The organism is Enterobacter cloacae complex sp. HYC003_NIDB, assembly GCF_056673375.1.
This window is the reverse complement of the sequence record NZ_CP114220.1, coordinates 403,701-865,073: the sequence shown is the minus strand read 5'-3', so window position 1 is coordinate 865,073 and position 461,373 is coordinate 403,701. Positions and strand designations below refer to the sequence as shown.

At 54.9% G+C, this 461,373-nt stretch carries 438 protein-coding genes, 6 tRNA genes, 4 rRNA genes, 1 other RNA gene, 15 pseudogenes and 1 riboswitch (2 of these 465 running past the window's edge); of the genes and pseudogenes, 212 read left to right on the top strand and 252 right to left on the bottom strand.

All coding sequences use genetic code 11. The annotated features are described in order from the left end of the window. From galP to ruvX, 7 genes are all read left to right on the top strand, one after another. A protein-coding gene (gene galP, locus O1722_RS04120) for a galactose/proton symporter (protein WP_015571832.1) crosses the window boundary here: on the top strand, positions 1 to 704 show its 3' portion. Its footprint begins 694 nt before the window's first position; the window shows 704 of its 1,398 coding nt (coding positions 695–1,398); its start codon lies beyond the left edge, outside the window; its stop codon occupies positions 702 to 704. A gap of 58 nt (positions 705 to 762) precedes the next feature. Further along, positions 763 to 1,260, top strand: a complete 498-nt coding sequence (locus O1722_RS04115; protein ID WP_017692693.1) for a SprT family zinc-dependent metalloprotease — start codon at positions 763 to 765, stop codon at positions 1,258 to 1,260. Positions 1,261 to 1,354: 94 nt separating this feature from the next. Then, the gene (endA, locus tag O1722_RS04110; RefSeq protein WP_003860034.1) at positions 1,355 to 2,062 is read left to right on the top strand and encodes a deoxyribonuclease I; all 708 of its coding nucleotides are present in this window, start codon (positions 1,355 to 1,357) and stop codon (positions 2,060 to 2,062) included. A 51-nt stretch (positions 2,063 to 2,113) separates the two neighbouring features. After that, positions 2,114 to 2,845 carry a 16S rRNA (uracil(1498)-N(3))-methyltransferase gene (gene rsmE / locus O1722_RS04105; protein ID WP_017692692.1) on the top strand — a complete coding sequence of 244 codons (732 nt, stop codon included), beginning with the start codon at positions 2,114 to 2,116 and terminating at the stop codon, positions 2,843 to 2,845. A 31-nt stretch (positions 2,846 to 2,876) separates the two neighbouring features. Further along, on the top strand, positions 2,877 to 3,824 hold the full coding sequence (gshB, locus tag O1722_RS04100) for a glutathione synthase (protein ID WP_015571835.1): 948 nt from the start codon (positions 2,877 to 2,879) through the stop codon (positions 3,822 to 3,824). Between the two features lie 74 nt (positions 3,825 to 3,898). After that, entirely contained in the window at positions 3,899 to 4,459 is a 561-nt protein-coding gene (locus tag O1722_RS04095; RefSeq protein WP_006811924.1) for a YqgE/AlgH family protein, read from the top strand. After that, complete coding sequence (gene ruvX, locus O1722_RS04090; protein WP_033487645.1) at positions 4,459 to 4,875, top strand: Holliday junction resolvase RuvX; 417 nt, start codon at positions 4,459 to 4,461, stop codon at positions 4,873 to 4,875. Before O1722_RS04095 ends, ruvX begins: the two co-directional genes overlap by 1 nt. A gap of 9 nt (positions 4,876 to 4,884) precedes the next feature. Here ruvX and O1722_RS04085 read toward each other — a convergent pair whose 3' ends face one another. Further along, entirely contained in the window at positions 4,885 to 5,865 is a 981-nt protein-coding gene (locus tag O1722_RS04085) for a type IV pilus twitching motility protein PilT (protein WP_033487646.1), read from the bottom strand. A 17-nt stretch (positions 5,866 to 5,882) separates the two neighbouring features. Here O1722_RS04085 and O1722_RS04080 point away from each other — a divergent pair, with 17 nt between their 5' ends. From O1722_RS04080 to O1722_RS04055, 6 genes are read left to right on the top strand one after another with little or no spacing between them, the layout of a single operon-like run. Beyond that, positions 5,883 to 6,584: a YggS family pyridoxal phosphate-dependent enzyme gene (locus O1722_RS04080; RefSeq protein ID WP_045347340.1), complete on the top strand. Its 702-nt coding sequence runs from the start codon at positions 5,883 to 5,885 to the stop codon at positions 6,582 to 6,584. A 21-nt stretch (positions 6,585 to 6,605) separates the two neighbouring features. Beyond that, entirely contained in the window at positions 6,606 to 7,172 is a 567-nt protein-coding gene (locus tag O1722_RS04075; RefSeq protein WP_015571838.1) for a YggT family protein, read from the top strand. After that, positions 7,169 to 7,465 (top strand): DUF167 family protein YggU, encoded by a 297-nt coding sequence (yggU, locus tag O1722_RS04070; protein ID WP_023304404.1) that lies wholly within the window; start codon positions 7,169 to 7,171, stop codon positions 7,463 to 7,465. The genes O1722_RS04075 and yggU overlap by 4 nt, the downstream gene beginning before the upstream one ends. Before the next feature lie 3 nt (positions 7,466 to 7,468). Further along, complete coding sequence (locus O1722_RS04065; RefSeq protein WP_033487648.1) at positions 7,469 to 8,062, top strand: XTP/dITP diphosphatase; 594 nt, start codon at positions 7,469 to 7,471, stop codon at positions 8,060 to 8,062. Beyond that, positions 8,055 to 9,203: a radical SAM family heme chaperone HemW gene (gene hemW, locus O1722_RS04060; protein WP_017382926.1), complete on the top strand. Its 1,149-nt coding sequence runs from the start codon at positions 8,055 to 8,057 to the stop codon at positions 9,201 to 9,203. Before O1722_RS04065 ends, hemW begins: the two co-directional genes overlap by 8 nt. 56 nt (positions 9,204 to 9,259) lie before the next feature. Beyond that, entirely contained in the window at positions 9,260 to 9,598 is a 339-nt protein-coding gene (locus tag O1722_RS04055; RefSeq protein WP_017382927.1) for an endonuclease domain-containing protein, read from the top strand. A gap of 82 nt (positions 9,599 to 9,680) precedes the next feature. Here the strand turns inward: O1722_RS04055 and O1722_RS04050 are convergent, their stop codons facing one another. Genes O1722_RS04050 through trmB form a run of 3 tightly spaced genes read right to left on the bottom strand, consistent with a single transcriptional unit; the run spans position 9,681 to position 11,499 of the window. Further along, a complete protein-coding gene (locus O1722_RS04050) occupies positions 9,681 to 10,397 on the bottom strand; it encodes a YggN family protein (protein WP_015571842.1) in 717 nt (238 codons plus the stop codon). Between the two features lie 56 nt (positions 10,398 to 10,453). Continuing rightward, positions 10,454 to 10,780 (bottom strand): YggL family protein, encoded by a 327-nt coding sequence (locus tag O1722_RS04045; protein WP_003862421.1) that lies wholly within the window; start codon positions 10,778 to 10,780, stop codon positions 10,454 to 10,456. Beyond that, a complete protein-coding gene (trmB, locus tag O1722_RS04040; RefSeq protein ID WP_015571843.1) occupies positions 10,780 to 11,499 on the bottom strand; it encodes a tRNA (guanosine(46)-N7)-methyltransferase TrmB in 720 nt (239 codons plus the stop codon). The genes O1722_RS04045 and trmB overlap by 1 nt, the downstream gene beginning before the upstream one ends. Before the next feature lie 144 nt (positions 11,500 to 11,643). Here trmB and mutY point away from each other — a divergent pair, with 144 nt between their 5' ends. The 4 genes from mutY (at position 11,644) to O1722_RS04020 (ending at position 15,735) form a co-directional block, all read left to right on the top strand. Continuing rightward, positions 11,644 to 12,696: an A/G-specific adenine glycosylase gene (gene mutY / locus O1722_RS04035; RefSeq protein ID WP_166792074.1), complete on the top strand. Its 1,053-nt coding sequence runs from the start codon at positions 11,644 to 11,646 to the stop codon at positions 12,694 to 12,696. A gap of 26 nt (positions 12,697 to 12,722) precedes the next feature. Beyond that, entirely contained in the window at positions 12,723 to 12,995 is a 273-nt protein-coding gene (locus O1722_RS04030) for an oxidative damage protection protein (RefSeq protein ID WP_003862425.1), read from the top strand. A 124-nt stretch (positions 12,996 to 13,119) separates the two neighbouring features. Next, positions 13,120 to 14,196, top strand: a complete 1,077-nt coding sequence (gene mltC, locus O1722_RS04025) for a membrane-bound lytic murein transglycosylase MltC (protein ID WP_017382930.1) — start codon at positions 13,120 to 13,122, stop codon at positions 14,194 to 14,196. Positions 14,197 to 14,478: 282 nt separating this feature from the next. After that, a complete protein-coding gene (locus tag O1722_RS04020; protein ID WP_015571846.1) occupies positions 14,479 to 15,735 on the top strand; it encodes a nucleoside permease in 1,257 nt (418 codons plus the stop codon). A 79-nt stretch (positions 15,736 to 15,814) separates the two neighbouring features. Here the strand turns inward: O1722_RS04020 and citG are convergent, their stop codons facing one another. From citG to O1722_RS03980, 8 genes are read right to left on the bottom strand one after another with little or no spacing between them, the layout of a single operon-like run. Beyond that, the gene (gene citG / locus O1722_RS04015; RefSeq protein WP_033487650.1) at positions 15,815 to 16,618 is read right to left on the bottom strand and encodes a triphosphoribosyl-dephospho-CoA synthase CitG; all 804 of its coding nucleotides are present in this window, start codon (positions 16,616 to 16,618) and stop codon (positions 15,815 to 15,817) included. Then, positions 16,596 to 17,135: a citrate lyase holo-[acyl-carrier protein] synthase gene (citX, locus tag O1722_RS04010; RefSeq protein ID WP_022651835.1), complete on the bottom strand. Its 540-nt coding sequence runs from the start codon at positions 17,133 to 17,135 to the stop codon at positions 16,596 to 16,598. The genes citG and citX overlap by 23 nt, the downstream gene beginning before the upstream one ends. Beyond that, entirely contained in the window at positions 17,132 to 18,655 is a 1,524-nt protein-coding gene (gene citF, locus O1722_RS04005; protein ID WP_023295416.1) for a citrate lyase subunit alpha, read from the bottom strand. The genes citX and citF overlap by 4 nt, the downstream gene beginning before the upstream one ends. A gap of 10 nt (positions 18,656 to 18,665) precedes the next feature. Then, positions 18,666 to 19,541: a citrate (pro-3S)-lyase subunit beta gene (citE, locus tag O1722_RS04000; protein WP_023306921.1), complete on the bottom strand. Its 876-nt coding sequence runs from the start codon at positions 19,539 to 19,541 to the stop codon at positions 18,666 to 18,668. Then, positions 19,538 to 19,831, bottom strand: a complete 294-nt coding sequence (gene citD, locus O1722_RS03995) for a citrate lyase acyl carrier protein (RefSeq protein ID WP_017382935.1) — start codon at positions 19,829 to 19,831, stop codon at positions 19,538 to 19,540. The genes citE and citD overlap by 4 nt, the downstream gene beginning before the upstream one ends. 16 nt (positions 19,832 to 19,847) lie before the next feature. Next, positions 19,848 to 20,870 (bottom strand): [citrate (pro-3S)-lyase] ligase, encoded by a 1,023-nt coding sequence (citC, locus tag O1722_RS03990; protein WP_032671991.1) that lies wholly within the window; start codon positions 20,868 to 20,870, stop codon positions 19,848 to 19,850. Between the two features lie 13 nt (positions 20,871 to 20,883). Beyond that, positions 20,884 to 21,747, bottom strand: a complete 864-nt coding sequence (locus O1722_RS03985; RefSeq protein ID WP_033487651.1) for a fumarylacetoacetate hydrolase family protein — start codon at positions 21,745 to 21,747, stop codon at positions 20,884 to 20,886. A 17-nt stretch (positions 21,748 to 21,764) separates the two neighbouring features. Beyond that, complete coding sequence (locus O1722_RS03980) at positions 21,765 to 23,126, bottom strand: 2-hydroxycarboxylate transporter family protein (protein ID WP_015571852.1); 1,362 nt, start codon at positions 23,124 to 23,126, stop codon at positions 21,765 to 21,767. 345 nt (positions 23,127 to 23,471) lie between these two features. Between O1722_RS03980 and O1722_RS03975 the strand changes: the two genes are divergently transcribed. Beyond that, positions 23,472 to 25,109, top strand: a complete 1,638-nt coding sequence (locus O1722_RS03975) for an ATP-binding protein (RefSeq protein WP_033487652.1) — start codon at positions 23,472 to 23,474, stop codon at positions 25,107 to 25,109. Further along, complete coding sequence (locus tag O1722_RS03970; RefSeq protein WP_015571854.1) at positions 25,099 to 25,791, top strand: response regulator; 693 nt, start codon at positions 25,099 to 25,101, stop codon at positions 25,789 to 25,791. The genes O1722_RS03975 and O1722_RS03970 overlap by 11 nt, the downstream gene beginning before the upstream one ends. A gap of 69 nt (positions 25,792 to 25,860) precedes the next feature. On the opposite strand, the gene O1722_RS03965 is transcribed toward O1722_RS03970, so the two are convergent. Next, positions 25,861 to 28,005, bottom strand: coding sequence for an ornithine decarboxylase (locus O1722_RS03965; protein WP_033487670.1), 2,145 nt, complete (start codon positions 28,003 to 28,005; stop codon positions 25,861 to 25,863). Between the two features lie 181 nt (positions 28,006 to 28,186). Here O1722_RS03965 and O1722_RS03960 point away from each other — a divergent pair, with 181 nt between their 5' ends. The 3 genes and pseudogenes from O1722_RS03960 (at position 28,187) to O1722_RS03950 (ending at position 30,411) form a co-directional block, all read left to right on the top strand. Beyond that, the gene (locus O1722_RS03960; RefSeq protein ID WP_017692680.1) at positions 28,187 to 28,900 is read left to right on the top strand and encodes a DUF554 domain-containing protein; all 714 of its coding nucleotides are present in this window, start codon (positions 28,187 to 28,189) and stop codon (positions 28,898 to 28,900) included. A 95-nt stretch (positions 28,901 to 28,995) separates the two neighbouring features. Next, positions 28,996 to 29,071: transfer RNA gene (locus O1722_RS03955), tRNA-Phe, on the top strand. A gap of 521 nt (positions 29,072 to 29,592) precedes the next feature. After that, positions 29,593 to 30,411: pseudogene (locus tag O1722_RS03950) on the top strand (DUF4225 domain-containing protein). Here the strand turns inward: O1722_RS03950 and O1722_RS03945 are convergent. The 3 genes from O1722_RS03945 to O1722_RS03935 form a co-directional block, all read right to left on the bottom strand. After that, the gene (locus O1722_RS03945; protein ID WP_023298582.1) at positions 30,389 to 30,715 is read right to left on the bottom strand and encodes a hypothetical protein; all 327 of its coding nucleotides are present in this window, start codon (positions 30,713 to 30,715) and stop codon (positions 30,389 to 30,391) included. The pseudogene O1722_RS03950 and the gene O1722_RS03945 overlap by 23 nt on opposite strands. 401 nt (positions 30,716 to 31,116) lie before the next feature. Next, complete coding sequence (locus O1722_RS03940) at positions 31,117 to 32,904, bottom strand: hybrid sensor histidine kinase/response regulator (protein ID WP_033487653.1); 1,788 nt, start codon at positions 32,902 to 32,904, stop codon at positions 31,117 to 31,119. Continuing rightward, positions 32,901 to 33,533 carry a response regulator transcription factor gene (locus tag O1722_RS03935; protein ID WP_017692678.1) on the bottom strand — a complete coding sequence of 211 codons (633 nt, stop codon included), beginning with the start codon at positions 33,531 to 33,533 and terminating at the stop codon, positions 32,901 to 32,903. The genes O1722_RS03940 and O1722_RS03935 overlap by 4 nt, the downstream gene beginning before the upstream one ends. A 175-nt stretch (positions 33,534 to 33,708) precedes the next feature. Here O1722_RS03935 and O1722_RS03930 point away from each other — a divergent pair, with 175 nt between their 5' ends. Both O1722_RS03930 and O1722_RS03925 read left to right on the top strand, forming a co-directional pair. Beyond that, entirely contained in the window at positions 33,709 to 34,023 is a 315-nt protein-coding gene (locus tag O1722_RS03930; protein ID WP_017382737.1) for a lipoprotein, read from the top strand. Positions 34,024 to 34,139: 116 nt separating this feature from the next. Next, positions 34,140 to 37,172: an autotransporter outer membrane beta-barrel domain-containing protein gene (locus O1722_RS03925; RefSeq protein WP_100151313.1), complete on the top strand. Its 3,033-nt coding sequence runs from the start codon at positions 34,140 to 34,142 to the stop codon at positions 37,170 to 37,172. 61 nt (positions 37,173 to 37,233) lie between these two features. Here O1722_RS03925 and O1722_RS03920 read toward each other — a convergent pair whose 3' ends face one another. Beyond that, positions 37,234 to 37,761, bottom strand: coding sequence for a helix-turn-helix transcriptional regulator (locus O1722_RS03920; protein WP_045324834.1), 528 nt, complete (start codon positions 37,759 to 37,761; stop codon positions 37,234 to 37,236). A gap of 668 nt (positions 37,762 to 38,429) precedes the next feature. Here O1722_RS03920 and pgaA point away from each other — a divergent pair. The 4 genes from pgaA to pgaD are packed head-to-tail and all read left to right on the top strand — an operon-like array spanning position 38,430 to position 44,569. Beyond that, complete coding sequence (gene pgaA / locus O1722_RS03915; RefSeq protein ID WP_033487656.1) at positions 38,430 to 40,868, top strand: poly-beta-1,6 N-acetyl-D-glucosamine export porin PgaA; 2,439 nt, start codon at positions 38,430 to 38,432, stop codon at positions 40,866 to 40,868. A gap of 8 nt (positions 40,869 to 40,876) precedes the next feature. After that, positions 40,877 to 42,814 (top strand): poly-beta-1,6-N-acetyl-D-glucosamine N-deacetylase PgaB, encoded by a 1,938-nt coding sequence (pgaB, locus tag O1722_RS03910; protein ID WP_033487657.1) that lies wholly within the window; start codon positions 40,877 to 40,879, stop codon positions 42,812 to 42,814. Then, positions 42,807 to 44,138 (top strand): poly-beta-1,6-N-acetyl-D-glucosamine synthase, encoded by a 1,332-nt coding sequence (gene pgaC / locus O1722_RS03905; RefSeq protein ID WP_015571860.1) that lies wholly within the window; start codon positions 42,807 to 42,809, stop codon positions 44,136 to 44,138. Before pgaB ends, pgaC begins: the two co-directional genes overlap by 8 nt. Next, on the top strand, positions 44,135 to 44,569 hold the full coding sequence (gene pgaD, locus O1722_RS03900; RefSeq protein WP_032655018.1) for a poly-beta-1,6-N-acetyl-D-glucosamine biosynthesis protein PgaD: 435 nt from the start codon (positions 44,135 to 44,137) through the stop codon (positions 44,567 to 44,569). Before pgaC ends, pgaD begins: the two co-directional genes overlap by 4 nt. A 52-nt stretch (positions 44,570 to 44,621) precedes the next feature. Here the strand turns inward: pgaD and gss are convergent, their stop codons facing one another. After that, entirely contained in the window at positions 44,622 to 46,484 is a 1,863-nt protein-coding gene (gss, locus tag O1722_RS03895; RefSeq protein WP_032655021.1) for a bifunctional glutathionylspermidine amidase/synthase, read from the bottom strand. A gap of 183 nt (positions 46,485 to 46,667) precedes the next feature. On the opposite strand from gss, the gene yghU reads away from it, so the two are divergent. Beyond that, the gene (yghU, locus tag O1722_RS03890; RefSeq protein WP_003862465.1) at positions 46,668 to 47,534 is read left to right on the top strand and encodes a glutathione-dependent disulfide-bond oxidoreductase; all 867 of its coding nucleotides are present in this window, start codon (positions 46,668 to 46,670) and stop codon (positions 47,532 to 47,534) included. A gap of 76 nt (positions 47,535 to 47,610) precedes the next feature. Then, positions 47,611 to 48,372 carry an L-fucose operon activator gene (fucR, locus tag O1722_RS03885; RefSeq protein WP_015571863.1) on the top strand — a complete coding sequence of 254 codons (762 nt, stop codon included), beginning with the start codon at positions 47,611 to 47,613 and terminating at the stop codon, positions 48,370 to 48,372. Here fucR and O1722_RS03880 read toward each other — a convergent pair. After that, a complete protein-coding gene (locus O1722_RS03880; RefSeq protein ID WP_017382744.1) occupies positions 48,362 to 49,909 on the bottom strand; it encodes a methyl-accepting chemotaxis protein in 1,548 nt (515 codons plus the stop codon). The two genes, fucR and O1722_RS03880, sit on opposite strands and share 11 nt — an antisense overlap. A gap of 151 nt (positions 49,910 to 50,060) precedes the next feature. On the opposite strand from O1722_RS03880, the gene O1722_RS03875 reads away from it, so the two are divergent. Continuing rightward, the gene (locus O1722_RS03875; RefSeq protein ID WP_032649519.1) at positions 50,061 to 51,101 is read left to right on the top strand and encodes an aldo/keto reductase; all 1,041 of its coding nucleotides are present in this window, start codon (positions 50,061 to 50,063) and stop codon (positions 51,099 to 51,101) included. Positions 51,102 to 51,205: 104 nt separating this feature from the next. On the opposite strand, the gene O1722_RS03870 is transcribed toward O1722_RS03875, so the two are convergent. Together O1722_RS03870 and O1722_RS03865 are read right to left on the bottom strand one after the other, a co-directional pair. After that, complete coding sequence (locus O1722_RS03870; RefSeq protein WP_006811956.1) at positions 51,206 to 51,694, bottom strand: TIGR00645 family protein; 489 nt, start codon at positions 51,692 to 51,694, stop codon at positions 51,206 to 51,208. Positions 51,695 to 51,737: 43 nt separating this feature from the next. Then, positions 51,738 to 52,241 (bottom strand): ESA_00282 family adhesion-associated protein, encoded by a 504-nt coding sequence (locus tag O1722_RS03865; protein ID WP_033487658.1) that lies wholly within the window; start codon positions 52,239 to 52,241, stop codon positions 51,738 to 51,740. Positions 52,242 to 52,344: 103 nt separating this feature from the next. On the opposite strand from O1722_RS03865, the gene O1722_RS03860 reads away from it, so the two are divergent. Both O1722_RS03860 and O1722_RS03855 read left to right on the top strand, forming a co-directional pair. Beyond that, on the top strand, positions 52,345 to 52,749 hold the full coding sequence (locus O1722_RS03860) for a hypothetical protein (RefSeq protein WP_032649523.1): 405 nt from the start codon (positions 52,345 to 52,347) through the stop codon (positions 52,747 to 52,749). 1 nt (position 52,750) lies between these two features. After that, positions 52,751 to 53,176, top strand: coding sequence for a hypothetical protein (locus O1722_RS03855; protein ID WP_017382748.1), 426 nt, complete (start codon positions 52,751 to 52,753; stop codon positions 53,174 to 53,176). An 80-nt stretch (positions 53,177 to 53,256) separates the two neighbouring features. Here O1722_RS03855 and exbD read toward each other — a convergent pair whose 3' ends face one another. Next, a complete protein-coding gene (gene exbD, locus O1722_RS03850; protein ID WP_100151314.1) occupies positions 53,257 to 53,682 on the bottom strand; it encodes a TonB system transport protein ExbD in 426 nt (141 codons plus the stop codon). Between the two features lie 4 nt (positions 53,683 to 53,686). After that, positions 53,687 to 54,418 (bottom strand): tol-pal system-associated acyl-CoA thioesterase, encoded by a 732-nt coding sequence (gene exbB / locus O1722_RS03845; protein WP_003862482.1) that lies wholly within the window; start codon positions 54,416 to 54,418, stop codon positions 53,687 to 53,689. A 251-nt stretch (positions 54,419 to 54,669) separates the two neighbouring features. Between exbB and metC the strand changes: the two genes are divergently transcribed. Continuing rightward, positions 54,670 to 55,857, top strand: a complete 1,188-nt coding sequence (gene metC, locus O1722_RS03840; protein WP_033487659.1) for a cystathionine beta-lyase — start codon at positions 54,670 to 54,672, stop codon at positions 55,855 to 55,857. A gap of 142 nt (positions 55,858 to 55,999) precedes the next feature. Continuing rightward, positions 56,000 to 56,659, top strand: a complete 660-nt coding sequence (gene yghB, locus O1722_RS03835) for a DedA family general envelope maintenance protein YghB (RefSeq protein ID WP_015571869.1) — start codon at positions 56,000 to 56,002, stop codon at positions 56,657 to 56,659. 45 nt (positions 56,660 to 56,704) lie between these two features. Here yghB and O1722_RS03830 read toward each other — a convergent pair whose 3' ends face one another. Next, positions 56,705 to 57,604, bottom strand: coding sequence for an AraC family transcriptional regulator (locus O1722_RS03830; RefSeq protein WP_033487660.1), 900 nt, complete (start codon positions 57,602 to 57,604; stop codon positions 56,705 to 56,707). Between the two features lie 195 nt (positions 57,605 to 57,799). Here O1722_RS03830 and yqhD point away from each other — a divergent pair, with 195 nt between their 5' ends. Further along, positions 57,800 to 58,963, top strand: a complete 1,164-nt coding sequence (gene yqhD / locus O1722_RS03825) for an alcohol dehydrogenase (RefSeq protein ID WP_023304422.1) — start codon at positions 57,800 to 57,802, stop codon at positions 58,961 to 58,963. Between the two features lie 105 nt (positions 58,964 to 59,068). Next, positions 59,069 to 59,896: a 2,5-didehydrogluconate reductase DkgA gene (gene dkgA / locus O1722_RS03820; protein ID WP_032655034.1), complete on the top strand. Its 828-nt coding sequence runs from the start codon at positions 59,069 to 59,071 to the stop codon at positions 59,894 to 59,896. 86 nt (positions 59,897 to 59,982) lie between these two features. Here dkgA and O1722_RS03815 read toward each other — a convergent pair. The 3 genes and pseudogenes from O1722_RS03815 to O1722_RS03805 form a co-directional block, all read right to left on the bottom strand. Next, positions 59,983 to 60,993 (bottom strand): annotated as a pseudogene (locus tag O1722_RS03815) (DUF3362 domain-containing protein); the annotation flags it as partial. A gap of 114 nt (positions 60,994 to 61,107) precedes the next feature. Further along, the gene (locus O1722_RS03810) at positions 61,108 to 61,437 is read right to left on the bottom strand and encodes a hypothetical protein (protein ID WP_000140246.1); all 330 of its coding nucleotides are present in this window, start codon (positions 61,435 to 61,437) and stop codon (positions 61,108 to 61,110) included. A 204-nt stretch (positions 61,438 to 61,641) separates the two neighbouring features. Then, positions 61,642 to 64,917: a P-loop NTPase fold protein gene (locus tag O1722_RS03805; protein WP_021242119.1), complete on the bottom strand. Its 3,276-nt coding sequence runs from the start codon at positions 64,915 to 64,917 to the stop codon at positions 61,642 to 61,644. An 858-nt stretch (positions 64,918 to 65,775) separates the two neighbouring features. On the opposite strand from O1722_RS03805, the gene O1722_RS03800 reads away from it, so the two are divergent. After that, the gene (locus O1722_RS03800) at positions 65,776 to 66,072 is read left to right on the top strand and encodes a helix-turn-helix transcriptional regulator (RefSeq protein ID WP_017384073.1); all 297 of its coding nucleotides are present in this window, start codon (positions 65,776 to 65,778) and stop codon (positions 66,070 to 66,072) included. Positions 66,073 to 66,589: 517 nt separating this feature from the next. Here O1722_RS03800 and O1722_RS03795 read toward each other — a convergent pair. Both O1722_RS03795 and pcoA read right to left on the bottom strand, forming a co-directional pair. Further along, entirely contained in the window at positions 66,590 to 67,666 is a 1,077-nt protein-coding gene (locus O1722_RS03795; protein ID WP_000227969.1) for an IS110 family RNA-guided transposase, read from the bottom strand. Between the two features lie 159 nt (positions 67,667 to 67,825). After that, a pseudogene (pcoA, locus tag O1722_RS03790) lies at positions 67,826 to 69,148 on the bottom strand (multicopper oxidase PcoA); the annotation flags it as partial. Positions 69,149 to 69,381: 233 nt separating this feature from the next. Between pcoA and O1722_RS03785 the strand changes: the two are divergent. Both O1722_RS03785 and O1722_RS03780 read left to right on the top strand, forming a co-directional pair. Then, positions 69,382 to 69,831 (top strand): hypothetical protein, encoded by a 450-nt coding sequence (locus tag O1722_RS03785; RefSeq protein WP_016151365.1) that lies wholly within the window; start codon positions 69,382 to 69,384, stop codon positions 69,829 to 69,831. A gap of 288 nt (positions 69,832 to 70,119) precedes the next feature. After that, a complete protein-coding gene (locus O1722_RS03780) occupies positions 70,120 to 70,857 on the top strand; it encodes a peptidoglycan DD-metalloendopeptidase family protein (RefSeq protein WP_000287501.1) in 738 nt (245 codons plus the stop codon). 33 nt (positions 70,858 to 70,890) lie between these two features. Here O1722_RS03780 and O1722_RS03775 read toward each other — a convergent pair whose 3' ends face one another. From O1722_RS03775 to silC, 7 genes are all read right to left on the bottom strand, one after another. Further along, on the bottom strand, positions 70,891 to 71,088 hold the full coding sequence (locus O1722_RS03775) for a DUF2933 domain-containing protein (protein ID WP_000843497.1): 198 nt from the start codon (positions 71,086 to 71,088) through the stop codon (positions 70,891 to 70,893). Between the two features lie 40 nt (positions 71,089 to 71,128). Next, positions 71,129 to 73,576, bottom strand: coding sequence for an Ag(+)-translocating P-type ATPase SilP (silP, locus tag O1722_RS03770; RefSeq protein ID WP_023295437.1), 2,448 nt, complete (start codon positions 73,574 to 73,576; stop codon positions 71,129 to 71,131). A gap of 126 nt (positions 73,577 to 73,702) precedes the next feature. Continuing rightward, entirely contained in the window at positions 73,703 to 74,143 is a 441-nt protein-coding gene (locus O1722_RS03765) for a DUF411 domain-containing protein (RefSeq protein WP_000758228.1), read from the bottom strand. An 86-nt stretch (positions 74,144 to 74,229) separates the two neighbouring features. Continuing rightward, a complete protein-coding gene (silA, locus tag O1722_RS03760; RefSeq protein ID WP_000574021.1) occupies positions 74,230 to 77,376 on the bottom strand; it encodes a Cu(+)/Ag(+) efflux RND transporter permease subunit SilA in 3,147 nt (1,048 codons plus the stop codon). Positions 77,377 to 77,386: 10 nt separating this feature from the next. After that, complete coding sequence (gene silB, locus O1722_RS03755) at positions 77,387 to 78,679, bottom strand: Cu(+)/Ag(+) efflux RND transporter periplasmic adaptor subunit SilB (RefSeq protein WP_004098959.1); 1,293 nt, start codon at positions 78,677 to 78,679, stop codon at positions 77,387 to 77,389. A 113-nt stretch (positions 78,680 to 78,792) separates the two neighbouring features. After that, entirely contained in the window at positions 78,793 to 79,146 is a 354-nt protein-coding gene (gene cusF, locus O1722_RS03750) for a cation efflux system protein CusF (RefSeq protein WP_004098961.1), read from the bottom strand. Positions 79,147 to 79,174: 28 nt separating this feature from the next. Further along, positions 79,175 to 80,560 carry a Cu(+)/Ag(+) efflux RND transporter outer membrane channel SilC gene (gene silC, locus O1722_RS03745; RefSeq protein WP_004098962.1) on the bottom strand — a complete coding sequence of 462 codons (1,386 nt, stop codon included), beginning with the start codon at positions 80,558 to 80,560 and terminating at the stop codon, positions 79,175 to 79,177. Between the two features lie 189 nt (positions 80,561 to 80,749). Here silC and silR point away from each other — a divergent pair, with 189 nt between their 5' ends. The 4 genes from silR (at position 80,750) to copM (ending at position 84,074) form a co-directional block, all read left to right on the top strand. Beyond that, entirely contained in the window at positions 80,750 to 81,430 is a 681-nt protein-coding gene (gene silR, locus O1722_RS03740) for a copper/silver response regulator transcription factor SilR (protein ID WP_000697969.1), read from the top strand. Then, positions 81,423 to 82,898, top strand: coding sequence for a copper/silver sensor histidine kinase SilS (silS, locus tag O1722_RS03735; protein WP_000555737.1), 1,476 nt, complete (start codon positions 81,423 to 81,425; stop codon positions 82,896 to 82,898). The genes silR and silS overlap by 8 nt, the downstream gene beginning before the upstream one ends. 250 nt (positions 82,899 to 83,148) lie before the next feature. Continuing rightward, on the top strand, positions 83,149 to 83,580 hold the full coding sequence (gene silE / locus O1722_RS03730) for a silver-binding protein SilE (protein WP_000790483.1): 432 nt from the start codon (positions 83,149 to 83,151) through the stop codon (positions 83,578 to 83,580). 143 nt (positions 83,581 to 83,723) lie between these two features. Beyond that, positions 83,724 to 84,074 (top strand): CopM family metallochaperone, encoded by a 351-nt coding sequence (gene copM / locus O1722_RS03725; protein ID WP_000694953.1) that lies wholly within the window; start codon positions 83,724 to 83,726, stop codon positions 84,072 to 84,074. 386 nt (positions 84,075 to 84,460) lie between these two features. Here copM and O1722_RS03720 read toward each other — a convergent pair. Continuing rightward, positions 84,461 to 84,649 (bottom strand): annotated as a pseudogene (locus O1722_RS03720) (HNH endonuclease); the annotation flags it as partial. Between the two features lie 55 nt (positions 84,650 to 84,704). Beyond that, positions 84,705 to 85,673, bottom strand: a complete 969-nt coding sequence (locus tag O1722_RS03715; protein ID WP_021242128.1) for an IS5-like element IS903B family transposase — start codon at positions 85,671 to 85,673, stop codon at positions 84,705 to 84,707. Between the two features lie 153 nt (positions 85,674 to 85,826). Here O1722_RS03715 and rclA point away from each other — a divergent pair, with 153 nt between their 5' ends. From rclA to O1722_RS03650, 13 genes and pseudogenes are all read left to right on the top strand, one after another. After that, entirely contained in the window at positions 85,827 to 87,152 is a 1,326-nt protein-coding gene (gene rclA, locus O1722_RS03710) for a reactive chlorine resistance oxidoreductase RclA (RefSeq protein WP_007896426.1), read from the top strand. Between the two features lie 190 nt (positions 87,153 to 87,342). Beyond that, positions 87,343 to 88,311 carry an IS5-like element IS903B family transposase gene (locus tag O1722_RS03705; RefSeq protein WP_022652343.1) on the top strand — a complete coding sequence of 323 codons (969 nt, stop codon included), beginning with the start codon at positions 87,343 to 87,345 and terminating at the stop codon, positions 88,309 to 88,311. A gap of 84 nt (positions 88,312 to 88,395) precedes the next feature. After that, complete coding sequence (locus O1722_RS03700) at positions 88,396 to 88,671, top strand: IS1-like element transposase (RefSeq protein ID WP_000179213.1); 276 nt, start codon at positions 88,396 to 88,398, stop codon at positions 88,669 to 88,671. After that, a pseudogene (locus O1722_RS03695) lies at positions 88,590 to 89,091 on the top strand (IS1 family transposase). The gene O1722_RS03700 and the pseudogene O1722_RS03695 overlap by 82 nt, the downstream one beginning before the upstream one ends. Before the next feature lie 370 nt (positions 89,092 to 89,461). Further along, positions 89,462 to 89,983 carry an RNA polymerase sigma factor FecI gene (gene fecI / locus O1722_RS03690; protein ID WP_016151347.1) on the top strand — a complete coding sequence of 174 codons (522 nt, stop codon included), beginning with the start codon at positions 89,462 to 89,464 and terminating at the stop codon, positions 89,981 to 89,983. Further along, positions 89,980 to 90,933 carry a ferric citrate uptake sigma factor regulator FecR gene (gene fecR / locus O1722_RS03685; protein WP_004118237.1) on the top strand — a complete coding sequence of 318 codons (954 nt, stop codon included), beginning with the start codon at positions 89,980 to 89,982 and terminating at the stop codon, positions 90,931 to 90,933. Before fecI ends, fecR begins: the two co-directional genes overlap by 4 nt. An 86-nt stretch (positions 90,934 to 91,019) precedes the next feature. Beyond that, entirely contained in the window at positions 91,020 to 93,344 is a 2,325-nt protein-coding gene (fecA, locus tag O1722_RS03680) for a TonB-dependent Fe(3+) dicitrate receptor FecA (RefSeq protein WP_007898891.1), read from the top strand. 44 nt (positions 93,345 to 93,388) lie between these two features. Beyond that, complete coding sequence (gene fecB / locus O1722_RS03675) at positions 93,389 to 94,291, top strand: Fe(3+) dicitrate ABC transporter substrate-binding protein FecB (protein ID WP_100151368.1); 903 nt, start codon at positions 93,389 to 93,391, stop codon at positions 94,289 to 94,291. Further along, complete coding sequence (gene fecC / locus O1722_RS03670) at positions 94,288 to 95,286, top strand: iron-dicitrate ABC transporter permease FecC (RefSeq protein ID WP_023295439.1); 999 nt, start codon at positions 94,288 to 94,290, stop codon at positions 95,284 to 95,286. The genes fecB and fecC overlap by 4 nt, the downstream gene beginning before the upstream one ends. Then, entirely contained in the window at positions 95,283 to 96,239 is a 957-nt protein-coding gene (fecD, locus tag O1722_RS03665) for a Fe(3+) dicitrate ABC transporter permease subunit FecD (RefSeq protein ID WP_004118246.1), read from the top strand. The genes fecC and fecD overlap by 4 nt, the downstream gene beginning before the upstream one ends. After that, a complete protein-coding gene (fecE, locus tag O1722_RS03660) occupies positions 96,240 to 97,007 on the top strand; it encodes a Fe(3+) dicitrate ABC transporter ATP-binding protein FecE (protein ID WP_004152282.1) in 768 nt (255 codons plus the stop codon). A 53-nt stretch (positions 97,008 to 97,060) separates the two neighbouring features. Beyond that, the gene (gene tnpB, locus O1722_RS03655; RefSeq protein WP_028018554.1) at positions 97,061 to 97,399 is read left to right on the top strand and encodes an IS66 family insertion sequence element accessory protein TnpB; all 339 of its coding nucleotides are present in this window, start codon (positions 97,061 to 97,063) and stop codon (positions 97,397 to 97,399) included. Positions 97,400 to 97,448: 49 nt separating this feature from the next. Further along, positions 97,449 to 97,707 (top strand): annotated as a pseudogene (locus tag O1722_RS03650) (IS66 family transposase); the annotation flags it as partial. Positions 97,708 to 97,729: 22 nt separating this feature from the next. Here O1722_RS03650 and O1722_RS03645 read toward each other — a convergent pair. From O1722_RS03645 to O1722_RS03625, 5 genes are all read right to left on the bottom strand, one after another. Continuing rightward, a complete protein-coding gene (locus O1722_RS03645) occupies positions 97,730 to 98,008 on the bottom strand; it encodes an EAL domain-containing protein (protein WP_007898884.1) in 279 nt (92 codons plus the stop codon). Between the two features lie 261 nt (positions 98,009 to 98,269). Continuing rightward, entirely contained in the window at positions 98,270 to 99,274 is a 1,005-nt protein-coding gene (locus O1722_RS03640) for an IS110-like element IS5075 family transposase (RefSeq protein ID WP_000427619.1), read from the bottom strand. A 174-nt stretch (positions 99,275 to 99,448) separates the two neighbouring features. Beyond that, positions 99,449 to 99,874 carry a glutaredoxin-dependent arsenate reductase gene (gene arsC, locus O1722_RS03635; protein ID WP_007898882.1) on the bottom strand — a complete coding sequence of 142 codons (426 nt, stop codon included), beginning with the start codon at positions 99,872 to 99,874 and terminating at the stop codon, positions 99,449 to 99,451. A 12-nt stretch (positions 99,875 to 99,886) separates the two neighbouring features. Continuing rightward, positions 99,887 to 101,176: an arsenic transporter gene (locus tag O1722_RS03630; protein WP_007898880.1), complete on the bottom strand. Its 1,290-nt coding sequence runs from the start codon at positions 101,174 to 101,176 to the stop codon at positions 99,887 to 99,889. A gap of 44 nt (positions 101,177 to 101,220) precedes the next feature. Next, positions 101,221 to 101,541, bottom strand: a complete 321-nt coding sequence (locus tag O1722_RS03625; protein WP_022649397.1) for a transcriptional regulator — start codon at positions 101,539 to 101,541, stop codon at positions 101,221 to 101,223. An 85-nt stretch (positions 101,542 to 101,626) separates the two neighbouring features. Here O1722_RS03625 and arsH point away from each other — a divergent pair, with 85 nt between their 5' ends. Then, positions 101,627 to 102,325 (top strand): arsenical resistance protein ArsH, encoded by a 699-nt coding sequence (gene arsH / locus O1722_RS03620; protein WP_007898876.1) that lies wholly within the window; start codon positions 101,627 to 101,629, stop codon positions 102,323 to 102,325. A 128-nt stretch (positions 102,326 to 102,453) separates the two neighbouring features. Here the strand turns inward: arsH and O1722_RS03615 are convergent, their stop codons facing one another. The 3 genes from O1722_RS03615 to O1722_RS03605 all read right to left on the bottom strand — a co-directional run bounded on the left by O1722_RS03615 (position 102,454) and on the right by O1722_RS03605 (position 104,729). Next, on the bottom strand, positions 102,454 to 102,759 hold the full coding sequence (locus tag O1722_RS03615) for a PadR family transcriptional regulator (protein ID WP_004206574.1): 306 nt from the start codon (positions 102,757 to 102,759) through the stop codon (positions 102,454 to 102,456). A 10-nt stretch (positions 102,760 to 102,769) separates the two neighbouring features. Next, on the bottom strand, positions 102,770 to 103,975 hold the full coding sequence (gene chrA, locus O1722_RS03610) for a chromate efflux transporter (RefSeq protein ID WP_004206572.1): 1,206 nt from the start codon (positions 103,973 to 103,975) through the stop codon (positions 102,770 to 102,772). A 175-nt stretch (positions 103,976 to 104,150) separates the two neighbouring features. Continuing rightward, entirely contained in the window at positions 104,151 to 104,729 is a 579-nt protein-coding gene (locus tag O1722_RS03605; RefSeq protein ID WP_016151342.1) for a recombinase family protein, read from the bottom strand. Between the two features lie 158 nt (positions 104,730 to 104,887). Between O1722_RS03605 and O1722_RS03600 the strand changes: the two are divergent. After that, a pseudogene (locus O1722_RS03600) lies at positions 104,888 to 106,615 on the top strand (Tn3 family transposase); the annotation flags it as partial. Positions 106,616 to 106,893: 278 nt separating this feature from the next. On the opposite strand, the gene O1722_RS03595 reads toward O1722_RS03600, so the two are convergent. Both O1722_RS03595 and O1722_RS03590 read right to left on the bottom strand, forming a co-directional pair. Further along, on the bottom strand, positions 106,894 to 107,898 hold the full coding sequence (locus O1722_RS03595) for an IS110-like element IS5075 family transposase (RefSeq protein WP_000427619.1): 1,005 nt from the start codon (positions 107,896 to 107,898) through the stop codon (positions 106,894 to 106,896). Positions 107,899 to 108,301: 403 nt separating this feature from the next. Continuing rightward, positions 108,302 to 109,311: pseudogene (locus O1722_RS03590) on the bottom strand (zinc-binding alcohol dehydrogenase family protein). A 352-nt stretch (positions 109,312 to 109,663) separates the two neighbouring features. On the opposite strand from O1722_RS03590, the gene lacI reads away from it, so the two are divergent. From lacI to O1722_RS03570, 4 genes and pseudogenes are all read left to right on the top strand, one after another. Further along, entirely contained in the window at positions 109,664 to 110,746 is a 1,083-nt protein-coding gene (lacI, locus tag O1722_RS03585) for a DNA-binding transcriptional repressor LacI (protein WP_007851507.1), read from the top strand. A 121-nt stretch (positions 110,747 to 110,867) separates the two neighbouring features. Further along, a pseudogene (lacZ, locus tag O1722_RS03580) lies at positions 110,868 to 113,941 on the top strand (beta-galactosidase). A 51-nt stretch (positions 113,942 to 113,992) separates the two neighbouring features. Next, complete coding sequence (lacY, locus tag O1722_RS03575; protein WP_003846917.1) at positions 113,993 to 115,246, top strand: lactose permease; 1,254 nt, start codon at positions 113,993 to 113,995, stop codon at positions 115,244 to 115,246. 65 nt (positions 115,247 to 115,311) lie between these two features. Then, positions 115,312 to 115,452, top strand: a pseudogene (locus O1722_RS03570) (maltose acetyltransferase domain-containing protein); the annotation flags it as partial. Between the two features lie 14 nt (positions 115,453 to 115,466). Here the strand turns inward: O1722_RS03570 and O1722_RS03565 are convergent. The 3 genes and pseudogenes from O1722_RS03565 to O1722_RS03555 form a co-directional block, all read right to left on the bottom strand. After that, a pseudogene (locus O1722_RS03565) lies at positions 115,467 to 115,842 on the bottom strand (IS1 family transposase). A 44-nt stretch (positions 115,843 to 115,886) separates the two neighbouring features. Then, positions 115,887 to 116,162, bottom strand: a complete 276-nt coding sequence (locus O1722_RS03560) for an IS1-like element transposase (RefSeq protein WP_000179213.1) — start codon at positions 116,160 to 116,162, stop codon at positions 115,887 to 115,889. Positions 116,163 to 116,327: 165 nt separating this feature from the next. Beyond that, the gene (locus tag O1722_RS03555; protein WP_017384068.1) at positions 116,328 to 117,461 is read right to left on the bottom strand and encodes a glutathione-independent formaldehyde dehydrogenase; all 1,134 of its coding nucleotides are present in this window, start codon (positions 117,459 to 117,461) and stop codon (positions 116,328 to 116,330) included. 431 nt (positions 117,462 to 117,892) lie between these two features. On the opposite strand from O1722_RS03555, the gene O1722_RS03550 reads away from it, so the two are divergent. Together O1722_RS03550 and O1722_RS03545 are read left to right on the top strand one after the other, a co-directional pair. Further along, positions 117,893 to 118,219 carry a four-helix bundle copper-binding protein gene (locus O1722_RS03550; protein ID WP_022649401.1) on the top strand — a complete coding sequence of 109 codons (327 nt, stop codon included), beginning with the start codon at positions 117,893 to 117,895 and terminating at the stop codon, positions 118,217 to 118,219. 464 nt (positions 118,220 to 118,683) lie between these two features. Next, positions 118,684 to 119,280: pseudogene (locus O1722_RS03545) on the top strand (LysR substrate-binding domain-containing protein); the annotation flags it as partial. Positions 119,281 to 119,321: 41 nt separating this feature from the next. On the opposite strand, the gene O1722_RS03540 reads toward O1722_RS03545, so the two are convergent. The 6 genes from O1722_RS03540 to O1722_RS03515 all read right to left on the bottom strand — a co-directional run bounded on the left by O1722_RS03540 (position 119,322) and on the right by O1722_RS03515 (position 124,043). Then, positions 119,322 to 119,981, bottom strand: coding sequence for an SDR family oxidoreductase (locus O1722_RS03540; protein WP_007897903.1), 660 nt, complete (start codon positions 119,979 to 119,981; stop codon positions 119,322 to 119,324). Positions 119,982 to 120,275: 294 nt separating this feature from the next. Continuing rightward, positions 120,276 to 121,112, bottom strand: a complete 837-nt coding sequence (locus O1722_RS03535; RefSeq protein WP_017384067.1) for a helix-turn-helix transcriptional regulator — start codon at positions 121,110 to 121,112, stop codon at positions 120,276 to 120,278. 75 nt (positions 121,113 to 121,187) lie between these two features. Continuing rightward, entirely contained in the window at positions 121,188 to 122,039 is an 852-nt protein-coding gene (locus tag O1722_RS03530; protein WP_007897905.1) for a DMT family transporter, read from the bottom strand. Between the two features lie 109 nt (positions 122,040 to 122,148). Continuing rightward, the gene (locus O1722_RS03525) at positions 122,149 to 123,024 is read right to left on the bottom strand and encodes an MBL fold metallo-hydrolase (protein ID WP_023295441.1); all 876 of its coding nucleotides are present in this window, start codon (positions 123,022 to 123,024) and stop codon (positions 122,149 to 122,151) included. Positions 123,025 to 123,106: 82 nt separating this feature from the next. Then, complete coding sequence (locus O1722_RS03520) at positions 123,107 to 123,679, bottom strand: LysR substrate-binding domain-containing protein (protein WP_255354090.1); 573 nt, start codon at positions 123,677 to 123,679, stop codon at positions 123,107 to 123,109. Further along, positions 123,633 to 124,043: a LysR family transcriptional regulator gene (locus O1722_RS03515; RefSeq protein WP_157698488.1), complete on the bottom strand. Its 411-nt coding sequence runs from the start codon at positions 124,041 to 124,043 to the stop codon at positions 123,633 to 123,635. Before O1722_RS03515 ends, O1722_RS03520 begins: the two co-directional genes overlap by 47 nt. Positions 124,044 to 124,302: 259 nt before the next feature. Between O1722_RS03515 and O1722_RS03510 the strand changes: the two genes are divergently transcribed. After that, positions 124,303 to 125,427, top strand: coding sequence for an alkene reductase (locus tag O1722_RS03510; RefSeq protein ID WP_017384063.1), 1,125 nt, complete (start codon positions 124,303 to 124,305; stop codon positions 125,425 to 125,427). A gap of 95 nt (positions 125,428 to 125,522) precedes the next feature. After that, positions 125,523 to 125,831 (top strand): ArsR/SmtB family transcription factor, encoded by a 309-nt coding sequence (locus O1722_RS03505; protein WP_032622084.1) that lies wholly within the window; start codon positions 125,523 to 125,525, stop codon positions 125,829 to 125,831. Positions 125,832 to 126,377: 546 nt separating this feature from the next. On the opposite strand, the pseudogene O1722_RS03500 reads toward O1722_RS03505, so the two are convergent. The 5 genes and pseudogenes from O1722_RS03500 to O1722_RS03480 all read right to left on the bottom strand — a co-directional run. Then, a pseudogene (locus tag O1722_RS03500) lies at positions 126,378 to 127,066 on the bottom strand (IS3 family transposase); the annotation flags it as partial. Positions 127,067 to 127,156: 90 nt separating this feature from the next. Further along, positions 127,157 to 127,585, bottom strand: a complete 429-nt coding sequence (locus O1722_RS03495; protein WP_017384060.1) for a hypothetical protein — start codon at positions 127,583 to 127,585, stop codon at positions 127,157 to 127,159. A gap of 3 nt (positions 127,586 to 127,588) precedes the next feature. Next, positions 127,589 to 129,706 (bottom strand): hypothetical protein, encoded by a 2,118-nt coding sequence (locus O1722_RS03490; RefSeq protein WP_017384059.1) that lies wholly within the window; start codon positions 129,704 to 129,706, stop codon positions 127,589 to 127,591. Continuing rightward, positions 129,694 to 131,460 (bottom strand): hypothetical protein, encoded by a 1,767-nt coding sequence (locus tag O1722_RS03485; RefSeq protein ID WP_007897920.1) that lies wholly within the window; start codon positions 131,458 to 131,460, stop codon positions 129,694 to 129,696. The genes O1722_RS03490 and O1722_RS03485 overlap by 13 nt, the downstream gene beginning before the upstream one ends. Then, positions 131,447 to 132,694: a tyrosine-type recombinase/integrase gene (locus tag O1722_RS03480; protein WP_007897923.1), complete on the bottom strand. Its 1,248-nt coding sequence runs from the start codon at positions 132,692 to 132,694 to the stop codon at positions 131,447 to 131,449. Before O1722_RS03480 ends, O1722_RS03485 begins: the two co-directional genes overlap by 14 nt. Before the next feature lie 613 nt (positions 132,695 to 133,307). Between O1722_RS03480 and O1722_RS03475 the strand changes: the two genes are divergently transcribed. Beyond that, entirely contained in the window at positions 133,308 to 133,943 is a 636-nt protein-coding gene (locus tag O1722_RS03475; RefSeq protein ID WP_012477419.1) for a hypothetical protein, read from the top strand. Positions 133,944 to 134,078: 135 nt separating this feature from the next. Here O1722_RS03475 and O1722_RS03470 read toward each other — a convergent pair. The 5 genes and pseudogenes from O1722_RS03470 to O1722_RS03450 form a co-directional block, all read right to left on the bottom strand. Beyond that, positions 134,079 to 135,254, bottom strand: a pseudogene (locus O1722_RS03470) (YgiQ family radical SAM protein); the annotation flags it as partial. Between the two features lie 130 nt (positions 135,255 to 135,384). After that, positions 135,385 to 136,797 (bottom strand): cell division protein FtsP, encoded by a 1,413-nt coding sequence (ftsP, locus tag O1722_RS03465; protein WP_017384056.1) that lies wholly within the window; start codon positions 136,795 to 136,797, stop codon positions 135,385 to 135,387. Between the two features lie 61 nt (positions 136,798 to 136,858). Beyond that, positions 136,859 to 137,596 carry a 1-acylglycerol-3-phosphate O-acyltransferase gene (gene plsC / locus O1722_RS03460; protein WP_003862497.1) on the bottom strand — a complete coding sequence of 246 codons (738 nt, stop codon included), beginning with the start codon at positions 137,594 to 137,596 and terminating at the stop codon, positions 136,859 to 136,861. A gap of 163 nt (positions 137,597 to 137,759) precedes the next feature. Continuing rightward, positions 137,760 to 140,018 carry a DNA topoisomerase IV subunit A gene (gene parC / locus O1722_RS03455; protein WP_015571873.1) on the bottom strand — a complete coding sequence of 753 codons (2,259 nt, stop codon included), beginning with the start codon at positions 140,016 to 140,018 and terminating at the stop codon, positions 137,760 to 137,762. Between the two features lie 118 nt (positions 140,019 to 140,136). After that, entirely contained in the window at positions 140,137 to 140,538 is a 402-nt protein-coding gene (locus tag O1722_RS03450; RefSeq protein WP_017692663.1) for a YgiW/YdeI family stress tolerance OB fold protein, read from the bottom strand. Positions 140,539 to 140,677: 139 nt separating this feature from the next. Between O1722_RS03450 and qseB the strand changes: the two genes are divergently transcribed. The 5 genes from qseB to lysM all read left to right on the top strand — a co-directional run bounded on the left by qseB (position 140,678) and on the right by lysM (position 144,306). Continuing rightward, on the top strand, positions 140,678 to 141,337 hold the full coding sequence (qseB, locus tag O1722_RS03445; protein WP_017692662.1) for a quorum sensing response regulator transcription factor QseB: 660 nt from the start codon (positions 140,678 to 140,680) through the stop codon (positions 141,335 to 141,337). After that, entirely contained in the window at positions 141,334 to 142,683 is a 1,350-nt protein-coding gene (qseC, locus tag O1722_RS03440) for a quorum sensing histidine kinase QseC (protein ID WP_017692661.1), read from the top strand. Before qseB ends, qseC begins: the two co-directional genes overlap by 4 nt. A 104-nt stretch (positions 142,684 to 142,787) precedes the next feature. Further along, entirely contained in the window at positions 142,788 to 143,369 is a 582-nt protein-coding gene (locus O1722_RS03435; protein ID WP_015571876.1) for an NAD(P)H-dependent oxidoreductase, read from the top strand. A 30-nt stretch (positions 143,370 to 143,399) separates the two neighbouring features. Next, positions 143,400 to 143,714: a putative quinol monooxygenase gene (locus O1722_RS03430; protein WP_003862506.1), complete on the top strand. Its 315-nt coding sequence runs from the start codon at positions 143,400 to 143,402 to the stop codon at positions 143,712 to 143,714. A 151-nt stretch (positions 143,715 to 143,865) separates the two neighbouring features. Then, positions 143,866 to 144,306: a peptidoglycan-binding protein LysM gene (gene lysM / locus O1722_RS03425; RefSeq protein WP_014885249.1), complete on the top strand. Its 441-nt coding sequence runs from the start codon at positions 143,866 to 143,868 to the stop codon at positions 144,304 to 144,306. 32 nt (positions 144,307 to 144,338) lie between these two features. Here the strand turns inward: lysM and O1722_RS03420 are convergent, their stop codons facing one another. Genes O1722_RS03420 through O1722_RS03410 form a run of 3 tightly spaced genes read right to left on the bottom strand, consistent with a single transcriptional unit; the run spans position 144,339 to position 148,666 of the window. Beyond that, the gene (locus O1722_RS03420) at positions 144,339 to 145,526 is read right to left on the bottom strand and encodes a glycoside hydrolase family 88 protein (RefSeq protein ID WP_033487700.1); all 1,188 of its coding nucleotides are present in this window, start codon (positions 145,524 to 145,526) and stop codon (positions 144,339 to 144,341) included. A gap of 28 nt (positions 145,527 to 145,554) precedes the next feature. Further along, positions 145,555 to 146,820, bottom strand: coding sequence for an oligosaccharide MFS transporter (locus O1722_RS03415; RefSeq protein WP_015571880.1), 1,266 nt, complete (start codon positions 146,818 to 146,820; stop codon positions 145,555 to 145,557). 31 nt (positions 146,821 to 146,851) lie between these two features. Continuing rightward, positions 146,852 to 148,666 carry a DUF2264 domain-containing protein gene (locus O1722_RS03410; RefSeq protein WP_100151231.1) on the bottom strand — a complete coding sequence of 605 codons (1,815 nt, stop codon included), beginning with the start codon at positions 148,664 to 148,666 and terminating at the stop codon, positions 146,852 to 146,854. Between the two features lie 166 nt (positions 148,667 to 148,832). Between O1722_RS03410 and O1722_RS03405 the strand changes: the two genes are divergently transcribed. After that, the gene (locus O1722_RS03405; RefSeq protein WP_023295450.1) at positions 148,833 to 149,672 is read left to right on the top strand and encodes an AraC family transcriptional regulator; all 840 of its coding nucleotides are present in this window, start codon (positions 148,833 to 148,835) and stop codon (positions 149,670 to 149,672) included. Between the two features lie 41 nt (positions 149,673 to 149,713). Here the strand turns inward: O1722_RS03405 and O1722_RS03400 are convergent, their stop codons facing one another. The 5 genes from O1722_RS03400 to O1722_RS03380 are packed head-to-tail and all read right to left on the bottom strand — an operon-like array spanning position 149,714 to position 154,375. Further along, on the bottom strand, positions 149,714 to 150,589 hold the full coding sequence (locus tag O1722_RS03400) for a MurR/RpiR family transcriptional regulator (RefSeq protein WP_015571883.1): 876 nt from the start codon (positions 150,587 to 150,589) through the stop codon (positions 149,714 to 149,716). After that, positions 150,586 to 151,536: an iron-siderophore ABC transporter substrate-binding protein gene (locus O1722_RS03395; RefSeq protein WP_033487698.1), complete on the bottom strand. Its 951-nt coding sequence runs from the start codon at positions 151,534 to 151,536 to the stop codon at positions 150,586 to 150,588. The genes O1722_RS03400 and O1722_RS03395 overlap by 4 nt, the downstream gene beginning before the upstream one ends. 9 nt (positions 151,537 to 151,545) lie before the next feature. Continuing rightward, positions 151,546 to 152,586 carry a FecCD family ABC transporter permease gene (locus O1722_RS03390; protein ID WP_017384048.1) on the bottom strand — a complete coding sequence of 347 codons (1,041 nt, stop codon included), beginning with the start codon at positions 152,584 to 152,586 and terminating at the stop codon, positions 151,546 to 151,548. Further along, complete coding sequence (locus O1722_RS03385; RefSeq protein ID WP_032649559.1) at positions 152,583 to 153,566, bottom strand: FecCD family ABC transporter permease; 984 nt, start codon at positions 153,564 to 153,566, stop codon at positions 152,583 to 152,585. Before O1722_RS03385 ends, O1722_RS03390 begins: the two co-directional genes overlap by 4 nt. Beyond that, positions 153,563 to 154,375: an ABC transporter ATP-binding protein gene (locus tag O1722_RS03380; protein ID WP_017384046.1), complete on the bottom strand. Its 813-nt coding sequence runs from the start codon at positions 154,373 to 154,375 to the stop codon at positions 153,563 to 153,565. The genes O1722_RS03385 and O1722_RS03380 overlap by 4 nt, the downstream gene beginning before the upstream one ends. 384 nt (positions 154,376 to 154,759) lie before the next feature. Here O1722_RS03380 and O1722_RS03375 point away from each other — a divergent pair, with 384 nt between their 5' ends. Further along, positions 154,760 to 156,889 carry a TonB-dependent siderophore receptor gene (locus O1722_RS03375; RefSeq protein WP_015571887.1) on the top strand — a complete coding sequence of 710 codons (2,130 nt, stop codon included), beginning with the start codon at positions 154,760 to 154,762 and terminating at the stop codon, positions 156,887 to 156,889. 85 nt (positions 156,890 to 156,974) lie between these two features. On the opposite strand, the gene parE is transcribed toward O1722_RS03375, so the two are convergent. The 5 genes from parE to nudF are packed head-to-tail and all read right to left on the bottom strand — an operon-like array spanning position 156,975 to position 161,383. Then, complete coding sequence (gene parE, locus O1722_RS03370) at positions 156,975 to 158,867, bottom strand: DNA topoisomerase IV subunit B (protein WP_017384044.1); 1,893 nt, start codon at positions 158,865 to 158,867, stop codon at positions 156,975 to 156,977. A gap of 28 nt (positions 158,868 to 158,895) precedes the next feature. Beyond that, positions 158,896 to 159,477, bottom strand: coding sequence for an esterase YqiA (gene yqiA / locus O1722_RS03365; protein ID WP_015571888.1), 582 nt, complete (start codon positions 159,475 to 159,477; stop codon positions 158,896 to 158,898). Then, a complete protein-coding gene (gene cpdA / locus O1722_RS03360; protein ID WP_017384043.1) occupies positions 159,477 to 160,304 on the bottom strand; it encodes a 3',5'-cyclic-AMP phosphodiesterase in 828 nt (275 codons plus the stop codon). The genes yqiA and cpdA overlap by 1 nt, the downstream gene beginning before the upstream one ends. Positions 160,305 to 160,331: 27 nt before the next feature. Next, entirely contained in the window at positions 160,332 to 160,754 is a 423-nt protein-coding gene (locus O1722_RS03355; protein WP_003862516.1) for a DUF1249 family protein, read from the bottom strand. Continuing rightward, complete coding sequence (nudF, locus tag O1722_RS03350) at positions 160,751 to 161,383, bottom strand: ADP-ribose diphosphatase (protein WP_017384042.1); 633 nt, start codon at positions 161,381 to 161,383, stop codon at positions 160,751 to 160,753. The genes O1722_RS03355 and nudF overlap by 4 nt, the downstream gene beginning before the upstream one ends. 203 nt (positions 161,384 to 161,586) lie before the next feature. On the opposite strand from nudF, the gene tolC reads away from it, so the two are divergent. From tolC to O1722_RS03335, 3 genes are all read left to right on the top strand, one after another. Beyond that, on the top strand, positions 161,587 to 163,065 hold the full coding sequence (gene tolC / locus O1722_RS03345; RefSeq protein WP_017384041.1) for an outer membrane channel protein TolC: 1,479 nt from the start codon (positions 161,587 to 161,589) through the stop codon (positions 163,063 to 163,065). A gap of 194 nt (positions 163,066 to 163,259) precedes the next feature. Then, a complete protein-coding gene (locus O1722_RS03340) occupies positions 163,260 to 163,925 on the top strand; it encodes a DUF1190 family protein (protein ID WP_017384040.1) in 666 nt (221 codons plus the stop codon). Between the two features lie 2 nt (positions 163,926 to 163,927). Beyond that, positions 163,928 to 165,088 carry a glutathionylspermidine synthase family protein gene (locus O1722_RS03335; protein WP_017384039.1) on the top strand — a complete coding sequence of 387 codons (1,161 nt, stop codon included), beginning with the start codon at positions 163,928 to 163,930 and terminating at the stop codon, positions 165,086 to 165,088. Positions 165,089 to 165,170: 82 nt separating this feature from the next. On the opposite strand, the gene ygiD is transcribed toward O1722_RS03335, so the two are convergent. After that, on the bottom strand, positions 165,171 to 165,959 hold the full coding sequence (ygiD, locus tag O1722_RS03330) for a 4,5-DOPA-extradiol-dioxygenase (RefSeq protein ID WP_033487697.1): 789 nt from the start codon (positions 165,957 to 165,959) through the stop codon (positions 165,171 to 165,173). Positions 165,960 to 166,089: 130 nt separating this feature from the next. On the opposite strand from ygiD, the gene zupT reads away from it, so the two are divergent. The 5 genes and pseudogenes from zupT (at position 166,090) to O1722_RS03305 (ending at position 172,027) form a co-directional block, all read left to right on the top strand. Further along, complete coding sequence (gene zupT, locus O1722_RS03325; RefSeq protein WP_015571892.1) at positions 166,090 to 166,863, top strand: zinc transporter ZupT; 774 nt, start codon at positions 166,090 to 166,092, stop codon at positions 166,861 to 166,863. A 265-nt stretch (positions 166,864 to 167,128) separates the two neighbouring features. After that, positions 167,129 to 167,689: a fimbrial protein gene (locus O1722_RS03320; protein ID WP_015571893.1), complete on the top strand. Its 561-nt coding sequence runs from the start codon at positions 167,129 to 167,131 to the stop codon at positions 167,687 to 167,689. Between the two features lie 73 nt (positions 167,690 to 167,762). Further along, positions 167,763 to 170,211: pseudogene (locus O1722_RS03315) on the top strand (fimbria/pilus outer membrane usher protein). 9 nt (positions 170,212 to 170,220) lie between these two features. Then, a complete protein-coding gene (locus tag O1722_RS03310; RefSeq protein ID WP_032672012.1) occupies positions 170,221 to 170,982 on the top strand; it encodes a fimbrial biogenesis chaperone in 762 nt (253 codons plus the stop codon). Then, entirely contained in the window at positions 170,966 to 172,027 is a 1,062-nt protein-coding gene (locus O1722_RS03305; RefSeq protein ID WP_033487696.1) for a fimbrial protein, read from the top strand. Before O1722_RS03310 ends, O1722_RS03305 begins: the two co-directional genes overlap by 17 nt. 44 nt (positions 172,028 to 172,071) lie before the next feature. On the opposite strand, the gene ribB is transcribed toward O1722_RS03305, so the two are convergent. Then, positions 172,072 to 172,725 (bottom strand): 3,4-dihydroxy-2-butanone-4-phosphate synthase, encoded by a 654-nt coding sequence (gene ribB, locus O1722_RS03300; protein WP_015571897.1) that lies wholly within the window; start codon positions 172,723 to 172,725, stop codon positions 172,072 to 172,074. Between the two features lie 105 nt (positions 172,726 to 172,830). Continuing rightward, a riboswitch (FMN riboswitch) is annotated at positions 172,831 to 172,981 on the bottom strand. A gap of 120 nt (positions 172,982 to 173,101) precedes the next feature. On the opposite strand from ribB, the gene ubiK reads away from it, so the two are divergent. Further along, entirely contained in the window at positions 173,102 to 173,398 is a 297-nt protein-coding gene (gene ubiK, locus O1722_RS03295; protein WP_000566823.1) for a ubiquinone biosynthesis accessory factor UbiK, read from the top strand. Between the two features lie 77 nt (positions 173,399 to 173,475). Here ubiK and hldE read toward each other — a convergent pair whose 3' ends face one another. From hldE to O1722_RS03280, 3 genes are read right to left on the bottom strand one after another with little or no spacing between them, the layout of a single operon-like run. Further along, positions 173,476 to 174,906, bottom strand: a complete 1,431-nt coding sequence (gene hldE / locus O1722_RS03290; protein ID WP_033487695.1) for a bifunctional D-glycero-beta-D-manno-heptose-7-phosphate kinase/D-glycero-beta-D-manno-heptose 1-phosphate adenylyltransferase HldE — start codon at positions 174,904 to 174,906, stop codon at positions 173,476 to 173,478. Positions 174,907 to 174,946: 40 nt separating this feature from the next. Then, the gene (glnE, locus tag O1722_RS03285; protein ID WP_033487694.1) at positions 174,947 to 177,802 is read right to left on the bottom strand and encodes a bifunctional [glutamate--ammonia ligase]-adenylyl-L-tyrosine phosphorylase/[glutamate--ammonia-ligase] adenylyltransferase; all 2,856 of its coding nucleotides are present in this window, start codon (positions 177,800 to 177,802) and stop codon (positions 174,947 to 174,949) included. Between the two features lie 21 nt (positions 177,803 to 177,823). Beyond that, positions 177,824 to 179,125, bottom strand: coding sequence for a CYTH domain-containing protein (locus tag O1722_RS03280; RefSeq protein ID WP_017384034.1), 1,302 nt, complete (start codon positions 179,123 to 179,125; stop codon positions 177,824 to 177,826). A gap of 237 nt (positions 179,126 to 179,362) precedes the next feature. Here O1722_RS03280 and O1722_RS03275 point away from each other — a divergent pair, with 237 nt between their 5' ends. After that, the gene (locus O1722_RS03275) at positions 179,363 to 179,983 is read left to right on the top strand and encodes a TIGR04211 family SH3 domain-containing protein (protein WP_001303390.1); all 621 of its coding nucleotides are present in this window, start codon (positions 179,363 to 179,365) and stop codon (positions 179,981 to 179,983) included. Positions 179,984 to 180,043: 60 nt separating this feature from the next. Continuing rightward, entirely contained in the window at positions 180,044 to 181,285 is a 1,242-nt protein-coding gene (locus tag O1722_RS03270; protein ID WP_023304444.1) for a multifunctional CCA addition/repair protein, read from the top strand. A 13-nt stretch (positions 181,286 to 181,298) separates the two neighbouring features. Here the strand turns inward: O1722_RS03270 and bacA are convergent, their stop codons facing one another. Both bacA and folB read right to left on the bottom strand, forming a co-directional pair. Then, positions 181,299 to 182,120: an undecaprenyl-diphosphate phosphatase gene (bacA, locus tag O1722_RS03265; protein WP_003862545.1), complete on the bottom strand. Its 822-nt coding sequence runs from the start codon at positions 182,118 to 182,120 to the stop codon at positions 181,299 to 181,301. 106 nt (positions 182,121 to 182,226) lie between these two features. Further along, positions 182,227 to 182,595, bottom strand: a complete 369-nt coding sequence (folB, locus tag O1722_RS03260) for a bifunctional dihydroneopterin aldolase/7,8-dihydroneopterin epimerase (RefSeq protein WP_015571902.1) — start codon at positions 182,593 to 182,595, stop codon at positions 182,227 to 182,229. Positions 182,596 to 182,702: 107 nt separating this feature from the next. Here folB and plsY point away from each other — a divergent pair, with 107 nt between their 5' ends. From plsY to ureG, 10 genes are all read left to right on the top strand, one after another. Further along, on the top strand, positions 182,703 to 183,317 hold the full coding sequence (gene plsY, locus O1722_RS03255; RefSeq protein WP_017384031.1) for a glycerol-3-phosphate 1-O-acyltransferase PlsY: 615 nt from the start codon (positions 182,703 to 182,705) through the stop codon (positions 183,315 to 183,317). 92 nt (positions 183,318 to 183,409) lie between these two features. Further along, the gene (locus tag O1722_RS03250) at positions 183,410 to 184,876 is read left to right on the top strand and encodes an MFS transporter (RefSeq protein ID WP_032619001.1); all 1,467 of its coding nucleotides are present in this window, start codon (positions 183,410 to 183,412) and stop codon (positions 184,874 to 184,876) included. 156 nt (positions 184,877 to 185,032) lie between these two features. Beyond that, positions 185,033 to 185,860: an urease accessory protein UreD gene (locus O1722_RS03245; RefSeq protein WP_033487692.1), complete on the top strand. Its 828-nt coding sequence runs from the start codon at positions 185,033 to 185,035 to the stop codon at positions 185,858 to 185,860. Between the two features lie 10 nt (positions 185,861 to 185,870). Next, entirely contained in the window at positions 185,871 to 186,173 is a 303-nt protein-coding gene (locus O1722_RS03240) for an urease subunit gamma (protein ID WP_003862556.1), read from the top strand. A gap of 10 nt (positions 186,174 to 186,183) precedes the next feature. Further along, entirely contained in the window at positions 186,184 to 186,498 is a 315-nt protein-coding gene (locus tag O1722_RS03235; protein ID WP_015571906.1) for an urease subunit beta, read from the top strand. Then, on the top strand, positions 186,491 to 188,194 hold the full coding sequence (gene ureC / locus O1722_RS03230) for an urease subunit alpha (protein ID WP_023295463.1): 1,704 nt from the start codon (positions 186,491 to 186,493) through the stop codon (positions 188,192 to 188,194). Before O1722_RS03235 ends, ureC begins: the two co-directional genes overlap by 8 nt. Before the next feature lie 9 nt (positions 188,195 to 188,203). Then, positions 188,204 to 188,668 carry an urease accessory protein UreE gene (ureE, locus tag O1722_RS03225; RefSeq protein ID WP_017384028.1) on the top strand — a complete coding sequence of 155 codons (465 nt, stop codon included), beginning with the start codon at positions 188,204 to 188,206 and terminating at the stop codon, positions 188,666 to 188,668. A gap of 9 nt (positions 188,669 to 188,677) precedes the next feature. Further along, positions 188,678 to 189,217: a HupE/UreJ family protein gene (locus O1722_RS03220; protein ID WP_033487690.1), complete on the top strand. Its 540-nt coding sequence runs from the start codon at positions 188,678 to 188,680 to the stop codon at positions 189,215 to 189,217. Continuing rightward, positions 189,217 to 189,891, top strand: a complete 675-nt coding sequence (locus O1722_RS03215) for an urease accessory protein UreF (RefSeq protein ID WP_033487689.1) — start codon at positions 189,217 to 189,219, stop codon at positions 189,889 to 189,891. Before O1722_RS03220 ends, O1722_RS03215 begins: the two co-directional genes overlap by 1 nt. Before the next feature lie 9 nt (positions 189,892 to 189,900). After that, positions 189,901 to 190,518: an urease accessory protein UreG gene (gene ureG / locus O1722_RS03210; protein WP_033487688.1), complete on the top strand. Its 618-nt coding sequence runs from the start codon at positions 189,901 to 189,903 to the stop codon at positions 190,516 to 190,518. A gap of 33 nt (positions 190,519 to 190,551) precedes the next feature. On the opposite strand, the gene O1722_RS03205 is transcribed toward ureG, so the two are convergent. Then, positions 190,552 to 192,327, bottom strand: a complete 1,776-nt coding sequence (locus O1722_RS03205) for a S8 family peptidase (RefSeq protein WP_223230155.1) — start codon at positions 192,325 to 192,327, stop codon at positions 190,552 to 190,554. 558 nt (positions 192,328 to 192,885) lie between these two features. Between O1722_RS03205 and O1722_RS03200 the strand changes: the two genes are divergently transcribed. Continuing rightward, positions 192,886 to 193,566, top strand: coding sequence for a LuxR C-terminal-related transcriptional regulator (locus O1722_RS03200; protein WP_033487687.1), 681 nt, complete (start codon positions 192,886 to 192,888; stop codon positions 193,564 to 193,566). A gap of 31 nt (positions 193,567 to 193,597) precedes the next feature. Here O1722_RS03200 and tsaD read toward each other — a convergent pair whose 3' ends face one another. After that, the gene (gene tsaD / locus O1722_RS03195) at positions 193,598 to 194,611 is read right to left on the bottom strand and encodes a tRNA (adenosine(37)-N6)-threonylcarbamoyltransferase complex transferase subunit TsaD (RefSeq protein ID WP_015571911.1); all 1,014 of its coding nucleotides are present in this window, start codon (positions 194,609 to 194,611) and stop codon (positions 193,598 to 193,600) included. A gap of 236 nt (positions 194,612 to 194,847) precedes the next feature. On the opposite strand from tsaD, the gene rpsU reads away from it, so the two are divergent. The 3 genes from rpsU (at position 194,848) to rpoD (ending at position 198,921) form a co-directional block, all read left to right on the top strand. Beyond that, a complete protein-coding gene (rpsU, locus tag O1722_RS03190) occupies positions 194,848 to 195,063 on the top strand; it encodes a 30S ribosomal protein S21 (protein WP_001144069.1) in 216 nt (71 codons plus the stop codon). A 115-nt stretch (positions 195,064 to 195,178) separates the two neighbouring features. Then, positions 195,179 to 196,924: a DNA primase gene (gene dnaG, locus O1722_RS03185; RefSeq protein WP_003862574.1), complete on the top strand. Its 1,746-nt coding sequence runs from the start codon at positions 195,179 to 195,181 to the stop codon at positions 196,922 to 196,924. A 152-nt stretch (positions 196,925 to 197,076) separates the two neighbouring features. Then, on the top strand, positions 197,077 to 198,921 hold the full coding sequence (gene rpoD / locus O1722_RS03180; protein ID WP_015571912.1) for an RNA polymerase sigma factor RpoD: 1,845 nt from the start codon (positions 197,077 to 197,079) through the stop codon (positions 198,919 to 198,921). Positions 198,922 to 199,022: 101 nt separating this feature from the next. On the opposite strand, the gene mug is transcribed toward rpoD, so the two are convergent. Then, positions 199,023 to 199,529, bottom strand: coding sequence for a G/U mismatch-specific DNA glycosylase (gene mug, locus O1722_RS03175; protein ID WP_017384024.1), 507 nt, complete (start codon positions 199,527 to 199,529; stop codon positions 199,023 to 199,025). Positions 199,530 to 199,653: 124 nt separating this feature from the next. Between mug and O1722_RS03170 the strand changes: the two genes are divergently transcribed. Together O1722_RS03170 and O1722_RS03165 are read left to right on the top strand one after the other, a co-directional pair. Continuing rightward, positions 199,654 to 199,729 (top strand) — tRNA-Ile (locus tag O1722_RS03170). Between the two features lie 218 nt (positions 199,730 to 199,947). Continuing rightward, a complete protein-coding gene (locus O1722_RS03165; protein ID WP_023295466.1) occupies positions 199,948 to 201,117 on the top strand; it encodes a coiled-coil domain-containing protein in 1,170 nt (389 codons plus the stop codon). Here O1722_RS03165 and O1722_RS03160 read toward each other — a convergent pair whose 3' ends face one another. Continuing rightward, positions 201,118 to 201,882 carry a siderophore-interacting protein gene (locus tag O1722_RS03160; RefSeq protein ID WP_015571916.1) on the bottom strand — a complete coding sequence of 255 codons (765 nt, stop codon included), beginning with the start codon at positions 201,880 to 201,882 and terminating at the stop codon, positions 201,118 to 201,120. Positions 201,883 to 202,027: 145 nt separating this feature from the next. Between O1722_RS03160 and O1722_RS03155 the strand changes: the two genes are divergently transcribed. Further along, complete coding sequence (locus O1722_RS03155) at positions 202,028 to 202,522, top strand: PadR family transcriptional regulator (protein ID WP_015571917.1); 495 nt, start codon at positions 202,028 to 202,030, stop codon at positions 202,520 to 202,522. Here O1722_RS03155 and O1722_RS03150 read toward each other — a convergent pair. Both O1722_RS03150 and O1722_RS03145 read right to left on the bottom strand, forming a co-directional pair. Then, positions 202,519 to 204,078, bottom strand: a complete 1,560-nt coding sequence (locus tag O1722_RS03150) for a methyl-accepting chemotaxis protein (protein ID WP_033487686.1) — start codon at positions 204,076 to 204,078, stop codon at positions 202,519 to 202,521. The genes O1722_RS03155 and O1722_RS03150 overlap by 4 nt on opposite strands. 240 nt (positions 204,079 to 204,318) lie before the next feature. Beyond that, positions 204,319 to 205,839: a methyl-accepting chemotaxis protein gene (locus tag O1722_RS03145; protein WP_033487685.1), complete on the bottom strand. Its 1,521-nt coding sequence runs from the start codon at positions 205,837 to 205,839 to the stop codon at positions 204,319 to 204,321. 422 nt (positions 205,840 to 206,261) lie between these two features. On the opposite strand from O1722_RS03145, the gene ygjG reads away from it, so the two are divergent. Continuing rightward, positions 206,262 to 207,641, top strand: a complete 1,380-nt coding sequence (gene ygjG, locus O1722_RS03140; protein ID WP_033487684.1) for a putrescine aminotransferase — start codon at positions 206,262 to 206,264, stop codon at positions 207,639 to 207,641. 84 nt (positions 207,642 to 207,725) lie between these two features. Here ygjG and O1722_RS03135 read toward each other — a convergent pair whose 3' ends face one another. Next, on the bottom strand, positions 207,726 to 208,328 hold the full coding sequence (locus O1722_RS03135; protein ID WP_033487682.1) for a helix-turn-helix domain-containing protein: 603 nt from the start codon (positions 208,326 to 208,328) through the stop codon (positions 207,726 to 207,728). 42 nt (positions 208,329 to 208,370) lie between these two features. Here O1722_RS03135 and O1722_RS03130 point away from each other — a divergent pair, with 42 nt between their 5' ends. Next, a complete protein-coding gene (locus O1722_RS03130; protein ID WP_033487681.1) occupies positions 208,371 to 209,060 on the top strand; it encodes a B3/B4 domain-containing protein in 690 nt (229 codons plus the stop codon). A gap of 85 nt (positions 209,061 to 209,145) precedes the next feature. On the opposite strand, the gene lsrG is transcribed toward O1722_RS03130, so the two are convergent. Genes lsrG through lsrA form a run of 6 tightly spaced genes read right to left on the bottom strand, consistent with a single transcriptional unit; the run spans position 209,146 to position 214,831 of the window. After that, the gene (gene lsrG / locus O1722_RS03125; RefSeq protein WP_023295476.1) at positions 209,146 to 209,439 is read right to left on the bottom strand and encodes a (4S)-4-hydroxy-5-phosphonooxypentane-2,3-dione isomerase; all 294 of its coding nucleotides are present in this window, start codon (positions 209,437 to 209,439) and stop codon (positions 209,146 to 209,148) included. After that, a complete protein-coding gene (gene lsrF, locus O1722_RS03120; protein WP_017694299.1) occupies positions 209,436 to 210,323 on the bottom strand; it encodes a 3-hydroxy-5-phosphonooxypentane-2,4-dione thiolase in 888 nt (295 codons plus the stop codon). The genes lsrG and lsrF overlap by 4 nt, the downstream gene beginning before the upstream one ends. Positions 210,324 to 210,334: 11 nt before the next feature. Next, positions 210,335 to 211,336, bottom strand: a complete 1,002-nt coding sequence (lsrB, locus tag O1722_RS03115) for an autoinducer 2 ABC transporter substrate-binding protein LsrB (RefSeq protein WP_017382416.1) — start codon at positions 211,334 to 211,336, stop codon at positions 210,335 to 210,337. 1 nt (position 211,337) lies between these two features. After that, positions 211,338 to 212,315 (bottom strand): autoinducer 2 ABC transporter permease LsrD, encoded by a 978-nt coding sequence (gene lsrD, locus O1722_RS03110; RefSeq protein WP_032103364.1) that lies wholly within the window; start codon positions 212,313 to 212,315, stop codon positions 211,338 to 211,340. Further along, positions 212,316 to 213,347 carry an autoinducer 2 ABC transporter permease LsrC gene (gene lsrC, locus O1722_RS03105; protein ID WP_033487680.1) on the bottom strand — a complete coding sequence of 344 codons (1,032 nt, stop codon included), beginning with the start codon at positions 213,345 to 213,347 and terminating at the stop codon, positions 212,316 to 212,318. It lies immediately after the preceding gene. Next, entirely contained in the window at positions 213,344 to 214,831 is a 1,488-nt protein-coding gene (gene lsrA / locus O1722_RS03100; RefSeq protein ID WP_032669124.1) for an autoinducer 2 ABC transporter ATP-binding protein LsrA, read from the bottom strand. The genes lsrC and lsrA overlap by 4 nt, the downstream gene beginning before the upstream one ends. Positions 214,832 to 215,046: 215 nt before the next feature. Between lsrA and lsrR the strand changes: the two genes are divergently transcribed. The 3 genes from lsrR to O1722_RS03085 all read left to right on the top strand — a co-directional run bounded on the left by lsrR (position 215,047) and on the right by O1722_RS03085 (position 219,846). After that, the gene (gene lsrR / locus O1722_RS03095; RefSeq protein WP_015571933.1) at positions 215,047 to 216,018 is read left to right on the top strand and encodes a transcriptional regulator LsrR; all 972 of its coding nucleotides are present in this window, start codon (positions 215,047 to 215,049) and stop codon (positions 216,016 to 216,018) included. Positions 216,019 to 216,050: 32 nt separating this feature from the next. Beyond that, on the top strand, positions 216,051 to 217,646 hold the full coding sequence (gene lsrK / locus O1722_RS03090; protein WP_033487678.1) for an autoinducer-2 kinase: 1,596 nt from the start codon (positions 216,051 to 216,053) through the stop codon (positions 217,644 to 217,646). A 178-nt stretch (positions 217,647 to 217,824) separates the two neighbouring features. Further along, positions 217,825 to 219,846, top strand: coding sequence for an NADPH-dependent 2,4-dienoyl-CoA reductase (locus tag O1722_RS03085; protein WP_033487677.1), 2,022 nt, complete (start codon positions 217,825 to 217,827; stop codon positions 219,844 to 219,846). 103 nt (positions 219,847 to 219,949) lie between these two features. Here O1722_RS03085 and rlmG read toward each other — a convergent pair whose 3' ends face one another. After that, positions 219,950 to 221,086 (bottom strand): 23S rRNA (guanine(1835)-N(2))-methyltransferase RlmG, encoded by a 1,137-nt coding sequence (rlmG, locus tag O1722_RS03080; protein ID WP_015571936.1) that lies wholly within the window; start codon positions 221,084 to 221,086, stop codon positions 219,950 to 219,952. Positions 221,087 to 221,169: 83 nt separating this feature from the next. Between rlmG and O1722_RS03075 the strand changes: the two genes are divergently transcribed. From O1722_RS03075 to sstT, 4 genes are all read left to right on the top strand, one after another. Further along, positions 221,170 to 221,673 carry a YgjP-like metallopeptidase domain-containing protein gene (locus O1722_RS03075; protein WP_003862622.1) on the top strand — a complete coding sequence of 168 codons (504 nt, stop codon included), beginning with the start codon at positions 221,170 to 221,172 and terminating at the stop codon, positions 221,671 to 221,673. Between the two features lie 70 nt (positions 221,674 to 221,743). Further along, positions 221,744 to 222,742 (top strand): Gfo/Idh/MocA family protein, encoded by a 999-nt coding sequence (locus O1722_RS03070; protein WP_003862623.1) that lies wholly within the window; start codon positions 221,744 to 221,746, stop codon positions 222,740 to 222,742. A gap of 251 nt (positions 222,743 to 222,993) precedes the next feature. Further along, the gene (locus O1722_RS03065) at positions 222,994 to 223,959 is read left to right on the top strand and encodes a TerC family protein (protein WP_017382424.1); all 966 of its coding nucleotides are present in this window, start codon (positions 222,994 to 222,996) and stop codon (positions 223,957 to 223,959) included. A 275-nt stretch (positions 223,960 to 224,234) separates the two neighbouring features. Further along, positions 224,235 to 225,476 carry a serine/threonine transporter SstT gene (gene sstT, locus O1722_RS03060; RefSeq protein WP_033487676.1) on the top strand — a complete coding sequence of 414 codons (1,242 nt, stop codon included), beginning with the start codon at positions 224,235 to 224,237 and terminating at the stop codon, positions 225,474 to 225,476. A gap of 86 nt (positions 225,477 to 225,562) precedes the next feature. On the opposite strand, the gene O1722_RS03055 is transcribed toward sstT, so the two are convergent. Together O1722_RS03055 and uxaC are read right to left on the bottom strand one after the other, a co-directional pair. Continuing rightward, the gene (locus O1722_RS03055) at positions 225,563 to 227,050 is read right to left on the bottom strand and encodes a UxaA family hydrolase (RefSeq protein WP_015571940.1); all 1,488 of its coding nucleotides are present in this window, start codon (positions 227,048 to 227,050) and stop codon (positions 225,563 to 225,565) included. Between the two features lie 17 nt (positions 227,051 to 227,067). Then, complete coding sequence (gene uxaC, locus O1722_RS03050; protein WP_017382427.1) at positions 227,068 to 228,480, bottom strand: glucuronate isomerase; 1,413 nt, start codon at positions 228,478 to 228,480, stop codon at positions 227,068 to 227,070. A 475-nt stretch (positions 228,481 to 228,955) separates the two neighbouring features. Here uxaC and O1722_RS03045 point away from each other — a divergent pair, with 475 nt between their 5' ends. The 11 genes from O1722_RS03045 (at position 228,956) to O1722_RS02995 (ending at position 236,330) form a co-directional block, all read left to right on the top strand. Continuing rightward, positions 228,956 to 230,254: an MFS transporter gene (locus O1722_RS03045; RefSeq protein WP_015571942.1), complete on the top strand. Its 1,299-nt coding sequence runs from the start codon at positions 228,956 to 228,958 to the stop codon at positions 230,252 to 230,254. A 197-nt stretch (positions 230,255 to 230,451) separates the two neighbouring features. Further along, the gene (gene exuR, locus O1722_RS03040; protein WP_003862635.1) at positions 230,452 to 231,228 is read left to right on the top strand and encodes a transcriptional regulator ExuR; all 777 of its coding nucleotides are present in this window, start codon (positions 230,452 to 230,454) and stop codon (positions 231,226 to 231,228) included. A 341-nt stretch (positions 231,229 to 231,569) separates the two neighbouring features. Next, positions 231,570 to 232,232 (top strand): DedA family general envelope maintenance protein YqjA, encoded by a 663-nt coding sequence (gene yqjA / locus O1722_RS03035; RefSeq protein WP_003862638.1) that lies wholly within the window; start codon positions 231,570 to 231,572, stop codon positions 232,230 to 232,232. 2 nt (positions 232,233 to 232,234) lie between these two features. Continuing rightward, positions 232,235 to 232,618 (top strand): EnvZ/OmpR regulon moderator MzrA, encoded by a 384-nt coding sequence (gene mzrA / locus O1722_RS03030; protein WP_003862640.1) that lies wholly within the window; start codon positions 232,235 to 232,237, stop codon positions 232,616 to 232,618. Between the two features lie 143 nt (positions 232,619 to 232,761). After that, the gene (locus tag O1722_RS03025) at positions 232,762 to 233,130 is read left to right on the top strand and encodes a DUF1090 domain-containing protein (protein WP_017382428.1); all 369 of its coding nucleotides are present in this window, start codon (positions 232,762 to 232,764) and stop codon (positions 233,128 to 233,130) included. A gap of 29 nt (positions 233,131 to 233,159) precedes the next feature. Then, the gene (locus O1722_RS03020) at positions 233,160 to 233,465 is read left to right on the top strand and encodes an ElaB/YgaM/YqjD family protein (protein ID WP_003862645.1); all 306 of its coding nucleotides are present in this window, start codon (positions 233,160 to 233,162) and stop codon (positions 233,463 to 233,465) included. A gap of 2 nt (positions 233,466 to 233,467) precedes the next feature. Next, positions 233,468 to 233,866: a phage holin family protein gene (locus O1722_RS03015; RefSeq protein ID WP_003862647.1), complete on the top strand. Its 399-nt coding sequence runs from the start codon at positions 233,468 to 233,470 to the stop codon at positions 233,864 to 233,866. After that, entirely contained in the window at positions 233,863 to 234,159 is a 297-nt protein-coding gene (locus O1722_RS03010; protein WP_003862649.1) for a YqjK-like family protein, read from the top strand. Before O1722_RS03015 ends, O1722_RS03010 begins: the two co-directional genes overlap by 4 nt. 247 nt (positions 234,160 to 234,406) lie before the next feature. After that, positions 234,407 to 234,799: a DoxX family protein gene (locus O1722_RS03005; RefSeq protein ID WP_006812075.1), complete on the top strand. Its 393-nt coding sequence runs from the start codon at positions 234,407 to 234,409 to the stop codon at positions 234,797 to 234,799. 72 nt (positions 234,800 to 234,871) lie between these two features. Then, a complete protein-coding gene (locus tag O1722_RS03000; RefSeq protein WP_017382429.1) occupies positions 234,872 to 235,858 on the top strand; it encodes a glutathione S-transferase family protein in 987 nt (328 codons plus the stop codon). Positions 235,859 to 235,964: 106 nt separating this feature from the next. After that, positions 235,965 to 236,330, top strand: coding sequence for a DUF805 domain-containing protein (locus O1722_RS02995; RefSeq protein ID WP_015571946.1), 366 nt, complete (start codon positions 235,965 to 235,967; stop codon positions 236,328 to 236,330). Positions 236,331 to 236,368: 38 nt separating this feature from the next. On the opposite strand, the gene yhaJ is transcribed toward O1722_RS02995, so the two are convergent. Continuing rightward, positions 236,369 to 237,271, bottom strand: coding sequence for a DNA-binding transcriptional regulator YhaJ (gene yhaJ, locus O1722_RS02990; protein ID WP_479954430.1), 903 nt, complete (start codon positions 237,269 to 237,271; stop codon positions 236,369 to 236,371). Between the two features lie 104 nt (positions 237,272 to 237,375). Here yhaJ and O1722_RS02985 point away from each other — a divergent pair, with 104 nt between their 5' ends. Continuing rightward, entirely contained in the window at positions 237,376 to 238,077 is a 702-nt protein-coding gene (locus O1722_RS02985; protein WP_017382430.1) for a pirin family protein, read from the top strand. Positions 238,078 to 238,157: 80 nt separating this feature from the next. Here O1722_RS02985 and O1722_RS02980 read toward each other — a convergent pair whose 3' ends face one another. The 11 genes from O1722_RS02980 to garL form a co-directional block, all read right to left on the bottom strand. After that, positions 238,158 to 239,462 (bottom strand): L-cysteine desulfidase family protein, encoded by a 1,305-nt coding sequence (locus O1722_RS02980; RefSeq protein ID WP_017693943.1) that lies wholly within the window; start codon positions 239,460 to 239,462, stop codon positions 238,158 to 238,160. A gap of 20 nt (positions 239,463 to 239,482) precedes the next feature. Continuing rightward, positions 239,483 to 240,814, bottom strand: coding sequence for an SLC5/6 family protein (locus tag O1722_RS02975; protein WP_017693942.1), 1,332 nt, complete (start codon positions 240,812 to 240,814; stop codon positions 239,483 to 239,485). Positions 240,815 to 241,088: 274 nt separating this feature from the next. Further along, positions 241,089 to 243,383, bottom strand: a complete 2,295-nt coding sequence (gene pflB / locus O1722_RS02970; protein WP_033487675.1) for a formate C-acetyltransferase — start codon at positions 243,381 to 243,383, stop codon at positions 241,089 to 241,091. A 15-nt stretch (positions 243,384 to 243,398) separates the two neighbouring features. Next, entirely contained in the window at positions 243,399 to 244,607 is a 1,209-nt protein-coding gene (gene tdcD / locus O1722_RS02965; protein ID WP_033487673.1) for a propionate kinase, read from the bottom strand. A gap of 30 nt (positions 244,608 to 244,637) precedes the next feature. Continuing rightward, positions 244,638 to 245,969 (bottom strand): threonine/serine transporter TdcC, encoded by a 1,332-nt coding sequence (gene tdcC / locus O1722_RS02960; protein ID WP_006812083.1) that lies wholly within the window; start codon positions 245,967 to 245,969, stop codon positions 244,638 to 244,640. A 10-nt stretch (positions 245,970 to 245,979) separates the two neighbouring features. Then, complete coding sequence (gene tdcB / locus O1722_RS02955) at positions 245,980 to 246,969, bottom strand: bifunctional threonine ammonia-lyase/L-serine ammonia-lyase TdcB (RefSeq protein ID WP_032655731.1); 990 nt, start codon at positions 246,967 to 246,969, stop codon at positions 245,980 to 245,982. A gap of 96 nt (positions 246,970 to 247,065) precedes the next feature. After that, positions 247,066 to 247,986, bottom strand: coding sequence for a transcriptional regulator TdcA (gene tdcA / locus O1722_RS02950; protein WP_006812085.1), 921 nt, complete (start codon positions 247,984 to 247,986; stop codon positions 247,066 to 247,068). Positions 247,987 to 248,658: 672 nt separating this feature from the next. After that, an RNA gene (rnpB, locus tag O1722_RS02945) (RNase P RNA component class A) lies at positions 248,659 to 249,035 on the bottom strand. 32 nt (positions 249,036 to 249,067) lie between these two features. Beyond that, on the bottom strand, positions 249,068 to 250,213 hold the full coding sequence (gene garK, locus O1722_RS02940) for a glycerate 2-kinase (RefSeq protein ID WP_032672038.1): 1,146 nt from the start codon (positions 250,211 to 250,213) through the stop codon (positions 249,068 to 249,070). A 56-nt stretch (positions 250,214 to 250,269) separates the two neighbouring features. Further along, positions 250,270 to 251,160, bottom strand: coding sequence for a 2-hydroxy-3-oxopropionate reductase (gene garR, locus O1722_RS02935; RefSeq protein WP_015571956.1), 891 nt, complete (start codon positions 251,158 to 251,160; stop codon positions 250,270 to 250,272). Positions 251,161 to 251,181: 21 nt separating this feature from the next. Further along, positions 251,182 to 251,952, bottom strand: a complete 771-nt coding sequence (gene garL, locus O1722_RS02930) for a 2-dehydro-3-deoxyglucarate aldolase (RefSeq protein ID WP_003862676.1) — start codon at positions 251,950 to 251,952, stop codon at positions 251,182 to 251,184. Between the two features lie 367 nt (positions 251,953 to 252,319). On the opposite strand from garL, the gene garD reads away from it, so the two are divergent. Next, entirely contained in the window at positions 252,320 to 253,891 is a 1,572-nt protein-coding gene (gene garD / locus O1722_RS02925) for a galactarate dehydratase (protein ID WP_032669108.1), read from the top strand. A 540-nt stretch (positions 253,892 to 254,431) separates the two neighbouring features. Here garD and O1722_RS02920 read toward each other — a convergent pair. After that, complete coding sequence (locus O1722_RS02920; protein WP_017693937.1) at positions 254,432 to 255,235, bottom strand: DeoR family transcriptional regulator; 804 nt, start codon at positions 255,233 to 255,235, stop codon at positions 254,432 to 254,434. Positions 255,236 to 255,474: 239 nt separating this feature from the next. Here O1722_RS02920 and kbaZ point away from each other — a divergent pair, with 239 nt between their 5' ends. The 11 genes from kbaZ to O1722_RS02865 all read left to right on the top strand — a co-directional run bounded on the left by kbaZ (position 255,475) and on the right by O1722_RS02865 (position 267,572). After that, a complete protein-coding gene (gene kbaZ / locus O1722_RS02915; RefSeq protein ID WP_032649636.1) occupies positions 255,475 to 256,782 on the top strand; it encodes a tagatose-bisphosphate aldolase subunit KbaZ in 1,308 nt (435 codons plus the stop codon). 19 nt (positions 256,783 to 256,801) lie between these two features. Continuing rightward, positions 256,802 to 257,275 carry a PTS N-acetylgalactosamine transporter subunit IIB gene (gene agaV / locus O1722_RS02910; RefSeq protein WP_003861728.1) on the top strand — a complete coding sequence of 158 codons (474 nt, stop codon included), beginning with the start codon at positions 256,802 to 256,804 and terminating at the stop codon, positions 257,273 to 257,275. Between the two features lie 10 nt (positions 257,276 to 257,285). Next, positions 257,286 to 258,065, top strand: a complete 780-nt coding sequence (agaW, locus tag O1722_RS02905; protein WP_003861730.1) for a PTS N-acetylgalactosamine transporter subunit IIC — start codon at positions 257,286 to 257,288, stop codon at positions 258,063 to 258,065. Beyond that, on the top strand, positions 258,055 to 258,933 hold the full coding sequence (agaE, locus tag O1722_RS02900; RefSeq protein WP_017693933.1) for a PTS N-acetylgalactosamine transporter subunit IID: 879 nt from the start codon (positions 258,055 to 258,057) through the stop codon (positions 258,931 to 258,933). Before agaW ends, agaE begins: the two co-directional genes overlap by 11 nt. Positions 258,934 to 258,950: 17 nt before the next feature. After that, complete coding sequence (agaF, locus tag O1722_RS02895) at positions 258,951 to 259,385, top strand: PTS galactosamine/N-acetylgalactosamine transporter subunit IIA (RefSeq protein WP_032104425.1); 435 nt, start codon at positions 258,951 to 258,953, stop codon at positions 259,383 to 259,385. Beyond that, positions 259,382 to 260,515 (top strand): N-acetylglucosamine-6-phosphate deacetylase, encoded by a 1,134-nt coding sequence (nagA, locus tag O1722_RS02890; RefSeq protein ID WP_033487749.1) that lies wholly within the window; start codon positions 259,382 to 259,384, stop codon positions 260,513 to 260,515. Before agaF ends, nagA begins: the two co-directional genes overlap by 4 nt. A 246-nt stretch (positions 260,516 to 260,761) precedes the next feature. Next, a complete protein-coding gene (locus O1722_RS02885; protein WP_033487750.1) occupies positions 260,762 to 261,907 on the top strand; it encodes an SIS domain-containing protein in 1,146 nt (381 codons plus the stop codon). Positions 261,908 to 261,919: 12 nt separating this feature from the next. Further along, a complete protein-coding gene (gene kbaY / locus O1722_RS02880; RefSeq protein WP_032672044.1) occupies positions 261,920 to 262,792 on the top strand; it encodes a tagatose-bisphosphate aldolase subunit KbaY in 873 nt (290 codons plus the stop codon). Positions 262,793 to 262,909: 117 nt separating this feature from the next. Continuing rightward, positions 262,910 to 264,481 (top strand): maltose/glucose-specific PTS transporter subunit IIBC, encoded by a 1,572-nt coding sequence (malX, locus tag O1722_RS02875; RefSeq protein ID WP_033487751.1) that lies wholly within the window; start codon positions 262,910 to 262,912, stop codon positions 264,479 to 264,481. A 12-nt stretch (positions 264,482 to 264,493) separates the two neighbouring features. Then, the gene (locus O1722_RS02870) at positions 264,494 to 265,666 is read left to right on the top strand and encodes a MalY/PatB family protein (protein WP_023304486.1); all 1,173 of its coding nucleotides are present in this window, start codon (positions 264,494 to 264,496) and stop codon (positions 265,664 to 265,666) included. A 16-nt stretch (positions 265,667 to 265,682) separates the two neighbouring features. Next, complete coding sequence (locus O1722_RS02865) at positions 265,683 to 267,572, top strand: alpha-galactosidase (protein ID WP_033487752.1); 1,890 nt, start codon at positions 265,683 to 265,685, stop codon at positions 267,570 to 267,572. Positions 267,573 to 267,639: 67 nt separating this feature from the next. Here the strand turns inward: O1722_RS02865 and rsmI are convergent, their stop codons facing one another. Beyond that, on the bottom strand, positions 267,640 to 268,503 hold the full coding sequence (gene rsmI / locus O1722_RS02860; RefSeq protein WP_029739643.1) for a 16S rRNA (cytidine(1402)-2'-O)-methyltransferase: 864 nt from the start codon (positions 268,501 to 268,503) through the stop codon (positions 267,640 to 267,642). Between the two features lie 61 nt (positions 268,504 to 268,564). On the opposite strand from rsmI, the gene O1722_RS02855 reads away from it, so the two are divergent. From O1722_RS02855 to dolP, 4 genes are read left to right on the top strand one after another with little or no spacing between them, the layout of a single operon-like run. Further along, entirely contained in the window at positions 268,565 to 270,703 is a 2,139-nt protein-coding gene (locus O1722_RS02855) for a penicillin-binding protein activator (protein WP_033487753.1), read from the top strand. Next, positions 270,661 to 271,056 carry a YraN family protein gene (locus O1722_RS02850; RefSeq protein ID WP_017382447.1) on the top strand — a complete coding sequence of 132 codons (396 nt, stop codon included), beginning with the start codon at positions 270,661 to 270,663 and terminating at the stop codon, positions 271,054 to 271,056. Before O1722_RS02855 ends, O1722_RS02850 begins: the two co-directional genes overlap by 43 nt. 21 nt (positions 271,057 to 271,077) lie before the next feature. Then, positions 271,078 to 271,668 carry a DnaA initiator-associating protein DiaA gene (diaA, locus tag O1722_RS02845; RefSeq protein ID WP_003861754.1) on the top strand — a complete coding sequence of 197 codons (591 nt, stop codon included), beginning with the start codon at positions 271,078 to 271,080 and terminating at the stop codon, positions 271,666 to 271,668. A 9-nt stretch (positions 271,669 to 271,677) separates the two neighbouring features. Further along, positions 271,678 to 272,253, top strand: a complete 576-nt coding sequence (gene dolP, locus O1722_RS02840) for a division/outer membrane stress-associated lipid-binding lipoprotein (protein ID WP_006812102.1) — start codon at positions 271,678 to 271,680, stop codon at positions 272,251 to 272,253. A gap of 49 nt (positions 272,254 to 272,302) precedes the next feature. Here the strand turns inward: dolP and O1722_RS02835 are convergent, their stop codons facing one another. Beyond that, on the bottom strand, positions 272,303 to 273,340 hold the full coding sequence (locus O1722_RS02835) for a permease (protein ID WP_017693924.1): 1,038 nt from the start codon (positions 273,338 to 273,340) through the stop codon (positions 272,303 to 272,305). 40 nt (positions 273,341 to 273,380) lie between these two features. Then, a complete protein-coding gene (locus tag O1722_RS02830) occupies positions 273,381 to 274,025 on the bottom strand; it encodes an NAD(P)H-binding protein (protein ID WP_023304489.1) in 645 nt (214 codons plus the stop codon). A 128-nt stretch (positions 274,026 to 274,153) separates the two neighbouring features. Here O1722_RS02830 and O1722_RS02825 point away from each other — a divergent pair, with 128 nt between their 5' ends. Then, entirely contained in the window at positions 274,154 to 274,672 is a 519-nt protein-coding gene (locus O1722_RS02825) for a type 1 glutamine amidotransferase domain-containing protein (protein WP_015571965.1), read from the top strand. Here O1722_RS02825 and O1722_RS02820 read toward each other — a convergent pair. Further along, positions 274,652 to 275,086 carry a YhbP family protein gene (locus tag O1722_RS02820; RefSeq protein ID WP_015571966.1) on the bottom strand — a complete coding sequence of 145 codons (435 nt, stop codon included), beginning with the start codon at positions 275,084 to 275,086 and terminating at the stop codon, positions 274,652 to 274,654. The two genes, O1722_RS02825 and O1722_RS02820, sit on opposite strands and share 21 nt — an antisense overlap. Positions 275,087 to 275,100: 14 nt before the next feature. Here O1722_RS02820 and O1722_RS02815 point away from each other — a divergent pair, with 14 nt between their 5' ends. Then, complete coding sequence (locus O1722_RS02815; RefSeq protein WP_003861768.1) at positions 275,101 to 275,430, top strand: GIY-YIG nuclease family protein; 330 nt, start codon at positions 275,101 to 275,103, stop codon at positions 275,428 to 275,430. On the opposite strand, the gene O1722_RS02810 is transcribed toward O1722_RS02815, so the two are convergent. Both O1722_RS02810 and ubiT read right to left on the bottom strand, forming a co-directional pair. Further along, a complete protein-coding gene (locus O1722_RS02810) occupies positions 275,417 to 275,920 on the bottom strand; it encodes a GNAT family N-acetyltransferase (protein ID WP_015571968.1) in 504 nt (167 codons plus the stop codon). The genes O1722_RS02815 and O1722_RS02810 overlap by 14 nt on opposite strands. Next, positions 275,914 to 276,438 carry a ubiquinone anaerobic biosynthesis accessory factor UbiT gene (ubiT, locus tag O1722_RS02805; protein ID WP_003861771.1) on the bottom strand — a complete coding sequence of 175 codons (525 nt, stop codon included), beginning with the start codon at positions 276,436 to 276,438 and terminating at the stop codon, positions 275,914 to 275,916. The genes O1722_RS02810 and ubiT overlap by 7 nt, the downstream gene beginning before the upstream one ends. A gap of 221 nt (positions 276,439 to 276,659) precedes the next feature. Here ubiT and ubiU point away from each other — a divergent pair, with 221 nt between their 5' ends. The 3 genes from ubiU (at position 276,660) to O1722_RS02790 (ending at position 279,627) form a co-directional block, all read left to right on the top strand. Then, on the top strand, positions 276,660 to 277,655 hold the full coding sequence (gene ubiU / locus O1722_RS02800) for a ubiquinone anaerobic biosynthesis protein UbiU (RefSeq protein ID WP_003861773.1): 996 nt from the start codon (positions 276,660 to 276,662) through the stop codon (positions 277,653 to 277,655). A 7-nt stretch (positions 277,656 to 277,662) separates the two neighbouring features. Then, a complete protein-coding gene (locus O1722_RS02795; RefSeq protein ID WP_033487754.1) occupies positions 277,663 to 278,541 on the top strand; it encodes a U32 family peptidase in 879 nt (292 codons plus the stop codon). Between the two features lie 78 nt (positions 278,542 to 278,619). Next, a complete protein-coding gene (locus tag O1722_RS02790; RefSeq protein WP_032672051.1) occupies positions 278,620 to 279,627 on the top strand; it encodes a luciferase-like monooxygenase in 1,008 nt (335 codons plus the stop codon). A 100-nt stretch (positions 279,628 to 279,727) separates the two neighbouring features. On the opposite strand, the gene mtr is transcribed toward O1722_RS02790, so the two are convergent. The 12 genes from mtr to O1722_RS02730 form a co-directional block, all read right to left on the bottom strand. After that, entirely contained in the window at positions 279,728 to 280,972 is a 1,245-nt protein-coding gene (gene mtr / locus O1722_RS02785; RefSeq protein WP_006812114.1) for a tryptophan permease, read from the bottom strand. 142 nt (positions 280,973 to 281,114) lie between these two features. Further along, positions 281,115 to 283,010, bottom strand: coding sequence for a DEAD/DEAH family ATP-dependent RNA helicase (locus tag O1722_RS02780; protein WP_003861780.1), 1,896 nt, complete (start codon positions 283,008 to 283,010; stop codon positions 281,115 to 281,117). Next, positions 283,003 to 283,083 carry a protein YrbN gene (gene yrbN, locus O1722_RS02775; RefSeq protein WP_097397692.1) on the bottom strand — a complete coding sequence of 27 codons (81 nt, stop codon included), beginning with the start codon at positions 283,081 to 283,083 and terminating at the stop codon, positions 283,003 to 283,005. Before yrbN ends, O1722_RS02780 begins: the two co-directional genes overlap by 8 nt. A 107-nt stretch (positions 283,084 to 283,190) precedes the next feature. After that, positions 283,191 to 284,075, bottom strand: coding sequence for a lipoprotein NlpI (gene nlpI, locus O1722_RS02770; protein WP_017693920.1), 885 nt, complete (start codon positions 284,073 to 284,075; stop codon positions 283,191 to 283,193). A gap of 109 nt (positions 284,076 to 284,184) precedes the next feature. Continuing rightward, entirely contained in the window at positions 284,185 to 286,323 is a 2,139-nt protein-coding gene (pnp, locus tag O1722_RS02765) for a polyribonucleotide nucleotidyltransferase (protein WP_033487755.1), read from the bottom strand. A gap of 242 nt (positions 286,324 to 286,565) precedes the next feature. Next, on the bottom strand, positions 286,566 to 286,835 hold the full coding sequence (gene rpsO / locus O1722_RS02760) for a 30S ribosomal protein S15 (RefSeq protein ID WP_003861789.1): 270 nt from the start codon (positions 286,833 to 286,835) through the stop codon (positions 286,566 to 286,568). Positions 286,836 to 286,989: 154 nt separating this feature from the next. Further along, positions 286,990 to 287,940: a tRNA pseudouridine(55) synthase TruB gene (gene truB, locus O1722_RS02755; RefSeq protein ID WP_017693918.1), complete on the bottom strand. Its 951-nt coding sequence runs from the start codon at positions 287,938 to 287,940 to the stop codon at positions 286,990 to 286,992. Further along, positions 287,940 to 288,344, bottom strand: coding sequence for a 30S ribosome-binding factor RbfA (gene rbfA / locus O1722_RS02750; protein ID WP_003861793.1), 405 nt, complete (start codon positions 288,342 to 288,344; stop codon positions 287,940 to 287,942). The genes truB and rbfA overlap by 1 nt, the downstream gene beginning before the upstream one ends. A 106-nt stretch (positions 288,345 to 288,450) precedes the next feature. Then, a complete protein-coding gene (gene infB, locus O1722_RS02745; RefSeq protein ID WP_033487756.1) occupies positions 288,451 to 291,138 on the bottom strand; it encodes a translation initiation factor IF-2 in 2,688 nt (895 codons plus the stop codon). Between the two features lie 24 nt (positions 291,139 to 291,162). Then, positions 291,163 to 292,665, bottom strand: a complete 1,503-nt coding sequence (nusA, locus tag O1722_RS02740) for a transcription termination factor NusA (protein WP_003861798.1) — start codon at positions 292,663 to 292,665, stop codon at positions 291,163 to 291,165. 28 nt (positions 292,666 to 292,693) lie between these two features. Continuing rightward, positions 292,694 to 293,146 carry a ribosome maturation factor RimP gene (gene rimP / locus O1722_RS02735; protein WP_014833432.1) on the bottom strand — a complete coding sequence of 151 codons (453 nt, stop codon included), beginning with the start codon at positions 293,144 to 293,146 and terminating at the stop codon, positions 292,694 to 292,696. A 207-nt stretch (positions 293,147 to 293,353) separates the two neighbouring features. Continuing rightward, positions 293,354 to 293,430 (bottom strand) — tRNA-Met (locus O1722_RS02730). Between the two features lie 286 nt (positions 293,431 to 293,716). Between O1722_RS02730 and argG the strand changes: the two genes are divergently transcribed. Continuing rightward, positions 293,717 to 295,063, top strand: coding sequence for an argininosuccinate synthase (gene argG / locus O1722_RS02725; RefSeq protein WP_015571974.1), 1,347 nt, complete (start codon positions 293,717 to 293,719; stop codon positions 295,061 to 295,063). A 187-nt stretch (positions 295,064 to 295,250) separates the two neighbouring features. On the opposite strand, the gene O1722_RS02720 is transcribed toward argG, so the two are convergent. The 6 genes from O1722_RS02720 to rlmE form a co-directional block, all read right to left on the bottom strand. Then, positions 295,251 to 295,337, bottom strand: a tRNA-Leu gene (locus O1722_RS02720). Between the two features lie 9 nt (positions 295,338 to 295,346). Next, a complete protein-coding gene (gene secG / locus O1722_RS02715) occupies positions 295,347 to 295,679 on the bottom strand; it encodes a preprotein translocase subunit SecG (RefSeq protein ID WP_003861803.1) in 333 nt (110 codons plus the stop codon). A 222-nt stretch (positions 295,680 to 295,901) separates the two neighbouring features. Beyond that, the gene (glmM, locus tag O1722_RS02710; protein ID WP_017693917.1) at positions 295,902 to 297,239 is read right to left on the bottom strand and encodes a phosphoglucosamine mutase; all 1,338 of its coding nucleotides are present in this window, start codon (positions 297,237 to 297,239) and stop codon (positions 295,902 to 295,904) included. Then, entirely contained in the window at positions 297,232 to 298,080 is an 849-nt protein-coding gene (gene folP / locus O1722_RS02705) for a dihydropteroate synthase (RefSeq protein WP_003861807.1), read from the bottom strand. Before folP ends, glmM begins: the two co-directional genes overlap by 8 nt. Positions 298,081 to 298,178: 98 nt before the next feature. Further along, the gene (gene ftsH / locus O1722_RS02700; RefSeq protein ID WP_479954426.1) at positions 298,179 to 300,113 is read right to left on the bottom strand and encodes an ATP-dependent zinc metalloprotease FtsH; all 1,935 of its coding nucleotides are present in this window, start codon (positions 300,111 to 300,113) and stop codon (positions 298,179 to 298,181) included. Between the two features lie 102 nt (positions 300,114 to 300,215). Further along, positions 300,216 to 300,842, bottom strand: coding sequence for a 23S rRNA (uridine(2552)-2'-O)-methyltransferase RlmE (rlmE, locus tag O1722_RS02695; RefSeq protein WP_003861812.1), 627 nt, complete (start codon positions 300,840 to 300,842; stop codon positions 300,216 to 300,218). A 127-nt stretch (positions 300,843 to 300,969) separates the two neighbouring features. On the opposite strand from rlmE, the gene yhbY reads away from it, so the two are divergent. Beyond that, on the top strand, positions 300,970 to 301,263 hold the full coding sequence (gene yhbY / locus O1722_RS02690) for a ribosome assembly RNA-binding protein YhbY (RefSeq protein ID WP_003861814.1): 294 nt from the start codon (positions 300,970 to 300,972) through the stop codon (positions 301,261 to 301,263). Between the two features lie 151 nt (positions 301,264 to 301,414). Here yhbY and greA read toward each other — a convergent pair whose 3' ends face one another. Continuing rightward, the gene (gene greA, locus O1722_RS02685) at positions 301,415 to 301,891 is read right to left on the bottom strand and encodes a transcription elongation factor GreA (RefSeq protein ID WP_006812122.1); all 477 of its coding nucleotides are present in this window, start codon (positions 301,889 to 301,891) and stop codon (positions 301,415 to 301,417) included. Between the two features lie 228 nt (positions 301,892 to 302,119). Here greA and dacB point away from each other — a divergent pair, with 228 nt between their 5' ends. From dacB to pmrB, 3 genes are read left to right on the top strand one after another with little or no spacing between them, the layout of a single operon-like run. Continuing rightward, positions 302,120 to 303,553, top strand: coding sequence for a serine-type D-Ala-D-Ala carboxypeptidase (gene dacB, locus O1722_RS02680; protein WP_003861817.1), 1,434 nt, complete (start codon positions 302,120 to 302,122; stop codon positions 303,551 to 303,553). A gap of 2 nt (positions 303,554 to 303,555) precedes the next feature. Then, positions 303,556 to 304,218, top strand: a complete 663-nt coding sequence (gene pmrA, locus O1722_RS02675; protein ID WP_003861819.1) for a two-component system response regulator PmrA — start codon at positions 303,556 to 303,558, stop codon at positions 304,216 to 304,218. Continuing rightward, the gene (pmrB, locus tag O1722_RS02670) at positions 304,215 to 305,258 is read left to right on the top strand and encodes a two-component system sensor histidine kinase PmrB (protein ID WP_032672053.1); all 1,044 of its coding nucleotides are present in this window, start codon (positions 304,215 to 304,217) and stop codon (positions 305,256 to 305,258) included. The genes pmrA and pmrB overlap by 4 nt, the downstream gene beginning before the upstream one ends. Positions 305,259 to 305,291: 33 nt before the next feature. On the opposite strand, the gene cgtA is transcribed toward pmrB, so the two are convergent. The 4 genes from cgtA to rplU form a co-directional block, all read right to left on the bottom strand. Beyond that, entirely contained in the window at positions 305,292 to 306,467 is a 1,176-nt protein-coding gene (gene cgtA / locus O1722_RS02665) for an Obg family GTPase CgtA (protein ID WP_006812124.1), read from the bottom strand. A 15-nt stretch (positions 306,468 to 306,482) separates the two neighbouring features. Continuing rightward, the gene (locus O1722_RS02660) at positions 306,483 to 307,448 is read right to left on the bottom strand and encodes a DMT family transporter (protein ID WP_015571979.1); all 966 of its coding nucleotides are present in this window, start codon (positions 307,446 to 307,448) and stop codon (positions 306,483 to 306,485) included. Between the two features lie 95 nt (positions 307,449 to 307,543). After that, complete coding sequence (gene rpmA / locus O1722_RS02655) at positions 307,544 to 307,801, bottom strand: 50S ribosomal protein L27 (RefSeq protein ID WP_003861831.1); 258 nt, start codon at positions 307,799 to 307,801, stop codon at positions 307,544 to 307,546. A 19-nt stretch (positions 307,802 to 307,820) separates the two neighbouring features. Further along, positions 307,821 to 308,132, bottom strand: a complete 312-nt coding sequence (gene rplU, locus O1722_RS02650; RefSeq protein ID WP_003025032.1) for a 50S ribosomal protein L21 — start codon at positions 308,130 to 308,132, stop codon at positions 307,821 to 307,823. A gap of 257 nt (positions 308,133 to 308,389) precedes the next feature. On the opposite strand from rplU, the gene ispB reads away from it, so the two are divergent. Both ispB and sfsB read left to right on the top strand, forming a co-directional pair. Further along, a complete protein-coding gene (ispB, locus tag O1722_RS02645; protein ID WP_006812126.1) occupies positions 308,390 to 309,361 on the top strand; it encodes an octaprenyl diphosphate synthase in 972 nt (323 codons plus the stop codon). Between the two features lie 229 nt (positions 309,362 to 309,590). Beyond that, positions 309,591 to 309,878 carry a DNA-binding transcriptional regulator SfsB gene (gene sfsB / locus O1722_RS02640; RefSeq protein WP_020480545.1) on the top strand — a complete coding sequence of 96 codons (288 nt, stop codon included), beginning with the start codon at positions 309,591 to 309,593 and terminating at the stop codon, positions 309,876 to 309,878. Positions 309,879 to 309,941: 63 nt separating this feature from the next. Here the strand turns inward: sfsB and murA are convergent, their stop codons facing one another. The 7 genes from murA to mlaF form a co-directional block, all read right to left on the bottom strand. Next, on the bottom strand, positions 309,942 to 311,201 hold the full coding sequence (gene murA, locus O1722_RS02635; RefSeq protein ID WP_006812128.1) for a UDP-N-acetylglucosamine 1-carboxyvinyltransferase: 1,260 nt from the start codon (positions 311,199 to 311,201) through the stop codon (positions 309,942 to 309,944). 50 nt (positions 311,202 to 311,251) lie between these two features. Beyond that, a complete protein-coding gene (ibaG, locus tag O1722_RS02630) occupies positions 311,252 to 311,506 on the bottom strand; it encodes a BolA family iron metabolism protein IbaG (RefSeq protein WP_003861840.1) in 255 nt (84 codons plus the stop codon). Positions 311,507 to 311,632: 126 nt separating this feature from the next. Next, a complete protein-coding gene (mlaB, locus tag O1722_RS02625) occupies positions 311,633 to 311,926 on the bottom strand; it encodes a lipid asymmetry maintenance protein MlaB (protein WP_032669099.1) in 294 nt (97 codons plus the stop codon). Continuing rightward, entirely contained in the window at positions 311,926 to 312,561 is a 636-nt protein-coding gene (gene mlaC / locus O1722_RS02620; RefSeq protein ID WP_006812130.1) for a phospholipid-binding protein MlaC, read from the bottom strand. The genes mlaB and mlaC overlap by 1 nt, the downstream gene beginning before the upstream one ends. Before the next feature lie 18 nt (positions 312,562 to 312,579). Further along, the gene (mlaD, locus tag O1722_RS02615) at positions 312,580 to 313,128 is read right to left on the bottom strand and encodes an outer membrane lipid asymmetry maintenance protein MlaD (RefSeq protein WP_006812131.1); all 549 of its coding nucleotides are present in this window, start codon (positions 313,126 to 313,128) and stop codon (positions 312,580 to 312,582) included. Positions 313,129 to 313,132: 4 nt separating this feature from the next. Next, positions 313,133 to 313,915, bottom strand: coding sequence for a lipid asymmetry maintenance ABC transporter permease subunit MlaE (gene mlaE / locus O1722_RS02610; protein WP_003861848.1), 783 nt, complete (start codon positions 313,913 to 313,915; stop codon positions 313,133 to 313,135). A gap of 7 nt (positions 313,916 to 313,922) precedes the next feature. Next, positions 313,923 to 314,735, bottom strand: a complete 813-nt coding sequence (gene mlaF, locus O1722_RS02605; RefSeq protein ID WP_017382730.1) for a phospholipid ABC transporter ATP-binding protein MlaF — start codon at positions 314,733 to 314,735, stop codon at positions 313,923 to 313,925. A 227-nt stretch (positions 314,736 to 314,962) separates the two neighbouring features. On the opposite strand from mlaF, the gene O1722_RS02600 reads away from it, so the two are divergent. The 11 genes from O1722_RS02600 (at position 314,963) to npr (ending at position 322,882) form a co-directional block, all read left to right on the top strand. Continuing rightward, positions 314,963 to 315,940 carry a calcium/sodium antiporter gene (locus tag O1722_RS02600; protein ID WP_033487758.1) on the top strand — a complete coding sequence of 326 codons (978 nt, stop codon included), beginning with the start codon at positions 314,963 to 314,965 and terminating at the stop codon, positions 315,938 to 315,940. A gap of 13 nt (positions 315,941 to 315,953) precedes the next feature. Then, positions 315,954 to 316,940 carry an arabinose-5-phosphate isomerase KdsD gene (gene kdsD / locus O1722_RS02595; protein WP_003861853.1) on the top strand — a complete coding sequence of 329 codons (987 nt, stop codon included), beginning with the start codon at positions 315,954 to 315,956 and terminating at the stop codon, positions 316,938 to 316,940. A 14-nt stretch (positions 316,941 to 316,954) separates the two neighbouring features. Further along, positions 316,955 to 317,521 (top strand): 3-deoxy-manno-octulosonate-8-phosphatase KdsC, encoded by a 567-nt coding sequence (gene kdsC / locus O1722_RS02590; RefSeq protein ID WP_017693909.1) that lies wholly within the window; start codon positions 316,955 to 316,957, stop codon positions 317,519 to 317,521. Next, positions 317,518 to 318,093, top strand: a complete 576-nt coding sequence (gene lptC / locus O1722_RS02585) for an LPS export ABC transporter periplasmic protein LptC (RefSeq protein WP_015571983.1) — start codon at positions 317,518 to 317,520, stop codon at positions 318,091 to 318,093. The genes kdsC and lptC overlap by 4 nt, the downstream gene beginning before the upstream one ends. Further along, a complete protein-coding gene (gene lptA / locus O1722_RS02580; RefSeq protein WP_006812136.1) occupies positions 318,062 to 318,616 on the top strand; it encodes a lipopolysaccharide ABC transporter substrate-binding protein LptA in 555 nt (184 codons plus the stop codon). The genes lptC and lptA overlap by 32 nt, the downstream gene beginning before the upstream one ends. A gap of 6 nt (positions 318,617 to 318,622) precedes the next feature. Then, on the top strand, positions 318,623 to 319,348 hold the full coding sequence (gene lptB, locus O1722_RS02575; protein WP_003861862.1) for an LPS export ABC transporter ATP-binding protein: 726 nt from the start codon (positions 318,623 to 318,625) through the stop codon (positions 319,346 to 319,348). A 47-nt stretch (positions 319,349 to 319,395) separates the two neighbouring features. Further along, positions 319,396 to 320,829 (top strand): RNA polymerase factor sigma-54, encoded by a 1,434-nt coding sequence (gene rpoN / locus O1722_RS02570; RefSeq protein WP_003861864.1) that lies wholly within the window; start codon positions 319,396 to 319,398, stop codon positions 320,827 to 320,829. Between the two features lie 22 nt (positions 320,830 to 320,851). After that, a complete protein-coding gene (gene hpf, locus O1722_RS02565; RefSeq protein WP_003861866.1) occupies positions 320,852 to 321,139 on the top strand; it encodes a ribosome hibernation promoting factor in 288 nt (95 codons plus the stop codon). Between the two features lie 82 nt (positions 321,140 to 321,221). Then, positions 321,222 to 321,713, top strand: coding sequence for a PTS IIA-like nitrogen regulatory protein PtsN (ptsN, locus tag O1722_RS02560; RefSeq protein ID WP_003861869.1), 492 nt, complete (start codon positions 321,222 to 321,224; stop codon positions 321,711 to 321,713). 45 nt (positions 321,714 to 321,758) lie between these two features. Further along, a complete protein-coding gene (gene rapZ, locus O1722_RS02555) occupies positions 321,759 to 322,613 on the top strand; it encodes an RNase adapter RapZ (protein WP_003861870.1) in 855 nt (284 codons plus the stop codon). Further along, positions 322,610 to 322,882, top strand: coding sequence for a PTS phosphocarrier protein NPr (gene npr / locus O1722_RS02550; RefSeq protein ID WP_003861872.1), 273 nt, complete (start codon positions 322,610 to 322,612; stop codon positions 322,880 to 322,882). Before rapZ ends, npr begins: the two co-directional genes overlap by 4 nt. Positions 322,883 to 322,921: 39 nt before the next feature. On the opposite strand, the gene mtgA is transcribed toward npr, so the two are convergent. The 5 genes from mtgA to lptF all read right to left on the bottom strand — a co-directional run bounded on the left by mtgA (position 322,922) and on the right by lptF (position 329,183). After that, positions 322,922 to 323,647 carry a monofunctional biosynthetic peptidoglycan transglycosylase gene (gene mtgA, locus O1722_RS02545; protein ID WP_015571986.1) on the bottom strand — a complete coding sequence of 242 codons (726 nt, stop codon included), beginning with the start codon at positions 323,645 to 323,647 and terminating at the stop codon, positions 322,922 to 322,924. After that, a complete protein-coding gene (gene elbB, locus O1722_RS02540; RefSeq protein WP_015571987.1) occupies positions 323,644 to 324,297 on the bottom strand; it encodes an isoprenoid biosynthesis glyoxalase ElbB in 654 nt (217 codons plus the stop codon). Before elbB ends, mtgA begins: the two co-directional genes overlap by 4 nt. A 232-nt stretch (positions 324,298 to 324,529) precedes the next feature. Continuing rightward, the gene (gene arcB, locus O1722_RS02535) at positions 324,530 to 326,863 is read right to left on the bottom strand and encodes an aerobic respiration two-component sensor histidine kinase ArcB (protein WP_033487759.1); all 2,334 of its coding nucleotides are present in this window, start codon (positions 326,861 to 326,863) and stop codon (positions 324,530 to 324,532) included. Positions 326,864 to 327,000: 137 nt separating this feature from the next. Further along, positions 327,001 to 328,083 (bottom strand): LPS export ABC transporter permease LptG, encoded by a 1,083-nt coding sequence (lptG, locus tag O1722_RS02530; protein WP_001147540.1) that lies wholly within the window; start codon positions 328,081 to 328,083, stop codon positions 327,001 to 327,003. Next, a complete protein-coding gene (gene lptF, locus O1722_RS02525) occupies positions 328,083 to 329,183 on the bottom strand; it encodes an LPS export ABC transporter permease LptF (protein WP_000584142.1) in 1,101 nt (366 codons plus the stop codon). The genes lptG and lptF overlap by 1 nt, the downstream gene beginning before the upstream one ends. A gap of 265 nt (positions 329,184 to 329,448) precedes the next feature. On the opposite strand from lptF, the gene pepA reads away from it, so the two are divergent. The 5 genes from pepA (at position 329,449) to ahr (ending at position 336,107) form a co-directional block, all read left to right on the top strand. Further along, on the top strand, positions 329,449 to 330,960 hold the full coding sequence (gene pepA, locus O1722_RS02520) for a leucyl aminopeptidase (RefSeq protein ID WP_003861882.1): 1,512 nt from the start codon (positions 329,449 to 329,451) through the stop codon (positions 330,958 to 330,960). 118 nt (positions 330,961 to 331,078) lie between these two features. Further along, on the top strand, positions 331,079 to 331,522 hold the full coding sequence (gene holC, locus O1722_RS02515) for a DNA polymerase III subunit chi (RefSeq protein ID WP_003861884.1): 444 nt from the start codon (positions 331,079 to 331,081) through the stop codon (positions 331,520 to 331,522). Continuing rightward, complete coding sequence (locus tag O1722_RS02510; RefSeq protein ID WP_033487760.1) at positions 331,522 to 334,377, top strand: valine--tRNA ligase; 2,856 nt, start codon at positions 331,522 to 331,524, stop codon at positions 334,375 to 334,377. Before holC ends, O1722_RS02510 begins: the two co-directional genes overlap by 1 nt. Before the next feature lie 123 nt (positions 334,378 to 334,500). Further along, entirely contained in the window at positions 334,501 to 335,004 is a 504-nt protein-coding gene (locus tag O1722_RS02505) for a GNAT family N-acetyltransferase (protein WP_017693907.1), read from the top strand. An 83-nt stretch (positions 335,005 to 335,087) separates the two neighbouring features. Next, on the top strand, positions 335,088 to 336,107 hold the full coding sequence (gene ahr / locus O1722_RS02500; RefSeq protein WP_017382725.1) for an NADPH-dependent aldehyde reductase Ahr: 1,020 nt from the start codon (positions 335,088 to 335,090) through the stop codon (positions 336,105 to 336,107). 92 nt (positions 336,108 to 336,199) lie between these two features. Here ahr and O1722_RS02495 read toward each other — a convergent pair whose 3' ends face one another. Beyond that, positions 336,200 to 337,846 carry a dihydroxyacetone kinase subunit DhaK gene (locus O1722_RS02495; RefSeq protein ID WP_032649667.1) on the bottom strand — a complete coding sequence of 549 codons (1,647 nt, stop codon included), beginning with the start codon at positions 337,844 to 337,846 and terminating at the stop codon, positions 336,200 to 336,202. Positions 337,847 to 337,983: 137 nt separating this feature from the next. Here O1722_RS02495 and O1722_RS02490 point away from each other — a divergent pair, with 137 nt between their 5' ends. Further along, entirely contained in the window at positions 337,984 to 339,486 is a 1,503-nt protein-coding gene (locus O1722_RS02490) for a helicase HerA-like C-terminal domain-containing protein (protein ID WP_017382723.1), read from the top strand. Here the strand turns inward: O1722_RS02490 and mnmL are convergent. Next, positions 339,466 to 340,407 carry a tRNA modification radical SAM protein MnmL/YtqA gene (mnmL, locus tag O1722_RS02485; RefSeq protein WP_096152317.1) on the bottom strand — a complete coding sequence of 314 codons (942 nt, stop codon included), beginning with the start codon at positions 340,405 to 340,407 and terminating at the stop codon, positions 339,466 to 339,468. The genes O1722_RS02490 and mnmL overlap by 21 nt on opposite strands. A 687-nt stretch (positions 340,408 to 341,094) precedes the next feature. On the opposite strand from mnmL, the gene gltB reads away from it, so the two are divergent. The 4 genes from gltB (at position 341,095) to O1722_RS02465 (ending at position 349,703) form a co-directional block, all read left to right on the top strand. After that, positions 341,095 to 345,555, top strand: a complete 4,461-nt coding sequence (gltB, locus tag O1722_RS02480; protein WP_017382722.1) for a glutamate synthase large subunit — start codon at positions 341,095 to 341,097, stop codon at positions 345,553 to 345,555. Between the two features lie 9 nt (positions 345,556 to 345,564). Next, positions 345,565 to 346,983: a glutamate synthase subunit GltD gene (gene gltD, locus O1722_RS02475; RefSeq protein WP_017382721.1), complete on the top strand. Its 1,419-nt coding sequence runs from the start codon at positions 345,565 to 345,567 to the stop codon at positions 346,981 to 346,983. A gap of 187 nt (positions 346,984 to 347,170) precedes the next feature. Then, on the top strand, positions 347,171 to 348,421 hold the full coding sequence (codB, locus tag O1722_RS02470; protein WP_017382720.1) for a cytosine permease: 1,251 nt from the start codon (positions 347,171 to 347,173) through the stop codon (positions 348,419 to 348,421). Continuing rightward, positions 348,411 to 349,703 carry a cytosine deaminase gene (locus O1722_RS02465; protein WP_033487761.1) on the top strand — a complete coding sequence of 431 codons (1,293 nt, stop codon included), beginning with the start codon at positions 348,411 to 348,413 and terminating at the stop codon, positions 349,701 to 349,703. Before codB ends, O1722_RS02465 begins: the two co-directional genes overlap by 11 nt. Before the next feature lie 89 nt (positions 349,704 to 349,792). On the opposite strand, the gene nanQ is transcribed toward O1722_RS02465, so the two are convergent. The 10 genes from nanQ to zapE form a co-directional block, all read right to left on the bottom strand. Then, positions 349,793 to 350,260: an N-acetylneuraminate anomerase gene (nanQ, locus tag O1722_RS02460; protein ID WP_032670742.1), complete on the bottom strand. Its 468-nt coding sequence runs from the start codon at positions 350,258 to 350,260 to the stop codon at positions 349,793 to 349,795. After that, complete coding sequence (gene nanK, locus O1722_RS02455; RefSeq protein WP_015571999.1) at positions 350,260 to 351,132, bottom strand: N-acetylmannosamine kinase; 873 nt, start codon at positions 351,130 to 351,132, stop codon at positions 350,260 to 350,262. Before nanK ends, nanQ begins: the two co-directional genes overlap by 1 nt. A gap of 88 nt (positions 351,133 to 351,220) precedes the next feature. Then, on the bottom strand, positions 351,221 to 352,711 hold the full coding sequence (locus O1722_RS02450) for an MFS transporter (RefSeq protein WP_015572000.1): 1,491 nt from the start codon (positions 352,709 to 352,711) through the stop codon (positions 351,221 to 351,223). Positions 352,712 to 352,773: 62 nt separating this feature from the next. Continuing rightward, positions 352,774 to 353,667 carry an N-acetylneuraminate lyase gene (gene nanA / locus O1722_RS02445; RefSeq protein WP_017693901.1) on the bottom strand — a complete coding sequence of 298 codons (894 nt, stop codon included), beginning with the start codon at positions 353,665 to 353,667 and terminating at the stop codon, positions 352,774 to 352,776. 122 nt (positions 353,668 to 353,789) lie between these two features. After that, positions 353,790 to 354,572 (bottom strand): transcriptional regulator NanR, encoded by a 783-nt coding sequence (gene nanR / locus O1722_RS02440; protein ID WP_017382717.1) that lies wholly within the window; start codon positions 354,570 to 354,572, stop codon positions 353,790 to 353,792. 102 nt (positions 354,573 to 354,674) lie between these two features. Then, positions 354,675 to 355,172, bottom strand: coding sequence for a ClpXP protease specificity-enhancing factor (gene sspB / locus O1722_RS02435; protein ID WP_026080566.1), 498 nt, complete (start codon positions 355,170 to 355,172; stop codon positions 354,675 to 354,677). A 5-nt stretch (positions 355,173 to 355,177) separates the two neighbouring features. Beyond that, positions 355,178 to 355,816 carry a stringent starvation protein SspA gene (gene sspA, locus O1722_RS02430; RefSeq protein WP_003860438.1) on the bottom strand — a complete coding sequence of 213 codons (639 nt, stop codon included), beginning with the start codon at positions 355,814 to 355,816 and terminating at the stop codon, positions 355,178 to 355,180. 307 nt (positions 355,817 to 356,123) lie between these two features. Beyond that, positions 356,124 to 356,516: a 30S ribosomal protein S9 gene (gene rpsI, locus O1722_RS02425; RefSeq protein WP_003860436.1), complete on the bottom strand. Its 393-nt coding sequence runs from the start codon at positions 356,514 to 356,516 to the stop codon at positions 356,124 to 356,126. A 15-nt stretch (positions 356,517 to 356,531) separates the two neighbouring features. Further along, entirely contained in the window at positions 356,532 to 356,960 is a 429-nt protein-coding gene (rplM, locus tag O1722_RS02420; protein WP_003860434.1) for a 50S ribosomal protein L13, read from the bottom strand. 292 nt (positions 356,961 to 357,252) lie between these two features. Continuing rightward, positions 357,253 to 358,377: a cell division protein ZapE gene (gene zapE, locus O1722_RS02415; protein WP_015572004.1), complete on the bottom strand. Its 1,125-nt coding sequence runs from the start codon at positions 358,375 to 358,377 to the stop codon at positions 357,253 to 357,255. Positions 358,378 to 358,566: 189 nt separating this feature from the next. Here zapE and zapG point away from each other — a divergent pair, with 189 nt between their 5' ends. From zapG to degS, 3 genes are all read left to right on the top strand, one after another. Beyond that, a complete protein-coding gene (zapG, locus tag O1722_RS02410) occupies positions 358,567 to 358,965 on the top strand; it encodes a Z-ring associated protein ZapG (RefSeq protein ID WP_003860432.1) in 399 nt (132 codons plus the stop codon). 170 nt (positions 358,966 to 359,135) lie between these two features. Beyond that, positions 359,136 to 360,503 carry a serine endoprotease DegQ gene (gene degQ, locus O1722_RS02405; RefSeq protein ID WP_015572006.1) on the top strand — a complete coding sequence of 456 codons (1,368 nt, stop codon included), beginning with the start codon at positions 359,136 to 359,138 and terminating at the stop codon, positions 360,501 to 360,503. Positions 360,504 to 360,595: 92 nt separating this feature from the next. After that, positions 360,596 to 361,663, top strand: coding sequence for an outer membrane-stress sensor serine endopeptidase DegS (degS, locus tag O1722_RS02400; RefSeq protein ID WP_003860430.1), 1,068 nt, complete (start codon positions 360,596 to 360,598; stop codon positions 361,661 to 361,663). A 51-nt stretch (positions 361,664 to 361,714) separates the two neighbouring features. Here the strand turns inward: degS and mdh are convergent, their stop codons facing one another. Further along, positions 361,715 to 362,653, bottom strand: a complete 939-nt coding sequence (gene mdh / locus O1722_RS02395; protein ID WP_003860429.1) for a malate dehydrogenase — start codon at positions 362,651 to 362,653, stop codon at positions 361,715 to 361,717. Between the two features lie 397 nt (positions 362,654 to 363,050). On the opposite strand from mdh, the gene argR reads away from it, so the two are divergent. After that, the gene (gene argR / locus O1722_RS02390) at positions 363,051 to 363,521 is read left to right on the top strand and encodes a transcriptional regulator ArgR (RefSeq protein WP_003860428.1); all 471 of its coding nucleotides are present in this window, start codon (positions 363,051 to 363,053) and stop codon (positions 363,519 to 363,521) included. A gap of 378 nt (positions 363,522 to 363,899) precedes the next feature. Continuing rightward, on the top strand, positions 363,900 to 364,163 hold the full coding sequence (gene yhcN / locus O1722_RS02385) for a peroxide/acid stress response protein YhcN (RefSeq protein ID WP_006812160.1): 264 nt from the start codon (positions 363,900 to 363,902) through the stop codon (positions 364,161 to 364,163). Between the two features lie 59 nt (positions 364,164 to 364,222). Here yhcN and O1722_RS02380 read toward each other — a convergent pair whose 3' ends face one another. The 5 genes from O1722_RS02380 to aaeX all read right to left on the bottom strand — a co-directional run bounded on the left by O1722_RS02380 (position 364,223) and on the right by aaeX (position 369,198). Then, on the bottom strand, positions 364,223 to 364,495 hold the full coding sequence (locus O1722_RS02380) for a barstar family protein (RefSeq protein ID WP_003860424.1): 273 nt from the start codon (positions 364,493 to 364,495) through the stop codon (positions 364,223 to 364,225). 45 nt (positions 364,496 to 364,540) lie between these two features. Further along, positions 364,541 to 365,995 (bottom strand): NAD-dependent succinate-semialdehyde dehydrogenase, encoded by a 1,455-nt coding sequence (locus O1722_RS02375; protein ID WP_017382714.1) that lies wholly within the window; start codon positions 365,993 to 365,995, stop codon positions 364,541 to 364,543. Between the two features lie 86 nt (positions 365,996 to 366,081). Next, positions 366,082 to 368,049, bottom strand: a complete 1,968-nt coding sequence (gene aaeB / locus O1722_RS02370) for a p-hydroxybenzoic acid efflux pump subunit AaeB (RefSeq protein WP_003860418.1) — start codon at positions 368,047 to 368,049, stop codon at positions 366,082 to 366,084. Positions 368,050 to 368,054: 5 nt separating this feature from the next. Next, the gene (gene aaeA, locus O1722_RS02365) at positions 368,055 to 368,987 is read right to left on the bottom strand and encodes a p-hydroxybenzoic acid efflux pump subunit AaeA (protein WP_017382713.1); all 933 of its coding nucleotides are present in this window, start codon (positions 368,985 to 368,987) and stop codon (positions 368,055 to 368,057) included. A gap of 7 nt (positions 368,988 to 368,994) precedes the next feature. Beyond that, complete coding sequence (aaeX, locus tag O1722_RS02360; RefSeq protein WP_033487763.1) at positions 368,995 to 369,198, bottom strand: p-hydroxybenzoic acid efflux pump operon protein AaeX; 204 nt, start codon at positions 369,196 to 369,198, stop codon at positions 368,995 to 368,997. A gap of 179 nt (positions 369,199 to 369,377) precedes the next feature. On the opposite strand from aaeX, the gene aaeR reads away from it, so the two are divergent. Beyond that, complete coding sequence (gene aaeR / locus O1722_RS02355; RefSeq protein WP_017382712.1) at positions 369,378 to 370,304, top strand: HTH-type transcriptional activator AaeR; 927 nt, start codon at positions 369,378 to 369,380, stop codon at positions 370,302 to 370,304. A gap of 219 nt (positions 370,305 to 370,523) precedes the next feature. Further along, entirely contained in the window at positions 370,524 to 371,138 is a 615-nt protein-coding gene (locus tag O1722_RS02350; protein ID WP_017382711.1) for a YagU family protein, read from the top strand. 45 nt (positions 371,139 to 371,183) lie between these two features. Here O1722_RS02350 and tldD read toward each other — a convergent pair whose 3' ends face one another. The 8 genes from tldD to csrD form a co-directional block, all read right to left on the bottom strand. Beyond that, complete coding sequence (gene tldD, locus O1722_RS02345) at positions 371,184 to 372,629, bottom strand: metalloprotease TldD (RefSeq protein ID WP_017382710.1); 1,446 nt, start codon at positions 372,627 to 372,629, stop codon at positions 371,184 to 371,186. 83 nt (positions 372,630 to 372,712) lie between these two features. Next, positions 372,713 to 376,519: an AsmA2 domain-containing protein YhdP gene (yhdP, locus tag O1722_RS02340; RefSeq protein WP_033487764.1), complete on the bottom strand. Its 3,807-nt coding sequence runs from the start codon at positions 376,517 to 376,519 to the stop codon at positions 372,713 to 372,715. Positions 376,520 to 376,561: 42 nt separating this feature from the next. Continuing rightward, on the bottom strand, positions 376,562 to 378,031 hold the full coding sequence (gene rng, locus O1722_RS02335; protein WP_003860405.1) for a ribonuclease G: 1,470 nt from the start codon (positions 378,029 to 378,031) through the stop codon (positions 376,562 to 376,564). Further along, positions 378,021 to 378,614 (bottom strand): Maf family protein, encoded by a 594-nt coding sequence (locus O1722_RS02330; protein ID WP_003860403.1) that lies wholly within the window; start codon positions 378,612 to 378,614, stop codon positions 378,021 to 378,023. The genes rng and O1722_RS02330 overlap by 11 nt, the downstream gene beginning before the upstream one ends. Positions 378,615 to 378,623: 9 nt before the next feature. Further along, complete coding sequence (mreD, locus tag O1722_RS02325; RefSeq protein ID WP_003860402.1) at positions 378,624 to 379,112, bottom strand: rod shape-determining protein MreD; 489 nt, start codon at positions 379,110 to 379,112, stop codon at positions 378,624 to 378,626. Further along, positions 379,112 to 380,128, bottom strand: coding sequence for a rod shape-determining protein MreC (mreC, locus tag O1722_RS02320; RefSeq protein WP_003860400.1), 1,017 nt, complete (start codon positions 380,126 to 380,128; stop codon positions 379,112 to 379,114). The genes mreD and mreC overlap by 1 nt, the downstream gene beginning before the upstream one ends. A 62-nt stretch (positions 380,129 to 380,190) precedes the next feature. Then, positions 380,191 to 381,234: a rod shape-determining protein MreB gene (mreB, locus tag O1722_RS02315; protein ID WP_000913396.1), complete on the bottom strand. Its 1,044-nt coding sequence runs from the start codon at positions 381,232 to 381,234 to the stop codon at positions 380,191 to 380,193. 282 nt (positions 381,235 to 381,516) lie between these two features. Next, positions 381,517 to 383,457, bottom strand: a complete 1,941-nt coding sequence (csrD, locus tag O1722_RS02310; protein WP_479954424.1) for an RNase E specificity factor CsrD — start codon at positions 383,455 to 383,457, stop codon at positions 381,517 to 381,519. 184 nt (positions 383,458 to 383,641) lie between these two features. Here csrD and acuI point away from each other — a divergent pair, with 184 nt between their 5' ends. The 14 genes from acuI (at position 383,642) to O1722_RS02240 (ending at position 396,574) form a co-directional block, all read left to right on the top strand. Continuing rightward, the gene (gene acuI / locus O1722_RS02305) at positions 383,642 to 384,616 is read left to right on the top strand and encodes an acrylyl-CoA reductase (NADPH) (protein ID WP_017382706.1); all 975 of its coding nucleotides are present in this window, start codon (positions 383,642 to 383,644) and stop codon (positions 384,614 to 384,616) included. 77 nt (positions 384,617 to 384,693) lie between these two features. After that, complete coding sequence (msrP, locus tag O1722_RS02300) at positions 384,694 to 385,695, top strand: protein-methionine-sulfoxide reductase catalytic subunit MsrP (RefSeq protein WP_015572016.1); 1,002 nt, start codon at positions 384,694 to 384,696, stop codon at positions 385,693 to 385,695. Further along, positions 385,696 to 386,295 carry a protein-methionine-sulfoxide reductase heme-binding subunit MsrQ gene (gene msrQ, locus O1722_RS02295; RefSeq protein ID WP_003860393.1) on the top strand — a complete coding sequence of 200 codons (600 nt, stop codon included), beginning with the start codon at positions 385,696 to 385,698 and terminating at the stop codon, positions 386,293 to 386,295. A gap of 234 nt (positions 386,296 to 386,529) precedes the next feature. Then, on the top strand, positions 386,530 to 386,982 hold the full coding sequence (gene aroQ, locus O1722_RS02290) for a type II 3-dehydroquinate dehydratase (RefSeq protein WP_003860391.1): 453 nt from the start codon (positions 386,530 to 386,532) through the stop codon (positions 386,980 to 386,982). Positions 386,983 to 387,003: 21 nt separating this feature from the next. Continuing rightward, a complete protein-coding gene (accB, locus tag O1722_RS02285) occupies positions 387,004 to 387,468 on the top strand; it encodes an acetyl-CoA carboxylase biotin carboxyl carrier protein (protein WP_015572018.1) in 465 nt (154 codons plus the stop codon). A 10-nt stretch (positions 387,469 to 387,478) separates the two neighbouring features. After that, positions 387,479 to 388,828 carry an acetyl-CoA carboxylase biotin carboxylase subunit gene (accC, locus tag O1722_RS02280; protein WP_033487770.1) on the top strand — a complete coding sequence of 450 codons (1,350 nt, stop codon included), beginning with the start codon at positions 387,479 to 387,481 and terminating at the stop codon, positions 388,826 to 388,828. A gap of 108 nt (positions 388,829 to 388,936) precedes the next feature. Continuing rightward, positions 388,937 to 389,179, top strand: coding sequence for a YhdT family protein (locus tag O1722_RS02275; protein WP_003860385.1), 243 nt, complete (start codon positions 388,937 to 388,939; stop codon positions 389,177 to 389,179). After that, positions 389,169 to 390,620, top strand: coding sequence for a sodium/pantothenate symporter (gene panF / locus O1722_RS02270; protein WP_032669089.1), 1,452 nt, complete (start codon positions 389,169 to 389,171; stop codon positions 390,618 to 390,620). Before O1722_RS02275 ends, panF begins: the two co-directional genes overlap by 11 nt. An 11-nt stretch (positions 390,621 to 390,631) precedes the next feature. Continuing rightward, positions 390,632 to 391,513, top strand: a complete 882-nt coding sequence (prmA, locus tag O1722_RS02265) for a 50S ribosomal protein L11 methyltransferase (protein ID WP_015572021.1) — start codon at positions 390,632 to 390,634, stop codon at positions 391,511 to 391,513. 137 nt (positions 391,514 to 391,650) lie between these two features. After that, a complete protein-coding gene (locus O1722_RS02260; RefSeq protein WP_017382702.1) occupies positions 391,651 to 392,391 on the top strand; it encodes a carbonic anhydrase in 741 nt (246 codons plus the stop codon). Positions 392,392 to 392,721: 330 nt separating this feature from the next. Then, positions 392,722 to 393,687 (top strand): tRNA dihydrouridine synthase DusB, encoded by a 966-nt coding sequence (gene dusB, locus O1722_RS02255; RefSeq protein WP_022651936.1) that lies wholly within the window; start codon positions 392,722 to 392,724, stop codon positions 393,685 to 393,687. A gap of 23 nt (positions 393,688 to 393,710) precedes the next feature. Next, entirely contained in the window at positions 393,711 to 394,007 is a 297-nt protein-coding gene (gene fis, locus O1722_RS02250) for a DNA-binding transcriptional regulator Fis (RefSeq protein ID WP_000462905.1), read from the top strand. 178 nt (positions 394,008 to 394,185) lie between these two features. Beyond that, positions 394,186 to 394,350 (top strand): DUF2556 family protein, encoded by a 165-nt coding sequence (locus O1722_RS02245; RefSeq protein WP_003860373.1) that lies wholly within the window; start codon positions 394,186 to 394,188, stop codon positions 394,348 to 394,350. A 139-nt stretch (positions 394,351 to 394,489) separates the two neighbouring features. After that, positions 394,490 to 396,574, top strand: a complete 2,085-nt coding sequence (locus O1722_RS02240; RefSeq protein WP_033487771.1) for a putative bifunctional diguanylate cyclase/phosphodiesterase — start codon at positions 394,490 to 394,492, stop codon at positions 396,572 to 396,574. On the opposite strand, the gene envR is transcribed toward O1722_RS02240, so the two are convergent. Further along, positions 396,569 to 397,216, bottom strand: a complete 648-nt coding sequence (gene envR, locus O1722_RS02235) for an acrEF/envCD operon transcriptional regulator (RefSeq protein ID WP_023295515.1) — start codon at positions 397,214 to 397,216, stop codon at positions 396,569 to 396,571. The genes O1722_RS02240 and envR overlap by 6 nt on opposite strands. 396 nt (positions 397,217 to 397,612) lie before the next feature. Here envR and O1722_RS02230 point away from each other — a divergent pair, with 396 nt between their 5' ends. The 3 genes from O1722_RS02230 to O1722_RS02220 all read left to right on the top strand — a co-directional run bounded on the left by O1722_RS02230 (position 397,613) and on the right by O1722_RS02220 (position 402,347). Next, complete coding sequence (locus tag O1722_RS02230; protein ID WP_015572026.1) at positions 397,613 to 398,752, top strand: efflux RND transporter periplasmic adaptor subunit; 1,140 nt, start codon at positions 397,613 to 397,615, stop codon at positions 398,750 to 398,752. A gap of 11 nt (positions 398,753 to 398,763) precedes the next feature. Further along, complete coding sequence (locus O1722_RS02225; RefSeq protein WP_058686562.1) at positions 398,764 to 401,877, top strand: efflux RND transporter permease subunit; 3,114 nt, start codon at positions 398,764 to 398,766, stop codon at positions 401,875 to 401,877. Between the two features lie 248 nt (positions 401,878 to 402,125). Continuing rightward, positions 402,126 to 402,347, top strand: coding sequence for a lipoprotein (locus tag O1722_RS02220; RefSeq protein ID WP_003860364.1), 222 nt, complete (start codon positions 402,126 to 402,128; stop codon positions 402,345 to 402,347). Positions 402,348 to 402,682: 335 nt separating this feature from the next. Here the strand turns inward: O1722_RS02220 and rrf (O1722_RS02215) are convergent. The 6 genes from rrf (O1722_RS02215) to O1722_RS02190 form a co-directional block, all read right to left on the bottom strand. Beyond that, positions 402,683 to 402,798, bottom strand: a 5S ribosomal RNA gene (rrf, locus tag O1722_RS02215). Between the two features lie 43 nt (positions 402,799 to 402,841). After that, a tRNA-Thr gene (locus O1722_RS02210) sits at positions 402,842 to 402,917 on the bottom strand. Positions 402,918 to 402,931: 14 nt separating this feature from the next. Next, positions 402,932 to 403,047 (bottom strand): 5S ribosomal RNA (gene rrf / locus O1722_RS02205). A gap of 66 nt (positions 403,048 to 403,113) precedes the next feature. Then, positions 403,114 to 406,018, bottom strand: a 23S ribosomal RNA gene (locus O1722_RS02200). A 182-nt stretch (positions 406,019 to 406,200) separates the two neighbouring features. Beyond that, positions 406,201 to 406,276, bottom strand: a tRNA-Glu gene (locus tag O1722_RS02195). An 84-nt stretch (positions 406,277 to 406,360) separates the two neighbouring features. Continuing rightward, positions 406,361 to 407,902: ribosomal RNA gene (locus O1722_RS02190) — 16S ribosomal RNA — on the bottom strand. Together the 16S, 23S and 5S rRNA genes with 2 tRNA genes alongside form the textbook arrangement of a ribosomal RNA operon. A gap of 477 nt (positions 407,903 to 408,379) precedes the next feature. Between O1722_RS02190 and O1722_RS02185 the strand changes: the two genes are divergently transcribed. Continuing rightward, the gene (locus O1722_RS02185) at positions 408,380 to 408,934 is read left to right on the top strand and encodes a gamma carbonic anhydrase family protein (protein WP_023295516.1); all 555 of its coding nucleotides are present in this window, start codon (positions 408,380 to 408,382) and stop codon (positions 408,932 to 408,934) included. Here O1722_RS02185 and O1722_RS02180 read toward each other — a convergent pair. From O1722_RS02180 to dprA, 6 genes are read right to left on the bottom strand one after another with little or no spacing between them, the layout of a single operon-like run. Continuing rightward, the gene (locus O1722_RS02180; RefSeq protein WP_015571398.1) at positions 408,910 to 409,158 is read right to left on the bottom strand and encodes a DUF1488 family protein; all 249 of its coding nucleotides are present in this window, start codon (positions 409,156 to 409,158) and stop codon (positions 408,910 to 408,912) included. The two genes, O1722_RS02185 and O1722_RS02180, sit on opposite strands and share 25 nt — an antisense overlap. Next, the gene (gene aroE / locus O1722_RS02175) at positions 409,155 to 409,973 is read right to left on the bottom strand and encodes a shikimate dehydrogenase (RefSeq protein WP_015571399.1); all 819 of its coding nucleotides are present in this window, start codon (positions 409,971 to 409,973) and stop codon (positions 409,155 to 409,157) included. Before aroE ends, O1722_RS02180 begins: the two co-directional genes overlap by 4 nt. Positions 409,974 to 409,977: 4 nt before the next feature. Further along, complete coding sequence (gene tsaC / locus O1722_RS02170; RefSeq protein ID WP_017383724.1) at positions 409,978 to 410,550, bottom strand: L-threonylcarbamoyladenylate synthase type 1 TsaC; 573 nt, start codon at positions 410,548 to 410,550, stop codon at positions 409,978 to 409,980. Beyond that, entirely contained in the window at positions 410,543 to 411,097 is a 555-nt protein-coding gene (locus tag O1722_RS02165; RefSeq protein ID WP_017383725.1) for a DNA topoisomerase family protein, read from the bottom strand. Before O1722_RS02165 ends, tsaC begins: the two co-directional genes overlap by 8 nt. Positions 411,098 to 411,123: 26 nt before the next feature. Further along, positions 411,124 to 411,597 (bottom strand): DUF494 family protein Smg, encoded by a 474-nt coding sequence (smg, locus tag O1722_RS02160; protein WP_033488167.1) that lies wholly within the window; start codon positions 411,595 to 411,597, stop codon positions 411,124 to 411,126. Next, a complete protein-coding gene (gene dprA / locus O1722_RS02155) occupies positions 411,569 to 412,693 on the bottom strand; it encodes a DNA-protecting protein DprA (protein WP_017693885.1) in 1,125 nt (374 codons plus the stop codon). Before dprA ends, smg begins: the two co-directional genes overlap by 29 nt. A gap of 127 nt (positions 412,694 to 412,820) precedes the next feature. Here dprA and def point away from each other — a divergent pair, with 127 nt between their 5' ends. The 5 genes from def (at position 412,821) to mscL (ending at position 417,600) form a co-directional block, all read left to right on the top strand. Next, complete coding sequence (def, locus tag O1722_RS02150; protein WP_015571402.1) at positions 412,821 to 413,330, top strand: peptide deformylase; 510 nt, start codon at positions 412,821 to 412,823, stop codon at positions 413,328 to 413,330. A 24-nt stretch (positions 413,331 to 413,354) separates the two neighbouring features. Continuing rightward, positions 413,355 to 414,302, top strand: coding sequence for a methionyl-tRNA formyltransferase (gene fmt / locus O1722_RS02145; protein ID WP_017693884.1), 948 nt, complete (start codon positions 413,355 to 413,357; stop codon positions 414,300 to 414,302). A 52-nt stretch (positions 414,303 to 414,354) separates the two neighbouring features. Further along, the gene (gene rsmB, locus O1722_RS02140; protein ID WP_033488169.1) at positions 414,355 to 415,641 is read left to right on the top strand and encodes a 16S rRNA (cytosine(967)-C(5))-methyltransferase RsmB; all 1,287 of its coding nucleotides are present in this window, start codon (positions 414,355 to 414,357) and stop codon (positions 415,639 to 415,641) included. Positions 415,642 to 415,663: 22 nt separating this feature from the next. Next, entirely contained in the window at positions 415,664 to 417,040 is a 1,377-nt protein-coding gene (trkA, locus tag O1722_RS02135; protein WP_003863337.1) for a Trk system potassium transporter TrkA, read from the top strand. 146 nt (positions 417,041 to 417,186) lie between these two features. Further along, positions 417,187 to 417,600, top strand: coding sequence for a large-conductance mechanosensitive channel protein MscL (gene mscL / locus O1722_RS02130; protein ID WP_003863335.1), 414 nt, complete (start codon positions 417,187 to 417,189; stop codon positions 417,598 to 417,600). Here the strand turns inward: mscL and O1722_RS02125 are convergent, their stop codons facing one another. The 31 genes from O1722_RS02125 to rpsJ all read right to left on the bottom strand — a co-directional run bounded on the left by O1722_RS02125 (position 417,601) and on the right by rpsJ (position 432,430). Next, positions 417,601 to 417,816 (bottom strand): alternative ribosome-rescue factor A, encoded by a 216-nt coding sequence (locus O1722_RS02125; protein WP_017383729.1) that lies wholly within the window; start codon positions 417,814 to 417,816, stop codon positions 417,601 to 417,603. Between the two features lie 57 nt (positions 417,817 to 417,873). Beyond that, positions 417,874 to 418,299, bottom strand: a complete 426-nt coding sequence (zntR, locus tag O1722_RS02120; protein ID WP_003863328.1) for a Zn(2+)-responsive transcriptional regulator — start codon at positions 418,297 to 418,299, stop codon at positions 417,874 to 417,876. Positions 418,300 to 418,301: 2 nt separating this feature from the next. Continuing rightward, entirely contained in the window at positions 418,302 to 418,670 is a 369-nt protein-coding gene (locus tag O1722_RS02115; protein ID WP_033488168.1) for a DnaJ family domain-containing protein, read from the bottom strand. Between the two features lie 107 nt (positions 418,671 to 418,777). Continuing rightward, positions 418,778 to 419,161: a 50S ribosomal protein L17 gene (rplQ, locus tag O1722_RS02110; RefSeq protein WP_001216368.1), complete on the bottom strand. Its 384-nt coding sequence runs from the start codon at positions 419,159 to 419,161 to the stop codon at positions 418,778 to 418,780. Positions 419,162 to 419,201: 40 nt separating this feature from the next. After that, positions 419,202 to 420,191, bottom strand: coding sequence for a DNA-directed RNA polymerase subunit alpha (locus tag O1722_RS02105; RefSeq protein WP_002919219.1), 990 nt, complete (start codon positions 420,189 to 420,191; stop codon positions 419,202 to 419,204). 25 nt (positions 420,192 to 420,216) lie between these two features. Beyond that, complete coding sequence (gene rpsD / locus O1722_RS02100; protein WP_003863314.1) at positions 420,217 to 420,837, bottom strand: 30S ribosomal protein S4; 621 nt, start codon at positions 420,835 to 420,837, stop codon at positions 420,217 to 420,219. Between the two features lie 32 nt (positions 420,838 to 420,869). Continuing rightward, entirely contained in the window at positions 420,870 to 421,259 is a 390-nt protein-coding gene (gene rpsK, locus O1722_RS02095) for a 30S ribosomal protein S11 (protein WP_003863312.1), read from the bottom strand. Between the two features lie 16 nt (positions 421,260 to 421,275). After that, positions 421,276 to 421,632 carry a 30S ribosomal protein S13 gene (gene rpsM, locus O1722_RS02090; RefSeq protein ID WP_003863308.1) on the bottom strand — a complete coding sequence of 119 codons (357 nt, stop codon included), beginning with the start codon at positions 421,630 to 421,632 and terminating at the stop codon, positions 421,276 to 421,278. A gap of 146 nt (positions 421,633 to 421,778) precedes the next feature. Beyond that, a complete protein-coding gene (gene rpmJ / locus O1722_RS02085; RefSeq protein ID WP_000868187.1) occupies positions 421,779 to 421,895 on the bottom strand; it encodes a 50S ribosomal protein L36 in 117 nt (38 codons plus the stop codon). Between the two features lie 31 nt (positions 421,896 to 421,926). Beyond that, positions 421,927 to 423,258, bottom strand: coding sequence for a preprotein translocase subunit SecY (gene secY, locus O1722_RS02080; protein WP_003863305.1), 1,332 nt, complete (start codon positions 423,256 to 423,258; stop codon positions 421,927 to 421,929). Positions 423,259 to 423,265: 7 nt separating this feature from the next. Beyond that, complete coding sequence (rplO, locus tag O1722_RS02075; protein WP_003863304.1) at positions 423,266 to 423,700, bottom strand: 50S ribosomal protein L15; 435 nt, start codon at positions 423,698 to 423,700, stop codon at positions 423,266 to 423,268. 3 nt (positions 423,701 to 423,703) lie between these two features. Further along, the gene (gene rpmD, locus O1722_RS02070) at positions 423,704 to 423,883 is read right to left on the bottom strand and encodes a 50S ribosomal protein L30 (RefSeq protein WP_003863301.1); all 180 of its coding nucleotides are present in this window, start codon (positions 423,881 to 423,883) and stop codon (positions 423,704 to 423,706) included. A 6-nt stretch (positions 423,884 to 423,889) separates the two neighbouring features. Continuing rightward, on the bottom strand, positions 423,890 to 424,390 hold the full coding sequence (gene rpsE, locus O1722_RS02065) for a 30S ribosomal protein S5 (protein ID WP_003863299.1): 501 nt from the start codon (positions 424,388 to 424,390) through the stop codon (positions 423,890 to 423,892). A gap of 14 nt (positions 424,391 to 424,404) precedes the next feature. Further along, positions 424,405 to 424,758: a 50S ribosomal protein L18 gene (gene rplR, locus O1722_RS02060; protein WP_003863297.1), complete on the bottom strand. Its 354-nt coding sequence runs from the start codon at positions 424,756 to 424,758 to the stop codon at positions 424,405 to 424,407. A gap of 9 nt (positions 424,759 to 424,767) precedes the next feature. Further along, on the bottom strand, positions 424,768 to 425,301 hold the full coding sequence (gene rplF, locus O1722_RS02055; protein WP_006178917.1) for a 50S ribosomal protein L6: 534 nt from the start codon (positions 425,299 to 425,301) through the stop codon (positions 424,768 to 424,770). 12 nt (positions 425,302 to 425,313) lie between these two features. Then, positions 425,314 to 425,706 carry a 30S ribosomal protein S8 gene (gene rpsH / locus O1722_RS02050; RefSeq protein ID WP_006178918.1) on the bottom strand — a complete coding sequence of 131 codons (393 nt, stop codon included), beginning with the start codon at positions 425,704 to 425,706 and terminating at the stop codon, positions 425,314 to 425,316. 30 nt (positions 425,707 to 425,736) lie between these two features. Continuing rightward, complete coding sequence (gene rpsN / locus O1722_RS02045; RefSeq protein ID WP_003863291.1) at positions 425,737 to 426,042, bottom strand: 30S ribosomal protein S14; 306 nt, start codon at positions 426,040 to 426,042, stop codon at positions 425,737 to 425,739. Between the two features lie 14 nt (positions 426,043 to 426,056). Next, positions 426,057 to 426,596: a 50S ribosomal protein L5 gene (gene rplE / locus O1722_RS02040; RefSeq protein WP_003863290.1), complete on the bottom strand. Its 540-nt coding sequence runs from the start codon at positions 426,594 to 426,596 to the stop codon at positions 426,057 to 426,059. 14 nt (positions 426,597 to 426,610) lie between these two features. Next, positions 426,611 to 426,925 carry a 50S ribosomal protein L24 gene (gene rplX / locus O1722_RS02035; protein WP_003863287.1) on the bottom strand — a complete coding sequence of 105 codons (315 nt, stop codon included), beginning with the start codon at positions 426,923 to 426,925 and terminating at the stop codon, positions 426,611 to 426,613. A gap of 10 nt (positions 426,926 to 426,935) precedes the next feature. After that, positions 426,936 to 427,307 (bottom strand): 50S ribosomal protein L14, encoded by a 372-nt coding sequence (gene rplN, locus O1722_RS02030; protein WP_002919748.1) that lies wholly within the window; start codon positions 427,305 to 427,307, stop codon positions 426,936 to 426,938. 166 nt (positions 427,308 to 427,473) lie between these two features. Next, complete coding sequence (rpsQ, locus tag O1722_RS02025; RefSeq protein ID WP_002438707.1) at positions 427,474 to 427,728, bottom strand: 30S ribosomal protein S17; 255 nt, start codon at positions 427,726 to 427,728, stop codon at positions 427,474 to 427,476. Next, a complete protein-coding gene (gene rpmC / locus O1722_RS02020) occupies positions 427,728 to 427,919 on the bottom strand; it encodes a 50S ribosomal protein L29 (protein ID WP_003863282.1) in 192 nt (63 codons plus the stop codon). Before rpmC ends, rpsQ begins: the two co-directional genes overlap by 1 nt. After that, positions 427,919 to 428,329, bottom strand: coding sequence for a 50S ribosomal protein L16 (gene rplP / locus O1722_RS02015; RefSeq protein WP_002919759.1), 411 nt, complete (start codon positions 428,327 to 428,329; stop codon positions 427,919 to 427,921). The genes rpmC and rplP overlap by 1 nt, the downstream gene beginning before the upstream one ends. Positions 428,330 to 428,341: 12 nt before the next feature. Then, on the bottom strand, positions 428,342 to 429,043 hold the full coding sequence (gene rpsC, locus O1722_RS02010) for a 30S ribosomal protein S3 (RefSeq protein ID WP_000529945.1): 702 nt from the start codon (positions 429,041 to 429,043) through the stop codon (positions 428,342 to 428,344). 17 nt (positions 429,044 to 429,060) lie between these two features. After that, entirely contained in the window at positions 429,061 to 429,393 is a 333-nt protein-coding gene (gene rplV, locus O1722_RS02005; RefSeq protein WP_002919773.1) for a 50S ribosomal protein L22, read from the bottom strand. 14 nt (positions 429,394 to 429,407) lie between these two features. Continuing rightward, the gene (rpsS, locus tag O1722_RS02000) at positions 429,408 to 429,686 is read right to left on the bottom strand and encodes a 30S ribosomal protein S19 (protein WP_001138117.1); all 279 of its coding nucleotides are present in this window, start codon (positions 429,684 to 429,686) and stop codon (positions 429,408 to 429,410) included. 16 nt (positions 429,687 to 429,702) lie between these two features. Continuing rightward, positions 429,703 to 430,524, bottom strand: a complete 822-nt coding sequence (rplB, locus tag O1722_RS01995; protein ID WP_000301859.1) for a 50S ribosomal protein L2 — start codon at positions 430,522 to 430,524, stop codon at positions 429,703 to 429,705. 17 nt (positions 430,525 to 430,541) lie between these two features. Beyond that, positions 430,542 to 430,844, bottom strand: a complete 303-nt coding sequence (gene rplW, locus O1722_RS01990; RefSeq protein WP_000617546.1) for a 50S ribosomal protein L23 — start codon at positions 430,842 to 430,844, stop codon at positions 430,542 to 430,544. Next, a complete protein-coding gene (gene rplD / locus O1722_RS01985; RefSeq protein ID WP_000424395.1) occupies positions 430,841 to 431,446 on the bottom strand; it encodes a 50S ribosomal protein L4 in 606 nt (201 codons plus the stop codon). Before rplD ends, rplW begins: the two co-directional genes overlap by 4 nt. 10 nt (positions 431,447 to 431,456) lie before the next feature. Continuing rightward, entirely contained in the window at positions 431,457 to 432,086 is a 630-nt protein-coding gene (gene rplC / locus O1722_RS01980; protein ID WP_003863274.1) for a 50S ribosomal protein L3, read from the bottom strand. 32 nt (positions 432,087 to 432,118) lie between these two features. Continuing rightward, the gene (gene rpsJ / locus O1722_RS01975) at positions 432,119 to 432,430 is read right to left on the bottom strand and encodes a 30S ribosomal protein S10 (RefSeq protein ID WP_001181005.1); all 312 of its coding nucleotides are present in this window, start codon (positions 432,428 to 432,430) and stop codon (positions 432,119 to 432,121) included. Positions 432,431 to 432,810: 380 nt separating this feature from the next. On the opposite strand from rpsJ, the gene O1722_RS01970 reads away from it, so the two are divergent. Further along, complete coding sequence (locus O1722_RS01970; RefSeq protein WP_479954420.1) at positions 432,811 to 433,260, top strand: prepilin peptidase; 450 nt, start codon at positions 432,811 to 432,813, stop codon at positions 433,258 to 433,260. Between the two features lie 7 nt (positions 433,261 to 433,267). Here the strand turns inward: O1722_RS01970 and bfr are convergent, their stop codons facing one another. The 11 genes from bfr to fkpA form a co-directional block, all read right to left on the bottom strand. Next, positions 433,268 to 433,744, bottom strand: coding sequence for a bacterioferritin (bfr, locus tag O1722_RS01965; RefSeq protein WP_003863270.1), 477 nt, complete (start codon positions 433,742 to 433,744; stop codon positions 433,268 to 433,270). 72 nt (positions 433,745 to 433,816) lie between these two features. Beyond that, the gene (bfd, locus tag O1722_RS01960; RefSeq protein ID WP_003863268.1) at positions 433,817 to 434,011 is read right to left on the bottom strand and encodes a bacterioferritin-associated ferredoxin; all 195 of its coding nucleotides are present in this window, start codon (positions 434,009 to 434,011) and stop codon (positions 433,817 to 433,819) included. A 178-nt stretch (positions 434,012 to 434,189) separates the two neighbouring features. After that, complete coding sequence (tuf, locus tag O1722_RS01955) at positions 434,190 to 435,374, bottom strand: elongation factor Tu (RefSeq protein ID WP_017693880.1); 1,185 nt, start codon at positions 435,372 to 435,374, stop codon at positions 434,190 to 434,192. Positions 435,375 to 435,443: 69 nt separating this feature from the next. Continuing rightward, positions 435,444 to 437,558, bottom strand: a complete 2,115-nt coding sequence (gene fusA, locus O1722_RS01950; protein WP_006812195.1) for an elongation factor G — start codon at positions 437,556 to 437,558, stop codon at positions 435,444 to 435,446. Between the two features lie 96 nt (positions 437,559 to 437,654). Continuing rightward, positions 437,655 to 438,125: a 30S ribosomal protein S7 gene (gene rpsG, locus O1722_RS01945; RefSeq protein ID WP_003861706.1), complete on the bottom strand. Its 471-nt coding sequence runs from the start codon at positions 438,123 to 438,125 to the stop codon at positions 437,655 to 437,657. 96 nt (positions 438,126 to 438,221) lie between these two features. Beyond that, entirely contained in the window at positions 438,222 to 438,596 is a 375-nt protein-coding gene (gene rpsL / locus O1722_RS01940) for a 30S ribosomal protein S12 (protein ID WP_000246815.1), read from the bottom strand. A 124-nt stretch (positions 438,597 to 438,720) separates the two neighbouring features. Further along, on the bottom strand, positions 438,721 to 439,008 hold the full coding sequence (tusB, locus tag O1722_RS01935; protein ID WP_015571409.1) for a sulfurtransferase complex subunit TusB: 288 nt from the start codon (positions 439,006 to 439,008) through the stop codon (positions 438,721 to 438,723). A gap of 7 nt (positions 439,009 to 439,015) precedes the next feature. Continuing rightward, positions 439,016 to 439,375 carry a sulfurtransferase complex subunit TusC gene (tusC, locus tag O1722_RS01930; RefSeq protein ID WP_003861700.1) on the bottom strand — a complete coding sequence of 120 codons (360 nt, stop codon included), beginning with the start codon at positions 439,373 to 439,375 and terminating at the stop codon, positions 439,016 to 439,018. Further along, a complete protein-coding gene (tusD, locus tag O1722_RS01925) occupies positions 439,375 to 439,761 on the bottom strand; it encodes a sulfurtransferase complex subunit TusD (protein WP_033488040.1) in 387 nt (128 codons plus the stop codon). The genes tusC and tusD overlap by 1 nt, the downstream gene beginning before the upstream one ends. Next, the gene (locus tag O1722_RS01920) at positions 439,761 to 440,483 is read right to left on the bottom strand and encodes a helix-turn-helix transcriptional regulator (protein WP_003861697.1); all 723 of its coding nucleotides are present in this window, start codon (positions 440,481 to 440,483) and stop codon (positions 439,761 to 439,763) included. Before O1722_RS01920 ends, tusD begins: the two co-directional genes overlap by 1 nt. A gap of 166 nt (positions 440,484 to 440,649) precedes the next feature. After that, a complete protein-coding gene (gene fkpA / locus O1722_RS01915) occupies positions 440,650 to 441,468 on the bottom strand; it encodes an FKBP-type peptidyl-prolyl cis-trans isomerase (protein ID WP_003861695.1) in 819 nt (272 codons plus the stop codon). 238 nt (positions 441,469 to 441,706) lie between these two features. Between fkpA and O1722_RS01910 the strand changes: the two genes are divergently transcribed. Further along, positions 441,707 to 441,925 (top strand): protein SlyX, encoded by a 219-nt coding sequence (locus O1722_RS01910; protein WP_033488041.1) that lies wholly within the window; start codon positions 441,707 to 441,709, stop codon positions 441,923 to 441,925. Positions 441,926 to 441,976: 51 nt separating this feature from the next. Here O1722_RS01910 and slyD read toward each other — a convergent pair whose 3' ends face one another. From slyD to kefG, 4 genes are all read right to left on the bottom strand, one after another. Beyond that, entirely contained in the window at positions 441,977 to 442,567 is a 591-nt protein-coding gene (gene slyD, locus O1722_RS01905) for a peptidylprolyl isomerase (RefSeq protein ID WP_003861691.1), read from the bottom strand. A 94-nt stretch (positions 442,568 to 442,661) separates the two neighbouring features. Next, positions 442,662 to 442,862, bottom strand: coding sequence for a YheV family putative zinc ribbon protein (locus O1722_RS01900; RefSeq protein WP_033488042.1), 201 nt, complete (start codon positions 442,860 to 442,862; stop codon positions 442,662 to 442,664). 13 nt (positions 442,863 to 442,875) lie between these two features. Beyond that, positions 442,876 to 444,681, bottom strand: coding sequence for a glutathione-regulated potassium-efflux system protein KefB (gene kefB / locus O1722_RS01895; protein WP_033488043.1), 1,806 nt, complete (start codon positions 444,679 to 444,681; stop codon positions 442,876 to 442,878). Then, positions 444,681 to 445,232 carry a glutathione-regulated potassium-efflux system ancillary protein KefG gene (gene kefG / locus O1722_RS01890; protein ID WP_003861686.1) on the bottom strand — a complete coding sequence of 184 codons (552 nt, stop codon included), beginning with the start codon at positions 445,230 to 445,232 and terminating at the stop codon, positions 444,681 to 444,683. The genes kefB and kefG overlap by 1 nt, the downstream gene beginning before the upstream one ends. Positions 445,233 to 445,364: 132 nt before the next feature. Between kefG and O1722_RS01885 the strand changes: the two genes are divergently transcribed. Further along, entirely contained in the window at positions 445,365 to 447,269 is a 1,905-nt protein-coding gene (locus O1722_RS01885) for an ABC transporter ATP-binding protein (protein ID WP_033488044.1), read from the top strand. A 15-nt stretch (positions 447,270 to 447,284) separates the two neighbouring features. Continuing rightward, a complete protein-coding gene (locus O1722_RS01880; protein ID WP_033488045.1) occupies positions 447,285 to 448,217 on the top strand; it encodes a LysR substrate-binding domain-containing protein in 933 nt (310 codons plus the stop codon). A gap of 85 nt (positions 448,218 to 448,302) precedes the next feature. Here the strand turns inward: O1722_RS01880 and mdcH are convergent, their stop codons facing one another. From mdcH to mdcA, 8 genes are all read right to left on the bottom strand, one after another. Then, positions 448,303 to 449,199, bottom strand: coding sequence for a malonate decarboxylase subunit epsilon (gene mdcH, locus O1722_RS01875; RefSeq protein WP_017693877.1), 897 nt, complete (start codon positions 449,197 to 449,199; stop codon positions 448,303 to 448,305). Beyond that, complete coding sequence (locus tag O1722_RS01870; RefSeq protein WP_033488046.1) at positions 449,199 to 449,816, bottom strand: malonate decarboxylase holo-ACP synthase; 618 nt, start codon at positions 449,814 to 449,816, stop codon at positions 449,199 to 449,201. The genes mdcH and O1722_RS01870 overlap by 1 nt, the downstream gene beginning before the upstream one ends. 2 nt (positions 449,817 to 449,818) lie before the next feature. Further along, a complete protein-coding gene (locus O1722_RS01865; RefSeq protein ID WP_000222846.1) occupies positions 449,819 to 450,778 on the bottom strand; it encodes an AEC family transporter in 960 nt (319 codons plus the stop codon). Between the two features lie 123 nt (positions 450,779 to 450,901). Continuing rightward, positions 450,902 to 451,702: a biotin-independent malonate decarboxylase subunit gamma gene (mdcE, locus tag O1722_RS01860; RefSeq protein WP_032104009.1), complete on the bottom strand. Its 801-nt coding sequence runs from the start codon at positions 451,700 to 451,702 to the stop codon at positions 450,902 to 450,904. Continuing rightward, entirely contained in the window at positions 451,702 to 452,535 is an 834-nt protein-coding gene (locus O1722_RS01855; protein WP_017384167.1) for a biotin-independent malonate decarboxylase subunit beta, read from the bottom strand. Before O1722_RS01855 ends, mdcE begins: the two co-directional genes overlap by 1 nt. Beyond that, a complete protein-coding gene (gene mdcC, locus O1722_RS01850) occupies positions 452,528 to 452,827 on the bottom strand; it encodes a malonate decarboxylase acyl carrier protein (RefSeq protein ID WP_000411786.1) in 300 nt (99 codons plus the stop codon). Before mdcC ends, O1722_RS01855 begins: the two co-directional genes overlap by 8 nt. A gap of 9 nt (positions 452,828 to 452,836) precedes the next feature. Then, on the bottom strand, positions 452,837 to 453,694 hold the full coding sequence (locus O1722_RS01845; RefSeq protein ID WP_017384166.1) for a triphosphoribosyl-dephospho-CoA synthase: 858 nt from the start codon (positions 453,692 to 453,694) through the stop codon (positions 452,837 to 452,839). Further along, complete coding sequence (gene mdcA / locus O1722_RS01840) at positions 453,694 to 455,349, bottom strand: malonate decarboxylase subunit alpha (RefSeq protein ID WP_015571421.1); 1,656 nt, start codon at positions 455,347 to 455,349, stop codon at positions 453,694 to 453,696. Before mdcA ends, O1722_RS01845 begins: the two co-directional genes overlap by 1 nt. A gap of 228 nt (positions 455,350 to 455,577) precedes the next feature. Here mdcA and O1722_RS01835 point away from each other — a divergent pair, with 228 nt between their 5' ends. Genes O1722_RS01835 through O1722_RS01825 form a run of 3 tightly spaced genes read left to right on the top strand, consistent with a single transcriptional unit; the run spans position 455,578 to position 457,715 of the window. Further along, the gene (locus O1722_RS01835) at positions 455,578 to 456,597 is read left to right on the top strand and encodes a hydrolase (protein WP_017693875.1); all 1,020 of its coding nucleotides are present in this window, start codon (positions 455,578 to 455,580) and stop codon (positions 456,595 to 456,597) included. Then, positions 456,597 to 456,815, top strand: a complete 219-nt coding sequence (locus O1722_RS01830) for a YheU family protein (protein ID WP_033488047.1) — start codon at positions 456,597 to 456,599, stop codon at positions 456,813 to 456,815. The genes O1722_RS01835 and O1722_RS01830 overlap by 1 nt, the downstream gene beginning before the upstream one ends. Positions 456,816 to 456,845: 30 nt before the next feature. Beyond that, positions 456,846 to 457,715: a phosphoribulokinase gene (locus O1722_RS01825; RefSeq protein WP_033488048.1), complete on the top strand. Its 870-nt coding sequence runs from the start codon at positions 456,846 to 456,848 to the stop codon at positions 457,713 to 457,715. Between the two features lie 86 nt (positions 457,716 to 457,801). Here the strand turns inward: O1722_RS01825 and O1722_RS01820 are convergent, their stop codons facing one another. Continuing rightward, on the bottom strand, positions 457,802 to 458,206 hold the full coding sequence (locus tag O1722_RS01820) for an OsmC family protein (protein WP_015571423.1): 405 nt from the start codon (positions 458,204 to 458,206) through the stop codon (positions 457,802 to 457,804). Between the two features lie 310 nt (positions 458,207 to 458,516). On the opposite strand from O1722_RS01820, the gene crp reads away from it, so the two are divergent. Together crp and O1722_RS01810 are read left to right on the top strand one after the other, a co-directional pair. Further along, positions 458,517 to 459,149, top strand: coding sequence for a cAMP-activated global transcriptional regulator CRP (gene crp, locus O1722_RS01815; protein ID WP_000242758.1), 633 nt, complete (start codon positions 458,517 to 458,519; stop codon positions 459,147 to 459,149). Positions 459,150 to 459,206: 57 nt separating this feature from the next. Then, positions 459,207 to 461,294 (top strand): YccS/YhfK family putative transporter, encoded by a 2,088-nt coding sequence (locus tag O1722_RS01810; RefSeq protein WP_033488049.1) that lies wholly within the window; start codon positions 459,207 to 459,209, stop codon positions 461,292 to 461,294. Here the strand turns inward: O1722_RS01810 and argD are convergent. Further along, a protein-coding gene (gene argD, locus O1722_RS01805; RefSeq protein ID WP_023295528.1) for a bifunctional acetylornithine/succinyldiaminopimelate transaminase crosses the window boundary here: on the bottom strand, positions 461,291 to 461,373 show its 3' end. It continues 1,138 nt past the right edge of the window; only the last 83 of its 1,221 coding nucleotides appear in the window; its start codon lies beyond the right edge, outside the window; its stop codon occupies positions 461,291 to 461,293. The genes O1722_RS01810 and argD overlap by 4 nt on opposite strands.

Sequence of the window (461,373 nt, the reverse complement as noted above, 5' to 3'; positions counted from 1 at the left end):
GCCTGAAGGTCAAACAGTCCGGCTGGGCGCTGTTCAAAGAGAACAGCAACTTCCGCCGCGCGGTGTTCCTCGGCGTGCTGTTACAGATCATGCAACAGTTCACCGGGATGAACGTCATCATGTATTACGCGCCGAAAATCTTCGAACTGGCGGGCTACACCAACACCACCGAGCAGATGTGGGGCACCGTGATCGTCGGCCTGACCAACGTGCTGGCGACCTTTATCGCTATCGGTCTGGTGGACCGCTGGGGACGTAAGCCAACCCTGACGCTGGGCTTCCTGGTGATGGCCGTCGGGATGGGCGTGCTGGGTACCATGATGCACATGGGCATTCACTCTCCAACGGCACAGTACTTCGCCGTGGCGATGCTGCTGATGTTTATCATTGGGTTTGCGATGAGCGCCGGTCCGCTGATTTGGGTGCTGTGCTCTGAGATCCAGCCGCTGAAAGGGCGTGATTTTGGTATCACCTGTTCTACCGCAACCAACTGGATTGCCAACATGATCGTCGGCGCAACGTTCCTGACCATGCTCAATACCCTGGGTAACGCCAATACCTTCTGGGTCTACGCCGGTCTGAACCTGTTCTTTATTGTTCTCACTATCTGGCTGGTTCCTGAAACCAAACATGTTTCACTGGAACACATTGAACGTAACCTGATGAAAGGTCGTCCTCTGCGCGAAATCGGCGCACACGACTGATCCTCCTGCGGGAGGCGCCTCTTGCGCCTCCCCGCTTCCCGCTTTATGCTCTGCCCCTATGAAAGCTCCCCGTCTCCCCATCGCCATTCAGCAAGCCGTCATGCGCAGCCTGCGGGAAAAACTCGCCCAGGCCAACCTGAAGCTCGGCCGCAATTATCCTGAACCGAAGCTGGTCTATCAGCAGCGTGGCACCGCGGCAGGCACCGCCTGGCTGGAAGCCTACGAGATCCGCCTGAATCCGGTACTGATGATGGAAAATCAGCAGGCGTTTATCGACGAAGTGGTGCCGCACGAGCTGGCCCACCTTCTGGTGTGGAAGCACTTTGGCCGCGTCGCGCCGCACGGCAAAGAGTGGAAATGGATGATGGAGGCGGTGCTCGGGGTTCCGGCCCGCCGCACCCATCAGTTCGAGCTGGAATCGGTACGCCGCAATACCTTCCCCTACCGCTGCCAGTGTCAGCAGCACCAGCTTACCGTCCGCCGTCACAACCGTGTGGTGCGCGGCGAGGCGACCTATCGCTGCGTTAAATGCGGCGAACCGCTGGTTGCGGAATAATCACTCGAACTTTCAGGAACTTTCCTGATCTGACTGATTGCATACGGGAACAACATTCGTTACGTTGCGGGCTCGTTTTGACACGGAGTGTAAGATGTCCCGTAATGTTTCTCTCGCGGTCGCTTTTCTGGCGACAGCGCTCTCCGGCCATGCTCTGGCCGACGGTATTCACAGTTTCTCTCAGGCAAAAACCGCAGGCGTAAAGATTAACGCCGACGTACCGGGTGATTTCTACTGCGGCTGTAAAATTAACTGGCAGGGTAAGAAAGGGGTCGTGGATCTGGGATCCTGCGGCTATAAGGTGCGCAAGAACGAGAACCGCGCCAGCCGAATCGAATGGGAACACGTTGTTCCGGCCTGGCAGTTTGGCCACCAGCGCCAGTGCTGGCAGGACGGTGGACGTAAAAATTGCGCAAAAGATCCGGTCTACCGCCAGATGGAAAGCGATATGCACAACCTGCAACCCGCCGTGGGTGAGGTCAATGGCGACCGCGGAAACTTCATGTACAGCCAGTGGAACGGTGGCGAAGGCCAGTACGGTCAGTGCGCCATGAAGGTCGATTTCAAAGAGAAAGTCGCCGAACCGCCTGCCCGCGCACGCGGCAGCATCGCCCGCACTTACTTCTATATGCGCGACCGCTACGATCTCAATCTTTCCCGCCAGCAGACGCAGCTCTTCAATGCCTGGGACAAGCTCTACCCGGTGACGGACTGGGAATGCCAGCGCGACGAACGTATCGCCAAAGTCCAGGGGAATCACAACCCTTACGTCCAGCGGGCTTGCCAGGCGCAAAAGAGCTAACCTACACTACGGCAATTCGCTTATATCGCATGACACATGGAATTTCTGACTATGCGCATCCCTCGCATCTATCACCCTGAACTGATTACCCCAGGCGGCGAAATCGCCCTGTCTGATGATGCCGCAAACCATGTAGGCCGCGTGCTGCGCATGGGTGCAGGCCAGGCGATTCAGCTCTTTGACGGCTCTAATCAGGTTTTCGACGCTGAAATTACGCGCGCCGATAAAAAAAGCGTGCACGTGAAGGTGCTGCGTGGCGAGGTGGATGACCGGGAATCCCCGCTGCACATTCACCTGGGCCAGGTGATGTCGCGTGGGGAAAAGATGGAGTTCACCATTCAGAAATCCATTGAACTGGGTGTAAGCCTCATTACGCCACTTTTTTCTGAGCGCTGCGGCGTTAAACTGGATGCGGAACGTCTGAACAAAAAGATCCAGCAGTGGCAAAAAATTGCCATTGCGGCCTGCGAACAGAGCGGCCGCAACCGTATCCCGGAGATCCGCCCGGCGATGGATCTGGAGGACTGGTGTGCAGAAGAGGAGAGCGGGCTTAAGCTCAATCTTCATCCGCGCGCCAGCGCCAGCATCAATACGCTGCCGCTGCCCGTTGAGCGTGTACGCCTGCTGATTGGCCCGGAAGGCGGCCTGTCGGCTGACGAAATTGCCATGACGGCGCGTTACCAGTTTACTGATATTCTGTTGGGACCTCGCGTTCTGCGCACTGAGACAACGGCACTCACCGCCATTACCGCGCTACAGGTGCGATTTGGCGATCTGGGTTGAAGCAAAGCCTGACCCATAACCGGAGAAGAAGATGATTAAGCTCGGCATCGTGATGGACCCCATCGCAAACATTAACATCAAGAAAGACTCCAGCTTCGCTATGCTGCTGGAAGCGCAGCGTCGCGGCTATGAACTCCATTATATGGAGATGAACGATCTTTACCTGATCAACGGTGAAGCCCGCGCACGCACCCGCATCGTTAACGTCGAGCAGAACTACGAAAAATGGTACGAATTCGGTACCGAGCAGGATATTGCCCTGGCCGACCTTAACGTGATCCTGATGCGTAAAGATCCGCCGTTCGACACCGAATACATTTACGCCACCTATATCCTTGAGCGTGCCGAAGAGAAAGGAACGCTGATCGTCAACAAGCCGCAGAGCCTGCGCGACTGTAACGAGAAGCTCTATACCGCATGGTTCTCTGACCTGACGCCGGAAACGCTCGTCACCCGCAGCAAAACGCAGCTGAAAGAATTCTGGCAGAAGCACGGCGACATCATCATGAAACCGCTGGACGGCATGGGTGGCGCGTCGATCTTCCGCGTGAAAGAGGGCGATCCGAACATTGGCGTGATTGCCGAAACGCTGACCGAGCTGGGAACCCGCTACTGCATGGCGCAGAACTATCTGCCGGCCATTAAAGACGGCGACAAGCGTGTGCTGGTCGTAGACGGCGAGCCGGTGCCTTACTGCCTGGCGCGTATCCCGCAGGGAGGGGAAACCCGTGGCAACCTGGCGGCTGGCGGCCGTGGCGAACCGCGTCCGTTAAGCGAAAGCGACTGGGAAATTGCCCGCCGCGTCGGCCCTACGCTGAAAGCCAAAGGCCTGATCTTCGTCGGCCTCGATATCATCGGCGATCGTCTGACCGAAGTGAACGTCACCAGCCCGACCTGCATTCGTGAAATCGAAGCGGAATTCCCGATCTCGATCACCGGAATGCTGATGGACGCTATCGAAAAACGTTTACAGAAATAACCTGTGACAGCGCCTGTGTTTATCCCCATACTGGGCGCTGTCGCTTTTTAAACCAGGAAACAGTACCTCTGACAATGAATTTACAGCATCACTTTCTTATTGCCATGCCTGCTCTCCAGGATCCGATTTTCCGCCGCTCCGTGGTCTATATTTGCGAATACAACGAAGACGGCGCGATGGGGATTATCATCAATAAGCCGCTGGAAAACCTCCAGGTGGAAGGCATTCTGGACAAGCTGAAAATCCCTGCTGAAGCGCGGCTGCCGGAAATCCGTCTCGATAAACCGGTGATGCTCGGCGGCCCGCTTGCAGAAGATCGTGGCTTTATCCTGCATACCCCGCCGGTTTTCTCGTCCAGCATTCGTATCTCCGATAACACCGTCGTCACCACCTCTCGCGATGTGCTTGAAACGCTGGGCACTGCCAGTCAGCCTTCTGAGGTGCTGGTTGCGCTCGGCTACGCCTCCTGGGAAAAAGGGCAGCTGGAACAAGAAATTCTGGACAACGCCTGGCTGACAGCCCCTGCGGATATGAATATCCTGTTTAAAACCCCTATCGCCGATCGCTGGCGTGACGCGGCAAAACTGATTGGCATTGATATTCTGACCATGCCTGGCGTTGCGGGGCACGCGTAATGAGCGGCACCCTTCTCGCCTTCGACTTCGGCACCAAAAGCATCGGCGTCGCTGTGGGTCAACGGATCACCGGCACCGCCCGCCCGCTCATGGCGCTGAAAGCTAACGACGGCACGCCGGACTGGAACCTTATTGAGCGCTTGCTCAAAGAGTGGCAGCCGGACGACGTGATTGTCGGCCTGCCGCTAAACATGGACGGCACCGAGCAACCGCTTACCGCCCGCGCGCGCAAGTTCGCTAACAAAATCCATGGCCGCTTTGGCGTCTCCGTTAAGCTGCACGATGAACGTTTGAGCACCGTCGAGGCACGCGCTGGCCTGTTCGAGCACGGTGGCTTCCGGGCGCTGAACAAAGGCAGCGTGGATTCAGCTTCAGCCGTCATTATCCTCGAAAGCTATTTCGAACAGGGTTACTGAGCGCCGGGGCTACAGCCGCCCCTGCGCCCGTCGCTCCGCCAGACTCTGCTCAAAGTTCTGCATTCCCGCCTGCTGCCCCGTTTGAATAATGCCCGGCAGTTGCCAGGTTTTGCCTTCGCGGATCAGGTTTGCCGCCGCCGAGGTATTCACCAGTAGCTCATACAGCGCCACGCGCCCGCCCTGGACATCCTGACGTAGCTTCTGCGCCAGGACCGCACGCAGGCTTCCCGCCAGCTGATTACGCACCGGATCTTTCTCCTGCGCCGGAAAGGTGTCGACCAGGCGCTCGATCGCCTGCGCCGCGCCGCGCGTATGCAGCGTGGCTAACACCAGATGGCCGGTTTCCGCCGCCGTCAGCGCCAGGCGTATCGTCTCGCTGTCGCGCAGCTCACCAAGCAGAATCACATCCGGATCTTCACGCAGCGCGCTGCGCAGCGCCTCGGCAAAGGACGGGCTGTGCTGGCCTATCTCCCGCTGCTGGATCAGGCAACGTTCGCTCTGGTACATAAACTCCACCGGATCTTCCAGGGTCAGAATATGCCCGTCCGTCTGGTGATTGAGGAAATCGACCATAGCGGCCAGGGTGGTCGATTTCCCGCTGCCGGTGGCGCCGGTGACCAGAATCAGGCCATTGTCATTGGACAGCAGCTCCGGGATCGCTCGCGGCACACCTAACGCAGAGAGCTGCGGGCACGTCAGCGGCAACAGCCGCAGCGCAATCGAAACGCCGAGCATATGCTTAAACGCACTGCCGCGCAGCCGCTGACGGCCTGCGAGGGTAACGGCAAAATCCACTTGCCCGTTTGCCCACCATGCGCCCTGCTGTTCGTTGTTGAGCCACGCTTTTAATAACGCCTCCACATCCGGGGGCGGAAACGGCGCAGGTTCAAGACGGCCTGACCTGCGCCAGCGCGGTGGCGAATCACTGCACAGGTGTAGATCGGAGACGTTATGCTTTACACTAAGGGCCACAATTTCTTCCACATCCATAGACTACTCCTCGGAAAATGAACGACATTGCGCATAACCTGGCACAGGTCCGGGACAAAATCTCAGCCGCGGCAACGCGTTGCGGCCGTGCTCCAGAAGAAATTACGTTGCTTGCAGTCAGCAAAACTAAGCCTGCGAGCGCCATCGCAGAAGCGATAGCCGCCGGTCATCGTGCCTTTGGTGAAAACTATGTGCAGGAAGGCGTGGATAAAATTCGCGCTTTCCGGGAACGGGGAAATACAGACCTGCAATGGCACTTTATCGGTCCGCTACAGTCGAACAAAAGCCGTCTGGTAGCAGAGCACTTTGACTGGTGCCACACCATCGATCGTCTGCGCATCGCTACCCGTCTGAGCGACCAGCGCCCTATGGAGATGCCAGCGCTTAACGTGCTGATTCAAATCAACATCAGCGATGAAAACAGCAAGTCCGGCATTACGCTGGGCGAACTGGAGGCGCTGGCGGCAGACGTGGCGGCGCTGCCGCGCTTAACCCTGCGCGGGCTGATGGCTATCCCGGCGCCAGAGTCAAGTTATGAAAGGCAGTTTGCCGTGGCACAGCAAATGGCTGTAGCATTTGAGGCGCTTAAGGCGCGCTATAACACGGTAGACACGCTTTCTCTGGGCATGTCGGACGATATGGAAGCCGCCATCGCGGCAGGCAGCACCATGGTGCGCATCGGCACGGCAATTTTCGGTGCGCGCGATTACCCCCAATAATAAGGAAACCTGAGGAACGCCATGAAGACGTTGACTTTCCTGCTTTCAACGGTCATTGAACTGTATACGATGGCGCTGCTGTTGCGCGTCTGGATGCAGTGGGCCCGTTGTGATTTTTACAATCCATTCTCACAATTTATCGTGAAAATCACGCAGCCCGTTGTGGGGCCGCTTCGCCGCGTCATTCCGGCAATGGGGCCAATTGACAGTTCATCTCTGCTGATGGCGTTTATTCTGAGCGTTATCAAAGCGATCGTGCTGTTTATGGTCATCACTTTCCAGCCGATTATCTGGATTTCAGCCGTTCTGATCCTGGTTAAAACCGTCGGCTCGCTGATCTTCTGGGTCCTGCTGGTGATGGCGATCATGAGCTGGGTAAGCCGGGGTCGTAGCCCGGTGGAGTACGCGTTGATTCAGCTGACTGAACCGTTGCTGCGTCCGATTCGTAGCCTGCTGCCTGCAATGGGCGGAATCGACTTCTCCCCGATGCTTCTCGTTCTTCTGCTGTACGTGCTGAATATGGGTATCGCGGAACTGTTACAGGCGACGGGTAATATGCTGCTGCCGGGGCTGTGGATGGCGTTATGAGTGCAGTTAGCCCCTGCGCCGACGGGCTGGTTTTACGGCTGTACATTCAGCCGAAAGCCAGCCGCGACAGTATTGTTGGTCTTCATGGCGACGAGCTAAAAGTCGCCATCACTGCCCCGCCGGTTGACGGCCAGGCGAATGCGCATCTGACCAAATATCTGGCTAAACAGTTTCGCGTCGCTAAAAGCCAGGTCATCATTGAGAAAGGTGAACTTGGCCGGCATAAACAGGTAAAAATCCTTAACCCGCAATCTATCCCGACGGAAGTCGCGGCTCTGAAAGAACAGGACTAAACCATGCAGAAAGTTGTTCTCGCCACCGGTAACGCCGGTAAAGTGCGCGAGCTGGCCTCGCTATTAAATGATTTTGGGCTGGACGTGGTGGCCCAGACCGAGCTGGGCGTCGAGTCCGCCGAAGAGATCGGCCTGACGTTTATCGAAAACGCCATTCTGAAAGCGCGCCACGCCGCGCAGATCACCGGACTGCCCGCGATAGCCGATGACTCCGGTCTGGCCGTGGATTTTCTGGGCGGTGCGCCGGGGATTTACTCCGCCCGCTATTCCGGGGTGGACGCCACCGACCAGCAGAATCTGGAAAAGCTGCTTGTGGCCCTGAAAGACGTCCCTGACGAACAGCGTACCGCGCAGTTCCACTGCGTGCTGGTCTACATGCGTCACGCGGAAGATCCCACGCCGATTGTCTGTCACGGCAGCTGGCCGGGCGTGATCACCCGTGAAGCGGCGGGCAACGGCGGCTTTGGTTACGACCCGATTTTCTTTGTCCCGACCGAGGGAAAAACCGCTGCGGAACTCACCCGCGAAGAGAAAAGCGCGATCTCCCACCGTGGACGCGCCCTGAAACTGTTACTGGAAGCACTGCGTAATGGCTAATTTGCCGCCTCTGAGTCTTTATATTCACATCCCATGGTGCGTGCAGAAATGCCCGTACTGCGATTTCAACTCGCACGCGCTGAAGGGCGAAGTGCCGCACGATGATTACGTCGCGCATCTGCTGGCCGATCTGGATGCTGATGTATCGTACGCACAGGGACGTGAAGTGAAGACCATTTTTATTGGTGGCGGTACACCGAGCCTGCTTTCAGGCCCGGCGATGCAGACGCTGCTGGATGGCGTGCGCGCACGCCTGAACCTGGCAGTGGATGCTGAAATTACGATGGAAGCCAACCCCGGTACCGTTGAGGCCGACCGTTTTGTCGAGTATCAGCGTGCGGGCGTGAACCGTATCTCTATCGGCGTGCAGAGCTTTAGCGAGCCAAAGCTGAAGCGTCTGGGGCGTATCCACGGCCCGGAAGAGGCAAAGCGCGCGGCAAACCTGGCAACGGGGCTTGGGCTGCGCAGCTTTAACCTCGACCTGATGCATGGCCTGCCGGATCAGTCGCTCGAAGAAGCGCTGGACGATTTGCGTCAGGCGATTGAACTGAATCCGCCGCATCTGTCGTGGTATCAGCTGACCATTGAGCCTAACACCCTGTTTGGTTCCCGTCCTCCGGTGCTGCCGGACGATGACGCGCTGTGGGATATCTTCGAGCAGGGCCACCAGCTTTTGACCGCGGCGGGGTATCAGCAATACGAAACGTCGGCGTATGCGAAGCCGGGCTATCAGTGTCAGCACAATCTGAACTACTGGCGTTTTGGTGATTATCTGGGAATTGGCTGCGGCGCACATGGCAAAGTGACCTTCCCGGACGGACGCATTCTGCGTACCGCCAAAACGCGTCACCCGCGCGGGTATATGGAAGGCCGCTACCTGGAGCGTCAGCACGACGTCGAGGCGGCGGATAAGCCGTTTGAGTTCTTTATGAACCGCTTCCGTCTGCTGGAAGCCGCACCGCGCGCGGAATTTACGCGTTATACCGGGCTGCCGGAGTCAGTGATTCGTCCGCAGATTGACGAGGCGCTGGCGCAGGGGTATCTGACCGAGTGTGATGAGTCCTGGCAGATCACCGAGCACGGCAAGCTGTTCTTAAACTCCCTTCTTGAGCTGTTCCTCGCTGAAAATCCTGAAGGCTGATTCAGAATTTTACATCCCGTTCTGCTGGCTGAGGGAAAGGCTGGCAGAGTGTGGGGATGGAAAAATCAAAACAACTCCGCAAACAAATGACACCCGAAGAAGTACGCCTCTGGTATTTGCTCAGAGGTCGTCGTTTCTTCGGGTATAAGTTTCGTCGTCAGATGCCGGTTGGGCCGTATATCGTGGATTTTGCCTGCTTTAAGGCGAAGCTGATTATTGAGCTGGACGGTGGGCAACATCAGGATGAGGAGAACTATGATTCACGTCGTACCGCGTTTTTGAATACGAACGGATGGGAAGTCGTACGGTTCTGGAATAATGAATTCAGGACTAATGAGGAGCAGGTGCTGATGGCTATTTTGCAACGATTGCAATGCCTGATGCCCTCACCCTAACCCTCTCCCACAGGGAGAGGGAACTGGTTACTCCCTCTCCCTGTGGGAGAGGGCCGGGGTGAGGGCCCAGTGCGCACAAATATTACTTCAACGTCCCCACCAGCGCCTTCCGGCTGTCTTCCAGCGACACCACGCGTTTACACACGTCTTTGCCGAACTGCTGGAAATCGGCTTCCTGATTCTTCCACTCGTTCTGAATCGAGGTTTGCAGTCCGCCCAGGCTACCCAGTACACCCTGCAACGGATTACCGCCACCCTTCAGCACCGCTTTGGCGCCCATCTCGTTGATGCTGTCCTGGAGAATGCCGCCCATCGCCTGGTTCACCAGCTGCTGACCGTCGGCACGCACCTGATCGATCGCCTTATAGTGGAACGTCAGGCCATCAGAGCGCGTCTCGATAATACGGTTCATCTGCTCTTTCAGCTGTTTATCCAGCTTCGTCAGGCGGGTGCGCATATTGCTGCTCTCCCCCACCTCTTTGGTGATGATTTTATCCAGCGCCACGCGGCTCTTTTCAACGCGGGTCAGCGCGCCATCGTTGATCCAGGGCAGCGCGGTACGCAACTCGGCCTGGTAGTCCATCGCCTGCTCGCGCTGGGCGGCCGTCAGGTTTTGCGGTTTGCCGTTAAAGGTCACGTTGCCATCCGGCGTAATCACCAGATTGCCATTCTCGCCCTTAACCTGCACGGTTTGCGGACTCAGCACCACGTCATCACGCGGGGTGACGCTACATTTATACTCCGCATGGGCGGTGGTTCCGATTGCCAGTAAAGCAACAGCCAGCAACGTTTTGCGCATCTTTAACACTCCCTCAGACAAAATGGGCCAGCTAATGCTGGCCCGTTCTTGCTTTATTAGTCCCACCAAACGTCGAAAAGTTCGCTAACGCGGACATCTTCCAGTTTGTGGTCTTCAAGCCATTTGCGTACCAGCGCCTGATGCTCTTCGGTGCATTTCCCCACTTCCTGGGTGCAAATCAGACCTTCCCACGCCAGATAGCCGCTACCGTCGAAGGCCAGCTTGTTTGGCTCGATCACCTCGTTGATGAACGCATCAACGTCCTGATCGATCTGTTCCACACTGGTGCCTTCCGGGAAGCGCCAGGCAACGGAGAAGCCCACTTCCTGGAATTCTTCGATGTGCATCTTTTTACGCAGACGACGGCTACGATTCTTTGCCATTATTTCACCCTCTCGAACATTAAGTCCCATACGCCGTGACCAAGACGATGGCCACGCTGTTCAAATTTTGTCACCGGACGTGAATCCGGACGCGGTACGTAGTCGTTGCTTTCAGACTGATTTTTATACCCGTCCAGGGACGACATCACTTCCAGCATATGTTCCGCATAAGGTTCCCAGTCGGTTGCCATGTGGAAAACGCCGCCCAGCTTGAGCTTACTTTTCACCAGCTCGGCAAACGGCGCCTGAACGATACGGCGTTTATTATGACGCGCTTTGTGCCATGGGTCAGGGAAAAAGAGCTGAACCATGTTCAAAGAATTGTCAGGAATCATTTTGTGCAGCACTTCCACCGCGTCGTGACACATGACGCGCAGGTTCTCAACGCCCTCTTCGTGGGCCGTTGCCAGGCACGCGCCGACGCCCGGCGAGTGTACTTCGATACCGAGGAAGTTCTGCTCCGGGCGCGCTTTTGCCATGGTCACCAGCGAGGTGCCCATGCCAAAACCAATCTCCAGCGTCACTGGCGCGTCGCGGCCAAACAGGTCGGTGAAGTCGAGCGGTTGCTCGCTGAACTCAACGCCCATCACCGGCCAGTAGTTGTCCAGCGCGTGTTGCTGCCCTTTTGTCAGGCGCCCCTGACGGCGGACAAAGCTGCGAATACGGCGCAGCGGGCGACCGTTTTCATCAAATTCCGGTGAAATGACGTCGTTTTTCATAAAAGAGTTGTCTGCTTGTGAGAATGTTCGGGAAACGGGCATTATCCAAAGTTAAGGCTTCTATGCAAGCATGGGAAAGATCCGGTTTACAGCAGATTGACGCTGTGCTGCAATCTGCGTCCCTGATTAAGCGAATCGATGACCATGCAAGCCTCTCAATTTTCAGCCCAGGTGCTGGACTGGTACGACAAATACGGGCGTAAAACCCTGCCCTGGCAAATTGAAAAAACGCCGTACAAAGTATGGCTCTCCGAGGTGATGTTGCAACAAACGCAGGTCGCGACGGTCATTCCTTACTTCGAGCGTTTTATGGCGCGCTTCCCGACAATCACGGATCTGGCCAACGCGCCGCTGGACGAGGTACTGCACCTGTGGACAGGCCTCGGCTATTACGCCCGCGCGCGCAACCTGCACAAAGCCGCAAAGCAGGTCGCCACCCGCCACAACGGTAAATTCCCGGAGACCTTTGACGAGGTGGCGGATTTGCCCGGCGTCGGGCGTTCAACCGCAGGCGCAATCCTCTCCCTCTCTTTAGGCAAACATTTCCCTATTCTCGACGGCAACGTCAAGCGCGTGCTCGCACGCTGCTACGCCGTAGATGGCTGGCCGGGCAAGAAAGAGGTTGAGAAACGCCTGTGGGAGATCAGTGAAGCGGTCACTCCGGCGAAAGGAGTGGAGCGTTTTAACCAGGCGATGATGGATCTGGGCGCGATGGTCTGCACCCGTTCAAAACCGAAGTGCGAACTTTGCCCGGTAAACAACCTCTGCGTGGCGTATGCGAACCACACCTGGGCGCAGTATCCGGGGAAAAAACCGAAGCAGACGCTGCCTGAACGCACCGGGTACATGCTGCTGATGCAGCATGGCGACGAGGTATTTCTCGCTCAGCGCCCGCCGAGTGGCCTGTGGGGTGGTCTATACTGCTTCCCACAGTTTGAGGATGAAGCCTCGCTTCGGGCATGGCTTGAACAGCGCGGCATTGCGGCCGATACCCTGACGCAACTCAACGCGTTCCGTCATACCTTCAGCCATTTCCATCTGGATATTGTGCCGATGTGGCTTCCCGTGTCCTCATTCACGTCGTGCATGGATGAAGGCACCGCTCTCTGGTATAACTTAGCGCAACCGCCATCAGTCGGGCTGGCGGCTCCCGTGGAGCGCCTGTTACAGCAATTACGTGTCGGTGCAATGGTTTAGCATCGGCAAGACAAAGAGGAATGAGTATGGCCAGAACCATTTTTTGTACTTTCCTACAGCGCGACGCTGAAGGCCAGGATTTCCAGCTCTACCCGGGCGACCTGGGTAAGCGCATTTACAACGAGATCTCCAAAGAAGCCTGGGGACAGTGGCAGAAGAAGCAGACCATGCTGATCAACGAGAAAAAGCTCAGCATGATGAACCCGGAACACCGCAAACTGCTGGAGCAGGAGATGGTGAACTTCCTGTTCGAGGGTAAAGACGTCCATATCGAAGGCTATACGCCACCGGAAAAATAATACTCTGCGGCTGCTGCCCGGCGGCGCTGCGCTTGCACGGGCCTACGGTTTTGTAGGCCGGGTAAGCGCAGCGCCACCCGGCAACAGCAACCCCAAAGCAAACACAACACGCACTCCCGGAATGATGAAAAAACTTTTAGCGCTAGCCCTTGTTGCGCCGTTGCTTGTGTCTTGTTCTTCCAAAAAAGGCGATGAATACAACGAAGCCTGGGTCAAGGACACCAACGGTTTTGACATTTTGATGGGGCAGTTTGCCCACAACATCGAGAACATATGGGGATTTAACGAAGTTCTTATTGCCGGACCGAAGGACTACGTTAAGTACACCGACGCCTATCAGACCCGTAGCCACATCAACTTCGATGACGGTACGATTACGGTTGAAACCATCGCAGGGACTGAACCTGCGGCGCATTTACGTCAGGCCATCATCAAAACCCTGCTGATGGGCGACGATCCGGGGTCTATCGACCTCTACTCTGATGCCGATGACATCACCATCTCCAAAGAGCCGTTTCTGTATGGCCAGGTCGTTGACCAGACCGGTCAGCCGATCCGCTGGGAAGGCCGCGCCACGAAATTTGCCGACTACCTGCTGCAAACGCGCCTGAAAAGCCGCACCAACGGCCTGAAAGTGATCTACAGCGTCACGATCAACCTGGTGCCGAACCACCTCGACAAGCGTGCGCATAAGTATCTGGGCATGGTGCGTCAGGCGTCGCGTAAGTATGGCGTGGATGAGTCGCTGATCCTGGCGATTATGCAGACCGAGTCCTCGTTCAACCCCTACGCGGTAAGCCGTTCCGACGCGCTGGGGCTGATGCAGGTTGTACAGCACAGCGCCGGTAAAGACGTGTTCCGCGCACAGGGGAAATCCGGCACGCCGAGCCGCAGCTACCTGTTCGATCCGCAAAGCAACATTGATACCGGTACGGCCTACCTGGCGATGCTGAACAATGTCTACCTGGGCGGGATTGATAACCCAACCTCACGCCGCTATGCGGTGATCACCGCCTATAACGGCGGGGCGGGCAGCGTGCTGCGCGTCTTCTCAAATGACAAAGTGCAGGCCGCGAACATCATCAACAGCATGGCGCCGGGGGATGTCTACTCAACCCTCACCACCCGCCACCCGTCTGCGGAATCACGCCGCTATCTGTATAAGGTGAATACGGCGCAGAAGAACTACCGTCGCCGCTAGAAAACTACCCCTCACCCTGCCCTCTCCCAGAGGGAGAGGGTATTCAAGTTCCCTCTCCCTCTGGGAGAGGGCAGGGAGAGGGGACATCAGACCGCACCCATCTCATCCCACCCATACGAAAATGCTATTTGCATCACAATCCAGACTGCAAATTAATGTGGATTGCATTTTTTTGCGGGAGGTAACAAAACATATCGTTGCCAACTGATAGAATTGCATCAAATAACAACCCTGAATGTTCCCAAAACAACATATCTCCCGCTCACTTGTGAGGAAAGTAACATGAACCTTAAGCTGCAGCTTAAAATCTTGTCGTTTCTGCAGTTCTGCCTGTGGGGTAGCTGGCTGACTACACTCGGCTCCTATATGTTTGTGACGCTCAAGTTCGATGGTGCGTCGATCGGTGCCGTTTACAGCTCGCTGGGTATTGCGGCTGTCTTCATGCCAACGCTGCTCGGTATCGTGGCGGATAAATGGCTAAGCGCGAAATGGCTGTATATGCTTTGCCACCTGGTGGGTGCGGGGACGCTGTTTATGGCGGCCGAAGTGACCACGCCGGGGGCGATGTTCATGGTGATCCTGCTTAACTCGCTGGCCTATATGCCAACGCTTGGCCTGATCAACACCATCTCCTACTATCGCCTGAAATCTGCCGGTCTGGATATCGTCACCGACTTCCCGCCAATCCGTATCTGGGGCACCATCGGCTTTATCATGGCGATGTGGGGCGTGAGCTTCGCGGGCTTCGAGCTGAGCCATATGCAGCTCTACATCGGCGCGGCGCTCTCCGTACTGCTGGCGCTGTTCACCCTGACACTGCCCACCATTCCGGTATCTAATCAGCAGAAAAACCAGAGCTGGAGCACCATGCTTGGCCTGGACGCCTTCGCACTGTTTAAAAACAAGCGCATGGCGATCTTCTTTATCTTCTCCATGCTGCTGGGCGCGGAACTGCAAATCACCAACATGTTCGGTAATACCTTCCTGCACAGCTTCGATAACGATCCGCTGTTTGCCGGGAGCTTTATCGTCGAACACGCGTCGGTGATGATGTCCATCTCGCAGATCTCCGAGACGCTGTTCATCCTGACCATCCCGTTCTTCCTGAGCCGCTACGGTATCAAGAACGTCATGCTGATCAGTATCGCCGCCTGGATGTTGCGCTTCGGTCTGTTCGCCTATGGCGACCCGAGCGCGTTCGGCACCGTGCTGCTGGTTCTGTCGATGATTGTTTACGGCTGTGCCTTCGACTTCTTCAACATCTCCGGCTCGGTGTTTGTGGAAAAAGAGGTGAAGCCTGAAATCCGCGCCAGTGCGCAGGGCATGTTCCTGATGATGACCAACGGCTTCGGCTGTATTCTGGGCGGCGTGGTGAGCGGCAAAGTGGTTGAGATGTATACCACTAACGGCATCACCAACTGGCAACCAGTGTGGCTGATCTTCGCCGGGTACTCGCTGGTGCTGTTCTTCGCGTTCATCGCGCTGTTCAAGTACAAGCACGTGCGCGAGCCGCACGGTGCGCAGCCGATCGCGCATTGATTGTTGTGCCCGGTGGCGCTGCGCTTACCGGGCCTGGAAAACCAGACCGTAGGCCGGGTAAGGCGTAGCCGCCACCCGGCTATTTTATTCCAGAAAGCACCCACCCCACCGACAGCAAATCCGCGCTGCCGCCCGGGCTCAGATTGCGTTCAATCAATGCTTTATCCATCTTCAGCAACGCCTCGCAGTCCCAGCCGTTAGCCAGTAATTCCCGCGCGTAGCCCTGAACGTAGCGCAGCCCCTCAATGCCGCCGCGCGAAACGAGATTGCTGTCCTGATTTACCGCCATCAGGCGCAACAGCAGGCCGTGAAGCGACTGACCGTTCCACGCATCCAAAGCCTTACGCACCGTGGCAAAGCCGCTTTCTGCCTCGCCACGCGCGCCGGTTAAACCGTACAGCTGAAACTGCCGCTCCCCCGCCGTTGCCTGCCCACTGCGCCCGGCCAGCTCCCTCGCCACCAGCCCATGACAGATGTTACTTACCTCACAACAGAGGCTATCCGCAGTGATATTTTTCACACGCCCGGCGGCGAAGCAGAGCAAACCGAGGGCAAAAATCCCGCCCTTGTGGGTATTTACCCCGCCCGTGGCGGCGTACATTGCCTGCTCGCAGGCCATTCCCATTGGGCGAAGAATCCGCAACTGCCGATCGGCAGGTTTGGCCGCATGTGCTTCACCCAGTTCCGCAAACCGGGCAAACCACGGCGTAATCGCCATAATGCTGCGGACAAACAAGGCATGGTCCATATCGCGATGGGAGCCGTTATTGAGCCTGTCCACCAGCCCCGGTTTTGGCGTCAGCTCCAGCTCCTGCCACAGCGCCTCTGCGGCAAGCGCAGGGAGATCAACCGGGCGCGGTTCAGTCGCGAGCAAACCAGTCATCGATCATCTTCTCCACGCGGGAAACCACCTGCTCAGCGGGGTGATTGCGCGAACGGGAACAGGCATGAGCGGGCTCGTCACAGATCAGGCAGCGTCTGAGATTCGCCCCCAGCGACTGACGCCCGACGTGGCCGTTTTCAGGGCAGATCACATCCAGATCCCACAGCCTGCCGAGTGGGTGCGTCTGCTCCAGTTCTGCACAGTGCGCCTTAATTTCCGCCGCCGGATGCGCGATGCACCACAAGGCTTCAGGTCCGGTGGGTAGCCACAGCACCTTACGGTCCAGCACCTGCCAGCGGTTTTCCCACAGCAGCTGGTCGCACATTTGCAGCGCCACGCCCATGGTGTTGCGATAGCGAAGGCTGTCTTTGATTTCCCCGGGCGTAACCAGCGTGAGGGAGATCACCGGTTGTTGATAGTGCGCAAGCATGTCAGCCTGGCGCGCTGCGCGGCGCTCTTTCGCCGCCAGCAGTTCGTCCAGGCTGACACCCGTCCGCACGGGTGTCGCAATCGTCACACTTCCTCCTTTACCTGTCGCACGGTGTCGATCACGCTGCCGTCGCGGTAGCGGATCACCCCGACGATTTTGTCGGTGAACTCAATCGGTTTCGGTACGCCTGTCAACGAAATCGCTCGCTCATACAGCGCGTTGATATCTACAACCTTCAGCCCTGCTTCCATAAGTCGTTCGCGGATCTCCGGGCGCGCCGGGTTGACCGCAATACCATGGTCGGTGACCAGCACGTCAATGCTCTCCCCCGGCGTGAGGCGGGTGGTAACGCGCTTCACGACGGTCGGGATGCGGCTTCGCAGCAGCGGCGCGACCACAATGGTCAGGTTGGCTGCCGCCGCCACGTCGCAGTGTCCGCCGGATGCGCCACGCATCACGCCATCGGAGCCGGTGATGACATTGACGTTAAAGTCGACGTCGATTTCCAGGGCGCTGAGGATCACCACGTCGAGCTGGTCGCAGCTTGCCGCCTTGCTGCCGGGGTTGGCGTAGACGTTGGTGGAGATCTCCACGTGGTTCGGGTTGCGCGCCAGCGAGGCCGCTGCCTGGCCGTCAAAGCACTGGGTGTCGAGCAGCTTTTCGATGAGCCCCTTCTCGTGCAGATCCACCAGGCTGCCGGTGATGCCGCCAAGGGCGAAGCGCGCCTTCACGCCGCCGCGCTCCATCTTCTCTTCCATAAAACGGGTGCAGGCGGTGGCCGCTGCGCCGGAGCCGGTCTGCATCGAGAAGCCTGGTTTGAAATAGCCAGAGTGTTCAATCACGTCCGCCGCATAGCGGGCGATCATCAGCTCGCGCGGGTTGCTGGTGACGCGCGCCGCGCCGACGCTGATTTTCGCCGGGTCGCCCACGCTCTCCACCTGCACGATGTAGTCCACCTGATCCTGCACCAGGCTGGCGGGCATATTGGGGAATGGCACCAGCGCTTCGGTCAGCAGCACCACCTTACGGGCAAAGTGCGCGTCCACCATGGCGTAGCCCAGCGAACCGCAGCACGATTTTCCGTGCGTGCCGTTGGCGTTGCCAAACTCATCGCTGCACGGCACGCCAAGAAATGCCACGTCGATGCTCAGTTCGCCGTCCTGGAGCAGCTTCACGCGCCCGCCGTGGGAGTGAATTTGTACCGGCTCGTCCATTAGCCCGTGGGAGATGGCATCCGCCAGCCTGCCGCGCATGCCGGAGGTGTAAATCCGGGTGATGACGCCACTCTCGATATGCTCGATCAGCGCGTCATTGCAGGTCATCAGCGAGCTGGAAGCCAGGGTCAGATTTTTGAAGCCCATCCGCGCCAGCAGCGCCACGACGGTGTTGATCACCCGGTCGCCTTCGCGAAAGGCATGGTGGAAGGAGATGGTCATCCCGTCCTGCAAGCCGCTGCGCTTAACCGCCTCTTCAATTGAGGCGCAGAGCTTGCGGCTGTGCTTCGCCTCGCTGTCCGCCAGCCACGGCGTCGCGCTGTGGGCGGTATCAAAGGGTTTCAGATCCCGCAGATGGGGGAAATTTACATGGAGAAGTTCTGTCTGATTCATTATGTCATCCTTACCGACGCACGCCAGAGGCCGCCGCGCGCTCCAGCACCACCTGCGCGTGGTTAATAATCGGTGCATCCACCATTTTGCCGTTGAGCGACACCACGCCCAGGCCGTTACGCTCGCCCTCTTCTGCCGCCTCAATCACCCTTTTGGCGTGATCCACCTCTTCCTGAGTCGGGGCGTAGGCGTTGTGCAGCAGGTCTATCTGGCGCGGGTTAATCAGCGATTTGCCGTTGAAGCCCATCTTGCGGATCAGGTCGACCTCGCGCAGGAACCCGGCTTCGTCGTTAACGTCGGACCACACCACGTCGAAGGCGTCGATACCGGCGGCGCGTGCGGCGTGCAGCACGGCGCAGCGGGCATAGAACAGCTCGGTGCCGTCGCCGCGCTCGGTCTGCATGTCCATCACGTAGTCAAAGGCGGCCAGCGCGATGCCGATCAGGCGCGGGGAGCTGCGGGCAATCGCCACGGCGTTGATAACGCCAATGGCCGATTCAATCGCCGCCATCACGCGGGTGGAACCCACTTCGCGCCCGCACTCCTGCTCAATGCGCTCGAGGTGGCCTTCCAGCTCGTAAATATCGTCCGGGGTGTCGGTTTTCGGCAGGCGAATCACGTCCACGCCCGCGCGCACGGCGGCCTCCAGATCCAGCAGGCCAAACGGCGTGCTCAGCGGGTTAATGCGCACCACGGTTTCAATATCCTGATACATCGGGTGCTGCAACGCGTGGAACACCAGCATGCGTGCGGTGTCTTTCTCGCGCAGGGCCACGGCGTCCTCAAGGTCAAACATGATGGAGTCGGGGCGGTAGATAAAGGCGGTAGAGAGCATGGCGGCATTGGCGCCTGGCAGGAACAGCATACTGCGGCGGAGTTTGCTCATTTCAGCGCCCCCCAGTTGATGGCCTGTTCATCGGCGGCACGCAGAAGCGCGCTTTGCAGGCGAGCGCGGATCACACAGTCCAGCGCCCCTTTGTCTTCAATAATGATTAATCCCTGGTGCACGTTCATGGCGCGCAATGTGTCGTTGACCACCTGGCGTATTTGCTCGCCAAACTGCTTAATCACTTCACTGTGGATGACAATCTCCAGCTCACCGTGAGCGGGGGCGATTTTCACCATCAGGTCGCTGGACTCCTGCGTTCCGGCCAGCGCCTCCCTTACAATATTCATGATAAATTCCTGATAGTTATGCGACTTCCGCACTCGCACGATAATGTGCTTCGAGGTGCGCGAAGGTGGAGTCCGGGACAATCTCCCGGATCCGGGAAAACTGCTGTGTCTTGAGTAAACGGCGCACTTCCGAGGCCGAAATGGCGTTGCCGGTGGCCTTGATGCGCGGCATCTCCACCACCTCAATATGCGAGGCCAGAAGGTCGTGCAGCGTCTGGTTGTACTGCCGCGTGATGTCGCAGAACGGCTCCGAGCCGATGAAGCGGTGTGTGATGCCCAGCGCCGGGGCGATATAGTCCCGGAAGATCAGCACGTCGATCTCGCTCCACGCCTGCTGCACTTTGCCGGTCTCCTTCAGGAAGTAGGCCGGGAAGGTGGCGCGGGAGATGATGTACTGCGAGCCTTCATGCACCACCACGTTCGGCAGATGCGCCACGCCCGCACGCACCATCTCGAGGCGCGCGCTGAACGGGAAGAACGAGGCGTCTTCACGCACCACAAACAGATGCAGGGCATCGCACTGCGTCGCCGCCTGCTCCACCAGATGACGATGGCCGAGGGTGAAGGGATTGGCGTTCATCACGATCGCGCCCGTTTTTTCCCCACACCGGCGCTTCGCGCGCAGGGATCGGCAGTAGCGCGCGATCCCCTGCGGAGTGTTCTCCATTAGCACCGCGTTGTTCCCGCTCTGGGCAATCGGCCAGAAACCGCTGCGGCCAAAGCGCTCCTTATTGCACGGACGGGTGCAGAGGAAGAGGTGAAAATGGCCGCGCTCCAGCGCCGCGTTTTCCACCTCTGCCAGCAGACGCGCGCTGAGGTTTTCCCCACGAAGCTGCTCGTTGACCGCCACGCATTTGATGACGTTGGCAGCCAGCCCGGCGCACCCCACCAGCTGCGCGCCGGACCAGGCTTCGACAAACAGCGTGATGTCGTTGTCCAGGCCGAGGCCGCTGTCTGCCAGCAGGTAGCGGATCTGGCTTAAGCGTTCCGGGTGTTTCGCCACAACGGTGTGCCGAAAATCAATGGGTTGCGATTGCATGCTGCCGCCTTACTCAGTGCGCTGCCGCGAGCCCGACGGCTGGCGCTTCCACGATCACGTTGCTCAGATGACCGATATGCTCGATCTCCACCTCAATGCGATCCCCCTCCTTCATAAACAGCGGCGGGTTGCGCTTTTTACCCACGCCACCAGGCGAGCCGGTGATGATCACGTCGCCCGGGCTGAGACGGGTGAAGGTGCTGATATACTCGATCAGCTCCGCCACCTTGTGGATCATGCTGCTGGTGTTGTCTTCCTGCACCATGCGGCCGTTCAGCCAGGTGCGGATCGCCAGGCTGTGCGGGTCCGGGATCTCATCCGCCGTCGCCATCCACGGGCCGAACGCCCCGGTCTGGCGCCAGTTTTTCCCGGCGGTGAACCAGGTGTGCTGCCAGTCGCGGGCGGAGCCGTCCATGTAACAGCTGTAGCCCGCCACGTGGCGCAGGGCGTCGTCGCGGCTGATGTTCTCCCCGCCTTTGCCGATGATCACCGCCAGCTCGCCTTCGTAGTCGAACTCGCTGGAGTGGCGCGGCTTCAGCACCGGCTCGTTGTGGCCGGTCTGTGAATCCGGGAAGCGGACAAACAGCGTCGGGGCCGGGTTGTGCTGGTCAAACTCCTTGCGCTTGTCGGCATAGTTCATGCCCACGCAGAGGATTTTTTCCGGCTGGACAATCACCGGTAAGAAGGTGATGGCGTTCAGCGGTACATCCACCACGTCGTTCAGAAAACGGGTGGCCTGCGCCAGCCCGTTCCCCTGCAACAGCGCTTTAAGGTCGCCATAGCGGTCGCCCAGGCGGCGGCCCAAATCAATCACGCCTTCGGCCTGTACGATGCCGTAGCTGCGTTTTCCCTGGTATAAAAAGCTTGCGAGTTTCATTGTTCTTTCCTGAAAACTTAAACGAGGAAGTTGCCCAGAATCAGCAGTGAGACAGAGACGTTAATCGCGCCGCCGATACGGGTAGCAATCTGGGCGAATGGCATCAGGCTCATGCGGTTGCCTGCGGTCAGGATCGCCACGTCACCGGTGCCACCCTGCCCGCTCTGACAGCAGGAGACGATGGCGACATCAATCGGGTGCATACCAATCTTTTTGCCAACGAAGAATCCGGTCGCCACCAGCGCGGAAACGGTGCTGACAATCACCAGCAGGTTGCTGACGGTGAACGCCGCCACCAGTTCATGCCATGGGGTAATCGCCACGCCGACAGCGAAGAGGATTGGGTAGGTCACGGAGGTCTGGAAGAATTTGTACACCACCTGGGAACCCTCCAGCAGACGCGGAGAGGCGCCGTTGCAGAGCTTCACCAGCACCGCCATAAACAACATGCCCACCGGCGCTGGCAGACCAATCAGCTTGTGACCGAGCATGCCCAGCATGTACAGCAGCACCGCCAGCAGCGCGCCCGAGGCGATGGTCGTCACGTCCGCTTTGCCGGAGAACGCAGGTTGGGAAACAGTGGCATCAGCGTTGGCGCGATTCGGCATCAGCTGGCCTTCACCGGTCAGGTGCGGGTAGCGTTTACCGAGCTGGTTGAGGCAACCGGAGATAATGATCGCCGTCAGGCCGCCGAGCATCACCATCGGCAGCACGCGGCCGAGCGCCACGCCCTGATCCATATGCAGCAGGGTGGCATAGCCGATAGAGAGCGGGATCGCCCCTTCCCCGACGCCGCCCGCCATGATCGGCAGAATGATAAAGAAGAAGATCTGGAACGGCTCGAGGCCCAGCGCCAGCCCAACACCCATGCCGACAATCATGCCGACGATTTCACCGCACAGCATCGGGAAGAAGATGCGCAGGAAGCCCTGGATCAGCACGGTGCGGTTCATACTCATGATGCTGCCGACGATAATGCAGCAGATATAGAGGTAGAGAATATTGGTGGATTTATAGAATTTGGTCGTGGACTCAACCACCACGTCCGGCAGCAGGCCGTAATAGACCAGCGCGGAAGGGATAAAGGTGGCGCAAATTGCCGCCGCACCGAGCTTGCCGACAATCGGCAGGCGTTTGCCGAATTCACCGCAGGCAAAGCCGAAGAAGGCCAGCGTGGCCACCATGACCACAATGTCGCTCGGCAGTTTTCCGCCCAGGCAATCAATCGCAATCAGCGCACCCGCCAGAACGAACAGCGGCAGAGGAATAATGCCGATTTTCCAGGTATCCATAATATGCCACCAGCGCTCTTTGAGCGATGGCCGCTGAATATCAATCGGGTCGTGGGTAACAGAGAATGAATCGTCAGTTGTGCTCATAATAAGCCCCTTAGTTATTTTGTGCGTTCAGCTTAGAGTCACAAAGGCTTACTTTATGTGAGGGATGGCATATTAAAAGCGAAGTTTTAATGGACGCTATGGTTTTAATGGTTTCTTTTATTTAATGTGATTTACGCCTTATTTATTGCCGTGGTTTTTATGGTTTCTTTTCTTAACTGAACAAAGAAATAACATTTATTCATTTAACCTTAAGAGGATGAGACTTTCGGAAAAATCTTTTACAGGCTGCGCTGTGCAAGGGATCACAAGTTTTCGGCAAAGCGGGCATCCTGGCCTTAAAAGATGATATATTCAGCCGACCTGTTGATATCTCGCGTGATAGTTATGAAAGTATCGTTTCAGATCAAGCTGTTTATTTCGCTGGTCGCCTTTTTCTCAGTGCTGTTCGCATTACTGGGCGGATATTATTATGTCGATGTCGGCAGACAGCTTTATCAGGAAATGAGCGCGCGCGCAAAAATACAGGCCGAAGAAATTGCGCTTATTCCTACCCTGCGAAAAGAAGTCGAACAAAAGGATATCCTGGGTATCCATGACTTTATGCAGAAAATAGCCGCCCGCAGCGACGCCAGTTTTATTGTGATTGGTGACAATAAGGGGCTGCATCTTTTCCACTCCGTGTTTGCCGACCGGGTAGGCAAAACGCTGGTTGGCGGAGATAACGACGAGGTATTACACGGCAAAAGCACCATCACCATCCGCAAGGGCGGGTTAGGCATTTCGCTGCGCAGCAAAGCGCCCATTTTTAATGATGCCGGGCAGGTGGTGGGGATTGTTTCGGTAGGCTATCTCACGAGCTATCTGGACACCATCACCGTCAGCAAGGTGGTTAATATCCTGATTGCCGCCGTGCTGCTGCTTATCGCCCTGTTTATTTTCTCCTGGTTCTTCACCCGCAGCATCAAGAAGCAGATATTCTCTCTGGAGCCGCGCGAAATCGGCCTGCTGGTGCGCCAGCAAAAGGCGATGATGGAATCCATTTATGAAGGGGTGATTGCCATCGACGACGATCTTCGCATTGAGGTGATTAACCAGGCGGCGCGTAAATTATTAGGCTTACGTCAGCCCGCCCGCGAACTGCGGGGTCAACTCATCAGCCAGGTGATCGCGCCCGTCCCGTTCTTCAACGCGCAAACCATGCTTGCGAAAGACACCCACGATGAGATCTGTCGCTTTAACGATCTCACAGTTATTGCCAGCCGGGTGCGGATCATGCTGGAAGATGCGTTGCAGGGCTGGGTGATCACCTTTCGCGATCGCAACGAGATCGACTCGCTCAGCGCCCAGCTCAGCCAGGTGAAGCGCTACGTTGATAACCTGCGCATCATGCGCCATGAACAGCTGAACCGCATGACTACGCTGTCCGGCCTGCTGCATATGGGCCGTTATGACGAAGCGATTCGCTACATACAGGCGCAGTCGGAACACGCTCAGGAGCTGCTGGACTTTATCTCGTCCCGCTTTAGCTCTCCGACGCTGTGTGGTTTGCTGCTTGGAAAGGCCGCCCGCGCGCGTGAAAAAGGCGTTGAGCTGAGTTTCGACCCGGCCTGCCGGGTGGATAAACCGTTCCTGCCGCTGCTCGAATCGGAACTTATCTCGATCATCGGGAACTTGCTGGATAACGCCATTGAAGCGACCCAGCGTGCACCGCTCCCGCATGCCCCGGTGGACGTGCTGATAAAGCTGAACGAGCAGGAACTGATTATTGAAGTCGCCGACCAGGGCGTCGGCATCACACCGGAGATACGCGACCGGATCTTTGAGCGCGGCATCACCACCAAAACGCGCGGCGATCATGGTATTGGCCTGTATCTGATTGAAAGCTATGTCACACAGGCTGGCGGTGCAATTGAAGTTGCCGATAACCCCCCACGCGGTGCCATTTTCTCACTGTTTATTCCCGCAACGGGAACGGCCCGGCACCCCGTACAGGAACTGGAAGATACCGACTATGCAACATGAACTTATCGACGTACTGATTGTTGAAGACGAGAACGAACTGGCGCAACTGCACGCGGAGCTTATCGGTAAACATCCGCGCCTGAGGCTGGTGGGGATTGCCGCGTCGCTGGCCGACGCGCAGGTACAACTGGAGAGCAAACAGCCGAAGCTGATGCTGCTGGATAACTACCTGCCGGACGGCAAAGGCATCACCCTTATCAGCAACCCGATGCTCACCCGCGCCAACTGCTCGGTGATTTTCATCACCGCCGCCAGCGATATGGACACCTGTAGCCAGGCAATTCGTAACGGCGCGTTCGACTACATCCTCAAGCCGGTTTCCTGGAAGCGCCTGAGCCAGTCGCTGGAACGTTTTGTGCAGTTTGCCGAACAGCAGCGCGTCTGGAAGATCGTCGACCAGCAGAACGTCGATTCACTCTATCAGTTGCAGGCGAAAAACTATCGCCTGGACAACGGCAGCAAAGGGATAGAGGAGAACACGCTGGCGCGGGTGCAAATGCTGTTTAACAACAAGGCGGCGCACTGTTTTACGGTGGATGAGGTGGTGAGCGAGACGGGCCTGAGTAAAACCACCACCCGGCGCTATCTGGAACACTGCGTGGAGGTGGGTTTTCTGACGGTGGAGATGCTGTACGGGAAGATTGGGCATCCGAGAAGGATGTACCGCCGCGCAGAAGCCTGACGCAGTATTGTAGGCCTGGTAAGCTTGCGCCGCCGGGCACTCGCCGGGTGGCGCTAACGCTTACCCGGCCTACGTTCGGACATTCAATACGTATCCATAAAGCCGCTTAATCCCGTCCGCATCTTTCTCGCTGTAAACGCCCTGCAACTCTGGGGAGAAACCCGGCAGCATATTAATGCCCTCTTCCAGCGCCAGGAAGTAGCGCTGTACTGCTCCACCCCAGACTTCCCCGGGCACCACACACAGCACGCCCGGCGGGTATGGCAGCGCACCTTCGGCGGCAATGCGTCCTTCGGCGTCACGAATACGCACCAGTTCGACGTTCCCGCGAATGTACTCCTGGTTGGCATCCTGCGGGTTCATCACCACGGCAGGCAGGCTCTCCTGACGGAACATCGCCTTCTGTAAATCCTTCACGTTAAAGCTGACGTAGAGATCGTGCATCTCCTGGCTCAGCTGACGGATCGTGTAGTCGCGGTAACGCACCGGGTATTTCTGACAGATGGTCGGAAGCACATCCGCGAGCGGTGTGTCGTCTTCAATATGCTGTTCAAACTGCCCCAGCATTGCCACCAGCTGCATTAGCTTCTCCGCGCTCTCGGCTGGCGTCAGCAGGAACAGGATGGAGTTGAGATCGCACTTCTCCGGCACAATGCCGTTCTCGCGCAGGTAGTGGGCGAGAATGGTCGCAGGAATGCCGAAATCGGTATAGTGACCTGTTTCAGCATCAATGCCCGGCGTGGTCAGCAGCAGCTTGCACGGATCGACGAAATACTGCTCGCGGGCATAGCCTTCAAAACCGTGCCATTTTGCACCCGGTTCAAAACTAAAGAAGCGACGCTCGCTGGCGATAGCCTGTGTGGGGTGATCCTGCCATGGCCGCCCCGCCACCACCGGCGGGATAAACGGTTTGATCATATTGCAGTTGGCGATGATGGCCTTGCGCGCTTCAATGCCCAGCTCGACGCACTCTGCCCACAGCCTGCGTCCGCTCTCGCCCTCGTGAATTTTGGCGTTCACGTCCAGCGCCGCGAACAGCGGATAAAACGGGCTGGTGGATGCATGCAGCATAAACGCGTTGTTCAGCCGCTTATGCGGGCAGAAGCGCGACTGACCGCGAATATGGTTATCCTTTTTATGGATCTGCGACGTTTGCGAGAACCCGGCCTGCTGCTTATGGACCGACTGGGTCACGAAAATTCCCGGATCGTTCTCGTTCAGTTCCAGCAGAAGCGGAGACGTTTCCGCCATCATCGGAATAAATTGCTCGTAGCCGACCCAGGCGGAGTCAAAGAGGATGTAGTCGCAAAGGTGACCGATCTTGTCGATCACCTGACGGGCGTTGTAGATCGTGCCATCGTAGGTGCCGAGCTGAATGATCGCCAGACGGAACGGGCGCGCCTCGGCGGCTTTCTGCGGCGCGACGTCACGGATCAGTTCCCGCAGCCAGGCCTCATCAAAGCAGTGCTCATCAATCCCGCCGATAAAACCAAACGGATTACGGGCTGCCTCAAGATAGACAGGCGTTGCCCCGGCCTGGATCAGCGCTCCATGATGGTTGGACTTGTGGTTGTTACGATCGAACAGCACCAGATCGCCACGGGTCAGCAGCGCATTGGTCACCACTTTATTGGCCGCCGACGTGCCGTTCAGCACGAAGTAGGTTTTGTCCGCGTTGAATACTTTCGCCGCGAACTTTTGCGCGTGCTTGGCGGAGCCTTCGTGGATCAGCAGATCGCCCAGCTTAACGTCGGCGTTGCACATGTCGGCGCGAAAAACGTTCTCACCGAAGAAATCATAGAACTGCCGCCCCGCCGGGTGTTTTTTGAAAAAGGCACCGTGCTGGTGACCCGGACAGGCAAAGGTGCTGTTTCCCATCGCCACATACTGGCTCAGGGTGTCAAAAAAGGGTGGCAGCAGGTTCTCTTCATACCGGCAGGCGGCAGATTCCAGTTCCAGCAATTCCTGTGCTTTACCCGAGATGATCGCCGTGACACCCTCTGGCACCTCTCCTGGCTCTGTTGAGAACAAAAATACCGGTAACTGAAAGCCCGTACGCTTCAGCAATGCGAGAATGCCGCTGTAGCTTTCAACAACCGTAATGACAACTGCCGCCACATCGGTGAAATCGGTGTTATCCAGCATAACTTTTTCGCGATGCGTAGAAACTTTGGATACCAGCTCACGGCTGACGGCAATTTTCATGGTTTTCATAGGCGCAAATACCCTCACCGAACGGCGAGACAGGAAGGAGAAAATTCGCGCAATCATGTCACCTTTTATTTTCAGGTGCAAGAAGGAATCAGTATGCGTTACACCTCCCAAAGCTAAGCGTAATCTGGGACGAACGTGCCATAATCATGCAATGCCAGTGCTTAAATAACAGGAGTTAAACGTGGTAATTGGACCCTTTATCAATGCGGGAGCCGTATTGCTGGGCGGTGTACTTGGGGCAGTATTAAGTCAGCGCCTGCCGGAGCGTATTCGCGTCTCCATGCCTTCTATTTTTGGCCTGGCGTCGTTAGGGATTGGTATCCTTTTAGTGGTGAAATGCGCCAACCTGCCGGTGATGGTACTGGCGACGCTGCTCGGCGCGCTCATCGGCGAGTTTTGCTATCTGGAAAAAGGTATTAATCACGCGGTAGGCAAAGCCAAAAATCTGATTGCCCGACCGGGCAAGGCAAAGCACGGCACGCACGAGTCGTTTATTCAGAACTACGTTGCGATCATTATTCTGTTCTGCGCCAGCGGCACGGGGATATTCGGTTCGATGCAGGAAGGGATGACCGGCGATCCCAGCATATTGATTGCGAAAGCGTTTCTGGATTTCTTTACTGCCACCATTTTTGCCACCACCCTCGGCATCGCCGTCGCCGCGATTTGTGTGCCAATGTTGCTTATTCAGCTGGCGCTGGCCACCTGCGCCACGCTGATCCTGCCGCTGACAACGCCAGCGATGATGGCAGACTTTACCGCCGTCGGCGGCCTGTTGCTGCTGGCGACAGGGCTGCGCATCTGTGGCATTAAGATGTTTGCAGTGGTGAACATGCTCCCTGCCCTGCTGCTCGCGATGCCGCTTTCCGCGCTCTGGACGCGCTTTTTCGCTTAAGTTTGCGACGAAATGGTGAGAGAGTGTGCAGTCTGCACCGAAAGCAACAAATTTCGTTGACGCCGGAGGGAGGATCGGGTTTAATGCGCCCCGTTGCCCGGATAGCTCAGTCGGTAGAGCAGGGGATTGAAAATCCCCGTGTCCTTGGTTCGATTCCGAGTCCGGGCACCACTTATTTATAACCCTCGCTTCGGCGGGGGTTTTTGCTTTCTGAGTCAGCAACTCGTTGTTTGAACAGTAGTTACCGCCCTTATCTCTCCTCCGGCCCCGCTTCCCGGTGGTACAACTGGCGTTGTTTACCGCCTTTACCGCCACACAGAAGCAGAAAAACCTGACCTTCACCGATCTATTTGAGCATTACAAATGCACATATCAATTGGACAGAGCCCGACAGAGCGGCATCACGTATCCGTGATTACCCCCCATCGGCTAACTGTTTTATTAGATTCATCGGTGGTAAATCCATCCGGGACATCCTGAAAAGTGACCTTTCGGCGTTCCGTACACTGCTGGAACAGGCCCTGGCTAACCGCAGTAAAGTAGGCCGAGGAACGAAGCTGTAAAAAGCGACTTCTACTTCAGACACCGTAACCACATTGCTACTATATTGTGTGTGCGTTGGCACGCATGGCTGTCATGGGGGCGTTTATCAGTCTAAGCAGAGGCCGGTAAAGCAATTGAGAGGAACTACAATGGATGCAGCATTACTTAACATGATGCGCTCAGATGGAAGAAATAAAGCCTGGGCGGAAACTATGGTGAATATGGAAGCCAGGAAACTGGTAAATACAGCCAACACTCTGTCGGCTTTTCATCTCAGCGATAGTTTGACTCGAATGAAGTTTGTTCAGGAAATTCGGGACCTCATAGAACATCAGTTTACGTTAGCTCGTCGGGCTAAATCAGATGAAGAATGCATGGAATGCGTTAAAATTCTCAGAGAAGAAAACAGTAACCTGCTGGAACAAGCGCGTTTATTAAGAACGTAGGCAGCGAAGCTTTACGCTAAAGTCGAGTTTATCCGAGAGAATAACAAAATTGTTGGGTATGTGATCTCGGCTGTTAGTGTTGTCCTGGCCGGTGCTGAAATAGCCGCAGGATTTACCCTCATAGGCACTATGACCCCTCTCGGGGTTCTTGCTGGTGCGATTCTGGTTACTGACGGGACAAACAGCATCAGTAAAGAAGTGGCTCGCTACGCAACTAACAACACTACCAGTGAAGGGCTGGTCGCGAATGCCGCGATGTCTACAGCTGAGTTTATGGGCTTTAGTCGTGAGAATGGGTTAGGTGTCTACAAATCAATTTCACTGGCCGCTAATGCGTACACCATTTTTGGCTTGTTACGGCGACCTGGTACCTGGCGACTGTTTCGTTATCTCCCTGCTGACTATTACCGAAAGGTGAGCACACTGAGCCGCCCGCAGCTTACAATGAAAATAGCGGGTTATGGCGTGAAAGCTAAGATTATTTTTGATCTGTTGTCCGTCAGCGACCCGTCCCAGAATTAGTCAGCATTTTACGATAACGCCAGGATTTGTAGCCAAGTTTTGCTGGCGTTATATACCAGATGAAAGGTAGTACAATCAATAATGTGAGCGCAAGTGTCAGGCTTGTATCCTTGGATGCAAGTAAAAGAGTTAAAGCCAGTATGATGAAGGCAATAATAGTTATCCACTTCATAGCCTTAAAACGATTGGCCAGATCATGAGTTACGCTATCAAACGAACCACCGTAATTTTCAATATTGTTTTTTAACTTTTGAAGATCTCGTTTGCTAAAACCTGATTTTAAAAGTGCCTCTTCGCTGGTCATTCTATTATCCGTCCCATAACTCACTGAAACCTGTGACGAAGTTTAACTTAATTTGGCGGATAAATCGCTACCTGACGATATTCGTCAAATTTATATATATCAACGAGTTGAAGATATCTTAGAGTATACGCTCGAAAACTGACATTATTGCCCACTGCGGAACTTCGCTGGTAGCAACTCTAATGACTCCTTCGGGGCCGCTTCCAACATCTCCCGCCCTGCCCGGTAGAAGCAACATGCAGATCACCACAGGAGGCTGAATCATGCACGATGAAATCATTAATCAGGCCCGCGAAATCCTCCCTCAGCGGCTCAACCATACCGACACATTGGCATCACAGCAGGACACCGCGTACTATCTGGCCCTACAGTGAAGCGCAATGCTGCTATTATCTATTCCCCTATCCACGACACCCCGACCACTGCGTCAGCAGCGCATGCAGTTTAGCCGGCTCCAGAGGCTTGCGCAGCACCAGGTAACCCTCCTGCTCCGCCTCCAGCAGAACCGGTGAATTAAATTCGCCGCTGACTATCGCGCCGCTCATATCCGGCAGACGTTCAAAAAGCGCTTTCAGGATATCGAAGCCGCTTTCGCCCGATCGCAGACGCTGGTCGCACAGCACGGCGAACGGCGTAAAGCCGTCGTCGATTATGGCAAACGCTTCTTCAGCCGAGGCCGCACAGCGTACGTCGATTCCCCAGACGCTCATCAGGCTCTCCCAGGCAGACGTCACCAGCGGGTCGTCATCAACGACCAGGCAGGAACCGTGCAGCGGCGCATAGCGTACCGGCGTGGCGGTGTTGTCAGCGGCGGGCGGGGTGTCCAGCACGCTATCTTCGCCAGCATATTGGATAAAGCGCATCCAGAAGCGTGAGCCTTTACCTTCAATGGATTGCATTCCGTATTTCACCTTCATCAGCTTGGCACAACGGGCAACGACGGCCAGTCCCAGCCCGTGCCCGGCGCTGTCGATCTTCCATGCCAGCTCGGGGCGGTAGTAAGGTGAGAAGATTTTGCCCTTCTCTTCATCGGCGATACCGACTCCCGTGTCCCACACCTCCACCATACACTCGTCACCGCGCGGTCGGATGGCGACCAGCACCCCGCCCTGGAGCGTGTAGCGAAGGGCGTTTTGAATCAGGTTAATCAGGGACTGTCGCACCAGCAGCGGATCGCCCATCACGTCGATACGGCGTTTAGGCCGCCGGATGCACAGCCTAAGCGCGCGGCTGTTGGCCTCTTCACGAAACAGCGTGATGACCGAGTCGAGCAGAGCACCGATATCCACTTTGGTCGGGGCAGAGAGGACATTCCCGGATTCTATTTTGCTCAGATCGAGCAGAGAATTGAGCATTAAATGCACCGAGCGAACGCTCTGCTGAAGGTCAAGGAGTTGCGGCGTCAGGCTGTCGTCCCGGTTTCGGTGGAGGATGGCTTCGATCAGAAAGCCCATTGCGTGTACGGGCTGGCGCAGATCGTGACTGGCGGTGGTCAGAAACTGATTTTTATCCAGCAGTGCCTGCTCCGCGTCCTCTTTGGCCTGACGAAACTGTTCCGCAAGGCGTGAGCTTTTTTCCTCAAGCAGCGCTTGCTGAATAAAGAACGCATGGGAAGTTAACGCATGGCGGTAAATCGCGAAGCCGTAAAGCAGATTCAGCATGAGCACGATGAACATCAACTCATCCAGCCGCCAGATAATACCGAGGTTCAGCACCCCCCAGGAGGCGAAGAAAAAACGCGTAAAGGTACTGATGACAGGCGTCAGATGCGTCGCATTGGCGGCGACGATGGCGGCAATGCTGATATTAAGTAACAGGAAAAAGTCAAAATTCTGCGTCTGTGGCGTAATTAAATAGAGTGATGAAATTCCCAGCCCGTGAATAAAGGCAATATTATTAATACGCGGAAGCCAGCGTCGCAGAACGTCCCTTTCACCGTTTTCTTTCGCTTCACGCTGATAGCGTCGGTGCAATATTCGTATCGCCACGGCACATAGCAGATAAATAATTATCCAGATAATCGTTGGGCCGAGGTCGTCCCCAAGCATATAAATCCAGATGGCGAAAGGAATACCAACAAAGGGCACTGCACTAAAGCTGAATACCAGCCGCAGAAAGGTGTTGTTTAGCAAACGGATCTGCGCCGGAGGAGAGATACCATCATTTTGTAAGCTCTGAAAAAACCTCATTCCGACGGTTCCTGCTTGCCATGCAGAAGCGTGATGGCTTCGACCCGGCTGTTAACGCCTATCTTTTTCAATATATTGCTGATGTGTTCTTTGACCGTGGGCTCAGAAATTGAAAGCTGGGCGGCGATGCGTTTATTTGGCAGGCCGCGCATAATCATATTTAACACGTCTATTTGTCGCGGCGTTAAGTTAAATTTACTTAACTTCTCATTATTCGTCTTAACGGAAATTTCGTTTCCCTCAGGAAACCATGTCTGATTATCAGTGAGTGCGAAAACGGCCCGCGAGAACATCTCAGGTGGCTCGCTTTTCAATACAAAACCGTGTCCCCCGGCGGCATTAACTTTGCGCCAGATATCATTATTGTCATCCCCGCTGACCACCAGGAGTCGTACCTGTGGGTAAAGTTGCTTTACTTCTTTGAGTAATTTCAGGGCCGTTCCGGAAGAGAGCCAAAAATCGATTACGAGCAAACGTGGCGGGCCATGATCCCTAATTTGGCGGTAGCAATCATCCTCATTCGTCACCACACACGCCTGCTTAAACTGGCAATGTGTAATCAGAAAATTGGCGATGCCGCTTGCTACCAATGGATGGTCATCAACGACTAACGCATAATTCTGTCCCAAAGGAGCCTCCTTTTACCTTCGCATATCTTAGAGTACAGATGAATTATTATCTACCCACCCTACTTTAGGAGGGTTTTTTCGATTAGGAAAGAGAAATATATTATTCGCTGATTTGGGTAAAAGAAAACATAAATACAATCAGTGAAATTAACTGGTTGGATATCAAGGATAATTTATGAAAAAACCACTAATCGTTTTAACCGTTACGTTGATGCTAGCCGGTTGTTCCACGTTGAAAACCGATCAGGCTATTCCACTCCTACAGGCGGAGACCGCTAAAATGCTGGGACTGGGCTCATCGGATGAAATAACCGTATCCAACGTTAATGGCGCCCAGCCGGACGCACTGGGAGGACAAAAACTCTCTTATCGCGCCACGACAGAAAAAGGGCGTATTTTCGATTGTTCATCGATGATGATGCCGGGAATTTTAGGATCTGCACCGACGCTGAGCGCGCCAACCTGTACACCAGTTGTCACACATAAATAATTAGCACCGCATTAAAAGGCGTACTGAAATAACGCCTTTTACGTTATCTGACGTATCTGAGTTTTCATATAAAAACGATGTTCCTGACATCATGCTAATGAGTACGGAGATAGCCCGTGAATAACTCTTCATCACATTCTTTAGCGGTTAAGACACCGCTTTCCAGACTTTACCTCGCTCTATTTTCCGCGCCGCTGTTACTTTTTTTACCTGCCGATGTCGCGGGTGCAGCCGATGCCTTTTTTGATGGCGAGTCGCGTATTACCGAAACGCTGGGTTACACCGGAGATGTTTATGTTGGACGTAACCAACGCGGAAACCTGCTGATCGATAATGGCAAAATCACCGCCTATAACATCAATATCGGTCGGCTGTTCGACGGCCAAATTTATGAAAGCGTGGTCACGGTCCGTGGGCCAGACGCTGAGCTTAACGCGGTGAACGATCGGTACGTCCTGCGCGGCGACCTGAATCTTGGCCTCGGCACCCTGCGAGTCGAAGAGGGCGCGCTTGCGAGCGCGAAGGAGATCGTTGTCGGCACCACCCGCGGCTACGACAGCCACCTAATCGCCACGGGTGCCGGTTCTCGTGTGACCAGTAATTTTCTTAGCGTAGGCACCGATCTGGGCGCACGCTCTACGCTTGCGATTGGAGACGGCGCTGCGCTCAATACCGCTTACGATGTACGCATCGGCAACGGTACCGGACCGGGTGAAACCGACACGCTGAGCCCGAAAGCCACCGTCATGGGGAGCGGGTCACAGTGGAACGTTGGCCGTACGTTGACGCTTTATGGCGACCTGGACGTGCTGAACGGCGGGGTGGTTAACGTTGGCGGCGTGCAGGTGGCGGGCGTCTCCGGCGCAGGGAAAACCGCCGAACTGGTTATTGCGGGCAAGGACTCGCGCTTTACCAGCGGCAGCAGCGTGAACGTGGGCGATTATGGCAATGGCGTGCTGTCTGTGATTGACGGAGGTTCATTTTCCGCGGGCAGCAATGCGCTAATCGTGGGGACATCGGGTTCCGGCTCGAACCGGGGTGCGCTCATTATCGGCAGCCGCGGCAATATGGACACCGGCACGGGTTTAACTGAGCCAACGCTTGGCACGGCGGGCGGCGCAGGTACCCTCGATGCGAAGACGGCAATCAGCCTGCGTGGCGGACTGTTCGGCAGCTATGTCTACTTCAACCATACCGACGGAAATTACCTCTTCAGCAACACGATGAGCGGTGAAGGTGATGTGATCAATACCTCCGGGCAGACGACGCTGAACGGCGATCTTTCCGCACTCAAGGCGAACGTAACCGCGCGGGGCGGTAAAGTCATCATTGCCAGCAATATTAATACCCAGCCAGAAGACGATATCTTTGACGTCCAGACCCTTAGCGCGGAGAACGGCGGTACGCTGATCCTCAACGCGACGGCGGGTTCAGACGTCAGCAACGGGGTGGGTTACAGCAGTGCCGCGTCAATCAAGTCCGGCGGCACGCTGGGCGGCAACGGGACGCTGGGCCAGACTGAGATCCTGTCCGGCGGACATATCTCGCCCGGCGACGGCAATATCGGTACGTTGACGCTGAAACGCTATCTGAACTTTATCGGCGAATCCTTCTATGACGTGGATATCGCAGGAGATGGCCCCAGCGACCAGCTACTGGTATCGGGCAAAACCACCATCAGCAATCAGGCTAAGGTACAGGTCACCGCGCTGGATCCGCAAACCAGCTATAAAACGGGCCAAAGCTACCGCATTTTGACCTCCGACGGGGGAATCGACGGTGAGTTCGCCGGAGCGATCTCCAAATCCGCCTTCCTCGACGTGGCGCTTAAGCAAAGCACCAACGCCGTCGATCTGACCATCGCGCAGAAAGAGACCGGTGGCGAGAATCCTGGAGGAGAAAACCCCGGAGGCGAAAACCCTGGCGGTGAGAATCCTGGCGGTGAAAACCCAGGAGGAGAAAATCCTGGCGGTGAGAATCCTGGTGGTGAAAACCCCGGAGGTGAAAACCCGGGCAGCGGCAAGCCGGGCATTTTCCAGACCGTGGCCCAAAGCAGCAACCAGTGGAATACCGCTGGCGCGCTCTCCACGCTGACGCAAAGCGGCCCGTCGCTGGCGCTGTATAACTCGCTGCTTCTGCTAAGCGCACCGGAAGCGCGCGAGGCGTTCAACCAGCTTTCTGGTGAAGTTTATCCGTCAATGCAGTCCAACCTGATCGCTGGCAGCACGCAGGTGTTTAACGTGTTAAACCAGCGGATGCAGCGCGCGTTTGATAACGACAGCCTGCCGATACCACCGTTAGCCATGTCGCTGGTGCAGCAGCCGGAGCCGCAAAACAATGGCGTCTGGGGCCAGACCTTCAGCTCCTGGAGCCGAAACAGCGGCGACGGTAACGTGGGCAAGCTGGACGGCAACACCACCGGCTTCCTGCTGGGGGCAGATCGCAAACTGGCGGACCATAACGTGCGTGTCGGCGGCTACTTCGGCTACAGCCGGGGTGATTATGACGTCGACAGCCGTCGCTCCTCAACGGATACCGACAACTATCACCTTGGTCTGTATGCGGCGGGTCAACAGGATGCGTTCTCCCTTCGCGGCGCGCTGGGTTACACCTGGCACAAGATCGAAGGCGAGCGCAATGTTGATTTCAGCGGCTTCTCGGATCGGCTGAAGTCAGATTACGACGCGAACTCCCTGCTGGCGTTCACCGAAGCGGGCTACCGTTTCGGCCAGCCAGACAGGAATATTGAGCCGTTCGTCAATTTATCGTACATCCGGCTGCATACCGACAGCTTCAGGGAAGACGGCGGTGCCGCTGCGCTGAGCGTCCGTAACGAAACGATGAACACCTTCTATACGACACTCGGGTTGCGCGGTGTGACCGAGTTGCCGAAGCACGTTAACCTCTACGGTTCGTTGGGCTGGCAGCACGCCTATGGCGATAAGAATACCTCTTCGCGCATGGCGTTTGCGGGCAGCGACGCGTTCATTACTCAGGGACAGGCCGTGGATGAGGATGTGATTGTCGGTGATATCGGCGTGAGCGTACAGCTGTCGCGTGCTGCGACGCTGGATGTGGGTTACCAGGGACAATATGGTGCGGATACCCGCGTCAACTCTGTTAACGCCAATCTGCGCTGGTCGTTCTGAATTATTTCCATTAAAAGAACCCGCCCTCGTGGCGGGTTTCTGCTTTTGGCTTCTGACGAAGCTAGGGATCGTTCCCAACCACGTCCAGCAGTTTGTTTTTAAAGATAAACAAACACGCCTCGTTGAAGTTACCTGCTCCTAACCGCTCCGACAGCACCGTTCGCTTGCGATAGAGGCTTTTAACCGACATATTCAGCTTATCTGCAATCTCTTCCATTGACCTCCCTGCCTTCAGCAACCTGATCATTATCGCTTCGTGTCGACTCAGCCGTAAGTTAAGCAGCCATTTGGTTGTCAGACGCCTGCCTTTCATATCAAGCACCAGATTGAATAACGACGCCATATCCGGAGCCGTAAGCGACGTGTTCATAAACAGCTTCATACTGAGAAGATCCTCCTCTCGAGGACGCATATCCAGCATAACGCAGCAGATCGTTTTTCTCGTTCTGGCCGGATGGCGTATCAGGTAATCATATAAACGGAGCGGCGTACGGCTATCAATCAGTACAGTATATTCATTTGCGTCGGTATCAAATATGTTTCTGTCTATCGAACTGAGGCAAATTATATCCGGGAAAAATAGCCGCATCCCCCTGACAAGGAAACAATCCTGAGTCACTAACACTATTGAAGTCGCCACTAACCATCCCTTTTAGATTAAAGCAAGCCCGCCTCTTAAGAAACAAGAACGCTTTCGTTTATAGCGTTTTACATTAACGGCAAATGTTTTCTGGCTTTGATCATCCCTCAATATGACATTGGTGAGCTAGACTTTTTGTAGACTATCACTCAATGCCTGGCGTTAATTATAAATAAAAAAGAATTTCAGAAAAGTCACTTCTCTGAACATTAAGAATTTTTGTCATGAAACTTCCCAAACATGCACCAGAAAGTACTTTAATTAACTCAGCAGAACTTCATTTCTAATATAAAAAAACAGGAAGCAGCAAAAGAAAAAACATTTAACATCAATCAGTTAAAAAGAACAATCCTGCACTGAATTATGTAAAAAACTTACTTCTTCCAGAATTATCTCAAAACCTCCCAGCCGCTTTTCAACTTATTTATCCCCCAACATATCGGGTGTACATTAAGCCCAATCAGACCACTGAGATGAGGGCTCATAATTACCTTTAAGTAAGTACCCCATAACGTAGCATCATTCAGATTTAATGTTCTCCTTTATGCCCTTTAACACAGAGTTAAAAGGCGGCCGTGTTATGCAATGGATTCACGATAAACAAATGGCAAATAGATATGGAAAGATCGCTTAGCTTCACTACGTTATTCTTTTATCGCACCACAATATTATTGCTCCTGCTTTTACTCTTTCCTGTTCTGGTTCAGGCTGATGAATCCGTTTATGAGCATCAGATACAACAGGCACGTAACGGTAATTACGCTCTGTTTCTTGATTACCTACAGCGCTATGAGCAACAGCATGCTTTAACACCCGGACAGGTTGCGGACTGGTTACAGGTAGCCTCCTGGGCAGGACGCGATGATGAGGTTATCCGGGTCTGGCAGCGTTATGGTATTTATATGCCGCTGCCCGCTCGCGCCATCGCTGCCGTCGCCCAATCCAGAAGAAACCAAAAAGCCTGGCCATCCGCCTTATCGCTGTGGAAAGAGGCGCTCAGCCTTGCGCCAGATAACGACGATTACCGCATCGGCTATGTTAAGACCCTGGCCGATGCCCGCGGAGATCGCCTCGCGCTTTCGGAAGCCCGGCAGCTGGTTAAGGACGATCCTTCTCCCGCGCACCTTGAGACGCTCTCCTATGTCTGGATGCGCCAGGGAAAAAACGGGGACCGGCTGCTGGCGGACATGCGCGCACTGAACGCCGCTCCCGGGAATAATGCCCTTCTTCGCGAGACGATCGATGCGTTAACGGAAAACCGGGTAAGCACGCCTGCACTCTGGCTGTCGCAAAGCGCGGCGATGTCTCCCGCGGAGCGCCGCCGCCTTGAGCGTAACGCCGCGGCTGAAAGGGTACGCCTGGCGGATGTGCCTGGCAGAACGGAGAAAGAGCGCCTGCGGCTGGCACAAAACGCGTTAGATCGCTATCACGCCCTGCTTTCCCGCTGGCAAAACGAACCGCAGGCGGCTGAAGACGTCGTCCTTGCACGTATCGATCGGCTTGGCGCCCTGTATGCGCAGGGTAATTACCGGCAGGTCATTAGCGAATATGAGGCGCTGACGGCCGCACAGCATCCGGTACCGGACTGGGCCATCGGCTGGGTGATCTCGGCATATTTGCAGGAGAAAAACACCGTCGCCGCCTTCTCGCTTGTGCAACGCTATCCACACTACGCCTCCGATCCGCAGGATGAGGAGCATGCGCTTTTCTACGCCTGGCTGGATACGGGGCAGTATCAGACCGCCCGCCGCTACGTTGAGCGCGAGACCCGCAGCGTTCCCTGGACCCGCTACGATTTCGGATCCCCGACCGCTCAGCCGAACGATCGGTGGCTCACCGGACAGTCTCTCAAACTTAACTATTTGCTGGCGACCAACGCCCTGCCGGAGGCCGAAAAGCTGTCGTATCGTCTGGCGTCAACGGCGCCGGGAAATCAGGGGTTACAGATTGATTATGCCGCCCTGCTTCAGGCCAGAGGCCTGCCGCGCGCGGCCGAGCAAAAGCTTAAACGAGCAGAGGCGCTTGAACCCGCGAATCTGGAGCTTGAAAAACAGCAGGCTTACGTCGCAATGGACCTTCAGGAGTGGCGCCAGATGGATTTACTGGCTGCTGACGTAATTGCTCGCGCCCCCGCCGATCGCAGCGCCCGTCGCCTGGACAGACTCAGTGCGGTCCACCATATGTCTGAGCTGCGTCTGAACGCGGGTAAAGGATTGCACTCAGATAACCCCGTCAGCGGTAGCCACGACATGAGCTGGGACGCCACGCTCTATGGCCCGCCCGTGGCGGATAACTGGCGGCTGTTTGCCGGCGCCCGCTATGCCCAGGGGAATTTCGACGAAGGTAAAGGCATCAGCCGCCACCTGCTGGGCGGCGTTGAGTGGCGCCCCCGTGACCTCACGCTCGAAGCCGAGCTCTCCAGCAACCGCTATCACGGTACAAACAGGCCGGGCGCACGGCTCTCAACAACCTACAGCCTGAGTGATCACTGGCAGGTCAGCGGTAACCTCGAACGCTTGTCACACGCCACACCCTTACGGGCATTACGCAATGGGATCAGCGCCAACCGGGGTGAAGGTGGGGTGCGCTGGTATCAAAACGAGCGACGTGAATACCAGTTCAACGCCGCCGTCAGCCGCTTCTCAGACCACAACCGCCGTCAGGAATACACCCTCTCTGGGAAAGAGCGTCTCTGGCAGACCCCGACCCTGACGCTGGATCTCGAACCGGGGATCGCCGCCAGTAAAAACAGCCTGCGGAATACGCTCTATTACAACCCGGTACGGGATCTGTCCGTGACGGCTGCCCTGTCCGTTGACCATGAGATGTACCGCCACTACGACACCCTCTGGAGCCAGCAGTTCGTGGCAGGAGGGGGCAGCTACTGGCAGAAAAATCAGTCCGCGGGTGCCGTTACCCTGCTGGGTTACGGGCAACGCATCCAGTGGAACAACGTTGTCGATACTGGCGTGATGCTGAACTGGGATAAGCGCCCTTACGACGGCAAACGCGAGAGCAATCTCTCCGTCACGTTAGATGCGACTTTACGCTTTTAAGGATGAATATGCTGAACACACGTTTTTCTGTAAGCCTGATCGTCATCGGCTGGCTCTGCCTCAGCGCGAGCCTCTGCGCGCAGCCGCTCTCCTTTATGGCCCCTGAAAAGAGGCCGCAGCTGGAGGCCAGCAAACCCTGGCCGGAGAATCAGTTTCTGGTCCTGGCCTACCACGACGTTGAAGATGATGCCGCCGATCAGCGCTACCTCTCCGTTCGCACCAGCGCGTTAAACGAGCAGATAAGCTGGCTTTTGCACAACGGCTATCACGCCATCAGCGTGCAGGACATTCTGGATGCGCATGAAGGGAAAAAAGCGCTGCCGCCGAAAGCCGTTTTGCTCAGCTTTGACGACGGCTACAGCAGCTTTTACACCCGGGTCTGGCCTCTGCTTCAGGCCTGGAACGTTCCTGCGCTGTGGGCGCCGGTGGGCAGTTGGGTGGATACGCCGGCAAATCAAAAAGTTAACTTCGGCGGTCTGATGACGCCCCGCGATCGCTTTGCCACCTGGGATATGGTTCGCGAGCTCAGCCAGTCCCCGCTGATTGAGATTGGCTCGCATACCTGGGCCTCACATTACGGCATTCCGGCCAACCCGCAGGGAAGCCGTGAACCCGCCATCGCCAACCGTTTTTTCGATAACGCGACGGGGCATTACGAAACCGATGAACACTTCAACCAGCGGATCGCCGCAGACGTACGCAAAGTCACCGATAAAATCACCCAGGTGACGGGAAAAGCGCCGCGTGCCTGGGTGTGGCCCTATGGGGCTGCCAACGGTACGTCGCTCGCTATCGCCCAAAAACAGGGCTATCAGTTGGCCTTTACCCTGGAGGACGGGCTGGGAAACGTGCGCGACCTCGGCAACATCCCGCGCCTGCTGATCGCCGGAAATCCGTCGATAAAAACCTTTGCCAACACGGTTAGCCGCGTTCAGGAGTTTGACCCGGTGCGCGTCATGCATGTTGATCTCGATTACGTCTACGATCCCGATCCGGCCCAGCAGACGAAAAACATCAACAAACTCGTCCAGCGGGTCTACGACATGAAAATCAGCCATGTGTTTCTCCAGGCGTTTTCGGATCCGCGGGGCGACGGCAGGATCGGCGCGCTCTATTTCCCCAACCGCCGGCTTCCGGTCCGGGCCGATCTCTTTAATTTTGTCGCCTGGCAGCTACAAACCCGCGCGGGAGTGAAAGTCTTCGCGTGGATGCCGGTTCTCTCTTTCGATCTCAGTCCAGCCTTGCCGCGCGTGCAGCGCCGGGATCGTCAAACGGGAGAGTTGACCGTGGCCGCCGAGCTCTATATCAGGCTCTCCCCTAGGAGTCCGCAGGTTCGCCAGCAGGTGACGGAGATCTATGAAGATCTGGCCCGCTATGCCAGCTTCAATGGCATCTTATTTCATGACGACGCGGTGCTGACGGACGTTGACGATGCCGGACAGGACACGACCCGACAGAAGAGTCAGCGACTTATCGGCTTTACACGCACCCTGAGCCAGGCGGTGAAAAACATCCGTGGCCCGCAGATCAAAACCGCGCGGAACATGTTCGCGTTGCCCATTCTCGAGCCGGAAAGCGAGGCATGGTTTGCGCAAAATCTCGATGATTTTCTGGCGGCCTACGACTGGACGGTGCCGATGGCAATGCCGCTGATGGAGTCCGTCCCGGCAGAAGAGAGCAATGCCTGGCTGACGCGTTTAGTCAAAGCCGTCGCCGCACGCCCCGGCGCGCTGAATAAAACGATTTTTGAGCTACAGGCCAGGGACTGGGCACAGAAACCGCAGCGTGCCGTAGCCGATGAACGTCTGATGGAGTGGATGCGGGTGCTCCAGCTGAACGGCATCAAAAATTACGGTTATTACCCCGACGACTTCCTCAACAACCAACCTGATATCTCACGTATCAGACCTGAATTTTCTTCGTACTGGTATCCTGACAATGACTGATCGCATTATCGCCTTCTCTATTTTGTGTCTGGTATTCGGGTTGCCGTTAGGCGTAGCCGCGCTGTTTACCGGCGAACTGATTCTGGACTTTGTCTTTTTCTGGCCGCTGTTTATGTCCGTGCTCTGGGTAACCGGCGGCCTCTATTTCTGGTTTCAGCTTGAACGGCACTGGTCGTGGGATAACGCAACACCCGCCCCCGCCTTAGCCGGTGAGCCGTTAATCTCGATTCTTATTCCCTGCTTCAATGAGGAACGCAACGCACGGGAGACCATTAGCGCCGCGCTGGGTCAGCGGTACTGGAATGTGGAAGTTATCGCCATCAACGACGGTTCTTCTGATAACACGGCGGAGGTACTGCAACAGCTGGCGCGAGAGCAACCGCGCCTGCGGGTGATTAATCTCGCGGAGAACCAGGGGAAAGCCGTGGCGCTCAAGGCCGGCGCTGCGGCGGCCCGGGGCGATTTGCTGGTCTGCATTGACGGCGACGCCCTGCTCGACCGCGACACCGCGGCGTATCTGGTGGCACCGCTGATTCAGTATCCCCACGTTGGGGCCGTCACCGGGAATCCGCGTATTCGCACGCGCTCAACGCTGATTGGCCGCATTCAGGTGGGCGAGTTTTCTTCCATTATTGGCCTTATCAAGCGAACGCAGCGGATCTATGGCCGGGTCTTTACCGTCTCCGGCGTCATCGCCGCCTTTCGCCGACAGGCGCTGGCGGATGTCGGGTACTGGAGCCCGGACATGATCACAGAGGATATCGACATAAGCTGGAAGCTTCAGCTTCGCCACTGGGATATCTTTTTCGAGCCGCGGGCACTGTGCTGGATCCTGATGCCGGAGACGCTAAAGGGGCTGTGGAAACAGCGTCTGCGCTGGGCGCAGGGGGGGGCAGAGGTGTTTCTGGTTAACCTGCGCAAGATGGCCCGCTGGGAGCATCATCGCATGTGGCCCCTGTTTCTTGAGTACGCGCTATCAACGCTGTGGGCGTTTGCCTATGGGGCAACCGTGGTGTTGTTCATTCTCAGCCATATTATCCCTCTTCCCGCGAACCTGGCCGTTGCGAGCCTGTTTCCCCCGGCGTTTACCGGGCTGCTGCTGGGTGTGATGTGCCTGCTGCAATTCCTCGTCAGTTTGTATATCGAGCGGCGCTACGAGCGGAAAGTGGCAGGCTCGCTGTTCTGGGTAATCTGGTTCCCGATGGTGTACTGGATGATTGGCCTGTTTACCACCCTCGTGGCATTTCCGAAAGTCATGCTTAAACGTAAACGCGCCCGCGCGCGCTGGATCAGTCCGGACCGGGGTAAAGGGAGCATTCAATGAACGAGAATACGTTAATTTTGACTGAACAGCGGCTGGCACCGCGTCTTTTCGATGCCGCATTAACGCTGATAGCCTGGGGAGGATTCCTGTTTTTCCTTTACGCCAGGCTGTGGATGCAGTTAACCGAGGAGGGCGATCACCGCTGGAGCGTGATTATCGCCTCTTTTAATACGGTGCTGGTCTATCTGCTGATTGCCGCGTTCAACGGCTGGCTGCTGATCCTGTGGTATCAGTACAATCGCCGCCGCGCGCATGTGAGGCGGCGTCATCCGGAAATGTTGCGCCATGACGAGCTTGCCCAAAGTTTTAACGTCACGCCGCAAATTATGTCCGAGATGAGCCAGTACAACCTGCTGACGGTTTACCATGACCAGATTGGCCGGATCATTGATTTGAAGATCAGCGAGCAGCAGGAAGAGGAAGAGCAGTAATGAAACGCCCCCGCAACATGCCCTGCGGGGGCGTTTTTATAACAGGGAGACGTTATTTATCTTTCACCACAATCAGCGGTTCAATATCGCTCTCTTTCTTCACCACCAGCGAGTCATCCCCGCGCAGACAGGTTCCGCCATAGTTCCCGCCCACGGTAAAGGTGCAGACCTGAATGTATCTGCCGTCAACTTTCGGCAGGCACCATAGCTGCTGGTAGATATTTTTGCGGTCAACAAACTTGCCGCTGGACTGGTCCAGCAGTTCGTCCTGGGCGCCGATCAGATCGATATTGCTCCCGCAGCGTCCGGCGATCGGTTTAACGGCATAACCGGTCCGTTTGAGCAGATCGTTGACCTCAAAATCGGTATCCAGCAGGTAACGGTGGTTCGGGAACAGCTGCCACAGCACCGGCAGGATCGCCTTGTTACCTGGGATCACCGTCCACAGCGGTTCAAAGACCAGCACTTCCGGGCGCAGCAGGACGTCAATCAGGCGGACTTCACCTTGCGGGTGACCGGTGCGGATAGGCACGGCGGCGTACTCGGTTTCGCTCACCTCGCGGATCTGCTCAATCGCCGTTTCCCACGCCCAGGTTTTCCATACGCAGTTGACGTGACGGCCTTCATCATCAATCAGTTGCCCGGCGGCATCCCAGCTCAGCGCCCCCAGTCCATGCAGGATTTTGGTTTCAAACCCGGCCTGGATCAGCGAGCGCTGAATAAAGAGCGCGTGGTAATCCTCTTCGGTATCGTTGTCCTGCATGATATGGACGAACGGCCGAGCGTGGCTGTGCTTCCATGCGCCGGTTAGCTCCTCCAGCAAGCCTTCCGCCGGATTGTGGCCGGTGCCGCGATAGCCGTTTTTCACCCACTCTTCAAGAATGAGCCCGCCCTCGGTATGGCAGGAGGCGGAATCCGCGTTGTACTCGTAAACCTTGATGCCGCGTTCATCCATGCAGAAATCCATACGACCGGTGATCATATGGTGACGACGCCACTGCCAGGAGAGACGCAGACGCGGCCAGAGAATTTTCGGGATGTCGAAAAGCGCGAGTAAGCTGTCGTCTTTCAGCACCTTGTCGGTGGCATGAAGGTACATCAGATGCAGTTCGTTGGTGGCTTTGATCAGCTCCTGCTCGGCGCTTTCGGTAATGGTGAAGTACTGGCAGGGATCGTTGTTGATAACGTGGCCGTTGGCGCGAACGTACGCCTGTTGCAGGGCGTCGTTTTCATTGAGCCATTTTCCGTCGAACTGACGGTTGTTCTTCAATCGCGCGCCGCTGATTTTCAGCAGTTCACCGTCGATCTCCGGCTGAGGAATACTGTGTTCCGTCTCCTCCGTCTGGATCATCCACCCGAGGATCTCGGTATCGTTGAACGTGTCATGAAGCGTATAGCAACCGTCCTCCACGCTCAGACGCAGCTCGCGCGTCCACTGCTGCCCCATCGGCAGCGGGGAGTGAATAACGTTCTGCTCGGCAATGCGCACTCTGTCATCCAGCAGCTGGGTAATGACGGCGACGTGGCCGGTTTCATGAAACTCACCGCCCTTTTGCCAGATGAGCAGCGCACCGGCCTGCGGCGCGCGTTTTGAGCCATTAGCAAAGGCCTGTAGCGGCAAAATATTGTCGTTTACCACCTGGCGCAAAAAACGCAGGGAGAAGATCTCCCACGCCATCCCGACGTCGGTAAAAACAAACCCGTGATTGAGAAACAGGAAACGGCGCGCAAACTCAACGCACTGCCATTTATGGCCCATGTATTCGTTGCCGATATAGCTGCGGAATTCCGCGTCTTCCGGGTAGTGACGCGGATCGAGACTGCCGTAATTTGAAGAGTAAATCGCCACGCCACCCGGCGCATAACCTAATAACGTCCCGAAGGGTGCGTCACTGCTTAACGTTCCTTTACGCATGTGTCCAACCTAAAACAGGCAGGCGGCAATTTTTTTGTGGGGTTGTCGTCGTCTGCACGTTGTAATTAACTGACAGAGGTGGCGTTATCATACACCCGCCCTGCCCATTACGCTCGCATCGTTAAACGGTTCCTGCATCTCCTGCTACACTGCCTCAACACAACACCAAAAAGGCAGGCCAACATGTCAGATAACACCTATCAGCCACCGAAAGTGTGGGAATGGAAACAGAATAACGGCGGCGCGTTCGCCAACATCAACCGTCCCGTCTCGGGCGCGACGCATGAGAAAGAGCTACCTGTGGGCGCGCACCCGCTCCAGCTGTACTCTCTCGGTACGCCGAATGGACAGAAAGTTACCATCATGCTGGAAGAGCTGCTGGCGCTGGGCGTGACGGGCGCGGAATACGACGCATGGTTGATCCGCATTGGTGAGGGCGATCAGTTCTCCAGCGGTTTTGTCGACGTGAACCCGAACTCGAAGATCCCGGCCCTGCGTGACCACTCCACCACCCCGCCGACGCGCGTCTTTGAATCCGGCAATATCCTGCTCTACCTGGCCGAGAAATTTGGTCACTTCCTGCCAAAAGATCCGGCAGGACGAACGGAAACCCTGAACTGGCTGTTCTGGTTACAGGGCGCGGCCCCGTTCCTCGGCGGCGGTTTTGGCCACTTCTATAACTACGCACCAGTGAAGATTGAGTACGCTATCGATCGCTTCACCATGGAAGCTAAACGCCTGTTCGACGTGCTGGACAAACAGCTGGCGCGCGGTCGTTACGTAGCGGGTGAGGAATATACCATTGCGGATATGGCAGTCTGGCCATGGTTTGGCTGCGTGGCGCTGGGCAGCGTGTATAACGCCGCCGAGTTCCTGGATGCCGGGAAGTACACCAACGTGCAGCGCTGGGCAAAAGATGTGGCGAATCGTCCGGCCGTTAAACGCGGGCGCATTGTTAACCGTACCAACGGCGAACTGAACGAGCAGTTACATGAGCGTCATTCAGCAAGCGACTTCGATACCCAGACGGAAGATAAACGTCAGGGTTGATCCATGACCGGGCGGTTCGCCGCCCTTCTTCCGCGATGAGAAAAATGCGTCAGCACGCGTGCGCAAGGAGCCTCGTATGTCAGACCAGACGCTAAAAGCGACCCGACAGCAGAGTCTTATCACCTTGCTGAGTAAAAGCGACTGGCTGACTACCGATGTGCTGGCTGAAAAGCTCTCCGTCAGCAAAGAGACGATCCGCCGGGATCTGAAGTCGTTGCAGCAGCAGGGGAAGCTTCTGCGCCAGCACGGGCGTGCGCGTCTGATTCACCCGGACAGCCGCGACAGCGGTGAACCCTTTGGCGCACGCCTGAAAAGCCATTATGCCGACAAAGCCGATATTGCCCGCCACGCGCTGGGCTGGATCAGCGAAGGGATGACCATCGCCCTCGACGCCAGCTCAACCTGCTTTCATCTGGCGCGCCAGTTGCCGGACATCGACCTCACCGTATTTACCAACAGTCTGCCTATCTGCCACGAGATGGCAAAGCGCGAGCGGATCACGCTTATCTGCTCCGGCGGAACGCTTGAGCGTAAGTATCGCTGCTATGTTAACCCGGCGCTGGTGACGCAGCTAAAAGGGCTGGAGATCGATCTGTTCATCTTCTCGTGTGAAGGGGTCGATGAGCATGGCGTCCTTTGGGATCCGTCCGAGCACAACGCGGGCTTTAAGGCGCTGCTGTTAAACCGCGCCAGCCAGTCGCTGCTGCTGATCGACAAAAGTAAATTTATGCGGGCAAGTGAAGTGAAAATTGGTCAGCTGTCGCAGGTGACACAGATTATTCAGAGCGATAAACGTCAGGCCGCCAGAGACGGCCTGACACGAGAGGTTACGCGGTGAGACGGAATTTCTGCACTGAGCGCTGGAGTTCTTCGGTCTGCCGTTCAAGTGCGGCGGCGGCGGCGGAAACCTGCTCCACCAGCGAGGCGTTCTGCTGGGTCACGCCGTCCATCTGCGTGATGGCAACGCCGACCTGAGAAATACCTTTGCTCTGCTCCTCTGACGCGGTGGCGATCTGCTTCATAATGACGGTCACTTCCGTCACGTCGCGCAGGATCGCTTCCATCGTGGTGCCGGTATCGTTCACCAGCTGCGCCCCATGCTCCACGCGGGCAACGGAATCTGCAATCAGCCCTTCGATCTCTTTTGCCGCATTCGCGCTGCGGCTGGCCAGATTACGCACCTCACCCGCCACGACCGCAAAGCCCCGCCCCTGCTCCCCGGCCCGGGCCGCTTCCACCGCGGCGTTCAGCGCCAGAATATTGGTCTGGAAGGCGATGCTGTTGATGACGGTAGTGATTTCAGCGATTTTTTTCGAGCTGTCCGAAATGCCGCTCATGGTTGTGACCACATCTTCCACCAGCGAGCCGCCGCGGCTGGCCGTACTGGAGGCGACATCCGCAAGCTGGCTGGCCTGGCGCGCGCTTTCGGCGTTCAGCTTCACCGTTGCGGTTAGCTGCTCCATGCTGGCCGCGGTCTCTTCCAGCGCGGCGGCCTGCTCTTCGGTACGCGAAGAGAGATCGTTATTCCCGCTGGAGATCTCCGTTGCCCCGCGCCAGATATTCTCGCTGCCGGAACGAATCGTGCTGACCGCTTCCCGCAGGCTGTCCTGCATGGCGCTCAGCAGCGGCACCAGTTGCCCCACGCAGTTGCGGCCAAAGGATTCAATCGGCTGGCTGAGATCGCCCTGCGCAATCTGGCGGAACTGCTGACGGATACGATCCAGCGGTTTTACCAGTATCGCCACCAGGTAGCGGTCGGTGAACAGCAGGATCAACAGACCCACGATCGTGGCGGTGATAATCACCGTCCGGGTCATGCTGGTGAGGCCGTCGACCACCACGCGCGTGCTGTCGAGCGCCTTCGCCGCGGTGTTGTTAAAGTTCTCAGCCGCTGACCCGAATGCACGGCTTAGCGGCGGCGTGACGTTGTTGGCATGCTGACGATAGCCTTCGAGCGTCGCCTGCTTCGCCTGCGCCATCTGCGGCGTCACGCCACGATCGAGCAGCGCCTGCCAGGTGGAAATCACCTGCGCAGACACCTTTTCATCCATCGGGCCCGGAGAGATAGCTTTCATCTCTGCCAGCTTTTTACTCATGTTATCCAGCGCCTGCTGTGCAGGAGCCAGGTCCGGCGTGCCGCCCGCCGCTTTAACTTCCATCGCCCGGCTCAGGCGGGTGACGAAACGGAAATACTGATCGTTGCCCTGGCTCAGCACCGTCATTTGCCGGACCAGCTGGCGGTCAACGTCATTACCATCAGAAACACGAGACAGAGACCAGGTGCTGTAAAGCCCCACGCCTGCCCACATGACACAAAAGATCCCCAGTATCGTCAGCATGACGAAACGGATGGTGAAATTACGAAGCATCTTCATTGAGTATTCCTTGCCGTGAGGGTGAATTCGCCCAGAGGCGAGTACTACCCTCTTTATCGGCAGCTACCGCAGAAAATATACTTTTTTGTTATCGAGTCGGCATAGAATGAAAACGTTGTTTCGAAAATTCACCGACAAGAAAGGAGACATCATGTCCTGGCACCCTTACACCGGCCGATACGAAAACATGCAGTACCGATACTGCGGCAAAAGCGGCCTGCGCTTACCGGCACTGTCGCTAGGCCTGTGGCACAGCTTCGGTCACGTTCAGCCGCTCGATTCCCAGCGCGCGCTGCTGCGTAAGGCCTTCGATCTCGGTATTACCCACTTTGACCTTGCCAACAACTACGGCCCCCCACCAGGCAGCGCTGAAGAGAATTTTGGCCGTCTGCTGCGGGAGGATTTTGCCGGGTATCGTGACGAGCTGATCATCTCCACCAAAGCGGGCTACGACATGTGGCCAGGGCCGTATGGTTCGGGCGGTTCACGTAAATACCTGCTCGCCAGCCTCGACCAGAGCCTGAAACGCATGGGTGTGGAGTATGTGGATATTTTCTATTCTCACCGCGTAGACGAAAACACGCCGATGGAAGAGACCGCCTCCGCGCTGGCGCACGCGGTGCAGAGCGGAAAAGCGCTGTACGTCGGCATTTCGTCCTACTCCACGGAACGCACGGCGGTAATGGCCGAATTGCTGCGCGAGTGGAAGATCCCGCTTTTGATCCACCAGCCGTCTTACAACCTGCTTAACCGCTGGGTCGACAAGACCGGCCTGCTGGACGCGCTGGAGAAAAACGGAACGGGCTGTATCGCCTTTACCCCGCTGGCACAGGGCCTGCTCACCGGAAAATACCTGAACGGTATTCCGGACGGTTCACGTATGCAACGCGAAGGGAAAAAAGTGCGCGGCCTGACGGAGAAAATGCTGACGGAAGCCAACCTGAGCAGCCTTCGTTTGCTGAACGAAATGGCGCACGCGCGCGGGCAGACGATGGCGCAGATGGCGCTAAGCTGGCTGTTGAAAGATGAGCGTGTAACGTCGGTGCTGATTGGCGCGAGCCGCCCGGAGCAGCTGGAAGAGAACGTTCAGGCGCTGAATAACCTGCGCTTTAGCGAAGATGAACTGACGCGGATTGACCAGCACGTTGCGGATGGTGAGCTGAATTTGTGGCAGGCGTCGTCGGATAAATAAATAGTGCGGCCTGCTGCCCTCACCCTGTCCCTCTCCCACAGGGAGAGGGAGATTGATATTCCCTCACCCTGTGGGAGAGGGTTAGGGTGAGGGGCATGGTGAATTTATTTCTTACTGATCTTATCCAGATACCCCATCACAAACGCCGACAGCACAAACGTCAGGTGGATAATCACATACCACATCAGCTTATTATCCGGGACGTTTTTCGCGTCCATAAAGACGCGTAACAGGTGTATAGACGAAATCGCCACAATCGACGCCGCGACTTTATTCTTCAGCGATGAGGCATCCATTTTCCCCAGCCAGTTGAGCTTTTCTTTGTGCTCGGCGATATCAAGCTGAGAGACGAAATTCTCATAACCGGAGAACATCACCATCACCAGTAATCCCCCCACCAGCGTCATATCCACCAGCGACAGCAGAACCAGAATCAAATCGGCTTCTGCCACGGAGAAAATGTTTGGCAGGACATGAAATATCTCCTGGAAGAACTTGATCGTCAGGGCGACCAGCGCCAGGGAGAGACCAAAATAGACGGGTGCGAGCAGCCAGCGAGAGGCATACATTGCGTTTTCAAAGAAGCGTTCCATAAAATCCTGTCTGCAAACGAAACCAGCACTCAGTATATCTCAACTATACCTCGTTGGGATCCACATCCGGACGCGCATACTCCGGCCAGACCAGCGCGACCAGTTCCGGGTAGGCTTCCAGGCTAAACTCGCGAAAACACTGGCGCAGATTTAATACGTCTAAATCGGAGTACGACACCTTCTCGCCATTCAGACAGCGTTTTTTGATATTGTCGTAATATTTATAAACCGCCGAATTAAGGTCGCTACAACGGCGCTGCGCGTCGAACAGGCCGGGCGTATCATTAATTTCAGCCATTTTCATTCGCTTAATTGTCGCATGGAGAAAATCGATATATTCGTGATTTACCCGCCAGTACCAGACCGGCGTCACGGCGTTCATCAATACGGAGAAATGATCTTCCCCCTCCTCTTTCGACATCAATTCAGGCTGCGGCGGTTCACTGACGTCTTTTGACGCTTTCGGTTTATTTAACTCTTGCATCAATAAAAGCACGCCAGCGGTCAGTAATAGTAACGTTATGACCGTAAAGAAAATGCTGTTCATGGGTAGGCTCCATTTTTTTTGATTTTAAAATTGCCTCATGTTATTGTCAACGAATCTCACCCTTTTTCCACCCCCACCTTTTTTGAAATTAAAGGAAATTAAAATGCTGCCCGACAATCTTGTCCCGGCAAAGTACCACATTACGCCTGTGGAACAGCCTTCGACGGAAGCAGATAAAGAGGCGAATTTCACTCAAGGAAAAAGAAAACTCTCCGACTATGAAGCCGACATATTAATTGGTGTTTCACGCACCGGCAAATCCCGTAATATGGTGCTGGAAGAGCACGATCGCCATTTAAAAGAGCGTTTATTTCGCGCCATCAAGATTGAAGCCTTAGTTCATCTACTAAATGATTTACAGGCCGAAGGGGAAATAGATGCCCAGACGCTCAGTCAAATAATGACCGAGAAAACGCAGCAAATAAATGAGGCCGGCAATGAAATTTGGCTTAATTTAATTACGCGTGAAAAAAACAATCCCATTTTTTATAACCTGGGGGAAGATTAACGTGAATGATGACAGCGGTAATAACGTTTATTTGACTTTAGATGATAAGAAAAGCGATGAATTTATCTTAAAGCAGAATCTCGACGCCCTGAAAAAGATAAAAAATGACGAGATGACGCGAATTACGCAGGATTTGGTTTCGATTCCGGCCACGCTGGTGCGCCTGAAATGGCAGAATCGTCGGGAGATTTACGCCTTGCAGGCCAAGGAGGAGATTTACGGCGCGGTGATGAACGCCATTATTGAACAGCGCCCTGAGCTTAAAGAGAAGATCCTCGGGCGACTGGAGGCGAACTATCAGTACCTGCTGGCACGCGAGACAGCCACCCTGCGCCTGACCCGTAAACTCTCGGAAGGTCATTACCGAACTTCAAACGTGACCTGTGTAGCGCTTGATGAAGAGGCGCCGACGGCGCCTTCAGTGTGAGTCAACAATGATTGTTGCGGAATGCAGGCCGGGTAAAGCGACGCCGCCACCCGGCAGGGAAGGCTGCAAAAGCTTTCGTTTTACTTCGCGGACGCTTTCTCTTCGCCGACCAGACCAATCTTCAGGTATCCCGCCTGATGCAGCGTGTCCATTACCTTCATCATGGTTTCATAATCGACGGTTTTATCCGCGCGGAAGAAGACGGTGGTGTCTTTCTTGCCGCCGGTCAGCTGGTCCAGCGCCGGAATAACCGAGGCATCCGTTACCGGATCGTTGCCCAGGAACATGGACTTATCGGCCTTCACGGACAGGTAAATAGGCTTTTCCGGACGCGGCTGCGGCTGGCTGGAGGACGCAGGCAGATTCACCTTCACGTCCACCGTCGCCAGCGGTGCGGCAACCATAAAGATAATCAGCAGAACCAGCATGACGTCGATAAACGGCGTCACGTTGATCTCATGCATTTCACCGTTATCGTCCAGATTTTCATTAAGACGCATTGCCATACAATCAACCTACGCGCAGTTTGGACGCCGCATGTACCGGTTTAACGGCGCTGGCGTTCAGGTCCAGATCGCGGCTTTGCAGCAGCAGAACCTGCGCGGCAACGTCACCCAGTGTGGCTTTGTAACTGCCAATCATGCGCGCGAAGATGTTATAGATAACAACCGCCGGGATAGCGGCAACCAGACCGATAGCCGTGGCCAGCAGCGCTTCTGCGATACCCGGCGCGACGACCGCAAGGTTAGTGGTCTGCGTCTGGGCGATACCGATAAAGCTGTTCATGATGCCCCAGACGGTACCGAACAGGCCGACGAACGGGGAGATGGCGCCGATAGTCGCCAGGTAGCCGTTACCGCGGCCCATATGACGACCCACGGCCGCAACGCGACGCTCCAGACGGAAGCCGGTACGCTCTTTAATGCCTTCGTTATCTTCACTGCCTGCGGAGAGTTCCAGCTCGTTCTGCGCTTCGTTCACTAACAGGGTAGTCAGGCTTTTCGCATGGAAGGATGAGGTGATATCAGAAGCCTGATCCAGAGAGCGGGCTTCCGCCAGCTGCTTCTGCTCACGCTTGAGGCGGCGTTTTTGTGAAAGAAGTTCGGCGCTCTTGCTGAAGAAGATAGCCCAGGTGATCACGGACGCCAGAATCAGGCCGATCATCACAATCTTAACTACGATGTCAGCATGTTGATACATGCCCCAAACGGAGAGATCCGTCTGCATCAAATTATTACCCACTCTGTATCTCCAGGACGCAAATCACAAAATCTGAACGTAATAATATCAAAACGTCGTCGAATTGATAGTAGTTCTCATTAGTATTTACATAGTGCCGTAATTTTCGCTCACTTTCCTTGCGCTTACGCAGTAAAAATTTCTTATGCGAATTTTTGATAATATTTTCTGCTTATTCGATAAGCATCCGGATGCACATTCTGACAATCGTGGTAGTCTGGACGTCCAGACGTATAAAAAAAGGGTTAGCGAACATGACTAAAAAGCAGCTTGAGACCACGCTGGTGCAGGCAGGACGCAGTAAGAAATACACGCAGGGCTCGGTCAACAGCGTGATCCAGCGCGCCTCCTCGCTGGTGTTTGATACCGTTGAAGATAAAAAAATCGCTACGCGTAATCGCGCGAAGGGCGGGCTGTTTTACGGTCGTCGTGGCACGTTAACCCATTTCTCGTTGCAGGAAGCCATGTGCGAACTGGAGGGCGGCGCGGGCTGCGCGCTGTTCCCGTGCGGCGCGGCGGCGGTCGCCAATACTATTCTGGCGTTTGTGGAACAGGGTGACCACGTCCTGATGACCAATACCGCCTACGAGCCAAGCCAGGACTTCTGCACCAAAATACTCAGCAAGCTCGGCGTCACCACCAGCTGGTTCGATCCGCTGATTGGAGCCGGTATTGCCGGGCTTATTCAGCCCAACACGCGCGTTGTGTTCCTGGAATCTCCCGGCTCCATCACCATGGAAGTGCATGACGTCCCGGCCATCGTGAAGGCGGTGCGCAGCATAGCGCCGGAAGCGATCATCATGCTCGACAACACCTGGGCGGCAGGTGTGCTGTTTAAAGCCCTGGAATTTGACATCGATATCTCCATTCAGGCGGCGACCAAATACCTGATTGGCCATTCCGACGGCATGATCGGTACGGCGGTGTCTAACGCCCGCTGCTGGGATCAATTGCGTGAAAACGCCTACCTGATGGGCCAGATGGTGGATGCCGATACCGCCTACATGACCAGCCGGGGCATCCGTACGCTCGGCGTACGTTTGCGTCAGCATCACGAAAGCAGCCTGCAAATTGCACAGTGGCTGGCGCTGCATCCGCAGGTGGAGCGCGTTAACCATCCGGCGCTGCCGGGCAGCAAGGGCCACGAATACTGGCAACGTGACTTTACGGGCAGCAGCGGGTTGTTCTCATTTGTTCTTAAAAAGCGCCTGAATGACGCCGAACTGGCAAGCTATCTGGATAACTTTACCCTCTTCAGCATGGCCTATTCATGGGGTGGGTTTGAATCGCTGATCCTGCCCAACCAGCCGGAGCAGATTGCGGCCCTGCGCCCAGGCGGCGAGGTGGACTTCGAGGGGACCTTAATCCGCCTGCATATCGGGCTGGAAAATGTGGACGATTTAATTGCGGATTTATCGGCAGGATTTGAGCGCATCGTGTAAAGTGCTGGCTGAAATGTACTCCCCGGACGCTATTCTGAACACCGCAAGCAGAAAAGTCTGTATGAGATGCGCCTGCGATCAACCCCGACAGGCAAAATTGGGAGTACAATAGCGTTATATCTGCTGTTCCACAGGAAAGTCCATGGCTGTTATTCAAAATATCATCACGGCGCTCTGGCAACACGATTTTGCCGCGCTGGCGGACCCGCATGTCGTCGGGATTGTCTATTTCGTGATGTTCGCGACGCTGTTTCTGGAAAATGGATTACTGCCAGCCTCATTTTTACCCGGTGACAGCCTGCTCCTGCTCGCAGGGGCGTTAATCGGCAAGGGCGTGATGGACTTCGCACCGACAATGGTGATCCTCACCTCTGCGGCCAGTCTCGGCTGTTGGCTGAGCTACCTGCAAGGGCGCTGGCTTGGAAACACTCGCGTGGTGAAAGGCTGGCTGGCGCAGCTGCCGCATAAATATCACCAGCGCGCGACCTGCATGTTTGACCGTCACGGCCTGCTGGCGTTACTTGCCGGGCGTTTTCTGGCGTTTGTTCGTACCCTGTTGCCTACCATGGCGGGTATTTCAGGCCTCTCTAACCGCCGCTTCCAGTTCTTCAACTGGCTGAGCGCCCTGCTCTGGGTAGGCGTGGTCACCACGCTCGGCTACGCGCTGAATATGATCCCCTTTGTTAAGCGCCATGAAGACCAGGTGATGACCTTCCTGATGATCCTGCCGATTTTCCTGCTGGTTGCAGGGCTGGTGGGTACCATTGCGGTGGTGATTAAGAAAAAGTATTGCAGCGCATAAATAAAAGCCGGGTGGCGCTACCGCTTACCCGGCCTCCGTTTCCCCTCAGGCTCCCTGCATGGTTCTTATACGTGACGCATCTTCCCCCGGCGTGACGCCGAAGTAGCGCTTAAACTCCCGACTAAACTGCGACGCGCTTTCATACCCGACCCGCATCGCCGCGGCGCTGGCCTTCATGCCATCGTGGATCATCAGCATCCGCGCCTTATGCAGACGGTAGGTTTTGAGGTACTGCAACGGTGACGTGCTGGTGACAGATTTAAAGTTATGGTGAAACGCCGAGACGCTCATATTGGCTTCCGCCGCCAGCTGGTCAACGCTGAGGTTTTCCGTGTACTGGCTCTCGATGCGCTTCAGCACGCGGCTAATCAGGCTGAAGTGCGTTTGCCGGCTTACCAGCGCCAGCAGCGCCCCGCCGCCCGGTCCCAGCAGCACATGGTAAAGAATTTCGCGGATAATCTGCTTTCCGAGAATACGCGCATCCAGCGGCCTTTCCATCACGTCTAACAGGCGTTCAATCGCGCAGAGAATTTCCTCCGACAGGGTCGCGGAGTTGATACCGCTTGCCGCCATTGACGGCCGGAAAAGTTCGTCCTCCCCAATCTCCATCAGCAGCTCCTGCAACTGGAGGATGTCGACGTTGACGCGGATCCCGGCCAGCGGTACCTCCTCTGTCGCGAAAGTTTCACATTCGAAGGGTAAAGGTACTGTCAGAAGCAGATATTCATTGGTGTCGTAACGGAACACGCGCTCATTGATATAGCCAATCTTATGGCCAGAAAAGAGAAACACGATGCCGGGCTGATACATCACCGGGGTGCGCGTCCCGGGCTGGGTACCGTACAGCAATCGGATATCCGGCAGCAGCTCAGCCGAATCATTTCCGTTATCTATCATTCTTTTAATCTGCGACGTTAGCTGGCGGCAGATGGCATCACGGTTCATTTTCAGTTACTCCGGGTACGGTTTCCGACGCTGACAGTGTGCGCATTTTCTTACCGTTTCTCCAGCGCGCTGTAGAAATGGGCAAGACATCGGCAGGAATGTGCATTGAGAGGATAGCGCCTGCCCGCCACAATGAGCAGCATCAGGTTGCCTTCTGCGCCACCACGATTTTTTACCCACTACAGGGAACAAGCCATGAACAACTTTAATCTTCATACCCCAACCCGCATTCTGTTTGGTAAAGACGCCATCGCCGACCTGCGCGCGCAAATCCCCGCTGACGCCCGCGTCCTGATTACCTACGGCGGCGGCAGCGTGAAAAAAACCGGCGTACTGGATCAGGTGTACAGCGCTCTGGAAGGTCTGGACGTGCGCGAGTTCGGCGGTATCGAGCCTAACCCGTCTTATGAAACGCTGATGAACGCGGTAAAAATCGCCCGTGAGGAGCAAATCACCTTCCTGCTGGCGGTGGGCGGCGGCTCCGTGCTGGACGGCACCAAATTCATCGCGGCGGCGGCCCATTACGCTGACGGCATCGACCCGTGGCATATTCTGGAAACGGGCGGCAGCGACATCAGCAGTGCGATCCCGATGGGCTCCGTGCTGACGCTGCCGGCCACCGGATCAGAGTCCAACAAAGGCGCGGTCATCTCCCGTAAAACCACCGGTGACAAGCAGGCCTTTATGAACGAACACGTTCAGCCCGTGTTCGCGATCCTCGATCCGGTTTACACCTATACCCTGCCTGCACGTCAGGTGGCGAACGGCGTGGTCGACGCCTTTGTTCACACCGTTGAGCAGTACGTTACTTACCCGGTAAACGCCAAAATTCAGGATCGTTTCGCGGAAGGCATTCTGCTGACGCTGATTGAAGAAGGTCCAAAAGCGCTGAAAGAGCCTGAAAATTACGACGTGCGTGCCAACGTGATGTGGGCTGCCACCCAGGCGCTGAACGGCCTGATCGGCGCAGGCGTGCCGCAGGACTGGGCTACCCATATGCTCGGCCACGAGCTGACGGCGATGCACGGCCTGGATCACGCCCAGACGCTGGCGGTGGTTCTGCCTGCGCTGTGGAACGAAAAACGTGACGCTAAACGCGCCAAACTGCTCCAGTACGCCGAACGCGTGTGGAACATCACCGACGGTTCCGACGATGCGCGTATCGATGCCGCGATTGAAGCCACCCGTCACTTCTTTGAAAGCCTGGGCGTGCCAACGCGTCTCTCTGGCTATGGCCTGGACGGCAGTTCCATCCCTGCCCTGCTGGCGAAACTGGAAGCACACGGTATGACGCAGATCGGCGAGCATGGCGACATCACCCTGGACGTCAGCCGTCGTATTTACGAAGCGGCACGCTAAGCGTTTTTAGGATCCTGACTTTCGTTTTTTGACATTTCGTCCAGACTTAATGCACATCACATCGTCGGAGGTTCCCTCCGGCGATGAGCACCTGAAGGAGGAAAAATGGCAAACCAAACCGTAATCAAGCTACAGGACGGCAACGTGATGCCCCAGCTGGGGCTAGGTGTATGGAAAGCCGGTAACGACGAGGTCGTCTCCGCCATTCATAAAGCCCTGGAAGTCGGCTATCGGTCCATCGATACCGCCGCCGCCTATAAAAACGAGGACGGCGTGGGAAAAGCGCTTACCAGCGCCGGCGTTCCCCGGGATGAGCTTTTCATCACCACCAAGCTGTGGAACGACGATCAAAAGCGTCCCCGCGAAGCGTTGCAGGAGAGTCTGGAGAAACTCCAGCTCGATTTCGTCGATCTTTATCTCATGCACTGGCCGGTACCGGCTATCGACCATTACGTTGATGCCTGGAAAGGGATGATTGAACTGCAAAAAGAGGGGCTGATAAAAAGCATCGGCGTCTGTAATTTCCAGGTTCATCATCTGCAACGCCTGATTGATGAAACGGGCGTCGCGCCGGTGATTAACCAGATTGAGCTGCATCCGCTGATGCAGCAGCGCCAGCTTCATTCATGGAACGCCACGCACAAGATCCAGACCGAATCCTGGAGCCCGTTGGCTCAGGGCGGCGAAGGGGTGTTTGACCAGAAAATCATCCGTGAACTGGCGGATAAGTACGGTAAAACCCCGGCGCAGATCGTCATTCGCTGGCATCTGGATAGCGGTCTGGTGGTGATCCCGAAATCGGTCACGCCATCGCGTATCGCCGAGAACTTCGACGTCTGGGATTTCCGCCTGGATAAAGACGAGCTGGGTGAAATTGCGAAGCTGGATCAGGGCAAACGGCTTGGGCCGGACCCGGATCAGTTTGGCGGGTAATCCCCTCACCCTGCCCTCTCCCCGGAGGGGAGAGGGTTAGACCTGTAGGCCCGGTAAGCGCAGCGCCACCGGGCATTGTTACAGGTTTAACCGGTCTTACGTTTTACGTTCTTCTTCGTTCCCGCAACACCGTTCAAACGCTGATGCGCAATAGGCGTGTGCTTGGTCAGCGCCGGGCGCGTGTTGCGGTTCTGGCGGCGCGCTTCGCGCATCTCTTCCAGCGTTGGCGCTGGCACCAGGCAATCACGACGCGAGCCGATCAGGTGCTTTTTCCCCATCTCTTCCAGCGCCTGACGGATCAGCGGCCAGTTCTTCGGATCGTGATAACGCAGCAGCGCTTTATGCAGACGGCGCTGTTTATCCCCTTTCGGCACCACCACGTCTTCGCTCTTATAACCAATCTTACTCAGCGGGTTTTTGCCGGTGTAATACATGGTCGTCGAGTTGGCGAGCGGCGACGGATAGAAGTTCTGCACCTGATCCAGACGGAATCGACGCTGCTTCAGCCACAGCGCCAGGTTCACCATGTCTTCATCACGGGTGCCGGGGTGTGCGGAGATGAAATATGGGATCAGATACTGCTCTTTTCCCGCCTGTTTTGAATAGGTATCAAACAGCTGTTTAAAGCGGTCATAGCTGCCCATGCCCGGCTTCATCATTTTGGACAGCGGGCCTTCTTCGGTGTGCTCCGGGGCGATCTTCAGATAACCGCCAACGTGGTGCGTCGCCAGCTCTTTGATGTAGCGCGGATCTTCCACCGCAATGTCGTAACGCACGCCGGAGGCGATCAGGATCTTCTTGATGCCTTTCAGGTCACGGGCGCGACGGTAAAGATTGATCGTCGGCTCGTGGTTGGTGTCCATATGCTCGCAAATGCTCGGATAGACGCAGGAGAGACGACGGCAGGTCTGCTCGGCGCGCGGCGATTTACAGCGCAGCATGTACATGTTGGCCGTTGGACCACCCAGATCGGAGATCACGCCGGTAAAGCCCGGCACCGTGTCGCGAATCGCTTCGATCTCGTTAACAATCGACTCTTCGGAACGGCTCTGAATAATACGGCCTTCGTGTTCGGTGATCGAACAGAGCGAGCACCCTATAATTCTGATCATTTAGAAATTTTTTTGCGTTTAAAATCAATGAATTGAAAGATTTCATTTTTCTAAGTCTGATAAAACAGATGAAAACCCAACTGACTATACTCATAAAACTCAATCTTTGCGCTGCTGTACGATACCAGTAATTACAGGTGCCGAGTTTAACATCATGAAAAGTAGCCCAATAATGAATGACGCAACGCCAGCTGCGGTGCCTAACTTCTGACTGAACACCATTGAAACAAAGTACATATTTGGGATAAAAACGGACATAGCAATCACGAAAAGTAACTTATTCAGATAATTATTTATTCGGGTCTTAACCTCAACTCTATCATAAAAAGCCATCGAAACGTAAGCAGTTATCAGTGAATAAAAAGACCATGTCATATAGTTAACCGATTCATTAAATGCCTCTCGCAAAAGCAAAGCACTTTCTGTCATTCCCTACCTCATTAAATCAATAGAAAATAAATCTGAATAATTTATTTTTAAAAGAAAAGAACACAACATAACTTCAGTAGTTATGATTAATCCCTGAATGATTATTTCTTAGCAAGATATAACATGCTTAATGTATATCAGGCAATAAAAAAACTCCCAAAGACCACCGCTGTGGTCTTCAGGTATAGGATTTAAAGAACGAACTCAGTCCGGAAACGTATCACTATCTTCTGTAACGTCCGCTTTCTCTGGTAACATTCTGTTTTTAATATACTGTGAATTCCTGCAGATGAGAGGAAAAATCTCCGAGTTATTCATTATACAACTCGTTGCCGTACGGGCGTCCTCCGGAGACCATGATGAAAATGAAAACGTCTGACGGTCAAGCCATTGAGACAATAATACATTATCAACAGAAGCGCTAAACAGCGCCGCAATAGCCCTGCGTTCAACGGCCTTCTCAGGTTCAATAAACGACAACTCATTATGAAAACGGGTAATAATCGCAATACGGCTGTCAATACGAATATGTCTTTCAAGTAAGACATCGTGCAACTCATCAAGTACAGTCTCTCTCTGGGTATCGTCGAGGCAAGACCACAGAAAATGAATGTTCTCGGCATTTGTGACAACGTCTGGCTCTGCATCACGGAACCATGATGCAAAGATACCCACACTACCTTCCATCCGGATATGCTGCCCCTGAAGTTGCATTTGTTCAAGGATAAAGCGCATGTTCACAGGAAGAACCGTAAAACACTCAATAAGCCTTTCAGAAGAACTAAATACTCCACATGCCAGGGCGTTCAGCTTTTTCTTCAAAATATCAAACTGCTCACCTGACTGATATACGTCATGGAGAAATACTGGACCCATAGCATTCACATCAGACTCAATTATTTTCTCTGACAGTGCTTTTTGACGCTCTCGCACAAATATTAAAAGAGAGGTTGCATTTGTAGCTTCTTTGATGACGTCATACTGACCTTTAACAAAGCTCAGGACAGGTATATTCACCAGAAGACCTAAATCAACAATCCTGCCAACAGCATTTTTGATGTACGGCAGAACATTTTTATCCTTAAGTGCTATAAAGATACTCTCGGCAGTACGTAGATAACGAAGATATGCAGCCAAAGCCAGGTCAAACCGTTCCTCACCAATATGTTCACTGTACGACTCGATACCGGCATAGTTACCATGGAGCACCATGTGAGCAACAGCCTGTGCAGCAAATTCCGCAGGGAAGAGATTCCTCGTCGCCGTATTATTAAGATAATATTGATTTAAAACATTATTATTCCAGTCCGGGCTCAGAACAATTTTTCTGAAATGGATAACGTCCTCAACAACCTGACGATTTTTAAGCGTCATTATTGCAGAGCTAACCTGAGCCCCACCTGTACCATCATTCTTTCCAATTACGTTCTGTACCGCCTTCGATGCAATATTGATATGCCGGATAATTCCCGGATTAAAAAGGTCTATCTGAGGTTGCTCAGCTCCATAGCGTAACATCTCCTCCCGACCGTGATTTCCGATATCTAGTGTGCCAATTTTCAGGTTTGACAAGGTCTCTTCATTATTGACAAGGTATTCCACATAAAATACGCCATCTACAAAATTCTCCATTTTATTCAGTAGTGATTCACCGGCCAGAACAGAGTATGAATCAGCTTCCTGCAGCAACGTCTTCGTGGATTCAGCCTCCAATTTTTCTGAATCCTGAATTTCATCAAGTTTACTCACAATAAACGATATTTGCCTTTCGACGAAAGGCTCTAGGCTTATCCGCCCGTCAGCCATCAGTTTCTGCAGACTCAATACGAAACCTTCATCATTCTTTTCTCTGAGTGAAACAGCATAACTCTGATTCAGCATTTGCACTGCGACTTTGAGTTGCGGTTCGGCGAGAGCCTGACACTTCTCATCCATCCGGCTATAAGAAACCAGCCAGTCTCGCATCTGAATATGTGGTGCCACTCGCTGCCATGCTTCAGCGAAACCCCACAAGGCCGTCAGTTCTTCAAGCCGTGGGATATTTATAGCACCAATCGCGTCTTTAAGAGGCGTATCAAGCAACTCGCTCCTGGCAAGCTCCACCGTGGACTGATAGTGGATGCTCATCAGAAATTCGCTCCATCTTTCTGTATCGTTATTAAAAATTCGGGATATTTGTTGATAAGTTAGCGAGAGCATCTCGTCAAAATCATCCGGAGCAATACCGGGTTCGGTCTGACTAGCTTTGGGATCGCGAAGTAATACTTTAATATCTCGCTCCCCGTATCTGACCACCAGTAAGTAGAGAGCAATAAGAATATGGCGATGATCTTCTGTTGCAGGAACGGTAAGGTTCAGAATATGAATATCATTAACAAACTTCTTCATTAATCGCGGTGTGATACGAGGATACTCAGAGGGTTTCCAGCGCTCAAGCAACACCGTTGCTTCCCGGCACGCTATCCCTGCATCCTCATTTACTGTTTCTTTCCAGTACTGCCTTAACGCTTCCTGCCATCCTGCCGAAATAAGAGGAGGAACCTGAAAACTTACAGGAATCCGCTTTGCAATAAACTCACGCCCGCTGAAACCCGCCACAGAAAGTGAGGCTGAAACCTGTCTTGCCGAATAGGGCACCACTATCCTGAAGTGTTCATGAGTGGCTCCGGCAATAAGCTCCATATCACTCCAGAGCTCTTTCACTTTGTCTGCACTGATTCGGTCCAGATTATCAATGATAAGGATGAAGCGATCTCCATGGGAAATGACCTCTTTGGAGGTAAATCCCTGCAGAGCTTCAGCCAGCTCAATAGCTCCGACCTCCTTATTAACTAGCCAAGTCTCTTCAATCCTGTCAGTACTGTTGCGTTTGAACAAATCACCAATACTCGAATACCCTTTCTTTCTGTACCATTCCATGTTCTGCAGGCATGCCAGTCCTGCGACCATAATGGCAGGAGAAAGAAACGCGGCCACCTCAACATAAAAAAGCCACCCTAATAATGACTCCTTGTTAGTAAAATATTGATTAAGGTCTGTTAGCACATAACGAAGCATCTGCACGGAAAGCAATGACAGTAAAATAAAAACGACGGTCAACCAGCTTAGCCTGCTGCTGACCCTCTTGTCGTATTCAACGATGTTACCCAGAGCCAGATTTTTATACTTATCCAACACATCCCGGGAGCCCGGACATTGTAGGCTGACCCCGTGGTGGATGACATCGATAAGCGCTTTTTTAGTTGAGCCATGATGGTAACGTTCTGCATCAAAGTTAATGAACGTAAAATCATCTTTAAGCTTTTTCTGCAGGAACTTCAATATTGTTGACTTACCTGAACCCAGCTCACCTTCCAGACCAATAATATTGACATCAGGTGTCCTGATGATCTGAGCCACATTCTCTGCAACTTTTTCATGACTGCTGCCTCTAAACATATCCTGGTCAGCGGGTGATTCCGTCTGCAATCGTAGAGTCATTCAGCAATTTCCTTCGTTATAACGTAAGATTCTTTCACTATTAGACACAGTACAGAGCCCACAGCAACCAAATGACTGCAGCCGGGGCAGTTTAGTTTTAAGCATGCATAAGCCGATTTCGATGGAATCCCTTTCACACAATAATATTGAATTGAAGCAATGAAAACATTAATGTGTTTGTTGTGACTAGCTGCAGGGGCCTGGAAGAAATTCCAAAGCCTGACAAACCGGAACAGGGCTTGCTCTGCTCCGGTTTTATCCAGTTCATCTTGAAGCCCTTGTTTTTGTTACATATCCCTGCTCACTCTTTCAGCCATTGTTAAGCTTCTTGTGTGTAATCTGCGAATAATACGGATGCAAAATTGATGCAATGGATTATACATACCTACAGCGCACGTTACGCTGAGCTGAATCGAATTTCAGAGAACGTTCTTCGCTATTACCCTGCCCAGCCAGTTGAACACATTTTATCATCCGGCCCCGAGAGTGACATGTTCTCTGCCTGGTACAGCCTTCATCAGAGTCAAACTAGACGTTATTTACAGGCAAAAGAAGACAGCTACAGAGCTTAAGTCTGACATTATTCGTGGCTGTGTCTGCCTTCGGAGTTTTCAGCTTATCCCGATAACAGCGGTTTTGAAAAATTGACGTTTTTTACACCGGTACATTGCCCGAACGCAATCTCCCCCGTAGCGAAATACCGCCCCGCAGAAAATCGTCCATGCTCGGCATGCCCCTGGAACATCAGCATCTTTTCAATAAAGGTTTTACAGCCTATAGTCTGTATAACACAAAATACACCTTACCTGCTGTATTACAGGGCGGTACTCCCTACTCAGTCTGCGAGGCAGGTCACTTATGAATAATCAGTTCCCGATAAAAACGCTGAACCAGCTCAGACCTGTGCTAATCGGGTTTCGCAAAATCAAGGGCTTCACGCAAAAAGATGTGTCTGAGAGGCTTGGCGTAACGCAGCAAACCTATGCCCGCCTGGAAGCAAACCCTGCTAGCGCCAGTATTGATCGTCTGTACAAGGTATTCAGTATTCTGGGCGTAGAAATAACGCTGTCATCTATTTCCCCTTCACCCTTCATTTCCCACACAGAGATGAGGGGGGCATTTGACAGCACTCCCGCCAGACGGGAGAAATGGTGACTATTAGAAGTTTGCTAGTTTTGTCGAATGACGCCAACTACATGTCCGCATCCATCGAGTAGTGGCTTCAAGCCACGATTGTCACTGCCTCCGCTGCCTTTTTCCAGTAACTCTCTCCTTTTAATTCTAATATTTAGGGGTGTCAACGCAAAGCAGAAACGGCACCTTCTTTGCGAGACAGAAATGACCTGTGATTGCCTGGCCGATTTATGGCAGCTAAGTGCGAGAAGCGGATATAGCGAATTCGCCATTGTACGGGATTAGCAGGTTTACTGAAGCAACCTGCGATGGCGTTATGGCAATAGTCAGTCCCCTGTCCAGTCGGCATAGGTGGCCACCTCGTCACCGCCGGGGATAAACTGATTGAAGCCTCCGCGCAAAATCACTTATTCTTTTCCGTTAATAAAATGCAGGAGCAAAGTCATGACTGGCGAAATTCGTGGGCGAGGCAGGCCACGAAAAACAGAGAGTACCTATACAGGGTAAGGGTGCCAACTTACTGACGCCCTTCTAAGAGTCAAGCTGTTATCGGGATACTGTTGATCCGCCTGTTTTGATTGCGCAGTAACGTGTAAACTTCGCGGGAGATATATCGCTTTAGACAGCGTATCGCTTCCATTTTTGTATGTCCTTCGGCTACACGCCTGGCGACATATTCCTTTGTTTTTGCGTCAGTTCGTAAGCGTCCGATGGCGATGATGTGAAGTGCACTATTTGCAGCACGATCTCCACCACGATTAAGTCGGTAACGGTTCGTTTTTCCAGAAGAAACGGGGACCGGGCTGACACCACACAGTGCCGCAAATCCTGATTCTGATCTTAACCGTTGAGGATTGTCTCCGGCAGTGATCAGCAACTGTGAAGCGCTTTCGTATCCGATAGCATTACGTTTAATCAGCTCAGGTGCCAACTCGTCGACAATTGCCGCAATCATGACATCCAGATCAGCGATTTCGTCATGTAACTCGAGATAGCGTCGGGCAAGGGACTTTAATGAAATGCGATAAACGTTGGTTACATTGCGGTATTCACTGGCATCAGGTCTCCAGGAACCCAGGGTCCTGATGAGCTGCATGCGCGTCATATTTCTGAGCTGTTCACGTAATTCATCCGGGGCAGAGATAATATTTGAATGGATAATCTGGAGAGCGACTCTGCGGGCTGATATTGCTGTTTTTCGGCAAGTTTTTAATACCCGCAGGGACTCAATCATGCCATCACGCGTTTTGGGAGTAACTGTCCTGATGCCTGAGAATGCTGCATGAGCGGCACATTCAGCATCAATTGTGTCACTTTTACCCCGTTTGCGTCGCTCCATCCGGTCTGGAGCAGTCACCTCAAGAACTTCTAACCCGGCGTTCTGAAAATAACGAAGCAAACCGGAACCATAGGTACCTGTGCACTCAACACCAATTCGCTTTAATGTCCCAAACGAGGTCATCCATGCCAGCATCTGCCGGTAACCTTGTCGTGTTGTGGAGAAATACTGAGTCCCAAGGACTTTATTGTTCTGATCTACGACAGCGGCAACGTGCAAATCTTTATGTGTATCCACGCCACCCACAACGGCAGCTTCGGTAACTTTATCAACCATGACAGAGCTCCTGTGAGGAAACAGAGTTGAATCTCCAGACAGATAACCCGGACAGGACAGTAACGAGACAAGCCGTCAGGCCCTTCTTGAGTCACGCGCATCGGTGAGGAGATGCCTCGCATGAAGGCGCTTCCGGCAACCGACGGGTCCAGGGCAGGACACAAAAGGTCGATCGCTGTGTGAGTCAGGATGCGGGAAGGTCTTCATCCGGGAATGATCCATACCGGCCATGCTGCTGTGATCCATGGGCGCGGAGGATGTCCCGCTATCCGGAAGGTCAGCACCGTCCATAGACATCATCTCTCCGCTGTTATCCATGCCTCCCATCTGGCTGTGGTCCATTCCTGCCATATCATGTCCCATTCCCCCCATACCCATATCTTCCATGGTCAACAGAGGACGGGGATCGAGGGGGGGAACGGCAGCACTTAACCCCTCTCTCGTGGCCAGTGTCCCTCGAGCGTAACCGGTCCTGTCCATGGATTGTGCGAAGATGGTATAGGCCTCACCCTGAGGCTCCACAATGACATCATAGGTTTCGGCAACGGCAATCCTGAATTCGTCAACGGTAACCGGGTTTACATACTGGCCATCTGCAGCCACGACCGTCATTTTCAGCCCGGGGATACGGATATCGAAATAGGTCATTGCCGAGCCGTTGATAAACCGTAAGCGTATCTTTTCACCGGGACGGAACAGTCCGGTCCAGTTTTTCAGCGGGGCCTGCCCGTTCATGAGATAGGTGTAGGTGTAGCCACTGACATCCGCGAGGTCAGTCGGATTCATTTTCATTTCAGCCCACATTTTCCGATCGGCAATGGTGGCTGACAGCCCCCTGGTATTCACGTCGCGGAAAAAAGAGCCAACGGTTGGTTTATTGAAATTGTAGTAATCCGACTGTTTTTTTAATTTTTTCAGCAGGCTGTGAGGATTTTCATCGGTCCAGTCAGACAACATGACCACATGCTCACGATCGTAAGCAAACGGTTCTGGCTCCCTGGCATCGATGATAATGGCACCGTATACCCCCTCCTGTTCCTGCAGACCGGAATGGCTGTGGTACCAGTAAGTCCCGTTCTGCTTAACCTTAAAGGTGTAAACGTAGGTATCATCAGGCTCTATGCCCATAAAACTCAGCCCCGGAACACCATCCATATTGGCCGGAAGAATAATGCCGTGCCAGTGAATGGACGTCTGTTCATTAAGACGGTTTTTGACCTTCAGGGTAATGGTGTCACCTTCTTTCCAGCGAAGAACGGGCCCCGGCAGGCCTCCATTGATTGTTTTGGCCTGACGCTCACTGCCCGTGATATTGACGGCCGTTTCACCAATGGTCAGGTCAAACTGAGTACCCTGCAGGGATGCGGCAACTGGCAGGCTCAGACTGGAACGCGCATTGAAACTCCATACGCCAAGACTTCCGGCTACGCCAGAGAGGGTTAACCCCTTCAGGAAAGTTCGTCGAGACGTTTTCAACAGCATGCGCATTCCCTTATTTAAAGTATGGTTACTGACAGAATTCGAGAACCGATTTAAATTAAATTACTGGTTCATCCACTTACAATGAAATGAATCTAGCACACCTTAAGAAACAAATTCATTACAATCGTGTAATGTACGTGGCTGTATTACATTTACGTCATCTTCCCCACAGGTTGATTTTTTTATATATGATCATAAGGACATCTTTTATGTACCTCAGAAGGTAATTACACATGAATATATTAATCACGACCACTGCGTTTACAGCTTTATTTTGTGGGGCAGCTTTTGCTCAGTCCAGTGATATTGCCCATGAAGCACATCGATTTGTTAATAATGCCTCAGCCGTCAGTCATGTGAACTCCTCGACGCATGAAAACTTACCGGACAGGGTTAATAAAAACAACACGCCCTCATTCTCTGAAATGAATGAACATGAAAGGGCCATTGTTGCTCATTCATTTATGAACAACAGCGCGTCCTATGTGCATCAGAAAATGATTGAGGAACATAAAAAAATGCTGTCCGGCAGTGATGCAAATTCAAAGACCTCGTCTTCTTCTTTTAACGAACTGAATGCCGGAGAAAAAGCCGCTCTCGTGCATGAGCAGGTCAATAATGCCGGTGCGGAAGCACATCAGACGCAGGCAAGAAAGCTTCGCGGGCTGTATTCGACCAGGTAACTGCAGGCGGGTTAGTGCTTAGCATCAGGTGCGCAGCAGGGCTTTACTGACGGGTTACGTAGCAGGACATGAGCCCCATATTGCTCTGCCGTAACCTGTTTCAGTCCCGTTAATCATCACCGTCGGGCTGGTCATACAGTTCCCAGAGCTTCAGGAGCAAACGGGAAACAAGATATGTTACAAAAATGACGACCATCAACGGTGCTCCCGATTAACTGACAGATGACACGCCTCCTGAAAACCCCTAGCATACGCCGCAGTGTTCATGCTAACGGCGAATTCCAGTAAATGTATTCTACCGATGTCGTAAAAGAAAATGCCTACCTTTCAGCCACCCGCTCGGGGCTGGAATCGAACGAGATCGCTACTCTTCAGCGCTCCTTGCCTTCCCGGTTTAATCTGCGGCATTTGAAAAAAAATGAATCATTAAAACTCGTACTGCAAAAGAAAGCGGGAAAATCACGTGTCGTGGCCTATAAATTTACGTCCGGTTCATTTAATTACACGGCGTATCGTATATCAGATAAAAAGTTCTATAACCTTTCCGATACTTCCGGGAAAGGCAGTCTCGATTATCCGTTACCGGCCACAGCAAGACTCAGTTCGCCTTTCAATCCTGCAAGACTTAACCCGGTATCGGGAAAAGTGAGTCCCCATAATGGCATTGATTATTCCATGCCCATGAACACGAAAATAGTCAGCGTCATCGACGGAAAAATCACCCGGGCCGAATACAACAGCACCATGGGATATTTTGTTGAAGTAACAGGAAAAGCCGGTGTTAAAACTCGCTATCTCCACCTCAATAAAATACTCGTTACTAAAGGGGCCAGGGTTACCCGGGGAGGCGCTATTGCGTTATCCGGTAACAGCGGACGTTCATCCGGCCCTCATCTGCATTACGAGCTGGTCATCAATAACAATCCTGTTAACTCACTGGCGTTCCGGGCAGCGGCACCCGCTGATAACAAACTTGAACAGCATGCCTTTGCGCATGCCAGAGACTACGAACGATACCTGGACTGATAACGGGGCCGCGACGCGGCCCCGTCTGCCGGATTAATTTTTTTTATCGTTTTCACTTCCTTGATGTTGATGATCTCCATGCCCTCCGTGGCCGTGGAAAAGATGCATTAGCGGGCAGACCAGCAATAACAGATATGGCCAGTAACCTGCCACATGTGACCAGTGTTCGCGCAGGAGGGCAAATGCCGCGATCGCGGCGACAGCAATAAGCGCATAGGTGGTACTTTTCATACTGGACTCCTTCTGTTCGTAACAGCCCCTTCACTCAGTGTTATTTCCCGAGCCTGACACTTTTCAGACGCAACGCATTCACAATGACGCTGACGGAGGAAAGAGCCATGGCCGCCGCCGCAATAACTGGCGACAGCAGTATTCCATACACAGGATAAAGCAGGCCTGCAGCCACAGGCACGCCAAGTGCGTTGTAGATAAATGCAAAAAACAGATTCTGTCGGATATTTTTCATGGTGATTTCTGACAGATGACGGGCCCTGTTCAGTATCATCAAGTCGCCTTTGAGAAGGGTGACTCCGGCACTTTCAATTGCCACATCTGTACCCGTTCCCATGGCTATTCCCACGTCAGCCGCTGCCAGCGCCGGGGCATCATTCACACCGTCTCCGGCCATCGCAACCACATGGCCAGACGCTTTCAGTCGGGTTATCGCTGCTTTTTTGCCATCCGGCAGAATCCCGGCTTCAACCTCATCTATTCCCAGTTTCCGTGCGACTGCTTCAGCGGTAAGCTGGTTATCCCCGGTGAGCATAACGATGCGGATCCCCGCCTGACGCAAAGCTTTAAGCGCATCCGGCGTGGTTGCTTTCACGGGATCCGAGATAGCTATCAGGCCTGCAAGGTGCCCGTCTGTGGCCACATAGATAACGGTAGCACCTTCCATCCGCAACGTATCCGCAACGGCCTTTTGATTATCAATAACGATACTGTTTTCCTGCATAGCCAGTTCATTACCAATAACAACCCGTTGACCTTCGACATCGCCTGAGACACCTTTACCCGACGGCGCATTGAAATGAGTGACTGCGGGTATTGCGATCCCCTTTTCCTGTGCTGCTTTAACTACTGCCATACCCAGCGGATGCTGCGAGCCTTTTTCCACTGCGGCCGTTACACGCAAAAGAGATGTTTCCCCACCCGGATTGAGACTGATAATCCCTGTCACCGTCGGCGAACCTTCCGTGAGCGTGCCTGTTTTGTCGACAACCAGCGTGTCCACTTTTTCAAGACGCTCAAGGGCTTCGGCATTCTTGATTAACACCCCGGCCTGGGCTCCTTTGCCCACCCCCACCATTATCGACATCGGCGTGGCCAGCCCCAGCGCGCAGGGACAGGCAATAATCAGGACCGACACAGCCGCAATGAGACCGTGCGCCATCCTGGGCTCGGGCCCCCAGACAGACCAGATCATGAAAGCAACAACCGCGATAAGTATCACCAGAGGAACAAACCAGCCTGAAACGCTGTCAGCCATTCTCTGGATGGGGGCCCGCGAACGCTGTGCATCAGCGACCATCTGAACAATTCGTGAGAGCATCGTTTCATCACCGACTTTCTCTGCACGGATGATAAGACTACCTGTCTGATTAATGGTCCCCCCGATGACAGGGTCACCCTCCGTTTTGGTAACAGGCATAGATTCCCCGGTCACCATCGATTCATCAACGGTTGTTTTGCCTTCGACCACGATACCGTCGACCGGAATACTCTCTCCAGGTCTGATGCGGAGCTTATCGCCAGGCAGGACATCTTCCGCATTAATATCCGTTTCATGACCGTCATGATCCAGCCGTCTGGCGGTTTTGGGGGCAAGGTTCAGAAGCGCAGTAATGGCGCCTGAGGTTTGTTCCCGTGCCCGCAGCTCAAGAACCTGTCCCAGCAGAACAAGCACCGTAATAACTGCTGCGGCTTCAAAATAAACGGCCACCAGGCCATCCATGTTTCTGAACGATGCAGGAAACCAGGAGGGGAAGACGGTTGCAATGACGCTGTAAACCCAGGCTACGCCGGTCCCCATTGCAACAAGGGTAAACATATTCAGGGAGCGGTTACGTAACGACATTCCGGCCCGGGCGAAGAATGGCCAGCCACACCACAACACGACAGGGGAGGCCAGAAGCAACTGCAGCCATGTGTTGTACTGTGGCGGTACTGTATTCCTCAAGTCGGGAAACAGATGAGATCCCATTTCGAGTACCAGAACCGGAAACGCCAGCAACAACCCCAGCCAGAAGCGTCTTGTCATGTCGTGAAGTTCATCACTCGGCCCCGTGGATGCCGTAGCTACGAGCGGCTCCAGTGCCATTCCACAGACAGGACAGCTTCCGGGACCACTGCGGCGTATCTCCGGGTGCATCGGACATGTCCACACACCTTCAGAATTCTCTTTTTCCGCCTGGTTGTGAGGCTGTTTTATCTGATCAGGGCTGACTTCGTGATGATCGTGGTGATGGTGATGGGAATGTTCACTGGCATCTTCGGTAAGATAACGATCGGGATGGGCTTTAAATTTACTCTCACAGCTGGCGGAGCAGAAATAAAGTTGGTGGTCCTGGTATCGAATGCTGCTGTGCGCCCTGTCGGGCAGGATGGCCATCCCGCACACGGGATCTCTCACCTTATGCAATACGTGGCCCTCGTCCGGGGATAATGTCTGCTCAGAAGCAGTCTGGTTGTTGTGTTGCACTGCATTGTCATTTTTCACAGTAACTCTCCTTATGCATACCGAAGCATCTTCTGTCTTCAGGGTATGTCATGGATGCGATTACCACGAATATCGCCGGCACAGGAGTGCCTGCTACCGGCGTCCCGTTATCAGCCGTTCCGCTGACTATTCGATTCGCTGGAAGACTTTTTTACTTCCATCCGGTGAGAATGCGATAACATCGTAAGCCTCTTTTCGGGCTCCCATCTCCATTCCAGGACTTCCTGCTGGCATACCGGGGGTGGCGAGACCGTATATACCCGAACCAGACTGCATTGCCTTATGTATCGTTGTCGCAGGCACATGGCCTTCAATGATCAAATTACCGGCAACCGCGGTATGACAACTTCGTAGTCCTGCAGGAATAGCATGCTTTTCTTTCAGGGCTGACAGCGCCTGATCATTCATGACGTGAGTTCGTACTTCAAACCCGTCTTTTTCCATCGCTTTGCCCCACAGGGAACAACAGCCACAGTTTTCAGATTTGTACATATCAATCACTTTTTCACTCGCCATCGCGGGTAGTGAAAGGCCGAGAGCCAGCGCCATTAGAACCACTTTTTTCATACTCACCTCTGTATATTATCGATATAAACCCTGACGTCAGGGTGAATCAGTAAAGAAGGACACCCACAGGGGGTGCCCTTTCAGGTTCAGGACACGCTTTTTTTATGTCTGCGCAGCCAGATTAATTTGTAGGCGGCAGGAATAATGAACAGGGACAGCAGCGGAGCCGTGATCATCCCACCAATCATGGGTGCCGCAATACGGCTCATGACTTCTGAACCTGCGCCGGTTCCCCAGAGTATTGGCAGCAGACCCGCAATGATCACCGCCACGGTCATGGCTTTCGGCCGGACACGCAGTACGGCACCATGATAGAGGGCTTCATCAAGACCTTCCGGTGTGAACGTCTCTTTACGGGACAATTCCGGGTGCGCTTCAATGGCATGACGCAGATACATCAGCATGACCACGCCAAACTCTGCTGCCACCCCGGCCAGGGCGATAAACCCGGTTCCGGTCGCCACTGACATATGGAAGCCCTGCCAGTACAGGAACCATATTCCGCCAACCAGGGCGAACGGCAGGCTCATCAGGATCAGCAGGGCTTCGTCAACCCGGCGGAATGCCAGATACAACAGGATGAAAATGATCATCACCGTCATCGGCACCATCAGCTTCAGTTTCTTGTTGGCATGCTCAAGCAGTTCAAACTGTCCGGAGAATGCCACACTGGTTCCCGGTCTCAGTTTCACTTTCTCGCTGATGGCCGTCTTAATGTCGTTAACCACCGACACCATGTCCCTGCCGCGGGCATCAACATAAATCCAGCTGGCTGGCCGGGCATTTTCGGTTTTCAGCATGGTTGGTCCAGAAACGACGTTAATATCCGCGACATCGCCCAGCGTGATCTGCTGCTTCATCGGGGTCAGGATCGGCATCTGTTTCAGCGCCTGCGGACTGTTCCGGTAATCCTGCGGGTAGCGAATGTTAATAGGGTACCGGGCCACCCCTTCAACCGTCTCACCCACCATAGCACCTCCGATTGCTGAAGAGACGAACAGCTGGACATCACCTACCGTCATCCCGTAGCGGGAGGCTTTCTCCCGGTTGATATCGATATCGATGTAGCGCCCGCCCTCAAGTCGCTCAGCCAGGACAGACACCACGCCAGGCACGGTTTTGGCTACCGCCTCGATACTCTGCGCCGTCGCGTCGATATCGGACAGAACAGTCCCGGACACTTTGATACCTATCGGGCTTTTGATCCCGGTTGAGAGCATATCAATACGGTTACGGATAGGCGGCACCCAGAGGTTTGCCAGACCCGGTAAACGGACTGTCCTGTCGAGTTCATCAATAATCTTGTCAATTGTCATGCCGGGACGCCACTGATCCTCAGGTTTGAGCTGGATCGTGGTTTCCACCATTTCGAGCGGCGCGGAATCCGTTGCGGTCTCTGCTTTACCGGTCTTGCCAAATACAGAAGCCACTTCAGGAACGCTTTTGATTAACTTGTCTGTTGTCTGCAGGAGCGCTGCAGCTTCTGCCGGAGAGACGCCAGGCAAGGTCGACGGCATATACAGCAGATCGCCCTCGTTAATCTTCGGCAGAAATTCACCGCCCACCTGACTCAGTGGCCAGATAACCGTGAAAATGGACAAGGCCGCAACCAGCAGGGTTGTTTTTGGCCAGTGGAGGACCCGCAGCAGCAAAGGATGATACGCTTTGATCAGCACCCGGTTCAGGGGGTTACTGGTCTCGGCAGGAATTTTCCCCCGGATCCAGAATCCCATCAGAATAGGAATGACGATGATGGCCAGTGCGGCCGCTCCCGCCATGGAGTACGTTTTCGTGAATGCCAGCGGGCCAAACAGACGACCTTCCTGCCCTTCCAGGGTAAAGATAGGAATAAAGGACAGGGTGATGATCAGCAGGCTAATGAACAACGCGGGTCCCACTTCCACGGAGGCGTCGGTAATCACCTTCCAGCGGGTGGCGTTGTCAATCTGCTCACCCGGATGCTGATGATCCCACTCCTCAAGCCGTTTGTGCGCATTTTCAATCATCACAATGGCGGCATCCACCATCGCACCGACGGCAATCGCTATCCCTCCCAGCGACATGATATTGGCGTTCAGTCCCTGGAAGTGCATGACGATAAAGGCGATACACAGGCCAAGCGGCAGAGAGATAATCGCCACCAGGGCAGAACGTACGTGCCACAGGAACAGAGCACAGACGATGGCCACCACGATAAACTCTTCCAGAAGTTTGGAACTGAGGTTATCAATCGCCCGGTCGATTAACTGGCTGCGATCGTAGGTGGTCACGATTTCAACGCCTTCCGGCAGGCTGGCCTTCAGCGTCTCCAGTTTATCCCTCACTGCCGTGATAACGTCGCGCGCATTTTTACCCGACCGCAGGATCACCACGCCGCCAGCGACTTCTCCCTGGCCGTTCAGCTCGGCAATACCACGCCTCATTTCGGGCCCGGTCTGCACGCGGGCAACATCCCGCAGATAAACCGGCACGCCGTTCTCACCTGTTTTCAGGACGATGTTATTAAAATCATCAATGCTCTGAAGATAACCGCTGGCACGGACCATATACTCCGCTTCGGCCATTTCAACGGATGAGCCACCGGCCTCCTGGTTAGACGATTCAAGTGCCTGTTTCACTTCGGGCAGGCTGATACCGTACTGGGACAGTTTTACCGGATTGACCTGAATCTGGTACTGTTTCACCACGCCGCCAACCGAAGCGACCTCAGCCACGTTCGGGATGGTTTTCAGCTCAAATTTCAGGAACCAGTCCTGCAGAGAGCGCAGTTCTGAAAGGTCGTGTTTTCCGTTGCGATCGACAAGGGCATATTCAAAAATCCAGCCCACACCCGTGGCATCAGGACCGATTTCAGAACTCACACCGGCAGGCAGTTTTCCCTGAACCTGATTCAGATATTCCAGCACGCGGGAACGGGCCCAGTACAGATCGGTGCCGTCTTCAAAAATGACATACACATACGAATCCCCGAACTGTGAAAAACCACGCACGGTTTTTGCGCCAGGTACGGACAGCATGGTGGTGGTAAGTGGATAGGTGACCTGGTTTTCTACAATCTGCGGGGCCTGGCCGGGATAGCTGGTTTTGATAATGACCTGCACATCTGACAGGTCAGGCAAGGCATCGACCGGCGTGTTAATAATCGTCCATGTACCCCAGATGCTGAGAAACAGGGCCCCCATCATGACCAGGAAACGGTTGGCGACAGAGCGCCGGATAATCCATTCAATCATCGTCGTCTCCTCAGTGCCCTGAATGCATATTTACAGGCTGGTCAGACATTGCTGGCATACTGCTTTCTGTTTTTTCAGGGTGGCGCATACGTTCCAGCGCGCCCGTAATATTGGCTTCGGAGTCAATGAGGAACAGGCCACTGACCACCACGGTATCGCCTTCATTCAGGCCGGAACCGATGCCGGACTGTTGCTGTGATTCATGCAGAACGTGGATCTGTTTCGGCACAAACTTGCCTTCATCATCAACAGTAATCACGCGCTGTTCTTTGCCGGTATCGATAACGGCCTGGCTTGGTATCAGCAGCATCTCCTGGCTCTTGGTATTCAGTTTCAGATAGGCATTCATGCCCGGCTTGAGAAACTCATCCTTATTAGAAACCTGGAGACGGACCTGAAGCGTACGGGTTGTCTGATCCACGCTGGGAAGAATGTTCCATTTTTCGACATGGAATGTTTTATCCGGATAAGCCGGTACCGAAATTTCAAACTGCGACGTATCTTTCAGCAGATATGCGATAGATTCTGGCACTGCAGCGCTGATCCAGACCGGGTCCATCCCCTGAATCTGAGCCACTACTTTATCTTTCGAAATATTCATGCCGGTGCGCAGGTCAAACGCAGTAATGACACCATCAATAGGTGCTTTAATGGTAAAACGGGTCTGGATTGTGCGGGTTGAACGCAGCCTTTGAATATCCTCTTCCGGCATACCAGCCAGACGAAGTCGCTCCAGAACCCCTTTTATCTGGGTTGACGTACCGCCTGTACCGGATAACAGCAGGAACTCACTTTGTGCCTCAACCCATTCAGGAATGGTGATATCGATAAGCGGAGTGCCTTTCTTCACATGATCGCCAATCGTCAGGGGATACACTTTTTCGACGAAACCGTCAGAGCGCGCCTGCACAATGACAAACTGATACTCGTTGTAACTGACATTAGCCGGGATTGTCTGAGAATAATTCAGCATTCCTCGCGTGACTTTTTGCGTTTTTAATCCCAGATTCTGAACCTGCGTTGGATCGATACGGATCCCGCCACTGCTTTTATCGCCGCTTTCATCAGCATATTTTGGCACCAGGTCCATATCCATAAAGGGAGATTTTCCGGGTTTATCAAATTTGGTATCCGGTTTCATCGGGTCATACCAGAAAAGTACCTTTCGCTCGGGTGCCTTTTGTTCGGTTTGTACTGTTTTTTGTGATGAGTTTACATACTGCCAGGCAGTAACCGATATCAGCCCTCCTGCTATGAGGCTGCTGATAATTATTGCAGCATATTTTATCTTTAAAGAAGCCATACAATTTCTCGCTGAAAAATCAAAACACCTGGCATATGCGGCCGATCATTCATTCACAGTAATCCCTTAATGAATGTTCAGACGCACTGGATGTATTCGCTCCGGACAGTCAATCAGGATTGCGTAACGTTAATGCTTTTGAGTAAGGATATATTGCCCTGCTGAATAAACGAGAAATCGACATGGTTGCCGGTTTTCAGGGCATTGATAGCGTCGTCTGCATTAACAAAAGTGAAGCGCATGGTCATTGCAGGCCAGCCCACCGCAGGGATTGCTTCGTGCGAAATGGTGATCTTTTTACTATTCATATCAATTTCTTTAACGATACCGGTGCCCTTGATAACCTGCTGTACCGAAGCATCACTGGCAGCATTCATATCGCCATGCTGATGTGTTTCAGCATGAAGACCGGCAGAAAACATGACAGAGAAGGCACCAAATAAAACGGCTTTAAGTGAATTACGCATTTTTAATTTCCTGATTAATTGAATAAATTTACTCTACCCAACCGCCACCCAGCGCGGTAAACAGATTAATTTCGTTAACCTGTCGGGAATAGGTAAGATCGAGAATGGTTTGCTGCGTCGCGAAGAGGGAACGTTCTGCATCCAGCACTTCGATGTAACTGACAGCACCACTTGCATACAATCCTCTGGCACGCTGTAGAGTTATCTGTAGTGAATCAAGATAACGCTGCTGTGACTCAAGTTGCTGGCTAAGGCTGTCGCGCAGCGCAAGCGTGTCGGAAACATCCTTAAAGGCTGACTGAATTTTTTGTTCGTAATTAACCACCGACTGTTGCTGGCGAATTTCAGCCAGCTTCAGATTGGCTTTGTTCCTGCCAGCATTAAATATAGGAATTTCAATTTTAGGAATAAAATTCCACATTCCACTTCCTGACGTAAAGAGGCTGGACAGCTCCGTACTGCTTGAGGAGAGACCACTGGTCAGGGTAATGGACGGGAAAAAAGCCGCTCGCGCTGCGCCAATATTGGCATCAGCCGCTTTCAACTGGTATTCCGCTTCCATAATATCCGGACGCTGCAGCAATATTTGTGACGACAGATTTGGTGGCAATTTTACTGGTGCGATCTCCCCACCTTTCATCCCTTTTTCTGACGGAACTGCGCGGTACGTTCCAAGCACCAGTTGCAGGGCATTGTTTGCCTGAGCCAGATCGCCTTCTCGTTTGGCTATTTCGGCGCGGGTACTTTCGATTTGTCCTCTCGCCTGTTCAAGTGCCAGAACGTTCGTACTCCCGGTCACGAGCTGTTGCTCAACGAAAGCATAGGACTGTTCATAATTTTTCAGCGTTTCCCGCGCAATACGGAGTTGTTCGTACGCCAGTTGCTGGCTGAAATAGCTCTGTGAAACGTTGGAGACCAGCAGGATGTGTACGGCCCGACGGGCTTCTTCGCTGGCAAAGTAGTTCTGGCGGTCAGCATCACTCATGTTCTTAAGTTTGCCGAAAAAATCGAGCTCATAGCTGAGCTCCAGTCTCGCGTCGTACTCCTGTGTGGTCGGCTTGTCACCTTTCAGACCACCGCTGTATGTTATCCCGGATGAGGCATTCAGCTGGGGATAACGATCTGCATCCGTGACGTTGAACTGGGCTCGGGCCTCTTCAACCTTCAGGGCAGCCATTCTCAAATCACGGTTATTAGTCAGAGCTTCACCGATCAACCGGGTAACCTGGGGATCGACAAAAAAGTTACGCCAGCCCGTATCCTGATAGCCATTTACCGCTGGCGTCAGGCTGTTATGGGACAGTGAAAACTGCTGGGGTACCGGTGCTGCGGGCCGCTGATATTCAGGCGCAAGCGACACGCAGCCTGCCAGGATGAATATCGTGCTAATGCTGAGTAATTTTAATTTGAACATAACGCTTCTCGTCCAGGCAGACCTGGTAAATGGTTCAAATGAAGTCCAGAGTATTGATAGGGGTACTTTACCTAACGCTCTCTGTTTGCCGGGTGACAGGATAATGACAATGTTGTCATTTTTGCTGTAATCCGTTGATAACGATCGTGGGCGCAATAGAATGACATTAGCAGCCAGCCGGGGAGCAAGATGAAAATATTGATCGTCGAAGACGAAATTAAAACAGGTGAATATCTCAGCAAAGGGCTTACAGAGGCAGGGTTCGTAGTGGATCACGCTGATAATGGTCTTACCGGATATCATCTCGCCATGACAGCCGAGTATGATTTAGTCATTCTGGATATCATGCTACCTGATGTGAACGGCTGGGATATCATCCGCATGCTGCGCACTGCCGGAAAGGGTATGCCGGTCTTACTGCTGACAGCCCTCGGCACGATCGAACATAGGGTCAAAGGACTGGAACTGGGTGCGGACGATTATCTGGTTAAACCCTTTGCGTTTGCTGAACTGCTCGCCCGGGTGAGAACCCTTCTGAGGCGGGGAAACACGATGATCACGGAAAGCCAGTTTAAGGTGGCTGACCTCTCGATTGATCTCGTATCCAGAAAAGTCAGTCGCGCCGGAAACCGCATTGTGCTCACCAGTAAAGAGTTCAGCCTGCTGGAATTCTTCATTCGCCATCAGGGAGAGGTTCTTCCCCGCTCCCTGATTGCCTCTCAGGTCTGGGACATGAATTTTGACAGCGACACTAATGCGATCGATGTCGCAGTAAAGCGACTCCGCGCTAAAATAGACAACGATTACGGGACAAAGCTGATCCAGACAGTCCGGGGCGTGGGCTACATGCTGGAGGTCCCGGATGCATAGCAAACCTTCCAGACGCCCTTTCTCACTCGCTCTGCGGCTGACCTTTTTTATCAGCCTGTCCACGATACTGGCTTTTATCGCCTTCACCTGGTTTATGCTGCATTCTGTTGAAAATCATTTTGCCGAGCAGGATGTCAGCGATCTTCAACAAATCAGCACCACACTGAACCGTATACTGCAGTCCCCGGTGGATCCGGATGATAAAAAAATAAGCAAAATAAAGGAATCAATTGCCAGCTACCGCAACGTTGCCCTTTTGCTCCTCAATCCCAGGGGGGAAGTGCTCTTTAGCTCAGCTCAGGGGGCGGCACTACGCCCGGCAGTGAATTCAGCAGATTTTAGCGAGCACAGCCGCGCACGGGATGTCTTTCTCTGGACGGTGGAGGATCCTGCGGGACCGATGGATACCGGGTCCGAAATGAAGATGGAAACATACAGGATTATCGCCTCCTCTGGTCAGGCGATATTTCAGGGCAAACAGCAGAACTATGTCATGCTGACTGGCCTATCCATTAATTTCCATCTCCATTACCTCGATGCGCTGAAAAAGAACCTGATTGCGATTGCCGTCGTGATAAGCCTGTTGATTGTTCTGATCATTCGAATCGCTGTCCGTCAGGGGCACCTGCCCCTTCGTAATGTCAGCAATGCCATTAAAAACATCACCTCCGAGAATCTTGATGCGCGACTGGAACCGACACGCGTTCCCATTGAGCTGGAGCAACTGGTTATCTCGTTCAATCATATGATTGGAAAGATTGAGGATGTCTTTACCCGCCAGGCCAATTTCTCTGCCGATATCGCGCATGAGATCAGAACGCCCATCACCAATCTGGTGACGCAGACTGAAATCGCACTGAGTCAGGATCGAACACAGAGGGAACTTGAGGATGTCCTCTATTCCAGTCTTGAAGAGTATAACCGGATGACCAAAATGGTCAGCGATATGCTGTTCCTGGCACAGGCAGATAATAATCAGCTGATACCTGACAGGGTCATGTTTGACCTCAGAGCGGAAGTCATGAAAGTCTTCGAGTTTTTCGAAGCCTGGGCCGAAGAACGCAATATCACGCTCAAATTTAACGGGATGCCCTGCCTGGTTGAGGGAGATCCACAAATGTTCAGAAGGGCGATCAATAATCTGTTATCCAATGCCCTGCGTTATACCCCGGAGGGACAGGCAATCACCGTCTCAATAAGAGAGCAGGAGAGCTTTTTTGACCTTGTGATTGAAAATCCGGGGAAACCGATCCCTGAAGAACATTTATCAAGGCTGTTTGACCGTTTTTATCGGGTGGATCCATCCAGACAACGAAAAGGAGAAGGCAGCGGCATCGGCCTTGCGATTGTGAAGTCAATCGTGGAAGCACATCACGGAAGAGTGCAGGTGGAATCAGACGTACGCTCCACGCGTTTTATCTTATCCGTGCCCAGACTGGAGAAAATGATCCCGGAAACCCAATGCTGAAAATAAAGATGTAAATGACAAAGATGTCATTAGCCTGTCATGCAGCAAACAGAAGCCATTCGATATAATTAGTGCAACTTATCAGGAAGGCTGGATTGCTTCATCAATACCCGGCGTCAGAGTACGCCAGGAAATGAATATCCAGCCCTCTTCCGGAGAAATAAACGCTGCCGAACTTGTTTCAGTTATGGAACTGAAAACACCGGTTGTACTTCCCCGGACATCACTAATTCAGAAATGGAGAGTTATCATGAAAAATATCGTATTAGCATCTTTGCTGGGCTTTGGTTTAATTTCATCGGCCTGGGCCACTGAAACCGTGAATATCCATGATCGCGTCAACAATGCACAGGCTCCTGCTCACCAGATGCAGTCTGCTGCGGCTCCTGTCGGGATCCAGGGGACTGCTCCTCGTATGACCGGTATGGACCAGCATGAACAGGCCATTATTGCTCATGAGACCATGACGAACGGCTCGGCGGATGCGCACCAGAAAATGGTGGAAAGTCATCAGAAGATGATGGGAAATAACACGGTATCCACGACCGTCCCGTCAACGTCTTACGCGGCGATGAATGAGCATGAAAGAGCAGCGGTTGCCCATGAATTCATGAATAACGGGCAATCCGGCCCACATCAGGCCATGGCCGAAGCGCACCGCCGCATGATCAATGCAGGCTGAATGCGACGGTAGTATCCGTGCTGTTACCTTTTCCCTGATAGATTTTCCTGAAACAACGTTGCTACATTTTTGCCCCCCGTCAGAGGGCTTTTTTGTCTGACTCAGCTACACTTAACCGGTACCTGTCTGAAAGGAATTATTATATGAAAATCAAAAACACCCTTTTTGTAATATTAATGTTATCCCTGCCAGCCATTTCTGCTGAACATTCGGAAATGAAAATGTCAGATATGCACTCATCGGCATCATCACAGGAATATATGGCTGGCATGAAAAATATGCATGAAAAAATGATGGCCGCCGTTAATGAATCCAATCCCGATAAGGCCTTTGCAAAAGGTATGATCGCACACCATGAAGGGGCAATCGCAATGGCTGAGACCGAGCTCAAATACGGAAAAGATCCCGAAATGAGAAAGCTTGCGCAGGACATCATTAAAGCTCAAAAAGGTGAAATTGAGCAGATGAATAAATGGCTTGACAGTCATAAATAATGAACACTGGAGTGTTGTCTTGCGCACCCTCTTAGGGTACCCCCGGACACGAAAATATATAGCACTTAACTAATTAAAAACCCGAATAATTTCGGGTTTTTAATGTAACTTTCTTTTCTGAACGGAAATAATAGTCATACAATTTAATTTTCTTGTAATTACTCCTACTTTTAATCAGGTACTGGACGATGGATAACGACTCCCGCCTGAGAGGGAAAATCCGTCTGGTTACCTGGCGCTATACTTAACCGATTGATCGACATGCCATGCTGGTAAAATATTAAAATCCTCCCCCATAAATCTGAACCACATGACAGGATTGATAGTCAGGCAGTATTTCACATTCATTGCTAAAAAATAAAAATAAGCATGCATCTTCTCGAAGATTAATTACCTTCCATCTTGTAAAAAAGAATCAAATCCTCTAATAATATCTCGATTCCCGCTTTTTTTAATACATCTTTCCGCTCGGCATATATTTTCCTCAACATATCTTCAAACCCCTTGCCAAGATGAATTTGTTTATGGCAGTTGCAACATAGTGATATGATATTCTCTTCCACATCCAGTGAATGGCTTTGTTGAATAAATCAGATTTCGGGTAAGTCTCCCCCGTAGCGGGTTGTGTTTTCAGGCAATACGCACGCTTTCAGGCATACCTGCTTTCGTCATTTTGTTCAGCGCTCGTACCAGGGCCATAGCCTCCGCAACCTGACCATCGTAGTCACGCAGCGTCAGTGAACCCCCGAACAGCTGTTTTACCCGGTACATCGCCGTTTCCGCTATCGAGCGACGGTTGTAATCTGTTGTCCATTTCCACCGCGCATTACTCCCGGTCATTCGCTGATTAGCCACTGCACGGTTACGGTCTGCATATTCACCGGGACAGTAACCCGCACCTTTTCGGGGAGGGATAAGCGCGCTGATTTTCTTACGCCGCAGTTCATCGTGACATAGCCGGGTATCGTAAGCGCCATCGGCGGCGGCTGACCTGATTTTCCGGTGGGTTTGCCGGATTAACCCGGGGAAGGCCTCTGAGTCCGTAACGTTGTTCAGCGACAGGTCAGCGCAGATGATTTCATGTGTTTTACTGTCAACGGCGAGATGCAGCTTACGCCAGATACGGCGGCGTTCCTGGCCATGCTTTTTGACTTTCCACTCGCCTTCACCGAAGACCTTCAGCCCGGTGGAATCAATTACCAGGTGTGCGATTTCACCCCGGGTGGGCGTTTTGAAACTGACATTAACCGACTTTGCCCGCCTGCTGACACAGCTGTAATCCGGGCAGCGTAGCGGAACGTTCATCAGAGAAAAAATGGAATCAATAAAGCCCTGCGCAGCGCGCAGGGTCAGCCTGAATACGCGTTTAATGACCAGCACAGTCGTGATGGCAAGGTTAGAATAGCGCTGAGGTCTGCCTCGTGAAGAAGGCGCTGCCGACTCATACCAGGCCTGAATAGCTTCATCATCCAGCCAGAAAGTTATGGAGCCACGGTTGATGAGGGCTTTATTGTAGGTGGGCCAGTTGGTGATTTTGAACTTTTGCTTTGCCACGGAACGGTCTGCGTTGTCGGGAAGATGCGTGATCTGATCCTTCAACTCAGCAAAAGTTCGATTTATTCAACAAAGCCAAACAGAAGCCACTGGAGCACCTCAAAAACACCATCATACACTAAATCAGTAAGTTGGCAGCATCACCTTTTGCGTCTATAGTCATGATGTCAAATGAACGCGTTTCGACAGGAAATCATCATGAATAAATATCAGGCAGTTATTATTGGTTTTGGCAAGGCTGGAAAAACATTAGCCGTCACGCTGGCAAAAGCAGGTTGGCGTGTGGCTCTCATCGAACAATCAAATGCAATGTATGGCGGGACCTGTATTAATATCGGCTGTATCCCAACCAAAACATTGGTTCATGACGCACAGCAGCACACAGATTTTGTCCGTGCCATACAGCGTAAAAATGAAGTGGTTAATTTTTTACGTAATAAGAATTTTCATAATCTTGCGGATATGCCCAATATCGACGTGATCGACGGCCAGGCGGAGTTTATCAATAATCATAGCCTGCGTGTTCATCGGCCTGAGGGAAATTTGGAGATTCATGGCGAGAAAATTTTTATTAATACCGGTGCACAAGCCGTGGTTCCGCCAATTCCTGGAATTACCACCACGCCTGGTGTATATGACAGCACCGGATTACTTAATCTAAAAGAATTGCCTGGGCATTTAGGTATTTTGGGCGGCGGATATATTGGCGTTGAGTTCGCCTCTATGTTCGCTAATTTTGGCAGCAAAGTAACCATTTTAGAGGCAGCTTCGCTGTTTTTGCCTCGGGAAGATCGGGATATTGCTGATAATATCGCGACGATTTTACGCGATCAGGGCGTCGATATTATCCTCAATGCCCATGTGGAGCGAATCAGTCACCATGAAAATCAAGTGCAAGTGCATAGCGAGCACGCCCAACTGGCGGTGGATGCACTGTTAATAGCTTCCGGTCGTCAACCGGCTACCGCTTCGTTACATCCAGAAAATGCCGGTATCGCAGTAAACGAGCGCGGGGCAATTGTCGTTGACAAGCGATTACATACCACCGCAGACAATATTTGGGCGATGGGAGATGTTACCGGCGGGCTGCAATTTACTTACATATCACTGGATGATTACCGCATTGTACGTGATGAGTTACTGGGTGAAGGCAAACGTAGTACTGATGATCGGAAAAATGTGCCTTATTCCGTATTTATGACACCGCCCCTGTCCAGGGTTGGTATGACAGAAGAACAAGCCAGAGAGAGTGGTGCTGATATTCAGGTGGTGACATTGCCTGTAGCTGCAATTCCGCGCGCCAGAGTGATGAACGATACCCGTGGGGTATTAAAAGCGATTGTTGATAATAAAACCCAACGTATATTAGGGGCATCACTGCTGTGTATTGACTCCCACGAGATGATCAATATAGTGAAAATGGTGATGGATGCCGGGCTGCCTTATAGCATATTACGCGATCAGATATTTACTCATCCGTCGATGAGCGAATCACTCAATGATCTATTTTCATTAGTCAAATAAACTCAAAATCAGACGCCAGAACAAATATTCTGGCGTCTCAGAGAAAAGAATCTTATTAATTCTCTGTTACTCTATAACTTCTTAATCACTTCATTGATGGTATTTTATATGTTTAAAAAATCGGTGATGCTGCCAACTTAATGATTTAGTGTATGATGGGCTTTGTTGAATAAATCGAACTTTTGCTGAGTTGAAGGATCAGATCACGCATCTTCCCGACAACGCAGACCGTTCCGTGGCAAAGCAAAAGTTCAAAATCACCAACTGGCCCACCTACAATAAAGCCCTCATCAACCGTGGCTCCATAACTTTCTGGCTGGATGATGAAGCTATTCAGGCCTGGTATGAGTCAGCAACACCTTCTTCACGAGGCAGACCTCAGCGCTATTCTGACCTTGCCATCACGACTGTGCTGGTCATTAAACGCGTATTCAGGCTGACCCTGCGCGCTGCGCAGGGCTTTATTGATTCCATTTTTTCTCTGATGAACGTTCCGCTACGCTGCCCGGATTACAGCTGTGTCAGCAGGCGGGCAAAGTCGGTTAACGTCAGTTTCAAAACGTTCACCCGGGGTGAAATCGCGCATCTGGTGATTGATTCCACCGGGCTGAAGGTCTTTGGTGAAGGCGAGTGGAAAGTCAAAAAGCATGGCCAGGAACGCCGTCGTATATGGCGAAAGTTGCATCTGGCAGTTGACAGCAACACACATGAAATCATCTGTGCAGACCTGTCGCTGAACAATGTGACGGACTCAGAAGCCTTCCCGGGTCTTATCCGGCAGACTCACAGAAAAATCAGGGCAGCATCGGCAGACGGCGCTTACGACACCCGGCTCTGTCACGATGAACTGCGGCGTAAGAAAATCAGCGCGCTTATCCCACCCCGAAAAGGTGCGGGTTACTGGCCCGGTGAATATGCAGACCGTAACCGTGCAGTGGCTAATCAGCGAATGACCGGGAGTAATGCGCGGTGGAAATGGACAACAGATTACAACCGTCGCTCGATAGCGGAAACGGCGATGTACCGGGTAAAACAGCTGTTCGGGGGTTCACTGACGCTGCGTGACTACGATGGTCAGGTTGCGGAGGCTATGGCCCTGGTACGAGCGCTGAACAAAATGACGAAAGCAGGTATGCCTGAAAGCGTGCGTATTGCCTGAAAACACAACCCGCTACGGGGGAGACTTACCCGAAATCTGATTTATTCAACAAAGCCTGTATGATGGTGTTTTTGAGGTGCTCCAGTGGCTTCTGTTTCTATCAGCTGTCCCTCCTGTTCAGCTACTGACGGGGTGGTGCGTAACGGCAAAAGCACCGCCGGACATCAGCGCTATCTCTGCTCTCACTGCCGTAAAACATGGCAACTGCAGTTCACTTACACCGCTTCTCAACCCGGTACGCACCAGAAAATCATTGATATGGCCATGAATGGCGTTGGATGCCGGGCAACCGCCCGCATTATGGGCGTTGGCCTCAACACGATTTTACGTCACTTAAAAAACTCAGGCCGCAGTCGGTAACCTCGCGCATACAGCCGGGCAGTGACGTCATCGTCTGCGCGGAAATGGACGAACAGTGGGGATACGTCGGGGCTAAATCGCGCCAGCGCTGGCTGTTTTACGCGTATGACAGGCTCCGGAAGACGGTTTGCGCACGTATTCGGTGAACGCACTATGGCGACGCTGGGGCGTCTTATGAGCCTGCTGTCACCCTTTGACGTGGTGATATGGATGACGGATGGCTGGCCGCTGTATGAATCCCGCCTGAAGGGAAAGCTGCACGTAATCAGCAAGCGATATACGCAGCGAATTGAGCGGCATAACCTGAATCTGAGGCAGCACCTGGCACGGCTGGGACGGAAGTCGCTGTCGCTCACAAAATCGGTGGAGCTGCATGACAAAGTCATCGGGCATTATCTGAACATAAAACACTATCAATAATTTTGAGTCATTACCCAGTTAGCAATAACCCCCGCTTGCGGGGGCCATACCCACCAGGAGCAAACGCAGAAAGCCCGAGATACTTCTGCTGTACCGGGGGCTGGCGACATTTCAGGCAACACTCATAGTTGACATCCTCCCCGCCCTAAAGGGCGGGGAGGATGTCAATAATAGCAGACCACATCATGATGTCATTCTGACCGACAGATGCCAGAAGCAGAGGATCCATCCCATTTTATACCTACCTTATAACACTTAGAAAAACAACATGTTAAAAATGTTTATTGGAAACAATTTTATTTCCAATTGTAATGATAACCATTCTCATATTAATATGGCTACGTGATAATTAACTTTTGATGCACTCCGCATGTCTGACCGTGCCACTTCCACAGCTTCCTTAACGTTCGAGTCGCTTTATGGCACCCATCACGGCTGGTTGAAAAGTTGGCTGACGCGCAAACTCCAGTCTGCCTTTGATGCAGATGACATTGCCCAGGACACTTTTTTGCGGGTAATGAGCAGCGAAACGCTCTCGACGATCCGCGATCCTCGCTCTTTCCTGTGCACTATCGCCAAACGCGTGATGGTGGACCTGTTTCGCCGAAACGCGCTGGAAAAAGCGTATCTGGAGATGCTGGCGCTTATGCCGGAGGGGGTAGCGCCTTCACCTGAGGAACGCGAAAGCCAGCTCGAGACCCTACAACTCGTCGACAGCATGCTGGACGGGCTAAACGGAAAAACACGTGAAGCGTTTCTGCTTTCGCAACTGGATGGCCTGACATACAGCGAGATTGCGCACAAACTCGGTGTTTCCGTCAGCTCCGTGAAAAAATACGTGGCGAAAGCCGTCGAGCACTGCCTGCTGTTTCGTCTGGAGCATGGGTTATGAATCCTTCGTTAACCGATTCCCGCCGTCAGGCGCTGCGTTCAGCTTCCCACTGGTATGCCGTGCTAAGCGGCGAGCGCGTCAGCCCACAACAGGAAGCGCGCTGGCAACAGTGGTATGAACAGGATCAGGATAACCAGTGGGCCTGGCAGCAGGTTGAAAACCTGCGCAACCAGCTTGGCGGTGTGCCTGGCGACGTTGCCAGCCGAGCGCTGCACGATACCCGCCTCACCCGCCGTCACGTGATGAAAGGATTACTGCTGTTGCTCGGCGCTGGCGGAGGCTGGCAACTCTGGCAGTCGGAAACCGGCGAAGGTCTGCGGGCAGATTACCGCACCGCCAAAGGCGCAGTCAGCCGTCAGCAACTGGAAGATGGCTCCCTGCTCACGCTGAATACCCAAAGCGCGGCGGATGTGCGTTTTGATGCGCATCAGCGCACCGTCCGGCTCTGGTACGGTGAAATCGCCATTACTACCGCGAAAGATGCGCAGCAACGCCCCTTCCGCGTCCTGACCCGTCAGGGCCAACTCACCGCTTTAGGGACAGAATTTACCGTCCGCCAGCAGGATAATTTCACGCAGCTTGACGTGCAGCAGCACGCCGTGGAAGTGCTTCTCGCCAGTGCCCCCGCGCAAAAACGCATCGTGAACGCTGGTGAAAGCCTGCAGTTCAGCGCCTCTGAGTTTGGCGCAGTGAAACCGCTGGATGACGAGAGTACAAGCTGGACGAAGGGCATCCTGAGCTTCAGCGATAAACCGCTGGGTGAGGTGATAGCCACGCTAAGCCGTTACCGCAACGGCGTGCTGCGCTGCGATCCCGCCGTTGCCGGGCTGCGCCTGAGCGGGACGTTCCCGCTGAAAAATACCGATGCGATCCTGAACGTTATCGCTCAAACGCTTCCCGTTAAAATTCAGTCTATTACGCGGTACTGGATAAACATTTCACCGCTGTAAGAAAAATAATTCTCATTTCGATTGTCCTTTTTACCCTTCTCGTTCGACTCATAGCTGAACACAACAAAAATGATGATGGAGAAGGTATGACGCCGTTACGCGTTTTTCGTAAAACAACACCTTTGGTTAACGCCATTCGCCTGAGCCTGCTGCCGCTGGCCGGTCTCTCGTTTTCCGCTTTTGCTGCACAGGTTGATATCGCACCGGGATCGCTCGACAAAGCGCTCAATCAGTATGCCGCACACAGCGGAATTACCCTCTCGGTTGACGCCAGCCTGACGCGCGGCAAGCAGAGCAACGGCCTGCACGGAGATTACGACGTCGAGAGCGGCCTGCAACAACTGCTGGACGGCAGCGGACTGCAGGTAAAACCGCTGAGAAATAACAGCTGGACGCTGGAGACCGCGCCCGCGCCAAAAGAAGATGCCCTGACCGTGGTCGGCGACTGGCTGGGCGATGCGCGTGAAAACGACGTATTTGAACATGCTGGCGCGCGTGACGTGATCCGCCGTGAGGATTTCGCCAAAACCGGCGCAACCACCATGCGTGAGGTGCTTAACCGCATCCCTGGCGTCAGCGCGCCGGAAAACAACGGCACCGGCAGCCACGACCTGGCGATGAACTTTGGCATCCGGGGCCTGAACCCACGCCTCGCCAGCCGCTCGACCGTCCTGATGGACGGCATCCCCGTCCCCTTTGCCCCTTACGGTCAGCCGCAGCTTTCACTGGCTCCCGTTTCGCTCGGCAACATGGATGCCATTGACGTGGTGCGCGGTGGTGGTGCGGTGCGTTACGGACCGCAGAGCGTGGGCGGCGTGGTGAACTTTGTTACCCGCGCCATTCCGCAGGACTTTGGTATCGAGGCGGGGGTGGAAGGTCAGCTCAGCCCAACCTCTTCACAAAACAACCCGAAAGAGACGCACAACCTGATGGTGGGCGGCACAGCGGACAACGGTTTTGGCACCGCGCTGCTCTACTCCGGCACGCGCGGCAGTGACTGGCGCGAGCACAGCGCCACCCGCATCGACGACCTGATGCTGAAAAGCAAATATGCGCCGAATGAGGTGCACACCTTCAACAGCCTGCTGCAATATTACGATGGTGAAGCCGACATGCCCGGCGGCCTGTCCCGCGCGGATTACGACGCCGATCGCTGGCAATCCACCCGCCCGTATGACCGCTTCTGGGGCCGTCGCAAGCTGGCGAGCCTGGGCTACCAGTTCCAGCCGGACAGCCAGCATAAATTCAACATTCAGGGGTTCTACACCCAAACCCTGCGCAGCGGCTACCTGGAGCAAGGCAAACGCATCACCCTCTCGCCGCGTAACTACTGGGTGCGCGGTATTGAGCCACGCTACAGCCAGAGCTTTATGATCGGCCCTTCCGCGCACGAAGTGGGCGTGGGCTATCGCTATGTGAATGAATCAACGCATGAAATGCGTTACTACACCGCCACCAGCAGCGGGCAGTTGCCGTCCGGCTCAAGCCCTTACGACCGCGACACGCGTTCCGGCACCGAGGCGCACGCCTGGTATCTGGATGACAAAATCGACATCGGCAACTGGACCATCACGCCGGGTATGCGTTTCGAACATATCGAGTCATACCAGAACAACGCCATCAAAGGCACGCACGAAGAGGTGAGCTATAACGCACCGCTTCCGGCGTTGAACGTGCTCTATCACCTGACTGATAGCTGGAATCTTTATGCAAACACTGAAGGCTCGTTCGGCACCGTACAGTACAGCCAGATTGGCAAGGCTGTGCAAAGCGGCAATGTGGAACCGGAAAAAGCGCGAACCTGGGAACTCGGTACCCGCTACGATGACGGCGCGCTGACGGCGGAAATGGGGCTGTTCCTGATTAACTTTAACAATCAGTACGACTCCAACCAGACCAACGACACCGTCACTGCACGTGGCAAAACGCGCCATACCGGGCTGGAAACGCAGGCACGTTACGACCTGGGTACGCTAACGCCAACGCTTGATAACGTTTCCGTCTACGCCAGCTATGCGTATGTGAACGCGGAAATCCGCGAGAAAGGCGACACCTATGGCAATCAGGTGCCATTCTCCCCGAAACATAAAGGCACGCTGGGCGTGGACTACAAGCCGGGCAACTGGACGTTCAATCTGAACAGCGATTTCCAGTCCAGCCAGTTTGCGGATAACGCCAATACGGTGAAAGAGAGCGCCGACGGCAGTACCGGCCGCATTCCCGGCTTCATGCTCTGGGGCGCACGCGTGGCGTATGACTTTGGCCCGCAGATGGCAGATCTGAACCTGGCGTTCGGTGTGAAAAACATCTTCGACCAGGACTACTTCATCCGCTCTTATGACGACAACAACAAAGGCATCTACGCAGGCCAGCCGCGCACGCTGTATATGCAGGGGTCGTTGAAGTTCTGATGTGTTAACGCCCGGCTTGCCGGGCTTTTAGCTGGAATGTGACTATGTTGGCATTTATCCGTTTTCTTTTTGCAGGCCTGCTGCTGGTGATCGGCCACGCCTTTGCCGCCACGGTTCAGGACGAACACGGCACGTTTACACTCGATAAAACGCCACAACGGATTGTGGTGCTGGAACTCTCGTTCGCCGATGCGCTGGCCGCCGTGGACGTCAGCCCGATCGGTATTGCCGAAGATAACGATGCAAAACGCATCCTGCCCGAAGTGCGTGCGCACCTGAAACCGTGGCAGTCCGTCGGAACGCGCGCGCAGCCGAGCCTGGAAGCCATTGCTGCCCTGAAACCAGACCTGATCATTGCCGACAGCAGTCGCCATGCGGGGATTTACACTGCCTTGCAGCAAATCGCGCCGGTACTGCTGCTTAAGTCCCGCAACGAAACCTACGCTGAAAATTTGCACTCAGCGGCTATCATCGGCGAAGTGGTAGGTAAAAAACGAGAGATGCAGGCGCGTCTGGAACAACATAAAGAGAAGATGGCGCAGTGGTCCAGCCAGCTTCCCACAGGGACACGCGTGGCCTTTGGCACATCACGCGAACAGCTATTCAACCTGCATACCCAGGAGACCTGGACCGGCAGCGTGCTGGCTTCTCTGGGGCTGAACGTTCCCGCTGCGATGGCGGGCGCGTCCATGCCGTCCATCGGCCTGGAGCAACTGCTGGCGGTCAATCCTGCCTGGCTGCTGGTTGCCCACTATCGCGAAGAGAGCATTGTTAAACGCTGGCAACAAGATCCGCTCTGGCAGATATTAACCGCCGCGCAGAAGCAGCAGGTTGCTTCAGTCGACAGTAACGCCTGGGCGCGGATGCGCGGTATTTTTGCCGCAGAGCGTATTGCCGCTGACACGGTAAAAATCTTCCACCATCAGCCGCTTACCGATGTGAAATGACCGCGCTAAAACACCCGGTGCTGCTGTGGGGGCTTCCCGTTGCAGTACTTATTATTATTTTCTGGCTGAGTCTGTTTTGCTACTCGGCCATTCCTGTTTCCGGAGCAGACGCAATCCGCGCCCTGCTGCCTGGACACACGCCAACGCTACCAGAAGCGCTGGTGCAAAACCTTCGTTTGCCGCGAAGCCTGGTCGCCGTTCTGATCGGCGCAAGCCTGGCGCTCGCGGGCACGCTGCTGCAAACCCTGACCCACAACCCAATGGCCTCTCCTTCACTGCTCGGCATTAACAGCGGCGCGGCGCTGGCTATGGCGCTTACCAGCGCGCTGAGTCCGACGCCGGTTGCAGGCTATTCCCTGTCGTTCATCGCGGCATGCGGGGGCGGCGTGAGCTGGCTGCTGGTCATGACCGCAGGAGGCGGGTTTCGTCATACCCAGGACAGAAACAAACTGATCCTCGCGGGTATCGCGCTGTCGGCCTTTTGTATGGCCCTGACCCGCATCACCCTGCTGCTGGCCGAAGATCATGCTTACGGCATCTTTTACTGGCTGGCAGGCGGAGTGTCCCACGCCCACTGGCAGGATTTCTGGCAGCTCTTGCCGGTGGTGGTCACTGCAGTCCCTGTCGTGTTGCTGCTGACGAATCAACTGAACCTGCTCAACGTCAGCGACAGTACCGCCCATACGCTGGGAGTGAACCTGCCGAGACTACGTTTGATCATCAATATGTTAGTGCTGCTTCTGGTTGGCGCGTGCGTCAGTGTGGCAGGTCCGGTGGCGTTTATCGGCCTGCTGGTGCCACATCTGGCGCGCTTCTGGGCAGGCTTCGATCAGCGCAACGTACTGCCGGTGAGCATGCTGCTGGGGGCCACGCTGATGCTGATGGCAGATGTACTCGCACGCGCGCTGGCCTTCCCCGGCGATCTGCCCGCAGGCGCAGTGCTGGCGCTGATTGGCAGTCCTTGCTTTGTCTGGCTGGTGAGGAGGCGAGGATGAAAATTGCGCTGGTCATTTTCATCACCCTTGCCCTGGCAGGTTGTGCGCTGTTATCACTCCATATGGGGGTGATCCCCGTGCCGTGGCGCGCGCTGCTGACCGACTGGCAGGACGGACGCGAGCATTATTATGTATTGATGGAGTACCGACTGCCGCGCTTGCTGCTGGCACTGTTTGTCGGTGCAGCCCTCGCCGTGGCGGGCGTGCTGGTACAGGGGATTGTGCGTAACCCGCTAGCATCACCGGATATTCTCGGCATTAACCATGCCGCCAGCCTTGCCTCTGTGGGAGCACTGCTTCTTATGCCATCACTATCCGTGATGGTGCTGCCGCTGCTGGCCTTTGCGGGCGGTATGGCGGGGTTGATCTTGCTGAAGATGCTGGCAAAGACCCACCAGCCGATGAAGCTGGCGCTCACCGGCGTGGCGCTTTCCGCCTGCTGGGCGAGCCTGACGGATTACCTGATGCTCCTGCACCCGCAGGATGTAAACAGTGCCCTGCTGTGGCTGACGGGTAGCTTATGGGGGCGCGACTGGCACTTTGTGAAGATTGCCGTGCCGTTGCTCATTCTGTTTTTGCCGCTGAGCCTGCGCTTTTGTCGCGATCTCGACCTGCTGGCGCTGGGCGATGCACGAGCAGCCACGCTCGGCGTGTCGGTTCAGCGCACCCGGTTCCAGGGGCTGATGCTGGCTGTCGCGATGACAGCAACCGGCGTGGCCGTCTGTGGCCCGATAAGTTTTATTGGTCTCGTCGTGCCGCACATGGTGCGCAGGATCGCCGGCGGGCGTCACCGCTGGCTGATGCCCGTTTCGGCCCTGACGGGCGCGTTGTTGCTGGTCATTGCCGATCTGCTGGCACGAATCATTCATCCGCCGCTGGAGCTTCCGGCAGGCGTGCTGACCGCCATTATCGGCGCACCGTGGTTTGTCTGGCTGCTTGTGAGAATGCGATAAATGAGATTACGTACTGAAAATCTGACCGTCAGCTATGGCGCACAAACCGTGCTGGATGGACTTTCTCTCGCCCTGCCTGCCGGAAAAATCACGGCCCTGCTCGGCCCTAACGGTTGCGGGAAATCGACGCTGTTGAACTGTTTTTCTCGCCTGTTAACACCAGACTCTGGCGAGATATTGCTTGATGAAAAACCCATAGCCGGTTTTTCCGCCCGCCAGCTGGCTCGCCGCCTGGCTTTACTGCCGCAACACCATTTATCCCCCGAGGGGATCACTGTACGGGAACTGGTTTCCTACGGCCGCAGCCCGTGGCTGTCGTTGTGGGGGCGACTCTCCGCGGAAGACAACGAGCGGGTCAACGTGGCAATGAGTCAGACCCGGACGCGCAATCTGGCTGACCGCAGGTTAACCCAGCTTTCCGGCGGCCAGCGCCAGCGTGCGTTTCTGGCGATGGTGCTGGCACAGGATACCCCACTCATTCTTCTTGATGAGCCTACGACCTACCTCGATATCAATCATCAGGTTGAACTGATGCGCCTGATGGTTGAACTCAAAAGGCAGGGGAAAACCGTAGTGACGGTACTCCACGATCTGAATCAGGCCAGCCGCTATTGCGATCATCTGGTGGTACTGGCAAGCGGTCGCGTGATGGCGCAAGGTGCTCCGGAAGCAGTGATGAAACCAGAGCTTCTAAAGACGGTGTTCAGCGTAGAAGCGGAAATCCATCCCGAACCGGTATCTGGCAGACCCATGTGTGTGGTGAAGTAGTCTGGCGAAGTCATAAGGATCATCACAGGACAGATAAAGGAAGTGATAACCACCTGCCAACAGGCACCAAAATCTGGCTGGTTGCCGGTATCACCGACATGCGCAACGGCTTCAATGGTCTCGCCGCAAAGGTGCAGACGATGCTGAAAGATGACCCGATATCCGGCCATGTCTTCATCTTCCGGGGCCGCAGCGGCAGTAAGGTCAAACTGCTGTGGTCCACCGGCGACGGGCTGTGCCTGCTGACCAAACGGCTGGAACGCGGCCGCTTCGCCTGGCCCTCTGCCCGCGATGGCAAAGTGTTCCTGACCCCGGCGCAGCTGGCAATGCTTCTGGAAGGCATCGACTGGCGGCAGCCTAAAAGACTGCTTACGTCCCTGACCATGTTGTAGGCCTCTTTATCCTGGTTGTCGTTGAATAAGCCTGGTAAAATGCGGGCTTATGAACAACACCTCCCCCTGACGACATCCTTCTGCTGAAACAGCGCCTGTCCGAACAGGAAGCGCTGAACCGCGCCCTGCTGGAAAAGCAGGCCGACCGGGAGCGCGAAATAGACCATCTGCAGGCGCAGCTGGATAAGCTTCGCCGGATGAACTTCGGCAGTCGTTCTGAATAAATCTCCCGCCGCATCGCGCAGATAGAAGCCGACCTGAACCGGCTTCAGACAGAAAGCGATACGCTGACGGGTCGGGTTGCCGATACGGGCCGGGCCCCGTATCGTTTTAACCCTGAATATTCATCGCAGATATTGTTTCGGGTTTTCCGGTATACCAGCCCTGAACTAGGTAACCGGGGCCAAGAGAACGGACGAATTCAAACTGTCCTGGCGTTTCCACCCCTTCAAACACCAGTGGTTTGCCAGTACCACGTAACCCTTTCACCACAGAAACAAGTAGCGCTCGCTTCACCGGGTCATCAATATTGGCAATAAAAATACGGTCTATTTTTATCTCATCGAAATCCAGTACCGTCAGCCATTCAATATGGGGGCCGCTTGGCAAACGGAATCTATGGTCACTCCCGTTTTTGCAACACCGATTTTGACGACAAGTTGGCTTGCTTGAATCTATCCGGCGTCTGAATGGGATTTTATTCCCGCGCCTCGATGAGTTCCGCGCCTGATGAACCTCCAGAAAATATACGGCTTCAATGAGCCTTTCCGTTTTACAGGTTCCTCAACAGGCCGGTGGGCCGTTAGTATCATCAATATCAGTATTCGCAAAACCAGATGAATGATTGTTTAAACTGGTGTATTTCTGCCTTTATGCTTCGTAAGTTTGCTGTCGCGCCGTCAGTGCCCAGGCTATTCTGGCCAGCTTGTTTGCCAGAGCACAGGTGACGACAAAGTTGCTTTTCCGACACAACAACTCCCTGACCCAGTCGGCCAACTTGCCAGACTGGTGTTCCAGTTTTTGTATGAATACCCTGGCACACTGAACCAACAAAGTTCGGATCTTTTTGTTGCCCCGCTTGCTAATCCCTAACAATGTCGTCCGACCTCCCGTGCTGTACTGTCGGGGTACCAGCCCTGTTGCCGCCGCAAAGTCACGGCTGCTGGCGTACTGCTTCCCGTCGCCAATCTCAGTTGAAATAGTACTGGCAGTCAGCGTTCCAACGCAGGGAATACTCAGCAAGCGCTGTCCAACCTCATCTTCGTCCAACTTTCGTTTCAACTGAGATTCCAGATCTTTAATCTGCTCAACAAGATAGTGATAATGCTGTTGTAATTTCAGCAGTAACTGGCTGAGATAAAGAGGCAAACTACTGTCCTCAAGAAGGGTACTCAGTCGACTAATAACGGCAGCACCTCGCGGAACGCTGATACCAAATTCCAGCAGAAAAGCATGCATCTGATTAGTTGTTTTCACCTTATCCTGAACCAGGGATTCACGGACACGATGCAGAGCTCGCATTGCCTGCTGAGATTCGGTTCTGGGCTGCACGAAACGCATAGATGGACGTGATGCTGCTTCACAGATAGCTTCAGCATCAACGAAGTCATTTTTGTTGCTTTTAACGAATGGGCGGACAAATTGCGGTGATATCAGCTTTGGAAAATGCCCTAACTCTTCCAGCTTGCGTGCCATAAAGTGAGAACCGCCACAGGCTTCCATCGCGATGGTTGTTGCCGGGCATGTCGCCAGAAATTCGATTAGCTTTGGTCGGGTGAATTTTTTACGGTAAACGGCCTTCCCACGATGATCCTGACAATGAATATGGAAAGAGTTCTTACCCAGATCGATACCAATAAGCGCAATGTTTTCCATGATGGTTCTCCGAATGAAAGCCTGTCCTCAGCATAGTACTGGGAAGGAGGGAGTGACCATCTCATTAAATATCCTACGTTAAGCCTGTTTCTTTAGCTGGCATTACAAAAAGCGAGCGTCTGCATGGTACAGACAGACACCCGAATACGATAAAAATGAGACGAAAAAAACAGGTTACTTAACCCGCTTCCCCGTTTCGTCAATGATCTTTTCGCCGTCCTCTTTGGTAAACGCTCCTTTCTGACCTTCAGGTAGAATATCCAGCACTATTTCTGAAGGGCGGCAAAGACGAGTGCCAAGCGGCGTAACGACTACCGGCCGATTAATCAGGATCGGATGTTGAAGCATAAAATCAATCAACTGCTCATCACTGAATTTCTCTTCATCAAGGCCCAGGTGTTCATAAGGCTCAACATTCTTACGCAGCAATGCACGCACCGTAATTCCCATATCTGAAATAAGTTTAATCAGCTCATCACGGGTCGGTGGCGTATCGAGATAATAAATAATGGTCGGTTCGTTACCGCTGTTACGGATCATCTCCAGCGTGTTGCGTGAAGTGCCGCAGGCCGGGTTGTGATAGATGGTAATGTTGCTCATATCTTTATCTCATTACAAAGTGATGGAAAGCCGCAACGCCAGCGCGGCCAGAGTGACAAACAGCACGGGCAGAGTCATGATAATGCCCGTGCGGAAGTAATAACCCCAGGTGATCGTTATATTTTTCTGGGCAAGCACATGCAGCCAAAGCAGGGTTGCCAGACTGCCAATCGGGGTGATTTTCGGGCCTAAATCGCAGCCAATCACGTTGGCATAAATCATTGCCTCTTTGACGACGCCAGTCGCCGTACTCCCGTCAATCGACAGCGCGCCAATCAGCACCGTCGGCATATTGTTCATCACCGACGACAGGAACGCGGTCAGGAAGCCGGTGCCGAACGTTGCTGCCCATAACCCCTTTTCTGCCAGCAGGTTCAGTACACCAGACAGATACTCCGTGAGCCCGGCATTGCGCAGGCCATAGACCACCAGGTACATGCCCAGCGAAAAAATCACGATCTGCCATGGCGCACTGCGCAGGACTTTCCCTGTGTTGATGCCATGACCTCTTTTCGCCACGATAAACAGTACTGCTGCGCCAGCAGCTGCTATCGCGCTGACAGGGATCCCCAGCGGCTCCAGAACGAAGAAACCGACAAGCAGCAATAACAGGACAATCCAGCCCGCCCTGAACGTTGCCGCATCCTTTATCACACTGGCAGGCGTCTTCAGCAGCGAAACGTCATACGTTGCCGGAATATCCCTGCGGAAGAAGAGATGCAGCATGATCAGCGTGGCCGCAATCGCTGCCGCATCCACGGGGATCATAACGGAGGCGTACTGCGTAAAGCCCAGATCGAAGAAGTCCGCCGAGACGATATTCACCAGGTTAGAAACAATGAGTGGCAGGCTGGCCGTATCTGCAATAAATCCTGCAGCCATGACAAAGGCCAGTGTCGTGCCCTGGCTGAACCCCAGTGCGAGCAGCATCGCAATCACAATCGGCGTCAGGATCAGCGCGGCGCCATCATTGGCGAACAAAGCAGCAACAGCGGCACCGAGCAAGACTATCCAGGTGAACAGCAGGCGGCCACGTCCGTTACCCCAGCGGGAGACGTGCAGTGCGGCCCATTCAAAGAAGCCGGACTCATCGAGCAGCAGGCTGATGATGATGACCGCAATAAATGCCGCTGTCGCGTTCCAGACGATATTCCAGACAACGGGAATATCAGAGATATGGATGACACCGGTTCCCAGCGCCAGCACAGCCCCGATACTCGCGCTCCAGCCAATACTCAGGCCTCTGGGTTGCCAGATCACCAGTACCAGCGTCAGTAAAAATATACTCCCTGCCAAAAGCATCTCAGACCCCATCATATATGATTTTGTAAATATGTTTTCCTGCCTCAGCAGGAGGTGCAGGCTGATTTGTCCAGCCATTCACGTACATCCTCGCGCAGACACTGCCAGGTCGTCGTGATTGTCTCTGCTGCCCACGCCGGAATATGGGGTGACAGACGATAGTGGATCCATTTGCCTTCCCGACGGTCAAGAACCAGATCAGCCTCGCGAAGGATAGCCATATGTCGCGAAATTTTGGGCTGCGATTCGCAGGTGGCAACGCAGATATCGCAGACGCACAATTCTCCGGACTCACGGAGAAGCATGACGATGGCTAGCCGTGTTTCATCCGACAGGATTTTGAAAAGCTGAACAGGTTGTAGCATTTTTCACTCCGTTCCCTTTAGAATACACATATGTTAGATCATATATATTAACTTTAAAATCACCTGTTCTCTCCGGAGGAGAAAAATGGAACAATTTCCAGCCCTGAATACTGACTGTTTTGATCAACATATTGCCGAACGTCTGCACCTGCAGGAGCCCCCACGGATTCTGATCCTGTATGGCTCATTAAGGGAGCGCTCCTACAGTCGCTTTGCCGCGGAGGAAGCAGGTCGCCTGCTGACGGCGATGGGCGCGGAGGTGAAATTCTTTAACCCCTCCGGTTTACCCCTGCCGGATGATGCCCCGGATACGCACCCTAAAGTCTCCGAGCTACGCGGGCTGGTCAGATGGTGTGACGGGATGGTGTGGAGCTCGCCGGAACGGCACGGGGCTATGAGCGCGGTGATGAAGGCGCAGATCGACTGGATACCGTTGAGTGAAGGCGCGGTTCGTCCTTCGCAGGGCAAGACACTTGCAGTGATGCAGGTTTGCGGCGGTTCGCAGTCCTTCAATGCCGTGAACCAGATGCGCATTCTGGGCCGCTGGATGCGGATGTTCACAATTCCCAACCAGTCCTCGGTGGCGAAAGCCTGGCAGGAATTTGATGAGAACGGAAGGATGAAGCCGTCCTCATGGTACGACCGTATCGTAGATGTCGCAGAGGAGTTGTTTAAAATTACGTTGCTGCTCAGGGGACAAACCAGCTACCTTGCAGATCGCTACAGCGAACGAAAAGAGAGTCATCAGGAACTTTCGTACCGCGTCAATCAGGAAAAAATATAACGCCTTCTGATCGTATAAATACACACCATGAGCGTTTTCACAAAGTCTCCTTCTGCCAGGCAGCGGATAATCTTACATGTGTCTGTCGTTTTCAGAAGACGGCAGACCGGACTAAAACCATAGGCATATCATTTGCCTTCAACAAGTTCACCGAACAGCTCTTTCACCCTGTTTCTGGCGTCCGTTAGCGCTATGTGCCCTTGTCCGGTGATTTCATATACTCGCCGACTTCGTCGACCGGCCTGAACATGTCGTGAGGTGAGATACCCCTTCTTTTCCATACCGTGCAGCATCGGATACAGGGTACCCGGGCTGAGTTGATAACCGTGGTGTCGCAATTCCTCAATGATGCCCAGACCAAAGACGGGTTCTTTGGCTGCATGATGCAGGATGTGCAAACGGATCATCCCGCCGTAAAGATCTTTGTCGGTCACGCCCGGAACCTCACAGTGCTAAACTCAACAACCAACCCGCAACACCGCAACTCACTACGACCAGCCACGGCGGCAGTTTCCAGAACATCAGAGCGACCAGTGCCACAAGGGCAAGGCCGAAATCTTGCGGAGCGAGAACTGCGCTCGTCCATACTGGTTGATAGAGAGCTGCCAGCAGAAGGCCAACTACGGCTGCATTAATACCCTGCAACGCTGCTTGTGTACGGATATTGCGGCGCAGACTTTCCCAGAACGGCAATGCTCCCACAATCAGAAGGAAGGACGGTGCGAAAATTGCCAGCAGACAAACCAGACCACCCAGCCAGCCAGAAGGCACCTGGTTCATCGAAGCCCCGAGAAAGGCTGCAAAAGTGAACAACGGTCCAGGAACGGCCTGGGCAGCGCCGTAGCCAGCCAGGAATGTATCAGTGCTGACCCAGCCAGAAGGAACGACTTCAGTCTGCAGTAATGGCAGCACGACATGCCCGCCACCAAAAACCAGTGATCCGGTCCGGTAGAAAGTTTCTACCATTAACAGCGTCGGATTTGGGAATATCGCCGTCAGCAATGGTAACCCTGTCAGTAGCACAAAGAACAGCGTGAGCCAGAACAATCCGACGCGACGCCGTATTGAAACGGGCAGCGGATCATGTACCGTCGTCTGCTGAGGTTTGAACAGTAACATGCCAGTGACAGCCGCAGTGACGATTACTCCCACCTGTCCCCAGGCCGATGGCACAAGAAGCACAAAGCAGGTTGCCACTGCCATGACAGTAATACGCGGTATATCCGGGCAAAGATTTCGGGCCATGCCCCATACAGCTTGCGCGACCACCGCAACGGCTACCACTTTCAGCCCATGCAATACACCAGAGGGCATCACATCCCCGTAACTGGTCATCCCCAGCGCAAACAGGATCAGTGCAACTGCTGACGGTAGCGTGAAGCCGGCCCATGCTGCCAGCGCCCCGGTATAACCGGCCCGGGACAGCCCGAGCGCTATACCAACCTGACTGCTTGCTGGTCCCGGAAGGAACTGGCACAGAGCGACCAAATCTGCATAGCTGCGCTCGGTCAACCACTGCCGTCGCGTCACAAACTCATCGCGGAAGTAACCCAGATGGGCAATTGGGCCGCCGAAGGATGTCAGGCCAAGTCGGAAGAAAATCAGAAAGACAGCCCAGGGGCTGTGATCATTCCTGGCAGTATCGTTCATGGTCAGATCCTGATTGCTGGTTTTAGTGGCTATTATAATCGAATTTCGTTATCGAAATTCGATTATAATAGCCACTGCTCCCTGTGGATAGAATGATGTTTCATGCTTTCCAGATGTTTACTTCAAGAACAGTTTCAACTGCCTGGCCAGTTATGGGCTTTATTCACATTCAGTATTATTGCTGTCCTGCTTTTACCCGGAGTATGGTTTGCCGGGTGGTATTAAATTCTCTGGCAACCGCACTGATACTGGCCCCGGAATTAAGGCGCTCTGACACTATTTTTTTTTGCTCCTCGCTCAAGATGGGCGGACGACCGAAGCGTTTCCCGGCTGATCTTGCCCGAGAAATCCCTGAATGTGTGCGTTCAATCAGCAGATCCCTCTCAAACTCAGCCACAGCTGAAATCACCTGCATAGTCATTTTTCCGGCCGGGCTGGTTAAATCCGCACCTCCGAGAGCGAGACAATGAACACGGATATCTAAAGTAGCCAGTTGTTCAACTGTTTTTCGGATATCCATCGCATTACGGCCGAGTCGGTCAAGTTTGGTGACAATCAATACGTCACCGCTTTCCATTCGATCAAGCAACCGGATGAACCCTGGTCTTTCGCTGGCAGCAACCGAACCACTTATATGTTCCTCAATCAGCCGCTGGGGTCTGATGGCAAAACCCGCCGCTTCAATTTCATGGCGCTGATTTTCTGTATTCTGTTCCAGAGTGGAGACCCGACAGTAGGCAAAAACTCGTGACATAGGAAACTTTCCGTACGCAAAGGGTGTCCGAATTATAACGTATGTACGAAACAAATTTCGCTGACTTTCGGACATATTGTTTGCGAGGCGTACGAAACCGACCGGTTTCGGTCAGTGCGAATGATAACTTTAATGAACTATGTGCAGGGGAAGCATTTATGCCACGGAGACAAATACTCAGTAGTGAAGAAAAAGAACGCTTGTTGATTGTGCCAGATGATGACGTATTTCTGACGCGCATGTGCTTTCTGAGTGAACATGACCTCGCGCTCATTAATTAACACCGCAGGCCAGCTAACCGTCTGGGCTTTGCAGTTTTACTCTGTTATTTGCGAGGACTAGGGTTTCCTCCCGACAAAAGTATTTCACCTCACGACTGTGTTGTCTTCAGGCTGGCGGCTCATTTGAAAGTCCAGTCTGATTTGTGGGCCGAGTATGCATCAAGAGAGGTCACCCGCTGGGAACATCTGGCTGAACTCTACCGCTACCTGGAATTATCCCCTTTTAACCGGGCGCTGCAAAAAACCTGTATTCGCCACCTTTATCCCCACGCCATGCGGACAGACAGAGGTTTTTTACTTGCGGAGGAAATGCTCTCCTGGCTCCACAATAATAAGGTTATTTTCCCCTCTGTTGAAGTGATCGAACGAACCCTGGCCGAAGCAACAACACTTGCCGACAGGGCGGTTTTTTCTGCGCTTACCGCGCAGCTTGAACCAGGGCATAAAGCGGCACTGGACCGTCTGTTGGTATCTGAGGGTGAGCAACCTTCACGGCTGGCCTGGCTGCTCCAGCCTCCGGGAAAAATTAATGGTAAAAATGTCCTGCAACATATCGACCGGTTAAATGCGATTGAGTCGCTGGCACTCCCTGACGGCATTGCACTTTCCGTTCACCAGAACCGACTCCTGAAACTCGCACGCGAAGGCAGGAAAATGAGTAGCCGGGATCTGGCAAGATTCACGGATGTTCGCCGTTATGCCTCGCTGGTTTGTATCATATCGGAGGCCAGATCCACCCTGACTGACGAAGTTATTGATCTGCACGAGCGTATTCTGAGTAGTCTGTTCAGCAGGGCAAAACGTACTCAGGCCGAGCGGCTCCAGCAAACGGGAAAGCTGATTCAGAGTAAACTGAAGCAATACGTTACCGTCGGACAGGCATTACTTAACGCCAGAGAGTCCGGGGAAGATCCCTGGGCCGCAATAGAAGACGTCCTTCCCTGGCAGGAATTCATCAACAGCGTGGAAGAGACGCGGTTCCTGTCACGTAAGGACAACTTCGACCCGTTGCATCTGATCACAGAAAAATACAGTACGTTGCGTAAATACGCCCCCCGGATGCTGTCCGTGTTGCAGTTCAGGGCTGCACCCGCCGCAATGCAGCTCAGTGACGCATTGGATACCGTCAGAGATATGTATAGAAAACAACTCCGAAAAGTACCGCCTTCCGCGCCAATCGGGTTCATCCCGGAAAGCTGGAGAAAGGTTGTGATCACCCCCACCGGCATTGACCGAAAATATTACGAATTTTGCGTGCTGAATGAACTGAAGGGAGCCTTACGTTCAGGTGACACCTGGGTAAAGGGGTCACGCCGCTACAGGAATTTCGATGATTATCTGATCCCGTCAGACGATTTTGAAAAATCACTCCGGGATAACCAGTTACCCCTTGCTGTTCCGGCCGATTGCCATGAATACATCAAGAGCCGTTTGACGCTTCTTGCATCGCGTCTGGAAGAAGTTAACGCGATGGCGCTGGCCGGTGATTTACCCGATGTTGATATATCGGATAAAGGCGTGAAAATTACCCCGCTGGATAACAGTGTCCCTTCAGCAGCATCCCCTTTTGGCGATCTGGTTTATGGCATGCTCCCTCACCCTAAAAGGGGGCCGCTTGGAAAACGGAATCTATGGTCACTCCCGTTTTTGCAACACCGATTTTGACGACAAGTTGGCTTGCTTGAATCTATCCGGCGTCTGAATGGGATTTTATTCCCGCGCCTCGATGAGTTCCGCGCCTGATGAACCTCCAGAAAATATACGGCTTCAATGAGCCTTTCCGTTTTACAGGTTCCTCAACAGGCCGGTGGGCCGTTAGTATCATCAATATCAGTATTCGCAAAACCAGATGAATGATTGTTTAAACTGGTGTATTTCTGCCTTTATGCTTCGTAAGTTTGCTGTCGCGCCGTCAGTGCCCAGGCTATTCTGGCCAGCTTGTTTGCCAGAGCACAGGTGACGACAAAGTTGCTTTTCCGACACAACAACTCCCTGACCCAGTCGGCCAACTTGCCAGACTGGTGTTCCAGTTTTTGTATGAATACCCTGGCACACTGAACCAACAAAGTTCGGATCTTTTTGTTGCCCCGCTTGCTAATCCCTAACAATGTCGTCCGACCTCCCGTGCTGTACTGTCGGGGTACCAGCCCTGTTGCCGCCGCAAAGTCACGGCTGCTGGCGTACTGCTTCCCGTCGCCAATCTCAGTTGAAATAGTACTGGCAGTCAGCGTTCCAACGCAGGGAATACTCAGCAAGCGCTGTCCAACCTCATCTTCGTCCAACTTTCGTTTCAACTGAGATTCCAGATCTTTAATCTGCTCAACAAGATAGTGATAATGCTGTTGTAATTTCAGCAGTAACTGGCTGAGATAAAGAGGCAAACTACTGTCCTCAAGAAGGGTACTCAGTCGACTAATAACGGCAGCACCTCGCGGAACGCTGATACCAAATTCCAGCAGAAAAGCATGCATCTGATTAGTTGTTTTCACCTTATCCTGAACCAGGGATTCACGGACACGATGCAGAGCTCGCATTGCCTGCTGAGATTCGGTTCTGGGCTGCACGAAACGCATAGATGGACGTGATGCTGCTTCACAGATAGCTTCAGCATCAACGAAGTCATTTTTGTTGCTTTTAACGAATGGGCGGACAAATTGCGGTGATATCAGCTTTGGAAAATGCCCTAACTCTTCCAGCTTGCGTGCCATAAAGTGAGAACCGCCACAGGCTTCCATCGCGATGGTTGTTGCCGGGCATGTCGCCAGAAATTCGATTAGCTTTGGTCGGGTGAATTTTTTACGGTAAACGGCCTTCCCACGATGATCCTGACAATGAATATGGAAAGAGTTCTTACCCAGATCGATACCAATAAGCGCAATGTTTTCCATGATGGTTCTCCGAATGAAAGCCTGTCCTCAGCATAGTACTGGGAAGGAGGGAGTGACCATCTCATTAAATATCCTACGTTAAGCCTGTTTTTTGAGCTGGCATGGCGGGCAGCTATGAGCGAAGTATAGTCATTCGCCCTATCTCTTTTGTCGCACTTTCAACAAGGGGGTCGCTTGGAAAGCGGAACGAGGTCAGTCTCCGCCCGGACTGCTCAGCTCTTTAAACAGCAAAAGAGAGGCATCTTATGAGAAGGGATTGTTCAGTATGTCAGGGCAGACTGCTTTTTCATCCGCAGGTACTGAGGGTAAATGCTCAATTCCGGTACGATTCTTACTCTATAGCCAGACAGAATTCAGCATTGTGCTGAACCCGAATCTTTTTTTACTCTGACAGGCCTGTTCATCAGAACCCTGAAAAAACAATTTTCCCGTTCACATTTTTATTTTCCATGTCCTCATGAGCCCGGCGAAGTGCTTTAGCATTCAGCCTGCCATACTCTGCCAGCAACGGAGGTTTGAGCTTACCGGAATCCAGCATGCATGAGAGTTTGTTAAGAATATCATGCTGTTTAGACATGTCCGCAGTAGCATGCATGGGGCGGGTAAACATTGCCTCCCAGTGAACAGAAACGCTCTTAAATTTGATCAAACGCAGATCCAGTGGTTCAGGGTCGTCGATGAGTCCGATACGGCCTTGTGGGGCAATAATTTCGGCCATATTTTCCCAGGCAGATGGCGTGGTGTACGTTGAGAAAATCCGGGTAATGGGAGGGAGTCCAGCAAGGCTGGCAACCTGTGGCGCAAGCGCACATGAATGATCCAGGACATAATGCGCACCAAACCCGCGAACCGCTCTGACACTCTCCTGCCGGGAGGCAGTCCCGATGATGTTCACCCGACTCAGAGTGCGGGCAAGCTGTATAGCCATACAAGGGACTCCGCCCGCACCGCCAAGCATCAACAGGGTCTGATCAGCATCTCCGTTCACTGACAACTGCAGACGATCAAATAACATTTCCCAGGCTGTCAGACCGGTCAGAGGAACCGACGCTGCAGCTTCAAAACTTAGTGCTGCCGGCTTTATCCCCGTAATGCGTTCGTCAACCAGCTGAAACTCTGCGTTGGCTCCCTGGCGATCGAGCACACCGGCATAGAAAACGTGGTCACCTGGCCTGAACAGCGTCACCTCTGGTCCGGTTGCTTCAACAACACCGGAAGCGTCGTATCCCATAACTACCGGATTGCCTGCAGAGGGACTGATGTTTCGCCGGCTTTTCAGGTCCCGTGGGTTAACCGCGACCGCCCTGACTCTGATCAAAAGATCACGCCCCTTGGGCATGGATGGGTGGGGAAGCGACAAATCTTCAATAACGGATGTACTTTCCCGGGTTGCCAGAAACCAACGGCTTTCATTCTGTCTCCTTAAAAAGGTCAGTCACCAGATAAATAAATGTAAAAGTGTGCGGAACGCGATACCCGCCAGTGCCCCCGGCAGTGCAAATCGAAAAATACGCGGAAAGCGGGCGCTGGGTAATGCTGTCAACCTGTTGATGACTATTTTAATCTGTAGTCATTCAATCCTTGTAACATCAGGATGATCCTGGTGTCAGTGAAAATACGAAATCAACACGTTGGTATCATTACCCACCTGTGAACTGACGTCGGCATTTTGAATCTCACTTCGGCGTGCCCCCTCCGAATGGCGCAAAACATTTCGTGGTATGGCATGATAGCACCCGAAGAGAGTCAATTCAGGGTGGTAAATGTGAAACCAGTAACGCTATACGATGTCGCAGAGTATGCCGGTGTCTCTTATCAGACCGTTTCCCGCGTGGTGAACCAGGCCAGCCACGTCTCTGCGAAAACGCGGGAAAAGGTGGAAGCGGCGATGGCGCAGCTGAACTACATTCCCAACCGCGTGGCACAACAACTGGCGGGGAAACAGTCGTTGCTGATTGGCGTTGCTACCTCCAGTCTGGCCCTGCACGCGCCGTCGCAAATTGTCGCGGCGATTAAATCTCGCGCCGATCAACTGGGTGCCAGCGTGGTGGTGTCGATGGTAGAACGAAGCGGCGTCGAAGCCTGTAAAGCGGCGGTGCACAATCTTCTCGCGCAACGCGTCAGTGGGCTGATCATTAACTATCCGCTGGATGACCAGGATGCCATTGCTGTGGAAGCTGCCTGCGCTAATGTTCCGGCGTTATTTCTTGATGTCTCTGACCAGACTCCCATCAACAGTATTATTTTCTCCCATGAAGACGGTACGCGACTGGGCGTGGAGCATCTGGTCGCATTGGGTCACCAGCAAATCGCGCTGTTAGCGGGCCCATTAAGTTCTGTCTCGGCGCGTCTGCGTCTGGCGGGCTGGCATAAATATCTCACTCGCAATCAAATTCATCCGATAGCGGAACGGGAAGGCGACTGGAGTGCCATGTCCGGTTTTCAACAAACCATGCAAATGCTAAATGAGGGCATCGTTCCCACTGCGATGCTGGTTGCCAACGATCAGATGGCGCTGGGCGCAATGCGCGCCATTACCGAGTCCGGGTTGCGCGTTGGTGCGGATATCTCGGTAGTGGGATACGACGATACCGAAGACAGCTCGTGTTATATCCCGCCGTTAACCACCATCAAACAGGATTTTCGCCTGCTGGGGCAAACCAGCGTGGACCGCTTGCTGAAACTCTCTCAGGGCCAGGCGGTGAAGAGCAATCAGCTGTTGCCCGTCTCACTGGTGAAAAGAAAAACCACCCTGGCGCCCAATACGCAAACCACCTCTCCCCGCACGTTGGCAGATTCCTTAATGCAGCTGGCACGACAAGTTTCCCGACTTGAAAGCGGGCAGTGAGCGCAACGCAATTAATGTGAGTCAGCTCACTCATTAGGCACCCCAGGCTTTACACTCTATGTGTCCGGCTCGTATGTTATGCGAAAATGTGAGCGGATAACAATTCACGCAGGATACAACTATGACAATGATTACGGATTCACTGGCCGTCGTATTACAACGTCGTGACTGGGAAAACCCTGGCGTTACCCAACTTAATCGCCTTGCGGCACATCCCCCTTTCGCCAGCTGGCGTAATAGCGAAGAGGCTCGCACCGATCGCCCTTCCCAAGAGTCGCGCAGCCTGAATGGTGAATGGCGCTTTGCCTGGTTTCCGGCACCAGAAGCGGTACCAGAAAGCTGGCTGGAGCGCGATCTTCCTGACGCCGATACTGTCATCGTCCCCTCAAACTGGCAGATGCACGGTTACGATGCGCCTATCTACACCAACGTGACCTATCCCATTGCGGTCAATCCGCCGTATGTTCCCACGGAGAATCCGACGGGTTGTTACTCGCTCACATTTAATGTTGATGAAAGCTGGCTACAGGAAGGCCAGACGCGAATTATTTTTGATGGTGTTAACTCGGCGTTTCATTTGTGGTGCAACGGGCGCTGGGTCGGTTACGGACAGGACAGTCGTTTGCCGTCTGAATTTGACCTGAGCGCATTTTTACACGCCGGAGAAAACCGCCTCGCGGTGATGGTGCTGCGCTGGAGTGACGGCAGTTATCTGGAAGATCAGGATATGTGGCGGATGAGCGGCATTTTCCGTGACGTCTCGTTGCTGCATAAACCGAGCACGCAAATCAGCGATTTCCATGTAGCCACTCACTTTAATGATGATTTCAGCCGCGCTGTACTGGAGGCAGACGTTCAGATGTACGGCGAGCTGCGCGATGAGCTGCGGGTGACGGTTTCTTTGTGGCAGGGTGAAACGCAGGTCGCCAGCGGCACCGCGCCTTTCGGCGGTGAAATTATCGATGAGCGTGGTGGTTATGCCGATCACGTCACCCTACGTCTGAACGTCGAAAACCCGAAACTGTGGAGCGCCGAAATCCCGAATCTCTATCGTGCGGTGGTTGAACTGCACACCGCCGACGGCACGCTGATTGAAGCAGAAGCCTGCGATGTCGGTTTCCGCGAGGTGCGGATTGAAAATGGTCTGCTGCTGCTGAACGGCAAGCCGTTGCTGATTCGCGGCGTTAACCGTCACGAGCATCATCCTCTGCATGGTCAGGTCATGGATGAGCAGACGATGGTGCAGGATATCCTGCTGATGAAGCAGAACAACTTTAACGCCGTGCGCTGTTCGCATTATCCGAACCATCCGCTGTGGTACACGCTGTGCGACCACTACGGCCTGTATGTGGTGGATGAAGCCAACATTGAAACCCACGGCATGGTGCCAATGAATCGTCTGACCGATGATCCGCGCTGGCTACCCGCGATGAGCGAACGCGTAACGCGAATGGTGCAGCGCGATCGTAATCACCCGAGTGTGATCATCTGGTCGCTGGGGAATGAATCAGGCCACGGCGCTAATCACGACGCACTCTATCGCTGGATCAAATCTGTCGATCCTTCCCGCCCGGTACAGTATGAAGGCGGCGGAGCCGACACCTTCGCAACCGATATTATTTGCCCGATGTACGCGCGCGTGGATGAAGACCAGCCCTTCCCGGCTGTGCCGAAATGGTCCATCAAAAAATGGCTTTCGTTGCCTGGAGAGACGCGCCCGCTGATCCTTTGCGAATACGCCCACGCGATGGGTAACAGTCTTGGCGGCTTCGCTAAATACTGGCAGGCGTTTCGTCAGTACCCCCGTTTACAGGGCGGCTTCGTCTGGGACTGGGTGGATCAGTCGCTGATTAAATATGATGAAAATGGCAATCCGTGGTCGGCTTACGGCGGTGATTTTGGCGATACGCCGAATGATCGCCAGTTCTGCATGAACGGTCTGGTCTTTGCAGACCGCACGCCGCATCCGGCGCTGACGGAAGCAAAACACCAGCAGCAGTTTTTCCAGTTCAGTTTATCCGGGCGAACCATCGAAGTGACCAGCGAATACCTGTTCCGTCATAGCGATAACGAGCTCCTGCACTGGATGGTGGCGCTGGATGGCAAGCCGCTGGCAAGCGGTGAAGTGCCTCTGGATGTCGCTCCACAAGGTAAACAGTTGATTGAACTGCCTGAACTACCGCAGCCGGAGAGCGCCGGACAACTCTGGCTAACGGTTCACGTAGTGCAACCGAACGCGACCACATGGTCAGCAGCCGGACACATCAGCGCCTGGCAGCAGTGGCGTCTGGCGGAAAACCTCAGCGTGACACTCCCCTCCGCGCCCCACGCCATCCCGCAACTGACCACCAGCGAAACGGATTTTTGCATCGAGCTGGATAATAAGCGTTGGCAATTTAACCGCCAGTCAGGCTTTCTTTCACAGATGTGGATTGGCGATAAAAAACAACTGCTGACGCCGCTGCGCGATCAGTTCACCCGCGCACCGCTGGATAACGACATTGGCGTAAGTGAAGCGACCCGCATTGACCCTAACGCCTGGGTCGAACGCTGGAAGGCGGCGGCCATTACCAGGCCGAAGCAGCGTTGTTGCAGTGCACGGCAGATACGCTTGCCGACGCGGTGCTGATTACCACGGTCCACGCGTGGCAGCATCAGGGGAAAACCTTATTTATCAGCCGGAAAACCTACCGGATTGATGGAAGTGGTCAAATGGCGATTACCGTTGATGTTGAAGTGGCGAGCAATACGCCACATCCGGCGCGGATTGGCCTGACCTGCCAGCTGGCGCAGGTAGCAGAGCGGGTAAACTGGCTCGGATTAGGGCCGCAAGAAAACTATCCCGACCGCCTTACTGCGGCCTGTTTTGACCGCTGGGATCTGCCATTGTCAGACATGTATACCCCGTACGTCTTCCCGAGCGAAAACGGTCTGCGCTGCGGGACGCGCGAATTGAATTATGGCCCACACCAGTGGCGCGGCGACTTCCAGTTCAACATCAGCCGCTACAGTCAACAGCAACTGATGGAAACCAGCCATCGCCATCTGCTGCACGCGGAAGAAGGCACATGGCTGAATATCGACGGTTTCCATATGGGGATTGGTGGCGACGACTCCTGGAGCCCGTCAGTGTCGGCGGAATTCCACCTTAGCGCCGGTAGCTACCATTACCAGTTGCTCTGGTGTCAAAAATAATAATAACCGGGCAGGCCATGTCTGCCCGTATTTCGCGTAAGGAAATCCATTATGTACTATTTAAAAAACACAAACTTTTGGATGTTCGGTTTATTCTTTTTCTTTTACTTTTTTATCATGGGAGCCTACTTCCCGTTTTTCCCGATTTGGCTACATGACATCAACCATATCAGCAAAAGTGATACGGGTATTATTTTTGCCGCTATTTCTCTGTTCTCGCTATTATTCCAACCGCTGTTTGGTCTGCTTTCTGACAAACTCGGGCTGCGCAAATACCTGCTGTGGATTATTACCGGCATGTTAGTGATGTTTGCGCCGTTCTTTATTTTTATCTTCGGGCCACTGTTACAATACAACATTTTAGTAGGATCGATTGTTGGTGGTATTTATCTAGGCTTTTGTTTTAACGCCGGTGCGCCAGCAGTAGAGGCATTTATCGAGAAAGTCAGCCGTCGCAGTAATTTCGAATATGGTCGCGCGCGGATGTTTGGCTGTGTTGGCTGGGCGCTGTGTGCCTCGATTGTCGGCATCATGTTCACCATCAATAATCAGTTTGTTTTCTGGCTGGGTTCTGGCTGTGCATTCATCCTCGCCGTTTTACTCTTTTTCGCCAAAACGGATGCGCCCTCTTCTGCCACGGTTGCCAATGCGGTAGGTGCCAACCATTCGGCATTTAGCCTTAAGCTGGCGCTGGAACTGTTCAGACAGCCAAAACTGTGGTTTTTGTCACTGTATGTTATTGGCGTTTCCTGCACCTACGATGTTTTTGACCAACAGTTTGCTAATTTCTTTACTTCGTTCTTTGCTACCGGTGAACAGGGTACGCGGGTATTTGGCTACGTAACGACAATGGGCGAATTACTTAACGCCTCGATTATGTTTTTTGCGCCACTGATCATTAATCGCATCGGTGGGAAAAACGCCCTGCTGCTGGCTGGCACTATTATGTCAGTACGTATTATTGGCTCATCGTTCGCTACCTCAGCACTGGAAGTGGTTATTCTGAAAACGCTGCATATGTTTGAAGTACCGTTCCTGCTGGTGGGCTGCTTTAAATATATTACCAGCCAGTTTGAAGTGCGTTTTTCAGCGACGATTTATCTGGTCTGTTTCTGCTTCTTTAAGCAACTGGCGATGATTTTTATGTCTATTCTGGCGGGCAATATGTATGAAAGCATCGGTTTCCAGGGCGCTTACCTGGTGCTGGGTCTGGTGGCGCTGGGCTTCACCTTAATTTCCGTGTTCACGCTTAGCGGCCCCGGCCCACTTTCTCTGCTGCGTCGCCAGGTGAATGAAGTCGCTTAAGAAATTAATGTCGGATACGGCGCGAGCGCCTTATCCGACCAACTTATCAGGACGGAATGTTAAAAATGAACATGTCGATGACAGAAAAAATAAAAGCAGGCAAGCTATTTACCGATATGTGCGAAGGCTTACCTGAAAAAAGACTTCGTGGGAAAACATTAATGTATGAGTTCAATCACTCGCATCCATCAGAAGTTGAAAAAAGGGTAATGACTCCAACTTATTGATAGTGTTTTATGTTCAGATAATGCCCGATGACTTTGTCATGCAGCTCCACCGATTTTGTGAGCGACAGCGACTTCCGTCCCAGCCGTGCCAGGTGCTGCCTCAGATTCAGGTTATGCCGCTCAATTCGCTGCGTATATCGCTTGCTGATTACGTGCAGCTTTCCCTTCAGGCGGGATTCATACAGCGGCCAGCCATCCGTCATCCATATCACCACGTCAAAGGGTGACAGCAGGCTCATAAGACGCCCCAGCGTCGCCATAGTGCGTTCACCGAATACGTGCGCAAACCGTCTTCCGGAGCCTGTCATACGCGTAAAACAGCCAGCGCTGGCGCGATTTAGCCCCGACGTATCCCCACTGTTCGTCCATTTCCGCGCAGACGATGACGTCACTGCCCGGCTGTATGCGCGAGGTTACCGACTGCGGCCTGAGTTTTTTAAGTGACGTAAAATCGTGTTGAGGCCAACGCCCATAATGCGGGCGGTTGCCCGGCATCCAACGCCATTCATGGCCATATCAATGATTTTCTGGTGCGTACCGGGTTGAGAAGCGGTGTAAGTGAACTGCAGTTGCCATGTTTTACGGCAGTGAGAGCAGAGATAGCGCTGATGTCCGGCGGTGCTTTTGCCGTTACGCACCACCCCGTCAGTAGCTGAACAGGAGGGACAGCTGATAGAAACAGAAGCCACTGGAGCACCTCAAAAACACCATCATACACTAAATCAGTAAGTTGGCAGCATCACCTGGCAGCTGAAAGTATGAATAATAACGCCCTGACAGGATATTTTATTGCACCCTGTCAAAAGTCATACATTCTTTCCCGGTTTTTGCTTTCTCATACCGGATAACTCTATTTAAGGCTTAAGGATAACCTTCGTCCATCCTTCATCCCGCTCATCGAAGTGCTTATATCCGGCAGGAGCCTCTTCAAGCGAAAGACGATGAGAAATTATTTTGCCCGGACTGGCTTTATCGTGATGGATGAGGCGAGACAGCTGACGGTTATAGGCCTTAACGTTCGCCTGGCCGGTACGGATTGCCTGTCCTTTAAACCAGAAACTCCCAAAATCAAATGGCATCTTACCCTCTCTGGCAAGCTCCGATTCAGCCCCCGGATCCTGAGGAATAAAGACGCCAACCACACCAATTCCCCCGGTTGCTTTCGTCGACGCAACAAGACTGTTCATGGTGACAGAGTTATCTTCATGGCCATGTTTGTTACAGCACTGATAGCCAACACATTCGCAGCCACAATCCGTACCGCGTCCATCCGTCAGGTCGAGAATTTTTTGTACAGCTTCATCGCCAGTAGCATTGATGCCCGTCGCCCCCATTTTTTCAGCCAGAGCCAACCGGTCTGTGTGCGTATCAACCACAAACACCTGTGAAGCACCTTTAATGATCGCCGAATGAGCTGCCATCAAACCGACCGGCCCCGCGCCATAAATGGCCACGCTTTCACCAGGCTTCAATCCGGCAAGTTCTGTTGCATGCCAGCCGGTAGGAAAAATGTCAGAGAGCATCACATAATCATCTTCTTTTTCTGCCGCATCAGGGGGAAGAACAAGGCAGTTAAAGTCGGCAAATGGCACCCGAAGCAGTTCCGCCTGCCCCCCCTCCCAGGGACCCATTTCAGCAAAACCATAAGCTGCGCCTGCCGAACCCGGATTGGTAGTGAGACAAAAGCCGGTCAGACCTTTTTCACAGTTTTCGCAAAAACCACATCCCACGTTAAACGGCAGACAAACATAGTCGCCCACCTTAATACGTTCAACGCCTGAGCCAATTTCGACCACTTCACCCAGGTTTTCGTGACCCAGAATCCGTCCCTGTTCAAAGCTGGTCCGGCCCTCATACATGTGCAAGTCCGACCCACAAATGTTGGTGGTGGTGATGCGGACGAGTACATCCGTGGGGCGGACAATTTTCGCATCCGGTACGTCTTTTACTTTTACATCATAAGGACCGTTGTAAATTACTGCTTTCATGATCTTCTCCTTCTTGCGTGCGGAAAGGAAATGCTGCCCGGCGGATTGGGGTATCAATCGAGTTTAGCTGCCATAACAGATCTCGCGATCGGCGAAAGGACGATTAGGATGTTTCTTAACTAAGTGCATTGAAGTCTGTAAGACAGGTACTTACCGATGAAGGCTGCCTGGAAAACGTAAAAACATCACACGTTAATCCGGTTTTTTTAAGCAGGCAGGGGATTACGGACAGCTTTGAGCGAGAAGCGGATAAAGTAAATCTATCTCATTTCTGCATTGTGCCAGAAGTAGACATAGGTGAATTAGGTAACCCTAGAGATGCACTTTGAATCAATGATATGAAATGCTGAAAAGGTTATTAACTAATTCAAAATTTGAATAATCAGTTATCTCTTCCATGCTTAATACGTAACCTTAGCTAAGGAGAAATTATGTTAGACGAATACAAAAAATGCATCGAAGCCTGTTATCTATGTGCAACGGCATGTGATAACTGTGCGGCTTCGTGTCTCGACGAAGAGAATCTGGAGATGATGCGCGAGTGCATAAAACTGGATATGCAGTGTGCAAATATCTGCCGTCTTGCAGCTCAATTCATGACACTAAATAGCGGGTCTGCCCAGGATCTTTGCCGTCTTTGCGCTGATGTTTGTCAGAAGTGCGGTGACGAGTGTGGAAAGCATGAACATGACCATTGTCAGGATTGCTCAAGCGCTTGTCATCACTGCGCCGAACAATGCAGAAAGATGGCCGCCTGAGAAAAACTCAAATTACCAAACCCGCTTCGGCGGGGTTTTATATTCCCGGTAATAAGTCGTAGAAGGATGAGATAGATGAGTTTAAGAGTACGGGCGGGAAATAGATCTACTCGAAAGTACTAGCCTCAATGACAAATTCTGGCACAGATTATTTGATTGGCTCAATGTCCGTTTTCGCTGACAGCGGACTGCACCCCGCCGGGGTGACCGCTTCGTGCCAGAATTGGACGTTTCCAAAATCTGCATGCACTAATCGGTGGAGAGCAGATCTCACTGCATAGCCATGCAGACGCGCAGAAATCATCAGGGGCGTTTTTCAGGGGTTGGGGCAGGAAAGGTGCCGGAAACAGGCGGGAGGCCGCAGAAACGTGCTGAGGGCGCCTGCGGCGGCGCGCCCAAGGGTTGTTATGTTTAATATGGCAGAACTTTCCTGTCGCTATCATTTTGACGTCCGCTATTCGCTCATAGATATGCCTGTCGCGTTTGCGGCTTTACTTGTTATACCCAACCTGCCTGATTTTTATCGCCAGCATCCCGGAATTGAAATTATCCTGAGCAGCTCAGACCGCCGACGGAATATGCTGCATGATGGCCTGGACTGCATACTGAGGGTAGGGGAGCTGGACGATGGCGACTATATCGCAAAGAAGGTGGGAACCGTTAAAATGACGACCTGCGCCAGTCCTGCGTATCTTGATCAACACGGCACCCCGGAAACAATGGACGAGTTGCAGCAGCATCAGGCCGTCAACTGGATTAACAGCAGCAACAGACAAGTTATGCCCTGGACATTCGGGACGTCAGAGGGCTCCACCGAAATTGAACTTCCAGGCAGGCTTGTCGTGGATAACTCAGAAGCCTACATTGCAGCAGGCCTGGCGGGGCTGGGAATACTACAGGGCATGAATATTTTTTTGCAGCCTTATCTCGATCGCGGGCTGTTGGTAGAGGTTCTGCCAGATAATCCGTCCCCGAATCGCAAACTGTAACTTCTGTATCCGCACCGCCATCTCTCCCGAAAAGTACGGGCGTTTACCGACTGGCTGGAAAGTTTATTGTAAACGCCTGGGGGCCTGCAGCCTGCTGGTACGTGCGCTGCCTTTTATCGGCCCGCCAGCTTCTGTATGGCTTCACGGACAGGAGCATCGCCAGACGTCAGCTCAATGATGACGCGGCTGACGGCAGGTTGCTCAATGAGTTCAGCCAGCGTAGCCGCCACGTCATCACGGGGCACGTTACCATACGGGATGGCCAGGCCGGCACGTACATAACCCGTACCAGTCTTATCCTGCAGCGCGCCGGGGCGCAGGATCACCCAGTCAAGCTCGCTTTGTGCTAGTTCCACATCGGCCATTTTTTTAACACGCATATAATTTTCGAATGATTCAGAAGTGGTTTCTCCCCGTGCGGACTCCGGGAATGCAGAAACGAGCAGAAAGCGAGACACACCGGCACTGAGGGCGGCAGCTACCGACTTTTTCAGCCCTTCGCCGTCGACCGCATTGGTCATCTCCTGCCCCCCCTTACCGCCGGCACCGGCAGTAAACACCACTGTATCACTACCTGCAAAGTGCATCGCCAGCGCAGCTGCATCCAGCTCTGTCAGGCTCCCACTGACGGGCTCAGCACCCAGCTCGCCTAGCAATGCCTGCTGCTCTGGCTTACGGTAGAGGGCACGAACAGCATGCCCCCTTCCTGAAAGGATCCTGCACAGACGCTGGCCGATTTTGCCTGCACCACCGATAATGAAAACATGAACCACAGTTGTCTCCTTCTGGGGTTATGATGTGTCCGAAATTATAACCTGACATCAGGTCAGTTCCTTTGAGCCTGACCGATTGCACTGCATGCTGCTGCCAGCACCAGACAGCTGGTCAGATACTCAGTTGTTCTTATAGCTGAGAACAACAGCCGTACCGATTTAGCTCTCCCGTCACGATGAGAACTCCTGAACCGGTTACACGCAATGCCGGCCAATATCTTCCGTTATATTCGAAAGATCCACGCAAGTTACTGAAGTGCGAGGGACGCAATGTGTACCTTGAACGAACTGAAGTCAGCGGAACCCTGAAGGTTCGATTCCATAGCGTTCAGAAAACTGCCTGCTGAAGCTCGATACTGAATTGTAACCCACCCGCCCCGCGACCGTTTTTACCGGCAGCGTCGATGTCATCAGCAGGCGGAGAGCCTCCGCGATACGTGCATCGGCGATAACTGAGCGTAAGCTGGTTGACTCACTGGCCAGGTGGCGCCGAAGCGTGGGGCCACTGAGTCCCGTCAGATCTTCAATTTCAGCAGCACTCCAGGGATGAGCCGGTTTGTCCGCTACCATCTGACGGATTTTCATGGCCAGACTTGGCTGCCGGGCTCGCAGCAAAGCATGGTATCCCATGCCATAAAGCCAGAGCACCACTTCAACCATGGCGTGCAGGGAAAGCGGACGCTTCCCTTCCCGCATTGCGGCTGTCCAGCGGTTAAGGGGTGAAAGAAGAGCTGATACGGAAATGGCTGCGATGCTGCCGGTGTCCTGTGGTGGTGGTGCGGCAAGTAACAGCCTGGCTGCTTCAAGCTGTTCCTCCGCGAGCACCACGCTCAGGGCGACAAACTCACCACTTTGTTCTGAAGGGGCATATTCTATATCGATGCTACGGGCATTCGGGACGACCATAATCTCGCCCGGGATCACCCGGTGCCATTTCTCATTTTCACGATACCGGAATTCTCCTTCCAGCGGGAAGGAAAGGGTCGCACCTTCCACCTCGAACTTCTTTACCTGATGCGTCTGTTCTGCGCGAAGGCAATCGCAGGGAAGTGGAAAACGGGAGCGTGCCAGGGTAAGAAGCTCAGCGAGGAGATCATCAACGGGAGAATCGGAAAAGCTGACTGTTTGCATATTCATCCGGAATTTGACTTTGACCGCTATTATACGTCGCCATATACAAAAGCATACAGCGACGCGTGCGGTTGTCTATTCCCGGATGACAAAAATCAGGCCGATTATAGTTACTGCCATACCCACAAGCATAGGCAATGTAATGGCCTCTCCAAACAGCAACCACGCTTCAGCTGCCGTGAGAATGGGAACCAGGTAAAAGTAAGTAGCGACTTTGGTTGCTTCACCGCTTCGTATCATAAAAATCAGCAACATAATCGCCAGAACCGATACGCCAATAACCAGCCAGCCCAGACCCAGCGCAAATGATAAGCTCCACTGCGTCGGAGCAGATTCGAACATCAGGCTAATTGCACCCATCGATATTGTCAAAGTGACGTACTGTAAAAACGTGTTCGCAAAGATATGTCCATCTCCCTGAGCACGGCGCTGATAAAGCGCTCCGATCGTTACGCCAAATAACCCCAGCATGACCGACCCAAAAGCCACAGGATCCAGTGCAAAACTATGCTGCCCTGGCGATAGCACCAAGAAAACGCCCGCAAAGCCAATCGCAATACCCAGCCATTTCCGGGGATGCAGGGACTGACGGTGCATGAGTGAAACCAGTATTGCAGTCAGTACCGGCTGCAGGCCGGTGATGAGCGCCGCAATGCCTGACGGCATGCCACGATGGATGGCATAAAAGCATCCGCCCAGAAAGAAGCTCTGCAGGAAAAGTCCGACAATCAGGTTGCGAACCATTCCTCTGCCGGACGGAAAACGGGCCCTGAACCCCAGTGTAAGCAGCAGAAGGACCAGACAGGAAAATGCGCCACGCAGGAATAAAAGATGAAACGGCGCGCTGTACTGCACGGTAAATTTGGCTGCGACAAACCCTGACTCCAGAGGAATACAAAAAGCCAGGGCGCAAGAGTAATGAGCCATTTTTTTTGTGAGGCAGTGATATTCATAGTATTGCAGGTGGGTTCTTGTCGGGCGATATGAAAGGGGATCTCTTCCCGGTCACTATTGTGTGCACCGGGAAGGAAGGTGATCAGACTGCGGGTGACCACAGGTCGTAATTCAGTGCGAAGCTGTTACCTTCACGGATAACCTTACCGGTAGTAGGCAGGTTGAAGTGCATACCACTGACAGCCAGGTTATCGCTCGCTGCGCGGTCAAGCACTTTGCTACGGATGGCCGCCGCCGCCGCAGGATCGCTGTCGAACGCGATAGTAACGTCAGGCTGAGCAACCTGAATGTGTGGGAAGTGAACAATATCACCCCAGATGAGCAGCGACTCTTTTTCATCACCCAGCAGATAACCGGTATGTCCTGGCGTATGGCCGAACAGCGGTACAGTCTGAATACCTGGTAAAATCGCTTCCTCGCGGAATGGCACCAGTTTGTCGTCATAAGCGCTGAAGGCGTTCCTTGCTACTTCAAAGAACGGCTTGAATGCGTCAGGCGCGCCAGCGGAAATGGTTTCATCACGCCAGAAAGCGAGTTCTTTCTCATGCACAAACAACTGCTGAACATTGCGGAAAACGGGAGTCTGCAGGGGGCCTGCAAGCCCGCCGATATGGTCAGGATGCGCGTGAGTCAGGAGAAGGGTATCAATCTGAAGCGGGTCAATGCCTACCGCGGCCAGGGCTACCTGAAGCCGACCGCCCCAGCCATTAATACCTCCGGCACCACTGTCAATCAGGATGGTTCGCTCAGGCGTCTGGATAACGTAGACGTTGATATTAATACGGGGTACTGCTGGCACACCGCGCTTCTGCAGTAAATCCTCGGCACGTGAGCCGTCAATACCAGACAGCAGCTCAAAAGATACGTCCAGATAGCCATCACTCAGCATGGTCACAGTCATGTCACCTACTTTTTTGCGATTGATAGCCGGGGCCTGCCAGTTCAGTTGTGAAGTCATATTGGTCTCCGTTACGATTAGAGGTCATCAGGTTTTACTTTAGCAATAGTAACGAAATTTCTGGTTCGAACTGCTCATCCTGCTACGTAAACCGCTCATTCTTAAAATCCGGAGCACAGCAGGTTATATTGCTTTTGCCTTTCTCATGTAAGGTGTCGGTATTATCTTTACCGGAGCCTGTAATGGACATTATTGGAATTATCATGTCGGCGGGAAAAGCCTCTGACCAGTCCTCAAGCACCCGACAATAGTGTCCCGCCTCAATCCCCGCCAGGGCAGAAGACTCCGGCAGGTAGGCCAGGCCGTAGCCATCTTTTACTGCATGAAGCATTGGATAAATGCTTGAAAAAGTAAGCTGCCCGTCCACTTTTTTCACAATATTCTCCCCCTGCCTGACAAATTCCCAGCCATACAGCGGGCCTGTGGGTGACAGACGTATATTGATGCAGTCATGTTTTTCCAGCTGAGAGGGATGTAGCGGCAGACCTCTTTCTGGAAGATAGGTGGACGATCCAATGACGACAAACCGTATGTCCGGTGCGATTCGGACGGCCACCATATCCTTTAATATGTCATCACCAATTCGGACTCCGGCATCAAAATTGCCCTCAACAATGTCGACAAAACCGTTCTGCTGCGACATTTCCACCTTGATATCCGAATATTTTTTTTAGTAACGGTGACAATCGTGGCCAGAGACATTCATGAATCATGTGATCTGATACCGTAAGTCTGACCAGCCCAGCCGGTGTATGGCGCAGTCTCTGAAGAGCTGTCACGCCCGCTTCAATGCGCGCAAGACCGGGTTCAAGCGTCAGTAATAATTGTTTACCGGCTTCGGTGACAGCCACCCGCCTGGTTGTACGCATAAGTAACGGCATGCCAACGCGCTCCTCGAGACGACGTATCGTGTGTGAAAGCGTGGATGCCGAAATCCCGAGGCGGACAGCAGCCCGTGAAAAACTGCACTCCTGTGCTACTGCCATGAATGCAACATAGTCATTAAAATCGTGACGCATACCGTTCCCGTTCAGGATCTCCGATAACATTATCAGAACCATTTAGGTTCATGATGCCGATTCTGTGAGCCATCAGGCAACCCCCCGTTCCGCTCATCCGATCATAATTTTTATAAATCTAGATATTGGTAAATCTCAATATGTGGAATAAAGTGTCGTGGTTCTGCGGCTACATCGGCCGAACGACGACATGCCAGGTCGTAAATGCTGAGACATGGCGTTTCAGTGATATTGAAAATTCGCTATATCAGGATATGTAATGAAGACGAAAAACCTGTTCTCTCCCACCAGACTAGGTCCCTACACCCTGAAGAATCGTGTTGTACTTCCGCCTTTAACCCGCTCACGGAGCTCACAACCGGGTGATATTCCGAACGAACTGATGGCTGAATATTACGCACAGCGCAGCAGTGCCGGGTTTATGGTGACCGAAGGAACACAAATCGAACCTCGTGGGCAGGGTTATGCGTGGACCCCGGGGATCTACAGCTCACGGCAAGTGGAAGGCTGGAAGAAAGTGACGCGGGCAGTGCATGAAAAAGAAGGCATCATTTTTGCCCAGCTCTGGCATGTCGGAAGAGTATCCCATAACTCCCTGCAGCCAGGTAACGCCTCGCCTGTCGCTCCGTCGGCGATACCGGCAGGGGAAAACGTTAAGGTATTCATCGAAACCGGGCCGGGAGAGGGGGCGCTGGCTACCGCTTCCTGCCCCCGCGCACTGGAAAAAGAGGAAATTAGTGAGATTGTCAGGATGTACGCCGGGGCAGCTCAGAACGCCCTTGATGCCGGTTTTGACGGTGTGGAAATTCACTGTGCAAATGGATACCTGGTTAACCAGTTCATGTCATCCCATAGCAACAAAAGAGAGGATGAATATGGTGGCTCATTACATAACCGGCTGCGGTTTCTGCGCGAAGTGACGCAGGCTGTCGCTGATGTGGTCGGTAAAGACCGTGTGGGAGTCCGTTTTGCTCCGCTCTTTCAGACCACGGATGAAGTAAGGGTCTATCTTGGCCTGGTGGAAGATGATCCCCATGAAACCTATACCGAAGCCGTTAAAATTCTTGAAGAAATCGGAATAGCCTATATTTCTCTTGCTGAAGCCGACTGGGATGATGCTCCCGAATTGCCTGAAGCATTCAGAGCTGAAGTCCGTAAATTATTCAGCGGTGTAATTATGTATGCCGGGCGATATACGCAAGAAAAAGCCGAACGGATTATCGGTGCTGGCTGGGGAGACATTATCGGATTTGGCCGCCCGTTCATAGCTAATCCGGATTTACCGCAGCGCCTTTATCATGAATGGCCACTGAATCCGGTCGATCCAACAACCATGTATGGTGGAACGGCAAAAGGCTACACAGATTATCCCGCCTTTGGCTAACCATTCTTATGAGCATCAGCTTTTCAAAAGCTGATGCTTAACGTAGAGAAGTATCGTAACATTGCAATTCCTCAATGCGACAAGTGACAGAGTTTATGCCTGATATTGATTTGAATGACGTGATTAAGGCGCTGGGAAACCCTGTTAGAAGAAAAATTCTGTATATGCTCAAGGAACCGAAAATACACTTCCATCAGCCTTATGCTGATGCGGACGAGTTCGGTGTGTGTGTCAGTATCATTCAGGAAAAGGTCGGGCTCTCACAGTCTACCGTTTCTCTTTACCTCTCAGCTCTTCAACGGGCACAACTTGTTACTTCTCAGCGCATCGGTCCCTGGACGTACTACAAACGTGACAATGATAAAATAAGGGTTGTTCTTGAGTTGCTGAAAAATACAATCTGATACAGGACTGAGCACATTCAGTGTAACAGTACCGGGGGTTCGTACTTGCGATCCCGGCAGGCATTCCATGAAAGCGCACTAATTCCTCAATATCAGGCTGCAGACCGGTCATAAGAGGCTAATAGTTTTGCAAAATATCCACCAGTTTGGGTCAAATCACTCTGTCGGTTGGTGTGCATACTCGGTGAAAGGACCTGCAGATATTTAAGATGGCGGATAGCTTGTTACAGTGCCGCTGATGACATTCCGACCCTGTTGCCGTCCGGGTAAGATAATACCTCTGACAGCGGTCATAAAAGCCCAACATAATTGTCTTTCGAGCCATATATTAATCGCTCATCGCGCTCTCTTTTTCGAAGAGGTGTCACTTAATCATGATCGGTCAGTACAAAAAGACAGTGCTTTTCCAAATCCCGGACGGTTGTATGCGAAAACGGTGAAGCTCAACAAATGGTGTCATCGCTGTGCAATGCTCTGCGGGCTCATTGTTTCAGTTAACTGTTTGGTTACAGCTTCAATGAAGTATTTCAGTTAATTCACAGCGAGGGTTTGAGGAAACCACGCTGTGATTACCCAACGCTCATCCGGAGCATCCGGATTGAACTGTCGCTGGAGCTTGTTGGGCGACACGATACTGGCCTCGCCTTTACATGCCCTCGGGCTCCGGTATCCGACCTGAGCCTTTATCCCGACACGTTTCATCAGTCGCCAGACTCTGTTCACTCCGCACTGTTGCCCGCTGTCCCGCAGATCCAGATGGATTTTGCGATAACCATAGACGCATCCCGATTCCAGCCAGAACTGTTTAATCTGTCCTGTCAGTCTCAGGTCTGCCTGATGGCGTTGTGAATGCGGCTGCTGAAGCCAGGCGTAAAAACCACTGGGATGTTCATCCAGCACCCGACAGAGCAGGCGAACAGGCCAGCAACAGGTGTTGTCACGAATAAAGGCGTACCTCAGTCGGACAGCTTTGCGAAGTACGCCGCGGCTTTTTTTAATATGTCCCGTTCGTCGGTAACCCGCTTCAGCTCTTTCTGAAGACGGCGGATCTCGGCCTGAGCATCTGACTGTTCTTTATTAGTGGAAGAATCCGGACCGTAGTTCTTTATCCAGGCGTAAAGGCTGTGGGTGGTGATATCGAGACGCGTTGCAACGCTGGCAACAGAATAACCGCGATCAACAACCTGTTTGACTGCTTCAATTTTAAACTCTTCGGGATAACGCTTACCGCTCATGGGCACCTCTCTTTAAGCCATCTTAAATGACTCTGAGGTGTCTGTTAAACCCGTGGCGATTCACCTCGCGTCCTTCCGTTCAGTATAGCCTCAGTCCCTGACACCACCCGAGAACGGAATGACGTCCCCTTTCTCCCTCCCGGTGTTGCGTTCAAGCTCCCTGACATACTGCTGTAAAAGTATAAGGTTATGTAACAGCTCTACATTTTCAGCCATCATCTTTTTGATTTCTTCCCTCAGCTCATTTCTCTGACGGCGATACTTTTCTTTCAGCTTGATCTGCTGCTCAATGCCCTGCTCATCAACCGGCGCGGTGCCCTGGCACGTTTTTTTCAGACTGCGGATAGCCTCCCTGACCTGCCTGTACTCAGGACAGTTATAATTCAGGGTGCCGTTTGCCAGCCCCGCTCGTTTTTCCACAGCATACTGGCTGATACGCTCCCCTGATAACATCAGTTCCCTCAGGGCCTGCTCTGCTCTTGCCTGTGTTTTTTTAACCCCCGACTGTTCGTTCGTCATGCTCTATTCATCCTTTTCAAAAAAGCGGACAGCATCTGCATAAAAATCTCTCTCAAGCATCAGAAAATCCCTGTCAGCCTGAGGAGCATTATTTCGCACGGCAATCTCCAGAAGGTTGTCATAATGAGCCATCCTGCGTTTCCACACGGGAACAGAATCAGCTCCGGCCAGCATGTTCTCACATCCCGGATTGCAGGACGCTGACTGAACAACCGCCTTAAACTCGCAGTCATGGCCATTCATGCAATAAAAACCGTTTCCAAGAGATACCAGTTTTTGCCCGCCTCGTTTAGCCATGCTCATCGCTTTTTTCAGTGTAGGAAACGTCATCTGATGTAAGTGCCCACCTCTCTGGGACATCAGTAACTTCCCGCCTTCGCCATAAAGCAGGCCTTCATGCTGATAAGAAACAGCCCTGGAAGCTGAGAGTTCGGTATCAACCCTTTCAATCTCGGCAGCGAATGCCTGAGGGATCGCCCGGCTAAAATGCGAAGCGTTGAGTGCACCGGACATATACCACTCCGTCATGCCTCTGATTAAGTGCTTAAACTGCCGGATAAGATCATTAGTAGAAATCAGATCAAGACGCCTGAGGTGTACAGCAAGTGAACGGCGAAACTGATGGGTTCGCAATGGCCAGAAAGCCCCCTCCCGAATCTCCATCGCAACGCGTTCATCATCACGTATGTTTGGATTTAAAAGCCTGAACTCATCAATATGGTCACGTCGGATGAACAGATGGTGTCTTTTCACAAATTTCTTTGCCCACTCAGTCTGGCGCTGCGTCCCCATAAAAGAGAGTTTTTGCTCCGAGAACCACGACCTGATATTTAAAGACAATGGAACATTGTCCAGCGTCTTCCCGTCCAGGCCTGTCATGATTTGATTAATTCTGCGTAAATGCTGAAAAGGCTTTTCCACATAGCGACAAACAACCCAGTCTTCGTGACTTCCACCTTCCGGGGCGAACTTATGCAACACCGAACGAAGTCCCAGGATATCACCATCATAAATCAGTGAACCGTGCATCACGCCAAGCACTTCGCTGTGTCTCATCCCCGACATGGCCTGTATCACATTCATGACTTTTAACGTCAGCTCAAAATGCCAGGTGTTCAGCTTTATGTGATCAACGCCAATAAAATCAGATCTCCAGCGCTTATTTTTATGTACCGAGAACCAGCCCTGCATCCCGGGGCCAAGTGTCGCGAAAAGCGCCCGAATTTCCCCGGCAACAATATTGTAGTAATACGCGGCCCGGTAATCCGGTATGCTTTTTGCTGTCCCTCTTTTACGGGCTTCCAGCATCGACGTATAGTAAGGCGAATCATAAAAACCGTTTATGATAGCGCACAGCCGGGAAAACCCGTCAAAATCGAAATCACTGATTTCAGCATCCAGTTCAGTAATCAGCCCTTCCCAGACAGACATCATAAGACTGAAAGGCATACAATATGTCTGGTTTGAATCATCCACACTGTTGTAACTGTCGAAGCTAATATCAGGAAAGTAACCGTATTTTCGAAGACGGGTATGACCTGTCAGCGAGATATCCGCCAGGTCCATAAAGTAATTACGTAATGTTCTTTCAGAACGCTTCCTGCCGTGCTCATCCTCCTCCTTCATCTTTACAATGAAAGCATTCCGGACAAGCGGAAAACGAAGCTGAAACAGACTGCGATACCCCATAGACTCAATAATACGGGCTCCCGCCACAATGTTTGCACATTTCCGGATCAGTGACTGCGTCTTCGCGGTCCTGCCGACAATCCAGAGCAGGCTGGCTGAGATGATTTTGGCTTCAAGACGCAGTTCAGGATCCCGTATGCCTGAAAAATTAACGGTTCTTAACGTTTCACCAATATGGGTTCTGACATAGCGATTGGTCCAGACATCATCCCTGAAATAAATATTCAGCGTCTCCTCATTGATAAAACGCATATCATGTTCATCTGAGCTGGCGATAACCAGGCAGTTATTCAGACGTTCAAAGCTTTTGTTTTCTAGTGCCTCACAGATGATATCCTCAGTCGGAAACTCATCCCCTGAACGAAGCGGCGTTCCGGCAGGAAACTCCGCCATTCGACTACGGCTTACCTCTTTTTTCTTCAAATCTGCCATACCGGAGCCACACCTTCTCGCTGAAGTTTAACGCGCGCTTTTTTCAGGGTCGCCTCATCTACCAGCCCAAGCCGTAAATCAATCTTCAGGAGTAACGTTTCATAACGCTCCACAGCATTGACCGAACCGATGTACAACGGTTTTCCATACTCGATAGCATGCCTGAATGACAGCAGGAGCCATACAGACTCCAGCGTTTCCACAACGCAACTTTTTGAACATTCGACACAATGAGAAAAATCCGCACAAGCCTTTGGTGTCCGGCCAAATCGTTTTTGCTTTTTTATAAAGCGCAATTCAATATCTGTAGGCGGCTCCTGCGATCGACATCCCAGGCCATTCAATAAAAGATCCACACCCTCATCGCTTCCACGCAGATCGATCCCCAGCTCATCAGCAACTTTTACCCGCTCGGATAACGCACGTGTCGCAATCCCCTGATTCATAAGCGTATCAAGTGCAGCACTGAAGTTTTCCTTCGCCCCCTGTGGGTTACCTGCAGCATAATTCCGCCTGTAAGTGCCCCAGTTATGCTGTGCTTTTTCCGCCGTAATCAGACCATTCTTTAATGTTCTGTCCGTATACTGCTCAGACGTTTTGCGCAAGCCAGAAACGGTAATTGATGGAAGCGAGGGATTAAGCTGCCGCATCGTGGCCCACGCCCCCTCAGAGTTAGAAAATTTAGTCAGATGACTGGGATTAAGAGAATAAAGCTTACGGAATTTCACCTGCGGCTCACTCAGAAACAGCGCCTGTACCGGAGGGAAGTTATCTGCGGAAACCAGATAGTTAACGATGTCGTCCCTGAGCCTGATAAAAGACAGAAACCAGTAATAGCCCGCACGTTTGGTCACATACTCCGATTTACCTATCGTCAGACGTATATACTTATTCGCTCTCCCCTTATAAACATAATCAGTGCTGATACCCTTTTCATCCAGATGTATATCATCCCGCGTCAGACCCAGAACCTGAGAGGTGTTTCCCCATGTGTGGTAACAGAACAGAAAAAAAGAAGTAAGAAAGTAATTTTCCAGAACGTCCCTGATGATGATCTCTGCCCTGCTGACCCCGTTCTCTCCCGGATACCGGAAATACGCTTCATAAACAGGTGCCAGCAAAGACGGTGAGAAATGCCGCACCCCTTTTTCCGATTTAGCGATATGCTCCCGGATACATCCCGCAAGGAACTCATTCATGGATGACAACTGCCTCAGGATCTCGGAAAGTTCATTCCTGGTATAGCTATCCCTTCCCTGCTGCTGATACGTTCCTTTCGGTAAGAATTCATATTCATACCGCCTCTGAATCTGCCCGCCCGTAAGCAAAAACCGGTTGACCACGGACAAGTAGTGTCTTGCCATCCTGACTGAAATTTTTCGCCGACGAATATCGTTCATGAGATGTTTAATATACATTTCAACGCCTTCAGCCGTGCCATAGTCATACTGATTGACTGACTGCCATATAAAAAACATATTGAGATAACGGAAAATGGTTAACCTTCCGGCGGGACGGTAAGACAGAAGAAATCGTTTCAGAGAGGCAATAAAATCGCGTTTTTCAGGGCGGGCAAGATGCGAATGTTCACTAAACCATCCGGGGAGCAACACATAATCTGAAAAATGAGCCTGAAGATAAACGTCAAGTAAATAATATCGGTTCAGATCCCGCTGAGTGATGTGTCCGCTGACCGTCTCCCATGACAGCACATTTTCGGCCATCCACGTTATCTGCGTTTCACTCCGGCTCATATATGGCTCCATCGCGACCTGCAGCACCGTCAATCAATGCGTCCATGACCCCGGCGACTGCATCAGAAATCTGGTTTTGCTGAAGAAAGACGATGTATTTCATCGTCGTATTTTCGCTTTTATGGCCCATCCAGTATTTTACTGTACCCAGCGCATTTGCGGCCTGATCGGGATAGCAACTCAGTGCCGAGCGTAAAAAATGGGTCGCAAACGTTGCCCGCAAATCATGGGGTTTATGTCTGAACACATTTCCCGGAGCAGACCGGGCCAGGCGATGGCGAAAACTGTACCAGCGGGAGTAAAAGGCTTTTTCAGACATCCGTTTCCCGTTTGCCATTAAAAATAAAGGCTCGTGCCGCCCTTCCCCACCCTGTCGTGCACGCCATTTTTGGATCTTCTTTTCATACTCCTCATCCGCCAGATAATCCAGAACCTGCTCGTACAATCGTCTGGTGATGAAGAGTTCTCGCGTCATCCCAAACTTCGTATGAACTCCGCATCTCGGACCAATATGAAGCCCCCTGATGGTCAACTCAGATACAGGGACACTGGCAAGGTACTCTTCAGTAAAGAGTGACGACGGCAGGGTCAGCATTTCATCCAGCCGTAGCCCACAATTTTTCATCAGCACAATCATTAAACTGAACAACCCGGACTCAGATTTCAGTGCCTCATCCAGGATATGAACCTCTGCATCATTCAGTGGGTTGATTGTCCTTTTTGTTGTGCTGGTTATCCTGATGGCAAGATCCGAACTTATCACCTTGCGTCGCCCGTCAACGACTTTTTCGACCAACGTAAAAAATGAGCTGGCAGCCAGCTCACCACACTTGCCCAGAAATACGTAAAACCGTCGGATAACGCTGATGTACACCGCCGCGGTGGATGAGGCGATGCGCCCCTGCCTTACGGCCCCCAGAAGATACTCCCTGAAGCCATATGTAGGGCTTTGGTATTTCAACGTTCCCGGGGTGAAAGGGTCAAGTCCGTTATCCTCCAGCCACCTTATCCAGCGTAAAAATGCCCGGGCTAAAGGCTTTAAATCCCTGGCCTGCAGGATAGCTTTATCCATAAGATAAAAGTGTACATATCGGCTCAGTTTTCGATTCTGGATGCCGCTAATATAAGGTATTTCAGCATACAGAAATCCGGGTTCAAATTTCAGTTTCGGCTCTGTTGCATCCAGTTTGCTGACACGCCCATAACGCGCATGAATGTTAGTGATTATCCTCACAGTCTGTCGCCCTGAAACGCCACCTCATGCCTACACTATAAATCCGGAAGAAGAAAAAACAAACAACCAGGTTGCCGGGAGTGAATATGCAAATCAGGAGGAAAGTAAAAGATGTAACGACACCATCACGATGCAATACATTGACCTCAACACGTTACCCGGACCATACGTGATAAACATCACAAATCCTTTGAGTGAAGAACTTAAGATGTGATTTTCATTTCCCGGCACAAACCGTGCCCTTAAAAAACAGGCAACGGATACATCTTAATGCCAGAAGTAAACCTTAATTGATTGAATACAGCCTGAGTCCATTGCAAAAATAACACACAGGGTAAATTCGCATATACAGAACCCAACGAAAAGCAAAAGAAACCTGTAACACATTTCGTTTACCTGTCACTTTCAATTGTAAAAGCCAGCAGAAAAAGCGCATATAACTATATTTATCCCTGCGGGGACTTTTGTTTGTGCTATATATTTTTTACAGAGAACCGCAACGCGTCCAAACACAAGAATATATTTACCTCTGGAAAATGGTCTGACTCCCTTTCACGTGGTTGTAGTGACCTGTTCTGTGATTCATGTAATGTCTTTTCTGGATGAGGAAAATATGTCATCACTGATATTTTATACAGACGAAGCACAAGCACTGATTGTAACAGATACCCTTGCCGTCACCGATAATGGGGAGCCGTTATCTTTTGTTTCCAAAGCAGGTTACATCCCCCAGCTAAGAACCATCATAGCAGGAACGGGGGCAGGTGGATTTTCTAACACCTGGTTGCTTGAAGCATCAACCAGAATGGTCGTATCAGGTATACAAAATCTCAATTATCATACATCGGCCTGTCTAAGGAGGCTGTGGAAACAATACAAGCATGACCATGCAATTCCCTCTTCTTCAACGGTGACAACCAGTGTTTATCAGTTCGCAATTTGCGAGGAAACAGGAAATATCGTTTCGTTCGCCTATCGCTCAGTCCATGATTTCGAATCAGAGCAATTACAATACGGAACAGGAGTAAAACCTGAGTGCCAAATCTTGGATGGGGATTTGTTGCAGACAATTCCTGTAATGATGAATGAACAAAGGGCTATACAGGCGACATACCCACACCCGGAACGGATCCATATTGGCGGTGAGATGATTGCGCATTATCTGACATCATCTATGTATCAATGCTTTAAGATTGGGGAATTTGAGGATTTCAGAACTCAGGGAGAGTATATATTGAGCAGGATTTAGGCAAAACGCGGTTCAGATAAAGTGCTTTTAACAGGCTTGCTGAACATTAAAAGGATATCTCTCAATTACGATGAATAGCTTGAATTCTAAAAATAGAAAAGTAGAGTTTAACTCTAAATACATAAAAACAAGAGTAAAGGAGCACCCGCCGAAGCAGCCGCGCATGATGTTGATTGAGAAACGGATCATCTCGTACGCCGGAATACGGCTGTTGCCATATGACGGATGCGGCACACGCTTGTACGGCAGAGCAAAGACGCTGTCCATCTCTTCGGTAGAGAGCGGGATCGCCGGTGGGTTAACCCAGATATAGCGCTCGCCGTGCTTTTGCATCAGAGCGCGCGCGCAGCCGGGGTTGGTTTCATGATGTAAGATGCGCGATGCGTGGGCGTAGAGTACTTTATCGCTTTTTACTTTTTCGTAAGACGGCAGCAGCACATAGGTTTTTTCCCACGGCTTCGGACGCGGCGGCTGCACCACCACGGCCTTTGCTTCCGCTTTCTTCGGCTCAACCGGTTTGTTATCCGCGCACGGTAGATCGTCACCGTACGGATGTGGGATAGGGTCGATTTTGCCCGGCATATCGATAATGCGGGAATCCACCCCGCTCCAGCCCGGCAGCGCCTCTTTCACCATGATCGCGGTGTTGCGCACGTCGCGGATCTCGCTGACCGGTTCACCCTGCGCCAGGCGATGCGCCACTTCCACCAGCGGACGCTCGCCGTTGCCAAAGATCAGCATGTCGGCTTTCGAATCCACCAGCACCGAACGGCGCACGGTATCAGACCAGTAGTCGTAGTGTGCGGTGCGGCGCAGGCTCGCCTCGATGCCGCCCAGGATCACCGGCACGTCTTTCCATGCTTCTTTGCATCGCTGGGTGTAGACGAGGGTCGCGCGATCGGGACGTTTACCCGCCACGTTGTCAGCCGTGTAAGCGTCGTCATGGCGCAGCTTACGGTCGGCGGTATAGCGGTTGATCATCGAGTCCATGTTGCCCGCGGTCACGCCGAAAAACAGGTTAGGCTTGCCCAGACGCATAAAGTCGTCTTTGCTGTTCCAGTCAGGCTGGGAGATGATCCCCACGCGGAAGCCCTGGGCTTCAAGCATACGGCCACAGATCGCCATGCCAAAGCTCGGGTGATCGACATACGCATCGCCCGTTACCAGAATGATATCGCAGCTGTCCCAGCCCAGTTGATCCATCTCTTCCCGGGACATCGGCAGGAACGGCGCCGGTCCAAAGCAGGCTGCCCAGTACTGGGGCCAGGAGAAGAGGTCGCGATCCGGCTGGATCAGGGAAATAGCGCTCATAATGCTTCCGAAGAAAAAATAGACAAAAGGAGCGGGATTATACGCTGGTTTACCGGGGGAAATGAAGGGGTATTGTGCGGCCTGTTGCCCTCACCCCAACCCTCTCCCACAGGGAGAGGGAGAAAGCGTTTTATGGTGCCGGATTCACCAGCATCTGCCCTACCGATCCCCTGTCCATCATCTCCAGCGTCTGGCTGTGGAACAGGAACGGGAAGTGCGGCCAGGAAGGCTGGCCGTAGTAGACGAGCAGTTCGACCTGGCCATCCACCCAGACGGTATCTTTCCAGCCCCTGTCTTCCGGGAACGGCATCGCCCCGTTGACGTTGCGGATCAGGAATGACACCCCTTCAATATGGAACGACTGCGGCATCTCCGAGCGGACGGTCCAGCGCTCCCATGTTCCCTGTTGGGCGGTGATATCAATGCGGTTTACGTCCCACAGCGCACCGTTGATGCCCGGATCGTCGCCAAGGCTGATATCGCGACTGCGTACTGCCGGGCCGGTCACAATCTCCTGCGGCAGCAGGCGCATCGGCAGACTGTCGGTCACCAGCGGCAACAGGCCGGTCGGGCGCAGCGTGAGCACCAGCGTGGAGACCAGAACGCTCGACGGTTCAAAGAAGCCGCGAATACGGTCAACAATGCTTGCCGCTTCGCCGCAGGTCACGGACACTTCATCCCCGTTGGTCATATCCACGAGGATCTCACGACGTTCGCCCGGTGCGAGCGCCAGCTGTTTTACCGACACCGGCGCAGGTAATAACCCCTGATCGCCTGAAATCACGTGCAGCGCGCGGCCGTCGCTCATCTGCAACTGATAGCGACGCGAGTTAGAAGCATTCAGCAGACGCAGGCGCACCCAGCCACGAGACACTTCAACATACGGGCTTTGCGCGCCGTTAACCAGCAGCGTATCGCCCACAAAACCACCGCTGCCCGGCTCGCTGTACTCCGGCGTGCCGAAGTTATCCAGCCGCTTGTCCTGAATAATGATCGGGAAATCATCGACGCCGTAGTGATTCGGGATCGGCAGCGTTTTGCTGACCTCATCTTCAATCAGCCACATTCCGGCCAGGCCGTTGTAGACCTGCTGGGCGGTGCGGTTCGGGGTGTTGGCGTGATACCACAATGTCGCCGCGCTCTGACGAATCGGGAGGACGGGCGCCCAGTCGGCATTCGGCGACATCATGCGTGCCGCGCCGCCAATCAGCGGCCCCGGCACCTGCAAACCACTGACGGTCATCGCGACATTTTCCGTCGTACGGTTACTGTAGATGAGCTTAACGTCATCGCCATTCCACACGCGAATGGTCGGCCCGAGGTAGCGTCCGTTAATGCCCCATACCTGCGCGCGCGTTCCCTGGGTAAAGGACCAGTGGCTACGCTGAAGCGTGAGGAATAGCGGCTGCCCGCGACGGGATTCAATCAACGGCGGAATAGGCAGCGGCTGTTGCTGCCCGGCGGCGCTGGCTGTCCGCGGCATCGCACCCGCACAAAGGGCGATACCCGAAGCCTGAATAAACTGACGCCGACTGAGTGACATATAAGCTCCATCTGAAACGACTAACAACGCGGGAATTCGTTTTCCCTTACACGACACCGGGTCAAATCTTACCGGCGGCTTCTCGCTCTGCAACTTCTTTATCGAGCTGCGCAATATGCTGAGCCATCAGCTCGCGGCAGTGCGTGGCCAGCTCGCGCACCTGGTCTTTACCGTATTTTGAGGTATCTACCGGCGGCAGCATTTCGACAATGACCAGTCCGTTATTCAGACGGTTAAGATTAATCTTATTCGATGTATTGGAAACACACACGGGAATAATTGGAACGCCTGCCGCAATTGCAGCATGAAACGCGCCGGTCTTAAACGGCAGCAGGCCGCGACCACGGCTGCGCGTCCCTTCCGGGAACATCCAGATGGAAATCCGGCGCTTTTTAAACTGATCCACCACTTCCGCAATGGTGCCATGCGCTTTGGCGCGGTTGTTACGGTCAATCAGTAAGTTACCGGTGAGCCAGTACAGCTGACCGAAAAACGGGATCCACAGCAGGCTTTTTTTACCCACGGTTACGGTCGGCGGAAGAACAATATTTGAGGCCGTCACCATATCGTAGTTGTTCTGATGGTTAGCGATATAGATGGCGTTACCGAAATTCTCCGCCCCTTCAGGCAGACGCTTTTCAACCTTCAGGCCAAACAGCGGCGCAAGACGACCAAACATGTGGCCAAACGTCGCGACATGCTTTGGGTTACGCGGGCTGAACAGGCAATAAATCGATCCGAAAATACAGACCAGAATGCAATAAATAACGGTAAGAATGAGACGAACAATGTATAGCATAGCGACCTCTGAAGCCCTGACAGCTGACAATTATACTTCACCTGTGGCCAGGTAAGGACTTTATTACGAGCGCGTATTGTTAATCGCAACGCACGAATTAACAACGTTTTTACGGGAAATTTTATGGTAATTCCCCCTCCGGAAAGAGGGGGGATGAAACAGGTTACTCTTCGCTGTCGTCCGCTTTGCTGCGCGCCGGCGAGTCGATCTCCACGCGGTCAATTCGCTGGAGGCCGCGCATCAGTGAGCCGCGACGTCCACGCTCACCCACCACCTTCTGCAACTCTTCCGGACGCAGTTTGATTTTACGCTTGCCGACATGAATGGTCAGGGTGCTCTGCGGCGGCAGCAGGAAGAGATGCGCGAGGCCATCGACGCCTTTTGCCGCTTCCGCTGACGGGATACTGATGATCTTGTTGCCCTTCCCTTTCGACAGCTCCGGCAGATCGCTGACCGGGAACATCAGCATGCGTCCGGCAGCGGTGATCGCCAGCAGCATGTCGCTTTCGTTCTCGATGATCAGCGGCGGCATGACGTGTGCGTTATCCGGCAGGCTAATCAGCGCCTTACCAGCACGGTTACGCGACACCAGATCGTTGAAGGTACAGATAAAGCCGTAGCCCGCATCAGACGCCATCAGCAGTTTTTGATCGTCGGCCTCCATCAGCATATGGTCCACCGTGGCGCCCGGCGGCAGCGTCAGCTTGCCAGTTAGCGGTTCGCCCTGGCCGCGCGCAGACGGCAGCGTGATCGGGTCGATGGCGTAGCTGCGGCCCGTGGAGTCGATGAACGCCACCGGCTGGTTACTCTTGCCCTTCACCGCCGCCTTGAAGCTGTCACCGGATTTGTAGCTCAGACCCGGCGCGTCGATATCGTGGCCTTTGGCGCTACGTACCCAGCCGCTCTGGGAAAGCACGATGGTCACCGGCTCGGAAGGCAGCATGTCGTGCTCGTTCATCGCCTTCGCCTCTTCGCGCTCGTGCAGCGGAGAACGACGGTCGTCGCCAAAGGCGTCGGCATCGGCCTGCAACTCTTTCTTCAGCAGGGTGTTCATCTTGCGCTCGGATGCCAGAATCGCCTGAAGCTGATCGCGCTCTTTTTCCAGCTCGTTCTGCTCGCCGCGGATCTTCATCTCTTCCAGTCTGGCGAGATGGCGCAATTTCAGTTCGAGGATCGCTTCGGCCTGGGTTTCGCTGATGCCAAAGCGCGACATCAGGGCAGGCTTAGGTTCGTCCTCGGTACGAATGATCTCGATCACTTCGTCAATGTTGAGGAACGCCACCAGCAAACCTTCGAGGATATGCAGGCGCTTAAGCACTTTTTCCAGACGATGGTTCAGACGACGGCGCACCGTATCGCGGCGGAAGGCCAGCCATTCGGTGAGGATCTCCAGCAGGTTTTTCACCGCCGGACGACCGTCCAGACCAATCATGTTCAGGTTGATGCGGTAGCTTTTTTCCAGATCGGTAGTGGCGAACAGGTGGTTCATCACCTGCTCCATGTCCACGCGGTTAGAGCGCGGCACGATCACCAGACGGGTCGGGTTTTCGTGGTCCGATTCGTCGCGCAGGTCGTCCACCATCGGCAGCTTTTTATTGCGCATCTGGGAGGCGATCTGCTCCAGCACCTTCGCACCGGACACCTGGTGCGGCAGCGCGGTGATCACCACGGCCCCGTCTTCTTTGGTCCACACCGCGCGCATGCGCACGGAGCCGCGACCGTTCTGGTAGATTTTGCGGATTTCCGCGCGCGAGGTGATGATCTCGGCTTCGGTCGGATAGTCCGGCCCCTGCACAATATCCAGCAGATCGTCCAGCGAGGTTTTCGGCTGCTCAATCAGGGTGATGGCGGCTTTTGCCACTTCACGCAGGTTGTGCGGCGGAATGTCCGTCGCCATGCCCACGGCGATACCGGTCGTGCCGTTCAGCAGGATGTTCGGCAGACGCGCAGGCAGCATCTTCGGCTCCTGCATCGTACCGTCGAAGTTTGGCACCCAGTCGACCGTCCCCTGCCCCAGCTCGCCCAACAGCACTTCGGCATATTTAGACAGGCGGGATTCGGTATAACGCATTGCCGCGAAGGATTTCGGATCGTCCGGCGCCCCCCAGTTCCCCTGGCCATCCACCAGCGGATAGCGATAAGAGAACGGCTGGGCCATCAGCACCATCGCTTCATAGCAGGCGCTGTCGCCGTGCGGATGGTATTTACCCAGCACGTCGCCGACGGTACGGGCGGATTTCTTAAACTTGGCGGTAGCATTCAGTCCCAGTTCGGACATCGCATAGACGATGCGGCGCTGAACGGGCTTCAGGCCATCCCCGATAAACGGCAACGCCCTGTCCATGATGACGTACATGGAGTAGTTCAGGTAGGCGTTTTCCGTGAATTCATGTAGCGCGAGGCGCTCTGCCATATCGCTCATTACGTGTGATTCCTCAACTCAGAAACCGATGGGTTTCAGGCAATATTGCCGCAGATACTACCTCATCTGGCGAGTTGAGTCACAAAGAAAAAGGGCCGCATAAGCGGCCCTTTCCGGGTTATTTGTTCAGCTTGATAACCTGCTTCACGTCGATTTCAAACTCGTTCCAGTCTTTATCGATTTTACCCTGGAGTTCGACTTTATCCTGGGGGCTGACGGTCACGCCGTTCCAGCGCTTGTGGTCGATCTCCACCACCACCGTGCCGCTCTCATCGCGGAAGGTGTAACGGTCATCGGACAGGCGCTCGGTAATGTTCCCGCGCAGCTTCACCCAGGCATCGTCCTTCAGGTCTTTCACTTTAGCCGCGGTGGTGAGGTTGGCGTTGTTATCGACAAAGCCACCCTGCTGGGTTTGCGTCTGGTTCTGTGTCACAGATGGGCCAGAGAAGCCACCCTGTGCAGCAAAGACAGGGGCCGTGGTCATCATCATGATGGCAGCAATTGCAGCGAATTTTTTCATCTTTATCTCTCCCTTTAATGTCGTTTCACAATCCATTAAACAGGGTAAACCTTAACAACTTCTTAAGGGGAAAATTTATTTATTTTTACTGTACAGCAGGCGCTTGCAGAAGGTTTACTGACGGCATCAAGGAGGAAATATGCGCATTTTACTGGTAGAAGACGACAGGCTCATCGGCGACGGCATCAAAGCGGGCTTAAGCAAAATGGGCTTTAACGTGGACTGGTTTACCGACGGTAAAACCGGGCAGGCGGCCCTGTACACCGCGCCGTATGATGCCGTGGTGCTGGACCTGACGCTGCCAGAAATCGACGGGCTTGAGATCCTGCGCGCCTGGCGCGAAAGCGGTAAGAGCGAACCGGTGCTGATCCTGACCGCGCGGGATGCGCTGAATCAGCGCGTCGAAGGGTTACGCCTGGGGGCGGATGATTACCTGTGTAAGCCGTTCGCGCTGATTGAAGTGGCGGCCCGCCTTGAAGCGCTGGTGCGCCGCAGTCACGGGCAGGCGCGCAGCGAGCTGCGTCACGGCAAGGTCACGCTCGATCCGGCAAGCCTTGTCGCCACGCTGGAGGGCGAAACGCTGGTGCTCAAACCCAAAGAGTTCGCCCTGCTGGAGCTGCTGATGCGCAACGCGGGCCGCGTGCTGCCGCGCAAGACCATCGAGGAGAAACTCTACAACTGGGATGATGACGTCTCCAGCAACGCCGTCGAAGTCCACGTTCATCATTTACGCCGCAAGCTCGGCAGCGAATTTATCCGCACCGTGCACGGCATCGGTTATACCCTGGGTGACGCATGAAACTGACCCAACGCCTGAGCCTGAAGCTGCGCCTGACGCTCCTCTTTTTGTTGCTGTCCCTGGCGGCCTGGTTTGCCGCAAGCGTGGTGGCCTGGCACCAGACGACCGACAAGCTCGATAAGCTGTTCGATACCCAGCAGATGCTGTTTGCCAAACGGCTGCTGACGATGGACGTGGACGAACTCCGCGCCCCGGAACGCATGCGCGAGGTACCGAAAAAAGCCAAACACGGCCATCTGGACGACGATGCGCTGGCCTTCGCAATCTTCACCGCCGACGGCAGCATGGTGCTTAACGACGGCGAAAACGGGCGCGACATACCTTACCTCTACCGCCGGGACGGGTTTGATGACGGTCGCTTGCAGGATGACAACGACGAATGGCGTTTCCTGTGGCTGACTTCTCCGGACGGGAAATACCGCGTGGTGGTTGGCCAGGAGTGGGAGTACCGACAGGATATGGCGCTGGACGTGGTCAGCTCGCAGCTGACGCCGTGGCTGGTGGCGCTGCCCGTCATGCTTTTGTTGCTGATTGTTCTGCTGAGCCGGGAACTGAAACCGCTGAAAAAACTGGCGCAGACCCTGCGCTCGCGCTCGCCGGATGCGACCGATACGCTGCCCACCCACGGCGTGCCGACGGAGGTTCGCCCGCTGCTTGATGCGCTTAACCATCTTTTCGCCCGTACGCAGGAGATGATGGCCCGCGAGCGCCGCTTCACCTCGGATGCCGCCCATGAGTTGCGCAGCCCGCTGGCCGCGCTGAAGGTGCAAACCGACGTGGCGCAGCTTTCCCTTGACGATCCCGGGGCGCAGTCTAAAGCGCTGGGGCAGCTGCATGCGGGCATCGACCGCGCCTCCCGGCTGGTGGACCAGCTTCTCACCCTGTCGCGCCTGGATTCACTGGATAATCTTGATGACGTCGAACCCGTGATGATGGCCGATTTGCTGCAATCCGCGGTGCTGGATATCTGGCATCCGGCGCAGCAGGCGGGCATTGATATTCGGCTCAACGTCAACGCGCCCGAGGTGATGCGTCACGGACAGCCGCTACTGCTGAGCCTTCTGGCGCGTAACCTGCTGGACAACGCCGTTCGTTACAGCCCGCGCGGCAGCGTGGTGGACGTGACGCTGCATACCCAAAGCTTTACCGTGCGCGACAACGGCCCGGGCATTTCTTCCGATGCGCTGGCGCGTCTCGGCGAGCGCTTTTATCGTCCACCGGGCCAGGACGCCACCGGCAGCGGTCTGGGGTTGTCTATCGTCAAGCGTATCGCGGCGTTGCACGGGATGCGCGTCTCGCTGGGCAATGCGCCGGAAGGGGGCTTTGAGGTGACCGTCAGCTGGTAGCCATTATTGCGCTCTGCGCAAAAGACTTTGCACATTTTGCTTATTTTTCCGCTCCGTCCTCGCGCGTAGAATACCCGGCATACTCTCATCATCGAGGACAAATAATGAGCAACATTCTGATTATCAACGGCGCGAAAGAATTTGCGCACTCTAAAGGCCAGCTGAATGACACCCTGACCGAGGTCGCGGATGGTTTCCTGCGCGACGCCGGACATGATGTTAAGGTCGTGCGCGCGGACAGCGATTACGACGTGAAGGCCGAAGTGCAGAACTTCCTGTGGGCCGACGTGGTTATCTGGCAGATGCCGGGCTGGTGGATGGGCGCACCGTGGACCGTGAAAAAATACATGGACGATGTGTTTACCGAAGGTCACGGTTCGCTGTATGCCAGCGACGGTCGCACCCGCTCAGACGCGTCTAAAAAATACGGTTCCGGCGGCCTGATTCAGGGCAAGAAATACATGCTCTCCCTGACCTGGAATGCCCCGCTTGAAGCCTTCACTGAGCAAGATCAGTTCTTCGAAGGCGTGGGCGTAGACGGCGCGTATCTGCCGTTCCACAAGGCGAATCAGTTCCTGGGGATGGAGCCGCTGCCGACCTTTATCGTCAACGACGTGATTAAAATGCCGGACGTCCCGCGCTATATCGCAGAATATCGCAAGCATCTCGCGGAAATTTTTGCTTAACTGGTAGCCTGGAATTAGAAGGAGTTAATTATGCTTACCGTTATTGCTGAAATCCGTACGCGTCCTGGCCAACATCACCGCCAGGCGGTACTGGATGAGTTCGCGAAGATCATCCCGACCGTACTGAAAGAAGAAGGCTGCCACGGCTACGCGCCGATGGTGGACGCCGCCACCAGCGCAAGCTTCCAGGCGACCGCGCCAGACTCAATCATCATGGTTGAGCAGTGGGAAACCGTCGCGCACCTTGAAGCGCATTTGCAGACCGCGCATATGAAAGCGTGGAGCGACGCGGTGAAAGGGGACGTTCTGGAAACCCACATCCGTATTCTGGAGCAAGGGGTTTAAGTTCCGTGAAATTTGCCGGGTGGCACTGCGTTTACCCGGCCTTCAACTTCCCTCCCAGGCCCGGTAAGCGCTAGCGCCACCGGGCTTTTTGTATCATCTTAATACTCAACTGCTATGCTTATTCTGACTTCATTGTTAACAGGAGGATGGAATGGGACTTTTTAACTTCGTAAAAGAAGCAGGCGAAAAGCTGTGGGATAACCTGACCGATCATAAAGGTCAGGGCGACAAAATCACCGAGCACCTCAAGAAACTCAACATTCCCGGTTCCGATAAGGTTCAGGTTAACGTCACTGACGGCAAGGCCAGCGTGACGGGCGACGGGCTGACGCAGGAGCAGAAAGAAAAAATCCAGGTCGCCGTCGGCAACATCGCGGGCGTCAGCGAAGTGGAGAACAATATCACCGCGACAGATGCCAAAGATGAAGCCACCTACTATACGGTGAAATCCGGCGATACCCTGAGCGCAATCTCTAAAACCGTGTACGGCGATGCCAACCAGTACAATAAGATTTTTGAGGCTAACCGCCCAATGCTCTCCAGCCCGGATAAGATCTATCCCGGTCAGACGCTGCGTATTCCGAAAGCGTGATCGATAAGTCGGGGGTTAACCCCCGACTGTTTTTACCAGTACAGTTTCCAGCTCTGCGTAAAACGCACCAGTGCCTCAACGTAGAAGTAATCGCCCCAGCTCGCGCACTCATCCACGCCTTTATTGCTCGCCAGGTGATACACCGAGTGCTTAAGCAGCCCGTTGCCCTTCTCTTCTTTGCCCATCAGATAGTGCTTTGTCAGCGAGGACATAATCCCTTTCGCCCATTCGAGGTAACGTTCGCGATCCGGATCTGTGACCGGCAGATGTTTCACCAGCTCCAGCAGTCCACACACCGCAATTGCCGCCGAGGAAGAGTCACGCAGTGCGTCGGTGCCCACCAGCGCCAGATCCCAGTGGCAGACGTAGTCTTCCGGCAGGCGATTGAGGAAGTAGTTCGCCAGCCGTTTTGACAGGGCGATCATCGTTTCATCGCCGGTATAGATATAGCTCAGCAGGAAACCGTAAATGCCCCAAGCCTGCCCGCGCGACCAGCAGGAGTCGTCGGCGTAGCCCTGCTGGGTGTTGCCGTAGCGCGGTGCGCCGGTTGCCACATCCATATAGTAGGTGTGGAAGGTGGAGGCATCGTCACGAATGAGGTACGTCGCGGCCTGCATGACGTGCGCTTTTGCGGCGTCGGCAAAGCGCGGATCGCCCGTCTGCTCCGTTGCCCAGTAGAGCAGCGGCAGGTTCATGTTGCAGTCGATGATCATCCGCCCGGCCTGCTCCGGATCGGAGAGATCGCCCCACGCCTGGATGATTTTCGCCTTCTCGTGGAAGCGTTCCAGCAGGGCTTCCGCCGCCAGCAGCGAGAAGCCGCGCGCCTCGCGGCTTCCGGTCAGCCGCCACGCGGCTACGCAGGAGAGCGTGTAGAGGAAGCCTAAATCGTGGGTGTTGGTGTCGTTGCGCCCGGCGATGCGCAGGCCAAACGAGCGCACGTGTTTTTCCGCCATCGCGCGGAATTTTTCCTCGCCGCTCATCTCCCATGCCAGCCACAGCTGCCCGGTCCAGAAGCTGGTGGTCCACTCCACGTTGTCAGTCAGCGGATAAAAACCGTTCTGGCAGGTTTCCGCCGGGAATTTGTCGCCGAACTCCGTTAAATGACGGCTAATCAGGTCAAGAACGTGTCTGCGCGCCGAATTCAGTTCATCGCTGAATGCGCGGGAGTCAACGGGCGCAGCGATAACAGGCAGACGTTCTTCTTTGATACGACTTAACATATTTCGGTTCCTTCTTTGACGGCGTAATTTATCGTGTTGACGTTTCTGCTACGTTCAGCGCACGAGCCCCGCGCCATTTGCTCTGACAGGCGGATAACGTAAAAGCAGAAATAAGGGTAAAGGTCAGCGCCGTTGCGCCCATGATGATATAGGTGTGCTCAAAGCCAATACGGTCATACATATAGCCGGCAGGGGAAGAGACCACCACGTTGCCAACGTAGAGCATCGCCTGATAGCCGAGTAAATACATGGTGGCATTGACGCGCTTGTCGAAATGCTCGGCGATATATTTAAATACCGACACCAGCAGGAGACAAATTTCCAGACCGTACAGCGGCTTAAGCACTGAAATTAACAGGTGTGAATCACACATGCCGGAAATAATCAGACGCGCCCCAACCACCAGCCCGACAATTAACAGCCCGCGTTTGGCGCCAATAAAGTTCACAAACAGCGGGACCACCATATACATGACAAATTCCATGCCCGACTGTACGGTCCCGAGATAGCCGAATACGGCGTTGCCCTCATGAATATCATCAAAGAAGGTGACGAAATAGCGCGAGAATTGCTGCTCAGCGATAAACATCATCCACGCCACGCCCGCCACGTACAGGCAGAAAGCCCAGAATTTGCGGTTACGCAGCAGGGCGTAAACGTCAGACGGGGCTATTTTCTCTTTCGTCAGCACCTCGCCTGCGTGAGCGGAGTTAGTGTTCACTTTCAGGCTCAGCAGGACAATCAGCATCACCACCGACGCCACGCTGCCGAGAATAAAGTTATACGCCGGTGAGAGGTTGAACAGCAGGCCGGAGAAAGATGACGCCACCGCCCAGCCGAGCGATCCCCACATACGGATCTGCCCGAACTCCATGCCATTCAAACGGCTAAAGCGGTCGGAATAGGATTCACACGCCGCCACGCCCGCGTACCAGGCAAAGCTTAAATAGAGCGCGCCGATAATAATCCCCAGCAGGGTATTAGACATTAACAGCGGCTGGTAAACATAAATAAAGAATGGCGCCATCAGGGCCGACATGATCACCACAAAATAGAGCAGATATTTGCTCATGCCGATCTTATCGAGAATATAGCCGTAGATCGGCTTGAGAATAACGGAGAATATCCCGTTCACCGCAAAGACGGTTCCAATCACCGATCCGCTCAGGTTGGCTTTCTGACCGAGCCAGATCGCCAGCAGACCAATACTGGCAGACCAGGTAAAGAAATAGAGAAAGATAAAGCTGCTGATTTTGTAATATTCAGTTCTGTTGGTTGTCGATGTGCTTTTCATATCATCCTCGCCGGGGTGTAGGGCCAGATTTTTATAATGTGAACGCCAGCTTACGTTCGCTTCCGGGTTCGCTAATCACGACCTGGTTATGGGTTATATTCAGCTGCGGCGTCGCCGCAGCGGGCTGTTTTCCGCCAGCCAGAACGGCGCAACAGAGCCAGCTTTCCCCTTGCGGGAGGTCAGCTTTTAACAGCGGAATGGAGGCGCACTCCGCAAACATAATGCTGCTGTTCGGCGGCGTGACGATGCTGTCTGGCTGGCGCTGAATGATCGGCGAAAGATCGACAATGACGCTGCTGCCGTTTTCAGCCAACAGATAACAACCGCGTTCGCGCACCTGGTGGGCGGTTTTCATCACCGCAAAGCCGCCCTCGACGGTTTGCAGAGTGCGCGCGCTGTTGATACGGTGCAGGCGCAGGTGCCACTCCCCGAACGGGATCTGCCAGGTCGCAATCTGCACGTCGCGCCACGGCGACCAGCGCGAGAAAATGTAATTTTCATCCACCCGAACCTCGTCGCACTCGCGACGACCGCGGAAATAGTCATCTCCGTCCGCCAGCAGCAGCATGGAATCGCAGGCGGCATGCTTCAGGCCAAAACGCCCGCGCTCAAGGGTGAATCCGAAGCGGCTGGAGTAGGCAAATTTGGTGTATTTCGCTTCGGTGTTGACGTAGTTGTTCAGCTCCAGCTGACCGGCGGTGAGCATGACGACGTGCTGCGAATCTTTCGAATGCATCAGGATCTGCTGCGCATGCGTAATCACATGTTTTTCAGCAAGCGCCGGCAGCGGTTGTTCTTCCGCCTGCCAGAACGGGTGTGCTTCCGGCAGCGCCAGGATCAGATAGGTTTTCAGCGCCCAGTACGGTGAACCGGGGGAGTTGTAATCCTCGCACATCGCCAGGTTCGGATACGCAAACCCCAGGGTAAGAATACCGTCGCGATCGACAATCGACTGCTGCTGCCACCAGCGCAGATGCCGCAGCACAATGCCCTTCACGATGCCCGGGGTGAAGACGTCCAGTTGAGAAAAGGCCACCGCGCTCCAGAAGGCAACCATGGCAAAGCGGTAGGTCAGGCTGCGGCCAAACGGCACCGAGGCGCCATCGGCGGCGGACCAGCAGATAAAGTCTTCCGCGAACAGACGCGAGCGCTCGCGCAGCACCTTCGCCCTCGCCTCGTCGTCACTCAGCGTGGCGTAAATCAGGCCGTAGAAATGGAAAGCCATGGAGATGTAGTAATCTTTCGGGCGGCCGGGACCGTCGGAATACCAGCCGTCGCCGAGGTAGTAGGCGTCCATCAGCGCAAAGCGGTGGTCAATGGCGGCCCGATCGTACGGCAGGCCGGCGCGCTTAAAGCCGAGCTGGACCATAATGGCAAAATAGTTCCAGTTGCTGTCCGGCATCTGCGCGTCGGTGATTTGGTTGAGCCACGCGTGCAGGTTCATCACCTCGCGCCCGGTAAAGTGCGCGGTGAGTTTATCCCCCAGCAGAGCGAGCCCCAGACCGTAGGCCGCCATCTCCACCAGACGTTGATCGTACGGGCCGGTTTCACCCCAGTAGCCGCTGCTTTGCGGGTCGGTACCAAGCTTAATGGCAGTAAGGTACTTCTCGCTGAACGGCGTGCTTTCGCCAGATGCCATCAGCGGAAACAGCCCCCACAGCGCGCGAGAAAGTCCCTCCATCTGCGCAATATCCGCTGTGTAATGGGCGCAGGTGTCGCCCAGCGGGAATCGTGAACGGTTCGCCGGAAATTGCGTGTCCAGCGCCTGTAAAAGTGCATTCAACGACGCCACTACCTCCTGGCGTGAAGACAACGGATTTGATTTTTCTTTGTTTGCCGCCCACATCGGTTCGCCCTCGTAATCAACTGCGGCAAAGCATAGTGAATCCGCAAGGGGCAGAAATGTTAGCCATGTCACAGGCATGAACGATGAATAAACCTCCAGTTGAGAAAATTTAAAAAGGTGGTTTATAAAGACGATCAGACGGGAAAAAGTTGAGTTTTATTGCACTATGCGCGACACGCCGACATCCGACCTTCTGGAACTGATCGCCCTGAATGATACCGTGGCCTCGTTCAGCCGCCTGTTTGCCAATACGGTGCGCTACCATCACTGGCATCAGTGTCTGGAGATCCTCTATGTGGAAGAGGGCTTTGGCGTGGCGATTGTCGATAATCGTCACTACACCATGCGCCCCGGACGACTGTTTTTCTTCCCGCCTTTTACGCTGCACAAGGTCATGGTGGACGAACAGGCGGAGGCAATTTACCGCCGCACCATTATTCATCTCGACCAGCACGCGGTGCTGAAGATCCTGCGGGATTTTCCCCAGACCCGGCAGCGCCTGGAGCGGCTGTCACGCCGTGGCGGCGAAGCGTGGGTCGCCGATTTAGCCCACTGTCACCACCATATCGACCATCTGTTTAGCTGCTATAAACCGCCGATGAACGGCGAGAGCATCGCCAGCCTGCTGATCGGCCTGTTCGCGATGCTCCCCGACGATCGCGACGGTGAGCCGGGCAACAGCCAGGGGATCGCCAGCCAGGTAATGTTCTGGCTCGACGAGCATTATCAGGAGAAATTTCGTCTGGATGCGCTGGCCGAAGAGCTGGGTAAATCACGCAGTTACGTATCGCGAAGATTCCATGCGGAAACGGGCGAAAAAATTCACGACTACCTGAACACGCTAAGGTTGCGTAAGGCGTGCGAGTGTTTACTCCACACGGATTCGAGCGTGCGTGACATTGCCGCACAGGCGGGATTTTCCGACGTGACGTGGTTTATCAGCGCTTTTAAAAAGGGGATTGGCGAGACGCCGTTGCAGTACAGGAAGAACCATCGTGCGGTTTGACGCCCTCACCCCCGCCCTCTCCCACGGGGAGAGGGGGAAGATCAACCGCTCTTCTTCCCCGGCTTTAATCCGCGGTGTAACTCGTTGATGCGCTTCATCGACTTGATGGTGCGCTGCGGCTCAGTGGAGGCGACGGACAGAATAATCATCTCCAGGCACAGCAGCACCGTGCCGTGCAGCGGGATTTTGCCCTTCTCGCCACCGCGCGGGACGTGGATCACTACGCTTGCCTCTTTGCTAAAGCGCGAGTCCGTGGCGTTGGTCAGCAAAATGGTGGGAATACCCAGGCGCTTCGCTTCGCGCAGCGTGGTCTGCCCCTCCCGGTGCGCGGATTTTTGCGCCATCATTACCAGCACGTCACCGCGCTGTAGGGCAATCAGCTGTTCGGCGAGGCCAATACCGGTGCGGTTGAGCGGGATCGCAGGCAGGCCTATACGGCTAAACAGTCGCGAGGTGTACTCAGCCAGAATGCCGGATGCGCCAATGCCAAAAATAGCGACCTGTCTCGCCTGCGCCAGCAGCGACACGGCCTGCGCCATCGCGTAGCGGTTGCCCGGTTCGGACAACACCGCGCAGGTGTGCTGATGGCCTTCCAGCACAAAATCGATGCTCGCGTCGACGTCGCTGGTAAGCGTGTTTACCGTGGTGGACATCTTCTCGCTGGAGGTGACCACCGGGCCAAACCACTGCTCCAGGGTCTGCTTGAGATCCCGCAGCCCACCAAACCCAAGCGCCTGAATGGCACGCACCACGGTGGCGTCCGAGGTGTGTAGCACAGCGGCAATCTCCATTGCCGTCTGCTCCATAACCGCTTCACGATTTTCATTGATATAGCTCGCCACCTGCAGCAGACGCGGCGTCAGCTGGTGCGCCCGCGAGCGGAGGCGGTCGCCGTAGACATCAATTTTTCGGATCATCGTGCGGCCTCCGGCAGCGGACGGCCCGCTATCTGCGACTGCACCTGCGCGGCCATCAGCCCCAGCGAGGCAAATGAATTTGAGATCGCTTCCTCGCGGGAGATGAGCACGTAATGCCCGGTTCGGCAGGCGTTGAGAAACTGACACCAGCCCGGCATCACCGCATCCATCGCCGCCAGCTCGTCCTGCGGTTTTCCGCCGGTGTCCCCGCGCCAGGTGGCAAAGACAAAATCAGCATCCAGCTCCGGCAGGCGCTCGGCGCTGACGTCGATGCGCCCGCCCTCCGGGATGCTCTCAATCAGCGGCGGGAACCTGAACCCTGCGTCGCGCAGCACGCGCCCAAGCGAGTGGTAGCTGTGCATGGCGTTGATTTTGCCCTGATTGGCCTGAATCACCGAGACGGTCAGTTTGCTCGTATCGATGGTCGCCTTTAGCGCCTCGATCTGCTCCTGATAGCGACGCTCCAGAATCTTCAGCCGCGCCTCTGTCCCGGTAAGCTGCGCCAGCTTGCGGTAGATCTCCGGCGCACCGCCGTCGAGGTGATCGATACTCACCGTCGGGGCAATTTTTTCCAGCTGTTCGACCGGCGTGTTGCGGGTCGGCTCGGTGATGATAAGATCCGGCTTCGCCGCAGCGATGGCTTCAATATTGATATCCGCGGTGCCGATGAATGTGATGTCGGAATTATCAAAATCGATGCCCGTCAGCATACCGCTGGAACGCAGAAAATGGCTGCCGTCCGGTCGGGTGCGGCCATGGCTGGCAACCGGCGGTACGCCAAGCTCGATCAGCGGAATGGTGATATCCAGGTCGTGCAGGGACACAATCCGCTTCGGGTTAACCGGCACCACCACGTTGCGGTTCAGGTCGTCAGTAAACGTCTGCGTTGGCTCTGCGGCTCCTACAGCAAAACCCACCAGCACCAGCATTGCAAAAAATACGCGCATTTTTATCCCCTAAAATCGATCCCGACGCTGCCAGAGCAGCAGCAGGAAAAACGGTCCGCCAATCAGTGAAATGACAATTCCCGCCGGCAGCTGCAACGGGAGAAATGCCAGCCGCCCAACGTTATCCGCCAGCAGCACCAGCAGCGCGCCCAGTACGGCACTTCCCGTCAGCAGTGCCGTTTGCCCTCCGCGCAGCAGCAGGCGCGCCATGTGCGGAGCAATTAGCCCGACAAAGCCGATACTCCCCACGCAGGAGACGCAGGCCGCGGTGAGCACCACGGGGGCAAACACGCGCAGCAGAGCGAGGCGTGAAGTCCGCACGCCCAGCCCCGTCGCAGTGTGGTTGCCGAGCAAGGCTACGTCTGCGGCGCGTGCGGTAAAGAGCAGCAGCGCAAACGCTGGCACTGTCCAGGCAGCAGCGATGCTGACCAGCGTCCAGCTTGCCGTATGCAGGCTCCCCGCCAGCCACAGCATCGCCGTCTGGACGTCGCGCACGTCGGCGGTCGTCATAAAGACCCCCATCGCGGCGGCAAACGCCCATGACACGCCGATGCCGATCAGGATGAATCGCGGGCGCGAGATATCACGCGCCAGCGCCACTACCAGCAGCGCGGTCAGCAGCCCACCGGCCATGCCGATAAGTGGACGCCAGTACGGCCCCAATCCCGGAAACTGAAAAATCAGCAGCAGCACCGCCGCGCTACAGCCCTCTTTCACGCCGATAAGACCGGGGTCAGCAAGGCCGTTGCGGGTAATGGACTGCATGGCCGCCCCCGCCATGCCGAGCATCGCGCCGCACAGCACCGCCATCAGCAGGCGCGGCAGGCGGATATCCATCACAATGTAATGCGCATCCGCCGTCAGACGTTCAGGATAAAACAGCGCACGTCCGATGGCGGAAGCAGGAATGGGCAGCGAACCGTGCGTCAGGCCAAAACTTAGCAGCAGGAGAGCGGCAAGCGATAATACGGCCAGATACAGCAGCGCCCTCGGGCGAACCAGCGCCGAGAAGGAGAAAAATCGTACTGCCCTCAATCCAGCCCGGTTCATTTGAACATCCTTGACGCCATAAGGATAAAGACCGGCGCGCCGACCAGCGCAGTCATCACGCCGGTTGCCAGCTCATACGGCGTAAACAGCGTACGGGCGGCGATATCCGCCATCAGCAGAACCAGCGCCCCGCAGAGGGCTGAAAGCGGCACCATCACGCGCAGGTCCACCGATACCAGACGGCGAATCAGCTGCGGCACCACGAGTCCGATAAACCCGATCGGTCCGGCAACTGAAACCGCCGCGCCGCACAGCAGGGCGATGGCCAGCAGCGCGAGCAGGCGCGTTTTCAGCAGCGACACGCCAAGCCCCTGCGCCATTCTCTCGCCCAGCGCCAGCATGTTCAGCGACGGCGACAGCCAGAGCGCCAGCGCAAAACCCACGGCAGCGGCCCCCGCGGCGCTAGCGATCGTCTCGCCGATGACTCCCGCCACATCCCCCGCAAGCCAGGTCCGCATGGCCAGCAGCGTCTGTTCATCCAGAATCAACACCGTGGCGGTTATCGATGAGGCAAATGCCGACATCGCCACGCCGCACAGCGTGACCTTCATCGGCGTGAGACCGGTACGCCCGGATGAGGAGAACGTTAGCACCAGCAAAAAGAGCGCGGCGGCGCCAGCTGCGGCTATCAGAGGGCGGCCAAACGGCAGCGACAGCCCGAGGGCACTCGTCAGCACCACCGCCAGCGCCGCCCCTGCATTCAGCCCCAGGATATGCGGCTCGCCGAGCGGGTTGCGGATCACTGATTGCAGCAGCACGCCCGCGACGCCGAGCGCCGCGCCCGTCACCAGGGCGGCGCATAGCCGCATCAAGCGCAGCCTGACGATCACGCTATGCTCAAAATTGCGCGGGTCGAAGTGGAAAAATGCGTCTACTACCGTCCGGGGGGCGATAACGCGCGCCCCGATGCTCAGGTGCGCAATCGCGCCTGCCAGAAGCAGCAGCGTAAAGAGAATAAAGGCCACAGATGTGCGCATCATGGTTTGTCGTCAGCCTGACGGAACGGCATAAAGAACGGCTTGCCGGTCAGCGGGTTAACCGACATATGCACGTCGACGTCAAACACCGCTTTGATTAGCTCCGGCGTGCAGGCGTCGCCCTCATGCAGTACCCCCTCAACCTTTCCCTGACGTAAAAAGACCAGCGAATCACCGTAATTCACGGCGAAGTTGAGATCGTGCAGAACCACCACCACGGTGCGCCCGTGCCGGCGCGTCAGCGTGTGCAGCAGTTCGAGGATCTCCACCTGGTAGCGAAGATCGAGGTACGTCGTGGGTTCATCCAGCAGGATATAGGGCGTTTGCTGCGCCAGCACCATAGCGATCCAGCAGCGCTGGCGCTGGCCGCCGGACAGGCTTTCAACCAGATGATGGGCAAACTCTGCCGTTCCGGTCAGGCGTAACGCCTCTTCCACGGCCCGCTCGTCTTCCTCGCTCCACTGGCGCATCACGTTCTGCCAAGGGAAACGTCCGCGCGAGACCAGCTCAAATACGGTTAACCCTTCTGGAAGCAGCGGAGACTGCGGCAGGATCCCGAGCTGGCGGGCGACCGCTTTGGTTGGTTGCGAGTGGATGGCTTTGCCGTCCAGCACCGCGCTGCCGCCGAGCGGCTGAAGCAGCCGTGCGAGGGTACTTAACAGCGTCGATTTTCCGCAGCCGTTTGCGCCCACCAGAACAGTCATTTTCTGCTGGGGGATCGCAAGGGAGATATCATCAACGATGATTTTTTTCTGGTAACCCGCGGAGAGGTTCTCAAGAACCAGTCCCGGCTTTTTGATGTAGTGAGCCACGTGAACGCCAACGTAAGAAAAAAAACCAACAAATAAAAATAAAACTCATTCTCTTTTGTGAGTTTGCCGCCGCTCCATGTAGTAGTCAAGCGAAGATACACCCTGTAAAACCCAGGGATAATTGAGCATCACCGCACAAATTAAAATTCATTTTTATTGATTATTTTCAATACCTTAAACAATAAATCGAAGCGTGTTAGCCAGAGAGAAACCTCTGTAGCGAAATTTTTATTTATTCCATTTACTACTACATGCCCTCATGCTTGAATGATTCTCAATTACAAGTCCGATGCCGTAGAGGCTAACGGACAGACCGTAAGGGCAATGACTCACACATTCTTCCGCGAGCATTTCATCGCAGGATATTTTGGGAAAACAGATGTAATGGCTAAGTTCACACCTTCATTCGCCGGGGTAAAAGGGCGCGCGCTCTTTTCACTCCTGTTCATGGCGCCTCTGGTGCACGCAGCAGCAAAAGACGGTGAGACGCTTACCGTCACTGCCGATCCTTACGCTTCCACCGACGCCACCAGCGGCTATCAGCCCCTGAACACCTCCACCGCCACGCTGACCAACATGCCGATGCTGGACATCCCGCAGGTGGTCAATACCGTCAGCGATAAAGTGCTGGAAGACCAAAACGCGACCACGCTAGACGAGGCGCTGTATAACGTCAGCAACGTGGTGCAGACCAACACCCTGGGCGGCACGCAGGATGCCTTCGTGCGCCGTGGCTTCGGCGCAAACCGCGATGGCTCGATCATGACCAACGGCCTGCGCACCGTGCTGCCGCGCAGCTTCAATGCCGCAACCGAGCGCGTGGAGGTGCTAAAAGGCCCGGCCTCGACCCTTTACGGTATTCTCGACCCCGGCGGCCTGATTAACGTGGTGACCAAACGCCCGGAGAAAACCTTCGGCGGCTCGATTTCTGCCACATCAACCAGCTTTGGCGGCGGTAGCGGACAGTTTGACGTCACCGGTCCAATTGAAGGTACGCGTCTGGCCTATCGCCTGACGGGGGAGTATCAGGACGAGGATTACTGGCGTAATTTCGGCACCGAACGCAGCACCTTTATCGCCCCGTCTTTGACCTGGTTCGGCGATGATGCCACCGTGACCGTGCTCTATTCGCATCGCGACTATAAAACGCCGTTCGATCGCGGAACGATCTTCGATCTCAACACCAAAAAGGCCGTCGACGTCGATCGCAAAACCCGCTTTGATGAGCCATTTAACGTGACCGACGGTCAGTCCGACCTCGCTCAGCTTAACGCGGAGTATCGGCTCAACAGCCAGTGGACCGCGAAGTTCGACTACAGCTACAGCCAGGATAAGTACAGCGATAACCAGGCTCGCGTGATGGCCTACGATTCAAAAACCGGCAACCTGACTCGCCGCGTGGATGCGACCCAGGGTTCGACCCAGCGTATGCACACAACGCGGGCAGATTTGCAGGGGAACGTGGACATCGCGGGCTTTTACAATGAGATACTGACCGGCGTGTCGTATGAAAATTACGATCTGCTGCGCACGGACATGATCCGTTGTAAGAACGTTAAGGATTTCAATATTTACAACCCGAGCTACGGCAGCCTCGGCAAGTGCACCACCGTCTCGGCAGCCGACAGCGATCAAACCATCAAGCAGGAGAGCTACTCCGCCTACGCGCAGGACGCGCTGTACCTGACCGATAAATGGATCGCCGTTGCCGGACTGCGCTACCAGTATTACACCCAGTACGCGGGCAAAGGCCGTCCGTTTAACGTCAACACGGACAGCCGCGACGACCAGTGGACGCCGAAGCTGGGCCTGGTATACAAGCTCACGCCGGCAGTCTCCCTGTTTGCCAACTATTCCCAGACGTTTATGCCGCAGTCGTCCATTGCGAGCTACATCGGCGACCTGCCGCCGGAAACGTCGAACGCGTATGAAATAGGCGCTAAGTTCGACCTGTTCGACGGCATTACCGCCAACATCGCGCTGTTTGATATCCACAAGCGCAACGTGCTGTACACCGAGAGCGTCGGTGATGAAACCGTCGCCAAAACCGCGGGCCGCGTGCGCTCGCAGGGTGTCGAAGTGGATCTCGCCGGATCGCTGACCGAGAACACCAACATTATCGCCAGCTACGGCTATACCGATGCGAAGGTGCTGGAAGACCCGGACTACGCGGGCAAACCGCTGCCGAACGTACCGCGCCATACCGGCTCCCTGTTCCTGACGTACGATATTCACAATGCGTTTGCCGGGAATACGCTGACAATTGGCGGCGGCGGGCACGGCGTAAGCCGCCGCTCAGCGACTAACGGTGCGGATTATTATCTGCCGGGCTATTTCGTGGCGGATGCATTTGCGGCGTACAAAATGAAGCTGCAATATCCGGTGACGCTACAGGTGAACGTGAAGAATCTGTTTGATAAGACCTACTACACGTCGTCGATTGCGACCAACAACCTGGGCAACCAGATTGGCGACCCGCGTGAAGTGCAGTTTACGGTGAAGATGGAGTTTTGACGTAAAAAAGCCCGGTGGCGCTAACGCTTACCGGGCCTACGATCCTAACCCTCTCCCTGTGGGAGAGGGTTAGGGTGAGGGGACATCAGGCCTCTATATCCGCCATATCGCCTTTCTCCTGGAGCCAGTTACGTCGGTCTTCAGAACGTTTCTTGGCCAGCAGCATATCCATCACGGCGTTGGTTTGTTGTTCGTCTTCATCGCTGATGGTCAGCTGCACCAGACGGCGGGTGTTCGGATCCAGCGTGGTTTCACGCAGCTGCATCGGGTTCATCTCGCCCAGCCCTTTAAAGCGCTGAACGTTCGGTTTGCCCTTCTTGCGTTTGAGCTGCTCCAGCACGCCCGCTTTCTCTTCTTCCGTCAGCGCATAGTAGACTTCTTTGCCAAGGTCGATACGGTACAGCGGCGGCAGCGCCACGTGGACGTGACCGTTTTTCACCAGCGTGCGGAAGTGCTTCACGAACAGCGCACAGAGCAGCGTGGCGATGTGCAGACCATCGGAGTCCGCATCCGCGAGGATACAGATCTTGCCGTAGCGCAGCTGGCTCAGATCGTCGCTGTCCGGATCGATGCCGATCGCCACGGAGATGTCGTGTACTTCCTGCGAGGCCAGCACTTCATCAGACGAGACCTCCCAGGTGTTGAGGATCTTACCCTTGAGCGGCATGATCGCCTGATATTCACGATCGCGCGCCTGCTTGGCCGATCCGCCTGCCGAGTCCCCTTCCACCAGGAACAGCTCGGTGCGGTTGAGATCCTGGGCGGTACAGTCCGCCAGCTTGCCCGGCAGCGCGGGGCCACTGGTCAGCTTTTTACGCACCACTTTCTTCGCCGCGCGCAGGCGACGCTGGGCGCTGGAGATCGCCATTTCAGCCAGCATTTCTGCGGCCTGAACGTTCTGGTTCAGCCACAGGGTAAACGCATCTTTCACCACGCCGGAGACGAACGCCGCGCACTGGCGTGACGACAGGCGCTCTTTAGTCTGACCGGCAAACTGCGGATCCTGCATCTTCACGGAGAGCACGTAGGCGCAGCGGTCCCAGATATCTTCTGCGGAAAGCTTCACGCCGCGCGGCAGAATGTTGCGGTATTCGCAGAACTCGCGCATCGCATCCAGCAGCCCCTGACGCAGGCCGTTGACGTGCGTCCCGCCGAGCAGCGTTGGGATCAGGTTGACGTAGCTTTCCGTCAGCAGCTCACCGCCTTCCGGCAGCCACAGCAGCGCCCAGTCCACCGCTTCGGTGTCACCTTCGAAATTCCCGACGAACGGTTTTTCCGGCAGGGTCGGCAGGCCGTTAACCGCTTCGCACAGGTAGTCGTTCAGACCCTTTTCGTAGCGCCAGCTCTGTTCGGTGTTGTTTACGTGATCTTTAAAGGTGATTTCCACGCCCGGGCACAGCACCGCTTTGGCTTTCAGCAGGTGCGTCAGGCGAGAAACGGAAAAGCGTGGGCTGTCGAAGAAGCTTTCGTCAGGCCAGAAATGGACGCTGGTGCCGGTGTTGCGTTTACCGCACGTCCCGACGACCTGCAAATCCTGCACTTTTTCGCCGTTTTCAAACGCGATGTTATACACCTGGCCATCGCGACGAACGTTCACTTCCACGCGCTTTGACAGGGCGTTAACCACGGAGATCCCCACGCCGTGCAAGCCGCCGGAGAACTGGTAGTTTTTGTTGGAGAACTTACCGCCCGCGTGCAGACGACAGAGGATCAGCTCAACGGCGGGAACACCCTCTTCCGGGTGGATATCTACCGGCATGCCGCGGCCGTCGTCGATAACTTCCAGCGACTGATCGGCGTGCAGGATAACGTCCACGCGTCTGGCATGGCCTGCCAGCGCTTCGTCCACACTGTTATCAATTACTTCCTGGCCCAGGTGGTTTGGGCGCGTCGTATCGGTGTACATCCCCGGGCGGCGGCGAACCGGCTCAAGCCCGGTGAGTACCTCAATGGCATCAGCGTTATAGGTTTGCGTCATGATTTAAGCTAGCAATTCGCATTGATTGTCAGTGGCTGTGCAGTCCAAGAAAATCGACAATCTGGGTGAAATGATCTTCAAAGCCCGTGAAAGCATGGTTACCGCCCTCTTCTACAGTCTGGCGGCAGGATGCGTAATACGCCACTGCCTGGCGGTAATCCAGCACTTCATCTCCCGTCTGTTGCAGCAGCCAGATAAGATCGGGCGCTTCAAGCGGGTCGACCTGCATAACTTTGAGATCGTAAATATGGCGTGACTCTAGCACATATTGTTGGCCGGTGTAGGGGTTCTCGTTTTCGCCAAGAAAGTCCCTTAACAGCTCAAATGGCCGGACCGCCGGGTTGACGACGACAGCGGGTAACATAAAGCACTGCGACAGCCAGGTGGCGTAGTAGCCGCCGAGCGACGACCCGACAACGCCAAACGATTCGCCGCCGTGTTCAAGCACGATCGATTCCAGCATCTCTGCCGCATCCGCCGGATAAGGGGGCAACTGCGGAATAATCATCTCCACGTGGGGATGATTCGCGCTCAGCCACTGGCGAAGCTGCGTCGCTTTCGCCGATCGTGGTGAGCTGTTAAACCCATGCAGATAGAGAAGCGTCGACATCAATAGCCTTCCGAAGCGGTATCCGGGCGGAATTGAGCCCCGGTCAGACGGCAAACTTCGGTGGTCAGCGAGCCATCGGCATGCAGCTCCAGCCAGCGCCAGCCCGGTGCGATGGTATCCAGCGTAAAGTTGGCGCAGTGCGGCTTAAACTGCACGCAGGTAGAGGGCGTCGCGAGCAGGCGGCGACCATTCCAGTCGAGATCCTGCTCCTGGTGAATGTGCCCGCACAGCAAATTTTTCACGCGCGGAAATTTCGCCAGTACGCCGTCCAGCGCCGCAGAGTTGCGTAAGCTGTGCTGATCGAGCCAGCTACAGCCCGCCGGCAGCGGGTGATGATGCAGCAACAGCAGCGTATTGCGATTCGGTTCGGCGGCCAGTTTTGTCTCCAGCCAGTCAAGCTGATAGTCGCTCAACTCACCGTGCGGAACGCCAAACACCTGACTGTCGAGGAGCAGAATTTGCCACTGGTCCCCCGCAAAGACACATTTTGCCGGTGAAATCCCCGCATCCTGAAGCGAACTGTACATAGCGGGTTGAAAATCGTGATTGCCCGGTAGCCAGACGCAAGGCACGCTAAAGCTCGCAATCCCTTCAGCAAAATGCTGATAGGCTGCGGAGGATTGATCCTGCGCCAGATCGCCCGTCGCGACGATCAGATCGCATGGCCGCTTTTCAGCATGGATCGCGTCAAGAACCGCCTGATAACTCTCCCAGGTGTTCACGCCCAGAAGCGTCTCATGCTTTTCGGCAAAAAGGTGGGTGTCGGTGATTTGTAATATCCTGACTGGCGCCCCACCAGCAACAGTCAGGTTCAACAGGCTTTCCAAATGGTGTCCTTAGGTAGGTTTATGACGCTAACAAACCGGAATCGCCATTGCTCCATGTGCTAAACAATATCTTAGCCAGTCGGCTAAAAACTGGTTAATTTGATGCTTTTCGTCGCGTTGATGCAACTTTTTATTCGGGTAATCATACCGCGCTTTAAAGCGAAAGATCTGCTGGCTTGAACACACTTCAGCGACCATCGCGTCATGATAAAGACGTACCGTCATCGACGGCAGGCTCCAGTAGCTGATGCTCGGCGCCGTTTGCTCAATCTCCACCAGCGTAGTGTAGCGCGTTGATTCTGTTATCGTTAACCGATACTGCGCGTTGCTCACCTGATAGCTCACCGTTTCGCCGGGCGCGTCGTTTCGCGGCAGCAGGCGGCGCAGCTGGGCGAAATTGGTTTCGCACAGGCGCATCATTTCTGGGAAGTCAGGTGTATAACGCTTCATTTTTTCCACTCGTGTCGTAATGTCTGATAATGCAGCTGTAGCCATTGCAGGGCGATGACAGACGCTGCGTTGTCGATTTTCCCCTCTTCTACCCACTGGTAAGCCTGCTCCCGACTCACCACATGAACCCGAATATCTTCGTTTTCATCTGCCAGACCGTGGATCCCTTCCGCTGTCTTGGCGTCCACTTCGCCCACCATAATAGATGAACGTTCCGTTGTCCCACCCGGGCTTGCCAGGTAGCTCAACACCGGTTTCGTCCGGCCGATCGCCAGGCCCGCCTCTTCCAGCGCCTCACGGCGAGCGACGTCTTCGACCGACTCACCTTCTTCGATCATCCCGGCCACCATCTCCAGCAACCACGGCGTATCGCTGGTATCATAAGCCGCAATACGCACCTGTTCGACCAGCACCACTTCATCACGCACTGGGTCATAGGGTAGCAACACAGCCGCATGCCCGCGCTCAAAAATTTCGCGTTTGATTTCACCGCTCATCTCACCGTTAAACAGACGATGCCTGAAACGGTAAAGTTCCATTGAAAAAAAACCGCTATAAAGCGTTTCTCGTGCAATAATTTCTACATCGTTTTTGGCGAAGGTGACAGGCACGTTTTCTGGTTTTTGCATCGGTCGAGTCCTGGTAGCAATGGTGATGAAATTGTGAATTTCAAGGCTGTTTGGCTGCCGTTTGTATGGCTATATGGTAGATTGGAGCAAATTACCGCCAGATGGCACGTTACGCCAACCTTTTGGTGTGGATGATTCTGTTAGAATCGGCAATTATTTTTAATTAGATCAGCGCTAATACTGCTTCACAACAAGGAATGCAAATGAAGAAATTGCTCCCCATCCTTATCGGCCTGAGCCTGACGGGCTTCAGTGCAATGAGCCAGGCAGAAAACCTGTTACAGGTCTACCAGCAGGCACGTCTGGGCAACCCTGATTTACGTAAATCAGCGGCCGATCGTGATGCTGCGTTTGAAAAGATTAACGAAGCACGTAGTCCACTGCTGCCGCAGTTAGGCTTAGGTGCAGATTATACCTACACTAACGGTTTTCGCGATAACAATGGCATCGATTCGAATGCCACCAGCGCCTCTTTACAGCTTACACAAACCCTGTTCGACATGTCCAAATGGCGTGAACTGAGCTTGCAGGAAAAGAGCGCCGGCATTCAGGATGTCACCTATCAGACCGATCAGCAGACGCTGATCCTGAATACCGCGACCGCCTATTTCCAGGTTCTGAGCGCGATTGACGCCCTCTCCTACACCGAAGCGCAGAAACAGGCGGTTTACCGTCAGTTAGATCAAACCACCCAGCGTTTTAACGTGGGCCTGGTCGCCATTACTGACGTGCAGAACGCCCGTTCACAGTACGATACCGTACTGGCTAACGAAGTGACCGCACGTAACAACCTCGACAACGCCCTGGAAGCACTGCGTCAGGTCACCGGTAACTACTATCCTGAGCTGGCCTCTCTGAACGTGGACAGTTTCAAAACGGACAAACCGCAGGCGGTTAACGCCCTGCTGAAAGAAGCGGAAAACCGCAACCTGACCTTGTTGCAGGCACGCCTGAGCCAGGATCTGGCGCGCGAGCAGATCCGTCTTGCACAGGATGGTCACCTGCCAACTCTGAGCCTGAGCGCCTCTACCGGCGTATCGGACACCAGCTACAGCGGGTCTAAAACGACCTCTCAGGCCTATGACGACAGCAACGTTGGCCAGAACAAAGTGGGTCTCAGCTTCTCTCTGCCGCTGTACCAGGGCGGGATGGTTAACTCTCAGGTTAAACAGGCGCAGTACAACTTTGTGGGCGCCAGTGAGCAGCTGGAAAGCGCACACCGCAACGTGGTGCAGACCGTGCGTTCTTCCTACAACAACGTAAATGCCTCTATCAGCAGCATCAACGCCTATAAACAGGCCGTCGTCTCTGCCCAGAGCTCACTGGATGCGAACGAAGCGGGTTACTCCGTAGGTACGCGTACCATCGTGGACGTGTTAGACGCAACGACCACGCTGTATAACGCGAAACAGCAGCTCTCCAGCGCACGTTATCAGTATCTGATTAACCAGCTGAACATCAAGCAGGCGCTGGGTACGCTGAACGAGCAGGATCTGCAAATGCTGAACAGCACGCTGGGCAAACCGGTCCCTACGTCGCCTGACAGCGTCGCGCCGGAAAATCCACAGCAGGATGCCGCCGTTGATAATTTCACCCCTAACAGCAGCGCCCCGCTTGCGCAGCCAGCGGCAGCGCGTAGCACCGCACCTGCCAGCAGCGGTACGAATCCGTTCCGTCATTAAGCCTTGCCCGATGGCGCTGAGCTTATCGGGCCTACTTAACCGTAGGCCGGGTAAGCACAGCGCCACCCGGCGCAAAATCACACCTGAACGTAAGCCAACGTAAAGATCCCCCGCATTTCGCCCCTCTTCGCTTCATTTTCAACCACTCATCCTCTATCCTGAGCGTTATTACCACTGGGTCCTGGAAGACAAATATGAAACGGACAAAAACGATGAATCACGCGTCGTTCCGCAAAAGCTGGAACGCACGCCACCTGACACCTGTCGCGCTGGCGGTCACCGCCGTCTTTATGCTGGCAGGCTGTGAGCAAAACGACGAAACGGTTTCGCTGTATCAAAACGCCGACGACTGCGCGAGCGCAACCGGTAAAGCCGCTGAGTGTACGACGGCCTATAACAACGCCCTCAAAGAAGCGGAACGTACCGCGCCGAAATATGCCTCTCGCGAAGACTGTGTAGCCGAATTCGGTGAAGGCCAGTGCCAGCAGGCACCTGCTCAGGCGGGTATGGCACCGGAAAACCAGGCGCAGGCACAGTCCGGCGGCAGCTTCTGGATGCCGCTGATGGCGGGTTATATGATGGGCCGTTTGATGAGCGGCGGTGCGGGCTACCAGCAGCAGCCGCTGTTTAGCTCCAAAAACCCGAACAGCCCGGCCTACGGTAAATACACCGATGCCACCGGCAAGGGTTACGGTGCTGCAACGCCAGGCCGTACGATGACCGTACCGAAAACCGCAATGGCGCCGAAACCAGCCACCACCAGCACCATTACCCGTGGCGGCTTTGGTGAGTCTGTTGCCAAACAAACCACCATGCAGCGTAGTGCGACCGGCTCCTCAACTCGCTCAATGGGCGGGTGATCATGGAACGAGTCAGTATTGTTGAGCGCCCGGACTGGCGCGAAAAAGCCACCGAATACGGTTTCAACTTTCACACCATGTACGGCGAGCCGTACTGGTGTGAAGATGCTTACTATAAGCTCACGCTCGCTCAGGTCGAAAAGCTTGAAGAGGTAACCGCAGAGCTGCACCAGATGTGCCTGAAGGTAGTAGAAAAAGTCATCGACAGCGATGAGCTGATGACCAAATTCCGCATTCCGAAGCACACCTGGAGTTTTGTTCGTCAGTCCTGGAAAACGAACCAGCCTTCGCTCTACTCTCGCCTCGATCTGGCATGGGATGGCGTGGGTGAACCGAAGCTTTTAGAAAACAACGCGGATACACCAACCTCTCTGTACGAAGCCGCGTTCTTCCAGTGGATCTGGCTGGAAGATCAGGCGAATGCCGGAAACTTGCCCGAAGGCAGCGACCAGTTCAACAGCCTTCAGGAAAAGCTGATTGAGCGTTTCGTCGAACTGCGTGAACAGCACGGTTTCAACCTGTTGCACCTCGCCTGCTGCCGCGATACCGAAGAAGATCGCGGTACGGTTCAGTATTTGCAGGACTGCGCAGCCGAAGCGGAAGTGGCGACGGAATTCCTCTATATCGAAGATATCGGTTTAGGTGAAAAAGGTCAGTTTACGGACATGCAGGATCAGGTCATCAGCAACCTGTTCAAGCTCTATCCGTGGGAATACATGCTGCGGGAAATGTTCTCTACCAAACTGGAAGACGCCGGCGTGCGCTGGCTGGAACCGGCCTGGAAGAGCATTATCTCCAATAAAGCCCTGCTGCCGATGCTGTGGGAGATGTTCCCGAATCACCCGAACCTGCTGCCTGCTTACTTTGCTGAAGATGATTTCCCACCGATGGAGAAATACGTCGTTAAGCCTATTTTCTCCCGTGAAGGGGCAAACGTCTCGATTATCGAAAACGGTAAAACGCTGGAAGCGGTTGAAGGGCCGTACGGTGAAGAAGGGATGATCGTCCAGGCGTTTTATCAACTGCCGAAGTTTGGCGACAGCTATACGTTGATCGGCAGCTGGCTTATTAACGATCAGCCTGCCGGGATTGGCATTCGCGAAGATCGCGCGCTGATTACGCAGGATCTGTCGCGTTTCTACCCGCATATTTTCGTCGAGTAAGACTTGCCCGGTGGCGCTACGCTTACCGGGCCTACGCTCAATATGTAGGTCGGGTAAGGCAAAGCCGCCACCCGATATGTTTTTACCCCACCTGCACCGACAGCATACTCAAGCTCCCCATCTCAATACCGTCGACCGGGATTGTAATAACCTCCTGACCATCCCACGCGCCTAATACATACAGCAATGGCAAGAAGTGTTCCGGCGTCGGGTTAGAGAGCGAACCGCCGTCATGATCCAGATAGTTCACCAAAGGGTGTCGTTCGGCCGGCCCTTGCCAGGTCAGGTTGTCTTTTACATAGTCATTAAAGGCTGTTGCCCAGGGGTACGGCGTATTTTCACCGTGCCAGCGTACCGTACGCAGATTGTGTACCACGTTGCCACTGGCAATCAGCATGATGCCCTCATCACGAAGCGAAGCCAGCTTACGCCCCATCTCCATGTGCCAGGCAGCCGGTTTGGTGCTGTCGATACTCAGTTGCACCATCGGGATATCGGCATCCGGATACATTTTGATCAAAACCCCCCATGAGCCGTGGTCAAAGCCCCAGGCTTCTTTGTCCAGCGCAACCGGAACAGGGGCGAGCAGATCAACGAGCCGCTGCGCCAGCTCGGGGGAGCCCGGAGCAGGATAATGCGTGTCATACAGCGCCTGCGGAAAGCCGCCAAAATCATGAATCGTTTTTGGCGCTTCCATAGCCGTCACACCGGTACCCCGGGTAAACCAGTGCGCAGAGACCACCACAATTGCCTTCGGACGCGGTAACGTCTCACCCAGCTGACGCCAGGCACGGGTATAGACGTTATCATCCAGGACGTTCATTGGGCTGCCATGGCCTAAAAACAGTGCTGGCATACGAGAAGAAGACATGGTGATATCCTTAGAGAAGGTGTCAATGTGATGGGCCTACATTACGCGCATTCAGGTGAAGATGAACGCAGATAACCGTGAAGATCATCATCAGGAAATTTGAATGTCAGATATCGCTTAAGGAGAATGCATGTCAGTACCGTTGATTTTGACCTTACTCGCGGGCGCCGCAACCTTTATCGGTGCGTTCCTCGGGGTACTCGGGCAAAAACCCTCTAATCGCCTTCTGGCCTTCTCGCTGGGTTTCGCCGCCGGGATCATGCTGCTTATCTCGCTGATGGAGATGCTGCCCGCCGCGCTTCACACCGAAGGTATGTCGCCTGTTCTGGGCTATGGCATGTTTATCATTGGACTGCTGGGTTATTTTGCGCTCGACCGTATTCTTCCTCACGCGCACCCGCAGGATTTAATGCAAAAAAGCGTTACCCCCATCCCGGGCAATATCAAACGCACGGCCATTCTGCTGACGCTGGGTATCAGCCTGCATAACTTTCCGGAAGGTATCGCCACCTATGTCACGGCCAGCAGCAACCTGGAAATGGGTTTTGGTGTGGCGCTGGCCGTGGCTTTGCACAATATTCCTGAAGGACTTGCCGTTGCCGGGCCCGTTTATGCCGCCACGGGTTCAAAACGTACGGCTGTCTTTTGGGCGGGTATCTCCGGGATGGCTGAAATTCTCGGCGGCGTGCTGGCGTGGCTGATCCTCGGTAGCCTCGTCTCCCCGATTGTGATGGCTGCGATTATGGCTGCCGTGGCCGGGATTATGGTCGCGCTCTCTGTCGATGAGCTGATGCCGCTGGCGAAAGAGATCGATCCCAACAATAACCCCAGCTACGGCGTACTGTGTGGAATGTCAGTGATGGGGATGAGTCTGGTACTGCTGCAAACGGCCGGTATTGGCTAAGAATTTATGCCTCCGTTTTATACGGAGGCTTTATATTATTCAAAAAAACAATCCTATATATTTCACCTATAATAACCCGCAAATATAAACCTGTTAAAACCCTGAAAAACCACGCCTCTTAAAATAACCTGCAAATATTAATTAAAACCATCTAAAAATATATTTAAGTCATGTTAATCGCGTCTCCCCACCCCAATTCGTATACTTCGCGAGTATTCTGAAATTAATATTCACATTATGAATCACTCTGAAAAAGGATATTTTCATGTATATGGGTAAAAAACTACTGTTAGCGACGGCTATGGCAGTCATTGTATCGGGTGCTGCTTTTGCAGATGATCAAGGCTCAGGAAAAATCACATTCAAAGGTATTGTTATTGACGCACCGTGCAGTATCGCACCAGATAGCGTTGATAAAGAAGTCGATCTGGGTGAAGTGACCACGGCTGTTATCAACGCCAACAAAAAATCTACCCCGGTTCCGGTCGATATCAATCTGGAAAACTGCCAGCTTGACGATCCGGCAGACGAGACCGACACGCCAATTACCAAAGTGGATGTGACCTTTACCAGCGCAGCGACAGACGCGGCGGATACCAGCCTGATGAGCAACACCTATGCAAGCGGTGCGCAGAACGTGGGGGTGCGTCTGCTGGATAACGCGGAGTCTGCTATCACGCTGGGAGAGGCCAACGAGGTTGAGTTGCTGGCGGGTTCAACCACCCAGACGCTGCATTTCAAAGCGGTTATGGAAGTCCCTACAGGTAAAACTGCGACGGCAGGCCAGGTTGAAGCCACGGCTAACTACGTCCTGATGTACAAATAATTCTGTTACGTCACGGCACCAGCCGACTGGTAATTCATACCGGTCGGCACTCTCTATTTACTCGAGTAACAGGATGATGACATACAAATTACAATGGATAATCATCATTGCGTCCCTGTTAATGACGAAAGTTGCCTCTGCCACCGAGTTTAATATAAACGCCATCGATAAAGATCAGCGCGGCAGCGTCGATTTATCACTGTTTAAAGATCAAATATCGGTTACGCCGGGAAGCTATTTCGTTACGGTTGCCGTCAATGATATTCCGCTGGCAAATGGCTGGCAGCTTCGCTGGCGAGAAATAAATAACGCCGTTCAGGTCTGTATTCCCCCCGAGCTGACCGATACCTTTGCGTTGCAGGATGACATTCGTCACGCTTTGCCGGAGAAAGAGGGATGCGTTGATTTCGCCGCCAGACCCGACATCAAATTTACTTTTGAGCAAGGCAGCCAGACCCTGAAAGTGACCATCCCCCAGGCGTGGCTGCAATACCGTGCGGTTGACTGGATGCCGCCATCCACCTGGGACAACGGCGTGCCGGGCGTACTGCTGGATTACAATCTTTTTGCCAGCCATTATCAGCCCAATAGCGGCAGCAACAATGACAACGCCAATACCTATGGCACCGCCGGTGCGAACATGGGCGCGTGGCGGCTACGCAGCGATTACCAGTACACGCAAAGTCATACTGACGCAGGCTCGGAGCATAATGGACGTTTTTCACGCGTGTATATGTTCCGACCTCTGCCCTCGATCGGTGCGAAACTGACGTTGGGTGAAACGGATTTCCAGTCCGCAATTTTTGACGCCTTTACCTACACCGGCGCATCGCTAATCAGCGATGAACGTATGCTGCCATGGTCGCTGCGCGGCTATGCCCCGCAGATTACCGGGATAGCGCAAACCAACGCCACGGTAACCGTAAGCCTTGCCGATCGCGTGATTTACCAGAGTAAAGTGCCGCCAGGTCCTTTTGTTATTCAGGATCTTAACCAGTCGGTTCAGGGCACGCTGGACGTCAAAGTCACGGAAGAGGATGGACGCGTCAGCACCTTCCAGGTCTCGGCCGAATCCGTACCATTTTTAACGCGCAAGGGTCAGGTGCGCTACAAGCTCGCGGCGGGTAAAGCGCGCCAGGGTGCCTCCCATGACGTTGAAGATAACGCCTTCATGAGCGGCGAATTTTCCTGGGGCATGCTGTCGCACACCTCCCTGTATGGCGGTACGCTGGCCGATGGCGACCGCTATCGTTCCCTCGCTGCCGGGATCGGCCAGAATATGGCCTGGCTGGGGGCGCTCTCTTTTGACGTCACGCAGGCCACCAGCCAGCTGCCACACCAGCGCAGCCAGACGGGTTACAGCTATCGCATTAACTACAGCAAGCGTTTCGATACCACCGGCAGTCAGCTTACGCTCGCCAGCTACCGCTACTCAGATCCACAGTTTTTGAGCTACGCCCGCTACCTTGATTATGACGACGGTGACCGCCAGTCGGAAAAACAAACCCTGAGCGTGACGGCAAGCCAGTACATTTCGGCGTTATCCCTGAACCTGTACGTCAATATGCTGCGTCAGACATGGTGGAATGATTCACCCTCCACGACCGGCAGTATCACGGCGGGCTACAACTTTGATATGGGCCGCTGGAAGAACCTTGGCGTAACCCTGTCCTGGAGTAAAACGCATTACGATGAGAAAGACGAAAGTGACGATACTCAGTTCTATCTCTCGCTCAGCGTACCGCTCGATCCCGATCATAGACTTAACTATGACCTGCGTAACCGCGACACGCTGAGCCATAACGTGTCGTGGTACGACACGTCGGATCGCAATAACACCTGGGGCGTTTCCGCGGGCGCGGAGAGCGGGAAGCCAGACTCCGGGGCGCAGTTCAGCGGGAATTATCAGCATTATTCTGCGTACGGCGATCTTAATCTCTCCGGCAGCTATAAAGCTGACGAATATAACTCCCTCAGCGCAAGCTGGAGCGGTTCCTTCACCACAACGGTGAAAGGCGCCGCGCTGCACCGGCGCAGCTACGGTAATGAACCCCCGCGTAATGGTCAGCACCGACGGGGTAGGCAATATCCCGCTGAACATGTCGCGAGATGAGACCAACCGTTTTGGCATCGGCGTTTTACCGTCATTCTCCAGCTATTCCCCCTCCAGCGTGCAGATCAATATGAACAACCTTCCGGATGGCGTGGACGTGGACAACCGCGTCGTGACCTCAACCTGGACTGAGGGGGCCATTGGTTTTCGTCAGATTGCCACGCGTGCAGGTCGGGACGTGGCAGGTGTTCTGCGGATGTCATCAGGAACGCCACCGCTCGGGGCGATTGTTCGCCTGGAAGCAAACGATTTGCAGGTTGGGATGGTGGCCGATGAAGGCCACGTCTGGCTCGGCGCCGTTGAGCCAGAACAGCAGTTTCGCGTGACATGGGGCGACAACCAACAGTGTCGCTTCTTGTTACCTTCTCACTTAGAAAACAGTATGCAGTTGATACTGCCGTGTCAGTAAGAAATCATCATGAAATTAACGCCGATTAAAAGCCTGTGCCTGATGCTAATCAGCACAGCATTTACCACCCATGCGGCCATTAATCTGGACCGCACGCGCATTGTTTTTCCAGAAAGCGACAAGGCCAGCAGCCTGAAAGTGGACAACCAGAGCAAGGCTTTACCTTATCTGGCGCTCTCCTGGATTGAAGACGAAAAGGGGCAAAAAGAAGATACGCACTTTATGGCTCTTCCCCCCATTCAACGTATCGAAGCGGGCACCTCGTCGCAGGTAAGAATTGTTAAACAAGCCGCCACCCGCCAGTTGCCAAAAGACAGGGAATCGCTGTTTTATTTCAACCTGCGTGAAGTACCGCCAAAAAGCATCAGCGCCAGCGAGGAGCGCAGCGTGATGCAGGTTGCCATGCAAAGCCGAATTAAGCTGTTCTGGCGTCCGGAAGCGATTAGCAAAAAATCCGGCGAACTGGCTGAAATGCGAATGGAAATTACCGCCAACGCGAAAGGGCTCACGGTCCACAACCCTACGCCGTATTACATCACGCTGGCGTGGCTGAGCAAAAATGCCAAAACCATGCTGCCGGGTTTTGACAGTCTGATGATTGCGCCTTTCGCCACGGCAACCGCCTCTACCGGTAATTACCACGGTAGTTATTACAGCATCGGCTATATCGACGATTACGGCGCCCTAAAAAAAGTCGACGTGCAGTGCACCGGAATGGCGCAATGTAAACTTACCGAACGGAAAATCGACAAAGATGCAAAAGCTCGCTAGTTTGCTGGTTATCCTGCTGCTTTCAGCGCTGCCTTTGAAAGACGCGCTGGCGCTTAACTGCTATCTGGGTGGATCTGGCGGCCCCGTCGAGGAGACAAAAACGATCACCCCTTTTGCGATCCCCAGCAACGCTCAGGTTGGCCAAAAAATATGGGAGTCTGACGACATTAGAATTCCGGTGACGTGTGACAACAACGTCACGAGCAGTTTTGAGCCGGAAGATGTCTTTGCATGGGTGAACCCTTATCCTGCCGCAACCGATCCCTATTATGAACTGGGCGTAACCTATGAAGGCATAGATTACGATGCTACAGGCCAGCCCAACGGCGTGGATACCCGCCAGTGCCTGGACAACAATAACATCACCATTTACACCTCGGATCAAATCCGCCAGATGGGTTGGGAGGATCGCATCTGCTCCGGCAATCCGGATGATATCCATATTTCACGCACGTTCGTCACCCGATTACGACTTTTCGTGAGAATTAAGACTATGCCGCCACATGGTTATGTCAGTTCGCTCAGCGATTACATCGTTGTGCAGTTTGACGGTAAGGGTGGCGTTAATCAGATGGCCGACGCGAAGAACCTCAAGTATCACATCAACGGACTGCAAAACATTACGGTGCTTGATTGTGGAGCGACGTTTAGCATTTTCCCTGAAAATCAGGAGATCGACTTCGGCGCCTTCAGCGCGCGCGACATTGTGAATCAGCAGACGCGTATGCGCACGTTTTCAATACGAACCACCAAAGTACAGGATGCCCAATGCTCGGACGGATTTAAGATGGACTCGTCGTTTTACACAACCGAAACGCTTAGCGCAGACGACACCGCGGTACTGATAGGGAATGGGTTAAAGCTGCGTATTCTTAACGGAACGGAGCCTTACACCTTCAACCAGTATAAGGAGTACGCCGATTTTACAGGCGATACTATGAATGTTGAGCAAAACTACACGGCTGAACTTTCACGGGAAGAAGGGAAAGCGATTCAGTCCGGGCCGTTCGAAACCGTAGTATTGTTCAAAATTAACTACCACTAGAAACAAAAAAGCCGGGTTTCCCCGGCTTTTTCACATCAGCATGTTTAGCTGGCTTTGCGCTCGTGCGCCCGGCGGTACTCAACCAGATCTTCAATCGTCACCACTGGCATATTGTGCAGTCGCGCAAAGGTGATGCACTCCGGCGCGCGCGCCATGGTGCCATCATCGTTGGTCAGTTCGCACAGCACGCCTGCGGGTTTGAAGCCAGCCAGCGTCACCAGATCGATGGTCGCTTCGGTATGACCACCACGGGTCAGCACGCCGCCCGGCTGCGCGCGCAGCGGGAAGACGTGACCGGGGCGGTGCAGATCGGATGGTTTCGCACCATCAGCAATCGCTGCACGCACGGTAGTCAGGCGGTCAGCCGCCGACACACCGGTGGTTACGCCATGCGCTGCTTCAATGGTCACGGTGAAGCCGGTACCAAAGGCGCTGGTGTTGTTTTCAACCATCATCGGCAGATCAAGCTGCTTGCGACGGTCTTCGGTGATGCACAGGCATACGATGCCGCTACCGTGACGGATGGTCAGCGCCATCTGCTCAACGGTCATGTTCTCGGCGGCAAAAATCATGTCGCCTTCGTTTTCACGGTTTTCATCGTCAAGCACCATCACACCGCGGCCTTCGCGCAGTGCATCCAGTGCATGTTCAACACGTTGAGTTGAAGTGCCAAAAGAGGAAAGTAGCGTCTGATTCATGGTAAAAAAACCTCATTAACTTTATGGTTACCAGAATCAGGGCAGTCTTAGGAGCGCCGTACTAGCGGCAAAAAAATAACGTGAGCGGGCCATGCCCGACTGGATCGTTACTCTCTCCCATCCGGACTCTAACCGTCGGCCCCGGAATTACACCGGATCTGCTGACCTTTGAGAATTCACCCAAAGCGCTCGCGGGCTTTCAGCGTTAAGCTGATTTACCGCCGGTGGGGAATTTCGCCCCGCCCTGAGAATAAGCGAGATAACTATAACGCTATTGATTACCCTGGGCAATGCATAAGCTTCAAACAATTTTGTTTAACCCACGGCATGACGCGCTACAATAGGCACTAACACCTTTTCATCAAGGGAAACGACAATGATTGACCCAAAGAAAATTGAGCAGATCGCGCGTCAGGTTCATGAGTCCATGCCGAAAGGTATTCGTGAGTTTGGTGATGACGTTGAGAAGAAAATCCGCCAGACGTTGCAGGCACAGTTGGTTCGCCTTGATTTAGTCAGCCGCGAAGAGTTTGATGTGCAGACTCAGGTGCTGCTGCGCACCCGCGAGAAGCTGGCGCTGCTGGAACAGCGTCTGAGCGAGCTGGAGAGCCGCAATGCGCCGGAAGAAGTGAAGCCAGCGCCAGCTATTCCACCGGTGGATGACCAGGCATAAGTGCGGCCTGATGCCCTCACCCCAGCCCTCTCCCACAGGGAGAGGGTGAAAAACGAACGGGCCAACTGGCCCGTTTTTTACTGACTGTCTTTCTGGATCTTCTTAATGATGTTGGTGGTTGAACACCCGTCCTCAAAGTTGAGCACCATCACTTCACCGCCATTTGCCCAGACCTCTTCGCTACCTGCGATTTGCTCTGGTTTGTAATCACCGCCCTTCACCAGCAGGTCAGGCAGAATTTCGGCAATCAGGCGCTGCGGGGTGTCTTCTTCAAATGAGACCACCCAGTCCACCGCTTCCAGCGCGCCGAGCACGATCATGCGCTGCTCCAGCGGGTTCACCGGACGCGTTTCACCCTTCAGACGTTTGGTTGAGGCATCGCTGTTGACCGCCACAATCAGGCGATCGCCCAGCTTACGCGCATTCGCCAGATACGAGACATGACCCGCATGCAGGATGTCGAACACGCCGTTAGTCATCACTACTTTTTCACCGCGTTTGCGCGCGGCAGCAACGGCCACTTTCAGCTCCTCTTCGGTCATGACGCCAAAGCCGGTATCCGCGCGCCCACGCACCGCGTTTTCCAGCTCGATTGGCGAAACGGTGGAGGTCCCGAGTTTACCAACGACCACGCCCGCCGCGGCGTTCGCGAAGTAGCACGCTTCTTCCAGGGAGTTACCCGCCGCCAGCGTCGCCGCCAGCACGCCAATCACCGTATCACCGGCACCGGTCACGTCGTACACTTCCTGCGCCTGGGTTGGCATATGCAGCGGCGCCTTGCCCGGTTGCAGCAGCGTCATGCCCTGCTCGGAACGGGTCACCAGCAGCGCAGACAGCTCGAAATCAGCGATGATTTTCATGCCGCGCTCAACCAGCTCTTCTTCAGTTTTGCACTTGCCCGCCACCGCTTCGAACTCAGAGAGGTTTGGCGTCAGCAGGGTTGCGCCGCGATAGCGCTCGAAATCGGTGCCTTTCGGATCGATCAGCACCGGTACGCTGGCTTTACGCGCCAGCTGGATCATGGTCTGCACGCTCGCCAGCGCGCCTTTGGCATAATCAGACAGCACCAGCGCGCCGATATTACCCAGCGCCTGGCTAATACGCTCGTGTAGCGGCTCAGGATCAACGCCTTCGAATCCTTCTTCGAAATCGAGGCGGATCAGCTGCTGATTACGCGACAGGACGCGAAGCTTGGTGATGGTTGGGTGGGTCGGAACAGAAACGAAGTCGCACTTCACGTTCACGTCCGCCAGCGACTGACTCAGGGCACGCGCCGCATCGTCAATGCCGGTCAGGCCCACCAGACGCGAATGCGCGCCCAGCGAGGCTATGTTCATCGCCACGTTTGCCGCGCCGCCTGGACGCTCTTCAATGGTGTCGACCTTAACTACCGGCACCGGCGCTTCCGGAGAGATACGGCTGGTCGGCCCATACCAGTAGCGATCCAGCATCACATCACCGACAACCATAACTCCAGCACGTTCAAACTCTGGCAGTGTTACTTTCATTCCTGACTCCAGAAAGATTCACAATTTGCGCGCGATAATATCACACTTGTTTTGTTACGCACGGTTCCACCAGCCACTTCTGCCAGCTTGTGGTCACCTGCGCGCGTTCATCGGCGAAACAGTCCAGCGCCACATGGCCCGGCTGTTCCTGTAAGGCCAGATGGTGCAACTCATCACGCAGCGTGGTGTAGGCGCGGGTTAATGCCTGCGCCTCCTGCTCATCCATAATGTCGTTCTGCGCCAGCAGTTCCAGTATGCGCACGTTATCCGACCAGCGGGTCAGCTTCGGCTTATCGTGCGCGTGCAGCAGCACCAGGTACTGAGTGATAAACTCGATATCGGTAATGCCGCCTTTATCGGCTTTAATATCAAAGCGATCGCGATGTTTGTTGCCAAGGTGCGCGCGCATCTTCTCCCGCATTTCCCGCACTTCGGTTTGCAGCGTACTGCCCTCGCGCGGGGTCGTCATGACCGCCTTGCGGATCGCATCGAACTGCGTTTTGAGCTGCGGATCGCCGTATACCACGCGGGCGCGCACCAGCGCCTGATGCTCCCACGTCCAGGCTTCGTTCTTCTGATAGTCGGCGAAAGCCTCCGTCGAGGTGACCAGCATGCCTGCCGCGCCGGACGGGCGCAGACGCGCATCCACTTCATACAGAATGCCGGATGAGGTGCGGGTGCTGAACAGGTGCATAATGCGCTGGGCCAGACGCAGGTAGAACTGCCGCCCGTCAATCTCACGTTCGCCGTCGGTCATGACGTCTGCCGGACAGTCGTGGAGGAAAATCAGATCCAGATCGGAGCTGTAGCCCAGCTCCCAGCCGCCCAGCTTGCCGTAACCCACCACCGCAAAACCGCGGCCTTCGCGCTCTGCAAGGTGTTTCGGCTGCCCGTAGCGGGCCACCATCTGCACCCACGCCTGATGGACAACCGCGTCGATGATCGCTTCCGCCAGCCAGGTTAAGTGATCGCTCACTTTCATTACCGGCAGGGTGCCGGCGATATCTGCCGCCGCCACGCGCAGCATCTGCGCCTGCTTAAACTGACGCAGCGCCTCAAGCTGTTGCTCTTCGTCCTCTTCCGGTACGCGCAGCAGATACTGACGCAGCTCGTCACGGTAGGCGTCCGTCGCCGTCGGCTGATACAGCGTATTCGGGTCGAGCAGTTCGTCCAGCAGCAGCGGATAACGCGCCAGCTTGTTCGCCACCATCGGCGAGGCGGCGCAGAGGGAAATCAGGTGCTTCAGCGCGCCGGGAAACTCGCTTAACAGTTCAAGGTAAGTGGTACGCGTGACGATCCCGCTCAGCAGCGGCATCATGCGCGACAGCGGCACCGGCGCATCCTCGCGGGAGCAGACATCGCTCAGCAGATGCGGCATCAGATGATCCAGCACCTGACGACCGCGTGGGCCAATGGCGCGTTTGTTCAGTTCGAAGCGGAAATCGGCAATCAGCGCCACCACGCGATGGCGGGCATCGTCGCTTAAGTGCGCCAGCACCGGCGTGGTGTCATCTTCCTGGAGCGCGTCCTGCCACAGCTCGCGCCAGTGCTCGGAGAGCGCATCGTCCTGCGATTCGCTTTCGTCGTCGCCGATCAGATCGTTAAAGATGCGGCGCACGCCCGCCATATGCGCTTCCAGCCGTTGCGTCAGCGCCGCCCAGTCATCCACCCGCATCCCCCAGGCCAGACGCGCCCGGTTCAGCTCGTCGCCCGGTAACGTCTGGGTCTGTTCGTCGTTGATACTTTGCAGCAAATTTTCCAGACGACGCAGGAAAAGATAAGAGTCACGCAGCGTTTGCGCATCGCCTTCCGGCAGCAGATGCAGCTGCTCGATAGCACTCAGCGTCGGCAGCAGCGAGCGGGATTGCAGAGAAGGTTCACGCCCGCCGCGTATCAGCTGGAAGACCTGGACGATAAATTCGATCTCACGAATACCGCCCGCGCCGAGCTTGATGTTGTCTTTCAGGCCACGGCGACGCACCTCGCGGGCAATCATCCCTTTCATATTTCGCAGGGACTGGATCACGCTGAAGTCGATGTAGCGGCGGAACACAAACGGGCGCAGCATGGCGCGCAGCTCGTTGGCCCAGGCATCGTCGCTGTCACCCATGATCCGCGCTTTGACCATCGCGTAACGCTCCCAGTCGCGACCCTGCTCCTGGTAATAATCTTCCAGCGCGGCAAAGCTCAGCACCAGCGGACCGCTGTCGCCAAACGGACGCAAACGCATATCCACGCGGTAGACAAAACCATCCTGGGTGGGCTGATCCAGTGCCTTAATCAGCCGCTGCCCCAGGCGAGTAAAGAACTGGGCGTTGTCCAGCTCGCGACGACCGCCGCGCGTGGAGCCGTTCTCCGGCCAGGCAAAAATCAGATCGATGTCTGAGGAGAAATTAAGCTCGCAGCCGCCCAGCTTGCCCATCCCCAGAATCAACAGCGGTTGCGGAACCCCTTCGTCGTTGCACGGCGTGCCCCACTCTTTACAGCAGGCGGCGTAGAGCCAGTCCCGCGCGGCGACAATCAACGTCTGCGCCAGCTCGCTCAACTGCTGCAAGGTACTCTCTTCGCTCACCAGCTCCAGCGCCTGCGCCCAGGCAATGCGTACCATCACCCGGCGGCGGAACTGACGCAGTACGCGCATCAGCGTGGCTTCGTCTGCCACCTCTGCCAGCGCGGTTTGCAGCCAGCCAGCATAATGCCGCCACTCGTCAGCCTGCGGCGGCGCGCTTTCCAGCTCTGCCAGCCAGTCCGGGTTGGCGCTGACGCTCTCCTGCACAAAATCACTGAACGTGAGCACGCTTTTCGCCTGCTCGCTTAACGATGACGCGGGTAACGACTCAGGCAGGCGTTCGCAAACGGTCTGCCAGTGCTGCTGTAACTGCGAAGAAAGCGGCATATCAGGGGTTCCTTGCCAGAATTAACGTTTTCCGCTGTGCAGCCAGTACGGATCCTGCGAAATGGCCTCGTTGCGGAAATGCTCGATCTCGATCTGCTGACGGGTCTCGATGGCATGCTTCAGCCCCTGCCAGTTCTCCAGCCAGGCCTGCGCCTTCACGCCCTCATACGCACCTGACAGCAGCAACATGCTGTCGATGTTACGCGCCAGGCGGGGAAGCTGATCGCCATACTGGTCGCCCAGCGGATGCGCAAAGGTGGTTCTCAGCTCGGCCGCGTGACGGGAGAGGTGGATATCCGCAAAACGTTTGAAGTTTTCCGCGATTTTGGTCTGCCCTTTCGCATCGAGGAACGTGCGCCAGCCGCGCGTCACCAGAAACTCGGTCAGCGCCAGTTTCGCGCCGGCGTTTTGCGGGCTGTAGATCGCCGTTTGTGCCGACACGTCGGAAAGCATCAGCGTTTCGGTTTGAGTGAGCAAATCACGTAAGTGAGTGCTGGCTTTACGCGGTACAATGCCGCCAAAGAGCGTCAGGGTATGACGCACCAGCCCCATAGCGGCCAGCACCTGTTTTTTGGCATTTTTCACGTTACGCGCCCACAGCTCCTCGTGGTACTGCCACTGAGAGAGCGCCAGCTCCAGCGCCGCTTCCATGCCCTGCTCAACGGAGGCTTTCGGCACAACGCGCAGAATCGGGGTTTCTCGCAGCACGCGCGGCGCATTCCCGGCGGCCAGGTGATAGCCGCGTGCCGCTTTACTCAGGCTGCCCTGACGCAGGCCAGGCTGGTTCACCAGCTTGTGCGCCAGCTTCAGCACGTCGCTCGCCTCGCCTTCCAGCAGTTCGAGTTCTAATTCGCAGATCGGCTCCTGCTCTTCACCCGCCTTAATTTCACCCCGATCGAACGCGATCTCAATGCGGCTCTTGCCTTCCGTCACCAGCCATTTTTCGCGCCAGAAATCGGTGCTGAACAGCGGTTGCGCCTCTGCCGACAGCGTTGCGGGCAACGTCCCTTCCGGCCACACTTCCGCCGGAAAACGATCCAGCTCAAGTTCTGGCTTACTGATGTCGATATTGTATTCCGGACGCTGGTGCAAACCGCCCACCACGCGACCGGCGATTTTCATCGTCATCTCGTAGCGCCCGTTCGCACCCCGGATGCGCAGGCCCATATCGTGGTTGCGCAGCCAGTTGTCCGGCGTTTCGTAATAGATGTTGAGCAGCTGTACGGGTTCATGGTGCTCGCCGGACAGCGTATTCAGATGCTGGCGGAGCGCGTCAGCGCTGTCTTTTTCGACGATAAACTTTAATTCGATCTCTTGTGCCATAGCCTTGTACTTTTGCGTGCGTCACAGACGCGTCGATGAAGGCGAACTTCCTCGCCATTTGTTTGTCAGTACATAGTATTTTGCGCCAAATTGCCACGCAATGAGCAATTTGACGGGCGTAAAAGTTTAAAGCGGTGGAAATCATGACACAGATGATTCCGATTGATGATGAATCCTTTGCGTAGCGACACTGATACCACTACTATCGTTCCACTTTTTATGAAAATAACGACTGATATGCTTAAATTACGCCTGATTGGACTTACTTTACTCGCTTTTAGCGCCGCAACCGCGGTCCACGCTGAAGAGAAACGTTACGTTTCTGATGAACTGAATACCTGGGTACGCAGCGGCCCTGGAGACAATTATCGCCTCGTGGGTACGGTAAATGCCGGCGAGGAAGTGACTCTGCTGCAAACCAATGCAGACACCAATTACGGTCAGGTTCGTGACAGCTCTGGCCGCACCTCATGGATCCCGCTGAAAGAGCTGAGCACGGTGCCGAGCCTGCGCACCCGCGTGCCGGACCTGGAAAATCAGGTGAAAACCCTGACCGATAAGCTGAACAACATTGACGGCACCTGGAACCAGCGCACCGCAGAGATGCAGCAGAAAGTGGCGCAAAGCGACAGCGTGATCGCCGGTCTGAAAGACGAAAATCAGAAGCTGAAAAATGAGCTCATCGTCGCGCAGAAGAAAGTGAACGCCGCGAATCTACAGCTGGATGACAAACAACGCACCATCATCATGCAGTGGTTTATGTATGGCGGCGGAGTGCTGGGCGTCGGTCTGGTGCTGGGTCTGGTGCTTCCTCACCTTATCCCAAGCCGTAAACGTAAAGACCGCTGGATGAACTAACTCGTCTTCTCTGCCACACTTACGTATCATCTTGCGAAAAGAGAAAACGGGAGTGTTGGCGTGAAGAGTTATCTGGTCGGTGGTGCGGTACGTGATGCGTTATTAGGTCTGCCGGTCAAAGATAAAGACTGGGTCGTGGTCGGTGCCACGCCCGAAGCGATGATTGACGCGGGCTACCAGCAGGTAGGCCGCGATTTTCCTGTGTTCCTCCATCCGAAAAGCCGGGAAGAGTACGCCCTGGCGCGTACCGAACGGAAATCCGGTTCCGGTTATACCGGCTTCACCTGCTATGCCGCGCCGGATGTGACGCTGGAGCAGGACTTACTGCGCCGCGATCTCACCATTAATGCCCTGGCGCAGGACGAAAACGGCCATATTATCGATGTCTACGGCGGCCAGAACGATCTGCGTGACCGTCTTTTACGCCATATCTCCCCCGCCTTTTCTGAAGATCCGCTTCGCGTACTGCGCGTGGCGCGTTTTGCCGCCCGTTATGCCCATCTCAGCTTCCGCATCGCCGACGAGACGATGGCGCTGATGACGGCCATGACCGACGCGGGCGAGCTGGAACACCTGACGCCAGAACGCGTCTGGAAAGAGACCGAAAACGCCCTGACTACCCGTAATCCGCAGGTCTTTTTCCAGGTTCTGCGCGACTGCGGGGCGCTGAAAGTGCTGTTCCCGGAAATAGATGCGCTGTTTGGCGTGCCCGCCCCGGCGAAATGGCACCCGGAAATTGATACCGGCATTCACACCCTGATGACGCTGAGCATGGCCGCCATGCTCAGCCCGGAGGTGGACGTGCGCTTTTCTACCCTCTGCCATGACCTCGGCAAAGGGTTAACGCCAAAGGAGTTGTGGCCACGCCACCACGGGCACGGTCCGGCTGGCGTGAAGCTGGTTGAAGGGCTTTGCCAGCGCCTGCGCGTGCCGAATGACATTCGCGATCTGGCAAAACTGGTGGCCGAGTTTCACGACCTGATCCACACCTTCCCAATCCTGAAACCCGCCACCATCGTCAGGCTGTTTGATAACATCGACGCCTGGCGCAAACCGCAGCGCGTGGAGCAAATTGCGCTGACCAGCGAAGCCGACGTGCGCGGCCGCACCGGGTTTGAAGCGTCCGATTATCCGCAGGGTCGTTTGCTGCGTGAGGCGTGGGACGTAGCGAAAGCGGTGCCAACAAAAGAGGTGGTGGAGGCAGGGTTTAAAGGCCCGGCGATCCGCGAAGAGCTGACGAAGCGGCGGATTGATGCGGTTGCAGCGTGGAAGGAAAAACGTTGCCCTCAGCCGAAAGACTGAGGGCGGTCGGTCATCAGAAGAAGACCACGTACACGGCAGCCGCGACGATAAAGCGGTAGATCGCGAACGGAATAAACGAAATACGCTTAATCAGTTGCAGGAAGGTTTTGATGGCGATCAACGCCACAATAAAGGCGGTGATAAAGCCCACGGCGAACATCGGAATGTCGCCCACGGTCAGGAAGCCGATGCTTTTGTAGAGATCCAGCGCGGTGGCGCCCATCATCATCGGCACCGCCAGCAGGAACGAGAACTCAGACGCCGCGTAACGGCTCACGCCCATCAGCATCCCGCCGGAAATGGTTGCCCCTGAACGGGAGAAGCCCGGCCACAGCGCCAGACACTGGAAGCAGCCAATCATAAACGCCTGGCGATACGTCATATCGTCCAGACCTTCCGCACGCGGGGTTTTTGGCTTCAGCACTTCGGCGGCAATCAGCAGGAAGCCGCCGACAACCAGCGCGTACATCACGTTAATCGGGTTGAAGAGCGATTTAATGGTGTCGTGGAACACCAGCCCCAGCACCACCGCCGGGATCATCCCGAGCAGAATATGAATCAGCGTCAGGCGCCCTTTGCCCTCTCCTTCACGCTGCGGCAAACGCCCGAAGTGGATACCGATCAGACCAAACAGACGTCGCCAGAACATCACGACCACCGCCAGGATAGAGCCCAGCTGGATCACCACCTCAAACGTCTTTGCGGTATCGCCTTCAAAGCCCAGGAGATGGCCAACGATAATCATATGGCCCGTACTGGACACCGGCAAAAACTCCGTCAATCCTTCGACCACACCCAGTATTGCCGCCACCAGCAGCGAGTGCATATCGCTCATCTATAAACCCCTAAAAAGATATAAAAAAACGGTGTCCCACGCGGACAACCGTGAAAGATACAGCTTTAAGACCGATATAACCTAAAATGGTTTAGCTATTATGACGTTAAATCTTTCCTTTCAGATTTGTGCCACGCTCGATAATCACGCCCACATTGGCGGCGCGCGCCACCGCTCCCGGCTTGCTTAGCTTAATGCGCACCCATGGGGAGTTAAATTTGCTCAGCAGCAGGTCTGCTACCTCTTCCGCCACGCGTTCTACCAGCGCAAAACGTTGCCCTTCCACATGGGCGATGACCGTTTCACTGATGTCGGCGTAGCTCAGACAGTCATTCACATCATCGCTTTTTGCTGACTTGCGGTTGTCCCAGCCCATTTCGATATCGAACACCAGTTTCTGCTCGATGGTCTGTTCCCAGTCGTAAACACCAATTGTGGTGATTACCGAAAGTTGCTCTATAAATACAATATCCATCACGACCTGCCTGCTTTTTGGCTAAACCGGATACCACTTCCGGCGAATTATGCGTATTATCCACAGATGCTGAGAATACAGATACATTTTCAAAACGGAACAGCGTTATGAGTGCAATCGCGCCTGGAATGATTATCCTCGCCTACCTTTGCGGCTCAATCTCCAGCGCCATTCTGGTCTGCCGCATCGCCGGGTTGCCTGACCCGCGTGAAAGTGGTTCCGGGAATCCGGGGGCGACCAATGTACTACGAATTGGCGGCAAGGGAGCAGCCGTAGCGGTTTTGATTTTTGATGTTCTGAAAGGAATGCTTCCCGTCTGGGGCGCGTATGCGCTCGGCGTCACACCCTTCTGGCTGGGGCTGATTGCCATCGCCGCCTGCGTCGGCCACATCTGGCCCGTTTTCTTTGGTTTTAAAGGCGGTAAAGGCGTTGCCACCGCGTTTGGCGCGATTGCGCCGATCGGCTGGGATCTCACCGGCGTGATGGCGGGCACCTGGCTGCTGACCATCCTGCTGAGCGGTTATTCGTCGCTGGGCGCCATCGTCAGCGCACTGATCGCCCCGTTTTATGTCTGGTGGTTTAAACCGCAGTTTACCTTCCCGGTGTCGATGCTCTCGTGTCTGATCCTGTTGCGCCACCACGACAACATTCAGCGCCTGTGGCGGCGTAAGGAAACGAAGATCTGGACGAAGCTCAGGCGTAAAAAGAAAGACGCTCAGTAAACCGTTCGTTATGCCTTATAACCAAATGTGATTTTTGTCACCTTCTGCCTGTGGTAACTGTTAGAGACACAACACAACCACACAAAAAGAAAATGGCAGAAATCACAGATTCAACTCCCCTTCCAACGGCAGGAAATACCCCGGATGGCGACATCAAGTGGGTGCGCAGCGCATCGGACGTTTCACGTCTCGTTAATGACGGCTCTCAGGGCCGGGCCAATGCCCGCATCGTGGTCGGTATCGCGCTCGGGGGAATTTTCCTCGATGCCTACGATCTCGGCGCGCTGGCATTCGGCATCAAAGACATCACCCGCGAATTTAACCTGACGCCCGCCGGTACCGGCATGGTGGCCTCGGCGATTACCTTTGGCGCGATTGTCGGGGCGCTGCTCGGCGGCTATCTTACGGATAAAATCGGGCGCTACCGCGTCTTTATGGCCGACATGGTGTTCTTTGTCGTTGCCGCTATCGCCTGTGCGCTGGCCCCGAACGAATATGTGCTGGCGGGCGCGCGCTTTGTGATGGGTCTTGGCGTTGGGATCGACCTTCCCGTCGCGATGGCGTTTCTCAGCGAGTTCGCCAGGCTGAAAGGCCCGGGGAATAAAGCCTCCAGCGTCGCAATGTGGTGCCCCACCTGGTACGCGGCCATCAGCATCTCTTATCTTCTGGTGCTCTTCTTTTACGCCGTGCTGCCGGAAAGCCATAGCGACTGGCTCTGGCGTCTGATCCTTGGCTTTGGCGCGGTGCCCGCGCTGGTGATTATCGCCATCCGCAGCCGCTATATGAGCGAATCCCCGGTCTGGGCGGCGAATCAGGGCAATCTGAAGGAGGCGGCGTCCATCCTGCGGCAGTCTTACAATATTAATGCCCACGTACCGCAGGATGCGCTCGACCAGCCCGCGCCTGTCGTGAACAAGGCAAAATGGTCGAACTACCTGAACCTGTTCCGCGGTATCTATCTGCGGCGTACCACGCTCGCCACGCTGCTGTCAGTGGTCTCCTCGTTCGCCTATAACGCCGTAGCCTTTGGCCTGCCGGTGATCATCTCCAGCTTCTTTGTGCAGTCGATGCTGACCACCATTCTGATCTCGCTGGCGCTTAACCTGCTGTTCGCCTTTGTCGGCGGGCTGCTGGCGGTGCGCTATGTTCCGCGCTTCGGCGCATGGCGGATGTCTCTGGCGGGTTATGCGTGCCAGCTTGCGGCACTGCTCGGCCTGGCGTTGATTGGCCGGCCTGACGGGGCCACGGAAGGCGTGTTCGCCGTCGCGATGCTGGCGCTGTTCCTGTTTGGTCAGGGTTTTGGTCCAGGTGCGCATACCATGACGTTTGCCTCCCTGAGCTACCCGACCTCGCTGCGCGGCGTGGGTGTGGGGCTTAACCAGACGCTGATGCGCAGCAGTTCAACGCTGTCACTGTTTCTGTTCCCGCTGCTGGTCGCCTCGCTGGATACCGCCGTGTTCTGGGTGATTGCGCTGGCGCCGTTTATCGGTCTGGCGTCGCTGCTGGCGATCCGCTGGGAGCCGTCGGGGTATGATGTGGATGCAGAGGATTATCGCTAGCCTTTCTTGCCGGGTGGCGCTGCGCTTACCCGGCCTACATTACTGAAACCGGCTCACATGAGCCGGTTTTTTTATCCATAAGCGACTCATATGACAGCCTTCATTTCCGCCAGGGCATACTGAAACGTACCCCGATAGTGTGGAAATGGAAGCACCATGTTAGCAACTCAGGTCACTGATAATTCATACAAAGGCTGGCAGGCCTCGCTTGCCCTCCAGTTTTGTCATACCCCTGAGAAAACCCTCCTCCATTCCGCGCGTCACAGCGGGCCGCTCACCGTTCAGCGTCCGTTTTATCCCGAAGGGGAAACCTGCCACCTTTACCTGCTGCACCCGCCAGGCGGAATTGTGGGCGGAGATACGCTGGATATTTCCGTGCGGCTCGACGCCAAAAGCCATGCCCTCATTACCATGCCCGGCGCCAGCAAGTTCTATCGCAGCAGCGGCCCGCTGGCCTGCCTCAGTCAGCATTTTTACCTCGACGAAGAGGCCACGCTGGAGTGGCTGCCGCAGGACACCATTATTTTCCCCGGCGCTAACGCCGCGCTGCGTTCCGTCTTTCACCTGCACGCCACCAGCACGCTGCTGGCGTGGGAACTGTACTGTCTGGGCCGTCCGGTGATAAACGAAACCTTCAGCCACGGCACGCTGGAGAACCGCCTTGAGGTGTGGGTGGATGGCGAGCCGCGTCTGATTGAGCGACTGCATCTCAGCAGTGGCGATCTGACGCCCGTCGCGGACCATCCGTGGGTCGGCACGCTGCTGTTCTATCCGGCCCGGGAAGCACTTCTCGACGCGGTGCGTGCGCTTCTCGCCCCGCTGGAAAACTTTGGCGGGGCGACGCTCACAGACGATCTGCTGTCGGTGCGTTTTCTCTCCCACGACAACCTGATTTGTCAGCGGGTGATGCGCGATATATGGCAGTCGCTTCGCCCGCTTTTAACTTCCAAAACCGCCTGTTCGCCGCGCATCTGGCAAACATAAGAGAAACGCTATGGAACTGACTCCCAGAGAAAAAGACAAGCTGTTGCTGTTCACCGCCGCGCTGGTTGCCGAACGCCGCCTCGCGCGCGGGGTAAAGCTCAATTACCCGGAATCGGTCGCGCTGATCAGCGCCTTTATTATGGAAGGCGCGCGCGATGGCGAAACCGTCGCCTCGCTGATGGAAGCCGGCCGCCACGTCCTGACGCGCGATCAGGTGATGGAAGGCGTGCCGGAGATGATCCCGGATATCCAGGTGGAAGCCACCTTTCCGGACGGATCCAAGCTCGTCACCGTCCACAACCCGATCGTGTAAGGAGCGCGTGATGATCCCAGGCGAATACCGGATCCAGTCCGGAAACATTGCTCTCAACGTCGGGCGCGAAACCCGAAGTGTGATCGTGGAAAACCACGGCGACAGGCCGATCCAGGTCGGATCGCACTACCACTTTTACGAGGTCAACCCGGCGCTGAAGTTCGATCGCGAAGCCACCCGAGGTTACCGGCTGAACATCCCGGCCGGCACTGCCGTGCGCTTCGAGCCCGGCCAGAAGCGGGAAGTGACGCTGGTGCAGGTGACGGGCGCACAGCGCATTTTCGGCTTTCGCGGCGAGGTCATGGGCGAGGTGAAACATGGCTGAGATTTCACGCCAGGCGTATGCCGATATGTTCGGCCCCACTACCGGGGATAAAGTGCGGCTGGCCGACAGCGAGCTGTGGATCGAAGTGGAAGACGATCTCACGATCTACGGCGAAGAGGTTAAATTCGGCGGCGGAAAAGTGATCCGCGACGGCATGGGACAGGGGCAGATGACCGCCGACGACTGCGTGGATCTGGTGCTCACCAACGCGCTGATCGTCGATCACTGGGGGATCGTGAAAGCGGATATCGGCGTAAAAGATGGGCGGATCTTCGCCGTCGGCAAAGCCGGAAACCCGGACATCCAGCCCGGCGTGACGATCCCGATTGGCGCGGCAACGGAAGTGATCGCCGCCGAAGGGAAGATCGTCACCGCAGGCGGGATCGACACCCACATCCACTGGATCTGTCCGCAGCAGGCGGAAGAGGCGCTGGTGTCTGGCGTCACCACCATGATCGGCGGCGGCACCGGGCCTGCGGCAGGCACAAACGCCACCACCTGCACACCGGGGCCGTGGTATATCGCCCGCATGTTGCAGGCAGCCGATACGCTACCGGTGAATATTGGCCTGCTGGGTAAAGGGAACGGCTCCAACCCGGACGCGCTGCGCGAGCAGATCGCCGCAGGTGCCATCGGGCTTAAGATCCACGAAGACTGGGGCGCGACGCCTGCGGCCATCAACTGTTCGCTGGAGGTCGCTGAAGAGATGGATATTCAGGTGGCGCTGCACAGCGACACGCTGAACGAGTCCGGTTTTGTCGAAGACACGCTGGCCGCCATCGCCGGGCGCACCATCCACACCTTCCACACCGAAGGGGCGGGCGGCGGCCATGCGCCGGATATCATCACCGCCTGCGCGCACCCGAATATTCTGCCCTCCTCCACCAACCCGACGCTGCCCTACACGGTCAACACCATCGACGAGCACCTGGACATGCTGATGGTTTGCCATCACCTCGACCCGGATATCGCCGAGGACGTGGCGTTTGCCGAATCCCGCATTCGCCGGGAGACCATCGCCGCCGAAGACGTGCTGCACGATATCGGCGCGTTCTCGCTCACCTCGTCAGATTCACAGGCCATGGGCCGCGTGGGGGAAGTGATTATCCGCACCTGGCAGGTGGCGCACCGCATGAAGGTGCAGCGCGGCGCACTGCCGGAAGAGACCGGCGATAACGATAACTTCCGCGTGAAGCGCTATGTCGCCAAATACACCATCAACCCGGCGCTGACCCACGGCATCGCCCATGAGGTCGGTTCTATTGAGGCGGGCAAGCTGGCGGATCTGGTGGTCTGGTCCCCCGCCTTCTTTGGCGTCAAACCCGCCACCATCGTCAAAGGCGGGATGATCGCCTGCGCGCCGATGGGCGACATCAACGCCTCGATCCCCACGCCGCAGCCGGTACATTACCGCCCGATGTTTGGTGCCCTTGGTGCCGCACGCCACGCCACGCGGCTGACGTTTGTCTCTCAGGCTGCTGATGCCAGCGGCATTCCGCAACGGCTCGGACTGCAAAGCGCCACCGCGGTGGTGAGAGGCTGCCGGTCGGTGAAAAAGGCCGACATGATCCACAACGATTTACAGCCGAATATCACCGTTGACGCGCAAACCTATGAGGTACGCGTCGACGGCGAATTGATCACCAGCGAACCGGCAGAGGTTTTGCCGATGGCGCAACGCTATTTTCTGTTTTGAGGAGACATGATGATCTATTTAACCCAACGCCTGGACCATGCGCATCCGATTACCGCCAGCGTCACGCTACCGATTGATGTGCGGGTAAAAAGCCGCGCCCGCGTGGCGCTGAACGACGGCCGCGAAGCCGGGCTAATGCTGCCGCGCGGCCTGCTGCTGCGCGGGGGCGACCTGCTGACTACCGACGATGGCAGCGAGGTGATCGAAGTGATCGCCGCCCCGGAGTCGGTTTCCGTGGTGCGCTGCGCCGACCCGTTCCTGCTCGCCCGCGCCTGTTATCACCTGGGCAATCGTCACGTACCGCTGCAAATAATGCCTGGCGAACTGCGCTACCACCACGACCACGTCCTCGACGATATGCTGCGTCAGTTCGGGCTGGAGGTGACCTTCGCCAGCCTGCCATTTGAACCAGAAGCGGGCGCTTACACCAGCGATGCCCACAGCCATAGCCACTCTCACGCTCATTCACATTAAGGACTCATCATGCGCAAGTACTTACCGCTGTTACTGCTGGCTTTTTCCGTTCCCGCGCTCGCCCATCCCGGCCACGGGACCGACAGCTTCCAGGCCGGATTTCTCCATCCGCTGACCGGGCTGGATCACCTGCTGATGCTGACGGGGGCTGGCGTGCTCTCCGCCCTGAGCGGCCGCAAGCTGCTGTTGCCGTTAGCGACGCTCGGCATGATGCTTGCTGGTGCCGTTGCGGGCAGCCTGTTCGGCGGCTTTAGCGGCATGGAGATGCTGATTATCGCCTCGCTGGCGGTCTGCGGCGTGATGATGTTTAAGACTGAAAATCGCCTGCTGCTGGCGGTGCCGGCCCTGGCGATGTTCCACGGCTGGGCGCACGGCGTGGAGATGTCCGGCCACAGCTTCTGGCTCTTCACCAGCGGGTTTATGTTAGCCAGCGCCACGGTGCTGTGTGCCAGCTTCGCGGCAGGGCTGCTGCTGCGCCGTCACGACGGCCTGCGTAAAACCTTCGGCGGCGGGCTGATCGTCTCCGCCCTGCTGGCGCTGATGAGCTGATGGAGCACGCCCGCCAGCGGCTGCGCCTGATGCAGCTCTCCAGCAGTAGCCTGCCGGTCGGATCGTTTACCTGGTCGCAGGGGCTGGAGTGGGCCGTTGAGGCCGGGTGGGTCACGGACGCTGAGGCCTTCAGGCGCTGGCAGATCCAGCAGATGGAGCAGAGCTTTTTCTGCGTCGACCTGCCGCTGTTTATCCGCCTGTATTGTGCCTGCGAGAAGCAGGACGTCGCGACAGCAAAACGCTGGACGGCATACCTGCTCGCCTGTCGGGAAACGCGCGAGCTGCGCGATGAAGAACGCAACCGTGGGGCGGCCTTTACGCGCCTGATTAAAAGCTGGGAACCCGCCTGCCCGCCAGAATGGCTGCCGCTGTTGATGCGAAGCCAGCTCGGCGGCATGGCGTGGCTCGGCGTGCGCTGGGGCATTAGCGCGCGCGAGCTGGCGCTGAGCCTCGGCTACAGCTGGATAGAGAGCGCGGTGATGGCGGGCGTCAAGCTGGTGCCGTTTGGGCAGCAGGCCGCACAACAGCTGATTATCGACCTGAGCGACCATTTTGCCGCCGGGTTTGAACAGGCATTTTTACGTGACGACGACGCGCTGGGGGCCGCTACGCCGCTGTCGGCCATCGCCTCTGCGCGCCATGAAACCCAATATTCACGACTATTCCGTTCCTGAGGAGTCAACATGGCTGATTACAAACATCCCCTGCGCGTGGGCGTGGGCGGCCCGGTAGGGTCGGGCAAAACCGCCCTGCTGGAAGCGCTCTGCAAGGCGATGCGCGACACCTATCATCTTGCGGTGGTGACCAACGATATCTATACCAAAGAGGATCAGCGCATCCTGACCGAGGCGGGTGCGCTGGAGCCAGAGCGCATCGTGGGCGTGGAAACGGGCGGCTGCCCGCATACCGCCATCCGCGAAGACGCATCAATGAACCTGGCGGCGGTGGAAGCGTTGAGCGAGAAGTTCGGCAATCTGGATCTGATCTTCGTGGAAAGCGGCGGGGATAACCTGAGCGCGACCTTCAGCCCGGAGCTGGCGGACCTCACCATCTACGTCATCGACGTGGCCGAAGGGGAAAAAATCCCGCGCAAGGGCGGGCCGGGGATCACCAAATCCGATTTTCTGGTGATCAACAAAACCGACCTCGCGCCGTACGTCGGTGCGTCGCTGGAGGTAATGGAGCGCGACACTCATCGCATGCGCGGCGAGCGCCCGTGGACGTTTACCAACCTGAAGGCGGGCGACGGTTTAGCGACGATTATTGCGTTTCTGGAAGAGAAAGGAATGCTGCGGATCTGAAAAAAGGCCTGGCATAACGCCAGGCCGTGATTGTTATTTGCAGCTGTTATTGGAAGACCCTTGTTCGCGCCATGCGCCCCACTGGCCGCCGGTTCCCGGCGTTTCTTGCCCCGGGTTGACATACCACTGGTTGAGCCAAACTTTACCGTTGTAAGACACTTTGGTGCATCGGGTTGGATAGGCAATTTTGGCGTTATAGGCCGGTGCCGCAGGATTTATCGGTGTGTCATCTTTTGCCGGGGTGTCATCCTTAGCCGGTACCGCCGGTTTACTGACGGTGATGGTCATGCTGTCCGTCGCGGTTCGCCCATCCGCGCCGGTCGTCGTCAGCGTAAAGGTCGCTTCACCCTCGCTGTTGGCAGGAATGACGGCATAGGCATGCGCGCTGTCCACGCTCTTCACCAGCGTGCCGTTCAGTGTCGCCTCCAGCGAGAAGGTTTCTGCCCCTTTCGTCACACGCCAGTTATACGATTTGGCATTCAGGCTCTTACTGCCGTCCAGCGCGTAGGTGATCACCCCCGTGGTCGGAGAAACCAGAGCGTAATCTGCGCCTGCCACAGCCGTTGGAGCCGGCGCGACAGGCGTGCTACCGTCTTTGAGCGCCATAATACGGGCCACCGCACGCTCCATGTCAGGTTGAGTACCCACTTTTGCCGAATCTCCGTTGGCCAGTGGCGTTCCGGTCTCCGCCAGAATCTGACGCATCTGCCGCGGTGTCACGGTAATACCGTTGGCTTTGGCGATGCCTGACAGGCTGGCTACCACACCCGCAATAATCGGGTTTGAGGAAGAAGTTCCGGCAAACGTCGCGGTATAAGAATCGTTAACGCCGCCATTTTTATAGAGATCGCCATAACCTGTGCTCACTACGTCCCAGCAGCCCCATGCAGAGCTGGTGACGCGCGAACCATAGGTGCTGAACGACGCTTTTTTACCGTCCTTTGCACAAAACGCACCCGCCAGGATAGCCCCGGAGTCCCGCACGTTCACGTCAAACTCACCCTGGAAGCCAGGGCTATCCAGGTTGACGTTCCCGTTACCTGCCGCCTCAATAACGTGAACGCCTTTATCCGTCAGCGCTTTAATCACATCGTAATAGGCGGGCTCGGACTCCATTGCCACCCAGCAATCCTTCTGACAACCCGCTGGATAACCGCCCGCTACGTGTACCCCGATCTGCACCACATCGCCAGCTTTTAGCAACGGAATTAAATTATAGAGGTTATTATGCGCTGAGGCCGCGTACCCCAGTCGGCTTTTCCAGCTTATCCCTCGAATACCGGTGCCAATATCTTTCGCTGTCATAATCCCGACGGAAGCGGTGTCATGATCTTGCTTTTCAACATAGGTTGTCTTTCCAGAGCTGAGACTCATTGGCGGTAAGTTGAGGTGGTGGGTATTCCAGGGATAAATCTCCGTTGAAATAATCGTCACCCCTTCACCCGCACTGCCTGCATAGTGATCAACGCTTTCGCGGTTTACGCCCCCCATATAATAACCGGCGCGCTTAACATCAGGAGCTTTGAGATAATCCTGCTTATTGCGAAAATCCGGAACGGCAGCAGACGTTAAATTATTATTTACCGAAGATTTAACCTGCGGCGTAAGGGCGTTTTCATCCAGCGACACCGGTTCGGCCTCCGGGTAAACAAACTCAACGTTCTGATTCTGCTCCAGCTCAGTAATAATATGGTTAATGTAGGTTTTATCCTGACGTTTATCTTGCGGTAACGCGATACGCAGATAACGGTCAAAGCCATAGCGTTTATTGAGTTCCGTTAACTCGGATGACTGATTTGAACTCCGCAAATTCGTCGGCCAAAACATATTTGTGGTGATAAGGGAAGGATCATTCAGGGTAATTTTATTGTTTGTCGCTTTTAGCAAACCTGTAGTGGGTTTTAGCTTGAGTACAATTGCTGTGTAGGTCGCATTGTCATGTGCAAACTCATTTTGCACCTGATTTTCTGCCGCAGCGGAAAATGAAATTGCTGCACAAATAAAAAGGGACAAGGTACTTTTTTTCATGGTAATCACGGTTCCTTTGTGAATCGACATTTCTCCTTTTTCAGTATCTGTGATACATGCACCGTGATGAATAAGAACTTCCTAATCTGGGGGAACGATCTTTCTATAATTGAATAAGAAAAATCCATATCTCATTTCTTTATATTTGGCAACACGAGGATACACCTGGATACAAAAGCCGTAAAGATTAAGCATAATGAAATAATCAATATCCGCCGCCGTTAAAAATACTCTCATTGTTACTGCTATTTTACCGCAGCCTGGATTTTAATAACGATATATCTTGCGAGGGATTCCAACCCCGCCATTATCATGTAAGGGTTAATACGACGCATCATTATGGACATTAAAATCGTTATCGCTGAAGAATCCTCGTTGATTCGCCGCGGCTTATCCTCAATGATGCAAGCGCTCTCGTTACCCGCCTCAGGCATGAATAAGAGATGTGTTTTGACCGGTGAAGCAGCCTCTTCCGCAGAACTTCTGTCGCTTCTTGGCCAGCATAACCCCGATATCGTTATCCTCAGCTATTCACTGACAACCAGCTTTAATCGCTCTCCTCTCAAGGGTATGGACGGTCTGAAGCTGTTGAGATGGCTCCATCAGACTTATCCTACGCTCAGCATTATCCTGCTCTCGCCCTATGCAAACGCCATGTTGATTCGTCAGGCGCTAAAGGAAGGCGTCAGATCGTATTTGTCGCGGGATATCAACGAGAAAACCTTAAGCCAGGCGATTGCTACAGTTCTTAAAGGTGAGATCTATATCGAAAGCCAGCTGGTAAATATGCTTTTTCGTCATGAGATGACAGATATAGAGAAACTCTCGCCGCGGGAAATCGATGTGCTGCGTCTGATATGTAACGGATTAAATTTGAAGGAGATTGCACAACATATGCACCTGAGCATCAAAACAGTCAGTGCGCATAAGATCCGGGCGATGGAAAAGCTGGATGTGCAAAACGACTGCCAGCTTTACTCTCTGATCATCAAGAACCAGATGTTCGACATCAGAATATAAAACTCCCCCGCCGCGACGACGGGAGAGCCGTTCACGCCTCAGGCAGTTCCGCCAGCGGCCAGCGCGGACGCACAGACACGCTCAGGTCAGCCGTTGCGCCGGCGTTCAGACGCACCATCCCGGCGTAGGCGATCATCGCCCCGTTATCGGTGCAAAATTCAGGACGCGCGTAGAACACTTCCCCGCGACGCTTTTGCATCATCTCAGCAAGCTTCGCGCGCAGCGTGCGGTTAGCGCTGACGCCACCGGCCATCACCAGGCGCTTAAAGCCGGTCTGATCCAGCGCGCGCTTGCACTTGATCATCAGCGTATCCACCACCGCGTCTTCGAACGCACGGGCGATATCGGCACGGGTCTGCTCACTGTCGTCATTATTGCGGATAGTATTGGCCGCGAAAGTTTTCAGGCCAGAGAAGCTGAAGTCCAGCCCCGGACGGTCGGTCATCGGCCGCGGGAAGACAAAGCGCCCTTCCGTTCCCTGCGACGCCATTTTCGACAGCATCGGGCCACCCGGGTAATCCAGCCCCAGCAGCTTGGCGGTTTTATCGAAGGCTTCACCGGCAGCATCGTCGATCGACTCGCCCAGCAGCGCGTACTTGCCAATGCCCGTTACGCTAATCAGCTGGGTATGCCCACCGGAAACCAGCAGCGCCACAAACGGGAACTCTGGCGGATTGTCTTCCAGCATCGGCGCCAGAAGGTGCCCTTCCATATGGTGAACCGGAATGGCCGGAACATCCCACGCGAAGGCCAGCGAACGCCCTACCGTTGCGCCGACCAGCAGCGCGCCGACCAGGCCCGGCCCTGCGGTATAGGCCACGGCATCAATATCTTTTGCACTCAACCCGGCCTCTTTAAGCGCCGCCTGAATCAGGGGAACCGTTTTACGCACGTGGTCACGAGAGGCCAGTTCAGGCACGACGCCGCCGTAGTCAGCGTGCAATTTCACCTGACTATACAGCTGGTTGGCCAGAAGCCCTTTTTCGTCGTCGTAAATCGCGATGCCGGTTTCATCGCAGGATGTTTCAATACCCAGTACACGCATGACTTGTTTTACCTCGTTTCAATACCGCGCAGTGTAGAGCCTGGGCGGATTGTTGTAAAACTTTGTTCGCCCCAGGAAGAAGCCTCGTGTATACTCCTCACCCTTATTAAAGTCCCTTTCAAAATCGCATCGGTGCTTTACAAAGCAGCAGCATTTGCAGTAAAATTCCGCACCATTTTGAAATAAGCTGGCGTTGATGCCAGCGGCAAACCGAATTTATTAAAGGTGAGAGTTACATGCCGGTAATTAAAGTACGTGAAAACGAGCCGTTCGACGTAGCACTGCGTCGCTTCAAACGTTCATGCGAGAAAGCAGGTGTTCTGGCTGAAGTTCGTCGTCGTGAGTTTTATGAAAAACCAACGACCGAACGTAAGCGCGCTAAAGCTTCCGCTGTGAAACGTCACGCGAAGAAACTGGCTCGCGAAAACGCACGCCGTACTCGTCTGTACTAATCTGTTGAGGGCCACAGCCCTCAATTGACAGACAGAGTTGTAGTCGTAAGGCCGTGCTTCCGGAAGGAATGCGCGGCTTGTTTTCGTTTATAAGTCGCTTAAATTTTTGGGGCATATGGCCGGAAGAATCCCACGCGTTTTCATCAATGACCTGCTTGCCAGAACCGACATCGTCGATCTCATCGACGCGCGGGTGAAGCTAAAAAAGCAGGGCAAGAACTACCATGCGTGCTGTCCGTTCCATAACGAAAAAACCCCCTCTTTCACCGTAAACGGTGAAAAACAGTTCTACCATTGCTTCGGCTGTGGCGCACACGGTAATGCCGTCGATTTTTTGATGAACTACGACAAGCTCGAGTTCGTTGAAACCGTCGAAGAGCTGGCGGCGATGCATAACCTTGAAGTGCCGTATGAAGCAGGCAGTGGGCCAAGTCAGATCGAGCGCCATCAGCGGCAAACGCTGTACCAACTGATGGATGGCCTGAATTCGTTTTACCAACAGTCTCTTAAGCACTCTGCGGCTGAGCCTGCGCGTCAGTATCTGAACAAGCGCGGACTGAGTGACGATGTGATTGCGCGTTTCGCTATTGGTTACGCCCCGCCCGGCTGGGACAACGTGTTAAAGCGTTTTGGCGGCAATAGCGAAGATCGTAAATCCCTCATCGACGCAGGCATGCTGGTCACCAACGACCAGGGACGAAGCTACGACCGCTTCCGTGAACGGGTGATGTTCCCGATCCGCGACAAGCGTGGCCGGGTGATAGGTTTTGGTGGTCGCGTGCTGGGTGATGCCCTGCCGAAATACCTTAACTCCCCGGAAACCGATATTTTCCATAAGGGCCGCCAGCTTTACGGTCTTTATGAGGCACAGCAGGATAATGCGGAACCTCCGCGTCTTCTGGTCGTCGAAGGCTATATGGATGTTGTTGCGCTGGCGCAGTACGACATTAACTATGCCGTTGCGTCGCTGGGAACGTCCACCACGGCGGACCATATCCAGCTGCTGTTCCGCGTCACCAACAACGTGATTTGCTGTTACGACGGTGACCGCGCAGGACGCGACGCCGCCTGGCGAGCGCTGGAAACCGCGTTGCCGTATATGACCGACGGGCGTCAGCTACGCTTTATGTTCCTGCCCGACGGTGAAGACCCGGATACGCTGGTGCGTAAAGAGGGCAAAGCGGCGTTTGAAGCGCGGATGGAGCAGGCTCAGCCGCTCTCCACGTTTCTGTTTAACAGCCTGATGCCGCAGGTTGATTTGAGTACCCCTGACGGGCGCGCGCAGCTCAGCACGCTGGCGCTGCCGTTAATCAGCCAGGTGCCCGGCGAAACGCTGCGCATCTATCTGCGTCAGGAGTTAGGCAACAAGCTCGGCATTCTGGATGACAGCCAGCTTGAACGTTTAATGCCGAAACAGGCTGAAAACGGCACGGTACGCCCCGCGCCTCAGCTAAAACGCACAACCATGCGTATACTGATAGGGTTGCTGGTGCAAAATCCCGAACTTGCTCCGCAAGTGCCGTCGCTGGCGGGTTTGAACCACGAAAAATTGCCCGGGCTTGGCTTATTTTCAGAATTGGTCAACACTTGTTTGTCTCAGCCAGGTCTGACCACCGGACAACTTTTAGAGCATTATCGCGGCACAAAAGAGGCCGCTACCCTTGAAAAACTGTCGATGTGGGACGATATAGCAGATAAGGATATCGCAGAAAAAACGTTCACCGACTCGCTCAACCATATGTTTGATTCGATGCTTGAGTTGCGCCAGGAAGAGTTGATAGCTCGCGAGCGCACCCATGGCCTGAGCAGCGAAGAACGCCGGGAGCTCTGGATGATTAACCAGGAACTGGCGAAGAAATAAAAAATTTAACGGCTTAAGTGCCGAATATCGATCGGGAAGCCCCCGGCAGCCGCACTGAGAGGCAGCGGCAAAAATATAAGTACGCCCTCGCTTTAAAGGTTGGCAGCCCATCGCCGACACCAATCAAACGAATTAAGTGTGGATACCGTCTTATGGAGCAAAACCCGCAGTCACAGCTGAAACTTCTTGTCCAACGCGGTAAGGAGCAAGGCTATCTGACCTATGCCGAGGTCAATGACCATCTGCCGGAAGATATCGTCGATTCAGATCAGATCGAAGATATCATCCAAATGATCAATGACATGGGCATTCAGGTGATGGAAGAAGCACCGGATGCCGATGATCTGTTGCTGGCTGAAACCTCCAACAACACTGACGAAGATGCGGAAGAAGCTGCTGCACAGGTCCTGTCCAGCGTGGAATCTGAAATCGGGCGTACCACTGACCCGGTCCGCATGTACATGCGCGAAATGGGTACCGTTGAACTGTTGACCCGCGAAGGCGAAATTGACATCGCAAAACGCATCGAAGACGGGATCAACCAGGTTCAGTGCTCTGTTGCCGAATACCCGGAAGCGATTACCTATCTGCTGGAGCAGTACGATCGCGTTGAAGCGGAAGAAGCGCGTCTGTCCGATCTGATCACTGGCTTTGTCGACCCGAACGCTGAAGAAGATATGGCGCCAACCGCCACTCACGTCGGGTCTGAGCTGTCTCAGGAAGAGATGGATGACGACGAAGACGAAGATGAAGAAGAAGAGGACGACAGCAGCGACGATGACAACAGCATCGACCCTGAACTGGCGCGTGAGAAGTTTGCCGAGCTGCGTACCCAGTACGAAGTGACGCGTGACACCATCAAAGCGAAAGGCCGCAGCCATGCCGCCGCTCAGGAAGAGATCCTGAAGCTGTCTGAAGTGTTCAAACAGTTCCGCCTGGTGCCAAAACAGTTCGACTACCTGGTGAACAGCATGCGCGTGATGATGGATCGCGTACGTACCCAGGAACGTATCATCATGAAGCTGTGCGTTGAACAGTGCAAAATGCCGAAGAAGAACTTCATTACCCTCTTCACCGGCAATGAAACCAGCGAAACCTGGTTCAACGCCGCTATCGCGATGAACAAGCCGTGGTCTGAAAAGCTGCACGACGTGAAAGAAGACGTACAGCGCGGCCTGCAAAAACTGCATCAGATTGAAGAAGAGACCGGCCTGACCATCGAGCAGGTGAAAGACATCAACCGTCGTATGTCCATCGGTGAAGCGAAAGCCCGCCGTGCTAAGAAAGAGATGGTTGAAGCGAACTTACGTCTGGTTATCTCTATCGCCAAGAAATACACCAACCGTGGCCTGCAATTCCTGGATCTGATTCAGGAAGGCAACATCGGTCTGATGAAAGCGGTAGATAAGTTTGAATACCGTCGTGGTTACAAGTTCTCCACCTATGCTACCTGGTGGATCCGTCAGGCGATCACCCGCTCTATCGCAGACCAGGCGCGCACCATCCGTATTCCGGTGCATATGATTGAGACCATCAACAAACTCAACCGTATCTCTCGCCAGATGTTGCAGGAGATGGGCCGCGAGCCGACGCCGGAAGAGCTGGCTGAACGCATGCTGATGCCGGAAGACAAGATTCGTAAAGTGCTGAAAATCGCTAAAGAGCCAATCTCCATGGAAACGCCAATCGGTGATGATGAAGATTCGCATCTGGGTGATTTCATCGAGGATACCACCCTCGAGCTGCCGCTGGACTCTGCCACCACCGAGAGCCTGCGTGCTGCCACGCACGACGTGCTGGCTGGCCTGACCGCCCGTGAAGCCAAAGTGCTGCGTATGCGTTTCGGTATCGACATGAACACCGACCACACGCTGGAAGAAGTGGGTAAACAGTTTGACGTTACCCGCGAACGTATCCGTCAGATCGAAGCGAAGGCGCTGCGTAAGCTGCGCCATCCGAGCCGCTCTGAAGTGCTGCGTAGCTTCCTGGACGATTAATCGGTCCTGAAATGAAAAAGCTCCCAATCGGGAGCTTTTTTTTGTTTATTCCCTCTCCCTGTGGGAGAGGGTCAGGATGAGGGCATCAGGCCGCAGAGGAGCTAAAGCCCCCTCACCACCAGCGCCTCATCCAGTTCCCGATACGCCTCCACCAGCTTGTCCAGCGTCGCCCTGTTCAGCCCGCTCGGGTTTGGCAGCACCCACACCTGCGTTACGCCAATGGTAATGTTCTGCTTACCCCAGCTGGCGCCGCGCTGGCTGAACGCCTGCTCGTAGGCCTGCTTGCCGAGGATCGCCAGCGCCGCGGGCTGATAGTCTTCAATTTTCGCGATCAGCTCACGTCCGCCAGCGCGCAGCTCATGCAGATTCACTTCGCTTGCCTGTACCGTGGGTCGCTCGACCAGCATGGTGATGCCACAGCGCGTATCCAGCAGCTGCTGCTCTTCTTCCGGCTTAAGCTGTTTGTCGGTAAAACCGGCCTGGTGGATCACCTTCCAGAAGCGATTTCCCGGATGAGCAAAGTGAAAACCGGTGTGCGCCGATGACTTACCCGGATTGATACCGCAGAACACCACCCGCAGGCCAGGGGCCAGAATATCGTTGATCATCTCTACTCCTGTCTATGCATCTTAAGGTAAGTATAAAGGATTGATTATGCGTTGTTTATAAAAACAGCAGGCAGGTGTGAATGGCTGGATTGCTGAGGGGAGTTACTTTATAATTCACCGCCACGGCCCCTTAGCTCAGTGGTTAGAGCAGGCGACTCATAATCGCTTGGTCGCTGGTTCAAGTCCAGCAGGGGCCACCAAATTTTAGCTTTATAATCATCCAGTTAAGCCACTCGATTGAGTGGCTTTTTTGTAAGTAATCCACCACACGTAGCCCGGCCTGCCGCTTCCCCTCACAAACCCTAAAAACTAAAGAAATCCCCCATCGCGCCGATCATCATCCGTGTGTATTATTTCCTGTAGCTTTTACAACAACTAACCTTAACTCAAATACTTAAGCGCCAGAGCGAAAGGCATCATGAGCACACCGATCAAACGGCTAGAAATCATTAAAAATGCCATTGAGCTGGAAGATGACGACATCATCCGGAGCCAGCTGAAACGTCTCAAAGAGGAAGCCTTTGACGATGATCTCCTGTCCATCGTCGCGGCGCTTGAGCAGAAAAACTACACCGCAGCCCTTCGCGCTATCACCGCCTGGCTGCAAAGCCAGCGCGCCGTTACCCCGTGGCGTGACCCACAGCTGGCGGCCAGCAAGCTGGAGCTGAAAGCCCTGGAAGAGCGTCTGCGCGATCTGATTGATCGCCGTAACGCCCGGGTACAGCAGCTAGATGAGTTCAACGATCTCTATTTCTCCCGCCTCGGGCCGTTGATGCAGCAGATCCTCGCCCTGCGTAAAACGCTGGCGGAGCTTAACCTGCGTCGTCAGCAGGCGGAGACGCGTCGTCGGGAAGAGGATTACCGCCGCTGCCAGGACTATATGGCGCAGGCCGTAGAGGTTCTGACAACGCTCACCCGGCGCTGGCGAGATCTGCCTGCGGATTCCGTTCAGGCGGCAGAGGCGCGCAAACATCTTCAGCAGCAAAGCAATCTGATTGCCAACCTGCTGGCCGAAGCAATGGAGCTGGAGACCGGTTTAACGCGTGAAGAAGAGCCGGCACGTCAGGCGCGCGATGAGGCCAACGAAGAGTACAAGAAGTATCGCGAACAGCATCATGATGCCGAAGTTCGCCTGCGTAAAGGCAAGGATCTCTCAGAAGAGGATCGGAACGAGCTGAAGCGGCTCTGGCGTCAGGCGAGCAAGCTATGCCACCCGGATCTGGTTGCCGATGATTTAAAAGAGGAAGCCAACAGGATGATGGTGCAACTCAACCAGGCCAAACAACGCGGCGACGTGAAGGCCATTCGCTCGCTGGTCGCCCGTCTACAACAAGGATTCGAACCGATGATGGCAAGCGACAGGCTGAACGACCTGGAACGTATTCGTAAAAAGATGGCGCAGGTGCGTGAGCAAATCGACACCCTGGTGAACGAGCTGGCAGAGCTGGAGAAGGAAGAGTCCTGGCTGCTCGTCTCGTCGCTCAGCAATATGGAAGCCTACTTTGCCCAGCAGGAGAAAGCGCTGAAAGAGGTATGCGCCTCGCTCGAACATCAGGTGAGCGAAGCGCAGCTGGATCCCGCTGCCTGATTATTTGGCGTGCCAGTACGCGCTGGCACGCACCAGCTGCGGGTCAATTGCGTCGTTTTCAAACTGACGGCTCAGGCGTTTCACCACCTTCCCCTCCCCGGTCAGCCAGATAAAGTAATCCTCTTCCGGCACGGCCAGCGCGGCAAGATGGTCGGCCACCGCCTGCTCGTTGTGGCCGATAACCCAGGTGATGTTGAACCCGCTCAGGTGCGCCAGATAGTCCTCATACGCCGCATCGCCCACGGTGACAATGGCGTGGATCGCCGGGCGAACAGGCAGTTTTGCGATGCCTTCTAAACGGCGGCGCAGCGCGGGCATCCCCGACTCGTCGCACACGTACAGCTGCCAGGCGTAATCTTCCGGCACCACCAGCGAACCGCGCGGCCCGCCGATGGTCAGCTTGTCGCCCACCTTAGCCTCTACCGCCCAGTTGCTGGCAATGCCGCCATCATGAACGAAGAAATCGAGCGCCAGCTCATGTTTTTCGTCATCGTACAGCGGGGTATAGTCACGTGCCTGCGGACGCGCGCCGTCGCCCCAGTCGATGCCTTCATCGGTCACCACAGGCGGCACGAAAGTGGTGCCCGGTGCCGGGAAAAAGACTTTGGTATGGTCGTCAAAGCCGCGAGAGCTAAAGCCCTCCAGCGCCTCGCCGCCTAGCACAATGCGCTGAAATCCTGCGCTGACTCGCTCAGTGCGCAGCACGTTCAGCTCACGAAAACGCAGGTCATTGCGGACACGTTGAGGGTAACGGGTAGATGCCATGTTGATGCCCTTCTCAGGTGAATACGATATATCGGAATGAATTCTTAATGATAATGATTGCTATTAACTAAGAAATCAAGATTTTTTAGATTGCATCTGAATATATCTTAGATATAGTTTAGATATATCAAATTGAGGGAAAAACATGCGACACGAACACGACGGCGGCGGACGCCGGCCACGATTTTTTGGTCATGGCGATTTGCGGCTGGTGATCCTGGATATCCTGACCCGCAACGCGAGCCATGGTTACGAACTGATCAAAGAGATCGAAAACCTGACGCAGGGACATTACACGCCAAGCCCTGGCGTGATCTATCCGACGCTGGATTACTTGCAGGATCAGGCGCTTATCACCATTACCGAAGAAGAGAACGGCCGTAAGCGGATTGCGATTAACGCCGCCGGAGAACAGTGGCTGGATGACAACCGGGAACAGCTGGAGCAGATCCAGACGCGTATCAAGGCGCGCTCCGTCGGTTTCCAGCTGCGCAAAAACCCGCAGATGAAGCGGGCGCTGGATAACTTCAAAGCGGTACTGGATCTGAAGGTTAATCAGGGAGAGCTCAGCGACGCGCAGTTGAAACAGATTATCGGCGTGATTGACCGCGCGGCGCTGGAGATCTCCCAGCTGGATTAAGCCAGCACGCCGTCGCTCACGCGGAACACGCGGACCAGCTCTTTCAGGTGCATGGCCTGTTCGTTAAGGGATGCCGCCGCCGCAACGGACTCCTCCACCAGCGCGGAGTTCTGCTGGGTGGTGGCGTCTATCAGGCCAATCGCGCTGTTGATCTGCGAGATGCCTTCCGTCTGTTCGTGGCTGGCCTGGCGAATCTCACGCAGGATTACGTCCATCTCCTCTACGTTGCCGACCATGCCGTTGATAAGCCCGCTGGCCTTCTCCACAAGGTTCATGCCGTCCTGCGTCTGGCTTGTGGAGCTTTCAATCAGCTGGCGGATCTCACTCGCAGATGTTGCACTTTTCTGCGCGAGCTGGCGTACCTCGCCCGCCACCACCGCAAAGCCACGACCATGCTCACCCGCGCGCGCCGCTTCGACCGCCGCATTCAGCGCCAGAATATTAGTCTGGAAGGCAATGGCGTCGATCAGGTCGATAATGTCGGACATCCTGTTCGATGTTTCGTTAATCAGGCGCATCTTGCTGGTGACCTGCTTCATCATCTCGCCGTTGTTTTTGACCACGGCAGCCGCATCGGCAGACAGGTTCGTCGCTTCTCCGGTGTGGGACGCGGTGTTCTTCACCGTAGCGGTGATCTGCTCCATCGACGCGGCCGTTTGTTCAACGGAACTGGCCTGCTCCTCCGTGCGGGCAGCCAGATCCTGGTTTCCCGCGACAATCTGCGCGGCGGCGCTGGAGATGTTTTCCGATCCGGTTTGCACCTGCTGCACAATCTCCAGCAGGCGCGTTTTCATCTCCATCAGTGCGGTGAGTAGCAGTCCGGTTTCATCTTTACCGTGCGAGATAATGCTGCCGGTGAGATCGCCATCGGCAATGGCCTCCGCAAAAATCACCGCGTCGTTCAGCGGTCGGGTAATGGATCGCACAATGAACCAGCCAGCCAGGCTGGCTGCCGCGACGCTGAAAAGCGTAATCAGGACCAGCAGGAGACGATTGGTGCGGAAATCGCCTTCCACCTGCTCGCCCGCACTCTGCATTTCATGGTCCTGGATCGCAATCAGCGCCTGCACTTTCGCTTTATAGGACTGTTGCAGATTCAGGGTGTTGGTCATCATTTCGTTTATCGCGCCCGCACGGTCGTTATTCTGCACGGCCTGCAAAATGCGGTAGCGCGAGTCAAGATATTGCTGGCGTACGCCGTGGATATCGGCCAGCACCTGTTGGGATTTTTTATCCTTGAGAGCGTTGTCCAGCTCGCTCAGGATTGAGGAGATGCGCTCGCTGATCGCCTTCAGACGCTGCTCTGATTGCGCCGTGTACGTCCCCTGTTCGTCCAGCAGCATGAGCTGCTGCGTGCTTATAAATTCCTGGAAGTTGTCGATTAACTGGTTCGCTTTTACCGTCGTTGGATAGTCGCTGGTAAGGATGGTTTGCATTCCATTGTTTGCCCGATTCAGGCTCATCAGAGACAAGCTTGCGCTGACGACCATCAGGACAATAAATAATCCAAACGCCAGAAATAATTTCGTGCCGATCTTTACGTCATGTATGAACATATTTACCCCATCGATGTGATTATTTCTCAGACGATCGCTGTTATCGACAGGAAACACGCTAACTTTATGACTTTGATCGTTTTTTTATTTTTCACCCTCAATGAATTTGGGGCGTAACAATTAAAAAACCGGGCGCTTTTTTTAGTTACTTAATATTTCATTAACAATATAAGGTATTCTTAAAAACAAAAAAGCCGTTTACCCCGGAGGAATAAACGGCTTTATCGAAGCATGCATTTCTTAATGCAGCACGGTAACCGCATCTTCAAGGCGTCCGGCCCGGTGCTTAACCATCGCGGAAATCTGCGCGCTCTCTTCGACCAGGTCAGCATTTTTCTGCGTAATGCTGTCCAGCTCTGCCACGGCACGGGTCAGCTCTGTCAGGCCTGTCGCCTGCTCTGAGGTGGCGTGACTGATCTGCGCGATGAGCTGCGTGACGTTTTTCACCTGCTCGACAATATCATCCATGGTACGTCCCGCGGCGTGAACCTGCTCGGCGCCCGACTGCACTTTGCTGGCGCTGGCGTCGATCAGCTTGCGAATATCGTTAGCCGCGTTCGCGCTGCGGCTGGCAAGATGACGCACTTCGCCCGCCACCACCGCAAAGCCTTTCCCCTGCTCGCCCGCGCGTGCCGCCTCAACCGCGGCGTTCAGCGCCAGAATATTGGTCTGGAAGGCAATGTCATTGATAAGGGAGGTAATAGAGCCAATGCGCTGGGTACTGTCGGCAATGTCATCCATGGTTTTCACCACGGTCTGCATCACGGTGCCCCCCTGCGTGGCCGCGCTGCTGGCGGCCATCGATAGCTTGTCGACTTCGGCTGCGGTCTCAGAGTTACTCTGCACCGACGCCGCCATCTGGTTCATTGTTGCCACGGTCTGCTGCACGTTAGCCACGGTCTGGCGCGTGCGGTCGTTGAGATCTTCATTGCCCTGCGCCAGCCTGTCGCTGCCGTCGCGCACGCTCACCACCTGGCTGGAGACGTCGTTGATCAGCCAGCGGCACATCAGCCCCAGCTGTCCGACGGCCCGCAGCGTCAGCCCCAGTTCATCGCTGCGGTTAAGATGCTGCACGCTGTTACGCTCTCCGGTAGCGACCCTGAGCGCCTGCCGTGCGACGTTTTCCACCGGGCGGACAATCTGTTGTTCAAACACCAGGGTGCCAAGCAGCATCACCACGGCTGCCGCCACCAGCGAAGCCCAGCCCGCGGCACTGGCAACCAGCGTTGCGGCCATCACCGCGAAAAGTATCGCCATCACGCTGCGCACGCGCCAGCGCAGCGGCATCGCCGGTAATTTACCGAGCCAGCCTTTGCGCACCACCAGCCCTTTATGAATGCGTTTTTTGCAGCGTCCTTCGTTGAGCGCCTTATAAAGCGGCTCCACCGCGGCGACCTCGTCCTCGGTAGCGCGGGTACGAATGGACATATAGCCCGTCATCTGGCCGTTACGCACCATCGGTACCGCATTGGCGCGTACCCAATAGTGATCGCCATTTTTACGTCGGTTTTTGACAATCCCGCTCCAGGGTTCGCCCTTTTGCAGCGTGTACCACATGTCGGCAAAAGCCGCTTTCGGCATATCCGGGTGGCGCACAATGTTGTGCGGTTGCCCGAGCAGCTCCTGGAGCGTAAAGCCGCTCACTTGCACAAAGGTGTCGTTAGTGTGGGTCATGTAGCTGTGGAGGTCGGTGGTCGACATAAGCGTGGTGTCATCGTCCAGCGGATATTCATTCTGGGTGACATAGTCAGGAGAGGACATAGTGAGCATCCCTTGCAGGTTATTTGAATGTTAATTTTGTGGCTTATGTTTTTTCGGCGATAAAAAATTTATCTTTAATTGTTAAATATGATTGAGATCGCAAATCTCGGTTAAACCGCACTTTTCGTACGTTTTTCTAATTAATTGATTTAAAATACTTTCGGCATGAAACTACCTACAAAGCATGATACCCCGGTGCACACTTAAGGCGCATTCCCTGCCCTGGAGCAGTGCAATTGACGACACCCCATCCCCGGCTCGTTATCCCTTATCCCGTGCGGCGCGCGATGGCATGATTAAATATTGTGCAACTTTGATTTCACCTGGCGTTTATCCCGATTTTTGTTAAGGCATCTGAGGTGGCGTAATCCCTGCAATACTTAACTCAGTATCATGTGATACGCGATCCCCGGGAGCATATTTTGAACAGGTTACCTTCCAGCGCCTCGGCTCTTGCCTGTACCGCGCACGCACTGAATCTCATTGAGAAGCGAACGCTTGATCATGAGGAGATGAAACAACTTAACCGTGAGGTCATTGATTACTTTAAGGAGCATGTGAATCCAGGTTTTCTGGAGTATCGCAAATCTGTTACCGCCGGCGGGGATTACGGAGCCGTAGAGTGGCAAGCGGGCAGTCTGAATACGCTTGTCGACACCCAGGGACAGGAGTTTATCGATTGCCTGGGGGGTTTTGGTATTTTCAACGTGGGGCACCGTAATCCAGTTGTGGTTTCCGCCGTACAGAATCAACTTGCGAAACAACCTCTCCATAGCCAGGAACTGCTCGATCCGCTTCGCGCCATGCTCGCGAAAACGCTGGCAGCCTTAACGCCCGGTAAGCTGAAATACAGCTTCTTCAGCAACAGCGGCACCGAATCGGTCGAAGCGGCGATTAAACTCGCCAAAGCGTACCAGTCGCCGCGCGGGAAATTTACCTTTATCGCCACCAGCGGCGCGTTCCACGGGAAATCCCTGGGCGCACTGTCGGCGACCGCTAAATCAACCTTCCGCAAACCGTTTATGCCGCTGCTGCCGGGCTTCCGCCACGTGCCATTTGGCGACATCAACGCCATGCGCACCGTGCTGAGTGAATGCCGTAAAACCGGCGACGACGTGGCGGCGGTGATCCTGGAGCCGATTCAGGGTGAAGGCGGCGTGATCCTCCCGCCGCAGGGCTATCTGCCCGCCGTGCGTCAACTGTGCGATGAGTTCGGCGCGCTGCTGATCTTCGACGAAGTGCAGACCGGGATGGGGCGCACCGGCAAGATGTTCGCCTGCGAGCACGAGAACGTTCAGCCTGACATTCTGTGCCTGGCGAAAGCGCTCGGTGGCGGCGTGATGCCGATTGGCGCAACGGTCGCCACTGAGGAGGTCTTCTCGGTGCTGTTCGATAACCCGTTCTTACATACCACCACCTTTGGCGGTAACCCGCTGGCCTGTGCGGCGGCGCTGGCCACCATCAACGTCCTGCTGGAGCAAAACCTGCCCGCGCAAGCGGAGCAGAAAGGCGACATGCTGCTGGACGGCTTCCGTCAGTTGGGCCGGGAATATCCGGATCTGGTACAGGATGCGCGCGGGAAAGGGATGCTGATGGCGATTGAGTTCGTTGATAACGAAACCGGTTATAGCTTCGCAAGCGAGATGTTCCGCCAGCGGGTACTGGTGGCGGGAACGCTTAACAACTCGAAAACCATCCGCATTGAGCCACCGTTGACGCTTACCATTGAGCAGTGTGAGCAGGTGCTGAAGGCGGCGCGTAAAGCGCTGGCGGCGCTGCGGGTAAGCGTGGAAGAGGCGTAAAAAACGCCGGGTGGCGCTACGCTTACCCGGCCTGCAAAATACTGCATACGTAGGCCCGGTAAGCGTAGCGCCACCGGGCTGCTTTTATCGGTGGAACTCCGCTACCGTCATGGTAAAGCGCAGCACTTTTTCTCCCTCATTGGCATAGCCGTGCGCGGCTTCCGTTTTCGCCACCGCCGACGCCCCGGCAGCCACCTGCGTTACCGTCTCGTCCACCGTCAGGGTTAACATGCCTTCGTTCACGTGCAGCAGCTCAAAGGTTCCCGCCGGATGTCCCGGAGAGGTGAAAGTCTCTCCCGGATGCATCTCCCACTGCCACAGCTCAATCATGTCCGGGCCTGCGGTGCCTGCCAGCAATCTGGCATAACCGCCCTGTGCGCCCTGCCACAGAACCGGGATCGCCTCTTCCTGAATAATGTGTACCTGCGGCTCGCTGGAGACGTTAACGATGTCTGCCACCGAGACGCCAAGCGCGGCGGCCAGTTTGCACAGAATGGCAATGCTGGGGTTGGCAGCCCCTTTTTCGATCTCCACCAGCATGCCTTTGCTGACGCTGGCGCGGCGGGAAAGCTCGTCCAGCGACAGCTTTTTCTCTTTCCGCCAGCTGCGGATACGGTTCGCCACGGCCAGGCTTACCTGGGCAACATCGGCGCCCGCATCGGTCATTATATTGACTTTATCAGTCATTGTTCACTACCATGGTATAAAACAGTCAATACAGGATTATTTATGTCTCTTCTAACACCGTCAATAGATTCGCGACTTGTCGGGATCGCGCCCGGCTTTCGGGCACTGAGCATTCTGGTTGAAGCTGCCCCGATTACCCAACCGGAGGTTGCGCCCGCTGCGCTGGCGCAGGCCTGCCAGCAGATGCTCAATGATGATGTGCCCTGGGCAGAAAATCATCTCGCCGCCTGGGATGAGGTGTTTAAAGCCTTTGGTGCAAAACCCAAACGTACGCCCTGCTCGGCCTCGGCCCTGCGCAAGCGCGTGATGAGAGACGGTTCGCTGCCGCCGCTCGACCCGGTGGTGGATGTCTATAATGCCATCAGTATCCGCTACGCTATTCCGGTAGGGGGAGAAAATCTGGCGGCTTACTCGGGAGCGCCGCGCCTGACGCTGGCCGACGGCAGCGAGCCGTTTGATACCTTTAAAGAAGGTGAGCCGGTTGTAGAAAATCCGGAGCCAGGCGAAGTTATCTGGCGTGACGATCTCGGCGTCACCTGCCGCCGCTGGAACTGGCGACAGGGGGTACGCACGCGTCTGGACAGCCAGGCGCAGTCCATGTGGTTTATTCTCGAAAGCCTGCCGTCGATGCCGCTGGCGGCATTACAGGAAGCTGGCGATGAGCTGGTGAGCAATCTGCAAAAGCTGATGCCGGGCGCGACTGCGCGTGTTCAGTTGCTGGAGCTGGCGTGAACAACGCCGGGTGGCGCTTCGCTTACCCGGCCTACAAATACTGCATATGTAGGCCCGGTAAGCGCAGCGCCACCGGGCAAAGCCGCTACTCCGGCAACAACCCCACAAAACAGCGTTTTTTGCGCGGCTCTGACATCAGCTCTTCAAGCTTATCCACGCACGCCAGATAGTGTGGCGTTTGCTTATGCGCCAGCACCGCCGCTTCGTCTTTATAGGCTTCGTAGATAAAGAAGCGGGTTTTCACCCGCGGGTCCTGCAAGACATCAAAGCGCAGGTTTCCCGGCTCCTTGATGGCCCCCTCGTGGTTGGCGCGAAATACCTCCAGAAACTCGTCCACCCGCTCGGGTTTAATATTAATCTCCACCAGCGTCACGTTCATTTTGCTTCTCCCTGTTTCTCTTCCTGCCAGAACTGGAACGCCTCCCGGGCGCTCATGTTCTCGTGAACGACTTTCTTCACCGCCTTCAGCATGGCGAGTGGCGCGCTGGACTGGAAGATGTTGCGCCCCATGTCCACGCCGGATGCGCCCTGGTCAATCGCCCGCCAGCACATCTCCAGCGCCTCGTGCTCCGGCAGCTTTTTGCCCCCGGCGATAACAATCGGCACCGGGCAGCTGGCGGTCACTTTTTCAAAGCCCTCGTCCACGTAGTAGGTTTTGACGAACTGCGCTCCCATTTCGGCGGCGATGCGGCTGGCAAGCGAGAAATAGCGCGCGTCACGCGCCATCTCTTTCCCCACGCCCGTCACCGCCAGCGTCGGCATGCCGTAGCGCGCCCCCGCATCCACCAGCTTGATGATGTTGTTGATCGACTGATGCTCAAACGGGCTTCCGATATACACCTGCGCCGCCACCGCGCAGACGTTCAGGCGCAGCGCGTCCTCCATCGCCACCGCCACGCACTCGTTGGACAGCTCGCCCAGAATCGAGTTACCGCCGGAGGCGCGCAGCACCACCGGTTTGTTCGTGGCGGCTGGCACCTGGCTCCTGAGGATGCCGCGGGTGCACATCAGCACGTCGGTTTCACCAAATAGCGGCGCGATGGAGAGATCGATACGCTCAAGGCCGGTGGTCGGCCCCTGAAAGTAGCCGTGGTCAAAGGCCAGCATCACCGTGCGGTTGCTCTGTGGGTTGAAGATGCGCGCAAGCCTCGACTGCATGCCCCAGTCCAGCGAGCCGCAGCCCTTCAGGGTGTACGGCACATTCTGCTGCGGCGTGCCGATGCCAAAATCCTTGCCGTCTTTGATGTCATCTAAATCAGCCATTTGCTCCCCCGTCAGAAATCGTATTTGTTGATGTTCTCTTTGGTGAACACCACCCGCTCCGGCAGCAGCACGATGCCGTTGCCCTTCGCCTCATACTGGTAGCCCTGCACGCTGTTCGGCTCGACCTTCAGCGTCCCGATATCTTTCACGTCGACGCTGTCGCCAGGGTTAAGATCGCCTTTTTTCAGTAAACGATCGGCGACATTGACCGCAATTTTGCCCTGTTGCACCACATCCCACAGGCCGAAGGCTTTCACCGTGCCGCGCTCAACGTACGGGCGCATCACGTTCGGCGTGCTGAAGCCGACAATCGCCACCCCTTCCCGTTTCAGGTTTTCCGCCGCCTGTGCCGCGGCTGGCAGGGCGTTGGCGTCCGGGGCGATAATCGCATCCAGATCCGGATAGGCTTTTAAGATCCCTTCGGCGGTTTGCAGAGATTTGGTGGCGTCGTTATAGCCAAACTGGGTGGTGACGACCTGCCACTGAGGATGATCTTTCTCGATTTTGGCCTTTGCCTCTTTCACCCACTGGTTCTGGTCGGTGACGGTGGGGCTGGAGTAGAAGAACGCCACTTTCGCGTTCGGTTTGGTGACCTGCTTGCCCGCCATCTCCACCAGCAGACCGCCGAGCTGCTCCGGCGTTCCCTGGTTGATGTAGATGCTGCGGCACTCCGGTTTGGTGTCGGAATCCCAGGTCAGGACCTTGACTCCGCGCTGCATCGCGCGCTTCAGTGCCGGGCAGAGGCCGTCCGGCGACACGGCGGAGACGATAATGGCGTTATAGCCCTGGTTGACGAAGTTATTGATCAGCTGCACCTGGCCGGAGACGCTCGGCTCGGTCGGGCCGTCGTAGGTCACGTCCACGCCGAGATCTTTCCCCGCCTCTTTCGCGCCGTTGCCGCCGCTGGTGAAGAATCCCACGCCTACCAGTTTCGGGATAAAGGCAATGCGGTCCGCCGCCTGCGCCGAAGCGAAGCTGAGGGCCATTGCCAGGACGAATAGTTTTGTTTTCATCTTACGCTCCGGATAGTTTTCTGAAGAGAGAACGCACCCATTCGCGGTGCAGACTCAGCGAACGTCCCATCACCACCACAACCAGCAGCGCCCCTGACAGCGCGCTCGACACCTGGTTGGGGATGCCGACCATCTGTAAACCCTGTTGCAGGTACCCCACCAGCAGCGCCGCCAGCGCCGTACCGACAACCGAACCTGACCCGCCGTAGATATTTGCCCCGCCGAGTACGGCGGCGGTGAGCGCGGGCATGAGTAAATCGCGCCCCAGATCCGAGCGCGCGGAACCGAAATAGGAGACCATCACCAGCGCGGCAACCGCCGAGGCTACCCCCACCAGGCCGTACAGCGCGTACGGCATGCCGTTCACCGACAGCGCCGCATAGCGCGCCGCACGCGGATTCTGGCCGATTAAAAACAGATGCCGACCAAAGCGCCCGCGGTGGGTAATCAGCCAGAAGAAAGCGGTAATCACCGCGAACAGCACCAGCGGGATCGGCAGGCCCACCACCGTGAGGTTAGCGAAGGTGGTAAAGCTGTCCGGGAAGCCGCCGATCCCCTCGTAGCCCGTCGCCCCCGCCATGCCGGAGAGCAGCAGCGCCCCGCCGCCGTAGAGGTAGAGCGTGCCGAGGGTAATGACCAACGGGCTGATGCCGGTGTAGTGGATCAGCGCCGCATTCACCAGCCCGCACAGCAGGCCGAGCAGCAGCGTCAGAGGGATGGCAACCGCCATCGGCCACCCTGCCTGCATCATCACCCCCAGCGCGATGGCGCACAGGCCGATGGTTGAGCCGAGGGAAATATCGATCCCGCCGCTGATAATCACAAGCGTAAGCGGCAGCGCCACGATGCCAATGCAGATAAAGTCGCTGGTGCTGAACAGCAGCATGTTGATATCAAGCATGCGCGGGTTGATGGCGCCGAAGAGCAGGATCTCCAGCACCAGTAAAATCAGCAGCGCGCTTTCCCAGTTAAGCCTCATTTACGCCACCTCTTTTTTGCGTTTCGGGAACGGGGTAACGTGCTTTCCCCCTTTGTTACCCGGCTGGAAACGGCTGTATTTCAGCGCCCGCTGATGCCGTGAGAGCGCCTGACGCAGCCGCCCGTCGAGCACCAGCACACCCAGCAGCACCAGCCCGGCGATAAAGTCGTTCCACCACGCCGGGAGCCTGAACAGCACCAGCACGGTATCGATTTGGGTGAGGAAGAACGCGCCGAGTAAGGCGCCGACCAGCGTGCCGGTGCCGCCCAGCAGCGAGATGCCACCGAGCACGCAGGCGGCGATGGCTTTCATCTCCAGCCCGCTGCCGGTCTGGTTGGGCACGAAGCCAATCTGTGAGGCAAACACAATCCCGGCGCAGGCCGCCAGCATGCCGTTGAGGGTAAAGGCGATCATGCGGGTGCGGTTCACCGCCACGCCCAGCTGGCGCGCGGCGGCGAGGTTATCCCCCACGGCGTAAAAATCACGTCCAAAGGCGGTGCGCGACAGCGTCCACGCGCCGATGGCCGCGATAATCAACACCAGCATGCCGAGCGGCGAAATGCCGACGGCGGCGGGCTCAGAGAGAGATTTCAGCCCCGGCGGCAGCCCTTCTATCCACTTCCCGCCGGTCCACAGCAGCATCGCCCCACGATACAGCCCCAGCGTGCCGAGGGTGGCGACAATCGCCGGAATGCGCAGGCCCACCACCAGAAAACCGTTGAACGCCCCCGCCAGCGCGCCAATCGACAGCGCGAAGAGAATGGAAACGGGCAGGCTGTAGCCGCTGTTCAGCGCCACGCCGACGGCGATCGCCGAAAGCCCGACGGTGGAGCCGACGGAGACGTCAATATTGCGGGTCAGCATCACCAGCGCCGCGCCGATAGCCAGCAGGATCAAGATCTGCGAGCTGGCGAAGATCATCCCCAGCGTCTGTAAGCTCAGGTAGGACGGGTTCAGCGCCACCAGCACGGCGAACAGCGCCAGAATGGAGAGAAACGCGCTCAGCTCGCGGTTTTTCAGTAAGATCTTCATGATTGCCCTCCAAACGCCAGCGCCATCATCCGGTCGAGGCTGACGGCGTGGCGCGGCAGCTCGCCGCTGAGCACGCCCTGATGCATTACCAGCACCCGATCCGCGAGGCCGGGAAACTCATCGAGATCGCTTGAGATCATCAGCACCGCCACGTTCTGCGCCGCCACGCTTTTCAGCAGCTGATAAATATCAGCGCGCGCCGATACGTCCACGCCGCGCGTCGGTTCATCGACGATCAGCAGCAGCGGGTTGGCCTCAAGACAGCGCGCCAGCAGCACCTTCTGCTGATTACCACCGGAGAGCGTGCGCACGGTTTGATCCGCATGGTTGAGCTTGATCCCCAGCGCCCGGTGATAGCGTTCCACTACCGCAGACTCCCGCTTTCGCTGCTGCCAGAGCGACGGCTCGTTCAGCGCCACGGTGTTCCAGCGGATCGGCGCGTCGAGAAACAGGCCGGACACCTGCCTGTCTTCCGGCAGATAGACCAGCCCTTTTTGCAGGCGTGAACTGACCGGATCGGCGGTGATCTCCTGGCTCTCCAGCCACACCCGCCCGCCGCGAACCGGACGCAGGCCGTAGAGCGTTTCGGCAAACTCGGTGCGCCCGGACCCCACCAGCCCGGCCAGACCGACAATCTCCCCGGCGTAAATCTCAAGGCTGAGATCGATAAAGCCCTCCCCGGTGAGCGCTTCCACGCGCAGCACGGGAAAATCCTGCGCCTGGGTGCGGCGGTTGCCCGGCAGCGCCAGCCACAGCTTTTGCGTATCGCTCAGGGATGCTTCCCGGCTTACAGGCGTCATGGCGGCGATCAGGGCGTTATCGTCAAAATGCGCAGTTTCGCCGCTGAGCACCACCGCGCCGTCGCGCATCACTGAGACGTGACTCGCCAGCTGTCGAATCTCCGGCAGCTTATGCGAGATAAAAACAATCCCGACGCCAAGATCCTGCAAGGCGCGGATCTGGCGAAACAGCCGTTCGGTTTCACCGGGCGTCAGCGAGGCCGTGGGTTCATCAAGGATCAGAATTCTGGCGTTGCGCATCAGCCCGCGCAGGATCTCCACCATCTGCTGGTCCGCCACCTCGAGGGTGCTGGCGGTAGCGTCGAGGTTAAGCTGGCATTGCAGCTGTCGGAGTTTTTCCGCCAGGCGTTTTTCCCGATCGCGCTCTCGCGGCAGACGAAACAGGATGTTTTCCCGCACCGTCAGGTTGGGAAATAGCAGCGGCTCCTGCGGCACCAGATAAATGCCTAACCTGTGCGCCTGCGCCGGGGTAAGCCGTGCAAAAGACTCACCCGCCACCGAAAGTTCACCGCTATCCGGGGTTTCTACCCCGGCGATGATCTTCATCAGCGTCGATTTTCCCGCGCCGTTACCGCCCATCAGCGCATGCACCTGCCCCGCAAGCAGCGTGAAATCAATGCCTTTTAAGACCGGTACGCCTGAAAACTGCTTGCTGATATCACGCGCGTCGAGAAGTGGTGTCATCATCGCTCCGCTATTGAACAAATGATTTTTAGATTTAATAATGTTCAAAAGCGTAGACGGTGAACTATATTTACAACCGTGCAGGGATCACAGTTTTATCGATTGAGATTCAGATAAAGCGGAAACGATCGAAAAGATCCGTTTTGTCGCGTGGCTCACATTTTCACGTCGCACCATCACGAACATATGATCTAAATTTTTATAAGAGTTCAATTATGAGCGATAAACGCACTGCGGAAGAAGGACGGTTTGCCGGGCTGGCACTGGCGGAAGAGGAGCTGGTGGCGCGCGTGGCCTGGTGCTACTACCACGACGGGCTGACCCAGAACGACATCGGCGAACGGCTCGGGCTGCCGCGTCTGAAGATCTCCCGCCTGCTGGAGAAAGGCCGTCAGTCCGGGGTGATCCGCGTGCAGATCAACTCCCGCTACGAGGGCTGCCTGGCGCTGGAAACCGAGCTGCAACAACGATTTGGCCTGAAGCTGGTGCGCGTGATGCCCGCCCTGAATACGCCGCCGATGAACGTGCGGCTGGGCATTGGCGCGGCACAGTCGCTGATGGGCGTACTGCAACCCGGCCAGCTGTTAGCGGTGGGCTTCGGTGAAACCACCATGAGCAGTCTGCAACACTTAAGCGGCTTTATCAGCTCGCAGCAGATCCGCCTGGTGACGCTCTCTGGCGGCGTCGGGCCGTATATGACCGGTATCGGCCAGCTGGATGCGGCCTGTAGCGTCAGCATGATCCCCGCCCCGCTTCGCGTGTCATCCGCTGAAGTCGCCGGGATCTTAAAGCGCGAAACCAGCGTGCGGGACGTGATCCTCGCCGCCACCGCGGCTGACGTGGCGGTGGTCGGGATTGGCTCGGTAAACCAGCGCCGTGACGCGACGATACTGCGCTCCGGCTATATCAGCGAAGGTGAACAGCTGATGTACGCCCGTAAAGGCGCGGTGGGCGATATCCTTGGCTATTTCCTCAATGCCGAAGGGGAATGCGTCGAGGAGCTGGAGATCCACAAAGAATTACTGGGCGTCACGCTCGATGAACTGGCGCAGCTGCCCACCATCGTAGGCGTGGCCGGAGGGGAAGAGAAAGCCGATGCGATTTATGCCGCACTGAAAGGTCGCCGTATTAATGGCCTGGTGACGGAAGAGACGACAGCCCGCGCGGTGCTGGCTCTGGCCGGATAAGAGCAGCCCTGCGCCTGACACGAGGCAAGCTCATGAGTTACCTTTTAGCGTTAGATGCAGGGACAGGCAGCGTTCGCGCCGTGATTTTTGATTTACAGGGCAACCAGATTGCCGTTGGCCAGGCCGAGTGGAAGCACCTGAGCGTGGAGAACGTGCCGGGCTCGATGGAGTTCGACCTCGACACCAACTGGCGGCTGGCCTGCCGGTGTATTCATCAGGCGCTGGAGCGCGCACGCCTGAGCGCGGCGGATATTCAGTCCGTCGCCTGCTGCTCGATGCGCGAAGGGATTGTGCTGTACGACCGCAACGGCGAGGCTATCTGGGCCTGCGCCAACGTCGACGCCCGCGCCAGCCGCGAGGTGGCTGAACTCAAAGAGATCCACGACTACCGGTTTGAATCCGAAGTGTATGATGTTTCCGGCCAGACGCTTGCCCTCAGCGCCATGCCGCGCCTGCTGTGGCTGGCGCACCATCGTCCGGATATTTATCGTAAAGCCGCCACCATCACCATGATCAGCGACTGGCTGGCGGCGAAGCTCTCCGGTGAGCTGGCGGTCGATCCGTCCAATGCGGGCACCACCGGCATGCTGGATCTCTTCTCCCGCGACTGGCGTCCGGCGCTGCTCGACATGGCCGGGCTGCGCGCCGATATTCTCTCTCCGGTGAAAGAGACCGGCACCGTGCTGGGGGCGATTACCAGACAGGCCGCGCAGCAGAGCGGCCTGCGCGAAGGCACACCGGTGGTGATGGGCGGCGGCGACGTGCAGCTGGGCTGTCTGGGGCTGGGCGTGGTCCGCGCCGGACAAACGGCGGTTCTCGGCGGCACCTTCTGGCAGCAGGTGGTGAATCTGCCGCAGGTGCGCACCGACCCTGAGATGAACATCCGCGTAAACCCGCACGTCATCCCCGGCATGGCGCAGGCGGAGTCGATCAGCTTCTTTACCGGGCTAACCATGCGCTGGTTCCGCGACGCCTTCTGCGCCGAAGAGAAGCTGATTGCCGAACGAATGGGAATGGACACCTACTCCCTGCTCGAAGAGATGGCGAGCCGCGTCCCGGCGGGCTCCCACGGCGTGATGCCGATCTTCTCCGACGCGATGCATTTTAAGCAGTGGTATCACGCAGCGCCGTCGTTTATTAACCTCTCCATCGACCCGGAAAAGTGCAACAAAGCGACGCTGTTCCGCGCGCTGGAAGAGAACGCGGCCATCGTCTCGGCCTGCAACCTGGCGCAGATTTCGCGCTTCTCCGGCGTGACGTTTGAGAGCCTGGTGTTTGCGGGTGGCGGGGCCAAAGGCGCCCTGTGGAGCCAGATTTTAAGCGACGTTACTGGGCTGCCGGTGCGCGTGCCGGAAGTCAAAGAGGCAACGGCGCTGGGTTGCGCGATTGCGGCAGGTGCTGGCGCGGGGTTGTTTGCGGATATGGCTTCGACGGGCGAGCGGCTGGTGAAGTGGAGCCGCGAGTTCACGCCGAACCCGCAGCACCGCGAGCTGTACGACGGCATGATGCAGAAATGGCAGGCGGTGTATGCCGACCAGCTTGGGCTGGTGGACAGCGGGCTGACGACGTCGATGTGGCAGGCACCGGGGTTAGTGCGGGCATCCCCCTCACCCCGGCCCTCTCCCTAAGGGAGAGGGAGATTAAGTCCCCTCTCCCTGTGGGAGAGGGTTAGGGTGAGGGCATCAGGCCACACCAATATTTGAATCCCATCACATTCACTGCATTCCCCTTTTCCCTTTTACTCCCCGCTGGCTAAATTAGTAACTCATCCGACCACATAACAATAATTTTACACTGGAAGAGACTATGAGCCGCTACCCGTCGTTATTCGCCCCTCTCGATCTGGGGTTCACCACCCTCAAAAACCGCGTGCTGATGGGCTCGATGCACACCGGGCTGGAGGAGCGTCCGGACGGGGCTGAACGTCTGGCAGCCTTCTATGCCGAGCGCGCGCGCCACGGGGTGGCGCTGATTGTCACCGGCGGCATAGCCCCTGCCCCTTCCGGCGTGACGATGGAGGGCGGCGCAGTGTTGAACGATGCGTCACAGCTGCCGCATCACCGCATTGTGACCGACGCGGTCCACCGCGAGGGCGGCAAAATCGCCCTGCAAATTCTGCATACCGGACGCTACAGCTATCAGCCGAACCTGGTTGCCCCCTCGGCTATTCAGGCGCCGATTAACCGCTTTACTCCCCATGCCCTCAGCCACGACGAGATCCTGGCCCTGATAGACGATTTTGCCCGCTGCGCGGCGCTGGCGCGGGAAGCGGGCTACGACGGGGTGGAGGTGATGGGCTCGGAAGGCTACCTGATCAACGAATTCCTCGCCGCACGCACCAACCAGCGCGACGACGAATGGGGTGGCGACTATGCCCGCCGGATGCGTTTTGCCGTGGAGGTGGTGCGCGCGGTGCGTGAACGTGCGGGTACGGATTTTATTATCATCTTCCGCCTGTCGATGCTCGACCTGGTAGAGGGCGGCGGCACCTTCGACGAAACCGTGCAGCTGGCGCAGGCGATTGAAGCCGCTGGCGCCACCATCATCAACACCGGGATTGGCTGGCACGAAGCGCGCATTCCGACCATCGCTACGCCGGTGCCGCGCGCGGCGTTCAGCTGGGTAACGCGCAAGCTGAAAGGCAAAGTCTCCGTTCCACTGGTCACCACCAACCGCATTAACGATCCGCAGGTGGCGGAGGATGTGATCTCACGCGGCGATGCCGATATGGTATCGATGGCGCGCCCGTTCCTCGCGGATGCCGAACTGCTCTCCAAAGCGCAAAGCGGCCGTGCGGACGAGATTAATACCTGCATCGGCTGTAACCAGGCGTGTCTGGATCAGATCTTCGTCGGCAAGGTCACCTCCTGCCTCGTTAACCCCCGCGCCTGCCATGAAACCAAAATGCCGATCGTTCCGGCGGTCAATAAAAAACGCCTGGCCGTGGTGGGCGCAGGCCCGGCGGGACTGGCGTTCGCAGTCAATGCCGCCTCGCGCGGGCACAGCGTGACGCTGTTTGATGCGCTGGCGGAGATTGGCGGGCAGTTTACTGTCGCCAGACAGATCCCCGGCAAAGAGGAGTTCTATGAAACGCTGCGCTATTACCGCCGGATGATCGAGGTGACGGGCGTCGATCTGCGGCTTAAACAGTTTGTCAGCGCGGCGGATCTGATCGGTTTCGACGAGGTGATCCTCGCGAGTGGGATCGCCCCGCGCACGCCTGCGATCGAAGGCATCGATCATCCGAAGGCATTGAGCTATCTGGATGTATTAAGGGACAAAGCGCCGGTTGGCGAGAAGGTGGCGATCATCGGCTGCGGCGGGATCGGTTTTGATACCGCGATGTATTTAAGCCAGCCGGGCGAAGCCACCAGCCAGAACATCGCTGAGTTCTGCGTGGAATGGGGCATTGATACCAGCCTCAGTCAGTCCGGTGGTTTACGCCCGGAAGGTCCGCAGCTGCCGAAAAGCCCGCGTCAGATTGTGATGCTCCAGCGTAAAGCCAGCAAGCCGGGTGAAGGGCTGGGCAAAACCACGGGCTGGATCCACCGCGCCACCCTGCTCTCGCGCGGGGTGAAGATGATCCCGGGGGTGAGCTACCAGAAGATCGACGACGACGGGCTGCACGTGCTGATCGGCGGCGAACCGCAACTGCTGCGCGTGGATCATGTGATTTTGTGCGCCGGGCAGGAGCCGAAGCGGGATCTGGCGGATCCGCTGCGTGAGGCGGGGAAAACGGTGCATTTGATCGGCGGGTGCGATGTGGCGATGGAGCTGGATGCGCGGCGGGCAATTGCGCAGGGGACGAAGTTGGCTCTGGCGATCTAGGGCATTGCCGGGCGGCGCTTCGCTTGCCCGGCCTACGGGTTCGAGGCCATTGTAGGCCCGGTAAGCGAAGCGCCACCGGGCATCAGGCCGCACATACCCAATCTTACCGACGACGCCCCAGCTTCACCGATTTCAGCACCACGAATTTGTTATTGGTGGCAATGGTGACGCAGTTGCCGAAAATCTTCTTCAGCTTGTGGAAGTAGTCCAGGTGGCGGTTCGCCACGATATACAGCTCGCCGTTGATTTTCAGGCAGCGGCGCGCGTGGTGGAACATCTCCCACGCGACGTTATCCGTCAGGGCGTGCTTCTGGTGGAATGGCGGGTTACAGAATACCGCGTTGAAGCGGAAAGGCTCTACGCCCGACAGCGCGTTATTGATCATAAACTCGCAGCGATCCAGTGCCTCCGGCAGGTTGGTTTCCACGTTCAGACGGCTGGAGGCCACCGCCATCGGCGATTCGTCGCTGAACACCACGCTGGCCTCCGGGTTCTTCGCCAGCAGCGTCAGGCCAATCACGCCATTACCGCAGCCGAGATCAACGATTTCCCCTTCCAGGTTTTCCGGCAGATGTTCCATAAAGAAGCGTGCGCCGATATCCAGACCGGTACGGGAGAAAACGTTCGCGTGGTTGTGGATGGTCCAGTCGGTGCCTTCCAGCTTCCAGCTCAGCGTCTCCGGCGCGTCGGCCAGCGCCGGTGCGCTGAAGGTACAGTTGATCAGGCGCGCTTTTTTCCAGGCAAGCGTAGTGGTGGTTGGGCCGAGCACTTTCTCGAACAATTCCAGCGTCGAGGTGTGAATATCGCGCGCTTTGGCACCCGCGATAATACGCGTATCCGGCGTCACGACCTTACGCAGCGCGCGAAGCTGCTGCTCCAGCAGCGCCATGGTTTTGGGCACTTTAATCAGCACCACGCCCGGCGCCTGCGGGTAGTCCGCGGTGCTGTCGAGGAACTTCACGCTGGATTCTTCGATATCGTTGTGACGCAGGTTTTCACGCGTCGCCAGCTCGCTTAAGTAAGAATCGCCGATACTGTAAGGCGCATGTTCCGCCAGCGCGCAGGCCAGCGCGCCAAACGCGTCATTCAGGATCAGAACCGGGCCGCTGATTTCAGTCCCATCCAACTGTTGCAGCAGATATTCATCCGCCGCTTCCCACGCCTGAAGCGGGTTAACGTCGTCCGTTTCCGGGAAACGTTTAAGGTTGAGTGAACGGAAACCGTTGTCTAAGTGGCTCATCGGCCCTCCTGAATGGTAAAATTTGGCGTATCCCTGAAAAGGGTGCGTGAGTATACCCGTTTTCACACTATTTTGGGGTTTTGATGAACCAGCTGACTTATCTCCAGGGCTATCCGGAGCATTTACTTTCCCAGGTTCGTGACCTGATTGCCGCGGGAAAGCTCGGCGCGGTGCTGGAAAAACGCTACCCGGGCACGCATGATTTCGCGACTGACAAAGCCCTCTGGCAGTATACGCAGGATCTGAAAAACCAGTATCTTAAGAGCGCTCCGCCGATCAACAAGGTGATGTACGACAATAAGATCCACGTGCTGAAAAACGCGCTCGGCCTGCATACCGCCATCTCCCGCGTACAGGGCGGCAAGCTGAAGGCCAAAGCGGAGATCCGCGTCGCGACCGTCTTTCGCAATGCGCCGGAAGCCTTTCTGCGGATGATCGTGGTGCACGAGCTGGCGCACCTGAAAGAGAAAGAGCACGACAAAGCGTTCTACTCACTGTGCTGCCATATGGAGCCGCAGTACCACCAGCTGGAGTTTGATACCCGTTTGTGGCTGACGCATTTATCGTTAAAGAGTAATGCGCAGTAGCGCACGCGAAATGTCATGATGACGTGCTACAGTGGCTTTAGGTTCCCTGCTACGGAGTACGTAAACGTTTATGATACGTTTCGCAGTCATCGGTACGAACTGGATCACGCGCCAGTTCGTCGACGCCGCCCACGAAACCGGCAAATATAAGCTCACCGCAGTCTATTCCCGCAGCCTTGAGCAGGCGCAGAGTTTTGCGAATGACTACCTGGTTGAACATCTGTTCACCTCGCTCGATGAGATGGCGCAAAGCGACGCCATTGACGCGGTCTATATCGCCAGCCCGAATTCTCTGCACTTCCCGCAAACGAAGCTGTTCCTCAGCCACAAAAAGCATGTGATCTGCGAGAAGCCGCTCGCCTCGAATATTGAGGAAGTGGAAGCCGCCATTGCGCTTGCCCGCGAAAACCAGGTGGTACTGTTTGAAGCGTTCAAAACCGCCAGCCTGCCGAACTTCCTGCTGTTGCAGCAATCGCTGCCGAAAATTGGCAAAGTGCGTAAAGCCTTTATCAACTACTGCCAGTATTCCTCGCGCTACCAGCGCTACCTGGACGGCGAAAACCCGAACACCTTTAACCCGGCATTCTCGAATGGCTCGATTATGGATATCGGTTTTTACTGCCTGGCCTCTGCGGTCGCCCTGTGGGGTGAACCGCACGGCGTAACCGCCACTGCCAGCCTGCTGGAAAGCGGCGTGGATGCACACGGCGTTGTGGTGCTGGACTACGGTGATTTTAGCGTGACGTTGCAGCACTCGAAGGTCAGTGACTCCGTACTGCCAAGCGAAATTCAGGGCGAAGACGGCTCGCTGGTGATCGAAAAAATCTCCGAATGCCAGAAGCTAAGCATCGTTCCCCGCGGCGGCAAAGCGCAGGAGCTGACGCAGCCTCAGCATATTAACACTATGCTCTATGAGGCAGAGGTCTTCGCCCGTCTGGTAGAAGACAACGAAGTGAACCACCCGGGGCTGGCGATCAGCCGCACCACGGCGAAGCTGCAAACGGAGATCCGCCGACAGACTGGCGTGATCTTCCCCGCAGACGGCGTGAATGTGGAAGCCGTCGCGTAAAACTGTGTAATGAAATCGTGCAGACCATTGACGAAACCGATGGTCTGACATAATTTGTTACCTGCAAAGGGGAGTAACTTCTTCGTCGGTGGATCGTCATTACGATGCGTGCAAAACCGCATCCGGTCGCCGGGCAACCTTCGTGGTTGTAAGTGAGACCTTGCCGGAAGGCGAGGTCTATGCATAAAAAGCTAACGGCTATCGTCTTCTGACCATGGCCGTTTTTGTTTTTTATGTGTAAGGAAAATAGTATGCATTCTGTCGGCACTCCAATGCTGTGGGGCGGATTCGCGGTTGTCGTGCTCATCATGCTGGCAATCGACCTCTTTTTGCAGGGTCGTCGCGGCGAGCACGGCATGAGCGTCAAGCAAGCCGCCGTCTGGTCGCTGGTATGGGTTACCCTCTCACTCCTCTTCTGCGCCGCCTTCTGGTGGTATCTGGCCTCAACCGAAGGCCGCGCGGTGGCCGATCCTCAGGCACTCGCCTTCCTCACCGGCTATCTGATTGAAAAAGCGCTGGCGGTTGATAACGTCTTCGTCTGGCTGATGCTGTTCAGCTACTTCGCCGTGCCTGCGGCTCTGCAACGCCGCGTGCTGGTGTACGGTGTGCTGGGCGCTATTGTCCTGCGTACCATCATGATCTTCGCCGGTAGCTGGCTGATTACCCAGTTCGAATGGCTGCTGTATGTATTTGGCGCGTTCCTGCTGTTTACCGGGGTAAAAATGGCGCTGGCGAAAGAAGACGATACCGGTATCGGTGATAAGCCGCTGGTGAAGTGGATCCGGGGTCATCTGCGCATGACGGACAAGATCGAGAGCGAGCATTTCTTCGTGCGTAAGAACGGCCTGCTGTTCGCCACCCCGCTGTTGCTGGTGCTGATTCTGGTCGAACTGAGCGACGTGATTTTCGCGGTGGACAGTATCCCGGCTATCTTCGCGGTCACTACCGACCCGTTCATCGTGCTGACCTCAAACCTGTTCGCCATCCTCGGCCTGCGTGCGATGTACTTCCTGCTGGCGGGTGCGGCAGAGCGCTTCTCAATGCTGAAGTACGGTCTGTCGGTGATTCTGGTGTTTATCGGTATCAAGATGCTGATCGTCGATTTCTACCATATTCCGATCGCCATTTCGCTCGGCGTGGTGTTTGGCATTCTGCTGGTGACGCTGATTATCAATACCTGGGTTAACCGCCAGCACGATAAGAAGCAGCAGGCTTAGTGCAACGTTCGGTGCGGGCTGATGCCCTCACCCCAACCCTCTCCCACAGGGAGAGGGGGAAATGCAATGTAGGCCGGGTAAGCGCAGCGCCACCCGGCACTTTCGTTAACCAATAGTTAAAAAACATGACACAACACGTAAAATCCAGCATTTTACGCTTCCGCCTTTCGCTGCTTTCCCTGATACTCAACCAGGCAAACAAATACTTACATCCGGACACAAATGTGACTTAGAGCACATCCAGGATGGAACGCAATTTCACTCAGGAATAACGTATGAGCACACAATCACGCGGTCTGTTCGCGCGCCTGGCGCAGGGCAGTCTTGTAAAACAAATTCTGGTCGGGTTGGTACTGGGTATTCTGCTGGCGATGGTGTCAAAACCTGCCGCGGAAGCGACGGGGCTGCTCGGCACCCTTTTCGTTGGCGCACTGAAGGCCGTCGCCCCGGTACTGGTGCTGATGCTGGTGATGGCGTCGATTGCCAACCACCAGCACGGACAAAAAACCAACATTCGCCCTATTCTGTTCCTGTATCTGCTGGGAACCTTCTCTGCTGCCTTAACGGCCGTGGTGTTTAGCTTCCTGTTCCCGTCCACGCTGCACCTGACCAGCGCGGCCGGTGATATCACCCCGCCGTCCGGGATTGTGGAAGTGCTTCGCGGTCTGCTGATGAGCATGGTCTCTAACCCCGTCACCGCGCTGACGAACGCGAACTACATCGGCATCCTGGTCTGGGCGATCGGTCTGGGCTTCGCGCTGCGTCATGGTAACGAGACCACGAAAAACCTGGTGAACGATATGTCCAACGCTGTCACCTTTATGGTGAAGCTGGTGATTCGCTTTGCGCCAATCGGTATTTTCGGCCTGGTCTCCTCCACGCTGGCAACCACCGGTTTCGATGCACTGTGGGGCTACGCGCAGCTGCTGGTCGTCCTGGTCGGCTGTATGCTGCTGGTGGCGCTGGTGATCAACCCACTGCTGGTGTTCTGGCAGATCCGCCGCAACCCGTATCCGCTGGTGCTGACCTGCCTGCGTGAAAGCGGCGTGTATGCCTTCTTCACCCGCAGCTCGGCGGCAAACATTCCGGTCAACATGGCGCTGGCGGAGAAGCTGAATCTGGATCGCGATACCTATTCGGTGTCGATTCCTCTGGGTGCAACCGTGAACATGGCAGGTGCGGCGATCACCATCACCGTGCTGACGCTGGCGGCGGTGCATACGCTGGGCATTCCGGTGGATCTGCCGACCGCGCTGCTGCTGAGCGTCGTTGCATCACTGTGTGCCTGTGGCGCCTCCGGTGTGGCGGGCGGCTCGCTGCTGCTGATCCCGCTGGCCTGTAACATGTTCGGTATTCCGAACGAGATTGCCATGCAGGTTGTCGCGGTCGGCTTCATTATCGGCGTATTGCAGGATTCCTGCGAAACCGCGCTGAACTCCTCTACCGACGTGCTGTTTACCGCAGCGGCCTGTCAGGCGGAAGATGCACGTTTAGCGAAGAACGCCCTGCGCAGTTAAAAAGACAAGCCCGGTGGCGGCTACGCCTTACCGGGCCTACAGGATTTAGTAGGTCGGGTAAGCGCTAGCGCCACCCGACAAAGCACTTATAGCGTCACACCACTCTTAAAGATCGCCAGCTCGCGGAAGTCGTTCTTCTCGTTGCAGGTCTGCCTGCCGCTGGCAAATTCCACAATCGTGTCCACGAATTCGCTCAGCAGCTGCGGCATCGCTTTGCCGTGGATCAGCTGGCCGGCATCAAAGTCGATCCAGTGTTTTTTCTTCGCCGCCAGCTCGCTGTTAGTGGCGATTTTCACCGTTGGCACAAATCCGCCGTACGGCGTGCCGCGCCCGGTACTGAACAGCACCATGTGACAGCCCGCTCCCGCCAGCGCACTGGTGGCGACCGCATCGTTGCCCGGTGCGCTCAGCAGGTTCAGACCGTGCGTTTTCAGCCGTTCACCGTAGCGCAGCACGTCCACTACCTGGCTGGCGCCCGCTTTCTGGGTGCAGCCCAGGGATTTCTCTTCCAGCGTGGTGATCCCGCCCGCCTTGTTACCCGGCGACGGGTTCTCATAAATCGGCTGGTTATGGGCGATGAAGTACTGTTTGAAATCGTTGACCATGGTGACGGTCTTCTCAAAGGTCTCTTCGTCGCGGCAGTGGCTCATCAGAATGCGCTCTGCGCCGAACATCTCCGGCACTTCGGTCAGCACTGTCGTGCCACCGTTGGCAATCACGTAATCTGAGAAGCGGCCCAGCATCGGGTTAGCGGTAATGCCGGAAAGCCCGTCAGATCCGCCGCACTCCAGGCCAAACTTCAGTTCACTCAGCTTGCCCGGCTCGCGCTTGTCGTGACGCATCACCTCATACAGCTGGTGCAGCTGTTCAACGCCCGCTTCCACTTCGTCGTCCTGGTGCTGACACACCATAAAGTGCACGCGCTCAGGATCGAACTCGCCCAGCGTGTCGCGGAAGGCGTCGACCTGATTGTTTTCACAGCCGAGGCCAATCACCAGCACCGCCCCCGCGTTCGGGTGACGCACCATATTTTGCAGCATGGTGCGGGTATTGATGTGGTCGTCGCCCAGCTGGGAACAACCGTAGGTATGGCTGAACAGATGCACGCCGTCGGTGCCTTCAGCATTGTTGGTCTCTTTCAGGAAACGCGTCTGAATTTGACGCGCGATCCCGTTCACGCAGCCGACGGTCGGGAGGATCCACAGTTCATTGCGGATCCCCACCTCCCCGCTGGCGCGGCGGTAGATCTGCACCTCACGATCGGCCGCCTGTCCTTCTTCTGCCTGGAAGTCAGGTTGATAGCTGTACTCGTCCAGATCGCTGAGATTGGTGCGGGTATTGTGGGAATGAATGTATTCACCCGGCGCAATATCCGCCAGCGCATGACCGATGGGCAAACCGTACTTCACCACGTTCTCCCCTTTCGCGATGGGGATCAGGGCAAACTTATGTCCACGTCCAATGGCCTGGCGTAACGTCACCGACTGGTTGTCGAAGGTCACTTCCGTCCCTTCGGCTAAATCGGCCAGCGCGACGGCAACGTTATCCAGCGAATGGATTTTGATGTATTGCATATCAACCTCAAACGGCCTTAGTTCAGTTCAATGGCGAAGTAGTCACGCGCATTGTTAAAGCAGATGTTTCTCACCATTTCGCCCAGCAGCTGGATATCCGCTGGCGCTTCGCCCGCGTGCACCCAGCGGCCAATCATCTGGCACAGAATGCGGCGGAAATATTCATGGCGGGTATAGGAGAGGAAACTGCGGCTGTCGGTCAGCATGCCAACGAAGCGGCTCAGCAGGCCGAGCTGCGCCAGCTGCGTCATCTGACGCTCCATGCCGTCTTTCTGATCGTTAAACCACCAGCCGGAACCGAACTGCATCTTGCCCGGCATCCCTTCGCCCTGGAAGTTGCCGATCATAGTGCCCAGCACTTCGTTATCGCGCGGGTTCAGGCAGTACAGAATGGTTTTTGGCAGCAGGTTTTGCTCGTTCTGTTTGCTCAGCAGTTTTGACAGCTCTTCCGCCATCGGACGGTCGTTGATGGAGTCAAAGCCTACGTCCGCGCCCAGCAGTTTGAACTGACGCTGGTTGTTATTACGCAGCGCGCCGATGTGATACTGCTGAACCCAGCCGCGACGGGCATATTCCGCACCGAGGAACACCAGCACCGCGGTTTTAAACTGCGCCACTTCGTGCTCGCTCAGGGCTTCGCCGGAGAGACGACGCGCCAGAATACTGTCCAGCTCAGCTTCACTGGATTCCGCGAACAGCACTACGTCCAGCGCGTGGTCAGACACTTTACAGCCGTGTGCGGCAAAGTGATCCAGACGTTTGGTCAGCGCGGTTTGCAGATCGCCAAAGCGACGAATGTCGGTATCCGAAACTTCCGCCAGCTTCGCCATGTAGTCGTTAAAGGTCGGCAGCTCGATGTTGAAGGCTTTATCCGGGCGCCAGCTTGGCAGCACTTTGATGTCAAACGTGCTGTCCTTCGCGACAACCGCGTGATGTTCCAGAGAGTCGACCGGATCGTCGGTGGTGCCCACCATCTTCACGTTCATCTGCTGCATGATGCCGCGCGCCGAGAAGCTATCCTGCGCCAGCAGTTCATTGCACTGATCCCAGATTTCATCCGCCGTGGCGGGAGAGAGCAGCTTGCCGGTGATACCAAACGGACGACGCAGTTCGAGGTGCGTCCAGTGGTATAACGGGTTACCGATGGTGTGAGGAACGGTAGCGGCCCAGGCGTCAAACTTCTCGCGATCGGTCGCGTCGCCGGTACACAGGCGCTCGGCCACGCCGTTGGTGCGCATTGCGCGCCACTTATAGTGGTCACCCTTCAGCCAGATATCATACAGGTTTTTGAAACGGTAATTTTCGGCAACCTGCTGCGGCGGTAAATGGCAGTGGTAGTCGAAAATCGGCTGGTCTTTTGCGTAGTCGTGGTACAGGCGGCGAGCAAATTCGGTATCTAGCAGAAAATCGTCGGTCATAAACGGTGTCATTATCGTCTTCCTCATTACGGGAGCGTCAGAAAGCTTATGTTCAGATGCTGCAAAGTTATCACACCAATTTCCAGAGTCCGACGTTTTTTTCGTGAGTTAGATCAATAAACGTCGACAAATAAATTACCCTCAAAGGGGTAAACCCTCTCGCAGACCGCGCCAGTTCTGGCTTTGCGCGCACCGCATAATGTCCCTACAAAGATTCACACTTTTGTGATGTCACTCACCTTTTAAAGTTGTATGACAAGTTATCTTTTCGCCGTCGCAAACTATAAGCCGACGGAATGCATTACCGGTGTTTGAGACATCGGATTTAACGGTACGGAAGCCGACTTAGCACGATTACTTATGGCAAGGTTCGGGCCGTTCCGGGACAGGTTCCCGGTTACGCCCCTCCCGTTACAGAACAACTCCCGGCAACGGTTGAGTTGTTGCCGTGTCCCGACACGGAAATAACATAACGATGAGGTTTTACATGCGTAAAATTAAAGGGTTACGTTGGTACATGATCGCACTGGTGACGCTCGGCACCGTGCTGGGCTACCTGACACGTAACACCGTGGCAGCAGCGGCGCCAACGTTGATGGAAGAGTTACATATCTCCACGCAGCAATACTCTTACATCATTGCGGCTTACTCTGCCGCTTACACCGTAATGCAGCCTGTTGCAGGTTATGTTCTTGATATTCTGGGTACAAAAATTGGTTATGCCTTCTTCGCTGTAGCCTGGGCCGTCTTCTGTGGGGCGACCGCGCTGGCCGGCAGCTGGGGCGGACTGGCGCTGGCGCGTGGTGCGGTAGGTGCTGCCGAAGCAGCGATGATCCCCGCGGGTCTGAAAGCCAGCTCTGAATGGTTCCCGGCAAAAGAGCGTTCAATCGCTGTCGGTTACTTCAACGTGGGCTCCTCCATCGGGGCGATGATTGCTCCGCCACTGGTGGTGTGGGCGATTGTGATGCACAGCTGGCAGATGGCGTTCATCATCTCCGGTGTGCTGAGCTTTGCCTGGGCCATGGCGTGGCTGATCTTCTATAAACACCCGCGCGATCAGAAAAAGCTGTCTGACGAAGAACGTGACTACATTATTAATGGTCAGGAATCCCAGCATCAGACCGACAACGGCAAAAAGATGTCCGTCTGGCAGATCCTGGGCACCCGTCAGTTCTGGGGTATCGCCCTGCCACGCTTCCTGGCAGAACCGGCCTGGGGTACGTTTAACGCCTGGATCCCGCTGTTCATGTTTAAAGTTTACGGCTTTAACCTGAAAGAGATCGCGATGTTCGCCTGGATGCCAATGCTGTTTGCAGACCTGGGCTGTATCGTCGGCGGCTACCTGCCACCGCTGTTCCAGCGCTGGTTTGGCGTGAACCTGATTGTGTCCCGTAAGATGGTGGTCACCATGGGCGCCCTGCTGATGATCGGCCCGGGCATGATCGGCCTGTTCACCAGCCCTTACGTGGCTATCGCCCTGCTGTGTATCGGGGGCTTTGCTCACCAGTCTCTTTCCGGTGCGCTTATTACGCTCTCGTCCGACGTGTTTGGTCGTAACGAAGTCGCTACCGCCAACGGCCTGACCGGGATGGCCGCCTGGACCGCAAGTACCCTGTTTGCGCTGGTGGTCGGCGCGCTGGCAGATACGATTGGTTTCAGCCCGCTGTTCGCGGTACTGGCTATCTTCGACCTGATGGGTGCGGTGGTTATCTGGACGGTGCTGAAGAGCAAATCCGCCGATGAACTGGCGAAAGAGTCCCTTGGGGGACCGGCGACGCAGAGTTAGCGTTGTTGTGCCGGGTGGCGGCTACGCCTTACCCGGCCTACAAAACCCAATAAAATCGTAGGCCGGGTAAGCGCAGCGCCACCCGGCAAAATCTTCTCAAAAGCCGCCTACGGGCGGCTTTTTTCATGGTGAAATCTGGAGAGTGGCACGCAAAAGTGGTATAACAAATCATTCGCCGTACCCTGCCTGGAGCGCATATGGAAATCACCGAATCACGTCGTTTATATCAACAACTTGCCGCCGAGCTGAAAGATCGCATCGAGCAAGGGGTCTATCTTGTCGGTGATAAACTTCCCGCTGAGCGTTTCATTGCGGATGAAAAAAGCGTCAGCCGTACGGTGGTCCGCGAAGCCATCATCATGCTGGAAGTGGAAGGGTATGTTGAGGTACGCAAAGGTTCCGGCATTCATGTGATTTCCAGCCAGGCGAAACACTCCCCCACCCCGGACGAAAGTCTGGAGTTTGCCAGCTACGGTCCGTTTGAGCTTCTCCAGGCTCGCCAGCTGATTGAAAGCAACATTGCGGAATTTGCTGCGACGCAGGTGACCAAACAGGACATCATGAAGCTGATGGAAATCCAGGATCATGCGCGTAAAGAAAAATGTTTCCGCGATTCCGAATGGGACCTGCAATTCCACGTCCAGGTCGCCCTTGCGACTCAGAATACGGCGCTGGCGGCAATCGTTGAAAAAATGTGGACTCAGCGCGTTCACAACCCGTACTGGAAGAAATTACACGATCACATTGATTCCCGCACGGTAGACAACTGGTGTGACGACCACGACCAGATTCTTAAGGCTCTGATTCGTAAAGATCCGCATGCGGCGAAACTGGCAATGTGGCAGCACCTGGAGAACACCAAACAGATGCTGTTTAATGAAACAAGTGATGACTTTGAATTTAACGCTGACCGCTATCTTTTTGCCGATAATCCGGTCGTTCACCTCGATACCGCGACCAATCTCGCAAAATAACGCCCCGAACTGCTGGCAGGCGCACCGCCGCGCCTTCCGGCCAGACAGGGTAAGAAAACCTCTATAGTGTCAGCCTTTGTAAAATTTCTCGCTCCCCTCCGTGGCTTACGCCAAAATCGTGTTTCCCCTCAAATTCTGTGACGCAGAACGTCGGGCTTTGTTACAATTGGATTCACTTCGTTATTTTGTAAGTTAGTGCTTGCTAACCAGCCAATTAACAGGGAACAGTGTTGGCCACACATCAATGTGTCCGCGAGCGACCATAATGAAATCATAACAATGTCGCCGTGCTGTTTTCCCGAATGACAGGCGTGACGTTAACCGATTTCCAGGAACACTGAATGGAACTTTTGACCCAACTACTGAACGCCCTCTGGGCTCAGGATTTCGAAACGCTGGCCAACCCGTCCATGATTGGCATGCTCTACTTTGTGTTATTTATGATCCTGTTCCTTGAGAACGGTCTGCTGCCTGCTGCCTTTTTACCCGGCGACAGCCTGCTGGTGCTGGTCGGGGTGCTCTGTGCAAAAGGGGCGATGGCTTTCCCGCAAACGGTCCTGCTTTTGACCATTGCCGCCAGCCTGGGCTGCTGGGTGAGTTACATTCAGGGGCGATGGCTGGGTAACACGCGAATCGTTCAGAACTGGCTTTCGCACCTTCCGGCCCATTACCACCAGCGAGCGCACCACCTTTTCCATAAGCATGGGCTTTCCGCCTTACTGATCGGCCGCTTTATCGCATTCGTACGCACCCTGCTGCCCACCATTGCGGGCCTGTCCGGCCTGAGCAGCACGCGCTTCCAGTTCTTTAACTGGATGAGCGGCTTGCTGTGGGTTCTGATCCTGACCACGCTCGGCTACGCGCTGGGCAAAACGCCGGTCTTTATGAAATATGAAGACCAGCTGATGTCTTGCCTGATGCTGCTGCCCGTCGTTCTGCTGGTGTTTGGCCTGGTCGGGTCCCTGGTCGTACTGTGGAAGAAGAAATACGGAGCCAGGGGTTAACGATGGTTATCTCCCCGCTCGCGCTGCGCCGCTTCTCTTACGCTATCGTCGCGCTGATGATGTTCAGCGCTCTTATCCTGCTGTGGTCTGCGCTACAGCATCAGGAGTCGACGCTGGCTATCCGTCCTGTGAGCCAGGGAACCAGCGTGCCGGATGGTTTTTCCATCTGGCATCATCTGGACGCAAACGGGATCCGCTTTAAGAGCATCACGCCGCAAGACGATGTGCTGCTGATAAAATTTGACTCCAGTGCGCAAAGCGCCGCGGCGAAAGCCGTGCTGGACCGCACGCTGCCGCAGGGTTACATCATTGCGCAACAGGATGATGACAGCCACGTAGCCTCCTGGATGTCACGGTTACGCGACACGTCGCATCGATTTGGTTAACGACTAAGATTCCGAATATTTTCACCTACTTTGGTGAAACTCCCGTTTACTTACTATGCTTAAGTACGCGGAGCACCCCTCAGATGTTCTCCGCATAGTTCTGGAACACGGTTTACGCCGTAACACAATGGAAGGTTTCTATAATGAAATACCGCATCACTCTGGCTCTGGCCCTTTTTTCTTTAAGCACAGCTTCCTTCGCTATGTCTCTTTGTCAGGAGAAAGAACAGGATATCCAACGCGAAATCAGTTATGCCGAAAAGCATAACAATCAGCACCGGATCGACGGGCTGAAAAAAGCGTTGAGCGAAGTGAAAGACAACTGTACGGACAGCAAGCTGCGTGCCGATCATCAGGAAAAAATCGCTGAACAGAAGGACGAGATAGCCGAGCGCCGTCAAGACCTACAGGAAGCGAAAGAGAAAGGTGATGCGGAAAAAATTGCCAAGCGCGAGAGGAAGTTGCAAGAGGCGCAGGACGAACTGAAAGCGCTGGAAGCTCGCGATTATTGAGTTAACGGAAATCTCAACAGGAGAGAATCATGTCAAAAGATACAACTTCAGAAAATCTGCGCGCTGAACTGAAATCCCTGGCGGACACCCTGGAAGAGGTGCTGAACTCTTCTGCGGATAAATCGAAAGAAGAAGTAAGTAAACTGCGCAGCAAAGCGGAGCAGGCACTGAAAGAGAGCCGTTACCGTCTGGGCGAAACCGGTGATGCGCTGGCGAAACAAACCCGCGAAGCGGCAGCGCGCGCAGACGAATATGTACGTGATAATCCATGGACGGGTGTAGGTATTGGCGCCGCAGTGGGTGTGGTGCTGGGTGTCCTGCTGACGCGTCGTTGATTATGGAAGATCCACGTCACGCACAAGGGCCTGCTAAAAACGTCCTCGGCATCGGCCAGCGTATTCTTACGACGCTGGTCGGGATTGCCGAAACGCGCGTCCGGCTTGCGGTAGTGGAGCTGGAAGAGGAGAAAGCCAACCTCTTCCAGATGCTGCTCATGCTTGGGCTTACGATGCTCTTTGCCGCGTTTGGTCTGATGAGCCTGATGGTGTTAATCATCTGGGCTATCGATCCACAGTATCGTCTGAACGCGATGATTGCGACTACCGTGGTTCTGCTGGTGGCGGCGCTGATAGGCGGTATCTGGACCCTGCATAAAGCGCGCACGTCGACCTTCCTGCGCCATACGCGCCAGGAGCTGGCCAACGACCGCGCCCTGCTGGAGGATGATAAGTCGTGAGCGACAAAGCCGAACGTCAAAAGCGGAAAGCGTATCTGTTGAGCCAAATCCAGCAGCAGCGGCTGGATTTGTCTGCCAGCCGTCGAGACTGGGTTGAAGCCACGCATCGGTTTGACCGCGGCTGGAACACGGTCCTGAGCCTGCGCTCATGGGCGCTGGTCGGCAGCAGCGTGATGGCGATCTGGTCGGTTCGGCATCCTAACATGCTGATCCGCTGGGCACGCCGCGGCTTTGGCGCCTGGAGCGCCTGGCGGCTGGTGAAAACCACGCTGCGACAACAGCAGTTGCGCTAGCCTTCTTGCCGGGTGACGCTGCGCTTACCCGGCCTACGATTGCGTGTAGGCCGGGTAAGGCGTAGCCGCTACCCGGCAAAACCCCCTCCCTTACTCAATATCTTTGAAGAAGATTAACAGTTTTCCTTGCTAACATTTGCCATCCGCCCCGTTTACACTCCTCTCCATCGACAGCAAAGACGCGGTATCTACCCGAATTTGCAAGCAAATAACGTTTAGCCGCTGATGTGGTTTCCTGGAGAGTAAAATGAAAAAATTAGAAGATGTTGGTGTACTGGTAGCGCGTATTCTGATGCCTGTTCTGTTCATCACCGCAGGCTGGGGCAAAATTACCGGCTATGCGGGCACTCAGCAGTATATGGAAGCGATGGGCGTGCCGGGGTTCCTGCTGCCACTGACCATTCTGCTTGAGTTCGGCGGCGGCCTGGCAGTGCTGTTCGGTTTCCTGACCCGCACTACGGCGCTGTTCACCGCAGGCTTTACCCTGCTGACCGCGTTCATCTTCCACAGCAACTTTGCGGAAGGCGTGAACTCCCTGATGTTCATGAAAAACCTGACCATCGCGGGCGGCTTCCTGCTGCTGGCTATCACGGGTCCGGGCGCCTACAGCATCGACCGTCTTCTGAATAAGAAGTGGTAAGCAGGCTATACTGATTACATTCAAAGCGAGGAGACATCTCCTCGCTTTTGCTATCTGACGGAGGAGTAAAAAATGGGACAACTCGTAGACGGCGTCTGGCAGGATGTCTGGTATGACACCAAATCCACCGGTGGACGCTTTAAGCGCTCTGTTTCGGCCTTCCGTAACTGGCTGACCGCCGACGGCGCACCCGGCCCGAGTGGCGAAGGGGGCTTTGCGGCGGAAAAAGATCGTTATCATCTGTATGTTTCTCTCGCCTGTCCGTGGGCGCACCGCACGCTGATTGTGCGCAAACTTAAAGGTCTCGAATCGTTAATTCCGGTTTCGGTGGTCAACCCGCTGATGCTGGAAAACGGCTGGACGTTCGACAGTGGCTTCCCGGCCGCGACGGGTGATGAGCTTTATCATCACGATTTCCTGTATCAGCTCTATCTGCGCGCCGATCCGCACTACACCGGACGCGTAACGGTGCCTGTGCTGTGGGACAAGAAAAACCAGACGATCGTCAGCAATGAATCCGCTGAAATCATTCGCATGTTCAATACCGCGTTTGACGCTCACGGTGCACGCGCCGGGGATTACTACCCGGTTGAGCTGCGCGAGAAAATTGACGAGCTGAACGGCTGGATCTACGACAACGTCAACAACGGCGTCTACAAAGCGGGCTTTGCCACCAGTCAGGAAGCGTACGACGAAGCGGTCGGCAACGTGTTTGGATCCCTGGAGCGCCTGGAGCAGATCCTCGGCCAGCATCGTTATTTAGCGGGCGATCGCCTCACCGAAGCAGACATCCGCCTGTGGACGACGCTGATCCGCTTTGATCCGGTATATGTCACCCACTTCAAGTGCGACAAGCATCGCATCAGTGATTACCTGAACCTGCACGGTTTCCTGCGCGACATCTATCAGATGCCGGGGATTGCGGAGACGGTCAATTTTGACCATATTCGCACCCACTATTTCCGCAGTCATAAGACCATCAACCCAACGGGCATTATCTCCATTGGCCCGTGGCAGGACCTGGATGAACCGCACGGGCGCGACGTGCGTTTCGGATAATTATTTAGGGAATCAATTGATTCCCTTTTTTAATTCACAGCATACATCTATCCTTACCTCGATCGCTTAGAAAACAAGTGATTGACTGATTAAGAGGCAAGGAAAAATGGACTGGTATTTAAAAGTACTGCGCAACTACGTTGGATTTGGTGGCCGTGCCCGCCGTAAAGAGTACTGGATGTTCGTTCTGGTGAACTTCGTCCTGATTATGGTGCTGGGCATTGTGGACAAGATCCTCGGCTGGGAACGCGAGGGGGGTGAAGGCATTCTCACCACCATTTATGGTGTGTTAGTTCTGCTGCCATCATGGGCCGTACTGTTTCGTCGTCTTCACGACACCGATCGTTCGGCGTGGTGGCTGCTGTTGCTGTTGATCCCGCTTATCGGCTGGATCGTGATTTTGATTTTCAACTGTCAGAGCGGAACGCCGGGCGAAAACCGCTTTGGTCCGGATCCTAAGGCAAGCGCGTAAATTCTGCCCGGTGGCGCATACGCTTACCGGGCCTACGCTTATTTGTTGTGGTGGGCAAAGAGCTTGGGAATTTCACGCAAACACCACGATTTGGCTTCGCCCATGCTGTCGCGACGCCACGCCATAATGATATCCACTTCGCTGGTGTATTCCGGGCTGACGACGCGCAGCCGCCCTTCTGCAATGTCCTTTTCGACAAACGGATACGGCATAGTCGCCACGCCCAGCCCCGCCAGGAGTGCCTGTCGCTTATCTTCCAGCGACGTTACCGTCAGTCGCGGCTGTTTATCCAGCAACTGTACCGTTAACACCGGGCGCTCTCGGGCGGTATCCGCGACCGCCACGCCGCGGTATTTCACGCGCGTGACCTCAGAGAGCGGCTCCGGCTCCTGATGGATCGGGTGATCCGGGGCGGCGACGTAGACGTTCATCACGCTGTACAGTTTGCGCGAATTGATTTCTGACGATGAGCGGAAATGCATGTCCGGCGCAATCACGATATCCGCCCTGCCCGTCTCAAGACGCTCCCACGCCCCGGCCAGCACCTCAGTGATGATCGACAGCTGGGTATTGGCTTTCGCGGCCAGTCTGTCCACCAGCGGGAACAGCGCCTCGGTGGGCACCAGCGCTTCGGTCACCAGCGTCAGATGGGTTTCCCAGGCGCGGGCCAGCGCTTCGGCATCCGTCGTCAGCTTATCCGCCGCTTCCAGCAATACGCGGCCGCGCTCCAGCAGCATCCGCCCAACGTTGGTGAATTTTGTTCGATGACCGGAACGGTCAAAGAGCACAACATCCAGCTCCTCTTCCAGCTTTTGCATGGTATAGCTCAGGGCAGACGGAACGCGCCCCAGTTCATCTGCCGCCGCGGCAAAACTGCCGCGCCTGTCAATCGCGTCCATGACGCGAAGCGCCTCAAGCGTCAATGCTCTCTCTTTAGCCATCTCGTTCTCATTCAGGAAATTTGAACATACCAGGCAGAATATCTGGCTAACAATGCAGCGTCCATACCTTTACCATTGATTTAGTGTAAAGAGAGGTCAAGTTTATGATTACGACAAGAACAGCGAAACAGTGCGGACAAGCCGATTTCGGTTGGTTGCAGGCCCGCTACACCTTTTCCTTTGGACACTACTTTGACCCTAAACTCCTCGGTTACGCTTCACTGCGCGTATTGAATCAGGAAGTGCTCGCCCCGGGCGCGTCCTTCCAGCCGCGCACGTACCCTAAAGTCGATATCCTGAACCTGATCCTGGAAGGCGAGGCAGAATACCGCGATAGCGAGGGCAATCATGTCCAGGCAAAGGCTGGCGAGGCGCTGTTAATTTCCACGCAGCCAGGTATTAGCTACAGCGAGCATAACCTCAGCAAAGATAAAACGCTGACCCGCATGCAGTTGTGGCTGGATGCCTGTCCGGAGCGGGAAAATCCGCTGGTGCAAAAAATCGATCTGAAGGGCGGTAAACAGCAGCTGATTGCCTCGCCAGACGGCAGCAAAGGCAGCTTGCAGTTGCGCCAGCAGGTGTGGCTGCACCATATCGAACTGAAAAAAGGTGAACAGGCGAGCTTCCAGCTTCATGGCCCGCGTGCCTATTTGCAGTCCATTCACGGAACGGTGCATGCGGTCACGCATACGGAAGAGAAAGAAGCGCTCACCTGCGGTGACGGGGCGTTTATTCGTGACGAAGCGAATATCACTCTGGTTGCCGATACGCCGCTGCGCGCGCTGCTGATTGATTTGCCGGTTTAAGATCAACACGCCCCCTCGCTCGATCGGTTCCCTCTCCCTATGGGAGAGGGTTAGAGTCAGGGGTAACGGGTTGGATTAAATCACAACACCTTACTCGCCATAATTTCAATGATCTGCCGGTCCGTCGCCTGCATTGCGCGGCACGCCAGGGCGCACAGGTTAGAGATAGACTGTTCCACGTCGTGCGCCACAATCCCCTCGTTACCCGTCACGGCAGTATCATCCAGCGCCATCATCACGGCTTTCCAGGCGCTGGTGACGCTGGTCGAGACCTTCATTGCGCAGCTGTTAGAGGCCCCATCGCAGATCATCCCGCTCACGTCGCCGATCATACTGCCGATCGCCATGGCAATGGTCTGGTAAGATCCGCCCATCAGCCACGCCATCCCCGCCGCTGCCCCCATTCCGGCCGTTGTCGCCGCGCATAACGCGGACAAGCGCGGAAGCTGGTAATGGATATAGATAGCCGACAGATGCGAGAGCATCAGCGCCCGCGCCAGCCGTTCGTCATCGGCCTGAACGTGCTCAGCCACCACCACTACCGGCATGGTGGCGGTGATGCCCTGATTCCCGGAACCCGAGTTGCTCATCGCCGGCAGCGTCGCGCCTCCCATGCGGGCATCCGAGGCTGCGCTGGTGCGGATAATAATGTCTGAACCCAGATCCTGCGCCATCCAGCCGCGTGCGCGCTGTTTATTGAGCGTCGCGCCAATATGCAGCCCCCAGTTGCCACGCAAACCTTCGCGGGAGAGCGCATCGTTCAGCCGCCCCGCATCGAGGATAAAGCGGATCGCGTCAAACGGCACCTGCTCTACAAACTCAAGGATCTGCGACAGCGTGGTGGTCGAGAGTACCGCCAGCGGATCGTCGTTGTTCTGGCTCTGACGATCGTCAAGCCTGAAGCGCGTTTCGCCCTGACAAACTACCTCCACCACGCGAGTGTGCCCGCCAGCGATGGTCACCATCGCCGAGGATTCACCGACGTAAACGCAGGCGCGTGAATAGAGGATCTCCTCGCACGGCTCCTGCAATTTCACCTGCACCAGACCTGCGTTCAGCAGTGCTTTGGCGCGCGTTAGCGCCTCGGCCGACGCGTCTTTCAACACCTCCAGCCCGGCGTGTGCATTACCGCCTGTCGCCCCCAGCGCGGCCGCGATGGGTAAACCGACCATACCGGTGCCGGGCACCGTTACGCCAAGCCCGTTTTTCATCAGGTTCGGCGATACCCACGCCTCGATACGCGTCACCTCACCGTCAAGCTGTCCGGCAGCCATCGCGCACGCCAGCGCCAGCGAGACGGGTTCGGTACAGCCCAGCGCAGGCTTTACCTCTTCCTGCACAGCGCGAATAAAATGGTTCCATAAAGGATTAATTTGCTCAGACATCGTTACGACCTTATTTAACCTCATGAGAAGGCGAGGAAGGGAGAAACACAAAGCAGCAGCCCGGTAATCACAATAATCACCAGCGATACGCCTTTATATTTATGAAGTGCGGGCACTTTGTAGACCAGCCACGCCGGAATTAAGCAACCCACCATCCCGAAAATAGGGCTACAGATGGAGGTGAAGCTCAGCACCGGCGCGTTTAACACAATCGCGCTCCAGGCCAGCAGGATAGCGAACAGCATAATCCCGCGCTGGACGGTGCTTTCATTGATTTTCTCCGCCGGCATTTTGCGGCGCAGGATGTTCATCACGATGCCCTGCGTCGCCTCACGAAAGCCGAGATAGACGCCAAAGAACGCGGTCATCACGGCAAAAATATTGAGGATCACGCTGACGATTTTGACCCAGCCCGCACCGTCACCGCTGATGAACTGTGCTGCGATTGCCAGGGCGGAAATATTCTGCTCGTAGGCTTTTACCGCCTCGTCGTGCCCCATCGCCAGCGTAAAGGAGACCGCGTAGAAAAAGACCGTCACAAACAGCACGCCAAAGGCGATATTCATTGCCCGCAGCGCCTTATGACGCGCCACCTCTACGGATTTTTCCCGTGAACGATAGGAAATCACCATCGGGCTTAATGTCTGAATAAACAGAATGGAGGTTAAGGTGAAAGGCAGCGTAATAATGGCATTTTTAATCAGCAGGCCCATCGGCGGCAGCATACCGACGTTGGCTAAATGCCAGAGGCCAATCATCGAAAGCCCCAGCGCCGCCACCACAAATAATTTGGTCAGCACCATCAGGCTGGAGACTTTAAACAGCAGTTTTTCACCGCGCGACGAAATGGCGACCAGAATGCAGATCAGGAATAAGCCGTAGAACGGATTTTCCGACAGCAAACCGTCGGTTACGCCGAAGGTGTGTAGGTAGGATGCGCTGTCGTTGGTGATAGCCGTGGAATAGACAAACATCCAGATCACCAGCATCACAAAATAAAGCGCACCCAATAAGATGCCCCAGTTTTTACCTAAATAACCGCTAATGACGCTCGGGTAATCTTTGCATTCCGGTGATTCCGCCAGCGTATTAATAAACAGGCGCTGGAACAGGTACATAGCCGGATAACCAATTATCGACGAGAGTAAAAACACCCACAGCCCCATTAACCCGACCTGCACCGGAAGAAAAACGATGCCCGCGCCGATAGCCATCCCGATACTCATGATGACCCAGCCCGTATCGGTGCTGTCGAATTTGATCGCCTCTCGCCATTCGCTTTCGCTCATTCCCGCCCGCCTTGCCGCAGGGGAATCACTCACAATCACACTGCTGTTTGTTGCCATATTCATTGGGCACTCGCTTATTTTGTAGGGTAACTGGTTGTTTTTATAAGGTTCCGATCGCCAGCGATTGCGAGTCAGAGGGTGCAGGTGTGAGTTATTGATATGGGAAGATCATATCCGGAGCGCGGGAGAAAAAAGTCACAACTTTTATAGGGATTTTCTAAAGCGAGAGAATAATATTACTTCGGGATAGCAGAAAGGAGAGTAAGTTTTCTAAAATTGACGGCGTTCACAAAATTAAAAGCCTCCCCATTTGAGGAGGCTGAAGATGAAGCCTGTATTACATCGCCTGCGTAAACGTCCTCGAAATCACGTCCTGCTGCTGCTCGCGCGTCAGGGCGTTAAACCGCACCGCATAACCAGAAACGCGGATCGTCAGGTTCGGATAGTTCTCCGGATGGGCGACGGCATCCAGCAGCATCTCCCGGTTCATCACGTTGACGTTCAGGTGTTGCCCGCCCTCAATGGTCGCTTCGTGGTGGAAGTATCCGTCCAGCAGCCCGACAAGGTTGGTTTTGCGCACCGGCTCGTCCTTGCCCAGTGCCTGCGGCACGATGGAGAAGGTGTAGGAGATCCCGTCTTTGGCATAGGTGAACGGCAGCTTGGCGACCGAGGTTAACGACGCCACCGCCCCTTTTCTGTCGCGCCCGTGCATCGGGTTGGCGCCAGGCGCAAACGGCGTGCCGCCGCGACGTCCGTCCGGCGTGTTGCCGGTCTTCTGCCCGTAAACCACGTTGGAGGTGATGGTCAGGATCGACTGCGTCGGTACCGCGTTGCGGTACGTCGGCAGCGCCTGGATTTTCTTCATAAAGCGCTCAACCAGATCGCAGGCGATACTGTCCACGCGATCGTCGTTGTTGCCGTACTGCGGATAGTCGCCTTCGATGACGAAATCCACCGCCAGACCAGTGTGGTCGCGCACCGGTTTTACCGTGGCGTATTTGATGGCCGACAGGGAATCCGCCGCCACCGACAGCCCGGCAATGCCGCAGGCCATGGTGCGGTAGACGTCCCGGTCGTGCAGCGCCATCAGCGAGGCTTCGTAGCTGTATTTATCATGCATGTAGTGAATGAGATTCAGCGCGCTGATGTACTGCACCGCCAGCCAGTCCATGAAGTGATCGAGGCTCGCCATCACGGTGTCGTAATCCAGTACCTCATTCAGCAGCGGCTCGGTTTTAGGCCCCACCTGGATCTTCAGCTTCTCATCCACCCCGCCGTTGATTGCGTACAGCAGCGTTTTGGCGAGGTTGGCGCGTGCGCCGAAGAACTGCATCTGCTTGCCGATCACCATCGGGCTGACGCAGCAGGCAATGGCGTAGTCGTCGCTGTTGAAGTCGGCGCGCATCAGATCGTCGTTCTCGTATTGCAGCGAGGAGGTGACGATCGACACCTGCGCGGCGTATTTCTTGAACGCGATCGGCAGTTGTTCGGACCAGAGGATCGTCAGGTTTGGCTCCGGCGCAGGCCCCATGGTGTGCAGGGTATGCAGGTAGCGGAAGCTGTTTTTGGTCACCAGCGTACGGCCATCCAGCCCCATGCCGCCAATCACTTCCGTGGCCCAGATCGGATCGCCGGAGAAGAGCGTGTCGAACTCCGGCGTGCGCAGGAAGCGTACCATGCGGATCTTCATGATGAAGTGGTCGATCAGCTCCTGGGCCTGCACCTCATTCAGCCTTCCTGCCTGCATGTCGCGTTCAATATAGATATCGAGGAACGAGGCCGTGCGCCCCAGTGACATCGCCCCGCCGTTCTGGGATTTCACTGCGGCAAGGTAGGCAAAGTAGACCCACTGCACCGCTTCCTGCGCATTCATCGCCGGACGTGAAATATCAAAGCCATAGTTCGCCGCCATCTGCTGGATCTGGAGCAACGCACGTTTATGCTCCGCCAGCTCCTCGCGCAGGCGGATCGTGGCCTCCAGATCTTCTCCGCGCTCCAGTTTCCCCTGGAGATCGGCGAACTGAAGTTCACGCTCGCGCACCAGATAGCTGATGCCGTACAGCGCCACGCGACGGTAGTCGCCGATGATGCGTCCGCGCCCGTAGCCGTCCGGCAGACCGGTCAGCACCCCCGATTTGCGGCAGCGCATCATCTCCGGGGAGTAAACGTCAAACACGCCCTGGTTGTGGGTTTTGCGCAGGTCTGTGAAGAGATATTCAAACTGCGGATCCATCTCGCGACCGTAGGCTTCGAACGAGCTGCGGATCATGTTGATCCCGCCGTACGGATGCAGGGCGCGCTTGAGCGGCTTGTCGGTTTGCAGGCCAACGATCGTCTCCAGCTCCTGATCAATATAGCCCGGCCCGTGCGCGGTAATAGTAGTGGCGATGTTGGTGTCAAAATCCACCGGAGCGTGAGTAGCATTCTCCTGACGAATGCCGACCATCACCTTCTGCCACAGCGCCGTCGTTGCTGGCGTCGCCTGCGCGAGGAAAGCTTCATCGCCTTCATAAGGGGTGTAGTTATGCTGAATAAAATCGCGCACGTTAATGGCGTTTTTCCATTCTTCACCGCGAAACCCGGCCCATGCGTCGCTGTAAGGCGCGACGCCCGTATCGATTGTTACTTTCATCAGATTCTCGCTTTATCAGGCGTAAGCCGCAGCCGGAGTAACCTTCCCAAGACGGAGGGCGTCCAGCGCGATCATTTTTTCTTCATTGGTAGGGATCACCGCGCAGGCCGCGCGGGACGACTCGGTAGAGATCACGCGCTCGCCCGCGCTGCCCGGCAGGGCATTTTTGGACTCGTCGAGGATGATGCCAAACACCTTAAGATGCTCCACCACCAGCGCGCGGATAAGCACGGAGTTCTCACCGATCCCGCCGGTAAACACCACGCCATCCAGACGGTGCAGGGACGCGGCATGACCGGCGATATGTCGCGCAATCCGGTGGACAAAGGTCTTTATTGCCAGCCGCGCCCGCTCGTTGCCGTCATGCCAGGCTTTCTCCAGCGCGCGCAAATCGGAGGAGATGCCAGAGATCCCCAGCAGCCCGGACTCTTTGTTGACCACGCGCTCCAGATCCTCGAACGACTGGCCGGTCTGCCGGGCAATCCACGCCATCGCGCCAAAATCCACGTCGCCGCAGCGCGTGCCCATCACCAGTCCTTCAAGCGGCGTCATCCCCATGGACGTGTCCACGCTTACGCCGTTACGCACCGCGCAGATGGACGCCCCGTTGCCGAGATGGGCAATCACCAGGCCGCTGTCATCGCGAGAGAGCCCGAGAAGCGCGTGCGCCTGCGCCGACACGTAGCGGTGAGAGGTGCCGTGGAAACCGTAGCGGCGCACGCCCAGCTCTTCAAAATAGCGGTACGGCAAGCCGTACAGATACGCCTGCGGCGCCATGGTCTGGTGGAAGCTGGTATCAAATACCGCCACCTGCTGCACGCCGGGGAACAGGCGCCCGGCGGCTTCCACGCCGCTCAGGTTGGCGTAGTTATGCAGCGGCGCCAGCGGGGAGACCTCGCGGATCTGCGCCATCACCTCTTCCGTGATCAGGGTCGACTCGCTGAAGAGGTCGCCGCCGTGGGCAATGCGATGGCCAATCAAGGCCACGCTGCCCATCAGGTTGCGTTTCTCCAGCTCCAGGGCGATGGCGGCCAGCGCCCCTTCGTAGTCCTGGTGAGCCAGTCTGACCGGCTCACCCCCATTCACGGAAATAAAGGCTTTTTCTGTGTTGATGCCGTCCGCAATGCCCGTCATCAGGGCATCGCAGCCTGCGGCGTCCAGCACCGAGAACTTAACAGAGGACGATCCGCAGTTAATGACCAGTACTACCGGAAACTCAATCATGGTATGGCTCCGCTCTTCCTGAGCTTTGGTTTAAAACAGTTTGTACACGATGTTCAGAATGGTCAGCAGGCCGACCACGGTTACGAAGATGTTCTCGGTCCGGCCTTTGTATTTCGCCAGCGCAGGCGCCTTGCGGATGGCGTACATCGGCAGCAGGCACAGCAGAGAGGCGATAATTGGCGCACCCATGGCTTCAATAAGGTCCAGGATGTTTGGGTTGGCGTAGGCCACAATCCAGGTGGAGCCCATGATGAAGACCATGCTGATGGTGTTCAGCTTGCCCACGGAGACTTTCTTCTTGTCGCCCTTGTAACCGAACTTGAGGATCAGACCGTTCAGCCCCTCCAGCGTGCCCAGATAATGGCCGAAGAAGGATTTAAAGATAGCGACCAGCGCGATGATGGAGGCGCCGTATTCCAGCACCGTGGCGAACGTGGATTTACTGCCTGACATCGACGCGAAGTGGTTCGCCAGGTAAGAGAGCACCGGAATGTTCTGCGCTTTGGCGTCCGCCATGTTCTGCGGAGAGAGCGTAAACAGGCAGCTAAAGGCGAAGAACATCACCACCGCCACCATCAGCAGGCTGGCGCGACCAATGATTTTGGAACATTTCTGCTCGGTAAACTCTTTCCCGAACTCTGGTTCGTACTCTTCGCGTTTGGAGACCACAAACGAGGAGACGATAGGCGAGAAGTTGAAGGAGAAGACCATGATGGAGATCCCCAGCCACACCGTGACCAGAATGCCGTCATGACCGGTGAAGGCGATATCGCTCAGGTTAACCTGGTCGATCACCGCCGAGTTCCAGTACGGGATCAGCGAGAGAGAAATCAACACCAGGCTGGCGATGAACGGGAACACAAGGTAGCTCATCACTTTCACCATCAGGTCTTTACCGAACCAGATAACAAAAGCCATCAGCAGCAGCAGGAACAGCGCCACCACGCCGCGGTTCAGGGCGGGCATCTGGAGCTGGTTTTCCCAGAAGGTCATAAAGGTGTTGGTAATGGTGACGCCGTAAATCCACAGCAGCGGGCAAATGGCAAAGAAGTAGAGGAAGGTGATCACCACCCCGCCGGTCTTACCAAAATGCTCCTCCACCGTTTCGGTGATGTTGCCGGAGACGTTACTGCCGGACAAACACAGACGCGCCAGCGCGCGGTGGCAGTAAAAGGCAATCGGGAACGCGAGTACCAGCATCAGCAGGATAGGGATCAGGCCGCCAAAGCCTGCGCGGATAGGGAAGAACAGCACGCCTGCGCCAATGGCGGTACCAAACAGGCCGAGCGTCCAGGTAGTATCCGATTTACGCCAGGTGGACGTTTTTGTCTGGCCAACGATAATGCTTTCTGTGTTGCTCATAAGTCATCCTTTATGCGTCAACGAAGCCGGTAATTTGGGAAACACGGGAGAGATCGATATTGCCGCCGGAAATAATGCAGACGGTTTTTCGGCCCTGAATATAGTGGTCCAGCTTGCCGCTTAATAACGCCGCGCACGCCAGCGCACCGGCACCTTCCGTGACCACCTTATTTCGCTGAATAAGCGCGATCATGCTGTTGCGAATCTCGTCTTCGCTGACCAGCACAATGTCATCGACTAATTCACGAACAATTTCGAAGGTTAAATTACCTGGGCGAGACACGTCGCAGCCGTCAGCTAATGTGCCGGTAATACGATGACTGGTTATTTCTCCGGCCTGATACGATGCCGCCATTCCGTGCACATTTTCAGACTGCACGCCGATAATATTGATAGTTGGGTTGATGGATTTAATTGCTGTCGCAATACCGGCAATTAAACCGCCGCCGCCGATGGGGACAATCACGTTATCCACGTCATATAAATCTTCGAGGATTTCCAGGCCGATGGTGCCCTGGCCGGCAATGACTTTCGGATCGTCGTAAGGCGGGATAAAAATGCGCCCTTCCATCTCGACGATTTCGCTCACTTTGGCGATGGTGTCGTTAAAGTTCTCGCCGTGCAGCACCACTTCGGCAGAGTAGTCACGCGTGGCGGCAACCTTGGATTTCGGCGCGCCCATCGGCATGACCACTTTGCCGTCGATGCCGAGCATGGCGCAGGAGAGAGAGACCCCCTGCGCGTGGTTCCCTGCGGAACAGGCCACCACGCCCTTGCGTTTTTCCGCATCGGTCAGCGAGCTTAATTTATTAAAAGCCCCACGTATTTTAAACGAACCGGTACGCTGCATATTTTCAAATTTCAGGAATATCTCACCCTTACACCGTTCGCTCAGATAATTCGAGCGCGGCATACCGGTTTTATAGATCTTTCCCGCCAGTCTTTTTCTGGCGTCCTGAATATCTTCAATGGTCACCGGGAGATCGTAAGTAATGTGCATAATATCCTCGTTATAATAATTCATTGTTTTCAGGCAAAGTCAGGGTATCAGAGCGTTAAAAAGCGTCGCTCCGGGTGTTTTAAATCATCATTATTTCTATCGTCGTTTTTCGATATTCATCGACGAATATTGTTTTGCCAGTTCAACTAATACTGACGCCGATTTTTTAATACTGTAATTTTTTGACCACACGGCGGCATAACGCGCCACGGGTAATTCATCTTCCACCGGCAGAACAATAAACTGGTCCGAGCCGAATGGCGCAATCATGTCACGGGGGATCACCGTCAGGTAATCGGCATTGAGGACAAGGTTATAGATGGTGACGACGGAATCGGTCTGGACGATGTTTTCAATGCTGATGTGGTTGTCTTGCAGGGTGGTCAGGAGTTCGTTGTAGTAGCCCATATCGGTTTGCGGCATCACCCACTGCTCGTGCGTGAGCGATGCCAGTCTGGTCGGGCCGGTGCACGTTCGTGATTTACTCGCCACCAGCACAAACTCGGATTCAAACAGTGGCTCAACGTGAAGATCCTGAAGCTGCATCCCGTCGCTCAGCGTGCCGATGGCGAAATCCAGCCGGCCATCGCGAATGGCGGGCAGGAATGAAGAGAGCTGCGCTTCATACATTGAGACGCGCGCTTTCGGGAACACTTCCTTGAATTTTTTGATCATCCCGGACAGGAAGGTGAAGCCAATCAGCGACGGATAGCCAAAAGAGACGTCCATGACGGTACTGAAACTGAGGCTGTTAATCTCGCTCACCATGTTTTTCATTTCGCGGGTGATCGACTCAGCGTAGGACAGCAGCACCTGACCGGCGGCAGTGAGTTTTACGCCGGTGTTCTTACGCACCATCACTTCCACCCCAAAGTAGGATTCGATGTCGCTGATGATTTTGCTGACGGCAGGTTGCGTCAGCCCCAGTTGTCTTGCAGCAGAACCTATGGAGCCACTTTTGATGACTTCCTGAAATACCACGAGGTGCTGTGTTTTCGGTAGAATAATAGTATTCATAATATTCTGCGCTTATTTCCCTATGACGCAGCGGATTCTACCCAATATTGTTTCAGGGGGTATGTGCTGTTACTCACAATTTGCCAGGACGCTCTGTTTTCAACCGCACCCAAAATCTATTTATGTCTTTATAAATCAAATGCTTATTACAATAAAAATACACATTTACGCTGACATTGATCAATAAAAAACGCGGTAATAAATTTATTTTATGGCAATAACCAGCGTGAATTTTTTTGCCTTAAAAATATTAATAAAGGCTATCTTTCAGGCAATTAAAGGTTAATAAAACACCATTATTCCTTTAAAACATTTTTGTGGTTTATCAACTTTACCAGGAATATTTATTCACTTTCCGGTTAAAGAGTGGGATATATCACACATTCACCAGAAGAATGTTTTTAGATTCAATATTAAATTATCAAATGAATAACATTCGGCATCACTGACTAAACATTTACAACATCTGCTCAACACTAAAATTTTCTAATTTTATAGCGTTAAATTTTGTGATTGCGATCATGCGCAGCAGATGAGAGGAACACACAGTCAACCAAATAGTGAAATGTGCTTGGCGTCGCAAAATTGAGAATTGATGTCGTTTGGCGCTTCGCTTACCCGGCCTGCAACCTTCTGAAAGCAAAAACCCCGCCGAAGCGGGGTTTCGTAAGAAGTTGAAGCTGACCGATAAGCCGGGTTCTGTCGTGGACAGTCATTCATCTAGGCCAGCAATCGCTCACTGGCTCAAGCAGCCTACCCGGGTTCAGTACGGGCCGTACCATGTGAACCCCTATTTGGCCTTGCTCCGGGTGGAGTTTACCGTGCCACGGACTGTTACCAGCCGCGCGGTGCGCTCTTACCGCACCCTTTCACCCTTACCTGATCCCGCTTGCGCGGGCCATCGGCGGTTTGCTCTCTGTTGCACTGGTCGTGGGTTTCCCCCCCAGGCGTTACCTGGCACCCTGCCCTGTGGAGCCCGGACTTTCCTCCCCTCCGCCCGTCTCCCCCGAAAGGGACGACGACGAAGCGGCGACTGTCTGGTCAGCTTCGGCGCGCAGTATAGAGGGTTTGCGCGCCGCTGTCACCCCTGGCTACGCATGCCTACCTGCAATGTGGCCGCGATATTCCGCGAGGCGCGGTAAATGTTGTCATATGCTCCCTGGAACGCCTCTTCCAGTGAACCGATACTGGTCAGTACGCTGAACACCGCGTCGATGCCGTACTGATGCACCACACCCACATCCTGCGTCAGACTTCCGGCAATCCCGATCACCGGCTTATGGTATTTTTTGGCGACGCTCGCCACGCCGACGGGCACTTTGCCATTAATGCTCTGGCTGTCGATGCGCCCTTCCCCGGTCAGCACCCACGTGCAGTCGTGAATATGTTCTTCAAGATTGAGCGCCTGAGTGACAATCTCGATGCCGCTTTTCAGCTCAGCGCCCAGGAAGGCCATCAGCGCTGCGCCCATGCCGCCCGCGGCGCCAGCCCCCGGAACCCGGTTGACGTCAATGCGCAGCGATTTTTTGATCACCCCGGCGTAGTGGCTAAGATTGGCGTCGAGTTCGAGGATCATCTCCTCCGTGGCGCCTTTTTGCGGGCCAAAGATACGCGACGCGCCGCTTTCACCGACCAGCGGATTCGTCACGTCACAGGCGACGCGGATTGCGCATCCCTGAAGACGCGGATCGAGATCGGAAATATCAATCCGGTTAAGCGCCATCAGGCTGCCGCCGCCGTAGCCGATCTCCGTCCCGTTCGCATCCGTAAACTTCGCGCCCAGCGCCTGCATCATGCCTGCGCCCCCATCGTTGGTTGCGCTCCCGCCGATACCGATAATGATGTTGCGCGCGCCTTTATCCAGCGCGCTGAGGATCAGCTCCCCCGTCCCGCGCGACGTCGTGACCAGCGGGTTACGCTGCGCGGGAGGAACAAGCACCAGGCCGCTGGCGGCGGCCATCTCGATAAACGCGGTGGTACCGTCGCCCGAGATCCCCCAACTGGCCTTCACCTTTTCCCCTAACGGGCCGGTGACGACAGCCTGCTGCCAGGTGCCCTGCGTCGCAGCGATCATCGCTTCAACTGTACCTTCTCCGCCGTCAGCAACGGGAACAGACACGTAATGAGCGTCGGGGAAAATTTCCCGAAATCCTTTTTCTATCGCCTGCGCCACCTCGGTGGCAGACAGGCTTTCTTTATAAGAGTCTGGCGCGATTACGATTTTCATAGTTGTATGCCTGAGCCGTAGGCCCGGTAAGCGTAACGCCACCGGGCAGGACGTCATTAGCGAGCAATTTCAACCTTCGCCAGTTTTTCGTAATAGCACGCTAACGCGCTGTGATCGGCGGTGCCCAGACCGTCCGCACGCAGCGCCTGCATCATCTCCATGACGGCGGCAGTCAGCGGCAGCTGCGCGCCCACGCCGTGGGAGGTATCCAGCGCATTCGCCAGATCCTTAATGTGCAGATCGATGCGGAAGCCCGGCCTGAAGTTACGATCCATCACCATCGGCGCCTTGGCATCCAGCACGGTGCTGCCCGCCAGACCACCGCGAATGGCCTGATAGACCAGATCCGGATTAACGCCCGCTTTGGTGGCCAGCGTCAGCGCTTCGGACATGGCCGCGATGTTCAACGCCACAATCACCTGGTTTGCCAGCTTGGTGACGTTGCCTGCGCCAATTTCACCGGTGTGCACCACGGAGCCAGCCATGGCTTTCATCAGGTCGTAGTATTTGTCGAACACAGCTTTATCGCCCCCCACCATCACCGACAGGGTGCCGTCGATGGCTTTCGGTTCGCCGCCGCTGACCGGCGCATCCAGCATTTCCACGCCTTTCACTTTCAGCGCCTCGCTGATTTCGCGGCTTGCCAGCGGTGCGATAGAACTCATGTCGATCACCACCAGACCCGGCTTCGCGCCGTCGATAATGCCGTTCTCACCCAGCGCCACCTCTTTCACGTGCGGGGAGTTTGGCAGCATGGTGATAATCACGTCGCACTGCTCAGCAATCGCTTTTGCGGTTGTCGCCGTTTCTGCCCCAGCCGCAATCACCTCTGCCACCGCGTCTGAATTACGATCTAAAACCACCAGTGAGTAACCTGCTTTGATGAGGTTTTTGCTCATTGGTTTGCCCATGATACCCAGGCCAATAAAACCCACTTTCAGCGTCATAATCTGTTTCCTCAATGATGGTTATTTTTTAAAAGCGTCCGCTAATTTCTGCGTGGCGGCGCGGAATACGCCGAGATCGCTGCCCACGGCGACAAACGTTGCGCCCCACTCCAGGTAGCGGCGGGCATCGGCTTCCACTGGCGCCAGAATGCCGCACGGTTTACCGTGCGCTTTGGCACGGGCAAAAATGTGCTGAATTGCGCGCTGCACGTCCGGATGGCTGGCGTTGCCCAGATGACCAAAGGCGGCCGCCAGATCGCTCGGGCCGACGAAAATGCCGTCTACCCCCTCCGTCGCGGCAATAGCGTCGACGTTATCGACCCCCTGCTGGCTCTCGATCTGAACCAGAATGGTGATGTTCTTGTTGGACTGAGCGAAATAGTCCGGCACGGTGCCAAACATGTTGGCGCGGTGCGAGACGGACACGCCGCGGATCCCTTCCGGTGGATAGCGGGTCGCCGCCACGGCCAGCACCGCTTCTTCTTCCGTTTCAACAAACGGGATCAGGAAGTTGTAGAAGCCGATATCCAGCAGACGCTTGATGATCACCGGCTCGTTGGTGGGCACACGCACCACCGGCGCGCTGTGGCTGCCTTTCAGCGCCATCAGCTGCGGAATAAACGTGTTGATATCGTTTGGCGCATGTTCGCCGTCCAGCACCAGCCAGTCGAACCCGGCCAGGCCCAGCACTTCGGTGCTAATGGGGTTAGCCAGCGCAGACCAGCAGCCAATCTGAATCTGGTGCGCCGCGAGGGCCGCTTTAAATTTATTCGGGAAGATGTCGTTACTCATTACTTATACCTTTTTTAATTCCGCAGTTTTAGCCAGTAGCTTTTCTTATTTATTCCGACTCAGCGTCAGCGTTATATTTATTTTCCTGACTGAATTTTGGCGTTATAAAATCGTCATTCAGTATAATCGTCACCACCCGGCAGCACATTGTCTCAATGCTCAATTATCCAACGGGAGTAGCACGCTATTTTGAGCATATGCCCAACACAGTGGGCGCTGATGCACAGAATCAACGATTAGTGGTTCGGGAGCGATCGCGATCACATTCTCACCTTTCCTCTCCTGGCATTCTTTATTTCCTCAATAAGAAACAATTAACCATCTGGCTATATTTAGTATCAGATATTTTGCTGGAGAAGAGTGAACAATGGCCGATATTGAAATTCGACAGGCGTCGCCGACGGCGTTCTATATAAAAGTGCACGATACCGATAACGTGGCGATTATTGTCAACGACAATGGCTTAAAAGCTGGCACCCGCTTTCCGGATGGCCTGGAGCTGATTGAGCACATTCCGCAGGGGCATAAAGTCGCACTGGTCGATATCCCGGCGCAGGGCGAAATCGTGCGCTACGGCGAAGTCATCGGCTATGCGGTGCGCGCTATCCCGCAGGGTAGCTGGATTGAAGAGTCGCTGGTTGAGCTACCCACCGCCCCGCCGCTGGAGACGTTGCCGCTGGCTACCCGCGTCCCTGAGCCGTTGCCTCCGCTGGAGGGTTATACCTTCGAGGGTTACCGCAACGCGGATGGCAGCGTGGGAACCAAAAACCTGCTTGGCATCACCACCAGCGTGCATTGCGTGGCGGGCGTAGTGGATTATGTGGTGAAAATTATTGAGCGCGATCTGTTGCCGAAATACCCCAACGTTGACGGCGTGGTGGGTCTTAACCACCTGTACGGCTGCGGCGTGGCGATCAACGCGCCCGCAGCGGTCGTGCCGATCCGCACGATTCACAATATCGCCCTTAACCCAAACTTTGGCGGTGAGGTCATGGTGATTGGTCTCGGCTGTGAAAAATTGCAGCCAGAACGCCTGTTGCAGGGTACTGAGGATGTGAAAGCCATTCCGGTTGACGATGCCAGTGTTGTGCGACTTCAGGATGAACACCATGTCGGCTTCAGATCGATGGTCGACGACATTTTACAGGTGGCAGAGCACCATCTGGAGAAGCTGAACAAACGCCAGCGTGAAACCTGCCCGGCCTCTGAACTGGTCGTTGGGACACAGTGTGGCGGCAGCGATGCGTTTTCCGGCGTCACCGCCAACCCGGCAGTCGGTTATGCCTCCGATCTGTTCGTGCGCTGCGGCGCCACGGTGATGTTCTCCGAAGTCACCGAAGTACGTGATGCTATCCACCTGCTCACGCCGCGCGCCGTCAACGAAGAGGTGGGCAAACGCCTGCTGGAGGAGATGGCCTGGTACGATAACTATCTCGACATGGGCAAAACCGACCGCAGCGCCAACCCGTCTCCGGGTAACAAGAAAGGCGGCCTGGCGAACGTGGTGGAAAAGGCCCTCGGGTCGATTGCCAAATCCGGCCAGAGCGCGATTGTGGAAGTGCTCTCCCCTGGCCAGCGACCAACCAAACGCGGTCTGATCTACGCGGCAACGCCTGCCAGTGATTTCGTGTGCGGCACCCAGCAGGTAGCGTCCGGCATTACGGTACAGGTCTTTACCACCGGGCGCGGCACGCCGTACGGCCTGATGGCGGTACCGGTGATCAAAATGGCGACCCGCACCGAGCTGGCAAACCGCTGGTATGACTTAATGGATATCAACGCGGGCACCATCGCCACCGGGGAAGAGAGTATTGAAGAAGTGGGCTGGAAGCTGTTCCACTTCATTCTGGATGTGGCAAGCGGGCGGAAGAAAACCTTCTCCGATCAATGGGGATTGCATAACTCGCTGGCGGTGTTTAACCCGGCGCCGGTGACCTGATGGCCCCTCACCCTACCCTCTCCCCACCGGGGAGAGGGTAAAAAACCGCACCGGGCAGTCCTCTCCCCCCTATGGGGCTGAGGGTTCCCCACAAAATAATGCCTGCACAGACGACCCCCTCTCCCTTGAGGGAGAGGGCTGGGGTGAGGGGGAACATACGGCTCTGGTGGTCATTCCGTTCACTTTATGTTCCTTGCTACTCTGTCACGACATGAGCGGTGAACGTGCCAGGGTGGCTCAGTCGCCACCACCCTGGCGACCCGGGCTTCCGGCGGAAAATCGCCGCTTCGCGGTACCTTCGGCTTATTCCTTCCGGCTTATCGGGGACGGGCGGAGGTAACATCCCTGTAAAGCCCGCCCTCTCGGCGCATCCCTGCGCCTCGCCCCGGCCTACAGGAAACGCCTCAGCGATTTACAGCCGGACCGAGGCATCGCTGAAAGCCCTCAGTTATTCTGAGGCAACGTTATAGCTTTTGCTTTCAAATTACTGGGGAACCCTCTCCCTATGGGGAGAGGGTTAGGGAGAGGGGAAAAGCCTCTTTAGACCAGCACCACATCGATCCCGCTTTTGCGTAATCCTTCAAGGCTTTCCGCCGGAATGCCTTCATCAACGATAATCATGTCGATCCGCTGAGTATCAATGATTTTATGCAGGCTTGAACGGTTAAACTTGCTGGAGTCAGTGACAACGATAATACGCTCCGCCACCTCGCACATTTTGCGGTTCAGACGGGCTTCATCCTCGTTGTGCGTACTCACCCCCCGGTCGAGATCGATGGCATCGACGCCCAGGAACAGCAGGTCAAAATGGTAATTCTGTAAGGACTGCTCCGCCTGATCGCCATAGAAGGACTGCGACTGACGGCGCAAGTGCCCGCCGGTCATCAGCAGCTCTACGCCCTCCGCTTCCAGCAGCGCGTTTGCCACATTCATCCCGTTGGTCATGGCAATGACATCGGTGTGCTGGCGCAGCATGCGGGCAATTTCAAAGGTTGTGGTGCCGGAGTCCAGAATAATGCGGTGACCCGGCTTCACCAGTTCAGCCGCCGCCTGCGCGATGCTGCGCTTCACTGCCGTATTAAGGGAACTTTTGTCCTCAACGGACGGCTCCACGCCGGGGGCATTGCCTTCGCAAATCAGCGCGCCGCCGTAAGCGCGAACGGCAATCCCCTGCTTTTCCAGAAAGGCCAGATCGTTACGGATCGTCACCGTCGACACGCCGAATAAAAGAGAAAGATCGTTAACCTGCACGCTTCCCTGCGCCCGCAACCGCTGAATAATCTGCTCTCGCCTTTCACTGGTGCCGGTGATGCGCTTCTCTGCGGACGAATCGGTGCTGCTCATACGAGCTCCTTAGTAAATACACTTTCGTTTCATTTCGTTTTGCTTATTAACGCCTTTCTTTTGAGGGAATGCAAGCCCTGTATGGTGTGCGGACGCAAGCTTAATCGCCGCTGAAACCTTTCATTATGTTTCTTTTGTGAAACAGATCGGAAAACTATTATCTTTCGTTTTATTTTTACCTCACCATAATGCAGTATCAAATGAAACAAAACGAAAGATGAATGCCAACACCATCCGAAATGGAGAGGAAAGTGAAACATCTGACAGAAATGGTGGAACAACATAAACGGGGGAATACAAACGGGATTTATGCCGTCTGTTCCGCACATCCACTGGTACTTGAAGCTGCACTACGTTACGCCCATTCACAACAGACGCCCCTGCTGATAGAAGCCACCTCAAACCAGGTGGATCAGTTTGGCGGTTATACCGGTATGACGCCCGCCGATTTTTATGGGTTTGTCTGCAAGCTGGCGGGATCTCTTGGTTTCCCCACCTCGCAGCTGATCCTTGGCGGCGATCATTTAGGTCCAAACCGCTGGCAAAACCTGCCGGCTTCGCAGGCGATGGCGAACGCCGACGATCTGATCAGAAGCTACGTGGCGGCCGGATTTAAAAAAATTCACCTCGATTGCAGCATGTCCTGCGAAGACGACCCGGTTCCGTTAACCGATGCAATCGTTGCCGGGCGTGCCGCTCGGCTGGCTAAAATTGCCGAAACCACCTGTCTCGAGCAATTTGGCGTAGCCGATCTGGTCTACGTTATCGGCACGGAAGTTCCGGTTCCCGGTGGGGCACACGAGACGCTGACCGAGCTTGAGGTCACCACGCCAGAGGCGGCACGCGCCACGCTTGAGGCACACCGCCACGCATTCGAGAAGGAAGGGTTAAGCGACATCTGGCCGCGCATTATTGGCCTGGTAGTTCAGCCTGGCGTTGAGTTCGACCATGCGCAGGTTTGTGACTATCAACCGCATAAAGCCGTCGCGCTGAGCGAGATGGTTGAAGCCTACGACACGCTTGTATTTGAAGCACACTCTACCGATTACCAGACGCCGCAGGCGCTGCGCCAGTTGGTGAAAGATCACTTCGCCATTCTGAAAGTCGGCCCTGCGCTAACCTTCGCGCTGCGCGAAGCGCTGTTCTCACTGGCAGCAATTGAAGAAGAGCTGCTGCCGGCAAAAGCCTGCTCAGGGCTGCGTCACGTCCTGGAAAACGTGATGCTCGATCGCCCGGAATACTGGCAAAGCCACTATCACGGCGACGGCAATGCCCGTCGCCTGGCGCGCGGTTACAGCTATTCCGACCGCGTGCGCTATTACTGGCCAGACAGCCAGATTGACGACGCCTTTGAGCGGCTGGTACGCAACCTGGCGGATGAACCGATCCCGCTGCCGCTGATCAGCCAGTATCTGCCGTTGCAGTACAGCAAAGTTCGCGATGGCGCTCTCAGGTCCACACCACGGGAACTCATCCTCGACCACATTCAGGACATACTCCAGCAGTACCATGCCGCCTGCGAAGGCGTAACGACTCAACACGCATAATTAAAAAGAGGAAAACGCTATGCCAAACATTGTCTTATGCCGCATTGATGAACGCCTGATCCACGGTCAGGTGGGCGTACAGTGGGTGGGGTTTGCGGGGGCGAACCTGGTGCTGGTGGCAAATGACGAGGTTGCAGACGATCCGGTTCAGCAAAACCTGATGGAGATGGTGCTGGCGGAAGGCATCGCCGTGCGTTTCTGGTCCCTGCAAAAAGTGATCGACAACATTCATCGCGCCGCCGACCGGCAGAAAATTCTGCTGGTCTGTAAAACACCGGCTGATTTTTTAACGCTGGTCGAGGGCGGCGTGCCCATCACCCGTATTAACGTCGGAAATATGCATTACGCCAGTGGCAAACAGCAAATTGCCAAAACGGTATCTGTAGACGCGAACGATATCGCCGCGTTTAACGGCCTGAAGGCGGCCGGAGTGGAATGCTTCGTTCAGGGCGTTCCAACAGAGACTGCTTTGGATCTCTTTAAACTGCTCTGAGGGATTCACAATGGAAATCAGTCTGTTGCAGGCTTTCGCGCTGGGGCTTCTCGCCTTTATAGCGGGCCTGGATATGTTTAACGGCTTAACACACATGCACCGTCCGGTGGTACTCGGGCCACTGGTTGGCCTGATTCTGGGCGATTTGCACACCGGAATTCTGACCGGCGGTACGTTAGAACTGGTCTGGATGGGACTCGCGCCGCTGGCGGGCGCGCAGCCGCCAAACGTGATTATCGGCACCATCGTTGGCACCACATTTGCCATTACTACAGGCGTGAAGCCGGATGTCGCCGTTGGGGTCGCCGTGCCGTTTGCCGTGGCGGTTCAGATGGGGATCACCTTCCTCTTCTCGGTGATGTCCGGCGTGATGTCCCGCTGCGATCGCATGGCGGCTAACGCAGACACCCGTGGTATTGAACGGGTCAACTATCTGGCACTGCTGGCGCTCGGCGTCTTCTACTTCCTGTGCGCGTTTCTGCCCATCTACTTCGGGGCTGAACATGCGAAAACCGCCATTGACGTGCTGCCGGAACGTCTGATCGACGGTCTCGGCGTCGCGGGCGGCATCATGCCAGCGATCGGCTTCGCCGTGCTGCTGAAGATCATGATGAAAAACGTTTACATCCCTTACTTCATTATCGGCTTTGTCGCCGCGGCCTGGCTGAAACTCCCGGTGCTGGCGATTGCCGCGGCTGCGCTGGCGATGGCGCTGATCGACCTGCTGCGCAAATCGCCTGAACCCACGGCGCCTGCGGCCCAGAAAGAGGAATTTGAAGATGGCATCTAATCACACCACCCTGCCGGGCGTGTCTGAAAGTGAAGAGACACTGCTGACCGGCGTGAATGAAAACGTCTACGAAGACCAGAGTATTGGCGCTGAGCTAACGAAAAAGGATATTAACCGTGTCGCCTGGCGTTCCATGCTGCTACAGGCCTCGTTTAACTACGAGCGTATGCAGGCCTCCGGCTGGCTGTATGGGCTACTGCCCGCGCTGAAAAAGATCCACACCAATAAGCGGGACCTGGCGCGCGCCATGAAAGGCCATATGGGCTTCTTCAACACCCACCCGTTCCTGGTGACCTTCGTCATCGGCATTATTCTGGCAATGGAGCGTTCCAAGCAGGATGTGAACAGCATCCAGAGCACTAAAATTGCCGTCGGCGCACCGCTCGGTGGCATTGGTGACGCCATGTTCTGGCTGACCCTGCTGCCCATCTGCGGGGGGATTGGCGCCAGCCTGGCGCTACAGGGATCCATTCTTGGCGCGGTGGTCTTTATCGTGCTGTTTAACGTGGTGCATCTCGGCCTGCGTTTTGGTCTGGCGCACTATGCCTATCGAATGGGTGTCGCCGCGATCCCGCTGATCAAGGCCAACACCAAAAAGGTTGGTCATGCTGCGTCCATTGTCGGGATGACAGTGATTGGTGCGCTGGTGGCAACCTATGTGCGCCTGAATACCACACTCGAGATTAAAGCCGGGGATGCGGTCGTCAAACTGCAAACCGATGTGATCGACAAACTGATGCCCGCTTTTCTGCCGCTGGTCTACACCCTGACCATGTTCTGGCTGGTACGCCGTGGCTGGAGCCCGCTGCGCCTGATTGGTATCACCGTGGTGCTGGGCGTTGTCGGTAAATTCTGTCACTTCCTGTAATAAGCAAAGAGGTTGCGATGTTAGGCATTATTTTGACGGGTCACGGCGGTTTTGCCAGCGGGCTGGAACAGGCGATGAAGCAAATCCTCGGCGAACAGCCGCAGTTTATCGCCATCGATTTTCCGGAAAGCTCCACCACTGCGCGGCTGACCGGGCAGCTTGAGCAGGCAGTGAATGAACTGGATGCAGAGCACGATATTGTGTTTCTTACCGATCTTCTCGGCGGTACGCCGTTTCGTGTGGCCTCTACCCTCGCGATGCAGCGCCCCGGCAGCGAAGTGATCACCGGCACCAATCTCCAGCTTTTGCTGGAGATGGTTCTGGAGCGCGACGGATTAAGCAGTGAAGCCTTTCGTTTGCAGGCGCTGGAGTGCGGCCATCGCGGCCTGACCAGCCTGGTGGATGAACTTGCACGCTGTCGCGAGGAAGCGCCCGCCGAGGAAGGGATATGAGCCAGCTGCTGCGCGCGCGTCGTCTGCTTACCGGGCAGGGCTGGCTGGATGACCATCAGCTGCGTATGGATAGAGGCGTCATCACCGCCATCGAGCCGATTCCGGCAGGGGTTAATACCCGCGAGGCAGACCTGCTTTGCCCGGCATACATTGATATCCACGTCCACGGCGGCGCGGGTGTGGATGTGATGGATGATGCGCCCGACGTGCTGGACCGGTTAGCCGTGCACAAAGCGCGTGAAGGCGTGGGGGCGTTTCTGCCTACCACCGTCACCGCTCCGCTGGAGGCGATCCATGGCGCGTTACGGCGCATTGCCCGTCGCTGTCATGCCGGTGGCCCCGGCGCGCAGATCCTGGGCAGCTATCTGGAAGGCCCGTACTTTACACCGCAGAACAAAGGGGCGCACCCGCCAGAACTGTTTCGCGAACTGGATCTCGCGGAACTTGATGAGCTGATTGCGGTTTCGCAGAACACGCTGCGGGTGGTGGCGCTTGCTCCGGAAAAAGTGGATGCCCTGAAGGCGATCCATCACCTCAAGCAAAAAGGGATACGCGTCATGCTGGGCCACAGCGCCGCTACATACGCGCAAACCCTGGCCGCATTTGATGCAGGCGCAGCCGGGCTGGTGCACTGCTACAACGGCATGACAGGGTTACACCACCGGGAGCCCGGCATGGTTGGCGCCGGGCTTACGGACCCACGCGCGTGGCTGGAGCTTATTGCCGACGGGCATCACGTTCATCCTGGAGCCATGCGGCTATGTTGTTGCTGCGCGAAGGATCGTACGGTGCTGATTACCGATGCCATGAAGGCGGCGGGTATGCCTGATGGGCGCTATACGTTGTGTGGTGAAAATGTCGAGATGCAGGGCGGCGTTGTCCGCACGGCCTCAGGCGGGCTGGCGGGCAGCACGCTCGCGCTGGATGCCGCCGTGCGGAATATGGTGGAGCATACGGGGATCGCCCCAGAAAACGCAATCCATATGGCCTCGCTGCATCCTGCCCGTCTGCTCGGTATGGATCACCTGCTGGGAACGTTAGCGCCAGGCAAACGCGCCAATGTTCTTGCGCTGGATGCGGGTTTACACCTCCGGCAGATCTGGATCCAGGGTCAGGCTCTTTCCCTGTAGCCTTTTCACAGTGTGTCCTGTTGGCCTTACGGAAGACGATCGTAAGGCCTTTCTTTTCCTTTCCTTGACTTTTACCTTTCCTTTCGCGATCACACTTTTCGTTTTATTTCTTTTTCGCCATTGAACTTTCGATTTCTTTTCTATAGATTTTCTTTAACTGCTAAAGTGAACAAGTGAAACGAAACGAAAGATAGCGACACATTTGCCAGCGTCTGATGTGGAATTCACACGACTAAGGACTGAGTTATGCCACAAACCACTATCGCCACCACCGGCACCTGGACCGAAAAAGAGATCCGCCAGCAGCCAGCCAGCTGGCTTCGCTCGCTCAACAATATTGATAATCTGCGCGCGTCGATCGACAGTTTTCTGACGCCACTGTTGCGCAAACCCGATCTGCGGATCGTTCTGACCGGCGCGGGTACGTCTGCTTTTATCGGCGACATCATTGCGCCATGGCTTGCCAGCCACACGGGGAAAAACATCACCGCGATACCTACGACCGATCTGGTCACCAACCCGATGGATTATTTCAGCCCTGCGCACCCGCTGCTGCTGGTCTCTTTCGCCCGTTCTGGCAATAGCCCGGAGAGCGTCGCCGCCGTTGAGCTGGCGAATCAGTTTGTACCGGAGTGCTACCACCTGTCGATCACCTGTAATGAAGCAGGCAGCCTGTACCAGAATGCCGTCGACAGCGATAACGCCTGCGCTCTGCTCATGCCAGCCGAAACGCACGATCGCGGGTTCGCGATGACAAGCAGCATCACCACCATGATGGCGAGCTGCCTGGCGGTATTCGCACCGGAAACGATCAACAGCAAAACGTTCCGCGACGTGTCCGATCGCTGTCAGGCGATCCTCACATCGCTTGGCGATTTCAGTCCCGGCGTCTTTGGTAACGAACCGTGGAAACGCATTGTTTATCTGGGCAGCGGTGGATTACAGGGCGCCGCACGGGAGTCTGCGCTGAAGGTGCTGGAGCTGACCGCCGGCAAGCTGGCGGCATTCTACGATTCGCCAACGGGTTTCCGTCACGGGCCTAAGTCGCTGGTAGACAACGAAACGCTGGTCGTCGTGTTTGTCTCCAGCCATCCGTATACGCGTCAGTACGATCGGGATCTGCTCGCCGAGCTGCGACGCGATCGTCAGGCTATGCGCGTGGTAGCCATTGCAGCCGAAACGGATCCGGTCATTGAAGCTGGCCCGCATATCCTGCTGCCGCCTTCCCGTTCATTTAACGATATGGAGCAGGCGTTCTGCTTCCTGATGTACGCCCAGGTCTTCGCACTGACCCAGTCTCTGCACGTTGGCAATACGCCGGATACGCCATCCGCCAGCGGTACGGTTAACCGTGTGGTCCAGGGCGTCGTTATTCATCCGTGGCAGGCTTAAGAGGACAGGCTCATGAGTATTATTTCTACCAAATATCTTTTGCAGGACGCACAGGCGAAGGGCTATGCCGTTCCGGCCTTTAACATCCATAACGCCGAGACGATCCAGGCGATCCTCGAAGTCTGTAGCGAAATGCGATCGCCGGTGATCCTCGCGGGTACGCCGGGGACGTTTAAACATATTGCGCTGGAAGAGATCTACGCCTTGTGCAGCGCATATTCCCTTACTTATGACATGCCGCTGGCGCTACACCTCGATCACCACGAATCGCTGGACGACATTCGCCGCAAAGTCCATGCCGGCGTACGTAGCGCAATGATCGACGGTAGCCATTACCCCTTCGAACAAAACGTCAAGCTGGTGAAATCGGTCGTCGATTTCTGCCACCTCAACGACTGTAGCGTCGAGGCCGAACTGGGCCGACTGGGCGGAGTGGAAGATGACATGAGCGTCGACGCCGAAAGCGCGTTCCTGACCGACCCGCAGGAAGCAAAACGCTTTGTCGAACTAACAGGCGTGGACAGCCTCGCCGTTGCCATCGGTACCGCGCACGGTCTCTATACCAAACGCCCAAAAATCGACTTCCAGCGGCTGGCCGAGATCCGCGAGGTAGTGACAGTGCCGTTGGTGCTGCACGGTGCGAGTGATGTGCCGGATGAGGATGTGCGCCGCACCATTGAGCTGGGCGTCTGCAAAGTTAACGTCGCAACAGAGCTGAAAATCGCCTTCTCTGACGCAGTCAAAGCCTGGTTTGCCGAGAACCCACAGGGCAACGATCCGCGCTTCTACATGCGCGTCGGCATGGATGCCATGAAAGAGGTGGTCAGAAGCAAAATCACCGTTTGCGGCTCGGCGAACCGGCTGCTGCTTGCGACTGAAGCCTGAACCCATCGCGCATAACGTTAGTACCTAAAAAAATAACTATAAGCCTCGCAAATATGAAGGCGCGTCCTTAAGCCGGACAGCGCCTTCCATTATCCTAAAAAACCGAGGAGTCCCTACATGACACAGGAAAAGTCGTTTAAATCGAAAGCGTGGGAGTTTTTCCAGAGCCTGGGAAAGACGTTTATGTTCCCGGTCTCACTGTTGGCCTTTATGGGGTTGTTATTAGGTATCGGTAGTTCTGTCACCAGCCCTTCCACCATCAAAAGTTTTCCCTTTCTGGGCGGCGAGTTAACGCAGCTCACCTTTGGTTTTATCGCCATGGTCGGCGGCTTTGCTTTTACCTATCTGCCGCTGATGTTTGCCATGGCGATCCCGATGGGCCTTGCCAGACGTAATAAAGCGGTTGGCGCTTTTGCCGGATTCGTTGGCTACATGCTGATGAACATGAGCATCAACTACTACCTGACCGCCACCCACCAGCTTGCGGATGCCGCCACCATGAGACAGGTTGGACAATCCATCGTGCTTGGCATTCAAACGCTGGAGATGGGCGTGCTCGGCGGCATTGTGGTAGGGGTGATCACCTACTTCCTGCACGAACGTTTCCAGGACACGGTGCTGCACGACGCGTTTGCCTTCTTTAGCGGCATTCGTTTTGTGCCCATCATTACCGCCCTCACCCTGTCGCTGGTCGGCTTGTTTATCCCCCTGCTGTGGGAATATGTGGCAATGGGCATTGCCGGGATTGGTCATATCATCCAGAGCACCAGCGTCTTTGGGCCATTCCTGTATGGTGTGGGCGTACTGCTGCTCAAACCTTTTGGCCTACACCACATCCTGCTGGCGATGGTGCGCTTCACCCCGGCGGGGGGCATTGAGATGGTTAACGGCCAGGAAGTGGCCGGTGCGCTGAACATTTTCTACGCCGAGCTGAAAGCTGGCCTGCCGTTTAGTCCGCACGTTACGGCATTTTTATCGCAAGGGTTTATGCCGACCTTTATCTTCGGCCTGCCTGCCGTGGCTTACGCTATCTACCGCACCGCGCGCCCGGAAAACCGTCCGGTGATTAAAGGGCTGCTGCTTTCAGGCGTGCTGGTTTCAGTTGTCACGGGTATTTCAGAGCCGATTGAGTTCCTGTTCCTGTTTATTGCCCCTGTGCTTTACGCGTTTCATATCGTTATGTCTGGCCTGGCGCTGATGGTGATGGCGCTGCTCGGCGTCACCATCGGCAACACCGACGGCGGCATTCTGGATCTGCTGATCTTCGGCGTCATGCAGGGGATGTCGACCAAATGGTATCTGCTGTTCCCGGTGGGTATTGCCTGGTTTGTTATCTACTTCTTCGTCTTCCGCTGGTACATCCTCAGGCACGATATTAAAACGCCGGGCCGTGAGGTTGACGCGCAGGGTGCGCTCCAGGCGGTGGAAGCCAATACCCGGGCACGTGGAAAATCGAAATACGATCATGGGCTTATTCTTCGCGCGCTTGGCGGTAAAGAGAATATTGAGTCGCTCGACAACTGCATTACCCGCTTACGTCTGGTGGTAAAAGATATGGGGCTTATCGACCAGCAGGCGCTGAAGGCCGCGGGCGCCTTGTCAGTAGTGGTGCTTGATGCCCACAGCGTTCAGGTGATCATCGGTCCGCAGGTGCAGAGCGTCAAATCCGGCATTGAAGCCTTAATTTAACAGGGGGACGTTGTGTTTGATTTCGACAGAATCATTGAGCGTAAAAGCGATAAATGCCGTAAATGGGATCATACGTTTGTGTGCTCGCGTTTCGGTGATGTCCCGGAGGGATTTATCCCGCTGTGGATAGCAGACATGGATTTCACCTCGCCACCCGCCGTGATTGAAGGCTTCCAGCGCATCGTGGAGCATGGCACCTTCGGTTACACCTGGTGCTTCGACGAATTCTACGATGCGGTCATCGCCTTCCAGCGCACCCGTCATCAGGTTGAGGTGCATAAGTCATGGATCACCCTGACCTACGGCACCGTTTCCACGCTGCACTATACGGTTCAGGCGTTCTGCAAACCCGGCGACTGCGTGATGATGAATACCCCGGTGTATGACCCGTTTGCGATGGCGACACAGCGACAGGGCGTGCGGGTGCTTGCAAATCCGCTGAGCGTGAAGGAAAACCGCTATCAGCTGGATTTTAATCTGATTGAAGTTCAGCTCAAAACTCACCGTCCAAAACTGTGGTTCTTCTGCTCGCCGCATAACCCTTCGGGCCGAATCTGGCGCGCGGATGAGATACGTCAGGTGTCCGATCTCTGTAAGCGCTACGGCACGATTCTGGTGGTTGATGAGGTTCACGCCGAGCACATTCTGGACGGTACATTCGTCAGTTGTCTGACTTCGGGCTGTGCCGCCCAGGACAACCTGATTGTGCTGACCTCCCCCAATAAAGCCTTCAACCTTGGCGGGCTAAAAACATCCTACTCAATGATTCCAGACGATTCGCTGCGCCAGCGTTTCCGCCAGCAACTGGAGAAGAACTCCATTACCTCGCCCAATATCTTCGGCGTGTGGGGAATTATTCTGGCTTATCAGCAAGGTCTGCCATGGCTCGACGCGCTGAATGGTTATCTGCGCGGCAATGCCCGCTACCTTGCGGATGCCATCCAGACCCATTTCCCTGCATGGAAGATGATGAACCCGGAGTCGTCGTATCTCGCCTGGATAGACGTCAGTGCGGACGATCGCAGTGCGACGGCGCTAACTCAACATTTCGCAAAACAGGCTGGCGTGGTCATTGAAGATGGCAGCCACTACGTACAAAACGGCGAAAACTACCTGCGTATTAACTTCGGCACCCAGCGCTACTGGCTGGAACAGTCCATCAACCGAATGCTGAAGCATTACTGATAAGGATCTTACCCCGATGAAAAAAATGCTCACTCTCTCGCTGCTGACTCTCTGTGTTTCTCATGGTGCGGCGGCAGCAAACTACGCGCTCAGTAACGACAATATTGCCCTTTTGTTTGATGATGCAAACGCAACGGTAGTGGTAACGGACAGCAAAGCTAACCATCCGCTCACGCCCCAGGAGTTGTTCTTTCTGACGCTACCGGATGAAACAAAAATCCACACCGCTGATTTCAAAATCAAGCACGTCGAAAAGCAGGACAATGCGATAGTCATCGACTTTACGCATCCGGATTTTATCGTAACGGTGAAACTGAACCTGGTGAAGGGAAAATACGCCAGCATTGGCTACACCATCGCCGCCGTCGGGCAGCCGCGGGACGTAGCGAAAATTACCTTCTTCCCGACGAAGAAGCAGTCTCAGGCACCTTACGTTGACGGGGCGATTAACAGCTCGCCAATCGTGGCCGACTCGTTCTTCATCCTGCCAGACAAACCGATTGTGAATACTTACGCTTATGAAGCCACCACGAACCTCAACGTGGAGCTGAAAACGCCAATTCTGCCTGAGACACCGGTTAGTTTTACCACCTGGTTCGGCACTTTCCCGGAAACTAATCAGCTGCGCCGCAGCGTAAACCAGTTTATCGATGCCGTGCGTCCGCGGCCTTATAAGCCTTACCTGCACTACAACAGCTGGATGGACATCGGCTTCTTTACCCCTTACTCCGAGCAGGATGTCATTGGGCGGATGGACGAATGGAATAAAGAATTTATTGCCGGACGCGGGGTGGCGCTGGACGCGTTCCTGCTGGACGATGGCTGGGACGATCGCACCGGACGCTGGCTGTTTGGCCCGGCATTCAGCAACGGTTTTGGCAAAGTCAGGGAAAAAGCCGACAGCCTGCATAGCTCGGTTGGGCTGTGGCTTTCTCCGTGGGGCGGATACAACAAGCCGCGCGATATTCGCGTCTCGCATGCAAAAGAGTATGGTTTCGAAACCGTAGACGGCAAGCTGGCGCTGTCGGGGCCGAACTATTTTAAAAACTTTAACGATCAGATCATCAAGCTGATCAAAAACGAGCATATTACCTCGTTCAAGCTCGACGGAATGGGTAATGCCAATTCGCATATCAAGGGCAGCCCATTTGCATCGGATTTTGACGCGTCCATTGCCCTGCTGCACAACATGCGCAGCGCAAACCCGAACCTGTTTATCAACCTGACCACCGGCACCGACGCCAGCCCGTCCTGGCTGTTCTATGCTGATTCAATCTGGCGTCAGGGCGATGATATCAACCTGTACGGCCCCGGCACGCCAGTGCAGCAGTGGATGACCTACCGCGATGCCGAAACCTGGCGATCCATCGTGCGTAAAGGTCCGCTGTTCCCGCTGAACTCACTGATGTACCACGGGATCGTCAGCGCAGAGAACGCTTACTATGGACTCGAGAAAGTGCAAACAGACAGCGATTTTGCCGATCAGGTCTGGAGCTACTTCGCAACCGGAACTCAGCTTCAGGAGCTGTACATTACGCCGTCCATGCTGAATAAGGCGAAGTGGGATACCCTGGCGCAGGCGGCGAAATGGTCGCGTGAGAATGCCAGCGTGCTGGTGGATACTCACTGGATTGGCGGTGACCCAACTTCGCTTGAGGTTTACGGCTGGGCCTCATGGAGTAAAGACAAAGCGATTTTTGGCTTACGCAACCCATCGGATAAGCCGCAACGTTACTTCCTGGATTTAACCAAAGATTTTGAAGTCCCGGCAGGAGAGCGTTCGCAGTTTACCCTGAAAGCCGTGTACGGCAGTAATTCGACCGTACCAGAGGAGTATAAAAACGCTGTGGTGATTACGCTGCAACCGCTGGAAACGCTGGTGTTTGAGGCGATGCCGGAGAAATAGTGAGGCTTTGATACGGTGTAGACCGGGTAAGGCGAAGCCGCCACCCGGCAAAACAGGCGGCAGGGTCTTACTCCCCCTGCTGCTCCAGCGCATATTTATACAGCGCATTTTTCTTCACGCCGTGGATCTCCGCCGCCAGCGCAGCCGCTTTTTTCAGAGGAAGTTCAGCCTGTAGCAGGGCCAGCGTACGCAGCGCATCGGCAGGCAGAGCGTCTTCCTGCGCTTTGTGGCCTTCAACAATCAGCACCATTTCGCCCTTGCGGCGGTTTTCATCCTCTTTCACCCACGCCAGCAGTTCGCCAACCGGCGCACCGTGAATGGTTTCCCACGTTTTGGTCAGCTCGCGCGCCAGCACCACATAGCGGGCTTCGCCCCAGACGGTCACCATATCTTCCAGGCTTTCCAGCAAACGGTGGGTTGATTCGTAGAAGATCAACGTACGCGGTTCAGCTTCCAGATCCTTTAACACATCGCGACGGCCTTTGGATTTAGCAGGCAGGAAGCCTTCGTAGCAGAAACGATCGGACGGCAGACCCGCAGCGCTTAACGCCGCAATCGCCGCGCACGGCCCCGGCAGCGGCACAACGCGGATGCCTGCTTCCCGGCAGGTGCGTACCAGATGGTAGCCCGGATCGTTGATCAGCGGCGTTCCCGCATCGGAGACCAGCGCGATGTTCTGCCCTTCTTTAAGCTTCGCCACCAGCGTTTCGGCTTTTTGTTGCTCATTGTGATCGTGCAGGGCAAACAAACGGGCGTTGATGGCAAAGTGTTGTAGCAGTAAACCGGTATGACGGGTGTCTTCAGCCGCAATTAAATCAACAGCTTGCAATACGGTGAGCGCACGTTGGGTAATATCAGACAAATTCCCGATAGGAGTAGGTACAATATAAAGCTGGCCTTGAGAATTATCTGCCGTTTCGTGTTGTTTCATTGTTTCGTCCGTATTGCCGATTTAATATTGAGCATTGCGTAAAAAAATCACTGGATACAGTATGGTACCGTTAACGTTTCTTCGAAAAAAAGCCGCGCACAGCGTGCCCCTCCTGCTGGCAGCCCTGATCTTTACCGGCTGCGGCACCCAGGCACCTGACCAGAGCACTGCTCATATGCAGGGATCCGCTCAGGCTGATTCTGGCTTTTATCTGCAACAAATGTCGCAGAGTACAAATGATACCAGGATCAACTGGCAATTACTCGCCATTCGTGCACTGCTGAAAGAAGGGAAAACCCAGCAGGCCGCCGAGCTGTTCAGCCAGCTGCCGCAGGATCTTAACGACAATCAGCGCCATGAGCAGACGCTGCTGTCGGCAGAACTGAAGGTCGCGCAAAAAGATTACGACGGCGCGAAGAAGATCCTCGGCACCATCGATCTCAGCACGCTGGATAAAAACCAGCAGGCCCGTTTCTGGCAGGCCGGTATCACCGCTGAGCAGGGTCGCCCTTCCCTGACGCTACTCCGCGCGCTGATTGCCCAGGAGCCTCTGCTCGCGGGTGCGGACAAGCAAAAAAATATTGACGCAACCTGGCAGGCGCTCGCCTCCATGACCCAGGATCAGGCCAAGGCGCTGGTAATCAACGCCGATGAAAATGTCCTGCAAGGCTGGCTGGATCTGCAACAGATGTGGTTCAACAACCGCAGCGATCCGAACATGCTGAAAGCCGGCATTACCGACTGGCAAAAGCGTTACCCGCAAAACCCGGGAGCGAAAATGCTGCCAACGCAGCTGGTGAACGTGCAAAACTTTAAGCCCGCCTCCACCAGCAAAATTGCCCTGCTGCTGCCGTTAAACGGTCAGGCTGCGGTGTTTGGTCGCGCCATTCAGCAAGGTTTTGAAGCCGCGAAAAACGGCACCACCGCCGTCAGCGGCAGCGCGGTTCCGGCGCAGGCTGCACAGGCGGCGAATGTGAATGACGTTGTCAGCCCGTCCGCCGCCGAAACCAGCGACCTGACCACCGCGCAAACCCCTGCGCAGGGCACCATGCAGAATCCGGTTACTGCCCCAACGACGCAGCCTGCTACCCCAGCGCCTGCGGCAACACAGGCCCCGGCTGAAACACCGGCGCCCGCGACGGCAGAACAACCTCAGCCGCAAACCGAGCAGCCGGAACAGCAGCCATCAGCCCAGCCGCAGGCTGTGGTCACCACCAGCGCTAACCCTGGTGCAGAGTTGAAAATCTACGACACCAGCGCCCAGCCGCTTGACCAGGTGCTGGCGCAGGTTCAGCAGGACGGGGCCAGCATCGTTGTCGGCCCGCTGTTGAAAAACAACGTGGAAGCGCTGATGAAGAGCAACACCACGCTGAACGTGCTGGCGCTTAACCAGCCTGAGCAGGTTCAGAACCGCGCCAATATCTGTTACTTCGCCCTCTCTCCGGAGGATGAAGCCCGCGATGCGGCCCGCCATATTCACGAGCAGGGCAAGCAGGCGCCGCTGCTGCTGATCCCACGCAGCACGCTGGGCGATCGCGTTGCCAACGCGTTTGCGCAAGAGTGGCAGACCCTTGGCGGTGGCGTGGTGTTGCAGCAGAAATTTGGCTCAGCTTCCGAACTGAGAGCGGGCGTGAACGGCGGGGCAGGTATTGCCCTCAACGGTAGCCCGGTATCCGCCAGCCTGCCGCAGCAGCAGAGCGTCACCATCGGCGGTCTGACGATCCCGGCACCACCTACCGACGCGCAAATCAGCGGCGGCGGTAAAGTGGATTCGGCGTACATCGTCGCTACGCCGGAAGAGATCGCCTTTATCAAACCGATGATCGCCATGCGTAACGGCAGCCAGAGCGGTGCAACGCTCTACGCCAGCTCACGCAGCGCACAGGGTACCGCAGGCCCGGATTTCCGTCTGGAAATGGAAGGACTGCAATACAGCGAGATCCCCATGCTGGCAGGCAGCAACCCGCAGTTGATGCAGCAGGCGCTGGGCGCGGTGCGCAATGACTATTCCCTGGCGCGTCTGTACGCGATGGGCGTCGATGCCTGGGCGCTGGCAAACCACTTCACCCAGATGCGTCAGGTACCGGGCTTCGAGCTTAACGGGAATACCGGCGATCTGACCGCCGATCAGGATTGTGTGATTAACAGGAAGTTATCATGGCTCAAATACCAGCAGGGGCAGATTGTCCCGGCCAGTTAAGCCGTAAACAGACCGGCGACGCGTGGGAGTTAAAGGCGCGTCGCTGGCTTGAAGGCAAAGGACTGCGCTTTGTCGCCGCCAACGTTCGCGGGCGCGGCGGCGAGATTGACCTGATCATGAAAGACGGTCAGACCATCGTGTTTGTTGAAGTTCGCTTCCGACAGTCGTCCCGTTTTGGCGGTGCTGCCGCCAGCGTGACGCTCGCCAAACAACAAAAATTATTACAGACTGCCCACTTGTGGCTTGCCCGCCATAATGGGAGTTTTGATACTGTGGATTGCCGTTTCGATGTGGTAGCCTTCACCGGAAATGCGATCGACTGGCTTAAAAACGCGTTTGGCGAAGACGCATAAATAAGATTTTAAAGGGATACCGTGCTCGAACGAATTAAAGTGTGCTTCACAGAAAGCATTCAAACGCAGATTGCCGCGGCGGAAGCCCTTCCGGACGCGATCTCGCGTGCAGCGATGACGCTGGTTCAGTCGCTGCTCAACGGCAACAAAATCCTCTGTTGTGGCAATGGCACGTCCGCCGCCAACGCACAGCATTTTGCTGCCAGCATGATCAATCGCTTCGAAACCGAGCGCCCGAGTTTACCTGCCATTGCACTAAACACCGATAACGTGGTCTTAACTGCGATTGCCAACGATCGTCTGCATGACGAAATCTACGCCAAGCAGGTGCGCGCCTTAGGCCATGCCGGAGACGTGCTGCTGGCGATCTCCACGCGCGGTAACAGCCGGGATATCGTTAAAGCGGTTGAAGCGGCCGTGACCCGGGATATGACGATTGTCGCCCTGACCGGTTACGACGGCGGAGAGCTGGCTGGCCTGCTGGGGCCGCAGGATGTGGAGATCCGCATTCCTTCGCACCGTAGCGCCCGCATCCAGGAGATGCATATGCTCACGGTGAACTGCTTATGCGATCTGATCGATAACACGCTTTTCCCTCACCAGGATGATTAAGGAGTTCTCATGAAGGTTTTATCGGCCCTTGCAGTCGTGATGTCTGCATTACTGCTTCAGGGATGCATCGCTGCCGCTGTAGTCGGCACCGCAGCGGTCGGCACCAAAGCAGCGACCGATCCGCGCACCGTTGGGACGCAGGTGGATGACGGTACGCTTGAGCTGCGCGTAAACAGTGCGCTGTCGAAAGACGAGCAGATCAAGAAGGAAGCACGCATCAACGTGACGGCTTATCAGGGCAAAGTGCTGCTGGCAGGCCAGGCGCCAAATCCTGAACTCGCCTCGCGCGCCAAACAGATTGCGATGGGTGTGGAAGGTACGGCGGAAGTGTTTAACGAGATCCGCCAGGGCCAGCCGATTGGTCTCGGCACCGCGTCATCTGATACCTGGATCACCACCAAAGTGCGTTCCCAGCTGCTGGGTACCGACCAGGTGAAATCCTCAAACGTGAAAGTGACCACGGAGAACGGCGAAGTGTTCCTGCTGGGTCTGGTGACGGAACGTGAAGGGAAAGCGGCGGCGGATATCGCCAGCCGGGTGAGCGGCGTGAAACACGTCACCACCGCCTTTACTTACATTAAGTAATTACCACCTGACTACAGGCCCGGTAAGCGCTAGCGCCACCGGGCTTTTTTCACACAAGCGCCATACTCCCCACAATAACTCCGCTCAACGCCACCAGCCCCGCAGTCAGCCACAGCGCTTTCGCCGGGAATGACTTACGCAGCATGATAAGCGACGGCAGGCTCACCGCCGGCAGCGTGATGAGCAGCGCCAGCGCCGGTGCGGTCCCCATACCAGCCATCATCATGGTCTGAATAATCGGGATCTCCGCCGCGGTTGGGATCACAAACAGGCACCCGGCCACCGCCATCGCAATCACCCACATCAGCGTGTTGTCGATAGCGCCATCCGCATGCGGGAACAGCCAGACGCGCGCCGCCCCCAGCACCAGTACGGCCAGGATATAGACCGGAATGGTGCTCCAGAAAAGCTGCCACAGCGCTTTGCCCCAGCGAGCAAAGAAATTGCCCTGCGGCTCGCTGACGTCCAGCTCAACGGAGGCAGGCCCGGCCTCGTTGTCTTTCACCAGGTGCTGCACCAGCGTAGCGACAAGCACCACCGTCAGCAGGCCAGCCGCCAGACGGATAAACGCGAAATGCCAGCCGAGAACGAAGCCCATAAACACCAGCGTTGCCGGGTTCAGCAGGGGGTTACCCATCCAGAAGGCAAGCGCGCCGCCCATCGACACGCGCTGTCGGCGCATACCCGCCGCCACCGGTGCGGCGCAGCAGGAGCACATCATGCCCGGCAGGGAGAAAATCGTCCCCAGTAGCGTGCCCTGCAAGCGCGGCTGTCCCAGGGTTTTCACCAGCCAGTTACGCGGGATAAGTACCTGAATCAGCGAGCCCAGCAATACGCCCAATACCGCCGCTTTCCAGACGGCAAGAAAATAGACCATGGCGTAATCCCACGCCGCGCGTAGCGGGCTGGAATCGGCCTGCGCGAGAATCGATTTACCGATGCTGTGGGTGTCGGCGGCGGTGAAGGCTTTACCGTAGTACGGCTGCCATTTCACATACCAGAGGCCAATGATGACCACGAGAAAGAAGAGTGCGGGCTTCCACCACTGAACAGGTGTTGCCGCCTGAGATGAAGACTGACCAGTCATACCATTCCCCGGAAGGTGTTATTTAATAAGCCGGGGAAGTTTACGCCTCGCCCTGCGCGATTTCACGCAGTTTTGCCGAAGGGATAATATTAACCCCCTCCTGCGACGGAGCCAGCGCCTCTTTTAGCATCGCCAGCGCGACATCCCGCGCCTCGATGGACTTCCAGTTACCCGGCAGGATACGAAACAGCGGAGCGAAAAATGACTCGTTAAAACGACGTTCGTCACGGTGCCCCATCAGCATGGAAGGCCGCGCGATGGTCAGGCGCTCCCATTTCTGCGCGATTAACGCCTCTTCCATTTTGCCCTTCACCTGGTTGTAAAAAAACGGCGAGCCTGCGTTCGCGCCGTGCGCGCTGACTACCAGGAAATGTTTTGCGCCCAGCTTTTTCGCCGTCAGGGCGGTATCCACCACCAGTGTGTAATCCGCATGGACAAAAGCTTCTTTACTGCCCGCTTCCCGTCGGGTGGTGCCAAGGCAGCAAAAGGCGATATCAATGGGATCCTGCACCTGCGCCAGCGCGTCGGTGAGCTGTGGATCGTGCGGGTTATAGACGCCGGTGATATCCAACAGCGGGCGACGCGTCGGGGCGGCGATATAATTGATATGCCGATCCTGGATCAGCAGCCGCAGCAGATGTCCACCCACCAGCCCGGTTGCGCCGGTAATCAGTACCTGACTCATCTTATCCCCTTTACAGAATTGTCCGTTTGCGTTCTGGGCCTGCTCTACCACACTTAAAAGTCTGTTACCGGTAAGTATTTACCACAAACGGGAAAAAAACAGTCTGAAGCGAAAACAACGGAGGAAGCATGGGTAAAAAAATCGCAGTCTTGATTACCGACGAGTTTGAAGATTCAGAATTTACGTCGCCAGCAGAGGCATTCCGCAAGGCGGGCCACGAGGTGGTCACCATCGAGAAAGAAGCGGGTAAAACCGTGAAGGGCCATAAGGGCGAAGCCAGCGTGACCATTGACGAATCCATTGATAACGTCAGCCCGTCGGATTTCGACGCCCTGCTGTTACCGGGCGGTCATTCACCGGATTCCCTGCGCGGAGACGAGCGTTTCGTCACCTTTACCCGTGACTTCGTCGGCACCGGTAAACCGGTATTTGCCATTTGCCACGGTCCGCAGCTGCTGATCAGCGCCGAGGTGGTACGCGGGCGTAAGCTCACCGCGGTGAAGCCGATCGTTATCGATCTGAAAAACGCGGGAGCCGAGTTCTACGATCAGGAAGTGGTGAACGATAACGATCAGCTGATCACCAGCCGTACACCGGACGATCTGCCGGCGTTTAACCGTGAAGCGCTACGCCTGCTCGGCGCGTAACCAGTGCAGCTTCTTGCCAAAGCCCAGGGTGTTGTCGGTAAATTTCAGCTCATCAAGGCGGATTTCCCACACCGGGGCTTTTAGCGCCGCGGCCACCGGGAAGCGGCGCGTATAGCGTTTACGTTGCGCGTCGCTCTCCTCACCTTCCAGGCGACGAATTTCGCCTTTAAACTGGACCCCGCGGATCAGCGCAACGGTTTTAGGCTGACCGTTTACCGTGCCCGCCACTTTTGCCCGCTGGCCCGTCATCTGCGCATGCCGCGTTTTATCTTCGCTCATCACGTAAAAGGCCACGCGCTCGGGATCGTAGTAATAAAAGGCATTTGCGCACCACATCTCCTCGTCTTTACAGACGCACCAGGTCACGACATGCTGCTTTGCCAGCCAGCGGTTAATGGCGGCCAGTGTTTCCATTTTCGCTCTCTCTCATGCTATGGTGCGTTCACCTTAACATACTGAATCTGTTTACCGTGTGCTGGTTTCTCTATCTTGTCCGAACCGCTGATAACGCACTCTACACCGGGATCACTACCGATGTGGCACGGCGTTTTTTACAACATCAAACGGGGAAAGGGGCGAAGGCGCTGCGGGGGAAAGGTGAACTTCAGTTAGCGTTTTCAGCCGCCGTGGGCGACAGATCCCTGGCGCTCAGGCTGGAATACCGCATCAAGCAGCTGACGAAGCGCCAGAAAGAGCGTCTCGTCAACGGGGACGGCTCTTTCGAGGCGCTACGCGAAAGCCTGCTTAAAAACGATTGAAATGATCGTGGTACTCCACCAGACCGGTAACGCCGTCGAGCGCATCATCCGCCAGAGGATGCACCAGGAAAGATGTTTCCGTGCCCGGCCAGTGGCAGCGCAGATCGTATCTGGACGCTGGCTTAAAACCTAAACGTTCGTAGAACGCCGGATCGCCCAGAACGACGACAGCGGCATAGCCAAATTCATTCAGTGAATCCAGCCCTTCATAGACCAGCTGGCGCGCCAGGCCCTGGCCACGGTAGTTTTCATCCACCGCCAGCGGCGCCATGCCGACCCACTGTAACTCTTCACCCTGCACAATCACCGGGCTGAAGGCCACGTAGCCGACCACCTGCCCTTCATCGTCGGTGGCAACCAGGCCCAGCGTAATCAGGCCATCTTCGCGAAGATCGTGAACCAGTTGGGCTTCGGCGTCGCCTGCAAAAGAGCGGCGTAACAACGCATCGATACCCGGCGCATCAATCCCAATTTCGACTCGAATCAGCATGGCTCACCTACTGAAGTGTGTTTACTGTCCGGCGGGGTTTTTAGCCCGGCCTCAACGAAATCTGCCATTTGCATCAACATCATACGCAGCGCTTTCGGCATCTGCTCCAGCTCAATGGCATCCATTAAATTTTTGACGTACAGACCGAGCTCCGTGTCGCCTTCAATCACCAGACGACGCTGGAAGAAGAGGGTGTCCGGATCCTGTTTGCGCGCGGCGATCATCAGCAGATCGCTGGCATCCGCGCTAAAGCTGACATCCGCCTCGGCGGTTTCACGGACGATCAGCCGATCGTTCTCAACGGAAGTAAACCAGCGCAACCCGATATCGCGCACTTCAATCTTTAACCAGCGGCCTTCCAGAAACTCCAGCTCACCGTCCTGAAGCGCCTGGCGGAACTGCCAGCTCAGTACCTGTTCCAGCACCTGGCGTTTAAGCGCGAACGGCGCCAGTTTTACCGGCACGCTCAGCATTGATGGACCAAATTGTACGAGACGTGAACGCAGTTTATCCAGCACGAGCTTTACTCCCTGATAGCTATAGTCCTGCTATTTTGCCATATCCCGACAAGAAGATAGCGGCGTAAATCAACAAACCGTTGTCCGGTATACCTCATTATTGGTGCCATCAATACGCCATTAGCTGCCTTAAATCAAAAATTGTCGCGTATGGGTTAATTAAAATCCCAGCTCGTTAACATTTTTTACGATCCCTGCGATCGACAACATCGGGATAAATTATGGAGCTGCTCTGCCCTGCCGGAAACCTTCCGGCGCTTAAGGCGGCCATCGAAAATGGGGCCGATGCGGTCTATATCGGGCTGAAAGATGATACCAACGCCCGCCATTTTGCGGGTCTTAACTTTACGGAGAAAAAGCTTCAGGAAGCCGTTAACTTCGTTCACCAGCACCGGCGCAAACTGCACATCGCCATCAATACCTTTGCCCATCCTGATGGCTATGCCCGCTGGCAGCGCGCCGTGGATATGGCGGCCCAGCTGGGCGCCGATGCGCTGATCCTGGCCGACCTCGCCATGCTTGAGTATGCGGCAGAACGTTATCCGCATATTGAGCGCCACGTCTCTGTTCAGGCATCGGCCACCAATGAAGAGGCCGTGCGTTTTTATCATCGACACTTTGACGTAGCCCGCGTGGTGCTGCCGCGCGTGCTCTCTATTCATCAGGTTAAGCAACTGGCGCGCGTCACGCCAGTGCCGCTGGAGGTTTTTGCCTTCGGCAGCCTGTGCATCATGGCCGAAGGCCGCTGCTATCTTTCTTCCTATCTCACCGGGGAATCGCCAAATACCGTCGGCGCCTGCTCGCCTGCCCGCTTCGTTCGCTGGCAGCAAACACCGCAGGGACTGGAGTCACGCCTGAATGACGTGTTAATTGACCGCTATCAGGACGGTGAAAACGCGGGGTATCCGACACTGTGTAAGGGCCGCTATCTGGTGGACGGCGAGCGCTACCACGCGCTGGAGGAGCCCACCAGCCTCAACACGCTGGAATTGCTGCCGGAACTGCTGGCCGCCAATATTGCCTCGGTGAAAATCGAAGGCCGCCAGCGCAGCCCGGCCTACGTGAGCCAGGTGGCGAAGGTGTGGCGTCAGGCCATCGACCGCTGCATGGCGGACCCGCAAAACTATGCTCCACAAGCGGCCTGGATGGAGACGCTCGGCGCGATGTCTGAAGGCACCCAAACTACGCTCGGCGCGTACCACCGTAAATGGCAGTGAGATAATCATGAAATATTCATTAGGGCCGGTGCTTTACTACTGGCCAAAAGAGACGCTGGAAGATTTTTACCAGCAGGCGGCTAACAGCAGCGCCGATGTGATTTACCTCGGCGAAGCGGTGTGCAGCAAGCGCCGCGCCACCAAAGTGGGCGACTGGCTGGATATAGCGAAAAACCTGGCCGGCAGCGGCAAGCAGGTGGTGCTCTCGACGCTGGCGCTGGTGCAGGCGTCCTCTGAACTGGGCGAGCTGAAGCGCTACGTCGAAAACGGTGAGTTCCTGCTGGAGGCGAGCGACCTGGGCGTGGTAAACCTGTGTGCCGAGCGTAAGCTGCCGTTTGTCGCCGGACATGCGCTGAACTGCTATAACGCGGTGACCCTGCGCCTGTTGCTCAAACAGGGGATGACCCGCTGGTGCATGCCGGTTGAGCTCTCCCGCGACTGGCTGGCCAACCTGCTCACACAGTGCGAAGAGCTGGGCATTCGCAACAAGTTTGAAGTGGAGGTTCTGAGCTACGGCCATCTGCCGCTGGCCTACTCTGCCCGCTGCTTCACCGCACGTTCCGAAGATCGCCCGAAAGACGAGTGCGAAACCTGCTGCATTAAGTACCCGAACGGCCGCAGTATGCTGTCGCAGGAGAACCAGCAGGTGTTTGTCCTCAACGGCATTCAGACCATGAGCGGTTACGTCTATAACCTCGGCAACGAACTGGCGTCAATGCACGGGCTGGTGGATATGGTGCGTCTTTCGCCGCTTGATACCGGCGTTTTCGCGATGCTGGACGCCTTCCGCGCCAACGAAAACGGCGCCTCACCGCTGCCGTTGACGGCAAACAGCGACTGCAACGGTTACTGGAGACGTCTCGCCGGGCTGGAATTGCAGGCGTAAAAAAGGCTCACTTTGTTAACAACGGTTATCATTTTTTAATGCAGTATTAAAGATTGACCGTCGACAAAGTGAGCTGTTATGACTGACAAAACCATTCCGTTTTCGGTGCTGGATCTGGCGCCGATTCCACAAGGCTCCTCGGCCAGAGAAGCCTTCACGCACTCTCTCGATCTTGCTCAGCTTGCCGAAAAGCGCGGCTATCACCGCTACTGGCTGGCGGAGCACCACAATATGGTGGGCATCGCCAGCGCCGCCACCTCGGTGCTGATTGGCTATCTGGCGGCGAATACCACCACTCTGCACCTGGGATCCGGCGGTGTGATGCTGCCGAACCACGCCCCGCTGGTGATTGCCGAGCAGTTCGGGACGCTGAATACCCTTTATCCGGGCCGTATTGATCTAGGGCTTGGCCGCGCGCCGGGCAGCGACCAGCCGACCATGCGCGCCCTGCGTCGCCATATGAGCGGCGATATCGATAACTTCCCGCGCGATGTGGCCGAGCTGGTGGACTGGTTTGACGCGCGGGATCCGAACCCGCACGTGCGTCCTGTGCCGGGGTACGGGGAAAAGATCCCGGTATGGCTGTTAGGCTCAAGCCTGTACAGCGCGCAGCTCGCCGCTCAGCTGGGGCTGCCGTTCGCGTTCGCTTCCCACTTCGCACCGGATATGCTGCATCAGGCACTGCATCTTTATCGTACGCACTTCCAACCGTCTGAACGTCTGGAGAAGCCGTATGCGATGGTGTGTATCAATATCATTGCCGCCGACAGCAACCGCGACGCGGAATTCCTGTTTACCTCTATGCAGCAGGCGTTTGTGAAGCTGCGTCGCGGTGAGACGGGCCAGCTTCCACCGCCGGTAGAGAATATGCATCAGCTGTGGTCGGCCTCCGAGCAGTATGGCGTGCAGCAGGCTCTGAGTATGTCGCTGGTGGGTGATAAGGCGAAAGTGCGTCACGGGCTGGAGGCGGTGCTGCGTGAAACCCAGGCGGATGAGATTATGGTTAACGGCCAGATTTTCGATCACCAGGCGCGTCTGCATTCGTTTGATTTGGCGATGCAGGTGAAAGAGGAGTTGGTGGGGTAGTTTTTTGCTTTGCCCGGTGGCGCTTCGCTTACCGGGCCTACATTCTTTTCTCCCTCTCCCATGGGGAGAAGGCCGGGGTGAGGGGTTCAGACCGCACGTTTTACTGATATACCGGCAACAGATTAAAACTCGACAGCACGTGCACCACCGCATTGCCGATACCAAATACCAGAATCAGCGCAATCATCGGTTTTCCGCCCCAGACGCGGAATTTCGGGCTGCCGAAGCGCTTACGTGATTTGCGCGCCAGCAGCGCCGGTACAATCGCCGCCCAGATGGTGGCCGCCAGTCCCGCATAGCCGATGGCGTACAGGAAACCGTTCGGCCACAGCAGGCCGCCCACAATCGGCGGCAGGAAGGTCAACAGCGCGGTTTTGAAGCGCCCCATAGCAGAGTCATCAAAACCAAACAGATCCGCCAGGTAGTCAAACAGGCCCAGCGTCACGCCGAGGAATGAGCTCGCCACCGCAAAGTTCGAGAAGACCACCAGAAGCAGATCCAGACTGCGGCTGTTCAGCACGCCGCTCAGCGCCTGTACCAGCACATCAATGTTACCGCCCTTCTGCGCAATGCCGATAAATTCCGGACGCGGGATGTTACCCATCGTCCCCAGCAGCCAGATCACATACAGCCCCAGCGCCAGCAACGTGCCGTAAACCAGGCATTTCACGATGGTGCGCGGATCCTTGCCGTAGTATTTCATCAGGCTCGGTACGTTGCCGTGGTAGCCGAACGACGCCAGACAGAATGGCAGCGTCATCAGCAGGTACGGCGTGTAGGAGGTGTTCACTTCCGCAACGTTAAACAGCGTGGCCGGCGTGACGTGCCCCAGCAGGCTGCCGAAGGTCAGAAAGAAGGTGATGACCTTTGCGCCCAGCACGATCGCCGTCATGCGGCTGACCGCTTTGGTGCTCATCCAGACGATAAACGCCACGCCCAGCGCGAAGCAGAGACCCGCCAGACGCGCCGGAACGTTCAGCGACATCTCTGAGAAGGTGTGATGCAGAATCGACCCGCTCGCTGAAATGTACGCGTAGGTCAGGATATAGAGTACAAACGCGATGGACAGCCCGTTCACCAGGTTCCAGCCTTTGCCCAACAGATCCCGGGTGATGGTGTCGAAGCTGGAGCCAATGCGGTAGTTCAGGTTTGCTTCAAGGATCATCAGCCCGGAATGGAGCATGCAGAACCAGGTGAAAACCAGCGCCGCCAGCGACCAGAAGAACCACGCACCGGACATGACCACAGGCAGGGAAAACATCCCGGCACCAATGATGGTTCCGCCGATGATCACCACGCCGCCAAGCAGCGAAGGTGACGTTTGGGTGGTGGTTAGTGTTGCCATGCGGCCTTATCTCCAGTGAAAAATGTGGTTCTGCATTTTAGTGTGTTGCACTGTACCAGTACAAGAGTACAAAAGGAATAAAAAAAGCCCCGATAGCAACTATCGGGGCTGTATATTTTACTTTACGTTAGAAGCGAAAGGCTTACGCGTCACCGAAACGACGACGGCTGGCGCCTTCTTCACGGCGTGGACCACGGTTTTCGCGGCGCTCACCGGAGAAACGACGGCCTTCACCACCGCGTCCTTCGCTGCGACCGCCTTCACGACGCTCGCCACCGAAACCGCGACCACCGCCACGACGTTCGCCGCCACGGTCAGGACGTGGCTGTGCATCGCCCAGCAGCTGCATGTTCATCGGCTTGTTCAGGATACGGGTGCGAGTAAAGTGTTGCAGTACTTCGCCCGGCATGCCTTTTGGCAGCTCGATGGTGGAGTGGGAACCGAACAGCTTGATGTTACCGATGTAACGGCTGCTGATATCGCCTTCGTTAGCGATCGCGCCAACGATGTGACGAACTTCAACACCATCATCACGGCCCACTTCAATGCGATACAGTTCCATTTCGCCAGCGTCACGACGCTCGCGACGTGGACGGTCTTCACCACCACGCTCTGGACGGTCACCGCGTGGACCACGGTCGTTACGGTCGCCACGACGTTCGAAACGATCGTCACGGTCACGGAACTCACGCTTAGGACGCATCGGCGCATCAGGTGGCACGATCAGGCTACGTTCGCCCTGCGCCATTTTCAGCAGTGCTGCGGCCAGGGTTTCCATGTCCAGCTCTTCGCCTTCAGCGACAGGCTGGATCTGGGACAGCAGCGCACGGTACTGATCCAGATCGCTGCTTTCCAGCTGCTGCTGTACTTTCGCGGCGAATTTTTCCAGACGGCGTTTGCCCAGCAGTTCTGCGTTTGGCAGCTCGGCTTCTGGAATGGTCAGCTTCATGGTGCGTTCAATGTTACGCAGCAGACGACGCTCGCGGTTCTCAACGAACAGCAGCGCACGGCCTGCACGACCCGCACGACCGGTACGGCCGATACGGTGAACGTAAGACTCGGAGTCCATTGGGATATCGTAGTTTACAACCAGGCTGATACGCTCAACGTCCAGGCCACGTGCTGCCACGTCGGTTGCAATCAGGATATCCAGACGACCGTCTTTCAGACGCTCCAGAGTCTGCTCACGCAGGGCCTGGTTCATGTCGCCGTTCAGCGCTGCGCTGTTGTAGCCGCTACGCTCCAGGGCTTCAGCCACTTCCAGGGTCGCGTTTTTGGTACGAACGAAAATAATCGCCGCATCAAAATCTTCCGCTTCCAGGAAACGCACCAGCGCTTCGTTTTTGCGCATGCCGTATACAGACCAGTAGCTCTGGCTGATGTCCGGGCGAGTGGTCACGCTGGACTGAATACGCACTTCCTGCGGCTCTTTCATGAAGCGGCGGGTAATGCGACGGATCGCTTCTGGCATGGTTGCAGAGAACAGAGCGGTCTGATGACCTTCCGGGATCTGCGCCATGATGGTTTCTACGTCTTCGATGAAGCCCATACGCAGCATTTCATCGGCTTCGTCCAGTACCAGGCCGCTCAGTTTAGAGAGGTCCAGGGTACCGCGCTTCAGGTGATCCAGCAGACGGCCCGGCGTACCGACAACAATCTGTGGACCCTGGCGCAGGGCGCGTAACTGCACGTCATAACGCTGGCCGCCGTACAGGGCTACCACGTTTACGCCGCGCATATGTTTAGAGAATTCCGTCATGGCTTCAGCAACCTGAACAGCCAGTTCACGGGTTGGAGCCAGGACGAGGATCTGCGGCGCGCGCAGGTCCGGATCAATGTTGTTCAGCAGCGGCAGCGAGAATGCTGCGGTTTTACCGCTACCAGTCTGGGCCATGCCCAGCACGTCACGACCAGAAAGCAGGTGTGGGATACACTCAGCCTGGATCGGAGATGGTTTTTCGTAACCCAGATCGTTAAGGGCTTCAAGGATAGGAGCCTTCAGGCCCAGATCTGCAAAAGTGGTTTCGAATTCAGCCATGTAGTACAAGTGCCTCGATATTAATGGCGGCCAGTCTACTTAGCTCATCGTGAAAATGATTAGCAATTTTCATTGAAAAGTGTGAACCGGCTCAAATTAGGTGTATTGACGAACAACAACGCCCTCACCAGTGAAGGTGATGGCAATCAAAAGATTACGGGCTGATGTTTATGTCGTCAGCTATTGCTGGTCCGATTCTGCCAGGTCGTCTTGCTCCTGGCCCAAGAGCGATAATTCCAACAATGCATAACGGTGCTCAACGAAGTTATGTACGTTGTTAGCAACCGCTAATTTGAACAGTGCCGTAGCGCTGTCCATATCCCCCAGACTTAGGTAGTACTTACCTAAATAGAAGTTGGTTTCACTGAGATGCTCAGCGAGCGAGGTGTTATCCGTTGCGTCCGCCTTGAGGCGTTCCATCAGCGTTGCTTCGCTAATGTTGCCCAGGTAGAACTCGACAATGTTCCATCCCCACTGTTCCTTGTCCGATTTATCGAAGCGCTGTTTCAGTGCTTCTTTGGCCTGCTTCTCATCGAGCTTCTGCTCAACGATGTAAAGCCACAGGCTGCGGAAAGGATCATTAGGATCGTCTTGATAAAACGCCAGCAGATCATCTTGCGCTAACTTATCACGACCGCCGTAATACAATGCGATACCGCGATTCAAGTGCGCGTAGTTGTAAGTTGGATCAAGCTCAAGTACAGAATCAAACGCTTCATAGGCAGCATCAAAATTGCCTGCCTGCGTTAAATAAATGCCTAAGTAATTGAATACTTCAGGCATATCAGGTCGAATCGCCAGCGCTTGTGAAAAATCATTTCGCGCCAGTGCCCTCAGACCGAGACTATCATACAACACTCCGCGCTCATATAAAAGCTGTGCGCGTTCGTCATCGGTTAAAGCCCGACTGGCAAGTATTTGTTCCATGCGTGCCAGAATGACTTCCTGCTGCAAAGTCGGTTGCAATGGCACTGCGAGGACTTCGCTCTTACGCCAGGCAGAGTTGCTGCATCCTGCCAGCGTTAAAGCTGTCGCAACGAAACACCAGCGCAAAAAAGGCTTCATTTCCCACTCCCGAAGACAACTATTGATGAACGTCCTGTCCCCCGGCGGCTTAACAAGGCGTCCTGCCTGATAATAAGCCCTCCGCCTGCGCGGAGGGCAAATGGCAACCTTACTCGCCTTGCTGTTCAGCAGCCGGGGCTTCCGGTGCCGCAGCAGGCTGAGACTGCTCGGTTGCTTCTTTAATGCTCAGACGGATACGGCCCTGGCGGTCAACTTCCAGAACTTTCACCGGTACTTCCTGACCCATTTGCAGGTAATCGGTCACTTTCTCAACGCGCTTGTCAGCGATCTGAGAGATGTGTACCAGACCTTCTTTACCGCCACCGATGGCAACGAATGCGCCAAAGTCAACGATACGGGTCACTTTACCATTGTAGATACGGCCCACTTCGATTTCTGCCGTGATCTCTTCGATACGACGGATAGCGTATTTCGCTTTCTCGCCGTCGGTTGCTGCGATTTTCACAGTACCGTCATCTTCGATTTCGATGGTGGTGCCCGTTTCTTCGGTCAGTGCACGGATAACAGAACCGCCCTTACCGATAACATCTTTGATCTTGTCTGGATTGATCTTGATGGTGTGGATACGTGGAGCGAACTGAGAAATGTCGCCACGCGGCGCATTAATCGCCTGTTCCATCACGCCCAGGATGTGCAGACGCGCACCTTTAGCCTGGTTCAGAGCAACCTGCATGATCTCTTTGGTGATACCTTCAATTTTGATATCCATCTGCAAGGCAGAGATACCGTCACGGGAACCCGCTACTTTGAAGTCCATATCGCCCAGGTGGTCTTCGTCGCCCAGAATGTCAGACAGAACAACGTAGTTGTCGCCCTCTTTCACCAGACCCATTGCGATACCCGCAACGGCGGCTTTAATTGGCACGCCTGCATCCATCAGCGCCAGAGAGGCACCACACACGGAAGCCATAGAAGAGGAACCGTTGGATTCGGTGATTTCAGACACCACACGTACGGTGTACGGGAATTTGTCTGCTTCTGGCATCACTGCCAGCACGCCGCGCTTCGCCAGACGACCGTGACCAATTTCACGACGCTTCGGTGAGCCAACCATACCGGTTTCGCCCACAGAGTACGGAGGGAAGTTGTAGTGGAACAGGAAGCTGTCAGTACGCTCGCCCATCAGTTCGTCGATGATCTGTGCGTCACGTGCGGTACCCAGGGTCGCGGTTACCAGCGCCTGCGTTTCACCACGGGTGAACAGCGCAGAACCGTGAGTACGTGGCAGTACGCCAGTACGCACGTCCAGACCACGGATCATGTCTTTTTCACGACCATCGATACGCGGCTCGCCTGCCAGGACGCGGCTACGAACAACGTTTTTCTCGATGGCGTGCAGGATTTCGCCAATCTCGTTAGCGTCCAGCGTTTCGTCTTCGGCAACCAGGGTCGCGGTCACTTCAGATTTGATCACATCAACCTGAGCATAGCGCTCCTGTTTGTCGGTGATGCGGTATGCGTCGCTCAGACGAGATTCTGCCAGTGCAGCAACGCGTGCGTTCAGCGCGTCGTTCACCGCTTCTGGCTGCCAGTCCCAACGTGGTTTACCGGCTTCTTTCACCAGGTCGTTGATGTTCTGGATAACGATCTGCTGCTGCTCGTGGCCAAATACCACAGCGCCCAGCATCTGATCTTCGCTCAGCAGTTCAGCTTCGGATTCAACCATCAGAACCGCTGCTTCAGTACCGGCAACAACCAGGTCCAGCTTACTCTCTTTCAGCTCTTCCTGAGTTGGGTTCAGTACGTACTGGTCGTTGATGTAGCCAACGCGCGCGGAACCGATTGGGCCATTGAATGGAATACCAGACAGTGACAGGGCCGCAGATGCGCCGATCATAGCAACGATGTCCGGGTTAACCTGTGGGTTAACGGAAACAACGGTCGCAATAACCTGAACTTCGTTTACGAAGCCTTCCGGGAACAGCGGACGAACCGGGCGGTCAATCAGACGCGCGATCAGGGTTTCGCCTTCGCTTGGACGGCCTTCACGACGGAAGAAGCCACCCGGGATTTTACCGGCAGCGTAGGTACGCTCCTGGTAGTTAACGGTCAGAGGGAAGAAGTCCTGACCTGGTTTAGCTTTTTTCTGGCCAACTACGGTAACGAATACAGCGGTGTCATCCATGCTTACCATAACGGCAGCAGTAGCCTGACGCGCCATCATGCCGGTTTCCAGCGTGACGGTATGCTGACCATACTGGAATTTACGAACGATCGGATTCAGCAAAATTCTGTCCTTTCTTAAATGTTTGAAAGCACACCTCAGGTGTGCTGACGATTTAACCCGACCTTCTTCGCATCCTCGCGACTAATGACAACCGACACCCCCATGGGTGAAGCCTCTCATTAGCCGCGCGAACCTCTGCAATGAAGATCATTTATAGCAACAATACAATAGTTTCCATTGAATTGCTGCCGTCTGGTTGAAAAAAGGGGCCATCAGGCCCCCTTTTCTGAAACTCGCAAGAATTAGCGACGCAGGCCCAGACGCTCGATCAGCGCGGTGTAGCGTGCAACATCTTTACGCTTCAGGTAGTCGAGCAGTTTACGACGCTGAGAAACCATACGCAGCAGACCACGACGGCTGTGGTGATCTTTTTTGTGCTCTGCAAAGTGACCTTGCAGGTGGTTAATCTGTGCAGTCAGCAGTGCAACCTGAACTTCGGTAGAACCGCTGTCGTTAGTACCACGACCAAACTCAGAAACGATTTTAGCTTTAGCTTCAACGCTTAGAGACATTTTCAAACTCCAAAGTATAAAGAATGTAAGGATGCCGATCTCTAATTCAGCTATCCCATGTACGCCCCGCAGATTGTTAAACAATTTACCAGGCGTTAAGCGGCGATATTCTACTCGTCTCCCCTGCTTATCGCAAGGTGAGGCGTTATCACCGTCACGCTTCGACCGGATATTCGACGACCAGACGACGCGGCGCCACACGCCCTTCGCCGTCCATTTCGCCCATACCGATGAATTTCCCTTCGTCACCTTCCGTCACGCGTACCAGGCCCTCAAGCGGCGCCCCCGATGTGCGAACCGGGTTTCCGTTCTTAAAGTAAACGGACGATGTTAAAGGAAGATTAACAACCGGGAAGTCCACTGCCGGACTGTCCATTGGCATCAGCAGCGGGTCCAGCAGATCGGCAGGCGCAACGCCCTGCGCTTGCGCCTGCTCAACCAGGGCGTGCAGATGCTCAAGCGTCACCATGCGTTCGACCGGATATTTGCTGACCGCCAGACGACGCAGATAAATCACATGCGCGCCGCAGCCCAGCTTTTCACCGAGGTCATCAATGATGGTGCGGATATAGGTCCCTTTCGAACAGTGTACTTCCAGCTCGAGTTCATCACCTTCGTGGCGAATGAACAGCAACTCATACACGGTAATCGGACGAGCTTCACGCGGAACCTCAATGCCCTGACGCGCATATTCGTAGAGCTTTTTGCCCTGATATTTCAGCGCCGAATACATCGACGGCACCTGTAGCGTATCACCACGGAAGCTGTCCAGCGCCGCATCAAGTTGCTCCGCGCTGAAGGTCACCGGGCGCTCTTCCACCACCAGGCCATCTGCATCGGAGGTATCCGTGCGCTGGCCCAGTTTGGCAATCACGCGGTAGCGCTTATCCGAATCCAGCAGGTACTGGGAAAACTTTGTCGCTTCCCCCAGGCAGATCGGCAGCATGCCGGTTGCCAGCGGATCCAGCGCGCCAGTGTGCCCTGCACGGTTGGCGTTATAAATACGCTTCACTTTTTGCAGCACGTCGTTGCTGGATGCGCCCTGTGGTTTATCCAGCAACAGCACGCCATGCACGTCACGACCGCGACGACGAGGACGACTCATCAGTCCTCCTTGCTGTCGTCCGCCGGGTTAACACGACGCTCATCGTCATGTTTCACCACGCTGGTCACCAGGTTGGACATACGCATACCTTCAACCAGCGAGTTGTCGTAGAAGAAGGTCAGCTCTGGCACGATACGCAGGCGCATTGCTTTGCCAAGCAGAGAGCGGATGAAACCAGAGGCTTCCTGCAACGCTTTAATGCCGTTCTTCACGGCGTCTTCATCCTGGTCATTCAGGAAAGTAACAAACACTTTGGCGTACGCCAGGTCGCGGGACATTTCCACGCCAGACACGGTGGTCATCATACCCACGCGTGGATCTTTGATTTCACGTTGCAGAATGAGAGCGATCTCTTTCTGCATCTCCTGCGCGACGCGCTGTGGGCGACCAAATTCTTTCGCCATAATAAATTCTCCAGACAAAAAAGGGGCTTAAGCCCCTTTTTAAAATTACTGCCGGGTGGCGCTTCGCTTACCCGGCCTACGCTAATTACTCTTCAGTTGACGAAGATTACGCGATGGTACGCTGAATTTCGATGATCTCGAACACTTCGATCATATCGCCAACGCGAACGTCGTTGTAGTTCTTCACGCCGATACCACATTCCATGCCGTTACGGACTTCGTTAACGTCATCTTTGAAGCGGCGCAGGGATTCCAGCTCACCTTCGTAGATAACCACGTTGTCACGCAGTACGCGGATTGGGTTGTGACGCTTGATGGTCCCTTCGGTAACCATACAGCCCGCGATCGCACCGAATTTCGGTGATTTGAACACGTCACGTACTTCAGCCAGACCGATGATCTGCTGTTTCAGCTCAGGAGACAGCATGCCGCTCATCGCTGCTTTCACTTCGTCAATCAGGTTATAGATGACGGAGTAGTAACGCAGATCCAGGCTTTCAGCATCAATCACTTTACGCGCAGATGCGTCAGCACGAACGTTGAAGCCAACCAGGATCGCGTTAGACGCTGCTGCCAGGGTTGCGTCGGTTTCGGTGATACCACCTACGCCAGAACCGATGATCTTCACTTTCACTTCGTCGGTAGACAGTTTCAGCAAGGAGTCGGAGATCGCTTCCACAGAACCCTGAACGTCCGCTTTCAGAACGATGTTCACTTCGTGAACTTCGCCTTCGGTCATGTTGGCGAACATGTTCTCGAGTTTAGATTTCTGCTGACGAGCCAGCTTCACTTCACGGAATTTACCCTGACGATACAGAGCGACTTCACGCGCTTTCTTCTCGTCACGTACCACGGTGACTTCGTCACCGGCAGCCGGAACACCGGACAGGCCGAGAATTTCCACTGGAATGGACGGACCCGCTTCCAGCACTTCCTGACCCAGTTCGTTACGCATCGCACGAACGCGACCGTATTCGAAACCACACAGAACGATGTCGCCCTTGTGCAGAGTACCTTCGCGAACCAGAACGGTTGCAACCGGACCACGACCTTTATCCAGGAAGGATTCGATTACCGCGCCGCTCGCCATACCTTTACGAACCGCTTTCAGCTCCAGAACTTCAGCCTGAAGCAGGATAGCGTTCAGCAGGTCGTCGATACCGGTACCTGCTTTTGCAGATACAGGGATGAACTGCGCTTCACCGCCCCACTCTTCCGGCATAACGCCGTACTGGGACAGTTCGTTCTTCACGCGATCCATATCGGCTTCTGGCTTATCGATTTTGTTAACTGCGACAACCAGAGGCACCTGCGCCGCTTTCGCGTGCTGGATAGCTTCAATGGTCTGTGGCATCACGCCATCGTCGGCAGCAACAACCAGAACAACGATATCCGTTGCCTGAGCACCACGAGCACGCATTGAGGTAAACGCTGCGTGGCCTGGGGTATCCAGGAAGGTGATCATGCCGTTTTCGGTTTCTACGTGGTAAGCACCGATGTGCTGGGTAATACCACCCGCTTCGCCGGAGGCAACCTTAGTAGAACGAATGTAGTCAAGCAGAGAGGTTTTACCGTGGTCAACGTGACCCATGATGGTCACAACCGGTGCGCGCGGTTCAGCCGCTGCGCCCGTATCACGGTCGCTCATGACTGCTTCTTCCAGCTCGTTTTCACGACGCAGGATAACTTTGTGGCCCATCTCTTCGGCAACCAGCTGTGCGGTTTCCTGGTCGATGACCTGGTTGATGGTGGCCATTGCGCCCAGTTTCATCATCGCTTTGATGACCTGAGAGCCTTTCACCGCCATCTTGTTAGCCAGTTCGCCAACGGTGATGGTTTCGCCGATCACAACGTCACGGTTAACGGCCTGAGCAGGCTTCTGGAAGCCCTGCTGGAGAGCGGAACCTTTACGCTTGCCGCCTTTACCGCCGCGAACCGCTGCACGCGCTTCTTCACGGTCAGCTTTTGATTCGGCGTGTTTGTTACCTTTTTTCGCAGGACGCGCAGCTTTTGCACTGCGAGTACGTCCACGACCACCTTCAACTTCGCGGTCGTTGTCGTCTTCTGCCTGACGCGCATGCTGAGACGTGGTGACGTGATAATCGCTGGTATCTTCAGTTGGTTCAGCGGTATTCACACCGTTCTTCTCGTTTTCTTCTGCCATGCGACGCGCTTCTTCGGCGACGCGGCGAGCTTCTTCTTCAAGCTTGCGGCGGGCTTCTTCTTCCGCTTTACGCTTCAGCTCGGCAGCTTCATTTTCACGGCGGGCTTTTTCAGCCTGGGCAGTTTTGGTCATTTCGTCGGTCTGTTGATTGCTCACTTTGTCTTTTTCCGCAGCGTCACGCTTCGCTTTTTCACCGGCGTCGCGTTTCGCTTTTTCTGCGGCCTCACGTTCAGCTTTTAATTCTGCTTCACGTTTGGCAGTGGCTTCTGCCTCACGCTGAGCTTGTTCTTCCGCTTCACGCTGTGCCTGCTCTTCCGCGGCAAGGCGTTCTGCCTCTTGCGAATCACGTTTTACAAAGGTGCGCGTCTTGCGGACTTCAATTTGTACCGACTTGCTTTTGCCACCGGTACCAGGGATGTTCAACGTGCTACGCGTTTTACGCTGTAGCGTTAACTTGTCAGGCGTAGAGCCGTGTTCACGGTTCAGGTGCGCTAACAAGGTTTGTTTTTCTTGCGCGGTCACCGAGTCATCAGCGGACTTCGGGATCCCTGCATCAGCAAATTGCTGTACCAGGCGGTCCACGGAGGTCTGAATCTCAGCAGCCAGCGATTTTACAGTTACATCAGTCATGCTGTTCCTTCCTGCTACAGTTTATTACGCTTCGTCGCCGAACCAGCAAATATTACGTGCGGCCATGATGAGTTCGCCGGCTTTCTCGTCGGTTAAACCTTCGATATCGGCCAGGTCATCAACGCCTTGCTCAGCGAGATCTTCCAGCGTACAAACACCACGGGCAGCCAGCTTGAACGCAATCGCACGATCAAGACCTTCCAGATTCAGCAGGTCATCAGCCGGCTTCTTATCGCCAAGGCTTTCTTCCTGAGCCAGCGCCAGGGTGGTCAGTGCGTTTTTAGCGCGTTCACGCAGGGCTTCAACGGTTGGTTCATCCAGACCGTCAATTTCCAGCAGCTCTTTCATTGGCACGTAGGCCAGTTCTTCCAGCGTAGAGAAACCTTCTTCAACCAGCACAGTGGCGAAGTCTTCGTCAATGTCCAGGTATTTGGTGAAGGTATCGATCGCCGCGTGGGCTTCAGCCTGATGCTTGGCCTGAAGGTCATCAACGGTCATCACGTTGAGTTCCCAGCCGCTCAGCTGTGACGCCAGACGTACGTTCTGACCGTTACGGCCAATCGCCTGCGCCAGGTTGCCCGCTTCTACAGCGATATCCATGGTGTGTTTGTCTTCGTCAACAACGATAGACGCCACATCAGCCGGTGCCATTGCGTTGATCACGAACTGCGCCGGGTTATCGTCCCACAGAACGATATCAATGCGCTCGCCGCCCAGTTCGGTAGAAACCGCCTGAACACGTGCGCCACGCATACCGACGCAAGCACCGACCGGGTCGATACGCTTGTCGTTGGTTTTCACCGCAATTTTCGCACGGGAACCCGGATCGCGGGCCGCCGCTTTGATTTCGATAACTTCTTCGCCGATTTCCGGCACTTCGATACGGAACAGTTCAACCAGCATTTCTGGTTTAGAACGCGTCACGAACAGCTGTGCACCACGCGCTTCAGGACGTACGGCATACAGCACACCACGAATACGGTCGCCTGGGCGGAAGTTTTCACGCGGCAGCATGTCTTCACGCAGGATCACGGCTTCAGCGTTACCCGGCAGCCCTTCGGATTTGATCTCCAGAGAGATGTTGTCGCGGTTCACTTTCTTCACCACACCAGTGATGATTTCGCCTTCCTGATCGCGGAACTGATCGACAACCAGCGCGCGCTCGGCTTCGCGAACTTTCTGCACGATAACCTGCTTCGCGGTCTGGGTGGTGATACGGTCGAAGGTAACAGATTCAATCTGATCTTCAACGTAGTCACCCACGTTCAGACTTTCGTCTTCAAAACGTGCCGCTTCCAGCGTGATCTCTTTGGTCGGTTGGGTCACTTCTTCTACGATTACCCAACGACGGAATGTATCGAAGTCACCGCTTTTACGATCGATTTCTACGCGAACATCGATCTCTTGTTCGTATTTTTTCTTGGTTGCTGTAGCCAGTGCACTTTCCAGCGCTTCGAAAATCTTCTCACGCGGCAGTGATTTCTCGTTGGAGACGGCTTCAACAACAGCCAAAATTTCTTTGTTCATCGCGGGCTTTTCACCTCAATCCAGACTGTTAAAAGTGGGGAACCAGGTTCGCCTTCTGGATATTACTCAGCGCGAACACTTCATCTTTGCCTTCGACTGTCACCGTGATCATTTCACCATCAACGGCTTTGATAATTCCCTGCCATTTACGGCGGTTCTGTACGGCCATACGCAGAACGAGAGCCACTTCTTCACCGGTAAAGCGCACGTAGTGCTCGGCCGTGAACATCGGACGATCGAGGCCAGGTGAGGAAACTTCCAGGTTGTACGCAACGGTAATCGGATCTTCAACATCAAGAACCGCACTCACCTGGTGGCTGACATCAGCACAATCATCAACATTGATGCCATCTTCACTATCAATATAGATGCGCAGTGTGGATGTACGGCCGCGAACGAATTCGATGCCGACCAGTTCGTAGCCCAGTGCTTCGACCGGCGCAGTAATCATCTCTGTTAATTTTTGCTCTAATGTGGACAAGCCCACCCCCAAGACATAAAAAAAGGGCGTAAAGCCCAGTTATTCTGTAGTCAGATAACAAAAAACCCCGATAAATCGGGGCTTTAGATAACTGAACCCTATAGCCACAACTGTGGCCTGGAGCACTCTCCGAAAGCATTTTTTCAAATCCAGCTACGAAGGCTCTAAGTCTTCACAGTATATTTGAAAAAGAACTTTATAGGAAAGTGGTTGCGGGGGCCGGATTTGAACCGACGACCTTCGGGTTATGAGCCCGACGAGCTACCAGGCTGCTCCACCCCGCGCCTGAAACGTGGCAAATTCTACGCGTTTTGGACAGAATTTGCAAATAATGCTGGGATTTGGTACCGAAGACGGGACGTAAAATCGGCGTTCAGTATATTGATAGTTGACCCCACCTGTCAACCCAACTTCAGCCAGGGCAATAAAAGGGAAATTTTTACAAAAAACGCACACGTCTCTTTCGGTCGTCGATAAAAGATGATTAAATGAATACTCACTTATTTTGCATAAACATGCATCGAGAGCGAAAGCGGTCTCTAATCAGTCAATCAAGCAGGGTTTTATTATATGACGACGATTCTCAAGCATCTCCCGGTAGGACAACGTATTGGCATCGCTTTTTCTGGCGGCCTGGATACCAGCGCTGCACTGCTGTGGATGCGCCAGAAGGGAGCGGTTCCTTATGCATATACTGCGAACCTGGGTCAGCCGGACGAGGAAGATTATGACGCGATCCCTCGTCGTGCCATGGAATATGGCGCAGAGAACGCACGTCTGATCGACTGCCGTAAGCAGCTGGTTGCCGAAGGGATTGCCGCAATCCAGTGCGGTGCTTTCCATAATACGACCGGCGGCCTGACCTATTTCAATACCACCCCGCTGGGTCGTGCCGTCACCGGCACTATGCTGGTCGCCGCCATGAAAGAAGATGGCGTGAACATCTGGGGGGACGGTAGCACCTATAAAGGCAACGATATTGAACGTTTCTATCGTTATGGCCTGCTGACCAACGCCGAGTTGCAGATCTACAAACCGTGGCTGGATACCGACTTCATCGACGAGCTGGGTGGCCGTCATGAAATGTCTGAGTTTATGATTGCCTGCGGCTTTGACTACAAGATGTCCGTTGAGAAAGCCTACTCCACCGACTCCAACATGCTGGGTGCGACGCACGAAGCGAAAGACCTGGAATTCCTGAACTCCAGCGTAAAAATTGTTAACCCGATCATGGGCGTGAAGTTCTGGGATGAGAACGTGAAGATCCCGGCGGAAGAAGTGACCGTGCGTTTCGAACGTGGTCATCCGGTTGCCCTGAACGGTAAAACCTTCTCCGACGATGTTGAACTGATGCTGGAAGCAAACCGCATCGGCGGTCGTCACGGTCTGGGTATGAGCGATCAGATCGAAAACCGTATCATCGAAGCGAAAAGCCGTGGCATTTACGAAGCGCCGGGGATGGCGCTGCTGCACATCGCTTACGAGCGTCTGCTGACCGGTATTCACAACGAAGACACCATCGAGCAGTATCACTCTCATGGCCGTCAGCTGGGCAAACTGCTGTATCAGGGTCGCTGGTTTGATCCACAGGCGCTGATGCTGCGTGACGCCCTGCAACGTTGGGTGGCAAGCGCAATCACCGGCGAAGTGACGCTGGAACTGCGTCGCGGCAATGATTACTCCATCCTCAATACCGTGTCTGACAACCTGACCTATAAAGCAGAGCGTCTGACCATGGAGAAAGGTGAGTCAGTGTTCTCTCCGGACGATCGTATTGGCCAGCTGACCATGCGTAACCTGGACATCACCGATACCCGTGAGAAGCTGTTCAACTATGTTGAGAATGGCCTGCTCTCCGCCAGTTCCGGTAATGGCCTCCCTCAGGTTGAGAACCTGGAACACAGCGATAAGAAATAATCGACAGCAAGTCATGCAAAAGGCGCCCATTGGGCGCCTTTTTTATGCTCTTCGTAGGCCCGGTAAGCGCAGCGCCACCGGGCAAAACGGCGGATGGCGCTGCGCTTACCCGCCCTACAAAAGATCGGATACACAGAATGTACACACGAAAAAAAAGACGTCTTGCGACGTCTTTCTTCTGGAATATTGGTACCGAGGATGGGACTCGAACCCACAAGCCCGTTAGGGCACTACCACCTCAAGGTAGCGTGTCTACCAATTCCACCACCTCGGTACGGAATACTTACTGCGGGATATCGCTGGTTGGCTTAGCCGGTGCAGCTGGCTGAGTTTGCTCAGTTTTTGCTGGCGCGCTCAGATTTTCCCACTCGCTTCCTTTACTGGTCTTGTTGCTGTTGATATTGCCCAGCACCAGACTGATGATGAAGAACAGCGTAGCCAGAATCGCCGTCGTACGGGTCATGAAGTTCGCAGAACCACTTGAACCGAACAGCGTACCGGAAGCGCCTGCTCCGAAGGAGGCTCCCATATCAGCGCCTTTACCTTGCTGTAGCATAATCAGCGCTACGAGAGCGATGGCTACAATAAGGAAAATAACTAAAAGAGCTTCGTACATAATCAACCTGTTCCTTGCGGATTTGCCGCATACCAATGCTTCGACCAATTAGCAGGATTTTGTTTCCCACTGAAGCGGGTGTGAATACTAACCAAAGCGAATCACCTTCGCAAGGGCATTTTCGAGGCATTGTATCAACTGCGGAAAAAAACAGCAAAAAGCCATTCATTGCTTAAAACAAAGGCGGCAAACGCCGCCTTTTTAAACACTTATTCTGAAAGATTATGCAGCTTTGACTGCATCCGCAATGCGGTGCGCAAATTCAGTTACCTGCGCTTCGTCTTCGCCTTCCACCATCACGCGGATCAGCGGCTCGGTACCCGACTTACGCAGCAGGACGCGCCCACGGCTGCCAAGAGTCGCTTCCACGTCTGCCATCACCGCTTTCACGTTATCATTTTCCAGCGGGTCGCCTTTACCCGCGGTGAAACGCACATTGACCAGAATCTGCGGGAACATTTTCATGCCGCTGCACAGATCGTGCAGGCTCATATGGTTACGCGCCATCGCGGCAACAACCTGAAGCGCCGCCACAATACCGTCACCGGTGGTGGTTTTATCGAGCAGGATCACGTGGCCGGAGTTTTCCGCGCCAATACGCCAGCCTTTCTCCTGGAGTTTTTCCAGCACGTAGCGGTCACCCACTTTCGCACGAACAAACGGGATGCCCAGCTGTTTCAACGCCAGTTCCAGGCCCATATTGCTCATCAGCGTGCCCACCGCGCCACCGCGCAGTTGCCCCTGACGCAGGCCTTCACGGGCAATGATGTAGAGGATCTGATCGCCATCGACCTTGTTACCTTCGTGGTCAACCATGATCACACGGTCACCATCGCCATCCAGGGCAATACCCAGATCGGCCTTTTCAGCCAGCACACGCGCCTGCAAGGCACGTACGTCTGTCGCGCCGACTTCTTCGTTGATGTTCAGACCGTCCGGCTCGCAGCCGATAGTGATCACTTTGGCACCCAGCTCGCGGAACACATTCGGCGCAATGTGGTAAGTCGCACCGTTGGCACAGTCCACCACAATTTTGAGGTGTGCCAGGCTCAGCTCATTCGGGAAAGTACCTTTGCAGAATTCAATGTAGCGGCCTGCGGCATCGACAATACGGTTTGCTTTACCCAGCTCAGCGGAGTCAACACAGGTGATCTCTTTTTCCATTTCCGCTTCAATCGCCTCTTCCACGTCATCCGGCAGTTTGGTGCCGTCGATGGAGAAGAATTTGATACCGTTGTCATAGAACGGATTATGGGAAGCTGAAATGACGATGCCCGCTTCCGCACGGAAGGTGCGGGTCAGATAGGCAACAGCAGGGGTCGGCATTGGCCCCGTAAAGGAAGCTGAAAGCCCCGCCGCCGCCAGCCCGGCTTCCAGCGCGGACTCCAGCATATAACCCGAAATACGGGTATCTTTCCCAATAATGATCTTACGGGAGCCATGACGCGCCAGCACTTTCCCCGCTGCCCAGCCCAGCTTCAGGACAAAGTCAGGGGTAATTGGCGCATCGCCTACGCGCCCACGGATGCCATCGGTACCAAAATATTTACGATTACTCATAGCGTTTGTTTTCCTTCGCTGCCAGTGTGGCTTCCACCACACGCATGGCTTCTACTGTTTCTTTTACGTCATGGACGCGAATGATGTGTGCACCTTGCATCGCGGCAATCACCGCGCAGGCCAGACTGCCGCTCAGACGTTCGCTCGGCCCGACATTCAACAACTGACCAATCATCGATTTTCTCGACATTCCCACCAGCAGTGGCAGGCCGAACTGATGAAACTCTGATAAGCGCGCAAGCAACGCGTAATTGTGTGAGAGATTTTTACCGAAACCGAAGCCCGGGTCGAGCAGCAATTTCTCTTTTGCGATACCCGCACGTTCACAGCGTTCGATATGCTCAATAAAGAAGCGGGTGACGTCGGCAAACACATCTTCATATTTTGGCGCCTCCTGCATTGTCTTAGGCTGACCCTGCATATGCATCAGACACACCGGTAGCCCGGTTTCTGCGGCGGCTTCAATCGCGCCCGGCTCGGTCAGCGAGCGGATATCATTGATAATGTGAGCGCCCACTCTCGCCACTTCACGGATCACTTCGGGTTTGGAGGTATCAACGGAGATCCACACTTCAAAGCGCCGGGCGATAGCCTCCACCACTGGCACCACGCGCGCCAGCTCTTCTTCCACCGAAACCTCCGCCGCGCCAGGCCGCGTTGACTCCCCTCCAACGTCAATGATGGTGGCACCCGCGTTAATCATTAAATTCGCGTGTTTAACCGCGTCGATAAGCGAATTATGCGTGCCGCCGTCAGAGAAGGAATCAGGCGTGACATTCAGGATCCCCATCACATGGGGATGTGAAAGGTCGAGATGCGAGTCCTGGGCGAATAGTTTCATGGTGAAGTCCCTGGGATTAATGTGGTTAAACAGATAAGAAAAACCCCGGAGCAAGCTCCAGGGTTTGAGATACAGACAAACGCTTCAACAGCAGTGACTTACTTGTCGCCCAACTGCTCTGACATGGTGTTGCCCGGGTTTGGCGTACGCGGTTCATCGACCGGACGCGGCGCACGCGGGGTGCCATTGTTGTCAGAATTGTTAGACGCGCCTGGGTCTTCCCAGCCTGCCGGCGGACGCACTTCGCGGCGCGCCATCAGGTCGTCAATCTGCGGTGCATCAATGGTCTCATATTTCATGAGCGCATCTTTCATCGAATGCAGGATGTCCATATTGTCGTTCAGGATCTGACGGGCGCGAGCGTAGTTACGTTCAATCAGCGCTTTCACTTCCTGGTCGATGATACGTGCCGTTTCATCGGACATATGTTTCGCTTTTGCCACAGAGCGGCCCAGGAATACTTCGCCCTCTTCCTCTGCATACAGCAGCGGACCGAGTTTGTCGGAGAAGCCCCACTGAGTCACCATGTTACGCGCCAGGTTTGTCGCCACTTTAATATCGTTCGACGCACCGGTGGAAACATGTTCCGCACCGTAGATAATCTCTTCAGCCAGACGACCGCCGTACAGGGTTGAAATCTGGCTTTCCAGCTTCTGACGGCTGGCGCTGATCGCGTCGCCTTCAGGCAGGAAGAAGGTCACACCCAGCGCACGACCGCGCGGAATAATCGTCACCTTGTGTACGGGATCGTGTTCCGGCACCAGACGACCGATAATCGCGTGGCCCGCTTCGTGATATGCCGTGGACTCTTTCTGCGCTTCCGTCATCACCATGGAGCGACGTTCCGCACCCATCATGATTTTGTCTTTCGCTTTCTCGAATTCCACCATGGACACCACGCGCTTGTTACCGCGAGCGGCAAACAGTGCTGCTTCGTTGACCAGGTTAGCCAGATCCGCACCGGAGAAGCCTGGAGTACCACGCGCGATGATTGCCGCGTCGATATCTGGCACCAGCGGTACGCGTCGCATATGCACTTTCAGAATCTGTTCACGACCGCGAACATCCGGCAGACCGACCACAACCTGACGGTCAAAACGGCCTGGACGCAGCAGCGCAGGGTCGAGTACGTCCGGACGGTTAGTTGCCGCGATAACGATAATACCTTCGTTACCTTCGAAGCCGTCCATCTCAACCAGCATCTGGTTCAGCGTCTGCTCACGTTCATCGTGACCACCACCCAGGCCTGCGCCACGCTGGCGGCCTACGGCGTCGATTTCATCGATGAAGATGATGCACGGTGCTGCCTTCTTAGCCTGCTCGAACATGTCACGCACACGAGATGCACCGACACCCACGAACATTTCAACGAAGTCAGAACCTGAAATAGTAAAGAACGGCACCTTCGCTTCACCCGCGATGGCTTTTGCCAGCAGGGTTTTACCGGTACCCGGAGGGCCGACCATCAGGACGCCTTTCGGGATCTTACCGCCCAGTTTCTGGAAACGGCTCGGCTCGCGCAGGTATTCAACCAGTTCACCCACCTCTTCTTTTGCTTCGTCACAACCTGCTACGTCAGCAAACGTGGTCTTGATCTGGTCTTCCGTCAGCATACGCGCCTTGCTCTTACCGAACGACATGGCACCTTTGCCACCACCGCCCTGCATCTGGCGCATAAAGAAGATCCAGACGCCGATAAGAAGCAGCATCGGGAACCAGGAAATGAAGATAGAAGCCAGCAGGCTTGGTTCTTCCGGCGGCTCGCCTACCACTTTGACGTTTTTGGTCAGAAGGTTATCAAGCAGCTTAGGATCGTTCACCGGGATGTAAGTCGTGTAACGGTTACTATCTTTCTTGGTAACGTTGATCTCACGTCCGTTGATACGCGCTTCGCGAACCTGGTCCTGATTGACCTCTTGCAGGAAGGTAGAATAATCCACCTTGCGGCCATTCGACTCGCTGGGCCCAAAGCTCTGGAATACTGACATCAGCACAACGGCAATGACCAGCCAGAGTATTAGGTTTTTCGCCATGTCACTCAAGGGATTAACCTCATATTACAACTGTGTTAAAAACAGCGTCAGGATACTCTATATCCAGTTTCATTCAAACTTTCGCCTGAAATCTACCGGTTATCATTTTCGCCCGGTCGCTACAATATACACTTCACGGGAACGGGCCCGGGAAGAGTCCGGCTTACGAACTTTGACCTTCGCAAACAGGGAGCGAATTTCCTTAAGATACTCCTCGAAACCTTCGCCCTGAAACACCTTCACAACAAAACTACCACCAGGCGCTAGTACATCACGACACATTTCTAACGCTAGTTCCACCAGATACATGGCGCGGGGGATATCCACCGCCGGTGTTCCACACATATTTGGCGCCATATCCGACATGACAACCTGGACCTTACTGTCACCTACACGATCAAGTAGTGCTTTAAGCACTAATTCATCACGAAAGTCGCCCTGAAGGAAGTCGACACCGACAATGGGATCCATTGGTAAAAGATCGCATGCGATGATTCGGCCCGTTCCGCCGATCTGCGTAACCGCATACTGGGACCATCCGCCAGGTGCCGCACCGAGGTCGACCACCGTCATTCCCGGTTTAAAAAGTTTGTCACTTTGCTGTATTTCATCAAGTTTAAACCAGGCACGGGAACGCAACCCCTTTTTCTGCGCCTGTTGAACATATTTATCGCTAAAGTGTTCCTGAAGCCAGCGGCTGGAGCTGGCAGAACGCTTTTTACCTGTCATTTAACATTTCCGTCCTGGTTCATCGTTGCTTGCCTGTGACGTAAATTTCTACGCAGCTATTTGGCGATATTAGGGAGATGGCGGTAGAATGAACCGTTTTCAATCCCAACGTAAGCAAAAATATACGATGAATCTGAGTACTAAACAAAAACAGCACCTTAAAGGTCTGGCACATCCGCTCAAGCCTGTAGTGATGCTTGGCAACAATGGTTTGACCGAAGGGGTGCTTGCCGAGATTGAACAAGCGCTGGAACACCACGAGCTGATCAAGGTGAAAATCGCCTCTGAAGACAGAGACACTAAAAACCTGATCGTGGAAGCCATCGTGCGCGAAACCGGCGCCTGTAATGTACAGGTCATCGGTAAAACGCTGGTGCTCTATCGCCCATCAAAAGAGCGCAAAATCTCGCTGCCACGTTAAGGATATCCTGAATCGAACACATTTTGTGTGTGAAACGAGGGATTTCTTTCAGCAGGCGAGCAAAATGCCATGCTCCTTGAGTTGATAAAAGGCCGCTATGCGGCCTTTTTCTTTTCTTTACAATGTATCAACATCTTAGTAGAGAAGCGAATTACAGGTATTCAACCTTAATAATTTCGTATTCCACTTCACCACCAGGGGTGCGGATGGTGACCACATCGTCCTGCTCTTTGCCAATCAGGCCACGAGCAATCGGCGAGTTCACCGAAATCAGGTTCTGTTTGAAGTCCGCTTCATCATCACCCACGATGCGATAGGTCTGCTCTTCGTCGTTGTCCAGATTCAGGACGCTGACGGTAGAGCCGAAGATCACACGGCCATTATTTGGCATTTTGGTGATATCGATAACCTGCGCGTTAGACAGTTTCGCCTCGATATCTTTAATGCGCCCCTCACAGAAACCCTGCTGCTCACGCGCCGCGTGGTATTCAGCATTCTCTTTCAGGTCGCCATGCTCACGCGCTTCCGCGATAGCGGCGATGATTTCAGGGCGACGCACGGATTTGAGAAAATCCAGCTCTTCGCGCAGTTTTTCGGCACCACGTAAGGTCATCGGAATAGCTTGCATTTGTTATACCTCTTAAACATTCCTGTTGGGAGCAGTGTTCCCTGCTCCAGCCCACCTGAACAGGCCAGAAGCAAAAAGAAAACCGACCCGGGAGCAACGCCCCAGGTCAGCAGCAATTTTTCAATTTGATACGCATTTTACCGCGAAGTTCACTATGGGTCATCGTTTACTTTACAGTGCCATGCACCGTAGTATGACGGTTTGTTTTCGGGTTGTTAGCGCGAGATTATGCGATTTTCCAGTTTTATCATCGGATTGACTACCAGTATAACGTTCACCGTTCAGGCCGCGAATGTTGATGAGTACATTAATCAACTGCCCGCCGGCGCGAACCTTGCCCTGATGGTGCAGAAGGTTGGCGCGCAGGCTCCCGAGATTGACTATCACAGTCAACAGATGGCGCTGCCTGCCAGTACCCAGAAGGTGATCACTGCCCTCGCCGCCCTGCTCCAGCTCGGGCCCGACTTCCGTTTTACTACCACCCTTGAAACCAGAGGTAACGTTGAGGGTGGCGAACTGAAAGGCGATCTTATCGCCCGTTTTGGTGGCGATCCCACCTTTAAGCGCCAGGATGTCCGCAATATGGTGGCGGTACTGAAAAAATCCGGCGTAACAAAAATTGATGGCAACGTGCTGATCGACACCTCCATTTTCGCCAGCCACGATAAAGCGCCTGGCTGGCCGTGGAACGACATGACGCAGTGCTTTAGCGCCCCGCCAGCCGCCGCCATCGTTGACCGTAACTGCTTCTCCGTATCGCTTTACAGCGCGCCAAAACCAAATGACTTAGCTTTTATCCGCGTGGCCTCATACTACCCGGTCACGATGTTCAGCCAGGTGCGGACGCTGGCGAAAGGCTCTCCGGAGGCGCAGTATTGCGAGCTGGACGTGGTACCAGGCGATCTCAATCGCTATACGCTCACCGGCTGCCTGACCCAGCGGGCCGACCCCCTCCCGCTGGCCTTTGCCATTCAGGATGGCGCTGGCTATGCCGGTGCCATTTTTAAAGATGAACTGAAGCAGGCGGGCATAACCTACACTGGAACGCTGCTGCGCCAGACGCAGGTAAATGAGCCAGGCACGGTGATTGCCAGCAAACAGTCCGCGCCACTGCATGATTTGCTTAAGATTATGCTGAAAAAGTCGGATAACATGATTGCCGATACGGTGTTCCGCATGATCGGGCACGCGCGCTTTGGTGTGCCGGGCACCTGGCGGGCCGGTTCTGATGCCGTACGTCAGATCCTGCGCCAGCAGGCAGGTATCGATCTGGGCAATACGATCGCCGTTGATGGTTCCGGTTTATCGCGTCATAACCTGATCTCCCCGGCCACCATGATGCAGGTGTTGCAGTATATTGCTCAGCATGACGCTGAGCTAAACTTTATTACGATGCTGCCGCTTGCCGGACATGACGGCTCTCTTCAGTACCGCGCGGGCCTTCACGCTGCGGGCGTGGATGGCAAAGTGTCAGCCAAAACGGGTTCCCTGCAAGGCGTTTACAACCTTGCCGGTTTTATCACGACCGCCAGCGGGCAACGCATGGCATTTGTGCAGTATCTTTCCGGCTATGCCGTCGAACCGGCTGACCAGCGCAATCGCCGTATTCCACTGGTGCGTTTCGAAAGCAGGCTCTATAAGGACATCTACCAGAATAACTAGCGATGAAACTACTGATAGTTGAAGACGATCTGTTATTGCAGGAAGGATTAGCGCTGGCGCTGGGGAATGAAGGCTACGCCCTGGATTGTGCCGCCACGGCCGCTGAAGCAGATGCCCTGATCCAGAGCGGTGAATACAGCCTCGTGATCCTGGATTTGGGGCTGCCGGATAAAGACGGCGCGACGCTGCTCTGCCAGTGGCGTCGTCGCGGGGTGGAGAATCCCGTCTTGATTCTCACCGCCCGCGATGCCATCGAAGACAGAATTAACGGGCTGGATTCTGGCGCTGACGATTATCTGGTAAAACCCTTCGCCCTTGCCGAGCTACAGGCTCGCGTTCGGGCGTTGATCCGCCGCTATCAGGGCCACAGCGACAACCTGCTGACGGACGGAGATATCACCCTCAATCTGCAAACTCAGCAGGTGCTGCGCCAGTCTCAGCCTGTGGAAGTGACGCCAAAAGAGTTCGCTCTGCTGACGCGCCTGATCATGCGCAGCGGGCAGACCGTGCACCGTGAAACGCTGCAACAGGACATCTACTCCTGGCAGGACGATCCAGGATCAAACACGCTTGAAGTTCACATTCATAATCTGCGGCGCAAGCTCGGTAAAGATCGCATCAAAACCGTACGCGGCGTGGGTTACCGTCTGGAGAGCCAGAAATGAACAGTATGCGCCGGCGATTAATGGTGTTGCTGGCGGTTATTCTGCTATTTTTTCAACTCATTAGCGTTGTCTGGCTGTGGCATGAGAGCCGCGAGCAGATCGGTTTTCTGGTGAACGAAACGTTGTCCGCCAAAGCGCGCAACAACCATGTCGAAAAAGAGATCCGCGAAGCCATTGCCTCCCTGCTGGTCCCTTCTCTGGTGATGGTCGGTTTTACCCTGCTCTTCTCATTCTGGGCAGTCACCTGGATCACCCGACCACTCAACAAACTTCGCGCCAGCCTTGCGAACCGCTCGGCGGATAATCTGACTCCCCTGCCGATGTATTCCGATATGGAAGAGATAGGCGCTGTGACCGCGTCGCTCAATCAACTCCTCGCCCGGCTGGACCACACTGTTCAACAGGAACGCCTGTTTACCGCCGATGCGGCACACGAGTTACGTACGCCGCTTGCGGGGATCAGGCTCCATCTGGAACTGATGGCTCAGTCCGGTTCCCCGCAGGCCACGCCACTGATAAGCCGGATCGATCAGCTGATGCACACAGTGGAACAGCTGCTGATGCTGGCGCGTGCCGGACAGGCGATGGCCAGCGGCCATTACGATACCGTGAACTGGACAGAGACGATCATTGCTCCGCTCAGCCTGGAGCATGAAGCCAAAGAGCATACGGTAATATGGCCGGCCCACAGCGCGCTGACGGTACAGGGGGACGCCGTCCTGTTACGTCTGATGCTAAGGAACCTTCTGGAGAATGCCGCCCGCTACAGCCCGGCAGGCACAACCATTGAAGTGGCATTAACAGCGACGGAGGGCGGTACCCGGGTGAGCGTTACCGATCAGGGGCCGGGAATTGATGAGGCGCACCGCCAGTCGATCACCGAACCTTTCCGACGTCTCGACCAGCGCTACGGCGGCAGCGGCCTTGGGCTGAGCATCGTACAGCGTATCGTACAGCTCCATCATGGCCATTTAACGCTGGAGAACGGCGCTGAGGGCGGCCTCATCGCCAGCTGTTGGTTACCGACGAAAATAGGATAAAAAAAAGCCCCGTTAAGGGGCTTTATACAGGGGTTAGTGCTTGTAGATGAACTCGACGCCTTCTTCGTCGTCTTCATCCCAGTCATCGTCCCAGTCTTCATCATCTTCTTCCGCTTCCAGCTCTTCGAGCTGCTGGCGGTGGTAGTCATCCCACATGAATTCGACTTTTTCAGGCTGTTTCGCCTCTTCTGCCTGAACAACCGGATTCTCGATGATAAAGGTCATCACATCCCAGCAGAGATCTTTCACGCCAACCTGGCTGGCGGCAGAGATCAGATAGTACTTATCTTCCCAACCCATCGCGTCGGCAATCGCTTTAGCTTTCGCTTCAGCTTCCGCTTTATCCATCAGGTCGATCTTGTTAAATACCAGCCAGCGCGGTTTTTGCGCCAGTTTTTCACTGTATTTCTCCAGCTCGCCGATAATAATACGGGCGTTTTCAACCGGATCGGAACCGTCGATTGGATCGATGTCGATGAGGTGCAACAGTACGCGACAACGCTCAAGGTGCTTCAGGAAGCGAATACCCAGACCGGCGCCTTCTGCTGCCCCTTCAATCAGACCCGGGATGTCAGCGACCACAAAGCTCTTCTCGTTATCCATACGGACAACGCCCAGGCTCGGCACCAGCGTCGTAAACGGATAATCCGCTACTTTGGGTTTCGCCGCAGAGACCGCACGGATAAACGTCGATTTACCGGCGTTTGGCATACCCAGCATCCCCACATCCGCCAGCAGCATCAGTTCCAGTTGCAGGTCGCGCTTATCACCCGGGGTACCCATGGTTTTCTGACGCGGGGTACGGTTAACGGAAGATTTGAAACGGCTGTTACCCAGACCATGCCAGCCGCCTTTCGCCACCATCAGGCGCTGACCGTGTTTGGTCATATCACCCATGGTTTCGCCCGTGCCCTGATCGATGACACGCGTACCCACCGGCACTTTGATCGTCACGTCTTTACCGCGTTTACCGGTACAGTCGCGGCTCTGGCCGTTCTGGCCACGCTCGGCGCGGAAAGATTTTTCGAAACGGTAGTCGATCAGCGTGTTGAGGTTTTCATCCGCCTCCAGCCACACGTCGCCACCGTCCCCACCGTCACCGCCGTCAGGACCGCCACGAGGAATATATTTTTCACGGCGGAAGCTTACACAACCGTTACCGCCATCACCTGCCACGACCAGAATCGTCGCTTCATCAACAAACTTCATTTTACTCTCCGTAACTCATTCGCCTGAGCGGGGGACTATTACAACCGCTTCATTTTTGCGCCAACGCCCCCAGAGACGATGACCAATGGCGGAATACATCGCGCCCGCAACCACGACAAACGCACCGAGATAACCCAACAGGTTGAGCATCGGCTTGACGAAGACATCGGGCCAGGCCATTGATAACAAATCTGAAAATAACAGCGTAAACAGCGGGGTAAGCGTGATTAAGGCGCTCACCTGTGCTGCCTGCCAGCGCGCCATGGCTTCAGCCAGAGCGCCATAACCGACCAGCGTATTCAGCCCACAAAAAATGAGGCACGCCAGTTGCCAGTCGCTGAGCTGGGTAATTACGCCCGGCTTCGCTAAAGGCAATAATGCCAGTGTACACAAAGTGTACAGCAAAAAGAGGATCTGCTGTGAGGCAAGACGGCGCAATAACACCTTTTGCGCGACGCCATAACTCACCCAGACCGTTGCTGCGCCCACCCCAAAAATGACACCCCAGGTGTAATCCGTCAGGCGGGTAAAAATCTCAATCAGGCTGGTGTTAAAGAACATCACCAGCCCGCAAAGCAGCATGCTTGCCCCGATGATCTGCGTGCCGCGCATCTTCTCCTTGAGGATGAATACGCTGGCGACCATCATGCCGACCGGTGAAAGCTGACCAATCACCTGCGACGCTGTAGGGCTAAGATATTGCAGGGAAGAGCTGAACAGAATGAAGTTACCGAACAGACCGCCCGTCGCGATAGCCAGTAACACCAGCCAACGCGGTTTTCGGAAGATGCGCAGCGGTGGCAGCTTACCTTTGACGGCCAGAATGGCGCCCAGGCCTATGCTTGCCATCAGGAAGCGATAAAACACCACCGTCGGTGGCTCCATGACTTCCAGTACCTGCTTCATTGCAATTGGCAGCGCACCCCAGCACATTGCGGTAGTGAGCGCCAAAAGAATACCCATGCCGGCCTGCTGCTTCATGCCCGTTTTCCCTACAGAAAATTTTCCGGGTTTCCAATGTAAAAAGCCCCGCAACACGTTGCGGGGCTTTAATCCGTTACCGGACCGAGAAAACCTTACTCAGCAACGATGCTGATGTATTTACGGTTGTTCGGGCCTTTAACTTCAAATTTCACTTTACCGTCTGCTTTAGCAAACAGAGTGTGGTCACGACCGCAACCTACGTTGGTACCCGCGTGGAACTTGGTGCCACGCTGACGAACGATGATGCTACCCGCCAGAACGGATTCGCCACCGAAACGCTTAACGCCCAGGCGTTTAGCTTCTGAATCGCGACCGTTACGTGTGGAGCCGCCAGCCTTTTTATGTGCCATTTAAATCTCTCCTCAGGTCTTAGGCGCTGATGCCAGTAATTTTCACATCAGTGAACCACTGACGGTGGCCCTGCTGCTTACGATAGTGTTTACGACGACGAAACTTAACGATTTTAACTTTCTCGCCACGACCGTGAGCAACAACTTCAGCTTTGATAACGCCGCCATCAACGAAAGGAACGCCGATTTTGACTTCTTCACCGTTTGCGATCATCAGAACTTCAGCGAACTCAACAGATTCGCCAGTTGCGATGTCCAGCTTTTCCAGGCGAACGGTCTGACCTTCGCTTACTCGGTGTTGTTTACCACCACTTTGGAAAACCGCGTACATATAAACTCCGCTTCCGCGCACATCCTCGTATGATTCAGAGTGCGCTATAAATATTCACAATAGGGCGCGAATATTACGCAAAACGCGAGCCTTTGACAAGTGCTACCATCAATACATGAAGAAAAAAAACACAACACGTACGGTAACGTTTATCTGAGCCGTTTTTTCAGTACAATCAGCAATACTATTTATAAACCGAAACCCTTTGTGTACCCATCTCGTGTGGGATAAACAGGATAAAAAGCCCGGCTTTTGCGATGAATTTAGAAAAAATCAATGAGTTAACCGCGCAAGATATGGCGGGTGTGAATGCAGCAATCCTGGAGCAACTCAACTCTGACGTTCAGCTGATCAATCAGTTGGGCTATTACATCGTCAGCGGCGGCGGTAAACGTATTCGTCCGATGATTGCCATTCTGGCCGCACGCGCGGTTGGCTATCAGGGAAATGCCCACGTCACGATCGCGGCGCTGATCGAATTTATCCACACCGCCACCCTGCTTCACGACGATGTTGTGGATGAATCAGACATGCGTCGTGGAAAAGCCACCGCCAACGCCGCGTTTGGTAATGCGGCAAGCGTTCTGGTAGGCGATTTTATCTATACCCGCGCCTTCCAGATGATGACCAGCCTTGGCTCGCTGAAGGTGCTGGAAGTGATGTCAGAAGCCGTGAACGTTATCGCTGAAGGTGAAGTCCTACAGCTGATGAACGTCAACGACCCGGACATCACCGAAGAAAACTATATGCGGGTGATTTACAGCAAGACCGCACGTCTGTTCGAAGCCGCCGCGCAATGCTCCGGCATTCTGGCAGGCTGTAGCGAAGCTCAGGAAAAGGGCCTTCAGGACTATGGCCGTTACCTCGGCACCGCGTTCCAGCTGATTGATGATTTGCTGGACTACAGCGCGGATGGCGAAACGCTCGGTAAAAACGTCGGCGATGACCTGAACGAAGGCAAGCCAACGCTGCCGCTGCTCCACGCGATGCGCAATGGCACACCAGAGCAGGCGAAAATGATCCGGGAGGCTATCGAGCAGGGAAATGGACGCCATCTTCTGGAACCGGTACTGGAAACAATGGCTATCTGCGGCTCCCTGGAATGGACGCGTCAGCGCGCTGAAGAAGAAGCGGACAAAGCCATCGCCGCCATTCAGGTCATTCCCGACAGCCCATGGCGTGATGCGCTAATCGGCCTCGCGCACATCGCCGTCCAGCGCGATCGATAATCCCCTTCTCATCTCCCTGCGCCCATGCAGGGAGATTCCAGTACACACCAATAAATTACATTTCCGCGTAAGCCCATCGGGTTACAGGCCGCATGTATAAAGCCGTGCCTTATTCTGAATATTGCTTCTCGTAACATGAACTTTTTAGAACACATGTTCGAAGTGAGTATAGTAATGCTGTCTTTTCACACGAAACGACGTGGACGATAACGAACACAAGGACAGCATTATGGATACAAAATTCATCGACTGGCATTCTGCTGACATTATTGCGGCACTGCGTAAAAAAGGAACATCGCTGGCTGCCGAATCACGTCGTCATGGGCTAAGCTCGTCGACGCTGGCAAACGCCCTGACCCGCCCATGGCCGAAGGGGGAACTGATTATCGCGACGGCGCTGGATACGCATCCGTGGGTGATATGGCCGTCACGCTACCACGATCCTATTACCCATGAATTTATCGACAGAACGCGCATGATGCGCCAGGGCAAAACGAAGAAAGCACATCAGGACTGATGCACCAGGATTGACAGGAACAGCAATCCCCCGGCCTGTTATGGCAGGGGGGTGCCGGAACGATTACTCGCCCTTCACACGCTCGATATTTGCACCCAGCGCGCGCAGTTTGTCCTCAATACGCTCGTAACCACGATCGATGTGGTAGATACGATCGACAACGGTAGTCCCTTCCGCAATACAACCTGCCAATACGAGGCTCGCAGACGCGCGCAGATCGGTCGCCATCACCTGCGCACCGGACAGTTTTTCAACGCCGTGGCAAATTACCGTGTTGCTTTCAATCTCAGCATGCGCACCCATACGGATCAGTTCCGGTACGTGCATGAAACGGTTTTCGAAGATAGTTTCCGTGATGAAGCCCGTGCCTTCGGCCACCAGGTTCAACAGCGTGAACTGTGCCTGCATATCCGTCGGGAATGCCGGATGTGGCGCAGTACGCACGTTAACGGCTTTAGGACGCTGCCCGTGCATATCGAGGCTGATCCAGTCTTCACCGATTTCGATATCCGCACCCGCATCGCGCAGTTTCGCCAGCACCGCATCCAGGGTATCTGGCTGGGCGTTACGGCAGACAATCTTACCGCCAGAAATGGCCGCGGCCACCAGGAAAGTACCGGTTTCGATACGATCTGGCAGTACGCGATACACACCACCACCCAGACGTTCAACGCCTTCGATGGTGATACGGTCTGTGCCCTGCCCGCTGATCTTCGCCCCCAGCGCGACCAGGAAGTTCGCGGTATCCACGATCTCCGGCTCACGGGCGGCGTTTTCGATGATGGTAGTGCCTTCTGCCAGCGTAGCAGCCGACATGATGGTGACCGTTGCGCCCACGCTCACTTTGTCCATGACAATGTGCGCGCCTTTCAGACGACCATTGACGGACGCTTTAACGTAACCCTCTTCCAGCTTGATCTCCGCGCCGAGTTTTTCCAGGCCGAAGATATGCAGGTCAACGGGACGCGCGCCGATAGCGCATCCGCCCGGCAGTGAAACCTGTCCCTGACCGAAACGCGCCACCAGCGGACCAAGCGCCCAGATGGAAGCACGCATGGTTTTCACCAGCTCATACGGCGCTGAGAAGTTGTTCACGTTGCTGGCATCGATCCAGACGGAACCGTTACGCTCCACTTTGGTGCCCAACTGGCCGAGCAACTTCATGGTCGTGTCGATATCTTTCAGCTTCGGTACGTTCTGGATCTCTACCGGCTCTTCTGCGAGCAGCGCAGCGAAAAGAATGGGCAGCGCGGCGTTTTTAGCGCCAGAAATTGTGACTTCGCCCTGGAGACGCGTGGGTCCCTGTACACGAAATTTATCCATCGTTTGCTCTCTTATAAATTCAACCGTGCTGCGGGCGTTTCGCCCTCAGCTCAAAAACCGTTTAGTTTGCGATCGCGTGCCCACTCCTGTGGGGTGAACGCTTTAATCGACAGGGCGTGGATGCGGTTATCCGCAATGTATTCCATCAGCGGCGCGTACACAGCCTGCTGTTTCTTCACGCGACTCATTCCGTCGAACATCTCACCCACAGCAATAACCTGGAAGTGACTGCCATCGCCAGAGACGTGGGCTTCCTGAAGGGAGAGTGCATTCATCAGCACAGTCTGGATTTCATTATTTTCCATGGGGTCTACATCATCTGATAGTGAAAACAAGCTCAACATCTTAGAGCAAAGTGGCGCGGTCTTAAACAAGCAAAAAGCCCCGACGCGTAAACTGTCGGGGCTTTCAGAAGTAACGTACTGAAAAAATTAGCGAGGTAATACGTCTTCGGGCAAATTGTAAAGCTGTGCAAGGGTAATCACGTTATCGCTTACCCCCGTCAGGGTAACGCTGCTCCCCTGCTTTTTGCCCGCGGCCACCAGGTGCGCCAGCAGGGCGATACCGGCGGTATCTACCCGCGTAACGCCATGGAGATCAATCAGCGTCACGCCCTGCATCGCGTTATGACGAGCGTCCCACAGCGGGTTAAGCAGATCCTGATCCAGCTCTCCCGTCAGCGTCAACGTCTCGCCGTCACGCGCCCAGCTAAGCTGCTGTGACATTACTTCTTCTCGTCCAGGGTAATTTTCTGACGAGAGATGGACTGAAGCTGAGCCGTCAGGCCATCGATGCCTTTAGTGCGCAGCAGATCGCTCCACTCGTTCTGTTTAGTGGTGATCATGCTGACGCCTTCAGCGATCATGTCGTACGCCTGCCAGTTTCCGGTCTGGCTGTTTTTACGCCACTGGAAGTCCAGACGAACCGGTGGACGACCGTTTGGATCGATAATCGTCACGCGAATAGGAATGATAGTGGCATCGCCCAGCGGCTGTTCAGGGGCAATCTGATAGGTCTGCCCGTGGTACATCGCCAGCGCCTGGCCGTAAGCCTGTTTCAGGTATTCACGGAACGCCGCAAAGTAAGCCTCGCGCTGTGCAGGGGTCGCGTCTTTGTAGTAACGGCCCAGCACCAGTGCGCCCGCATACTTGATCTGCACATACGGCAGCAGTTCCTGATCCACCACATCACGCAGATAATCAGGGTTAGAACGGATTTTTGGCTGTTCGTTTTTAAGACGGTCGAAGGTTTTCTTCGCGGCCTCATCCATCAGTTTGTACGGGTTACTCTGATCCGCAGCGTGCGCCGCGGTAAGAGGGGCAATGACCAGCATGGCAACCATTAACAGTCGTTTAAACATGAATGACTTCTCCTGAAATTAATTCGTCGCGCCTGGCGTCGGTTCGACGTTGGTGTGGTCTTCACTCTGCGCAGGGGCATCGTCAGACTTTTTATCATCCCCTTTACTGTTGTAAAGGAACTGACCAATCATATCTTCCAGCACCATCGCTGACTTGGTATCCTGGATTACGCTACCGTCTTTAAGGATAGTCGTTCCCAGCTCAGGATCTTCAAAACCAACGTTAAGGGCCAGATATTGCTCCCCCAGCAGGCCAGAGGTGCGGATAGAAAGCGAGCTGGTGTCCGGAATGTGGTTATAGCGCTCTTCGATATCCATCGCGACGCGCGGCAGATAGGTTTTCTCATCAAGCGTAATGTCAGCGACACGTCCGATAACGACGCCACCAATACGCACCGGTGAGCGCGCTTTCAGGCCGCCGATGTTATCGAAAGTCGCGTAGACACGATACGTCGGCTCGGCGCGAACAGAGGTGATGTCAGCCGCTCGCAGGCAGATGAACAGCGCGGCCAGCAGCGCCAGAAGCAGAAACACGCCAACCCAAATTTCATTTTTTCTCGTTTGCATGAACTCAATTCCCAAACATCAGTGCGGTGAGCACAAAATCCAGACCTAAAACGGCCAGCGACGAATGTACGACAGTACGCGTCGTTGCACGGCTAATGCCCGCCGACGTCGGAATGGCATCGTAACCATTAAACAACGCAATCCAGGTAACCGTCACAGCGAAAACCACGCTCTTGATCAGACAGTTCACCAGATCCATCCGCAGATCGATGGCGTCCTGCATGGCAGACCAGAAGAATCCGGCATCAATGCCTTTCCAGTTAACGCCAACCAGCGCGCCTCCCCATATACCTACCGCCACAAAGAGGATAGTCAGTAACGGCAAGGAGATAACCCCGGCCCAGAAGCGCGGCGAGATTACCCGGCGCAGCGGATCGACTGCCATCATCTCCATACTGGAGAGCTGCTCGGTGGCGCGCATCAGGCCAATTTCCGCCGTCAACGCTGACCCGGCACGCCCGGCGAACAGCAGCGCGGCAACCACCGGCCCGAGTTCACGCAGCAGCGAGAGCGCCACCAGCATGCCAAGGCTGGTTTCCGCGCTGTAGGTTGTCAGCACCAGATACCCCTGCAACCCCAGCACCATGCCAATAAACAGACCCGACACGATGATGATAAGCATCGACAGCACGCCGACGTTATAAAGCTGCCGCACCAGTAACGGCGCATGCTTGCGGAACTCCGGTTTGCCGACCAGCGCGTTGAACAACATTAATCCGGCACGCCCGAACGTACTGATGGTTTTCAGGCCACGGTGTCCAAGACCCGCCAACGCATTTAACAGCATGAGTGGCTTAACTCCCTATTCCGAGTAAATCGTCATGATAGTCGCCCGCCGGATAGCGGAAAGGCACCGGCCCATCTGCGATACCGTCCAGGAACTGCCGCACGCGCGGATCGCCATTCTCCTGCAACGCCTGCGCGCTGCCGTGGGCGACGATCTTTTTGTCAGCCACAATATAGGCGTAATCAGCGATACTCAGCACTTCCGGCACGTCGTGGGAAACCACCACGCAGGTGACGCCAAGGGCGCTGTTCAGCTCCGAAATTAACTTCACCAGCACGCCCATGGTGATGGGGTCCTGCCCGACGAACGGTTCATCGAACATGATTAAATCGGGTTCCAGGGCAATAGCACGCGCCAGCGCGGCGCGGCGCGCCATCCCACCCGAGAGTTCGGACGGCATGAGTTTCGCAGCCCCCCGCAGCCCCACGGCTTCAAGCTTCATCATCACCGTACTGTGCAACAGCTCAGGAGGAAGATGGGTGTGCTCACGCAACGGATAGGCCACGTTGTCAAAAACGTTCATATCCGTGAACAGCGCGCCCGACTGAAAGAGCATGCTCATCCGTTTGCGAACCGTGTAGAGGCGCGAGCGAGACATCGCCGGGACATTTTCGCCGTCGAAGAGAATTTCGCCGCTGTCAGGGGGGATTTGCCCGCCGATAAGACGCAGCAACGTGGTTTTACCGATCCCTGACGGCCCCATGATGGCGGTGATTTTACCGCGCGGCACGGTCAGCGAAATATCATCAAATATTAACCGGTTGCCGCGCGAAAAACTGACGCCCCGGACATCGACTATATTCGCCATCGTTTGGCTCATTTATGGTTCCTTACTTACCTTGCTTCACGGCTGGCATGAAGCGTAAATCAGCCCTAAACCCCGCATTTTTACAGAATATTCACTATTGGGGTTAGCGAAAGCTGGCATTTGTTTTACTTTTCCGGCGCATAAAGTCAAAATTAGGAATTCGTTACGTCTCAGACTTCATCTGGCGCCAACATTCGTGCGCAGTGGACCAGCGAGTATACCTGAAGAAAGGACTTTTGATGCTTTTAGCAACAGCACTGTTAATAATTGGTTTACTGTTGGTGGTCTACAGTGCTGACCGTTTGGTCTTTGCCGCATCCATTCTCTGTCGACTCATTGGCATGCCGCCCATCATTATCGGCATGACGGTGGTCAGTGTAGGCACATCGCTTCCTGAAATCATCGTTTCTGTTTCAGCCTCGCTGCATGGGCAGGTCGACCTCGCTATCGGCACCGCGATTGGCTCTAACATCGTCAATATCTTACTGATTTTAGGCTTAGCCGCATTACTGCATCCATTTCGCGTGCATTCTGATGTTTTGCGCCGGGAATTGCCTTTAATGTTAGTCGTCAGTCTGCTGGCAGGCTACGTACTTTATGACGGGGTGCTGAGCGTCGGTGACGGTATATTCCTGCTCGCCCTGGCCGCGATCTGGTTGCTTTACAGCGTGAAGATCGCACGTCTGGCGGAAAAACAGGGTAACGATAGCCTCACGCGTGAGCATCTCGCCGAGCTGCCCCGGGAAGGGACCTTACCCGTCGCCCTGCTGTGGTTGGGCGTCGCGCTAATCATCATGCCAATGGCCACGCGGATGGTGGTCGATAACGCGACGGTGCTGGCGAACGCGTTTGCGATGAGCGAACTGACAATCGGTCTGACGGTAATCGCCATCGGCACCAGCCTGCCAGAGCTGGCCACCGCCATCGCCGGAGCGCGTAAAGGGGAAGATGATATCGCCATCGGCAATATCATCGGCTCGAATATTTTCAATATCGCAATCGTGACAGGGCTGCCGGCGCTAATCTCGCCGGGGCCGTTTAACCCTATGGCTTTCACGCGCGATTACGGTGTGATGCTGCTGGTCAGCGTGATTTTCGCCCTGCTCTGCTGGCGGCGAAAAGAGCAGATCGGCAAAGGCGCAGGCGCGCTGCTGACGGGTGGATTTATCGTATGGCTGGCGATGCTGTACTGGCTTTCGCCTCTTCTCTCTGGGTAAACGGAAACGCATTATGTCGCAAATAGAATTGCAGCCGGGTTTTGACTTTCAGAAAGCAGGCAAAGACGTTCTGGAGATTGAACGTGAAGGTCTGGCGCAGTTAGATCAGTACATTAATCAGGATTTTAGTCTGGCCTGTGAGAAGATGTTCTACTGTGCCGGCAAAGTCGTGGTGATGGGGATGGGCAAATCCGGCCATATCGGACGCAAAATGGCGGCGACCTTTGCCAGTACCGGCACGTCGTCATTCTTCGTTCATCCCGGTGAAGCCGCGCACGGTGACCTCGGCATGGTTACGCCGCAGGACGTGGTTATTGCGCTGTCCAACTCCGGGGAATCGAATGAAATCCTGGCGTTGATCCCGGTGCTGAAGCGTCTGCACGTACCGCTGATTTGCATGACCAGCCGACCGGAAAGCAGCATGGCGCGTGCGGCGGATATTCACCTGTGCGTGAAAGTGCCTAAAGAAGCCTGTCCGCTGGGGCTGGCGCCGACCTCCAGCACAACCGCCGCGCTGGTCATGGGCGATGCCCTTGCCGTTGCGCTGCTGGAAGCCCGCGGTTTTACGCCTGAAGATTTTGCCCTGTCTCATCCCGGCGGCGCGCTCGGGCGCAAACTGCTGCTGCGGGTTAACGATATTATGCACACTGGAGATGAGATCCCGCACGTGAGCAAAGAGGCCTCTTTGCGCGACGCGTTACTGGAGATCACCCGTAAAAACCTGGGCATGACGGTTATCTGCGACGATCTGATGAAGATTCAGGGCATTTTCACCGACGGCGACCTGCGCCGGGTATTCGATATGGGTGTGGATGTCCGAACGCTGGGCATTGCTGATGTGATGACGCCAGGCGGGATCCGCGTCCGTCCGGGCACGCTGGCGGTAGATGTGCTGAACCTGATGCAGTCCCGTCATATTACCTCAGTGATGGTTGCCGATGGCGACCAACTGCTGGGTGTGGTACATATGCATGATCTGCTGCGCGCTGGCGTAGTGTAATGAAGGATAAGACAATGAGTAATGCGGGTGCATCCCTTGCAACCTGTTATGGCCCGGTGAGCGCCCACATGATGGCAAAGGCGGAAAATATCCGCCTGTTGATCCTCGATGTGGATGGTGTGCTCTCCGACGGTCTGATTTATATGGGCAATAACGGCGAAGAGCTGAAAGCCTTTAACGTTCGCGACGGTTACGGTATCCGCTGTGCGCTCACGTCCGGAATTGAAGTTGCAATCATCACCGGGCGGAAAGCTAAACTGGTAGAAGATCGGTGTGAAACGCTGGGCATTACCCATCTCTATCAGGGGCAGTCTGATAAGATGGTAGCTTTCCGGGATCTGCTGGGAAAACTGGCCATTGCACCAGAGAATGTGGCATACGTCGGGGATGATTTGATCGACTGGCCAGTGATGGCGGAGGTGGGTCTGAGCATCGCCGTGGCTGACGCGCACCCGCTGCTGATCCCGCGTGCTGATTACGTTACCCATATTCACGGTGGCCGCGGCGCCGTCCGTGAAGTCTGCGATCTGCTTCTGCTGTCGCAGGGCAAGCTTGATGAGGCGAAAGGGCAATCGATATGAGTAAAACCAGACGTTGGGTTATCATTCTGCTTGCGCTTGTCGCCCTGGTACTGATTGGCGTCAACCTCGCTGACCGCGATGATACGCAAGCGGAAGTGGTTAACACGAGCGACCCGACCTATAAAAGCGATCACAGCGACACCGTGGTCTATAGCCCGGAAGGCGCACTGAACTATCGCCTCGTTGCTCAGCATGTAGAATATTTTTCAGATGACGGTACCTCGTGGTTTACCCAACCGGTCATGACCACCTTTGATACGGACAAAGTGCCGACGTGGTCTATCAAGTCTGACCGGGCAAAACTGACAAATGACCGTATGCTTTACCTGTATGGTCACGTTGAAGTCAACGCCCTGACCGCTGACGCGCAACTGCGAAAAATTACGACGGATAACGCCCAGATCAACCTGGTCACCCAGGATGTCACGTCGCAGGATCTAGTCACCCTGTATGGCACAACATTTAATTCCAGCGGTTTAAGAATGCGCGGGAACTTACGCAGCAAAAACGCCGAGCTGATTGAAAAGGTTAGAACCTCCTATGAAATTCAAAACAAACAAACTCAGCCTTAAAGTTGTTATCGCCAGCGCGCTGCTGGCGGCCAGTCTTCCCGCGCTTGCTGTGACTGGCGATACCGAACAGCCGATTCATATTGAATCCGATACCCAGTCTCTGGATATGCAGGGTAACGTCGTCACCTTTACCGGCAACGTCGTCATGACCCAGGGCACAATTAAAATCAACGCCGACAAAGTGGTCGTTACCCGTCCGGGCGGCGAGCAGGGCAAAGAGATTATCGATGGTTATGGCAACCCGGCCACCTTCTACCAGATGCAGGACAACGGCAAGCCGGTGAAAGGCCATGCCTCGCATATGCATTATGAACTGGCGAAGGATCTGGTCATCCTGACCGGTAATGCTTACCTGGAACAGCTGGACAGCAATATCAAAGGCGACAAGATCACCTATCTGGTGAAAGAGCAGAAAATGCAGGCCTCCAGTGAAAAAGGCAAACGCGTCACGACCGTGCTTGTGCCTTCGCAGTTGCAGGACAAGAACAACGGTCAGGCTCCGGCACAGAAAAAGAGTAACTAATTCGTTATGGCAACTTTAACTGCAAAAAACCTCGCGAAAGCGTATAAGGGCCGCCGCGTCGTCGAAGATGTCAGTCTGACCGTCAACTCCGGCGAAATCGTGGGTTTGCTTGGCCCTAACGGGGCGGGTAAAACCACGACCTTCTACATGGTGGTGGGCATCGTCCCGCGTGACGCCGGCAACATCATCATCGATGATGAAGATATCAGCCTGCTGCCGCTTCATGCCCGCGCGCGTCGTGGCATCGGCTATCTGCCGCAGGAAGCGTCTATCTTCCGCCGCTTAAGCGTGTTCGACAACCTGATGGCCGTGCTCCAGATCCGTGACGATCTGACCAGCGAGCAGCGCACTGACCGTGCGAACGAGCTGATGGAAGAGTTTCATATCGAACATCTGCGTGACAGCCTCGGCCAGGCGCTGTCCGGTGGTGAACGCCGCCGCGTTGAGATTGCGCGCGCGCTGGCAGCAAACCCAAAATTCATCCTGCTGGATGAACCGTTTGCGGGCGTTGACCCCATCTCCGTTATCGATATCAAACGTATCATTGAGCACCTGCGCGACAGCGGGCTTGGCGTACTGATCACGGACCACAACGTTCGTGAAACGCTGGCCGTGTGTGAGCGCGCCTACATAGTGAGCCAGGGCCATCTGATTGCCCACGGTACGCCGCAGCAAATCCTCGAAGATGAGCATGTTAAGCGCGTGTACCTTGGGGAAGACTTCAGACTCTGATAGGGTAGAGGTTAAGTCACGCCGAACCGGAGAAAAACGCTCTGAACATGAAGCAAGGTTTGCAATTACGGCTCAGCCAGCAACTGGCCATGACGCCGCAGCTACAGCAGGCAATCCGTCTGTTGCAGCTGTCCACGTTAGAACTCCAGCAGGAGCTCCAGCAGGCGCTGGACAGCAATCCGCTGCTGGAGCAAACCGATCTTCATGACGAGGTAGACGCCCAGCAGACGCAGGACACAGAAACGCTCGACTCCGTAGATGCGCTTGAACAGAAAGAGATGCCGGACGAACTGCCGCTGGATGCCAGCTGGGATGAAATCTACACCGCGGGTACCCCTTCCGGGACGCGCGCAGACTACCAGGACGATGAACTCCCGGTCTACCAGGGCGAAACCACCCAGTCGCTTCAGGACTACCTGATGTGGCAGGTAGAGCTGACCCCTTTCTCCGATACCGATCGCGCCATTGCCACCTCGATTGTCGATGCCGTTGACGACACGGGCTATTTGACCGTGACGCTGGACGAGATTCTGGAAAGCATCGGCGATGACGAGATTGAACTGGAAGAGATCGAAGCCGTTCTGAAACGCGTTCAGCGTTTCGACCCGATAGGTGTCGCCGCGAAAGATCTGCGCGACTGCCTTCTGATCCAGCTTTCGCAGTTTGCCAAAGAGACACCGTGGATTGACGAAGCCCGGCTCATCATCAGCGATCATCTGGATCTGCTGGCGAATCACGACTTCCGCACCCTGATGCGCGTCACACGCCTGAAAGAAGAGGTGCTGAAGGAAGCGGTGAATCTGATCCAGTCGCTCGATCCGCGTCCGGGGCAGTCGATCCAGACCAGCGAACCGGAATATGTCATTCCTGATGTGCTGGTGAGAAAACACAATGGCCGGTGGGTCGTTGAACTGAACGCCGACAGCATTCCTCGCCTGCAAATCAACCAGCAATACGCCTCCATGTGCACCAGCGCCCGTAACGACGCTGATAATCAATACATTCGCAGCAACCTTCAGGAAGCACGCTGGTTGATCAAGAGCCTGGAGAGCCGTAATGACACGCTGCTGCGCGTCAGCCGCTGTATTGTCGAACAGCAGCAGGCGTTCTTTGAGCAGGGCGAAGAGTTTATGAAACCGATGGTGCTGGCAGACATCGCCCAGGCCGTCGAGATGCATGAATCAACCATTTCCCGCGTGACCACGCAGAAATATCTGCACAGCCCACGCGGTATTTTTGAGCTTAAGTATTTCTTCTCCAGCCACGTGAACACCGAAGGCGGCGGCGAAGCCTCGTCAACGGCTATTCGCGCACTGGTGAAGAAGTTGATCGCCGCGGAGAACCCCGCGAAGCCACTCAGTGACAGTAAGTTAACCACCATGCTGTCCGATCAGGGTATTATGGTGGCACGTCGTACTGTCGCGAAGTATCGAGAGTCTTTATCCATTCCGCCGTCTAACCAGCGTAAACAACTGGTTTGACACAACCGATAAGGAAGACACTATGCAGCTCAATATCACCGGACATAACGTCGAGATTACTGAGGCTTTACGCGATTTTGTAAACACTAAGTTTGCGAAACTCGAGCAGTATTTCGAGAGGATCAACCAGGTCTATGTTGTGTTGAAAGTGGAGAAAGTGACGCATATCTCGGATGCGACCCTGCACGTCAACGGAGGGGAACTCCATGCCAGTGCGGAAGGGCAAGACATGTACGCGGCTATCGACGGCTTAATTGATAAGCTTGCGAGACAGCTCAATAAACATAAAGATAAACTGAAACAACACTAATTGTCCGGGCAGTTAACGGGTGCAGGACGGCCTGTTGTGAAACACAACAGGCCATTTGTACAGTTAGCGCTTAGGTGAAATTATGATAAACAACGATTCCGCTCTTCAACTGAGCAATGTCCTTAACCAGGATTGTACCCGCAGTGGCGTTCACTGCCAGAGCAAAAAACGTGCGCTGGAAATCATCAGTGAGCTGGCCGCAAAACAGCTGGGTCTGCCGCCGCAGATCGTGTTTGAAGCCATTCTGACCCGTGAAAAAATGGGCAGTACTGGCATCGGCAATGGCATTGCGATCCCGCATGGCAAGCTGGAAGAAGATACGCTGCGTGCCGTGGGGGTGTTTGTGCAACTGGAAACGCCTATCGCTTTTGACGCCATCGATAACCAGCCTGTGGATCTGCTTTTCGCGCTGCTGGTTCCTGCCGATCAGACCAAAACCCACCTGCACACGCTGTCGCTGGTTGCCAAACGTCTGGCGGATAAAACCATTTGTCGTCGACTGCGCTCAGCCCAAAGTGATGAAGAGCTTTATCAAATTATCACTGAAGCAGAAGGCAATCAGGATGAGGCATAATCGGGAAAGGGCCTTCAGTACGGCTGCCCTGAGGAGAAACGGAACATGGTGCTGATGATCGTCAGCGGTCGTTCGGGGTCCGGGAAGTCCGTGGCCCTGCGCGCGCTGGAAGACATGGGATTTTACTGTGTAGATAACCTGCCGGTAGTGTTGTTACCCGATCTGGCGCGGACGCTGGCGGACAGGCAAATCTCTGCCGCCGTCAGTATCGACGTGCGTAACATGCCGGAATCGCCGGAAATCTTCGAGCAGGCAATGAACAGCCTGCCGGAATGCTTCTCGCCTCAGCTCTTGTTCCTGGACGCTGACCGCAACACGCTGATCCGTCGCTACAGCGATACACGTCGTTTGCATCCGCTCTCCAGTAAAAATCTTTCGCTGGAAAGCGCCATCGATAAAGAGAGCGATCTGCTTGAGCCGCTGCGTTCCCGGGCCGACCTGATTGTCGACACCTCTGAAATGTCCGTCCACGAGCTGGCGGAAATGCTGCGTACGCGCTTACTCGGCAAGCGCGAGCGCGAACTGACGATGGTGTTTGAATCCTTCGGCTTTAAGCACGGCATACCTATCGATGCGGATTACGTTTTTGATGTGCGTTTCCTGCCGAACCCACACTGGGATCCGAAACTGCGTCCGATGACCGGTCTGGATAAGCCGGTGGCGGCGTTCCTCGACCGACACACAGAAGTACACAATTTTATCTACCAGACGCGAAGCTACCTTGAGCTATGGTTACCTATGCTGGAAACAAACAATCGCAGCTACCTGACGGTGGCGATTGGCTGTACCGGCGGTAAACATCGTTCGGTCTACATTGCCGAACAGCTGGCCGATTACTTCCGCTCACGCGGAAAGAACGTTCAGTCCCGTCATCGCACGCTGGAAAAACGTAAAACATGACCGTAAAACAAACCGTTGAGATCACCAACAAGCTGGGCATGCATGCACGCCCGGCAATGAAATTGTTTGAACTGATGCAAGGTTTTGATGCGGAGGTGCTGCTGCGCAACGACGAGGGAACCGAGGCAGAAGCCAACAGCGTGATTGCGCTACTGATGCTGGATTCTGCCAAAGGCCGTCAGATTGAAGTTGAAGCCACCGGCCCGCAGGAAGAAGAAGCGCTGGCGGCAGTGATTGCCCTGTTCAACGCCGGGTTTGACGAAGACTAACGTTCGCCATGTCGGCGGGTAGCGCTGCGCTTACCCGCCCTACCTAAGATTATTTCGCTCCATAAACCCTTCCCCACCCAGCTGACGCATCTGGCGCATAATCCACGCCTGGCGGCTTCGCACATAGCCTGACGGGGCGCTGGCCTTAAAACGCAGCGGGTTCGGCAGCACGGCGGCAAGCAGTGCCGCTTCGGACATAGTCAGCCTGCTGGCGGGCTTGCCAAAATAGCGCTGCGATGCCGCTTCGACACCAAATACGCCGTCACCAAATTCCGCGATATTCAGGTAGACGGTTAAAATGCGTTTTTTGCTCCACACCGTCTCGACGCCCAGCGTCAGCCCGGCCTCCAGCCCTTTTCTCACCCAGCTGCGACCGTCCCATAAGAACAGGTTTTTTACCGTCTGCTGAGAAAGCGTCGATGCGCCGCGGACGCGGTTTTCATGACGTTCATTATGATCCAGCGCCTTCTCGATAGCCGCCACGTCAAAACCCCAGTGCTCCGGGAATTTCTGATCTTCTGCCGCAATGACCGCCAGCCCCATCCACGGCGAGATTGCATCCATGCTGACCCAGTCAGAATGGGCAACATAGCCAAAATCACCTGAGAGCCAGGCGCTAATCTGCCGCTCTGCCATCACGGCCGAGAACGGGACGGGCAGGATGCTGAACAGCGCAATACCGCCGCCCCAGAACACGGCCAGGACCAGCACAATACGCAGCAGGATCCGTTTTAACCACCCGCCGGGGGAGAATTTACGACTCATTCGGTCAGGACCAGCACTCTGTCCACCAGCTTTTCAATGCCTGCGGCAGCCTCGGCGATGTTCTGCGCCAGCATATACGCTGGCGTGGTGATGATCTTGTTGTCCTCGTCCACCACAATGTCGTCTACCGGACATGGCACGTGTTCGCCGCCCATATCCTCGACAATCTCAGCGGTATCAATGTCGGTTCCGATCGTGAGCCGCAGCGGGAAATCAAAAATTTTCGGCAGCATGGCCGGCGCAATGCAGATAAAGCCCTGCGGCTTACCTGCCGCATGCATCGCCAGCGATAGCGCTTTCAAATCGGGATCGACATGACACGCCGTGCCTTCCGTTGCAAACGTGCTCAGGTTTTTCGCCGCGCCAAAACCGCCCGGCACGATGAGCGCATCAAGCTCAGCGGCATCGGCCTGTGCCAGCGGGTGAATATCGCCGCGCACAATACGCGCCGCTTCAATCAGCACGTTACGGCTTTCCGCCATTGGCTCGCCGGTGAGATGATTAATCACGTCTGCCTGGGTTTTATCCGGGGCGAAGCAGATAACGTCTGCTCCCTGGCGCGATAATGCCAGCAGCGTTAATACGGTTTCATGTATCTCTGAACCATCGTAAACACCACATCCGCTCAGCACGACACCAATCTTTTTCATTCTGACGATCCTTCTATGCAACTCGCTGAAGCACATTAAAAATTCTGATTAAAACGCTATGCTTCACACATTTCACTGATTCATGTAACAAACTGTTTAAGATTTGCTATCTTATCTGCGTGCGGCCTCAATTTTCAGGCGGCGTCCATGCGAAAACAACCCATAAAAATCAGGCGCAGCCACGATTTCCCTGGTGTTGGCGCAGTATTCGCGCACCCCGGTATAGCCGGGGTCATTTTTTTCTGGCATCCACCCAGGCTTTCAGCACTGCCACATCGTTTTGCCACTCTTGTTTCATCTCTTCGACCCAATCACCTACGTTATCTTCCCAGGCAGGTAAATCAGGAGACTGAATCTGTTGGCCCAGCTGCTGGAGATGGCGTAACCCGACAGATCCTGCCGCGCCTTTGATTTTATGTCCCTCTTCGACGATGCCCTTCTGGTCACGCGCCGTCAGGTTGGATTCGAGCACGTTCAGATAGCCCGGCATCATTTTTTCGAACACGGCGAGGCCATCGGTGATCAGTTTTGGTCCCACCAGATCGATATACTGCTCCAGCATGGCGGTATCCAGTATCGTTTGGGCTTTAGTGCTATCAACAGACGTCATGGTGCTCTCCTCTTCATCACAGGTATCCCAGAACTTCTTGATCATCGCCGTCAGGGCGGGTACCGCCAGCGGCTTGCTGAGCACATCGTCCATACCGGCCTCAAGATACTCTTTTTTATCTTTCAACACGTTTGCGGTCAACGCCACCAGCGGCGGCAGCTCGTCAGGAGCATATTTACGCGTCAGCTCGCGGGAGATATCCAGCCCGGTCATGTCCGGTAGCTGAATATCGAGCAGCACCAGGTCATACTCGCCCGGCGTGAACATCTCCAGCGCGGCTTTGCCGGTCATCGCCACATCCACGCTGTTACCGAGTTTTTCCAGTACCGACCGGGCGACAATGACGTTCAGCTCAATATCTTCCACCAGCAGGACGTGCAGGGCTGGCAGCGGCATATCGTCGTTCTCAAACGTATCTTCCACCTCTTCCGCCACGGCAGGCGCGTGGACGGTAAGCGTAAAGGTGGAGCCTTTACCCGGCTGGCTGGCAACGGTGATATCCCCGCCCATACTTTTCGCCAGACGTTTCGACACCGCCAGTCCAATGCCCGTACCGGTCGCCGGTTTACCGCCGTGGCTGTCTTTAACCTGATAATACATGGCGAAGATCTTATCCTGCTCCTCCTGAGGAATGCCGATACCCGAGTCCTCAACTTCAAAGTGCAGCATGTCGCCTTCGTCATAGCGAATGCGCACCGCAACCTGCCCCTTCTGGGTAAACTTCACGGCGTTGCTGATGAGGTTCCACAGGATCTGACGCAGACGCGTGCCGTCCGTCACCACTTTATGCGGCAACGGCAGCGTTGGCTCCATCACAAAGCTCAACCCTTTTTGCTGAGCCTGTAAACCTGACAGGTTTTCCAGGTCCGCGAGGAAACCGGTAAAATCAACCGGCTGGTTGTCGAGCTGAACTTTACGGCGTTCCATCTTATCCATGTCGATAATATCATTGAAGATATTGCCCAGCGTGACCGCCGAGACGTGGATCGTTTTCAGGTATTTTTCCTGCTCGCTGGTCAGCTCGGTATCCAGCAGAATGCGGCTCAGCCCCACAATGCCATTCAGCGGGGTGCGCAGTTCATGGCTGATGGTGGAGATGAAGGTGGTTTTATCCCGGCTGGCGCGTTCCAGCGCATCCTGATAGCGCTTACGCTCGGTGATATCACGGCCAAAGCCCATCAGACCATGACGTTTCCCCACCCGGTCGTAATAAGGCACTTTGCGGATCTCAAAGCAGGCTTTGCGCCCGTCAGGATAGTCCAGCCACTGCTCATAGGTCAGCGAAACGTTATGGCGGAAGACCTTTTCATCCGTCTCCATCACTTTTGCTGCCGCCTCTTCGGAATAGACATCCTGAGGTTTCAGGTGGATCAGCTGCTTTTCGCTTTTCCCGGTCAACAGTTCCATGGCCCGGTTACAGCCGGAGAACTCTTTATCTTCATTACGGTAGAACACCAGATCCGGCGACGCATCGAGGAACGAGCGCAGGAAAGAGGATTGCTGTTCAAGCTGGATCTGCGTCACTTCACGCTCTTTCATCTCAACTTTTAGCTGCTCAAGCGTGGTCTGACGCTCGGCTTCCGCCTTCTCACGGTCTGAAATTTCCTGATTCAGCTGGGCAATGTTGTCCTTGAGCTGGACGTTGAGTTTGAGATCGCGCTCGCGCATCTCTTCCAGCTTATCCACCAGTTTCGATAAACGCTGTCGGGACTCTTCCAGCTGCTCAACCACCACGGAGAGAAAATAGACCGCCCATGGGGTAATCAGCAGGCCAAAGAAAATAGAGCGGATCACGTCGATGCTCTCGACCTGACCATGCAGAACCATGGTCACGGCCATTTGCACGACAATGGCCAGAACGACCAGCGCCAGCGCCAGCAGCATGGAAAAACGCACCAGCCCGAGCTTCATCATCAGGTCGACGTAGTACTGGGCCAGCATTCGAATTTGCTTCATAGAGGATCCCTTCACGACTTTATCGCTCAATAATACTCAAATTCACGGCGAGGCGTTGAAGGTTGTGAGAAAAAGTGCGGGGTGAAACAGGAGATTAGCCTCGCCCCCGGGCAACCGGGAGCGAGGAAGAAGGTTTATCAGGAGCGTTTTAGCAGCATCCAGAGGCTGATCAGGAAGAAACTGGCGCTCGGCAACAGTGCGCCGATAATTGGCGGAATGCCATACACCAGCGTCAGCGGACCGAAAATCTGATCGAGGACGTAGAACACAAAACCAAAGCTGATACCGGTTACCACGCGAACCCCCATCGGCACGCTACGCAGCGGTCCAAAGATGAACGATAGCGCCATCAGCATCATCACGGCCACGGACAGCGGCTGGAAGATTTTGCTCCACATGTTGAGCTGGTAACGCCCCGCATCCTGTCCGCTCGATTTCAGATACTTCACGTAATTATGCAGACCGCTGATGGAGAGCGCATCGGGATCGAGCGCTACCACCCCAAGCTTGTCCGGCGTCAGGTTGGTTTTCCAGGTACCGCTAACGGTCTGCGAACCGGTGATCTGTTTCGGGTTCGTCAGGTCAGATTCATCAACCTGGGATAACCGCCAAAGCTTGTTGTTCGCATCAAATTTAGCGGAGGCGGCATAACGCACCGACTGTAAACGACGATCGTTATTGAAGGCATAGATACTCACGCCGCCCAGTTCATCGTCCCCTTTCACGCGTTCGATATAGACAAAGTTCTGACCATCTTTCGCCCATAATCCCTGCTGCGTGGAGAGCAGTGAACCGCCGTACATAGCCTGAGCACGGTAGTTACGCGCCATCTGTTCGCCCTGCGGCGCGACCCATTCGCCAATCGCCATGGTCAACAGCACCAGCGGGATCGCGGTTTTCATTACCGACAGCGCAACCTGCATACGGGTAAAACCCGATGCCTGCATCACCACCAGTTCGCTACGCTGAGCCAGCATCCCCAGACCCAGCAGCGCACCCAGCAGGGCCGCCATCGGGAAGAAGATCTGCACATCTTTTGGTACGCTGAGCAAGGTATACATTCCGGCGCCCAACGCGTCGTAACTCCCCTGCCCGGCTTTTTTCAGCTGGTCGACAAATTTGATAATGCCCGAGAGCGACACCAGCATGAACAGGGTCATCATGATGGTGGTGAAAATCGTTTTACCGATATAGCGGTCAAGTACGCCAAACGCCTGCATTAGATGGCTCCTTTACGCGTAAACCGGGCACGAAGACGACGCACAGGCACCGTGTCCCACAAGTTGAGTCCGACTGCCAGCAGCAGATACAAACCATTCACGACCCAGGTCCAGATCATCGGGTCAATTTTTCCTTTCCCGCCGTTAGACTTGATTGAGGTTTGCAGCAGGAAGAACACCAGATACAGCAGCATCGCTGGCAGCATCGACAGCACGCGGCCCTGACGCGGGTTTACCACGCTCAGCGGAACCACCATCAGCGCCATCATAAATACGGTGAATACCAGCGTGATACGCCAGTGCAGTTCAGCACGCGCACGATCGGTATCGGTATTCATTAAGGTGCGCATATCCATCTGCTCAGTATCCGTGGGATCGAGCGCGACGGCCTGATGACCAATGATGGCCTGGTAGTTCTGAAAATCAGTAATACGGAAGTCGCGCAGCATAGCCGTGCCTTCGAAACGCGTTCCTTTGTTCAGCGTGACAACCTGAGAGCCGTCTTTACGCTGCGCCAGCTGACCAGAGTCCGCTACCACCACAGAAGGGCGAGCGTTACCTTTCGGCCGAAGTTGAGCAAGAAACACGTCATTGAAGCGGTTGCCATCGACGCTTTCGATAAACAGCACGGAGTTACCGTCGGTCGCCTGCTGGAACTGCCCCTGCGCCAGCGCCGCCAGCCCCGGGTTAGCTTTTGCTTCCGCCAGCACCTCATCCTGATGACGGGACGAGGTCGGCCCCGCCCACATGACGTTAACCGCAGCAACTATGCCCGTAAACAGCGCCAGCACCATGGCTGCTTTTACCAGTACGGCTTTACTGAGGCCGCAGGCATGCATCACGGTGATTTCACTTTCGGTATAGAGCTTACCCAGGGTCATCAGCAGACCAAGGAACAGGCTTAACGGCAGGATAAGCTGCGCCATTTCCGGCACGCCAAGCCCGAGCAGGGAAAGCACCAGATTCGTTGGGATTTCGCCATCAACCGCCGCGCCGAGGATCCTGACCAGCTTCTGACAGAAAAAGATCAGAAGGAGGATAAAGAGGATCGCCAGTTGGCTCTTCAGCGTCTCCCGAACCAGATATCTTATGATTATCACTTTAAATACGCCCGTTAAAACTCGTCTTATGCAGGAATTTAGCTTGTTTCATGGCTTAAACGTCATTTATTCTCTTGAGTCGTCGAAATCATCGCTAAGATTAAAAAACCCGGCGGATTCGCGCTTCATGACATTTATTGACGTGTCGAAACCGTAGTAACGTAAGATTAACACGAAGTCACCACAACGGCGGACATGAGTTACGAAAGGTTTCAATTCTATCCGTAGCCGCCGCCGTTGTCTTTAAGATTCAGGAGCGTAGTGCATGGAGTTCAGTGTAAAAAGCGGTAGCCCGGAGAAACAGCGGAGTGCCTGCATCGTTGTGGGCGTCTTTGAACCACGCCGACTCTCCCCGATCGCCGAGCAACTCGATAAAATCAGCGACGGTTATATCAGCGCCCTGCTGCGCCGTGGCGAACTGGAAGGCAAACCAGGGCAGACCTTGTTGCTGCACCATGTTCCGAACGTCCTGTCCGAGCGTATTCTGCTGATTGGCTGTGGTAAAGAACGTGAGCTTGATGAGCGCCAGTACAAGCAGGTTATTCAGAAAACCATTAATACACTGAATGATACTGGTTCGATGGAAGCCGTCTGCTTCCTGACGGAGCTGCACGTTAAGGGCCGCAACACGTACTGGAAAGTGCGCCAGGCCGTCGAAACCGCAAAAGAGAGCCTCTACAGCTTTGATCAGCTGAAAACCACCAAAAGCGAGCCGCGTCGCCCGCTGCGTAAAATGGTCTTTAACGTGCCAACCCGTCGCGAGCTGACCAGCGGCGAGCGCGCCATTCAGCACGGTCTGGCCATTGCCGCCGGTATTAAAGCGGCAAAAGATCTTGGCAATATGCCGCCAAACATCTGTAACGCCGCGTACCTGGCATCTCAGGCGCGCCAACTGGCTGACGCGTACAGCAAGAACGTCATCACCCGCGTTATCGGCGAACAGCAGATGAAAGAGCTGGGGATGCACTCTTATCTGGCGGTCGGTAACGGCTCCCAGAACGAATCCCTGATGTCGGTCATTGAGTACAAGGGCAATCCGTCAGAAGATGCGCGACCCATCGTGCTCGTCGGTAAAGGGCTGACCTTCGACTCCGGCGGTATCTCCATCAAGCCTTCAGAAGGCATGGATGAGATGAAGTACGACATGTGCGGCGCGGCGGCGGTTTACGGCGTCATGCGCATGGTCGCGGAACTTCAGTTGCCCATCAACGTGATCGGCGTGCTGGCGGGCTGCGAAAACATGCCTGGCGGCCGCGCTTATCGTCCGGGTGATGTGCTGACCACCATGTCCGGCCAGACCGTTGAGGTGCTGAACACCGACGCCGAAGGCCGTCTGGTGCTGTGTGACGTGCTGACCTACGTTGAGCGTTTCGAACCTGAAGCGGTTATCGACGTGGCTACCCTGACCGGCGCCTGCGTGATCGCGCTGGGCCATCACATCACCGGCCTGATGTCGAACCACAACCCGCTGGCGCATGAGCTGATCGGCGCGTCCGAGCAGGCCGGCGACCGCGCGTGGCGTCTGCCGCTGGGGGACGAGTTCCAGGAACAGCTGGAGTCTAACTTCGCAGACATGGCGAACATCGGCGGTCGTCCTGGCGGAGCTATTACCGCGGGCTGCTTCCTGGCGCGCTTTACCCGCAAGTACAACTGGGCGCACCTGGACATCGCGGGGACCGCATGGCGCTCCGGTAAAGCCAAAGGCGCGACCGGACGTCCGGTGGCGCTGCTGTCGCAGTTCCTGCTCAATCGTGCGGGTTTTAACGGCGACGAGTGATGAAAAACGCCGGGTGGCGGCTTCGCCTTACCCGGCCTACAGCATCACTCAACCGTAGGCCGGGTAAGCGAAGCGCCACCCGGCTTTGCATTTAAATCCACGACAAGAAGCCCCATATATGAAGAATGCAACGTTCTACCTTCTGGACAATGACACCCATCAGGATGGCCTCAGCGCCGTTGAACAGCTGGTGTGTGAAATTGCCGCAGAACGTTGGCGCGCAGGTAAACGCGTCCTGATTGCCTGTGAAGATGAGCAGCAGGCGATTCGCCTGGATGAAGCGCTATGGGCGCGCCCGCCGGAGAGTTTTGTTCCGCATAACCTGTCGGGCGAAGGTCCACGCGGCGGGGCACCGGTGGAGATTGCCTGGCCGCAAAAACGCAACAGCAGCGCGCGCGATATTCTCATTAGCCTGCGGACAGACTTTGCAGATTTTGCCACCGCTTTCACAGAAGTGGTAGACTTTGTCCCTTACGAAGAATCCTTGAAACAACTGGCGCGCGAACGCTACAAAGCGTACCGCCTGGCCGGTTTTAACCTGAATACGGCAACCTGGAAATAATGGAAAAGACATATAACCCACGCGATATCGAACAGCCGCTTTACGAGCACTGGGAACAGCAGGGCTATTTCAAGCCTAACGGCGACGAAAGCAAAGAGTCCTTCTGCATCATGATCCCGCCGCCGAACGTCACCGGCAGTTTGCATATGGGGCATGCTTTCCAGCAGACCATCATGGATACCATGATCCGCTACCAGCGCATGCAGGGCAAAAATACCCTGTGGCAGGCGGGGACTGACCACGCGGGTATCGCGACCCAGATGGTGGTTGAGCGTAAAATTGCCGCTGAAGAGGGTAAAACCCGCCACGACTACGGTCGCGACGCGTTCATCGACAAAATCTGGCAGTGGAAGGCAGAATCCGGCGGCACCATTACCCGTCAGATGCGCCGTCTCGGCAACTCCGTAGACTGGGAGCGCGAGCGCTTCACCATGGACGAAGGCCTGTCCAACGCCGTGAAAGAAGTCTTTGTGCGCCTGTACAAAGAAGACCTGATTTATCGTGGCAAGCGCCTGGTCAACTGGGACCCGAAACTGCGCACCGCCATCTCTGACCTGGAAGTGGAAAACCGCGAGTCTAAAGGCTCCATGTGGCACATCCGCTATCCGCTGGCCGACGGCGCAAAAACCGCCGACGGTAAAGATTACCTGGTGGTGGCGACCACCCGTCCGGAAACCCTGCTGGGCGATACCGGCGTGGCCGTTAACCCGGAAGATCCGCGTTATAAAGATCTGATCGGCAAATTCGTGGTGCTGCCGCTGGTGAACCGCCGTATTCCGATTGTGGGCGACGAACACGCCGACATGGAAAAAGGCACCGGCTGCGTGAAAATCACCCCGGCGCATGACTTCAACGACTATGAAGTCGGTCGTCGTCATCAACTTCCGATGATCAACATTCTGACCTTCGACGGCGATATCCGCGAAAGCGCAGAAGTGTATGACACCAAAGGCAACGAATCCGACGTTTATTCCAGCGACATCCCGGCTGAGTTCCAGAAGCTGGAGCGCTTTGCCGCGCGTAAAGCCATCGTAGCCGCCGTTGACGCACTCGGCCTGCTGGAAGAGATTAAACCTCACGATCTGACCGTGCCGTACGGCGACCGTGGCGGCGTGGTTATCGAGCCAATGCTGACCGACCAGTGGTACGTGCGTGCCGACGTGCTGGCGAAACCGGCTGTGGAAGCGGTTGAGAACGGCAGCATTCAGTTCGTGCCGAAGCAGTACGAAAACATGTACTTCTCCTGGATGCGCGATATTCAGGACTGGTGTATTTCCCGTCAGCTGTGGTGGGGTCACCGTATCCCGGCGTGGTACGACAACGAAGGCAATGTCTACGTTGGCCGCACCGAAGAGGAAGTGCGTCATGAAAACAACCTGGGCGCTGACGTTGCCCTGCGCCAGGACGAAGACGTGCTGGATACCTGGTTCTCCTCCGCACTGTGGACCTTCTCTACCCTCGGCTGGCCGGAAAACACCGACGCGCTGCGTCAGTTCCATCCAACCAGCGTGATGGTATCCGGCTTCGACATCATCTTCTTCTGGATCGCCCGCATGATCATGATGACCATGCACTTCATCAAAGACGAAGACGGCAAGCCGCAGGTTCCGTTCCATACCGTCTACATGACCGGCCTGATCCGCGACGACGAAGGCCAGAAGATGTCCAAATCCAAGGGTAACGTTATCGACCCGCTGGATATGGTGGACGGTATCTCTCTGGAAGAGCTGCTGGAAAAACGTACCGGCAACATGATGCAGCCGCAGCTGGCGGAGAAAATCCGCAAGCGTACCGAGAAGCAGTTCCCGAACGGGATCGAATCTCACGGTACCGACGCCCTGCGCTTCACCCTGGCGGCGCTGGCCTCCACCGGTCGTGACATCAACTGGGATATGAAGCGTCTGGAAGGTTACCGTAACTTCTGTAACAAGCTGTGGAACGCCAGCCGCTTCGTGCTGATGAACACCGAAGATCAGGATTGCGGCTTTAACGGCGGCGAAATGACCCTGTCTCTGGCAGACCGCTGGATCCTGGCGGAATTTAACCAGACGGTGAAAGCATTCCGCGACGCGCTGGACAGCTACCGCTTCGACATCGCGGCAGGCATTCTGTACGAATTCACCTGGAACCAGTTCTGCGACTGGTACCTGGAGCTGGCGAAGCCGGTCATGAACGGCGGTTCTGAAGCGGAACTGCGCGGCACGCGTAATACGCTGATTACCGTTCTGGAAGGTCTGCTGCGCCTTGCGCACCCGATCATTCCGTTCATCACCGAAACCATCTGGCAGCGCGTGAAGGTGATTGCCGGTATTAATGCCGATACCATCATGCTCCAGCCGTTCCCGGCATTCGACGCCGCGAAAGTGGATGAAGCCGCATCTGCGGATACCGAGTGGCTGAAGCAGGCGATCGTTGCGGTACGTAACATCCGCGCGGAAATGAACATCGCTCCGGGTAAACCACTGGAGCTGCTGCTGCGCGGTTGCAGCGAAGCTGCCGTTCGTCGCGTCACCGAGAACAACACCTTCCTGAAAACCATGGCGCGTCTGGAAAGCATCACCGTGCTGCCTGCCGATGACAAAGGTCCGGTTTCCGTGACCAAAATCATCGACGGCGCGGAGCTGCTGATCCCGATGGCGGGCCTGATCGACAAAGATGCGGAGCTGGCGCGTCTGGCGAAAGAAGTGGCGAAAGTCGACGTGGAAATTGGCAAAATCGAAAGCAAACTGGCGAACGAGGGCTTTGTGGCCCGCGCGCCGGAAGCGGTCATCGCCAAAGAGCGTGAGCGTCTGGTTGCCTTCGCCGATGCGAAGACCAAACTGATCGAGCAGCAGGCGGTTATCGCGGCGCTGTAATGCTTTTACCCCTTACGCTTCAGGGCGTAAGGGGTATCCTTCCTGAAAACTCCTCGCTTGCACTCCCCTTTCTGCGGTGCTATTAACAGCAGTTGTGTGTCAATTTTTGTCATGAGTAATGCTATGAGCGTGATTACCCCCGTCGCGACGACAATGCGTCGGATCACTGAGCAGGACAACCCGGCTATCGCCGCCGTTATCCGCACGGTTTCTGCCGAATATGGCCTGACCGCCGACAAAGGCTACACCGTGGCCGACCCAAATCTGGACGAACTTTTTCAGCTGTACAGCCAGCCGGGCCATGCCTACTGGGTCATCGAGCAGGACGGCCAGGTCGTGGGCGGCGGCGGCATTGCCCCACTGCTTTGCAGCGAGCCGGATATCTGTGAACTCCAGAAAATGTATTTCCTGCCAACGATACGCGGACAAGGCCTGGCGAAAAAGCTGGCGCTGGTCGCCCTGGAACATGCACGCTCACAGGGCTTTAAACGTTGCTACCTTGAAACCACCGCTTTCCTTAAAGAGGCCATTGGCCTGTATGAACATCTCGGCTTTGAGCATATTGATGCGCCACTGGGCTGCACGGGCCACGTGGACTGCGAAGTCAGGATGCTGAAAAATCTGTAAGTTTTGTTCCTGCCGTCTTCTGTTAAGCGTCTGTAAACTGAATGCTCTACACTCACAGTTCACACCAAAACAGGGGAAATGCGATGTCGAAGATAAAAAGCTACGCCGCACCGCAGGCGGGTGCAGAACTTGAGCTGTACGAGTACGATGCGGGCGAACTAAAAGCGGAAGACGTCGAAGTACAGGTTGATTACTGCGGGATCTGCCACTCAGATCTCTCGATGATCGACAATGAATGGGGCTTCTCCAGCTATCCGCTGGTGGCCGGGCACGAAGTCATTGGCCGCGTCGTGGCGCTCGGCAGCGCCGCGCAGGACAAAGGGCTGAAAGTGGGCCAGCGCGTGGGTATCGGCTGGACGGCACGCAGCTGCGGCCACTGCGACGCCTGTATCAGCGGCAATCAGATCAACTGCCTTGAGGGCGCAACGCCGACCATCCTGAACAAGGGCGGTTTCGCCGATAAGCTGCGCGCCGACTGGCAATGGGTTATCCCGCTGCCGGACAGCATTGATATCGAATCCGCCGGTCCGCTGCTGTGTGGCGGTATCACCGTCTTTAAACCGCTGCTGATGCATCACGTCACCGCCACCAGCCGCGTGGGCGTGATCGGGATTGGCGGTCTGGGCCATATCGCCATCAAGCTGCTGCACGCGATGGGCTGTGAAGTCACGGCGTTTAGCTCTAACCCGGCGAAAGAGCAGGAAGTGCTGGCGATGGGTGCGGATAAAGTGGTGAACAGTCGCGATCCCCAGGCGCTCACCGCTCTGGCAGGCCAGTTTGACCTGATCATCAACACCGTGAACGTCGATCTCGACTGGCAGCCGTACTTTGAAGCCCTGGCCTACGGCGGTAACTTCCACACCGTGGGTGCGGTGATGAAGCCGCTGCCGGTTCCGGCGTTTACCCTGATCGGCGGGGATCGCAGCGTGTCAGGCTCCGCGACCGGTACACCGTACGAGCTGCGCAAGCTGATGAAGTTTGCCGGACGCACAAAAGTGGCACCCACCACCGAGCTGTATCCGATGTCAAAAATCAACGAAGCGATCCAGCACGTGCGCGACGGCAAAGCCCGCTACCGCGTGGTGTTGAAAGCGGATTTCTGATGTGAGATTGCCGGGGAATGTGCGGCCTGATGCCCTCACCCCAACCCTCTCCCACAGGGAGAGGGCGCAAACACTAAAAACGGTAACGGTTGTTACCGTTTTGCATCTACCATGGTCTTAAACACTTCCGCCACCGCGACCGCCCCCGGATCCATCACCCCGTCCAGATTCTCTTTATTCACGTACGACGAGCGTCCCGCGCCGGCTTTCGCCATTTTCGCCGTTGCTTCAGCCCCTTGCTGCGCGGCCTGCGCTGCCGCCTGAATATTGCCTTTCTGTAACGCCTCCAGCGCCGGTTGCAGGGCATCGATCAGCGTACGATCGCCGAGATCTGCACCGCCATACTGCTTCATCTGCGCCAGTCCGCTCAGCAATGCTTCAGGTAGCGACTGTCCATCGTGAAGCTTTTGTCCTGCCGCCGTGAAGAAGATCGACATCAATACGCCGCTCGATCCGCCCATCACCGTTGCCAGCCGCTCCCCCACCAGCAGGAGTAATGTCGGCACGTCGTTAAGGGGCAGGTTGTTCTCCTCAAGTCGCTGCGCAATATCCCGCGCCCCTTGCGCAAAGGTGGAGCCCGTATCGCCATCGCCTACTTTGGCATCCAGCGCGTTAAGGCGATTTTCCAGCTGGATCAATGTTTTCGTTACCGAGGCGACGGCCTCGCTCACCTGCGGATTGTCCGACGGGGTATATTCCACGCGATCATGAAGGGCGCTATGGGGGACGGTACGCAGGGGCGCGAACGCGACGGGCTTCTGCCAGCCCAGCGTCTCGACCTCGGCGTGAATCGCCTTCTCGAAGAAATCGTTGAGCTTTAACAGCGTTAGCGAAAAGCCTTTCATATCCAGCGCACTCACCAGCGGCGCCGGGCCAATCAGATACGCAATGTTCTCTTTCAACGCCGAATGCGCCAGCTCTTTGGTGAGCAGAGCCATCTCCAGCGCTGACACGCCGCCGAGGTTGTTGATCAGCACCGCAAAGCGCCCGTCACCCGCCTGGGCTTTTAGCGGCGTCACCAGCGTATCGATAATCGCCCTGCTGTTCTGCGTATCCACCACCGATGCCCCCGGCTCGCCGTGAATCCCCAGCCCCAGCTCCACGTGGCCTTGCCTGATGCGTCCTTCTTCATCATCGCTACCCGGCAGGTTACAGGTTTGCATCGCAACCCCCAGGCTCCAGAGGTTATCACAGGCCTGTTGCGCAATATCCCGCACGTCGTTCAGCGATTTCCCCTGTTCTGCCGCATATCCCGCAATCTTATGCACCAGCGCCGTTCCCGCGATACCACGCGGCTGCTTGTTATCCGGTAGGGCGATATCATCCGCCACGATAACCATCTCGACCTTCAGGCCGTAGCGTTTGGCTTTTTCCGCCGCCAGGCCAAAGTTAAGCCGGTCACCGGTGTAGTTTTTCACAATCAGCAGGCAGCCACGATCGCCCGTCACCGCCACAATGGCATTGAGGACCGCATCCACGCTTGGGGAAGCGAACAGATCGCCACATACCGCTGCGGTAAGCATGCCTTTACCGACGAACCCGGCATGTGCCGGTTCATGGCCGGAGCCGCCACCGGAGATCACCGCCACGCGGCTTTTATCCCAGTCGCCGCGAGCCACCACGCGGATGGCCGGATCGATATCCAGTTTGACGAGATTACCGTGCGGCGCGGAGAGAAGTATGCCTTCAATGGCATCGTTGACAAGCTGTTTGCGGTCGTTAAAAAAGAATCTGGACATAGTTTCCCAAAATTTTGTTTACCGTATGCAAAAGCATAGTCCGCACTGGATAATGCGCCGCAAAGTGAGGAATTTACGCAGACATTTTGCCGTCAGGTTGCCTATACTCCACCCAGGACTACGAGAGGACGTGCATCATGAGTACACCATTGTTAATCGCCAGGACGCTGGAAAAAGAGCTGTTTTTACTGCCCGCGATGGCGAACCGTCATGGCCTGATCACCGGCGCGACCGGGACGGGAAAAACCGTCACCCTGCAAAAGCTGGCTGAGTCGTTGTCAGAGACTGGCGTGCCGGTTTTTATGGCTGACGTGAAGGGCGATTTAACCGGGGTGGCTCAGGAAGGTGCAGCGTCAGAAAAACTGCTTGAGCGCCTGAAAAGTATCGGCATCACGGACTGGACGCCGCACGGTAATCCGGTGGTGGCCTGGGATATCTTCGGCGAAAAAGGCCATCCGGTGCGTGCCACCGTCTCCGACCTCGGCCCGCTGCTGCTGGCCCGTCTGCTTAACCTCAACGACGTGCAGTCCGGGGTACTGAACATTATCTTCCGTATCGCCGACGATCAGGGGCTGCTGCTGCTCGATTTCAAAGATCTGCGCGCCATCACCCAGTACATCGGTGATAACGCCAAATCCTTCCAGAACCAGTACGGCAATATCAGCAGCGCCTCGGTGGGCGCCATTCAGCGCGGGCTCCTGACGCTGGAGCAACAGGGGGCCGAACACTTCTTCGGCGAGCCAATGCTGGATATCAAAGACTGGATGCGTACCGACAGCAGCGGCAAAGGCATCATCAACATTTTGAGCGCAGAGAAGCTCTACCAGATGCCGAAGCTTTACGCCGCCAGCCTGCTGTGGATGCTCTCTGAACTGTACGAACAACTGCCGGAAGCAGGCGATCTGGAAAAACCCAAACTGGTGTTCTTCTTTGACGAAGCGCACCTGTTGTTTAACGACGCGCCGCAGGTGCTGCTGGATAAAATTGAACAGGTTATCCGCCTGATCCGCTCCAAAGGCGTCGGGGTCTGGTTTGTGTCGCAAAACCCGTCGGATATTCCGGACAACGTACTGGGGCAGTTGGGTAACCGCGTGCAGCACGCCCTGCGCGCCTTTACGCCGAAAGATCAGAAAGCGGTGAAAGCCGCGGCGCAAACCATGCGCGCCAATCCGGCCTTTGATACCGAAACCGCCATTCAGGCGCTGGGTACCGGTGAAGCGCTGATATCGTTCCTCGATGCAAAAGGCAGCCCGACAGTTGTCGAGCGTGCGATGGTGATTGCGCCCTGCTCGCGCATGGGGCCGGTAACGGACGATGAACGCAACGCCCTGATTAATCACTCCCCGGTGTACGGGAAGTATGAAGACGAGGTGGATCGCGAATCCGCGTTCGAGATGCTGCAAAAAGGGGTGCAGGCGACTGCCGAATCGCAGGATGCCCCTGCCGCAAAAGGGCAATCTGTTGCCGTGGACGACGGCATTCTCGGCGGGCTGAAAGATATTCTGTTCGGCAGCACCGGGCCACGCGGCGGCAAACGCGATGGCGTAGTTCAGACCATGGCAAAAAGCGCGACGCGTCAGATTACCAACCAGATAGTACGCGGCATGCTGGGAAGTCTGCTAGGCGGCCGTCGCCGGTAGCGGGGGAACCCACGGGCGGCCAAGCGCCGACCCCTGTACGCCGTTCTCCTGTAGATAGCGGTCGATTTCCAGCATCCCCGTCCAGCGGTTCTCACACCAGAGCGGTGCCAGAAGCGTTGGGCGGCGGGCGCTGGCCGAGATGCGGTGGTAAACAATCTCCGGAGGCGTGTGGCGAATCATCTCCCCCGCCGTCACCGTATAGTCGTCGAGTTCGATACCACTTAACCGCCCCGCTTCCCATGCTTTCGCCATTATGCTGCCCTTCACGATATGCAGCGGATGCAGCTTAATGCCATCCACGCCGGTCTCGACGACTTTTTCCAGCGTTTCCAGCCCGTGCTGCTGCCCTTCTCCTGGCAAGCCGACAATCAGATGCGAGCAGACTTTTAATCCACGCTCACGGGCGAGACGCGTGGTGCGCTGGTAGCAGGCGAAATCATGCCCGCGATTGATACGGTGCAGGGTTTTGTCATGCGCGGTCTGCAAGCCCAGCTCCAGCCAGATCTCGTAGCCCTTCTCTTTGTACTCACTAAGTAAATCCAGCACGGCCTCCGGCACGCAGTCCGGACGCGTCCCCACGCACAGCCCGACAATGTTCGCTTGAGCAACCGCCTGCTGATACATCGAGCGCAGCACCTGCACCTCAGCCCACGTGCTGGTGTAGGCCTGGAAATAGGCCAGATACTGCTTCGCGCGATTCACCAGACTCGCCTGATGGGCGAGCTGTTCAGCGATAGATTTATGCTGCTGGGCCTCGTCAGCAAACGAGGCCACGTTACAGAAAGTGCAGCCACCACGCCCGATAGTGCCATCGCGATTCGGACAGCTAAAGCCGCCGTGCAGCGTCAGTTTGTGAACTTTTTGCCCATAGCGCTGCAAAAGATCCCCACCAAACATATTGACTAATTTCTGTAACTGCATAATCTGATAGACCGTCCCGAAGAAAGGGGACAAGCCTGCCATTTTTAGCCTCTGTCGGCGATGACCTGGATCAATCGCCCTGGACGGCCTTTATCTGCTTGAATAAATAATCACGATTACCGAGATTTCATTCACCCTGTACGTAATTACTTTTCCTTATGTTCTGATGGTTTTTTTCATTTATAGCGCCAGGACTGAAAAACAGTGATTTTATGCGGGTTTGAATGCAACACCAGATTAATATTCTGCTATAAATCTGCATTTCAGCACGCTGCATCGATAATACCGCTTTCATATAGTGAGTCAGATCACACTCCCCTGCACCTCCCCGGTGCTTTAAGTGGTTGTGAAAATAGTTAAATACATATTAAAAACAAAAAGATAACTACGCTTTAGCACATTTTTGTATAAATAAGATTGCCATTTGACCTGTGTACCAATTCCCGATAAGTTGGAAATCCGCTGGAAGCTTTCTGGATGAGCGGCCTGCTCATCATATTTATGCAGTAATTGAGATTCCCTCTGAAGCAAGTCCTCAAACTTGTTTACCTGCGCGAAAGGATGAAAAAGAGGGCGAATGCGAGGTCCGCGTATGAAACGCTAACCCCGTCGCCATGCTCTTTCTGCGCCTGTGCGCCACGGTAAAGTTCAGTGGGAAGCCCGACGAGCCTGGGGAGGTTCACTGATATGTTGTACGATAAATCCCTTGAGAAGGATAACTGTGGTTTCGGCCTGATCGCCCACATAGAAGGCGAACCTAGCCACAAGGTAGTGCGTACTGCTATTCACGCACTGGCCCGTATGCAGCACCGTGGCGCCATCCTTGCCGATGGTAAAACCGGCGACGGTTGCGGCCTGCTGCTGCAAAAACCGGATCGTTTCTTCCGTATCGTAGCGGAAGAGCGCGGCTGGCGTTTAGCCAAAAACTACGCTGTCGGTATGCTGTTCCTGAATCAGGATCCTGAAAAAGCTGCCGCCTCACGCCGCATCGTTGAAGAAGAACTTCAGCGTGAAACCCTGTCGATCGTCGGCTGGCGCGATGTGCCAACCAACGAAGGGGTGCTCGGTGAAATCGCCCTCTCCTCGCTGCCTCGTATTGAACAGATTTTTGTCAACGCGCCTGCGGGCTGGCGTCCGCGTGATATGGAACGCCGTCTGTTTATCGCCCGCCGCCGCATTGAAAAACGTCTTCAGGATGATAAAGAGTTCTACGTCTGTAGCCTCTCTAACCTTGTGAACATCTATAAAGGTCTGTGTATGCCGGCTGACCTGCCGCGCTTCTACCTGGACCTGGCGGACCTGCGTCTGGAATCGGCCATTTGCCTGTTCCACCAGCGCTTCTCCACCAACACCGTTCCACGCTGGCCGCTGGCGCAGCCGTTCCGCTACCTGGCGCATAACGGCGAGATCAACACCATCACCGGCAACCGCCAGTGGGCCCGCGCCCGTACCTATAAATTCCAGACGCCGCTGATCCCGGACCTGCACGATGCCGCGCCGTTCGTGAACGAAACCGGCTCGGACTCCAGCTCCATGGATAACATGCTGGAACTGCTGCTGGCGGGCGGGATGGACATCGTGCGCGCCATGCGTCTGCTCGTGCCACCGGCCTGGCAGAACAACCCGGATATGGACCCTGAGCTGCGCGCGTTCTTCGACTTTAACTCCATGCACATGGAGCCGTGGGACGGCCCGGCGGGCATCGTTATGTCCGACGGTCGTTTTGCCGCCTGTAACCTGGACCGTAATGGTCTGCGTCCGGCGCGCTACGTTATTACCAAAGACAAGCTCATCACCTGTGCCTCTGAAGTCGGGATCTGGGATTACCAGCCAGACGAAGTGGTCGAGAAAGGCCGCGTCGGACCGGGCGAGCTGATGGTGATCGACACCCGCGGTGGGCGTATTCTGCATTCCGCCGAAACCGACAACGATCTGAAGAGCCGCCATCCGTACAAAGAGTGGATGGAGAAAAACGTGCGTCGTCTGGTGCCGTTTGAAGATCTGTCGGACGAAGAAGTGGGCAGCCGCGAGCTGGACGATGACACCCTCGCGAGCTTCCAGAAGCAGTTTAACTACAGCGCGGAAGAGCTGGACTCGGTTATCCGCGTGCTCGGTGAAAACGGCCAGGAAGCGGTCGGCTCAATGGGTGACGATACCCCGTTTGCCGTGCTCTCCAGCCAGCCACGCATTATTTATGACTACTTCCGTCAGCAGTTTGCGCAGGTCACTAACCCGCCAATCGATCCGCTGCGCGAAGCCCACGTCATGTCGCTGGCCACCAGCATCGGCCGTGAGATGAACGTCTTCTGTGAAGCTGAAGGCCAGGCGCACCGTCTGACCTTTAAATCACCGATCCTGCTGTACTCCGATTTCAAACAGCTCACCACCATGACCGAGGAGCACTATCGCGCCGACACGCTCGATATCACCTTCGACGTGACCGAAACGAGCCTCGAAGAGACGGTGAACGCGCTGTGCGATAAAGCCGAGCAGATGGTGCGTAACGGCACCGTTCTGCTGGTGCTGTCTGACCGCAACATCGCGAAAAACCGTCTGCCGGTGCCTGCACCCATGGCGGTGGGGGCTATCCAGACGCGTCTGGTGGACAAGAGCCTGCGCTGCGACGCCAACATCATCGTTGAAACCGCGAGCGCGCGCGACCCGCACCACTTTGCGGTGCTGTTAGGCTTTGGCGCCACGGCAATCTACCCGTATCTGGCCTACGAAACGCTGGCCCGCCTGGTAGATACCCGCGCGATCGACAAAGACTACCGCGCCGTGATGCTGAACTACCGTAACGGCATCAACAAAGGTCTGTACAAAATCATGTCCAAAATGGGCATCTCGACCATCGCCTCTTACCGCTGCTCGAAGCTGTTTGAAGCGGTCGGCCTGCATGACGACGTCGCCAACCTCTGCTTCCAGGGCGTGATCAGCCGTATCGGCGGCGCCGGTTTTGCTGACTTCCAGCAGGATCTGGTGAACCTGTCGAAACGCGCCTGGCTGGCACGTAAGCCGCTGGAACAGGGCGGCCTGCTGAAATATGTCCACGGGGGTGAGTATCACGCTTATAACCCGGACGTGGTGCGCACGCTGCAACAGGCAGTGCAGAGCGGCGAGTACAGCGATTATCAGCAGTATGCAGAGCTGGTGAATAACCGTCCGGCAGCGACGCTGCGCGATCTCATTGCCCTCAATCCAGGTGATGAAGCGGTCAGCATTGACGAGGTTGAACCCGCGTCTGAGCTGTTCAAACGTTTCGACACCGCGGCGATGTCTATCGGCGCGCTGAGCCCGGAAGCGCACGAAGCGCTGGCGGAAGCCATGAACAGCATCGGCGGCAACTCCAACTCCGGGGAAGGCGGTGAAGATCCGGCCCGCTACGGCACCAATAAAGTGTCCCGTATTAAGCAGGTGGCGTCTGGTCGCTTTGGCGTAACGCCTGCGTACCTGGTTAACGCCGACGTGATTCAGATTAAAGTCGCGCAGGGTGCGAAACCGGGTGAAGGCGGTCAGCTGCCGGGTGATAAAGTCACCCCATACATCGCTAAGCTTCGCTATTCAGTGCCGGGCGTGACGCTGATCTCCCCGCCGCCGCACCACGATATCTACTCTATCGAGGATCTGGCGCAGCTGATTTTCGACCTGAAACAGGTCAACCCGAAAGCGATGATCTCCGTGAAGCTGGTTTCCGAACCGGGCGTTGGCACCATTGCCACCGGCGTGGCGAAAGCCTATGCGGATCTGATCACCATCGCCGGTTACGACGGCGGCACCGGCGCAAGCCCGCTCTCCTCCGTGAAATACGCGGGTTGTCCGTGGGAGCTCGGCCTGGTGGAAACCCAGCAGGCGCTGGTCGCTAACGGCCTGCGTCACAAGATCCGTTTGCAGGTGGACGGCGGACTGAAAACCGGCCTCGACATCATCAAAGCGGCGATTCTGGGAGCGGAAAGCTTCGGCTTTGGTACCGGCCCAATGGTTGCGCTCGGCTGTAAATACCTGCGTATTTGCCACCTGAACAACTGTGCAACGGGCGTTGCTACCCAGGACGAAAAGCTGCGTAAAAATCACTACCACGGCCTGCCGTTCAAAGTGACCAACTACTTTGACTTCATCGCCCGTGAAACCCGCGAGCTGATGGCGCAGCTGGGCGTGAAGCGTCTGGTAGACCTGATTGGCCGTACCGACCTGCTGAAAGAGCTTGAGGGCTTCACGGCCAAGCAGCAGAAGCTGGAGCTGTCTAAGCTGCTGGAAACCGCTCAGCCGCATCCTGGCAAAGCGGTTTACTGTACCGAGAACAACCCGCCGTTCGACAACGGCGTGCTGAACGCACAGCTGCTGCAACAGGCGAAGCCGTATGTGGATGAGAAGCAGAGCAAAACGTTCTGGTTTGATATCCGCAACACCGACCGTTCCGTGGGTGCGTCCCTCTCCGGTTACATCGCGCAAACGCACGGTGACCAGGGTCTGGCGTCGGATCCGATTACCGCGCACTTCAGCGGTACCGCGGGTCAGAGCTTCGGCGTGTGGAACGCAGGCGGAGTTGAGTTATACCTGACCGGCGATGCCAACGACTACGTCGGAAAAGGCATGGCGGGCGGTCTGCTGGCGGTGCGTCCTCCGGTTGGTTCAGCCTTCCGCAGCCATGAAGCGAGCATCATCGGCAATACCTGTCTGTACGGCGCAACCGGCGGTCGTCTGTTTGCCGCGGGCCGTGCGGGCGAACGTTTTGCGGTGCGTAACTCCGGCGCCATCACCGTGGTGGAAGGCATCGGCGATAACGGCTGTGAATACATGACGGGCGGAATTGTGTGCGTCCTGGGTAAAACCGGCGTGAACTTTGGCGCGGGCATGACGGGCGGTTTTGCCTACGTCCTGGATGAAGACGGTGAGTTCCGCAAACGTGTGAACCCGGAGCTGGTGGAAGTGCTGGACGTTGATACGCTGGCTATCCACGAAGAACACCTGCGCGGTTTAATTACCGAACACGTGCAGCATACCGGTTCTTCGCGCGGCGAAGAGATCCTGGCCAACTGGCCGGCATTCTCTGCGAAATTCGCGCTGGTGAAGCCGAAGTCCAGCGATGTTAAAGCCCTGTTGGGTCACCGTAGTCGTAGCGCAGCAGAGCTGCGCGTGCAGGCGCAGTAAGGAATTCAGATGAGCCAGAACGTTTACCAGTTTATCGACCTTCAGCGTGTTGATCCGCCAAAGAAACCGCTGAAGATCCGTAAAATTGAATTTGTTGAAATCTATGAGCCGTTTTCAGAAGGCCAGGCCAAAGCACAGGCAGACCGCTGCCTGTCCTGCGGTAACCCTTACTGCGAATGGAAGTGTCCGGTCCATAACTACATCCCGAACTGGCTGAAGCTGGCCAACGAAGGGCGTATTTTTGAAGCCGCCGAGCTGTCTCATCAGACCAACACCCTGCCGGAAGTGTGCGGCCGCGTGTGCCCTCAGGATCGTCTGTGTGAAGGCTCCTGTACGCTGAACGACGAGTTTGGCGCGGTAACCATCGGCAACATCGAACGCTATATCAACGATAAAGCGTTCGAGATGGGCTGGCGCCCGGATATGACCGGTGTGCGTCAAACCGACAAGCGCGTAGCGATTATCGGCGCGGGCCCGGCAGGCCTGGCCTGTGCGGACGTGCTGACCCGTAACGGCGTGAAGGCGGTGGTCTTTGATCGCCACCCGGAGATTGGCGGCCTGCTGACCTTCGGTATCCCGGCCTTCAAGCTGGAGAAAGAGGTGATGACCCGCCGCCGCGAAATCTTCACCGGCATGGGCATTGAGTTCAAACTCAACACCGAAGTGGGCCGCGACGTGCAGCTCGACGACCTGCTGAAAGATTACGACGCCGTGTTCCTGGGCGTAGGCACTTATCAGTCCATGCGCGGTGGTCTGGAGAACGAAGATGCGCCAGGCGTGTACGACGCGCTGCCGTTCCTGATTGCGAATACCAAACAGCTAATGGGCTACGGCGAGACCGCCGATGAGCCGTTCGTCAGCATGGAAGGCAAACGCGTGGTGGTGCTGGGCGGCGGTGATACCGCGATGGACTGCGTGCGTACCTCCATTCGCCAGAATGCGGCGCATGTCATCTGTGCCTACCGTCGTGACGAAGAGAACATGCCGGGCTCTAAGCGCGAAGTGAAAAACGCACGTGAAGAGGGCGTCGAGTTCCAGTTCAACATCCAGCCTCTGGGTATTGAAGTGAATGCCAACGGTAAAGTGAGCGGCGTGAAGATGGCGCGCACGGAGATGGGTGCGCCAGATGCGAAAGGCCGTCGTCGCGCGGAGATCGTGGCCGGTTCTGAACACGTGATCCCGGCTGACGCCGTGGTGATGGCGTTTGGTTTTCGTCCTCACAGCATGGAGTGGCTGGCGAAGCACAGCGTAGAGCTGGACTCTCAAGGCCGCATCATTGCGCCAGAAGGCAGCGATAACGCGTTCCAGACCAGCAACCCGAAAATCTTCGCCGGTGGCGACATCGTTCGCGGCTCTGACCTGGTGGTCACGGCGATTGCTGAAGGCCGTAAAGCGGCTGACGGGATCATGAACTTCCTGGAAGTGTAAGCCCCTCTGACTCCCCGGCAGAAGCATAAAGCGGAACGCTGGGGAGCCTGTTTTCAGTAGCCTACCCTTAAGTTAATGGTGCCTTTTTAAGCAAAAAAGCAGCGTAAATCCCGACGTAAACGTTTGCTTTCATGAAAAAAATGTATATTATGCGGCGGATTTTTTGGCCAAAATTCAAGGAGGCGTTGTGTCGCAAGATAACAATTATAGCCAGGGCCCCGTCCCTCTGGCGGCGCGGAAAGGCGTGGTTCCACTCACTTTTGTGATGTTAGGGCTAACGTTTTTTTCCGCCAGCATGTGGACCGGAGGCACGCTCGGTACCGGTCTTTCCTATAATGATTTCTTCCTCGCAGTTCTCTTCGGCAATCTCCTCCTCGGTATTTACACTGCTTTTCTTGGCTACATTGGCGCAAAAACCGGCCTCTCAACCCATCTTCTTGCGCGTTACTCGTTCGGTATAAAAGGTTCCTGGCTTCCCTCCATGCTTTTAGGCGGTACGCAGGTAGGATGGTTTGGCGTCGGCGTAGCGATGTTTGCCATCCCGGTGAGTAAAGCCACGGGCATCGACGTGAACATCCTGATAGCGGTTTCCGGCCTGTTGATGACGTTAACCATTTTTTTTGGCATCTCGGCACTGACGATTTTATCCATCATCGCCGTACCCGCTATCGTCATCCTGGGTAGCTACTCCGTCTGGCTGGCGGTGGACGGCGTGGGAGGATTGGACCACCTCAAATCCATTGTGCCGCAGACGCCGCTCAACTTTTCCAGCGCGCTGGCGCTGGTCGTAGGCTCGTTTATCAGCGCAGGCACGCTGACCGCCGACTTCGTCCGCTTTGGCCGCAATGCCAAAGGTGCCGTTCTGGTGGCGATGGTGGCATTTTTCCTTGGCAATTCGCTGATGTTTATCTTCGGTGCGGCAGGCGCTGCCGCCGTAGGACAGGCCGATATTTCTGACGTGATGATCGCCCAGGGACTGCTGCTGCCGGCCATTGTCGTTCTTGGCCTGAATATCTGGACCACCAATGACAACGCGCTGTACGCCTCTGGTTTGGGTTTCGCCAATATTACTGGCCTTTCCAGCCGTACGCTGTCGGTGGTTAATGGCATTATCGGTACGCTGTGCGCGCTGTGGCTATACAACAACTTCGTTGGCTGGCTGACCTTTTTGTCGGCAGCGATTCCGCCGATTGGCGGGGTGATTATCGCCGACTACCTGATTAATCGCCGCCGCTATGCCAGCTTCGACCACGCAAAATTTGTGTCCGTTAACTGGATTGCCATTTTCTCGGTTGCCCTGGGTGTTGCTGCCGGGCACTACATTCCAGGAATTGTCCCCGTTAACGCAGTATTGGGTGGCGTCTTCAGCTATTTGGTGTTAAACCCATTCGCCAAACGTACCCTTGCTAATCCTTCGGAGGTTTCCCATGCAGAATAATTCCCTCACTATCCGTCAGGCCCGTTTGCAGGGGCAAGAGGGTTTATGGCAAATCACGATTGAGGACGGACGCTTCAGCCGTATCGATCCTCAGGAAACCGCCTCTGCGCCAGTCGGTCAGGTGCTGGACGCCGAATGCGGGCTGATTATCCCTCCTTTCATCGAGCCGCATATCCATCTGGATACAACGCAAACGGCGGGTGAACCGAACTGGAACCAGTCCGGCACGCTTTTCGAGGGAATCGAGCGCTGGGCCGAACGCAAGGCGATGCTTACCCACGAAGACGTTAAAACTCGCGCGATGCAGACCCTGAAGTGGCAAATCGCCAACGGCATTCAGTACGTACGTACACACGTTGACGTCTCGGACCCCACCCTTACGGCACTGAAAGCCATGCTGGAGGTGAAGCAGGAAATCGCCCCGTGGGTCGATATGCAAATTGTGGCATTCCCGCAGGAAGGCATTCTTTCTTATCCGAACGGTGAAGAACTGCTTGAGGAAGCCGTGCGTTTAGGGGCGGATGTCATCGGCGCAATCCCCCACTTTGAATTTACGCGTGAATATGGCGTTGAGTCGCTGCATAAAACGTTTTCCCTGGCCAGAAAGTACGACCGACTGATCGATGTCCACTGTGATGAGATTGATGATGAACAATCGCGCTTCGTTGAAACCGTTGCCGCACTGGCACATCGTGACGGAATGGGTTCACGCGTGACCGCCAGCCATACCACGGCGATGCACTCCTATAATGGCGCGTATACGTCCCGACTGTTCCGCCTGTTAAAAATGTCAGGCATTAACTTCGTGGCAAACCCGCTGGTTAACACGCATTTGCAGGGCCGTTTCGATACCTATCCCAAACGCCGAGGCATCACACGCGTCAAAGAAATGCTGGAAGCGGAGATCAACGTCTGCTTTGGTCATGACGACGTTTTCGATCCATGGTATCCGCTGGGAACCGCGAATATGCTTCAGGTTCTGCATATGGGGCTGCACGTTTGCCAACTGATGGGTTACGGGCAAATAAATGATGGGCTTAACCTGATCACTACCCACAGCGCGAAAACGCTCGATTTGCAGGACTATGGCGTGCGCGTTGGGAATACAGCAAACCTGGTGATTCTCCCGGCAGAGAATGGGTTTGATGCAGTTCGTCGCCAGACGCCGGCAAGATACTCTGTTCGCCACGGCAAGGTGATTGCCGAGACGGTGCCCAGCCAGACAACCTTGCACCTGACGCAGCCGGAAGCGGTGACGTTTAAGCGCCAGAATATCGAATAACATTGCCGGATGGCGGCTGCGCCTTATCCGGCCTGCAAATTACGTTATGCCCGCAGGCCTGATAAGCGAAGCGCCATCAGGCCTATAAACTACGTATCCAGCAAGCGGGCGCGTACCTTCACCACGACTTTCTTTATCTCGCCTGGCTCAAGGATTGCGCATCCTGGCTTATGTGGCTCTCCCGGCATAAATACGGCGCACATCCCCGACCGGAGGGTGACACACTGTTCACCTGCAATCTCACTGCACAACTGATAATCTTCTTCAGGATGAAAATCTTCACGCTGGCGTGCCGAGCCCGTCACGCCAAAGAGGATGCGCTCTTCTCCCGTCAATAACACCTGGATATCAATATATTGCTCATGCAGTTCCGCTTTCTTCTGGTCTGGAAACTGCGTGGCAAACGTCATCACGTTCATGAAGATATCCTCACCGCGAAGCTCATAACGTCCTGCCGCTTTTTCCAGCGGACGGGCAGCCAGCGCGAGGGTTAGCGCCTCCAGAAGAACGGGATGCAACCCCGTGGAGGGAAGCGTCCGAATCTCACCAAAAAACATCATCTTTCTCCCTGAGCTAACAGCGCCGCGCCCAGTAAGCCCGCATCGTGTCGATAGTGCGCGGCGGTTAATTCAACGTGATAAACAGAAGGATGCTCCTCAAGATACGCGCGGACCCGCGCCAGATACCCTCCTGCCAGCCCGATGCTGCCGCCAATCACCACGCGCTGGCAGTCCATCACCGCTTTCGTGTCGGCAATAAGCCGCGCCAGTACCTGTGCAGAACGTTGGACCAGTTCCGCCGCCTGTTTATTTCCCTCTGCCGCGCGCGCAAAAATCGTTTTTGCATCGCATCCTGCAAGCTCTCCCCTGGCTGCGGCGGCAATACCGCGACCAGACGCGATGGCTTCCACGCACCCCACGCGACCACAGCCGCATTGCGGGCCGTTTGGATCGGCGAGCGTATGCCCAAGATGCCCTGCCAGTCCGCCGCTTCCGGTCACGAGTTTCCCGTTACTGACTACGCCGCCCCCCACGCCCGTTGAAACAGTCAGGAATACCATGTCTTTAATTTCCTTCGCACTAACGTGATATTCCGCCCATGCCGCAGCCTGAGCATCATTGATCGCCAGGGTCGGCAAACCAGCAATGTCTTCGAGCGTCTGCACCAGCGGAAAATGGTGCAATCCTCCGAGATTTTGCGGGTTAATCGCCAGCAGATTGCCGTCCTGAATGATTCCGGTTGAGGCAATGGCCGCACGCGTTGCCTGGGTCTGTAACGGCTTGACCAGCTCAGCCAGCGCCTCACGCAGCGCGTCAGGCGTCTTACTGGCGGGCGTAGGGCATTCGCGTCGCGCGTGGATCTGTAAACCGTCATCCACCAGGGCGGCGGCAAGTTTAGTTCCACCTATGTCTATCGCCAGTGTCGTCATAGCACCGCCCCGCTCGGAAATGTTTTTATCCCGTTGTGACATACTTCATCCCTTACGAATGTGCCCGGTACAGGTCCGGGCAAGCGGATTAACTTTTGCTTTTCGCTAAAGCGCTTTTATCGCCGCCAAACGGGACGGCTCCGCTGAAAGGTTTACCGTCAATAGCGTCATGCGTACGCAGGGCTTCTGGCCTGATCCAGCGCTGAACGCGGGAGGGCATATCCAGACCAATAAGCAAGATCACCACAAACGTCAGGCCAAAAGAGAGCGATCCCAGGGCCGTGCCCAGCGCCATATCCTGCGACAGCAGCGCGCCAATCACCGGGGCAATCGCGCCGCCCAACGCGCCAACGTTGTAGGTAAAGCCCAGACCCGCCGCACGCTGGTCGGTATCGAAATAGCCGCCGATGAGTTTGGGTAAGATCCCGGAGATCCCCTGCCCCAGCATCTGCTGGAAAAAGAGTAACAAGCCCAACACCCAGACATTGGCGCCGCCGATCGCAAAGACGGGAACAATCAGGAGCTGTGAGGCCAACAGGCTACAGACATAGGCCTTGCGGGTGCCAAGCCAGTCACCGAGAAAACCACCCACGCAGCAGCCTACTGCCGCGCCGAAGCCGCTAAAGAACAGCACCTTCGCCACCGTTGAGGGATCATAGGCCAGGTCGGTTTTCAGATAAGTGGGTAATAGCGCCTGAATCGGCCAGGAGTAGAGAAAGGCGAAGAGCACGACAACCATCAACGTGACGCCCGTCGGCCAGCGTTTACCGCTGCTTTGCACCATAAAGCTGATAAAGACGATGGCGCACAGCAGGCCGAGAATAACGACCAGCCCCGCGTTGTTGAGTTCGCCTGCAAAACAGAACCACAGCGCCGTACCGGCAAACAGCGTCATCGCCATATTGATGACGCGGTATTTGCCGCGATACAGAATATCAACCATGGTGCGCACCGGGGCTTTGCCTTCGTGCTTCGCTTTCCAGTCCTCAGCTTCCGGAATATTTTTCCGCAGCCACAGGGCAAAGACGATGGGCAGAATGCCGATAAAGAACAGCGCCCGCCAGCCCCAGACGGGCACGACAAGGCTGTAGACCTGGGCCGCAACCACGGCGCCGACGGAGAAACCGGAAATCAGAAAACCACTCGCCTTGTTGCGCAGGTGCTTTGGCCAGCTTTCAATCACATAGGTTGCGCTGGAGCCATATTCCCCCGCCATCCCCATGCCTATCACCATGCGGGCGATAAACAGGGTGACGTAACCCGGCGCAAAACCGCAGGCCAGCGTACCGCAGGAAAAGAGCACGATGCTGGTGATCATCGCCAGCTTGCGGCCATAGCGGTCGCCCATGGCGCCCAGCAGCAGGCCGCCGAACCAGCGCGATATAAAGGCCGCCGAAATCAGGCTCGCCGCTTCCACTGTCGTCAGGGCAAACTCGCTTTTTATTTCTGTCAGGACTAAGGCTATCAATACAAAATCGAAGCCATCAAGCAGATATCCCAGCCAGGCGGCGGAGAAGGCGCGCCACTGAGGACGGGTAAGATGGCGGTACCACGGGATGCTTTGGGTAGACTTACTCATTTCACTCTCCCGACGATTTCTCTGTCGTTTTGCCGGATGGCGGCTGCGCCCCCGGCGATGTGTTAGCGTTTTTCCGCCATTAGCTGCTCCGCCAGCGCTTTCAGCGCTGGCACGAATTTTTCATCCACAGGGGCAAACGGCTTACGGCACAGCGGCACGGATACCACGTCCATATAGTGCAGAACCGTTTTCAGACCACGGAACACCCCGGCTTTAATCAGCAGATCGATCACCGTGTTGCATTCGCTTTGCAGGCGCTGTGCGGTGGCGTTATCCCCTTCACGAACCGCTTTAGCGATCGCCTGGTAGCGCCAGCCCATAATGTTGTAGGTGCTGCCGATCCCCCCGTCCGCGCCGGCCAGCAGGCCGGAGGCGAAGATCTCGTCATAACCGTTGTAGAGCACCAGATCCGGATGTTCACGACGGATCTGCTCCATCTGGAAGAGATCGCCGGAGGTTTGCTTCAGCGCGCCGACGCCAGGCAGCGTTACCAGCGTGTTGATCTGATCCAGCGTTAACTTAACGCCGCTTAGCGCAGGGATGTTATAAACCACCATCGGCAACCCCTCCGCGGAGTCAATAATTGCACGGTAATGATCGCAATGTTCTTCAAAGCTAAAGGGATAGTAAAACGGTGTGACGGCGGACACAGCGTCAAAACCGACGCGGGCGGCGGCCATGGCTAACTGCTGGCTTTCCGCCGTGCTGACGCAGCCAACATGGGCGATGAGCGTGATTTTCCCCTTCGCCTCTTCCGCCACAATCTCCATCACCTGCTCTCGTTCCGAAAGGCTCTGTACAAAGGCCTCTCCCGTTGAACCGCCGACGTACAGCCCATCGATACCCTGTTCAATATTGAACCGCACCAGACGGCGCAGGCTTTCTTTATCCAGCATCTGCTCAGAGTTAAACGGGGTCAGGAGTGCGGCCATTACGCCGCGTAATTGCGTTGCCATAGTTACCTCAATCGATCGTGTGTTTATTATAACGACATACCTTTATACCTGTTATACCAGATCAATTAAGCAGCAGTAGAATACAGAACGCTTATATTGCGATCTGCTTCACTAAAGGATCGTTATTTTTTGGCTTTTGAATGCTGGCCGAAAGCGTGCCAGGTGGCGGAGACGCTGTTAAGGTGAGTTTGCAACGCCCGATCCGCTTCATCGGGATCGCGGCGGCGGATCGCATCCACAATTGCGATATGCTGGCGATAGCTGACTTCATTATGCTGATAAAGCTCTGCGTCCGGCACTTTAGGACGCGCCGCAATTAACCAGTCAAGCAGCGCAACGTGGATCGCATTGAAGATCGGATTGCCGGGGATCTCCGCCAGCACGCGGTGAAAATCGACATCGGAACGAATAAATAGCGTGTTGTCATCCAGGGACTGGCTGTTGATCTCCAGGGCTTTTGTGAGCTGCGCAATCTGATCGTCAGTGGCGTATTCTGCGGCATAACGAACAAGGCTGGATTCAAAGAACAGGCGAAGCTGCTCGAAATGGGCAATACCGCCGGGCTGGGTCAGAAAGTCTTTCGCCATTCCCGACAATTCACTGATGATGGTATCGGCAGACGGCATGGTTACGCGGGCACGTTCACCGTTGTTAATCTGCACCAGCCCTTTACGCTTTAGCGCCGCCAGCGCTTCGCGCACCGAGGGGCGACCCACGTTGAAGAACTCCATCAGTTCGCGCTCGGAGGGTAACTGCTCTCCCTGGGCAAATTCCTTCCGACGGATCATCTGCTCCAGCTCTTCTTCCACCATATCAGACAGTTTTTTGCGCGCCAGCGGCCGACGGCGCAGGCTGCGACCAATGGTTTCATCAGAGTTTTCAGCTTTAAGATCAGTCGGTTTCATTGCAGTCCGGTGCCATTGAAGGAAAACAGTTCATCATAACACAGGAAATTAGAGGGGGCGAAAAGGGACCGAAAGCAAAACAGGCCCGTCGGGCCTGTTTGTTTATTTCACAACGCGCAGTGCGGGACGACCACCGCGTGGTGGTGGCTCGTCATCCGGATCGGTGTCGTCATTATGATCGGGTTTATCGCCATCGATGACAGACATTACCGTGTCGCTTTCGCGTTCATCGGATGCCTCATCATCATTCAGGCTGGCAACCTCTTCATCATAAGCCGCTTCCGGCTCAAACATGGTGCCCGCACCGTTTTCACGGGCGTAGATAGCCAGCACAGCTGCCAGCGGCACGGAAACCTGACGCGGCACGCCGCCGAAGCGCGCATTAAAGCGCACTTCGTCGTTCGCCAGCTCCAGGTTACCCACTGCGCGTGGCGCAATATTCAGTACAATCTGTCCGTCGCGCGCGTATTCCATTGGAACCAGCACGCCCGGCAACGTCACATCCACAACCAAGTGCGGCGTGAGCTGGTTATCCAGCAGCCATTCATAGAAGGCGCGCAGCAGATACGGACGGCGTGGTGAAAGTTGTGACATTTCCACAGTCATTAGCCTCGGCCGAGACGCATTTCACGTTCCGGTTCAGTTAAAGATGCCAGGAAAGAGTCGCGCTCAAAGACGCGAGTCATATAGCCTTTCAGCTCTTTCGCGCCAGGGCCGCTGAACTCTACGCCCAGGGTTGGCAGACGCCACAGCAACGGAGCCAGGTAGCAATCCACCAGGCTGAACTCATCGCTCAGGAAGAAAGGCTTCTGACCAAAGACTGGCGCAATCGCCAGCAGCTCTTCACGCAGCTGTTTACGTGCAGCATCCGCTTCAGAAGAGGAACCGTTGACGATAACGTTCATCAGCGAGTACCAGTCTTTCTCGATACGCTGCATGTACAGGCGGCTTTCACCACGCGCAACAGGATAAACAGGCATCAGCGGCGGATGCGGGAAACGCTCATCCAGGTATTCCATAATGATACGGGATTCCCACAGGGTCAGCTCGCGATCCACCAGCGTCGGTACGCTTTGGCTCGGGTTGAGATCGATCAGATCCTGAGGCGGGTTATCCTTTTCCACATGCTCGATCTCAAAACTGACACCCTTCTCGGCCAGCACGATACGAACCTGATGGCTATAAATGTCAGTAGGACCAGAAAACAGCGTCATTACCGAACGTTTGTTGGCAGCGACAGCCATGAAAACCTCCAGGTATATTCAGAATTTTTACTGCTACCAGCCCAACGGGGCCAGCCAGATGATGTATCGCCCATCCCAGAGAAGACACATTGTTCAAGAATCGAACAAAAATCGAGTATTCACCGATATTTGGGCAGAAAATTGGATGATAGTTTACCAGATTTTGATGGCTTTGTGGTGAGGGGATTCCGGAAATGTGGAAAAAGAGAAGATATATGAAATGTTACTGTGGATAACCTGCGCATTATCCATAAAAAAACCCGCCGAAGCGGGTTTTTCGCCAATCGTTCTGCGTAAGCAGAATGGATTAACGTTTGGAGAACTGTGGACGACGACGTGCTTTACGCAGACCCACTTTCTTACGTTCAACCTGACGAGCGTCACGAGTAACGAAGCCAGCTTTACGCAGTTCAGAACGCAGGGATTCGTCGTACTCCATCAGCGCGCGGGTGATACCGTGACGGATCGCACCTGCCTGACCGGAGATACCACCACCTTTAACGGTGATGTACAGATCCAGTTTTTCTACCATATCAACCAGTTCCAGCGGCTGGCGAACTACCATGCGGGCAGTTTCGCGACCGAAGTATTGTTCCAGAGAACGCTGGTTGATTACGATTTTACCACTGCCCGGTTTGATGAAAACGCGAGCTGCGGAACTTTTGCGGCGACCAGTGCCGTAGTATTGATTTTCAGCCATTGCCTATAATCCCGATTAGATGTCAAGAACTTGCGGTTGCTGTGCCGCGTGGTTGTGCTCGTTGCCTGCGTAAACTTTCAGTTTACGGAACATAGCACGACCCAGCGGGCCTTTTGGCAGCATGCCTTTAACCGCGATTTCAATCACACGCTCAGGACGGCGGGCAATCATCTCTTCAAAGGTCGCTTCTTTGATACCACCGATGTGGCCGGTGTGGTGGTAGTACATTTTGTCAGTACGCTTGTTGCCGGTAACAGCAACTTTGTCAGCGTTCAGAACGATGATGTAATCACCGGTATCAACGTGCGGAGTGTATTCCGCTTTATGCTTACCGCGCAGGCGACGAGCCAGTTCAGTAGCCAGACGGCCCAGAGTTTTACCGGTCGCGTCAACAACATACCAGTCGCGCTGTACGGTTTCTGGTTTAGCTGTAAAAGTTTTCATTAAAAGCTTACCCAAATAATAAGTTACACGTTGGTGAACACCCAAACGTTTAGTCAGTTGAGGTTCACACGACAAAGTCCGGCAAACCTACCCCTTCGAATAGCACATGCCGACACATAGAAAGTTTCGGGAAAAAAACCTTCTCGTAACGTGGGGTCGCAAGATTATAGAGAAGTTGAGGTCAAAGATCGACCCTTAAATGTGATTTGGAATGGGTTTTTCGGGGTCAGGTATTGTGCGGTCTGGTGCCCTCCCCCCCAGCCCCTCTCCCACGGGGAGAGGGGAGCATTTATTACGGCATATGCTCACGCTTGAGGTACTCTTCGCTCTGCATCTCTTGCAGGCGCGACAGGCAGCGCTGGAACTCAAACTTCAGGCGCTCGCCCTGATAAACCTCATATAAAGGCACCTCGGCGCTGACCACCAGCTTAACGTGGCGCTCGTAAAACTCATCTACCAGCGCGATGAAGCGGCGCGCTTCGCTCTCCATGAGTGGGGTCATAACGGGCACATCCCACAACATAACGGTATGGAACAGACGCGAAAGTGCAATGTAGTCATGCTGGCTGCGGGCGTCCACGCAGAGCGTTGCAAACGAGACGGCCAGCGTCTGGTTTTCTACGCCAAGCGTCGGCAACGGACGATGATTAATCTCCAGCGCTGGCGCGTTACCCCGCGGCGCTCCCGCCAGCGCCAGCCACAGTTTATCCATCTCGCGGGCTGTGTCGGCGTTCAACGGCGAAAGCCACAGGTGTGCCTGCGTTAATGTGCGCAGTCGATAATCGACGCCGGCATCGACGTTCATGATGTCGCAGTGCTGTTTGATAGCATCAATGGCCGGCAGGAAACGAGCCCGCTGGAGACCATTGCGATAAAGCTCATCCGGCGGGATATTGGAGGTCGCCACCAGAGTGATCCCACGCGCAAACAGCGCTTTCATGAGGCCCCCCAACAGCATGGCATCCGTAATATCGGAAACAAAGAACTCGTCGAAGCAGAGCACGTCCGTTTCCGCCTTAAAGCGATCGGCCACAATGTCCAGCGGGTCGGTTTCGCCCTGGAGCGCCGTCAGCTCTTCATGGACCCGCAGCATAAAACGGTGAAAGTGCAGGCGCTGCTTACGCGTGCCGGGCAGGCTCTGGTAGAACATGTCCATCAGCCAGGTCTTACCCCGCCCAACGCCGCCCCACATATATAAGCCACGAACCGGTGCGTTTACCGTGGGCTCTTTTTTGCCCAGTAAACGGCCGAATGCCGCCTTCAGCCCACTGCTCTGCACCGCATCGGCGGGTTTCGCCAGAAGTTCCTGATAAATCGTGTCCAGGCGGTTAACCGCTTCACGCTGGACATCATCCGGCTGGTGTGTGCCCTCGCTCAGGGCCAGTTGGTAACGCGATGAAGGGGACAGGTTTTGCATGATGTTGTTGTTATTCCTTTAGTTAAACCTCACCAGCGCGCGTGGCTGATGAAAAAAAGGCCGTTCTACACTACGCGATGATACGTCAGGATTCCACTTCTGCGGAAATAGCGGTTATAGTGGCATAATCAGGCACAGGCAGGAGCCGAGCCAACACCCTACGGAACAACAAGACAACGGGAGAAGTTCATGACCTGGGAATATGCGCTAATCGGTTTAGTCGTCGGCATCATCATTGGTGCTGTGGCCATGCGTTTCGGTAACCGCAAATTGCGTCAGCAGCAGTCACTGCAATACGAACTGGAAAAGAACAAAGCTGAACTGGAAGAATATCGCGAAGAGCTGGTCAGCCACTTTGCCCGTAGCGCTGAGCTGCTGGACAACATGGCGACAGATTATCGCCAGCTCTACCAGCACATGGCGAAAAGCTCCAGCAGCCTGCTGCCGGAAATGACCGCGGAGACCAACCCCTTCCGCAATCGTCTGGCTGATTCTGAAGCCGGTAACGATCAGGCTCCGGTTCAGATGCCACGCGACTATTCAGACGGCGCGTCCGGCCTGCTGCGCGGTGGCGTAAAACGCGATTAATCGCACAACCTGAATAAATTTTACGGGCGTACCTTATGCGCCCGTCCTTTCTTCCCGTCCCCAGCTATTATTTAGTCAAACACCTCATTGTTCAGCGGTTGAAAATTCAATAACATCAAGATGTTTTTGGGGCCGTTCTTTTTCATTCCAGGATACGAGAGTCAGCATCAATGAAGAAAAAAAACCAGCTGTTGAGCGCCTTAGCGTTAAGTGTCGGGTTATCTCTCTCGGCGTCCTTCCCCGCCAGTGCGGCACTGCCTTCGCAGGTGCCTGGACAAGAAGCCATTCCCAGCCTTGCGCCGATGCTTGAAAAAGTCCTGCCTGCGGTAGTCAGCGTTCAGGTGGAAGGGACGGCACGCCAAAGCCAGCGTATTCCTGAAGAGCTGAAGAAATATTTTGGCGAAGACGCGCCGGATCAGCAGGCTCAGCCGTTTGAAGGCCTGGGCTCAGGGGTGATTATCGACGCGGCTAAGGGCTATATCCTGACCAATAACCACGTGATCAGCCAGGCCGATAAAATCAGCGTTCAGCTGAACGATGGTCGGGAGTTTGACGCCAAACTGATCGGCGGTGACGATCAGAGTGATATCGCCCTGCTACAGGTGCAAAACCCCAGCAACCTGACCCAGATCGCCATTGCAGATTCCGATAAGCTGCGCGTCGGTGATTTTGCCGTCGCGGTCGGTAACCCGTTCGGTTTAGGCCAGACCGCCACCTCCGGAATTGTCTCCGCCCTGGGGCGCAGCGGCCTGAATCTCGAAGGGCTGGAAAACTTCATCCAGACCGATGCCTCCATCAACCGGGGCAACTCCGGCGGTGCGCTGCTTAATCTGAACGGTGAGCTGATCGGCATCAACACCGCTATCCTCGCGCCAGGCGGCGGTAGCATCGGGATTGGTTTTGCCATTCCGAGTAACATGGCGAAAACCCTGTCTCAACAGCTGATTCAGTTTGGCGAGGTTAAGCGCGGTCTGCTGGGCATCAAAGGCATGGAGATGAGCGCCGATATCGCCAAAGCCTTTAAGCTCAACGTCCAGCGCGGGGCGTTTGTCAGCGAAGTGCTTCCCAACTCAGGCTCTGCGAAAGCGGGCGTGAAATCCGGCGACATTATTGTCAGCCTGAACGATAAACCGCTGAGCAGCTTCGCTGAATTACGATCACGTATTGCCACCACGGAGCCGGGCGCTAAAGTGAAGCTGGGCCTGATCCGTGAGGGCAAACCGCTGACCGTGGAAGTGACGCTGGACAAGAGCACCTCCTCTTCCGCCAGCGCAGAACAGATCTCTCCTGCTCTACAGGGCGCTACGCTGAGCGACGGTCAGCTTAAAAACGGCACGAAAGGCATTACCGTCACTACCGTTGAGAAGAGCAGCCCGGCCGCGCAGGCAGGTTTACATCAGGACGACGTGATCGTGGGCGTGAACCGCACTCGCGTGCAGTCTATTGCCGAAATGCGTAAGGTGCTGGAGAGTAAACCGGCGGTCATTGCCCTGCAAATTATCCGTGGCAACGACACCCTCTACATTTTACTGCGTTAACCATTTGCGACTCCGGACATCGCCGCTGCGTGTGATGTCCGGATAACTCATGTTATGCTGCAAACCGTTCCTTTTTTAACGACACACGCATCATGCTTTTAAAGCTCTTTCGTTCAATTGTCATTGGTTTGATCGTTGCCGGTCTGCTGCTGGTGGCTATGCCATCTTTACGCCAGTTCAACAAACTGTCGGCTCCTCAGTTCGACAGCACGGATGAAACGCCTGCGACGTACAATCAGGCGGTACGCCGTGCCGCCCCCGCCGTGGTTAACGTCTATAACCGCGGGCTTAACAGTTCCGCTCATAACCAGCTGGAGATCCGCACGCTCGGTTCCGGTGTGATCATGGATGACCGGGGCTACATCATCACCAATAAACACGTCATTAACGATGCCGACCAGATTATCGTCGCCTTACAGGATGGCCGCGTGTTTGAAGCCCTGCTGGTGGGGTCGGACAGCCTTACCGACCTGGCGGTGCTGAAGATCAACGCCACGGGCGGTCTGCCGACTATCCCGATTAATCGCAAACGCACGCCGCACATCGGCGATGTGGTGCTGGCGATCGGTAACCCGTACAACCTGGGCCAGACCATCACTCAGGGGATCATCAGCGCGACCGGTCGAATCGGCCTGAACCCGTCAGGGCGGCAGAACTTCCTGCAAACCGATGCCTCGATCAACCACGGTAACTCCGGCGGTGCGCTGGTGAACTCTCTGGGCGAACTGATGGGCATTAACACCCTCTCATTCGACAAGAGCAACGACGGCGAAACGCCGGAAGGGATTGGCTTTGCCATTCCGTTCCAGCTGGCGACCAAGATCATGGACAAGCTGATCCGTGATGGCCGCGTGATCCGTGGCTACATCGGTATTGGCGGGCGTGAAATCGCGCCGATGCATACGCAGGGCGGTGGTATCGATCAGATCCAGGGGATTGTGGTCAACGAAGTGGCGCCTGGCGGCCCGGCGGCCAACGCAGGTATCCAGGTGAACGACGTTATCCTTTCCGTCAACGGTACGCCAGCGGTCTCTGCGCTGGAAACCATGGACCAGGTGGCTGAGATTCGCCCGGGCTCCATCATCCCTGTTGAAGTCATGCGTAATGACAAGAAGCTGACGATTCAGGTCACCATCCAGGAATACCCGGCCACTAACTGACGGGCATAAAAAAACGGAGCTTAACGCTCCGTTTTTTTTACCGGGATAAGATCACTTGTTAACGAATTCTTCGCCCAGCGTAATGTCTTTCTTCAGCGTATCCAGCATGCCTTCCATCGCGTTTTGCTCAAACGCGCTCAGCGTGCCGATAGACTTACGCTCTTCAACACCGTTTTTACCCAGCAGCAGCGGCTGAGAGAAGAAGCGCGCGTGTTCACCGTCGCCTTCAACATAGGCGCATTCAACAACGCCTTTTTCGCCCTGCAACGCGCGAACCAGAGACAGGCCGAAACGTGCCGCCGCCTGGCCCATAGACAGGGTTGCAGAACCGCCACCCGCCTTCGCTTCCACCACTTCGGTGCCTGCGTTCTGAATACGTTTGGTCAGATCAGCCACTTCCTGCTCGGTGAAGCTCACGCCCGGGATCTGCGACAGCAGAGGCAGGATGGTCACGCCAGAGTGACCGCCGATAACCGGTACTTCCACTTCCGTTGGCTGCTTGCCTTTCAGCTCAGCCACGAAGGTATTGGAGCGGATGATATCCAGCGTAGTTACGCCGAACAGTTTGTTCTTGTCGTAAACGCCCGCTTTCTTCAGCACTTCTGCTGCGATAGCAACGGTGGTGTTCACCGGGTTGGTGATGATCCCGATGCACGCTTTCGGGCAGGTTTCAGCGATCTGCTGAACCAGGTTTTTCACGATGCCCGCGTTGACGTTGAACAGGTCTGAACGATCCATACCCGGTTTACGCGCAACACCCGCGGAGATCAGCACCACGTCGGCACCCTGCAACGCAGGACGCGCATCTTCACCGGAGAAGCCTTTGATTTTCACAGCTGTCGGGATGTGGCTCAGGTCAACCGCCACACCTGGGGTTACCGGAGCAATATCGTACAGGGAGAGTTCTGAGCCTGAAGGCAGTTGGGTTTTCAGTAGTAGGGCAAGCGCCTGGCCGATACCACCAGCAGCGCCGAGGACTGCGACTTTCATCCTAAACTCCTTATTATGGTTAACTTAAGTATCTGTAACTCCGTTGCGGCGACCATAATTCAGCACGTCATTAATTACAATTTTCATCGCTAAAGAATTTGAGGTCGCACGTCTTTCGCCTTCACCTGAATACTATCGGGATGCAGGCAACAACGAATTAAGAGGGGGTTACAATACACCCTGCCACGCCACCAAAACAACATCATTTTGATAACATTTAATTTACTTTTAAGCTTATTTGCGCGGCGTGACCCAGGCATGTTTTCCGATAACGAAATCTGATAAAATCTCTCCCTTTCATAACATTATTTCAGCCTGGTGCCAGGTAGATAATTTGCATAAAAATTCATCCACATGCATAATAATGTTGTTTCTATCGTCATATTCCGGGTGACTTATGCGAAGCTCGTCTAAGCAAGAAGAATTAGTGAAGGCGTTTAAAGCGCTACTCAAAGAAGAGAAATTCAGTTCTCAGGGAGAAATTGTTCAGGCGTTGCAGGAACAAGGCTTCGACAACATCAACCAGTCGAAGGTCTCTCGCATGTTAACCAAGTTTGGTGCGGTGCGTACGCGCAACGCCAAAATGGAAATGGTTTATTGCCTGCCTGCTGAACTTGGCGTGCCAACGACCTCCAGCCCGCTGAAAAACCTGGTTCTGGACATCGACTATAACGATGCCGTGGTCGTGATCCACACCAGCCCGGGCGCAGCCCAGCTGATTGCCCGCCTGCTGGACTCGCTGGGTAAAGCAGAGGGGATCCTCGGGACCATCGCCGGCGATGACACCATTTTTACCACCCCGGCAAATGGTTTCTCGGTGAAAGACCTCTACGAAGCGATTCTGGTCCTGTTCGAACAGGAGCTGTAATTGTCTGCCCCGTAGCGCCTGGCTGCGGGGATCATTCTGCTTTTACCGCGTTTTACCCTGCTTTTCTCTGCCTGCTACTTTTGCAAATAGTGCTTTTTACCGCCTGTTAACATTCATTCAGTGAATGATCTGCCGCAAAATCGCACAAAAAATCAAATTACCATACCCCTTTGATTTAAATAATAAAAAACCACAAACCTCGCATTGTGACGCCCTTTTTTATGCATTCTCGTTATAAAAAATGAATTTTTTAACGCGTAATAACAGACGAAACCATTAGTCTGGTATTAATTTTTTGCGTGATTAGTGTATACTTGATTTTGTGATGAGGGTCACAGAACAAAGACCCCAGTAAAATAATTGACGAGGTAAATAATCATGAAAATTAAAACCACTGTAGCTGCCCTGAGCGTACTGTCAGTCCTGTCATTCGGTGCGTTTGCAGCCGACACCATCAATGCTGAACAGGCACAATCCCGTCAGGCTATCGGGACTGTTTCTGTTGGCGCCATCGGTACGTCTCCGATGGACATGCACGAAATGCTGAACAAAAAAGCGGAAGAACAGGGTGCGTCATCCTATCGCATCATCGAAGCGCGCAGTGGCGACCACTGGCACGCTACCGCAGAACTGTACAAATAAACCCTCGTCGTATCTCATCATACGACTTGCCCCTGACCTCCCGGTCAGGGGCTTTTTTATCACTGGCGCACGTTGAAACGCAGTTGCCCTTCCAGCTCCTCCTCCGCTTCATCAAACAATAAAATCAATGCACCAAAGCGTCTGCGTAGTTTTTCAGGCAGATGGGTAAATTCGATTTCCAGCGGTAACGGCAGACGATCGCCGGTAACCACATCCCACAGCATATCAAGATTGCTTACGCTGCCCCGCTCCAGGTCGAACGCCCGAATAAACTCGCGATAGAAGTCTTCCTGACTCTCAATTTCGTCAAAATCAAAGGTATAAATTTTCATTGCCAGCCACCCGGTACAGGCGGGCGGCAAATGCCGCCCTGTCTATTATAATCCCCCGATATGCAGGGTTTTGACTTCCAGAAACTCCTCCAGCCCCAGCACGGACCCTTCGCGGCCCAGCCCGGACTCTTTTACGCCCCCAAACGGACCCAGTTCGGTCGAGACAGCACATTCGTTAATTCCGATCATGCCGCTCTCAATGGCCTGCGAGACGCGGAACACGCGCGAGAGATTCTGGGTATAAAAGTAGGCTGCCAGCCCGTAAGGCGTATTGTTAGCGCGCATAACCACTTCGTCTTCCGACGTGAAGCGGAAGCAAGCGGCAACGGGACCAAAGGTCTCCTCTTCTGCCAGCTTCATGCCTTCATGGCAGTCACCGAGTACGGTTGGCATCCAGAAGTTGCCGCCAAGTTCGTGCGGTTTACCCCCAGCCAGCACCGTGGCGCCCTTCGCTACCGCATCTTCGACGTGCTCACGGACTTTTTCGACAGCCGAAGGCTCAATCAGCGGGCCGACAACGACGCCCTCGTCCAGACCGTTACCCACCTTCAGCGCCTTCACCGCATCGGCAAGTTGATTGACAAACTTGTCATAGACCGTCTCCTGAATATAGAAACGGTTTACGCTGACGCAGACCTGCCCGGCGTTACGGAACTTATTGGCAATGGCACCTTTGACGGCGGCCTCAATATCCGCGTCCTCGAAAACGATATATGGCGCATTACCACCCAGCTCCATCGATACCTTTTTCATGGTCTCTGCGGAATTGCGAACCAGTGTTTTCCCGACGGCGGTTGATCCGGTAAACGAGATTTTGCGCACGTCATGGCTGGCCATAATGGCGTCACTAATTTCTGAGGTGCTCCCCGCGACCGCATTCAGCACACCATCCGGCACACCGGCCTGCTTCGCCAGCGTCAGCAGCGCAAAGGCGCTCAGCGGCGTGTTGTTTGCAGGCTTGATGACGCCGGTACATCCTGCTGCCAACGCCGGGCCGAGCTTACGGGTGAGCATGGCCATCGGGAAATTCCATGGCGTGATAGCAGCAACCACCCCGACAGGTTCACGAGTGGCCAGAATACGGGAGCCGGGTTTAACCGGAGGAATGATTTCACCGTTGGCGCGCTTGGCCTGCTCGGCAAACCACTGAATGAAGCTGGCAGCGTAGTCCACCTCACCTTCAGCCTCTTTCAGCGGCTTGCCCTGCTCGGTAGTCATCAGTCGCCCGAGCCAGCTTTTATTCTCGATAATCAGTTCATACCAGCGATAGAGGATCGTGGAGCGCTCTTTTGCCGTTTTTGCGCGCCATGCGGGAAAGGCCTTCGTCGCGGCCGCAATGGCCTCTTCGGTTTCGGCTTTCCCTGCTTTCGCCACTTTCGCGACCACCTCGCCCGTGGCCGGGTTTAGCACATCAAACGTGGTGTCGAGTGTTTTCCAGATACCGTTAACCAGATACCCGGTCTGAAAAAGAATACTGTCCTGAAGAGCCTGGGTTGTCATGTGTCCTCCCTTCCTGAATGTTTGAACCTGCAAGAATAAGTATAGCCACAAAAAAACCGACGCTTTTGGCGTCGGTTTTCTCTTCGTTAGCTGTCTGTCAGCGCATTCTGGTAGCGGTGCAGCATAAACACCAGCCGCTCTACCGGCTCGGTAACCTGCGGCGGCGCTTCCCAGATCCGCAGTTTCTCCTGGTAGATATCCAGTTCCTCCAGCAGTTGCTTAAAGTAGCGGCGACGTTTGTCATCACTCGATGCCGATATCACATGGTCCGCCGTTCGCCGTAGCTGGCGGTGGAAAGCGGACAAATCATCGTTGATCGGCACTGGCGCGTTCCGCAGACGCTGGTGCGCGATAATCATGGTTAATGCCAGGCGGAAGCGGGCGACATCGCCCGGGAATTTATTCAACAACAGGAACAGCTGCTGATAGAGCGCCGGCAGGTGGTTCTCCTTACGCCGCGCGGTGTTGGTAGTCAATGACGATACGGCGGCCGACACAAACTGATTCAGCAGCACACGCCCTGTCCGCGCCTGAGAGTTATCCCGCACCAGCAGGATCACCATCATCGCCAGGAAACAGCCCACCAGCTGACCTAATGCGCTATCCAGGAACTGGCTGAAATGGAAGGTCATCGGGTTATCCAGCACGATGATGTTAATCGTGCTCGCCAGCGCACCCAACGATCCCAGACGGCGTTTTTGTACCTCAATCCCGATAAAGAACGCCATCACCGCCAGGCTGATGCAGAGCAAAAGCATGCTTTGCTGCGTCGAGGGAATAATCACCAGGAAGTAGAGCGCACCAATGGGTAACGCCGCAATGGTGCCGTACAGAAAATCGATCGCGACCATGCGCGGGTTGGGCAGACGCATCGCCAGTGCGGTGACGACGGCAATCATCACCATCGCGCCGCTGCCGGACGTCCAGCCGGTCCACAGCCAGAACAGCGTGCCGAGTATACAGGCCAGGGTGGTACGCCAGAAATTAACCATCGCATGGTGGCGCTCGGCGGACTCCGGTTTGATCACCACTTCGCCCTGCAATACCTCTTCTTCCGCCGCACTGATTTTGGTGTTGCTAATCACGCCGCGTTTCAGGAGCAGGTAGCGCGTTGCGGCGCCAACCCAGGTATAAATGGTGACTGGCGTATCCCGTTCTCCTGTCCAGGCAATCACACGACGCATGCGTTTAAGCTGTCGATGCACGTCCTGCACCGTCTCCACGGGCTCATCAAACAGTTCGCGGAAAGTATCCGTTACCACTTCGGGGCGGGTGTTCTGAATCAGGTAGGTTTCACACGCCTGGGTGATCAGCGTTAACGAGACGGTATTGATCGCTTTCAGACGACGATTGGCCCGCTCCCAGCGGGAAGACTCCATGTTGAGATTACTGCGCATCCCTTCCAGCGCCTGCGTGCGGCGCACCAGCGCGCTCCAGGCCTTGTCGACCTCTTCGCTGTCGCCGTGCTTAATGCACAGCTGCATAAGCTGGTACTGAGCAACAATCAGCGCGTCCAGCTCACGATCGACTTCCTGCTTGATGGATCGCGGAGAGAAGAGCAGATCTGCGACAATCGCGCAGACGATACCAATGACAATCTCGCTACAACGTTCGACGGCGAACTGCGGAGCAAGCAGCGGTTCACTCTGAATGGTGATGATAATAATCAGCGCGGTATACCCCGCCAGACCCCAGGCGTACGAGTTCTCCACCTTCACCAGCGAAGAGACCCAGGTGCAAAAACCCGCCCAGATACAGCACACAATCAGCATCAGCAGCGGCGTACGGATCATCAGGATGATAATGGTCAGAGCGGCGATACAGCCGATAAAGGTGCCGATAATACGCAGCATCCCGCGATAGCGAATTGCCCCGGAGTAAGGTTCGCCACCCGCCGCGAAGGCTGGACCGGCGGCGACGATCGCGGCGGTCAGAACGGCCCAGCGCGGCGTTTCAAGCTGGAAATGGAAGCCAACAAACAGCGCCAGCACAATGGCGCATGCCAGCTTCACGGCGAAGCGGATGTGCTGGCTGGCGATGGAAAAAATGCCCATAGCGATCAACCAAACTCGCGCAGGCGATGGGCGATTTGACGGAAGATAGAATCCTGGCTGGCATCACGGTCTTTTTCACCCGTGATCACCACCGTCGCGGTGGTGCCTGCGGGCCAGAGGTTGCTCTGCTGCTCATCCAGACGAATGCGTACCGGTACGCGCTGCGCCAGGCGAACCCACTCGAGGTTAGAATCGACGGTCGCCATCCCTTTTGTATCATTGGTACTGCTGGAGTTGGTCACCCCCGCGGCCACGCTGTCCACGGTTCCCTTCAGGACCCGGTTGCTGCCGAGCGGCGTGATTTCGGCGCGATAGCCCGGACGCACGCCTTCCAGCTTGGTCTCTTCCATATAGGCGAGGACGTAGAAGGAGTTCTGTTTCACCAGCGCCACGGCAGTTGAGCCGCGCGTGATAAACTCACCCGCATAGACGTTGAGGTTGGTCACCCAGCCATCGGACGGGGCGCGGATAACGGTACGTTCCAGATCGAGCTTCGCCAGATCGCGCGTCGCCTGCGCTTTTGCCAGCTGATGCAGCACGGTTTGCAGCACGTTATTAGACTGGTCAATCTCTTCCCGGGACATAGCCTGGATGCCCAGCTTGTTACGGCGACCTGCTTCACGGCGTTTTTCAGCGGCCAGCGCGTTGTAATACGCCACGTCGGCTTCCGCTTCTTCCAGCGCTTTTTGATAGCGCGGTTGGTCGATGGTGAACAGCACCTGATCTTTTTTCACCAGTTGGTTATCGTGGACGTTGACCGCCGTAATGAGACCGGCGACATCGGGCGCTATCGCGACCACCTCCGCGCTGAAACGCGCATCGCGCGTCCACGGGGATTCGGTGTAATAAACCCAGGCGCGAAAAATAGCGATGAACGCCAGGATGACCAGCGCCATAGTGATGGCAGTGCGGGAGATTTTTCTTGTTAGCGTTTTCACATCAACCTCAGACAAACATGCGCGATATTAAATAGAACAGGCAGCAATACAGCGCGGTATTGAACAATGCAGGATGCCAGACGAAATCATAAATCCCGGTAGGGATCAGCACCTTGCGCACCAGCCAGAAGATCGCCAGTGATAAAAGAAGCTCGAAAAATATCGGTGGGAACGACAAACCGAACACCACGATAACGGGAAACAGACTCATGTTGACCTTGATTAAAGAGAGTGCAGGTTACTGGATTTTTAAGCTCGCGCCGCCGCAGGAGAGCAAGAATTGCCGGGCGAGAGTGGCGCAGCCGTTATGTAATTAATAATATATTAACGTAACTGTTATGCTGTTATCTATCATATGTGATCTAAATCACTTTTAAGCCAGAGTGAATAATGGAACGTCTAAAACGCATGTCCGTATTTGCGAAAGTGGTTGAGCAAGGCTCTTTTACCGCCGCAGCACGTCAGCTACAAATGAGCGTCTCATCCATTAGCCAGACAGTGTCAAAACTGGAAGATGAGCTCCAGGTGAAGCTGCTCAACCGCAGCACCCGCAGCATCGGGCTGACGGAAGCGGGTAAAATTTACTATCAGGGCTGCCGTCGAATGCTGCATGAGGTGCAGGATGTTCACGAGCAGCTCTATGCCTTTAACAACACGCCTATCGGCACGCTGCGTATCGGTTGTTCTTCAACTATGGCACAAAATGTTCTCGCTGCCATGACGGCGGAAATGCTGAAAGAGTATCCCGGTTTAACCGTTAATCTGGTAACGGGCATTCCGGCACCGGACCTGATTGCCGATGGGTTAGACGTGGTGATCCGCGTTGGCGCGTTGCAGGACTCGAGCCTGTTCTCGCGTCGACTGGGCAGCATGCCGATGGTGGTCTGCGCTTCGAAAAGCTATCTGGCACAGTATGGCGTGCCGGAAAAACCTGCCGACCTGAGCAACCACTCGTGGCTGGAATACAGCGTTCGGCCAGATAACGAATTTGAACTGATCGCGCCGGAAGGGCTTTCCACTAAACTGCTGCCTGAAGGCCGCTTCGTCACCAACGATCCGATGACCATCTCCCGCTGGCTGGTCGCCGGGGCCGGGATCGCTTACGTGCCGCTGATGTGGGTGATCAATGAGATCAACAGCGGCGTACTGGAGATCCTCTTCCCGCGTTACCAGTCCGATCCACGTCCGGTCTACGCTCTGTATACCGAGAAGGACAAACTGCCTCTCAAAGTACAGGTGTGTATTAACTATCTGACCGAGTATTTTGTCGAAGTGGCGGAGCTGTTTCAGGGGATGCGCGGCAGAAGAAAGGAGTAATAAAGTAATCGCTATAATCATATCTGGCATGAATATTCCCCGGATGGCACTCACATTCATCCAGGAATATTTCCGCCCTCCTCTCAGGAATGGCTAATTGACACTCCCGCCACCCGCCATTTACCTTATAAGCAGTCTGAACATCAGACTGTTATATATTTGTTACCAATATGAATAATAAAATGTATTTCGCAGGATGACGTTAAACAAGGAAAAGAGATGAATATATTCGAACAAACACCGCCTTCACGCAGGCGCTATGGACTCGCCGCGTTCATCGGTTTAATTGCAGGGATCGTCTCCGCGTTTGTCAAATGGGGAGCCGAAGTGCCACTTCCGCCACGCAGTCCCACCGATTTATTCACCGGCGCATGCGGACCTGAGCAATTAATAAGAGCCGCAAGCCAGATTGACTGCTCCCGCAATTTTTTAAACCCTCCCTATGTATTTTTACGCGACTGGCTGGGCGTTGCTGATCCTAACGCAGCCGTTTATACATTTGCCGGACATATATTTAACTGGGTCGGTGTGACCCATATTATTTTCTCAATCGTCTTCGCTGTGGGGTATTGCGTTGTTGCGGAAGTCTTTCCGAAAATTAAACTCTGGCAGGGTTTGCTGGCGGGTGCGTTAGCCCAGCTTTTTGTGCATATGATCTCCTTCCCGCTGATGGGTCTGACGCCACCGCTGCTTGAGTTGCCGTGGTATGAACACGTGTCAGAGATCGTGGGGCATCTGGTCTGGTTCTGGTCGATCGAAATCATTCGTCGTGACTTGCGTAACCGCATTACTCACGAGCCTGATCCAGAGATACCGCTGGGTAACTTACGTTAAAAAAAAGGCGCTACATCTGTAGCGCCTTTTTTAAGCATCCTAAGATCAGGCCGTGCCGCCCACCGTCAGATTATCCACTTTCAACGTAGGCTGACCGACGCCCACAGGCAGGCTCTGGCCCTCTTTGCCGCAAACGCCCACGCCGTTATCCAGTTTCAGGTCGTTACCGACCATGGAAATCTGCTGCATGGCCTCAATGCCGGAGCCAATCAGGGTTGCGCCCTTCACCGCTTTGGTCACTTTGCCCTTCTCAATCAGATACGCCTCTGAGGTAGAGAAGACAAATTTGCCGGAGGTGATATCCACCTGACCGCCGCCAAAGTTTGGCGCGAAGATACCGTAATCAACGGATTCGATAATCTCCTGCGGCGTGGACTGGCCCGGCAGCATGTAAGTATTGGTCATGCGCGGCATCGGCAGATGTGCGTAGGATTCACGACGGCCGTTACCCGTCGGCGCAACGCCCATCAGGCGCGCGTTAAGCTTGTCCTGCATGTAGCCTTTCAGTACGCCGTTTTCGATCAGCACGTTGTACTGACCCGGCGTACCTTCATCGTCGATAGAAATCGAGCCGCGACGGTCGAGCATGGTGCCATCATCCACCACGGTACACAGCTCGGAGGAGACAAGCTGCCCCATCTGACCGCTGAATACGGACGTCCCGCGACGGTTGAAATCACCTTCCAGGCCGTGACCGACCGCTTCGTGCAGCAGCACGCCCGGCCAGCCTGCGCCCAGTACCACCGGCAACGTACCGGCGGGTGCAGCCACGGCAGACAGGTTGACCAGCGCCATGCGCACGGCTTCTTTTGCCCATGCATCCGCGCGGGCTTCGCCGTCGACATCACCCAGGAACCAGTCATAACCAAAACGACCGCCGCCACCGCTGGAGCCGCGCTCGCGCTTGCCGTCGTCTTCAACCTGCACGCTGATAGAGAGACGCACCAGCGGGCGAACATCCGCCGCCAGGGTACCGTCCGTCGCCGCCACCAGGATCAGTTCATAAACACCGGTCAGGCTGGCAGAGACTTCCTGCACGCGTTTATCCGCCGCGCGAGCCACTTTGTCCACGCGACGAAGGATGTCCAGCTTCTCTTCGCGGCTCATGCTTTGCAGCGGGTCGATGCTGGTATAGAGCGCAGCGTGCTGCACTTCACCCAGCGTTTTCACCCGTCCGTCGCCCGTATCGCGCACGATGGTTCGCGCCGCCTGCGCGCTCTGCTCCAGCGCGGCCAGGCTTATCTGGTCTGCATAGGCAAAACCGGTTTTTTCGCCGCTGACGGCGCGCACGCCGACGCCCTGGTCAATGTTATAAGAGCCATCTTTAATGATGCTGTCTTCTAAAACCCAGGATTCGTGATAGCTCGACTGGAAATAGAGATCGCCGTAGTCGAGGCGGCGTTCGGTCAGTTGACCAAGAATGGAGAACAGGTCCTGATGGCTCAGGCCGTTCGCTGCGAGCAAATGTTCACTTACCAGGTTCAGACTCATCTATTGCTACTCGTTCGTTGCCGCCTGTGGCGGTATAAAGATCGTATTTATTGAGAGTGAGGCAATTACCTGCCCACGTCAAATCATTGCTGTGCTTCTTTGCGCGGCTGGCGCAGCACCTCATTAATCTGTGGTTTATCAACCGGCCCGGTGATGCGATAGCGCAGAATCGAGACTTTGCTCCAGAGCGGTCCCAGCACTTTACTGGCCGCAAACACCGCCGCCCCGACGATCGGATTGACCACAAAGGCTGCCGCAACGCCCACGCTTGCGGAAATCTCCGGCGCCACCACGGCTTCCATATCCAGCTCGCGGCGCACGAGATCCACTGACCCTTTCATCGCGATATCCGCTTCCAGGCCGTCCACCAGCGTGTCGTCGGTGTGCAGAACGCCGTCTTTGATCCACGCCGTGCTGCGAATGGAATCGTAGTAGAAACCTTCGCTGAAGGTGTCGCTAAAGTCGAAGCGCAGCTTGCGCAGCAGCGCGTCAAAACTCAGCAGACGCAGGATCTGCCCGGCGCGCCCCGTGCTCACATCGGCAATCTCACCCTTACCGAAGTGGGTTTTCAGGATGCCGTTAAGCGAAGCTTCATCGGGTGTCCACGGCGCTGCGCGCCAGTGCAGATCGTAATTCACATCGAAGGACGATCCGCGAAGCGGCGTGCTAATGCCGAAGAAGTTAGCCGCGGCGTCCAGCTTGTTGCCTTTAATATCGCCCTTCAGCGAGGTGCGCTGTTCACCCGGTTTGTTCACCCATTCGCCAGCGGCAGTCATGCGGCCAAAGCCGGTATCCACCAGCCCGCCAGAGAGGCTCAGCGTATTGCCCTGAATAGCAAAATCACCGTCGATACGGCCATATTTTTGCCCCCACAGCCAGCACTCCGCACAGCGCAACTGGAGATCGGGCCAGCCGCTGAAATCCACGCGCGACGTCCCACTGCCACTGACAGGAGAAGTGCTTGTCGACTCTGCTTTAGACGCCGTAAAGGTCGGATTGTAATAGAGATAACGGATAGCCGCCTGCCATGGCGCGTGATCGCGCATGGTCAACGAACCGTTGATCTCACGCCCCTGCGCCTCGACCTTTGAGCCGTTTACCGTCGGCCGGGAGACAATACTCAGGTTGTTCCACTGCTGCCCGCCCAGCGTCAGCGCAGGCGTGCGCAAGGTAATGGACTGTGGGAACTGCGCCGTTTGGTCGACGTTTTGCCCGACACCTTTCTGGAACAGTGCCAGCCACTCTGCACCATCCATCGGCGGGAGATTCAGTTCAACGCCCGCCTGCTCCGGCAGCGGCGGCGTGGTACGGCTGTCCGTCGTCCAGATCGCTCTGTCCAGCGTCAGCTTGCGGTTAAGCAGCCAGCGGCTGTTGAAGTGGTTTGTTCCACCAGCGTTTCCGGTTAAATCGAAGCTGTTAAGGTTGCCCGCAACCTTAACGTTGACGGGCAATGCTTCACCGCTTTTCTTATTCAGCGGCGCGGGAAGTTGGCTGCTGAGGTTTTTCAGATCGCCCGTAATGTCGACGTTATAGCGCGCACCGGCATGATAAGGCAGGTCGATGGCGACCTTGCCATTCCATGACACCGCGCCGTCCACCGCATTCTCAATCGGCTTCGGCAGAACATCCATGCGTGACGGCTGCCAGTTCGCGTCCAAATTGACCGCCACCTGGTAGGCTTTATCGCCCTCGGTGGTGGAGAAATCGATATTGACGGGTTGATTGAACCAGGTCGCTTTCAGCGGCTCACTTTTCAGCGTGCCGTTAACAAAGCTGAACTGACCGCTGAGGTTTTTCAGCGTGCTGTCCAGCGGCTTGATATAGAGGCTGTTGTTATTAAGGCGAACGTCGCCTTTGGCGGTGGTCATTTCACCGTCCAGCGGGATATCCAGATGTAAGCGAGCATTCACATCGCCATCTAACTGCAACTGCTGAAGGGTGGCTGCCAGGGAGTCATTCAGCGGCGTATCTTCAAAGTACGGGCCAACCGCTTTACCTGGCCCCTTAATATCCGCATCAATCAGCAGTTTCTCTTTGGAGTAATCCGGGATGTTTGCCGTCAGGTTGCTTGCCGTTACGCCGCCCAGCGCAACGCTGTCCGTCTTCATCCACAGGCCGTCATTCAGGAAGTTGAGTTCAATATCCAGATTCTTCAGCGCCGGCCAGTCCGGCTGGAAGGCATAGGTGGCGTTGCGTAGAGGCACCAGAACCTGGAACTGGCCTTCGTTGTGCTTATACGGGAACAGGTGCGGGTTGCCGCCGTAGACCAGCGTGGCGTTATCCGCCTGGCCGCCCTGAATAGCGCCGCTGAGATAGTCCACCAACGCTTTCCCCATCAGGTTTTCCGGGAAGTAGCGCCACGCCTGCGAACCGTCATCCGTGCTGATGCCCGCCAGAATACCCAACCACGGCTCATCGCCTTCAGGCTGTAGATAACGGAAATTACCGCGGGCATGTACCGCTTTGGCTTTCACATCGATATCGCGGCCATCGAGCTGAAAACCTTTGTCATTCTTCAGCCAGTTGAGGGTGGCATTTCCCTTTTCGATCTCCAGTGGCGCACGGAAGACCGTTTCGTACGGCATTTTCGCGTCCTGCATTTCTGCCGTCAGCCTGCCGTTTTCCACGCTTCCTTCCAGTTTACCGCTGAAGTGCTCGGCACCCGGCAGCAGTTTCCACTGTTTCCATGCGAGATTTTTCCATGCCGCCTGAAAACGCGTCCTTTCCGTAGCCTGGAGCGGAATATCCAGCGCCAGCCGGTTTATCTGCCCGCTCGGCTGCGTCGCCAGCCAGATTTCGCCCAGCTCCGGGGAGAGTTTTGCGGCCATTGAACGCAGCCCTTCGATCGCCGTCAGATCCAGGTTACTGGCGCGGATACGCAGCTCGTCGCTGCGTTTACCGTTTATCCCGCCGACGTCCTGCTCCGGCATCCACGCCAGCGTCAGCGCGCCGCGCGGCCAGGGTTTGTTATCCATGGAGATGCGCGTATCCGGAATAGCGAACTGCCAGCCGCCTTTATCCTGCGTCACGTGTGCGGTGAGGTTATCGACGGAAAGTTGATGCTGATGGTTTTCCCCTTTCCAGCTCGCGCCCCCCTGCTTAAGCCAGATATCGCCGCTGGCGAACGTCCCGTTCGTCAGGGTCATCCAGCCTTCCAGGCTGAAGCGCGCGGTCTCCAGCTGCATGTTCTGCTGTAGCCACTCACCGAGCCACGGCTTCACGTCCACGTCGTCCGCCTGTAGCCACACCCTGCCGTTGTTCAGCAAGCCATTGTCGTCACGCAGATCCATCCGCACCTGCATAACGCCGTGCTGCCCGTTCAGGCTGGAGAGATTCACCTGCCCCTCGGCGCGGTGGCGATCTTTCCCGTTTAACCATGTCAGCTGTGGGATCGCCAGCTCAGCGCGCTGGCCGGAAAGAGTAATAAAGCTCACTTCGCTGTCGCGCAGATCGAAATGATCGAACTGCCGCAGGAACAGATCGCTGATACGGCTGGTTTCCAGCCCCCGATCGCTGTCGCCGCTTCGCAGCGGCGTGTTAGTCATCAGCTGAAGTTGCCAGAAGGTGAGATCGCGAAACTGCCAGCGCAGATGCAGCAGGCTTTGCCAGACATCCAGCGCCAGGGTGACGCGTTTGATTTTGAGGTGGCCGCCATCTTTCAGGCCGGCGCTGATATCCCGGGCATCTAGCGTCGGGCCAAAGTTCTGCCAGCTTGCCTCGATATGACTCACGTCCACCGGCAGGCCGGTGGCGGATTCGATTTTTGCCAGGATCTGCGGACGCCAGCTGTCCAGATGCGGCAAGGCGAGACGCAGCCCGCTCACGAGCAACGCGACAATCACGACCAGCGTTGCCCCTGTAAGCAGTAAAATCCCCGGCAATCGCCTCACGCGTCTCTCCTTGTCAGCCTTAAATCTCGCAGCGAACTGCGTTTACATCATGACGACGTCAAACTGCTCCTGGTTATAGAGCGGCTCAATTTGCACTTTTACCTGTTTGCCGACAAAGATTTCCACTTCTGCCAGCGCGTGCGACTCTTCCCCTTTCAGGGCCTCCGCCACCGCAGGGGAAGCATAGACCAGAAAACGGTCTGAGTCGTAGGCATGATGGACACGGACAATCTCACGCATGATCTCGTAGCAGACCGTCTCCACCGTCTTTACCGTTCCGCGTCCATGGCAGGTTGGACACTCATTACACAGGACATGTTCCACGCTTTCGCGGGTCCGTTTCCGGGTCATTTCCACCAGACCGAGCTGCGAGAAGCCATTGATGCTGGTTTTCACGCGGTCCTTACTCAGCGCCTGCTCCAGAGAGTGCAGCACGCGACGGCGGTGATCTTCATTGTTCATATCGATAAAGTCGATGATGATAATGCCGCCCAGATTACGCAGACGAAGCTGACGCGCGATGGCCTGCGTCGCTTCTATGTTGGTGTTGAAGATGGTGTCATCGAGGTTGCGATGGCCGACAAACGCGCCGGTGTTGATGTCGACGGTGGTCATCGCTTCGGTTTGATCGATGATCAGATAGCCACCCGATTTCAGCTCAACCTTACGCTCCAGCGCACGCTGGATTTCGTTTTCAACGTCATAGAGGTCAAATATTGGCTGGCGTCCGGTGTAATGCTCCAGCAGACCCGGCATTTCCGGGATGTACTCGGCGGTGAACTCCAGTAAGGCTTCATACGTCAGACGGGAGTCCACGCGGATGCGGTCAAGCTGGGCGTCGGCGAAATCACGTAATACGCGCTGAGCGAGCGCCAGCTCACCGTACAGCCTGTAGCGGGTCTGGTTGCGTTTTTTACGCTCCATCACTTTGGTCCAGACGCGCTTCAGGTAGGCCGCATCCGAGGCCAGATCTTCTTCGCTGATCCCTTCCGCCGCGGTACGGATAATAAACCCGCCCTGCTCGTCGCAGTAGGCGCTGACCACCTTTTTCAGGCGCTCACGCTCGCTTTCGCTCTCAATACGCTGTGACACGCCGACGTGCGACGCCCCCGGCATAAAGACCAGATAGCGTGAAGGCAGGGTGATGTCGGTGGTCAGACGCGCGCCTTTGGTGCCAAGCGGATCTTTTACCACCTGTACCATCAGATCCTGGCCCTGACGCACCAGCTCAGAGATGTCGCGCACGGCAAACTGCTTTTGCTCTTCGCCTGCCACACATTCGGTGTGCGGCATGATATCGGAGGCATGTAAAAACGCCGCCTTATCGAGCCCAATATCTACAAAAGCCGCCTGCATACCCGGCAGGACACGACTGACACGACCTTTGTAGATATTGCCTACGATTCCGCGTCGCGCTTCACGCTCAATATGAATTTCCTGGAGAATGCCACCATCAATGTAGGCCACACGGGTTTCCGATGGCGTTACGTTTACCAACAATTCAGCCGTCATAATTATCCCTTCCCTCACGCAGTGAGTTAAAATTGCTCAGCAACTCATACGTTTCCACCAGCGGTAAGCCGACTACGGCGTGATAGCTGCCATTTATCTTCCTGACAAAACAGCCACCCAACCCTTGAATACCGTATGCACCTGCTTTATCCATAGGTTCACCGCTGGCGATATAGCCGGCGATCTCCTCGTCGGTGAGGACTCTGAACGTCACTTCCGTTACCACAAGGCAATCCAGAACGTACTGGCTATCAGCCAGCGCTACCGCCGTCATCACCTGATGGGTTTGTCCGGACATATTACGCAGCATCCGCGCCGCATGGTCTGCGTCGCGAGGTTTCTCAAGCACCTCACCATTGAGAATGACGATGGTATCCGCACCCAGCACCGGTAAGTCACGCGGCACGCATGCAACGCCCGCCTGCGCTTTTTCACGCGCCAGACGAGAGACATACTGCTGAGCGCTTTCACCCTCAGCGCGTTTTTCTTCGATACCGGTAACGATGCGTTCGAAGGAGACACCCAACTGCGCGAGCAGTTCCTGGCGACGCGGAGAACCGGAGGCAAGATACAAAGACGTCATAGAAACCTTTTATTGCACGGCAAACTGCTGGCGAATTTTACGCATCAGCAGGAACAGCCACGGCCAGAGCACACCGTTTACTACACTACTCCAGAACACTTCCGGTCGGAAAGAGACGTTGATCACTAAAAACTCTGCCCAGAAAACAACGATATCCGCAGCGAGCGACAACAACATCACTACCAGCGCCTGTTGCCAGAGCGCAAGGTTACGAAAGAGCTGGAATTTGAGTGCGACGAGATACGCAATAATGCTCATGGATAAGGCGCGGACGCCAAGCGTAGAGCCACTGATAAGATCCAGTATGGCACCCATCACAAAACCTGTGCCGACATTTACTCGGTGCGGCAGGGCAAGGATCCAGTAGAGCAAAATGAGCAATACCCAGTTTGGCCGGAAAACAAGAATGTCGTCCGGCCAGGGCATAATTTGCAGCAACAGTGCAACGAGGAATGAGAGCCAGATTACCCAGCGCCCCTGGCTACGATAACTGGCCACTACTGCCCTCCACCCGAGACTTGCGGCGGTGGGGGTGCATCCGGCAGCGGCTGCGTTAACCCCGTCGCCGGAGCCGGTACGGGTGCAGGTGGACCCATCGCATCCGGCGCAGGCAGCACCTGCGGCATCATCTGCATCAGGCGTTCGTTGGCCACGCGATGCACATCTTCCGGTGTCATCGGGTTAGCGCCGTTACGATCGGCGCCCCACAGCAGCAATAGGTAGCGCAAACGCTGCAAGCCGGCCGTTGGACGCGCCTGAATCACGGTGTAGGCACGCTGAGTGTCGAGCTTCACGGAAGAGACAACCGCAACCGGGTAGCCCTCAGGGAAACGACCGCCCAGACCGGACGTCACCAGCACGTCGCCCACGCGGATATCCGTGTTGGCAGGCAGGTGTTCCAGTTGCAGATCGTCCGTGCAGCCATTACCGGCGGCAATCACGCGAATATCGTTACGCAGCACCTGAATCGGCAGTGCATGGGTGGCATCGCAAATCAGCAGCACGCGGCTGGTCAGTTTGGCAACCGCCACAACCTGGCCCACGACCCCCTTATCGCTGATGACAGGCTGACCTTCGTATACGCCGTTCACGCTGCCTTTATCAATCACCACCTGATCGCTGTACGGATCGTTTACGGTGGAGATTACCTGGGTGACCATTTTCTGTTCATCCTGGCGCAGCGGCGAGCCGAGCAGTTCGCGCAGACGGGCGTTTTCCTGCTTATATTGCCCCAGCATCAGCAGCTCGCTATTTTTCAGCAGCAGTTCCTGGCGTAACGCACGGTTTTCGAGTTCGAGCTGGTCACGCGATGAGAGCGTTTGCGACACGGAGTCGAGCAGTTCACGGGGACCATTTGAAATAAAGTAGAAAGGACTGACGGCGGTATCCATGTACGTTCGGATCTGGCTGAACGTACCGAGGCGGCTATCGGCAATAATGACCCCGAGCGCAACCAGAACCGCCAGGATCAGGCGAAACTGTAGCGACGGGCCACGGCTAAAAATTGGCTTCATAGGCTATGCGTATTCTCGCGTCAGAGAGAAAGGGTAGCGAATTGCTACCCTCTCACACCCGACTACTCTTCGCTAAACAAGTCGCCGCCGTGCATGTCGATCATTTCCAGCGCCTTGCCACCACCACGGGCGACGCAAGTCAGTGGATCTTCTGCAACTACGACAGGAATACCTGTCTCTTCCATTAACAGGCGGTCGAGGTTACGCAGCAGCGCACCACCACCGGTCAGAACCATACCGCGCTCGGAGATATCGGAAGCCAGCTCTGGCGGGCACTGTTCCAGCGCAACCATCACCGCGCTCACGATGCCGGTCAGCGGCTCCTGCAACGCTTCCAGGATTTCGTTGGAGTTCAGGGTGAATCCGCGTGGCACGCCTTCAGCCAGATTACGACCGCGAACTTCGATCTCGCGTACTTCATCACCCGGATAGGCAGAACCGATTTCATGCTTGATGCGCTCTGCGGTTGCTTCACCGATCAGAGAGCCGTAGTTACGGCGAACGTAATTGATGATGGCTTCGTCGAAACGGTCGCCGCCGATACGCACGGAAGAGGAGTAGACCACACCGTTCAGGGAGATAACGGCCACTTCAGTGGTACCGCCACCGATATCCACCACCATAGAACCGGTAGCTTCAGAAACCGGCAGACCCGCACCAATTGCCGCAGCCATCGGTTCTTCAATCAGGAACACTTCACGCGCACCTGCGCCCTGAGCGGATTCACGGATCGCACGGCGTTCAACCTGGGTTGCGCCAACCGGCACACACACCAGCACGCGCGGGCTTGGGCGCATGAAGCTGTTGCTGTGAACCTGCTTGATGAAGTGCTGAAGCATTTTTTCGGTCACGAAGAAGTCAGCAATAACGCCGTCTTTCATAGGGCGGATCGCGGCGATGTTGCCCGGCGTACGGCCCAGCATCTGCTTCGCATCATGACCTACTGCGGCCACGCTTTTTGGCGAGCCGGCACGATCCTGACGAATGGCCACAACGGAAGGCTCATTCAATACGATGCCTTGTCCTTTTACATAAATAAGGGTATTCGCGGTACCCAGGTCAATGGACAGGTCATTGGAAAACATGCCACGAAATTTTTTCAACATACTAAGGGATAATCCTGAAAGCTGGGGCGGAAAACAAAATCCGCTTACTTTACCAACCACACGCAGCAGCGACAAGGCGCAAAAATCGTCTGCTACGGTGAAAATTAGTGCAGCACGTTTCCTTTGTTACAAATTCATCCCCTGAATCCCTCAGGGCTGAGTAAACAGCAGCGTCCCTCACTTTCACTTGTAACCCACTAAAGGTCGTTCACTGGCTTTTATGCTCGTCTTACTCAAAGCTACAGGCGCGATATTCTACGTGAAAACAAAGTAAACGGCAGGTCAAACAGAGTATCTTTGCAAATATTTTTTCACATTGGTGTCAAGCGGCTGAGAGGCGGCAAAAAAATCCCCCTGACCGCCCGTCACGCCGCGCTCTGTCAACATCTGCCATTCACTACGTGAACGTACGCCTGTGGCAAATACTTGCGTTTGCGTTCCTTTGCACGCTTCCACCAGGCTTTGTACCAGCAGCTGGTTTTCCGTGCGTTTTTCAATATTCCTTACCAGACCCGGATGCAGCTTCAATAATTCAACATCCAGCTCTTTGATCCAGCGGGTGCTCACCAGCGTCAAACCAGCCTGGGTTACCGCCACGCGAGCCCCAAGCGCATTGATTAAACGCACTACCGGGCGCAACCGGCTGATGTGTTGACCTACATCTGCCTCTGCAAGTTCAAAAATAATGCGTTTGCGTTGCGATTTTTCGCATTGCATTAACGTGTCACGTAACCAGCGCTGGAAACGCGGACGGATCAGCGATTCGACGGTCACCTGTAAAGCCAGATTTTCTTCAGGCCAGTACGATAAAAACGGAATGAGACGGGTGATTTGCTGACGGTCATACTCTTCGGACAATCCGAATTGCAACACCATGGGCAGATATTCCGCGGAGATAACCTCTTCAGTGCCATCAAAAATACGGCACATCAGCTCACGATGATGAACATGACCATTCTTCATGACCGCCGGTTTTTGATAGATGCGCGGTCCGCCCCGGCTCAGCATCTGTTCAATCAGGGTTCGCCAGCGCACGTTGCCGCGCCCTTTCTCCGGCAGCGTATCATCATAGACTGCCCAGCCGTTCGCCCCCTGCAATACGGCGTTACGCGTGGCCGCTTCCGCATGTTCCATCACCTGCTCCGTCGACTGACCGCCGCGCCAGGCACAGATGCCCATATGCACCATATCGTCTCTGTCGAGCATTTTGCTCTGGGGCAGCGCATCGACGGCTTTCAGCAGCTGGCTGGCGATACTCTCGGACTCCTTTAAGGTGCGATGCGGCAGCAAGACGGCAAAGTCGCTGCGGTGGTAGCGTGCCAGTAACGCGCCGGGGTAGCGCATAATAAAGGTGGACAGCAGGTTAATCAGCGTAAAGAGGTTCTCTTCCGCCACGCGCTGACCCCAGGTATCACGGAGCAGATCGAAGTCGGGCAGGCGAATCATCATTACCACGCCATGCGTACCCACCTTTTCGGGGTCATCAAGAAGGGTAGCCAGCTGATTATCAAAGAAGAGACGGTTGTTGAGGCCCGTTTTGTTATCCTGCGCGGCGTAAGAGCGAATCAACGTGTCCATACGGCTACGCTGATCGCTGGCAAACTGGATTTCGGAGAGCAACACGTCCAGGGCGCTACTGGTGCGTGATGGCCATTCATAAACCGATCCCCGCACCTGTGGACCCCGTTCGCCATTCAGTATCCGCACGGAGCGTGTTTCCAGCAGCTCCTGGCCGGAAAGTTGACGACGCTGCCAGCGAACGGCGAGGAAAATCAGCAGTACGATAAAGGCAACGGCGATGGTTAAGGGCGTGGTGGTCATAAGCGAGCGTAAATAGTTGCTCATCGGATCCTGGTACATCAAATGAATTGTCATACCCGGATGTTTAAGTGAATTAACCGTGACGTCCCGATACTGATCTACCGTGCCGGCAGGACGATAGCTGCCCTGGCGGGTATGGCTGAAAACGGTCTGCTTCCCCTGTTTAATGTCGATCTGCACGATATCCACAGGCACCATTAACTCATCCAGCTCACGCGAAAGCGCCGGGAAGGAGGTTGCAATCAGGCGAGTGTCGATAACCGATGCAACCGATTCAACCCGGTTAACCAGCTTATCCTGGATGGCATTGTAAAAGCTCAGCGAGCAGCCGATTAGCGTGACAAATATGGTCAGCCCCGTCAGCAAGGTGATAAAAGCTGAGAACTTCGTCGTTAATCGCATCCTTGAGATTACTCCGTGGGTTGAAGGGGGGTGCAAGTGAGCACTAACTTGCATTTCAAATGCGGCATACTACCAAACCTGGCGTATCTGGCAATTTATTGCGTTAAATCGGCACTGCGTTTCATTGAGCGAGTATAGTCATCAGAACGTATTTTCCCATCATCAAACCTAGTGAGGACCGTGTATGCAGGCTTTGATCTTAGAACAGCAGGACGGCAAAACCGTTGCCTCAGTGCAAGCCATCGAGGAGAGCCGCCTGCCGGAGGGCGACGTGACCGTAGATATCGACTGGTCCAGCCTGAACTATAAGGATGCGCTGGCCATTACGGGAAAAGGTAAAATCATCCGAAATTTCCCGATGGTGCCAGGAATCGACTTTGCAGGCCGCGTACATACCAGTGAAGATCCACGTTTTCACGCCGGACAGCAGGTGCTGCTCACCGGCTGGGGCGTAGGTGAAAACCACTGGGGCGGACTGGCAGCGCAGGCGCGCGTAAAAGGTGACTGGCTGGTCCCGATGCCGAAAGGCCTGGACGGTCGTAAGGCGATGATCATCGGCACGGCAGGTTTCACCGCCATGCTGTGCGTGATGGCGCTGGAAGAGGCCGGGATCCGCCCTGACTCTGGCGAAATTGTCGTCACCGGCGCCAGCGGCGGCGTGGGCAGCACGGCCGTCACGCTGCTGCACAAGTTGGGGTATCAGGTCGCTGCCGTCTCAGGCCGCGAAAGTACGCATGATTATCTACGTCAATTGGGCGCAAGCCGCATTCTGAGCCGCGACGAATTTGCCGAGACCCGCCCGCTGGAAAAACAGGTCTGGGCTGGCGCAGTAGATACCGTCGGCGACAAAGTGCTGGCGAAGGTGCTGGCGCAAATGAATTACGGCGGCTGCGTGGCGGCCTGTGGACTGGCGGGTGGTTTTGCCCTGCCGACGACGGTGATGCCATTTATTCTGCGTAACGTGCGTCTTCAGGGTGTCGATTCGGTCATGACCCCAGCCGAGCGGCGGGCTGAGGCCTGGGAACGTCTGGTGCAGGATCTGCCAGCCTCATTCTTTGACCAGAGCGCCACTGAGATTACCCTGAGCCAGGCGCCAGAGTTCGCCAGTAAAATCATGGACAACCAGTTCCACGGTCGTGCGCTGGTTAAAATCGCCTAATCTTCAAATTTTCGTGACATATTCGCGCTAACCCTCCTCCTCCGTCATGCTTAGAAAAACGCCTGACGGAGGATGCCATGAAAACCCGAAAACTGACGGAAGCCGACGTAACGTCTGAATCTGTCTTTATGCTACAGCGCCGCCAGATCCTGAAAATGCTTGGCATCAGCGCCACCGCCCTGACGCTCACCCCTGCGGCCCATGCCGATCTGCTCGACTGGTTTAAGGGCAACGATCGCCCGAAAGCCCCCTCCGGCGCACCGCTTAACTTCACCAAACCGGCGCAGTGGCAGAATAAACTGGCGCTGACGCCGGAAGATAAAGTCACCGGCTATAACAACTTCTATGAGTTTGGTCTCGATAAGGCCGATCCTGCCGCCAACGCCGGGAGCATGAAAACCGATCCCTGGACGCTGAAGATAGATGGCGAGGTGGCAAAACCGCTGACGCTGGATCATCATGACCTCACCACCCGCTTCCCACTTGAAGAACGCATTTACCGTATGCGCTGTGTGGAAGCCTGGTCGATGGTGGTGCCGTGGGTAGGTTTCCCTTTGCATAAACTACTGGCGCTGGTTGAGCCCACCAGCAACGCGAAGTATGTTTCCTTCCAGACGCGCTACGCCCCGGACGAGATGCCAGGCCAGAAGGATCGGTTTATCGGCGGCGGGCTGGAGTATCCCTACGTTGAAGGTTTACGTCTCGACGAAGCCATGCATCCGCTTACGCTGCTTACCGTTGGGGTTTACGGCAAAGCGCTGCCGCCGCAAAACGGGGCGCCCATTCGCCTGACCGTACCGTGGAAATACGGTTTCAAGGGCATCAAATCGATCGTCAGCATTAAGCTCACCCGTGAACGCCCCCCCACCACCTGGAACCTGGCAGCGCCTGACGAGTATGGTTTTTTTGCCAACGTTAACCCGCACGTTGACCATCCGCGCTGGTCGCAGGCGACGGAACGTTTTATCGGCTCCGGCGGCGCGCTGGATGTTAAACGCCAGCCAACGCTGCTGTTTAACGGCTATGCGGATGAGGTGGCATCCCTCTACCGTGGGCTGAATTTACGGGAGAACTTCTAAGTGCGTTTAACGGCAAAGCAGATAACCTGGCTGAAGGTACTCCTGCATTTAGCAGGATTGCTCCCCTTTATCTGGCTCTTCTGGGCAGCCAGCCAGGGACAGTTCAGTGCCGATCCGGCGAAAGATATTCAGCATTTTACGGGTCGGATGGCTCTGAAATTTTTGCTGGCGACCTTGCTCGTCTCACCGCTGGCGCGCTACGCTAAACAGCCATTATTGATACGCACCCGTCGGCTTTTAGGGCTATGGTGTTTTGCCTGGGCGACGCTGCATCTCACCAGCTACGCCCTGCTGGAACTGGGCATTAACAACCTGGCACTCCTTGGCAGCGAACTGGTGACGCGTCCCTATCTGACGCTGGGTATCGTAAGCTGGCTGGTTTTACTGGCGCTGACGCTGACATCCACGCAGTATGCGCAGCGAAAACTGGGTCGACGCTGGCAACTGCTGCACAACTTCGTCTATCTTGTCGCGATCCTCGCCCCCATTCATTACCTGTGGTCGGTGAAGATTTTATCTCCTCAGCCGGTCATTTACGCCCTGCTGGCCCTGGCCCTTTTAGCGTGGCGTTACAAGAAGTTCCGCCAGTGGTTGCGATAGTTCACGAAACTGTGCGTTTTCCCGCAGATTATTTATCAACCGCGAATCTTTTTCGGATAGCGGTTGATAATCTTCCCTGATAAGACCAGTATTTAGCTGCCAAATGCTACGAAATCGTTATAATGTGCGACTTCGGTTTTCCGGACAGGGGTTTTAGGCCTCTGAAAGGGTGACAATTGCGCTTTGAGGGTATATGTTGTTTTTTACCCGAAAATCGCAGGAGATAGCGGCACAATGGCTGACAAATTCCAAATTTTAGTATTGAACGGTCCGAACCTGAACATGCTCGGCACCCGTGAGCCAGAGAAGTACGGCACGCTGACATTGAGCGAAATTGTTAACCGTCTGAGTACGGAAGCAGCCTCGCTGAATGTGGATTTGGACCATTTTCAGTCAAACGCGGAGTACGCAATCATCGACCGTATTCATCAGGCTAAAGACACTGTGGACTATATCCTGATCAATCCGGCCGCGTTTACGCACACCAGTGTTGCTATACGCGACGCACTGCTCGCGGTGAGTATCCCGTTTATCGAGATCCACCTGAGTAACGTGCACGCCCGAGAGCCGTTCCGCCACCATTCCTACCTGTCAGATATCGCCGCTGGCGTGATTTGTGGGCTGGGTGCAGACGGCTATTCATACGCTTTACAGACAGCGGTAAAACGCTTGTCACAATCACACTAAACAAGAGTACGGAACCCACTCATGGATATTCGTAAGATTAAAAAACTGATCGAGCTGGTTGAAGAATCAGGCATCTCCGAACTGGAAATTTCTGAAGGCGAAGAGTCTGTACGCATCAGCCGTGCAGCCCCGGCCGCTAGCTTCCCGGTAATGCAGCAAGCTTACGCTGCGCCAGTGCAGCAGCCTGCGCTCTCCGCAGCCGTTGCGCCAGTGGCAGCAGAAGCGGCACCTGCGGCTGCAACAGAAATCAGTGGTCACATCGTACGTTCCCCAATGGTTGGTACTTTCTACCGCACCCCGAGCCCGGACGCGAAGGCGTTCATCGAAGTGGGTCAGAAAGTCAACGTAGGCGATACCCTGTGCATCGTTGAAGCCATGAAAATGATGAACCAGATCGAAGCAGACAAATCAGGTACTGTGAAAGCGATCCTGGTCGAAAGTGGTCAGCCGGTAGAATTTGACGAGCCGCTGGTCGTCATCGAGTAACGAGGCGAACATGCTGGATAAAATTGTTATCGCCAACCGTGGCGAGATTGCACTGCGTATTCTTCGTGCCTGTAAAGAACTGGGCATCAAGACCGTGGCCGTGCACTCAAGCGCGGATCGCGATTTAAAACACGTATTGCTGGCGGATGAGACGGTCTGTATCGGTCCGGCTGCGTCCGTAAAAAGCTATCTGAACATCCCGGCGATCATCAGCGCCGCCGAAATCACTGGCGCGGTCGCGATTCACCCGGGTTATGGTTTCCTCTCTGAGAACGCCAACTTTGCTGAGCAGGTTGAACGCTCTGGCTTTATCTTCATTGGCCCGAAAGCCGACACCATTCGCCTGATGGGTGACAAAGTGTCTGCCATCACCGCGATGAAAAAAGCCGGCGTGCCAACCGTACCGGGCTCTGACGGCCCGCTGACCGACGATATGGATGCTAACCGCGCCCATGCTAAACGCATTGGCTATCCGGTGATCATCAAAGCGTCCGGCGGCGGCGGCGGTCGCGGTATGCGCGTTGTACGCAGCGATGCTGAACTGGCGCAGTCCATCTCCATGACCAAAGCGGAAGCGAAAGCGGCTTTCAGTAATGACATGGTGTACATGGAAAAATACCTGGAAAACCCACGCCACATCGAAATTCAGGTGCTGGCTGACGGTCAGGGTAACGCGATCTATCTGGCAGAACGTGACTGCTCCATGCAGCGTCGTCACCAGAAAGTGGTCGAAGAAGCGCCAGCGCCGGGCATTACGCCTGAACTGCGTCGCTACATCGGTGAGCGTTGCGCCAAAGCGTGTGTCGATATCGGCTATCGCGGGGCGGGTACTTTCGAGTTCCTGTTCGAAAACGGCGAGTTCTATTTCATCGAGATGAACACCCGTATTCAGGTTGAACACCCGGTTACCGAAATGATCACCGGCGTTGACCTGATCAAAGAACAGCTGCGTATCGCAGCCGGTCAGCCGCTGTCCATCAAACAGGAAGAAGTTGTGGTTAAAGGCCATGCGGTAGAGTGCCGTATCAACGCCGAAGACCCGAACACCTTCCTGCCAAGCCCGGGTAAAATCACGCGTTTCCACGCGCCGGGTGGCTTTGGTGTGCGCTGGGAGTCCCATATCTACGCCGGTTACACCGTACCGCCGTACTATGACTCAATGATTGGTAAGCTGATCTGCTACGGCGAAAACCGTGACGTGGCCATTGCCCGCATGAAGAACGCCCTTCAGGAGCTGATCATCGACGGGATCAAAACCAACGTTGATCTCCAGATGCGCATTATGAGCGACGAGCACTTCCAGAATGGTGGGACTAACATCCACTACCTGGAGAAAAAACTCGGTCTGAACGAGAAGTAAGAGACCAGTGTTGCTAAAAGGCCGGATTATCCGGCCTTTTTTATTTCTGGGGATCGCTAAGCCCCATCATGTACAATCCCCGCTTTCTTCATCCACAAGGGACAAAAAATGGACAAACGTTTTGTTCAGGCCCATAAAGAAGCGCGCTGGGCGCTGTGGCTGACCCTTCTCTATCTCGCCGCGTGGTTAGTAACTGCTTACTTACCTGATTCGGCGATTGGCATTACCGGCCTCCCGCACTGGTTTGAAATGGCCTGCCTGCTGCTGCCGCTGGTGTTTATCCTGCTGTGCTGGGCGATGGTGAAATTCATCTATCGCGATATTTCACTGGAGGACGATGATGCAGCTTGAAGTCATTCTGCCCCTTATCGCTTACCTGTTCCTGGTGTTTGGCCTGTCGGTTTATGCGATGCGTAAACGTTCGACCGGCACCTTTCTGAACGAGTATTTCCTCGGGAGCCGCTCTATGGGTGGCGTCGTGCTGGCCATGACGCTGACCGCCACGTACATCAGCGCCAGCTCGTTTATCGGTGGCCCCGGCGCCGCTTATAAGTACGGGCTGGGCTGGGTACTGCTGGCCATGATCCAGCTGCCTGCCATCTGGCTCTCTCTGGGCATACTGGGTAAAAAGTTTGCCATTCTGGCCCGTCGCTACAATGCCGTAACGCTGAACGATATGCTGTTTGCCCGCTATCAGAGTCGCTTGCTGGTATGGCTGGCAAGCCTGAGTCTGCTGGTGGCGTTTATTGGCGCAATGACGGTGCAGTTTATCGGCGGGGCGCGACTGCTGGAGACGGCAGCCGGGATCCCCTATGAGACGGGCCTGGTCATTTTCGGTGTGAGTATCGCGCTGTATACCGCATTTGGCGGGTTCCGCGCCAGCGTACTCAACGACACGATGCAGGGGATGGTGATGCTCATTGGCACCCTCGTTCTGCTGGTAGGTATCGTGCATGCCGCAGGAGGCCTGAGTCATGCGGTTGAAACCCTGGAAGCGATCGATCCGAAACTGGTCTCGCCGCAGGGGGCGGATGACATCCTCTCTCCAACCTTTATGACCTCGTTCTGGGTACTGGTGTGCTTTGGCGTGATTGGCCTGCCGCATACCGCCGTGCGCTGCATCTCATATAAAGACAGCAAAGCGGTGCACCGCGGGATCATTATCGGGACAATTGTGGTGGCGATCCTGATGTTCGGTATGCACCTGGCGGGTGCGCTGGGACGCGCGGTGATCCCTGACCTTACCGTACCGGATCTGGTCATTCCAACCCTGATGGTGAAAGTGCTTCCGCCGTTTGCCGCCGGGATTTTCCTCGCCGCACCCATGGCGGCCATTATGTCGACCATCAACGCTCAGTTGCTGCAAAGTTCCGCTACGATCATTAAAGATCTCTATCTGAATTTGCGCCCTGAACAGGTCGAAAATGAGCGACGCCTCAAGCGCATGTCGGCGGTGATTACCCTGGTGCTGGGGGCGTTGCTGCTGCTGGCCGCGTGGCGTCCACCGGAGATGATCATCTGGTTGAACCTGCTCGCCTTTGGTGGGCTGGAGGCCGTTTTCCTGTGGCCGCTGGTGCTGGGGCTGTACTGGGAACGCGCGAATGCCGCGGGTGCATTAAGCGGCATGATTGTCGGGGGCGTCCTGTATGCTGTTCTCGCCACGTTTAAAATTCAGTATCTGGGCTTCCATCCGATCGTGCCTTCGTTACTGTTAAGTTTACTGGCGTTTGTGGTGGGAAACCGTTTTGGTCGACCGGTGCCACAAACTGTCCTGATTTCTACTGACAAATAAAGAGTTTTGCCATGCCGTGGATCCAATTAAAACTGAACACAACCGGCGCGAACGCCGAAGAACTGAGTGATGCGCTGATGGAGGCCGGTTCGGTCTCTATCACCTTCCAGGACACGCATGACACGCCGGTCTTTGAGCCGCTGCCGGGCGAAACGCGCCTGTGGGGTGATACGGACGTTATCGGCCTGTTCGATGCAGAAACCGACATGAAAGAGGTCGTGGCGATTCTGGAAAACCATCCGCTGCTGGGCGTGGGTTTCGCGCATAAAATTGAACAGCTGGAAGACAAAGACTGGGAACGCGAGTGGATGGACAACTTCCATCCGATGCAGTTTGGTCAGCGTCTGTGGATCTGCCCAAGCTGGCGTGAAGTTCCCGATAAAAACGCCGTCAACGTGATGCTGGATCCGGGTCTGGCGTTCGGCACCGGCACCCACCCGACAACCTCCCTGTGCCTGCAATGGCTGGATGGCTTGGATCTGGAAGGCAAAACCGTGATCGACTTCGGTTGCGGATCCGGGATCCTTGCTATCGCGGCGCTGAAACTGGGCGCGGCAAAAGCCATCGGGATCGACATCGATCCGCAGGCGATTCAGGCCAGCCGTGATAACGCCGAGCGTAATGGCGTTTCCGATCGCCTTGAACTGTATCTGCCCGATGCACAGCCAGAGGCGATGAAAGCCGATGTTGTGGTCGCGAATATCCTGGCTGGCCCGTTACGCGAGCTGGCGCCGTTAATCAGCGTGCTGCCGGTTGAAGGCGGTCTGCTGGGCCTGTCCGGTATCCTTGCCAGCCAGGCAGACAGCGTCTGTGAAGCCTACGCCGATCTCTTCGCGCTCGACCCGGTGGTCGAGAAAGAAGAGTGGTGTCGCATCACCGGCCGTAAAAAATAAGCGTTTGGCGTGGTCGTCTGACCACGCCTTTTCCCTTCGGTTTTTTCTCCCGCCTTCTTCCTTTCTTCGATAAAATAACCGCACAAATCATAATGTTAATCATTGATTTGGATAATAAAATTCACAGGAAGAATATGATGAAACACATTTCAGGCAAGGCAGCGCTGCTGGCGCTGAGCATGATTTCGGCTACGGCTTACGCATCACACTGGAGTTATCAGGGAGAAGGCGCACCGGAACATTGGGGCGAACTGGACGAGGCGTACAAGACGTGTAAAAGCGGAATGTATCAGTCGCCGGTCAACATAGATAACACGGTCAAAGCCCACATCTCTCCGCTGGAAACGCACTATATCGACGGCCCGGTCATTCTGACAAACAACGGCCATACTATCCAGGCAAGTGAAAATGCCGATACACGCGACAGCATCACGCTTGATAAACAGCGCTGGACGTTACAGCAGTTCCATTTCCATGCGCCATCCGAAAACACGGTGCACGGTAAAAAATACGCAATGGAAATGCATCTGGTCCATAAAAACGCTGACGGCGAACTGACGGTCGTTGCCGTTATGTTCGATCAGGGCGCGGCAAACACTGAACTGGATAAACTCTGGGGCGTGATGCCTGGACAGGTTGACCAGAACGTCACGATTAAGCCAACCCTCGATATGAATAAATTACTGCCCACGGATAAAACCTACTGGCGTTTTAGCGGCTCTCTGACCACGCCACCGTGTTCAGAAGGGGTGACATGGCTGGTGCTCAAGCACCCGCTGACCGTCTCTGCTGAACAGCTGCAAAAATTCACTCACACCATGCACCATGAAAACAGCCGCCCGGTTCAACCGCTTCATGGCCGTCTGGTTGTTGAATAAGTCGATTTTTTTACACTGATATCCTGTGCTGAAATGCGACGCAGATCGCAAAGAAGCGCCATAATCTGCTGCTTATAGCAGCAGATTATCCCGGACAATTGATTCATTTATTCAGAAATGATGAGAAGTTACGGGAAATTGTAAGCGCCCACAAAATGTTCATTTATTCATAACACAATGATTTAAATAGCGAATAATCTTATCCAAAAAGAATGACTGGCGATTCCTTGATCTACAACAGAGGATTGTTCAAAGTTTGGCCTTTCATCTCGTGCAAAAAATGCGTAATATACGCCGCCTTGCAGTCACAGTATGGTCATTTCTTAACTCATGCGCATCGGACACCACCAGCTCAGAAATCGCCTGATCGCAGCCCCAATGGCAGGTATTACCGACCGGCCGTTCAGGACGCTGTGTTACGAGATGGGAGCAGGCCTGACCGTTTCCGAGATGATGTCGTCTAACCCGCAGGTTTGGGAAAGCGATAAGTCCCGCCTACGGATGGTGCACGTGGATGAACCAGGTATCCGCACCGTGCAAATTGCCGGAAGCGTGCCTGAAGAGATGGCAGATGCCGCGCGTATTAACGTGGAAAGTGGCGCCCAGATTATTGATATCAATATGGGTTGCCCGGCCAAAAAGGTGAATCGCAAGCTTGCAGGTTCAGCCCTTCTGCAATACCCCGACCAGGTGAAGTCAATCCTGACGGCGGTTGTCAGCGCAGTGGACGTTCCTGTTACGTTGAAGATTCGCACGGGTTGGTCGCCGGAACACCGTAACTGCGTAGAGATTGCCCAACTGGCCGAAGACTGTGGCATTCAGGCCCTGACCATTCATGGACGCACTCGCGCCTGTTTGTTCAACGGTGAAGCTGAATACGACAGCATTCGGGCAGTTAAGCAGAAAGTTTCCATTCCGGTTATCGCGAATGGCGACATTACTGACCCGCTTAAAGCCAGAGCTGTGCTCGACTATACGGGAGCTGATGCTCTGATGATAGGACGTGCCGCTCAGGGAAGACCCTGGATCTTTCGGGAAATCCAGCATTATCTGGACACTGGGGAGCTGCTTGCCCCACTGCCTCTGGCAGAGGTTAAGCGCTTGCTTTGTTCGCATGTTCGGGAACTGCATGACCACTACGGCCAGGCAAAAGGGTACCGAATTGCGCGTAAACACGTCTCCTGGTATCTCCAGGAGCACGCTCCAAATGACCAGTTTCGGCGCACATTCAACGCCATTGAGGATGCCAGCGAACAGCTGGAGGCGTTGGAGGCATACTTCGAAAATCTTGCGTAATGAAATAAAGAGCTGACAGAACTATGTTCGAACAACGCGTAAATTCTGACGTACTGACCGTTTCTACCGTTAACTCTCAGGATCAGGTGACTCAAAAGCCCCTGCGTGACTCGGTTAAACAGGCACTGAAGAACTATTTTGCTCAACTGAACGGTCAGGATGTTAATGACCTGTATGAGCTGGTACTGGCTGAAGTTGAACAGCCACTGTTGGACATGGTGATGCAATACACCCGTGGTAATCAAACCCGCGCTGCCCTGATGATGGGCATCAACCGTGGTACCCTGCGTAAGAAACTGAAAAAATACGGCATGAACTAATTTCGATTAGCTAACTGCTTGTTTAAAAAGGCGCTCTTCGGCATGGGGAAGCGCCTTTTTTATCGTCCGGACGGGCAACCGTCAATGCTTTGTAAACCTTCTCTTTCCCCACTTTTCAACGCCCGCTTTTCGTGTATATTTCCAGCAACTTACAGGCTCTCTTTTCACGGAATGACACATGATTCGTAAATACTGGTGGCTGGTCGTTTTTGCTGTCTCTGTTTTCATTTTTGATGCGCTGCTGATGCAGTGGATTGAACTGATGAGCACCGAAACCGATAAATGTCGCAATATGAATTCCGTGAACCCGCTTAAACTGGTCAACTGCTCAGAGCTGGACTAACCGCTTCCATCCTGTCCCCCCCTGTTATCACTCAATAAAAACAGGGATTTAAATCACTTTTCGTCATTTCCTGACGATGATAATGTCTGTGCCCTTTCCAACCGCTCTTGCTTAACGTCTCACAACGAGTGAACAGACCATGCTGGTTAGCCAATACAACCAAATCCTCGTAGTCATCTCCTTTGTTGTTGCCATTCTTGCCGCCTATACCGCGCTGAATATGGCTGCGCGCGTTGCCGGAAGCCAGGGCATCGCTGCACGCGTCTGGCTGGCAGGTGGCGGTGTTTCGATGGGGATTGGCGTGTGGGCGATGCATTTCATCGGTATGCTGGCGATGGATCTTTCCATGAGCATGAGTTACAACGCGGTCCTGACCGTGCTTTCGATGGTTATCGCCATCAGCTCGTCCATGTTTGCCCTGTGGCTCGTTAGCGGCGAGCAGCTACGTTTGCGCCGGCTGCTGCCTGGCGCCGTCGTGATGGGAACGGGCATTGTTGCCATGCACTACACTGGTATGGCTGCCCTGGAGGTCACACCGGGTATTGTCTGGGATAAAAAGTGGGTGGCTATCTCCGTGGTCATTGCCCTTGCCGCTTCACTGGCCGCTCTTTGGCTGACGTTCCGTTTACGTCAGGAAGCCGCACGCATGGCGTTGATGCGGCTGGGGGCGGCGATCACCATGGGCATCGCTATCGCTGGCATGCATTACGCCGGCATGGAAGCAGCACAATTTCCAATGTCGACGATGGTCCACCATCATGGCATTAACGGGAGCTGGCTGGCGATACTGGTTAGCGTGGTCGCGCTCGCTATTCTGGGGATTACGCTGCTGGTGTCGATGTTCGATGCCCGCCTTCAGGCTCGTACCTCGCTGCTGGCCTCATCACTGGCAGAAGCTAATCGTGAACTCGCACAGCTGGCGTTACATGATACGCTGACGCGATTACCCAATCGTATTCTGCTTGAGGATCGCCTCGATCAGGCCATCAGCAAGGCCGATCGCGAAGGAAGCCCTTTCGCGCTGATGTTTATGGATCTTGATGGCTTTAAAACCGTCAACGATGCCTATGGTCATGATGTCGGTGACAAGCTTCTGGTTGCGGTGACTCAGCGTTTGCTGTTGCAGTTGAAAGGTCAGTATACGCTGGCGCGTATCGGTGGGGATGAATTCGTCCTGCTGGCCGAAACCGTCACTCCGGATGATGCTGCCTCACTGGCAAATTCACTGGTGCGCGTCATTGATAGCCCGTTCCATCTCGATCCTTATGAACTGATGGTCACCCTGAGCATTGGCATTGCGCTCTATCCACACGATGGCAAAACCGATCGTGAACTGATGTTTAACGCTGATGCTGCGATGTACCACACGAAACATATGGGTCGTAACGGCTATCACTTCTTCCAGCCGTCAATGAATACGCTGGCGCAGACGCATCTTCAGCTGATGAATGATCTGTGGCAAGCCATCGACCGTAATGAGTTACGCCTGCTTTATCAACCTAAATTCCACGCTCCTGCCGGGCCAGTCCTCGGGTTCGAAGCGCTGTTACGCTGGCAGCATCCCAAACAGGGGTTACTCTCCCCTGACCTGTTTCTACCGCTGGCAGAGAAAACGGGGCTGATTATTCCGATTGGAAACTGGGTAATCGACGAGGCCTGCCGCCAGCTGCGTGAATGGCATCTTCAGGGCCACACGGACTGGTCAATGGCGGTGAATCTTTCTACATTGCAGTTCGAACAGCCGTCGCTGGTTAAAACAGTTCTCGATTGTCTGACGCGCCATAGCGTACCGCCCGGCATGTTGATCCTGGAGGTGACCGAAACCACGGCAATGAACAATCCGGACGAAAGCGTTCGTGTCCTGACAGCGCTGACGGATGCGGGAGTAAAAGCCTCGATAGACGATTTTGGCACCGGTTACTCAAGCCTTCTCTATCTTAAGCGACTCCCCGCCTGCGAGTTGAAAATCGATCGTGCTTTTGTGAAAGAGTTAAGTGGTGAGAGCGAAGATGCGACGATTGTCTCGGCGATTGTCGCCCTGGCAAAAACGCTGAATCTGAAGGTCGTGGCGGAAGGGGTCGAAACCGCAGCGCAGCAAACCTTTCTGACAGAACTGGGATGCAATACGCTACAGGGTTACCTGCTGGGCAAACCGATTACCGCGCAAGCTATTATGGAACAGTGCCAACACGGGGAGATGTCGCCACCCCGGACGCGGTCATGAGGCTGTATCGTAAACCACTGGTGCCACTCGGGTGATATTTAGTGTCGCCAGAATATTATCCACCAGCGCCGGTGCTTGTTTGTACAGATTAAAATTGTTGCTATCCATTAACCAGTTTTTAATGACACCGCTAAAAAAGGCGTGGAAAACAATCAGCGCCAGTTCAATATTGGTTTGCGAAGAGATAACGTTACGAGCAATGCATCGCTTTAGCGTCTTGCGAAGATAATCATCGTTTAAACCGATCCGCTTGCGTATTTCACATTCTGAAATCACATCGTCATGAAATTCACACTTATGATACAAAATTTGTAAAAGCGCATATTGCCGCGGCTCGCTCGCAATATATTGCAGTGCGACAATAAATTGTTCACGAAGCATTAACAAAGGGTCGTCATTTTCGGAAAGTATTAACCTGTCACGAATCATCTCACGCATCGGCAATTGCTGATCCCATATTGCATTAAATATTTCCGCTTTACTCGAGAAATGCCAGTAAACCGCCCCGCGAGTGAGTTGAGCAGCATCGGCGATGTCGGTAAGCGTGGTGCTGGACACGCCACGCGTCGCGAATAGCCCGATAGCGGCTTCAATCAGCTGCTGGCGGGTCTTTTGAGCCTCTTCTTTTTTTTTGCGCACCATAACCTGCTACTCATTACTCATAAAATTGATACGTTATCAAAGGATATTGCCGTGGTCGTGTAGTCAAAGTATTAACCAAAACCCGTGTTAATTTTGCACAAAAAAAGTCAATTCATTTAATTTATAATTCACGTGAATAAATCGAATACATAAAATTCATAAAATATATGAATAGCATTCACCGAAAACATTTCGTTGATTATCCTGACAGAAAAAGAATACCGAATACACTGTGTCAGATTCCGATTTTTACTTTTAAAAGCTCCATCAGCACTTATAAATTAAAAAACATTAAACACCCTCATTATTATACGCGGCTACATTTCTATTTTTTGCCTCACACCCTTTCACCGATTCATGGCAAATATCGGCTCAAGGGTAGTTTAAGGAACAGTAATGACGAATCACTTCAGATGCTTACCCTTATCCGGTTTCATTGTCTGTGCCGCGCTGCTCACCGGGTGCGATGGGCAAGAAAACCCACAGCAGCATGCGCAAGCTCCTCAGGTCAGTGTTCATATTGTTAAAAGCGCGCCACTGGCCGTAACGACAGAATTGCCCGGCAGAACTGACGCGTATCGTGTTGCGGAGGTTCGTCCTCAGGTAAGTGGTATCATTCTGCACCGTAATTTTACCGAAGGCAGCGACGTTAAAGCGGGTGAATCCCTTTATCAAATCGATCCGGCCACCTATCAGGCAGCCTACGACAATGCGAAAGGTGAACTGGTAAAAGCACAGGCGGCGGCGAATATCGCCCATCTGACGGTGAAACGTTACGTTCCGCTGGTTGGTACGCAATATGTGAGCAAGCAGGAGTACGATCAGGCGGTGGCAACTGCCCAGCAGGCGGATGCGAGCGTGGTTGCCGCGAAGGCTGGCGTTGAAAGCGCGCGGATCAACCTGGCCTATACGAAAGTCACATCCCCAATCAACGGGCGTATAGGTAAATCCAGCGTCACCGAAGGGGCGTTAGTCACTAATGGCCAGGCAACTGCACTGGCGACGGTTCAGCAACTCGATCCCATTTATGTCGATGTGACGCAATCCAGCAGCGATTTTATGCGCCTGAAGCAGCAGACGAGCCTGCAAAAGGGAGACACCAGCAGCGTCGAGTTGCTGATGGAAAATGGCCAGCCTTATCCGCTGAAAGGAACGCTCCAGTTCTCTGATGTCACGGTAGATGAAAGTACCGGCTCAATCACCCTTCGCGCCCTCTTCCCTAACCCACAGCATATGCTGTTACCGGGTATGTTTGTCCGTGCGCGCATCGATGAAGGTACGCAACCTGATGCCATACTGGTTCCCCAGCAGGGAGTAACCCGTACACCACGCGGAGATGCCACCGTGCTTGTGGTAAATGAGAAAAACCAGGTGGAATCACGCACTGTCGTTGCACCGCAGGCGATTGGCGATCGCTGGCTGATCACGGAAGGCCTCAAAAACGGCGACCGCGTCATTATCAGCGGCCTGCAAAAAGTTCGCCCTGGCGTCACCGTCGTGGCTATTCCTGATACCGCAGCGACTCCAGCCAGTTAAGGAATAACGACATGGCTAATTTCTTTATTCAACGGCCTGTTTTCGCCTGGGTACTCGCCATCATTCTGATGATTGCGGGCGGGCTGGCCATTTTAAAACTACCGGTCGCGCAATATCCGACCATTGCGCCGCCGGCGGTTGCGGTGACAGCAACCTACCCGGGCGCTGATGCCCAGACGGTACAGGACACCGTCACTCAGGTTATCGAACAGAACATGAACGGTATCGATAATTTGATGTACATGTCGTCCACCAGTGATTCCGCTGGTAACGTCACCATTACGCTGACGTTCGAGTCGGGTACAGATCCTGATATTGCGCAGGTGCAGGTTCAGAACAAACTCCAGCTCGCCATGCCGCTGCTGCCACAAGAAGTGCAGCAGCAGGGGATCGGCGTGGAGAAATCCAGCAGCAGCTTCCTGCTGGTTGCAGGCTTTGTGTCGGACAATAAAAACCTCACGCAGGATGATATCTCCGACTATGTCGCTTCTAATGTAAAAGATGCGATCAGCCGTACTTCCGGCGTCGGTGACGTGCAGCTGTTCGGTGCCCAGTATGCAATGCGCATCTGGCTGGACAGCAACGCGATGAACAAATATCAGCTCACGCCGCTGGATATCATTAACCAGCTAAAAACGCAGAACGACCAGATTGCTGCGGGCCAGTTGGGCGGAACACCGTCCGTACCTGGGCAGCAACTGAACGCCTCAATTATTGCTCAAACGCGTCTGAAATCGCCGGAGGAGTTTGGTCGTGTGACGCTGAAGGTGAACCAGGACGGTTCGATGGTCCACCTGAAAGATGTGGCCCGCATTGAGCTGGGTGGCGAAAACTACAACATGGTCACCAAAATCAATGGCCAGGCAGCAACGGGGCTGGGGATCAAGCTGGCGACTGGCGCAAACGCGCTGGATACCGCTGCCGCCATCAAGAGTAAACTGGCGCAGTTGCAGCCCTTCTTCCCTCAGGGCCTGAAAGTCGTGTATCCGTACGACACCACACCTTTCGTGAAGATCTCAATCCATGAAGTGGTGAAGACGCTGTTTGAAGCGATTGTTCTCGTGTTCCTGGTGATGTACTTGTTCCTGCAAAACCTGCGGGCAACGCTTATTCCGACTATCGCCGTGCCCGTGGTGTTACTGGGCACCTTTGCGGTACTGGCTGCGTTCGGGTTCTCCATTAACACCCTGACGATGTTCGGGATGGTATTGGCGATAGGTCTGCTCGTCGATGACGCCATCGTGGTGGTCGAGAACGTAGAACGCGTCATGGTTGAGGACAAGCTGCCGCCAAAAGAGGCGACGCAGAAGTCGATGGAGCAAATCCAGGGCGCCCTGGTGGGCATTGCCATGGTGCTTTCGGCGGTATTTATCCCGATGGCATTCTTTGGTGGTTCAACCGGGGCTATCTATCGCCAGTTCTCGCTGACCATTGTCTCCGCGATGGCCTTGTCGGTACTGGTGGCGTTGATATTAACGCCTGCTCTTTGTGCAACGCTGCTCAAACCGGTTTCCAGCGAACATCATGAAAAGAAAGGTGGTTTCTTCGGCTGGTTTAACGCGCTCTTTGATAAAAGTGTGGAGCATTACAGCAACAGCGTGAGCGGCATTTTACGTAAGACCGGCCGCTATCTGCTGGTTTACGTCGTCATCGTCGGCGGCATGGCAGTTCTGTTCCTGCGCCTGCCTTCCTCCTTCCTGCCGGAAGAGGATCAGGGGGTGTTTATGACGATGGTTCAGTTGCCGGCAGGGGCGACGCAAATGCGTACTCAGCAGGTACTCGATCAGGTTCAGGATTATTACCTGACGAAAGAGAAAGCGAACGTTGAATCGGTCTTTACCGTAAACGGTTTTAGCTTTAGCGGACAGGGGCAGAACTCCGGTATCGCTTTCGTCAGCCTGAAGCCATGGGAAGAACGTCCGGGCAAGGAAAACGGCGTTGAGGCGATTGTCAGCCGCGCGACGAAAGCGTTCAGCCAGATCAAAGACGGTCTTGTATTTCCGTTTAACCTGCCTGCCATTATTGAACTGGGTACCGCAACAGGCTTTGACTTTGAATTGATTGACCAGGCAAACCTGGGGCATACGCAGTTAACCCAGGCGCGTAACCAGCTGCTGGGCATGGTGAGAGAACATCCTGACTTACTGGTCCGCGTGCGTCCTAACGGACTGGAAGATACGCCACAGTTCAAGCTGGACGTCGATCAGGAGAAGGCACAGGCGCTGGGTGTGAGCGTGTCTGACGTCAATCAGACGATTTCAACAGCGCTGGGTGGCACCTATGTGAACGACTTTATCGATCACGGACGGGTAAAAAAAGTTTATGTCCAGGCTGATGCTCGCTTCCGTATGCTACCTGGAGACATTAACGGACTGTATGTGCGTAGCGCTAACGGCGAAATGGTGCCTTTCTCTGCCTTTAGCAGCTCTCACTGGGTGTACGGTTCACCGCGTCTGGAACGTTACAATGGGATGCCGTCAATGGAGATCCTTGGTGAGTCTGCCCCTGGCAAAAGTACCGGTGAGGCAATGGCGTTGATGGAAAGCCTTGCGTCAAAACTGCCTTCCGGCATCGGCTACGACTGGACGGGGATGTCTTATCAGGAACGACTTTCCGGGAATCAGGCTCCGGCGCTGTACGCCATCTCACTGATTGTGGTGTTCCTGTGTCTGTCGGCCCTCTATGAAAGTTGGTCAATTCCCTTCTCGGTCATGCTGGTTGTGCCGCTGGGGGTGATCGGCGCGCTTCTGGCTGCATCAATGCGAGGGCTGAACAATGACGTTTACTTCCAGGTTGGTCTGCTTACGACAATTGGTTTATCAGCCAAGAACGCCATACTGATCGTTGAGTTCGCCAAGGATCTCATGGATAAAGAAGGCAAAGGGATTATCGAAGCCACGCTTGAAGCCTCGCGTATGCGTCTGCGTCCTATCCTGATGACTTCCCTGGCATTCATCCTTGGTGTTATGCCTCTGGTCATCAGCAGCGGTGCAGGTAGTGGGGCACAAAATGCGGTCGGGACGGGCGTGATGGGCGGGATGCTGTCAGCCACCCTGTTGGCCATTTTCTTTGTTCCTGTTTTCTTTGTGGTTGTCCGGAGACGGTTTACAAAGCACAAGGATTAATGAAAATCATAAAGGCACCTCTGGTGCCTTTTTTATTTCCTGAAAACAATGTAAAAACACATCCCCTCTTCACATTTCCTCCATTAATAATCAGTGCCCGCGCTTTTTTCTTCATAATTTTTACAATCCACACAAATTGAGATTATTCCCCGTGCTGCATGGTATTAGTGCGGTGGTAAAATAATCATCAGTTCGTTAATTGCTGTATCGGCTCTTTAGCGAATAAGCGATCATATTGAGGTAACATCATGAAAAGATTCCTTTCCGTTGCACTTCTCGCTGCGCTGCTTGCTGGTTGCGCGCACGACTCTCCATGTGTACCGGTATACGACGATCAGGGGCGACTGGTTCACACCAATACCTGTATGAAGGGCACTACCCAGGATAACTGGGAAACAGCAGGTGCGATTGCTGGTGGCGCCGCGGCAATCGCTGGCCTGACACTCGGTATTGTCGCCCTGACTAAATAAGGCTTCTAAAAGCGCGGCCATCGCCGCGCTTTTATTTTTCCCTGATATAAGGAACGTATATTCCTCATCACGAATAGCATCAGATATTAATTAAATTCAATACGCTACCTTACTCCCCGCTATACCCCATACCTGTACATAACATTTAATTGATTTAACGCTGCTGCGAGCCAGCATAATGCATTCCACAACTTCAGTTTCAGTAGGGTAAAACGCTTTAATACGTCCGTAAGGTATTAATGGCGACAGCAGGAATATCGAATGAGGGAATTGGTTTTGCTGGAGCAATAACGCAAAAAGGCCATCCTTTCGGATGGCCTTTCTACTTGTTTGATGTCTGGCAGTTCCCTACTCTCACATGGGGAGACCCCACACTACCATCGGCGCTACGGCGTTTCACTTCTGAGTTCGGCATGGGGTCAGGTGGGACCACCGCGCTAAAGCCGCCAGACAAATTCTTTTACTTCTTGCCGAACTTTAACCTAAGTATAAAGTGGTGCTGATACCCAGAGTCGAACTGGGGACCTCACCCTTACCAAGGGTGCGCTCTACCAACTGAGCCATATCAGCACGCTAAATTTGATGCCTGGCAGTTCCCTACTCTCACATGGGGAGACCCCACACTACCATCGGCGCTACGGCGTTTCACTTCTGAGTTCGGCATGGGGTCAGGTGGGACCACCGCGCTAAAGCCGCCAGGCAAATTCTGTTTAATCTGTATCAGGCTGAAAATTTCGTCTCTTCGCCGAAACACCTTCGGCGTTGTAAGGTTAAGCCTCACGGTTCATTAGTATCGGTTAGCTCAACGCATCGCTGCGCTTACACACCCGACCTATCAACGTCGTCGTCTTCAACGTTCCTTCAGGAGACTTAAAGTCTCAGGGAGAACTCATCTCGGGGCAAGTTTCGTGCTTAGATGCTTTCAGCACTTATCTCTTCCGCATTTAGCTACCGGGCAGTGCCATTGGCATGACAACCCGAACACCAGTGATGCGTCCACTCCGGTCCTCTCGTACTAGGAGCAGCCCCCCTCAATTCTCCAGCGCCCACGGCAGATAGGGACCGAACTGTCTCACGACGTTCTAAACCCAGCTCGCGTACCACTTTAAATGGCGAACAGCCATACCCTTGGGACCTACTTCAGCCCCAGGATGTGATGAGCCGACATCGAGGTGCCAAACACCGCCGTCGATATGAACTCTTGGGCGGTATCAGCCTGTTATCCCCGGAGTACCTTTTATCCGTTGAGCGATGGCCCTTCCATTCAGAACCACCGGATCACTATGACCTGCTTTCGCACCTGCTCGCGCCGTCACGCTCGCAGTCAAGCTGGCTTATGCCATTGCACTAACCTCCTGATGTCCGACCAGGATTAGCCAACCTTCGTGCTCCTCCGTTACTCTTTGGGAGGAGACCGCCCCAGTCAAACTACCCACCAGACACTGTCCGCAACCCGGATTACGGGTCTACGTTAGAACACCAGCCATTAAAGGGTGGTATTTCAAGGTTGGCTCCACGCAGACTGGCGTCCACGCTTCAAAGCCTCCCACCTATCCTACACATCAAGGACCAGTGTTCAGTGTCAAGCTATAGTAAAGGTTCACGGGGTCTTTCCGTCTTGCCGCGGGTACACTGCATCTTCACAGCGAGTTCAATTTCACTGAGTCTCGGGTGGAGACAGCCTGGCCATCATTACGCCATTCGTGCAGGTCGGAACTTACCCGACAAGGAATTTCGCTACCTTAGGACCGTTATAGTTACGGCCGCCGTTTACCGGGGCTTCGATCAAGAGCTTCGCGTTGCCGCTAACCCCATCAATTAACCTTCCGGCACCGGGCAGGCGTCACACCGTATACGTCCACTTTCGTGTTTGCACAGTGCTGTGTTTTTAATAAACAGTTGCAGCCAGCTGGTATCTTCGACTGATTTCAGCTCCGCCCGCAGGGGCTTCACCTACACATCAGCGTGCCTTCTCCCGAAGTTACGGCACCATTTTGCCTAGTTCCTTCACCCGAGTTCTCTCAAGCGCCTTGGTATTCTCTACCTGACCACCTGTGTCGGTTTGGGGTACGATTTCGTGTTACCTGATGCTTAGAGGCTTTTCCTGGAAGCAGGGCATTTATCACTTCAGCACCGTAGTGCCTCGTCATCACACCTCAGCGTTAATAAGGTACCGGATTTACCTGGAACCTCCGCCTACATGCTTAAACCGGGACAACCGTCGCCCGGCTGACATAGCCTTCTCCGTCCCCCCTTCGCAGTAACACCAAGTACAGGAATATTAACCTGTTTCCCATCGACTACGCCTTTCGGCCTCGCCTTAGGGGTCGACTCACCCTGCCCCGATTAACGTTGGACAGGAACCCTTGGTCTTCCGGCGAGCGGGCTTTTCACCCGCTTTATCGTTACTTATGTCAGCATTCGCACTTCTGATACCTCCAGCATGCCTCACAGCACACCTTCAACGGCTTACAGAACGCTCCCCTACCCAACAACACATAGTGTCGCTGCCGCAGCTTCGGTGCATGGTTTAGCCCCGTTACATCTTCCGCGCAGGCCGACTCGACCAGTGAGCTATTACGCTTTCTTTAAATGATGGCTGCTTCTAAGCCAACATCCTGGCTGTCTGTGCCTTCCCACATCGTTTCCCACTTAACCATGACTTTGGGACCTTAGCTGGCGGTCTGGGTTGTTTCCCTCTTCACGACGGACGTTAGCACCCGCCGTGTGTCTCCCGTGATAACATTCTTCGGTATTCGTAGTTTGCATCGGGTTGGTAAGCCGGGATGGCCCCCTAGCCGAAACAGTGCTCTACCCCCGAAGATGAGTTCACGAGGCGCTACCTAAATAGCTTTCGGGGAGAACCAGCTATCTCCCGGTTTGATTGGCCTTTCACCCCCAGCCACAGGTCATCCGCTAATTTTTCAACATTAGTCGGTTCGGTCCTCCAGTTAGTGTTACCCAACCTTCAACCTGCCCATGGCTAGATCACCGGGTTTCGGGTCTATACCCTGCAACTTAACGCCCAGTTAAGACTCGGTTTCCCTTCGGCTCCCCTATACGGTTAACCTTGCTACAGAATATAAGTCGCTGACCCATTATACAAAAGGTACGCAGTCACCCCATAAAGAGGCTCCCACTGCTTGTACGTACACGGTTTCAGGTTCTTTTTCACTCCCCTCGCCGGGGTTCTTTTCGCCTTTCCCTCACGGTACTGGTTCACTATCGGTCAGTCAGGAGTATTTAGCCTTGGAGGATGGTCCCCCCATATTCAGACAGGATACCACGTGTCCCGCCCTACTCTTCGAGTTCACAGCATGTGCATTTTCGTGTACGGGACTATCACCCTGTACCGTCGGACTTTCCAGACCGTTCCACTAACACACAAGCTGATTCAGACTCCGGGCTGCTCCCCGTTCGCTCGCCGCTACTGGGGGAATCTCGGTTGATTTCTTTTCCTCGGGGTACTTAGATGTTTCAGTTCCCCCGGTTCGCCTCGTTAACCTATGTATTCAGTTAACGATAGTGCAACGGATTGCACTGGGTTTCCCCATTCGGACATCGCCGGGTCAAAGGTTCATATCACCTCGCCGGCGCTTTTCGCAGATTAGCACGTCCTTCATCGCCTCTGACTGCCAGGGCATCCACCGTGTACGCTTAGTCGCTTAACCTCACAACCCGAAGATGTTTCACTTCTGATTGCGAAAATTTGAGAGACTCGAACACACATGAGCTGTGTGTCGTTTCAATTTTCAGCTTGATCCAGATTTTTAAAGAGCAAATATCTCAAACATGACTCGCAAGTCAGTTTTGAGATATGACGGCAGGTGACTTTCACTCACGAACCAGCAAGTGGCGTCCCCTAGGGGATTCGAACCCCTGTTACCGCCGTGAAAGGGCGGTGTCCTGGGCCTCTAGACGAAGGGGACGTACAGTCTCAATCGCAAGACGCCTTGCTATTTACTTTTCATCAGACAATCTGTGTGAGCACTACAAAGGCAGGTTCTTTAAGGTAAGGAGGTGATCCAACCGCAGGTTCCCCTACGGTTACCTTGTTACGACTTCACCCCAGTCATGAATCACAAAGTGGTAAGCGCCCTCCCGAAGGTTAAGCTACCTACTTCTTTTGCAACCCACTCCCATGGTGTGACGGGCGGTGTGTACAAGGCCCGGGAACGTATTCACCGTGGCATTCTGATCCACGATTACTAGCGATTCCGACTTCATGGAGTCGAGTTGCAGACTCCAATCCGGACTACGACGCACTTTATGAGGTCCGCTTGCTCTCGCGAGGTCGCTTCTCTTTGTATGCGCCATTGTAGCACGTGTGTAGCCCTACTCGTAAGGGCCATGATGACTTGACGTCATCCCCACCTTCCTCCAGTTTATCACTGGCAGTCTCCTTTGAGTTCCCGGCCGGACCGCTGGCAACAAAGGATAAGGGTTGCGCTCGTTGCGGGACTTAACCCAACATTTCACAACACGAGCTGACGACAGCCATGCAGCACCTGTCTCAGAGTTCCCGAAGGCACCAATCCATCTCTGGAAAGTTCTCTGGATGTCAAGAGTAGGTAAGGTTCTTCGCGTTGCATCGAATTAAACCACATGCTCCACCGCTTGTGCGGGCCCCCGTCAATTCATTTGAGTTTTAACCTTGCGGCCGTACTCCCCAGGCGGTCGACTTAACGCGTTAGCTCCGGAAGCCACGCCTCAAGGGCACAACCTCCAAGTCGACATCGTTTACGGCGTGGACTACCAGGGTATCTAATCCTGTTTGCTCCCCACGCTTTCGCACCTGAGCGTCAGTCTTTGTCCAGGGGGCCGCCTTCGCCACCGGTATTCCTCCAGATCTCTACGCATTTCACCGCTACACCTGGAATTCTACCCCCCTCTACAAGACTCTAGCCTGCCAGTTTCGAATGCAGTTCCCAGGTTGAGCCCGGGGATTTCACATCCGACTTGACAGACCGCCTGCGTGCGCTTTACGCCCAGTAATTCCGATTAACGCTTGCACCCTCCGTATTACCGCGGCTGCTGGCACGGAGTTAGCCGGTGCTTCTTCTGCGGGTAACGTCAATCGACAAGGTTATTAACCTTATCGCCTTCCTCCCCGCTGAAAGTACTTTACAACCCGAAGGCCTTCTTCATACACGCGGCATGGCTGCATCAGGCTTGCGCCCATTGTGCAATATTCCCCACTGCTGCCTCCCGTAGGAGTCTGGACCGTGTCTCAGTTCCAGTGTGGCTGGTCATCCTCTCAGACCAGCTAGGGATCGTCGCCTAGGTGAGCCGTTACCCCACCTACTAGCTAATCCCATCTGGGCACATCCGATGGCAAGAGGCCCGAAGGTCCCCCTCTTTGGTCTTGCGACGTTATGCGGTATTAGCTACCGTTTCCAGTAGTTATCCCCCTCCATCAGGCAGTTTCCCAGACATTACTCACCCGTCCGCCACTCGTCAGCGAAGCAGCAAGCTGCTTCCTGTTACCGTTCGACTTGCATGTGTTAGGCCTGCCGCCAGCGTTCAATCTGAGCCATGATCAAACTCTTCAATTTAAAAGTTTGATGCTCAATGAATTAAACTTCGTAATGAATTACGTGTTCACTCGTTGAGACTTGGTATTCATTTAGTGTCCGAAGACATTAAGAATCCATGTCACTTTGAGTGCCCACACAGATTGTCTGATAAATTGTTAAAGAGCAGTTGCGACGCGCTTCAGCGCTCTGTCGCGAGGTGGCGTATATTACGCTTTCCTCTTTCAGAGTCAACCCGTTATTTCAGGATTTTTTCTCTTCAACCGACCGGGTTGTCTGTGAAGTGATTCACATCCGCCGTGTCGATGGAGGCGCATTATAGGGATCCCAGTTTTTAGCACAAGTATTTTTTAGATCTTTTTTTCCAACTGATGATTTTCCGTTCTTTTCGCTGAAAACCCACCCGATCCGCTTAAAAATTGACGCATTTTGCCTTGCCTCGATCCAGGAATACGATCAAAGTCTTCTTTAATAGCGCTCATCTGTATCGAGGTAGATATGTTTGCAGTATTACGTCCTTATAAAGATCTGTTCCCCCAAAAAGGCGATCGCGTGATGATCGATACCAGCAGCGTGGTCATTGGTGATGTTCGCATGGCCGAGGATGTCAGCATCTGGCCACTCGTCGCGATCCGGGGCGATGTTAACTACGTTGCAATCGGTGCACGCACCAATATTCAGGACGGCAGCGTGCTGCATGTGACTCATAAGTCATCTTATAACCCTGAGGGCAATCCGCTCATCATTGGGGAAGATGTCACCGTCGGTCATAAAGTGATGCTCCACGGCTGCACAATCGGTAACAGGGTTCTCGTTGGGATGGGATCGATTTTGCTGGATGGCGTCATAGTAGAAGATGACGTAATGATTGGCGCAGGAAGCCTTGTTCCGCAAAACAAACGTCTGGAAAGTGGCTATCTCTATTTAGGCAGTCCGGTTAAACAGATCCGCCCCCTAAAAGAGGCGGAGATCGAAGGATTGAAATACTCAGCGAACAATTACGTTAAATGGAAGAATGACTATCTGGATCAGGATAACCAGACCCAACCCTGATCGTCTTCCTGCTGATCGCGGATCAAATCGCTGGCTTCCTCTTCCAGATCCCAGCGATTTTCGCAAAAGACCGCTAACGGATCTGAACCACCAAAGCGCTGATGCAACGTCTCCCCTTTAATCGCACAGGTGAGCTGCATTCCATGCACCAGCACCGGGAAACAAACCGCTTGCTTATTTTCATCCCAGATTTCTCTGTCGGGAAAATGAATCGCCTGATTCATGCCATCAGTTCCTGTTTCAGCTTTTCGATCACCGGTTCTACAGCAGGTAACACGCCATGCCAGAGTAGCACCGCATGAGCCGCCTGCCCCACCAGCATGCCCAGACCATCAGCTACGTGTTTTGCCCCCTGTTGTTCACACCAGGTCAGAAATGGCGTTTTCCCTTTTTGATAAAACATGTCATAGGCGTAGATGTGGGAATGAACCAGGGATGCAGGAATCGCCGGGATCTCTCCATTAATACCGCTTGAGGTGGCATTAATCACAAGATCAAATTCGTGACCCGCGAGATCGTCAAGTGCTACCGCAGTTACGCTGCCTGTGTGTGCGAACAACGCCGCCAGCTCTTCTGCTCTGGAGAAGGTACGGTTGGTGATTGTCACCGCACAATCCAGCGAAAGAAGAGGAAGCAATACGCCGCGCGACGCGCCACCCGCGCCGATCAGCAGGATCCGAAAGCCTGGTTTAATAAACGACAATCGCTCCAGATCGCTGAGTAAACCTATGCCATCGGTGTTATCGCCAAGAAGGCGACCATCTTCAAGCCGCTTAAGGGTATTGACGGCGCCAGCGAGCGACGCACGCTCGGTCAGCTCATCCGCGCGCCCGAAAGCCTCTTCTTTAAAAGGCACCGTGACGTTCGCACCTTTACCACCCGCATCAAAAAAGCTATTCAGCGTCGGTATAAATGCATCAACAGGCGCAAGAACCCGACCATACGGGTGATCTATCTGCAATTGCTCTGCAAACAGTTGATGGATCAGAGGCGACTTGCTGTGCGCGATCGGGTTACCAAAAACAGCATAGGTTTCCATAACATTATCCCTGGCGAAAACGTTCGCCGGTCAAGGCATCGCGAATTTCTGACGGGTTAAGACGACCCCCGGTTTCACCCACAGCTACAGGGAAATCATTCCCGAACTGCGCCAGAACTTCTTCTGTTGTCCGACAAGGGGGAAGCCCGGTCAGGTTGGCGCTGGTTGAAACCAGGGGTTTACCAAATGCCTGGCATAACTCCACCACCAAGGGATGGTCGGTAACGCGTACCGCGAGTGAATCGAAACGCCCGGTTAACCAGCGCGGCGTTGTCGGTTGTGCAGGAAAGACAAACGTCACGGGACCTGGCCACGCAGAGAAAATGGTTTCCCGCTGTGCAGGTGTCAGCATGGAATCGTCAATATAAGGCTTAAGCTGCTCGTAGTTCGCAGCGATCAAAATCAATCCTTTTTCGACAGGCCGCTGTTTTAGCGCCAGCAGACGGTTAACGGCGACTTCGCTGTCAGGATCGCACCCGACCCCGAAAACGGCTTCTGTTGGATAGGCGATGACTTCTTCTTTTTTCAGGATGTCCACCGCCTGCGCGATGGAGCCTGATGGCAGGTTATTATTCACTGATTTGATCCGCCGAAACCGGCTTTCCACATTGTTTACTGGCGCAAAAGCGTTTCAAGCCTTGCGCGGTTTTCTTTTCTATAAGTAACGGATAATCGCAATGAGGGCAGACGCCCGCTACTGGTTTGAAATTGATAACGAACTGGCATTCAGGATAGCGATCGCACGAATGGAAGGTCTTGCCATAACGAGAGCGGCGCTGCACCAATTGACCACGCTGGCACTGAGGGCACGCAATTGCCGTTTCATCTGGTTTATCAATTTGTTCCGTATGTTCACATTCCGGATAGCGGCTGCATCCAATAAACATCCCGAACCGCCCCTGCCGCAGCGCCAGTTCGCCGCCACAGAGTGGACAAAGCTGTCCCTCCAGAATTTTGACGATATGTCCGTCCGCCTGGCTTTTCAGGGGACGGACATAATCACATTCCGGATAGTGTGAACAACCGAGAAACGGACCGTGTTTCCCGGACCGAATAACAAGTTCAGCCCCACACTGTGGGCAGGGCTCGTTTTTATGCACCGTGAAGAGTGCTGATTTGGCCATAACAACTCTTGTTGCTGCACATAGAATTAATGCAGCATACCTTCATTCACTTCAAAGAGTAATTCTTCCATTTGCTGATAGGCATTTTCACAGCCTGGGATGTTGAACAGAACCATCAGGATCACCCATTTGAGATCTTCCAGTTCAAATTCAGCAGTATCCAGCGCCATGACGCGCTCTATCACCATCTCTCTCGTTTCGAGGTTTAGCACCTGAATCTGCTCAAGGAATAAAATGAATCCCCGGCAGCTGGCATCCATCCTTTCACACTCTTCAGCTGTATAGATGCGCACAGACAATGGGTCAGAAGCAAGCTGCATCGGTTCGGCGAGGCCGTCCTGATAATCAGCCAACTTATCCAGCCACATCAACGCATTATAAATATCTTCCCGCTCAAAACCTGCGTCGGTCAGATCCCGTGTTAATTTGTCCTGATCCACCTGCATTTCTGCTTCGTTGTGGATGTAAGTCTCAAACAAATACATCAGTACGTCGAACATGGCATGCCCTCCTTAATCGGACATAGCCGCCGGGTACAGCTGCGATCCACCCTGCTAACTCCAGTTCGAGTAGCTGTGCTACCGTTACTGGCACAGGTTGGCCGGCACGTTCAGCGACAACGTCAACAGGTGTTACCTCATCTCCTACGTTAGCCAGGAGCTTGGGAAATGGCAATGCTACTGCCTCCTGATCCGATGAAATATGTCGCTTTTGGAGATCATCCTGCAACCAATGCAAACCATATTGCAAATTTTCCAGGATATCCTCTTTACAGGTCACCAGCGTCGCCCCCTGTTTTATCAGCCAGTGAGGGCCTTCGCAGCCAGGGTTCCCCAACGGGCCGGGTAGCGCAAAAACTTCACGCCCCTGCTCCAGTGCGCACCTTGCGGTAACCAGCGATCCACTCCGAATCGCAGCTTCGACCACCAGCACGCCCTGGCTTAACCCACTGATGATCCGGTTACGCCGTGGAAAGTTACCCGGTCTGGGCGATGTCGAAAGTGAAAACTCAGATACTATCGCCCCCTCTGAAGCGATAAGTTGCTCAGCCAGAATGTGATGACGACGCGGATAGAGACTAAAAAGACCATTGCCAAGCACGGCGACACTTCGCCCTTTTGCTGACAACGCCGCATGATGTGCCACACCATCGATGCCGCAAGCCAGGCCACTGGTGATCGTAAAGCCACATTGGGATAGCTGTTCACTCAGCATTTTCCCCCACCGCTCGCCATACCACGAGGGCGCACGGCTGCCCACAACCGCAAGCTGCATGCTATTAAGCACGTCAACGCGGCCTCGCACAAATAGCGCCCCGGGAAAATCAGGTATAGAACGTAACAATGGCGGAAAGCGAGGATCATCCGCTGTGAGAAGGTGGTTGTCGGTGTGTTCCAGCCATTCCAGACTACGTTCAAGCTCACTCTCACTGAACGAAAAAAACTTTACGGCATGTTTGGGCGAAAGCCCTGATGCGTTGACAGCTTCAGCATCGACGGTTGCCTGGCGAAGCAGTCTCTGCGCAATCTCCAGCATCGCGTCACCGTATAACGACCCGATGTTTATAAGCCGTAACCATATCTCTGTGGACGTCATCTTTTTCCCTGCCATAAGCAGCCTCAGCAATCTTTGCGATTGGTCACTGATGCTGTCAATCGACCGGGGATTTGTCTAGAATAGAAGTAATATTCTTATCAACTCCTGAACACGACTCTGGAAATTTATGGCAGTTTTGCAAGTGTTACATATTCCTGACGAGCGCCTTCGCATCGTCGCGGAACCGGTTAAAGAAGTGAATGCAGAAATTCAGCGTATCGTCGATGATATGTTCGATACCATGTACGCTGAAGAAGGCATTGGCCTTGCCGCGACCCAGGTAGACATTCACAAACGTATTATTGTGATCGACGTTTCTGAAAATCGTGATGAGCGCCTGGTGCTGATCAACCCTGAGATGCTGGAAAAAAGCGGCGAAACAGGTATTGAGGAAGGCTGTCTGTCTATCCCTGAACAGCGCGCTTTGGTGCCACGTGCCGAAAAAGTTAAAATCCGCGCACTGGATCGTGACGGCAATCCGTTTGAGCTGGAAGCCGACGATCTGCTGGCGATTTGCATTCAGCATGAGATGGATCACCTGGTCGGTAAGCTGTTTATCGATTACCTCTCACCGCTGAAGCAACAGCGTATTCGTCAGAAAGTTGAGAAACTGGATCGTTTACGTTCTCGCGCTTAACGCCCCCCGGATACAAGGAATAACGTGTCTACATCACTACGTATAATCTTCGCGGGTACCCCTGATTTTGCGGCGCGTCATCTCGACGCGCTGCTATCGTCTGGTCATCAGATTGTTGGCGTATTTACTCAGCCTGATCGTCCGGCTGGCCGCGGTAAAAAATTGATGCCTGGCCCGGTTAAAGTGCTGGCAGAAACGCATGGTTTGCCGGTTTTCCAGCCTGCATCATTACGACCTCAGGAAAACCAGCAGTTAGTGGCAGACCTGAACGCTGACGTGATGGTAGTTGTGGCTTACGGCCTCATTCTGCCGAAAGCGGTACTCGATATGCCCCGCCTGGGCTGTGTTAACGTTCATGGTTCCTTGCTCCCACGCTGGCGTGGTGCAGCCCCTATTCAGCGCGCTCTGTGGGCAGGCGATGCTGAAACTGGCGTGACAATCATGAAGATGGACGTAGGTTTAGACACGGGCGACATGCTGTATAAACTGGCGTGTCCCATTACCGCAGAAGATACCAGCGCCACGCTGTATGACAAGCTGGCGGATCTCGGTCCGCAGGGGCTGATTGAGACGTTGCAACAGCTTGCTGACAATACAGCGACACCTGAAGTGCAGGATGAAGCACAGGTGACCTATGCTGAAAAACTGAGTAAAGAAGAAGCCCGGATCGACTGGTCCCTGTCAGCAGCTCAACTCGAACGCTGTATCCGCGCCTTTAATCCATGGCCGATGAGCTGGTTGATGATTGATGAGCAGCCAGTGAAAGTCTGGAAAGCTTCAGTTATTAACGGCAATACTTCGGCAGAGCCCGGTACGATTATCGACGCCAGCAAAAACGGTATCCAGGTTGCGACCGGAGAAGGGATCCTGAATCTTGAATCGCTGCAACCGGCCGGTAAAAAGGCAATGAGCGCGCAGGATCTATTAAATTCCCGTCGTGAATGGTTCATCCCTGGCAATCGCCTTGCCTGAACAAATTTACTCTTAAGGCCCGGTGTTTCCGGGCATTTTTATTTTTACGGTTATGAAAAGACAAAATCTACGCACTATGGCGGCTCAGGCCGTTGAGCAGGTTATCGAGCAGGGCCAGTCACTGAGTAATGTCCTGCCTCCACTGCAACAAAAGGTTTCCGATAAAGACAAAGCACTGCTTCAGGAGCTGTGCTTTGGCGTGCTGCGCACCCTCTCTCAGCTTGAATGGTTAATTAATAAGCTGATGTCACGCCCGATGAGCGGCAAGCAGCGTACCGTGCATTATTTGATCATGGTCGGTTTCTACCAGCTTCTTCATACCCGCATTCCACCTCATGCTGCGCTGGCTGAGACAGTGGAGGGTGCCGTTTCGATTAAACGTCCCCAGCTGAAAGGATTGATTAACGGCGTGCTGCGTCAGTTCCAGCGTCAGCAGGACGAACTGCTGGCAGAATTTGCGCAAAGCGAATCGCGCTTCCTGCACCCTGAATGGCTGCTGAATCGCCTTAAAAAAGCCTACCCACAGCAATGGCAAGACATTGTGGATGCCAATAACCAACGTCCGCCGATGTGGTTACGCGTCAATCGTAACCATCATACCCGCGACGCATGGCTGGCCCTGCTGGAAGAGGCCGGAATGAGCGGCTTCACACACGCTGCTTATCCTGATGCGGTTCGTTTAGCCTCCCCTGCACCGGTACATGCATTACCCGGTTTTGAAGAGGGCTGGGTAACGGTACAGGACGCATCCGCTCAGGGCTGCATGACCTGGCTTGAACCGAAAGACGGGGAGCAGATCCTTGATCTCTGTGCAGCGCCAGGGGGGAAAACAACGCATATTCTGGAAGTGGCGCCGCAGGCCAGCGTGATGGCCGTGGATGTTGATGAGCAGCGTCTTTCACGCGTCTATGACAACCTCAAGCGTCTGGGTATGAAAGCACAGGTTAAGCAAGGCGATGGACGTAAACCCGCAGACTGGTGTGGTGATACCAGGTTCAATCGTATTTTGCTGGACGCCCCTTGCTCAGCAACTGGCGTGATTCGTCGTCATCCCGATATCAAATGGCTGCGTCGCGATCGTGATATCAAGGAGCTTGCCCAGTTGCAATCCGAAATTCTGGATGCCATCTGGCCGCATCTCAAACCCGGCGGAACCCTGGTGTATGCAACCTGCTCTGTTCTTCCGGAAGAGAACAGTCAGCAAATTGCGGCTTTCCTGAAACGCACCCCGGACGCTACGCTGCATGATACGGGAACACCTGAGCACCCGGGTCTGCAAAACCTGCCGGGCGCAGAAGAGGGTGATGGTTTCTTTTACGCTAAGCTAATCAAAGAGTGATGTTGAGAACAGGTCACGAAAGATGAAAATTATCATTCTGGGCGCAGGGCAAGTTGGCGGAACGCTGGCGGAAAATCTCGTGGGCGAAAACAACGATATCACCATTGTGGATACCAATGGCGATCGCCTGCGCGTTTTGCAGGACAAGTTTGATCTTCGTGTTGTACAGGGGCACGGCTCTCACCCACGAGTGCTTCGGGAGGCGGGCGCAGACGATGCCGACATGCTGGTTGCAGTAACCAGTTCAGATGAAACCAACATGGTTGCATGTCAGGTGGCCTACTCGCTTTTCAACACACCGAACCGCATCGCCCGCATTCGCTCCCCGGACTATGTCCGGGATGCGGAAAAGCTGTTTAATTCCGAAGCAGTACCTATCGACCATCTTATTGCCCCTGAACAGCTGGTTATCGACAGTATTTATCGTCTGATTGAGTACCCGGGCGCGTTGCAGGTTGTGAACTTTGCGGAAGGAAAAGTAAGCCTGGCGGTCGTGAAGGCGTACTACGGCGGCCCGCTGATTGGTAATGCCCTGTCGACAATGCGCGAGCATATGCCACATATCGATACGCGTGTTGCGGCGATTTTCCGTCACGACAGACCTATTCGTCCGCAAGGGTCCACCATTGTCGAAGCCGGGGATGAAGTCTTCTTTATTGCGGCTTCTCAGCATATCCGTGCGGTGATGAGTGAACTTCAGCGTCTCGAAAAACCGTATAAACGTATTATGCTGGTTGGCGGCGGTAATATTGGCGCAGGTCTGGCGAGACGGCTGGAAAAAGACTACAGCGTGAAGCTGATCGAACGAGATCAACAGCGCGCGTCGGAGCTGGCTGAAAAGCTTCAGAATACTATCGTGTTTTATGGCGATGCTTCGGATCAGGAATTGCTGGCCGAAGAGCATATCGATCAGGTTGATCTTTTTATTGCCGTCACCAACGACGACGAAGCGAATATTATGTCCGCCATGCTCGCTAAACGTATGGGGGCGAAAAAAGTAATGGTGCTTATCCAGCGTAAGGCTTATGTCGACCTGGTACAGGGTAGCGTAATTGATATTGCTATTTCACCTCAGCAAGCCACCATTTCTGCCCTGCTAAGCCATGTACGTAAAGCGGATATTGTCGGCGTGTCGTCTCTTCGTCGTGGTGTTGCTGAAGCCATTGAAGCCGTCGCTCATGGGGATGAAACGACGTCGCGCGTTGTTGGTCGCGCGATCGACGAAATTAAACTTCCACCAGGCACCATTATCGGCGCTGTAGTACGAGGTAACGATGTCATGATCGCCAATGATAATTTACGTATTGAGCAGGGTGACCACGTTATTATGTTCCTGACCGATAAAAAATTTATTACCGACGTCGAGCGTTTATTCCAGCCAAGCCCGTTCTTCCTGTAATGATTTGGGTGCTCAGACGAGAGCACCCAAATATTAACCTTCTAATTTTCATGCCTTTTATTTTTCATAACGATTATTTATCCCCAATGGCAATTAGCTAATCATTTGTTAAACTTATAGGCGTCAGCTGGCACAAGGAGAACATAATGAGTTTTATTAAAGAGTTTCGCGAATTTGCGATGCGCGGGAATGTGGTGGATTTGGCTGTGGGTGTCATTATTGGTGCGGCGTTCGGTAAGATCGTTTCATCATTAGTCGCCGACATTATTATGCCGCCGTTAGGACTGTTGATTGGAGGCATTGATTTCAAACAGTTCGCCTTCACCCTTCGGGAGGCTCAGGGCGATATCCCTGCGGTTGTAATGCACTATGGCGTATTCATTCAGAACGTATTTGATTTCGTGATCGTGGCATTTGCCATTTTCATGGCGATCAAACTTATCAACAGACTTAACCGTAAAAAAGAAGAACCGGCTGCTGCCCCGCCAGCACCAACTAAAGAAGAAGTCTTACTGACTGAAATTCGCGATCTGTTAAAAGAGCAGAACAACCGCGTTTAATCAGGCGACAGAAACAGAAAGGCCAGTGGTAAAAAAGCGATTAGCTTGCTTGCCACTGGCCTCCCAGTTACCCCGTTGTGCATGTTTACCTTTACGTAAATAACTCCCTTTTCCTTTCTTGTTCTTCTCAACACGCTGTCTGAAAAGCGGGTCGTGAAGCAATGCCTCAATGGCGTTATCCTTAATTTGTCCCTTAGTATGCTGATAGCGGCTCATCATTTCTCCTGAGCATAGTTAATGTCGGCGGGAGTCTAGTCCCTGGCTGATAAAAAATCAACAACCCTGAGTTTCACTACTGGCGCCCTGTTCAAGAGCTTCCAGTATTGAGCAATAAACACTGCTATGAGCGGTACCGCAGCACGCGTCATTTAACCTTTGCAGAGATCGCTGCATAGCTTGCAGCTCCTGAATGCGTCCTTCAACTTCATCCAGCCGGGCCTGAACGATGCTTTTAGATTCCTGACACGTATGATGTTCAGGATCGATACGGATCGACAGCAGTTCACGGATCGACTCCAGCGTGAAGCCGAGTTGCCGTGCATAGCGGATAAAACGAAGGCGTTGCAGGTCGTTATCCGTATAAAGGCGAAATCCACCTTCCGTTCTGACCTCATGATCGATCATCTGCTGCTTTTCGTAGTAGCGGATAGTATCCGGCGTTACGTTAGCAAGCTTCGCAAGTTCACCTATGCGGTACATGGCTACTCCTCGTTTATTTTTTGCATTAACCTTTCACTGTACTCACCATGCAAAAAGTCAATATTCATTCCCGTCTGGCGCAGTTTTAGCTCGATGAGCGCCAACCGACGACTGATTTCGGAGTACCGCGGATCATTCTTATGAATGCCTTTAAGCAGATCGGCAAGCTCGACGGCTTCATTGCGTTGCTGAAGTTCAGGCGGTAAACAACCTGCGTTTTTCAGTAAGCGATAACCGGCCCGTAATTCAGGGGGAATATGTGAATCATCGTCCAGAATCAGCGGCTCACCGCTACCGGGAAGATTTTCGAACTCGCCTTTGTTTTGGGCATCGCAAATATGGCGTTCAGCCCACTGATCGAGCAACCACATAATGAACTCCAGGGGGTGAGCAGAAAAGATACAGACATTGTAGATAAGTGGAGATTCTGCGGATATAAAAAAACCCGCCGAGGCGGGTTTTTTTACGTTACTACAGATTACTCTGCAGCAGCTTCTGCTTTCTCTGAACGATCAACCAGCTCGATGTAAGCCATCGGCGCGTTGTCGCCTGCACGGAAGCCACACTTCAGAATGCGAGTGTAACCACCGGCACGGCTCGCGAAACGCGGGCCCAGTTCGTTAAACAGTTTTGCCACGATCTCGTTATCACGAGTACGGGCGAATGCCAGACGACGATTAGCAACGCTGTCAGTCTTGGCAAGAGTAATCAGCGGCTCAACTACGCGACGCAGCTCTTTCGCTTTAGGCAGGGTCGTCTTGATGATTTCATGACGAACCAGTGAACCTGCCATGTTGCGGAACATAGCCTGGCGATGGCTGCTGTTGCGGTTCAGTTGACGACCACTCTTACGATGGCGCATGACCTTATCCTTCTCAGTAAAACCTTAACCTGTGATCCGGTTACTCGTCAGCAATGCTTGCCGGTGGCCAGTTTTCCAGGCGCATGCCCAGAGACAGACCACGTGAAGCCAGCACGTCTTTAATCTCGGTAAGAGATTTTTTACCCAGGTTCGGCGTTTTCAGCAACTCAACCTCGGTACGCTGTACCAGATCACCGATATAGTGGATAGCTTCTGCCTTGAGGCAGTTAGCAGAGCGGACAGTCAATTCCAGATCGTCAACAGGGCGCAGCAGGATCGGATCGAATTCTGGTTTCTCTTCTTTCACTTCCGGCTGACGTACATCACGTAAGTCAACGAAAGCTTCCAGTTGTTCTGCCAGGATGGTTGCCGCACGACGAATCGCCTCTTCAGGATCGATTGTGCCATTGGTTTCCATTTCGATGACCAGCTTGTCCAGGTCGGTACGCTGTTCTACACGCGCTGCTTCAACATTGTAGGCAATACGCTCTACAGGGCTGTAACATGCGTCGACCAGCAGACGGCCGATTGGGCGCTCATCTTCTTCCGAATGAATTCGGGCAGAAGCCGGCACATAACCACGACCGCGCTGAACTTTGATACGCATGCTAATAGCTGCGTTCTCATCGGTCAGGTGGCAGATCACGTGCTGCGGCTTGACGATTTCAACATCACCGTCGTGGGTGATGTCGGCTGCAGTCACAGGGCCAATGCCAGATTTATTCAGAGTAAGAATAACTTCATCTTTACCCTGAACTCTCACCGCCAGCCCTTTCAGGTTGAGCAGGATTTCAAGGATATCTTCCTGAACGCCTTCTTTGGTGCTGTACTCATGAAGTACACCATCAATCTCAACCTCGGTCACCGCGCAACCCGGCATCGATGAGAGCAGAATACGGCGCAGTGCGTTACCCAGAGTATGGCCAAAGCCACGCTCTAAAGGCTCAAGGGTCACCTTGGCGTGCGTCGAACTCACTTGCTCGATATCTACCAGGCGCGGTTTTAGAAACTCTGTCACAGAACCCTGCATTGTGTCCTCTCTTTGGTACTAAGCTTTACTTGGAGTAAAGCTCGACGATCAGGTGTTCGTTAATGTCCGCAGACAGATCAGAACGTTCTGGCTGACGCTTGAACGTACCTTCCATCTTGCCAGCATCAACTTCCAGCCAGGTTGGCTTTTCACGCTGCTCAGCCAGCTCCAGAGCGGCTTTCACGCGAGATTGCTTTTTCGCTTTCTCACGAATGCTAACAACGTCATTCGCTTTAACCTGATAAGAAGCGATGTTAACAACACGACCGTTTACCATGATTGCTTTATGGCTAACCAGCTGGCGTGATTCAGCACGAGTCGCGCCGAAGCCCATACGGTATACAACGTTGTCCAGACGACCTTCCAGCAGAGCCAGCAGGTTTTCACCTGTGTTGCCTTTCAGACGTGCTGCTTCTTTATAGTAGTTACGGAACTGACGCTCCAGCACACCGTAGATACGGCGAACTTTTTGCTTTTCACGCAACTGCACACCATAGTCAGACAGACGCGGTTTACGCGCACCGTGCTGGCCAGGAGCTTGTTCAATTTTACACTTGGTATCGATCGCGCGAACGCCAGACTTAAGGAATAAGTCGGTGCCCTCACGACGGCTCAGCTTGAGCTTAGGACCCAAATATCTTGCCATTTTCTATCTCCAACTAACCTAAAAAACGAGCGTTATACGCGACGTTTTTTCGGCGGACGACAACCGTTATGAGGGATCGGAGTCACATCAGTAATATTCGTGATGCGGAAACCAGCGGCGTTCAGAGCGCGAACAGTAGATTCACGACCCGGACCCGGACCTTTAACCATAACTTCCAGATTCTTGATGCCGTATTCTTTTACGGCTTCAGCGCAACGCTCTGCTGCAACCTGAGCTGCGAACGGAGTGGATTTGCGAGAACCACGGAAACCGGAACCACCGGCTGTTGCCCAACCCAATGCGTTACCCTGACGATCAGTAATAGTAACGATGGTGTTGTTGAAAGAAGCATGGATATGAGCCACGCCGTCAGAGACTTGTTTTCTTACACGTTTACGTGCACGAACTGGTGCCTTTGCCATTATTCAATCACCCCGATTATTTCTTGATCGGTTTGCGCGGACCCTTACGGGTACGTGCGTTGGTCTTAGTACGCTGACCGCGCACTGGCAGACCACGACGATGACGCAAACCGCGATAGCAACCAAGATCCATCAGGCGCTTGATGCTCATGCTGATTTCACGGCGCAGATCACCTTCAACGACAAATTTGGCAACTTCGTCACGCAGCGTGTCGATTTGTTCTTCAGACAGCTCACTGATCTTAACATCTTCAGCGATACCCGCTGCAGCCAGAATGGCTTTAGAACGGGTCTTGCCGACGCCATAGATCGAAGTTAATGCGATCACAGCATGTTTCTGATCAGGAATGTTAATGCCTGCTATACGGGCCACTATGCACTCCTACTATTTAATATGTACGCACCATGCTGAAAAGCCCGTTTTCAGGATACTCAAATGGAAACGTACAGACATACAAAAGATTGGCTGGCTAATCTAGCCAGCTCAACCCAACTTTGCAAGAAAAATATGCGAAATAATCAGCCTTGGCGCTGTTTATGCTTCGGCTCGGCACTGCAAATCACACGGATGACACCATCACGCTTAACGATTTTGCAGTTACGGCATAATTTCTTGACGGAAGCACGAACTTTCATTTTTACTCTCCGTAACTTCTCAGGCGACCAGTTAGCGGCCGTAGCCTTTCAGGTTCGCCTTCTTCAATGCAGACTCATACTGACTGGACATCATCAGAGTTTGCACTTGAGCCATAAAGTCCATAATCACGACAACAACGATAAGCAGTGAGGTCCCACCGAAGTAGAACGGTACTTTCATTGCATCACGCATGAACTCCGGGATCAGGCAGATAAAAGTAATATAAAGCGCACCAACCAAAGTCAGGCGAGTCATTACTTTATCGATATACTTCGCCGTTTGCTCTCCCGGACGAATTCCTGGTACAAATGCACCGGACTTCTTCAGGTTATCTGCTGTTTCACGCGGGTTGAAGACCAACGCCGTGTAGAAGAAACAGAAGAAGATGATCGCAGACGCATAGAGTAACACATAAAGTGGTTGCCCAGGCTGCAAATACAGCGAAATTGTTGTCAGCCAGTTCCAACCAGTACCGCCCCCGAACCATGACGCGATGGTTGCCGGGAACAGAATAATACTGGAAGCGAAGATAGCCGGGATAACCCCCGCCATATTCACTTTCAGCGGTAAATGTGTGCTCTGTGCAGCATAGACACGACGACCCTGCTGACGTTTAGCGTAGTTCACCACAATGCGGCGCTGACCACGTTCAACGAAGACAACAAAGAACGTCACTGCAAATACTAATACTGCAACCAACAGCAACAGGAGGAAGTGCAGGTCGCCTTGACGCGCTTGCTCGATAGTATGGGCGATGGCTGGCGGGAGACCCGCAACGATACCGGCGAAGATAATGATTGAGATACCGTTACCGATACCTCGTTCAGTAATCTGTTCGCCGAGCCACATCAGGAACATGGTCCCTGTGACCAGACTTACAACAGCGGTGAAATAGAATGCAAAGCCTGGGTTTAATACCAGGCCCTGCATACCAGGCATATTCGGAAGACCGGTAGCAATACCGATCGACTGGAATATTGCCAGCACCAGAGTGCCGTAACGGGTGTACTGGCTAATCTTACGACGTCCAGACTCCCCTTCTTTTTTCAACTCTGCCAGGGCCGGATGAACGACCGTCAGCAGCTGGATAATAATCGATGCCGAAATGTACGGCATAATACCCAGCGCGAAAATAGAAGCACGGCTGAGAGCACCACCAGAGAACATGTTGAACATTTCAATGATGGTGCCTCGCTGTTGCTCAAGCAGTTTGGCAAGTACAGCGGCATCAATACCAGGGATCGGAATAAAAGAGCCAATACGGAACACAATCAGCGCGCCGATTACAAACAGCAGTCTGCGTTTCAGCTCGCCAAATCCACCTTTGGCACTTTGAAAATCTAATCCCGGTTGCTTAGCCATCTGCTACTTATTCCTCAATTTTACCGCCAGCAGCTTCGATAGCAGCACGAGCACCTTTAGTAACACGCAGGCCACGAACAGTTACCGGAGTAGAAACTTCACCAGCCAGGATCACTTTCGCGAACTCGATCTGGATACCGATAATGTTAGCCGCTTTCAGCGTGTTCAGGTCTACAACGCCGCCTTCAACTTTCGCCAGGTCAGACAGACGGATTTCCGCTGTGATCGCTGCTTTGCGAGAGGTGAAGCCGAACTTCGGCAGACGACGGTACAGTGGCATCTGGCCACCCTCGAAACCGCGACGTACGCCACCGCCAGAACGAGAGTTCTGACCTTTGTGACCACGACCACCGGTTTTGCCGAGGCCAGAACCGATACCACGACCCAGGCGTTTACCCGCCTTTTTAGAGCCTTCGGCCGGAGACAGAGTATTTAAACGCATCTCTTACTCCTCAACTTTAACCATGAAGTAAACCGCGTTGACCATACCACGAACAGCAGGAGTATCCTCGCGCTCAACGGTATGACCAATACGACGCAGACCCAGGCCAAGCAGCGTTGCCTTGTGTTTCGGCAGACGACCGATTGCACTGCGGGTTTGAGTGATTTTAATAGTCTTTGCCATGGTCAATTACCCCAGAATTTCTTCAACGGATTTACCACGCTTGGCAGCGACCATTTCTGGAGAATTCATATTTTCCAGGCCATCAATAGTTGCACGAACCACGTTGATCGGGTTGGTGGAACCATATGCTTTAGCCAGAACGTTATGAACTCCAGCAACTTCCAGAACGGCGCGCATTGCACCACCGGCGATGATACCGGTACCTTCGGAAGCTGGCTGCATGAATACACGAGAACCCGTGTGAACACCTTTAACTGGGTGTTGCAGGGTACCGTTGTTCAGCGCGACGTTAATCATATTGCGACGGGCTTTTTCCATCGCTTTCTGGATCGCTGCTGGAACTTCACGCGCTTTACCGTAACCAAAACCAACGCGACCGTTACCATCACCCACTACAGTCAGAGCTGTGAAGGAGAAAATACGACCACCTTTAACGGTTTTAGATACGCGGTTTACCGCGATCAGCTTTTCCTGCAGTTCGCCAGCCTGTTTTTCGATGTGAGCCATCTTACACCTCTACCTTAGAACTGAAGGCCAGCTTCACGGGCAGCATCTGCCAGTGCCTGGACACGACCATGATATTGGAACCCGGAACGGTCAAAGGAAACATTGCTGATGCCTTTTTCCAGAGCGCGTTCAGCGACAGCTTTACCTACAGCTGCTGCGGCGTCTTTGTTACCGGTATACTTCAATTGTTCTGAGATAGCTTTTTCTACAGTAGAAGCAGCTACCAGAACTTCAGAACCGTTCGGTGCAATTACCTGTGCGTAAATATGACGCGGGGTACGATGTACCACCAGGCGAGTTGCACCCAGCTCTTTGAGCTTGCGGCGTGCGCGGGTCGCACGACGGATACGAGCAGATTTCTTATCCATAGTGTTACCTTACTTCTTCTTAGCCTCTTTGGTACGCACGACTTCGTCGGCGTAACGAACACCCTTGCCTTTATAAGGCTCAGGACGACGGTAGGCGCGCAGATCTGCTGCAACCTGACCGATCAGCTGTTTATCAGCGCCTTTCAGCACGATTTCAGTCTGAGTCGGGCATTCTGCAGTGATACCGGCCGGCAGCGGATGCTCAACAGGGTGTGAGAAGCCCAGAGACAGGCCTACTGCATTCCCTTTGATAGCTGCACGATAACCTACACCAACCAGCTGAAGCTTTTTAGTGAAGCCTTCGGTAACACCAACAACCATTGAGTTCAGCAGGGCACGCGCGGTACCAGCCTGAGCCCATCCATCCACGAAACCATCACGTGGACCGAAGGTCAGAGCGTTATCTGCATGTTTAACTTCAACAGCATTGTTGAGGGTACGAGTCAGCTCGCCGTTTTTACCTTTGATCGTAATAACCTGACCGTCGATTTTTACATCAACGCCGGCAGGAATAACGACCGGTGCTTTAGCAACACGAGACATTCTTTCCTCCGATTAGGCTACGTAGCAGATAATTTCGCCACCAAGACCAGCCTGGCGCGCTGCACGATCAGTCATAACACCTTTAGAGGTAGAAACAACTGCGATACCAAGACCAGCCATTACTTTTGGCAGCTCATCTTTTTTCTTATAGATGCGCAGGCCTGGGCGGCTGACACGCTGAATGCTTTCTACAACAGCTTTACCCTGGAAATACTTGAGAGTAAGTTCCAGTTCCGGCTTGGTGTCGCCTTCAACTTTAAAATCTTCGATAAAACCTTCTTCCTTCAGCACGTTGGCAATTGCCACTTTCAGCTTGGCGGAAGGCATGGTGACCGCAACTTTGTTCGCGGCCTGACCGTTACGGATACGGGTCAGCATATCCGCGATCGGATCTTGCATGCTCATCTGTCTTTACTCCCGTGATTCAATTGGTAATTACCAGCTAGCCTTTTTCAAGCCTGGCACTTCACCGCGCATGGCGGCTTCACGCAGTTTGATACGGCTCAACCCAAACTTGCCCACATAACCATGTGGACGACCTGTTTGACGACAGCGGTTACGCTGACGAGACGGGCTGGAATCACGCGGCAGAGACTGCAGCTTGAGAACCGCATTCCAACGATCTTCGTCGGAAGCGTTCACATCAGAAATGATCGCTTTCAGTTCAGCGCGTTTAGCGAAGAATTTATCAGCTAAAGCTACGCGCTTTACTTCGCGTGCTTTCATTGATTGCTTAGCCATTCAGTAACCCTACCTTACTTGCGGAACGGGAAGTCAAAGGCAGCCAGCAGAGCACGGCCTTCTTCATCAGATTTCGCAGTAGTGGTAATGGTAATATCCAAACCACGCACGCGGTCGACTTTATCGTAGTCGATTTCTGGGAAGATGATCTGCTCACGGACACCCATGCTGTAGTTACCACGACCGTCGAAAGACTTAGCGGACAAGCCACGGAAGTCACGGATACGTGGAACAGCAATAGTGATCAGGCGCTCAAGGAACTCCCACATGCGTTCGCCACGCAGAGTTACTTTACAGCCGATCGGATAGCCCTGACGGATTTTGAAGCCTGCAACAGATTTGCGTGCTTTGGTGATCAGCGGTTTTTGACCGGAGATTGCTGTCAGGTCAGCTGCTGCGTTATCCAGCAGTTTCTTGTCAGCGATCGCTTCACCAACACCCATGTTCAGGGTGATCTTCTCGACCCGAGGGACTTGCATGACAGAATTGTAGTTAAACTCAGTCATGAGTTTGTTAACTACTTCGTCTTTGTAGTAATCATGCAGTTTCGCCATCGTACTACTCCAAATTACTTGATAGTTTCGCTGTTAGATTTGAAGAAACGGACTTTTTTACCGTCTTCGAATCTAAAGCCTACACGGTCAGCCTTGCCGGTAGCCGCATTGAAGATTGCAACGTTAGAAACCTGAATAGCAGCTTCTTTTTCAACGATGCCGCCTGGTTGGTTCAGGGCCGGAACCGGCTTCTGATGTTTCTTAACCAGGTTGATACCTTCAACGACAAGTTTGCCGGAAGACAGAACATTTTTTACTTTACCGCGTTTACCTTTATCTTTACCGGTTAACACGATAACTTCGTCATCACGACGGATTTTCGCTGCCATGATTCGCTCCTTAGAGTACTTCTGGTGCCAGAGAGATAATTTTCATGAACTTCTCAGTACGAAGTTCACGAGTTACCGGCCCAAAGATACGCGTGCCGATAGGCTGCTCGCTGTTATTGTTTAAAATAACGCATGCATTACCATCGAAGCGAATGACAGAACCGTCAGGGCGACGAACACCCTTCTTGGTGCGCACCACTACCGCCTTCAGCACATCACCTTTTTTGACCTTACCACGTGGAATTGCTTCCTTGATGGTGATCTTGATGATGTCGCCTACGCCTGCGTAGCGACGGTGCGAGCCACCCAGAACCTTGATACACATTACGCGACGTGCACCGGAGTTGTCGGCGACGTTCAGCATAGTCTGTTCTTGGATCATTTTAGTGCTCCGCTAATGTCAACTACTACCTGAGACTCTAAAATCAGAGCCGTTAAAAAGCCCCATATCGAGGGCGCGGCATTATAACACCGCTTCTGCAATATGGGTAGAAAAAATAAACGGCTCATCGCTGAGCCGTTTATTCGTATTGAGAATGCGTACTCTATTACAGAACCGCTTTCTCTACAACGCGAACCAGCGTCCAGGACTTAGTCTTGGACAGTGGACGGCATTCACGGATTTCAACCTTGTCGCCGATACCACATTCGTTGTTCTCGTCATGTACGTGCAGTTTGGTCGTACGCTTGATGAATTTACCGTAGATCGGGTGTTTCACAAAACGTTCGATAGCTACAACAATGGATTTCTCCATTTTATCGCTAACAACACGACCTTGCAGAGTACGGATTTTATCGGTCATTACGCACCCGCCTTCTGAGTCAGTAAAGTCTTAACGCGCGCAACATTGCGACGCACTTGCTTCAGCAGGTGAGTCTGTTGCAGCTGGCCACTTGCAGCCTGCATACGCAGGTTGAACTGCTCACGCAGCAGGTTCAGCAGCTCAGCGTTCAGCTCTTCAACGCTTTTTTCACGCAGCTCTTTTGCTTTCATTACATCACCGTCTTAGTTACAAAGGTGGTTTTGATAGGCAGTTTCGCTGCTGCCAGGCCGAAGGCTTCACGGGCCAGCTCTTCCGGAACACCGTCCATTTCATAAAGGACTTTGCCCGGTTGGATCAAGGCAACCCAGTACTCCACGTTACCTTTACCTTTACCCATACGAACTTCCAGTGGCTTCTCGGTGATCGGTTTGTCCGGGAATACACGGATCCAGATCTTACCTTGACGCTTAACTGCACGGGTCATTGCACGACGTGCTGCTTCGATCTGACGTGCAGTCAGACGACCACGGCCAACAGCTTTCAGACCGAAAGTGCCGAAGCTAACATCCGTACCCTGCGCCAGACCACGGTTGCGGCCTTTGTGCACTTTACGGAATTTTGTACGCTTTGGTTGTAACATCAGCGACGCTCCTTATTTACGGCCTTTACGCTGCTGCTTTTTAGGTTGAGCAGCCGGTTTTTCCGGTTGTTCAACAGCAGCCATACCACCCAGGATCTCACCTTTGAAGATCCATACCTTAACGCCGATTACACCGTAAGTGGTGTGCGCTTCAGAGGTGTTGTAGTCGATGTCAGCACGCAGAGTGTGCAGCGGTACGCGACCTTCGCGGTACCATTCGGTACGTGCGATTTCCGCGCCGCCCAGACGGCCGCTAACTTCAACTTTGATACCTTTAGCGCCCAGACGCATTGCGTTCTGTACAGCACGCTTCATAGCACGACGGAACATAACGCGACGTTCCAGCTGAGAAGTGATGCTGTCAGCAACCAATTTAGCGTCCAGTTCAGGCTTACGAACTTCAGCGATATTGATCTGTGCAGGAACGCCAGCGATATCAGCTACGACCTTGCGCAGTTTTTCTACGTCTTCGCCTTTCTTACCGATAACGATGCCAGGGCGAGCAGTGTGAATAGTCACACGGATGCTCTTAGCTGGACGCTCGATAACGATACGAGATACAGACGCTTTAGCCAGTTCCTTAGTCAGGTACTGACGTACTTTAAAATCGCTGTCCAGGTTGTCAGCGAATTCTTTGGTGTTCGCAAACCAGGTAGAGTTCCATGGTTTTACAATACCCAGGCGAATACCATTAGGATGTACTTTCTGACCCATTGCTAGTCTCCAGAGTCTCAGCGATCGGACACAACCACAGTAATGTGGCTGGTGCGCTTCAGGATGCGATCTGCACGACCTTTCGCACGCGGCATAATGCGCTTCATGCTTGGGCCTTCATCTACGAAAATTTTCGCGACTTTCAGATCGTCGATGTCAGCGCCATCGTTGTGTTCAGCGTTAGCAATGGCAGATTCCAGTACTTTCTTGACCAATACCGCAGCTTTCTTGTTGGTATAGGTCAGGATGTCCAGGGCCTGCGACACTTTCTTACCGCGAATCAGGTCAGCAACAAGGCGAACCTTCTGTGCAGAAGAACGAGCATGGCGATGTTGAGCTAAAGTTTCCATCTCTTCCTCCTACCTTATTTCTTCTTCGCTTTTTTATCAGCAGCGTGGCCGCGATAAGTACGAGTCGGTGCGAATTCACCCAGTTTGTGACCAACCATTTCGTCGGTAACAAAGACTGGAACGTGCTGACGACCATTATGGACAGCGATGGTCAAACCGATCATGTTAGGAAAGATCGTTGAACGACGGGACCAAGTGCGCAGGGGCTTCTTGTCTCCGCTTTCCACCGCTTTCTCTACCTTCTTCAGCAAGTGCAGGTCAATAAAAGGACCTTTCTTGAGAGAACGTGGCATGGCTTATCCTCTAAAATTATTTGCTACGGCGACGTACGATAAATTTATCAGTACGCTTGTTGCTGCGGGTCTTCTTACCTTTGGTCTGAACGCCCCACGGAGTTACCGGGTGCTTACCAAAGTTACGACCTTCACCACCACCATGTGGGTGGTCGACTGGGTTCATCGCAGTACCGCGAACGGTAGGACGAACACCACGCCAGCGTGCAGCACCAGCTTTACCCAGAACGCGCAGCATATGCTCAGCATTGCCAACTTCGCCCAGAGTAGCGCGGCAGTCTGCTTCGACTTTACGCATTTCACCAGAACGCAGACGCAGGGTGACATAAGCACCGTCACGCGCAACGATCTGAACGTAAGTACCCGCGGAACGCGCCAGCTGACCGCCTTTACCTGGTTTCATTTCTACGTTATGAACGGTAGAACCAACCGGGATATTGCGCATCGGCAGGGTGTTGCCTGCTTTGATTGCAGCATCAACGCCAGACTGAATCTGGTCGCCAGCTTTCAGGCCTTTAGGGGCCAGGATGTAACGGCGTTCGCCATCTTTGTACAGAACCAGCGCGATGTTCGCGGAACGGTTCGGATCGTACTCAAGACGCTCAACAACTGCTGGGATACCGTCTTTGTTGCGTTTGAAGTCAACAATACGATAAGCCTGCTTGTGGCCACCACCGATGTGACGAGTGGTGATACGGCCATTGTTGTTACGACCACCGGATTTGCTGTTTTTTTCCAGCAACGGAGCAAAAGGTTTGCCCTTGTGCAGCTCAGGGTTAACCACTTTAACTACGTGGCGACGACCCGGAGATGTCGGTTTACATTTAACAACTGCCATTGTATTACTCCTCCGACTTACTCAGCGCCGCCAACGAAGTCCAGGTTCTGGCCTTCTTTCAGGGTGACGTAAGCTTTTTTCCAGTCGCTACGACGACCGATACGCTGTCCGTGACGTTTAACTTTCCCTTTAACTACCAGGGTGTTAACGACTTCGACTTCGACTTCAAACAGTTTCTGCACAGCAGCTTTGATCTCTGCTTTGGTCGCGTCTTTAGCAACTTTGAGAACGATGGTGTTTGTTTTTTCCATCGCAGTAGACGCTTTTTCAGAAACGTGCGGTGCGCGCAGCACCTTCAGCAGACGTTCTTCACGAATCATGCCAGCATCTCCTCAACTTGCTTAACAGCATCAGCAGTCATTACGACTTTGTCGAAGGCGATCAGGCTAACCGGGTCGATACCAGTCGCGTCGCGTACGTCAACCTTGTGCAGGTTACGCGCGGCCAGGAACAGGTTCTCGTCCAGCTCACCGGTGATGATCAGCACATCTTCCAGAGCCATGTCTTTCAGTTTCTGTGCCAGCAGCTTAGTTTTAGGCGCTTCAACAGAGAACTTCTCGACAACGATCAGACGATCCTGACGTACCAGTTCGGACAGAATGCTTTTCAGCGCGCCGCGGTACATCTTTTTGTTAACTTTTTGACTGTGGTCCTGTGGACGCGCAGCGAAGGTCACGCCACCTGAACGCCAGATCGGGCTCTTGATAGAACCTGAACGCGCACGGCCGGTACCTTTCTGGCGCCATGGCTTTTTGCCTGAACCAGTTACTTCAGCACGAGTCTTCTGAGCACGAGTACCCTGACGAGCACCAGCTGCATAAGCAACAACAACCTGGTGAACCAGCGCTTCGTTGAAATCACGACCGAAGGTAGTTTCGGAAACAGTCAGCGCGCTCTGCGCGTCTTTCAATACTAATTCCATTGCTATCCCCTTACGCCTTCACAGCTGGTTTAACGATCAGGTCGCTACCGGTTGCACCCGGGACCGCACCTTTAACCAGCAGCAGGTTGCGCTCAGCGTCAACACGTACTACGTCCAGGCTCTGAACGGTTACACGTTCGTTGCCCAGCTGACCTGCCATTTTCTTGCCTTTGAACACTTTGCCCGGAGTCTGGTTCTGACCGATAGAACCCGGAACGCGGTGAGACAAGGAGTTACCGTGAGTAGCGTCCTGGGTACGGAAGTTCCAGCGCTTAACGGTACCAGCAAAACCTTTACCTTTAGAGGTACCGGTTACGTCAACTTTTTTAACGTCAGCAAACAGCTCAACGCTAATGTCCTGACCTACGGTGAACTCTTCGCCTTCAGCAAGACGGAATTCCCACAGACCACGGCCAGCTTCAACGCCAGCTTTAGCGAAGTGACCCGCTTCTGGTTTGGTTACACGGTTAGCTTTTTTAGCACCAGTGGTAACCTGAATAGCGCGGTAGCCATCGTTAGCCAGATCTTTAACCTGAGTAACGCGGTTTGCTTCAACTTCGATTACGGTTACTGGGATAGAAACGCCATCTTCAGTGAAGATGCGGGTCATACCCACTTTTTTACCGACTAAACCAATCATTGTTTCAACCTCTCAATCGCTCGATGACCTGATTAACCCAGGCTGATCTGCACGTCTACACCGGCAGCCAGATCCAGACGCATCAGAGCATCAACGGTTTTCTCAGTTGGCTCAACGATGTCAACCAGACGCTTGTGAGTGCGGATTTCGTACTGATCACGCGCATCTTTGTTAACGTGCGGAGAGATCAGAACGGTAAAGCGCTCTTTGCGGGTCGGCAGCGGGATCGGACCACGGACTTGCGCACCAGTGCGCTTAGCAGTCTCGACGATTTCCGCGGTTGATTGATCGATCAGACGATGATCAAACGCTTTAAGGCGGATACGGATTCTTTGGTTCTGCATGAGACCAGAGCTCCAATTATTTTATAAACGAAAATGATTACTCCTCAAACCCATTACGATTGATGGGAGAGTGTAACCGTTCTTACGTAGCTCCCCAATTGGGAGCATTGTTGAGTAACAAAGTGAGCTACTCTGGTTCAGATTGAACCCGCCGTCAATTACGACAAGCCCGCGCATTATACGTAAATCAGAGAAAGACGCAAGTGCCGTTTAGAAATTAAGCGCCAAAGACGTACTATACGTAAGGCCGCGCAATTTTTTATGCAAAGTATCCCTTCTCAACTCTTTGTCTGAAGCCGCTACGCAATTGCTGTTTTTACACATTGCCGGGCATGCAGATTATTACGAGTATGCGCTCAAACCATTTTGAGGCTCTCGCTATGCTACTGTCCCTCCCCTTTCTGCTGATCTATTTTGCGTTATCGGCCTTGCTTGTTCGCACCGATATTCGCACGGGGCTTCTTCCCGATAAATTTCTTTGCCCGCTGCTATGGACGGGCCTGCTCTACCAGCTTTGTCTCCATCCTGATTTTTTGCCGAGCGCGGTAGTGGGTGCGATGGCAGGATACGCCGGATTCGCCATTATCTATTGGGGATACCGTCTCATCTGCCGACGTGAAGGGATGGGATATGGCGACATAAAATATCTGGCGGCGCTGGGGGCATGGCATGGCTGGTGTGTACTACCAATACTTGCATTAGTGGCCGCGTTAATGGCTCTGCTGTATCTGGTTGCTTTCTCGTTATTTACCCCTGATAAGCAGGCATTAAAAAACCCACTGCCTTTTGGGCCATTTCTGGCGGCAGCGGGTTTATGCGTTGGCTGGTAAAGCCTGATTAACTTTCCACTTTGATCTGAGACTGAAGGTAGTTCTGTAGGCCAATTTTGCTAATGAGATCCAGTTCGGTCTCAAGCCAGTCGATGTGCCCTTCTTCATCGGCCAGGATCTGGATCATCATATCGCGGCTGACGTAGTCATGTACGCTGTCCGCATAGGCAATGGCTTCACGCAGATCTTTTGCACCCTCCAGCTCCAGCCGGAGATCAGAACGCAGCATCTCTTCGACATCTTCTCCGATGCCCAGTTTTCCGAGATCCTGTAGGTTAGGAATGCCTTCGAGGAATAAAATACGCTCAATGTATTTATCGGCGTGTTTCATTTCATCAATGGACTCATGGTATTCAACATCGTTGAGGCGAGTCAGTCCCCAGTTTTTAAACATTCTTGCATGGAGAAAATACTGATTGATTGCGACAAGCTCATTTCCCAATAATTTATTGAGATAACTTATGATTTTAACATCACCTTTCATTATATAGTCCCTCCGCTTCCACTCATTGAAGCGTAGATCGGGCTACGGGGATGTCAAAAAAAAGATAGAGGCTTACGCGATCTCTTTGAATTCCGGGATCTGCATCAGTTCGTCCTGCATGATCTCACGCGCTGCGCGAACGCATTTACCGCATTGATTTCCCACCGGAACAAACTTGCGAAGCTGCTGGAAAGATTGTGGTTGAAACTGGCGAACGGCCTGACGAATTTTTTTGTCGCTTACACCATTACATAAACAAACGTACATAAAGACTCCCGTTCAAAATATGCGCAAAGTGTAAGTGAGAATGGTTATGATTACAATAGCGCGGGCGTCGGAATACGTGGCGGGAGAAAGCAAAAAATGCGAATTTTTATGACAATGCCCCAACGGCAGAAAACAAAAAAGGACGCCGGAGCGTCCTTTTTATTTCAGGGATAATTAATTAGCCCAGAACTTTAGCAACAACGCCCGCGCCAACGGTACGGCCGCCTTCACGGATTGCGAAACGCAGACCGTCGTCCATCGCGATTGGGTGGATCAGCGTCACAACCATCTTGATGTTGTCGCCTGGCATTACCATCTCTACGCCTTCTGGCAGTTCGATGGTACCGGTCACGTCAGTTGTACGGAAGTAGAACTGTGGACGGTAGCCTTTGAAGAACGGAGTATGACGGCCGCCTTCGTCTTTGGACAGAATGTACACTTCAGATTCGAACTTGGTGTGTGGCTTGATTGAGCCTGGCTTCGCCAGAACCTGACCACGTTCGATTTCTTCACGTTTGATACCACGCAGCAGAACACCAACGTTCTCACCAGCACGGCCTTCGTCCAGCAGTTTGCGGAACATTTCAACGCCAGTACAGGTAGACTTCGCAGTCTCTTTGATACCAACGATTTCAACTTCTTCACCAACTTTGATGATACCGCGCTCTACACGACCGGTAACAACGGTACCACGACCGGAGATGGAGAATACGTCTTCGATTGGCAGCAGGAATGGCTTGTCAATCGCACGCTCTGGTTCTGGGATGTAAGAATCCAGGTAGCCAGCCAGTTCGATGATTTTCTCTTCCCACTCTGCTTCGCCTTCCAGCGCTTTCAGCGCGGAACCACGAACGATTGGAGTGTCGTCGCCTGGGAAATCGTACTGAGACAGCAGTTCACGAACTTCCATCTCTACCAGTTCCAGCAGCTCTTCGTCATCAACCATGTCACATTTGTTCAGGAACACGATGATGAAAGGAACGCCTACCTGACGACCCAGCAGGATGTGCTCACGAGTCTGAGGCATAGGGCCGTCAGTCGCAGCAACAACCAGGATCGCGCCGTCCATCTGCGCAGCACCGGTGATCATGTTTTTAACATAGTCGGCGTGGCCTGGGCAGTCTACGTGTGCGTAGTGGCGAGTCGGGGTGTCATACTCAACGTGAGAGGTGTTGATGGTGATACCACGAGCTTTTTCTTCTGGTGCGTTATCGATCTGGTCGAAAGCACGAGCAGCACCGCCGTAGGTTTTAGCCAGTACGGTGGTGATTGCAGCAGTCAGGGTAGTTTTACCATGGTCAACGTGGCCGATAGTACCAACGTTGACGTGCGGTTTTGTACGTTCAAATTTTTCTTTAGACACGGCTATATTCCTTACTATAGTGCTCTCCCCTTCGGAGAGAGCACGGGACTTAGGTTTTAATCCTGTGGATTACTTACCACGGGCTTCGATAACGGCCTGAGCAACGTTGTTCGGCGCATCATCATACTTCAGGAATTCCATAGTGTATGATGCACGACCTTTGGTCAGAGAACGCAGCTGAGTCGCATATCCGAACATTTCAGACAGCGGAACTTCAGCGTGGATCTTAACGCCAGTTACTTCGGATTCCTGACCACGCAGCATACCGCGACGACGGCTCAAGTCACCGATAACGTCACCGGTGTTCTCTTCAGGAGTTTCTACTTCAACCTTCATGATCGGCTCAAGCAGAACTGGTTTTGCTTTCTTAAAGCCTTCTTTAAAGGCAATAGACGCAGCCAGTTTAAACGCCAGTTCAGAGGAGTCAACGTCGTGGTAAGAACCGAAGTGCAGACGAACACCCATGTCTACAACCGGGTAACCAGCCAGAGGACCAGCTTTCAGCTGCTCCTGGATGCCTTTATCAACGGCAGGGATGTATTCGCCAGGAATTACACCACCTTTGATGTCGTTGATGAACTCGTAACCTTTAGGGTTAGAGCCCGGCTCCAGTGGGTACATGTCGATCACAACGTGACCGTACTGACCGCGACCACCAGACTGCTTAGCGTGTTTACCTTCAACATCGGTAACTTTCGCGCGAATCGCTTCGCGGTAAGCAACCTGAGGTTTACCCACGTTCGCTTCAACGTTGAATTCACGCTTCATACGGTCAACGATGATGTCCAGGTGCAGTTCACCCATACCAGCGATGATGGTCTGGTTAGATTCTTCATCAGTCCATACGCGGAATGATGGGTCTTCTTTCGCCAGACGGCCCAGAGCCAGACCCATTTTTTCCTGGTCAGCTTTGGTTTTTGGTTCAACTGCGATGGAGATTACCGGCTCAGGGAATTCCATACGCTCCAGAATGATCGGGTGATCCGGGTCACACAGGGTGTCACCAGTGGTCACGTCTTTCAGACCGATAGCAGCAGCGATGTCGCCCGCACGAACTTCTTTGATCTCTTCACGTTTGTTAGCGTGCATCTGTACGATACGGCCAAAACGTTCACGCGCCGCTTTCACGGAGTTCAGGATGGTGTCACCAGAGTTAACCACACCAGAGTAAACGCGGAAGAAGGTCAGGTTACCCACGAATGGGTCGGTAGCAATTTTGAACGCCAGTGCAGAGAACGGCTCGTCATCACTTGCGTGACGCTCAGCCGGAGTATCTTTACCGTCGTCCAGGATGCCGTTGATCGCAGGAACGTCAACCGGGGATGGCAGGTAGTCAACTACCGCATCCAGCATCGCCTGAACACCTTTGTTCTTGAACGCAGAACCACAGGTTACCAGGATGATTTCGTTGTTCAGAACGCGCTGACGCAGAGCAGATTTGATCTCTTGCTCAGACAGTTCTTCACCACCCAGGTATTTCTCCATCAGCTCTTCAGAAGCTTCTGCTGCGGATTCGATCAGGTTCTGGTGCCATTCGTCAGCCAGGTCCTGCATCTCTGCCGGGATATCTTCGTATTCGAAGGTAACGCCCGCATCTGCTTCGTTCCAGTTGATGGCTTTCATTTTCACCAGGTCGATAACGCCGGTGAAACCTTCTTCAGCACCAATTGCCAGCTGAAGCGGAACAGGGTTCGCGCCCAGACGGGTTTTGATCTGGCCAACAACTTTCAGGAAGTTAGCACCCATACGGTCCATTTTGTTAACGAACGCGATGCGTGGAACTTTATATTTGTTTGCCTGACGCCATACGGTTTCAGACTGTGGCTGAACACCACCAACTGCGCAATAAACCATTACCGCGCCGTCAAGAACACGCATGGAACGTTCAACTTCGATGGTGAAGTCAACGTGCCCTGGGGTGTCGATGATGTTTACGCGATGCGGTTCGTACTGCTTAGCCATACCTGACCAGAATGCAGTAGTCGCTGCGGAGGTGATAGTAATACCACGCTCCTGCTCCTGTTCCATCCAGTCCATGGTGGCTGCGCCGTCATGAACTTCACCGATTTTATGGTTTACACCGGTGTAGAACAGAATACGTTCGGTAGTAGTGGTTTTACCGGCGTCGATGTGCGCACTGATACCGATGTTACGGTAGCGTGCGATGGGTGTTGTACGAGCCATTTGATTCCTCGTTTATATCTTTAGGCGTTCAGTTAAGTTACCCAGAGCGGGCGGCTTCTCTGAAGCGCCCGCCTGGTGACTACGACTCCGAAGGGATTACCAACGGTAGTGTGCGAACGCCTTGTTGGCTTCTGCCATACGGTGAACGTCTTCACGTTTCTTAACTGCGGTACCTTTGTTTTCCGCAGCATCAGAAAGTTCGTTCGCCAGACGCAGAGCCATGGATTTATCACCGCGTTTACGAGCAGCTTCAACGATCCAACGCATTGCCAGAGCATTACGACGAACCGGACGAACTTCAACTGGAACCTGATAAGTAGAACCACCAACGCGGCGAGACTTAACTTCTACAGTCGGGCGCACGTTGTCGAGAGCGACTTCGAAGGCTTCCAGTTCATTTTTACCAGAACGCTGAGCCAGGGTCTCCAGCGCGCTGTATACGATTGCTTCTGCGGTAGATTTTTTACCATCTACCATCAGGATATTTACAAATTTTGCCAGCAGTTCTGATCCGAATTTCGGATCTGGAAGAATTTTACGCTGACCAATGACGCGACGACGTGGCATGGGATTACTCCGTTGTTAATTCAGGATTGTCCAAAACTCTACGAGTTTAGTTTGACATTAAGATAAATCAGTTTGGCCTTACTTAACGGAGAACCATTAAGCCTTAGGACGCTTCACGCCGTACTTGGAGCGAGCCTGCTTACGGTCTTTAACACCTGAGCAGTCCAGCGCACCACGAACGGTGTGGTAACGAACACCCGGAAGGTCTTTAACACGACCGCCACGGATCAGGATCACGGAGTGCTCCTGAAGGTTGTGACCTTCACCACCGATGTAGGAAGTCACTTCGAAACCGTTAGTCAAACGCACACGGCATACTTTACGCAGTGCGGAGTTTGGTTTTTTAGGAGTGGTGGTATATACACGAGTACATACGCCACGTTTCTGCGGGCAGGCTTCCAGCGCAGGCACGTTGCTTTTTGCAACTTTGCGTGCACGTGGTTTGCGTACCAGCTGGTTAACTGTTGCCATTAAATAGCTCCTGGTTTTAGCTTTTGCTTCGTAAACACGTAATAAAACGACCTCATACAATATGAGGACGCGAAATTTTAGGGCTACGTCGAAAAGGTGTCAAGAAATATACAGCGATCTCAAATCACCAGTTCATTTGACTGGCGTGCGTCACAGTAAGATTGACGAAATCAGTATAGCCAACCACGTCAATTTTGGCTGAAATTTGACCAGAAAGACCCCGCGCATCCAGATCCTCTTTCAGCGCAGAGACTGTTATGGGGGCATTAGCGAGGATTTCAACAAAACGGCTGCCTTCAAGCGCCGCAAGCACGCCATCCTGAATCAGCAGCAGATCATCACCTTCGCGCAGCATGCTCAGTAACGTGTCGATATCGCATTGCCACGGTGAACGGCTCAGGGTATGGAGCATGACAGCCTCAGAAAGTCAGAACGGTATCGTAGTGAGAGAGTTGTTCGCGCAGCGCAGCAGATGTCAGGATCGTCACGTCCAGCACGAACGGTGTTTTCTCGTTTAACCCACGCGCGGCCAGCGAGTCGGCGCACACATAGAAGGTTTCAATGTCATAGAGCGGCAGAACTTTGAAGGTCGCAATGTAGTCGCGCGCAAGAATGGCCTGCGGTTGTTGGCCTGCCAGAAGCTGGAATACGCCATCGCCTAAAAAGAAGACGCCGATATCTTCGGTTAAAGCCGATGTCGCGAGCAATGCATCCAGCCCTTCCCGGCCTGAAGCGCTGCCATGCGGCGCAGAAGTAAAAACAAACGCTACGCGCTTCATCAAAATTGCACCACTCTGTCGCAGGTCAACGCCGCCTGTGCCAGGGCACCCAGTCCGCTGAGCGAAAAGCCCGGTTGCAGGTTAGCCCCCGCCAGACTAAGGCGTTCGGCTTCGGTCACATCCGTCACGCCGCGACGCAGTGCCGCCGCGACGCAGATATGCAGGTCAACGCCCTGCGTTTCATTTAATTTTTGCCAGGCGCGCACGAGGTCAAACTCATCGCTCGCCGGAGACGTAAACTGGTTCGCGTTATATACGCCTTCGCGATAAAAGAAGACGCTTGCCAGTTCATGACCGGCATCAAGCAGCGCATGGGCAAACTGTAGCGCGCTGCTGGCCTGCTGGGTACCGTACGCCGGGCCCGTCACCATTAACGCAAAACGCATTACTTGTCTTGTCCCAGGAAGTCGCCGCTTTTGAACTGGCGAATATAGAGGTAAACCGTGTGTTTGGAGATATTCAGGCGATCGGCCACCTGGTTGATGGCATCTTTGATATCAAAAATCCCTTTCTCATAGAGGTTCAGGACGATCTGACGATTCTTGGCGTTGTTGGATACGTTGCGATCGGCATTCACCTCTTCAATGGTGAACTCCAGCGTCTGGGTCACGAGATCCTCAACCGAAGAAGCAAAGTTCACCGATGAGCCCACGTCCGGCGTTTCTGGCGGGATGAAGGTGCTCATGATTTGCGAGAATGGCACATCAAGGTTCATGTTGATGCACAGCAAACCGATTACCCGGTGTTCGCGATTTCGAATCGCGATCGTTTCTGATTTCATCAGCACGCCACTTTTGGCGCGGGTGAAATAGCATTTTGAGACGCTGCTGTCCGCGCCGGTCATGTCATGCAACATACGCAATGCAAGGTCGGTGATTGGCGAACCAATTTTACGGCCAGTGTGCTCACCATTCGCAATGCGGATAGCGGAACACTTAAGATCTTGCAGGGAATGCAATACGATTTCGCAGTGGGAACCAATGAGCATCGCTAACCCGTCCACTACCGCTTCGTAGGATTTCAGAATATCGAAGTCGGTCTGGTCAAATGGACGTTGATCCAGCAAATCAAGTTCACTGGTTTCGTTGGTTAAAAGCGACCTGGACATGAAAAAAACACTCCTTTTCAGGAGCCTGTCGTTAGGTTTTCAGGGCAGGCTCATTATCTACACGGACAACTAAATTAATACAGCGTGTATAACGCTTTCCAGTGTTAATTATATCTGCCCCACAATAAAAAACCGCCGCCTGTAAAGGCGGCGGTTTTTTTCAGCATTACTTCTTAGCTGCTGCGGCTTTGTCGTCAGCCGGTGCGTCTGTTTTCGCATCCGCTTTCGGCGCCGGTTTGATGTCCAGCAGTTCTACATCAAATACCAGCGTGGAGTTAGCCGGGATACCCGGAACGCCGGTTTTGCCGTAAGCCAGATCCGGTGGGATGACCAGCTTGATTTTACCGCCTTTCTTGATGTTCTTCAGGCCTTCGGTCCAGCCCGGGATCACACCATCCAGACGGAAGGAGAGAGGCTCACCGCGGGTATAAGAGTTATCGAACTCTTTACCGTCGATCAGCGTACCTTTGTAGTTCACCACAACGGTGTCGCTGTCTTTAGGCGCGTCGCCGGTACCTTCTTTCTCAACTTTATAGATCAGGCCAGTAGAAGAGGTTTTAACGCCTTTCTCTTTAGCGAACTTGTCGCGGTAGGCTTTGCCTTTCGCTTCGTTATCTTTAGCGTCTGCTTCCATCTTGGTCTGAGCGGCGCCTTTCACGCGCGCTTCAAACGCTTGCAGAGTCTGCTCGATTTCCTGGTCAGACAGTTTGCTCTTGTCTGCGAACGCATCCTGAACCCCTGCGATCAGCTGGTTTTTGTCCAGTTTGATGCCCAGTTTCTCTTGTTCTTTCAGAGAGTTTTCCATGTAACGACCCAGAGACGCGCCAAGTGCGTAGGCGGATTTCTGGTCGTCATTTTTGAATGCCGCTTTGCTGTCTGTAGTCGCAGCAGGCTTCGCAGCAGTATCAGCAGCGAAAGACAGCGGCGCATTGAGCGCTACAGCCATAGTGGTCGCCAGCAGCGTAACTTTAAACAGTGATTTCATCCATATCTCCAGGACCTGAGGTCTCTCACCCCAGTGTTAAACGTAAATGAGTGACGTACTATAAAACGTTGCGGAAGAAATCTACAGACAGACTCCCCCGAATGTCGCTTCTTTTCAGACTATTTTTGTTTAAATAAGTTTCTTGTCAGGGAGATGGATACTGTACTTAAGGAAAAAGTCAGCTAAACTTCGCCGCCGCTGGTCCATTATGGCGAATGAGAGATAAACGAGGTGAATGATGAAGGATACAACGATCGAAGCGAGACTGGCTGAGCTGGAAAGCCGCCTGGCTTTTCAGGACATCACCATCGAAGAACTGAATCAGACCGTGACGGCCCATGAGCTTGAAATGGCAAAACTGCGCGATCACATGCGCCTGCTGACGGAAAAGCTGAAGGCCACGCAGACGTCAAACATTGCCTCTCAGTCAGAAGAGACACCACCACCTCATTATTGAGGCGTAAAAAAAGCGGGATTATCCCGCTTTTTTATTTTCCGGAGTACGGAATCAGTGGCAACCGCAGCCGCCGTTACCGCAACCACCTTTACCGTGGCCGTGGTCATGACCATGGTCGTGGCCGTGACCACCACAGCAGCCATCGTGGCCGTGATCGTGGTCATGATCGTGACCGTGCGCACCGTGAACGTGGCCATGAGCCAGCTCTTCTTCGGTCGCTTCACGGATCGCAACAACTTCTACGTTGAACTTCAGGTTCTGACCCGCCAGCATGTGGTTGCCGTCAACCACAACGTGGTCGTCTTCCACTTCAGTGATTTCAACCGGAACCGGACCCTGGTCAGTTTCCGCCAGGAAGCGCATGCCAACCTGCAACTCGTCAACGCCCATGAATACGTCTTTAGGAACGCGCTGAACCAGGTTGTCATCATACTGACCGTAAGCGTCGTTCGCGCCTACAGCAACGTCGAATTTGTCGCCAACTTCATGGCCTTCCAGCGCCGTTTCCAGGCCGGAAATCAGGGAACCGTGACCATGCAGGTAGTCCAGCGGCGCACTCACCGGAGACTCATCAACCAACACACCGTCTTCTGTACGTACCTGATAGGCCAGGCTGACCACCAGGTCTTTTGCTACTTTCATGATATCTCCTGAGCGTGGGAAAATTGCTGGCGCAGATTGTAGCGGAAATCTGCACCCGTGTACCCTTAAGCTTAAAAAAACTCAGAGCATATCGCTAGTCTGGATGAAAAATGCCGATCACTTGCTCTTCTTTGCGAACGTGATCGCGGGCTTCTTTATCGGCCTCACGCATCTGGTGACCGCACTTAACACATTCAACGATATCGATATTATTTTCACGCCACATGCCCAGCGTATCTTGCGCCTGGCAGGAAGGGCATTTTGCGCCCGCGATAAAGCGTTTACGTACAGCCATCTTTCGTTACCCTTTATTCAAATTCATCCCAGCCGTCGAGCTGGCGTCGTTCCTGTTGCATCTCACGCTGGAAGATCTCCTCCAGTTCGCGACGCGCTTCCCGCACGCGGGAGATCTGCGCCGTGTCGCTGTGCACGGGCATCAGTTCACGCAGCATTCGCATATCCAGCCGGCGGAAATGCATCTGGGCGCGTTGCGCCTGATGAGGATGCATACCCAGCGAAACCAGCGCCTTGCGTCCCAGCTCCAGCGCGCTGGAGAAGGTTTCGCGGGAGAAGTGTTTCACACCCGCCTGCAAAAGTTCGTGAGCCTCAACACGTCCGCGCGCACGCGCCAGAATATGCAGATGCGGGAAATGCTGCTGACACAGCTCCACCAGCTTCATTGTGTCTTCCGGATCGTTGCAGGTGATGACGATGGACTCCGCAGCCTCTGCCCCCGCCGAGCGCAACAGCTCAAGCTGCGTCGCATCGCCGTAGTACACCTTATAACCATATTTGCGCATCAGGTTGACGGCGCTGATATCGCGCTCCAGCACCGTAATGCGCATTTTATTCGCCATCAACAGGCGACCAATCACCTGTCCGAAGCGACCAAAGCCCACGACGATCACCTGCGGTTTATCATCTTCCACCCACGGCGCTTCATCTTCATCGTCTGCGGGATTCAGGCGGCGCGACAGCAGTTTGTCCACCAGCTTCATCAGCAGCGGCGTGGTCATCATCGACAGCGTAACCGTCACCAGCAGCAGCGCCATCTGGTCATCTTTGAACAGCTTCTGAGACGACGCCGTGGAAAACAGCACAAACGCAAATTCTCCACCCTGGCTTAACACGCTGGAAAACTGCATTCTTTCCGAGCTGCGCAGCCCGTAAATCCTCGCGAGGACATACAGCACCAGCGTTTTGACCGCCACCAGCACGGCGACACTCGCAATAACCCACAGCAGATGGGTATAGAGCACGCCAAGATTAAGCGCCATACCCACCGAGATAAAGAACAGCCCTAACAGCAGCCCCTTAAACGGATCGATGGCGGTCTCCAGCTCGTGGCGATACTCGCTTTCCGCAAGCAGCACCCCGGCGATAAACGTCCCAAGCGCCATCGACAGCCCCAGCGCATCCATAAACAGCGCTGAGCCAAGCACCAGCAGCAGCGTTGCGGCGGTGAATACCTCGCGCACGCCGGATGCGGCAATAAACCGGAATACCGGACGCAGTAAAAACCGTCCGCCGATCAGCATCCCCGCGAAGGCCAGCACCTTCATGGAAATCTTCATCCAGTCGAAATGATCGTCTCCGGAGCCCGCCAGCAGCGGCACCAGCGCCAGCGCCGGGATCACCGCTAAATCCTGGAACAGCAGCACCGAAAAACCCAGCTGCCCCGCCTCGTTGCGGTTCATCCCTTTGTCGCGCATCAGCTGAAGCGCCATCGCCGTCGACGACATCGCAAGACCGATCCCGCCAATCACCGCGGCCTGCCAGGAAAACTGCGTCAATATCAGCAGTCCCGCGAGAATGGCCGCGCTGAGTAACACCTGCGCCGCCCCGACGCCAAAAATAGATTGCCGCAGTTGCCACAGCTTGGCGGGGTTCAGCTCCAGCCCGATGATAAACATCAGGAAGACCACGCCCAGCTCGGAGAAGTGGAGAATTTCATCCACATCGCTGATAAACCCAAGCCCCCAGGGGCCAATGGCGATCCCCGCCAGCAAATAGCCCAGCACCGCGCCAATGCCGAGACGCGCGGCAAGCGGGACCGCGACGACGGCGGCAAACAAAAACAGCACCCCGGCAAGGAGTAAATTCGAACCGTCCATTAGCGTCCTCCCGCCGGAATCGGTGACGCCAGCCATTCGCCATAGGCCCTGGCATGGCTCGCCAGTGCTTTCGGATCCTGCCGCCGTGCCCAGTAGATAATAATCGGGCTCATCCAGTGCATACGGCACATCGCCGCCGTCAGCTCAAACGGCCGCAGAATGTCGCTCATGGGGTAACGGTTCAGCCCGTCGTGACGGTAAGCGCTTTCCGGCTCACCGGTGGTAATGACACTCCGCCAGTACTTTCCCGCCAGCTGGTTGCCCCCCACCCCGCTGGAGAAGCCCCGGCTCAGCACGCGGTCCAGCCACTCTTTGAGCAGCGCCGGACAGCTGTAGGTATAAAGCGGATGCTGGAACACAATCACGTCGTGCTGACGCAGCAGTTCCTGCTCGTAAGGAATATCGATAAAAAAATCGGGATAGTGCGCGTAGAGATCGTGCACCGTTACGTTACTGAGCTGTGTGGCCGGCTTAAGCAGCACCCGGTTCGCCACCGAGTCCTGTGATTCCGGATGGGCATACAGCAGCAGCACTTTCGCTGTCTGAGACATCACTCCCCTCCCGGTTCTGTTTTTGTGTATTGTTGTCGTTTTGGGCTACCATGGCGGCCCGGTGGGGAAAATGGCCCACACCTTACATTATCATAATGACAAATTAACATAGTCGGAACATACGGCGCTTCTATGATTGTTTTCTCCTCGTTACAAATTCGTCGCGGCGTGCGCGTCCTGCTGGATAACGCGACTGCTACCATCAACCCGGGCCAGAAAGTGGGGCTGGTCGGCAAAAACGGCTGCGGTAAATCCACCCTGCTGGCGCTGCTGAAAAACGAGATAAGCGCGGATGGCGGTAACTTTACCTTCCCGGGCAACTGGCAGCTCGCCTGGGTGAACCAGGAGACGCCCGCACTGAGCGAACCCGCGCTCGACTATGTTATCGACGGCGATCGTGAATACCGCAAGCTCGAAGCGGAGCTCAACGCCGCCAACGAACGTAACGACGGCCACGCCATCGCCACCGTCCACGGCAAGCTGGACGCCATCGATGCCTGGACCATTCGCTCCCGTGCCTCCAGCCTGCTGCACGGTCTGGGTTTCAGCAACGAACAGCTTGAACGCCCGGTGAGCGATTTCTCGGGCGGCTGGCGCATGCGCCTTAACCTGGCCCAGGCGCTGATCTGCCGCTCCGACCTTTTGCTGCTCGATGAACCAACCAACCACCTCGATCTTGATGCGGTTATTTGGCTGGAGAAGTGGCTCAAGAGCTATCAGGGCACTCTGATTCTGATCTCTCACGACCGCGACTTCCTCGATCCGGTAGTGGATAAAATCATTCATATCGAACAGCAAAGCATGTTCGAATACACCGGCAACTACAGCTCTTTCGAGCGCCAGCGCGCGACGCGCCTTGCCCAGCAGCAGGCGATGTATGAAAGCCAGCAGCAGCGCGTGGCGCACCTGCAAAGCTTTGTGGATCGCTTCAAGGCCAAGGCGTCAAAAGCCAAGCAGGCGCAGAGCCGCATCAAGATGCTGGAACGCATGGAGATGATCGCTCCCGCGCACGTGGATAACCCATTCCACTTCAGCTTCCGCGAGCCGGAGAGCCTGCCGAACCCGCTGCTGAAAATGGAAAAAGTGAGCGCGGGCTATGGCGATCGCATTATCCTCGACTCTATCAAGCTCAACCTGGTGCCAGGTTCACGCATTGGTCTGCTGGGACGTAACGGCGCCGGTAAATCGACGCTGATCAAGCTGCTGGCGGGCGAGCTTAACCCGGTCAGCGGCGAAATCGGCCTGGCGAAAGGCATCAAGCTTGGTTACTTCGCCCAGCATCAGCTGGAATTTTTACGCGCGGATGAATCGCCGATCCAGCACCTGGCGCGCCTGGCGCCGCAGGAGATGGAGCAGAAACTGCGCGACTACCTCGGCGGCTTTGGCTTCCAGGGCGATAAGGTGACGGAAAATACAGCGCGTTTCTCCGGCGGCGAAAAGGCCCGTCTGGTGCTGGCGCTGATCGTCTGGCAGCGTCCAAACCTGCTGCTGCTTGATGAACCGACCAACCACCTCGATCTCGACATGCGCCAGGCGCTGACCGAAGCGCTGATCGAGTTCGAAGGAGCGCTGGTTGTCGTATCGCACGACCGCCACCTGATCCGCTCCACCACCGACGATCTCTATCTGGTGCACGGCGGCAAAGTGGAGCCGTTCGACGGCGATCTGGAAGATTACCAGCAGTGGCTGACGGACGTGCAGAAGCAGGAAAACCAGCCGGAAGAGTTAGCGAAAGACAACGCCAACAGCGCCCAGGCGCGTAAAGACCAGAAGCGCCGTGAAGCGGAACTGCGCACCCAGACGCAGCCGCTGCGTAAAGAGATTGCCCGTCTCGAAAAAGAGATGGAAAAGCTCAACGCCACGCTTGCTGCCGTCGAAGAGAAGCTGGGCGACAGCGAACTGTACGATCAGAGCCGCAAAGCGGAGCTGACGGACTGTCTGCAAACTCAGGCGAAAACCAAATCCAGCCTCGAAGAGTGCGAAATGGCATGGCTGGACGCGCAGGAACAGCTGGAAGCGATGCTGCAAGCCGACTAACACGCCGGGAGGGTTATGGGCTTCGATACCACGAGCGAGATTACATTCCGTAAGCTCAGCATCTTCATGACGTTCATGGAGAAGGGCAATATCGCACGTACCGCCGAAACGCTCGGCCTGAGCGGTGTCAGCGTGCACCGCGCGCTGCATACCCTCGAAGAGAACGTCCGCTGCCCGCTCTTTGCTCACAAAGGGCGTAACCTGATTGCCCTCCCCTCCGCGTGGACGCTGCTGGAGTATTGTCAGGAGGTGATGCAGGTGATGGAGCGCGGGCTGGAAGAGTCGCGCAAGATCGCCGGTATCGGCCAGGGACGGTTGCGCGTCGGCACGCTCTACTCGCTGACGCTGGAAACCGTGCCGCGCCTGATAATGGGCATGAAGCTGCGCCGTCCGGATCTGGAGATGGATCTGACGATGGGCTCGAACGAAACCCTGCTCCATATGCTGGATGAGGGATCGCTGGATGCGATTTTAATCTCTATTTCCGAAAGCGATATCGACCGTAACAGCCTCGAAGTGCTTCCTCTGTTCCATGACGATATTTTCCTTGCCGCACCGGCCTCTGCCACGCTGAATACCCACGGGCCAGCGGATCTCCGCGATTACAAAGATCAGAAATTTGTCGCGCTTGCAGAAGGCTTTGCGACCTACGCCGGGTTCCAGGAAGCGTTCCATATCGCCGGGTTTGAACCAGAGATTGTTACCCGGGTGAACGACATTTTCTCAATGCTCAGCCTGGTGCAGGCGGGCGTCGGCTTTACGCTGATGCCGGGAAGGATGAAGAAGGTCTACGAGAATTCCGTGCAACTGTTGAAGCTGGCGCAGCCGTACCAGATGCAGCAGCTGATTGCGATCGTCTTTGCCCGCAACCGCGAGCAGGATCCGAGCCTGCGCGCGCTGGCCGCCGAAGGGCGGATGTATGCGAGAAGTTTGCAGGATAGTGCCTGATGTTATTGCCCGGTGGCGGCTGCGCCTTACCGGGCCTACTCCCGAATTGTAGGCCCGGTAAGCGTAGCGCCACCGGGCTAAAAACTCATGCACGAAGCCGACCCGCCAGATGCACCGCCACGTCCACCCCGCTGCGCTCCAGCGAAATGGATTCACCTTCCCACGCCGCCTGCCGCGTCAGACAGGTCAGGATGCCCCCTGGCGGCATCTCAATCGCCAGCCGCGCTTCACGCTCGTTAGCGGAAATCACCGCCTCCTGCCAGCGCACGGTTCGCGCCATATTCATCGCCAGATCGTCGGCAATTTTCTCCGGCTGCCAGAGCACGCGTCCGGTACTGCCGCTCAGGTACGCACAGCGCGGACGTGAAAGCGTGACCGAATTAAATGCTGCCACCAGCTTCTGCGCCGGTTCCGCCAGCAGTTCACAGTGCGACGGTACGCTCACCGCCAGCCGCTTAGCCTTGCTCGCGCCTTTTGCCAGGGCGCGCTCCGCCACCTGCGCCATGCCGTCATCGGCTCCGGCAATCACGATTTGCGTTTCGGCGTTCAGGTTAGCAATATAGGTTCCTGTCCCCTGAATCAGGTTTTCCACCTGCGGCAGGGTCAACCCCATAATTGCCGTCAGGCCGTAGCCGTGAGGATACGCCTGCTCCATCAGATCGCCGCGCAACGCCACCAGCTTCAGCGCGTCCGTAAAGTCCAGCGCGCCGGCGATAACCGCCGCAGGATAAGCGCCAATGGACAGCCCGCTGACGATATCCGGCGACACGCCGCGACGTTCCAGCTCGCGCGCCCACGCCACGCCGGCAATCAACAGCGAAAGCTGAACCGCACGGGTGTGGGTTAACGAGCATGCGCTGTCCAGGGTATCGACTTCCGCCCCCAGCACAGCACGGGCCTGCTCCAGCTCCGTTCCCGGCAGGTTTTGCAGCATACCTTCATGCTGTGTGCCCTGCCCCGGGAAGGTAAACAGTATTTTCATTACTCCTCCCTGTGCCATGGATCCGCCACCAGGCGCGGTCCACATTGCGTTTTTAGCAGCGTTTTGCCGTCGCGTAACCATTCCGCCAGCGCGAATCCGCCCTCGGGCGTGTCCACCTGCGTATCCGCCCGGCACAACGCACGGCTGAGCTGAGCCTGCCAGCCAGTAAACGCCTCAGGGGAAACGGCACGCGGGGCGCGGATGAGCAGATCGAGATCGCTGTCGGCGTGGATCACCGGAATGCCGGTCGCCAGCGCGTAACCCGTACTGCCGGTTATCCCCCACGTCCACGGCCACGACTGCTGCGCAAGCTGAAGCGCCACCTGAACCGGCGGCTGAGTGATAAACGGCGAACGCAGCAGGTCGGCGGCAACGCTCAAATCTTCGGGCGACACCACGCGCAACACGTTCTCAGGCTTCACCCATCCGCCCGCCCGCTGGTCGCGGCGCAATCCGCGCACGCCAACGGGAATACGGCCTTCATTATCAACATCACGCCGCACCACTACCGGTAGTCCGGCATGCCAGGCCGCGTCCACCCAGGATTCGGTAATCCCTTCCAGGGCGTCGCGCGCGGTAAGCCAGATGAGGTCGTGTGGGCGTAATGTTGTGGTCATGATTACATTCCTGAAGTCAGCGAGATAAACAGCGGCAGCGACAGGATACACAGTACGGAGCTCAACAGCAGCACGGCTTCAGCATCCGGCGACTGCACGCCAAAGCGGTTACCGAACACCACGCCAAAGAAGCCCGCGGACAGCGCAATCATCAGGATGGCGGTGATCGCCACGGAGCCGTGCAGACCGAAGATTAAAACGATACCCCAGGCGATCGCTGGCTGGATCAGCAGCTTGGCGATAGTGGAAGTGATCACCATGGTGTTGATCTGAAGTTTACGCGCGGAGAGGATCACCCCGGTCAGGAACAGCGCCGCAGCGGTCGCAGACAGTCCCAGCGGTTTAATCGCCGCCAGTACCAGCTCCGGCATTTTGATGCCGATAGCGGACAGGATCACACCCAGCAGCGGGCCCATCACGATCGGTTTTTTAATGGAACGCCACATCAGCACCGGCAGCATGGAAAGCGTTGAACCCGAGTTATTGCCTTCGGCGCGGGCTTTCTCACGCTCCAGAATCAGCAGGCAGAACGGGGTCATCAACACTGAACCACAGGCGATGGAGACCGCCACGGACAGTGAGGTTGAAGGGCCTTCGCCCAGCACGCTGCCCAGAATCGGCAGGCCAAGCGCCGCGTAGTTTGGCAGGGCGACGGTAAGCGTCAGCACGGCCGCATCCTGCGGGGATTTTTTAAACACTTTCGTCGCGAGGAAGTAGATGACCGCATAGGTGATCCACATCGCCAGGGTGAGCACCAGGATCAGCGGCGACTGCGCCACGATGCCGGTCCACGGGGTTTGCACGGTGGCGCTGAACAGCGCAGCCGGGAGTGCAAAATCCATCACGAAGATATTCAGCAGGGAAACATTTTTGTTATCGACCATCTTTGCCTTACCGGCCCAGAATCCCAGCAGCATGATGACGAAAATCGGTGCAAGAGCATGAACAATTACGTAAGTCATAAATCACCTGTAGTAAAAAAGTTTAAGCACTGGCGCGATGTTTATTATTTTCAGGATGCAGGTTCCCGCGTGGACGCAACGGGCGCGCCCACGGGGTGATGCATCTGGCAGGTCTCTTTTTACTTACCAGCTGGCTCGCATACGTTCACGTACGAGCGCCGAGCTGCGGCGGTTGTCAGCACCCAGACGGTTTTTCAACGTGGTGTCCTGACGCGCGTCGCTGATGGCCTGTTGCAGGGTGGTTTTCACCCGCGTCAGATCGCTTTCGGTAGGGGCATCCGGATTGCTGATATCCAGCAGGTCGGAAAGCAGCCCCAGCGTGGCGTAGTTGCTGATGTCATACGCCATTGGCGGAATGGTTGCAGCCAGTTTTTCCAGCGCCTCAACGGTACGCAGCGTAATGCGCGCCGCAGACTCTTTGCCCATGGCATGGATCAGCACGCCTTTATCGTTGAAGGCAATCAGACGGTTAGCCTGGTAGCCGTGCGCCAGAAACGCGCCGGACATGGCCTTACCGACGATAAGACCAATCACCGGATGACCCGCCAGCCGCGCATTAGCGTAGGCGGCAGCGGCGCCGGCCAGCGCCTGGTGGATACCAAACGCCTCTTCGCGACGGCCATAGGCCTGGCTTGGGACGTCGATTACCGCCACAATCGGGCGCTTCACGGCTTTATCTGCGTCGGCGGCGACGGTTTCGCTGACCACTTTTGCCAGCGTCCATCCTTCCAGCAGGCCGACTTCACCCTGCGCCGCGCGCGGGAAGTGGTTGTTGGCGTCCGGCACCACGGCGACAAAACGCACCGTTTCACCGTTTAGCTCGCCGTCTGCGGCCTGCACGGACGGGCATAACCCCTCCAGACGTTTCGCGTTCGGGGCCAGAGTTTCCAGCCAGAGTTCGCCACGGCTAATTGAGTTAGTCATCATTTCACCTCCCGGGCAAAAAGCGCTTTAATCTGTTCGGCATCGGCCTGTTTGCGGGTGTCGAAATTCGTCAGACGGTTCAGGTAATCGTCGTAGTTATCGGTGCGATGTTTCGCCGGTACGCCTTTGGCGATGGCTTCGTTCATCGCGGCTTTCACCGCGTTCACGCCGTCGCCCACCAGCGCGTCCACCAGCCCGCTTTCAAAGCGTACTTCGCCGCCGGTCATGCTCCAGATAAACGGACGGTCGCGGGAGTCATACTCTTCAATGCCCGCTTCCTGCTCGATAACCTGCGGACCGTTGAGGCCGAGCCGCGCTTCGCGGGTCACAATCAGGTAGCTGCACAGCGCCGCGGCGATAGACATCCCACCGAAGCAGCCCACGGTCCCGGCGACAATCCCGACGACCGGGGTATAGCGACGCAGGTCAACGATCGCGGCGTGGATATCGGCAATCGCCGCCAGGCCGAGGTTGGCTTCCTGCAAACGTACGCCGCCGGTTTCGAGGCACAGCACCGCCTGAGTCGGAATGCCGTTGCGGTTATCTTCCGCCGCCAGCTCCAGCGCTGCCGCCATTTTGGCGCCGGACACTTCGCCCATGCTGCCGCCCTGGAAGGTGCCTTCAATCGCCACCACCACCGCAGGCTGGCCGTTGATGGTCCCTTTCGCGACCACCATGCCGTCATCGGCCTGAGGAACAATCCCCTGTGGCCCAAGCCACGGAGAGATAATGCCTTCAAACGGATCCAGCAGTTCGCGGTAGCTGCCGTCGTCGAGCAGCGCCTGCGCACGCTGGCGCGCTTTTAATTCGATAAAGCTGCTGTCATCACGCATGGTTCACCCCTTCAAAAACCTGTTCGATACGAATGCGTGCCACGCCCGGCGTCGCGCCGAAGTCGTGGATGGTCAGCTTACCGGCGGGCAGGCTGCTGACGGTTTGCAGGCGGTTGAACAATGCCTCCCAGCGCCCGCGGCTGTTGTCGACGGAGGTGGTGATATCAATGGTTAAGGTCTGGCCCGGTTCGGCGGTGAAAAGCACCTCCATATCCCCGGAACCGACGACCCCTGCCAGCGCCCTGCCGCTTACTTCGCGGCTGGCGGGCACGGTCAATGTGATTTTTTCCATAACATCCTCTTAATGCTTTGAATAGGGCGTTTCGGCGCGGTCAAGAAACAGCGTGGCGGCAAGCAGGTCTGCGGCTCCGCCCGGCGAGGCGTTAAGCGCCAGCATCTGACGGTCTAACCGCGCCAGCGCCTGCTGCCCGGCGAGGGTTGCGCATCCTCCGGCGTTCAGCACCGCACGGGCGCCGTTCTGCATGGCGTCCAGCCCCTCCATGCCGGCGCGCGACAGCACGCAGGTGTCGGTGAGCGAGGTCATGATCGCCATCAGCGCGTCGAGTCTGGCCTGCGTTTCGCTGCTGCCGTTGAGACGGCTGAGGCGAAGCTGCGGCAGCGCGCGCTGCATGATGTGCGGAAACGCCTGCTGAGCCTCTTCACGCGCGCCCGGCACACGGTAGCGGTGCGTAACGCGTAACCCCTTGCTGAACACTTTCGGCGCCGCGTCATCCGGCAGCTTCGCCAGCTGAGCGGCGGTGTTCGCGACGGTTTGCGCCCGGGCATCGCCGCCCAGCATCGCCACCGCGCTCACCAGCAATCCCAGCGCCCAGATCGCGCCACGGTGCGTGTTCACGCCGTCGGTAGCGGCCATCATCTGCCGTTCACCTTCGCGACCCAGGCGGCCAACGGTTTGCCTGAGGGCAATATCCGCCGGACGCTGCCAGCTCTGCTGCGCCAGCGCCTGAAACGTGGGGGTCAGGCTGTGAGCGGAGCGCTCCATCAGCGCAAGCGATAAATCGTGGTGCGCGCCGTTCCCCCGGCTGTCCACCAGACCGGGCTTCGGGCTTAAACGTGCTTCGTCAATCAGACACTGCGTGGCGGTTCGCGCCAGCCATTCGGCACCGCCTTCAACCTGGATCTGGGGCAGAAGTTTCATTACCAGCTCCGGAATTTCGCAGGTGGGTTGTAAAGACCGCCGGACCATTCCACCAGGTCCGCGACGCTACCGGCCGCCAGCAGCGAACGGGTGGCATCGGTGCGGCGAATGCCCATATCTTCCGGATACACAACCTTGCCGCTCTGGCGCAGTTCCGCCACGCGTTTGGCGTCAACGCCCAGTCCGATATCGGTGATACCCGCCACGGCGGCGACCATGGCGCGACGCTCTTCAAGATCTTTCGCCCGGTAGAGGTAAGCAATCCCCTCTTCCGTCAGCACGTGGGTGACGTCATCGCCGTAAATCATGACCGGCGCCAGCGGCATACCGGAGGCTTTCGCGACCTCAACGGCGTCGAGTTTTTCCACGAAGGTTGGCTTCACGCCCGCCTGGAAGGTTTCCACCATCTGCACAACCAGCTTTTTACCGCGCTGCATCGGGTCAGGCTCGGTGATCATGTTCAGCCAGGCCGGTGTGGCGTGGCGACGACCGTGCGGATCGTGGCCCATGTTTGGCGCGCCGCCGAAGCCGGAAAGACGGCCGCGAGTCACGGTTGAGGAGTTAGCGTAACCGTCGACCTGTAGCGTGGAGCCGATAAACATATCGACCGCGTACTGACCTGCCAGCTGACAGAAGGCGCGGTTAGAGCGCATGGAGCCGTCGGCACCGGTAAAGAACACGTCAGGACGGGCGCGGATGTACTCTTCCATTCCCAGCTCGCCGCCGAAGCAGTGGACGCTCTCCACCCAGCCGCTTTCGATGGCCGGGATCAGCGTTGGATGCGGGTTCAGGGTCCAGTGTTTACAGATTTTGCCTTTGAGTCCGAGTTGTTCGCCGTAGGTTGGCAGCAGCAGCTCGATCGCTGCGGTGTTAAAGCCAATCCCGTGGTTCAGGGACTGCACCTGGTGTTCAGCGTAGATGCCTTTAATCGCCATCATCGCCATCAGGATATGTTCCTGTTTGATCAGGCGCGGGTCGCGGGTGAAGAGCGGTTCGATAAAGAACGGCTTATCGGCAACCACCACAAAATCAATCCACGAGCCCGGAATATCCACACGCGGCAGGTCGCACTCGTCGTCCACCAGCTCGTTCACCTGCGCGATGACGATGCCGTCATGGAACGCGGCGGCTTCCACCAGCGCCGGAGTATCTTCGGTACTCGCCCCGGTATAGAGGTTGCCTTTGCGGTCCGCTTTAAAACCGGCAATCAGCGCCACGTTTGGCGATAGGTCGACGTATAAACGTGAGTAGAGTTCGATGTAGGTGTGAATCGCCCCGATTTCGAGCTGACCATCCTCCAGCAGTTGGGAGATTCGCAGGCTTTGCGTACCGGAGAAGGAGAAGTCCAGCTTGCGGGCGATGCCTTTCTCAAAGATGTCCAGATGTTCGCTGCGGCCCACGCTCGGCATGATCATATGCAGATCGTGCACGATTTGCGGGTTCACTTCCGCCAGTGAACGGGAAAGGAAATCCGCCTGCTTCTGGTTGTTGCCTTCCAGAACGACTTTGTCGCCTGGTGCGATCAGTTTTTCCAGCATGGCGACAAGATCGCCGGTTGGCAGTACCTTGCCCTGCACCGGTACGGACGCCAGACGACGCGCTTTCTCACTGCGTCGGGTGTTCCATTGCCGGGTGGGTGTTTGCCCAGATAACATTATTAACCTCCTGATTCAGCACATCATTCTGATTTGCTTAACGTTGAGTAAAGTGTGCGCTCTGGTGAGAAAGGCATCAATTAAGCGTAGAGCCAAATCATTAGCCTGAGAGTAATAATCAAGGTAAATATTTGTGATCGGGATCAGTTCATGTTTCGGAAAAACGGGCTAAACGGGGTACAATTCGGAAGGTATAGTTAATTTCTGACAAGAATCAGCATCGCCCTTATGACCCAAATCATTCCCTCAGACTTCGACATTGCAGCCGAAGAGAGCGCAGAGTTCGTGCCCATGCGCGGTGTGGCTAACCCTCACCTGCAAACCATGCTGCCGCGCCTGATCCGCCGCAAGGTACAGTTTACCCCGCACTGGCAGCGCCTGGATTTGCCGGATGGCGACTTTTTGGATCTCGCCTGGAGCGAAGATCCGGATCGGGCCAGACATAAACCCCGTCTGGTGGTGTTTCACGGTCTGGAAGGCAGCCTGCACAGCCCTTACGCACACGGTCTCATTGAGGCGGCGAAAGCCCGCGGCTGGCTTGGGGTAGTGATGCATTTTCGCGGATGCAGCGGCGAGCCTAATCGTCAGAAACGTATTTATCACTCGGGTGAAACCGAGGACGGTACCTGGTTCCTGCGCTGGCTAAGAGACAATTTCGGCGAGGCGCCAACGGCAGCGGTGGGGTATTCGCTGGGCGGCAATATGCTGGCCTGCCTGCTGGCGAAGGAGAGCGACGCCGTACCGCTGGATGCGGCGGTGATCGTCTCTGCGCCCTTTATGCTGGAGCAGTGCAGCTATCATATGGAAAAGGGGTTTTCGCGAGTGTACCAGCGCTACCTGCTCAACCTGCTGAAAGCCAACGCCGCGCGCAAGCTGAAGGCCTATCCGGATACGCTGCCTGTAACGCTGCAACAGCTCAAACGCGTGAAGCGCCTGCGCGAGTTTGATGATTTGATCACCTCGAAAATTCACGGCTTTGCCGATGCGATTGACTATTACCGTCAGTGCAGCGCCATGCCTTTACTGAACCAAATCACGAAACCTACGCTGATTATCCACGCCAAAGATGATCCGTTTATGGATCACCACTCGATTCCGGCGCCCGATCATCTGCCGGCCAACGTGGAGTATCAGCTCACCCAATTCGGCGGACACGTCGGCTTTGTCGGCGGCACGCTGCGTCGGCCAAAAATGTGGCTTGAGACGCGTATTCCCGACTGGTTAACGGCTTATCTGGACGGTAAATAATGATTATTCCCTGGCAGGATCTCTCTCCCGACACGCTCGATAATCTGATTGAAAGCTTTGTCTTGCGCGAAGGCACCGATTATGGTGAACATGAACGTTCGCTTGAACAAAAGGTCAACGATGTTAAGCGCCAGCTTAAAAGCGGCGACGTGGTGCTGGTATGGTCCGAACTGCATGAGACGGTCAATATCATGCCACACAACGCGTTTCACGGCTGATCTTTACACTTTTCCAGTCAGGGAGTTGCTATGTCTGCCAGACATCCGGTTATTGCCATTACGGGTTCGAGTGGGGCGGGAACCACTACCACCAGCCTCGCCTTCCGCAAGATCTTCGCCCAGCTTAACTTACGGGCGGCAGAGGTAGAAGGCGACAGCTTTCACCGCTACACGCGCCCGGAGATGGATATGGCCATCCGCAAGGCGCGCGATCTGGGTAAACACATCAGCTACTTCGGCCCGGAGGCGAATGACTTCGGCCTGCTGGAGCAAACCTTCCGTGAATACGGGCAAAGCGGTACCGGGCAGTCCCGCAAGTATCTCCACACCTACGATGAAGCCGTGCCCTGGAACCAGGTCCCCGGCACGTTCACGCCCTGGCAGCCGCTGCCGGAACCGACTGACGTGCTGTTTTACGAAGGATTGCACGGCGGCGTGGTGACGCCTCAGCACGATGTGGCGCGCCACGTGGATTTGCTGGTGGGGGTGGTGCCGATTGTTAACCTTGAGTGGATCCAGAAGCTGACGCGTGACATGAGCGAGCGCGGCCATTCGCGAGAGGCGGTCATGGACTCGGTGGTGCGCTCCATGGAAGATTACATCAACTTCCTGACGCCGCAGTTCTCCCGAACCCACATTAACTTCCAGCGCGTCCCCACCGTGGACACCTCCAACCCGTTCGCTGCAAAAAGCATCCCTTCCCTGGACGAGAGCTTTGTGGTGATCCACTTCCGCAACCTGGAAGGCATTGATTACCCCTGGCTGCTGGCGATGCTACAGGGTTCGTTTATTTCGCACATGAATACGTTAGTGGTACCGGGCGGAAAAATGGGGCTGGCAATGGAGCTGATCATGACACCGCTGGTGCAGCGGCTGATGGAAGGAAAGCAGATCGCGTGAATTGTTTTGCCCGGTGGCGCTGCGCTTACCGGGCCTACGGGCGTGCTTTTGTAGGGCGGGTCAGCGAAGCGCCACCCGCCAAAAAATTAAGCCGCGATCACTTCATAAGAATGGGTGATTTTTACCGCTTTCTCCAGCATTAGCGCCACAGAGCAGTATTTCTCCGCAGACAGGTCAACCGCACGCGAGACCGCCGCATCCTTCAGTTCTTTGCCGGTGACGATAAAGTGCAGATTAATATGCGTAAACAGGCGTGGCGCCTCTTCGCGACGTTCTGACGTCAGCTTCACTTCACAATCGGTCACGTCATGACGGCCTTTTTGCAGGATCGACACCACGTCGATCGCGCTGCATCCGCCCGCCGCCATCAGCACCATTTCCATCGGGCTTGGCGCTTTATCGCCGGAGTTGCCATCCATCAAAACCTGGTGCCCGGAAGCAGACTCGCCCAGGAACGTTAACCCTTCAACCCATTTCACACGCGCTTGCATATTCACTCACTCCAACGTTGCATTTTTTATGACAGATTACGTGTACGTTACATTTCTCGCAACGGAAGGCGACCTGCGTCATGCTGAAGCGAGACACCAGGAGACACGCGGCGAAAGCTATGCTAAAACACTCTGGATGCTACAGTAATACATTGACGTTACACATGTATGCAGAGGACATCAAACTTTACTGGCTGCGAAACGTTACGACAGCCGACTTCCCAGGTATGGGTAAGAATTCGATTGCAACCCCAGAGTCCGGATGCATCTTATGACTCTGGTGACAGCTTATAACAGAGGATAACAGCGCATGGTGCTTGGCAAACCGCAAACAGACCCGACTCTCGAATGGTTCTTGTCTCATTGCCACATTCATAAGTACCCATCAAAGAGCACGCTGATTCACCAGGGTGAAAAAGCGGAAACGTTGTATTACATCGTTAAAGGCTCGGTGGCCGTGCTGATCAAAGATGAAGAAGGGAAAGAGATGATCCTTTCTTATCTGAACCAGGGCGATTTTATCGGTGAACTGGGCCTGTTTGAAGAAGGCCAGGAACGTAGCGCCTGGGTTCGTGCAAAAACAGCATGTGAAGTGGCTGAAATTTCTTACAAGAAATTCCGTCAGCTGATTCAGGTCAACCCTGACATCCTGATGCGTCTTTCTTCCCAGATGGCACGCCGTCTGCAAGTGACCTCTGAGAAGGTGGGTAACCTCGCCTTCCTGGACGTGACCGGTCGTATCGCGCAGACGCTGTTGAACCTGGCGAAACAGCCAGACGCCATGACCCACCCTGACGGTATGCAAATTAAAATTACCCGTCAGGAAATCGGTCAGATCGTCGGCTGCTCCCGTGAAACAGTGGGCCGTATCCTGAAGATGCTGGAAGACCAGAACCTGATCTCTGCCCACGGTAAAACTATCGTGGTCTACGGAACCCGTTAATTTCGGTCAAACGGCGTGCCGCCGCAGGGTGGCACGCCGTTTTTGTCTCTACTCCTCATGTGGCGCAGGCTGATCTATCACCCGGAAGTTAACTACGCACTACGACAAACGCTGGTGTTGTGTCTTCCCGTGGCCGTGGGCCTGATCCTCGGACATCTTCAGCAAGGCCTGCTGTTTTCCCTCGTGCCCGCCTGCTGCAACATTGCCGGTCTGGATACACCGCATAAACGCTTTTTTAAACGTCTGATTATTGGCGGCAGCCTGTTTGCCGGCTGTAGCCTTGCCGTACAACTCTTACTGGCCCGCGACATTCCTCTGCCGTTGATCCTGACCGTGCTGGCGATGACGCTCGGCGTCACCGCCGAAATCAGCTCGCTGCACGCCCGGCTGCTTCCCGCGTCGCTGATTGCCGCCATCTTCACCTTAAGCCTTGCGGGCAATATGCCGGTGTGGGAGCCATTGCTGATCTACGCCCTCGGCACGCTGTGGTACGGGCTGTTTAACTGGTTCTGGTTCTGGCTGTGGCGGGAACAGCCGCTGCGCGAATCCCTGAGCCTGCTCTACGTGCAGCTTGCTGAATACTGCGAAGCAAAATACACCCTGCTCACTCAACATACCGACCCGGAAAAATCCCTGCCGCCGCTGCTGGCGCGCCAGCAAAAAGTGGTGGATCTGATCAGCCAGTGCTATCAGCAGTTGCACATGCTTGCCGCCAACAAAAATCATGAATACAAGCGGCTGCTGCGAACCTTCCAGGTCGGGCTGGATTTGCAGGAGCATATCTCCGTCAGCCTTCATAATCCGGAAGAGGTGCAAAAGCTGGTGGAGCGCAGCCATGCGGAAGCGGTGATCCGCTGGAACGCGCAGACCGTCGCGGCCCGCCTGCGGGTGCTGGCTGACGATATCCTCTATCACCGCTACCCGACGCGCTTTAACATGGACAAACAGCTCGGCGCGCTGGAAAAGATTGCGCGTCAGCACGCGGATAACCCGGTCGGGCAATTTGCTGCCTGGCATTTCAGCCGCATCGCCCGGGTGTTACGCACCCAGCGCCCGCTTTATGCCCGGGACCTGATGGCCGATAAGCAAAAACGGCTGCCGCTGCTGCCCGCGCTCAAAAGCTATCTATCACTGAAATCTTCCGCCCTGCGCAATGCCGCGCGGATCAGTGTGATGCTGAGCATCGCCAGCCTGATGGGAATGGCCCTGCACCTGCCGAAACCCTACTGGATCTTAATGACCGTGCTGTTTGTCACCCAGAACGGCTATGGCGCCACGCGGGTGCGCATTCTGCATCGGGCGGGCGGTACGATGGCGGGGCTGATTATCGCGGGCGTGACGCTGCACTTCCACGTGCCGGAAGGCTATACCCTGGCCGGTATGCTGGCAATCACGCTGGTGAGCTACCTGATCATCCGCAAAAACTACGGCTGGGCGATGGTGGGCTTTACGGTGACGGCGGTGTATACCCTGCAACTGCTCACGCTTAACGGGGAACAGTTTATTATTGCCCGGCTGGTCGATACGCTAATTGGCTGCCTGATCGCCTTTGGCGGCATGGTCTGGCTGTGGCCGCAGTGGCAAAGCGGGCTGCTCAGGCAGAACGCCCACGACGCGCTCGAAGCTGACCAGCAGGCCATTCGTCTTATTCTGAGCGATGACCCGCAGCCCTCTCCGCTGGCCTACGAGCGCATGAAGGTCAACCAGGCGCATAACGCCCTGTTCAACTCCCTTAACCAGGCCATGCAGGAGCCGGGCTTTAACGCGCACTATCTGGCTGACATGAAGCTGTGGGTCACGCACAGCCAGTTTATCGTCGAGCACATCAATGCCATGACGACGCTGGCGCGGGAGCACACGATGCTGACGACGGATCTGGCGCAGCGCTATTTGCAGTCGTGTGAAATTGCGTTGCAGCGCTGTCAGCAGCGTCTGGAGTATGACGCGCCGGGCGAGTCAGGGGATTCGAACATTCTGGAAGCGCCGGAGACGCTGACCCACGGGCCGATGAGCACCCTTGAGCAGCATTTACAGCGCGTTCTCGGGCACCTGAACACCATGCACACCATTTCGTCGGTGGCATGGCGTCAGCGCCCGCATCACGGGATTTGGTTAACGCGCCGGTTAAAACGAACCGCGTATTAGCCGCTGACGATCTTCGCGACCGCCGCGGCAAAACGGGTTAATCCGTCTTCGATGTCTTTGTCTTCCACCACCAGCGATG

Coding starts and splice junctions, on each gene's coding strand:
- O1722_RS04115 (WP_017692693.1), top strand. CDS start 763: ATGAAAGCTCCCCGTCTCCCCATCGCCATTCAGCAAGCCGTCATGCGC.
- endA (WP_003860034.1), top strand. CDS start 1,355: ATGTCCCGTAATGTTTCTCTCGCGGTCGCTTTTCTGGCGACAGCGCTC.
- rsmE (WP_017692692.1), top strand. CDS start 2,114: ATGCGCATCCCTCGCATCTATCACCCTGAACTGATTACCCCAGGCGGC.
- gshB (WP_015571835.1), top strand. CDS start 2,877: ATGATTAAGCTCGGCATCGTGATGGACCCCATCGCAAACATTAACATC.
- O1722_RS04095 (WP_006811924.1), top strand. CDS start 3,899: ATGAATTTACAGCATCACTTTCTTATTGCCATGCCTGCTCTCCAGGAT.
- ruvX (WP_033487645.1), top strand. CDS start 4,459: ATGAGCGGCACCCTTCTCGCCTTCGACTTCGGCACCAAAAGCATCGGC.
- O1722_RS04085 (WP_033487646.1), bottom strand. CDS start 5,865: ATGGATGTGGAAGAAATTGTGGCCCTTAGTGTAAAGCATAACGTCTCC.
- O1722_RS04080 (WP_045347340.1), top strand. CDS start 5,883: ATGAACGACATTGCGCATAACCTGGCACAGGTCCGGGACAAAATCTCA.
- O1722_RS04075 (WP_015571838.1), top strand. CDS start 6,606: ATGAAGACGTTGACTTTCCTGCTTTCAACGGTCATTGAACTGTATACG.
- yggU (WP_023304404.1), top strand. CDS start 7,169: ATGAGTGCAGTTAGCCCCTGCGCCGACGGGCTGGTTTTACGGCTGTAC.
- O1722_RS04065 (WP_033487648.1), top strand. CDS start 7,469: ATGCAGAAAGTTGTTCTCGCCACCGGTAACGCCGGTAAAGTGCGCGAG.
- hemW (WP_017382926.1), top strand. CDS start 8,055: ATGGCTAATTTGCCGCCTCTGAGTCTTTATATTCACATCCCATGGTGC.
- O1722_RS04055 (WP_017382927.1), top strand. CDS start 9,260: ATGGAAAAATCAAAACAACTCCGCAAACAAATGACACCCGAAGAAGTA.
- O1722_RS04050 (WP_015571842.1), bottom strand. CDS start 10,397: ATGCGCAAAACGTTGCTGGCTGTTGCTTTACTGGCAATCGGAACCACC.
- O1722_RS04045 (WP_003862421.1), bottom strand. CDS start 10,780: ATGGCAAAGAATCGTAGCCGTCGTCTGCGTAAAAAGATGCACATCGAA.
- trmB (WP_015571843.1), bottom strand. CDS start 11,499: ATGAAAAACGACGTCATTTCACCGGAATTTGATGAAAACGGTCGCCCG.
- mutY (WP_166792074.1), top strand. CDS start 11,644: ATGCAAGCCTCTCAATTTTCAGCCCAGGTGCTGGACTGGTACGACAAA.
- O1722_RS04030 (WP_003862425.1), top strand. CDS start 12,723: ATGGCCAGAACCATTTTTTGTACTTTCCTACAGCGCGACGCTGAAGGC.
- mltC (WP_017382930.1), top strand. CDS start 13,120: ATGAAAAAACTTTTAGCGCTAGCCCTTGTTGCGCCGTTGCTTGTGTCT.
- O1722_RS04020 (WP_015571846.1), top strand. CDS start 14,479: ATGAACCTTAAGCTGCAGCTTAAAATCTTGTCGTTTCTGCAGTTCTGC.
- citG (WP_033487650.1), bottom strand. CDS start 16,618: ATGACTGGTTTGCTCGCGACTGAACCGCGCCCGGTTGATCTCCCTGCG.
- citF (WP_023295416.1), bottom strand. CDS start 18,655: ATGAATCAGACAGAACTTCTCCATGTAAATTTCCCCCATCTGCGGGAT.
- citE (WP_023306921.1), bottom strand. CDS start 19,541: ATGAGCAAACTCCGCCGCAGTATGCTGTTCCTGCCAGGCGCCAATGCC.
- citD (WP_017382935.1), bottom strand. CDS start 19,831: ATGAATATTGTAAGGGAGGCGCTGGCCGGAACGCAGGAGTCCAGCGAC.
- citC (WP_032671991.1), bottom strand. CDS start 20,870: ATGCAATCGCAACCCATTGATTTTCGGCACACCGTTGTGGCGAAACAC.
- O1722_RS03985 (WP_033487651.1), bottom strand. CDS start 21,747: ATGAAACTCGCAAGCTTTTTATACCAGGGAAAACGCAGCTACGGCATC.
- O1722_RS03980 (WP_015571852.1), bottom strand. CDS start 23,126: ATGAGCACAACTGACGATTCATTCTCTGTTACCCACGACCCGATTGAT.
- O1722_RS03975 (WP_033487652.1), top strand. CDS start 23,472: ATGAAAGTATCGTTTCAGATCAAGCTGTTTATTTCGCTGGTCGCCTTT.
- O1722_RS03970 (WP_015571854.1), top strand. CDS start 25,099: ATGCAACATGAACTTATCGACGTACTGATTGTTGAAGACGAGAACGAA.
- O1722_RS03965 (WP_033487670.1), bottom strand. CDS start 28,005: ATGAAAACCATGAAAATTGCCGTCAGCCGTGAGCTGGTATCCAAAGTT.
- O1722_RS03945 (WP_023298582.1), bottom strand. CDS start 30,715: ATGACCAGCGAAGAGGCACTTTTAAAATCAGGTTTTAGCAAACGAGAT.
- O1722_RS03940 (WP_033487653.1), bottom strand. CDS start 32,904: ATGAGGTTTTTTCAGAGCTTACAAAATGATGGTATCTCTCCTCCGGCG.
- O1722_RS03930 (WP_017382737.1), top strand. CDS start 33,709: ATGAAAAAACCACTAATCGTTTTAACCGTTACGTTGATGCTAGCCGGT.
- O1722_RS03920 (WP_045324834.1), bottom strand. CDS start 37,761: ATGCGGCTATTTTTCCCGGATATAATTTGCCTCAGTTCGATAGACAGA.
- pgaA (WP_033487656.1), top strand. CDS start 38,430: ATGGAAAGATCGCTTAGCTTCACTACGTTATTCTTTTATCGCACCACA.
- pgaB (WP_033487657.1), top strand. CDS start 40,877: ATGCTGAACACACGTTTTTCTGTAAGCCTGATCGTCATCGGCTGGCTC.
- pgaC (WP_015571860.1), top strand. CDS start 42,807: ATGACTGATCGCATTATCGCCTTCTCTATTTTGTGTCTGGTATTCGGG.
- pgaD (WP_032655018.1), top strand. CDS start 44,135: ATGAACGAGAATACGTTAATTTTGACTGAACAGCGGCTGGCACCGCGT.
- gss (WP_032655021.1), bottom strand. CDS start 46,484: ATGCGTAAAGGAACGTTAAGCAGTGACGCACCCTTCGGGACGTTATTA.
- yghU (WP_003862465.1), top strand. CDS start 46,668: ATGTCAGATAACACCTATCAGCCACCGAAAGTGTGGGAATGGAAACAG.
- fucR (WP_015571863.1), top strand. CDS start 47,611: ATGTCAGACCAGACGCTAAAAGCGACCCGACAGCAGAGTCTTATCACC.
- O1722_RS03880 (WP_017382744.1), bottom strand. CDS start 49,909: ATGAAGATGCTTCGTAATTTCACCATCCGTTTCGTCATGCTGACGATA.
- O1722_RS03875 (WP_032649519.1), top strand. CDS start 50,061: ATGTCCTGGCACCCTTACACCGGCCGATACGAAAACATGCAGTACCGA.
- O1722_RS03870 (WP_006811956.1), bottom strand. CDS start 51,694: ATGGAACGCTTCTTTGAAAACGCAATGTATGCCTCTCGCTGGCTGCTC.
- O1722_RS03865 (WP_033487658.1), bottom strand. CDS start 52,241: ATGAACAGCATTTTCTTTACGGTCATAACGTTACTATTACTGACCGCT.
- O1722_RS03860 (WP_032649523.1), top strand. CDS start 52,345: ATGCTGCCCGACAATCTTGTCCCGGCAAAGTACCACATTACGCCTGTG.
- exbD (WP_100151314.1), bottom strand. CDS start 53,682: ATGGCAATGCGTCTTAATGAAAATCTGGACGATAACGGTGAAATGCAT.
- metC (WP_033487659.1), top strand. CDS start 54,670: ATGACTAAAAAGCAGCTTGAGACCACGCTGGTGCAGGCAGGACGCAGT.
- yghB (WP_015571869.1), top strand. CDS start 56,000: ATGGCTGTTATTCAAAATATCATCACGGCGCTCTGGCAACACGATTTT.
- O1722_RS03830 (WP_033487660.1), bottom strand. CDS start 57,604: ATGAACCGTGATGCCATCTGCCGCCAGCTAACGTCGCAGATTAAAAGA.
- yqhD (WP_023304422.1), top strand. CDS start 57,800: ATGAACAACTTTAATCTTCATACCCCAACCCGCATTCTGTTTGGTAAA.
- dkgA (WP_032655034.1), top strand. CDS start 59,069: ATGGCAAACCAAACCGTAATCAAGCTACAGGACGGCAACGTGATGCCC.
- O1722_RS03810 (WP_000140246.1), bottom strand. CDS start 61,437: ATGACAGAAAGTGCTTTGCTTTTGCGAGAGGCATTTAATGAATCGGTT.
- O1722_RS03805 (WP_021242119.1), bottom strand. CDS start 64,917: ATGACTCTACGATTGCAGACGGAATCACCCGCTGACCAGGATATGTTT.
- O1722_RS03800 (WP_017384073.1), top strand. CDS start 65,776: ATGAATAATCAGTTCCCGATAAAAACGCTGAACCAGCTCAGACCTGTG.
- O1722_RS03795 (WP_000227969.1), bottom strand. CDS start 67,666: ATGGTTGATAAAGTTACCGAAGCTGCCGTTGTGGGTGGCGTGGATACA.
- O1722_RS03785 (WP_016151365.1), top strand. CDS start 69,382: ATGAATATATTAATCACGACCACTGCGTTTACAGCTTTATTTTGTGGG.
- O1722_RS03780 (WP_000287501.1), top strand. CDS start 70,120: ATGTATTCTACCGATGTCGTAAAAGAAAATGCCTACCTTTCAGCCACC.
- O1722_RS03775 (WP_000843497.1), bottom strand. CDS start 71,088: ATGAAAAGTACCACCTATGCGCTTATTGCTGTCGCCGCGATCGCGGCA.
- O1722_RS03765 (WP_000758228.1), bottom strand. CDS start 74,143: ATGAAAAAAGTGGTTCTAATGGCGCTGGCTCTCGGCCTTTCACTACCC.
- silA (WP_000574021.1), bottom strand. CDS start 77,376: ATGATTGAATGGATTATCCGGCGCTCTGTCGCCAACCGTTTCCTGGTC.
- silB (WP_004098959.1), bottom strand. CDS start 78,679: ATGGCTTCTTTAAAGATAAAATATGCTGCAATAATTATCAGCAGCCTC.
- cusF (WP_004098961.1), bottom strand. CDS start 79,146: ATGCGTAATTCACTTAAAGCCGTTTTATTTGGTGCCTTCTCTGTCATG.
- silC (WP_004098962.1), bottom strand. CDS start 80,560: ATGTTCAAATTAAAATTACTCAGCATTAGCACGATATTCATCCTGGCA.
- silR (WP_000697969.1), top strand. CDS start 80,750: ATGAAAATATTGATCGTCGAAGACGAAATTAAAACAGGTGAATATCTC.
- silS (WP_000555737.1), top strand. CDS start 81,423: ATGCATAGCAAACCTTCCAGACGCCCTTTCTCACTCGCTCTGCGGCTG.
- silE (WP_000790483.1), top strand. CDS start 83,149: ATGAAAAATATCGTATTAGCATCTTTGCTGGGCTTTGGTTTAATTTCA.
- copM (WP_000694953.1), top strand. CDS start 83,724: ATGAAAATCAAAAACACCCTTTTTGTAATATTAATGTTATCCCTGCCA.
- rclA (WP_007896426.1), top strand. CDS start 85,827: ATGAATAAATATCAGGCAGTTATTATTGGTTTTGGCAAGGCTGGAAAA.
- fecI (WP_016151347.1), top strand. CDS start 89,462: ATGTCTGACCGTGCCACTTCCACAGCTTCCTTAACGTTCGAGTCGCTT.
- fecR (WP_004118237.1), top strand. CDS start 89,980: ATGAATCCTTCGTTAACCGATTCCCGCCGTCAGGCGCTGCGTTCAGCT.
- fecA (WP_007898891.1), top strand. CDS start 91,020: ATGACGCCGTTACGCGTTTTTCGTAAAACAACACCTTTGGTTAACGCC.
- fecB (WP_100151368.1), top strand. CDS start 93,389: ATGTTGGCATTTATCCGTTTTCTTTTTGCAGGCCTGCTGCTGGTGATC.
- fecC (WP_023295439.1), top strand. CDS start 94,288: ATGACCGCGCTAAAACACCCGGTGCTGCTGTGGGGGCTTCCCGTTGCA.
- fecD (WP_004118246.1), top strand. CDS start 95,283: ATGAAAATTGCGCTGGTCATTTTCATCACCCTTGCCCTGGCAGGTTGT.
- fecE (WP_004152282.1), top strand. CDS start 96,240: ATGAGATTACGTACTGAAAATCTGACCGTCAGCTATGGCGCACAAACC.
- O1722_RS03640 (WP_000427619.1), bottom strand. CDS start 99,274: ATGGAAAACATTGCGCTTATTGGTATCGATCTGGGTAAGAACTCTTTC.
- arsC (WP_007898882.1), bottom strand. CDS start 99,874: ATGAGCAACATTACCATCTATCACAACCCGGCCTGCGGCACTTCACGC.
- O1722_RS03630 (WP_007898880.1), bottom strand. CDS start 101,176: ATGCTTTTGGCAGGGAGTATATTTTTACTGACGCTGGTACTGGTGATC.
- O1722_RS03625 (WP_022649397.1), bottom strand. CDS start 101,541: ATGCTACAACCTGTTCAGCTTTTCAAAATCCTGTCGGATGAAACACGG.
- arsH (WP_007898876.1), top strand. CDS start 101,627: ATGGAACAATTTCCAGCCCTGAATACTGACTGTTTTGATCAACATATT.
- chrA (WP_004206572.1), bottom strand. CDS start 103,975: ATGAACGATACTGCCAGGAATGATCACAGCCCCTGGGCTGTCTTTCTG.
- O1722_RS03605 (WP_016151342.1), bottom strand. CDS start 104,729: ATGTCACGAGTTTTTGCCTACTGTCGGGTCTCCACTCTGGAACAGAAT.
- O1722_RS03595 (WP_000427619.1), bottom strand. CDS start 107,898: ATGGAAAACATTGCGCTTATTGGTATCGATCTGGGTAAGAACTCTTTC.
- lacY (WP_003846917.1), top strand. CDS start 113,993: ATGTACTATTTAAAAAACACAAACTTTTGGATGTTCGGTTTATTCTTT.
- O1722_RS03555 (WP_017384068.1), bottom strand. CDS start 117,461: ATGAAAGCAGTAATTTACAACGGTCCTTATGATGTAAAAGTAAAAGAC.
- O1722_RS03550 (WP_022649401.1), top strand. CDS start 117,893: ATGTTAGACGAATACAAAAAATGCATCGAAGCCTGTTATCTATGTGCA.
- O1722_RS03535 (WP_017384067.1), bottom strand. CDS start 121,112: ATGCAAACAGTCAGCTTTTCCGATTCTCCCGTTGATGATCTCCTCGCT.
- O1722_RS03530 (WP_007897905.1), bottom strand. CDS start 122,039: ATGGCTCATTACTCTTGCGCCCTGGCTTTTTGTATTCCTCTGGAGTCA.
- O1722_RS03525 (WP_023295441.1), bottom strand. CDS start 123,024: ATGACTTCACAACTGAACTGGCAGGCCCCGGCTATCAATCGCAAAAAA.
- O1722_RS03515 (WP_157698488.1), bottom strand. CDS start 124,043: ATGCGTCACGATTTTAATGACTATGTTGCATTCATGGCAGTAGCACAG.
- O1722_RS03510 (WP_017384063.1), top strand. CDS start 124,303: ATGAAGACGAAAAACCTGTTCTCTCCCACCAGACTAGGTCCCTACACC.
- O1722_RS03505 (WP_032622084.1), top strand. CDS start 125,523: ATGCCTGATATTGATTTGAATGACGTGATTAAGGCGCTGGGAAACCCT.
- O1722_RS03495 (WP_017384060.1), bottom strand. CDS start 127,585: ATGACGAACGAACAGTCGGGGGTTAAAAAAACACAGGCAAGAGCAGAG.
- O1722_RS03490 (WP_017384059.1), bottom strand. CDS start 129,706: ATGGCAGATTTGAAGAAAAAAGAGGTAAGCCGTAGTCGAATGGCGGAG.
- O1722_RS03485 (WP_007897920.1), bottom strand. CDS start 131,460: ATGAGCCGGAGTGAAACGCAGATAACGTGGATGGCCGAAAATGTGCTG.
- O1722_RS03475 (WP_012477419.1), top strand. CDS start 133,308: ATGTCATCACTGATATTTTATACAGACGAAGCACAAGCACTGATTGTA.
- ftsP (WP_017384056.1), bottom strand. CDS start 136,797: ATGTCACTCAGTCGGCGTCAGTTTATTCAGGCTTCGGGTATCGCCCTT.
- plsC (WP_003862497.1), bottom strand. CDS start 137,596: ATGCTATACATTGTTCGTCTCATTCTTACCGTTATTTATTGCATTCTG.
- parC (WP_015571873.1), bottom strand. CDS start 140,018: ATGAGCGATATGGCAGAGCGCCTCGCGCTACATGAATTCACGGAAAAC.
- O1722_RS03450 (WP_017692663.1), bottom strand. CDS start 140,538: ATGAAAAAATTCGCTGCAATTGCTGCCATCATGATGATGACCACGGCC.
- qseB (WP_017692662.1), top strand. CDS start 140,678: ATGCGCATTTTACTGGTAGAAGACGACAGGCTCATCGGCGACGGCATC.
- qseC (WP_017692661.1), top strand. CDS start 141,334: ATGAAACTGACCCAACGCCTGAGCCTGAAGCTGCGCCTGACGCTCCTC.
- O1722_RS03435 (WP_015571876.1), top strand. CDS start 142,788: ATGAGCAACATTCTGATTATCAACGGCGCGAAAGAATTTGCGCACTCT.
- O1722_RS03430 (WP_003862506.1), top strand. CDS start 143,400: ATGCTTACCGTTATTGCTGAAATCCGTACGCGTCCTGGCCAACATCAC.
- lysM (WP_014885249.1), top strand. CDS start 143,866: ATGGGACTTTTTAACTTCGTAAAAGAAGCAGGCGAAAAGCTGTGGGAT.
- O1722_RS03420 (WP_033487700.1), bottom strand. CDS start 145,526: ATGTTAAGTCGTATCAAAGAAGAACGTCTGCCTGTTATCGCTGCGCCC.
- O1722_RS03415 (WP_015571880.1), bottom strand. CDS start 146,820: ATGAAAAGCACATCGACAACCAACAGAACTGAATATTACAAAATCAGC.
- O1722_RS03410 (WP_100151231.1), bottom strand. CDS start 148,666: ATGTGGGCGGCAAACAAAGAAAAATCAAATCCGTTGTCTTCACGCCAG.
- O1722_RS03405 (WP_023295450.1), top strand. CDS start 148,833: ATGCGCGACACGCCGACATCCGACCTTCTGGAACTGATCGCCCTGAAT.
- O1722_RS03400 (WP_015571883.1), bottom strand. CDS start 150,589: ATGATCCGAAAAATTGATGTCTACGGCGACCGCCTCCGCTCGCGGGCG.
- O1722_RS03395 (WP_033487698.1), bottom strand. CDS start 151,536: ATGCGCGTATTTTTTGCAATGCTGGTGCTGGTGGGTTTTGCTGTAGGA.
- O1722_RS03390 (WP_017384048.1), bottom strand. CDS start 152,586: ATGAACCGGGCTGGATTGAGGGCAGTACGATTTTTCTCCTTCTCGGCG.
- O1722_RS03385 (WP_032649559.1), bottom strand. CDS start 153,566: ATGATGCGCACATCTGTGGCCTTTATTCTCTTTACGCTGCTGCTTCTG.
- O1722_RS03375 (WP_015571887.1), top strand. CDS start 154,760: ATGGCTAAGTTCACACCTTCATTCGCCGGGGTAAAAGGGCGCGCGCTC.
- parE (WP_017384044.1), bottom strand. CDS start 158,867: ATGACGCAAACCTATAACGCTGATGCCATTGAGGTACTCACCGGGCTT.
- yqiA (WP_015571888.1), bottom strand. CDS start 159,477: ATGTCGACGCTTCTCTATCTGCATGGGTTTAACAGCTCACCACGATCG.
- O1722_RS03355 (WP_003862516.1), bottom strand. CDS start 160,754: ATGAAGCGTTATACACCTGACTTCCCAGAAATGATGCGCCTGTGCGAA.
- nudF (WP_017384042.1), bottom strand. CDS start 161,383: ATGCAAAAACCAGAAAACGTGCCTGTCACCTTCGCCAAAAACGATGTA.
- tolC (WP_017384041.1), top strand. CDS start 161,587: ATGAAGAAATTGCTCCCCATCCTTATCGGCCTGAGCCTGACGGGCTTC.
- O1722_RS03340 (WP_017384040.1), top strand. CDS start 163,260: ATGAAACGGACAAAAACGATGAATCACGCGTCGTTCCGCAAAAGCTGG.
- O1722_RS03335 (WP_017384039.1), top strand. CDS start 163,928: ATGGAACGAGTCAGTATTGTTGAGCGCCCGGACTGGCGCGAAAAAGCC.
- ygiD (WP_033487697.1), bottom strand. CDS start 165,959: ATGTCTTCTTCTCGTATGCCAGCACTGTTTTTAGGCCATGGCAGCCCA.
- zupT (WP_015571892.1), top strand. CDS start 166,090: ATGTCAGTACCGTTGATTTTGACCTTACTCGCGGGCGCCGCAACCTTT.
- O1722_RS03320 (WP_015571893.1), top strand. CDS start 167,129: ATGTATATGGGTAAAAAACTACTGTTAGCGACGGCTATGGCAGTCATT.
- O1722_RS03310 (WP_032672012.1), top strand. CDS start 170,221: ATGAAATTAACGCCGATTAAAAGCCTGTGCCTGATGCTAATCAGCACA.
- O1722_RS03305 (WP_033487696.1), top strand. CDS start 170,966: ATGCAAAAGCTCGCTAGTTTGCTGGTTATCCTGCTGCTTTCAGCGCTG.
- ribB (WP_015571897.1), bottom strand. CDS start 172,725: ATGAATCAGACGCTACTTTCCTCTTTTGGCACTTCAACTCAACGTGTT.
- ubiK (WP_000566823.1), top strand. CDS start 173,102: ATGATTGACCCAAAGAAAATTGAGCAGATCGCGCGTCAGGTTCATGAG.
- hldE (WP_033487695.1), bottom strand. CDS start 174,906: ATGAAAGTAACACTGCCAGAGTTTGAACGTGCTGGAGTTATGGTTGTC.
- glnE (WP_033487694.1), bottom strand. CDS start 177,802: ATGCCGCTTTCTTCGCAGTTACAGCAGCACTGGCAGACCGTTTGCGAA.
- O1722_RS03280 (WP_017384034.1), bottom strand. CDS start 179,125: ATGGCACAAGAGATCGAATTAAAGTTTATCGTCGAAAAAGACAGCGCT.
- O1722_RS03275 (WP_001303390.1), top strand. CDS start 179,363: ATGCTTAAATTACGCCTGATTGGACTTACTTTACTCGCTTTTAGCGCC.
- bacA (WP_003862545.1), bottom strand. CDS start 182,120: ATGAGCGATATGCACTCGCTGCTGGTGGCGGCAATACTGGGTGTGGTC.
- folB (WP_015571902.1), bottom strand. CDS start 182,595: ATGGATATTGTATTTATAGAGCAACTTTCGGTAATCACCACAATTGGT.
- plsY (WP_017384031.1), top strand. CDS start 182,703: ATGAGTGCAATCGCGCCTGGAATGATTATCCTCGCCTACCTTTGCGGC.
- O1722_RS03250 (WP_032619001.1), top strand. CDS start 183,410: ATGGCAGAAATCACAGATTCAACTCCCCTTCCAACGGCAGGAAATACC.
- O1722_RS03245 (WP_033487692.1), top strand. CDS start 185,033: ATGTTAGCAACTCAGGTCACTGATAATTCATACAAAGGCTGGCAGGCC.
- O1722_RS03240 (WP_003862556.1), top strand. CDS start 185,871: ATGGAACTGACTCCCAGAGAAAAAGACAAGCTGTTGCTGTTCACCGCC.
- O1722_RS03235 (WP_015571906.1), top strand. CDS start 186,184: ATGATCCCAGGCGAATACCGGATCCAGTCCGGAAACATTGCTCTCAAC.
- ureC (WP_023295463.1), top strand. CDS start 186,491: ATGGCTGAGATTTCACGCCAGGCGTATGCCGATATGTTCGGCCCCACT.
- ureE (WP_017384028.1), top strand. CDS start 188,204: ATGATCTATTTAACCCAACGCCTGGACCATGCGCATCCGATTACCGCC.
- O1722_RS03220 (WP_033487690.1), top strand. CDS start 188,678: ATGCGCAAGTACTTACCGCTGTTACTGCTGGCTTTTTCCGTTCCCGCG.
- O1722_RS03215 (WP_033487689.1), top strand. CDS start 189,217: ATGGAGCACGCCCGCCAGCGGCTGCGCCTGATGCAGCTCTCCAGCAGT.
- ureG (WP_033487688.1), top strand. CDS start 189,901: ATGGCTGATTACAAACATCCCCTGCGCGTGGGCGTGGGCGGCCCGGTA.
- O1722_RS03200 (WP_033487687.1), top strand. CDS start 192,886: ATGGACATTAAAATCGTTATCGCTGAAGAATCCTCGTTGATTCGCCGC.
- tsaD (WP_015571911.1), bottom strand. CDS start 194,611: ATGCGTGTACTGGGTATTGAAACATCCTGCGATGAAACCGGCATCGCG.
- rpsU (WP_001144069.1), top strand. CDS start 194,848: ATGCCGGTAATTAAAGTACGTGAAAACGAGCCGTTCGACGTAGCACTG.
- dnaG (WP_003862574.1), top strand. CDS start 195,179: ATGGCCGGAAGAATCCCACGCGTTTTCATCAATGACCTGCTTGCCAGA.
- rpoD (WP_015571912.1), top strand. CDS start 197,077: ATGGAGCAAAACCCGCAGTCACAGCTGAAACTTCTTGTCCAACGCGGT.
- mug (WP_017384024.1), bottom strand. CDS start 199,529: ATGATCAACGATATTCTGGCCCCTGGCCTGCGGGTGGTGTTCTGCGGT.
- O1722_RS03165 (WP_023295466.1), top strand. CDS start 199,948: ATGAGCACACCGATCAAACGGCTAGAAATCATTAAAAATGCCATTGAG.
- O1722_RS03160 (WP_015571916.1), bottom strand. CDS start 201,882: ATGGCATCTACCCGTTACCCTCAACGTGTCCGCAATGACCTGCGTTTT.
- O1722_RS03155 (WP_015571917.1), top strand. CDS start 202,028: ATGCGACACGAACACGACGGCGGCGGACGCCGGCCACGATTTTTTGGT.
- O1722_RS03150 (WP_033487686.1), bottom strand. CDS start 204,078: ATGTTCATACATGACGTAAAGATCGGCACGAAATTATTTCTGGCGTTT.
- O1722_RS03145 (WP_033487685.1), bottom strand. CDS start 205,839: ATGTCCTCTCCTGACTATGTCACCCAGAATGAATATCCGCTGGACGAT.
- O1722_RS03135 (WP_033487682.1), bottom strand. CDS start 208,328: ATGACTGATAAAGTCAATATAATGACCGATGCGGGCGCCGATGTTGCC.
- O1722_RS03130 (WP_033487681.1), top strand. CDS start 208,371: ATGTCTCTTCTAACACCGTCAATAGATTCGCGACTTGTCGGGATCGCG.
- lsrG (WP_023295476.1), bottom strand. CDS start 209,439: ATGAACGTGACGCTGGTGGAGATTAATATTAAACCCGAGCGGGTGGAC.
- lsrF (WP_017694299.1), bottom strand. CDS start 210,323: ATGGCTGATTTAGATGACATCAAAGACGGCAAGGATTTTGGCATCGGC.
- lsrB (WP_017382416.1), bottom strand. CDS start 211,336: ATGAAAACAAAACTATTCGTCCTGGCAATGGCCCTCAGCTTCGCTTCG.
- lsrD (WP_032103364.1), bottom strand. CDS start 212,315: ATGAGGCTTAACTGGGAAAGCGCGCTGCTGATTTTACTGGTGCTGGAG.
- lsrC (WP_033487680.1), bottom strand. CDS start 213,347: ATGAAGATCTTACTGAAAAACCGCGAGCTGAGCGCGTTTCTCTCCATT.
- lsrA (WP_032669124.1), bottom strand. CDS start 214,831: ATGACACCACTTCTCGACGCGCGTGATATCAGCAAGCAGTTTTCAGGC.
- lsrR (WP_015571933.1), top strand. CDS start 215,047: ATGAGCGATAAACGCACTGCGGAAGAAGGACGGTTTGCCGGGCTGGCA.
- lsrK (WP_033487678.1), top strand. CDS start 216,051: ATGAGTTACCTTTTAGCGTTAGATGCAGGGACAGGCAGCGTTCGCGCC.
- O1722_RS03085 (WP_033487677.1), top strand. CDS start 217,825: ATGAGCCGCTACCCGTCGTTATTCGCCCCTCTCGATCTGGGGTTCACC.
- rlmG (WP_015571936.1), bottom strand. CDS start 221,086: ATGAGCCACTTAGACAACGGTTTCCGTTCACTCAACCTTAAACGTTTC.
- O1722_RS03075 (WP_003862622.1), top strand. CDS start 221,170: ATGAACCAGCTGACTTATCTCCAGGGCTATCCGGAGCATTTACTTTCC.
- O1722_RS03070 (WP_003862623.1), top strand. CDS start 221,744: ATGATACGTTTCGCAGTCATCGGTACGAACTGGATCACGCGCCAGTTC.
- O1722_RS03065 (WP_017382424.1), top strand. CDS start 222,994: ATGCATTCTGTCGGCACTCCAATGCTGTGGGGCGGATTCGCGGTTGTC.
- sstT (WP_033487676.1), top strand. CDS start 224,235: ATGAGCACACAATCACGCGGTCTGTTCGCGCGCCTGGCGCAGGGCAGT.
- O1722_RS03055 (WP_015571940.1), bottom strand. CDS start 227,050: ATGCAATACATCAAAATCCATTCGCTGGATAACGTTGCCGTCGCGCTG.
- uxaC (WP_017382427.1), bottom strand. CDS start 228,480: ATGACACCGTTTATGACCGACGATTTTCTGCTAGATACCGAATTTGCT.
- O1722_RS03045 (WP_015571942.1), top strand. CDS start 228,956: ATGCGTAAAATTAAAGGGTTACGTTGGTACATGATCGCACTGGTGACG.
- exuR (WP_003862635.1), top strand. CDS start 230,452: ATGGAAATCACCGAATCACGTCGTTTATATCAACAACTTGCCGCCGAG.
- yqjA (WP_003862638.1), top strand. CDS start 231,570: ATGGAACTTTTGACCCAACTACTGAACGCCCTCTGGGCTCAGGATTTC.
- mzrA (WP_003862640.1), top strand. CDS start 232,235: ATGGTTATCTCCCCGCTCGCGCTGCGCCGCTTCTCTTACGCTATCGTC.
- O1722_RS03025 (WP_017382428.1), top strand. CDS start 232,762: ATGAAATACCGCATCACTCTGGCTCTGGCCCTTTTTTCTTTAAGCACA.
- O1722_RS03020 (WP_003862645.1), top strand. CDS start 233,160: ATGTCAAAAGATACAACTTCAGAAAATCTGCGCGCTGAACTGAAATCC.
- O1722_RS03015 (WP_003862647.1), top strand. CDS start 233,468: ATGGAAGATCCACGTCACGCACAAGGGCCTGCTAAAAACGTCCTCGGC.
- O1722_RS03005 (WP_006812075.1), top strand. CDS start 234,407: ATGAAAAAATTAGAAGATGTTGGTGTACTGGTAGCGCGTATTCTGATG.
- O1722_RS03000 (WP_017382429.1), top strand. CDS start 234,872: ATGGGACAACTCGTAGACGGCGTCTGGCAGGATGTCTGGTATGACACC.
- O1722_RS02995 (WP_015571946.1), top strand. CDS start 235,965: ATGGACTGGTATTTAAAAGTACTGCGCAACTACGTTGGATTTGGTGGC.
- yhaJ (WP_479954430.1), bottom strand. CDS start 237,271: ATGGCTAAAGAGAGAGCATTGACGCTTGAGGCGCTTCGCGTCATGGAC.
- O1722_RS02985 (WP_017382430.1), top strand. CDS start 237,376: ATGATTACGACAAGAACAGCGAAACAGTGCGGACAAGCCGATTTCGGT.
- O1722_RS02980 (WP_017693943.1), bottom strand. CDS start 239,462: ATGTCTGAGCAAATTAATCCTTTATGGAACCATTTTATTCGCGCTGTG.
- O1722_RS02975 (WP_017693942.1), bottom strand. CDS start 240,814: ATGAATATGGCAACAAACAGCAGTGTGATTGTGAGTGATTCCCCTGCG.
- pflB (WP_033487675.1), bottom strand. CDS start 243,383: ATGAAAGTAACAATCGATACGGGCGTCGCGCCTTACAGCGACGCATGG.
- tdcD (WP_033487673.1), bottom strand. CDS start 244,607: ATGATTGAGTTTCCGGTAGTACTGGTCATTAACTGCGGATCGTCCTCT.
- tdcC (WP_006812083.1), bottom strand. CDS start 245,969: ATGAGCAACACAGAAAGCATTATCGTTGGCCAGACAAAAACGTCCACC.
- tdcB (WP_032655731.1), bottom strand. CDS start 246,969: ATGCACATTACTTACGATCTCCCGGTGACCATTGAAGATATTCAGGAC.
- tdcA (WP_006812085.1), bottom strand. CDS start 247,986: ATGAATACTATTATTCTACCGAAAACACAGCACCTCGTGGTATTTCAG.
- garK (WP_032672038.1), bottom strand. CDS start 250,213: ATGAAAATCGTAATCGCGCCAGACTCTTATAAAGAAAGCCTGTCTGCC.
- garR (WP_015571956.1), bottom strand. CDS start 251,160: ATGACGCTGAAAGTGGGTTTTATTGGCCTGGGTATCATGGGCAAACCA.
- garL (WP_003862676.1), bottom strand. CDS start 251,952: ATGAGTAACGACATCTTCCCGAATAAATTTAAAGCGGCCCTCGCGGCG.
- garD (WP_032669108.1), top strand. CDS start 252,320: ATGGCCGATATTGAAATTCGACAGGCGTCGCCGACGGCGTTCTATATA.
- O1722_RS02920 (WP_017693937.1), bottom strand. CDS start 255,235: ATGAGCAGCACCGATTCGTCCGCAGAGAAGCGCATCACCGGCACCAGT.
- kbaZ (WP_032649636.1), top strand. CDS start 255,475: ATGGAGAGGAAAGTGAAACATCTGACAGAAATGGTGGAACAACATAAA.
- agaV (WP_003861728.1), top strand. CDS start 256,802: ATGCCAAACATTGTCTTATGCCGCATTGATGAACGCCTGATCCACGGT.
- agaW (WP_003861730.1), top strand. CDS start 257,286: ATGGAAATCAGTCTGTTGCAGGCTTTCGCGCTGGGGCTTCTCGCCTTT.
- agaE (WP_017693933.1), top strand. CDS start 258,055: ATGGCATCTAATCACACCACCCTGCCGGGCGTGTCTGAAAGTGAAGAG.
- agaF (WP_032104425.1), top strand. CDS start 258,951: ATGTTAGGCATTATTTTGACGGGTCACGGCGGTTTTGCCAGCGGGCTG.
- nagA (WP_033487749.1), top strand. CDS start 259,382: ATGAGCCAGCTGCTGCGCGCGCGTCGTCTGCTTACCGGGCAGGGCTGG.
- O1722_RS02885 (WP_033487750.1), top strand. CDS start 260,762: ATGCCACAAACCACTATCGCCACCACCGGCACCTGGACCGAAAAAGAG.
- kbaY (WP_032672044.1), top strand. CDS start 261,920: ATGAGTATTATTTCTACCAAATATCTTTTGCAGGACGCACAGGCGAAG.
- malX (WP_033487751.1), top strand. CDS start 262,910: ATGACACAGGAAAAGTCGTTTAAATCGAAAGCGTGGGAGTTTTTCCAG.
- O1722_RS02865 (WP_033487752.1), top strand. CDS start 265,683: ATGAAAAAAATGCTCACTCTCTCGCTGCTGACTCTCTGTGTTTCTCAT.
- rsmI (WP_029739643.1), bottom strand. CDS start 268,503: ATGAAACAACACGAAACGGCAGATAATTCTCAAGGCCAGCTTTATATT.
- O1722_RS02855 (WP_033487753.1), top strand. CDS start 268,565: ATGGTACCGTTAACGTTTCTTCGAAAAAAAGCCGCGCACAGCGTGCCC.
- O1722_RS02850 (WP_017382447.1), top strand. CDS start 270,661: ATGGCTCAAATACCAGCAGGGGCAGATTGTCCCGGCCAGTTAAGCCGT.
- dolP (WP_006812102.1), top strand. CDS start 271,678: ATGAAGGTTTTATCGGCCCTTGCAGTCGTGATGTCTGCATTACTGCTT.
- O1722_RS02835 (WP_017693924.1), bottom strand. CDS start 273,340: ATGACTGGTCAGTCTTCATCTCAGGCGGCAACACCTGTTCAGTGGTGG.
- O1722_RS02830 (WP_023304489.1), bottom strand. CDS start 274,025: ATGAGTCAGGTACTGATTACCGGCGCAACCGGGCTGGTGGGTGGACAT.
- O1722_RS02825 (WP_015571965.1), top strand. CDS start 274,154: ATGGGTAAAAAAATCGCAGTCTTGATTACCGACGAGTTTGAAGATTCA.
- O1722_RS02820 (WP_015571966.1), bottom strand. CDS start 275,086: ATGGAAACACTGGCCGCCATTAACCGCTGGCTGGCAAAGCAGCATGTC.
- O1722_RS02815 (WP_003861768.1), top strand. CDS start 275,101: ATGCTATGGTGCGTTCACCTTAACATACTGAATCTGTTTACCGTGTGC.
- O1722_RS02810 (WP_015571968.1), bottom strand. CDS start 275,920: ATGCTGATTCGAGTCGAAATTGGGATTGATGCGCCGGGTATCGATGCG.
- ubiU (WP_003861773.1), top strand. CDS start 276,660: ATGGAGCTGCTCTGCCCTGCCGGAAACCTTCCGGCGCTTAAGGCGGCC.
- O1722_RS02795 (WP_033487754.1), top strand. CDS start 277,663: ATGAAATATTCATTAGGGCCGGTGCTTTACTACTGGCCAAAAGAGACG.
- O1722_RS02790 (WP_032672051.1), top strand. CDS start 278,620: ATGACTGACAAAACCATTCCGTTTTCGGTGCTGGATCTGGCGCCGATT.
- mtr (WP_006812114.1), bottom strand. CDS start 280,972: ATGGCAACACTAACCACCACCCAAACGTCACCTTCGCTGCTTGGCGGC.
- O1722_RS02780 (WP_003861780.1), bottom strand. CDS start 283,010: ATGGCTGAATTCGAAACCACTTTTGCAGATCTGGGCCTGAAGGCTCCT.
- yrbN (WP_097397692.1), bottom strand. CDS start 283,083: ATGAAAATTGCTAATCATTTTCACGATGAGCTAAGTAGACTGGCCGCC.
- nlpI (WP_017693920.1), bottom strand. CDS start 284,075: ATGAAGCCTTTTTTGCGCTGGTGTTTCGTTGCGACAGCTTTAACGCTG.
- rpsO (WP_003861789.1), bottom strand. CDS start 286,835: ATGTCTCTAAGCGTTGAAGCTAAAGCTAAAATCGTTTCTGAGTTTGGT.
- truB (WP_017693918.1), bottom strand. CDS start 287,940: ATGAGTCGTCCTCGTCGTCGCGGTCGTGACGTGCATGGCGTGCTGTTG.
- rbfA (WP_003861793.1), bottom strand. CDS start 288,344: ATGGCGAAAGAATTTGGTCGCCCACAGCGCGTCGCGCAGGAGATGCAG.
- infB (WP_033487756.1), bottom strand. CDS start 291,138: ATGACTGATGTAACTGTAAAATCGCTGGCTGCTGAGATTCAGACCTCC.
- nusA (WP_003861798.1), bottom strand. CDS start 292,665: ATGAACAAAGAAATTTTGGCTGTTGTTGAAGCCGTCTCCAACGAGAAA.
- argG (WP_015571974.1), top strand. CDS start 293,717: ATGACGACGATTCTCAAGCATCTCCCGGTAGGACAACGTATTGGCATC.
- secG (WP_003861803.1), bottom strand. CDS start 295,679: ATGTACGAAGCTCTTTTAGTTATTTTCCTTATTGTAGCCATCGCTCTC.
- glmM (WP_017693917.1), bottom strand. CDS start 297,239: ATGAGTAATCGTAAATATTTTGGTACCGATGGCATCCGTGGGCGCGTA.
- folP (WP_003861807.1), bottom strand. CDS start 298,080: ATGAAACTATTCGCCCAGGACTCGCATCTCGACCTTTCACATCCCCAT.
- ftsH (WP_479954426.1), bottom strand. CDS start 300,113: ATGGCGAAAAACCTAATACTCTGGCTGGTCATTGCCGTTGTGCTGATG.
- rlmE (WP_003861812.1), bottom strand. CDS start 300,842: ATGACAGGTAAAAAGCGTTCTGCCAGCTCCAGCCGCTGGCTTCAGGAA.
- yhbY (WP_003861814.1), top strand. CDS start 300,970: ATGAATCTGAGTACTAAACAAAAACAGCACCTTAAAGGTCTGGCACAT.
- greA (WP_006812122.1), bottom strand. CDS start 301,891: ATGCAAGCTATTCCGATGACCTTACGTGGTGCCGAAAAACTGCGCGAA.
- dacB (WP_003861817.1), top strand. CDS start 302,120: ATGCGATTTTCCAGTTTTATCATCGGATTGACTACCAGTATAACGTTC.
- pmrA (WP_003861819.1), top strand. CDS start 303,556: ATGAAACTACTGATAGTTGAAGACGATCTGTTATTGCAGGAAGGATTA.
- pmrB (WP_032672053.1), top strand. CDS start 304,215: ATGAACAGTATGCGCCGGCGATTAATGGTGTTGCTGGCGGTTATTCTG.
- cgtA (WP_006812124.1), bottom strand. CDS start 306,467: ATGAAGTTTGTTGATGAAGCGACGATTCTGGTCGTGGCAGGTGATGGC.
- O1722_RS02660 (WP_015571979.1), bottom strand. CDS start 307,448: ATGAAGCAGCAGGCCGGCATGGGTATTCTTTTGGCGCTCACTACCGCA.
- rpmA (WP_003861831.1), bottom strand. CDS start 307,801: ATGGCACATAAAAAGGCTGGCGGCTCCACACGTAACGGTCGCGATTCA.
- rplU (WP_003025032.1), bottom strand. CDS start 308,132: ATGTACGCGGTTTTCCAAAGTGGTGGTAAACAACACCGAGTAAGCGAA.
- ispB (WP_006812126.1), top strand. CDS start 308,390: ATGAATTTAGAAAAAATCAATGAGTTAACCGCGCAAGATATGGCGGGT.
- sfsB (WP_020480545.1), top strand. CDS start 309,591: ATGGATACAAAATTCATCGACTGGCATTCTGCTGACATTATTGCGGCA.
- murA (WP_006812128.1), bottom strand. CDS start 311,201: ATGGATAAATTTCGTGTACAGGGACCCACGCGTCTCCAGGGCGAAGTC.
- ibaG (WP_003861840.1), bottom strand. CDS start 311,506: ATGGAAAATAATGAAATCCAGACTGTGCTGATGAATGCACTCTCCCTT.
- mlaB (WP_032669099.1), bottom strand. CDS start 311,926: ATGTCACAGCAGCTTAGCTGGGCGCGTGACGGCGAGACGTTGACGCTG.
- mlaC (WP_006812130.1), bottom strand. CDS start 312,561: ATGTTTAAACGACTGTTAATGGTTGCCATGCTGGTCATTGCCCCTCTT.
- mlaD (WP_006812131.1), bottom strand. CDS start 313,128: ATGCAAACGAGAAAAAATGAAATTTGGGTTGGCGTGTTTCTGCTTCTG.
- mlaE (WP_003861848.1), bottom strand. CDS start 313,915: ATGCTGTTAAATGCGTTGGCGGGTCTTGGACACCGTGGCCTGAAAACC.
- mlaF (WP_017382730.1), bottom strand. CDS start 314,735: ATGAGCCAAACGATGGCGAATATAGTCGATGTCCGGGGCGTCAGTTTT.
- O1722_RS02600 (WP_033487758.1), top strand. CDS start 314,963: ATGCTTTTAGCAACAGCACTGTTAATAATTGGTTTACTGTTGGTGGTC.
- kdsD (WP_003861853.1), top strand. CDS start 315,954: ATGTCGCAAATAGAATTGCAGCCGGGTTTTGACTTTCAGAAAGCAGGC.
- kdsC (WP_017693909.1), top strand. CDS start 316,955: ATGAGTAATGCGGGTGCATCCCTTGCAACCTGTTATGGCCCGGTGAGC.
- lptC (WP_015571983.1), top strand. CDS start 317,518: ATGAGTAAAACCAGACGTTGGGTTATCATTCTGCTTGCGCTTGTCGCC.
- lptA (WP_006812136.1), top strand. CDS start 318,062: ATGAAATTCAAAACAAACAAACTCAGCCTTAAAGTTGTTATCGCCAGC.
- lptB (WP_003861862.1), top strand. CDS start 318,623: ATGGCAACTTTAACTGCAAAAAACCTCGCGAAAGCGTATAAGGGCCGC.
- rpoN (WP_003861864.1), top strand. CDS start 319,396: ATGAAGCAAGGTTTGCAATTACGGCTCAGCCAGCAACTGGCCATGACG.
- hpf (WP_003861866.1), top strand. CDS start 320,852: ATGCAGCTCAATATCACCGGACATAACGTCGAGATTACTGAGGCTTTA.
- ptsN (WP_003861869.1), top strand. CDS start 321,222: ATGATAAACAACGATTCCGCTCTTCAACTGAGCAATGTCCTTAACCAG.
- rapZ (WP_003861870.1), top strand. CDS start 321,759: ATGGTGCTGATGATCGTCAGCGGTCGTTCGGGGTCCGGGAAGTCCGTG.
- npr (WP_003861872.1), top strand. CDS start 322,610: ATGACCGTAAAACAAACCGTTGAGATCACCAACAAGCTGGGCATGCAT.
- mtgA (WP_015571986.1), bottom strand. CDS start 323,647: ATGAGTCGTAAATTCTCCCCCGGCGGGTGGTTAAAACGGATCCTGCTG.
- elbB (WP_015571987.1), bottom strand. CDS start 324,297: ATGAAAAAGATTGGTGTCGTGCTGAGCGGATGTGGTGTTTACGATGGT.
- arcB (WP_033487759.1), bottom strand. CDS start 326,863: ATGAAGCAAATTCGAATGCTGGCCCAGTACTACGTCGACCTGATGATG.
- lptG (WP_001147540.1), bottom strand. CDS start 328,083: ATGCAGGCGTTTGGCGTACTTGACCGCTATATCGGTAAAACGATTTTC.
- pepA (WP_003861882.1), top strand. CDS start 329,449: ATGGAGTTCAGTGTAAAAAGCGGTAGCCCGGAGAAACAGCGGAGTGCC.
- holC (WP_003861884.1), top strand. CDS start 331,079: ATGAAGAATGCAACGTTCTACCTTCTGGACAATGACACCCATCAGGAT.
- O1722_RS02510 (WP_033487760.1), top strand. CDS start 331,522: ATGGAAAAGACATATAACCCACGCGATATCGAACAGCCGCTTTACGAG.
- O1722_RS02505 (WP_017693907.1), top strand. CDS start 334,501: ATGAGCGTGATTACCCCCGTCGCGACGACAATGCGTCGGATCACTGAG.
- ahr (WP_017382725.1), top strand. CDS start 335,088: ATGTCGAAGATAAAAAGCTACGCCGCACCGCAGGCGGGTGCAGAACTT.
- O1722_RS02495 (WP_032649667.1), bottom strand. CDS start 337,846: ATGTCCAGATTCTTTTTTAACGACCGCAAACAGCTTGTCAACGATGCC.
- O1722_RS02490 (WP_017382723.1), top strand. CDS start 337,984: ATGAGTACACCATTGTTAATCGCCAGGACGCTGGAAAAAGAGCTGTTT.
- mnmL (WP_096152317.1), bottom strand. CDS start 340,407: ATGCAGTTACAGAAATTAGTCAATATGTTTGGTGGGGATCTTTTGCAG.
- gltB (WP_017382722.1), top strand. CDS start 341,095: ATGTTGTACGATAAATCCCTTGAGAAGGATAACTGTGGTTTCGGCCTG.
- gltD (WP_017382721.1), top strand. CDS start 345,565: ATGAGCCAGAACGTTTACCAGTTTATCGACCTTCAGCGTGTTGATCCG.
- O1722_RS02465 (WP_033487761.1), top strand. CDS start 348,411: ATGCAGAATAATTCCCTCACTATCCGTCAGGCCCGTTTGCAGGGGCAA.
- nanQ (WP_032670742.1), bottom strand. CDS start 350,260: ATGTTTTTTGGTGAGATTCGGACGCTTCCCTCCACGGGGTTGCATCCC.
- nanK (WP_015571999.1), bottom strand. CDS start 351,132: ATGACGACACTGGCGATAGACATAGGTGGAACTAAACTTGCCGCCGCC.
- O1722_RS02450 (WP_015572000.1), bottom strand. CDS start 352,711: ATGAGTAAGTCTACCCAAAGCATCCCGTGGTACCGCCATCTTACCCGT.
- nanA (WP_017693901.1), bottom strand. CDS start 353,667: ATGGCAACGCAATTACGCGGCGTAATGGCCGCACTCCTGACCCCGTTT.
- nanR (WP_017382717.1), bottom strand. CDS start 354,572: ATGAAACCGACTGATCTTAAAGCTGAAAACTCTGATGAAACCATTGGT.
- sspA (WP_003860438.1), bottom strand. CDS start 355,816: ATGGCTGTCGCTGCCAACAAACGTTCGGTAATGACGCTGTTTTCTGGT.
- rpsI (WP_003860436.1), bottom strand. CDS start 356,516: ATGGCTGAAAATCAATACTACGGCACTGGTCGCCGCAAAAGTTCCGCA.
- rplM (WP_003860434.1), bottom strand. CDS start 356,960: ATGAAAACTTTTACAGCTAAACCAGAAACCGTACAGCGCGACTGGTAT.
- zapE (WP_015572004.1), bottom strand. CDS start 358,377: ATGCAAAACCTGTCCCCTTCATCGCGTTACCAACTGGCCCTGAGCGAG.
- zapG (WP_003860432.1), top strand. CDS start 358,567: ATGACCTGGGAATATGCGCTAATCGGTTTAGTCGTCGGCATCATCATT.
- degQ (WP_015572006.1), top strand. CDS start 359,136: ATGAAGAAAAAAAACCAGCTGTTGAGCGCCTTAGCGTTAAGTGTCGGG.
- degS (WP_003860430.1), top strand. CDS start 360,596: ATGCTTTTAAAGCTCTTTCGTTCAATTGTCATTGGTTTGATCGTTGCC.
- mdh (WP_003860429.1), bottom strand. CDS start 362,653: ATGAAAGTCGCAGTCCTCGGCGCTGCTGGTGGTATCGGCCAGGCGCTT.
- argR (WP_003860428.1), top strand. CDS start 363,051: ATGCGAAGCTCGTCTAAGCAAGAAGAATTAGTGAAGGCGTTTAAAGCG.
- yhcN (WP_006812160.1), top strand. CDS start 363,900: ATGAAAATTAAAACCACTGTAGCTGCCCTGAGCGTACTGTCAGTCCTG.
- O1722_RS02380 (WP_003860424.1), bottom strand. CDS start 364,495: ATGAAAATTTATACCTTTGATTTTGACGAAATTGAGAGTCAGGAAGAC.
- O1722_RS02375 (WP_017382714.1), bottom strand. CDS start 365,995: ATGACAACCCAGGCTCTTCAGGACAGTATTCTTTTTCAGACCGGGTAT.
- aaeB (WP_003860418.1), bottom strand. CDS start 368,049: ATGGGCATTTTTTCCATCGCCAGCCAGCACATCCGCTTCGCCGTGAAG.
- aaeX (WP_033487763.1), bottom strand. CDS start 369,198: ATGAGTCTGTTTCCCGTTATCGTGGTGTTCGGTTTGTCGTTCCCACCG.
- aaeR (WP_017382712.1), top strand. CDS start 369,378: ATGGAACGTCTAAAACGCATGTCCGTATTTGCGAAAGTGGTTGAGCAA.
- O1722_RS02350 (WP_017382711.1), top strand. CDS start 370,524: ATGAATATATTCGAACAAACACCGCCTTCACGCAGGCGCTATGGACTC.
- tldD (WP_017382710.1), bottom strand. CDS start 372,629: ATGAGTCTGAACCTGGTAAGTGAACATTTGCTCGCAGCGAACGGCCTG.
- rng (WP_003860405.1), bottom strand. CDS start 378,031: ATGACGGCTGAATTGTTGGTAAACGTAACGCCATCGGAAACCCGTGTG.
- O1722_RS02330 (WP_003860403.1), bottom strand. CDS start 378,614: ATGACGTCTTTGTATCTTGCCTCCGGTTCTCCGCGTCGCCAGGAACTG.
- mreC (WP_003860400.1), bottom strand. CDS start 380,128: ATGAAGCCAATTTTTAGCCGTGGCCCGTCGCTACAGTTTCGCCTGATC.
- mreB (WP_000913396.1), bottom strand. CDS start 381,234: ATGTTGAAAAAATTTCGTGGCATGTTTTCCAATGACCTGTCCATTGAC.
- csrD (WP_479954424.1), bottom strand. CDS start 383,457: ATGCGATTAACGACGAAGTTCTCAGCTTTTATCACCTTGCTGACGGGG.
- acuI (WP_017382706.1), top strand. CDS start 383,642: ATGCAGGCTTTGATCTTAGAACAGCAGGACGGCAAAACCGTTGCCTCA.
- msrP (WP_015572016.1), top strand. CDS start 384,694: ATGAAAACCCGAAAACTGACGGAAGCCGACGTAACGTCTGAATCTGTC.
- aroQ (WP_003860391.1), top strand. CDS start 386,530: ATGGCTGACAAATTCCAAATTTTAGTATTGAACGGTCCGAACCTGAAC.
- accB (WP_015572018.1), top strand. CDS start 387,004: ATGGATATTCGTAAGATTAAAAAACTGATCGAGCTGGTTGAAGAATCA.
- accC (WP_033487770.1), top strand. CDS start 387,479: ATGCTGGATAAAATTGTTATCGCCAACCGTGGCGAGATTGCACTGCGT.
- O1722_RS02275 (WP_003860385.1), top strand. CDS start 388,937: ATGGACAAACGTTTTGTTCAGGCCCATAAAGAAGCGCGCTGGGCGCTG.
- panF (WP_032669089.1), top strand. CDS start 389,169: ATGCAGCTTGAAGTCATTCTGCCCCTTATCGCTTACCTGTTCCTGGTG.
- prmA (WP_015572021.1), top strand. CDS start 390,632: ATGCCGTGGATCCAATTAAAACTGAACACAACCGGCGCGAACGCCGAA.
- O1722_RS02260 (WP_017382702.1), top strand. CDS start 391,651: ATGAAACACATTTCAGGCAAGGCAGCGCTGCTGGCGCTGAGCATGATT.
- dusB (WP_022651936.1), top strand. CDS start 392,722: ATGCGCATCGGACACCACCAGCTCAGAAATCGCCTGATCGCAGCCCCA.
- fis (WP_000462905.1), top strand. CDS start 393,711: ATGTTCGAACAACGCGTAAATTCTGACGTACTGACCGTTTCTACCGTT.
- O1722_RS02245 (WP_003860373.1), top strand. CDS start 394,186: ATGATTCGTAAATACTGGTGGCTGGTCGTTTTTGCTGTCTCTGTTTTC.
- O1722_RS02240 (WP_033487771.1), top strand. CDS start 394,490: ATGCTGGTTAGCCAATACAACCAAATCCTCGTAGTCATCTCCTTTGTT.
- envR (WP_023295515.1), bottom strand. CDS start 397,216: ATGGTGCGCAAAAAAAAAGAAGAGGCTCAAAAGACCCGCCAGCAGCTG.
- O1722_RS02230 (WP_015572026.1), top strand. CDS start 397,613: ATGACGAATCACTTCAGATGCTTACCCTTATCCGGTTTCATTGTCTGT.
- O1722_RS02225 (WP_058686562.1), top strand. CDS start 398,764: ATGGCTAATTTCTTTATTCAACGGCCTGTTTTCGCCTGGGTACTCGCC.
- O1722_RS02220 (WP_003860364.1), top strand. CDS start 402,126: ATGAAAAGATTCCTTTCCGTTGCACTTCTCGCTGCGCTGCTTGCTGGT.
- O1722_RS02185 (WP_023295516.1), top strand. CDS start 408,380: ATGTTTGCAGTATTACGTCCTTATAAAGATCTGTTCCCCCAAAAAGGC.
- O1722_RS02180 (WP_015571398.1), bottom strand. CDS start 409,158: ATGAATCAGGCGATTCATTTTCCCGACAGAGAAATCTGGGATGAAAAT.
- aroE (WP_015571399.1), bottom strand. CDS start 409,973: ATGGAAACCTATGCTGTTTTTGGTAACCCGATCGCGCACAGCAAGTCG.
- O1722_RS02165 (WP_017383725.1), bottom strand. CDS start 411,097: ATGGCCAAATCAGCACTCTTCACGGTGCATAAAAACGAGCCCTGCCCA.
- smg (WP_033488167.1), bottom strand. CDS start 411,597: ATGTTCGACGTACTGATGTATTTGTTTGAGACTTACATCCACAACGAA.
- dprA (WP_017693885.1), bottom strand. CDS start 412,693: ATGACGTCCACAGAGATATGGTTACGGCTTATAAACATCGGGTCGTTA.
- def (WP_015571402.1), top strand. CDS start 412,821: ATGGCAGTTTTGCAAGTGTTACATATTCCTGACGAGCGCCTTCGCATC.
- rsmB (WP_033488169.1), top strand. CDS start 414,355: ATGAAAAGACAAAATCTACGCACTATGGCGGCTCAGGCCGTTGAGCAG.
- trkA (WP_003863337.1), top strand. CDS start 415,664: ATGAAAATTATCATTCTGGGCGCAGGGCAAGTTGGCGGAACGCTGGCG.
- mscL (WP_003863335.1), top strand. CDS start 417,187: ATGAGTTTTATTAAAGAGTTTCGCGAATTTGCGATGCGCGGGAATGTG.
- O1722_RS02125 (WP_017383729.1), bottom strand. CDS start 417,816: ATGAGCCGCTATCAGCATACTAAGGGACAAATTAAGGATAACGCCATT.
- zntR (WP_003863328.1), bottom strand. CDS start 418,299: ATGTACCGCATAGGTGAACTTGCGAAGCTTGCTAACGTAACGCCGGAT.
- O1722_RS02115 (WP_033488168.1), bottom strand. CDS start 418,670: ATGTGGTTGCTCGATCAGTGGGCTGAACGCCATATTTGCGATGCCCAA.
- rplQ (WP_001216368.1), bottom strand. CDS start 419,161: ATGCGCCATCGTAAGAGTGGTCGTCAACTGAACCGCAACAGCAGCCAT.
- O1722_RS02105 (WP_002919219.1), bottom strand. CDS start 420,191: ATGCAGGGTTCTGTGACAGAGTTTCTAAAACCGCGCCTGGTAGATATC.
- rpsD (WP_003863314.1), bottom strand. CDS start 420,837: ATGGCAAGATATTTGGGTCCTAAGCTCAAGCTGAGCCGTCGTGAGGGC.
- rpsK (WP_003863312.1), bottom strand. CDS start 421,259: ATGGCAAAGGCACCAGTTCGTGCACGTAAACGTGTAAGAAAACAAGTC.
- rpmJ (WP_000868187.1), bottom strand. CDS start 421,895: ATGAAAGTTCGTGCTTCCGTCAAGAAATTATGCCGTAACTGCAAAATC.
- secY (WP_003863305.1), bottom strand. CDS start 423,258: ATGGCTAAGCAACCGGGATTAGATTTTCAAAGTGCCAAAGGTGGATTT.
- rplO (WP_003863304.1), bottom strand. CDS start 423,700: ATGCGTTTAAATACTCTGTCTCCGGCCGAAGGCTCTAAAAAGGCGGGT.
- rpmD (WP_003863301.1), bottom strand. CDS start 423,883: ATGGCAAAGACTATTAAAATCACTCAAACCCGCAGTGCAATCGGTCGT.
- rpsE (WP_003863299.1), bottom strand. CDS start 424,390: ATGGCTCACATCGAAAAACAGGCTGGCGAACTGCAGGAAAAGCTGATC.
- rplR (WP_003863297.1), bottom strand. CDS start 424,758: ATGGATAAGAAATCTGCTCGTATCCGTCGTGCGACCCGCGCACGCCGC.
- rplF (WP_006178917.1), bottom strand. CDS start 425,301: ATGTCTCGTGTTGCTAAAGCACCGGTCGTTATTCCTGCCGGCGTTGAT.
- rpsH (WP_006178918.1), bottom strand. CDS start 425,706: ATGAGCATGCAAGATCCGATCGCGGATATGCTGACCCGTATCCGTAAC.
- rpsN (WP_003863291.1), bottom strand. CDS start 426,042: ATGGCTAAGCAATCAATGAAAGCACGCGAAGTAAAGCGCGTAGCTTTA.
- rplE (WP_003863290.1), bottom strand. CDS start 426,596: ATGGCGAAACTGCATGATTACTACAAAGACGAAGTAGTTAACAAACTC.
- rplX (WP_003863287.1), bottom strand. CDS start 426,925: ATGGCAGCGAAAATCCGTCGTGATGACGAAGTTATCGTGTTAACCGGT.
- rplN (WP_002919748.1), bottom strand. CDS start 427,307: ATGATCCAAGAACAGACTATGCTGAACGTCGCCGACAACTCCGGTGCA.
- rpsQ (WP_002438707.1), bottom strand. CDS start 427,728: ATGACCGATAAAATCCGTACTCTGCAAGGTCGTGTTGTTAGCGATAAA.
- rpmC (WP_003863282.1), bottom strand. CDS start 427,919: ATGAAAGCAAAAGAGCTGCGTGAAAAAAGCGTTGAAGAGCTGAACGCT.
- rplP (WP_002919759.1), bottom strand. CDS start 428,329: ATGTTACAACCAAAGCGTACAAAATTCCGTAAAGTGCACAAAGGCCGC.
- rpsC (WP_000529945.1), bottom strand. CDS start 429,043: ATGGGTCAGAAAGTACATCCTAATGGTATTCGCCTGGGTATTGTAAAA.
- rplV (WP_002919773.1), bottom strand. CDS start 429,393: ATGGAAACTTTAGCTCAACATCGCCATGCTCGTTCTTCTGCACAGAAG.
- rpsS (WP_001138117.1), bottom strand. CDS start 429,686: ATGCCACGTTCTCTCAAGAAAGGTCCTTTTATTGACCTGCACTTGCTG.
- rplB (WP_000301859.1), bottom strand. CDS start 430,524: ATGGCAGTTGTTAAATGTAAACCGACATCTCCGGGTCGTCGCCACGTA.
- rplW (WP_000617546.1), bottom strand. CDS start 430,844: ATGATTCGTGAAGAACGTCTGCTGAAGGTGCTGCGCGCACCGCACGTT.
- rplD (WP_000424395.1), bottom strand. CDS start 431,446: ATGGAATTAGTATTGAAAGACGCGCAGAGCGCGCTGACTGTTTCCGAA.
- rplC (WP_003863274.1), bottom strand. CDS start 432,086: ATGATTGGTTTAGTCGGTAAAAAAGTGGGTATGACCCGCATCTTCACT.
- rpsJ (WP_001181005.1), bottom strand. CDS start 432,430: ATGCAGAACCAAAGAATCCGTATCCGCCTTAAAGCGTTTGATCATCGT.
- O1722_RS01970 (WP_479954420.1), top strand. CDS start 432,811: ATGCTACTGTCCCTCCCCTTTCTGCTGATCTATTTTGCGTTATCGGCC.
- bfr (WP_003863270.1), bottom strand. CDS start 433,744: ATGAAAGGTGATGTTAAAATCATAAGTTATCTCAATAAATTATTGGGA.
- bfd (WP_003863268.1), bottom strand. CDS start 434,011: ATGTACGTTTGTTTATGTAATGGTGTAAGCGACAAAAAAATTCGTCAG.
- fusA (WP_006812195.1), bottom strand. CDS start 437,558: ATGGCTCGTACAACACCCATCGCACGCTACCGTAACATCGGTATCAGT.
- rpsG (WP_003861706.1), bottom strand. CDS start 438,125: ATGCCACGTCGTCGCGTCATTGGTCAGCGTAAAATTCTTCCAGATCCG.
- rpsL (WP_000246815.1), bottom strand. CDS start 438,596: ATGGCAACAGTTAACCAGCTGGTACGCAAACCACGTGCACGCAAAGTT.
- tusB (WP_015571409.1), bottom strand. CDS start 439,008: ATGCTCCATACCCTGAGCCGTTCACCGTGGCAATGCGATATCGACACG.
- tusC (WP_003861700.1), bottom strand. CDS start 439,375: ATGAAGCGCGTAGCGTTTGTTTTTACTTCTGCGCCGCATGGCAGCGCT.
- tusD (WP_033488040.1), bottom strand. CDS start 439,761: ATGCGTTTTGCGTTAATGGTGACGGGCCCGGCGTACGGTACCCAGCAG.
- O1722_RS01920 (WP_003861697.1), bottom strand. CDS start 440,483: ATGTCCAGGTCGCTTTTAACCAACGAAACCAGTGAACTTGATTTGCTG.
- fkpA (WP_003861695.1), bottom strand. CDS start 441,468: ATGAAATCACTGTTTAAAGTTACGCTGCTGGCGACCACTATGGCTGTA.
- O1722_RS01910 (WP_033488041.1), top strand. CDS start 441,707: ATGAAGGATACAACGATCGAAGCGAGACTGGCTGAGCTGGAAAGCCGC.
- slyD (WP_003861691.1), bottom strand. CDS start 442,567: ATGAAAGTAGCAAAAGACCTGGTGGTCAGCCTGGCCTATCAGGTACGT.
- O1722_RS01900 (WP_033488042.1), bottom strand. CDS start 442,862: ATGGCTGTACGTAAACGCTTTATCGCGGGCGCAAAATGCCCTTCCTGC.
- kefB (WP_033488043.1), bottom strand. CDS start 444,681: ATGGACGGTTCGAATTTACTCCTTGCCGGGGTGCTGTTTTTGTTTGCC.
- kefG (WP_003861686.1), bottom strand. CDS start 445,232: ATGTCTCAGACAGCGAAAGTGCTGCTGCTGTATGCCCATCCGGAATCA.
- O1722_RS01885 (WP_033488044.1), top strand. CDS start 445,365: ATGATTGTTTTCTCCTCGTTACAAATTCGTCGCGGCGTGCGCGTCCTG.
- O1722_RS01880 (WP_033488045.1), top strand. CDS start 447,285: ATGGGCTTCGATACCACGAGCGAGATTACATTCCGTAAGCTCAGCATC.
- mdcH (WP_017693877.1), bottom strand. CDS start 449,199: ATGAAAATACTGTTTACCTTCCCGGGGCAGGGCACACAGCATGAAGGT.
- O1722_RS01870 (WP_033488046.1), bottom strand. CDS start 449,816: ATGACCACAACATTACGCCCACACGACCTCATCTGGCTTACCGCGCGC.
- O1722_RS01865 (WP_000222846.1), bottom strand. CDS start 450,778: ATGACTTACGTAATTGTTCATGCTCTTGCACCGATTTTCGTCATCATG.
- mdcE (WP_032104009.1), bottom strand. CDS start 451,702: ATGACTAACTCAATTAGCCGTGGCGAACTCTGGCTGGAAACTCTGGCC.
- O1722_RS01855 (WP_017384167.1), bottom strand. CDS start 452,535: ATGCGTGATGACAGCAGCTTTATCGAATTAAAAGCGCGCCAGCGTGCG.
- mdcC (WP_000411786.1), bottom strand. CDS start 452,827: ATGGAAAAAATCACATTGACCGTGCCCGCCAGCCGCGAAGTAAGCGGC.
- O1722_RS01845 (WP_017384166.1), bottom strand. CDS start 453,694: ATGAAACTTCTGCCCCAGATCCAGGTTGAAGGCGGTGCCGAATGGCTG.
- mdcA (WP_015571421.1), bottom strand. CDS start 455,349: ATGTTATCTGGGCAAACACCCACCCGGCAATGGAACACCCGACGCAGT.
- O1722_RS01835 (WP_017693875.1), top strand. CDS start 455,578: ATGACCCAAATCATTCCCTCAGACTTCGACATTGCAGCCGAAGAGAGC.
- O1722_RS01830 (WP_033488047.1), top strand. CDS start 456,597: ATGATTATTCCCTGGCAGGATCTCTCTCCCGACACGCTCGATAATCTG.
- O1722_RS01825 (WP_033488048.1), top strand. CDS start 456,846: ATGTCTGCCAGACATCCGGTTATTGCCATTACGGGTTCGAGTGGGGCG.
- O1722_RS01820 (WP_015571423.1), bottom strand. CDS start 458,206: ATGCAAGCGCGTGTGAAATGGGTTGAAGGGTTAACGTTCCTGGGCGAG.
- crp (WP_000242758.1), top strand. CDS start 458,517: ATGGTGCTTGGCAAACCGCAAACAGACCCGACTCTCGAATGGTTCTTG.
- O1722_RS01810 (WP_033488049.1), top strand. CDS start 459,207: ATGTGGCGCAGGCTGATCTATCACCCGGAAGTTAACTACGCACTACGA.